This window comes from Leptolyngbya sp. 7M (assembly GCF_018128485.1).
On the sequence record NZ_CP070897.1, the window covers coordinates 3,448,888 to 3,897,993 of the forward strand.

Annotated in this window: 503 protein-coding genes, 1 rRNA gene, 23 pseudogenes, 1 riboswitch and 1 other annotated feature (2 of these 529 cut by a window edge); of the genes and pseudogenes, 271 read left to right on the top strand and 256 right to left on the bottom strand. The window is 49.3% G+C overall.

Annotation, left to right across the window (positions count from 1 at the left end):
• From JVX88_RS43110 to JVX88_RS17215, 3 genes are all read right to left on the bottom strand, one after another.
• Positions 1–115, bottom strand: the beginning of a protein-coding gene (locus tag JVX88_RS43110; RefSeq protein ID WP_317134653.1) for a sucrase ferredoxin. Its footprint begins 479 nt before the window's first position; only the first 115 of its 594 coding nucleotides appear in the window; the start codon lies at positions 113–115; its stop codon lies beyond the left edge, outside the window.
• Entirely contained in the window at positions 112–879 is a 768-nt protein-coding gene (locus JVX88_RS17210) for an iron-siderophore ABC transporter substrate-binding protein (RefSeq protein ID WP_225931610.1), read from the bottom strand. The genes JVX88_RS43110 and JVX88_RS17210 overlap by 4 nt, the downstream gene beginning before the upstream one ends.
• Before the next feature lie 258 nt (positions 880–1,137).
• Positions 1,138–2,616: a TonB-dependent siderophore receptor gene (locus tag JVX88_RS17215; protein ID WP_211628499.1), complete on the bottom strand. Its 1,479-nt coding sequence runs from the start codon at positions 2,614–2,616 to the stop codon at positions 1,138–1,140.
• On the opposite strand from JVX88_RS17215, the gene JVX88_RS17220 reads away from it, so the two are divergent.
• Both JVX88_RS17220 and JVX88_RS17225 read left to right on the top strand, forming a co-directional pair.
• The gene (locus JVX88_RS17220) at positions 2,550–3,827 is read left to right on the top strand and encodes a DUF2254 domain-containing protein (protein ID WP_263975599.1); all 1,278 of its coding nucleotides are present in this window, start codon (positions 2,550–2,552) and stop codon (positions 3,825–3,827) included. The two genes, JVX88_RS17215 and JVX88_RS17220, sit on opposite strands and share 67 nt — an antisense overlap.
• Positions 3,828–3,863: 36 nt before the next feature.
• Positions 3,864–4,304, top strand: a complete 441-nt coding sequence (locus tag JVX88_RS17225) for an HPP family protein (protein WP_211628501.1) — start codon at positions 3,864–3,866, stop codon at positions 4,302–4,304.
• Positions 4,305–4,465: 161 nt separating this feature from the next.
• On the opposite strand, the gene JVX88_RS17230 is transcribed toward JVX88_RS17225, so the two are convergent.
• The 8 genes from JVX88_RS17230 to JVX88_RS17265 form a co-directional block, all read right to left on the bottom strand.
• Complete coding sequence (locus tag JVX88_RS17230; protein WP_211628754.1) at positions 4,466–5,638, bottom strand: peroxidase family protein; 1,173 nt, start codon at positions 5,636–5,638, stop codon at positions 4,466–4,468.
• Entirely contained in the window at positions 5,527–6,075 is a 549-nt protein-coding gene (locus JVX88_RS17235; RefSeq protein ID WP_211628502.1) for a metallophosphoesterase, read from the bottom strand. Before JVX88_RS17235 ends, JVX88_RS17230 begins: the two co-directional genes overlap by 112 nt.
• A gap of 30 nt (positions 6,076–6,105) precedes the next feature.
• Complete coding sequence (locus JVX88_RS17240) at positions 6,106–6,609, bottom strand: NYN domain-containing protein (protein WP_035997059.1); 504 nt, start codon at positions 6,607–6,609, stop codon at positions 6,106–6,108.
• 795 nt (positions 6,610–7,404) lie between these two features.
• Positions 7,405–8,307: a sulfurtransferase gene (locus JVX88_RS17245; RefSeq protein ID WP_211628505.1), complete on the bottom strand. Its 903-nt coding sequence runs from the start codon at positions 8,305–8,307 to the stop codon at positions 7,405–7,407.
• Between the two features lie 122 nt (positions 8,308–8,429).
• Complete coding sequence (locus JVX88_RS17250; RefSeq protein WP_211628507.1) at positions 8,430–8,843, bottom strand: hypothetical protein; 414 nt, start codon at positions 8,841–8,843, stop codon at positions 8,430–8,432.
• A gap of 414 nt (positions 8,844–9,257) precedes the next feature.
• Positions 9,258–9,491 carry a hypothetical protein gene (locus JVX88_RS17255; RefSeq protein ID WP_035999693.1) on the bottom strand — a complete coding sequence of 78 codons (234 nt, stop codon included), beginning with the start codon at positions 9,489–9,491 and terminating at the stop codon, positions 9,258–9,260.
• Between the two features lie 216 nt (positions 9,492–9,707).
• Positions 9,708–10,325 carry a lysozyme gene (locus tag JVX88_RS17260; RefSeq protein WP_211628509.1) on the bottom strand — a complete coding sequence of 206 codons (618 nt, stop codon included), beginning with the start codon at positions 10,323–10,325 and terminating at the stop codon, positions 9,708–9,710.
• 114 nt (positions 10,326–10,439) lie between these two features.
• Entirely contained in the window at positions 10,440–11,228 is a 789-nt protein-coding gene (locus JVX88_RS17265) for a lysozyme (protein ID WP_211628510.1), read from the bottom strand.
• Between the two features lie 334 nt (positions 11,229–11,562).
• Between JVX88_RS17265 and glyA the strand changes: the two genes are divergently transcribed.
• From glyA to JVX88_RS44175, 4 genes are read left to right on the top strand one after another with little or no spacing between them, the layout of a single operon-like run.
• The gene (gene glyA, locus JVX88_RS17270) at positions 11,563–12,858 is read left to right on the top strand and encodes a serine hydroxymethyltransferase (RefSeq protein WP_211628511.1); all 1,296 of its coding nucleotides are present in this window, start codon (positions 11,563–11,565) and stop codon (positions 12,856–12,858) included.
• The gene (locus tag JVX88_RS17275) at positions 12,848–13,273 is read left to right on the top strand and encodes a peroxiredoxin (protein ID WP_211628513.1); all 426 of its coding nucleotides are present in this window, start codon (positions 12,848–12,850) and stop codon (positions 13,271–13,273) included. The genes glyA and JVX88_RS17275 overlap by 11 nt, the downstream gene beginning before the upstream one ends.
• A 48-nt stretch (positions 13,274–13,321) precedes the next feature.
• Positions 13,322–13,870 (top strand): SDR family oxidoreductase, encoded by a 549-nt coding sequence (locus JVX88_RS17280; RefSeq protein WP_211628517.1) that lies wholly within the window; start codon positions 13,322–13,324, stop codon positions 13,868–13,870.
• Positions 13,855–14,100, top strand: coding sequence for a hypothetical protein (locus tag JVX88_RS44175; RefSeq protein ID WP_410503789.1), 246 nt, complete (start codon positions 13,855–13,857; stop codon positions 14,098–14,100). Before JVX88_RS17280 ends, JVX88_RS44175 begins: the two co-directional genes overlap by 16 nt.
• A 7-nt stretch (positions 14,101–14,107) precedes the next feature.
• Here the strand turns inward: JVX88_RS44175 and JVX88_RS17285 are convergent, their stop codons facing one another.
• The gene (locus JVX88_RS17285) at positions 14,108–14,338 is read right to left on the bottom strand and encodes a hypothetical protein (RefSeq protein WP_211628519.1); all 231 of its coding nucleotides are present in this window, start codon (positions 14,336–14,338) and stop codon (positions 14,108–14,110) included.
• Positions 14,339–14,517: 179 nt separating this feature from the next.
• Here JVX88_RS17285 and JVX88_RS17290 point away from each other — a divergent pair, with 179 nt between their 5' ends.
• The 3 genes from JVX88_RS17290 (at position 14,518) to JVX88_RS17300 (ending at position 18,265) form a co-directional block, all read left to right on the top strand.
• On the top strand, positions 14,518–16,167 hold the full coding sequence (locus JVX88_RS17290) for a hypothetical protein (protein ID WP_211628521.1): 1,650 nt from the start codon (positions 14,518–14,520) through the stop codon (positions 16,165–16,167).
• A gap of 157 nt (positions 16,168–16,324) precedes the next feature.
• Entirely contained in the window at positions 16,325–17,311 is a 987-nt protein-coding gene (locus JVX88_RS17295; protein ID WP_211628523.1) for a sulfotransferase family 2 domain-containing protein, read from the top strand.
• Between the two features lie 384 nt (positions 17,312–17,695).
• Positions 17,696–18,265: a helix-turn-helix domain-containing protein gene (locus tag JVX88_RS17300; protein ID WP_225931441.1), complete on the top strand. Its 570-nt coding sequence runs from the start codon at positions 17,696–17,698 to the stop codon at positions 18,263–18,265.
• Between the two features lie 30 nt (positions 18,266–18,295).
• Here the strand turns inward: JVX88_RS17300 and JVX88_RS17305 are convergent, their stop codons facing one another.
• Positions 18,296–18,925 carry a TetR/AcrR family transcriptional regulator gene (locus tag JVX88_RS17305; RefSeq protein ID WP_211628531.1) on the bottom strand — a complete coding sequence of 210 codons (630 nt, stop codon included), beginning with the start codon at positions 18,923–18,925 and terminating at the stop codon, positions 18,296–18,298.
• A gap of 472 nt (positions 18,926–19,397) precedes the next feature.
• Here JVX88_RS17305 and JVX88_RS17310 point away from each other — a divergent pair, with 472 nt between their 5' ends.
• Positions 19,398–20,258 carry a hypothetical protein gene (locus JVX88_RS17310; RefSeq protein WP_211628533.1) on the top strand — a complete coding sequence of 287 codons (861 nt, stop codon included), beginning with the start codon at positions 19,398–19,400 and terminating at the stop codon, positions 20,256–20,258.
• Here the strand turns inward: JVX88_RS17310 and JVX88_RS17315 are convergent.
• From JVX88_RS17315 to JVX88_RS17325, 3 genes are all read right to left on the bottom strand, one after another.
• Complete coding sequence (locus JVX88_RS17315) at positions 20,215–21,807, bottom strand: AMIN domain-containing protein (RefSeq protein ID WP_211628534.1); 1,593 nt, start codon at positions 21,805–21,807, stop codon at positions 20,215–20,217. The two genes, JVX88_RS17310 and JVX88_RS17315, sit on opposite strands and share 44 nt — an antisense overlap.
• Before the next feature lie 279 nt (positions 21,808–22,086).
• Entirely contained in the window at positions 22,087–22,875 is a 789-nt protein-coding gene (locus JVX88_RS17320) for a hypothetical protein (protein WP_211628536.1), read from the bottom strand.
• Positions 22,872–23,120, bottom strand: a complete 249-nt coding sequence (locus tag JVX88_RS17325; protein ID WP_211628537.1) for a hypothetical protein — start codon at positions 23,118–23,120, stop codon at positions 22,872–22,874. Before JVX88_RS17325 ends, JVX88_RS17320 begins: the two co-directional genes overlap by 4 nt.
• A gap of 52 nt (positions 23,121–23,172) precedes the next feature.
• Here JVX88_RS17325 and JVX88_RS17330 point away from each other — a divergent pair, with 52 nt between their 5' ends.
• The 8 genes from JVX88_RS17330 to JVX88_RS17365 all read left to right on the top strand — a co-directional run bounded on the left by JVX88_RS17330 (position 23,173) and on the right by JVX88_RS17365 (position 29,275).
• On the top strand, positions 23,173–23,718 hold the full coding sequence (locus tag JVX88_RS17330) for a methyltransferase C-terminal domain-containing protein (protein WP_211628539.1): 546 nt from the start codon (positions 23,173–23,175) through the stop codon (positions 23,716–23,718).
• 92 nt (positions 23,719–23,810) lie between these two features.
• Positions 23,811–25,031 (top strand): class I SAM-dependent methyltransferase, encoded by a 1,221-nt coding sequence (locus tag JVX88_RS17335; RefSeq protein WP_211628540.1) that lies wholly within the window; start codon positions 23,811–23,813, stop codon positions 25,029–25,031.
• A 99-nt stretch (positions 25,032–25,130) separates the two neighbouring features.
• The gene (locus JVX88_RS17340; RefSeq protein WP_211628542.1) at positions 25,131–26,081 is read left to right on the top strand and encodes a class I SAM-dependent methyltransferase; all 951 of its coding nucleotides are present in this window, start codon (positions 25,131–25,133) and stop codon (positions 26,079–26,081) included.
• Positions 26,082–26,169: 88 nt separating this feature from the next.
• Entirely contained in the window at positions 26,170–26,853 is a 684-nt protein-coding gene (aat, locus tag JVX88_RS17345; protein WP_211628544.1) for a leucyl/phenylalanyl-tRNA--protein transferase, read from the top strand.
• A gap of 99 nt (positions 26,854–26,952) precedes the next feature.
• Positions 26,953–28,002 (top strand): saccharopine dehydrogenase family protein, encoded by a 1,050-nt coding sequence (locus tag JVX88_RS17350; protein WP_211628545.1) that lies wholly within the window; start codon positions 26,953–26,955, stop codon positions 28,000–28,002.
• On the top strand, positions 27,977–28,567 hold the full coding sequence (locus JVX88_RS17355) for a histidine phosphatase family protein (RefSeq protein ID WP_211628547.1): 591 nt from the start codon (positions 27,977–27,979) through the stop codon (positions 28,565–28,567). The genes JVX88_RS17350 and JVX88_RS17355 overlap by 26 nt, the downstream gene beginning before the upstream one ends.
• A gap of 34 nt (positions 28,568–28,601) precedes the next feature.
• Entirely contained in the window at positions 28,602–28,994 is a 393-nt protein-coding gene (locus tag JVX88_RS17360; RefSeq protein ID WP_211628549.1) for a hypothetical protein, read from the top strand.
• On the top strand, positions 28,988–29,275 hold the full coding sequence (locus tag JVX88_RS17365) for an EamA family transporter (RefSeq protein ID WP_211628551.1): 288 nt from the start codon (positions 28,988–28,990) through the stop codon (positions 29,273–29,275). The genes JVX88_RS17360 and JVX88_RS17365 overlap by 7 nt, the downstream gene beginning before the upstream one ends.
• Before the next feature lie 4 nt (positions 29,276–29,279).
• Here the strand turns inward: JVX88_RS17365 and JVX88_RS17370 are convergent, their stop codons facing one another.
• From JVX88_RS17370 to JVX88_RS17380, 3 genes are all read right to left on the bottom strand, one after another.
• Entirely contained in the window at positions 29,280–30,224 is a 945-nt protein-coding gene (locus JVX88_RS17370) for a cation diffusion facilitator family transporter (protein ID WP_211628553.1), read from the bottom strand.
• Between the two features lie 324 nt (positions 30,225–30,548).
• Positions 30,549–31,025, bottom strand: coding sequence for a Dps family protein (locus tag JVX88_RS17375; protein ID WP_211628555.1), 477 nt, complete (start codon positions 31,023–31,025; stop codon positions 30,549–30,551).
• A gap of 87 nt (positions 31,026–31,112) precedes the next feature.
• Positions 31,113–31,724: a superoxide dismutase gene (locus tag JVX88_RS17380; RefSeq protein ID WP_211628556.1), complete on the bottom strand. Its 612-nt coding sequence runs from the start codon at positions 31,722–31,724 to the stop codon at positions 31,113–31,115.
• Between the two features lie 238 nt (positions 31,725–31,962).
• Between JVX88_RS17380 and JVX88_RS17385 the strand changes: the two genes are divergently transcribed.
• The gene (locus JVX88_RS17385) at positions 31,963–33,342 is read left to right on the top strand and encodes an SLC13 family permease (RefSeq protein WP_263975601.1); all 1,380 of its coding nucleotides are present in this window, start codon (positions 31,963–31,965) and stop codon (positions 33,340–33,342) included.
• 15 nt (positions 33,343–33,357) lie between these two features.
• Here JVX88_RS17385 and JVX88_RS17390 read toward each other — a convergent pair whose 3' ends face one another.
• Positions 33,358–34,461, bottom strand: a complete 1,104-nt coding sequence (locus JVX88_RS17390; protein ID WP_211628560.1) for a lysylphosphatidylglycerol synthase transmembrane domain-containing protein — start codon at positions 34,459–34,461, stop codon at positions 33,358–33,360.
• Between the two features lie 82 nt (positions 34,462–34,543).
• Between JVX88_RS17390 and JVX88_RS17395 the strand changes: the two genes are divergently transcribed.
• Positions 34,544–34,816, top strand: coding sequence for an acyl-CoA dehydrogenase family protein (locus JVX88_RS17395; protein ID WP_211628566.1), 273 nt, complete (start codon positions 34,544–34,546; stop codon positions 34,814–34,816).
• Between the two features lie 18 nt (positions 34,817–34,834).
• Here the strand turns inward: JVX88_RS17395 and JVX88_RS17400 are convergent, their stop codons facing one another.
• Positions 34,835–35,071 carry a hypothetical protein gene (locus JVX88_RS17400; RefSeq protein ID WP_211628568.1) on the bottom strand — a complete coding sequence of 79 codons (237 nt, stop codon included), beginning with the start codon at positions 35,069–35,071 and terminating at the stop codon, positions 34,835–34,837.
• A gap of 84 nt (positions 35,072–35,155) precedes the next feature.
• Complete coding sequence (locus JVX88_RS17405) at positions 35,156–35,575, bottom strand: helix-turn-helix domain-containing protein (RefSeq protein ID WP_211628569.1); 420 nt, start codon at positions 35,573–35,575, stop codon at positions 35,156–35,158.
• A gap of 396 nt (positions 35,576–35,971) precedes the next feature.
• On the opposite strand from JVX88_RS17405, the gene JVX88_RS17410 reads away from it, so the two are divergent.
• Positions 35,972–36,628, top strand: a complete 657-nt coding sequence (locus JVX88_RS17410; RefSeq protein WP_211628571.1) for a potassium channel family protein — start codon at positions 35,972–35,974, stop codon at positions 36,626–36,628.
• A 1,014-nt stretch (positions 36,629–37,642) separates the two neighbouring features.
• Here the strand turns inward: JVX88_RS17410 and JVX88_RS17420 are convergent.
• From JVX88_RS17420 to gloA, 3 genes are all read right to left on the bottom strand, one after another.
• Positions 37,643–38,590 (bottom strand): HEAT repeat domain-containing protein, encoded by a 948-nt coding sequence (locus JVX88_RS17420; protein WP_211628574.1) that lies wholly within the window; start codon positions 38,588–38,590, stop codon positions 37,643–37,645.
• Positions 38,591–38,777: 187 nt separating this feature from the next.
• Complete coding sequence (locus JVX88_RS17425) at positions 38,778–39,863, bottom strand: DMT family transporter (RefSeq protein WP_211628576.1); 1,086 nt, start codon at positions 39,861–39,863, stop codon at positions 38,778–38,780.
• 166 nt (positions 39,864–40,029) lie between these two features.
• Positions 40,030–40,461: a lactoylglutathione lyase gene (gene gloA / locus JVX88_RS17430; protein ID WP_211628578.1), complete on the bottom strand. Its 432-nt coding sequence runs from the start codon at positions 40,459–40,461 to the stop codon at positions 40,030–40,032.
• Positions 40,462–40,646: 185 nt separating this feature from the next.
• Here gloA and JVX88_RS17435 point away from each other — a divergent pair, with 185 nt between their 5' ends.
• Positions 40,647–41,039: a DUF3060 domain-containing protein gene (locus tag JVX88_RS17435; protein ID WP_211628580.1), complete on the top strand. Its 393-nt coding sequence runs from the start codon at positions 40,647–40,649 to the stop codon at positions 41,037–41,039.
• A 49-nt stretch (positions 41,040–41,088) separates the two neighbouring features.
• Here JVX88_RS17435 and JVX88_RS17440 read toward each other — a convergent pair whose 3' ends face one another.
• The 5 genes from JVX88_RS17440 to JVX88_RS17460 all read right to left on the bottom strand — a co-directional run bounded on the left by JVX88_RS17440 (position 41,089) and on the right by JVX88_RS17460 (position 46,426).
• Positions 41,089–42,336: an alpha/beta hydrolase family protein gene (locus tag JVX88_RS17440; protein WP_211628581.1), complete on the bottom strand. Its 1,248-nt coding sequence runs from the start codon at positions 42,334–42,336 to the stop codon at positions 41,089–41,091.
• A gap of 50 nt (positions 42,337–42,386) precedes the next feature.
• Positions 42,387–42,842 (bottom strand): OsmC family protein, encoded by a 456-nt coding sequence (locus tag JVX88_RS17445; RefSeq protein WP_211628583.1) that lies wholly within the window; start codon positions 42,840–42,842, stop codon positions 42,387–42,389.
• A gap of 2 nt (positions 42,843–42,844) precedes the next feature.
• A complete protein-coding gene (locus JVX88_RS17450) occupies positions 42,845–43,540 on the bottom strand; it encodes an amino acid--tRNA ligase-related protein (protein WP_263975602.1) in 696 nt (231 codons plus the stop codon).
• Positions 43,541–43,584: 44 nt separating this feature from the next.
• Complete coding sequence (locus tag JVX88_RS17455; protein WP_211628585.1) at positions 43,585–45,813, bottom strand: ATP-binding protein; 2,229 nt, start codon at positions 45,811–45,813, stop codon at positions 43,585–43,587.
• 133 nt (positions 45,814–45,946) lie between these two features.
• Positions 45,947–46,426 (bottom strand): inositol monophosphatase family protein, encoded by a 480-nt coding sequence (locus tag JVX88_RS17460; RefSeq protein ID WP_211628587.1) that lies wholly within the window; start codon positions 46,424–46,426, stop codon positions 45,947–45,949.
• Between the two features lie 25 nt (positions 46,427–46,451).
• Here JVX88_RS17460 and JVX88_RS17465 point away from each other — a divergent pair, with 25 nt between their 5' ends.
• Positions 46,452–47,000: a transporter associated domain-containing protein gene (locus tag JVX88_RS17465; RefSeq protein WP_225931443.1), complete on the top strand. Its 549-nt coding sequence runs from the start codon at positions 46,452–46,454 to the stop codon at positions 46,998–47,000.
• Between the two features lie 41 nt (positions 47,001–47,041).
• Here the strand turns inward: JVX88_RS17465 and purD are convergent, their stop codons facing one another.
• On the bottom strand, positions 47,042–48,352 hold the full coding sequence (gene purD / locus JVX88_RS17470; protein ID WP_211619445.1) for a phosphoribosylamine--glycine ligase: 1,311 nt from the start codon (positions 48,350–48,352) through the stop codon (positions 47,042–47,044).
• 229 nt (positions 48,353–48,581) lie between these two features.
• Here purD and JVX88_RS17475 point away from each other — a divergent pair, with 229 nt between their 5' ends.
• On the top strand, positions 48,582–48,980 hold the full coding sequence (locus JVX88_RS17475; protein WP_211619446.1) for a zinc-ribbon domain containing protein: 399 nt from the start codon (positions 48,582–48,584) through the stop codon (positions 48,978–48,980).
• Here the strand turns inward: JVX88_RS17475 and JVX88_RS38565 are convergent.
• Positions 48,965–49,438: a hypothetical protein gene (locus JVX88_RS38565; RefSeq protein ID WP_263975697.1), complete on the bottom strand. Its 474-nt coding sequence runs from the start codon at positions 49,436–49,438 to the stop codon at positions 48,965–48,967. The two genes, JVX88_RS17475 and JVX88_RS38565, sit on opposite strands and share 16 nt — an antisense overlap.
• On the opposite strand from JVX88_RS38565, the gene JVX88_RS17480 reads away from it, so the two are divergent.
• The 4 genes from JVX88_RS17480 to JVX88_RS17495 all read left to right on the top strand — a co-directional run bounded on the left by JVX88_RS17480 (position 49,361) and on the right by JVX88_RS17495 (position 52,219).
• Positions 49,361–49,609: a 2,3-bisphosphoglycerate-dependent phosphoglycerate mutase gene (locus tag JVX88_RS17480; RefSeq protein ID WP_317134660.1), complete on the top strand. Its 249-nt coding sequence runs from the start codon at positions 49,361–49,363 to the stop codon at positions 49,607–49,609. The two genes, JVX88_RS38565 and JVX88_RS17480, sit on opposite strands and share 78 nt — an antisense overlap.
• 119 nt (positions 49,610–49,728) lie before the next feature.
• Positions 49,729–50,436 (top strand): DUF4197 domain-containing protein, encoded by a 708-nt coding sequence (locus JVX88_RS17485; protein ID WP_211619447.1) that lies wholly within the window; start codon positions 49,729–49,731, stop codon positions 50,434–50,436.
• Positions 50,437–50,486: 50 nt separating this feature from the next.
• The gene (locus JVX88_RS17490; protein ID WP_211619448.1) at positions 50,487–51,419 is read left to right on the top strand and encodes a YeiH family protein; all 933 of its coding nucleotides are present in this window, start codon (positions 50,487–50,489) and stop codon (positions 51,417–51,419) included.
• Between the two features lie 50 nt (positions 51,420–51,469).
• Positions 51,470–52,219, top strand: coding sequence for a hypothetical protein (locus tag JVX88_RS17495; RefSeq protein ID WP_211619449.1), 750 nt, complete (start codon positions 51,470–51,472; stop codon positions 52,217–52,219).
• On the opposite strand, the gene JVX88_RS17500 is transcribed toward JVX88_RS17495, so the two are convergent.
• The 3 genes from JVX88_RS17500 to lipA form a co-directional block, all read right to left on the bottom strand.
• On the bottom strand, positions 52,148–52,735 hold the full coding sequence (locus tag JVX88_RS17500) for a hypothetical protein (protein ID WP_211619450.1): 588 nt from the start codon (positions 52,733–52,735) through the stop codon (positions 52,148–52,150). The two genes, JVX88_RS17495 and JVX88_RS17500, sit on opposite strands and share 72 nt — an antisense overlap.
• Before the next feature lie 55 nt (positions 52,736–52,790).
• The gene (locus JVX88_RS17505; RefSeq protein WP_211619451.1) at positions 52,791–52,955 is read right to left on the bottom strand and encodes a hypothetical protein; all 165 of its coding nucleotides are present in this window, start codon (positions 52,953–52,955) and stop codon (positions 52,791–52,793) included.
• Positions 52,956–53,204: 249 nt separating this feature from the next.
• The gene (lipA, locus tag JVX88_RS17510) at positions 53,205–54,335 is read right to left on the bottom strand and encodes a lipoyl synthase (protein ID WP_263975163.1); all 1,131 of its coding nucleotides are present in this window, start codon (positions 54,333–54,335) and stop codon (positions 53,205–53,207) included.
• A 273-nt stretch (positions 54,336–54,608) separates the two neighbouring features.
• Here lipA and JVX88_RS17515 point away from each other — a divergent pair, with 273 nt between their 5' ends.
• The 5 genes from JVX88_RS17515 (at position 54,609) to JVX88_RS17535 (ending at position 57,841) form a co-directional block, all read left to right on the top strand.
• Positions 54,609–55,145: a polysaccharide biosynthesis/export family protein gene (locus JVX88_RS17515; RefSeq protein ID WP_211619452.1), complete on the top strand. Its 537-nt coding sequence runs from the start codon at positions 54,609–54,611 to the stop codon at positions 55,143–55,145.
• A 361-nt stretch (positions 55,146–55,506) separates the two neighbouring features.
• Complete coding sequence (locus tag JVX88_RS17520) at positions 55,507–56,208, top strand: OmpA family protein (RefSeq protein ID WP_211619453.1); 702 nt, start codon at positions 55,507–55,509, stop codon at positions 56,206–56,208.
• 58 nt (positions 56,209–56,266) lie between these two features.
• Positions 56,267–56,605 carry a hypothetical protein gene (locus JVX88_RS17525; RefSeq protein ID WP_211619454.1) on the top strand — a complete coding sequence of 113 codons (339 nt, stop codon included), beginning with the start codon at positions 56,267–56,269 and terminating at the stop codon, positions 56,603–56,605.
• Between the two features lie 132 nt (positions 56,606–56,737).
• Positions 56,738–57,370, top strand: a complete 633-nt coding sequence (locus tag JVX88_RS17530) for an FMN-dependent NADH-azoreductase (RefSeq protein WP_211619455.1) — start codon at positions 56,738–56,740, stop codon at positions 57,368–57,370.
• A gap of 6 nt (positions 57,371–57,376) precedes the next feature.
• Complete coding sequence (locus JVX88_RS17535; protein WP_211619456.1) at positions 57,377–57,841, top strand: DUF1772 domain-containing protein; 465 nt, start codon at positions 57,377–57,379, stop codon at positions 57,839–57,841.
• Here JVX88_RS17535 and JVX88_RS43115 read toward each other — a convergent pair.
• Both JVX88_RS43115 and JVX88_RS17545 read right to left on the bottom strand, forming a co-directional pair.
• On the bottom strand, positions 57,833–58,066 hold the full coding sequence (locus JVX88_RS43115; protein ID WP_211619457.1) for a hypothetical protein: 234 nt from the start codon (positions 58,064–58,066) through the stop codon (positions 57,833–57,835). The two genes, JVX88_RS17535 and JVX88_RS43115, sit on opposite strands and share 9 nt — an antisense overlap.
• A complete protein-coding gene (locus tag JVX88_RS17545; protein WP_211619458.1) occupies positions 58,053–58,985 on the bottom strand; it encodes a DNA-methyltransferase in 933 nt (310 codons plus the stop codon). Before JVX88_RS17545 ends, JVX88_RS43115 begins: the two co-directional genes overlap by 14 nt.
• A gap of 163 nt (positions 58,986–59,148) precedes the next feature.
• Between JVX88_RS17545 and JVX88_RS17550 the strand changes: the two genes are divergently transcribed.
• From JVX88_RS17550 to JVX88_RS17575, 6 genes are all read left to right on the top strand, one after another.
• Positions 59,149–59,595 (top strand): ATP synthase F0 subunit B, encoded by a 447-nt coding sequence (locus JVX88_RS17550; RefSeq protein WP_211619459.1) that lies wholly within the window; start codon positions 59,149–59,151, stop codon positions 59,593–59,595.
• A gap of 1 nt (position 59,596) precedes the next feature.
• Complete coding sequence (locus JVX88_RS17555) at positions 59,597–60,172, top strand: ATP synthase F0 subunit B (RefSeq protein WP_211619460.1); 576 nt, start codon at positions 59,597–59,599, stop codon at positions 60,170–60,172.
• Position 60,173: 1 nt separating this feature from the next.
• Positions 60,174–60,716 carry an ATP synthase F1 subunit delta gene (gene atpH / locus JVX88_RS17560; RefSeq protein WP_211619461.1) on the top strand — a complete coding sequence of 181 codons (543 nt, stop codon included), beginning with the start codon at positions 60,174–60,176 and terminating at the stop codon, positions 60,714–60,716.
• Positions 60,716–62,089 carry an aminopeptidase P family protein gene (locus JVX88_RS17565; RefSeq protein ID WP_211619462.1) on the top strand — a complete coding sequence of 458 codons (1,374 nt, stop codon included), beginning with the start codon at positions 60,716–60,718 and terminating at the stop codon, positions 62,087–62,089. Before atpH ends, JVX88_RS17565 begins: the two co-directional genes overlap by 1 nt.
• 33 nt (positions 62,090–62,122) lie before the next feature.
• Positions 62,123–63,070, top strand: a complete 948-nt coding sequence (locus tag JVX88_RS17570) for a diacylglycerol/lipid kinase family protein (RefSeq protein WP_211619463.1) — start codon at positions 62,123–62,125, stop codon at positions 63,068–63,070.
• A gap of 113 nt (positions 63,071–63,183) precedes the next feature.
• Positions 63,184–63,720, top strand: coding sequence for an ABC transporter permease (locus JVX88_RS17575; protein ID WP_211619464.1), 537 nt, complete (start codon positions 63,184–63,186; stop codon positions 63,718–63,720).
• A 61-nt stretch (positions 63,721–63,781) separates the two neighbouring features.
• On the opposite strand, the gene JVX88_RS17580 is transcribed toward JVX88_RS17575, so the two are convergent.
• Together JVX88_RS17580 and JVX88_RS17585 are read right to left on the bottom strand one after the other, a co-directional pair.
• A complete protein-coding gene (locus JVX88_RS17580) occupies positions 63,782–64,405 on the bottom strand; it encodes a chromophore lyase CpcT/CpeT (protein ID WP_211619465.1) in 624 nt (207 codons plus the stop codon).
• Between the two features lie 55 nt (positions 64,406–64,460).
• On the bottom strand, positions 64,461–65,177 hold the full coding sequence (locus JVX88_RS17585) for a phycobiliprotein lyase (RefSeq protein ID WP_263975164.1): 717 nt from the start codon (positions 65,175–65,177) through the stop codon (positions 64,461–64,463).
• Positions 65,178–65,306: 129 nt separating this feature from the next.
• Between JVX88_RS17585 and JVX88_RS17590 the strand changes: the two genes are divergently transcribed.
• A complete protein-coding gene (locus JVX88_RS17590) occupies positions 65,307–65,588 on the top strand; it encodes a hypothetical protein (RefSeq protein WP_263975165.1) in 282 nt (93 codons plus the stop codon).
• Between the two features lie 12 nt (positions 65,589–65,600).
• Here the strand turns inward: JVX88_RS17590 and JVX88_RS17595 are convergent, their stop codons facing one another.
• Positions 65,601–66,389, bottom strand: coding sequence for a pentapeptide repeat-containing protein (locus JVX88_RS17595; protein WP_211619466.1), 789 nt, complete (start codon positions 66,387–66,389; stop codon positions 65,601–65,603).
• A gap of 306 nt (positions 66,390–66,695) precedes the next feature.
• Positions 66,696–67,349, bottom strand: a complete 654-nt coding sequence (locus JVX88_RS17600; protein ID WP_211619467.1) for a sigma-70 family RNA polymerase sigma factor — start codon at positions 67,347–67,349, stop codon at positions 66,696–66,698.
• A 365-nt stretch (positions 67,350–67,714) separates the two neighbouring features.
• Between JVX88_RS17600 and JVX88_RS17605 the strand changes: the two genes are divergently transcribed.
• On the top strand, positions 67,715–68,455 hold the full coding sequence (locus tag JVX88_RS17605) for a hypothetical protein (RefSeq protein ID WP_211619468.1): 741 nt from the start codon (positions 67,715–67,717) through the stop codon (positions 68,453–68,455).
• A 175-nt stretch (positions 68,456–68,630) separates the two neighbouring features.
• Here the strand turns inward: JVX88_RS17605 and JVX88_RS17610 are convergent, their stop codons facing one another.
• The 6 genes from JVX88_RS17610 to JVX88_RS17635 all read right to left on the bottom strand — a co-directional run bounded on the left by JVX88_RS17610 (position 68,631) and on the right by JVX88_RS17635 (position 72,211).
• Entirely contained in the window at positions 68,631–69,053 is a 423-nt protein-coding gene (locus JVX88_RS17610) for a hypothetical protein (RefSeq protein WP_211619469.1), read from the bottom strand.
• A gap of 369 nt (positions 69,054–69,422) precedes the next feature.
• Positions 69,423–69,650 (bottom strand): hypothetical protein, encoded by a 228-nt coding sequence (locus JVX88_RS17615; protein ID WP_211619470.1) that lies wholly within the window; start codon positions 69,648–69,650, stop codon positions 69,423–69,425.
• A complete protein-coding gene (locus tag JVX88_RS17620) occupies positions 69,647–69,973 on the bottom strand; it encodes a type II toxin-antitoxin system HicB family antitoxin (protein ID WP_211619471.1) in 327 nt (108 codons plus the stop codon). Before JVX88_RS17620 ends, JVX88_RS17615 begins: the two co-directional genes overlap by 4 nt.
• Positions 69,974–69,988: 15 nt before the next feature.
• The gene (locus JVX88_RS17625) at positions 69,989–70,234 is read right to left on the bottom strand and encodes a hypothetical protein (RefSeq protein ID WP_211619472.1); all 246 of its coding nucleotides are present in this window, start codon (positions 70,232–70,234) and stop codon (positions 69,989–69,991) included.
• A 43-nt stretch (positions 70,235–70,277) separates the two neighbouring features.
• Positions 70,278–70,811 carry a hypothetical protein gene (locus JVX88_RS17630; protein ID WP_211619473.1) on the bottom strand — a complete coding sequence of 178 codons (534 nt, stop codon included), beginning with the start codon at positions 70,809–70,811 and terminating at the stop codon, positions 70,278–70,280.
• 62 nt (positions 70,812–70,873) lie between these two features.
• Positions 70,874–72,211, bottom strand: a complete 1,338-nt coding sequence (locus JVX88_RS17635; RefSeq protein ID WP_211619474.1) for a TonB-dependent receptor plug domain-containing protein — start codon at positions 72,209–72,211, stop codon at positions 70,874–70,876.
• A 293-nt stretch (positions 72,212–72,504) separates the two neighbouring features.
• On the opposite strand from JVX88_RS17635, the gene JVX88_RS17640 reads away from it, so the two are divergent.
• Both JVX88_RS17640 and JVX88_RS17645 read left to right on the top strand, forming a co-directional pair.
• The gene (locus JVX88_RS17640) at positions 72,505–72,732 is read left to right on the top strand and encodes a hypothetical protein (protein WP_211619475.1); all 228 of its coding nucleotides are present in this window, start codon (positions 72,505–72,507) and stop codon (positions 72,730–72,732) included.
• 432 nt (positions 72,733–73,164) lie between these two features.
• Positions 73,165–73,464: a ferredoxin gene (locus JVX88_RS17645; RefSeq protein WP_211619476.1), complete on the top strand. Its 300-nt coding sequence runs from the start codon at positions 73,165–73,167 to the stop codon at positions 73,462–73,464.
• Between the two features lie 265 nt (positions 73,465–73,729).
• Here JVX88_RS17645 and JVX88_RS17650 read toward each other — a convergent pair whose 3' ends face one another.
• The 3 genes from JVX88_RS17650 to JVX88_RS17660 all read right to left on the bottom strand — a co-directional run bounded on the left by JVX88_RS17650 (position 73,730) and on the right by JVX88_RS17660 (position 77,033).
• Positions 73,730–75,010 (bottom strand): SpoIID/LytB domain-containing protein, encoded by a 1,281-nt coding sequence (locus JVX88_RS17650; RefSeq protein ID WP_211619477.1) that lies wholly within the window; start codon positions 75,008–75,010, stop codon positions 73,730–73,732.
• Between the two features lie 82 nt (positions 75,011–75,092).
• Positions 75,093–75,350 (bottom strand): hypothetical protein, encoded by a 258-nt coding sequence (locus JVX88_RS17655; RefSeq protein ID WP_317134384.1) that lies wholly within the window; start codon positions 75,348–75,350, stop codon positions 75,093–75,095.
• Positions 75,351–75,446: 96 nt separating this feature from the next.
• A complete protein-coding gene (locus JVX88_RS17660) occupies positions 75,447–77,033 on the bottom strand; it encodes a Na+/H+ antiporter (RefSeq protein WP_211619478.1) in 1,587 nt (528 codons plus the stop codon).
• A gap of 139 nt (positions 77,034–77,172) precedes the next feature.
• Here JVX88_RS17660 and JVX88_RS17665 point away from each other — a divergent pair, with 139 nt between their 5' ends.
• Positions 77,173–77,748, top strand: coding sequence for a Uma2 family endonuclease (locus JVX88_RS17665; RefSeq protein WP_211619479.1), 576 nt, complete (start codon positions 77,173–77,175; stop codon positions 77,746–77,748).
• A gap of 224 nt (positions 77,749–77,972) precedes the next feature.
• On the opposite strand, the gene JVX88_RS17670 is transcribed toward JVX88_RS17665, so the two are convergent.
• Positions 77,973–79,178, bottom strand: coding sequence for a transglutaminase (locus JVX88_RS17670; protein ID WP_211619480.1), 1,206 nt, complete (start codon positions 79,176–79,178; stop codon positions 77,973–77,975).
• Positions 79,179–79,485: 307 nt separating this feature from the next.
• On the opposite strand from JVX88_RS17670, the gene JVX88_RS17675 reads away from it, so the two are divergent.
• The 5 genes and pseudogenes from JVX88_RS17675 to JVX88_RS17695 all read left to right on the top strand — a co-directional run bounded on the left by JVX88_RS17675 (position 79,486) and on the right by JVX88_RS17695 (position 84,327).
• A complete protein-coding gene (locus tag JVX88_RS17675; protein WP_211619481.1) occupies positions 79,486–80,742 on the top strand; it encodes an MFS transporter in 1,257 nt (418 codons plus the stop codon).
• 39 nt (positions 80,743–80,781) lie between these two features.
• On the top strand, positions 80,782–80,994 hold the full coding sequence (locus tag JVX88_RS17680) for a hypothetical protein (RefSeq protein ID WP_317134385.1): 213 nt from the start codon (positions 80,782–80,784) through the stop codon (positions 80,992–80,994).
• Between the two features lie 654 nt (positions 80,995–81,648).
• Complete coding sequence (locus tag JVX88_RS17685) at positions 81,649–82,425, top strand: hypothetical protein (protein ID WP_211619482.1); 777 nt, start codon at positions 81,649–81,651, stop codon at positions 82,423–82,425.
• A gap of 244 nt (positions 82,426–82,669) precedes the next feature.
• A pseudogene (locus tag JVX88_RS17690) lies at positions 82,670–83,677 on the top strand (IS256 family transposase); the annotation flags it as partial.
• A 74-nt stretch (positions 83,678–83,751) separates the two neighbouring features.
• Positions 83,752–84,327, top strand: a complete 576-nt coding sequence (locus JVX88_RS17695; RefSeq protein WP_211619484.1) for a hypothetical protein — start codon at positions 83,752–83,754, stop codon at positions 84,325–84,327.
• A 111-nt stretch (positions 84,328–84,438) separates the two neighbouring features.
• Here the strand turns inward: JVX88_RS17695 and JVX88_RS17700 are convergent, their stop codons facing one another.
• Positions 84,439–86,019, bottom strand: a complete 1,581-nt coding sequence (locus tag JVX88_RS17700) for an FkbM family methyltransferase (RefSeq protein ID WP_211619485.1) — start codon at positions 86,017–86,019, stop codon at positions 84,439–84,441.
• Between the two features lie 226 nt (positions 86,020–86,245).
• On the bottom strand, positions 86,246–86,515 hold the full coding sequence (locus tag JVX88_RS44180; RefSeq protein ID WP_211619486.1) for an META domain-containing protein: 270 nt from the start codon (positions 86,513–86,515) through the stop codon (positions 86,246–86,248).
• Here JVX88_RS44180 and JVX88_RS17710 point away from each other — a divergent pair.
• Positions 86,416–86,736 carry a hypothetical protein gene (locus tag JVX88_RS17710; protein ID WP_211629092.1) on the top strand — a complete coding sequence of 107 codons (321 nt, stop codon included), beginning with the start codon at positions 86,416–86,418 and terminating at the stop codon, positions 86,734–86,736. The genes JVX88_RS44180 and JVX88_RS17710 overlap by 100 nt on opposite strands.
• A 4-nt stretch (positions 86,737–86,740) precedes the next feature.
• On the opposite strand, the gene JVX88_RS17715 is transcribed toward JVX88_RS17710, so the two are convergent.
• Positions 86,741–87,169, bottom strand: coding sequence for a hypothetical protein (locus tag JVX88_RS17715; RefSeq protein WP_211619487.1), 429 nt, complete (start codon positions 87,167–87,169; stop codon positions 86,741–86,743).
• 127 nt (positions 87,170–87,296) lie between these two features.
• Here JVX88_RS17715 and JVX88_RS17720 point away from each other — a divergent pair, with 127 nt between their 5' ends.
• The gene (locus tag JVX88_RS17720; protein ID WP_211619488.1) at positions 87,297–87,800 is read left to right on the top strand and encodes a PepSY domain-containing protein; all 504 of its coding nucleotides are present in this window, start codon (positions 87,297–87,299) and stop codon (positions 87,798–87,800) included.
• Between the two features lie 93 nt (positions 87,801–87,893).
• Here JVX88_RS17720 and JVX88_RS17725 read toward each other — a convergent pair whose 3' ends face one another.
• Both JVX88_RS17725 and JVX88_RS17730 read right to left on the bottom strand, forming a co-directional pair.
• Positions 87,894–88,445, bottom strand: a complete 552-nt coding sequence (locus JVX88_RS17725) for a BON domain-containing protein (RefSeq protein ID WP_211619489.1) — start codon at positions 88,443–88,445, stop codon at positions 87,894–87,896.
• A gap of 117 nt (positions 88,446–88,562) precedes the next feature.
• A complete protein-coding gene (locus JVX88_RS17730; RefSeq protein WP_211619490.1) occupies positions 88,563–89,021 on the bottom strand; it encodes a tRNA (cytidine(34)-2'-O)-methyltransferase in 459 nt (152 codons plus the stop codon).
• A gap of 147 nt (positions 89,022–89,168) precedes the next feature.
• On the opposite strand from JVX88_RS17730, the gene JVX88_RS17735 reads away from it, so the two are divergent.
• The 3 genes from JVX88_RS17735 to JVX88_RS17745 are packed head-to-tail and all read left to right on the top strand — an operon-like array spanning position 89,169 to position 90,975.
• Positions 89,169–89,390, top strand: a complete 222-nt coding sequence (locus JVX88_RS17735; RefSeq protein WP_211619491.1) for a hypothetical protein — start codon at positions 89,169–89,171, stop codon at positions 89,388–89,390.
• A complete protein-coding gene (locus JVX88_RS17740; RefSeq protein WP_211619492.1) occupies positions 89,387–90,013 on the top strand; it encodes an SIS domain-containing protein in 627 nt (208 codons plus the stop codon). Before JVX88_RS17735 ends, JVX88_RS17740 begins: the two co-directional genes overlap by 4 nt.
• Entirely contained in the window at positions 90,010–90,975 is a 966-nt protein-coding gene (locus JVX88_RS17745) for an NADPH:quinone reductase (protein WP_211619493.1), read from the top strand. The genes JVX88_RS17740 and JVX88_RS17745 overlap by 4 nt, the downstream gene beginning before the upstream one ends.
• Before the next feature lie 12 nt (positions 90,976–90,987).
• Here the strand turns inward: JVX88_RS17745 and JVX88_RS17750 are convergent, their stop codons facing one another.
• On the bottom strand, positions 90,988–91,788 hold the full coding sequence (locus tag JVX88_RS17750; protein WP_211619494.1) for a hypothetical protein: 801 nt from the start codon (positions 91,786–91,788) through the stop codon (positions 90,988–90,990).
• 208 nt (positions 91,789–91,996) lie between these two features.
• On the opposite strand from JVX88_RS17750, the gene JVX88_RS17755 reads away from it, so the two are divergent.
• The 4 genes from JVX88_RS17755 to JVX88_RS40760 all read left to right on the top strand — a co-directional run bounded on the left by JVX88_RS17755 (position 91,997) and on the right by JVX88_RS40760 (position 95,051).
• Positions 91,997–92,239 carry a hypothetical protein gene (locus tag JVX88_RS17755; RefSeq protein WP_211619495.1) on the top strand — a complete coding sequence of 81 codons (243 nt, stop codon included), beginning with the start codon at positions 91,997–91,999 and terminating at the stop codon, positions 92,237–92,239.
• The gene (locus JVX88_RS17760) at positions 92,199–92,450 is read left to right on the top strand and encodes a hypothetical protein (protein WP_211619496.1); all 252 of its coding nucleotides are present in this window, start codon (positions 92,199–92,201) and stop codon (positions 92,448–92,450) included. The genes JVX88_RS17755 and JVX88_RS17760 overlap by 41 nt, the downstream gene beginning before the upstream one ends.
• Before the next feature lie 478 nt (positions 92,451–92,928).
• On the top strand, positions 92,929–93,057 hold the full coding sequence (locus tag JVX88_RS40755; RefSeq protein WP_263975166.1) for a hypothetical protein: 129 nt from the start codon (positions 92,929–92,931) through the stop codon (positions 93,055–93,057).
• Positions 93,058–93,272: 215 nt separating this feature from the next.
• Positions 93,273–95,051, top strand: coding sequence for a DUF4157 domain-containing protein (locus JVX88_RS40760; RefSeq protein ID WP_211619497.1), 1,779 nt, complete (start codon positions 93,273–93,275; stop codon positions 95,049–95,051).
• A gap of 40 nt (positions 95,052–95,091) precedes the next feature.
• Here the strand turns inward: JVX88_RS40760 and JVX88_RS38580 are convergent.
• Positions 95,092–96,378 (bottom strand): annotated as a pseudogene (locus tag JVX88_RS38580) (class I tRNA ligase family protein); the annotation flags it as partial.
• Positions 96,379–96,476: 98 nt separating this feature from the next.
• A complete protein-coding gene (locus JVX88_RS17770; RefSeq protein WP_211619498.1) occupies positions 96,477–96,788 on the bottom strand; it encodes an ATP-dependent Clp protease adaptor ClpS in 312 nt (103 codons plus the stop codon).
• 217 nt (positions 96,789–97,005) lie between these two features.
• Between JVX88_RS17770 and JVX88_RS17775 the strand changes: the two genes are divergently transcribed.
• The 7 genes from JVX88_RS17775 (at position 97,006) to JVX88_RS17805 (ending at position 100,774) form a co-directional block, all read left to right on the top strand.
• Entirely contained in the window at positions 97,006–97,233 is a 228-nt protein-coding gene (locus JVX88_RS17775; RefSeq protein ID WP_211619499.1) for a hypothetical protein, read from the top strand.
• 5 nt (positions 97,234–97,238) lie between these two features.
• Positions 97,239–97,844 carry a tetratricopeptide repeat protein gene (locus JVX88_RS17780; RefSeq protein WP_211619500.1) on the top strand — a complete coding sequence of 202 codons (606 nt, stop codon included), beginning with the start codon at positions 97,239–97,241 and terminating at the stop codon, positions 97,842–97,844.
• Positions 97,845–97,975: 131 nt separating this feature from the next.
• Positions 97,976–98,836, top strand: a complete 861-nt coding sequence (cas7i, locus tag JVX88_RS17785) for a type I-B CRISPR-associated protein Cas7/Cst2/DevR (protein WP_211619501.1) — start codon at positions 97,976–97,978, stop codon at positions 98,834–98,836.
• Between the two features lie 16 nt (positions 98,837–98,852).
• A complete protein-coding gene (locus tag JVX88_RS17790; RefSeq protein ID WP_211619502.1) occupies positions 98,853–99,089 on the top strand; it encodes a hypothetical protein in 237 nt (78 codons plus the stop codon).
• On the top strand, positions 99,086–99,346 hold the full coding sequence (locus JVX88_RS17795; RefSeq protein ID WP_211619503.1) for a type II toxin-antitoxin system RelE family toxin: 261 nt from the start codon (positions 99,086–99,088) through the stop codon (positions 99,344–99,346). The genes JVX88_RS17790 and JVX88_RS17795 overlap by 4 nt, the downstream gene beginning before the upstream one ends.
• Positions 99,347–99,363: 17 nt before the next feature.
• Entirely contained in the window at positions 99,364–100,041 is a 678-nt protein-coding gene (cas5, locus tag JVX88_RS17800) for a CRISPR-associated protein Cas5 (protein ID WP_211619504.1), read from the top strand.
• A 118-nt stretch (positions 100,042–100,159) separates the two neighbouring features.
• The gene (locus JVX88_RS17805) at positions 100,160–100,774 is read left to right on the top strand and encodes a Uma2 family endonuclease (protein WP_211619505.1); all 615 of its coding nucleotides are present in this window, start codon (positions 100,160–100,162) and stop codon (positions 100,772–100,774) included.
• Here JVX88_RS17805 and JVX88_RS17810 read toward each other — a convergent pair.
• A complete protein-coding gene (locus tag JVX88_RS17810) occupies positions 100,754–101,866 on the bottom strand; it encodes a transposase (RefSeq protein ID WP_225931107.1) in 1,113 nt (370 codons plus the stop codon). The two genes, JVX88_RS17805 and JVX88_RS17810, sit on opposite strands and share 21 nt — an antisense overlap.
• A 216-nt stretch (positions 101,867–102,082) precedes the next feature.
• Here JVX88_RS17810 and JVX88_RS17815 point away from each other — a divergent pair.
• The 7 genes and pseudogenes from JVX88_RS17815 to JVX88_RS17840 all read left to right on the top strand — a co-directional run.
• Positions 102,083–102,283: pseudogene (locus JVX88_RS17815) on the top strand (PIN domain-containing protein); the annotation flags it as partial.
• Between the two features lie 167 nt (positions 102,284–102,450).
• Positions 102,451–103,764: a TonB-dependent receptor plug domain-containing protein gene (locus JVX88_RS17820; RefSeq protein WP_211619507.1), complete on the top strand. Its 1,314-nt coding sequence runs from the start codon at positions 102,451–102,453 to the stop codon at positions 103,762–103,764.
• Positions 103,765–103,943: 179 nt separating this feature from the next.
• Positions 103,944–105,293: a 30S ribosomal protein S12 methylthiotransferase RimO gene (rimO, locus tag JVX88_RS17825; protein ID WP_211619508.1), complete on the top strand. Its 1,350-nt coding sequence runs from the start codon at positions 103,944–103,946 to the stop codon at positions 105,291–105,293.
• A gap of 113 nt (positions 105,294–105,406) precedes the next feature.
• Positions 105,407–105,703, top strand: a complete 297-nt coding sequence (locus tag JVX88_RS17830; protein WP_211619509.1) for a hypothetical protein — start codon at positions 105,407–105,409, stop codon at positions 105,701–105,703.
• On the top strand, positions 105,700–106,401 hold the full coding sequence (locus JVX88_RS38585) for a hypothetical protein (RefSeq protein WP_225931108.1): 702 nt from the start codon (positions 105,700–105,702) through the stop codon (positions 106,399–106,401). Before JVX88_RS17830 ends, JVX88_RS38585 begins: the two co-directional genes overlap by 4 nt.
• Positions 106,391–107,281, top strand: a complete 891-nt coding sequence (locus tag JVX88_RS17835; protein WP_225931109.1) for an NAD-binding protein — start codon at positions 106,391–106,393, stop codon at positions 107,279–107,281. Before JVX88_RS38585 ends, JVX88_RS17835 begins: the two co-directional genes overlap by 11 nt.
• A gap of 285 nt (positions 107,282–107,566) precedes the next feature.
• Positions 107,567–108,010 carry a GNAT family N-acetyltransferase gene (locus tag JVX88_RS17840; protein WP_211619511.1) on the top strand — a complete coding sequence of 148 codons (444 nt, stop codon included), beginning with the start codon at positions 107,567–107,569 and terminating at the stop codon, positions 108,008–108,010.
• Between the two features lie 165 nt (positions 108,011–108,175).
• On the opposite strand, the gene JVX88_RS17845 is transcribed toward JVX88_RS17840, so the two are convergent.
• The 3 genes from JVX88_RS17845 to JVX88_RS17855 all read right to left on the bottom strand — a co-directional run bounded on the left by JVX88_RS17845 (position 108,176) and on the right by JVX88_RS17855 (position 109,891).
• Positions 108,176–108,763 (bottom strand): Uma2 family endonuclease, encoded by a 588-nt coding sequence (locus JVX88_RS17845; protein WP_211619512.1) that lies wholly within the window; start codon positions 108,761–108,763, stop codon positions 108,176–108,178.
• A gap of 49 nt (positions 108,764–108,812) precedes the next feature.
• A complete protein-coding gene (locus JVX88_RS17850) occupies positions 108,813–109,130 on the bottom strand; it encodes a response regulator (RefSeq protein WP_211619513.1) in 318 nt (105 codons plus the stop codon).
• Positions 109,131–109,249: 119 nt separating this feature from the next.
• Complete coding sequence (locus JVX88_RS17855; protein WP_225931110.1) at positions 109,250–109,891, bottom strand: pentapeptide repeat-containing protein; 642 nt, start codon at positions 109,889–109,891, stop codon at positions 109,250–109,252.
• A gap of 732 nt (positions 109,892–110,623) precedes the next feature.
• Between JVX88_RS17855 and JVX88_RS17860 the strand changes: the two genes are divergently transcribed.
• Positions 110,624–111,673 carry a response regulator gene (locus tag JVX88_RS17860; protein ID WP_211619514.1) on the top strand — a complete coding sequence of 350 codons (1,050 nt, stop codon included), beginning with the start codon at positions 110,624–110,626 and terminating at the stop codon, positions 111,671–111,673.
• A 236-nt stretch (positions 111,674–111,909) separates the two neighbouring features.
• Here the strand turns inward: JVX88_RS17860 and JVX88_RS17865 are convergent, their stop codons facing one another.
• The 6 genes from JVX88_RS17865 to JVX88_RS17890 form a co-directional block, all read right to left on the bottom strand.
• On the bottom strand, positions 111,910–112,650 hold the full coding sequence (locus JVX88_RS17865; RefSeq protein ID WP_211619515.1) for a CBS domain-containing protein: 741 nt from the start codon (positions 112,648–112,650) through the stop codon (positions 111,910–111,912).
• Between the two features lie 499 nt (positions 112,651–113,149).
• On the bottom strand, positions 113,150–114,241 hold the full coding sequence (locus tag JVX88_RS17870; protein ID WP_211619516.1) for a glycosyltransferase family 9 protein: 1,092 nt from the start codon (positions 114,239–114,241) through the stop codon (positions 113,150–113,152).
• A 13-nt stretch (positions 114,242–114,254) separates the two neighbouring features.
• On the bottom strand, positions 114,255–114,431 hold the full coding sequence (locus JVX88_RS17875; RefSeq protein ID WP_211619517.1) for a Trm112 family protein: 177 nt from the start codon (positions 114,429–114,431) through the stop codon (positions 114,255–114,257).
• A gap of 87 nt (positions 114,432–114,518) precedes the next feature.
• Positions 114,519–115,106 (bottom strand): SDR family NAD(P)-dependent oxidoreductase, encoded by a 588-nt coding sequence (locus JVX88_RS17880; protein ID WP_211619518.1) that lies wholly within the window; start codon positions 115,104–115,106, stop codon positions 114,519–114,521.
• A 138-nt stretch (positions 115,107–115,244) separates the two neighbouring features.
• Positions 115,245–115,988, bottom strand: a complete 744-nt coding sequence (locus JVX88_RS17885; protein WP_211619519.1) for a DUF2993 domain-containing protein — start codon at positions 115,986–115,988, stop codon at positions 115,245–115,247.
• Positions 115,989–116,106: 118 nt separating this feature from the next.
• Positions 116,107–116,523, bottom strand: a complete 417-nt coding sequence (locus tag JVX88_RS17890; RefSeq protein WP_211619520.1) for a fasciclin domain-containing protein — start codon at positions 116,521–116,523, stop codon at positions 116,107–116,109.
• A 349-nt stretch (positions 116,524–116,872) separates the two neighbouring features.
• Here JVX88_RS17890 and JVX88_RS17895 point away from each other — a divergent pair, with 349 nt between their 5' ends.
• The 6 genes from JVX88_RS17895 (at position 116,873) to JVX88_RS44185 (ending at position 123,255) form a co-directional block, all read left to right on the top strand.
• Positions 116,873–117,562, top strand: a complete 690-nt coding sequence (locus tag JVX88_RS17895) for an HPr family phosphocarrier protein (RefSeq protein ID WP_211619521.1) — start codon at positions 116,873–116,875, stop codon at positions 117,560–117,562.
• Positions 117,563–117,691: 129 nt separating this feature from the next.
• The gene (locus JVX88_RS17900) at positions 117,692–119,533 is read left to right on the top strand and encodes a tetratricopeptide repeat protein (protein WP_211619522.1); all 1,842 of its coding nucleotides are present in this window, start codon (positions 117,692–117,694) and stop codon (positions 119,531–119,533) included.
• A 300-nt stretch (positions 119,534–119,833) separates the two neighbouring features.
• Entirely contained in the window at positions 119,834–120,298 is a 465-nt protein-coding gene (locus JVX88_RS17905; RefSeq protein ID WP_211619523.1) for a hypothetical protein, read from the top strand.
• A gap of 85 nt (positions 120,299–120,383) precedes the next feature.
• Positions 120,384–121,649 (top strand): WD40 repeat domain-containing protein, encoded by a 1,266-nt coding sequence (locus JVX88_RS17910; RefSeq protein ID WP_211619524.1) that lies wholly within the window; start codon positions 120,384–120,386, stop codon positions 121,647–121,649.
• Positions 121,650–121,868: 219 nt separating this feature from the next.
• Positions 121,869–122,537, top strand: a complete 669-nt coding sequence (ycaC, locus tag JVX88_RS17915) for an isochorismate family cysteine hydrolase YcaC (RefSeq protein WP_211619525.1) — start codon at positions 121,869–121,871, stop codon at positions 122,535–122,537.
• Between the two features lie 295 nt (positions 122,538–122,832).
• Entirely contained in the window at positions 122,833–123,255 is a 423-nt protein-coding gene (locus JVX88_RS44185; protein ID WP_410503790.1) for a hypothetical protein, read from the top strand.
• Between the two features lie 123 nt (positions 123,256–123,378).
• Here JVX88_RS44185 and JVX88_RS44190 read toward each other — a convergent pair.
• Positions 123,379–123,900, bottom strand: a pseudogene (locus tag JVX88_RS44190) (M50 family metallopeptidase); the annotation flags it as partial.
• A 548-nt stretch (positions 123,901–124,448) separates the two neighbouring features.
• Between JVX88_RS44190 and JVX88_RS17925 the strand changes: the two are divergent.
• Both JVX88_RS17925 and JVX88_RS17930 read left to right on the top strand, forming a co-directional pair.
• Positions 124,449–124,703: a hypothetical protein gene (locus tag JVX88_RS17925; protein ID WP_211619527.1), complete on the top strand. Its 255-nt coding sequence runs from the start codon at positions 124,449–124,451 to the stop codon at positions 124,701–124,703.
• Positions 124,704–124,918: 215 nt separating this feature from the next.
• Positions 124,919–125,470, top strand: coding sequence for a DUF937 domain-containing protein (locus tag JVX88_RS17930; protein ID WP_211619528.1), 552 nt, complete (start codon positions 124,919–124,921; stop codon positions 125,468–125,470).
• Between the two features lie 221 nt (positions 125,471–125,691).
• On the opposite strand, the gene JVX88_RS17935 is transcribed toward JVX88_RS17930, so the two are convergent.
• The gene (locus JVX88_RS17935; protein ID WP_211619529.1) at positions 125,692–125,970 is read right to left on the bottom strand and encodes a DUF4912 domain-containing protein; all 279 of its coding nucleotides are present in this window, start codon (positions 125,968–125,970) and stop codon (positions 125,692–125,694) included.
• Between JVX88_RS17935 and JVX88_RS17940 the strand changes: the two genes are divergently transcribed.
• The 6 genes from JVX88_RS17940 (at position 125,970) to JVX88_RS17965 (ending at position 130,083) form a co-directional block, all read left to right on the top strand.
• Positions 125,970–126,362 (top strand): hypothetical protein, encoded by a 393-nt coding sequence (locus JVX88_RS17940; RefSeq protein WP_211619530.1) that lies wholly within the window; start codon positions 125,970–125,972, stop codon positions 126,360–126,362. The two genes, JVX88_RS17935 and JVX88_RS17940, sit on opposite strands and share 1 nt — an antisense overlap.
• Before the next feature lie 3 nt (positions 126,363–126,365).
• A complete protein-coding gene (locus tag JVX88_RS17945) occupies positions 126,366–127,481 on the top strand; it encodes a DegT/DnrJ/EryC1/StrS family aminotransferase (RefSeq protein WP_211619531.1) in 1,116 nt (371 codons plus the stop codon).
• Positions 127,478–127,687, top strand: a complete 210-nt coding sequence (locus JVX88_RS17950; RefSeq protein WP_211619532.1) for a hypothetical protein — start codon at positions 127,478–127,480, stop codon at positions 127,685–127,687. The genes JVX88_RS17945 and JVX88_RS17950 overlap by 4 nt, the downstream gene beginning before the upstream one ends.
• 200 nt (positions 127,688–127,887) lie before the next feature.
• Complete coding sequence (locus tag JVX88_RS17955; protein ID WP_211619533.1) at positions 127,888–128,664, top strand: class I SAM-dependent DNA methyltransferase; 777 nt, start codon at positions 127,888–127,890, stop codon at positions 128,662–128,664.
• Positions 128,665–128,774: 110 nt separating this feature from the next.
• Positions 128,775–129,674: an EamA family transporter RarD gene (gene rarD, locus JVX88_RS17960; protein WP_263975167.1), complete on the top strand. Its 900-nt coding sequence runs from the start codon at positions 128,775–128,777 to the stop codon at positions 129,672–129,674.
• A gap of 136 nt (positions 129,675–129,810) precedes the next feature.
• The gene (locus tag JVX88_RS17965) at positions 129,811–130,083 is read left to right on the top strand and encodes a GlsB/YeaQ/YmgE family stress response membrane protein (RefSeq protein WP_211619534.1); all 273 of its coding nucleotides are present in this window, start codon (positions 129,811–129,813) and stop codon (positions 130,081–130,083) included.
• Between the two features lie 44 nt (positions 130,084–130,127).
• On the opposite strand, the gene JVX88_RS17970 is transcribed toward JVX88_RS17965, so the two are convergent.
• The 8 genes from JVX88_RS17970 to JVX88_RS18005 all read right to left on the bottom strand — a co-directional run bounded on the left by JVX88_RS17970 (position 130,128) and on the right by JVX88_RS18005 (position 135,333).
• Complete coding sequence (locus tag JVX88_RS17970; RefSeq protein ID WP_263975168.1) at positions 130,128–131,513, bottom strand: TldD/PmbA family protein; 1,386 nt, start codon at positions 131,511–131,513, stop codon at positions 130,128–130,130.
• 280 nt (positions 131,514–131,793) lie between these two features.
• Positions 131,794–132,114: a hypothetical protein gene (locus JVX88_RS17975; protein WP_211619536.1), complete on the bottom strand. Its 321-nt coding sequence runs from the start codon at positions 132,112–132,114 to the stop codon at positions 131,794–131,796.
• Positions 132,115–132,265: 151 nt separating this feature from the next.
• On the bottom strand, positions 132,266–132,571 hold the full coding sequence (locus tag JVX88_RS17980; protein ID WP_211619537.1) for a hypothetical protein: 306 nt from the start codon (positions 132,569–132,571) through the stop codon (positions 132,266–132,268).
• Positions 132,572–133,128: 557 nt separating this feature from the next.
• Entirely contained in the window at positions 133,129–133,461 is a 333-nt protein-coding gene (locus JVX88_RS17985) for a hypothetical protein (protein ID WP_211619539.1), read from the bottom strand.
• 157 nt (positions 133,462–133,618) lie between these two features.
• Positions 133,619–134,005, bottom strand: coding sequence for a HetP family heterocyst commitment protein (locus JVX88_RS17990; RefSeq protein ID WP_211619540.1), 387 nt, complete (start codon positions 134,003–134,005; stop codon positions 133,619–133,621).
• A 94-nt stretch (positions 134,006–134,099) separates the two neighbouring features.
• Positions 134,100–134,273, bottom strand: coding sequence for a hypothetical protein (locus JVX88_RS17995; RefSeq protein WP_211619542.1), 174 nt, complete (start codon positions 134,271–134,273; stop codon positions 134,100–134,102).
• Positions 134,274–134,299: 26 nt separating this feature from the next.
• A complete protein-coding gene (locus tag JVX88_RS18000; protein WP_211619544.1) occupies positions 134,300–134,824 on the bottom strand; it encodes a LysE family transporter in 525 nt (174 codons plus the stop codon).
• Positions 134,825–134,865: 41 nt separating this feature from the next.
• On the bottom strand, positions 134,866–135,333 hold the full coding sequence (locus tag JVX88_RS18005) for a DUF3291 domain-containing protein (protein ID WP_211619546.1): 468 nt from the start codon (positions 135,331–135,333) through the stop codon (positions 134,866–134,868).
• An 89-nt stretch (positions 135,334–135,422) separates the two neighbouring features.
• On the opposite strand from JVX88_RS18005, the gene JVX88_RS18010 reads away from it, so the two are divergent.
• Positions 135,423–136,844 carry a PLP-dependent aminotransferase family protein gene (locus tag JVX88_RS18010; RefSeq protein ID WP_211619548.1) on the top strand — a complete coding sequence of 474 codons (1,422 nt, stop codon included), beginning with the start codon at positions 135,423–135,425 and terminating at the stop codon, positions 136,842–136,844.
• Positions 136,845–136,991: 147 nt separating this feature from the next.
• Here JVX88_RS18010 and JVX88_RS18015 read toward each other — a convergent pair whose 3' ends face one another.
• From JVX88_RS18015 to JVX88_RS18025, 3 genes are all read right to left on the bottom strand, one after another.
• Positions 136,992–137,144 (bottom strand): hypothetical protein, encoded by a 153-nt coding sequence (locus tag JVX88_RS18015; protein WP_211619550.1) that lies wholly within the window; start codon positions 137,142–137,144, stop codon positions 136,992–136,994.
• Between the two features lie 275 nt (positions 137,145–137,419).
• Entirely contained in the window at positions 137,420–138,322 is a 903-nt protein-coding gene (locus JVX88_RS18020) for a hypothetical protein (RefSeq protein ID WP_211619551.1), read from the bottom strand.
• A gap of 136 nt (positions 138,323–138,458) precedes the next feature.
• Positions 138,459–139,745 (bottom strand): tetratricopeptide repeat protein, encoded by a 1,287-nt coding sequence (locus tag JVX88_RS18025; RefSeq protein ID WP_211619553.1) that lies wholly within the window; start codon positions 139,743–139,745, stop codon positions 138,459–138,461.
• A gap of 173 nt (positions 139,746–139,918) precedes the next feature.
• Here JVX88_RS18025 and JVX88_RS18030 point away from each other — a divergent pair, with 173 nt between their 5' ends.
• Positions 139,919–140,755, top strand: a complete 837-nt coding sequence (locus JVX88_RS18030) for a sigma-54 interaction domain-containing protein (protein WP_225931616.1) — start codon at positions 139,919–139,921, stop codon at positions 140,753–140,755.
• Here the strand turns inward: JVX88_RS18030 and JVX88_RS18035 are convergent.
• Positions 140,736–141,269 (bottom strand): hypothetical protein, encoded by a 534-nt coding sequence (locus JVX88_RS18035; protein ID WP_211619557.1) that lies wholly within the window; start codon positions 141,267–141,269, stop codon positions 140,736–140,738. The genes JVX88_RS18030 and JVX88_RS18035 overlap by 20 nt on opposite strands.
• A gap of 80 nt (positions 141,270–141,349) precedes the next feature.
• Between JVX88_RS18035 and JVX88_RS18040 the strand changes: the two genes are divergently transcribed.
• From JVX88_RS18040 to JVX88_RS18075, 8 genes are all read left to right on the top strand, one after another.
• On the top strand, positions 141,350–142,666 hold the full coding sequence (locus tag JVX88_RS18040; protein WP_211619559.1) for a spinster family MFS transporter: 1,317 nt from the start codon (positions 141,350–141,352) through the stop codon (positions 142,664–142,666).
• 137 nt (positions 142,667–142,803) lie between these two features.
• Positions 142,804–143,493, top strand: a complete 690-nt coding sequence (locus tag JVX88_RS18045) for a D-glycero-alpha-D-manno-heptose-1,7-bisphosphate 7-phosphatase (RefSeq protein WP_211619560.1) — start codon at positions 142,804–142,806, stop codon at positions 143,491–143,493.
• The gene (gene rfaE2, locus JVX88_RS18050) at positions 143,490–144,983 is read left to right on the top strand and encodes a D-glycero-beta-D-manno-heptose 1-phosphate adenylyltransferase (protein ID WP_211619561.1); all 1,494 of its coding nucleotides are present in this window, start codon (positions 143,490–143,492) and stop codon (positions 144,981–144,983) included. The genes JVX88_RS18045 and rfaE2 overlap by 4 nt, the downstream gene beginning before the upstream one ends.
• Positions 144,984–145,520: 537 nt before the next feature.
• Positions 145,521–145,967, top strand: a complete 447-nt coding sequence (locus tag JVX88_RS18055; protein ID WP_211619562.1) for a prolipoprotein diacylglyceryl transferase — start codon at positions 145,521–145,523, stop codon at positions 145,965–145,967.
• A gap of 10 nt (positions 145,968–145,977) precedes the next feature.
• Positions 145,978–146,991, top strand: coding sequence for an RluA family pseudouridine synthase (locus JVX88_RS18060; RefSeq protein WP_211619564.1), 1,014 nt, complete (start codon positions 145,978–145,980; stop codon positions 146,989–146,991).
• A 129-nt stretch (positions 146,992–147,120) separates the two neighbouring features.
• Positions 147,121–148,353, top strand: coding sequence for a beta-N-acetylhexosaminidase (locus tag JVX88_RS18065; RefSeq protein ID WP_211619565.1), 1,233 nt, complete (start codon positions 147,121–147,123; stop codon positions 148,351–148,353).
• Entirely contained in the window at positions 148,346–149,032 is a 687-nt protein-coding gene (locus JVX88_RS18070; protein WP_211629093.1) for an FGGY-family carbohydrate kinase, read from the top strand. Before JVX88_RS18065 ends, JVX88_RS18070 begins: the two co-directional genes overlap by 8 nt.
• Positions 149,033–149,242: 210 nt before the next feature.
• The gene (locus JVX88_RS18075) at positions 149,243–149,476 is read left to right on the top strand and encodes a hypothetical protein (RefSeq protein ID WP_263975169.1); all 234 of its coding nucleotides are present in this window, start codon (positions 149,243–149,245) and stop codon (positions 149,474–149,476) included.
• 39 nt (positions 149,477–149,515) lie between these two features.
• On the opposite strand, the gene JVX88_RS18080 is transcribed toward JVX88_RS18075, so the two are convergent.
• From JVX88_RS18080 to JVX88_RS18100, 5 genes are all read right to left on the bottom strand, one after another.
• The gene (locus tag JVX88_RS18080) at positions 149,516–149,950 is read right to left on the bottom strand and encodes a hypothetical protein (RefSeq protein WP_211619566.1); all 435 of its coding nucleotides are present in this window, start codon (positions 149,948–149,950) and stop codon (positions 149,516–149,518) included.
• Positions 149,951–150,469: 519 nt separating this feature from the next.
• Entirely contained in the window at positions 150,470–151,069 is a 600-nt protein-coding gene (locus JVX88_RS18085; protein WP_211619568.1) for an SDR family NAD(P)-dependent oxidoreductase, read from the bottom strand.
• On the bottom strand, positions 151,023–151,895 hold the full coding sequence (locus JVX88_RS18090) for an SDR family NAD(P)-dependent oxidoreductase (protein WP_211619570.1): 873 nt from the start codon (positions 151,893–151,895) through the stop codon (positions 151,023–151,025). Before JVX88_RS18090 ends, JVX88_RS18085 begins: the two co-directional genes overlap by 47 nt.
• A 127-nt stretch (positions 151,896–152,022) precedes the next feature.
• Positions 152,023–152,646 carry a hypothetical protein gene (locus JVX88_RS18095; RefSeq protein WP_211619572.1) on the bottom strand — a complete coding sequence of 208 codons (624 nt, stop codon included), beginning with the start codon at positions 152,644–152,646 and terminating at the stop codon, positions 152,023–152,025.
• Between the two features lie 164 nt (positions 152,647–152,810).
• Entirely contained in the window at positions 152,811–153,827 is a 1,017-nt protein-coding gene (locus JVX88_RS18100; RefSeq protein ID WP_211619573.1) for a phosphopantetheine-binding protein, read from the bottom strand.
• 149 nt (positions 153,828–153,976) lie between these two features.
• On the opposite strand from JVX88_RS18100, the gene JVX88_RS18105 reads away from it, so the two are divergent.
• From JVX88_RS18105 to JVX88_RS18115, 3 genes are all read left to right on the top strand, one after another.
• Positions 153,977–154,321 (top strand): histidine triad nucleotide-binding protein, encoded by a 345-nt coding sequence (locus JVX88_RS18105; RefSeq protein ID WP_211619574.1) that lies wholly within the window; start codon positions 153,977–153,979, stop codon positions 154,319–154,321.
• A gap of 155 nt (positions 154,322–154,476) precedes the next feature.
• The gene (gene psbA / locus JVX88_RS18110) at positions 154,477–155,559 is read left to right on the top strand and encodes a photosystem II q(b) protein (protein WP_211619576.1); all 1,083 of its coding nucleotides are present in this window, start codon (positions 154,477–154,479) and stop codon (positions 155,557–155,559) included.
• Positions 155,560–155,726: 167 nt separating this feature from the next.
• Complete coding sequence (locus tag JVX88_RS18115) at positions 155,727–158,642, top strand: transglutaminaseTgpA domain-containing protein (protein ID WP_211619577.1); 2,916 nt, start codon at positions 155,727–155,729, stop codon at positions 158,640–158,642.
• Here JVX88_RS18115 and JVX88_RS18120 read toward each other — a convergent pair.
• The gene (locus tag JVX88_RS18120; protein WP_211619579.1) at positions 158,578–159,399 is read right to left on the bottom strand and encodes a DUF6816 family protein; all 822 of its coding nucleotides are present in this window, start codon (positions 159,397–159,399) and stop codon (positions 158,578–158,580) included. The two genes, JVX88_RS18115 and JVX88_RS18120, sit on opposite strands and share 65 nt — an antisense overlap.
• Here JVX88_RS18120 and JVX88_RS18125 point away from each other — a divergent pair.
• From JVX88_RS18125 to ftsA, 3 genes are read left to right on the top strand one after another with little or no spacing between them, the layout of a single operon-like run.
• Positions 159,362–159,874 carry a glutamate ligase domain-containing protein gene (locus JVX88_RS18125; protein WP_211619581.1) on the top strand — a complete coding sequence of 171 codons (513 nt, stop codon included), beginning with the start codon at positions 159,362–159,364 and terminating at the stop codon, positions 159,872–159,874. The two genes, JVX88_RS18120 and JVX88_RS18125, sit on opposite strands and share 38 nt — an antisense overlap.
• Positions 159,875–159,898: 24 nt before the next feature.
• Positions 159,899–160,759, top strand: coding sequence for a cell division protein FtsQ/DivIB (locus JVX88_RS18130; RefSeq protein WP_211619583.1), 861 nt, complete (start codon positions 159,899–159,901; stop codon positions 160,757–160,759).
• 10 nt (positions 160,760–160,769) lie between these two features.
• Positions 160,770–161,999, top strand: coding sequence for a cell division protein FtsA (gene ftsA / locus JVX88_RS18135; protein WP_211619584.1), 1,230 nt, complete (start codon positions 160,770–160,772; stop codon positions 161,997–161,999).
• Positions 162,000–162,053: 54 nt separating this feature from the next.
• Here ftsA and JVX88_RS18140 read toward each other — a convergent pair whose 3' ends face one another.
• Positions 162,054–162,827 (bottom strand): nucleotide sugar dehydrogenase, encoded by a 774-nt coding sequence (locus JVX88_RS18140; protein ID WP_211619585.1) that lies wholly within the window; start codon positions 162,825–162,827, stop codon positions 162,054–162,056.
• A 301-nt stretch (positions 162,828–163,128) separates the two neighbouring features.
• On the opposite strand from JVX88_RS18140, the gene JVX88_RS18145 reads away from it, so the two are divergent.
• Positions 163,129–165,000, top strand: coding sequence for a PAS domain S-box protein (locus tag JVX88_RS18145; protein ID WP_211619587.1), 1,872 nt, complete (start codon positions 163,129–163,131; stop codon positions 164,998–165,000).
• Positions 165,001–165,518: 518 nt separating this feature from the next.
• On the opposite strand, the gene JVX88_RS18150 is transcribed toward JVX88_RS18145, so the two are convergent.
• A complete protein-coding gene (locus JVX88_RS18150; protein ID WP_211619589.1) occupies positions 165,519–167,663 on the bottom strand; it encodes a hypothetical protein in 2,145 nt (714 codons plus the stop codon).
• 39 nt (positions 167,664–167,702) lie between these two features.
• Here JVX88_RS18150 and JVX88_RS18155 point away from each other — a divergent pair, with 39 nt between their 5' ends.
• Together JVX88_RS18155 and JVX88_RS18160 are read left to right on the top strand one after the other, a co-directional pair.
• The gene (locus JVX88_RS18155; protein WP_211619590.1) at positions 167,703–168,383 is read left to right on the top strand and encodes a hypothetical protein; all 681 of its coding nucleotides are present in this window, start codon (positions 167,703–167,705) and stop codon (positions 168,381–168,383) included.
• A gap of 187 nt (positions 168,384–168,570) precedes the next feature.
• The gene (locus tag JVX88_RS18160; RefSeq protein WP_211619592.1) at positions 168,571–170,292 is read left to right on the top strand and encodes a hypothetical protein; all 1,722 of its coding nucleotides are present in this window, start codon (positions 168,571–168,573) and stop codon (positions 170,290–170,292) included.
• An 11-nt stretch (positions 170,293–170,303) separates the two neighbouring features.
• Here the strand turns inward: JVX88_RS18160 and JVX88_RS18165 are convergent, their stop codons facing one another.
• Positions 170,304–171,353, bottom strand: a complete 1,050-nt coding sequence (locus JVX88_RS18165) for an HD domain-containing protein (protein WP_317134386.1) — start codon at positions 171,351–171,353, stop codon at positions 170,304–170,306.
• 412 nt (positions 171,354–171,765) lie between these two features.
• Between JVX88_RS18165 and patD the strand changes: the two genes are divergently transcribed.
• The 3 genes and pseudogenes from patD to JVX88_RS44195 all read left to right on the top strand — a co-directional run.
• The gene (gene patD / locus JVX88_RS18170; protein ID WP_211619594.1) at positions 171,766–172,194 is read left to right on the top strand and encodes a heterocyst frequency control protein PatD; all 429 of its coding nucleotides are present in this window, start codon (positions 171,766–171,768) and stop codon (positions 172,192–172,194) included.
• A 96-nt stretch (positions 172,195–172,290) separates the two neighbouring features.
• On the top strand, positions 172,291–172,410 hold the full coding sequence (psbX, locus tag JVX88_RS18175; protein WP_072009694.1) for a photosystem II reaction center X protein: 120 nt from the start codon (positions 172,291–172,293) through the stop codon (positions 172,408–172,410).
• A 333-nt stretch (positions 172,411–172,743) separates the two neighbouring features.
• Positions 172,744–172,986 (top strand): annotated as a pseudogene (locus JVX88_RS44195) (Ycf66 family protein); the annotation flags it as partial.
• Positions 172,987–173,066: 80 nt separating this feature from the next.
• Here JVX88_RS44195 and JVX88_RS18180 read toward each other — a convergent pair.
• Positions 173,067–175,478 (bottom strand): PD40 domain-containing protein, encoded by a 2,412-nt coding sequence (locus tag JVX88_RS18180; RefSeq protein ID WP_211619595.1) that lies wholly within the window; start codon positions 175,476–175,478, stop codon positions 173,067–173,069.
• 215 nt (positions 175,479–175,693) lie between these two features.
• On the opposite strand from JVX88_RS18180, the gene JVX88_RS18185 reads away from it, so the two are divergent.
• Complete coding sequence (locus tag JVX88_RS18185) at positions 175,694–175,996, top strand: hypothetical protein (protein WP_211619597.1); 303 nt, start codon at positions 175,694–175,696, stop codon at positions 175,994–175,996.
• Positions 175,997–176,016: 20 nt separating this feature from the next.
• Here the strand turns inward: JVX88_RS18185 and JVX88_RS18190 are convergent, their stop codons facing one another.
• On the bottom strand, positions 176,017–176,757 hold the full coding sequence (locus tag JVX88_RS18190; protein ID WP_211619598.1) for a 2,3-bisphosphoglycerate-dependent phosphoglycerate mutase: 741 nt from the start codon (positions 176,755–176,757) through the stop codon (positions 176,017–176,019).
• Between the two features lie 152 nt (positions 176,758–176,909).
• Positions 176,910–178,334, bottom strand: a complete 1,425-nt coding sequence (gene pyk / locus JVX88_RS18195) for a pyruvate kinase (RefSeq protein WP_211619600.1) — start codon at positions 178,332–178,334, stop codon at positions 176,910–176,912.
• Positions 178,335–178,777: 443 nt separating this feature from the next.
• Between pyk and JVX88_RS18200 the strand changes: the two genes are divergently transcribed.
• On the top strand, positions 178,778–179,059 hold the full coding sequence (locus tag JVX88_RS18200; protein ID WP_211619601.1) for a hypothetical protein: 282 nt from the start codon (positions 178,778–178,780) through the stop codon (positions 179,057–179,059).
• A gap of 189 nt (positions 179,060–179,248) precedes the next feature.
• Here the strand turns inward: JVX88_RS18200 and JVX88_RS18205 are convergent, their stop codons facing one another.
• Entirely contained in the window at positions 179,249–181,492 is a 2,244-nt protein-coding gene (locus JVX88_RS18205; protein ID WP_211619603.1) for an NHLP bacteriocin export ABC transporter permease/ATPase subunit, read from the bottom strand.
• A 12-nt stretch (positions 181,493–181,504) separates the two neighbouring features.
• On the opposite strand from JVX88_RS18205, the gene JVX88_RS43120 reads away from it, so the two are divergent.
• Positions 181,505–181,879: an ABC transporter permease gene (locus tag JVX88_RS43120; protein WP_263975170.1), complete on the top strand. Its 375-nt coding sequence runs from the start codon at positions 181,505–181,507 to the stop codon at positions 181,877–181,879.
• A gap of 29 nt (positions 181,880–181,908) precedes the next feature.
• Positions 181,909–182,166, top strand: a complete 258-nt coding sequence (locus JVX88_RS43125) for an ABC transporter permease (protein WP_263975171.1) — start codon at positions 181,909–181,911, stop codon at positions 182,164–182,166.
• Positions 182,167–182,476: 310 nt separating this feature from the next.
• On the opposite strand, the gene JVX88_RS18215 is transcribed toward JVX88_RS43125, so the two are convergent.
• Both JVX88_RS18215 and JVX88_RS18220 read right to left on the bottom strand, forming a co-directional pair.
• Positions 182,477–182,881: a hypothetical protein gene (locus JVX88_RS18215; protein WP_211619605.1), complete on the bottom strand. Its 405-nt coding sequence runs from the start codon at positions 182,879–182,881 to the stop codon at positions 182,477–182,479.
• Positions 182,882–182,904: 23 nt separating this feature from the next.
• Positions 182,905–183,699: a phytochelatin synthase family protein gene (locus tag JVX88_RS18220; RefSeq protein WP_211619606.1), complete on the bottom strand. Its 795-nt coding sequence runs from the start codon at positions 183,697–183,699 to the stop codon at positions 182,905–182,907.
• A gap of 463 nt (positions 183,700–184,162) precedes the next feature.
• Here JVX88_RS18220 and JVX88_RS43130 point away from each other — a divergent pair, with 463 nt between their 5' ends.
• The 5 genes from JVX88_RS43130 to JVX88_RS18245 all read left to right on the top strand — a co-directional run bounded on the left by JVX88_RS43130 (position 184,163) and on the right by JVX88_RS18245 (position 188,763).
• Positions 184,163–185,248 carry a ParA family protein gene (locus JVX88_RS43130; protein ID WP_211619607.1) on the top strand — a complete coding sequence of 362 codons (1,086 nt, stop codon included), beginning with the start codon at positions 184,163–184,165 and terminating at the stop codon, positions 185,246–185,248.
• A gap of 177 nt (positions 185,249–185,425) precedes the next feature.
• Entirely contained in the window at positions 185,426–185,665 is a 240-nt protein-coding gene (gene rpsU / locus JVX88_RS18230; RefSeq protein ID WP_211619608.1) for a 30S ribosomal protein S21, read from the top strand.
• 94 nt (positions 185,666–185,759) lie between these two features.
• Positions 185,760–186,506: a 5'/3'-nucleotidase SurE gene (gene surE / locus JVX88_RS18235; protein WP_211619609.1), complete on the top strand. Its 747-nt coding sequence runs from the start codon at positions 185,760–185,762 to the stop codon at positions 186,504–186,506.
• Between the two features lies 1 nt (position 186,507).
• Complete coding sequence (locus tag JVX88_RS18240) at positions 186,508–187,524, top strand: protein-L-isoaspartate(D-aspartate) O-methyltransferase (RefSeq protein ID WP_211619610.1); 1,017 nt, start codon at positions 186,508–186,510, stop codon at positions 187,522–187,524.
• Positions 187,525–187,665: 141 nt separating this feature from the next.
• On the top strand, positions 187,666–188,763 hold the full coding sequence (locus JVX88_RS18245) for a hypothetical protein (protein ID WP_211619611.1): 1,098 nt from the start codon (positions 187,666–187,668) through the stop codon (positions 188,761–188,763).
• Positions 188,764–188,901: 138 nt separating this feature from the next.
• Here the strand turns inward: JVX88_RS18245 and JVX88_RS18250 are convergent, their stop codons facing one another.
• From JVX88_RS18250 to JVX88_RS18275, 6 genes are read right to left on the bottom strand one after another with little or no spacing between them, the layout of a single operon-like run.
• Positions 188,902–189,771, bottom strand: a complete 870-nt coding sequence (locus tag JVX88_RS18250; protein ID WP_211619612.1) for a WD40 repeat domain-containing protein — start codon at positions 189,769–189,771, stop codon at positions 188,902–188,904.
• On the bottom strand, positions 189,731–190,027 hold the full coding sequence (locus tag JVX88_RS18255; protein WP_211619613.1) for a Mur ligase domain-containing protein: 297 nt from the start codon (positions 190,025–190,027) through the stop codon (positions 189,731–189,733). Before JVX88_RS18255 ends, JVX88_RS18250 begins: the two co-directional genes overlap by 41 nt.
• A 5-nt stretch (positions 190,028–190,032) precedes the next feature.
• Positions 190,033–191,193 carry a pyridoxal phosphate-dependent aminotransferase gene (locus JVX88_RS18260; RefSeq protein ID WP_211619614.1) on the bottom strand — a complete coding sequence of 387 codons (1,161 nt, stop codon included), beginning with the start codon at positions 191,191–191,193 and terminating at the stop codon, positions 190,033–190,035.
• A gap of 6 nt (positions 191,194–191,199) precedes the next feature.
• The gene (locus tag JVX88_RS18265) at positions 191,200–191,364 is read right to left on the bottom strand and encodes a hypothetical protein (RefSeq protein ID WP_211619615.1); all 165 of its coding nucleotides are present in this window, start codon (positions 191,362–191,364) and stop codon (positions 191,200–191,202) included.
• Positions 191,365–191,407: 43 nt separating this feature from the next.
• Complete coding sequence (locus JVX88_RS18270; RefSeq protein WP_211619616.1) at positions 191,408–191,824, bottom strand: hypothetical protein; 417 nt, start codon at positions 191,822–191,824, stop codon at positions 191,408–191,410.
• A gap of 34 nt (positions 191,825–191,858) precedes the next feature.
• Complete coding sequence (locus JVX88_RS18275; protein WP_211619617.1) at positions 191,859–192,425, bottom strand: hypothetical protein; 567 nt, start codon at positions 192,423–192,425, stop codon at positions 191,859–191,861.
• A 92-nt stretch (positions 192,426–192,517) separates the two neighbouring features.
• Here JVX88_RS18275 and JVX88_RS18280 point away from each other — a divergent pair, with 92 nt between their 5' ends.
• The gene (locus JVX88_RS18280) at positions 192,518–193,105 is read left to right on the top strand and encodes an ATP-binding cassette domain-containing protein (protein WP_211619618.1); all 588 of its coding nucleotides are present in this window, start codon (positions 192,518–192,520) and stop codon (positions 193,103–193,105) included.
• Between the two features lie 109 nt (positions 193,106–193,214).
• Here the strand turns inward: JVX88_RS18280 and JVX88_RS18285 are convergent, their stop codons facing one another.
• Both JVX88_RS18285 and JVX88_RS18290 read right to left on the bottom strand, forming a co-directional pair.
• The gene (locus JVX88_RS18285) at positions 193,215–194,339 is read right to left on the bottom strand and encodes a vWA domain-containing protein (protein WP_211619619.1); all 1,125 of its coding nucleotides are present in this window, start codon (positions 194,337–194,339) and stop codon (positions 193,215–193,217) included.
• 38 nt (positions 194,340–194,377) lie between these two features.
• A complete protein-coding gene (locus JVX88_RS18290) occupies positions 194,378–195,109 on the bottom strand; it encodes an outer membrane beta-barrel protein (protein ID WP_211619620.1) in 732 nt (243 codons plus the stop codon).
• Positions 195,110–195,192: 83 nt separating this feature from the next.
• Here JVX88_RS18290 and JVX88_RS18295 point away from each other — a divergent pair.
• A pseudogene (locus tag JVX88_RS18295) lies at positions 195,193–195,495 on the top strand (cation:proton antiporter); the annotation flags it as partial.
• A gap of 29 nt (positions 195,496–195,524) precedes the next feature.
• Here the strand turns inward: JVX88_RS18295 and JVX88_RS18300 are convergent.
• Positions 195,525–195,722, bottom strand: a complete 198-nt coding sequence (locus JVX88_RS18300) for a hypothetical protein (RefSeq protein ID WP_211619621.1) — start codon at positions 195,720–195,722, stop codon at positions 195,525–195,527.
• 60 nt (positions 195,723–195,782) lie between these two features.
• Positions 195,783–196,013, bottom strand: coding sequence for a hypothetical protein (locus JVX88_RS18305; RefSeq protein WP_211619622.1), 231 nt, complete (start codon positions 196,011–196,013; stop codon positions 195,783–195,785).
• Between the two features lie 1,006 nt (positions 196,014–197,019).
• Here JVX88_RS18305 and JVX88_RS18310 point away from each other — a divergent pair.
• Positions 197,020–197,304 carry a hypothetical protein gene (locus tag JVX88_RS18310; protein ID WP_211619623.1) on the top strand — a complete coding sequence of 95 codons (285 nt, stop codon included), beginning with the start codon at positions 197,020–197,022 and terminating at the stop codon, positions 197,302–197,304.
• 594 nt (positions 197,305–197,898) lie between these two features.
• Here JVX88_RS18310 and JVX88_RS18315 read toward each other — a convergent pair.
• Positions 197,899–198,258, bottom strand: a complete 360-nt coding sequence (locus JVX88_RS18315; protein ID WP_211619624.1) for an AMP-binding protein — start codon at positions 198,256–198,258, stop codon at positions 197,899–197,901.
• 29 nt (positions 198,259–198,287) lie between these two features.
• On the opposite strand from JVX88_RS18315, the gene JVX88_RS18320 reads away from it, so the two are divergent.
• Positions 198,288–199,766 (top strand): aldehyde dehydrogenase family protein, encoded by a 1,479-nt coding sequence (locus tag JVX88_RS18320; protein WP_211619625.1) that lies wholly within the window; start codon positions 198,288–198,290, stop codon positions 199,764–199,766.
• A 28-nt stretch (positions 199,767–199,794) separates the two neighbouring features.
• On the top strand, positions 199,795–201,072 hold the full coding sequence (locus JVX88_RS18325; RefSeq protein WP_211619626.1) for an aminotransferase class III-fold pyridoxal phosphate-dependent enzyme: 1,278 nt from the start codon (positions 199,795–199,797) through the stop codon (positions 201,070–201,072).
• A 112-nt stretch (positions 201,073–201,184) separates the two neighbouring features.
• On the opposite strand, the gene JVX88_RS18330 is transcribed toward JVX88_RS18325, so the two are convergent.
• Entirely contained in the window at positions 201,185–202,246 is a 1,062-nt protein-coding gene (locus tag JVX88_RS18330; protein ID WP_211619627.1) for a deoxyhypusine synthase family protein, read from the bottom strand.
• Between the two features lie 95 nt (positions 202,247–202,341).
• Positions 202,342–203,397, bottom strand: a complete 1,056-nt coding sequence (gene speA / locus JVX88_RS18335) for a biosynthetic arginine decarboxylase (protein ID WP_211619628.1) — start codon at positions 203,395–203,397, stop codon at positions 202,342–202,344.
• On the opposite strand from speA, the gene JVX88_RS18340 reads away from it, so the two are divergent.
• Positions 203,364–206,189: a beta-ketoacyl synthase N-terminal-like domain-containing protein gene (locus JVX88_RS18340; RefSeq protein ID WP_225931113.1), complete on the top strand. Its 2,826-nt coding sequence runs from the start codon at positions 203,364–203,366 to the stop codon at positions 206,187–206,189. The genes speA and JVX88_RS18340 overlap by 34 nt on opposite strands.
• On the opposite strand, the gene JVX88_RS18345 is transcribed toward JVX88_RS18340, so the two are convergent.
• Complete coding sequence (locus JVX88_RS18345) at positions 206,079–206,954, bottom strand: extracellular solute-binding protein (protein ID WP_211619630.1); 876 nt, start codon at positions 206,952–206,954, stop codon at positions 206,079–206,081. The genes JVX88_RS18340 and JVX88_RS18345 overlap by 111 nt on opposite strands.
• A 686-nt stretch (positions 206,955–207,640) precedes the next feature.
• On the opposite strand from JVX88_RS18345, the gene JVX88_RS18350 reads away from it, so the two are divergent.
• Together JVX88_RS18350 and JVX88_RS18355 are read left to right on the top strand one after the other, a co-directional pair.
• Positions 207,641–208,321 carry a GntR family transcriptional regulator gene (locus JVX88_RS18350; RefSeq protein ID WP_211619631.1) on the top strand — a complete coding sequence of 227 codons (681 nt, stop codon included), beginning with the start codon at positions 207,641–207,643 and terminating at the stop codon, positions 208,319–208,321.
• An 84-nt stretch (positions 208,322–208,405) separates the two neighbouring features.
• Positions 208,406–208,894, top strand: a complete 489-nt coding sequence (locus tag JVX88_RS18355) for a transposase (protein WP_211619632.1) — start codon at positions 208,406–208,408, stop codon at positions 208,892–208,894.
• On the opposite strand, the gene mltG is transcribed toward JVX88_RS18355, so the two are convergent.
• Positions 208,833–210,011 carry an endolytic transglycosylase MltG gene (gene mltG, locus JVX88_RS18360; RefSeq protein WP_211619633.1) on the bottom strand — a complete coding sequence of 393 codons (1,179 nt, stop codon included), beginning with the start codon at positions 210,009–210,011 and terminating at the stop codon, positions 208,833–208,835. The two genes, JVX88_RS18355 and mltG, sit on opposite strands and share 62 nt — an antisense overlap.
• A gap of 50 nt (positions 210,012–210,061) precedes the next feature.
• On the opposite strand from mltG, the gene thpR reads away from it, so the two are divergent.
• The gene (gene thpR, locus JVX88_RS18365) at positions 210,062–210,625 is read left to right on the top strand and encodes an RNA 2',3'-cyclic phosphodiesterase (protein WP_211619634.1); all 564 of its coding nucleotides are present in this window, start codon (positions 210,062–210,064) and stop codon (positions 210,623–210,625) included.
• A 9-nt stretch (positions 210,626–210,634) separates the two neighbouring features.
• On the opposite strand, the gene JVX88_RS18370 is transcribed toward thpR, so the two are convergent.
• Both JVX88_RS18370 and JVX88_RS18375 read right to left on the bottom strand, forming a co-directional pair.
• A complete protein-coding gene (locus JVX88_RS18370) occupies positions 210,635–211,165 on the bottom strand; it encodes a glutathione peroxidase (RefSeq protein WP_211628763.1) in 531 nt (176 codons plus the stop codon).
• A gap of 116 nt (positions 211,166–211,281) precedes the next feature.
• Positions 211,282–211,695: a hypothetical protein gene (locus JVX88_RS18375; RefSeq protein ID WP_211619635.1), complete on the bottom strand. Its 414-nt coding sequence runs from the start codon at positions 211,693–211,695 to the stop codon at positions 211,282–211,284.
• 23 nt (positions 211,696–211,718) lie between these two features.
• Here JVX88_RS18375 and JVX88_RS18380 point away from each other — a divergent pair, with 23 nt between their 5' ends.
• From JVX88_RS18380 to JVX88_RS18415, 8 genes are all read left to right on the top strand, one after another.
• Complete coding sequence (locus JVX88_RS18380; protein ID WP_211619636.1) at positions 211,719–212,414, top strand: phage baseplate assembly protein V; 696 nt, start codon at positions 211,719–211,721, stop codon at positions 212,412–212,414.
• Positions 212,414–212,731 (top strand): hypothetical protein, encoded by a 318-nt coding sequence (locus tag JVX88_RS18385; protein WP_211619637.1) that lies wholly within the window; start codon positions 212,414–212,416, stop codon positions 212,729–212,731. Before JVX88_RS18380 ends, JVX88_RS18385 begins: the two co-directional genes overlap by 1 nt.
• Before the next feature lie 31 nt (positions 212,732–212,762).
• Positions 212,763–213,164 (top strand): GPW/gp25 family protein, encoded by a 402-nt coding sequence (locus JVX88_RS18390; protein WP_211619638.1) that lies wholly within the window; start codon positions 212,763–212,765, stop codon positions 213,162–213,164.
• Positions 213,164–214,363, top strand: coding sequence for a hypothetical protein (locus JVX88_RS18395; protein ID WP_211619639.1), 1,200 nt, complete (start codon positions 213,164–213,166; stop codon positions 214,361–214,363). Before JVX88_RS18390 ends, JVX88_RS18395 begins: the two co-directional genes overlap by 1 nt.
• Positions 214,364–214,464: 101 nt before the next feature.
• Positions 214,465–214,713, top strand: coding sequence for a hypothetical protein (locus JVX88_RS18400; RefSeq protein WP_211619640.1), 249 nt, complete (start codon positions 214,465–214,467; stop codon positions 214,711–214,713).
• A 1,003-nt stretch (positions 214,714–215,716) separates the two neighbouring features.
• On the top strand, positions 215,717–216,520 hold the full coding sequence (locus JVX88_RS18405; RefSeq protein ID WP_211619641.1) for an SDR family NAD(P)-dependent oxidoreductase: 804 nt from the start codon (positions 215,717–215,719) through the stop codon (positions 216,518–216,520).
• Positions 216,521–216,946: 426 nt separating this feature from the next.
• Positions 216,947–217,303: a hypothetical protein gene (locus JVX88_RS18410; protein WP_211619642.1), complete on the top strand. Its 357-nt coding sequence runs from the start codon at positions 216,947–216,949 to the stop codon at positions 217,301–217,303.
• Between the two features lie 330 nt (positions 217,304–217,633).
• Positions 217,634–218,140 (top strand): hypothetical protein, encoded by a 507-nt coding sequence (locus tag JVX88_RS18415; RefSeq protein ID WP_211619643.1) that lies wholly within the window; start codon positions 217,634–217,636, stop codon positions 218,138–218,140.
• Between the two features lie 258 nt (positions 218,141–218,398).
• Here the strand turns inward: JVX88_RS18415 and JVX88_RS18420 are convergent, their stop codons facing one another.
• Positions 218,399–219,835, bottom strand: coding sequence for a GMC oxidoreductase (locus JVX88_RS18420; protein ID WP_211619644.1), 1,437 nt, complete (start codon positions 219,833–219,835; stop codon positions 218,399–218,401).
• Between the two features lie 102 nt (positions 219,836–219,937).
• On the opposite strand from JVX88_RS18420, the pseudogene JVX88_RS44200 reads away from it, so the two are divergent.
• The 5 genes and pseudogenes from JVX88_RS44200 to JVX88_RS18440 all read left to right on the top strand — a co-directional run.
• Positions 219,938–220,606, top strand: a pseudogene (locus JVX88_RS44200) (tetratricopeptide repeat protein); the annotation flags it as partial.
• An 81-nt stretch (positions 220,607–220,687) separates the two neighbouring features.
• Positions 220,688–221,110: pseudogene (locus tag JVX88_RS44205) on the top strand (tetratricopeptide repeat protein); the annotation flags it as partial.
• Between the two features lie 173 nt (positions 221,111–221,283).
• A complete protein-coding gene (locus JVX88_RS18430) occupies positions 221,284–221,571 on the top strand; it encodes a nucleotidyltransferase family protein (protein ID WP_211619646.1) in 288 nt (95 codons plus the stop codon).
• Positions 221,568–221,918, top strand: a complete 351-nt coding sequence (locus JVX88_RS18435) for a DUF86 domain-containing protein (protein WP_211619647.1) — start codon at positions 221,568–221,570, stop codon at positions 221,916–221,918. Before JVX88_RS18430 ends, JVX88_RS18435 begins: the two co-directional genes overlap by 4 nt.
• Positions 221,905–222,489, top strand: coding sequence for a cytosine permease (locus tag JVX88_RS18440; RefSeq protein WP_211619648.1), 585 nt, complete (start codon positions 221,905–221,907; stop codon positions 222,487–222,489). The genes JVX88_RS18435 and JVX88_RS18440 overlap by 14 nt, the downstream gene beginning before the upstream one ends.
• Here JVX88_RS18440 and JVX88_RS44210 read toward each other — a convergent pair.
• The 7 genes from JVX88_RS44210 to JVX88_RS18475 all read right to left on the bottom strand — a co-directional run bounded on the left by JVX88_RS44210 (position 222,428) and on the right by JVX88_RS18475 (position 225,474).
• Positions 222,428–222,676, bottom strand: a complete 249-nt coding sequence (locus JVX88_RS44210; protein ID WP_211619649.1) for a photosystem II biosynthesis protein — start codon at positions 222,674–222,676, stop codon at positions 222,428–222,430. The two genes, JVX88_RS18440 and JVX88_RS44210, sit on opposite strands and share 62 nt — an antisense overlap.
• Before the next feature lie 15 nt (positions 222,677–222,691).
• A complete protein-coding gene (rpsO, locus tag JVX88_RS18450) occupies positions 222,692–222,961 on the bottom strand; it encodes a 30S ribosomal protein S15 (protein WP_211619650.1) in 270 nt (89 codons plus the stop codon).
• Between the two features lie 466 nt (positions 222,962–223,427).
• Positions 223,428–223,688 (bottom strand): type II toxin-antitoxin system RelE family toxin, encoded by a 261-nt coding sequence (locus JVX88_RS18455; RefSeq protein ID WP_211619651.1) that lies wholly within the window; start codon positions 223,686–223,688, stop codon positions 223,428–223,430.
• Positions 223,685–223,921: a hypothetical protein gene (locus tag JVX88_RS18460; protein ID WP_211619652.1), complete on the bottom strand. Its 237-nt coding sequence runs from the start codon at positions 223,919–223,921 to the stop codon at positions 223,685–223,687. The genes JVX88_RS18455 and JVX88_RS18460 overlap by 4 nt, the downstream gene beginning before the upstream one ends.
• Before the next feature lie 145 nt (positions 223,922–224,066).
• Entirely contained in the window at positions 224,067–224,633 is a 567-nt protein-coding gene (locus tag JVX88_RS18465; protein WP_211619653.1) for a Uma2 family endonuclease, read from the bottom strand.
• A 79-nt stretch (positions 224,634–224,712) separates the two neighbouring features.
• Complete coding sequence (locus tag JVX88_RS18470; RefSeq protein WP_211619654.1) at positions 224,713–224,910, bottom strand: hypothetical protein; 198 nt, start codon at positions 224,908–224,910, stop codon at positions 224,713–224,715.
• Between the two features lie 267 nt (positions 224,911–225,177).
• Positions 225,178–225,474 (bottom strand): RNA recognition motif domain-containing protein, encoded by a 297-nt coding sequence (locus JVX88_RS18475; protein WP_211619655.1) that lies wholly within the window; start codon positions 225,472–225,474, stop codon positions 225,178–225,180.
• Positions 225,475–225,664: 190 nt separating this feature from the next.
• Between JVX88_RS18475 and JVX88_RS18480 the strand changes: the two genes are divergently transcribed.
• The 3 genes from JVX88_RS18480 to JVX88_RS18490 all read left to right on the top strand — a co-directional run bounded on the left by JVX88_RS18480 (position 225,665) and on the right by JVX88_RS18490 (position 227,186).
• Positions 225,665–225,928, top strand: a complete 264-nt coding sequence (locus JVX88_RS18480; protein ID WP_225931618.1) for a pentapeptide repeat-containing protein — start codon at positions 225,665–225,667, stop codon at positions 225,926–225,928.
• Between the two features lie 174 nt (positions 225,929–226,102).
• Positions 226,103–226,570 (top strand): translation initiation factor IF-3, encoded by a 468-nt coding sequence (infC, locus tag JVX88_RS18485; RefSeq protein WP_225931619.1) that lies wholly within the window; start codon positions 226,103–226,105, stop codon positions 226,568–226,570.
• A gap of 415 nt (positions 226,571–226,985) precedes the next feature.
• Positions 226,986–227,186 (top strand): hypothetical protein, encoded by a 201-nt coding sequence (locus tag JVX88_RS18490; protein WP_036010166.1) that lies wholly within the window; start codon positions 226,986–226,988, stop codon positions 227,184–227,186.
• Between the two features lie 35 nt (positions 227,187–227,221).
• On the opposite strand, the gene JVX88_RS18495 is transcribed toward JVX88_RS18490, so the two are convergent.
• From JVX88_RS18495 to JVX88_RS18510, 4 genes are all read right to left on the bottom strand, one after another.
• A complete protein-coding gene (locus JVX88_RS18495; RefSeq protein ID WP_211619657.1) occupies positions 227,222–227,674 on the bottom strand; it encodes a hypothetical protein in 453 nt (150 codons plus the stop codon).
• Positions 227,675–227,834: 160 nt separating this feature from the next.
• The gene (locus JVX88_RS18500; RefSeq protein ID WP_211619658.1) at positions 227,835–228,317 is read right to left on the bottom strand and encodes a hypothetical protein; all 483 of its coding nucleotides are present in this window, start codon (positions 228,315–228,317) and stop codon (positions 227,835–227,837) included.
• A gap of 557 nt (positions 228,318–228,874) precedes the next feature.
• Positions 228,875–229,144, bottom strand: a complete 270-nt coding sequence (locus JVX88_RS18505) for a GlsB/YeaQ/YmgE family stress response membrane protein (RefSeq protein ID WP_211619659.1) — start codon at positions 229,142–229,144, stop codon at positions 228,875–228,877.
• A 312-nt stretch (positions 229,145–229,456) separates the two neighbouring features.
• Entirely contained in the window at positions 229,457–230,413 is a 957-nt protein-coding gene (locus JVX88_RS18510; RefSeq protein ID WP_211619660.1) for a hypothetical protein, read from the bottom strand.
• Positions 230,380–232,942: a sequence feature (mutual gap in cmsearch alignment for this rRNA model is longer than 100), on the top strand. (Overlaps the previous gene by 34 nt.)
• On the opposite strand from JVX88_RS18510, the gene JVX88_RS18515 reads away from it, so the two are divergent.
• Both JVX88_RS18515 and rrf read left to right on the top strand, forming a co-directional pair.
• A complete protein-coding gene (locus JVX88_RS18515) occupies positions 230,579–230,746 on the top strand; it encodes a hypothetical protein (protein ID WP_211619661.1) in 168 nt (55 codons plus the stop codon). (Overlaps the previous feature by 168 nt.)
• Positions 232,943–233,061: 119 nt before the next feature.
• Positions 233,062–233,168: ribosomal RNA gene (gene rrf, locus JVX88_RS18520) — 5S ribosomal RNA — on the top strand.
• Between the two features lie 11 nt (positions 233,169–233,179).
• Here the strand turns inward: rrf and JVX88_RS18525 are convergent.
• Together JVX88_RS18525 and JVX88_RS18530 are read right to left on the bottom strand one after the other, a co-directional pair.
• Entirely contained in the window at positions 233,180–234,019 is an 840-nt protein-coding gene (locus JVX88_RS18525; RefSeq protein WP_211619662.1) for a substrate-binding domain-containing protein, read from the bottom strand.
• A 166-nt stretch (positions 234,020–234,185) separates the two neighbouring features.
• Positions 234,186–234,581: a hypothetical protein gene (locus JVX88_RS18530; protein WP_211619663.1), complete on the bottom strand. Its 396-nt coding sequence runs from the start codon at positions 234,579–234,581 to the stop codon at positions 234,186–234,188.
• A 385-nt stretch (positions 234,582–234,966) separates the two neighbouring features.
• Between JVX88_RS18530 and JVX88_RS18535 the strand changes: the two genes are divergently transcribed.
• Complete coding sequence (locus JVX88_RS18535; RefSeq protein ID WP_211619664.1) at positions 234,967–235,110, top strand: hypothetical protein; 144 nt, start codon at positions 234,967–234,969, stop codon at positions 235,108–235,110.
• A gap of 113 nt (positions 235,111–235,223) precedes the next feature.
• Here the strand turns inward: JVX88_RS18535 and JVX88_RS18540 are convergent, their stop codons facing one another.
• Complete coding sequence (locus tag JVX88_RS18540; RefSeq protein ID WP_211619665.1) at positions 235,224–235,919, bottom strand: calcium-binding protein; 696 nt, start codon at positions 235,917–235,919, stop codon at positions 235,224–235,226.
• Here JVX88_RS18540 and JVX88_RS18545 point away from each other — a divergent pair.
• Both JVX88_RS18545 and JVX88_RS18550 read left to right on the top strand, forming a co-directional pair.
• The gene (locus JVX88_RS18545; protein ID WP_211619666.1) at positions 235,900–236,283 is read left to right on the top strand and encodes a YdcF family protein; all 384 of its coding nucleotides are present in this window, start codon (positions 235,900–235,902) and stop codon (positions 236,281–236,283) included. The two genes, JVX88_RS18540 and JVX88_RS18545, sit on opposite strands and share 20 nt — an antisense overlap.
• Before the next feature lie 245 nt (positions 236,284–236,528).
• On the top strand, positions 236,529–237,158 hold the full coding sequence (locus JVX88_RS18550) for a hypothetical protein (protein ID WP_211619667.1): 630 nt from the start codon (positions 236,529–236,531) through the stop codon (positions 237,156–237,158).
• Positions 237,159–237,165: 7 nt separating this feature from the next.
• On the opposite strand, the gene JVX88_RS18555 is transcribed toward JVX88_RS18550, so the two are convergent.
• Positions 237,166–238,002 (bottom strand): hypothetical protein, encoded by an 837-nt coding sequence (locus tag JVX88_RS18555; RefSeq protein ID WP_211619668.1) that lies wholly within the window; start codon positions 238,000–238,002, stop codon positions 237,166–237,168.
• A gap of 390 nt (positions 238,003–238,392) precedes the next feature.
• On the opposite strand from JVX88_RS18555, the gene JVX88_RS18560 reads away from it, so the two are divergent.
• The 3 genes from JVX88_RS18560 (at position 238,393) to JVX88_RS18570 (ending at position 240,216) form a co-directional block, all read left to right on the top strand.
• Positions 238,393–238,641, top strand: coding sequence for a hypothetical protein (locus JVX88_RS18560; RefSeq protein ID WP_211619669.1), 249 nt, complete (start codon positions 238,393–238,395; stop codon positions 238,639–238,641).
• A 7-nt stretch (positions 238,642–238,648) separates the two neighbouring features.
• Positions 238,649–239,077: a hypothetical protein gene (locus JVX88_RS18565; RefSeq protein ID WP_211619670.1), complete on the top strand. Its 429-nt coding sequence runs from the start codon at positions 238,649–238,651 to the stop codon at positions 239,075–239,077.
• A 92-nt stretch (positions 239,078–239,169) separates the two neighbouring features.
• Positions 239,170–240,216: an NAD-dependent epimerase/dehydratase family protein gene (locus JVX88_RS18570; RefSeq protein WP_211619671.1), complete on the top strand. Its 1,047-nt coding sequence runs from the start codon at positions 239,170–239,172 to the stop codon at positions 240,214–240,216.
• Between the two features lie 12 nt (positions 240,217–240,228).
• On the opposite strand, the gene JVX88_RS43135 is transcribed toward JVX88_RS18570, so the two are convergent.
• Positions 240,229–240,387 (bottom strand): hypothetical protein, encoded by a 159-nt coding sequence (locus JVX88_RS43135; protein WP_263975172.1) that lies wholly within the window; start codon positions 240,385–240,387, stop codon positions 240,229–240,231.
• 465 nt (positions 240,388–240,852) lie between these two features.
• Here JVX88_RS43135 and JVX88_RS44215 point away from each other — a divergent pair.
• Positions 240,853–241,254, top strand: a pseudogene (locus JVX88_RS44215) (glycosyltransferase family 4 protein); the annotation flags it as partial.
• Here the strand turns inward: JVX88_RS44215 and JVX88_RS42020 are convergent.
• Positions 241,207–245,382: a DUF4347 domain-containing protein gene (locus tag JVX88_RS42020; RefSeq protein ID WP_211619672.1), complete on the bottom strand. Its 4,176-nt coding sequence runs from the start codon at positions 245,380–245,382 to the stop codon at positions 241,207–241,209. The pseudogene JVX88_RS44215 and the gene JVX88_RS42020 overlap by 48 nt on opposite strands.
• A gap of 275 nt (positions 245,383–245,657) precedes the next feature.
• On the opposite strand from JVX88_RS42020, the gene JVX88_RS18585 reads away from it, so the two are divergent.
• Positions 245,658–246,275 carry a CP12 domain-containing protein gene (locus tag JVX88_RS18585; protein WP_211619673.1) on the top strand — a complete coding sequence of 206 codons (618 nt, stop codon included), beginning with the start codon at positions 245,658–245,660 and terminating at the stop codon, positions 246,273–246,275.
• Between the two features lie 301 nt (positions 246,276–246,576).
• Here JVX88_RS18585 and JVX88_RS18590 read toward each other — a convergent pair whose 3' ends face one another.
• The 5 genes from JVX88_RS18590 to JVX88_RS18610 all read right to left on the bottom strand — a co-directional run bounded on the left by JVX88_RS18590 (position 246,577) and on the right by JVX88_RS18610 (position 249,646).
• Positions 246,577–246,843 carry an FAD-dependent monooxygenase gene (locus tag JVX88_RS18590; protein WP_317134387.1) on the bottom strand — a complete coding sequence of 89 codons (267 nt, stop codon included), beginning with the start codon at positions 246,841–246,843 and terminating at the stop codon, positions 246,577–246,579.
• Positions 246,844–247,109: 266 nt separating this feature from the next.
• The gene (locus tag JVX88_RS18595) at positions 247,110–248,069 is read right to left on the bottom strand and encodes a UDP-glucuronic acid decarboxylase family protein (RefSeq protein ID WP_211619674.1); all 960 of its coding nucleotides are present in this window, start codon (positions 248,067–248,069) and stop codon (positions 247,110–247,112) included.
• A 137-nt stretch (positions 248,070–248,206) separates the two neighbouring features.
• Positions 248,207–248,494, bottom strand: coding sequence for a hypothetical protein (locus JVX88_RS18600; RefSeq protein ID WP_211619675.1), 288 nt, complete (start codon positions 248,492–248,494; stop codon positions 248,207–248,209).
• 151 nt (positions 248,495–248,645) lie between these two features.
• Positions 248,646–249,239 (bottom strand): VOC family protein, encoded by a 594-nt coding sequence (locus JVX88_RS18605; protein ID WP_211619676.1) that lies wholly within the window; start codon positions 249,237–249,239, stop codon positions 248,646–248,648.
• Positions 249,240–249,244: 5 nt separating this feature from the next.
• On the bottom strand, positions 249,245–249,646 hold the full coding sequence (locus JVX88_RS18610; protein WP_211619677.1) for a hypothetical protein: 402 nt from the start codon (positions 249,644–249,646) through the stop codon (positions 249,245–249,247).
• Positions 249,647–250,389: 743 nt separating this feature from the next.
• On the opposite strand from JVX88_RS18610, the gene JVX88_RS18615 reads away from it, so the two are divergent.
• The gene (locus JVX88_RS18615; protein ID WP_211619678.1) at positions 250,390–250,620 is read left to right on the top strand and encodes an NfeD family protein; all 231 of its coding nucleotides are present in this window, start codon (positions 250,390–250,392) and stop codon (positions 250,618–250,620) included.
• Positions 250,621–251,047: 427 nt separating this feature from the next.
• Here JVX88_RS18615 and JVX88_RS18620 read toward each other — a convergent pair whose 3' ends face one another.
• A complete protein-coding gene (locus JVX88_RS18620) occupies positions 251,048–251,833 on the bottom strand; it encodes an RNA polymerase sigma factor SigF (protein WP_072009689.1) in 786 nt (261 codons plus the stop codon).
• Positions 251,834–253,115: 1,282 nt separating this feature from the next.
• Between JVX88_RS18620 and JVX88_RS18625 the strand changes: the two genes are divergently transcribed.
• Complete coding sequence (locus tag JVX88_RS18625) at positions 253,116–253,661, top strand: universal stress protein (RefSeq protein ID WP_211619679.1); 546 nt, start codon at positions 253,116–253,118, stop codon at positions 253,659–253,661.
• 37 nt (positions 253,662–253,698) lie between these two features.
• Here JVX88_RS18625 and JVX88_RS18630 read toward each other — a convergent pair whose 3' ends face one another.
• From JVX88_RS18630 to JVX88_RS18655, 6 genes are all read right to left on the bottom strand, one after another.
• Entirely contained in the window at positions 253,699–254,418 is a 720-nt protein-coding gene (locus JVX88_RS18630) for a lecithin retinol acyltransferase family protein (protein ID WP_211619680.1), read from the bottom strand.
• Between the two features lie 258 nt (positions 254,419–254,676).
• Positions 254,677–254,904, bottom strand: a complete 228-nt coding sequence (locus JVX88_RS18635; protein WP_211619681.1) for a type II toxin-antitoxin system HicB family antitoxin — start codon at positions 254,902–254,904, stop codon at positions 254,677–254,679.
• 463 nt (positions 254,905–255,367) lie between these two features.
• Complete coding sequence (locus JVX88_RS18640) at positions 255,368–255,661, bottom strand: PIN domain-containing protein (RefSeq protein WP_225931115.1); 294 nt, start codon at positions 255,659–255,661, stop codon at positions 255,368–255,370.
• Complete coding sequence (locus JVX88_RS18645; protein ID WP_211619682.1) at positions 255,658–255,933, bottom strand: hypothetical protein; 276 nt, start codon at positions 255,931–255,933, stop codon at positions 255,658–255,660. The genes JVX88_RS18640 and JVX88_RS18645 overlap by 4 nt, the downstream gene beginning before the upstream one ends.
• 109 nt (positions 255,934–256,042) lie before the next feature.
• Positions 256,043–256,771 carry a hypothetical protein gene (locus tag JVX88_RS18650; protein WP_211619683.1) on the bottom strand — a complete coding sequence of 243 codons (729 nt, stop codon included), beginning with the start codon at positions 256,769–256,771 and terminating at the stop codon, positions 256,043–256,045.
• 120 nt (positions 256,772–256,891) lie between these two features.
• On the bottom strand, positions 256,892–257,260 hold the full coding sequence (locus tag JVX88_RS18655; RefSeq protein ID WP_211619684.1) for a hypothetical protein: 369 nt from the start codon (positions 257,258–257,260) through the stop codon (positions 256,892–256,894).
• A 261-nt stretch (positions 257,261–257,521) separates the two neighbouring features.
• Between JVX88_RS18655 and JVX88_RS18660 the strand changes: the two genes are divergently transcribed.
• Together JVX88_RS18660 and JVX88_RS18665 are read left to right on the top strand one after the other, a co-directional pair.
• Positions 257,522–259,966 carry an SDR family oxidoreductase gene (locus JVX88_RS18660; RefSeq protein WP_211619685.1) on the top strand — a complete coding sequence of 815 codons (2,445 nt, stop codon included), beginning with the start codon at positions 257,522–257,524 and terminating at the stop codon, positions 259,964–259,966.
• A gap of 29 nt (positions 259,967–259,995) precedes the next feature.
• Positions 259,996–262,563 (top strand): hypothetical protein, encoded by a 2,568-nt coding sequence (locus JVX88_RS18665; protein WP_211619686.1) that lies wholly within the window; start codon positions 259,996–259,998, stop codon positions 262,561–262,563.
• Positions 262,564–262,713: 150 nt separating this feature from the next.
• Here the strand turns inward: JVX88_RS18665 and JVX88_RS18670 are convergent, their stop codons facing one another.
• Together JVX88_RS18670 and JVX88_RS18675 are read right to left on the bottom strand one after the other, a co-directional pair.
• A complete protein-coding gene (locus tag JVX88_RS18670; protein ID WP_211619687.1) occupies positions 262,714–264,516 on the bottom strand; it encodes an ATP-binding cassette domain-containing protein in 1,803 nt (600 codons plus the stop codon).
• A 21-nt stretch (positions 264,517–264,537) separates the two neighbouring features.
• Positions 264,538–265,260 carry a sucrase ferredoxin gene (locus JVX88_RS18675; protein ID WP_211619688.1) on the bottom strand — a complete coding sequence of 241 codons (723 nt, stop codon included), beginning with the start codon at positions 265,258–265,260 and terminating at the stop codon, positions 264,538–264,540.
• Between the two features lie 165 nt (positions 265,261–265,425).
• Between JVX88_RS18675 and JVX88_RS18680 the strand changes: the two are divergent.
• Positions 265,426–265,728, top strand: a pseudogene (locus JVX88_RS18680) (polar amino acid ABC transporter ATP-binding protein); the annotation flags it as partial.
• 249 nt (positions 265,729–265,977) lie between these two features.
• On the opposite strand, the gene rfbG reads toward JVX88_RS18680, so the two are convergent.
• The 3 genes from rfbG to JVX88_RS18695 all read right to left on the bottom strand — a co-directional run bounded on the left by rfbG (position 265,978) and on the right by JVX88_RS18695 (position 270,526).
• Positions 265,978–267,147, bottom strand: a complete 1,170-nt coding sequence (gene rfbG, locus JVX88_RS18685) for a CDP-glucose 4,6-dehydratase (RefSeq protein WP_263975173.1) — start codon at positions 267,145–267,147, stop codon at positions 265,978–265,980.
• Between the two features lie 719 nt (positions 267,148–267,866).
• A complete protein-coding gene (locus tag JVX88_RS18690) occupies positions 267,867–268,460 on the bottom strand; it encodes a hypothetical protein (RefSeq protein ID WP_211619689.1) in 594 nt (197 codons plus the stop codon).
• A gap of 53 nt (positions 268,461–268,513) precedes the next feature.
• Positions 268,514–270,526 carry a S8 family serine peptidase gene (locus JVX88_RS18695; RefSeq protein ID WP_211619690.1) on the bottom strand — a complete coding sequence of 671 codons (2,013 nt, stop codon included), beginning with the start codon at positions 270,524–270,526 and terminating at the stop codon, positions 268,514–268,516.
• A gap of 44 nt (positions 270,527–270,570) precedes the next feature.
• Between JVX88_RS18695 and JVX88_RS18700 the strand changes: the two genes are divergently transcribed.
• From JVX88_RS18700 to msrA, 6 genes are all read left to right on the top strand, one after another.
• Positions 270,571–270,963, top strand: a complete 393-nt coding sequence (locus tag JVX88_RS18700) for a DUF2268 domain-containing putative Zn-dependent protease (protein ID WP_225931116.1) — start codon at positions 270,571–270,573, stop codon at positions 270,961–270,963.
• Positions 270,964–271,017: 54 nt separating this feature from the next.
• Positions 271,018–271,293: a hypothetical protein gene (locus JVX88_RS18705; protein ID WP_211619692.1), complete on the top strand. Its 276-nt coding sequence runs from the start codon at positions 271,018–271,020 to the stop codon at positions 271,291–271,293.
• Positions 271,290–271,658 (top strand): clan AA aspartic protease, encoded by a 369-nt coding sequence (locus JVX88_RS18710; RefSeq protein WP_211619693.1) that lies wholly within the window; start codon positions 271,290–271,292, stop codon positions 271,656–271,658. Before JVX88_RS18705 ends, JVX88_RS18710 begins: the two co-directional genes overlap by 4 nt.
• A 365-nt stretch (positions 271,659–272,023) precedes the next feature.
• A complete protein-coding gene (locus JVX88_RS18715) occupies positions 272,024–273,109 on the top strand; it encodes an aromatic ring-hydroxylating oxygenase subunit alpha (RefSeq protein ID WP_211619694.1) in 1,086 nt (361 codons plus the stop codon).
• A gap of 113 nt (positions 273,110–273,222) precedes the next feature.
• Positions 273,223–273,309, top strand: a complete 87-nt coding sequence (locus tag JVX88_RS18720; RefSeq protein ID WP_317134661.1) for a peptide-methionine (R)-S-oxide reductase — start codon at positions 273,223–273,225, stop codon at positions 273,307–273,309.
• Between the two features lie 114 nt (positions 273,310–273,423).
• Entirely contained in the window at positions 273,424–274,137 is a 714-nt protein-coding gene (msrA, locus tag JVX88_RS18725; protein WP_211619695.1) for a peptide-methionine (S)-S-oxide reductase MsrA, read from the top strand.
• A 154-nt stretch (positions 274,138–274,291) separates the two neighbouring features.
• On the opposite strand, the gene JVX88_RS18730 is transcribed toward msrA, so the two are convergent.
• Entirely contained in the window at positions 274,292–274,768 is a 477-nt protein-coding gene (locus JVX88_RS18730; protein ID WP_211619696.1) for a CRR6 family NdhI maturation factor, read from the bottom strand.
• A gap of 308 nt (positions 274,769–275,076) precedes the next feature.
• Between JVX88_RS18730 and JVX88_RS18735 the strand changes: the two genes are divergently transcribed.
• Both JVX88_RS18735 and JVX88_RS18740 read left to right on the top strand, forming a co-directional pair.
• Positions 275,077–276,042 carry a TVP38/TMEM64 family protein gene (locus JVX88_RS18735; RefSeq protein ID WP_211619697.1) on the top strand — a complete coding sequence of 322 codons (966 nt, stop codon included), beginning with the start codon at positions 275,077–275,079 and terminating at the stop codon, positions 276,040–276,042.
• 79 nt (positions 276,043–276,121) lie between these two features.
• On the top strand, positions 276,122–276,874 hold the full coding sequence (locus JVX88_RS18740; protein ID WP_211619698.1) for a phycobilisome rod-core linker polypeptide: 753 nt from the start codon (positions 276,122–276,124) through the stop codon (positions 276,872–276,874).
• 73 nt (positions 276,875–276,947) lie between these two features.
• Here JVX88_RS18740 and JVX88_RS18745 read toward each other — a convergent pair whose 3' ends face one another.
• Complete coding sequence (locus tag JVX88_RS18745; RefSeq protein ID WP_211619699.1) at positions 276,948–277,391, bottom strand: helix-turn-helix domain-containing protein; 444 nt, start codon at positions 277,389–277,391, stop codon at positions 276,948–276,950.
• 567 nt (positions 277,392–277,958) lie between these two features.
• Here JVX88_RS18745 and JVX88_RS18750 point away from each other — a divergent pair.
• The 5 genes from JVX88_RS18750 (at position 277,959) to JVX88_RS18770 (ending at position 282,134) form a co-directional block, all read left to right on the top strand.
• Complete coding sequence (locus JVX88_RS18750) at positions 277,959–278,516, top strand: hypothetical protein (RefSeq protein ID WP_211619700.1); 558 nt, start codon at positions 277,959–277,961, stop codon at positions 278,514–278,516.
• A gap of 98 nt (positions 278,517–278,614) precedes the next feature.
• Positions 278,615–279,550, top strand: coding sequence for a hypothetical protein (locus JVX88_RS18755; RefSeq protein ID WP_211619701.1), 936 nt, complete (start codon positions 278,615–278,617; stop codon positions 279,548–279,550).
• 31 nt (positions 279,551–279,581) lie between these two features.
• Positions 279,582–280,319: a class I SAM-dependent methyltransferase gene (locus JVX88_RS18760; RefSeq protein ID WP_211619702.1), complete on the top strand. Its 738-nt coding sequence runs from the start codon at positions 279,582–279,584 to the stop codon at positions 280,317–280,319.
• Between the two features lie 50 nt (positions 280,320–280,369).
• The gene (locus JVX88_RS18765; protein WP_211619703.1) at positions 280,370–281,221 is read left to right on the top strand and encodes a glycosyltransferase; all 852 of its coding nucleotides are present in this window, start codon (positions 280,370–280,372) and stop codon (positions 281,219–281,221) included.
• Complete coding sequence (locus tag JVX88_RS18770) at positions 281,214–282,134, top strand: class I SAM-dependent methyltransferase (RefSeq protein ID WP_263975605.1); 921 nt, start codon at positions 281,214–281,216, stop codon at positions 282,132–282,134. Before JVX88_RS18765 ends, JVX88_RS18770 begins: the two co-directional genes overlap by 8 nt.
• A 184-nt stretch (positions 282,135–282,318) precedes the next feature.
• Here JVX88_RS18770 and JVX88_RS18775 read toward each other — a convergent pair whose 3' ends face one another.
• On the bottom strand, positions 282,319–283,608 hold the full coding sequence (locus JVX88_RS18775; RefSeq protein ID WP_211619705.1) for a calcium-binding protein: 1,290 nt from the start codon (positions 283,606–283,608) through the stop codon (positions 282,319–282,321).
• A gap of 16 nt (positions 283,609–283,624) precedes the next feature.
• Between JVX88_RS18775 and JVX88_RS18780 the strand changes: the two genes are divergently transcribed.
• The 3 genes from JVX88_RS18780 to JVX88_RS18790 all read left to right on the top strand — a co-directional run bounded on the left by JVX88_RS18780 (position 283,625) and on the right by JVX88_RS18790 (position 286,854).
• Positions 283,625–284,134, top strand: coding sequence for a bluetail domain-containing putative surface protein (locus JVX88_RS18780; protein WP_211619706.1), 510 nt, complete (start codon positions 283,625–283,627; stop codon positions 284,132–284,134).
• Between the two features lie 890 nt (positions 284,135–285,024).
• A complete protein-coding gene (locus tag JVX88_RS18785) occupies positions 285,025–286,458 on the top strand; it encodes a DUF4347 domain-containing protein (RefSeq protein WP_211619707.1) in 1,434 nt (477 codons plus the stop codon).
• 138 nt (positions 286,459–286,596) lie between these two features.
• Entirely contained in the window at positions 286,597–286,854 is a 258-nt protein-coding gene (locus JVX88_RS18790) for a VOC family protein (protein WP_211619708.1), read from the top strand.
• A gap of 253 nt (positions 286,855–287,107) precedes the next feature.
• On the opposite strand, the gene hemB is transcribed toward JVX88_RS18790, so the two are convergent.
• On the bottom strand, positions 287,108–288,073 hold the full coding sequence (hemB, locus tag JVX88_RS18795; protein WP_225931622.1) for a porphobilinogen synthase: 966 nt from the start codon (positions 288,071–288,073) through the stop codon (positions 287,108–287,110).
• A gap of 162 nt (positions 288,074–288,235) precedes the next feature.
• On the opposite strand from hemB, the gene JVX88_RS18800 reads away from it, so the two are divergent.
• Positions 288,236–288,631, top strand: a complete 396-nt coding sequence (locus JVX88_RS18800) for a Fur family transcriptional regulator (protein ID WP_211628766.1) — start codon at positions 288,236–288,238, stop codon at positions 288,629–288,631.
• Here the strand turns inward: JVX88_RS18800 and rsmD are convergent.
• The 7 genes and pseudogenes from rsmD to sufB all read right to left on the bottom strand — a co-directional run.
• On the bottom strand, positions 288,577–289,767 hold the full coding sequence (gene rsmD, locus JVX88_RS18805) for a 16S rRNA (guanine(966)-N(2))-methyltransferase RsmD (RefSeq protein WP_211619710.1): 1,191 nt from the start codon (positions 289,765–289,767) through the stop codon (positions 288,577–288,579). The two genes, JVX88_RS18800 and rsmD, sit on opposite strands and share 55 nt — an antisense overlap.
• On the bottom strand, positions 289,764–291,164 hold the full coding sequence (locus tag JVX88_RS18810; protein WP_211619711.1) for a nucleotide sugar dehydrogenase: 1,401 nt from the start codon (positions 291,162–291,164) through the stop codon (positions 289,764–289,766). The genes rsmD and JVX88_RS18810 overlap by 4 nt, the downstream gene beginning before the upstream one ends.
• Positions 291,165–291,166: 2 nt before the next feature.
• A complete protein-coding gene (locus JVX88_RS18815; RefSeq protein ID WP_211619712.1) occupies positions 291,167–291,505 on the bottom strand; it encodes a hypothetical protein in 339 nt (112 codons plus the stop codon).
• 96 nt (positions 291,506–291,601) lie between these two features.
• Positions 291,602–291,718: pseudogene (locus JVX88_RS44220) on the bottom strand (hypothetical protein); the annotation flags it as partial.
• A pseudogene (sufC, locus tag JVX88_RS18820) lies at positions 291,706–292,467 on the bottom strand (Fe-S cluster assembly ATPase SufC); the annotation flags it as partial. The pseudogenes sufC and JVX88_RS44220, both read right to left, overlap by 13 nt.
• 78 nt (positions 292,468–292,545) lie before the next feature.
• Positions 292,546–293,166 carry a restriction endonuclease subunit R gene (locus tag JVX88_RS18825; protein WP_211619714.1) on the bottom strand — a complete coding sequence of 207 codons (621 nt, stop codon included), beginning with the start codon at positions 293,164–293,166 and terminating at the stop codon, positions 292,546–292,548.
• A pseudogene (sufB, locus tag JVX88_RS18830) lies at positions 293,166–294,338 on the bottom strand (Fe-S cluster assembly protein SufB); the annotation flags it as partial. The gene JVX88_RS18825 and the pseudogene sufB, both read right to left, overlap by 1 nt.
• Between sufB and speD the strand changes: the two are divergent.
• The 4 genes from speD to JVX88_RS18850 are packed head-to-tail and all read left to right on the top strand — an operon-like array spanning position 294,302 to position 296,924.
• Positions 294,302–294,577, top strand: coding sequence for an S-adenosylmethionine decarboxylase (gene speD, locus JVX88_RS18835; protein WP_211619715.1), 276 nt, complete (start codon positions 294,302–294,304; stop codon positions 294,575–294,577). The pseudogene sufB and the gene speD overlap by 37 nt on opposite strands.
• The gene (locus tag JVX88_RS18840) at positions 294,574–296,514 is read left to right on the top strand and encodes a DUF4178 domain-containing protein (RefSeq protein WP_211619716.1); all 1,941 of its coding nucleotides are present in this window, start codon (positions 294,574–294,576) and stop codon (positions 296,512–296,514) included. Before speD ends, JVX88_RS18840 begins: the two co-directional genes overlap by 4 nt.
• A 17-nt stretch (positions 296,515–296,531) precedes the next feature.
• Positions 296,532–296,681, top strand: coding sequence for a hypothetical protein (locus JVX88_RS18845; RefSeq protein ID WP_211619717.1), 150 nt, complete (start codon positions 296,532–296,534; stop codon positions 296,679–296,681).
• Positions 296,682–296,924 (top strand): DUF350 domain-containing protein, encoded by a 243-nt coding sequence (locus tag JVX88_RS18850; RefSeq protein WP_211619718.1) that lies wholly within the window; start codon positions 296,682–296,684, stop codon positions 296,922–296,924.
• Between the two features lie 10 nt (positions 296,925–296,934).
• Here JVX88_RS18850 and JVX88_RS18855 read toward each other — a convergent pair whose 3' ends face one another.
• The 3 genes from JVX88_RS18855 to JVX88_RS18865 all read right to left on the bottom strand — a co-directional run bounded on the left by JVX88_RS18855 (position 296,935) and on the right by JVX88_RS18865 (position 298,876).
• Positions 296,935–298,065 carry a hypothetical protein gene (locus JVX88_RS18855; RefSeq protein WP_211619719.1) on the bottom strand — a complete coding sequence of 377 codons (1,131 nt, stop codon included), beginning with the start codon at positions 298,063–298,065 and terminating at the stop codon, positions 296,935–296,937.
• A 59-nt stretch (positions 298,066–298,124) separates the two neighbouring features.
• The gene (locus JVX88_RS18860; protein WP_211619720.1) at positions 298,125–298,475 is read right to left on the bottom strand and encodes a cupin domain-containing protein; all 351 of its coding nucleotides are present in this window, start codon (positions 298,473–298,475) and stop codon (positions 298,125–298,127) included.
• 134 nt (positions 298,476–298,609) lie between these two features.
• A complete protein-coding gene (locus JVX88_RS18865) occupies positions 298,610–298,876 on the bottom strand; it encodes a hypothetical protein (protein WP_211619721.1) in 267 nt (88 codons plus the stop codon).
• A gap of 96 nt (positions 298,877–298,972) precedes the next feature.
• On the opposite strand from JVX88_RS18865, the gene JVX88_RS18870 reads away from it, so the two are divergent.
• Positions 298,973–299,188, top strand: a complete 216-nt coding sequence (locus tag JVX88_RS18870) for a hypothetical protein (RefSeq protein WP_211619722.1) — start codon at positions 298,973–298,975, stop codon at positions 299,186–299,188.
• A 390-nt stretch (positions 299,189–299,578) separates the two neighbouring features.
• Here JVX88_RS18870 and JVX88_RS18875 read toward each other — a convergent pair whose 3' ends face one another.
• Together JVX88_RS18875 and JVX88_RS18880 are read right to left on the bottom strand one after the other, a co-directional pair.
• Entirely contained in the window at positions 299,579–300,727 is a 1,149-nt protein-coding gene (locus tag JVX88_RS18875; protein ID WP_211619723.1) for an ABC-ATPase domain-containing protein, read from the bottom strand.
• Positions 300,728–300,818: 91 nt separating this feature from the next.
• Positions 300,819–301,730, bottom strand: coding sequence for a hypothetical protein (locus JVX88_RS18880; protein WP_211619724.1), 912 nt, complete (start codon positions 301,728–301,730; stop codon positions 300,819–300,821).
• 489 nt (positions 301,731–302,219) lie between these two features.
• Between JVX88_RS18880 and JVX88_RS18885 the strand changes: the two genes are divergently transcribed.
• Complete coding sequence (locus JVX88_RS18885; protein WP_225931117.1) at positions 302,220–302,834, top strand: M56 family metallopeptidase; 615 nt, start codon at positions 302,220–302,222, stop codon at positions 302,832–302,834.
• Positions 302,835–302,982: 148 nt separating this feature from the next.
• On the opposite strand, the gene JVX88_RS18890 is transcribed toward JVX88_RS18885, so the two are convergent.
• The 4 genes from JVX88_RS18890 to gvpJ form a co-directional block, all read right to left on the bottom strand.
• Positions 302,983–303,429, bottom strand: a complete 447-nt coding sequence (locus JVX88_RS18890) for a DUF4278 domain-containing protein (protein WP_211619725.1) — start codon at positions 303,427–303,429, stop codon at positions 302,983–302,985.
• Between the two features lie 35 nt (positions 303,430–303,464).
• A riboswitch (Glutamine riboswitch) is annotated at positions 303,465–303,562 on the bottom strand.
• 64 nt (positions 303,563–303,626) lie between these two features.
• Positions 303,627–303,884, bottom strand: a complete 258-nt coding sequence (locus tag JVX88_RS18895) for a gas vesicle protein GvpG (RefSeq protein ID WP_211619726.1) — start codon at positions 303,882–303,884, stop codon at positions 303,627–303,629.
• Positions 303,885–303,897: 13 nt separating this feature from the next.
• Entirely contained in the window at positions 303,898–304,626 is a 729-nt protein-coding gene (locus JVX88_RS18900) for a GvpL/GvpF family gas vesicle protein (protein ID WP_211619727.1), read from the bottom strand.
• A 59-nt stretch (positions 304,627–304,685) separates the two neighbouring features.
• Positions 304,686–304,859 (bottom strand): gas vesicle protein GvpJ, encoded by a 174-nt coding sequence (gvpJ, locus tag JVX88_RS18905; RefSeq protein WP_211629094.1) that lies wholly within the window; start codon positions 304,857–304,859, stop codon positions 304,686–304,688.
• Here gvpJ and JVX88_RS18910 point away from each other — a divergent pair.
• On the top strand, positions 304,844–304,972 hold the full coding sequence (locus JVX88_RS18910; protein ID WP_317134389.1) for a fumarylacetoacetate hydrolase family protein: 129 nt from the start codon (positions 304,844–304,846) through the stop codon (positions 304,970–304,972). The genes gvpJ and JVX88_RS18910 overlap by 16 nt on opposite strands.
• A 59-nt stretch (positions 304,973–305,031) precedes the next feature.
• Here the strand turns inward: JVX88_RS18910 and JVX88_RS18915 are convergent, their stop codons facing one another.
• From JVX88_RS18915 to JVX88_RS18930, 4 genes and pseudogenes are all read right to left on the bottom strand, one after another.
• Positions 305,032–305,508 (bottom strand): Tic20 family protein, encoded by a 477-nt coding sequence (locus tag JVX88_RS18915; RefSeq protein ID WP_211619728.1) that lies wholly within the window; start codon positions 305,506–305,508, stop codon positions 305,032–305,034.
• 264 nt (positions 305,509–305,772) lie between these two features.
• Positions 305,773–305,970: a hypothetical protein gene (locus JVX88_RS18920; protein ID WP_036000068.1), complete on the bottom strand. Its 198-nt coding sequence runs from the start codon at positions 305,968–305,970 to the stop codon at positions 305,773–305,775.
• A gap of 192 nt (positions 305,971–306,162) precedes the next feature.
• Positions 306,163–306,501: a four helix bundle protein gene (locus JVX88_RS18925; protein WP_211619729.1), complete on the bottom strand. Its 339-nt coding sequence runs from the start codon at positions 306,499–306,501 to the stop codon at positions 306,163–306,165.
• A 70-nt stretch (positions 306,502–306,571) separates the two neighbouring features.
• A pseudogene (locus tag JVX88_RS18930) lies at positions 306,572–307,444 on the bottom strand (branched-chain amino acid transaminase); the annotation flags it as partial.
• A gap of 85 nt (positions 307,445–307,529) precedes the next feature.
• Between JVX88_RS18930 and JVX88_RS18935 the strand changes: the two are divergent.
• The gene (locus tag JVX88_RS18935) at positions 307,530–307,856 is read left to right on the top strand and encodes a peptidylprolyl isomerase (RefSeq protein ID WP_211619730.1); all 327 of its coding nucleotides are present in this window, start codon (positions 307,530–307,532) and stop codon (positions 307,854–307,856) included.
• 120 nt (positions 307,857–307,976) lie between these two features.
• Here JVX88_RS18935 and JVX88_RS18940 read toward each other — a convergent pair whose 3' ends face one another.
• Together JVX88_RS18940 and JVX88_RS18945 are read right to left on the bottom strand one after the other, a co-directional pair.
• The gene (locus tag JVX88_RS18940) at positions 307,977–308,642 is read right to left on the bottom strand and encodes a sugar transferase (protein ID WP_211619731.1); all 666 of its coding nucleotides are present in this window, start codon (positions 308,640–308,642) and stop codon (positions 307,977–307,979) included.
• 373 nt (positions 308,643–309,015) lie between these two features.
• Complete coding sequence (locus tag JVX88_RS18945; RefSeq protein WP_211619732.1) at positions 309,016–310,125, bottom strand: hypothetical protein; 1,110 nt, start codon at positions 310,123–310,125, stop codon at positions 309,016–309,018.
• Between the two features lie 173 nt (positions 310,126–310,298).
• Between JVX88_RS18945 and mazG the strand changes: the two genes are divergently transcribed.
• On the top strand, positions 310,299–311,105 hold the full coding sequence (gene mazG, locus JVX88_RS18950; protein WP_211619733.1) for a nucleoside triphosphate pyrophosphohydrolase: 807 nt from the start codon (positions 310,299–310,301) through the stop codon (positions 311,103–311,105).
• 2 nt (positions 311,106–311,107) lie between these two features.
• Here mazG and JVX88_RS18955 read toward each other — a convergent pair whose 3' ends face one another.
• From JVX88_RS18955 to serS, 3 genes and pseudogenes are all read right to left on the bottom strand, one after another.
• A complete protein-coding gene (locus tag JVX88_RS18955; protein WP_211619734.1) occupies positions 311,108–311,428 on the bottom strand; it encodes a type II toxin-antitoxin system PemK/MazF family toxin in 321 nt (106 codons plus the stop codon).
• Positions 311,429–311,444: 16 nt separating this feature from the next.
• Entirely contained in the window at positions 311,445–311,690 is a 246-nt protein-coding gene (locus JVX88_RS18960) for an AbrB/MazE/SpoVT family DNA-binding domain-containing protein (RefSeq protein WP_211619735.1), read from the bottom strand.
• Positions 311,691–311,816: 126 nt separating this feature from the next.
• Positions 311,817–312,677 (bottom strand): annotated as a pseudogene (gene serS / locus JVX88_RS18965) (serine--tRNA ligase); the annotation flags it as partial.
• Between the two features lie 637 nt (positions 312,678–313,314).
• On the opposite strand from serS, the gene JVX88_RS18970 reads away from it, so the two are divergent.
• From JVX88_RS18970 to JVX88_RS19020, 11 genes are all read left to right on the top strand, one after another.
• The gene (locus JVX88_RS18970; protein ID WP_211619736.1) at positions 313,315–314,073 is read left to right on the top strand and encodes a MinD/ParA family protein; all 759 of its coding nucleotides are present in this window, start codon (positions 313,315–313,317) and stop codon (positions 314,071–314,073) included.
• Positions 314,074–314,078: 5 nt separating this feature from the next.
• Entirely contained in the window at positions 314,079–315,110 is a 1,032-nt protein-coding gene (glsA, locus tag JVX88_RS18975; RefSeq protein ID WP_211619737.1) for a glutaminase A, read from the top strand.
• The gene (locus JVX88_RS18980) at positions 315,100–315,312 is read left to right on the top strand and encodes a hypothetical protein (protein WP_211619738.1); all 213 of its coding nucleotides are present in this window, start codon (positions 315,100–315,102) and stop codon (positions 315,310–315,312) included. Before glsA ends, JVX88_RS18980 begins: the two co-directional genes overlap by 11 nt.
• A 1-nt stretch (position 315,313) precedes the next feature.
• The gene (locus JVX88_RS18985) at positions 315,314–316,930 is read left to right on the top strand and encodes a TonB-dependent siderophore receptor (RefSeq protein WP_211619739.1); all 1,617 of its coding nucleotides are present in this window, start codon (positions 315,314–315,316) and stop codon (positions 316,928–316,930) included.
• Between the two features lie 87 nt (positions 316,931–317,017).
• Positions 317,018–318,046, top strand: a complete 1,029-nt coding sequence (locus tag JVX88_RS18990) for an iron-siderophore ABC transporter substrate-binding protein (RefSeq protein WP_211619740.1) — start codon at positions 317,018–317,020, stop codon at positions 318,044–318,046.
• 2 nt (positions 318,047–318,048) lie between these two features.
• Positions 318,049–318,327 carry a hypothetical protein gene (locus JVX88_RS18995; RefSeq protein WP_211619741.1) on the top strand — a complete coding sequence of 93 codons (279 nt, stop codon included), beginning with the start codon at positions 318,049–318,051 and terminating at the stop codon, positions 318,325–318,327.
• Positions 318,328–318,380: 53 nt separating this feature from the next.
• Positions 318,381–318,722, top strand: coding sequence for a hypothetical protein (locus JVX88_RS19000; protein WP_211619742.1), 342 nt, complete (start codon positions 318,381–318,383; stop codon positions 318,720–318,722).
• A gap of 55 nt (positions 318,723–318,777) precedes the next feature.
• Positions 318,778–318,987: an MbtH family protein gene (locus JVX88_RS19005; protein WP_211619743.1), complete on the top strand. Its 210-nt coding sequence runs from the start codon at positions 318,778–318,780 to the stop codon at positions 318,985–318,987.
• A 10-nt stretch (positions 318,988–318,997) separates the two neighbouring features.
• Positions 318,998–319,468 (top strand): hypothetical protein, encoded by a 471-nt coding sequence (locus JVX88_RS19010; RefSeq protein ID WP_211619744.1) that lies wholly within the window; start codon positions 318,998–319,000, stop codon positions 319,466–319,468.
• 25 nt (positions 319,469–319,493) lie between these two features.
• Positions 319,494–320,123, top strand: a complete 630-nt coding sequence (locus tag JVX88_RS19015) for a siderophore biosynthesis protein (RefSeq protein ID WP_225931118.1) — start codon at positions 319,494–319,496, stop codon at positions 320,121–320,123.
• Between the two features lie 24 nt (positions 320,124–320,147).
• A complete protein-coding gene (locus JVX88_RS19020) occupies positions 320,148–320,633 on the top strand; it encodes an MFS transporter (protein WP_211619745.1) in 486 nt (161 codons plus the stop codon).
• Positions 320,634–320,837: 204 nt separating this feature from the next.
• On the opposite strand, the gene JVX88_RS19025 is transcribed toward JVX88_RS19020, so the two are convergent.
• Both JVX88_RS19025 and JVX88_RS19030 read right to left on the bottom strand, forming a co-directional pair.
• Entirely contained in the window at positions 320,838–321,452 is a 615-nt protein-coding gene (locus JVX88_RS19025) for a hypothetical protein (RefSeq protein ID WP_211619746.1), read from the bottom strand.
• 404 nt (positions 321,453–321,856) lie between these two features.
• Positions 321,857–322,102: a hypothetical protein gene (locus JVX88_RS19030; RefSeq protein ID WP_211619747.1), complete on the bottom strand. Its 246-nt coding sequence runs from the start codon at positions 322,100–322,102 to the stop codon at positions 321,857–321,859.
• A gap of 68 nt (positions 322,103–322,170) precedes the next feature.
• Here JVX88_RS19030 and JVX88_RS19035 point away from each other — a divergent pair, with 68 nt between their 5' ends.
• From JVX88_RS19035 to atpG, 6 genes are all read left to right on the top strand, one after another.
• Positions 322,171–322,944 carry a sulfotransferase domain-containing protein gene (locus tag JVX88_RS19035; protein ID WP_211619748.1) on the top strand — a complete coding sequence of 258 codons (774 nt, stop codon included), beginning with the start codon at positions 322,171–322,173 and terminating at the stop codon, positions 322,942–322,944.
• Positions 322,945–323,150: 206 nt separating this feature from the next.
• On the top strand, positions 323,151–323,315 hold the full coding sequence (locus JVX88_RS19045; RefSeq protein WP_211619749.1) for a hypothetical protein: 165 nt from the start codon (positions 323,151–323,153) through the stop codon (positions 323,313–323,315).
• Positions 323,316–323,473: 158 nt separating this feature from the next.
• Positions 323,474–323,812: a CU044_2847 family protein gene (locus JVX88_RS19050; protein WP_211619750.1), complete on the top strand. Its 339-nt coding sequence runs from the start codon at positions 323,474–323,476 to the stop codon at positions 323,810–323,812.
• Positions 323,813–323,825: 13 nt separating this feature from the next.
• Positions 323,826–325,688: a trypsin-like peptidase domain-containing protein gene (locus JVX88_RS19055; RefSeq protein ID WP_211619751.1), complete on the top strand. Its 1,863-nt coding sequence runs from the start codon at positions 323,826–323,828 to the stop codon at positions 325,686–325,688.
• A gap of 36 nt (positions 325,689–325,724) precedes the next feature.
• Entirely contained in the window at positions 325,725–327,107 is a 1,383-nt protein-coding gene (gene atpA / locus JVX88_RS19060) for a F0F1 ATP synthase subunit alpha (protein ID WP_263975174.1), read from the top strand.
• Positions 327,108–327,197: 90 nt separating this feature from the next.
• Positions 327,198–328,073, top strand: coding sequence for an ATP synthase F1 subunit gamma (gene atpG, locus JVX88_RS19065; protein WP_211619752.1), 876 nt, complete (start codon positions 327,198–327,200; stop codon positions 328,071–328,073).
• Positions 328,074–328,127: 54 nt separating this feature from the next.
• On the opposite strand, the gene JVX88_RS19070 is transcribed toward atpG, so the two are convergent.
• Genes JVX88_RS19070 through JVX88_RS19080 form a run of 3 tightly spaced genes read right to left on the bottom strand, consistent with a single transcriptional unit; the run spans position 328,128 to position 333,075 of the window.
• Complete coding sequence (locus JVX88_RS19070) at positions 328,128–330,914, bottom strand: type I polyketide synthase (RefSeq protein WP_211619753.1); 2,787 nt, start codon at positions 330,912–330,914, stop codon at positions 328,128–328,130.
• Positions 330,911–331,930, bottom strand: a complete 1,020-nt coding sequence (locus JVX88_RS19075) for a hypothetical protein (RefSeq protein WP_211619754.1) — start codon at positions 331,928–331,930, stop codon at positions 330,911–330,913. Before JVX88_RS19075 ends, JVX88_RS19070 begins: the two co-directional genes overlap by 4 nt.
• Entirely contained in the window at positions 331,927–333,075 is a 1,149-nt protein-coding gene (locus tag JVX88_RS19080; RefSeq protein WP_211619755.1) for a DegT/DnrJ/EryC1/StrS family aminotransferase, read from the bottom strand. The genes JVX88_RS19075 and JVX88_RS19080 overlap by 4 nt, the downstream gene beginning before the upstream one ends.
• A gap of 112 nt (positions 333,076–333,187) precedes the next feature.
• On the opposite strand from JVX88_RS19080, the gene JVX88_RS19085 reads away from it, so the two are divergent.
• Positions 333,188–333,535 carry an endonuclease III domain-containing protein gene (locus JVX88_RS19085; RefSeq protein WP_211619756.1) on the top strand — a complete coding sequence of 116 codons (348 nt, stop codon included), beginning with the start codon at positions 333,188–333,190 and terminating at the stop codon, positions 333,533–333,535.
• Here the strand turns inward: JVX88_RS19085 and JVX88_RS19090 are convergent.
• Genes JVX88_RS19090 through JVX88_RS19105 form a run of 4 tightly spaced genes read right to left on the bottom strand, consistent with a single transcriptional unit; the run spans position 333,493 to position 336,093 of the window.
• The gene (locus JVX88_RS19090) at positions 333,493–334,083 is read right to left on the bottom strand and encodes a polyprenyl synthetase family protein (RefSeq protein WP_211619757.1); all 591 of its coding nucleotides are present in this window, start codon (positions 334,081–334,083) and stop codon (positions 333,493–333,495) included. The genes JVX88_RS19085 and JVX88_RS19090 overlap by 43 nt on opposite strands.
• 4 nt (positions 334,084–334,087) lie before the next feature.
• The gene (locus tag JVX88_RS19095) at positions 334,088–334,585 is read right to left on the bottom strand and encodes a YajQ family cyclic di-GMP-binding protein (RefSeq protein ID WP_211619758.1); all 498 of its coding nucleotides are present in this window, start codon (positions 334,583–334,585) and stop codon (positions 334,088–334,090) included.
• Positions 334,586–334,627: 42 nt separating this feature from the next.
• The gene (locus JVX88_RS19100) at positions 334,628–335,476 is read right to left on the bottom strand and encodes a TatD family hydrolase (RefSeq protein ID WP_211619759.1); all 849 of its coding nucleotides are present in this window, start codon (positions 335,474–335,476) and stop codon (positions 334,628–334,630) included.
• Positions 335,476–336,093, bottom strand: a complete 618-nt coding sequence (locus JVX88_RS19105; RefSeq protein ID WP_211619760.1) for a hypothetical protein — start codon at positions 336,091–336,093, stop codon at positions 335,476–335,478. The genes JVX88_RS19100 and JVX88_RS19105 overlap by 1 nt, the downstream gene beginning before the upstream one ends.
• Before the next feature lie 128 nt (positions 336,094–336,221).
• Between JVX88_RS19105 and JVX88_RS19110 the strand changes: the two genes are divergently transcribed.
• From JVX88_RS19110 to JVX88_RS19135, 6 genes are all read left to right on the top strand, one after another.
• Positions 336,222–336,578 (top strand): response regulator, encoded by a 357-nt coding sequence (locus JVX88_RS19110; RefSeq protein ID WP_211619761.1) that lies wholly within the window; start codon positions 336,222–336,224, stop codon positions 336,576–336,578.
• 39 nt (positions 336,579–336,617) lie between these two features.
• A complete protein-coding gene (locus JVX88_RS19115) occupies positions 336,618–337,064 on the top strand; it encodes a chemotaxis protein CheW (RefSeq protein ID WP_211619762.1) in 447 nt (148 codons plus the stop codon).
• A gap of 370 nt (positions 337,065–337,434) precedes the next feature.
• On the top strand, positions 337,435–338,760 hold the full coding sequence (locus JVX88_RS19120) for a sensor histidine kinase (RefSeq protein WP_211619763.1): 1,326 nt from the start codon (positions 337,435–337,437) through the stop codon (positions 338,758–338,760).
• Positions 338,761–339,119: 359 nt separating this feature from the next.
• Complete coding sequence (locus JVX88_RS19125; RefSeq protein WP_036010947.1) at positions 339,120–339,536, top strand: DUF4112 domain-containing protein; 417 nt, start codon at positions 339,120–339,122, stop codon at positions 339,534–339,536.
• Between the two features lie 126 nt (positions 339,537–339,662).
• Positions 339,663–340,277 (top strand): HdeD family acid-resistance protein, encoded by a 615-nt coding sequence (locus JVX88_RS19130; RefSeq protein ID WP_211619764.1) that lies wholly within the window; start codon positions 339,663–339,665, stop codon positions 340,275–340,277.
• Positions 340,278–340,557: 280 nt separating this feature from the next.
• Positions 340,558–341,325: an alpha-amylase family glycosyl hydrolase gene (locus tag JVX88_RS19135; RefSeq protein ID WP_211619765.1), complete on the top strand. Its 768-nt coding sequence runs from the start codon at positions 340,558–340,560 to the stop codon at positions 341,323–341,325.
• Here the strand turns inward: JVX88_RS19135 and JVX88_RS19140 are convergent.
• From JVX88_RS19140 to JVX88_RS19165, 6 genes are all read right to left on the bottom strand, one after another.
• Positions 341,276–341,653 (bottom strand): class I SAM-dependent methyltransferase, encoded by a 378-nt coding sequence (locus JVX88_RS19140; protein WP_317134390.1) that lies wholly within the window; start codon positions 341,651–341,653, stop codon positions 341,276–341,278. The two genes, JVX88_RS19135 and JVX88_RS19140, sit on opposite strands and share 50 nt — an antisense overlap.
• 147 nt (positions 341,654–341,800) lie before the next feature.
• A complete protein-coding gene (locus JVX88_RS19145) occupies positions 341,801–342,256 on the bottom strand; it encodes a hypothetical protein (RefSeq protein ID WP_211619766.1) in 456 nt (151 codons plus the stop codon).
• Between the two features lie 50 nt (positions 342,257–342,306).
• Positions 342,307–342,600, bottom strand: coding sequence for a hypothetical protein (locus JVX88_RS19150; protein ID WP_211619767.1), 294 nt, complete (start codon positions 342,598–342,600; stop codon positions 342,307–342,309).
• An 85-nt stretch (positions 342,601–342,685) separates the two neighbouring features.
• Positions 342,686–343,189 (bottom strand): hypothetical protein, encoded by a 504-nt coding sequence (locus tag JVX88_RS19155; protein WP_211619768.1) that lies wholly within the window; start codon positions 343,187–343,189, stop codon positions 342,686–342,688.
• 621 nt (positions 343,190–343,810) lie between these two features.
• Entirely contained in the window at positions 343,811–344,272 is a 462-nt protein-coding gene (locus tag JVX88_RS19160; protein WP_211619769.1) for a hypothetical protein, read from the bottom strand.
• Positions 344,273–344,627: 355 nt separating this feature from the next.
• A complete protein-coding gene (locus JVX88_RS19165; protein WP_211619770.1) occupies positions 344,628–345,575 on the bottom strand; it encodes a pentapeptide repeat-containing protein in 948 nt (315 codons plus the stop codon).
• A gap of 257 nt (positions 345,576–345,832) precedes the next feature.
• Between JVX88_RS19165 and JVX88_RS19170 the strand changes: the two genes are divergently transcribed.
• The 4 genes from JVX88_RS19170 (at position 345,833) to JVX88_RS19185 (ending at position 349,071) form a co-directional block, all read left to right on the top strand.
• Entirely contained in the window at positions 345,833–346,285 is a 453-nt protein-coding gene (locus tag JVX88_RS19170; RefSeq protein ID WP_211619771.1) for a Fur family transcriptional regulator, read from the top strand.
• Positions 346,286–346,420: 135 nt separating this feature from the next.
• Entirely contained in the window at positions 346,421–347,386 is a 966-nt protein-coding gene (locus tag JVX88_RS19175; RefSeq protein ID WP_225931623.1) for a glycosyltransferase, read from the top strand.
• Between the two features lie 9 nt (positions 347,387–347,395).
• Positions 347,396–348,580: a glycosyltransferase family 4 protein gene (locus tag JVX88_RS19180; RefSeq protein WP_211619773.1), complete on the top strand. Its 1,185-nt coding sequence runs from the start codon at positions 347,396–347,398 to the stop codon at positions 348,578–348,580.
• A 110-nt stretch (positions 348,581–348,690) separates the two neighbouring features.
• Positions 348,691–349,071, top strand: a complete 381-nt coding sequence (locus JVX88_RS19185; protein WP_211619774.1) for a sulfotransferase family protein — start codon at positions 348,691–348,693, stop codon at positions 349,069–349,071.
• Positions 349,072–349,318: 247 nt separating this feature from the next.
• Here JVX88_RS19185 and JVX88_RS19190 read toward each other — a convergent pair whose 3' ends face one another.
• On the bottom strand, positions 349,319–350,188 hold the full coding sequence (locus tag JVX88_RS19190) for a helix-turn-helix domain-containing protein (protein ID WP_211619775.1): 870 nt from the start codon (positions 350,186–350,188) through the stop codon (positions 349,319–349,321).
• Between the two features lie 535 nt (positions 350,189–350,723).
• Here JVX88_RS19190 and JVX88_RS19195 point away from each other — a divergent pair.
• The 6 genes from JVX88_RS19195 (at position 350,724) to JVX88_RS38650 (ending at position 354,946) form a co-directional block, all read left to right on the top strand.
• On the top strand, positions 350,724–351,212 hold the full coding sequence (locus JVX88_RS19195; protein ID WP_211619776.1) for a DUF1772 domain-containing protein: 489 nt from the start codon (positions 350,724–350,726) through the stop codon (positions 351,210–351,212).
• Between the two features lie 235 nt (positions 351,213–351,447).
• Complete coding sequence (locus JVX88_RS43145; protein ID WP_211619777.1) at positions 351,448–351,732, top strand: hypothetical protein; 285 nt, start codon at positions 351,448–351,450, stop codon at positions 351,730–351,732.
• A 292-nt stretch (positions 351,733–352,024) separates the two neighbouring features.
• Entirely contained in the window at positions 352,025–352,654 is a 630-nt protein-coding gene (locus tag JVX88_RS19205; RefSeq protein ID WP_211619778.1) for a hypothetical protein, read from the top strand.
• Between the two features lie 78 nt (positions 352,655–352,732).
• Positions 352,733–353,047, top strand: coding sequence for a hypothetical protein (locus JVX88_RS19210; protein WP_211619779.1), 315 nt, complete (start codon positions 352,733–352,735; stop codon positions 353,045–353,047).
• Positions 353,016–353,453, top strand: a complete 438-nt coding sequence (locus JVX88_RS19215) for a hypothetical protein (protein ID WP_211619780.1) — start codon at positions 353,016–353,018, stop codon at positions 353,451–353,453. The genes JVX88_RS19210 and JVX88_RS19215 overlap by 32 nt, the downstream gene beginning before the upstream one ends.
• A gap of 656 nt (positions 353,454–354,109) precedes the next feature.
• The gene (locus JVX88_RS38650) at positions 354,110–354,946 is read left to right on the top strand and encodes a hypothetical protein (RefSeq protein ID WP_225931119.1); all 837 of its coding nucleotides are present in this window, start codon (positions 354,110–354,112) and stop codon (positions 354,944–354,946) included.
• A 233-nt stretch (positions 354,947–355,179) separates the two neighbouring features.
• Here the strand turns inward: JVX88_RS38650 and JVX88_RS19225 are convergent, their stop codons facing one another.
• Complete coding sequence (locus JVX88_RS19225; RefSeq protein WP_211619781.1) at positions 355,180–356,766, bottom strand: glycogen/starch/alpha-glucan phosphorylase; 1,587 nt, start codon at positions 356,764–356,766, stop codon at positions 355,180–355,182.
• Between the two features lie 626 nt (positions 356,767–357,392).
• On the opposite strand from JVX88_RS19225, the gene JVX88_RS19230 reads away from it, so the two are divergent.
• Complete coding sequence (locus tag JVX88_RS19230) at positions 357,393–358,529, top strand: AI-2E family transporter (RefSeq protein WP_211619782.1); 1,137 nt, start codon at positions 357,393–357,395, stop codon at positions 358,527–358,529.
• A 9-nt stretch (positions 358,530–358,538) separates the two neighbouring features.
• Here the strand turns inward: JVX88_RS19230 and JVX88_RS19235 are convergent, their stop codons facing one another.
• A complete protein-coding gene (locus JVX88_RS19235) occupies positions 358,539–359,291 on the bottom strand; it encodes a hypothetical protein (RefSeq protein ID WP_211619783.1) in 753 nt (250 codons plus the stop codon).
• 2 nt (positions 359,292–359,293) lie between these two features.
• Here JVX88_RS19235 and JVX88_RS19240 point away from each other — a divergent pair, with 2 nt between their 5' ends.
• The gene (locus tag JVX88_RS19240) at positions 359,294–359,464 is read left to right on the top strand and encodes a helix-turn-helix domain-containing protein (protein ID WP_211619784.1); all 171 of its coding nucleotides are present in this window, start codon (positions 359,294–359,296) and stop codon (positions 359,462–359,464) included.
• A gap of 133 nt (positions 359,465–359,597) precedes the next feature.
• Entirely contained in the window at positions 359,598–361,859 is a 2,262-nt protein-coding gene (locus JVX88_RS19245) for a TonB-dependent siderophore receptor (RefSeq protein ID WP_211619785.1), read from the top strand.
• Here JVX88_RS19245 and JVX88_RS19250 read toward each other — a convergent pair.
• Positions 361,856–362,023, bottom strand: a complete 168-nt coding sequence (locus JVX88_RS19250; RefSeq protein ID WP_211619786.1) for a PHP domain-containing protein — start codon at positions 362,021–362,023, stop codon at positions 361,856–361,858. The genes JVX88_RS19245 and JVX88_RS19250 overlap by 4 nt on opposite strands.
• A 78-nt stretch (positions 362,024–362,101) precedes the next feature.
• Between JVX88_RS19250 and JVX88_RS19255 the strand changes: the two genes are divergently transcribed.
• Positions 362,102–362,581 (top strand): NUDIX domain-containing protein, encoded by a 480-nt coding sequence (locus JVX88_RS19255; RefSeq protein WP_211619787.1) that lies wholly within the window; start codon positions 362,102–362,104, stop codon positions 362,579–362,581.
• A gap of 17 nt (positions 362,582–362,598) precedes the next feature.
• Here the strand turns inward: JVX88_RS19255 and JVX88_RS19260 are convergent, their stop codons facing one another.
• The 4 genes from JVX88_RS19260 to JVX88_RS19275 all read right to left on the bottom strand — a co-directional run bounded on the left by JVX88_RS19260 (position 362,599) and on the right by JVX88_RS19275 (position 367,801).
• Complete coding sequence (locus tag JVX88_RS19260) at positions 362,599–363,639, bottom strand: glycosyltransferase family 2 protein (RefSeq protein ID WP_211619788.1); 1,041 nt, start codon at positions 363,637–363,639, stop codon at positions 362,599–362,601.
• Between the two features lie 61 nt (positions 363,640–363,700).
• Entirely contained in the window at positions 363,701–364,231 is a 531-nt protein-coding gene (locus tag JVX88_RS19265) for a hypothetical protein (protein ID WP_211619789.1), read from the bottom strand.
• A 203-nt stretch (positions 364,232–364,434) separates the two neighbouring features.
• Positions 364,435–367,068, bottom strand: a complete 2,634-nt coding sequence (locus JVX88_RS19270) for a trypsin-like peptidase domain-containing protein (RefSeq protein ID WP_211619790.1) — start codon at positions 367,066–367,068, stop codon at positions 364,435–364,437.
• Positions 367,031–367,801 carry an SDR family NAD(P)-dependent oxidoreductase gene (locus tag JVX88_RS19275; protein WP_211619791.1) on the bottom strand — a complete coding sequence of 257 codons (771 nt, stop codon included), beginning with the start codon at positions 367,799–367,801 and terminating at the stop codon, positions 367,031–367,033. The genes JVX88_RS19270 and JVX88_RS19275 overlap by 38 nt, the downstream gene beginning before the upstream one ends.
• 532 nt (positions 367,802–368,333) lie before the next feature.
• Here JVX88_RS19275 and JVX88_RS19280 point away from each other — a divergent pair.
• Both JVX88_RS19280 and JVX88_RS40805 read left to right on the top strand, forming a co-directional pair.
• The gene (locus JVX88_RS19280) at positions 368,334–368,891 is read left to right on the top strand and encodes a dihydrofolate reductase family protein (RefSeq protein ID WP_211619792.1); all 558 of its coding nucleotides are present in this window, start codon (positions 368,334–368,336) and stop codon (positions 368,889–368,891) included.
• Entirely contained in the window at positions 368,888–369,610 is a 723-nt protein-coding gene (locus JVX88_RS40805; protein ID WP_211619793.1) for a GNAT family N-acetyltransferase, read from the top strand. Before JVX88_RS19280 ends, JVX88_RS40805 begins: the two co-directional genes overlap by 4 nt.
• On the opposite strand, the gene JVX88_RS19290 is transcribed toward JVX88_RS40805, so the two are convergent.
• From JVX88_RS19290 to JVX88_RS44225, 7 genes and pseudogenes are all read right to left on the bottom strand, one after another.
• A complete protein-coding gene (locus tag JVX88_RS19290; protein WP_211619794.1) occupies positions 369,568–369,954 on the bottom strand; it encodes a Uma2 family endonuclease in 387 nt (128 codons plus the stop codon). The two genes, JVX88_RS40805 and JVX88_RS19290, sit on opposite strands and share 43 nt — an antisense overlap.
• Before the next feature lie 283 nt (positions 369,955–370,237).
• Complete coding sequence (locus JVX88_RS19295) at positions 370,238–370,798, bottom strand: SAM-dependent methyltransferase (RefSeq protein WP_263975175.1); 561 nt, start codon at positions 370,796–370,798, stop codon at positions 370,238–370,240.
• Between the two features lie 99 nt (positions 370,799–370,897).
• Complete coding sequence (locus JVX88_RS19300) at positions 370,898–371,440, bottom strand: APC family permease (RefSeq protein ID WP_211619795.1); 543 nt, start codon at positions 371,438–371,440, stop codon at positions 370,898–370,900.
• Between the two features lie 488 nt (positions 371,441–371,928).
• Entirely contained in the window at positions 371,929–372,261 is a 333-nt protein-coding gene (locus JVX88_RS43150; protein ID WP_263975176.1) for a PQQ-dependent sugar dehydrogenase, read from the bottom strand.
• A 124-nt stretch (positions 372,262–372,385) separates the two neighbouring features.
• Positions 372,386–372,715, bottom strand: a pseudogene (locus JVX88_RS19310) (Uma2 family endonuclease); the annotation flags it as partial.
• Between the two features lie 104 nt (positions 372,716–372,819).
• Entirely contained in the window at positions 372,820–374,505 is a 1,686-nt protein-coding gene (locus tag JVX88_RS19315; protein WP_410503791.1) for a TonB-dependent receptor, read from the bottom strand.
• Positions 374,506–374,643: pseudogene (locus JVX88_RS44225) on the bottom strand (hypothetical protein); the annotation flags it as partial.
• Positions 374,644–374,705: 62 nt separating this feature from the next.
• On the opposite strand from JVX88_RS44225, the pseudogene JVX88_RS19320 reads away from it, so the two are divergent.
• From JVX88_RS19320 to JVX88_RS19345, 6 genes and pseudogenes are all read left to right on the top strand, one after another.
• Positions 374,706–374,927 (top strand): annotated as a pseudogene (locus JVX88_RS19320) (photosystem II q(b) protein); the annotation flags it as partial.
• A gap of 107 nt (positions 374,928–375,034) precedes the next feature.
• The gene (gene apcD, locus JVX88_RS19325; RefSeq protein WP_211619797.1) at positions 375,035–375,511 is read left to right on the top strand and encodes an allophycocyanin subunit alpha-B; all 477 of its coding nucleotides are present in this window, start codon (positions 375,035–375,037) and stop codon (positions 375,509–375,511) included.
• A 94-nt stretch (positions 375,512–375,605) separates the two neighbouring features.
• Positions 375,606–376,091: an allophycocyanin gene (locus tag JVX88_RS19330; protein ID WP_036011375.1), complete on the top strand. Its 486-nt coding sequence runs from the start codon at positions 375,606–375,608 to the stop codon at positions 376,089–376,091.
• A gap of 28 nt (positions 376,092–376,119) precedes the next feature.
• Positions 376,120–376,599, top strand: a complete 480-nt coding sequence (gene apcD, locus JVX88_RS19335) for an allophycocyanin subunit alpha-B (RefSeq protein WP_211619798.1) — start codon at positions 376,120–376,122, stop codon at positions 376,597–376,599.
• Positions 376,600–376,678: 79 nt separating this feature from the next.
• Positions 376,679–377,056 carry a hypothetical protein gene (locus JVX88_RS19340; protein WP_211619799.1) on the top strand — a complete coding sequence of 126 codons (378 nt, stop codon included), beginning with the start codon at positions 376,679–376,681 and terminating at the stop codon, positions 377,054–377,056.
• A 655-nt stretch (positions 377,057–377,711) separates the two neighbouring features.
• The gene (locus tag JVX88_RS19345; RefSeq protein ID WP_211619800.1) at positions 377,712–379,850 is read left to right on the top strand and encodes a hypothetical protein; all 2,139 of its coding nucleotides are present in this window, start codon (positions 377,712–377,714) and stop codon (positions 379,848–379,850) included.
• Here JVX88_RS19345 and kaiB read toward each other — a convergent pair.
• Both kaiB and JVX88_RS19355 read right to left on the bottom strand, forming a co-directional pair.
• On the bottom strand, positions 379,823–380,128 hold the full coding sequence (gene kaiB, locus JVX88_RS19350; protein WP_211619801.1) for a circadian clock protein KaiB: 306 nt from the start codon (positions 380,126–380,128) through the stop codon (positions 379,823–379,825). The genes JVX88_RS19345 and kaiB overlap by 28 nt on opposite strands.
• Positions 380,129–380,299: 171 nt before the next feature.
• Entirely contained in the window at positions 380,300–381,199 is a 900-nt protein-coding gene (locus tag JVX88_RS19355) for a circadian clock protein KaiA (protein ID WP_211619802.1), read from the bottom strand.
• A gap of 163 nt (positions 381,200–381,362) precedes the next feature.
• Between JVX88_RS19355 and JVX88_RS19360 the strand changes: the two genes are divergently transcribed.
• Together JVX88_RS19360 and JVX88_RS19365 are read left to right on the top strand one after the other, a co-directional pair.
• A complete protein-coding gene (locus JVX88_RS19360) occupies positions 381,363–381,716 on the top strand; it encodes a hypothetical protein (RefSeq protein WP_211619803.1) in 354 nt (117 codons plus the stop codon).
• Positions 381,713–382,471 carry a CBS domain-containing protein gene (locus JVX88_RS19365; RefSeq protein WP_211619804.1) on the top strand — a complete coding sequence of 253 codons (759 nt, stop codon included), beginning with the start codon at positions 381,713–381,715 and terminating at the stop codon, positions 382,469–382,471. The genes JVX88_RS19360 and JVX88_RS19365 overlap by 4 nt, the downstream gene beginning before the upstream one ends.
• Here the strand turns inward: JVX88_RS19365 and JVX88_RS19370 are convergent.
• Positions 382,380–383,612, bottom strand: coding sequence for a S41 family peptidase (locus JVX88_RS19370; protein WP_211619805.1), 1,233 nt, complete (start codon positions 383,610–383,612; stop codon positions 382,380–382,382). The two genes, JVX88_RS19365 and JVX88_RS19370, sit on opposite strands and share 92 nt — an antisense overlap.
• 145 nt (positions 383,613–383,757) lie before the next feature.
• On the opposite strand from JVX88_RS19370, the gene JVX88_RS19375 reads away from it, so the two are divergent.
• Complete coding sequence (locus JVX88_RS19375; protein WP_211619806.1) at positions 383,758–384,504, top strand: dolichyl-phosphate beta-glucosyltransferase; 747 nt, start codon at positions 383,758–383,760, stop codon at positions 384,502–384,504.
• 75 nt (positions 384,505–384,579) lie between these two features.
• Entirely contained in the window at positions 384,580–385,008 is a 429-nt protein-coding gene (locus tag JVX88_RS19380) for a pyridoxine 5'-phosphate synthase (protein WP_211619807.1), read from the top strand.
• Between the two features lie 4 nt (positions 385,009–385,012).
• Here the strand turns inward: JVX88_RS19380 and JVX88_RS44230 are convergent.
• The 8 genes and pseudogenes from JVX88_RS44230 to groES all read right to left on the bottom strand — a co-directional run.
• A pseudogene (locus JVX88_RS44230) lies at positions 385,013–385,219 on the bottom strand (YCF48-related protein); the annotation flags it as partial.
• A gap of 88 nt (positions 385,220–385,307) precedes the next feature.
• Positions 385,308–385,643, bottom strand: coding sequence for a rubredoxin (locus JVX88_RS19390; RefSeq protein ID WP_035998570.1), 336 nt, complete (start codon positions 385,641–385,643; stop codon positions 385,308–385,310).
• A gap of 198 nt (positions 385,644–385,841) precedes the next feature.
• On the bottom strand, positions 385,842–386,330 hold the full coding sequence (lspA, locus tag JVX88_RS19395) for a signal peptidase II (protein WP_035998567.1): 489 nt from the start codon (positions 386,328–386,330) through the stop codon (positions 385,842–385,844).
• A 92-nt stretch (positions 386,331–386,422) separates the two neighbouring features.
• Entirely contained in the window at positions 386,423–387,037 is a 615-nt protein-coding gene (locus tag JVX88_RS19400) for a biotin transporter BioY (RefSeq protein ID WP_263975177.1), read from the bottom strand.
• An 84-nt stretch (positions 387,038–387,121) separates the two neighbouring features.
• Positions 387,122–387,208: a hypothetical protein gene (locus tag JVX88_RS44235; RefSeq protein ID WP_410503792.1), complete on the bottom strand. Its 87-nt coding sequence runs from the start codon at positions 387,206–387,208 to the stop codon at positions 387,122–387,124.
• A gap of 50 nt (positions 387,209–387,258) precedes the next feature.
• Positions 387,259–389,358, bottom strand: coding sequence for a malto-oligosyltrehalose synthase (gene treY, locus JVX88_RS19405; RefSeq protein ID WP_317134391.1), 2,100 nt, complete (start codon positions 389,356–389,358; stop codon positions 387,259–387,261).
• A 359-nt stretch (positions 389,359–389,717) separates the two neighbouring features.
• The gene (groEL, locus tag JVX88_RS19410; RefSeq protein ID WP_263975607.1) at positions 389,718–391,064 is read right to left on the bottom strand and encodes a chaperonin GroEL; all 1,347 of its coding nucleotides are present in this window, start codon (positions 391,062–391,064) and stop codon (positions 389,718–389,720) included.
• A 78-nt stretch (positions 391,065–391,142) separates the two neighbouring features.
• Positions 391,143–391,460 (bottom strand): co-chaperone GroES, encoded by a 318-nt coding sequence (gene groES / locus JVX88_RS19415; RefSeq protein WP_410503793.1) that lies wholly within the window; start codon positions 391,458–391,460, stop codon positions 391,143–391,145.
• Between the two features lie 235 nt (positions 391,461–391,695).
• Between groES and JVX88_RS19420 the strand changes: the two genes are divergently transcribed.
• A complete protein-coding gene (locus JVX88_RS19420; RefSeq protein ID WP_211619810.1) occupies positions 391,696–392,580 on the top strand; it encodes an MOSC domain-containing protein in 885 nt (294 codons plus the stop codon).
• A 243-nt stretch (positions 392,581–392,823) separates the two neighbouring features.
• On the opposite strand, the gene JVX88_RS19425 is transcribed toward JVX88_RS19420, so the two are convergent.
• Positions 392,824–393,633, bottom strand: coding sequence for a WecB/TagA/CpsF family glycosyltransferase (locus JVX88_RS19425; RefSeq protein ID WP_211619811.1), 810 nt, complete (start codon positions 393,631–393,633; stop codon positions 392,824–392,826).
• A 924-nt stretch (positions 393,634–394,557) separates the two neighbouring features.
• Between JVX88_RS19425 and JVX88_RS19430 the strand changes: the two genes are divergently transcribed.
• The 6 genes and pseudogenes from JVX88_RS19430 to JVX88_RS19455 all read left to right on the top strand — a co-directional run bounded on the left by JVX88_RS19430 (position 394,558) and on the right by JVX88_RS19455 (position 401,196).
• Entirely contained in the window at positions 394,558–395,007 is a 450-nt protein-coding gene (locus tag JVX88_RS19430; protein ID WP_036001992.1) for an ATP-binding protein, read from the top strand.
• Positions 395,008–395,192: 185 nt separating this feature from the next.
• Positions 395,193–396,494 carry an aminoglycoside phosphotransferase family protein gene (locus tag JVX88_RS19435; RefSeq protein WP_211619812.1) on the top strand — a complete coding sequence of 434 codons (1,302 nt, stop codon included), beginning with the start codon at positions 395,193–395,195 and terminating at the stop codon, positions 396,492–396,494.
• Positions 396,495–396,551: 57 nt separating this feature from the next.
• The gene (locus tag JVX88_RS19440) at positions 396,552–397,610 is read left to right on the top strand and encodes a CDP-glycerol glycerophosphotransferase family protein (protein ID WP_211619813.1); all 1,059 of its coding nucleotides are present in this window, start codon (positions 396,552–396,554) and stop codon (positions 397,608–397,610) included.
• Between the two features lie 94 nt (positions 397,611–397,704).
• Positions 397,705–399,390 (top strand): annotated as a pseudogene (locus tag JVX88_RS19445) (TonB-dependent siderophore receptor); the annotation flags it as partial.
• Positions 399,391–399,548: 158 nt separating this feature from the next.
• The gene (locus JVX88_RS19450; RefSeq protein ID WP_211619815.1) at positions 399,549–400,277 is read left to right on the top strand and encodes an iron-siderophore ABC transporter substrate-binding protein; all 729 of its coding nucleotides are present in this window, start codon (positions 399,549–399,551) and stop codon (positions 400,275–400,277) included.
• A 226-nt stretch (positions 400,278–400,503) separates the two neighbouring features.
• Positions 400,504–401,196, top strand: a complete 693-nt coding sequence (locus JVX88_RS19455) for a response regulator (RefSeq protein WP_211619816.1) — start codon at positions 400,504–400,506, stop codon at positions 401,194–401,196.
• 84 nt (positions 401,197–401,280) lie between these two features.
• Here JVX88_RS19455 and JVX88_RS19460 read toward each other — a convergent pair whose 3' ends face one another.
• Positions 401,281–402,180 carry a helix-turn-helix domain-containing protein gene (locus tag JVX88_RS19460; protein ID WP_263975178.1) on the bottom strand — a complete coding sequence of 300 codons (900 nt, stop codon included), beginning with the start codon at positions 402,178–402,180 and terminating at the stop codon, positions 401,281–401,283.
• 197 nt (positions 402,181–402,377) lie between these two features.
• On the opposite strand from JVX88_RS19460, the gene JVX88_RS19465 reads away from it, so the two are divergent.
• The gene (locus tag JVX88_RS19465; RefSeq protein ID WP_211619817.1) at positions 402,378–402,833 is read left to right on the top strand and encodes an FMN-dependent NADH-azoreductase; all 456 of its coding nucleotides are present in this window, start codon (positions 402,378–402,380) and stop codon (positions 402,831–402,833) included.
• A 151-nt stretch (positions 402,834–402,984) separates the two neighbouring features.
• Here the strand turns inward: JVX88_RS19465 and JVX88_RS19470 are convergent, their stop codons facing one another.
• Positions 402,985–403,392, bottom strand: coding sequence for a hypothetical protein (locus JVX88_RS19470; protein ID WP_211619818.1), 408 nt, complete (start codon positions 403,390–403,392; stop codon positions 402,985–402,987).
• A 506-nt stretch (positions 403,393–403,898) separates the two neighbouring features.
• On the opposite strand from JVX88_RS19470, the gene JVX88_RS19475 reads away from it, so the two are divergent.
• Positions 403,899–404,111 carry a hypothetical protein gene (locus tag JVX88_RS19475; RefSeq protein ID WP_211619819.1) on the top strand — a complete coding sequence of 71 codons (213 nt, stop codon included), beginning with the start codon at positions 403,899–403,901 and terminating at the stop codon, positions 404,109–404,111.
• Between the two features lie 138 nt (positions 404,112–404,249).
• Here the strand turns inward: JVX88_RS19475 and JVX88_RS19480 are convergent, their stop codons facing one another.
• Positions 404,250–404,738 (bottom strand): hypothetical protein, encoded by a 489-nt coding sequence (locus tag JVX88_RS19480; protein ID WP_211619820.1) that lies wholly within the window; start codon positions 404,736–404,738, stop codon positions 404,250–404,252.
• A 107-nt stretch (positions 404,739–404,845) separates the two neighbouring features.
• Positions 404,846–405,106 carry a hypothetical protein gene (locus JVX88_RS19485; protein WP_211619821.1) on the bottom strand — a complete coding sequence of 87 codons (261 nt, stop codon included), beginning with the start codon at positions 405,104–405,106 and terminating at the stop codon, positions 404,846–404,848.
• A 76-nt stretch (positions 405,107–405,182) separates the two neighbouring features.
• Here JVX88_RS19485 and JVX88_RS19490 point away from each other — a divergent pair, with 76 nt between their 5' ends.
• Entirely contained in the window at positions 405,183–405,347 is a 165-nt protein-coding gene (locus tag JVX88_RS19490; RefSeq protein ID WP_317134662.1) for a LysR family transcriptional regulator, read from the top strand.
• On the opposite strand, the gene JVX88_RS19495 is transcribed toward JVX88_RS19490, so the two are convergent.
• Entirely contained in the window at positions 405,292–406,548 is a 1,257-nt protein-coding gene (locus JVX88_RS19495) for a peptidase U32 family protein (RefSeq protein ID WP_211619822.1), read from the bottom strand. The genes JVX88_RS19490 and JVX88_RS19495 overlap by 56 nt on opposite strands.
• Positions 406,549–406,733: 185 nt before the next feature.
• Between JVX88_RS19495 and JVX88_RS19500 the strand changes: the two genes are divergently transcribed.
• A complete protein-coding gene (locus JVX88_RS19500) occupies positions 406,734–406,973 on the top strand; it encodes a hypothetical protein (RefSeq protein WP_211619823.1) in 240 nt (79 codons plus the stop codon).
• Positions 406,974–407,093: 120 nt separating this feature from the next.
• Positions 407,094–407,600, top strand: a complete 507-nt coding sequence (locus JVX88_RS19505; protein ID WP_211619824.1) for an orange carotenoid protein N-terminal domain-containing protein — start codon at positions 407,094–407,096, stop codon at positions 407,598–407,600.
• Between the two features lie 202 nt (positions 407,601–407,802).
• On the opposite strand, the gene JVX88_RS19510 is transcribed toward JVX88_RS19505, so the two are convergent.
• Entirely contained in the window at positions 407,803–408,042 is a 240-nt protein-coding gene (locus JVX88_RS19510; protein ID WP_211619825.1) for a hypothetical protein, read from the bottom strand.
• Positions 408,043–408,242: 200 nt separating this feature from the next.
• Between JVX88_RS19510 and JVX88_RS19515 the strand changes: the two genes are divergently transcribed.
• Positions 408,243–408,599, top strand: coding sequence for a hypothetical protein (locus JVX88_RS19515; RefSeq protein WP_211619826.1), 357 nt, complete (start codon positions 408,243–408,245; stop codon positions 408,597–408,599).
• A gap of 24 nt (positions 408,600–408,623) precedes the next feature.
• On the opposite strand, the gene JVX88_RS19520 is transcribed toward JVX88_RS19515, so the two are convergent.
• The 4 genes from JVX88_RS19520 to JVX88_RS19535 form a co-directional block, all read right to left on the bottom strand.
• The gene (locus tag JVX88_RS19520; RefSeq protein WP_211619827.1) at positions 408,624–409,274 is read right to left on the bottom strand and encodes a Uma2 family endonuclease; all 651 of its coding nucleotides are present in this window, start codon (positions 409,272–409,274) and stop codon (positions 408,624–408,626) included.
• 134 nt (positions 409,275–409,408) lie between these two features.
• The gene (locus JVX88_RS19525) at positions 409,409–410,203 is read right to left on the bottom strand and encodes a fatty acid desaturase (protein ID WP_211619828.1); all 795 of its coding nucleotides are present in this window, start codon (positions 410,201–410,203) and stop codon (positions 409,409–409,411) included.
• Positions 410,204–410,400: 197 nt separating this feature from the next.
• The gene (locus JVX88_RS19530) at positions 410,401–411,021 is read right to left on the bottom strand and encodes an N-6 DNA methylase (RefSeq protein ID WP_211619829.1); all 621 of its coding nucleotides are present in this window, start codon (positions 411,019–411,021) and stop codon (positions 410,401–410,403) included.
• Between the two features lie 51 nt (positions 411,022–411,072).
• Positions 411,073–411,756, bottom strand: a complete 684-nt coding sequence (locus tag JVX88_RS19535) for an SOS response-associated peptidase (protein WP_211619830.1) — start codon at positions 411,754–411,756, stop codon at positions 411,073–411,075.
• Between the two features lie 668 nt (positions 411,757–412,424).
• Between JVX88_RS19535 and JVX88_RS19540 the strand changes: the two genes are divergently transcribed.
• Both JVX88_RS19540 and JVX88_RS19545 read left to right on the top strand, forming a co-directional pair.
• Positions 412,425–412,619, top strand: a complete 195-nt coding sequence (locus JVX88_RS19540) for a hypothetical protein (RefSeq protein WP_211619831.1) — start codon at positions 412,425–412,427, stop codon at positions 412,617–412,619.
• A 140-nt stretch (positions 412,620–412,759) separates the two neighbouring features.
• Entirely contained in the window at positions 412,760–412,969 is a 210-nt protein-coding gene (locus JVX88_RS19545; protein ID WP_263975179.1) for a hypothetical protein, read from the top strand.
• On the opposite strand, the gene JVX88_RS19550 is transcribed toward JVX88_RS19545, so the two are convergent.
• The 5 genes and pseudogenes from JVX88_RS19550 to JVX88_RS19570 form a co-directional block, all read right to left on the bottom strand.
• A complete protein-coding gene (locus tag JVX88_RS19550; RefSeq protein ID WP_211619832.1) occupies positions 412,920–413,876 on the bottom strand; it encodes a glycosyltransferase family 4 protein in 957 nt (318 codons plus the stop codon). The two genes, JVX88_RS19545 and JVX88_RS19550, sit on opposite strands and share 50 nt — an antisense overlap.
• A gap of 591 nt (positions 413,877–414,467) precedes the next feature.
• Positions 414,468–414,767 carry a hypothetical protein gene (locus JVX88_RS38665; RefSeq protein WP_225931121.1) on the bottom strand — a complete coding sequence of 100 codons (300 nt, stop codon included), beginning with the start codon at positions 414,765–414,767 and terminating at the stop codon, positions 414,468–414,470.
• A gap of 360 nt (positions 414,768–415,127) precedes the next feature.
• Positions 415,128–415,469 (bottom strand): annotated as a pseudogene (locus tag JVX88_RS19560) (HisA/HisF-related TIM barrel protein); the annotation flags it as partial.
• On the bottom strand, positions 415,444–415,692 hold the full coding sequence (locus tag JVX88_RS19565) for a twin-arginine translocation signal domain-containing protein (protein ID WP_211619833.1): 249 nt from the start codon (positions 415,690–415,692) through the stop codon (positions 415,444–415,446). The gene JVX88_RS19565 and the pseudogene JVX88_RS19560, both read right to left, overlap by 26 nt.
• 383 nt (positions 415,693–416,075) lie before the next feature.
• Positions 416,076–416,552, bottom strand: coding sequence for a TerB family tellurite resistance protein (locus tag JVX88_RS19570; protein ID WP_211619834.1), 477 nt, complete (start codon positions 416,550–416,552; stop codon positions 416,076–416,078).
• A gap of 797 nt (positions 416,553–417,349) precedes the next feature.
• On the opposite strand from JVX88_RS19570, the gene JVX88_RS19575 reads away from it, so the two are divergent.
• Complete coding sequence (locus JVX88_RS19575) at positions 417,350–417,559, top strand: hypothetical protein (protein ID WP_035999105.1); 210 nt, start codon at positions 417,350–417,352, stop codon at positions 417,557–417,559.
• A gap of 31 nt (positions 417,560–417,590) precedes the next feature.
• Here JVX88_RS19575 and JVX88_RS19580 read toward each other — a convergent pair whose 3' ends face one another.
• Positions 417,591–418,013, bottom strand: coding sequence for a GNAT family N-acetyltransferase (locus JVX88_RS19580; protein ID WP_211619835.1), 423 nt, complete (start codon positions 418,011–418,013; stop codon positions 417,591–417,593).
• Positions 418,014–418,878: 865 nt separating this feature from the next.
• Between JVX88_RS19580 and JVX88_RS19585 the strand changes: the two genes are divergently transcribed.
• Positions 418,879–420,585, top strand: a complete 1,707-nt coding sequence (locus tag JVX88_RS19585) for an ATP-binding protein (protein WP_211619836.1) — start codon at positions 418,879–418,881, stop codon at positions 420,583–420,585.
• Complete coding sequence (gene mutS, locus JVX88_RS19590) at positions 420,566–422,608, top strand: DNA mismatch repair protein MutS (protein WP_211619837.1); 2,043 nt, start codon at positions 420,566–420,568, stop codon at positions 422,606–422,608. The genes JVX88_RS19585 and mutS overlap by 20 nt, the downstream gene beginning before the upstream one ends.
• Positions 422,609–422,802: 194 nt before the next feature.
• Here mutS and JVX88_RS19595 read toward each other — a convergent pair whose 3' ends face one another.
• The 3 genes from JVX88_RS19595 to JVX88_RS19605 are packed head-to-tail and all read right to left on the bottom strand — an operon-like array spanning position 422,803 to position 423,981.
• Complete coding sequence (locus tag JVX88_RS19595) at positions 422,803–423,066, bottom strand: hypothetical protein (RefSeq protein WP_211619838.1); 264 nt, start codon at positions 423,064–423,066, stop codon at positions 422,803–422,805.
• Complete coding sequence (locus JVX88_RS19600; RefSeq protein ID WP_211619839.1) at positions 423,059–423,601, bottom strand: helix-turn-helix domain-containing protein; 543 nt, start codon at positions 423,599–423,601, stop codon at positions 423,059–423,061. The genes JVX88_RS19595 and JVX88_RS19600 overlap by 8 nt, the downstream gene beginning before the upstream one ends.
• Positions 423,595–423,981: a hypothetical protein gene (locus JVX88_RS19605; RefSeq protein WP_211619840.1), complete on the bottom strand. Its 387-nt coding sequence runs from the start codon at positions 423,979–423,981 to the stop codon at positions 423,595–423,597. The genes JVX88_RS19600 and JVX88_RS19605 overlap by 7 nt, the downstream gene beginning before the upstream one ends.
• Positions 423,982–424,143: 162 nt before the next feature.
• Here JVX88_RS19605 and JVX88_RS19610 point away from each other — a divergent pair, with 162 nt between their 5' ends.
• Positions 424,144–424,380 (top strand): hypothetical protein, encoded by a 237-nt coding sequence (locus tag JVX88_RS19610; protein WP_211619841.1) that lies wholly within the window; start codon positions 424,144–424,146, stop codon positions 424,378–424,380.
• Here JVX88_RS19610 and JVX88_RS19615 read toward each other — a convergent pair.
• From JVX88_RS19615 to JVX88_RS19625, 3 genes are all read right to left on the bottom strand, one after another.
• Entirely contained in the window at positions 424,377–424,613 is a 237-nt protein-coding gene (locus tag JVX88_RS19615) for a hypothetical protein (protein WP_211619842.1), read from the bottom strand. The genes JVX88_RS19610 and JVX88_RS19615 overlap by 4 nt on opposite strands.
• Before the next feature lie 156 nt (positions 424,614–424,769).
• Positions 424,770–425,183, bottom strand: a complete 414-nt coding sequence (locus JVX88_RS19620) for a RidA family protein (protein ID WP_211619843.1) — start codon at positions 425,181–425,183, stop codon at positions 424,770–424,772.
• A 77-nt stretch (positions 425,184–425,260) separates the two neighbouring features.
• On the bottom strand, positions 425,261–425,566 hold the full coding sequence (locus tag JVX88_RS19625; RefSeq protein ID WP_211619844.1) for a hypothetical protein: 306 nt from the start codon (positions 425,564–425,566) through the stop codon (positions 425,261–425,263).
• Positions 425,567–425,577: 11 nt separating this feature from the next.
• On the opposite strand from JVX88_RS19625, the gene JVX88_RS19630 reads away from it, so the two are divergent.
• Positions 425,578–428,115: a polyketide synthase dehydratase domain-containing protein gene (locus JVX88_RS19630; RefSeq protein WP_211619845.1), complete on the top strand. Its 2,538-nt coding sequence runs from the start codon at positions 425,578–425,580 to the stop codon at positions 428,113–428,115.
• A 514-nt stretch (positions 428,116–428,629) separates the two neighbouring features.
• On the opposite strand, the gene JVX88_RS19635 is transcribed toward JVX88_RS19630, so the two are convergent.
• Entirely contained in the window at positions 428,630–429,004 is a 375-nt protein-coding gene (locus tag JVX88_RS19635) for a DUF2513 domain-containing protein (RefSeq protein WP_211619846.1), read from the bottom strand.
• Between the two features lie 273 nt (positions 429,005–429,277).
• Here JVX88_RS19635 and JVX88_RS19640 point away from each other — a divergent pair, with 273 nt between their 5' ends.
• The 7 genes from JVX88_RS19640 (at position 429,278) to JVX88_RS19670 (ending at position 433,116) form a co-directional block, all read left to right on the top strand.
• A complete protein-coding gene (locus JVX88_RS19640) occupies positions 429,278–429,589 on the top strand; it encodes a hypothetical protein (protein WP_211619847.1) in 312 nt (103 codons plus the stop codon).
• Between the two features lie 96 nt (positions 429,590–429,685).
• On the top strand, positions 429,686–429,967 hold the full coding sequence (locus tag JVX88_RS19645; protein WP_211619848.1) for a hypothetical protein: 282 nt from the start codon (positions 429,686–429,688) through the stop codon (positions 429,965–429,967).
• Positions 429,968–430,101: 134 nt separating this feature from the next.
• Positions 430,102–430,284, top strand: coding sequence for a hypothetical protein (locus JVX88_RS19650; RefSeq protein WP_211619849.1), 183 nt, complete (start codon positions 430,102–430,104; stop codon positions 430,282–430,284).
• Positions 430,285–430,291: 7 nt separating this feature from the next.
• Positions 430,292–430,615: a hypothetical protein gene (locus JVX88_RS19655; protein WP_211619850.1), complete on the top strand. Its 324-nt coding sequence runs from the start codon at positions 430,292–430,294 to the stop codon at positions 430,613–430,615.
• A 319-nt stretch (positions 430,616–430,934) separates the two neighbouring features.
• The gene (locus tag JVX88_RS19660) at positions 430,935–431,702 is read left to right on the top strand and encodes a hypothetical protein (protein WP_211619851.1); all 768 of its coding nucleotides are present in this window, start codon (positions 430,935–430,937) and stop codon (positions 431,700–431,702) included.
• An 833-nt stretch (positions 431,703–432,535) separates the two neighbouring features.
• Complete coding sequence (locus tag JVX88_RS19665) at positions 432,536–432,865, top strand: DUF433 domain-containing protein (RefSeq protein ID WP_211619852.1); 330 nt, start codon at positions 432,536–432,538, stop codon at positions 432,863–432,865.
• Positions 432,862–433,116 carry a DUF5615 family PIN-like protein gene (locus JVX88_RS19670; protein WP_211619853.1) on the top strand — a complete coding sequence of 85 codons (255 nt, stop codon included), beginning with the start codon at positions 432,862–432,864 and terminating at the stop codon, positions 433,114–433,116. The genes JVX88_RS19665 and JVX88_RS19670 overlap by 4 nt, the downstream gene beginning before the upstream one ends.
• Here JVX88_RS19670 and JVX88_RS19675 read toward each other — a convergent pair.
• Together JVX88_RS19675 and JVX88_RS19680 are read right to left on the bottom strand one after the other, a co-directional pair.
• Positions 433,082–433,441 carry a hypothetical protein gene (locus JVX88_RS19675; RefSeq protein ID WP_211619854.1) on the bottom strand — a complete coding sequence of 120 codons (360 nt, stop codon included), beginning with the start codon at positions 433,439–433,441 and terminating at the stop codon, positions 433,082–433,084. The two genes, JVX88_RS19670 and JVX88_RS19675, sit on opposite strands and share 35 nt — an antisense overlap.
• 165 nt (positions 433,442–433,606) lie before the next feature.
• Positions 433,607–433,840, bottom strand: coding sequence for a DUF3134 domain-containing protein (locus JVX88_RS19680; protein ID WP_211619855.1), 234 nt, complete (start codon positions 433,838–433,840; stop codon positions 433,607–433,609).
• Positions 433,841–434,226: 386 nt separating this feature from the next.
• Here JVX88_RS19680 and JVX88_RS19685 point away from each other — a divergent pair, with 386 nt between their 5' ends.
• The 6 genes from JVX88_RS19685 (at position 434,227) to JVX88_RS19710 (ending at position 437,645) form a co-directional block, all read left to right on the top strand.
• Positions 434,227–434,814 (top strand): PAP/fibrillin family protein, encoded by a 588-nt coding sequence (locus JVX88_RS19685; RefSeq protein WP_211619856.1) that lies wholly within the window; start codon positions 434,227–434,229, stop codon positions 434,812–434,814.
• A gap of 26 nt (positions 434,815–434,840) precedes the next feature.
• Complete coding sequence (locus JVX88_RS19690) at positions 434,841–435,269, top strand: VOC family protein (protein WP_211619857.1); 429 nt, start codon at positions 434,841–434,843, stop codon at positions 435,267–435,269.
• Positions 435,266–435,844: an ion transporter gene (locus tag JVX88_RS19695; RefSeq protein WP_211619858.1), complete on the top strand. Its 579-nt coding sequence runs from the start codon at positions 435,266–435,268 to the stop codon at positions 435,842–435,844. Before JVX88_RS19690 ends, JVX88_RS19695 begins: the two co-directional genes overlap by 4 nt.
• A gap of 98 nt (positions 435,845–435,942) precedes the next feature.
• Entirely contained in the window at positions 435,943–436,167 is a 225-nt protein-coding gene (locus JVX88_RS19700) for a hypothetical protein (protein WP_211619859.1), read from the top strand.
• A 93-nt stretch (positions 436,168–436,260) separates the two neighbouring features.
• Positions 436,261–436,713, top strand: a complete 453-nt coding sequence (locus JVX88_RS19705) for a hypothetical protein (RefSeq protein ID WP_211619860.1) — start codon at positions 436,261–436,263, stop codon at positions 436,711–436,713.
• Positions 436,714–436,793: 80 nt separating this feature from the next.
• A complete protein-coding gene (locus tag JVX88_RS19710; protein WP_211619861.1) occupies positions 436,794–437,645 on the top strand; it encodes a P22 phage major capsid protein family protein in 852 nt (283 codons plus the stop codon).
• A gap of 72 nt (positions 437,646–437,717) precedes the next feature.
• Here JVX88_RS19710 and JVX88_RS19715 read toward each other — a convergent pair whose 3' ends face one another.
• From JVX88_RS19715 to JVX88_RS42035, 6 genes and pseudogenes are all read right to left on the bottom strand, one after another.
• A complete protein-coding gene (locus JVX88_RS19715; RefSeq protein WP_211628778.1) occupies positions 437,718–438,311 on the bottom strand; it encodes an EAL domain-containing protein in 594 nt (197 codons plus the stop codon).
• Positions 438,277–439,116: pseudogene (locus JVX88_RS19720) on the bottom strand (IS256 family transposase); the annotation flags it as partial. The pseudogene JVX88_RS19720 and the gene JVX88_RS19715, both read right to left, overlap by 35 nt.
• A gap of 62 nt (positions 439,117–439,178) precedes the next feature.
• The gene (locus JVX88_RS19725) at positions 439,179–440,153 is read right to left on the bottom strand and encodes an IS3 family transposase (RefSeq protein ID WP_225931633.1); all 975 of its coding nucleotides are present in this window, start codon (positions 440,151–440,153) and stop codon (positions 439,179–439,181) included.
• Positions 440,150–440,452: a helix-turn-helix domain-containing protein gene (locus JVX88_RS19730; RefSeq protein WP_211619863.1), complete on the bottom strand. Its 303-nt coding sequence runs from the start codon at positions 440,450–440,452 to the stop codon at positions 440,150–440,152. Before JVX88_RS19730 ends, JVX88_RS19725 begins: the two co-directional genes overlap by 4 nt.
• A gap of 278 nt (positions 440,453–440,730) precedes the next feature.
• Positions 440,731–441,174 (bottom strand): BON domain-containing protein, encoded by a 444-nt coding sequence (locus JVX88_RS19735; protein WP_211619864.1) that lies wholly within the window; start codon positions 441,172–441,174, stop codon positions 440,731–440,733.
• Positions 441,175–442,116: 942 nt separating this feature from the next.
• Complete coding sequence (locus JVX88_RS42035) at positions 442,117–442,494, bottom strand: photosystem I reaction center subunit IV (protein ID WP_211619865.1); 378 nt, start codon at positions 442,492–442,494, stop codon at positions 442,117–442,119.
• Between the two features lie 358 nt (positions 442,495–442,852).
• Between JVX88_RS42035 and JVX88_RS19745 the strand changes: the two genes are divergently transcribed.
• Positions 442,853–443,209: a hypothetical protein gene (locus JVX88_RS19745; RefSeq protein ID WP_211619866.1), complete on the top strand. Its 357-nt coding sequence runs from the start codon at positions 442,853–442,855 to the stop codon at positions 443,207–443,209.
• Here the strand turns inward: JVX88_RS19745 and JVX88_RS19750 are convergent.
• Positions 443,152–444,123 (bottom strand): SpoIID/LytB domain-containing protein, encoded by a 972-nt coding sequence (locus JVX88_RS19750; RefSeq protein WP_211619867.1) that lies wholly within the window; start codon positions 444,121–444,123, stop codon positions 443,152–443,154. The genes JVX88_RS19745 and JVX88_RS19750 overlap by 58 nt on opposite strands.
• 274 nt (positions 444,124–444,397) lie before the next feature.
• Between JVX88_RS19750 and pds the strand changes: the two genes are divergently transcribed.
• Complete coding sequence (gene pds / locus JVX88_RS19755) at positions 444,398–445,921, top strand: 15-cis-phytoene desaturase (RefSeq protein WP_225931122.1); 1,524 nt, start codon at positions 444,398–444,400, stop codon at positions 445,919–445,921.
• A 289-nt stretch (positions 445,922–446,210) separates the two neighbouring features.
• Here pds and JVX88_RS38670 read toward each other — a convergent pair.
• Positions 446,211–446,894: pseudogene (locus JVX88_RS38670) on the bottom strand (AAA family ATPase); the annotation flags it as partial.
• Positions 446,895–447,320: 426 nt separating this feature from the next.
• On the opposite strand from JVX88_RS38670, the gene JVX88_RS19765 reads away from it, so the two are divergent.
• The gene (locus tag JVX88_RS19765; RefSeq protein WP_211619868.1) at positions 447,321–448,355 is read left to right on the top strand and encodes an ABC1 kinase family protein; all 1,035 of its coding nucleotides are present in this window, start codon (positions 447,321–447,323) and stop codon (positions 448,353–448,355) included.
• Here the strand turns inward: JVX88_RS19765 and JVX88_RS44240 are convergent.
• On the bottom strand, positions 448,237–448,506 hold the full coding sequence (locus tag JVX88_RS44240) for an ArsR/SmtB family transcription factor (protein WP_410503794.1): 270 nt from the start codon (positions 448,504–448,506) through the stop codon (positions 448,237–448,239). The two genes, JVX88_RS19765 and JVX88_RS44240, sit on opposite strands and share 119 nt — an antisense overlap.
• On the opposite strand from JVX88_RS44240, the gene JVX88_RS38675 reads away from it, so the two are divergent.
• Positions 448,471–448,644, top strand: a complete 174-nt coding sequence (locus JVX88_RS38675; protein ID WP_225931864.1) for a hypothetical protein — start codon at positions 448,471–448,473, stop codon at positions 448,642–448,644. The genes JVX88_RS44240 and JVX88_RS38675 overlap by 36 nt on opposite strands.
• 7 nt (positions 448,645–448,651) lie before the next feature.
• Here the strand turns inward: JVX88_RS38675 and JVX88_RS19775 are convergent, their stop codons facing one another.
• Positions 448,652–449,106 carry the 3' portion of a DinB family protein gene (locus JVX88_RS19775; protein WP_211619870.1) on the bottom strand. 226 nt of this gene lie beyond the right edge of the window, so only the last 455 of its 681 coding nucleotides appear in the window; its start codon lies off the right edge, out of view — the gene reads right to left on this strand; its stop codon occupies positions 448,652–448,654.

Below are 449,106 nucleotides of genomic sequence, written 5' to 3' on the forward strand. Positions count from 1 at the left end.
TTTCAACGAAGAGGAACTGACCGTAGGTGCCAGCAGAGCCAATTGGATCTTCGCCGTTGGCTTTGGACACTTCAGAGCAAAATCGGCATTCTTTGATGATGTCAATTTGAGTCATGACTGTAGTTCTGTGTTCTCAAGCAAGTACTTAAACAAATCATCGACGATGGCATTTGCTTCTAGAATGCTGTCCCCGATCCAATAACTTGGCACGTTGTAAACATTCCCCTGCTGAACGGCATGAAGCTGTAACCAGAGGGGATCATTCTTTAAATTCTTTAGGGTTGATTGAATTGTTTGCTCATCAGCAGGGCTATTACTGTAAGACCAAATCAAAATGATATCGGCATCAATATCTTGAATGCGCTCTTTGGGAATTAGTGTATTTTCATAGCGGTCATGTACGGGTGGATAAGCCAATCCAGCATCTCGCAAAATTGTAGAGGCAAATCCATCATTTGTATACAGCGCAAACCCTTCTGGGTAGATTCGCACGACTGAGATATGAATTTGCTGAAGCTTGTCTCCCATTTGAATCCTGAATTGCGCTAATCGAGTATCATAATCTGCTATTAGCTGTTCAGCTTCCTGGCTTTTTCCAAGTGCTTCAGCCTGTTTAATCAAGACACGTTTCCAATCTTCATTAGTTTGATATTCAGCTAATATGGTGGGTGCAATTTGGGTAAGTTGACTATAGATTGCTCTTTGATAGGAACTGCCTAGAATCAAGTCAGGCTTCAGCGTAAGAATCTTTTCAAGATTGGGTTCTCCTGCAGAGAAAACATGTGCGATGCCTGCAACTTTATCCTTGAGGTGTGACGAAATTATTGGATTAATCCAACTCCCAACTGGCACAATACCTAACGCTAGAGCATTACCCACACCATCCAAAGTAACTACTCGTTGCGGTCTTAGTGGAACACAGGTTTCACCCATTGAATGCCGTACCATTCGACAGTTGGGTGGAGTTGCTAATGAGGGTGAAGAGAGAGAATTGCGAGAGGACGGAGGAATACAAGCTGAAATGAAACAGATGGTGACAAGTATGAGAGTGAACAACCAATAATGGGACCATCTCAATGCCTGCATGAGGGAGTTCTTGTACTCTTTCCACTGGAATTGAATCAATATCATAGATCCCTAAAACTCTACTGATACCGTAGCTAGAACTGTAAATGGGATGCCGGGGTTAACCGCTGTTCTAAAGGCGGCTGACTCGATGTAATTGACATCAAACAAATTTTTAGCATTGATTGCCACCTGCCAATTATTTCTTCGATAAAACAGGCTGGCATCTGTACGAACGTAGCTGGGAATTTGAAATGAATTATCCACATCTCCCTGTCGCTCACCGACAAAAAATACCCCTAGCCCAAACCCCAATCCTTGCAAATTACCGGATTGAATCTCATAGGTACTCCATAAACTCGCGGCATTTTCTGGTACGCCAAATAATCGATTTCCTTCGCGGGGGCTATTATCTCTGGTAATTTCAGCATTTGTGTAGGCATAGGAGGCAACTACATTCCAACCGGGAAGGATTTCTCCAATTAGATCCAATTCGATTCCCTGGCTTCGTTGCTCTCCAATCGCAATACTAAAATCTGGATTATCTGGATCAGTTGCAGCCACATTACTTCGGGTTAAATGATAAGCTGCTAGATTGGTAATCAGTCTGCCATCCAGCCATTCACCCCGAACTCCAATTTCATATTGGGTTCCGCGCACTGGCTCAAGAATGGAACCGTCAACAGTTCTGCCTGAGTTGGGTGCAAACGATTGGCTAAAGCTGGCATAAAGGGACAATGGCTCGATCGGCTGATAGACTAGCCCTATACGTGGCGTAAATGCCTCATCCTGCTGCTGAGATTCTCCTTCTCCAAAGCTGCCGCCCAGTTCAGTTCGCTGATCTACAATGTCAAATCGTCCACCCAGTAACAATTTCAAGTTGTCGAGCAGCGTAATTTGGTCTTGAAGATAGACTCCCAGCACATCGATTTGTTCATTGAAGATTCCGGCTTCTGTAGGAAACTCATCTTGCTGAGGACGAGATGCCACTCCATAATCTGGGTCAAAGATGTTGATGCTAGGAGCATCAGTGCTAAACGCTTCAGAATCATACGCCTGCCGTTCCAAATCAATCCCGAATAGCAGCGTGTGCTCGATCGAACCAGTAGAAAATTCACCAACGATGTTTGTTTGTAGGGCATACCCGTTGACGAAATATTCCTGATCTTCCCAGGTTCTAGTCAGAATACCTGTACCTTCATCAAAACTGTTTGGTTCAGCCCTGCGATTTGGTTGGTAGGCATCTGTAAACCGAAATGCATTCCGAATTCTCCAGTTTTCACTCAACCGATGCTCTAGACGATAGCCGATAGAGAACTCCTCGTTTCTAGCAATATCATCTGGTTCCCCTAAAATGCGACTGAATGGAATATCTACAGTACCATCACCGATGGCAAGTAGCCCTCGATCGAAGGGGCGCTCATCGTTGAGATATTCCAACTCAAGGAATAAATCTGTGCGATTGCCAATTCGCCACAGAAGCACTGGAGCGACAAAAATACGCTCAATCCCCTGATCAAAGTCACGAAACCCGTCACCTCGACGGCACAAAGCAGGTCAACTTTGATGAATGGAACTGGCTCTATACTGGAGGCCCAGAGGGAGCACGCGCTCTGCTTTCCGCCATTGCAGGTTCAATGATGACAGTCGCGGCTACGGCCTTTTCAATTACCATCGTGGCGTTACAGCTTGCATCATCCAATTTTGGTCCACGGCTGTTGCGCAACTTCATGCAAGATACCGGTAATCAATTTGTTCTCGGTACGTTTATTTCTACGTTTATTTACTGTTTGCTAGTGCTGCGAACAATTCGAGGAGAAGATTTTGATTTCTTTGTGCCGCAGCTCTCGGTGACAGTGGGAATTGTTTTAGCAATTGTCAGCATCGGTGTATTGATTTACTTCATTCACCATGCCTCTACAATCATTCAAGCCTCCCATGTGATTACAGAAGTTAGTCAGGATTTGACCGCCACAATCGATCGGCTGTTCCCAGAAAAACTGGGCCACAATGCACCGGAGCCTACAGCATGGTTAAAGCAGATCCCGCCAGACTTTGAAACGGCGGCCTGCTCAATTCCAGCGAAACACAGCGGCTATTTGCAGGCCATCGATAACGAAACGTTGATGAAAATCGCCTGTCAACACAATCTGCTTTTACAAATCAAGTTTCGTCCTGGCAAGTTTATGGTGAAAGGCTGTGAACTAGCCCTGGTGTATCCCGGTGAACGGATCAAGCCTCAACTGTTTGATTTAATTAATAATGCATTGATCCTAGGACAGGAACGAACCGAGCAGCAGGATGTAGAATTTCCTATTGATCAATTGGTTGAGATTGCCCTGCGGGCCATTTCTCCTGGAATTAATGATCCGTTTACAGCAGTTCGGTGTATTGATCGACTCACAGATGGGTTATGCCAGTTAGCCCAACGCGATATCCCATCTCCTTATCGATTTGATCGAGAGGGTCAACTGCGGGTAATCGTTGAACCCATTTTATTTGGGCAACTCGTGGATGCTGCCTTCAATCAAATCCGACAGTACAGTCGCTCGGATGCCGCGGTGACGATCCGACTATTAGAAGCCATCTCAACCATTGCCGCATTTACCCATCGTCCTGATGACCAAGCTGCGCTGCACCGTCATACTGAGATGATTTACCAAGGCAGCCGCGAAGGTCTTCCTGAAGCCCAAGACCGCAACGACGTGGAAGAACGCTACCTGCGGGTAATTAAGGCGCTGAAGAGCAGCGAAACTCGATGAACCCTCACCCTCCTTCAGTACCACACCTCCAAGCCGATGACTCATGACCGCTCAAGCCTCAAACCGATCAAGGGAGCCAACCGCTCACTGCGACGCCGTCTAAACCTCAAGGGTGAGTTTATGCTGGCCCTCGCTCCCACCCTGATTATTCTGGTTGTCTTGGCGCTGGTAGAAGTGTTAAGTCGGCAACGGCTGCTGTTTGCTTCGCTAGCATCGAGTGCATTTCTGATTTATCTCGATCCGCAGCATGGTACCAATTCGATTCGCACCCTAATTACATCACAACTAATGGCTGCCACTATTGGATTTTTCACCTATTTGATATTTGGCGGTGGATATGTCGCTGCTGGAACTGCGATGGTCATCACAATTGTGCTGATGATTTTACTCGATGCGGTCCATCCACCCGCCGTGGCCACATCCCTGAGTTTTGCTCTACGGGCTGGGAACGAAAGTAACCTGGTGTTATTTATTTGATTTAACTGATCTAACCGAAGGCAAATGATAATTGCATCTATCTTAGAAGGGAGATTGAGCATTGCACTGTACAGACATTTTGGGCTTAAAAGCCTGCCAGCACAATTGCGCTCCCCGCTCCTTCTACAGTAGCGCAACCAAAGTTGCAGCCTAGATGGCCACTAGATACCCACCGGACGCCAGGGAGCAAAAGCATTTCTGACGCCAAAATGGGCTGGTTTGAGTTGAGGGAAATGCCGCTGCAAAACGGTCAGCATAGTATTCTGGTCAATCCAGTCGAGACCAAACTGGGTGTAGATCTCAGCCCGGTAATCTTTGGTGAAGAAGCGGTCGCTCTTCAATCGCCGAGAGGCCATCAGAATGAACACCCGGAATGCTGTATCGCTAAAGCCGAACCCTTCAGGCAGATCCTCAGCAAACATGCCCACCATCAGGTCTACGCTATCGATGTCGTTGTTGTAGACTTGGCGCATTTCCTTGGCCCAAACCGAGTTACTGGTGATCTCTTCAAACGAATTGACCCGGCCCCGACCAATCAGCTCGCGGAAGCGGTTATAGCGCGGTACACCCCGTTCACGATCGCGCAGAATATCAATCGCCGCCAGATCAAAGACTTCGCCGTCGTCCTTGACCAACTGCTGCAAAAAGCGTGGGTAGTTGTGCAGGGTAATTGCTCCCGGATGGGTGACTCCTTGCGAATAAAGCAAATCGGACAAGGAAATTTTTTCCATCATGGCTCGTGTCCGTTTACCTGACGCCTGGAAGAAATCCTGCTGCATCAGCAACTGGCCATCGTCAACCGAATAGATATCAAATTCATCTGGAATCAGGGGATGTAAGCGATATACTGAAACGAATTCTTCGGTTAAATAATAGGGAGCAGTATGGTGATCAGTGGGTGAACCAATAATGCCACTCAGCATTTCACCGTCACCAATTCGGCCAAACAACTGCTTGACCTGTTGACCAAGAATGCCATACCAATTGGCGTTCATGGCGATTTGCAGGGCAGGATGCGACAAAATACCAGGTGTCCATTCGACGGTATGAATTTTTGCCATCAGGGCCGCGTTGATCAGCCGCGCATGGTGGTAGAGGTCGTCATCGCTCCAGTTGGGATAGCGGCGCTTTAGTTCATCGCAGAGGGTATTGTGCTCTCGAACAAACAGGTTATGCAGGGTTGCTAGGCCAAACCACCAATTTTCGTTGAATCCGGTTTGGTCTAGTCCGGTTGCTTCATCGAACGGACGATCTTGGCTGTTGATGCCTCGAATCCATCCACTCCGAAGCGTTGCTGATAAAACGAGCGATTTTTCCAGGTGGAACCACCCCAGCTAAAGGGACGACTGCCTACCACCGTGAGGCCAAACTGGGGAAAGTCAAGTTTACCAAAGCCAATATGGGTATCTCCTAGCAAATCAAGCTGTTGCTGTACTCGGTCAGTTGGGTCGAGACCGCGCAGTTTTCGTCCCCAAGCGGTGGCTGTAAACCAAGCATCGTGATTGCCCAAGATGACTGCCTTTGGTAAAGAGAGTTGGGCTACAGTCCGTACCACATCAACCGCTTCGTTACCAAAGTCTCCTACCAGGAGGACCAAATCAACACCTAAATGCTGAAGTGCTCTCTCGTCGCCGCTATCCCAGAGGTCGTGCACATCCCCCACCACGGCAATCGTGCAGCTCGCTGGTTCGCTGGTTGGTGTGCTGGTTGGTTCGCTGGTTGGTGAAAATTGGGCTGGTGAAACTTGAGCTTGAGAATGGTCGAAAGTCATTATATTGGCAAGCTTGAACAGGATGAACAGCTAAAAATCAGTTTTTTCGATCTGAGTGCGAATATCGTTGAGATCAATATACCGATCTGTAGCATTACGCAGTTCTCTCGCAATCATGCCTTCGGTGGAAACAACTGTGATATGCGTATTTTTGGAGCGCAGGAGTTCAATCGCTCGTTCAAAGTCGCCATCGCCACTGAATAAAATCACCCGGTCATACTGATCCACCGTGTTGAACATATCGACAACAATCTCGATATCTAAATTCGCCTTTTGCGAAATTCTGCCGGTTTCGTCAGTGTACTCTTTTAGCGTTTTTGTGCGGACGGTATATCCCAAGCTGATCAACGCATCTCTAAATCCTCGCTGGTCCTGCGGATCTTTGATCCCGGTGTACCAAAACGCATTCACTAACGTCACTTCTGGATCGTTGGTAAAGTACTCCAACACCCGCCTTGGATCAAAAAACCAACCATTTTTCTGTTGCGCGTAGAACATATTGTTCCCGTCTACAAAAATCGAAAGACGGTTCATAGTAATAACACCAAAAATTTAGACTTAATATTTTTAGCAGTAACTCAATTAAATGATTTTAGTTTGACTGTGTTTGATGATTTATCCTGAATAGACAACTCATCAAAACGGCCTTCCTGATTGCTTTATCTACCCTCAAAATCACAACCTCGCCATTCTAACTTAGGGAGGCTTAAAGAGAACGAAATTACGATATTACGCCCTTAGGCTGGGATTTTCAGTTTAATTTCTCCAGTGGGAGGAATTAGCTCAGAACTAGCCCAATTTAATCTCAATTCAGCCTCGATTCAGTCATCTTTGGCTGCTTTCTTTCCCTAAAAATTTGGCTCCGAAGCCTACTAAAAATTGATTTAGAGTTAGGATTAAGCAAGTGAGATGCACCGATGGGAAAGAGCCGATGTTGGGTTTAGCCGCTATCGACTTACTGTGCTGGTTGCTGGCTCTGTTGAACAACAGGTTGACAAGAGACTGGACAATAGGCTGAACAATAGCAAATTCAGATATTTCGGCCTGTCAATTTTCATGCTGCAATACATAACAATATAGAAACATTAGAAGCATATTTGGAAAATCTAATTACTTAAGATTATCCAGAACATAGAGCGATCTCTAAATATTATAGAATTATAAACTTCATTGAGTGACCTCTATAAATATCTTGGATAGAGTGGCTGTACGAAGTGGTAAGTCGGTCAACCGAATTAGACAGTCCCGATAGTGGCAGCAACAGTGGCAGCAACAGTGGCAGTAATAGTGGCAGTAACCAAATTTGCAGAACGGGCATTTTACTGCTGTTTACAGATAGGAACACCAATCACTCCAGCTCCCTGGATAAAGCTTGGCATGGGATATTCCTGCTATCTCTAGAGCAAGTAAATTGACACAAGCCGTTACTCCAGAGCCACAGTAGACAATCAGCTCTGCAGGCGTAGAGGTCTCCGCTACAGCCTCAGCTCCCAAATTAGCCCAACGCTGCTGCTGCTGAGACAGAGGCCGGATAAACCCTTGCTCATCGGTGACCTCTGGCCAGGGATAATTGACTGCACCTGGAATGTGTCCCGCCACTGGATCGATGGGTTCGCGTTCACCTCGATAGCGCTCTGCCTCACGAGAATCGATTAGTATCACGTTGGGCAAATCCTTGTAGGTTTTTACGGTTTCGATGTTGACCGTCCAATCGGCCTGAATTTGCGGCACGAAGTGACCGGGTTGGGGCTGGGGCAAATCCGCCGTCACTGGGTAGCCAGCCGCCTGCCAACCGCTAAAGCCGCCATCTAGAACAGCCACCCGATTATGTCCTAAGTAGCGCAGTAGCCACCAGAGCCGAGCTGCGAAGGCCAAGCGCGAATCGTCGTAGGCCACGATTAAGGTGGGTTCTGGCCCGGAACGAACTCCGATCGCACTCAACTTCTCCGCTAGCTGCACTGGATCAGGCAAGGGATGCCGCCCACCATGTTGCTGCACTGGACTCGACAAATCCTGATTCAAATCGAGATAATAGGCACCTGGAATATGGCTCAGTTCGTACTGTTGCCGCCCCAAGTCTGGGTCAGCAAGGGAAAAGCGACAGTCCACAACTACAACCGATGCCGCATTTTGGCCTTGAGCTACTTGCTGATAAAGCCACTCGCGAGTGACGACAGGTGAGCTGTTTGCCTCTCGAGTCTGGTTGGTCTTTGTTTCTTCCGTATCTGCCATCACGGTTTCTGTCCCTGGAAATTCCCTGTAAATATCCTCTACGTCAATAGCTTTGATCTCTCAGTGCCGTACTGAATGCTTTACTGCAAACTAATACCAATTTTTTGTGAAGCGGCTTATTATCAGACCCCTCCCAACCTCCCCTTGGTAAGGGGAGGTGCCGTAGGCGGTGGGGTAAATTCTGCAGGAGCTTCTGTCACTTCAGCCTCGACCGATGCAGTGCGGCTACGCTTTGCCCGAGTTTTGCCTGACGATTTACGTCTGGGAGGATTACCCAGGGAAATATAGCGCTTCACAGTGGTAACGGTGGTGGGAATCCCTTCCTCTGCCAAAATTTTCACGATGTCTTCGTAGTTATACCCTTTAGCCATCGCGCTTTGAATTGGCCCACGCAGTTCATCAATTGCTTCTCGCAAAGACATTTCTGCCTTTGGTTTTTCAGAGAGATCCTGCAACATAGAGCCGAGTTGGTCAATGGCGGTTTTAGAGACATTGGCCGATTTGGGTCGATTGCGGGTTGCTGCCGTTTTTGCCATTTTTAGATACTGAGAGTAAATTACTTGAGATTATTCTATTGCTAATTTGACCAATTGTGTATACTTGACATTCTAAAATTTGTCTCAAGTTTTATAGCCAATGTCAATATATCTTGATTGATACCGGCAAAGTTTGTCATAACTGATGGAAAAACAATGGTTTTGGGTCGTTGACAAAGGATGGTCCAGAAAAGCGAAGATTGGTTGATGAAGTCAGCGAATCAGATCAAAAACTATCTGGCCTCAAAAATCATCTGGTCATCTAGAAATAGGAGATGAGCGACTGGATTGTTAACTGATCGCCAATTTACTGCATCATCCTGATTCTATCCGTTGCATCTGTTACTGATGTACCTGTTGAGCGTGGAGGCCTGACTAGAATGGAATTTTGGTAGTCAGATCTTGATAGTCAGATCATTGTTCTTGAGCTGGGAAAAAGCTTGCCCCTTGCTCTGTGACTAGATAGGTGCCATCAGAGTATTTCAAAATCATCTCGACGTGCTCGTCGGGTTCATTCTCGATAATCTCGTAGTCGGTAGCCTGAACTTCTTGCAGCGCCTCGGCTGCTCGCTCATCTCCCTGTTTCGCCAAGATCGTCAGTGCATTGATCAGAGTTTGGTGAACAGTTCGTTGGATTCTCTCAGACATAGGATGCCTCACAAAATGCTTTACAAAGCGCATGAGTGCATATTTTACAATATAGCCAACGCTACTAATATAACTGAATACACAAAAGCGGGCTAGATGCCCGCCACAGTAACCTCGCAGTAACCTCGCAATCACCTCACAGTAAACCCACTATCGCAAACTGACTATCGGTGCCCTATTCCTGTCCAATCCGGATCTAATTCTCTCAACTCTTCTTTATTGTCCACAATGATTTATCCGATCGTCTCGCAAAAATAGTCCTCGCTCTGCGACTCGTCGGGCTGCCAATTTGGCGAACCGACTAGAGCCAATGTAAACCCAGCGATCAAATTCTTTGGCTGCAGCTCTGTAGCGGCCTGCATTCAGATGCCTCAACAAATCGGACTGCTGGAAGGTAGTTTCACCCAAGTTGTAGGTGAAGGAAACGAGTGCAGAAAACTGATTCGAGGTCAGCGGCACATTAACCAGTCGTTTTACCGCCTGCTCTGCTTCTCTCACGTCTGGTTCCACATCGGAGGGAAACCCTTCGAAGCGTTTGATGATGTCGATGCCGTAGGGATTCGTTCGAGCATTGGCTCCAACCCTAATCGGTAAAGCAATTGAATCGATACGAGGACAACGGTCAAGCATGTTGACTTTCTCTAGCTTAATCTTCTGTCCAATAAACCAGTGACTCAAGCGGTTAATGCCACTAAGAACAACGGCTAGCAAAGAGGCCGACATCTGTTCCATCAGTCCGATTGGGGTGCTGAGGAGTGCTTGTTCTAGGGGATCGCTATTCCAATGTGCTTGGGTTTGAGTCGGTTCGGCCTTGGTCAATTTGCTAGATTCCATTGGAGTTTTTCCTCCTCCTGAGCGTTTTATAGTTCTACAAGTGATTCGCGACTCGGCGTAGATTGAATCAACGAAAAAATGAGGTCATCAACCTGATAAATTAGGCAATTCCCGCTAATCGCTTTGTAGAAACAGTTTCCTCTCAGCAGCTCGCCGCACCACCAAATCCGGCTTACGGTTAGGACCAACATAAACCCAACGATCAAATTCACGAGCCGCAGCTTGATAGCGACCTGTATTGAGATACTTCAGCAAGGTTGAGCGTCTGAGGTTGGCTTCGCCCAAACTATACGTCAGTGAAACAAGTGCCGAAAATTGGTTGGCCGTCAGCGGCACCTTAACCTGGCGCAGAACTGCCTGCTCAATTTCTCGAATCGTTTGTTCTGAGTAGGATGGCAGCGGTTCAAATTGGCGTAGTAGCCCCAGTCCTTGCTGGTTAATGCGGGGTTTGGTTAGCCAGGTCGATCCAATGGCTCGGTGGGTGCTGTTTGCCCTTCCTGGTTCGGCTGGGTGATCGGGAGTTCCGTCTAACCAGTGGTTGACCCAATCATTGATGCGCTCAAGCAACGGCACAGGAGAATGTGGCGGCAGGGAGCTGGCTGGCTTTGTAACAGCAGGGGTAGAACCAGGAGATTGGGTAAAATCTTGGTGAAGAGGACGTAGAGTCACCAGAGGCGGCGAGAGCTGCACGCTATAATCGCTGGAGTTTTGACCGTATGACTCATCAGCGGTATGACCGTATAGCTCAGATTGGCTTTGCTGCGGTGCAACTGCTGTGACAGTATGAGTTGTAACAGTATGCGCATCTGGACAAGCGGCAAAGAACTGGTGCTTTGGCAATGCCTGCGGCTGGTTCTTCTCGGTACGAGCAGTTGGAACAATCCTTAAAATGTTAGACAACATAGGCGGTGATGCAAAGAAAAGACAATTTAGGTAAATTCCGTTGGGGTAAATTCCGTTGAGATTCAGAATACGGAACTCAGAGCTAATTCGGATAGGGGCAGTACGGGGCAGTTTAGGGCAGTTCAACCGCGTTTAGTAAAATCATCCAAATTGCCGGATCGCTTTTCAACCAAACTGCTGACCAACTAGTTCTAAATTTTTTGTCCACTCCTTGCTACAAATTGGCAACGCACCTTAGCCAATCGTGCGAGTCGAGGTATTAATCCTGATCCTAAACCTCGGTTGGTTGGGGCAAACGAATAGCTGTGCGGATTTGAACTGTATTAAGAAAGTTATGCCTAAATCCAACTTTGATTGCTTGACTGAAACTGATCTCGTGATTGCTGAGTTGATTCAGTGCGAACTGCAACGACAACAGAATCATCTAGAACTCATTGCCAGTGAAAATTTCACATCTCCAGCGGTACTGGCAGCCCAGGGATCGGTATTGACTAACAAATATGCTGAAGGACTTCCTGGTAAACGCTATTACGGTGGATGTGAGTTTATTGATGAGATTGAGCAGTTAGCCATCGATCGGGCAAAACAACTCTTTAATGCGGCATACGCAAACGTTCAGCCCCATTCGGGTTCACAAGCGAATTTTGCCGTTTTCTCAGCTTTGTTAAAACCAGGAGATACCATTCTCAGTCTTGATCTATCTCATGGTGGACATCTCACTCACGGTTCACCCGTCAATCTTTCAGGAAAACTGTTTCGCACTATTCATTATGGTGTTCATCCGGAAACGGAAATGCTGGATTATGAGCAGATTCGTGAGCTGGCTCATCAATATTCTCCGCAACTGATTATTTGTGGGTACACGGCTTATCCTCGCCAGATTGACTTTCAGCAATTTCGGGCGATCGCTGATGAAGTCAATGCTTACTTGCTGGCTGATATGTCGCACATTGCTGGATTGGTTGCGACGGGCTATCACCCCAGTCCAATTCCCGATTGCGATGTGGTGACGACGACCACCCATAAAACCCTGCGCGGTCCCAGAGGAGGGATGATTCTCAGTCGTGACCCGGAGTTAGGTAAACAGTTCGATCGAGCCGTGTTTCCGGGTACTCAAGGCGGTCCGTTAGAGCATGTCATTGCCGGAAAGGCAGTTGCCTTGGGCGAAGCCCTCCAACCCGCTTTCAAGTCCTACATTCAGCAGGTCGTTGCAAATGCTCAAGTTCTAGCCGCTCAACTCCAACTCCAGGGCATCAAAATTGTGAGTGGCGGCACTGACAATCATCTGCTACTGATTGATCTGCACCCACTCAAACTGACAGGGAAACAAGCCGATCAACTGCTAGGTGATATTAATATTACTGTCAACAAAAACACGGTTCCCTTTGATTCCCAACCCCCGTGGATTACCAGTGGAATTCGGCTAGGATCGCCTGCTCTCACAACTCGTGGCATGGGCAGCGTCGAGTTTGCAGAAATTGGGAAGATTATCAGTGCTCGCCTTTTGGAACCAAATGATGCGGCGATCGTGAAACACTGCCGTCAGCGCGTTGCCCAACTCTGTGAAGCTTTTCCACTCTACCCTCATCTCAATCAAAAACCGTTGGCGTTGATCTCAAGTGCTTGCTAATCTTGTGATTTACTGCTATCCAATGATGGGGCAGCCAGACATACTACTCCCTAATGGATGGAATCAAATTCCTGGAGCGAGAGGGTGTACTCCACAGTCGTGCGCTTTTCGAGATCATTATCAAGAAATAACTGACTTAGGGGCACGAGTCTTTGGCATAAGCACACAAAGCTCAGAGTCTCAAAAAGAAGCGGTAAAGCGGCTCCATTTACCATTTGAATTGTTGAGCGATCAGGACTTAAGTTTTGCTAGAGCACTCGATTTGCCCATATTTGAGATTGAGGAAAATCAATTTATCAAAAGACTAACGCTTATTACAAATGCTGGAAAGATTATCAAGGTTTTCTATCCAGTCTTTCCACCCGACAGAAATGCGGATGAGGTTATTGATTGGTTGCAAAATAACGGATCATAACCCTATGTGGTGGAGATATGATACGGTTGCAGTTTTATAAGCAGATTGATGATTCTACAAAATCAAACAGCAGTCATCACTGGAGCGAGTAGTGGCATTGGTGCTGCTACAGCCAGGGAACTGAGCGCAGCAGGTATGAATCTCGTTCTGTCAGCTCGACGACTTGAGCATCTACAGCAGTTGGCTTCGGATTTAAAGAATGTAGAGATTCTTGCTGGCGACATAACGGAGTCCACGTTGCCACAAAAGCTAATTGATACAGCAGTCGTGCAGTTTGGATCGTGTGATGTGGTATTCAATAACGCTGGTTTGCTCACAGTTGGAACTATTGATGAAATATCAATTGATCGCGTTTGTGACATGGTGCGAGTGAATGTTGAGGCGGCTTTTCGGATGTCCTATACAGCTCTAAAGCACTTTCAAACGGTCGGACGAGGGCATTTAATTAATACTTCTAGTGTGTTAGGCACAAAGGTTCGAGTGACTGCTGGTGCCTATGCAGGAACGAAATTCGCCATAGAAGCCCTGTCTGAGACACTGGGAATTTTTCGGACTACGGTTATAGACCTTTACGAGAGGCAATTAGCAATTACTTAGCAGACTCCCGCAGCACCAACTGTAATCCTGACCAAATTCTGATTACAAATGGCGCACAGCAAGCACTCTATCTCGTCACTCGGTTGCTAATTAATTCAGGAGAAACGATCGCTCTAGAAGAACCAGGTTATCGAGTAGCCAAATCCGAGCGGCGGCATCAGTTCCTTGTACAAGAGTGTTTACAAGTTAGCTCAGATACTGAAAAAATAACAGTGAAGGATATAACTTGAACAATTTCTAATTTTGAACCGGAACATGATCTGGACATTCCAGCCGCAAATCACGATCGCCAAAGGGCGCATCCACAAACGCACAATGATGCGGACGGTCGCTGCCTGGATAAGCATTGGGACGAAAGAAGCGGCAGGTGACACACATCTGGGAAATGGGGATTTCACCTTGCTCCTGCAACTTGCGGATCATTTTGGTCAATCCCCGCAAGAATACCTCTTGTTCTTCGGGTGACAATTCATCGATCGCCGATAGCAAGAAATCCAGAGAAAATTGCTCAACATCGGTTCTTTAGCGGTCATCTCGGCTTCAGCCTCTGTCAAGCGTTGCCCCAACAGCCCAATATTGTCACTTGGTTGCGAGAGCCGATAGAACGAGAAATCTCCCAATATAATTATCTTCGTCAAAAGCGGAGTATGCTGCTGGATCAAGTCACCCAATCCCGTTCGGTTGAGTACATTGATGCCGCTTCTCAACTCGGAATCGCAGACCTGCTGCAATCGGAGCTGCATCTGGGGTATTACGATAACCTACAGGTTCGATATCTATCTGGGGTCGCGCCAGGGCAGTATGGCCAGACAACGAACGCCGAGGACGCTGATCACCTGAGCTTATGGACAAGAGCGGCCAAGCAAAACTGCGACGATGAAATGCTAGCAGCAGCAAAGCGCAATTTGCTTGATTTACTTCATTTTGGCCTATGTGAATCAATGCAGGCTTCCATCGAGCTGCTATGCCATCGGGCAAATTGGGCACCTCGTCAATTCAACCTCCATCTCAACCGCGGCCAAACTGGAGCTAAAGCGTTGGCAGATGCTCTTTCAGCGGAGGAAATTGCTATCATTCGCGACGTTAATAAATACGATCTTGCGCTCTATGAGTTTGCTAAAGCTGAGTTCAAATTGCGCTATCAAGAACTGTGGGAGGAAAGCCTGAGGGCTAAAAAGCATCATTTTGACCTATCCCCTGATGCTGAAAAACGCCCTACCCACATAGATCCGTTTGAGCCAGAACCTCAAACCAGCCCAGTTGTCTCTGATTTTCTTGAGGAGCATTTTCAACATCAGCATTCTGGAGACAAGAAATTAGAGCGATTAAATATCAAATTTTCAGATCCTATATTTCTCTCTGGTTGGTATCCACGAGAATACAACAACTCCCTGAAAACATGGCTACGATGGGCAGGACCTGACACAACATCCTACTTATACCTACCTCTAAAGCCCGGTTCGAGCTATCGAATTAGTTTTTGGGTTTTATTTTGCATGTCTGCTGATATTCAAGAATCTATCTCTCTAGAGGTCGAAGGAACACCAATTCCATTGCAATCCCTTTACGTAACTGATGCAAACGAAAATGTTCAAACACTATTAACAGGAGTAATCCCATCTGAATTGATTAGCGAAGACTTCGCCTACACCAAAATCATCTTTAAAACTAATCGAGTTGTTCCTCTTGAAGTTGCTGAATCAGATCCTCCTGTCCGATATGTTAGTTTCGCAACCAACGGACTAACAATTGAGCCAGTAACCGATCCTAATTTAGTTGAAGCTTTGCTGCAGACCAATGCGCAGCTTCAGAAATTCCAAGATCGCTCTCATCACTTTGAGGCTCAAGTTCAGCAGATTCAAACAGCCCTTCACGACTCCCAAGCACAGGTGCAGCAATTTCAGGCTGAGTTACAACAATTAAAAGAGCACGCTGCTGCGATTCAGATTGAACAATCATTAGTTGAAGAGCAACCACAGCCTCATGTAGTTGAGGAGCAAGTGCAGCTCCATGTTCAAGCAATACTGCAAGAGGCTCAACTTCAGACTCAGCAACTCCAGAGCGAATTACATCAATCCTGTCAGGAATTAGAACAAACTAAAAAAATGCTGAAAAAGACGCAAAGCAAACTGGAGCGAGTAGATAATAAGCGCAAGCAATTCCGTCAACAGCTAGAACAAACTCGATCACAGCTTCAGCAGACACAAGCGGAAGTTGAGGCCATGGAAACTAGTAAGTTTTGGAAGATGAGAAAAACCTGGTTTAAGATTAAAGATTCAATTGGGTTAGGTCATTGACTAATCTTAGGTGTTCTGAGGATAGAAAATGTATAGGGTAATGCCTGTGGAGATGTACCTCCTAATAGTTCAAATTTACTGATTAAAAGCCTACTGAGATAAGCGCACAATTCAATTCGATCAAAATGCAAAAGTAGAGTTGAGTTAGCAAAGACTCATGTCATTATCCACCAAGCCTTTCTATTTTCTACATATTCCTAAAACAGCGGGCACAAGCTTGCGGGAGTGGTTCTTAGACTTTTTTCCGGCTTCTAGTTTTCTCAAGTGTTATGACGTTAAAGCCTTAACTCAACTGACCCCGGCAGAAGTTTCGCAATATCGCTTCTTTGCAGGTCATTTTGGATTGGAGCTATATAATTTTTTACCTGAAAAACCTGACACAATTACTTGGCTTCGAGATCCTATTGCTCGTGAAATTTCGCAATACAATTATTTGCGACGCGAGCAGGAGATGCTCCGAGAATTATTCCTCAGCTATTCCGATTTTGGCGCAATCAAATACCTAGATTTAGTTTGTGAATCTTCACTTATCGATCTATGCAAAGAAGGGATAATTGAATCATTTCGTCTGGATAATATTCAGGTTCGCTATTTAGCTGGTGATGCACCCCCGATAAGAGATAGACCCAGCAACGAATGTAATAATGAAATGTTAGAGATTGCCAAAAGAAATTTACTTGAGCTACTTCATTTTGGCTTATGTGAATGGATGCAATCCTCCATTGAATTGCTGTGTTATCGAGCAAAATGGTTACCCCGAAAGTTCAATGTTTATTTGAACAAAAGCGATAGAAATAGTAATGATATAGCAGCTACTTTATCTAGTGAGGAACTTGCAATTATTCGTGAGGTCAATAAATATGATTATGAGCTATATGAATTTGCTAAGACAGAATTTAGATCCCGTTATCAGGAGATGTGGCAGAGCTGTCTAAAGACGAAAACTTCCTATTTTGATCCCATTTCTGACACGGCAAATTATCCCTTACTTTTAGAACCAGACAAACAACGAAACCTCTCCGAAAAAGCACTTTTGAACCACTTTTTAGAGAATAATTTTCAACAGAATTCTGCAGTTGAACGGCTAGAGCAAATTTTCATTAGATTTTCAGATTCAACGTTTTCTTCTGGTAGCAGCAAATGAGACACATCTGACACCCTTTGTCAGTGTCCGCTAACTCCCTTCTGTCAGATTAAGTTTCATCTATTACAGCTTGTGTCATTGGCTCTCGTTGTTGATGAAGTATTTAATCGCTTGTGAGGGGGCATCTTGCCCGTCCTAAATTGGGTGTCCAGGATGTTTATCCTGCAAGAAGGTTGGTCGATCTGGCGAACTCGTGGAATGGCAGATTACTACTATAGTGACATGTTGTTTAGTTCGATTGTTCTAAAAAACTGACGGAAACCCAGCAATAGGTGAATTATGTCTGTTAGAAGTGGAGCAATTCATCAAGAACAGTACACCACAATTTCGGTTGATGCTGAACTAAAATTTTTCATCAGTCGCTTGTTTGAAGCGCTCAGTTCGATGAATTTTTCGCTTACTATCCTGAAGCTCTTAGCTCAATATGATCAGAACTGGACTGAAGAGCGGCAACTTTACTATGCGAATTTGTTACAGAGAAACTACCAACGCTTTACTCAGCTTTCATCAGCGCAACTTGGGTTAAATTGTGTACTTAGTTCTGATTCAATTGTAGAGGCAGTTCCCCCGAACGGAGACACAATATTTTGCTTTCCCATGGTTCCAGCTCTTCAGGCTGTTTTTAAGTTTATTGACGAAAACTACCACCGAGCAATTTCGTTAGTTGATGTTGCTCAAGCTGTCGGCTACTCACCTGCTTATTTGACCAAAATTGTTGGTGCTAAAACAGGGTTCACTGTGAATGCTTGGATTGTGAAACGGCGCTTATTCGAAGCGCAAAAATTATTGAAACAAACCGATCGAACAATTGAAGAAATTGCTTGGGAGGTTGGCTACTCTAACGTTAATCATTTCTTTCGACAGTTCCGGCGGTTGCACGGTGTTACGCCTTCCCAGTGGAGAAATGGAGCCGAGTCCTTTGCTAAAGGAGGCTCGATTGCTGGAGAGAAATAGTATAAGTGAATAAAGCGGTTCAATGATAATTTAAGCGGAAAGCAGCTTGCTTGTTTCAGACGAATGTTCAACCAAATTCGATCGCTCTAACAACCGATCAATCCACATCTTCATGTATCTGCGTGAGAAGGAGCCTGCTTCCCTCTCTTTTGGCAGAATCATTGCGAGTTGAGCAGTTCCAAAATGAACGAGCATTGCTTCACGTGCCAAGTCCTCTGCACCAGCATCCTCCTGAATCAACCCCGATGCTTGTGCATCTTTCATCACTTGCTCAAATGCCTTAACGAGTTGTTCGAAATGCTCAATGGCTCGGCTCTTCAAAGTTTGAGGAATCCAATTTTGTCCAGTAGCAATGTTTAGGCACATGCAAAACCCTTGATATTCATCTTCACTCAGTTTCATCCATAATTCGTCATCTAACGCTTGAAGAATGGCACGGCAATCCCCTTGACAGCGTTGACGTAGCTGCTCAAACTTGTCCTCAACATTAAGCATATATTGGTTGATAGCTTCTATGGCTAAATTCTCTTTAGTTTTGAAGTGATAGTGAATGTTCGCCCGACTAACATTAAGCTGCTCAGAGATCGTACCAAAATTTAAAGCTTCATATCCGCCTGTGCGAAGTATTTGTGCTGCCAACTCCAAAATTTTGTCTTTCATCTTTACCGAGTCTAATCAATCCAATCAAATGTTTATTCTTTGGCGAAGTTTTAGATAACTGCATCAATCAAACGAACGCCGCCGTATTGAAATCATACTTTGGATAAATAAAGATGAATATATCATCTTTTGTCCCGCAAGTCAATCGCAATGACTACTTTATAGTATTCTTTCATTTTAAATAAATAGGAATGCTTTTTTGTTTCACTTCTTAAATAGTGAGTGCAGGCTGAAGGCACTGGAGTTAATTGCAAATAATTACTCCTACTTCCTTAGGAGCAGAAGTAAAAATATGTTATTTGCTGAAATAAATAATGCATTGGCGATAAAGTAGTTCAAATCTAAACTTAGGATGGGAATTTCAATTTCGTTGTTCTTGTGTTCATTAAGCATCTTTTGGTTATTGCACAATTTTAAGGTCGTGACCAAGTCAGCATTTTCAACTTTCTCGCGCACTAGGAGGCAAATAACCGTGTTTTACTTTGTGTTGAATAAAGGTAAGTTTCGTCGAGTGATTCTTCAAAACTTGTTGGACTTTATTCAAGATTTGTACGTTTTGAAGACTTTGGAAACTGTTAAGGACGACAAAGAGTTTGTCAAACGCAAACCTTTTACTTTGCCGAAGTATTACACAGTTGAGGAATGTTGTCACGAGATTAGACGTGCCTTTGAACAAAACGTCACTCTGTTTCCAGATCTCAGCCAATTAAAACCTGACATCGATGCCTGTTTACACTTAGTTGCGAGCTTTAATGCAGTAACAACTTATCTCAATGCGTGTTACGCCCTCTTTGCTGTTCAATCTAATTGGCTGAATTCACTAGAAGATCGAGATGCATCCAATTTTGAGGCGGTAGCAGACGAAGAATATCTCAAAATCAAAATTAAGAATTCAATCATTGCATGGAATGATCAGCAGTGTGCTCTTGTAAGTGAAGGCACTGGAAATCACATTGGTAACACAATTCTACTACGTTCAGTTGCAGCGTTACTTGAAACGTTGCGGCACAATCAACAAAAGCCTTCTTATACTGAGTTTTTAGCAATTCGTGTTGCTTACCAGCTATTAGAAGAAGGAAAGCGATTGGTCTATCCGTACTGTCCCTGGGGTAATTCTGGCTTTCGTAGTGTACAAACATATATGTCGATCACCGATCCTGGCGAGGGGCATCTCTTCGGCACGACAAAAACCTTGGAACGTATGAAGGGAGTTGTAGTTCACATTGAGCATTTAGAGCGCGGCAATTATCAAGACCGCAACCAAATGGAACCTTATCGTATCCCTTCAATTAAGACAATAGCAAAAGTAAGGGTTCGCCTTCAAACGGATTAGGAATGATCGGTGGAGCAGCTGTGTTTCCGTTCACTGTTTGCGCACTCGGTGGGTTATAGCGGCCCACGTTGATCACAGCAGCGCCTCGATCAATCACCCCAAAGAAGTCGCCATCACCGTAGGAAAAGCTGGTGTTGAAATCTTCGGTGGCCAACAGATTGACATCGACAATCTTGACGTTAACGGCTACCTGTCGCTGTCGCAGGTCCAATTGAGCCAGCATTGCCTCAGCAATCTGAATTTTGCGCGGTTCACCAATTAAAGTGACCGAATTTAAGCGTTGATCGGCTGAAACCGATGTGCCAGTTAGCGGCAAGGGTCCGGTCCCTGACGGGGTTGTGAAAGTCTGGATGCGAGAATCTTCAATCCGTACTACTGTCCGAGTGACGCCTCCTTCCGTAATCGACTCTCTGATCTCTCGCTCTGGAATGACTTGGCGGGTTTCAGCTCCTAACGTGGCTAGATAGGTCGATGCAGAAAAGGCCGATACCTGGTTCAAGCGGAGGGTTCGAGTAATCACATCACGGGCCGTATCGGGTAAACGTGGGCCAACAAATACTGTGCGTCCAACCCGGTTGGCTTCTAGGTTGGCAACCCGTAGCACGTAATTGAACACATTCTGAACTGGCTCGTTCTCAATATCCAACGAAATGCGGACTTCTTGGGGGGCTTCAGTTCCGGTGGGTGCGGCTTGGGCTGCTGGATCTCCTCCCTGTGCGGCCTCATCTGCGGTTGGAATAGCGTTAATGTAGGCCACGTTCAAGCCTGCCGCCCGTGCTAGGAGAGACAATACATCTCTAGCCGGAGCATCCCGCAACACCAAACGAGGCACAACCTCAGTCGAGCCAAGATTAACCTCAGATGGGCTGGCATCCACGTTGGACACCGAGATATCGCCCAAGGGTGGAGCAATGGCTCTGGGCAGGAGGGGCGGAGTGTACTCAGGTAGGCCCTCTACCGCCGGAACGCCATCAATCGTGATTTGCGGATTGGGTACCAGCACATCTCTAGAGCGGTTAGCCTGCGCGACCTGTGGGGCTGGAGCGGCTGAGGATGAACTGGCTGAGGATGAACCAGCCTGGGGTGCGGCAGAGGTTGGAGCAGAGGCTGGAGCCGATTGAGCACGGGCTGCCGAGTTGGCTGCTGTCGTCTGACTGACGTTGAGCACAATTCCATTTTGTCCCTGGCTGACCTGCCCCACCGGAGTCGTATTGCCGCCATCCACCGTTACCCGCACGCTATTTTCATCGAGTTGGGCTACGGTAATGGAACGAATACCTGGAGCGGGATTGGCTTGCTCAAAGCTGTCGCCCTCAGGAAGCTGCAACTCAGTGTTGACCAGATCGGCAATTAAAGCGTTACCTCGATTCACGGTAAACACCTGCGGACGCTCACCATCACTGGTTTCTAGAACGACCTCAAACCCAGCCTCGGCTGGTTTAACCTGTATGTTGGTGATTTGGGTGGCCGCCGCCTGGGCCGCCTGGGCGGATAACAACACCATCGCCGCACTGCTAAGAAAACTACCGAATCCAAGACGCCGTTTCACGGTTCACTCCTCCTTCATGATCTGACAGGCACCATTGACTCAAGCTTGAGCTGATCTTTGGAGTTTGAATAGCATTATATATAGCGTTTATATATCTGAATCTTAATCTACTTCGCCATATATAGCGCACTTTTTACCCTAATTTATGCTCAACGGAGAAAATAGCGACGAAATTAAAAAAACGTAATTTTGCCTATCTGTTGGGCAAGACAAAAATACTCCTTCTGGTTTAGAAGGAGATTGCAGTTACCCACGACCGAGTCATTTTCAGTGCCGATGCTATTGGGCAGGTGGTGTAGTTGTCTCAGCTGGAGTTTCAGCCGAAGCGGCAGTCGGCGCAGGGGTATCTACGGGTACCAGAGCCGCCAGTTTAAAGGTCGTAGTAATGCGCGTGTCGGGTTGGCCGGTGGGGGTTAAGCGGCCCCGATCGTCCAGGACAATCCGTTGGCTGGTGGCGTCTAGACTCGAATTCAGATCACTCACAACGAGTAAGGGCTGAAGTCGCTCAATGTTGCGAATAATCGACTGAGTTTGGGGAAACGTACCTCTAATTTCCACATCGTAGACCCGTCGCTCTAGCTGGTTATTGACCTGTCCACCCAAACTGCCATCGGTAATCAAACCCGATTCCTCTGCATTTAGGTCAAACCGAGCTAGGGTAGCCCGCCGCGCCGGATCGGTGATGCCCGCGTTGACCGACTGGACCCGTTCATTGATGTCCAGCAATAACGTGTTGAGGCTATCTTCAGACGCAAACAAACTGCGCACATCGGCCTGGAGCTGCTGCGCCTCTTGTAGCCTGGTTCTAGCTGCCGCAATTTGCTTTTGGGTTTCCTCCTGGTTGAGGAGCTGCTGTTCTTTGGCAGCGATATCAGCCTTTAGCTCTCGGTTGCGCTGCAGAGTGCCCTGAACTAAGTTCGCCCACAGCAAGTAGGCAACCACTGCCCCCAATAAGGTGAGTAAAATGGCACCAACCGTGGGAGTAATACTCACGCCAAACACTTTAGGATAGGTGGGGGTTTCGTCCCGCCCTTCTCCAACAGTCATGAAGTCTCCACCATAGGTCATTTCTGTAATACTCCTCTGTCGCGAAGGGCTTGGATGCGGGAGGCGAGGCCAACAGATAGGGTGCGCTCTAGGTCTTGTAGCAACTCGGAGGCAGGCAAATTGGTGAGGTTACTTTCAATCCGGTACTGCACCACCTGAGGCAGCCGGACTTCCAGATCTTGGCCGCCTGTTTCGGTGGCAAACTCAACTTCGGTGGGGTTATCGATCAACTGGGAGCTGACTAGCCTGACATCCTCACTTTGCAAAAAGGGCGAGCGCTGCAACGTCAGGACAAAATCGCACCTTTGCTATTTTTCGGTGACGGCCCTCGATCGCCTATTCCGGCGGCACTCACTCTATTTAAATCGAGTCGAACGAACGGCGATTCACGGTGGTTCGCTGCGTTTGTTTGTGGAGCCCCATGAGGCTATTGATCCATCGGTAGAGGCACTGCTGAAGGCTGAGCAGGAGCAGGGCGTTGATCGACTGGATTACTATCGCGATTTTGCCGAGCAGGTTTATGGGGTAAAGCGACAACTGCGGGCATTGCTGGAGGACCTAAAGCAGCAGGGAAACCGAATTACTGCCTATGGTGCAGCAGCGAAGGCCACAACAATGCTGGCCTATACAGGCATTGCCCCATACCTCGATTATGTAGTTGATCTGAATCCCTTCAAGCATGGTCGCTATATGGGCGGCAATCATTTACCGATCTTTCCTCCAACCCAGCTGCTGGAGGATAAACCCGACTATGTTTTGATTTTGGCCTGGAACTTTGCTGAAGAAATCATCAAGCAACAGTCAGCCTATCAGCAACAGGGCGGACGGTTCATTATTCCCATCCCTCAGCCGAGGATCGTGTAGCGCATCGTGCTGCGATAGGATTGGTCGCCCGCAGACCCGTCTCCCCGACTCAAACAGTCTGAACTAGAACTATTCACTCAGGAAGTAACGGCATGAAAGAAACACTTGATCCAAAAACTGTTCCAATGCCATCGGCAGATCATCACGCTTGCCCAAGCTGCGGTTCTCGTAAGCTGTCGGTGTTTTACCAAGTTGCCAATGTGCCAGTGCACAGTTGCCTGATGATGCCGACGGTTGAAGCTGCGCTCTCCTTTCCCACTGGGGATGTGGTTTTGGCCGCCTGTCAAGATTGTGGCTTTATTACCAACACCGCTTTTGATCCCAAGTGGTCAGCCTATGCGCCCAACTACGAAGATCAGCAGAGTTTTTCTCCTACCTTTAATCAGTTTGCCCTCGAGCTAGCTGGGCACTTGGTGAATAAATACGACCTGCACAATAAAGATATTCTAGAAATTGGCTGCAGCAAGGGTGATTTCCTGCTGCTACTCTGTCAGTTGGGGCATAACCGTGGTGTTGGGATTGATCCTTCCGCCGTGCCTGGACGAGTTGAAAGTGAGGCAGCCGATCGCGTCACCTTCATCTCCGACTATTATTCCGAGGCTCATAGCCAATATGTAGGTGATTTCATCTGCTGCCGGCATACGTTAGAGCATATTCAACCCACTGCTGAGTTTCTGCGTACTGTGCGGCGGTCGATTGGCGATCGGCTTGATATCGGTGTTTGTTTTGAGTTGCCGGATACCACGCGGGTCTTGCGCGAGCAGGCGTTTGAAGATATTTATTACGAGCACTGTTCCTACTTCACGCTGGGTTCGTTGGCGCGTTTGTTCCGCGCTTGCGGCTTTGAAATTACCGATCTGCACCGGGCTTACAGCGATCAATATCTGCTGATTGAAGCGAAACCAACGGATGTCCTATCGGATCGCACCCATCCAGGGGAGGAAACGGTTACCGAAACGCTTCAAGATGTCGCTACGTTTGTTAGCAAAATCGAAGCGAAAATTCGCTATTGGCAACAGCATTTGGAACAGATGCAGCAACAGGGGAAGCGGGTAGTTGTGTGGGGATCTGGCTCGAAGTGTGTGGCATTTTTGACGACGCTGCACACGATTGACAAAATCCAGCATGTGGTAGATATCAATCCCCATCGATGGGGTAAGTTCATCCCAGGCGTGGGCAAGCAGATCCAGGCACCAGAATTTTTAAAGGACTATAAACCGGATCAGGTTATTGTGATGAATGAAATCTACTGTCCAGAGATTCAGCAAATGTTGGATCAGATGGGTGTGGTAACCGAAGTAACTCCCATTTAAGCAGCCTGTGCATGTACGGTCCTGAAATTCCAATATTTTGTTCGACTTACCCAGTTTTTGTCCCAGTTTTTGTCCCAGTTCCTGACTCAGTTTCTGATCATGATTGCGCCTCTCGGAATTTATTTAGACAATCCTACTGCTGCCAGCTTCTTTGAGATGTTGGAGATGCCCATCTTCTGCAATGTGCTGTGGCCCGATCGCCAAGCCGCCCAAACCTGTGCCAAAGGCGATATCAAGCTAGCGTTTGATCGACAATCTGGCTTGATCTACAACACAGCGTTTGATCCAGACCGGCTCGACTATAACCCAAACTACGAAAACTCGCTCGATTACTCCCCTCGGTTTCAAGCCTATGCCCAATCGCTGGCAGAGCGGCTGATCGATCGCTATCAATTGCACTACAAAACGGTGATCGAAATCGGCTGCGGTAAGGGTGATTTTCTGTTTTTGCTCTGTCGGTTAGGTGCAAATCGGGGGATCGGGTTTGATCCAAGCTATATACCGCAGCGATTGCCAGCTGCCCTGCAAGGACAAGTAGAAGTCATCCGGGATTTTTACTCGGAACAATACGCAGATTACCAGGGTGATCTGATCGTCTGCCGGCATACTCTAGAGCATTTTCAGGATCCAGCGGCTTTTTTACAGATGCTGCGTCGCTCAATCGGCACTCGGCTGGACACATGTCTGTTTTTCGAGGTTCCCAATGCCATCGATATTTTTCGTCGTCTGGCGATCTGGGATATTCTTTACGAACATTGCTGCTACTTTTCTCCTATTGCTCTCCGGAACTATTTCTCTGGTTGTGGATTTAAGGTCCATCGTGTGACAGAAGACTATCAGGGACAATTCCTCTGCCTCGAAGCAACACCCGCTGCCCAGCCTTGTCCGCCGGATTCCGACTCAGTTGAGATGCAGCAACTTGAACAAGATGTGCTCACCTTTGCTGACAAGTTTCACCACAAGCTCAATACCTGGAGAATCAAGTTAACGCAAATTGCCAGTCAGAGTCAGCGAGCGGTTGTGTGGGGAATTGGAACAAAGGTGGTTTGACGGCAATGCCGCAGATGGGCACAAATAGGCACAGATATATCTGAAAAGATCCGTGTCTGTTTGTGTTAATCTGTGGCTGTGTTCTCATATGGCGTTTCCCGATCCGCTGAAGTACCATTTTCCACACTGGCTGGAACACGAAGATTCGATCTATTATGCCAGCGACATCGTCTCGATCGGCGATCCCTTGACGAGCGATAACCTTATCGAGGCATACAGAAAAGGTATTTTTCCATGGCATATGGATCATATGCCACTGCCTTGGTTTTGCCCAGATCCGAGGGCGATACTGGAATTCAAAGACCTCAATATACCGGCGAGCCTGAAACGCGCACGAAACAAAAGGTCTTTTAGCTTTTCCATCAATAAGGCTTTCCGCCGCGTTATCAAAGAATGCTCACAAGCAAAACGCGAAGGGCAAAAGGGAACCTGGATAACGCCGGAATTTATCGAAGCATATTCAGATCTTCACGCGCTCGGCCACGCACACAGTGTCGAGGCCTGGGACGAGACCGGCAACCTGGTCGGCGGTATCTATGGAGTTGACGCAGGCGGCGTCTTCTGCGGCGAATCAATGTTCTATAAACGTCCCAATGCCTCAAAACTCGCCCTTCTTTTCCTGATCGACCACCTCGCCGGCCGCGGCTCGACCTGGATGGACATACAGGTAATGACCCCGCATATGAAAATGCTCGGGGCAATTGAGGTGCCTAGGCGGGAGTTTTTGAAGCGCCTTGCAATGACCCAACATAGTAAGGGTATATTTTCGTAATAACTAAAAGCTGATAACGCAAAACTAATAGATCTTCGTTATCAGATATCAGTTGTCAGTTGTTTCGGAGCAGGCAGTTCGGAGAGTTTGAAGAAAGAGATGCTCATCTACGGCGCGAATGGTTATACCGGTGAGTTGATCACGCGGTATGCGGTTGAGCGCGGGATGCGGCCGATCATTGCGGGGCGAAATGAGACGGCGATACGTGCATTGGCGGAAAAGCACGGGTTGGGGCATCGCGTTTTTTCGCTTGATGAGACAGCGAAGCTCGATGCGGCTTTGAACGAGGTGGCAATGGTGCTGCATTGTGCAGGGCCTTTTTCTATGACATCGCGGCAAATGGGTGAGGCCTGTCTCAGGACGAAGACGCACTACACCGACATCACCGGCGAGATCGCGGTTTTCGAGGCCTGTGCCGCCGCTGATGGGAAGGCAAAGGATGCAGGAATAATGATAATGCCGGGTGTCGGTTTTGACGTGGTGCCCAGCGATTGTCTCGCACGGCATCTAAAGGATCGCTTGCCGACAGCAACGGATCTTACGCTGGCATTCTACGGCATCGGCCGAATGTCTCATGGCACTCAGGCCACGATGACAATGAACATCGGAAATGGCGGTGCGGTGCGTCGTGAAGGGAAGATAATGCCCGTGCCGGCCGCGTGGCGTACCCGCGAGATCGATTTCGGCGAGGGTGTGGTAAAGACCGGCGTGACAATTCCTTGGGGCGATGTTTCGACCGCGTTCTACTCGACCGGCATTCCAAATATCGAGGTATATACTGTTGCTCCTAGGTCCGCCGTTAAGATGATGAAGCTCAGCCGTTATCTAGGCCCTTTACTTTCGACCCGGCCGATTCAGAGATATCTGCAAAGTAAGATCCCGCCGGGAGGGCCAACCGACGAAGAGAGGGCAAAGGGGAAAACGCTCCTTTGGGGTGAAGTGAGCGACGAAGCCGGCGGTCGTGTTGAAGCACGGATGGAGTGCCCCGAAGGCTACACCACGACCGCTCTTGCAGCATTGAACATCGCCGAAAAGATCCTTGCCGGAAACTTTCTCCCGGGTTTCCAGACTCCTGCAAGGGCTTATGGTGCAGATCTGATACTTGAGCTCGACGGAACGGTCCGTGAAAATATTACCGCGAACGGATGACAACATCCCGCAACAGGTTTACATTTTTCTTGTGAATATTTCTCAACGTCAACTTTTCCGATCGTATCGGCTGATGGTCGCCATACTCGCATTGATCTTTGCTATTCTGGTCTTGGCGGGTGGATCCTATGCACAGGACAAGCTGATAATTCTTGTCCGGCATGCGGAAAAGGCCGACGAGACCAGCGAAGACCCCGAACTTTCAGAAACCGGTCGCCGGCGCGTCGACCGGCTTACAAAGATCGCCGGACGCTACCGCCCCGGAGCGTTTCATTCGACGGATCTTAAACGTACGCGTGATACGATCCGCCCGCTTGCAGAAAAACGTGGCAAGGAGATAGAGATATACGATCCACGTCAGCCCAAGGAGCTCTTTGATAAGATACTAAAAAGCAGTATCAAGCGGCACATCGTCTCAGGCCATTCGAATACCATCCCAGGCCTTGCCAACGTGATCCTAAGTAAAGAACTTTTTCGTAATCTGCAGGATTCTGAATATTCAGTTATCTGGAAGATACGTATAAGGAATGGACGTGTCGTCAGCGCCGAATTGCTTGATTATTGATGAGTGTGTCTCGGTTCAGGCTACAATAGGTTCTATGAGAAAAAGAATGTTTGCTCGGCTGACCGGAAGCCTTACGTGCCTTGTTATCTTTTCCGTTGCCTCGTCGGCTCAAACGAAAAGCGAAACGCCGCTCGACGTGTTTTGGAGGCATCTGAGTTCGCTATGCGGAAAGGCATTTGAGGGCGCGATCATCGAGGACACTTCAAACAGCCCAGACTTTGCTGGGAAACGGCTCGTCATGCATGTAAGAAGCTGTGAAGAGAACCGGATCCGCATCCCTTTCTTCGTCGGGGAAGACCGCTCGCGGACGTGGGTCTTAACACGAAAGGGCGACAGGTTAGAGCTGAAGCACGATCATAGAAAAATGGACGGAAAACCCGATACGGTAACAATGTACGGCGGAACCTCTACCAACCCCGAATGGTAAATCCCAGCTATGAGATCAGTGCGGTTGGCATTTCCCTGCCCTTCTGGCTACTGGCAATCGGCTCCGGCATCATGCAGTATGCGTTGGCATTTTTGCTTTATCTGATTGCGTTGCAAAACCTTCCCGTCAGCCATGCGGCGTTCTATATCGCTCTGATTCCCGTGTTTGGAGTAACCAGCGCTATTGTGATCATGGGTGAACAGCCTAGCCTTGCCCAATCCATCGGGGGATGCTTAGTTATTGTCTCCTCCTACTGCGCCCATCGGCTTAAAATGGCTTAGGCCATCACCCTTTCCCACTCGAATCTGGATCGATCACCCGATCTAATTGCTCATCCTGCCAAGACGCCGGATCTTCCAGTGGTTCTAGGTGAGTCATCACATAAATCCCGGGCAGCGCTTTCAGTAAGGCCAGCTCAATTGATTCACAGAGATTATGACCTTGCTGCACCGTCCATTGCCCCGGCACCAGCACATGAAACGAAACAAAGCCCCGCGATCCGGCCACGCGCGTCCGCAACGCATGAAACTGAATGCCTTGCCGTTTGTATTCATCCAAAATCAACAGAATGGTTTCCTGCATATCGGTCGGTAGGGCTGCATCCAGCAAGCTTGACCCCGTTTCCCGCAGCAGCTTGATGCCCGTCCAGACAATGTTGGCTGCTACTCCCAGCGCAATCAGTGGATCCAACACCAACCAGCCGGTCAATTTGACCACCACAATTCCCAGAATTACCCCAATCGAGGTCCACACATCGGTCAGTAAATGGTAAGCATCGGCCCGCAGTGTAATCGATCGTAACCGACGCGAGGCTTGCAGCAAAATCCACGCCACGGTTGCATTAATACCCGAAGAAACGATGCTTAGAACTAGACCCAGTCCCACCGACTCTATAGGTTGGGGATGGAACAACCGTCCACCTGCCGCAACTGCAATCCCACCTGCTGCAACTAGAATCAAAACGCCTTCTAGCGCGCTGGAGAAATATTCGGCTTTAGAATGACCAAAGGCATGCACTGCATCGGGAGGCTGACTGGCTAACGTCAACGCCCACAGTGCGACTCCAGCCGCTACTACATTGGCAATCGACTCCACGGCATCCGACAGCAGCCCCACCGAACCCGTAACCAGATACGCAAGCGTTTTGAGCGTAATGATCACGAGCGAGGCCACAATCGAAAGCCAAGCATAGAAGCGGGCTGGACGCCCTGAGGAGTGGGTTGAATCCATGAAGGCCAAACTGTCTGAATACCAGGTAGTGTATCTTATAGCCGGTATAGATGAAATTTTGGTTTAGATGGCAATGATGCAGGACTCGCCACTAGCGGTAATGATTACATTGACGGCAGCCATGGATTTGACAAAAAACCCCTGCTGCCAATTCGGCGCGCTAGGGGAAAGACTTCTATTCAACTAAGTACCTTGGCATAATTAAAAACCAGATTCAAAACCCTGCAGCGCCCGCTGCGCAGGGTTTTGGGTTTTATGTTTAATTATGCTCACCTACTTAGGGAATTAGTTGGAGAAGAAACCTGCTTCAGAGCAGCGATTTGGCTAGGACACTAACCCGTCGCCTTTCTTGAGGATTTCCTTCAGAAACCAGCGATGCTTTTGATGCACCTGCACTAAGCGAGTATAGAGGTCTGCCGTACCAATATCACCAGCCTCGGTGGCAATTTCTGCATCCTGATGCATCTCTTGGATGATCCGATCGTGGGTGGCAATTGCTTCCTCCACCATCTCCCGTACCACCAGTTTACCCGTCGAGGGCTGCACGGTTGCGGTTGGTAGATAATCAGCGGGATCGGCCACGGGGGCACCATCTAGCATCAAGCTGCGTTCTGCCAACTCGTCGATCATGGCAAACACTTCTGCGCCTTGTTCCTCAAACAGCAAATGCAGATCACGGAACAGGGGTCCATAGGTGAGCCAGTGATACTTTTTGTAGTTTAGGTAGGCGACTAACGCATTAGCTTGCTCGCGATTGAGGGTTTCAACCACAGTTTGTTGAGTTTGTAGCGTTGCAGTCATAGCTGATGTATCTCCTTGACTCCATGTTTAACTTATACAGTCGTTCTGCCGATTTCGCCATTGCTTAGAATACATTTGGCAGTAGTCCTAACGCATTGCAGCAAATCGACGTTCAATTTCTTCCCAGTTCAGCACATTCCACCAAGCATCCAGGTACTCTGGGCGGCGGTTCTGGTATTTCAGATAGTAGGCGTGTTCCCAGACATCATTGCCAAAAATGGGCTTAGCACCAGTGGTGAGTGGGCTGTCCTGATTGGGTGTGGTAGTAATTTGCAGCGTTTGTTCGGGGCTGATCACTAGCCAAACCCAGCCGCTGCCAAAGTGCTTGGTACCCGCTTCATTAAACCGCTGCTTGAAGGTATCGAAGTCACCAAAGGTGGAGCTAATCGCGTCTCCCAAGGCACCAGTCGGTTCTCCGCCACCATTCGGACGCATAATTTGCCAGAACATCGTGTGGTTGACATGACCACCGCCATTGTTGCGAACTGCTGTCCGAATTGCTTCAGGCACCGCGTTCAAATCAGTAACCAACTCCTCGACCGATTTGGCCTGCAAGTCAGAATAATTGGCTAAGGCATTGTTGAGATTGTTGACATAAGCGGCGTGGTGCTTGTCGTGATGCAACTGCATGGTTTGCGCATCAATGTAGGGTTCCAGTGCCGCATAGTCGTAGGGTAATGGCGCCAGATTGTGAGCCATCAGAAACTCTCCTTATTGAACTTGAACTGCAAAATTTATTGGGGGTCTAGAGCTGCCAATCTCATGTCGTCCAGTGTTATCCAGCAGTCCTCTAGAGCCGTTGATCGTCTAATCCACTCAATGCAATTTACTCAATGCAATCCACTAAATTGGGCGTTCCTTTCACTCCATATCTAAATTCCTTCCGGTAGTCATCGGCCTTGCGGCCAAGGCAAAGGTGCCGCCTTCAAAGCTACTGATGCCGATGGCTTTCGGGACGATCTTGGGAGGCAGCTGCACATTGATCGGGACGTCAACGAATCTTGCTGTTAGCGGAGCTATCCAACGATACGGCTATGAAGCGATTTCTATGTTCGAGCTTACGCCGATCGGCGTGATAATGGTGCTGCTTGGTGTCCTTTATATGCTTTTTATCGGCCTGCGTTTATTGCCATCCGCGGGCGCGAGCGAATCGCTGACTGACGATTACAGCATCCGTGAATACATATCCGAGCTTGTTGTTCTTCCTGATTCACCGCTCGTAGGTAAGACGCTCGGCAGTTCGAACATCAGCACCGACCTCGAACTGAATGTGATCGGCATCATTCGCGGAGATGAACGCAAGATCAATCCAGATCCTCGCGAAAGGATACAGCGGCGTGATCTTTTACTAGTCGAAGGAAAAATAACTGACCTGCTTCGGGTCAAAGAACTTGTCGGTTTAGAGATCAAGCCGGACTTTATGCTGAACGACGGCGTACTTGAAAGCGACGACGCACAGCTTTATGAAGTTTTGGTTATGAGCGACTCAGCGCTTTTAGGCCAGACATTGAAAACACTTCGGTTCAGGCAAAGATTTGACCTGACGGTGCTTGCCATTAATCGACATCGCGAGATGATCATTGAAAAACTGAGTGATGTAACCTTAAAGTTCGGTGATGTGCTTCTTGTGCAGGGTTCGAAAGAGAACCTGGAAGCGATGGTGGGCGAAGGCGATATTCTTCTGCTTGAGGACGTATCGGCAAGCAGTATGCGGCTTGCGAAACGGAAATGGGCGATCTCCGCGTTTCTTTTCTTTCTCCTGTTATCGGTTTCCAAGGTAACTATCGGGATTGACGTGCCTGTGATGATATGCGTGCTTGCAGGCGTGTTTGTAATGTTGGCAACGAAGACGGTCCGATATTCGGAAATGTATTCTCTTATAGATTTCCGGCTGCTTGTATTGATCGCTTGTATGATGAGCTTCGGCGTGGCGATGGAAAATACTGGCACGGACAAATTTCTTGCCGGATTGATCGAAAGCTACTTTGGCATTTATGGACCAACTGCGGTGCTCGCCGGATTTTTCGTTCTGACTGTCATTTTAACGCAGCCGATGTCTAATCAGGCTGCTGCTCTTGTAGTCTTGCCAATAGCAATTAAGACGGCGATAGCAATGGGGGTAAATCCGCGCACATTTGCAATAGTTGTAACGTTAGCTGCTTCATTTTCATTTATCACGCCACTGGAGCCGGCCTGTGTTCTTGTTTATACACCCGGCCGTTATAGGTTTATGGACTTTGTTAAGGTAGGTTCGGTTTTGACGCTGCTTGTTTTCACTGTTTCAATGCTGCTCGTGCCGGTATTCTGGCCATTTTAAAAGGTATTGGTGAGGTTATCGATCTTGTCCGATATTGGTATGTGTTCCAAGTGAGGATCTGCCGTGAAAAATGCGACGGATCCCCAGTCCGCGATTCACTATCAGTAGCCAGCCGAGTGCCGACCAAAAAAGGATCCTGCCTTTCCTTATGATCGCGAGCGTAACTGCGATAGCAGCCCCTATGCCAACAGCTTCTCCTACGAACTGAGCTCCTGCCTCATCGACACCTATCAAAAAAGGAACAAGTTTGAAGACTATTGTTATCAGACGGCTTACTGATTCAAGCAGAAATGCATTGACCATATGGCTGGCGGGTTCAGCAATGCGTGTGAGAATGAACCAAACCTCAACGATCCCCAGAAAATGGAATGCAATCTCCATCAGAACTATCGGGATGAAGCGATCCGGATGTCGTCTATAGAAGCCGTATATCAGGTTCTCGAAAAGTCGTACTTGTACGCGGCCCGTATCAAGGATCGAGGTCAAAAGGCCCCGTCTGTAGAGCCATTCACAAAATTCGCTTGCGAAATGCCACTGCCGAATTATAAGCAATGCAAGAAAAACCAACGTTCCGATCATGAGCCCGATAAGTATGTCGATCAAAAGAACTGTATTTGGATCTGGTGCAAACCATCTGGCAAATACGAAAGCCCCCGAGATAAGGAAAACGGTCGTCGTAAAACTGTAGAAAAGGTTTTCGGTCGCCACTGACGATAGACCAACAACCAACGGGACTTTCCTTCGAACCGCCACTGCCTTCGCTGTGCCGCTTACGACAATGCCAAGCGGTATGGTGCTGCTCATAGCCTCACCGATCATTACCGCCGGAATCGTATCACGCATCTTTAAACGGTATGGTTCATATACCGACAATTTCCAAGTAGCAGCTCGTAAACACACTCTCACGGCATAGATAGACAAAATGACAAGGAAGCCTAAAATGCCGAATCTTCCTATGTTGCCTGCAATTTCTGCAATACCAACCGAATAAACAAGATAGGCAAACAGACCGATTCCGCAAATCGTCAAAAAAATGCCGATGAACTTTAAATTTCGGGCCTTTCTTGAGGGTTTGGGTGCGAATTCTGCCGCTTGTGTGATTGGGGTTCCCGGATTCACGTCTCGTTGCCTATTCTTTTTTGGCTGATTAGAATGGTATTTTAATCAAATACGAATAACAAAACCTTATAGGAAGCCAAATATGAGCACTGCCGCAGGAACAGCCCTTTCAACAGCAGGATTGACAGTTCTTACCGAAGAAGAGGAACTTTTCAGGGCCTCGGTCCGTGAGTTTGCCGAAGGAGAAGTTCGCCCTCGTGTTGAGGCGATGGAACATTCATCTAAACTTGACCCGGACCTGATCAAACAATGTTTTGAGTTGGGCCTGATGGCGATCGAATCACCTGAAGAATACGGCGGGGCCGGTTCGACGATATTCAATGCAATTGTCGCGATCGAGGAGCTTGCTAGGTAAATTACTAGAGATAAATAATCAGGTATAGTCAAGCGTTAACCCTCCTTGCTCTACCTTGGCACGCAGTAATGTTCTCACAAGCTCCAATTCTGCAACCGTAACTTTGCCATCGGCTCTCATGGCTGCCGAGATTTGATCGCGCTCCGCTCGGGTAATCACTCCGTCTGCAGTGGCTCGTTCTATGATAGTTTTCAATCTTTCAAGTTCTTGCTGCTCTGCGGCGCTTAATTCTTGATTAGGGCGTGAGATTTCCATGATGAGTGCTTTCGATTTGTTCTACATGAACATCAATGTAGAGATTGGGTAGAGGGTGGTGTAATCATACATTGCGCCCCTCGTTCAAGGGCTATCAAAATTCTGCAAATCTGGAGCTGACTCAATCAACTTTCGCAAGGTTTCAGAAGGCGATTCTCCAAACATAGATTTGTAATCTTTGGCAAACTGCCCCATGTGCCAGAATCCCCATTGAATCGCAATGTTGGTAACGGTCGTTTGAGCTGCCGTTGATGACTTGAGCTGACGATGCACCGCATTGAGACGGTGGGTTTTCAGATAAGCGATTGGGGACATCCCAAAGTAGTCCTGAAAATAATAGCGAAGCGTGCGCTCACTGATGTGCAGCTCCAGGCATAGGTCATGAACGCTCAAGGGGCGATCGAGATTCTCCATAATCATCGCCTCGGCTCGCTTCATGAGTTGGCTGCGGTCACTTGTCGAAGCCGCCGGACTAATTGGGCTAAAAGCGAGAAGATTTGGCATACGAGAATCGTGTAATCTTTTGCATAGCATACTGTTGAGCTAGTACTCTGCTAGATTAGCTTCGAGTTAGCCCGTAGCCTAACGAGATGCAACCGTTAAAAACCCCTAAACGTTTACCTTTGGTTTTTGATCCTCACTATCTCAGTTACTCTGTGCTGATATTATCTTCATTACTTGCTGCTTTTTGATAGCCTATGTCATATTTTATTAATTCTTAAGTATTCCTACAGCACCGATTCTAAGTTCTGTCAAGCAGATTTTCTTCAATGTATACCCATTATTGAGAGCCGTTATTAAGAGGTTCTTTGAAAGGGCTTTTTTGAAAGGACTCGACCCTGTACCGCTGGTAACGTCCCTCACTGAGTCCTTCATTATCAGGCTTAACCCATTGATGCTATGCGATTTCATGAGCTGATTCGAGCCGCAGAAAATAAGTATAATCGCCTCCTGACCCTCTTGATTCTGATCTATCTTTTGTCTCCATTTGTGGAAGAGCAGTCCATCGGAATCCTGATTTTTCTTTTCGTATTTCTGGTGGGCTTGATTACCGTTGTCTACCAAATTCAGCACAGTCAATGGGCACTCAAGGTTCACATCGGTTTAGTGTTCCTGGCGCTGCTGCTGAGAATTCTTAGTGATTCGCTTGCCCACTTGCCAAATGACCGTCGCGTTTTAGCAACCGCTAGCATGGTTATCTTCTTGGCGTTTCTCGTGTTGTCTGTTTATTTGATTCTGCGAGAATTAGCGATTGTTGAGCAGGTAACAGCTGACATTATCAAAGGAGGCATCTGCATTTATCTTTTACTGGGGTTTTTGTGGGCTGCCCTATATGAGATTGTTTACAGTTTCGACGCCAGTTCCTTCACTGCTGCATCGACCCCTCTCACCAGAGCGGATTTGGCCCACTTCAGCTTTACCACCCTCACTACCGTGGGTTACGGAGATATCTCTCCTGCCAGCAGGGTTGCCAGAGTCTTAGCCAATTTGGAAGGAATGGTAGGTGTGATCTATCCAGCGGTGTTTATTGCTCGATTAGTGAGTCTCTATAAATAAACTGCACATAAAATAAACTGCACATAGACCGATCCAGCTCATTCCCTAGCGCGATTCTCTAAAGTCTGGCTACAGTTCAGACCCCACCCATCCTCCCCTTAGTTCTAGCGTCAGCGGCGCGTAGCGCGGGAGGTGGAGGCGGAGGGGGCGTGATCTATAGTTCTTACTTAGTTCTTACTTGAGGAATTGGTTTTGCGGCATTGGTAGGGCATTGCGCCGCAAACAAAACGGCTTCCAAAGAGGTCGAGCCATTTGTATCGATCTTGCCGTTTTTTGATAGCGTTAGAATCTGCAAGGCTTTACAATCCACCCCCTGATTTAACGAGTTTGAGCAAATTAAATTTTTATGTTACTACTATTGGTACGATTGCCAAGATGTCAAAATGTGAATGGGTATCAAATGTAAACTAGGTATCAAATGTAAATGAGTATGTTAAGGATCATTTTAACTAATGCTGCTTTTAGGGGATTGGTGTAAAAGCTGAGCTGATAGCTGGATAGATAGGCTTTTTCACGGATCCGAATTAGTGACTTTCAAGCGGTTTAATTGGCGATCTGATAGGTTCAGGCTCTGATCCATCTAGAGTTTTCTATAGTTACTTGGTCATCTTTTTGTGAAGTAGTTGGTAAAGTGAACTGCTACGGTCTTTGCCAGGATTGCGAAGCAATGATTACAAAATTAATTGAATGTTTTTCTAAGTCTCTCTTGAGTACGGTGTTGCTGTCCGCGTCACTCATAGGAGGATGCAGCCAATCGAACTCGTCTGAGCAGTCCAGCGCACCCACGGCTATTCCTGTGCAATGGCAGAGAATTGAGCCAGGACGAGTGCAAGAGGCGTCTGAATTCGTCGGTACGCTGCAGGCCGCTGAGATTGTTGAAGTTCGGCCAGAAGTTCAGGGACAAATTCAGGACATTTTAGTGCAGCCCGGCGATCGGGTTGGGCGAGGCACTCCAATTACAACACTGAGACCCGACCAAACCACGCCCCAATTGCAAGGCGCTACAGCGACCCTTCAAAGTGCCAGAGCATCCCAGGAAACGGCGGTTCGGCAGCGAAAAGTGGCCTTGGCACAGGTGGCGACGGCGGAATCAGTCAAACTGCGCTGTTGAGAATCTGCATCTACCAGCAAATCTACCAAAGGCTGAATCGCCCGCGAATCGCCCCGCTGGCCCAATTCCCAGATGGCTTTACGTCGCTTGGCGACATCGCTATGGTGCAAATCGGCGATCAGGGCTTGCACAATATCCACCTTCGCGAGGCGGGTTGTTGGTGTGACGCTGATCGAATCTGCAGCGTGAATGTCAGATTGAATATCAGATTGAGTATTTGAGATTGATATATCTGCCGGTGGAGGAGCCGAAACTGCAATGTCTGAAATTTGGCTCTCGCTTGGCGAATTGTCCGGCTGAACGGCCTTTGGAAGAATGTTAGTCTGGTCAGTAGCCGGATTAGCCGGATTAGAAGAGCTTGGATCGAGTATTTGAACGGCTCCTGGTGCAAGGGAATTAGTCTTTGAGTCAGCCTGTCGAGCTGGATCAGACGAGCGGCGTTGCCAGGAACGGCGTCCTACTGCCACTCCTCCACCCGTCAGTAGCAGGGCAAGCATCACCCACCCCAACTGAATGGTTCCAGAGGAATTAGCTGCATTGGCCGTAGGCGTTGGGGTAGAAGCTGGCTCTGGTGGAACTGAATTGGCCGCCGAATTAGCAACTGGATTAGCAACTGGCTTGGTGCGACTAGCTGAACCTGGCCTGGCTGCAGCCGAGCTGGCTTTGTTCGCTGGAGGATTGGCCTGAGCGTTGACCTTAGCCTTAGCCGGAATGGAGCTAGACTGAACCGAACCCGTTGAAGCCGGACTCGGTTGGGCTGGACTTGCCTGAACGCTAGCTGTTTCTCTGAGTCCCCAAAGCTCCAGACTCAGACAGGCCGCCACTAGCAATAACTTGAAACGATGAACCATAGCATCGAAAAGCTGTTTACAGACCAACGGTAAACAGAAAATAAGTCAACTCAAGCCATGTTTCCCTGTCCACAGGACTTTGGGGTATGACTTTTCTATATTAAGCCCCTGCAACCGCTAGGACGATCACAGGGGCAATCAGTAAGCTAGAGATAACAGGTAAAGCAACACCCATTTAGCAGAATTTTTAGAGCGACGAAGCTTCCGATTCGGCTTCTGCAGATCGCACAGTTGGTAAATCGGTTGATAGATCGGCTAGGTCAGCCCCATCCGGTTTTGGCAATGCTTCACCCGTACCCGAAAGCCACTGCCGCCAAGCTTGAATCCGTTGCTCTAGCTGGTCCCGCTGGTTAATTAGGTAAATGCTGATCAAGGTCAGAACCACACCAAACCACTGCAATGGATCCAGCACCTCGGCCAAAAACAAATTGCCAAACAGCAAGGCAAACACGGGTGTCAAAAAGGTGAGTGAACTAAAGCTCGTCAGGTTGCCGCTCGATGCAAAATAGAAGAACAAGCCGTAGGCAATGGCACTACCAAAAATAGTGGAATAGGCCAGAGCAACCCAATCTGAGCCTTGTAGATACTGCCACTGATCCGCTTCCCAAACCGCAGAGCCAAGAAACAGGGGAATGCCCCCTAGAATCATGTGCCAGCCCGTTGCAGTGACCGGATCGGCATAGCGGCTAACATACCGTACCATCACGGTTCCCACGGCCATCGAGAGGGCAGCTAGCAGCATCAACCACTGACCGTTTTGGAACACAGCCTCCACAATCGACGGTTGCTCCAGCGCCACATTGCCCTGCCAGAAGCCCAACAACCAGTCCTGCGGAATGCCCAACAAACTGATGCCTACCACGCCAAAACATAGCCCTAACCAACCCCACAGCCCCACCTGCTCACCAAACAGCAAACGGGCCATTAGCGCTACCGCCAGCGGCTGAGAGTCAATCATTACCGAACCGAGTCCGGCTCCGGTCCGCATCAAGCCCTCGGCCAAAAAGCCCTGAAATAGGGTACCGTCCACCAAAGCAAATAGGCTGATCCAGAACCAAGCCAACCAGCCCCTCGGCTGGGGTCTTCCCATCCAGAGTGAAGCCAGTAGGATTAATCCACCTGCGGGCAGCAGCCGCACGCCTGCCATAAACAGGGGCGTTGTGTGGGGCAGTGTCCCCTTCATCGCGACCATTGCTGTGCCCCACAGGAAGAAGGGCGCAATCAGCAGCAGCGGAGCGAAGGGCAATCTTGACTCAGTTAGCTTGATGTGCATGGGCTAGTCGGGTTCAGTCCTAGGTATTTACCTGATTGTAGTCAATTATGTATTTCTGTTAAGGAAATTAACGTTAAATTTCCTACAATTCGCCCCCTACAATTCAGCCTTAGACTGAGTTCTCCTTGCTTACGGCTGTTTCAAACCGCTTAAATTCTATCTGGCGCTAAACGGTTTGGGCTGTAGCCGTCTGACGTTCAGCAGCCGATCCCTGCGTGCCTAACTGAATCAGCTCGACTTTGTAGCCATCTGGATCTTCCACGAATGCAATCACCGTGGAGCCATGTTTCATCGGCCCTGGTTCGCGAGTGACTTTGCCTCCCAATGCTCTGATGCGGTCGCAGGTTTGGTAGATGTCATCCACACCAATTGCGATATGGCCGTAGGCACTGCCCAAGTCATAGTGATCGATTCCCCAGTTGTAGGTCAGCTCTAGCACCGTATGATCCGCCTCATCGCCATAGCCGACAAAGGCTAACGTGAACTCACCGCCTGGATAGTCTTTTTGGCGGAGCAGCTTCATGCCCAACACATCGCAGTAGAACTTCAGCGATTCTTCTAGATTGCCGACGCGCAGCATGGTGTGCAGTAAACGCATAGGGTTCTCCTTGTAAGTGATTGAGCGTGTAATCGCGCTTGATTGCTCCGGCTCGATTTCTCTAAATCGAGAGCCAGTTGTTCTACTAAGTAGGTGAGCATAATTAAACATAAAACCCAAAACCCTGCGCAGCGGGCGCTGTAGGGTTTTGAATCTGGTTTTTAATTAACGGTGTGGAGAAGTATGTGAGCACGCCGACACCGTTGCCAAGACCCCAGCCGACTGAGGAACCTATCGACCCCGCAGATATTGTGACCATCGATACCTCAAAGAACGGGCCAAACATCTCCGTTGACTCACCAAAAGATCCGGCTCGTGTCAACTGTTCGGCCCATAATCGCATAACTATAAACGCATTTGATCGGAAGATAGATATCTTGGGCGGATGCAGTCAGGTTATGGTCAATGGAGATGGGAATGTGGTCAACATCGCGGCGACATCCGAAATTGTTTTGAATGGCCACAAGAACACCATCACTTATTCTAAGTTTCTTAACGGAAAACGCCCCATTATCACAAACAACGGACGGGATAACACGGTCGAAAGATCAGTTAAGGCTGAGGACGCTGTAAATTAAGCTAATAAGCAGTTAGAAACTGATCCGCAATGTGGCTCACAAAAAATATTTACCTTACCGCATTAAAACCACCATCAAAGAAAACTCGGGCCTTGGATAGAGAAGGCGCGACCGCATTCAGATGGTTTAGTTCAGGATCTCGGAAAATGTACTTCTGAAGTCGGGATTCCGGCACTCCTCGGCGGCGCATCGCGTTATAGGCATTTTCTGTGTTTTTCTCCGTTACTACTGTGTCTCCTTCAAGCGCGATTAAGAGCATCGGTGGACGCGGGGACCAATCGAAGACGTCATTCTCTTTCAGCATTCGAACAAATTGATTCTTTGCATCATTCCGCCGCATTGCTGATAGGAATGCAGGCTGCATTACGTTGTCTAGCCGATTATTAGCACGCATTAAAGCTGTTGTAACACCAATATTTCTGATCAGGCCGTCATCGCTTGGACCCAGGTTGTAATTGAGTGCAAGTGCATTGGCAAGGGTCGGTTTGAAGAAATCGCGCCACCGCATTCCTTTTTCCTTGACCAAATAATTGACGCCATATGAGGTAAGGTATATCCGCAGTATGAAGCCGACCTGCTCGCCGGTTTCTTCTAGTATCGAGACCCGGGTGGCTCCTGAGAGATCATAAGGTCCTGCCGCCGGAGCTGATGCGGTTACTTCGTACTCCTTACCAGTCATCGCTTGAAGAGCCTGAGTCAGAGCCATTGCGACACCGCCGCCTTCGCTATAACCGGTTATAAAAAGCTGTGGCCCGGCGTTATATTGACGCTGACGCATCAGTTCGCGTGCGGCCGGGATGATATCGACGCCAGATCGTGCATTGACTTTACTTAAAGGATATGGATGAGCGGCTTTATGATCGCCCATGCCGATGTAGTCCGGGAGTACGACTGCATAGCCACCAGAAGCAAATCCGGTTATAGCCTCAATAGTTTCAGGAGCTTCCCCCGTGCCTGTGAACCTTGACGGCGAACGATCCCGATCCACGGTCGTGCCGTGGCAATAAACAACTAGCCCCTTCGGAGCACCACCCACTGGCAACACAACGAGACCGGTGAGGTTTGCTCTTTTACTTTTCGCGTCGAGCGAAGCGTACGTGATCTTGAAAAGTTCTATGGCCGTATTGGTTGGGGATGGCGAATGTTTCCCATAGGCTTTGGCCATTCGCTCGTTCACCTCGGCCGCCGTCATCGTTCCGTTGATGGAAGACGAGATCAACTGCTGGCCAAAAGCCGCCAATGTTGATAAGACGATAAAGAACGAACCGCAGATGGTGCGTCTCAAAATAGACCTCATGTCTTTTCCTCCTTGTTGGGATATATGGCAATAAAATAAATCTCCGTCGCTTACTTTATGACGATCTCAGACATGATCGTATTTGCTATGTAGCATTCCTGATGGGCACGATGATGCAGGTCAGCGATCTCGTCCGCGGTCGGCAATTTGTCGCCGGCCCATTCGATCTGAGGATCAAGTATGATCCTTGACATCCATTGCCTGCCGTTTTCATTTGCCGACATCTCGCCGACAGCGTTATCCGTGTATGAATCGACCCGAAAGCCTGCTCTCGCGGCCAAATAAAGAAATGTCAGCATATGACACGCCGAAGCCGAAGCCACCAGAGCCTCTTCAGGATCGACCGCCTCCTCAACCGAGTATCGGTTAACGACCTGCGGCGAACTCGAAGCCGGTACGGTCACACCGCCATCGAACGACCATTCGTGACCGCGTGAATAGCGGTTGTTTGTGAATGTCTCTGGCGAGTCGGATGTCCACGCGATCTTTGCGGTGTAAATAGACATAATTAAGGCCTCAATCTATATAACATTCTCGGAAATGGAATTGTTTCGCGGACATGTTCGATGCCGCACATCCAGGCGACGGTGCGTTCGATGCCCATGCCGAAACCGGCGTGCGGGACCGAGCCGTAACGACGCAGGTCGAGATACCACTCGAATATCTCCTGCGGCAAGCCGTGATGTTTTAACTGCGAGATCAGATAATCGAGATTCGCCGCGCGTTCGCCGCCGCCGATTATTTCGCCATATCCTTCGGGTGCGAGCAGGTCGATGCCAAGGGCGCACTCAGGGCGATCCTTATCGACCTCGAAATAAAAACCTTTGATCGCGGTAGGGAAATGATGCACGAAAACCGGCAGACCGAACTGTTTCGAAAGATAGGTCTCGTCGGGCGAACCAAAATCGCCGCCCCACTCGAATCTGTTCTCGAGCTCACCTTTCTCGTGGCCTTCTTGCAGCATTTCGACGCACTTGTCGTAATGCAAACGGGGGAAAGGCCCTTTGATCGCCTCCAGAACTGTCGTGTCGCGTTCCAGCGTGGCGAGTTCCTGCCTACGGTCGTTCAGCACGCGATCGACGATGAACAATATCAGCCCTTCGCCGAGATCCATCATGTCCTCGTATCCGGCGTAGGCGACCTCGGGCTCGACCATCCAGAACTCGGTCAAATGCCGCCGCGTCTTTGATTTCTCTGCAGGTATCCGTCACTTTCATCGGAACTGGTCAGAGAGTTTGCAGCTAGACGCTAGTTGAGGTTAGGGAGCTGCCGAATCGGAATCGCGATCACAAATTCGGTCCCTTCGCCGGGGGCAGAGGTACAGCTCAAGGAGCCGTGGTGTTGTTCAGTCACAATTTGGTAGCTGATCGATAACCCCAAGCCGGTGCCCTTACCTACGGGTTTAGTGGTAAAAAAGGGATCGAAGAGTTTCGCCCGAGTCGCTTCGGCCATCCCCATACCGTTATCGGCAATACAGATCCACACCTGATCTTGAACAGTAGAGGTTGTGATTGTGAGCGTAGCTGGCCGAGAAACTGAGCTGGTGGATTGCAAATAGGGTTCAAGCGCATCGACGGCGTTGGCAAGAATATTCATGAATACTTGATTGAGGGGACCTGGATAACACTCAACTAACGGCAGTTGACCGTATTGTTTAATCACCTCGATACCGGGCCGATCCAATCTCGGTTTCAACCGATGCTGTAAGATTAGCAGCGTGCTGTCAATGCCTTCATGGATGTCAGCATGCTTCTTTTCTGCTTCATCTAGCCGAGAAAAATTGCGCAGGCTCAAAACAATCTCCCGAATCCGCCGTGTGCCTTCTTGCATTGAATCTAGTAACTTTGGCAGGTCTCCTGTCAAAAAGTCTAAATCTACGTCTTCCGAATGCTGCACAATTTCTGCATCAGGTGAGGGATAGTGTTTCTGATAAAGCTGTACGGCTGCCAACAAATCCCGAATATAGTCGCGAGCATGGTTGAGGTTACCATGAATAAAATTCACCGGATTATTAATCTCATGGGCAATGCCAGCAATCATTTGTCCTAAACTGGACATTTTTTCAGTTTGCACCAATTGGGCTTTCGTGCGTCTCAGGTCTTGCAGGGCACTGAACAATTCTTCGGTTCTGGCATGTACACGAGTTTCCAACTCTTCATTGGCCTGTTCCAAATCGCGATTCGCTTGCTCTAGTGCTCCAAACGAGGCCCGCAGTTGCTGAGCCATTTGATTGAAGGATTTTGCCAGTTCGCCAATTTCTCCAACTCGGTTCGACTCGTTCACCGACTGATCAAGCTGTCCGGCAGCAATTGCTTTAGATACCTGGTTTAATTGCAGCAGCGGTTTGGCAATCCACCGGGAGGTGTATAGTCCCAGTAAGGTTGCCAGCACCAAGGCTCCAAGACACAGCAAGATCGTCGTGCGCGTGTAGGCATTGATTTGGCCCATGAAGTCTGACTCAGGCATCACCACAACAATCAGCCAGTCGATGCCCCACACATCTTGCCACGGCGTTACCTGCACAAACTGTCGTTCACCGTTGCTCTGAAAATCGACCTGGTCTGCTTTTTGAATTTGGTCTAGTCCAGCAAAATGTTGCTGCAAATAGGCGACTGTTGAACGAATCAGTTGATCTTGGCTCTCGCTGGCATTTAAGCGTTTGGGTTTGCCATTCACCATCGCAAAGGGTTCATCCCTGGTTGAACTGGCAATTAGCAGGCCATTGCGCTCGATGATGAAGGTTCCACCCGTTGAGCTAACATTCAGTCGTTGCAAAAATTGGCTAATTTCCCACAGGCGTTGCTCGGTCCAACTAATTCCCACGAGGTTGCGCTTGGCATCATAAACCGGATAGCTGGCAGCCAGGGAAAGATAGTAAGGCTCAACTTCCCATTGAAACAGTGTCCAGGTTGGCTTACTCGCTTTTACAGTCGCTTGATACCAGCGTTCTCGCTTGAAGTCATAATTCTGCACTACCGTCTGAGACCGCAGACGATTGCCTACCTGATCGGTGGTGTAACTGTAGACATCTTTAGTCCCGTACTTTTGAGGAGACATTAGATCGATTGTGATAGGACTATTTGGATAGAAGCGACCGGCTGCTACAAAATCATCGTCAGCCACAAAATTGATGTAGCCAGCATCATAAATTTGCATCTGCCGCCAAAACAAATGCCCTAACCCATCTAAGTCTTTAGGATTGAGCAATCCCAATTCCATTGCAGTACCATTCATTTGGCTAAGATGCCGAGCCGATACCAGATAGCTCTCTAGATGTTGATTGATCCGGTTACTATATTCGTTCCTCAGCCTGCTAGCTACTTGGTTGACGGATTGTTGCCCGTTACGAAGCGATAAGTATCCAGTCAGCGCCACCGCTCCAGCAATTTGCAAAACAAATGGTATCAAAAGAATGGCTCGCAGGGATACCGGCCTGCGGTGTTTAAATTTACCGTTCCATGTTTTCCGATTGAACACCACTTACCTCAACTTCAGCTTGCGAGTCCGGCTCGCACCGTTAGCTCTAACTTGGGAACTGCCACTGACCTACACTAAAATTCCCGTGCCAACGTGAGAACTCTCAATCCTACAGAGAACGAGTTCCGATAGGTTATATCGATTGGCTGGCTGCTTGCACTGCTGCTAATAGATCCTGGTGGACAGATGGGGATGCGGCAATGATCAGTCCGGAGCGGCGATACTCTTGACAGGTGTAGAGAGGTGGCAGAGCTTCGCCCTCTAGTGTTGTTACAAGTCCCCCTGCTTCTTTAGCCATAAAGGCTAGCGCCGCACTGTCGATCCACTGTCCGGCCTTAAGCACTGCTCCTGCGACTTCACCGCTTAACATGCCATTAATCAATGGGACCTGCACCTGGTTGGAATAGGAGCTAGCAATGTCGATCACCCTGTAGCGGTCTTTTAGGAAGGGAGCCAAATGGCCCATTACCCAGCCCAGGAAAATGGTCGGATCGGGTTGGGAGATCTGCAACGGCTGGCAGGCGTCTAGTGGATCGTCTAAGTGCCCCTGCCAACAGCCTTGGCCTCGCAGCGCATAGCAGTAGATGTATTGGGCAGGAGTAATAGCAAGCACCGCTTCGATTTATGTCCGGGACCTTTTGCAGGCTTGGGCAGCCGGCCGCGAGGATGAGACGATCGATGGAATGCTCCGCGACGCGTATCTTGTGCCGGAAACTAAATCTGCAGCAGAACTCTTAAAGAAGATGCAGATCGATCACGTCCAAATAGCTATCGTGATAGACGAATACGGGGGCGTCGCGGGAATCGTGACAGTTGAGGATATCGTTGAAGAGATAGTAGGCGAGATCGAGGACGAAGACATAGAGGAAGAAGAGATCATCGAGATAATCGAAGGTGCTGATGGATATTATGACGTTATCGGCTCCACAGATATAGACAAGATCGAACGGCTTTTCGGGCTGGAACTAGAGGACGAAGACTACACCACGGTCGCCGGAATGATCACAAGCGATCTTGGATACGTCCCCAAGGTCGGTGAAAAACTCAGTCTGCGAGGCATCGATGCTGAGGTACTAAAGGCTGATGAAAAACGGCTGCAAGTTATCCGCTTGCGGCGCTCGGAGTCCACAGATGGATCGGATGAAACATTGTCCGAGGGTTCAGACGATAAAGTAGCCGGCAAATAGTGATGAACGATCCTACGGAATAACATTAAAATACACTCCGCTCACGTTTTTCCAATATCGCGACGAAACTGCATTCCCGGCCAGGATATTTTACCAACAGCAGCGTACGCCCAAGCAAGTGCGGTCTCCAGATCATCTGCCACGGCCGTTACCCCCAAAACACGGCCACCGGCGGTAACGTACCGCGGTTCGGCAGACGCACCGATCAATTCATTCTCCGATACTTGAGCCGCAGCCAGAGCCGTGCCTGCATGAAAGATGTTTATATCCATCATTGCGGCGGCATCTAGGCCGCTTATGATGTCTCCGGTCCGTGGCTTTCCCGGATAACCTTCTGAGGCAAGCACGATGCATGCCGAGCTTCCCTTTCTCCAACGAATGAAAAGCTTATCAAGCCTCCCTTCGAGCATTGCCTCACAAATATCGACCAGATCTGTTTCTAGGCGGACAAGGATCGCCTGTGTTTCGGGGTCGCCAAAGCGGACGTTGTATTCAAGCACCTTAGGACCATCGTCCGTCATCATAAGCCCGAGGAAAAGGATCCCACGGAACGGAAAGCCTTCCTTCTTGCATCCATCTAAAGTTGGGCGGATTATGGTCTCAACTATGCGGTCGCGGTCCGCATCGGTTAAAAGGGAGTCATCGGTTATCGTCCCCATCCCACCGGTATTAGGGCCAGTATCGCCTTCGCCGATGCGCTTATGGTCGCGAGTGGGCGGCATAAGTGCAAAGTGCTCGCCATCGCAAAACATTATCAGAGAAATCTCTTTGCCGACCAGACATTCCTCTACAACGATCGAAGATGCAGCTGCTTCCCCAACAAGTTCTCCCATTCCTTCGATAGCCGAGAGCGCCTTGGCTCGATCCGCTGCAACGACAACGCCTTTCCCTGCTGCTAATCCGTCGGCTTTTACCACCGTTGGGGTTAGCTCATCGCCAAAGAAGCCTGATGAAAGAACGTCGATCGCTTCCGAACCCGAACTAGCTACGTAATATCGTGCCGTTGGAATGGAATGCCGGGCCATGAGATCTTTCGCGAAAGCTTTACTTGATTCAAGCCGGGCCGCCGCCCTCGACGCTCCTATGATCTGAAGGCCGCGAGCGCAGAACTCATCTACGATACCAAGTGCGAGCGAAGCCTCAGGCCCGACGAACGTCAGATCGATATTATTCAGCGATGCAAAGTCGGCCAATGCAACTACATCATCGGGTCTAATGTCAACAGTTTCGGCAATGCCGGCGATGCCGCCGTTTCCGTTAGCACAGTAAAGATGGGTTACGCGCGTACTCTTGGCAAACCTTTCACAAATGGCGTGTTCACGCCCACCCGAACCGACAACTAATACTTTCATATAGCCGATCTATGCATGGCCTAGGACATCGTTATCGGAACCTAAACTTGACACCTGAAGTCGATAGTTATATCGTCAGACTGTTTTTCGTTCGTTCACCAGAACGGAAGATGGTCCGGCCGTTTAGTAAGAATCTACTACAAACTTCCACTTACAGTTAAGCGGCAACGGGGTCGAATCTACGGCAATGACTCCCAAACCGGACAGCGATAAACTAAGGAGGGTAGGAATGCGATCAGTTGAAATTGAAGTGAACGGCCAAACCTCCCTAGCGGCAGAAGCTGAATTTCAAGACATTACTATATTGTGCATAGACTGCGACAGTAACTTTATCTGGTCAGCAGGCGAACAGGTATTCTTCCGCGATAAAGGCCTTCAAAATCCGCCAAAAAGATGCAAGGATTGCAAGCAGGCCAAAAATGCCCGTCTTGCCGCAATCTTGGCAGCACAGGAAACTGGTATCAGGCAGCGAATAGAGGTACATGTGAAATGTGCGAAGTGTCAAGAGCAAACAACTGTGCCTTTCTATCCGTCTCAAGGTCGTCCAGTTTTTTGCCGGTCTTGCTTCATCGAGATGAATCCCTCCATTCTGGGAACTGCCGGCAATAACGATCAGCCGCCCACGTGAACATTCGGTCTTAGTTCCGGATCCGGCTCTGCCTGCCGTAATATTTCTCTGGTTACCGGTGCCGTGTCTCCTTCTCCGAACAAAATGTATCTAGCCAGGTACATTATTGGGTTTCCTTCACTCCAGCCAAAATAAACGTGCGGTATCTTCCCTGTTCTGTCGCGAAGATGTAAAAGCAACGCAGCGATCGCGTTCGGCACCGCCGGAGCCTCGGTTCGAAGTATCTTGTAGCCGTCTATATCAACCCCCCGAATTCGAAGCTTTCCGCGAAATTCTGATGCATCCCCGAGGTCTATCTCATAGAACAATACCGGATCGGAGGACGGAATGTGATTGTCGATGACACAGTCGCTCGTGTAGTTCCTTACTGGAAAAACGAGATCGGGCCGAAAGTTAAAGCAGGAAAGCGGCTTATTGTCGCCGCTCACGGAAACAGCCTTCGGGCGTTGGTCAAGCATCTGGACGGTATCTCCGATGATGAGATCGTTAAGTTGAACATACCGACAGGTGTGCCGCTCGTTTACGAACTTGATTCTGACCTTAAGCGGATCGACAGCTATTATCTCGGCGACCAAGATGCGATCAGAGCTGCCCAAGAAGCTGTCGCTAATCAAGGAAAGGCTAAATAGTCCACCTTGAACGATTTCGGGTGTGACGCCACGAAATCGGTTGTAAACTAATTTCCTTATATTTTAATCGAAATGATCGGTATGGAACGGTCCTGCCGATCTTTTATTTTATAGTGAAAATGATGAGGAAACTTCGGTTCATTACGTTCATCGCGATATTTTCGATACTGGCATCGGGCTCCGGAATCGCACAGACCCGTAGGCAAACCTCTCTTTCAAACGTGGATATCAGCCGGGGGCTTAGAGAGGCACTGAGCGTTGGTATCAAGAATGCTGTTGCCGAACTTGGGCGCGAGAATGGCTTTCTCGATAATGCAGACGTCCGTATCCCTTTGCCGAACGGCCTCAAGCGGACCGAAAGTACACTGCGCTTTCTTGGCCAGGGAAAGCGTGTCGATGAATTTGTCGCGGCTATGAACCACGCGGCTGAGAAGGCAGTTCCGGTCGCGGTTGATATTTTCCTAGATTCCGCAAAGCAGATGACATTCAACGATGCTCGAAATATCCTGTTTAGCGGACAGGACGATGCCGCGACACAATTCTTCAGAAGAACGAGCGAAGATCGTTTGAGACAGAAGTTCCGTCCGATCGTAGAGGAATTTACAGTGCAGGTAGGCGTCACGCAGAAATATAAGGAAATGATCGGAAGATATTCATTCGTCGGCCGAATGATCGGCGAGGATGCCAGCGATATTGACGGTTACGTCACCGAGAAGGCAATGGATGGGCTGTTCTTCCTTATCGCCGAGGAAGAGAAGAAGATCCGGCGTGACCCGATCGGGCGAACGACAGCGATACTCCGGACCGTTTTCGGTGTTCTTCGCTAGGCTTAGCGTTATTATTTTTAGTAGATACGTTTTATACTTTTGAGCTTTGTATGTCAGTTGCAAAGCTCATTTTCTTTTTGGCTGTCCTGTTCTTGCTATCGCCTTACGGATCTCCTGCGCTTGCTTTGGCGATCGGTCTTGTGATCGCCCTTACGCTCGGAGATCCGTTTCCTCATCTTTCCGGTAAACCTGCTAAATATTTGCTGCAGGCCTCGGTCGCTTTGCTAGGATTCGGGATGAATCTGGGTGCAGTCTATGCCTCAGGAAAAGATGGGATCCTTTTCATTGTAACGGTTGTTTTTGGTGCTTTGCTGATAGGAACACTTCTCGGGATCTTGCTGAACATACCGTCACGTGTTCGAACTCTGATCTCCTGTGGGACCGCGATCTGTGGTGGAAGTGCAATAGCTGCGGTCGGCCCCGCCATTAAGGCGGAAAATGATGAGATGTCGGTGTCCCTTGGGACTATTTTTATTCTTAACGCAGTCGCATTATTTCTTTTCCCCATTATCGGGAACGGCCTTGAAATGTCTCAGGCGCAGTTTGGAATTTGGTCTGCAATAGCGATTCAAGATACGAGTTCTGTAGTGGGTGCGGCAACGGTGTTTGGCAGCGAGGCCTTGGCAACCGCAACTACCGTTAAACTCGCACGTGCTCTTTGGATAATCCCTCTGGCTCTGGCTCTTGCGTTTATCTATAGAAAGGGAAATGGAAAGGCAAAGATCGCAATACCTTGGTTCATTTTCTTTTTTGTGGGTGCCGCCGCTGTTCGGACATTTGCTCCTGCATGGATACTCCCCAGTGTTTTTGACTCATTGGTAAATATTGCAAAAGCAGGACTTACGATCACGTTGTTTCTCATCGGGCTTAGTCTTTCACGAGAAATGCTAAGAAATGTCGGCTGGCGACCGTTCGCATTGGGGACGATCCTTTGGATCATCATCGCATCCGCATCGCTCGCAGCGGTTCTTCGTTTTGTTTAAGGTGAGCGGTATAATACTCGTTTTGGCAGAGAGAGTAGTTTTACACCGTAATGAGCATCAAGCAGATAAACGTCCGCGGGGCACGCCAGCATAATCTAAAGAATATCAATGTAGATATACCGCGGGACAAGTTTACTGTGATAACGGGATTGTCCGGCTCGGGTAAATCCTCGCTCGCATTTGACACTATCTATGCAGAGGGCCAAAGGCGTTACGTAGAATCACTCTCCGCTTATGCTCGTCAGTTCCTAGATCAATTGGAAAAACCTGATGTTGATTCTATAGAAGGCCTAAGCCCGGCGATCTCCATCGAGCAAAAGACCGTTTCTCGTTCGCCACGTTCAACAGTGGGAACGGTAACGGAGATCTATGATTATCTTCGCCTGCTCTTTTCCTCTATCGGCCAGCCACATTGCCATGGATGCGGAACGCCAATAACACGCCAATCCGTTGAACAGATCATTGCCCGGATCATGGAACTGGATGAAGGCGAGAGGGTAATGATACTTGCTCCCGTGGTCCGCGGAAGAAAGGGTGAGTTCAAAAAGGATCTGGAAAAATTCCACCGGGATGGTTTCGTCCGAGCGCGCGTTGATGGCGAGATACGTCAGCTGGATGAAGCTATCGAACTCGATAAACGAAAGAATCACACGATCGAGGTTGTCGTTGATCGTTTGCTGATCAAAGAAGGCGTGAATGAGCGGCTCACCGCATCGGTAAGCACAGCACTAAAGCTTACCGGAGGAGCAGTGCTCGTATCTGTGATCGACGGCAATGAAATGCTCTTTTCGAGCACGTAGCCAAGCACGACCGACGCGACCGCGATCAGGCCGAGCAGACCGCGCCGAGCGTCTTCGCTGAGGTTCCACCAGTTGTCGAGCAGTCCCCACGCCTGGAGCAGCCGGAACAGCCTCAGCGGCGCCAGGATCTGGAAGACGATGACCACCGGAATCAGCCACCACCATCGGAAGACAAATGCGCTGGCCCATCCACAGGCGATCAACCCGGCCACCACCAAGGCCGCGAGGCCCCCGATTGGACTTGGTGGCGGGCTCTCGAACACCAGCAGCATGAGCACGCCGAGCGTGCCGAAGGTGAAGAAGATCCCTGCCATGAGCAGGCTGGCCCGGGGTGTCGGCGTCGGGCGGAGACGCGCCGCGTCGGGTGACAGGCGGAGCAACCACAGACCGAGCCCCGCCATCGCGAGCACTCCGCCCATGTGCCACGGCCTGGCCCACTGCGGTCCCAGGTACATCAGCACGCCGACGCCGATCGCCCCAAGCACGATCAGCAGCACTCCAGCCCGGCGAACCCAAGGCCGAGCCGAGACCGATGCCGATTCGAGCATGCCTCTGCCTCCCCGATCAGCGCTCAACGATCATGCCGAGGCCACACCGGATCATGCGCTCCGCGTCCAGGCCCATCGTGTCGGACTCCCTCACTGCCTTCTTCCTCGGGATCGGCCAAGTCTGTCCTGGTGATACGAACGTGGCGCACCCTGATCGTGTCGATGATCCGAGCGAACACGATCGGCACGCCGAGTTTCGAGGCGCAGCGTTTCGGAAAGGGCGTGCGGAGCGGAGCGTCGAGGTCCACTCCCTCGCTCTCGACGTCGGAGAGGGCGCCCTGGTCGGTCCGAACCTTCGGGGCATCGCCCGCCTGTTTCCCGCGTGCTCGAGGTCGTTCTCGCGGATCGGTGCGACGAGGGCGTCGGCGTACGCTGCCATGCGAGAGAGCATACCAAGTCGGCCGGCACGCACCCAACGTTGAGCCGGACCATCGGTGTCAGCCGCGCCCGAGCAGCTCTGCCATGCGGCGACGCATCTGCGTCTCTCGCTCGTCGAGGACGTCGGTCAACTCGTCGGCCTGGTGGTCCGCGTGGTAGCTCGAGCGCACCAGCGCCCCGCTCTCGACCACCTTGAATCCATGACGCAGGCCCTGCTCCTGGAACCCGCGGAACTGCTCCGGCGTCACCCAGCGGTCGATCGGCAGGTGGTTCCGCGTGGGCTGGAGATACTGACCGATGGTGAGGATGTCGCACGCGTCGGCGCGGCCGGGCTGGTCCGACTCCACGCGCGTGCCCTGCTGCACTTCCTGCATCAGCGCGATGACCTCCTCGTCGGTCTCCCCGATGCCCACCATGATCCCGGTCTTGGCGACCAGGCCCTGCTCCTTCACCCGACGGAGCAGCTCGATCGAGCGGTCGAACTTGGCGCTGGGCCTCACTGCCGGATACATCCGCCGAACCGTCTCGAGGTTGTGGTTGATGATGTGCGGCCTGGCATCGATCACCATCTGCAGCGCGGCCCAGTTGCCCTCGAAGTCGGGGATGAGGACCTCGATCGACAGCCCCGGGCAGAGCTCGCGCGTGCGGAGGATCGTCTCGGCCCAGATGCCCGCCCCGCCATCGGGCAGCTCGTCGCGGTTGACGCTCGTGATGACGATGTGCTTGAGGTGCGCGCCCTCCTGCATCAGCCGAAGGCTCTCGGCGACGCGGCGCGGCTCGTCCTTGTCCACGGCGGCGGGCCGGCCGGTCTTGACGTTGCAGAACCCGCATGCCCGGGTGCAGGTGTCGCCCAGGATCATGATGGTCGCCACGCCGCGCGACCAGCACTCTCCCATGTTCGGGCATCCGGCCTCCTCGCAGACCGTGTGCAGGCGATGCTCGCTGAGGATGCTCTTGAGACGGGTATAACCCGGGCCGCCGGGAACCTTCGCCCGAAGCCACGAAGGTTTTTTCTTGGTGGCCAACTGCTGGTTCGAGTCGTTGTTGAGCACCATCCCGGAGAGGCTCACCACGGGGCGATCCACCCGACGAAGCGGGTCGCCGCCCAGTGGACGCGGATGACGCGCCAGGGTCCGGGCGATGGGATCGGTGCCAGCGGGCGGGAGTTCGGTCGGGACCTGCTCGGCCATGGAAGCCAACTCTAGCCCCTGCCGATGCCCTTCCCGGTGCGGTCGGCGTCCGATGCCGCACTCGGCCATGCTCCGGCAGGGCTCCAGGAAGTCCGTTCCGCCCGACCGCACCCACCGATCTCTCCCCTTCCGCACGGGCGACAGTCAAGGGTGGGGATTCCGCCACCCGATTTGACAGGGAGTACGCGAGTGTTAGGTTTATCACCCGCAGGGGCCAACGATCCCCTGCCATGAGCTGGCACGACCCGACCCGATCGAGAAGGAGCCGACCCCTTGGATCGCCACACGAGCCGTACGACGTATCGGACCTCCAAGCTCGGCCTGGGTACCGTCGCGAAGGTCGTGGCCCTTGCCGGCGTGGCGGTGGGCATGGCCGGGTGCGAGACCGACAGCTTCATGCTCGATCCCAGCGTGGTCGGCCGGTGGGAGCACACGCCCGCCCGCGTCCCCATCCTCACGCGCATCGCCAGCATCGAGGGGCCGGGAGACGACTTCGTTGAGTATTCCGACATCAGGCCCGACGACCTCCTTCCCGAGATCACGGAGTACCGGATCGGCCCCGGCGACCGCCTGACGGTCATCGTCTTCGACATCCCGGATGAGGGACGCTCCGTTCCCTTTCCGGTAGTTGTCGATACACGTGGCGCGATCAACCTGCCGCAGCTTGGGGAGCTCAACCTCAACGGCTTGAGCGTCCGCCAGGCCGAGCAGGTGGTCATGAATGCGATGCGCGAGCTGGTGGCCAATCCGCTCGCGTCGATTCGATCCAGCGCAAGCATTTTATCAAATGGAAATTCGGGTTGTGATTGAAGGTCATGGCTGACAAAAAACCTGAGATTATTCACTTTAAACTGCTTAAGTAGATGAGCATAATTAAACATAAAACCCAAAACCCTGCGCAGCGGGCGGTGCAGGGTCTTGAATCTGGTTTTTAATTATGCTGAGGTACTTATACAGTAGAAAAGTATCCAAAGAGCACAGTTTGCCAAAACCATCCCATTCCACAGCCTTTATAGGCTCGAAAAATTTATACTCATACGACTTCCTCTAAAACTGGAATGCATCAGCTTGGTTATGCTAGGCTTTTGCAAAGTGTATTGTTAGTCAATTAATGCAAGATACAGAGAAAATTTCATTGAACAATTAGCATATGCTTTCGTTAGTTCAGGCGATGAAAATTTATTCTCTTGTTACGGGTTTCCTAATTATGTTCATGCTGATCGCCTGTGGTGGTCAACGAAATACGGCTTCACCGACTGAAGATAATTCAGCAACCAATTCAGCGAACCATGTCAATACTCCTCAACCCAGTATTCCAAAAGCAAATACTCCAAAGGCCAATTTTCCAAAGGCCAATTTTCCAAAGGCCAATTTTCCAAAGGCTAAGTTTCCCCAAGCTAAGTTTCCAAGCATTATTTTCCCAGAAGCTAGTTTTCCGCAAGTCCAGTTTCCTGAAGTAACGTTTCCTAATGTAAAAATCCAGCAGGATGAAAACACTACGATATATACACTTCCAGCAGATATTTTGTTTGACTTTGACAAAGCCGAGTTGCGGCCCGATGCTGAAGCAGCCCTACAACAAATCTCGAGTTCGATCATCCAACGGTTTGCCGATGCCTCAATTCAAATCAACGGACATACTGATTCTATTGGTAGCGATGCCTATAACCTAGACCTTTCTAAACGCAGAGCAGAATCGGTGCGACAATGGCTAACCACCAACAAAAATATGAATCCTGACCAAATGATAGTGGAAGGGTTAGGAGAAAACCAACCTGTAGCCCCCAACACGAACCCGGATGGGTCAGATAATCCTCAAGGACGACAAAAGAACCGCCGAGTTGAGATTATTGTTCGTACCAGCAGTTCTTGATTGTTTACCTCTGTATTCAGGACATGTATTCAGGATGTGTGTTCAGGAAGGCTCAACCATGTCAAAAAAACTACCTCGCAAAGAAAGGCGATTTAGGGCGATTCGTCAGCTTGAAGATGTAGAAATTAGGGTGCAGGAACCATGTGCGGTTTCTTGGGGAACGATGGTAGGCAACCGCTCGGTTAGAAAGTGCCCGATTTGTCAGCTTAATGTTTATGACTTCGCTGGGATGGCTCCGGATGAAATCTTAGCTCTAATCAATCAGCACGAAGGCAAACTCTGCGCTCAGTTCTATGCACGAGCAGATGGTACGATGACTGTAAAACCTTGCAACGAGACCAGAGAGGAGCATCGCGTTATCCGAGGTAGAGTAAGCGTTTTTGATACTGCGGAATAGCGTAGCTATGTTCTAAAAACTCAACCCTTAACCTGAAAACTGACAGCAAGATTTTGATAGTGCAACAAGAATTAGATAGCTGAGCCTAGTTGAATTCCCTATGCTGAAAGGGTGATTCACTAGGAGGATGGCATGGCTCATTTACTGCATATTGATTCGAGTCCGCGAGATGAACGATCGCAATCACGCCGATTCACCAGAGAATTTGTTGAGTCCTGGAAACAGTCCCATCCAGCAGATACCATCACCTATCGAGATGTTGGCCGCAACCCAGTTCCTCATATCACTGAATCTTGGATTGCGGCAGCTTATACCCCTCCAGCCCAACGTACTCTCGATCTTCAAGATGCTATTCACATCAGCGATCAGCTAGTAGACGAATTGTTGGCTGCCGATATCTATGTGATCGGTGTTCCCATGTATAACTACAGCATTCCCAGTATGCTGAAAGCCTATATCGATCAAATTGTCCGCATTGGGCGCACCTTTGAATTTGACCCAGAGAATGCTGAAAATCCCTACAAACCGCTAGTGTTGGGTAAGAAAATGTTTATCATCACAGCACGCGGAGCATCCGGATATGCAATAGGTGAGCGATACGGAGCGTTGAATTATCAAGATCCCTATCTGAGAACAGTTTTTGGCTTCATTGGCATCACCGATATTACCTTTGTGCCCATCGAAAACGATGAATCGGGCGGTACAGGTTTGGCAGAATCGATTGCTAATGCTCGCACCCAAATTGCTCAACTCGTAGGCAGGTAAGTGTCTATGTTTACCTTAAAGCTATTCACAGCACTAGGTTGTGGACTAGTGGCCGGAGTCTTCTTTGCCTTCTCCACGTTTATCATGAGTGCGCTAGCTCGACTTCAGCCAAGAGACGGCATTGTCGCCATGCAGTCGATCAATATCACGGCGATTAATCCATTGTTCATGGTGGCGCTGTTTGGTACGGGGGCGGCTTGCCTTGGGTGGGTAATCGCCTCGCTGTTCAACTGGCAACAACCTAATGCAGTCTACTTGCTAGCTGGTAGTCTGCTCTATCTCGTTGGTACAATTGTGGTGACGATCGCCTTCAATGTGCCGCTGAATAACGCGCTAGCCACCGTTAAACCCGACAGCCCTGAAGCAGCAAACCTGTGGACCAAGTACTTGACCAACTGGACGCTTTGGAACCATGTTCGCACAATAACCGCAGTGGCAGCCGCTACATTGCTGACGATTGCCTTAGAGTAAACCCAGTGCTTTGAAACAGCGACGAGTAATGTCTAGCCGTTTGGCAGCATCATCAGCACTTGGCATCGTAATGTTCGTGGCAAAGAAATACGTATTGTTGTTTTGCTCCAAATAGCCCACAAACCAGCCGAATCGCCTGGGATCCGAGTCGCGGGTATCGAGAGCCCCCACAAAATCAAAAAAGAACTTATGTGAAGTTTGTTCACTGTCACTAAATTCTTGCATTTCGCTCCCAGAAAACGCCATCCGAAAATCCCTGAATAGTTTTGTCATCTTCGGCGATCTTAAGACGCTTTGCCGCAAGAAGACAATATTCTTCGTCAGATTCGATCGCAACGCATCTCCGGCCGAGCTTTTTCGCCACGACCGCAGAAGTTCCGCTTCCTGCAAAAGGGTCAAGTATAAGATCGTTCTCATTAGTACTTGCAACAATGATCTTTGCAAGAAGTTTTTCCGGCTTTTGCGTCGGATGGTCGGTATTCTCAGGCATCGACCAAAACGGCACGGTAATGTCCGTCCAGATATTCGACGGATGCGTGTCACGGAATTTTCCGTCAGGCGTCTCGTCCCAATCTTTCGGTTTTCCATTCTCCCGGTAAGGTGCGATCACACGCCGACGTTGTTTCACCGCATCTAGGTTGAATATGTATTCGTCCGAGACCGAGAAGAACCAGATATCTTCGGCGGCGTTCTTCCAGTTAGTCTTTGCTCCCCTACCCTTTTCGCGTTCCCAGGTGATGCGATTTCGAAGTTTGAAATACCGAGAACCGACGCGTTGTATCGCAGCCGAGCTTCGCCAATCGCCGCAGATATAAACGCTGGCCGTAGGCTTGAGCAAAGGAACGCAAAGTGAGATCCACGAATCCAGCCATTGCTCATATTCCTCGGCCGAACGTTCGCTAAATGCCTCCTTACCGAAACGCTTTGTCAAGTTGTAAGGAGGATCTGCGAAGAGCAGGTCAAATTGGCGTTCCGGCAGGTTATTCAAAACCGTAAACGCATCACCGCGGATAAAGGCCGCTTCTGACGAATTGCGCAATGCGCTTGAGGCTATGTGGCTGGCGAGTTCTTCACGCTCCTCAGCCGATACCACCAGGGTCCGGTTGCGTCCGGCCCGCCTCTTTGGCGGAAAAGCTTGTGACATTTCACTCATTCCAGAGAAACATATCATATGAGACACTGCCGGTCGCGCCTTTGCGTTGTCGGAAAGGTGTCCTTGACCCTTAAAATGGCGCGTGATAGTCTTTTATGTTTTGGACATCGGGTGCGTTTTGCCCTGTAATTTTAATAGTTTCATTTAATAAAATATGTCGTTTCTGGCGTTTGCCGGGATACAGCTTTTTCCGGACGGAACTTTGTTCATACACATTGCCCTGATCCTCTTTATGATCTGGGCGCTCAATCGCACATTCTTCAAGCCCATCAATGCTGTTCTTGAGAAGCGCTCCAAGCAAAAGGCCGGACGCGGAGGCGAAGCTGACGAAATTCTTCGCGATGTTGCCGAGAAGCAAAAGCGCTACGAAGAACAGATGCTTGCCGCCCGAACGGAAAGCTACGAGATCATTGAAACAGAACGCAGGGCTGCGGTTGACCTTCGCCAGACGACAATAGCGAATGCCCGATCTGAAGCCGCGTCCTTCGTCGAAGCTGAAAAAGCAGCTCTCCGCGATGCGGTTGCGGAGGCCAAGGTCGAGATCGCTCTTGAAGCTGAGAAAATGGCAGACCAGATCAGCTCAACCATTCTGAAAGGTTAAGATGTTAGCATTCATAAACAGCCTTTTTTATCTAATCTTTGCGGCCAGTCCCGGCGGTTCAAAGGGCGGTTTCTCCCAGTTTTGGGAAACGTATATGAACTATCCGGGTTTTGAGGTCTGGAAGTTCGTAAACCTATTCATCTTCGTTGCAGCGCTGACCTATATCCTCAAGAAGCCGCTTTCAAGCACTTTTAAGGCAAAACGTGAAGAGATCCGTGCCGAGCTGATAAAGGCCGAAGAAGCCAAGAAAGCTGCTCTTGCAAAACTAACGGAGATCGAGGCAAAACTCGCCGGTGCAGATGCCGAAAAAGCCGCGATCCTGCGCGAAGCTCGTGCCGAGATCGAACAGGAAAAGGCTCGCCTGGTCGCCCAGGCAGAGGAAGAAGCCAGAAAGCTTAAGGCTCAGGCAGAGGGTGAGGCCGTGCGCATCGGGCAGGTCGCCAAGCTGCAGCTTCGACGTTTTGCTGTTGAAGAAAGCATTCGCCGAGCGGATGAGAAATTGCGTTCCAAGGTTAACGGAGAAGTAGATTCGATGCTGATCGGCTCCGGGATCAAGGCGATCGGAGGAATGAACTAAGATGAGCACAGAAACGATCGCACGCAGATATGCCTCAGCTTTGGCGGATGTTGTGGTCAAGACCGGCGAATCGGACACTGTTAGAAATGAGATCGGCACGCTGAAGGAACTTTTCACATCGAATCAAGACCTGCAAAATGCTTTCTCAAATCCTGCGATAGCCCATTCCCGAAAAGAGGGATTGTTGGAAGGTTTGATCGACAAGGCGAAGCCGACCAAGACGACATCTAACTTTCTAAGGGTCTTGCTCCAAAATGGGCGACTTACGGACCTTCCGGCCATCAATGAGAAGTTTGGCTCGGTCCTGGAAGAACGCAGCGGACTGCTGCAGGCGTATGTTACATCGGCTCACGAGCTTAGCGAGGAGCAAAAGAAGGAGCTAAAGGCGAATCTTGACCGCCTGACCGGACGCACCGTTAATTTGAATTTTAAGATCGATCCTGAATTGATCGGCGGCGTTGTTACTCGCATCGGATCAACGGTTTATGACAGCTCAGTAAGAACAAAGCTGGAGAATTTGAAAGAAGAACTAATGCAAAAATAGTGTTTGCGGCGTATAAGGCAAAGTCGGTTCCCGCCTCTGCCAATGAAGCGCTGAAAAACGATAAAGATATGGAAGCAATCAAAGCGAACGAGATCAACGAACTCATTCGGGCCCAGATCGAGAACAACTTTGTCTATCTAACCGGCCTAAAGCAGAAATCTGCCACATTTGTGATGACCAAGGATGGAAATACGGTTACTGAGTATCTTTTTCTGCCCGTGAGGAATCCGGTTACAGAGACATGGGATGGAAAGATGTATTCCGTTGAGGAAGCAAAGCAGATCTCGGGTTTAAGAACGATCATTCCGCTTCCTGAAAGAACACAATTCCGCGCTGCAATGAAGGAAGGCAAGGAATTCATCAGCAGCAATGATGAGAATGTTCGCATCATTGCTCCAAAGAAAGTTTATATGCTTCTCCCAAACGGTCCGCAGGACACGAACGGCGCCAGAGAATTCTCTCTAGAAACCGAACTCAAAGATGTGTATTTTAGTGTGCCGGTCGTAAACGCCCGGCCGATATTTGCCCAACTGCGTTTGATCAAATCCCCTTATGAACTGAAGATACTGCAGCACTCTGTGGATATCTCGACCGAGGCTCATATGCGGTCACAGGCAATGGCTCACACTGCGAAGTGGGAATACGAGGTTCAGGCGGAGGTTGAATATACTTTTCGCCGACGTGGCGCCGACTATTGGGGTTATCCGTCTATAGTCGGCTGCGGACCGAACGCTACAACACTCCATTATCAGATACCGGCGGACCGGGTGCGTTCCGGAGATCTTTTACTGATGGACGTTGGTGCCGAGTACCAACATTACACAGCAGATATAACCCGGACATTCCCCGTGAACGGCAAGTTCTCAAAAGAACAAGCGGAGATCTATCAGATCGTCTATGATGCGCAGGAAGCGGTTGCAAAGATGACGAAACCGGGGGTTCGATTTTCCGCACTTCAACAGGAAGCGGCACGTGTTATCGAGGATGGATTATTCAAATTAGGATTGATCACTGCAAAAGACGGTGCGCAGTACCGCACATGGTATATGCATGGCCTTGGACACTGGGTCGGTATGAATGTTCACGATGTAGGAGATTACGGAACACCGCTTGCTCCCGGAATGGTCTTTACAAACGAACCCGGCATCTATATTCGCCCCGACACGCTTGAATGGATAGCCTCAAATCCGGAAAACAAGGAATTCATTGAGAAAGTCCGGCCCGTGTTTGAAAAGTACAAAGGCATCGGTGTTCGGATCGAGGATATGATGCTTGTTACTTCAGATGGCGTCGAATGGATGTCAAAGGCATTGCCGCGGTCGATCCCTGAGATCGAAAATTTCATCTCGCGGGCCAGAGGATCTGGTCGTTAATGTCATCATTCAGGCAATAAGTTTCTTTCTTGAATGCTTCCGATCGTAATTGTAAATCCCAAGTCGGCAGGTGGCTCGACCCGCGATAAATGGGCAGGTGTCGCCGCTGATCTGCGTGCTCATTTTGGTCCTTTCAAAGCTGCATTCACGAAATGCCCGGGTGATGGAATAGGCCTTGCCAAGCGATACGCCCGCGACGGGGCGAAAATGATAATTGCCTGCGGGGGCGATGGAACCATTAATGAGGTAGTTAATGGGATAATGCTTTCCGGTGCGGATTGTGAACTTGGCATATTCCCCTCCGGGACCGGTGGTGACTTTCGCCGGACGATCGGTATGCCGACTACACCGCGCGATGTCGCTCGATCGCTCCGCGATGGGGAAACACGCCGGATCGACCTTGGTTCAGTCAAATTCAAAAACGAGCTAGGAGATGATGCCCAAAGATATTTCATCAACGAATCATCTATTGGACTTGCAGCGGCGATCATCGGACGGGTAAAAGGTTCAACTTCCCTTTCTTGGCTGCCGTTGGATACGGTTCGCGGACGGGCTAGTTTCGCGTTGTCAACACTTCAGGAAGTAGTCGGGCTGGGGCCATTCGCACTTCGTGTACAAATAGACGGCAGTCCCAAATCGGGCTTGCGCTCGGTCAATCTGTGTATCGCGAATGCACGTTTTTTTGGTGGGGGAATGATGATAGCGCCGGATGCAAAGCTTGCCGATGGGCTGCTTGACGTCGTCAATGTCGGCGATATAAATACAGCGAAGATCATTCTCAACGCCTATTCACTCTATACAGGAACGCATTTGGAATTGCCAGAGGTGAAGAGCAAACTTGTCCGAACGATCAGCGTCGGCGCAGAAGATCCGAACGAAGAAATACCTATTTCCGTGGATGGCGAGCTTCCGGGGTTCCTTCCCGCCGAGTACTCCGTTGTACCTGCGGCGATCCGGCTCCGCGTGCCGAGCGTTACCTAGGATAAACGGGGTGCAAAACTCCCTTTTCGTAATACCAATAATCGTCTATCATATATCTGGCTGCGTCCTGCGAGCCTATCCGTTCAAGTCCGCCTAACTTATTGTAAAGTTAAGTGTTTTCACGAATCATCTCCATCGCAAAAAACACGTTTCGCGAAGCCGTTCGCGACCGAGTGCTGTATAACCTGGTTATCTTCGTGCTGCTGCTCGTCGGTTGCGCCATATTGCTCGGCGACCTTACAGACGGACACGAGGTCAGAACGATCATTAACATAGGTCTCAATGCCATGCTTTTCTTTGGCGTCTTCATCGCTATCTTTGTCGGTGTTGGGCTAGTTTCCAAAGAAATAGAAAAGCGAACTGTATTCTCGATATTTGCAAAAACTGTGGGTAGGGGAGAATTCATCATAGGCAAGTATCTCGGCCTTTGCTTAACGCTGCTTGTAAATGTTGTGATAATGGGTATCGGCGTCTCATTGGCACTTCTTTATGTCGGCGGAGGTAATTTTGCGGCAACCATCTGGGGCAGTATAGCTCTGATCTTTCTTGAGCTAACGATCATCACCGCGGTCGCCATCGTTTTCTCATCGTTCTCCTCACCAGCACTTTCCGCCTTACTGACCTTTTGCGTGTTCGTTATAGGTGTTTGAGATATTCCTATGGTTATACTGACTGATTTCCTTAGATGTTTTTTAAGAGTATTCATCGTAGTCATAGGGTGGGCACTTCCTCGGCAAAGGACGCTTGTTTATCAAAGATCAAGGGACCATGCTCGGATCCCCAAACCGGCTGATGGGTGGTGACATCAAAGCCCCGGTCTAAACTCGTCCAGGTGGTGGCGGTGACTTCTACCTCGCTGACCAGATAGGTCGAGCAGCCCTGCTTGGTAGTCAGGCAACGATTGCCCGGTTCCACCGCGCCGCGAAATGAGTGGCCTTGCCGTTGAAACACCATCGCACAATGCTGACGTCGGGTGATCTGATCGGGGCGAATCGTGTGGAGGATACTAAGTTCGCGGGCGGCCCCAGCATAGCGCAGGGCATCGGTGATCGCATAATTTTCGATATAAATCTGGTCGCCTTGATCCAGGAGTCGATGGACGCCTTGGCGATAGGGCCGCCACCAATCATAGTCATACACCTGTTCCGAATAGAGGCCAATGGTGCCAAAGAACTCGATGGGCAAAGGCCGAAAAAACACATGAATATGAGCAAATTGCTGGGGTTGGGCTTGGGCCTGGTGAAAATTGCTAAAATGGCCGGCCATCCACTGCGCCAAGGTGAGCAAATCAGAGGAAGGGGTGAAGGGGGATGAGGTGGCTGAAGAGAAGGACATGAGCGTGACTGAGATTGGACAAAGAAGGGAGCCGCAAGCGTCGAGGAGTTGGTGTCTAGGTGGAGGATGGCTGCCGAATTTCGGAGGCAAAGGAGGCCGTGACCACGCCTGTGCCAGCGCTGGTTTTGATCAGGGAGACGCGGCAGCGGAGATGGGGATTCACGAACCAGATTTTTTCTTCAGCGGCGGCGCGGTCATAGGGGGTGGTGAGGACAAAGGTGCCATCCTCACTCAGATAGTACTGGCCGATAGCGGCGATGGTTTCGGCGTAACCCTGGTTGCGCAAGAGTTTGCCGTGATTAGGGTGAGAGGGGTCGGGAATCGGCACCAAGACACAACGGCCCTGCACCTCGCTCTCATCCCAATCCGATTGCCCCTGCCAACTCATGCGAAAGGGCGACACCGCGGTGGCCGGATTGATCCCATACTGGTGACATAAGGTGATCACCGCCGGATCCTCGCAGGTCAGGGCGACAATTTCAATGTCGGACATAATTGCTTCAAAATGGCCAAAAGCCAGATGATGGGCACTGCGCTGCGACCGCCATCGACCCACTGAATTTGCGACAAACGCTGTAATATCCATCCCCTCATTCACACCTGAATTCACAACTGGCTGCCCCTTGGTGCCGCCCGACCCCAATCGCGACCTCCCCCTATCAGCCTGGTCCACCGGATGAACCAACCGGTGCGACCCCGACTGCAGGCTTCGACGCCTGACTGCCTTCAAGCCCCAGTCTCCAAATTGTAAAGCCTGCTGGCCCCCCGGCACCAGCCCACCTCAATTCAGATGGCGGCCCAAAGTCTCCCCTGCGGGAGGGGGCAGACGGAATCGGCCTCTTTATAGTGAGGATAACGGGTGTTCTTGGATGCGGCCTTCTCTAAACAAAACGTAATCATTATGACAGACGGTGAGGATGAGATCCGCAGAATGGAGGAAAGTCAAGGTTGGTCAGTTAGAGACCAGGAGGAGCGAATGGCGGAGATACCGAGCGGTGGGCAGATGCTGTGGAAGCGGGAGGGCGAGGAGCGGGTGTTGCACTTACGCCACAACGACTCGGAGCCGTGGCGGCCCTACGAAGAATTTCCGCAGTATGCGTTGCCGGATCCCGACGGGTTTTCCAAAGGGATTGCGACGTTTCTGGCGCTGTTGAAAAAGGATTGGATCGCGGTGCCATCCTAGTTGCCGCAGTGGCTACTCGCTCAAACTGGCGCGGGTGGTTTTGAGCGTCAGTGGGTGAATCGCATCGAGTTGGGCGGGCGGATGACTCAGCAGGCGCTGGCGCATCGCGGCGCTAAGACCTTGCACGAGCGTAAAATCGGCCCCGGCAATGCTCTCGAACTGCTCGAATTCGACCTCGCTGAAATCGGCAGCCCGCAGATCCACGCCCGCGAGGTTAGCGCCATTCAGACGCGCCTGCCGCAAATAGGCCCCCGTCAGCGTCGCTCCGCGCAAATCGGCCTGTACGAGTCGCGCGCCCTGGAGGTTGGCTCCGGTCAGGTCTGCGCCACCCAGGTAAGCGCCCAACAACTGGGCATTTTGCAAATCGGCCTCGCGCAGGTTGGCCGTATTGAGCGGCGCGCCATTGAGCTGAGCACCCGGGCCAATCGCTCCGGCAGAGCGGTAAGCAAAGCCGTCAGGGAACTGGGTATGCCGGTCATAGTAGGCTCCCTGCAGGCGGGCCTCACTTAAGTTGGCGCCGCGCAGATCGCTACCCCTGAGGTCAACGCGATACAGACAGGCGCCGTGCAGATTGGCGTCCTGCAGCCGTGCCCCCCGTAAGTCCGCCCCGCGCAGATCGGCGCCGCGCAGATCGGCTCGACTGAGGTTGGTGTGACGCAGATCGGCCCGAATCAGAATCGCCTGCGATAGGTGAGCCGCCTCTAGGGCAAGCCCGCTAAGATTGATGTGGTATAAATCGGCGTGGTCTAGCTCCACCTTAGCCTGGACGGCCTGTAGCACCGTGTCTGGAGAGGTTGGCATTGGGCAGGGTTTCCTGGACAATCACAGCATCCAGCCTCAGAGGTATTGTACCGCCTTGCGTTCCCCCGATTGATCCGCATGACGCCAGAACGGTATGCTCGGACAAGCGAGATGCAGCCTAGCGCGACGTGAGGGAGAGGGGAATGGTAGTGGCTCCGATGACGATGATGGACTTTTTTCGCAACAAACACTTCACTCTGCCGGAACTATATTTGACCCGTCTTAGTTCTTTTAGACCTCTCGTTTGGCACCGATACGTCCTTAACCAAAGTTAAAACCGGGGCGAGTCAACCATCCTTTCCGTCTTCAAAGATCCTTCAATCGCTTTCTTAATTCTTCCCGTCCACGGGAGATCCGCGATTTTACGGTTCCGATATTCACCTCGAGCATTGAAGCGATCTCTTCATAACCCAGACCGTGAATATCGCAAAGCACTACAACTTCTCTAAATATTGTTGGCAATTCTGCCAACTCTGCTAAAACGGCATCCTCTCTTTCCCGCCGAATGAATGTCTCTTCAGGGCCCGGGCTGTCGGACCCGATCTTTTCTGATAGCGGGACAGTGCCGTCAAATTCAGCATTGTCTAAAGATACGGAACGGTCTCTATGCCGACGTTTCCACCACCGAAACTGATTTCTGGCGTGGTTCATTGCTATGCGAAACATCCAGGTCTTTAGGCCAGAGTCTCCGCGAAACCCCTTGATCGCCTTGACCGCGCTCAGGAAAGTCTCCTGCGTCAGATCGGCTGCATCATCCGGGTCTCGGACAAGCCGCCGCAGTAGCGCGTAGATCTCATTCGAGTACCGATTGACCAAGATGTCGAACGCATCCGGATCTCCGTTCTTCAATCTTTCAACGAAACTATTTTCCGCTTCATCCAGGACAGACGCATTACTTGCCGCCGCCGCGGCCTCAACTAACCTCTCATCATCGAAGGCAATTGATTTTGTGCTCTGCATCGTGCCTCTTTTATCCTAACACGAAGCGAAAACGCCATTTAACGCATCGGCCGACCGCACCGACCACTTAATTAGACACCACTTCGTGTGCTTTGTTCCCAGTCAAATGCAAAATATTTGTCCTTATTTATCCGACGGGTTTTAGTCAACCGCTGGTTGCCCGAAGGCCGAATTTACGCTAAATTCAATATTTTGCATCAACCCGTGTCCTCCGATTATATAACGATTTCGAGCTCGGGAATTGCATTTTTACTATAAAAATGGCACGAAAAAAGCGCAGTACAATGCCCGTCGCAGTTCCGCAGACGTAGTCGGAGCCTAAGCCGCGGTATCAAGACCCATTTCAAGAAAAGGTTGGAACCCAGTTGGAAAAGGCGGGGAAGATCTTCGAGGGGCAGGGCCGAAATATACTTTACGGTATTGGGGCCCTTGCCGTTCTTGGCATTCTGATATGGCTGATCCTGCTTTGGAACAACAGTTCGAACCAAAAGGCACAAGCCGCATTGGGCCGGGCAATGGAAATTCAGCAGGCGCAGATCATGGAATCACCGCCGGCGGGTTCTACGGAGAAAACGTTCAAGACGGAAGCTGATCGGGCCCAGGCAGCGATCGCCGAGTTTGAGAAGGTTGCCGCGGAATATGGTGGCAGTGTTGGTGAAAAGGCCAAATATTTCATAGCGATCAATCGTTTGACACTCGATCGAGCGGCCGGTACCGCAGAGCTTGAAGCTCTTTCCGGCTCCGGCGGAGAAGTGGGCAGCCTGTCAAAATTCGCTTTGGCTCAGGTGCTTGCCGATGACGGCAAACTAGACCAGGCGGCTGCACTTTATGCCGAATTATCTGCTTCATCTGACCCCATAATCTCAAAAGAGACAATAAACTGGGAACTTGCGCAGCTTTATGAGAAACAGGGCAAAAAGGCAGAGGCTATTGATGTTCTGTTTGAGCTCGTCAAGACCGCGAGCGAGGCAAAAGACCTTGACGGTAAATCCGTGCCGCTGACAGCTACGGCTCAAAAAGCCAAGGACAAACTTACGCAACTTGATCCCGAGCGTACTAAGCAGCTTCCGGAGATAAAGCCGGATCTGGGCTCGTTGCCTTTTTAGGCCGAAATAAATCAATTCGATGGGCGGAAGGCAAGAATTTTATTGCTTTTCCGCCTTTTGTTATTCTAGGTTAACGAAAATGGTCAGCAAGTCGGATCTTATAAGAGGAAGCGGGAAGCTCGGCAATAAAGTAGCGATCCGTGTTTCACCACACGCATATCTCGGCGTCTCATTTTTATTGTTGTTCATTTCCGGATTTCTTTTTTACATTGAGCAGGAAGTGTACGCTATTGCTGCTGCAGTTCTTGCCCTGATAGTCTCGCCGGTTCTTGCGTTCTTTGACAGGATCGTTTTCGATGGCCTCAGGCTTTATCGGAGCGGGCCGGTAATGAAGGTAATAAGTTGGCTTTTTAACTACTCCGAGCGGCTTCGGATAAACCACATCGAACAGGTCGATACTCAGGCCATAAGAGCGTTTAGACGCAGCGGTCGTGTTATCTATGCTTTTCGTACGACTGTTAGGGGCCGCGGTATCACTATGACATTTGCGTCCGGAGGCAGCAAATACCTCGAAATGGTCCAGGCATTGTTCCCAAGGCTTCCGGATGATGTGCTCGATGTCCGATCTTTGGAACTCAGGGATTTTTACATCGATCATCGTGAGGCAAGCCGCAACGCGCAGCGCTCCAGCATACCCTCACCTGAGGTATTAGAAAGCATGCGTAACCAATTTCGTTCGGGACGCGGCTTGTTAAGACCCACAGATACGCACGAAACGTTCCTTTCCGAAGATAAAGCCGAAGGGCTTCGGATACTCGGAAATCAATTGCGCTATAGCGGTTCGCTGCTCCAGGCAGCAGAGGCATTTCGGCGTGCTCTTCAATTGAACCCTACTGACGCTTGGCTGCTTTTTGACTTTGCACGTTGCCTTTACTCTTTTGGCCGTTCTGAACGCGACGAGCGCATCACGCGGCGTGGGGTCGCATTGATGCGGCTTGCCGAGAAACGCGCCGGTGAGGACGCCGAATTACTTTCCCTGTATCTCAAGCCCAAGAGCCAAGGCAGCCCGCGCACCCAATTCCACGACGCCCCGATTAAGCACAGGCAAGGCTCCCGGCAATCCCAGACAAACCGGACACGTATTCGAGTTCGGCTCGCTGCCAAACTCGACCCGGCAACCGCAAAAGATCTTTGTTTCCGTAGCAAGTTGAGTATGGATCTCCATACCTATAACCGCTTCCCAACCTTCTTTCATGATCTGTTCAGTGAAGATTCCAGCTGCTGTTCGACAAATGAATTCAAGCTTTGCCCGCTTGCCTTTGCCTTTGCGTAAAGGCGACTATGAAGTTGTGGGGAAAGCCGAAGCACGAAGTTCCCCGAGAACGGCCGATCCGGATCTTCCTTACGTTTTCTGCAGAGCTCCAGATATTCTTCGACGGTTGCCTTCATCTCACGCTTAAGTTCGGCGACCGATCTACCTTGGAAAGTGAGCACATCGCGGGTATTCACAACCTCGCCGAAAAAGAGTTGGGAGTCTTCATCATACCTAACGATCGCCTCGTAATTCTTATATCTCATCGTTACTTTCCGCTTTCACTCACTGGTTGTAAGAAAAATACGCCGCAATGCTCTGGCCGATCCAGCGCAAAGGTATTCTTCCCCTACTGGCCTATGCAATATCCCGCGGACATCTTTTAGCGCGATCCTTACACGATCGTTCTTTGAGCTGACGGCTGCTCCGGCCGCTTTCAAAAGGCCGATCGCGTCGGGCCACGTCATATTAAGCCCCGACGGGTCCTCAAGCAATCGCTCAAACTGCGCCAGCTTTTTCTTATTCATTCAATGAATAGTATTATTTTTTGATACCAACGGAAGATCACGGCTACCTTGGCCCCTGGAGTCTTGACAGACGGGGACGGTAAGGTGATGGCCAGACCGTACTCGGCCTGCCGCCCGGCTCCCAAATGACCATTCCCCCAGCACTACGCCAATATATGGGCTGTCGGTCGCCGGCCCAATGCTGTCGCCTATAGCGTCCACGGTAACCATTCCCGTACATGTAGCTGACTGAATATCCGCCATCACGCAATATTAAAGATTGAACGGGCCCTTGCTCGGTTCGCATATTCGCCATCGCGGCAATCTCGGCCTCGCGCATCTCGCGCTCGACCCTTTCACGACGAAGCCTCTCGCCGATCTCGATGGCCCTTGCGATGTCTGCTTGACGACGCTGTTCCAGCTCCTCCGGCGATGGCATTCCTAACCGCACGTGATTTTCCCGATACTCGCGTTCGGCCTGAAGACGCCGCTCCCTAAATCTCTCCAGATCGGCATTCGTTACGGTTTTACTCTGAGCCGGAACGGAGTTCACTCCGGCTACAATACATATAAAGCCGAAACCCAGAAGAAGTTTCATAACCCCACCTCGAGTTTCGGCTATTCTAACACAGTCAGTTACTTCAGCGAATCAATTCGCTCCTAGAAACTGAAATTTAGCCCGGCACGTGCATGTCTTCTCGGAGTTCGAAACCCGTTCTCGAAATATGCGTTATCGAAAAGGTTCTCGACGGTTCCGAATAGTCGCAGCCCGTATCGATCTTTTCCAACACGGAACGTATAGCCTCCGGTCAGGTCAGCACGCCTGTTTCCTTCAAATCGATAAAGATAGGTGATAAACGTGGAATTGCTGAAGATCGGCGCAAGATATGAAGACGAGACCAGGATGTCCATATTCACCCAAAAGCGATCGAATCTCTGCGTGAAATTCATAGTGAATTGATGGTCCGGGATTCCTAGCGTTCTGATAATTCCAGTACCCGCAACCTGTGGTCTTCGCTGATCGCTGTTCGTAAAGGTGTACGAGGCAAATATATCGGTCGAACCTGATGGCTTCGCATCAACGCTAAATTCACCTCCGCGTGCAATACCGCCCTTTGTATTCAGATAGCCTGAAAAGCGGTTGTTAGGATCGGGCTGCGGGACACTTCCAAAGCCGATCACATCTCGGAGATGCGTATAAAAATACGTTGCGACGAAACGAGCCTTGTCATTGAACGCATATTGTTCTACTCCGGCATCAAACGCGATCGTTTTTTCCGGCTTCAATTCAGGATCGCCAAGCGCAACGAATCCGGGCGCCGGCCAAGTGGAGAAAAATGAGCCAAAGCGCTCGTAAAGCGACGGCACGCGATAGCCATTCCCCACGTGTGCCCTCAGCTTTGTCCCGCTTTGGTTGAAGAAATATGAGACTGCACCATCGAAGGTGTACGCAGGTCGGGGATCTGCTGCTGACGTGTTTGAAAACAACGCATTCGCAAGGCTGAATTCGGGCATTTTCAGGTCAAACCATTGTGCGCGTGCACCGCCGGCGAGCTGAAGTTTACCTCCATAAAGGCTGATCACGTCCTGTGCAAAGATCGTATTGCTGGATTGAAACGCGCGTGTCCAATTGTTCGTCGTCCCGCTTGGGGTGCTGTTCTCATTTACATATTTTTCGTGCTCAAATTCGTATCCGATCTTTATCGTGTGGGACTTCGGGGTGATCGCGGTGGTAAAATTAGCCGTCTGGATTGAGCCGTCGTTATGCGAGGTCGATGCAGATTGAAAACCTGAGCCAAGCGGACCGTTATCGTTTCGGCGACGTGTCTGCAGATTCGAATAATATCCCTGTATAGAAACCATCGAATTGAATGCGTGCGAAGCCGTGAAAACGCTGCTCAAGAACCGTGATCTTTGAAAAGCGTCGGGGTCGTTCGCGTCAGCAACGAAATTTATGCCTTCGCGTGCATCAATGATCGTCGCGTTCGTTGGCGGCATCGTTCCAAGAGTGTCGGGGTTAGAGTTCAATCGAACCTTTGCATCAGAAAAAAAGAACCGTGCCCCGATGCTTTCTATCAGATGATTTTGTCACCCAGTTTATCTAGTTTATCAACGTCTAAGTAGACCGACTGAGAGTCTGTACAGAATTTTGTGCAATCCGATTGTCTGGCTTCGTCATCTCCCACCCGCGCGTCAATAACAGGTTAGTAGGGGGCGGGCTAGTGGGGGAAGTCTGCTCATGCAGACTAGACAGGGATTCTAGTTCCACTACCCTGCGGGAACGCAAGCATATGAGTGGACTTGCTGGATTAGCCCATACTTCAGCACGGGTAGGCGATGCCGCCAGCAAACACAAAAAATTTACAGACCCTGGAGCTGAATTCAGTATCTGCAAAATCGTGTACAAATCTACTCAAAAACCTGCCTTATGCAATCCTTACGCAATCAAATCAGAAGCCATTCAAAAGCGGCAATTTTGGCGAACCGATAAGTATGCTCTATTAAATTCTATTGAATGATTATGATAACTAAAACAATAATTACTGCTAATTCATTGCAGCTTTTAGCCCTAGTGAAAGCTATATATTACTCAGCTGAACAAACGCCTTTCCTATGGGATCAAAGGTCAAATTACCAACAGCAAAAAGCTTCAGCTTAATTATGTTAGCGGTGGCAGTTGATTAAGCAAAACTTTAGCTCTGTGCCACTATTTAAGCTAACCTTATGGGATCCTAAAATAATTCTAAAGTATAAGTAATTCAGGCTAAACATAGCCGGTTTCATTACGAATCCCATTCATCAAGTCAGCTGAATTTTGGTTACAGATATAAGGTTTTCCCGTAGTATCAGAATTAGAGTTTGTCCAGAATGAGCTTTGATTCTTTAATAATCATTGCTAGCTGGGTAATAGGTAAACTTTGACTGCCGTTTCGAACACTGAGAGGATATACATGGCTACGTACAAAGTTACATTGATTAACGACGCTGAAGGGTTGAATCCCACGATCGAAGTACCCGACGATGAGTACATCCTGGATGCTGCTGAAGAGCAAGGGTTGGATCTGCCCTATTCCTGCCGTGCCGGTGCTTGCTCTACTTGTGCTGGTAAAATTACCGCCGGTACAGTTGACCAGTCAGATCAATCCTTCCTGGATGACGATCAAATTGAAGCAGGTTATGTCTTGACTTGTGTGGCCTATCCAACTTCTGATTGCACCATCATCACCCACCAAGAAGAAGAGCTGTACTAACTACTTTCCGAAAACTTGTCAGAGCTTTTGAATTCCAAAACCCCGAAAGGGTTTTCAGATAGGCTCTAAGCAAACGGTACTTACAATCAAGAGGGCGATTCGTCGCCTTCTGATTAATCCAACTACCTTACTAGTATTATCTCAACTGGTGCTATTCAGGGCTAACAGCACTAGCAAAGTTTTCTCGGCAGAAGTGCGATTTGTGCTTCTGCCTTGTTGTATTGATCTTGAGCTGTCGCTTTCTGGATATCCAGAGGAGCGTACTCTATTTCTGGCTGCTGACAACTTCCGGTTCGCGCCAAAAGGCGATACTGGGGTTTAAGGGCTGAAGCTGAGTACCTGGATAGTAGAAGCGCAGAATGCGTTCACTGGACCAGCCTAGTTCACCCAGTCGATAGGCGCCCGTTTGGCTCATGCCAACTCCATGACCTAAACCTCCACCAACAAAGGCATAGCCTTTCAATACCTTGGCTACAGGACTAGCTGGGGGACTAGCAGCAGGCACCGAAGCCGCAGGGATGGGCTGCCCATTTGGAGATGGTTGGGGATTGGCAGAAGCCTGTGGGCTGAGCTGGGGTCGGGTTTCGTAGATAGGATCTAGATAGAACAGTGTGCTGTTGGGCGCGTAGAGTGCTCGCAGAATCTCATCCTTTTCTAACTCGATCAAGCCGCGATCGGTTGAGACTTCCATGCGCTGAACTCGCCCAGCCGGAGAGCGTTCTACTACCTGCAGTTCTTTGATTTGCGTGAAGTTTGCTAAGGGATGCTGTTTGCTTTGTAAGTAGGAGCGCAGATCTTGAGCAATCTCAGTTAGCGGACTTTCGACCCGCCAGCGGAACATATCCCAGCCCGCTTCATTAAAACCTTGCTTCAGGTTAATGAATGAGCGGAAGTTAGCTTCATCGGCTAAGCTACGCTGAGACAGATCCCACAGGCTTTGTACCGAATCCACTACCGCTTGTAAATAAGGGCGATCCGGCCCATTCCAAACATTGCTAAAGGGAGCCGTAACACCACCCGTTGTGGAGGAATAGAGTGCGTCCACTAGCTCGTTATTGTAGGTCAATACCATCCCTCGCGTGGCCGCAATTGCTCGGTCGGATTCAGGGGCAGCCCCCATCAAACCCCAATACACCTGACACTGAGTATCGGCACAGAGCTGGTAATTATCGATCGCAAAGCGACGCAGATTTCGTAAAGCATAGGTCCGCGCCAAAACTGCCTGAGCTTCAATTGCGGTTGGCGGAGCACCCAGGCCAATTTCGTGGGGCACTACACCGCGCAAATAGGTCTCGATCGGCACCTGATTGACTAGCGTGTAAGTACCGTAAGCATTGGGCTGGAGCTTCAAGGTTCCGGCATAGAGGCGAGTGCCGTGGTCATTACGATTAAACGTCACCTCAAACTGCTGTGTTGAGGCAGCAAACTCCATCTCATCCTGCTGATAGCGCGTGCCGTTGACAGCAATGGTGGCCTTTGGCTCTTGCTGCTGCACCTGAGTGTCAATAAAGGCCGTTTTGGAGCCGTTAGCCCGCAGATTCTGCATCAGTAACCGACGCAATAGGGGGGTTTTGTAGGTTTCACGCTTGGCCCACACCTGCCACTGACGCGGCTGCGCTACTTCAACCTCAACGCCTTGAGATTTCCACTGGGTAGCACTGTCCTCGGCAGGAAATGTCGCTGAGATGGCGCACGCCTTGCTGGTAAATCCATTGATGTAACTGTTTGCCGCGATAGGCGGGCTGGCCTTGCTGTTGGACCCAGGTGGTTAAATCAGCCAGGGATTGGCCCAAAAGTGGCTTAGCTAAAGCGCTTTCATCAGATTGCTCCAGAGGAGAGACCGGTAGGGAAGGCTGAACTGGCTCGGTAGAGAAGGAAAGAGACATGACCAATGGCAACTTGGATTCGCTTCTCTATCTTACCGGTGGGAGCTGGATGGCGGTGCAACACTCAGGTATGGCTCGAGGCTCTATGCTTTAGACTCATGCTTGCAAAGCGTCGTTACCTTCTGCGGCCTGTTGCAAGAAGGGAGCCAGTTCCCGATTCAGTCGTCCGGTTTGGACTAGCTCGGCGTAAGTATTGGCTTCCACGCTCAACAGCTCTTCCCGCAGTTGGTCGGTGATGTAGTCGCGCAGGTTGGGATAGGTGGTCTGGAGCTTGTCAATTTCGGTCTCTAAGCGACTAATCTCGCCTTTGAGCAGAGCTTCCTGATAGCGATAGAAATCTGGTTCGATGCCGGGACGGTCGTCAATTGTCTGAAGATACTCTAAAACTCGCTGCAGCGCTGCCAGTCGGGCTACCGATTCGGAGTACTGCTGTCGTAAGGGCTGGTCCCCTAGGAGATTCAGTTTTTGCAGTAACGGTTTGATTGTGAGTCCCTGCACTAATAGCGTAAATAACACTACGCCGAACACAGTGGAGATAATCATATCCCGCTCTGGCAGTTGGGTTGGCACACTCAACGCTAAGGCAATCGACACCGAACCCCGCAGTCCGCCCCACCATAGCACCGTCTGTTCGCCCAGCGATAAATCCGTTTCGGTGATCACATTGCTTAATTTACCCAGACCATAGACACTAATGGCTCGCGTCACGATCATGCCGCCAATGGCAATGGCGATAATTCCTAGATTGTCAACCAGATTGGTGTAGCGTACCTGATCGCCAATCAACAGAAAAATAATTGAATTGACAAAAAAGGCGAGAAATTCCCAAAACTCAGTAACAATAATCCGGGTGCGGGGATTCATCCCAATCCGGGAGCCGAAGTTGCCTAAAATCAACCCCGTAATCACTGCGCTAATCACACCTGAGCCGCCAAACTCTTCAGCTAATAGGTAGCTACCATAGGCCGATACCAACGTCAGCGATTGCTCTACCAGCGGCAAATCAAACCGTTGCGTCAGAAACGAAATGCCAAATCCCAGCAACCCTCCCACTGCAAGGCCGACCCCAACTACCTGAATGAACTGAATCAGCGTGGTTTGTAGCGTCGGTTCAATCGTTCCCAAGGAGGATGCCACCAGAAACTCGAAGGCAACTACGGCCATCCCATCATTGAACAAGCTTTCGCCTTCCATCATCGTCGATAGGCGGCTACCGACCCCTAATTCGCGAAACAAGGCAATCACCGAAACCGGGTCGGTGGCGGAGAGGCTGGCTCCCAGCAGCAGGGCCGTCGTTAGCGTCAGTCCAGCCAGTTGGTTCAGTCCTAGCGCCACGCCTATGACCGAAATCACCACCCCAAATACAGCATAAAGGCTGATCGGCACGAGATTTCGCTTTAGTTCGGACCATTTTAGATTCCAGGCAGCCTCAAACAATAGCGGCGGCAAGAAGATCGACAGAATCAATTCGGGAGACAAGTCCGCCAGCCGCACATCGATAAAGGCTAGACCCAATCCCACGATCACAAGCAACAGGGTATAGGGAATTTGGCGCAACCAGCTAAACACCTGTGGTAATGTTGCTACGCCTAACGAGATCGACAAAACTAACAAAAACTGTTTCAGATTAGCCTCAATCACTTCCTCGCCCTGAACGACGCTTAGCACCGACACAATTTCCATAACCGTTAAAATGACTAGTGAGATGAATAGAATCCTCGCTAATCATAGTCGGCTGTTCCGCGTCAGTCTACCTGGACTCTCTTGGTCCTAGCCTAGTAGTGTGCTGCCTTCTCTGATCACTTACATTTTGTAATTGACTATGGTCGCTGTCACTGTAAAGCTATTTCCACCCTTTGAACTGACAGATGAAGCCTTCTATCAACTCTGCCGGAACAACCCCGATGGTAAGTTTGAGCGGACATCAAACGAAGAATTAGTCGTCATGTCACCGGTCGGCGGAGAAGGAGGTAAGCGCGAAGCTGACCTAATTATTGATTTGGGCCTATGGAATCGTCAAAACAGTTTGGGAGTTGTCTTCAGTTCTTCTTCTAGCTTCAAACTGCCCAATGGTGCTGATCGTTCTCCGGACGCTGCCTGGGTCAAGCAAGCAAGATGGGATGCTTTGACTTCAGAACAGAAGCGTCGCTTTCCCCCCATTGCTCCAGACTTCGTGATTGAACTGCGTTCTGAATCAGATGAGTTGGAAGTGCTCCGTGCCAAAATGCAAGAGTACATTGATAATGGCGTATTGCTGGGTTGGCTGATCAACCCTCAAGATCGACAGGTAGAAATTTATCGCCCAGGGCAACCCGTCGAAGTGCTTAATGCCCCAGTTAGTTTATCTGGCGAGGATCTCTTGCCTGGATTTGTATTAGATCTCAGCCGGATTTTTTGAGCAAAAATTTGACGAATCGGTGGCATAGGAACAGTGGGATCGGTCCAGCGATCGAGCCATCGTAGGGTTGGATATTTAATAGCCAGTGCTGAGTGCAAAATTGCCCTGGACGGTGAAGCGCAGTTTCGGTTGGAAAGAAGAAGCATGTCTCAAGATTCACAGCGTCCGCGTATTGTTGTGATTGGAGCAGGATGGGCTGGTTTGGGAGCCACCTATCATCTAGCTCAGCAAGGGTGCAGGTTAGTCTCCGTTCCAATTGCCTCCTGCGCCGCCCGTCGGATCGCCGGAGTATCCATAGCCAGATCGTCGTCATCGACTAGATAGCGCTGCTGAAATTCAGATGAAAGGGGCGGTAGGTTTTCCACATCCCGTGGCGTCAACTGGTACTTAATCCCCCGCACCTCCAAGAGCGCTTTCCAGCCAAACACCTGGCCTTCACACGCCTCCAGCCGATTAAACCGAAACACAGCTACCCGCTGCCCCTGCTGTTCTTCTTCGGTAAAGGGGATGCCAACGGGTTCTACCCGCAACACCGTTTGCCGATCGGTAGTAGCAGGCAGAGCAATCCGCCATTCTAGATCGGTCAGCGGCACCTCTTCCAGGGGCGAAATTTCTTCCACGTAGGACATTTCCACCAGATAGCCATTAGAGAGGGCATAGCGCTTGGCAGCATCGTAGTGAACATGCAGCGGATGAATAAAAGTGCGGTCGCGTGTGGTTAGCTCTTTTGGGTTTTCCTCGTCGTTTGGGTTGTCGCGAATGTAGTATTCTTCCTCGGCATAGGCGACATAAAGAATATCTTCACCGCCTTGGGGATTGGGATGAAAGGTGAGGTCGGAGGGGTTGGCATAGGGCGTCAGCACGCTGAAGTGCAGCTCACCCGTGGCCCGGTCCATGCAGTAAACCGAGCGTTCGATATCATCGCAAATCCATAGCTCTTCGTTGCGAATCGTCAACCGCTCAATCCCGACACCGGGCGCTGAGAAACGGGTAATTTCCCGGCCGCTGTTGCGGTCAAACACCAAAATGTAGCCCAATTTTTGACAAGACACATAAACCGCCGACTGCCAGACTGCCACTCCATTCACTGGGTAGGGCAAGGAAACAAAATGATGAGGCGTAAAGTCACCTAGGTTGCACCAATACACGTCGTTGTCGCGGGCAAACCAGACCTGCTGCTGCCATACGGCTAAGCCCGAACCATCCAAAAACTCTTCGACCTGAAGGGAATTCAAAATGGTTGTATCATCGTTGCGGCAGTTGACCCGCATCAAATAGCCGCGGACTGTATCGAGCGCTAGCAGATGTTCTCCATCAGAAGCCAGCCCTGAGAGGATATAAACCGCAAAGGGGCGAACCGTGCGGCGACGGTAGTCTACACCCGTATCAGGAGATGCTGGTTGGACAGAAGGGGCGGATTCTAGCAGCATAATCAATCACGTTGGGATTCGTCCCCCAATCATAAACAAAACTGTCTAGGACTTACATGTACCAGGGGAACAGTTTTCTAACAGGTTATCAACACCATACTGGTTGGGGGCATGATGGATAGTCCAATTGTCTATTTGTCTATGGATGAAAAGATGGCTGACAAAGACGGGAATGGTTGCTCAAATCGCCTCCTCTCAACCTATAGTCCTGCAACCTATAGTCCTGCGGATACTCAGGAAGCGGAGTTATGGATTTTTAGTTTTGAATTTTAAAGTTCCCTGAAAATACTTTTGTGATTTTTCTGCCATGAATCTAACCCAAAAATTCAGTGCCTGGTTGCCCCAGATTGATCAACGGCTATGGATCCTCATCTTCGGGCGGTTGCTGTCGCAGGTCGGTACTGGGTTTGTTATGTTTTATGCGGCTGTTTTCTTCGTGAATCAGGTGGGACTTTCGCCGTCTGCGGTTGGATTTGGCATTGGCAGCGAATCCATTTCCGGTGTAGTGGGGCGGGTCGTAGGCGGTACCTTGGCCGATTCGCCTCGCTGGGGTCGCCGCAAGATTCTGCTAATCTCGGCAGCCATTTCGGCACTAGCGGATGTGGTTCTAACATTCAGCCACGACTTTCCCACCTTTCTACTTGGTAATTTACTTATGGGGCTGGGGGTAGGGTTATATTGGCCGGCTACCGAAGCGGTCGTTGCCGATCTAACCAATCTGCAAAATCGCAGTGAAGCCTTTGCCCTGAACCGACTGGCAGACAGTTTGGGCCTTGGTTTGGGTGTGGTGTTTGGCGGTTGGCTGATTGCAGCGACCGGGGCTTACCGAGCCATGTTTGTAATCGACGGCATCTCGTTCACGATCTTCCTGGCCGTTATCTACAAAGCCATTCCAGAAACCCTGAACCCGCATCAGGTGACGCTTCCAGCGCTCAAGGGGTGGGCTATAGCATTGCGGGATCGACCGCTATTAATTTTCATTCCAGCTAACATTCTGTTCACGACCTATCTAGCCCTAATCAACACCGCTCTGCCGCTTTACCTAACTCAATTCGTTTCGGCCACTCCAGCCCAAACCTTCAACCCCGCCATGCTAAGCCTCCTGTTTGCTTGGTACATCGGGCTATGTGTGCTTTGCCAACTACCAGTCATCCGATCCCTCCAGCGGTTCAGCTATCCCCATGCTCTGATGCTCTCGGCTTTGAGTTGGGCACTGGGCTTTGCCCTGATTTGGAACACGGGCCGAGTGACCAATGGGCATCCGCTCTGGGCTGGGCTGGCATTAGCCGTGATGGCAATTGCGACCGTGGCTTACACGCCATCTGCTTCTTCGCTGATCATTCATCTGGCACCTGAATCGCTACGAGGAGTGTATCTGTCGATCAATTCGCTCTGTTGGGCAGCAGGTTATTTTGTTGGTCCAACGATCGGAGGATGGGCAATGGGTGAGCCACGAGCCGTAGCCGATGGCTTTTGGATTGCCGCCCTGTCTAGCGTTGCTGGTGTCCTGTTAATTTTGCAAATTCTGACTCAGCAGGTGCAGAGGCCAGAGACTAGTGCTTGAAGGCCAACTCACTCTACCGACTCATTCTGCCAACTGGCGATGCCGCGAAACACAGGTGGAATTTCTCCTTGCTCCGTTGGAAACTCCAATGTCAATATCGCCAGTATGCAGGTGGGCCGTAAGATTGTACGCGGCGATGCGGTGATGGTGCTGAGTATCGACGATCCCCTACCAGACGGCATCCTGACGGAAATTACTAAGGTTCCCGGCATCCGCGATGCCTACACGGTGACGCTCGCCGAGAGCACCTGAAGCCAACCGGCTATGCTTCTTAACATAGGGCAATGCGGCGGAGCAGTCTGTAGCGATCTTTTGGCTGACTGGTTGCAAACTGGCAGCTTGCCTTTGACCTAGACAGTACTTCTAGCAGCAAGGCAATTGGTGTCGAGCGAATTTGGGATTTTGCTGGGATTTTGCTGGGATTTTGCTGCTAATGGAGTGCTACTAATGGAGTTTGGATTGGCTTGAGTCAGGCAACTTTTCTTCCCCTAGTGTCCAGACTTGCCAATAGCTCGTTTTTTGATCAAGTTTGATTTTCCGTGCCCGCTCCCTTGTTCGTTACACCTAATGCACTCCTGTTCCTCGGAAACCTGTCAGGCAGCCAACTTTGCGGCTTCTCAGGTGTCCTCTTATAATCTGGAGAAGCACCTTAAAGTAGAACTTTATAGATGGGACGAAAGGATTCGAATAGACCTGACGCAAGGAGGACTTCCAACTCACCTCCTCCCGCAAAAGCTATTATAGGTCCCAGTAGGGGTTGTATAACCTTCTTACTTGCAGTATCGGTTGCTCTCTTGACAACCCTTTTTATAGGTGGTAGCGTTTACGTCTTTTTATTTGCAGTGTTAGTTGCTTTCTTAATAATACGTTTTCTAACTTAAGCTACTCTGAGCTAAACTCAGGTTAATGAACATCAGTAACAAGGTTTTTAGTTCAATTAGAAAGACTTTGCTTCGTGCTAAAGATAAAGTAGCCCATTCTTCTAAAATTATCTGCGATTTTCTGAAGAAACGTAAGAAACTCTACAGACGGCACGAGCATACCATTCAATTTATTCTAATAGCTCTTATTGCTTTACTAGTAGTTGCAAATGTTCAGAAAGAGCAGAAAATTTCTATTCGGTGGTTGGCAGAGCGAAAGGATGCCCTAGCAGCGCTGAATAGTATTGTAACAATTGTGTTATTGCTGATCGGTTCTACCTTCTCTTATTATCGATTCTTCTATGGGCAAACACTCGCTATTCGGCTAGAGCTGTTACTCGATGTTTCTGTCCACGGTCCACCTGAAGAGTCTCCATTCCAACTACATGTAATCTGCTTAACGGTAAAGAACATTGGCAGCTTTAGTTTATGGAATCCAATGGTCAAACTAACGGTTGTGCCTCATGTAGGCGGAATGAGTTCAGATGTAGGTAGAACGAGTTCACCAAAAGATGAAATCACAATGTCACCCTGGTTCCAAAATGGTAGCAATTCAGTTTCAGCAGATCCCACAATTTCAGATCCCATGATTTTGATCGCAAGCGGTGAAACAGCTCCGTTTTTTGCTCAACGAGAAATCCCAAAAGAGGTATGGGCAGTGACCTATATTGTCAGACTTGAAGCAGGTAACGGCACAGTTTGGTCTACCTCAAAAACAGTGAGTAACAAAACAACTAATGAGAGTGATAAACAAAAAAGATAAACTATCGTATCTGTGTTGAATCGTCGAGTTTATCAGCCCAGAATTCGAGTCTGTAAATTTTTTTCTGCTGATTAGCCTCATGTTTTGCTCGTAGTCGAGGTGGAGTGAGATAGAGTGAATAGCGTCAGAGGCAGCTTTATCGAATGAGTAGGAGAAGTGCAAAGGAGTCTGTAAAATATTTTGTGTCAGAGGTTAAATTCTAAAGGGAAGTCGATTACTGTACTTTTATCCCCAGGAGACAACCATGACCATTCGACCCGAACTGCTCGATGAATTGCTCAAAGACTACGCCAAACCCGAAGATCTAGTCGGTGAAGGCGGACTGCTCAAGCAATTGACCAAAGCCCTGGTAGAGCGCTGCTTGGAAACAGAAATGAGCGTCCATCTCGACCAACCCCAGTACCAAAGCGAGGGCAAAGCTAAGCGCAATCGTCGCAACGGACATTCTAAGAAAACGATCAAGGGTGAGTTTGGCGAAGCGACTTTGGAGATTCCCCGTGACCGCAACGGAGAATTTGAGCCAGTCATGGTCAAAAAGGGACAAACCCGTTTTGATGGCTTTGACGGCAAGATTCTCTCACTCTACGGTCGGGGCATGACCACAGGTGACATCCAGGAGCAACTCAAGGATATGTATGGGGTGGAAGTCTCAGCCACCCTAATTAGCCAAGTCACTGATGCGGTCTTAGATGAGGTTAAAGCCTGGCAGTGCCGTCCGTTGAGTGCGGTGTATCCTCTGGTGTGGATGGATGCGATTGTCGTCAAAGTCAGAGAAAACGGACGGGTGATTAACAAAGCGATTCACTTGGTACTGGCGGTCAACCTCAACATAGGGCGAATGCATTCGCCCAGTGGTGAAAAGGAATTGCTGGGGATGTGGATGACTCAGAACGAGGGAGCCAAGTTTTGGATGAGTGTGCTCACAGAGCTGAAGAATCGCGGTGTGCAAGACATCTTCATTGCCTGCGTGGATGGCTTGACGGGCTTTCCAGAAGCGATTGCTGCCACCTATCCCGATACTCTCGTGCAGTTGTGTATGGTTCACATGGTCAGAAACAGTGTCTCCTACGTGTCCTACAAACACCGCAAGGAAGTCTGTGCTGACCTCAAAGCCATTTACACGGCTGCCACTGAAGAAGAGGCAGAGTTCAACCTGGAGTTGTTTGCTGAGAAATGGGATGAACGCTACCCCACCATCAGCAAAAGCTGGAAGATTCACTGGGCAAACGTGATTCCCATGTTCAATTTTCCTATATTGCAGTGGATGGCTTTGAAGTTGAAGTGCCAACATTGCGACGCCAAGATCTGGATATTCCTGCTGATGCTGTGGTTTATTTTAGCTCCCAGTTCATTGTCAAACGCCATCCCGAAACCATTCGCTTGCAAATGCAGATCCTGAGCCAGGTTCCGAACAGCTATTTTCTAATTAAAGGCTTGGGTAATCTGCAAAATACACAAGCTATCTTTGAGCAAATGGCTGAGGAAGCAGGGGTTGCGGCCAATCGACTGCGGTTTTTGCCCCATGTGCCCATCGAAGAAATCCACCGTGCTAATTTGGGCATTGCTGATGTGGTGCTAGATACCTTTCCCTATAACGGGGCCACCACCACGCTCGAAACCCTCTGGATGGGCATTCCGATTGTCACCAAAGTGGGTCAGCAGTTTGCAGCTCGCAACAGCTACGGCATGATGATGAACGCGGGTATCACTGAAGGAATCGCCTGGACAGATGCGGAGTATGTTGAATGGGGAATTCGCTTGGGTACGGATGCAGCCCTGCGGCAGAACATCGCCTGGAAGTTGCGGCAATCTCGCCAAACAGCACCCCTCTGGAACGCCAAACAGTTTACGCGTGACCTGGAAGTCGCCTATGAGCAGATGTGGCAGCGCTATTTGCAATAATCCGATAGTAAGGGCGAAGCATTTGCGAAATGAATCCAAGGCATAGCTACAGAGCTTCTGACGCAAATGCTTCGCCCTTACGATAGGATGGTTGTTCCATCCGACATGATATTAGCCGGATTGATTGGGTAGTGCAATGATATTGAGATTGCCTTGTAATTGCTCTAGAGATTCAACTGGTATCAAATTCTTTAAATAGGGTTGATAGCGAAATAGACGATAACCTTTGATCTGAAGATAAGCGGCAACCTCGGTGTTGCTGCCCTTGTCTCCAGCGATATTTTCGTAAATAATACCGGGAGCGAATTCGGCTAAGAGGCGATCACTGCCGGCTAACACCTGCATCTCATGGCCTTCCGCATCAATTTTTAGCCAATCCAAGCGATTAATTCCTTCGGAGTCGATCAGGCTATCGAGAGGAAAGCAGGTGATGGCTTCAAATGCTTCGCCCAGGGTAGGATCAATTTCGCTAATAACTTCATTCAGTTCGCTGGCCGCTTGCAGAGACAAATAGGAGGTACCGTGATGATCGCTGGCGGCTCCGGCACAAACAGTCACCCAATCCAGTTGGTTTAGCCGCTGCGTTTCCTGCAAACAGCGAATGCAGCCAGAAAACGGCTCTACAGCCAACACGCGCCCATTGGAACCCACTTTCTGGGCAGCACTGAATGTGTATACGCCAACATTTGCCCCGACATCGATCACAACCATCCCTGGCTGGAGCTGCTCGCGCAAAAACTCCATTTCTGCCTCAAACCAGTCTGCTTCGGCCAACAAAACGCTGGTGACAATACTGCGCAAATTTGGCTCTACGGCCATTAACAGCGTGCGCTCAAACGGCAGGTAAGTGAAGGCACTGTTTGCATCGAGACTGGTCCAGCGCCAGTCGAGCGACTGAGGTTGTGCCTCGGCTAATTCCCGTGCATGTTGCAGCCAAAAGTCGGCCACTTCGGGTTGCAGGGGGCGGTAGGCCAAATAGAGCGCCTGAACCGCAGGAGCAAATTCAGGGGCAATGGTGCGAGCTTGGTGTAGGTAGAGCAGTCCTTCCCACTGCTGCTGCATCAGGTGGGCTAATCCCAGCGTCAGGTTGAATCGGGCTGAGTTGGGCATAAGTTGGGCCGCGAGCTGCAAAAACCGCTTACCGCTCACCCCATAGAACACGAGCTGACAATGGCAAAGCACGGCTGCAAAAAGCCGCATGGCCTGATCGGTACCTGTTGCCGCGGCGAAGATGGACTCAATTGTTGTTGGGTCGGCCAGCAGATGATAATCGCTTTGTGGCCAGTAGATCAGCCCCAGCGGAAATACCTCACCCGTGTAGGCAAATTGCAGCAGATCGATCAGGGCCGGAAAGGCGGTTTGAAATGCGGCTTCTGATTCACCAATCAAACTGCGCACTAGAGCCAAATGCGCTACACACAGCGGATGACCAGGTTCCATCTCAACGCCCTGCATCAACGCGACCAGCGCCATTTCCAACCCCATCGCCCTCAGGTCCCCTTCAGCCTGCTCAGCTTCAATCAGGGCAATCACAGCTAGATTGTTGCAGTCGAGTGGAGTTTGTGGATCATCCCAAACGGTTTGTTCCCAGCAGGTGGGGAATGAGGCTAGAACCTCTGGCGGTAGGTTGGGGTAAAATCCACTCAGGTACTGCCAGTACAGAGCGGTGGGAGGGGAGGGGGCGCTTGTCATAGGAACTACGGCTATCAGTGCCAGCTATTAATCATGCCCTATTAACGTGCCCAAGGAGACAGGTTTATCAACTAGAACCAAGCCCATCTCTCCCAAGCAATATCACGCTCTGGTAGTCCTGCATAACGCCGAACTGAGTACCATCTGCAATGAGCCGCTCGATTGAGAGGTCAAAGGCGAGAGGCAAATCTGGATGTTAGGGTTGAACCGCCCAAAGGCGAGCACTTCAAAGGCTAGGGGATCGAGCTGGTGCGCTTGGCGCTGGTTGCGCCTCGATCGGCTCGAATTCGTAAATACCACCATCTGCCATCAGCGACAGAAACAGATGATTCTCTTGGAGTGTGTAAGACCGCACTGCTGGCAAATCCTGCACAATGCGATTGTAGAGAGAATCCGGTGGACAGAGGACGCGAGTCGTCGCAATTGGGCCAAACTGAAGCTGATTCGGCCCCGACGATGTCCAAGTGCCGCGTCCCCGGTTGCAGTCGATCCGCACTTTTTATAACCGAATGCTCGTTCGTTCATAACAAGCCGGTCGATATACACGTAAATCTGCCGGAAGTTATGTTTCTGGTCAGGAAAGCAGAGCCGAGACGGGTGATGCTGACGCATCTTTATTCAGAATGGGACGAAATAGATGCGACTAAGGAAATTGCAGCATTTCAGCCGCCATGTGAGGTGCTGCTTGCTTTTGATGGAATGGTTGTAGATCTGTGAACGATCAATTGCCGGCGTAGTTCCGCTTATTGATTGCCATTAGGTCCTCGGGCATCCATTTTTCTAGGACTTTTTGCTCTGCCTCGCTGATGCGGGCTCCACGATCGCGCCAATCCTTGGAGGGATCGTCTTCGCGGCCAGATTGTTTCGGATAGTTTTCCACTTGTTCTAGGCTAATGATGATGCCGTGAATCACATCGTCCCAATCTTCGTTCTGGATGCCGCGAAGCGTTACCGGCAAGCCTGCCGTCCAGTCCTCTTCGGGGACGATATTATCGTATTCTGGTATGGTTAGAAACGCGGTTTCGGGAAACGGTTTTCCGATAAATTCGTTCTTTAGCTGTGATGCAAGATCTTTGTAAGAACCGGAGGGGTTCTTTTCACGAAGCTCAAGCGCACGCTTGAATATCTCTGTAACTGTTGGACTGCTCATACTTAATTGGTCTAGAACAACAGATTAGCACAGATGGCCGCGGATTCTAATCAAAAAAGGTCTTCCCATGCAGGGGAACCGTGGATTAGTTCCGTGCTAGTCTGTTTCAGATCCTTGTTGGACCACTATGCATAATTTGATATATAGAACACACCTTTTTCTTGGTCTTATCGTGTCGATCCCATTGCTTGCCTGGGCGGCCAGCGGTTTTCTCTACGCTCTGCCAAACACCGTCGAGGGCGGTGTCATCGAAAATATTGCTCCTGAACGCGTGAAGATCACACCTGCTGAAGCGATGGCACGTGCAAATGAGCTGGCCGGACGGCAGCTTCCCACCACTGCGCTCACGCTGCTAATGAAAGACGGCAGCCCAAAATATCAGGCCATCGGCGGACTCGGCGCGGAGTCGATCTTCATCGATGCAGAGACCGGCGTTGCCGAACATTCAAAACCACCAACACTGCGGACGCGATTTTTCCGTGAGGCCCATTTCTATTTCTTCGCCGGAAAATGGCAGGTACCGCTGTTGCTGCTGTTTTCGGCTCTTGCGGTTCTGTCCGCTGCAACGGGCATTTACCTGAATTTTATTTATTGGGGTAACAAGCTGTTTTCTAAACGTTCCGACGGATAATTCCGCAAAATAGATCTGCCGGCCCCGATGGAACCGGCAGACTATCTCGATCTGCTATAGTGTCGCAGTGTTTACTTTTAGCAAAGACCAGAATTAACGGGCAACATCGTTCTCGATCTTCAGGTTATTGGTAACGCTGAAGCTGTTCGGAATGCCGCGGGCTATTATATACATCGTGTCATAGTCTCCGCGATTTCTTACATAGCCCTCGAGCGTAATATTGCCGCGATCAACGATCAGTCTTACTGATGGGTTGACTGTCCAGAGATATCCGGAAAGCCCGCTCGTATTGTGAAGCCGAGTGTATAGATTACGCCGGATCTGATCATCGAAGCGCGAGGGCGGAAGGATCTCAATGTTGTTGATCACCTTATTTACACCCGGGATCCGCTCGACTGCTGCTTTCGCATCAGAACGGTTAACTCCATTGAAAACCTTTCCGGTAAGCGTAACCGTGTCGCCGTCCACCTTGAATCCGATGTGATCGAACACTTCATAATACGGCAGCCGAAGAATCCTCTTGTGAACCTCCTGGCCAATCGCCGTTGTCTTATCGTCAATGGAAAGGCCTTGAGCGTTTACATTTAGAAATGATAGTGCTACAAGTGCCACCGAGAATATCAAGAATGAACTAAATCTTTTCATGACCCAAGTCTCTCCCTCCTTCTCAAAAATTCGTCCGATCTTGGACTCTGTCTTAGGACGAAAACAGCCCCCAAAAGGATGCCTGAAAAATGACTTTCGGGAACAGGTTAGATACCCCTAATTGCTGGCTGATAGCTGTCGCAAAGCTTCATAAAGAACAATACCGACTGAAGTCGCAAGATTCAGGCTGCGAACATTTCCGCTTGGCATCGGTATTGTCAGGCAGTTTTCCGGAAATGAGTCCAAAATGTCAGATGGAAGCCCGCGGGTTTCCGGGCCGAAAACTAAACAATCACTTTCTGTGAACTGCCATTCGGTATATTGCCTTTTTGTGCGGGTGGTCAAAAAAACAAACCGAGACCTCTTAAGCGACGAATACAATTCGTAGATATCCGTGTGTCGATAGAGCTCTACGTGTTCCCAATAATCCAGTCCGGCACGGCGGAGCGTCCGGTCGTCCATTCGGAATCCGGTAACGCCGACGATATGAAGTGGCGTTGATGTTGCTGCACAAAGGCGTGCGATATTTCCTGTGTTTGGTGGGATCTCGGGTTCGTAAAGTGCAACGTGAGGCATATTATTGCTGAAAAGGGGTTTCTCGGTATTTCAATTCAATTGCATCTATTTTTACTTTGAAATCATCGATTAGATCGTAAACGCTTGCCGTTCGATGCCGAAAACGGGTGATTATGCTAAAATCCGCTTTTGTTTGTTCAATTTCAGATGATTATATCTAATACGCCGTTCGTTACGGGATCCCGAATCTCCGCGGCCCTTACCATTTTTCTATTTTCTGCGATACCGGCTTTGGCCCAAACACCTACGCCAAATCGTGAAGAACCTAAGCAGGAACAGGTCAGCCAGGCGAGGATCGCCTCTGGTGACCTGACCGGCGAACAGGTCGCATCGGCGTTGCTTCGACAAAGGCATTCACCGCTCAGATGATCGCGCTCTATTTGTTCTCGCTCTATTTGGGCGAACTCCGCGGAACGATCGATGAGGAGCAGGCAAAAGGTTTGGCCCAAGACTTGGCCGAATTACCGCTCAAGATCGAGCAACTTTTGAACGATGCCGATACGATCGAGGAACTTTCAAAAGATCTCTTCCGCGTTCAGGACTTCCTTTACTTAGGCCGCGGCATCAACTTTCCCGTCGCTCTTGAGGGCGCGTTGAAATTGAAAGAAATAAGCTATATTCACGCCGAGGGATATCCGGCGGGGGAAATGAAGCATGGGCCTAATGCCCTGATCGACGAGAAACTTCCGGTCGTTGTCGTCAACACGCGTGAGACCGGAAACCATGGCAGCGAACTTCGTTACGAGAAGACCCATTCAAATATCGTCGAAGTAAAGGCTCGAGACGGCATCGTTATCGCGGTCCTGACCGAAGGCGATGCCATGAGTTCAAAGGTAGCAGACCACGTAATTGAGATACCCGAGACCTCCGACCTTCTCGGCCCGGTCTTGTCTGTAGTGCCGCTGCAGCTTTTGGCATATCATATCGCGGTTCGCCGTGGCTGCGATGTTGATCAGCCGCGCAATCTGGCTAAATCAGTTACGGTCGAATGATGAAGGCAATAATTGTCAGAGAATACGGCCCGCCCGAAGTAATGGCTGTGGAAGAAACGAATCTGCCGGAGCCTGTCGGAACGCAGGTGCTTGTTAAGATCCACGCCGCCGGGGTGAACCCTGTCGATACTTATCTACGTTCCGGAATTCACGCACATGCGCCGAAGCTGCCTTACACACCCGGAAAGGACGGAGCCGGTACAATAATTTCGGTCGGTCCTAACGTAACAAGATTCGCCATCGGCGACCGTGTCTATACCGCGGGCTCCATTTCCGGAACTTATGCCGAGAACTCTATCTGCGATGAAACGCAGCTTGACAGATTGCCCGACAACATCTCATTCGCCGAGGGAGCCGGGATCTGGACGCCTTATGCAACAAGCTATCGGGCTCTTTTTCAAAAGGCGGAATGCAAAGCGGGTGAGACCGTGCTGATTCACGGGGCATCGGGAGGTGTAGGGCTGGCCGCTGTGCAATGGGCCAGCTCGGCGGGACTTCGCGTGATCGGCACAGCCAGTTCCGAAGAAGGCCGCGATCTGATACTGCGAAATGGTGCCGACGCGGCATTTGACCACACAGACATAGATCATTTCACCGATATCTGGGAAGCGACCGGTGGCAGTGGCGTCGATGTGATAATTGAGATGCTTGCAAACGTTAACCTCGAACGAGATTTCGAATGCCTATCCCCGTTCGGCCGTATCGTTGTCGTGGGCAGCCGCGGCAGCATAGAGTTCACGCCTCGGCTTACAATGACCAAGGAGGCGACAATTCTGGGAATGTCTTTGTTCAATGCCCCGCCGGATGCGATGGACGAGATCCACAAGGCGATAGGGTACGGCCTAAAAAATGAGACCGTGCGTCCTATCGTAGCGAAGGAGTATTCTCTTGAAGAAGCGGCTCAGTCGCACCGAGACATTATCGAAACAAAAGCTACAGGGAAATTAGTGATCGTCCCGTAAACAGCCAAATTACTATATTCCGGGAAAGATCTCGATCTTCACATTGAATGCACCGGAATTGTCATTAAGGTTCCCTTCGTTTATCCCAAGGAACAATGCACCATCGCGAGCGGCAACAAACTCACGCTCATCGCCGATAAAAAGAAAATCATTATTGTCGTCGCCGATAACGGCAAGCAATGCCCCGGTCGGCACGGCCTTTAACAACTTATTCGGGTCTTCAACATCCCAAAGTCCAGCCGGAGTTGACTTGATGCCCTTACCTAACGAGACCTCGCCGGTTCCTGAGATCCGGATCCGCTGGCCCTTTTTGACGACCCAGCCCGAATTAGTCCAACCGTTTGCGGTATTGTCGGCTAGAACTTTTATGCTCAATTCGATCGGCTTGATCGCGGTGTTCGCCGCCGGCGGAGTGGTGCTATCCGAGGTCGTCTGTGTGTTTGAATTTGCGGGGGCTGTTTCAGTCGGTCTGGTCGGAGACGGTCTTGTATTGGAAGTAGAATTCGTAACAACGGTCTCATAACGCGGGGGGATTGAGGCCGAACCCGGGCCGGGCCTGTTGGTTGTAGAAGATGCTCTCTCGAATGAATCGAACGTTATCGAATCTACGTCCGCCGCATCAAAGGTCAGCGTACGCTTTCGCTCTCCCTCGCCGATCTCGATCGTGAACTTCCCTCCGCTAAAATCGGTTATCCGGCCTTTTATGATGCTTCCGTCTTTCAGACGAACAGTGTCAGCAAAAACACTGACGACGGACGACAACATCAATACGACCGAAAGAAAAAATGCCGCCGATCTGGAACTTGAACTCATCTTTCCTCCACGTTTTGCCGGAACCAAAACCGGCACGATCTACAGATGCTTATTGTCAGGACGCTCGTTGCACGGATGATGCAGGCCACTCTTGTTTAGATTATACATTCTGCCGCAAGCCCTCGAGAAAAAAAGCTGCAAGTTCTTCGCTGCACCATCGTTCATTCATTGACGGCACGGATCTCTGATCCGATAGCCATTTTGCGAAATGGGGGAAACATTGATGTATAAGGGAATATTGGCTTTTGCTGCGATCTTCGCGACCGCCTTTTCGGCTATTGGGGGAAATGGATCTGATACCCGTTGGGAAACGTTCGAGCTTTACGGCGAAAAGTTAGAGAACAGCCGCGCGTTCGTTGAATTGAACGAAACCGAAGGACGCATTACGGGAAACACGAGGAGTGTTATTTATGGCAGATGCGTTTCTGTCGGATTTTGCGTTCGAGCCTAATTATCCTGAGTCTCCACCGAACTATGTATCTGGGGAACGGGAACGTCTAAAGCTGATTCTGATTGGTTCGGCTGAAGGCATTCGCGAAATGATTCACAAAATGCATCAACGCGATTTAGCGGAAGCAGGTTCCTGGAGTCGGCTGTTGCCGGTTCCCAATTCAGACGAAGTGATGAGCGTGTTAATGCTATACCGTAGGCGCGGTGAATAGAAGCTAGAACAAGTAGGGGAATGGTGCGATCATTCCTCTATCGCTGGCACTAACTGACTGCCATAGCAGGCCACTTCGTTACGCAGTAACAGAGATAACTATTTGTAACAAAAATAACAATTTACCACTGATCTGCTCAAATCTGATCTAAGATTATGGATGCAAAATATGGATTGATGGCGATTGTGAGCTTCATTCTCCGTTCACCTCACAAAGGAGGGAAGTATGGCCATATCTTCCATTAAAGTTCGTAAAACGATTGCTTGATAGTTTCTTGAACAGTTAGTCGATAAATATCTCAAAAAATATCTCAAAGTTCTGCGAGATAGTCTCTCCAATGTAGAGAGTACATGGGGAACCATCGCAGTTTCTTCTACAACTGGACAGGCGCGAATATAGAGATTGAATCGAGATTGTCAGGACCACAGAAGCTCTGATGCTTTCAATTTGGGCGTTCTAATGCCTTTTGGAGGTGTTTATGAAACGGTTGATTTTGATTACTCTTGCGATGATTACTGTATCCATGCTGATACCCAGCCTGACTCCATCGGCTGATGCGCTTAACAAGCGGTTTAGGGAGGCTCACGAACGGGTGATGAATCGCTAAGCAGAAGGCGTTGCTGAATCATGAAGTAGTTGAGTTTTGGTTCTAGCCTTGATTTTGCACGAAACTTCAGCTCTTCAGGCTCCGATTCAGCAATGTCTTCCTAGTTTGTAAAAGCAGCCTCAAACCAAAGAAAAAGCGAGACTTGCGGTGAAGTTTGCTGTAGGCTAGTAGAATCATCGGGCGCGAATTAGTGTGCGCATTGTGGAGGACATCGGATGAGACGACAGCAACTGACTCCCAAGCAACGATCCAGCGTCGCTCGCCAGCCCCAACGCGCTATTGCTCCCGTTAAATCGGCTACGCATCTCCAGTTTCAAGCTGAGCTGGGCCACCAGCCTGTCAACCAATCGCTGCAACCCCAGCAATCGTCTGACTTGCCAAACTTGCCAAAGCCGCTGTTTCGCGGACTGGCTCAGGCGTTGGGGGCGGAGCTATCCTCGTCGGGCAGTCTGGTTCAGGCCAAGCTGACCGTCGGCCAAGCAGATGATCGGTATGAGCAGGAGGCGGACCAGGTTGCCAAGCAAGTCATGCGCCAAGTTCATGCACCTGTTGGCTCATCTGCTGAGGGAGGCCAATCACCGCAGGCCCAGGCAAAAAATCACTCGGTACAGCGCCAGTCAGATATCAGTGGTACCACCGTTGCTCCCAATGTAGAAGCCTCGATTCAGCAAGCGCGAGGCAGGGGGCGCTCGTTGCCGCGCTCGTTGCAGGACAAGTTTGAGGCGGCGATGGGAGCTGATTTTAGCCAGGTGAGAGTGCATACAGATAGCGGCTCGCATCAACTGAATACGAGGTTGCAGGCACGGGCGTTTACTACCGGGCAGGATGTCTTCTTTCGGCAGGGCGCTTACGATCCGGGCAGCCATCAGGGACAGGAATTGATTGCCCATGAGTTAACTCATGTGATGCAGCAAAACACTCAGATAACGCAGCGCCAAGGCGCAGAAACACCCTTCGCTTCAACAAATGGGGCACAGAAAAATTCGATTCAACGGGTAATTGGCGATGTAGCAGCATCAATTCAGTTTGATCCGGTCTTGTACATTCAGAAACTGATGAAAGATGATAAAAAGCCGATAAAAGATAGGTATGAGCAAGCATTGGATACTGCTAATGAACATTATGCAAATACTGGGAATGTAAAGTTTGCTCGTCTTGCGGCGGAGTGTGCAGTTCAGCTAAAACAATATAGTTTGGCTGCAAAATTCTACAAGGCGGCGTACAAACAGGACCGGCAACCGGATGATGCGCTAAAAGCAGCTAGAAATTATAAAGAAGCAAAAGACCTGCGTAAAGCCGATATCTGGTATCGAGTCGTTCGTCGGGGACATTGGGAAAACCGAGGCGAGGGGAAATATGGTGCCCTTCCTACTCGTGAGGGAATCAAACGTGCTGATCACGCGATCCCGGCAACTCCGGCGATGGTTGAGGAGGCCAATAGACATCTAGGGCGTTTGGGATATGGCGAAACGTTCAAGTATCAAGAGTTTTTGAAACTAGAAGACAGAATGTTCATAGACAATAGGGGCCAGGTTCGATCGGTCTATGAAGGCGATCAGAAATACAAAAAGGAAGAAAAACCAGCACCCGGTGGAAAGACCATCGCAGCCGGACTAGTTGATGTCTGGGAAGACGATATTATTCAAGGACGGCTTACTAATGCAGGATTGCAACAGAAATTACGGGATTTAGATATAGACAGAAACCAAATGGGGAGCTACATTGTTCGTTACAATAGAAGTAATCCTGAACGAGCAGCTCTAGAACTCAAACCTGGAAATGGTGGAATCACCCAGGGTACTCCACCGGCCCTTTTTTCAACTAATAATATGCACAGTGTGGCATCAGGTGCTAAATATGCCATCTTTGCCATGAGCCGCAGCGGTAGAATTTATGCAACCAACCATCGCATATCGCGGGTGCATCACACCAGTCCACTGGCAGGAGGCGATGTAGTCCGGACGGGCTTCCACCTACCTCATCCATTGAGATGAACCATTGCGGGGTCGCACGAAATATGACCGGATTCTTACAACGCCAGCAATGCGGATAACGGTGCTGATAAGCTTCCGAATGAAGCAGCATCCCATTGCTGCGAAGAAATTCTACGATCTTCGGGTTTGCATCAAAGATCTTCATCCCACCGAAGTGTTCGACCTCACCGATAAATCGGCCGGCACTATCGACGGGATTATAGATCTCAAGGCCGTATTGTTTCCCAACGTGAAAATCGTCCGCCCCGTGGCCGGGAGCCGTGTGAACGATGCCCGTGCCTGCCTTTGATGAAGTTCTGCTTTCAAAGCGAACATCTAGTTCTGTCTCAGCATCAGCCTCGCCCAGCGTAACGTGTTCACCATTCACAATTAGCGAGATCCGATCAAGCCAAGGGTGCCTTGCCTCAAGTCGGTTGAGTTTCGAACCTTTGAACTTGGCAAGCTCTTTCGCTGACTTAAATCCGCAAGTTTCGCTAAATCCCCGTGAGAGCTCAGTTGCGACGATGTAAACCTCGTCTTCGATACTGATCGCCGAATACTCTAGATCCGGGTGTACAGCCAGCCCCATGTTCGCCGGAAGTGTCCAAGGTGTGGTTGTCCAGATGACAAGAGATAGGTTCCTCTCCGCAAGCGCAGGATCGATCCGGGCGGGGTCAGAGACCAGCGGAAACTTTACGTAGATCGAGGGCGATGTATGTTCTTTGTATTCAACCTCGGCTTCAGCGAGTGCGGTTTGGTCATGAATACACCAATAAACCGGCCGCAGGCCTTTATATACATACCCACGTTCCAGGAACTTACCGAAGAGCCTTGCCGTTGCCGATTCATATTCCGGCGACATCGTTAGATACGGGTCATCCCACTCGCCAAGAATTCCCAGCCGCTGAAAATCACGGGATTGATTATTCATTGCCGTTGAAGCATGTTCGCGGCAAATCCGACGAAACGATGCCACAGGAATATCGGCTTTATTTTTACCTTTTTCTGCTAACTTTTTTTCAACGTGCGTTTCGATCGGCAATCCGTGGCAGTCATAGCCGGGCACGTAGGGCGCATCGTAGCCCATCATCGAACGCGTTTTGACAACGAAATCTTTAAGTATCTTATTCAAAGCCGTACCTATGTGGATATCCGCATTCGCATACGGCGGCCCATCGTGCAGGATGAACTTCTTGCGTCCCTTTCGTGCTTCGGCGATCTTTTCATAAAGGCCCGATTCCTTCCATTTCTTCAGGCGTAATGGCTCGCTCTGCCCAAGATTTGCTTTCTGCGAAAAATTCGTTTTTGGCAGGTTAACGGTTTTCTTAAGGTCCAATGAATCAGTCATAGATATCCTGCAGTTTGTTTCAGAACCGCGTGATCTGGTTAAACCTTAATTGTAACAGTGACCAGGAAAAATCTGAATCAGCAATTGGAGCAGAAGGCTTACTCTTCCTCAATAGACACAAGGAAGGGAAACTCTCGTGCCTTGGCGAGATTCATCGCCTTTTGCTGCTTCATATAGGCGATGTCATACGGGTAAATGCCTGCGACGCCAATGCCTTCCCGATGTACCTTCAGCATGATCGCAACAGCCTCTGACTCCGGCTTCTGAAACACGTACTCAAGCACGAAGACGACGAAATCCATAGTTGTAAAGTCATCATTGTGAAGCAGCACACGGAAAAGCTTCGGCTTTTCCAAGCGAGTTTTGGTCTCAGGAAGTATGTCGGTAGCGTTTTCTGGGAACTCGGGCATATCTGCACATTTTTGAGGTTATCACAGACTTGCATCGCTAAGCACATACGATCGGTTTTCGTGAATACAAGAGCCATTGAAAAATAGATGGACTTTAGACGCCCTTATTTGGTATGTTTGGATGCGCTGTTTACTTAGTATTCACTTTCGGTCTAATTGCACTTTCTCCGGCTAGGTGTTGTAGGACACCTGCGGATCCAAGACCGGACTCTTCAATATGAAGGCAAGTGTCATCAATAACATTCCCCGGTCGGCCAACCGCGGAAACAATGCAAGTCCCACAGGATCTAAGTCCTTGGATGCCCGCTCCGATAAAACTGAGCTTGATCTTGTGTTCGCGGGAGCAGGACAGAAACTTCGCGAAGGTCGTTCAAGTGAGGCAGAGGAGATCCTTCGAGACGCTATTGCCAAGCATCCCAAGAAAAGGATGATCTTGCGAATCTGAAGCGGTTGCTTTCATTCACACTTGAAACCGTTGGCCGTTACAAGGAATCACTTGATGAAATAAAGGAGTATGAAAACGAAGCAAATCTCCTTCCCCTCTCCGTCGAGACCCAGATCCGTCTGGTAACGCAGCTTGCTATCGCATACAACAACACCGGCGAACATCCAAAAGCGGTTACACTGCTTAAAGAAACCCAACTCAAGGCAAAAGAAAACAGCTTCACCCATCTTCTGGGAAGCATTGAGGTGGGGCTGGCGCGCGTTTACCGCAAGTTGAATGAGTGCCCGATATGCCGCGATCATGCTGAAAGTGCTCTCGCGGACCACCGTGCAACGGGTGATTGGCTTGGAATGGCAGAAGCCTACCGTGAAATTGCCCTTAGCTACCATCAGGAAGGCGATAGCGAAAAGTCTCTTGAGTATTTCGATCTCGGAATAAAGATAATTGGAGACCGCTCTGCGCCCTTTATGCTCGGAAAGCTCTACACAGATATGTCCGGGGCATATTGGTTCCTGCGAAAGCCGGCGGAAGGCATCGAATGTCTCGAACGGTCTATAACATTTTTTGACAAGACCGAACACCTTTTGAACACGGTCATTGCCTACAACTAGCAATCGCCACTTACAAAGGCAAATCCAAAGAAGAAGAGATCGTAATCGAGCAAGGACTGATCGAAGAATCAACCGAAGAAATCGCCAACGTTCTGTAATGTATCCCACTGATTTATAAAAGGAGAAATGATATGTCTACGCATTTGTTTGCCACCATTATCACCGCCACTGCTGTTGCTGCCAATAACCGGGGCGAAGGAGATGGCAGTACCTTGGCAACGCTTCAAAAAATCACTCGTGGCAACGATCAGTATACGACTGTGAGTGCAGAAGCGATTCGCTGGGGACTGCGGGAGTACTTTCAGAATCACAATGAGTCTGCTACTAATCGCACCTTTGACCCAGACACGGATAAGTACAGCTTCAAAAGCGAGCAGTTTAGCGCTGAGAAATACATTGATGATGATTTGTTCGGCTACATGGATGCCAAGAAAGGGCAAGACAATAAAGATGCCACAACCAAGCGGCGTGGTGCATTAGAGATCAGCCGTGCTATCAGTCTTGACCCCTACTGGGGCGATATTGCCTTTGGTTCTAAGGGGGGCGAGAAAGGTAAAACCTCAATCCACAGCACCGAAGTCCACTGCACCGCCTATCAGTACACGATTGCCCTCACGCCTGATAGTTTGAAAAATCTCAACCGAGCGGCATTGGCATTGGATGCAATCGGAGCCGTGCGGCATGTTGGTGGCAATCATGCCCGTTTTTTGTACGATTTCCGTCCTGAATCGATTGTAATTCGTATCACTGACGATCCCAGTCCTTGGATTATGGACTGCTTCAAACGCATGGGTGAATCTGTCGGTTGCCCCAAACTACTTCGTTTGGTCGAAGTGGGTGACGTAAAGGCTAGCGAACTGATCGTAGCAGGGGAAGTTGCCGATACTCCCTACGGAGAAAAGTTAGCAGCTTTGGAGGTAAAGGTTTATCGTGGAGTCAAAGAAGCAATCGCGGCAGCCAAGCAAAAGCTAACGATTCTTCAAACTGCCTAGCTTAGGAGTCTGCCCTATGAGTTCCCTATCTGTTTCTAGCGAAGTCTTGGATGGTATCGCCGCTCTAGCCCAGCAGTTTAACTTATCCACTGAAGAGCTTCTGACTCAAATTATTCAGGGCAAGTTGGTCATTATTGACGCTGACGAGCTAGAAGACTTGCTGGATGTGAAAGATGCAATCTTGGCAGAAGCCGATCCCGAAAACCAAGAACGGGTCACCTGGGAAGACGTTAAGCAGGAGTTGAACCTGTGAGCCGTTATCATATTGAGTTTTTGAAAACGGCCAAAAAGGAACTGTTTAAACTCCCGCAGGATGTTCAACGACGCATTGCGGCCAAACTTGACGCCCTTTCAGTTGATCCTTGCCCTCCGGACAGCAAAAAACTAAAAAACGGGAATGGGCGACTGCGGATACGAGTAGGAGACTATCGTATCATTTACCGTCTTGAGGAAGACCGGCTGGTCATCCTAGTCATCAAAATTGGTCATCGTCGTGATGTTTACAAGTAATCAAGACAAATCAAACTATGCAACTCTATCTCGATTGCCCTTGCACCAGCTTTCCACGCAGCTTTGCACGGGATTACAAAGAAACCTATCGCTATCCACCACCATCCACAGTTTACGGATTGCTGCTGTCGTTGGTGGGTGAGATAGACATGATGGCGCATGTTGGAGTGAAACTCGCCATCGGCATGATTGGGAATGATCCGCCCATCTCTCGCATTGTTCGCAAACAGCGACATCACAAATTCAGCCGAGACCACATGGGCACCTATCCGACTAGCAAATTCTCCAAGCCCAATCACCACGAACTGCTAACCGATTTACAGGCAGTGGTCCAGATCGACTCTAGTGAAGAATCAACCGCCTTAAAGCTAATGGATCGAGTGGCGATCGCCCTCTCTACGCCAGAACAAATTACCCGTTTTGGTGGTCTAAGCTTGGGTGAATCTTGGGCAATGGTCAACGGTATCCGAACCTATCGAAAAACGGATGGGACTATTCGTTGGCTAGTGAAAGATTCGCGTGGATTGCTCAGTTTACCAGTTTGGATCAATCGCCAAACGACACAGGGAACATTTCAGCGCTTCTCGATTGCTGAACCTGGTGATGCATTCACAGATGCGTGTTGGGTATCCATTCAACCACCCGCAGCACCTGCAAAAGCTACCAAAACCAAACGCAGCAGGAAATCAAGTTAACCACAGCCTCACCATTCATTCAACCTCTGATCGCCATTAGGCGTTGTTCCTCTCTTTGCAGCCTATCTTGCTACACTATAGGCAAATCTTCCGGCATGCCAAGTGTAGAGTTGATGCCATGACTGACTCTCAAATCTTGCCCGCTACCGATACCTGGGTGAAAGCGACCTGGGAAGACTATTTGCAGCAGATCGAGCAGCCGGGCTACGAGAAGGCAAAGGGTTACTATCTAGACGGATGGATGCGGATTGAGATGTTACCCGTTGGCAGTGATCACGCCGGCGACCATACTCTGGTTATCTTTACAGTTGGTCTATTTACGACGTTAAAAGGCATTGCTGCTAGAGGTTTAGACAACTGTACCTATCGCAAAACAGGTAAGCAGGAATGTCAGCCAGATGTTTCCTATTATCTAGGAAAAAATGCCCGTGTCATTCCTAGTAGTACAACAGTAATCGACCTCGATCAATATCCGCCTCCAGATTTGGTGATTGAAGTTGCCAAAAGTAGCATTGTTGATGACCGTACTGCCAAGCGCGAACTTTATGAAAGCCTGGGTGTAGCTGAGTACTGGGTTTTGGATGTTGAGAGGGTTCAGATTTTAGCCTACGAAATGATTAGACGCGGAGTTACATCGGGTAATCGTCGGCAAGTCGATGCCCATTGGAATCGCGGCATGAGTTATCTGACATCTTTCACCAGTACAAGTGCATCACGTTTTCATGCTCACTAATTGCAGATCGAGTCCCCGTGATTGCAACAGAGATCGGGAGCGCTCTATCTGAGACAGCAGTAGGCAGATGGCGACATCAGGCAAGAGCAGTTGCAGAGCGGAAGTAGCGGACTGTTTCCAATCAGGCAACAGAGCGGAGCCAGTAGACAGATAAGTCCAATGCGCCAGGATAAAGCTAACCAGACACAGAACGAACCAGCGGTAGACTCCTAACAGCGTCTGTTGGCCAAAGCAATGCAAGCCGAAGCGATGTTTGATGGTCTTGAAGAACCCCTCAATGCTCCAGCGACGGCGACCCCACCAAGTACTTGTGCTGCCTTTAAGCGGGCGGGTTGAGAGGACGAAGCGTTTTTCCAACTTGCCATCGCGTTTGAGGTAGAGCCAGGAAATCGTCACTGGAAACGACAAGCCTTCGAGAACCACTTGTTGTCCTTTGGTTGCCAAATCCTGCACCTTGCGCCCATCGGCCAGCTTGCGGTCACACCTGACTCCGACAATCACCGGGTAACGACGCTTTCGCATCGCGTTGAGGAACGGCACACTGCCAAAGGCAGTATCGGCTAGCACCACGACTCGAAACGCTCGCACCAGAACTTTGGGCAGCGTGTCAATGAGCCGCACGGCCAGTTGAGCGGCACTGGGGGAACCCTTACCACGCCAGACGCGAAACCCCCACGGCACTCGAAACTGCCCCACCACCAAGTACAGCACCACCAGATGCAGTCCTCGTTTGCCTTGCAGAACGCTGATGAGCGGGGCAAACTGCTTGAACTTGCCACACTTTTCTAGCGTTGTCAGGTCTACGATGAGTTGCAACCAGGGTCGTCGTCCCCGACCGCTATAGCTCAGCAGTTGTTCAACAAGTTGTTGACGAATGGTGCGGATGAATTGGCGAGTCGGCCACCGGTAGTGGTTGAGAAACCGGCTCAAGGCTCCAGCAGACTTCATCGAACTGTGTTGCGGTAGCGGGTGTCCTTGTGCCTCCAGGAACAAAGCCAACAGCGCTTGCAGGCTGTCCCTTTGGTCAGTGGTCGGCATCAGATTGAGCAGGGTGTAAACTAGCGCTTGGGCGTGTACGAGAATCGGTTTCACGGTTCTTGGAAAACTTTGATAACTTCACGCCCTTTTTTCGCATCAATTGTCCCTCAAGGCAAATAGCGCATCTGTACTAGTGAAAGATGTGAGTTAAGTTTGAAGCAGCAATCTACTGAGCAGCGAATTGATTCTGCCGGAGGCATTGGTTCTTCCTCTTCGCAGAGCTAATGCGACTTTGACGAGTGCCTACGAACAGCTTTTGTAGCTTCCAACTTTCAGTTGATTCGCATCAATCAGCCGATTTTGCGGTCAGCAGCTCAGCTACGCGCCACAACTAATCTGAAAACTCCAGACGCCATTCACGCTGCAACTGCTCTAGCCGCTCGTTCAACGCTGTTTTTGACCAGCGATAGCCAGTTTCGGGCCGTGGCTGGTTTGCCCGTTGTTGTACTGAGTGAGGTGCTGACCTCCTAATCGGCAGTGGCGACTCGCATGCAGATCTGCAAAGGCCGTTTTTGGATCAGAGAAAGCCGTTTACCGCATAGACACCGTCACAGCGATTCTCTAGACTGCTCTCTATTGCTATTAAGAATGATTTCTAACAGAGTAGCTTGATTGGTGTGAGAGTGATTGAGATGGGTATGTTGCAGTGTTCGGGTCCGGTGCAGTTGGCGTTGGTAGCGGCTCTGTCAGGCAGTTTGGTCGAGGTGTTGGCATTGCCTGGATGGGCGCAGGAGCAGCAAGCGAATGATCTGTTTTCCGGTTTGAGTACTGAGTTAAACCGGCAGGCAAACCAGCAAGGGGCTGATTGGTCGCTGGAATCTGAATGGGCTGGTTCCGGTATTGGAATTCCGCAATTGAGTGAGTTTGAGCAACCTGCTACAAAGATCACAGATTGGATTGCTCAAATCGAAGCCTCACTGGTGCAAATAACCAATGTGCGAGTCGAGGCGACTGAAGCCGGACTTCAAGTAATCCTGGAAACAGATAGTGGTTCCCTAGAGGTGCCGGAAACTCGCGCCGTGGGGAATGCGCTGATTGCCGATATTGCCAATGCTACCCTTGCAGAAGAATTTTCTCAGGCAAATCCAATCGAAGGAATTGCGCTGGTGAATGTAACGCAATTGCCGGGAGAACGGGTGCGGGTTGCGATTACCGGAACCAATGCACCACCTATCGCTGAGATAACAACAGCGGCTGAAGGACTGGCGTTTGTGGTCACGGTTGGGACGGCTGCGGTTAGTGAAGCAGAAGCACTTGAGTTAGTGGTGACGGGGGAGCAAGATGAAGGCTATAACCCGTCGAGTGCAACTACAGCCACGCGAACCGATACGCCACTACGCGATATTCCTCAATCCATCACGGTAGTACCGCGACAGGTGTTGGACGATCGCAATGTGAGAACGGTAACACAAGCAGTGGAAACTGTTGCTGGCGTAGTTGATAACTTCTCACTCTATAATTCACCTTCTGGCAATAGACTTATTCGCGGGTTTAATCAGCAAACACTACGAAACGGTCTGCGTGATGACGCTGGTGTTGTTACTTCCCCCTTTGAAACAATCGAGCAAGTAGAAGTTCTTAGGGGACCTGCCTCAGTTTTGTTTGGAGCTTTAGAGCCAGGTGGAATCATTAATGTAATTACTCGGCAACCCCTAGATGAACCCTATTACAGGCTAGGAAAATGTTTGCCACAAACGGCTTGCACCTTCGAAATCCGACGAATTCGTCCCGATCTCCTCGCCCGGAGCTTTACCTTTAACGTCGTCGTAAGTTACGCGCCAGGTAAGCTTATGTTTTCCACTAGTGTTCGAGACGACCGCAACGGCGTAGATATCCTCATTCGTTTCAAATGTTGTAACGGCAGGATCTGCCTTATCGTTCTTGCCGAACTTGAGTTCGCTGATGTTCGCCGTTGTGAAGCTGGCCTCACATCCAAGTCCGACGAGAAGTAAAAATGAGAGTACGACTGCTGTGCTGAATAGATTTTTCACTGATCGCCTCCGATGCTAATCTTGAAAGTTTGTTCAATAAAGCCGGTTAAGTGTAGAGCAGAAGATTAGATTATGCAAAGTGGAAGAGGGCACATTGTGCTAATCTATAATTTTGTTTCAGATGACAAATTTTTCGGAATATGAGTAAGGTCGGATTTGTTAGTCTCGGTTGTCCCAAAAACCTCGTTGATAGCGAGGTGATGATGGGTACGTTGAAAGAGGCCGGTTGGGAAATAATCAATAACGCCGAAGAGGCAGAGACGATTGTCGTGAATACCTGCGGATTCATTGAATCCGCCAAACAGGAATCGATAGACGCCATACTTGAAGCGACCGCCCTAAAATCCGAAGGTAATGCGAAACGTGTTGTAGTCGCCGGCTGTCTTGTTGAACGTTATCGGGATGAGCTGGTGAAAGAACTGCCCGAGGTTGATGCGTTCATAGGAACTTCTCAGGTCAACGAGATACTAAAGGCTGCGGATGCAAACTTTGATGCGAAACAACTAACCATCAAGCCGATCGGCAATAAGACCGCTACATATCTTTATGACCTGGATACACCTCGGATTCGTGCAACCGATTCGCACACTGCATTCATAAAGATCGCTGAAGGCTGCGACCGCCCATGTACCTTTTGCTCAATTCCGGGAATGCGGGGTTCTTTCCGTTCTCGGCGGTTTGGTTCGATCATAGAAGAGGCTCGAAATTTGGCAAAAGATGGTGTCAAAGAGATCGTATTGGTCGCACAGGATTCGTCGCGCTATGGCGAAGACCTCGGCGAGGTAGATGCGCTTGCCGCTCTGATACGAGCTCTCGGTGAGATCGATGAACTCGAATGGGTGCGTGTTATGTATGCGTATCCGACCCATATCTCTGACGCCTTTCTTGCCGCGATCGCAGAAACGCCGAAGGCAGTGAAATATTTGGATATGCCGCTTCAGCACGCCTCACGTAGTGTTCTGAAGTTGATGAAACGTGGCGGGACGCGAAAGTCACTGGAAAGGCTTATCGGTCGTGTTCGTGAACGTGTGCCTGGGATCACCATCCGCACTACGTTCATAACGGGCTTCCCCGGCGAGACCGACGAGGATTTTGAAGAGCTTTTGACGTTTGTCCGGAACTGCCGGTTCGATAATGTCGGTGTCTTTACCTATTCTGATGAAGAGGGAACACCCGCCTTTGATCTCCCAAACAAGGTCGATCCGAAAGTCGCTAAAAAGCGGCGCGACCGTTTGATGAAGGAACAGGCTAAGATAAGCCGTCAATTGAATCGGTCGAAGATCGGGAGAGTATTTCCCGTGATGTTCGAAGGGCTTTCGCAAGAATCTGACCTTCTTTTCCAGGGAAGATCTGAAGGACAGGCACAGGAGATCGACGGCTACATTCTAATAAACGATGTTCCCGAAGGCCTTGATCCGCAGATCGGTGAGATATATAACGTGCGCATCACCGAAGCTTATGAATATGATCTGATCGGAGAGATCATTTGATCTCAAGAAAGGTTCATTACCTACCCGATGCTGAATTTGGCTGCAATTTATTCTGAGACTTTTCCGTCCGAACTAATGTAAACCAAGGCGAATGCGATCAATGCCGAAAGCGCTTGTGTAAAGACTATAGAAGCCTTTGCGGTAATGCCACCGAAGATGCCGGCGATAACTACAGCAATTTATTCGTAACGTTCCGCAGCGGTGATATATTAACGCACGGTTTCCCGAAAGCGATACACAAAAGTTCCGATTTCGTTATCGAGCGATTAGGTTTTTACGAAACTTTATGTACGATTGGTAAGTATTACAAGCGTATTTCGCCCAGCAATTACCCTGATCTGCATCTGCATTTCCTGCTGGAGCTTTCACCCAAAAATCCAAGAGGAGTCAATTCGCAAAGAATAGAATGAAGATCTCAAAACATTTTCGATTTATCGCCGTAACGGTTCTTGTCGCTCTGTTGCTGGTCTCAGTCGCTCCGGCACAGCAGCGCGATGTCTACGACCGTATCCGCGAAGAAGGAACAAAGAATTCTCAGGTGATGAAGCACCTGCAGGTATTGACAGATGTTTACGGGCCTCGGCTTACCGGTTCGCCACAGCTCAAAGCCGCAGGCGAATGGGCAGCGCGCCAGATGACCGAATGGGGATTAAAGAACGCAGCACTCGAGCCCTGGGATTGGGGCCATGTGGGCTGGACCAGTGAACGTGCATACGGTTTCATTACATCTCCTGTTCAGGATTCGCTGGTTTTTGAGGTGCTTGCGTGGACACCGAGCACTAACGGCGTGGTAAAAGGCAAAGCCTTTAATATGGTGATCCCTGATCGCCCGACCCAAGAAGAACTGACCGCCTATTTTGATAGTGTGCGTCAGAACGTGCGGGGAAGCATAGTTTTTTACGGAAATCCGGGCGTTGTGCCGGTAAATCTGAACCCGCCGCCAAAACGGACACCTGACGAATTAGCCAAGCAGCGAGTAAATCCGGATGCGCCGGCTCCGCAGTTCCAGGGGCCTGGTTCTGGGACAACCGCTGCTGATTGTGGGGCTAATTATCGGTGTCTCGCTTTTCAAATCTGGGCTGTTGATTGGGCTAGGCATGCTGTTTAGACTGGGGCTGAGCCAAAGTATTTTGTTTGCCTTTGCTCTGGTTCAGGGGGATGAATTCGCCTTTGTCTTGTTTTCCTTTGCGGCTCAGAGCAATGTGCTATCGGAAAATCTGGCCGGAATTTTGATTGCGGTGGTGGCCCTCTCGATGCTGCTGTCGCCGCTGTTCATGATTGCCTACGACCGACTGATCGAACCGCGCTTTGCGACTGCGTCCGACGAGCGGGAGGCCGATGAGATTGACGACAACGAAAATCCAGTCATCATTGCTGGGTTTGGTCGATTTGGACAGATTGTCGGCCGGTTGCTGCTGGCGAATGGCTGTTCGATTACGGTGCTGGAACACAATCCCGCCCAGATTGAACTGCTGCGCCGGTTTGGTTGGAAGGTGTTTTACGGCGATGCCTCGCGGATCGATTTGCTCTATGCCGCCGGTGCTGACCAAGCCAAGCTGCTGGTGATCGCGATTGACGATAGCGAGAAAATCCTGGAGATGGTGGATTTGGCCCGGAAGCACTTTCCTGACCTGAAACTTCTGGCGCGGGCGATTGACCGACGCCATGCCTATGAGCTGATTCGACGTGAGGTAGATGTAATTCAGCGAGAAACGTTTAGCTCAGCCTTGGATATGGGAGTTGAAGCCCTCAAGCTGCTGGGGGTTCGCTCCTACCGGGCGCATCGGGCCGCTCAGACCTTTCGGCATCACGATGAGGAAGCCCTGCAAGACATGGCGGCGATGGCGGAAGATGATTCAGCGTTGATGGCTCGATCGCGACAGTTGACTGAAGATCTAGAGCAAATTCTGCAATCCGATGAACAAGAAATGGTCCATGAGCTGGATCGAGCCTGGGATCTGTTGGCGCAGCAACAAGAGAGTCAATAAATTTTGCTCTGTCGCCGCGGGACGAGCTGCCTGTAGCAGCACAGCTCCGAGCATTTGGCGCACCGGCGCATACCAGGGAGAAGGCTCATCATAGTTGAGGCGATCTTCTAGCTCCACTCCTGTTTCGAGGTGGGCAATCGCCAGCTGATCCTAGATCTTTAGCGTGAGTGCGATTAGCTCCATCGCATCCAGTTGCTGTCAGGTAGAATATTTTCCAGCATTACCACAGATGGAGTCAGCGACAAAAATGCCGTTTATCAACTACGTGATGGAGAAGTTTCTGTGATGAACATCTTGCTGGCTCAAGCTGAACACATTGACCATCTGGCTGTCCTGTTTGATCAGTATCGGGTTTTCTACAATCAGGCTTCTGATCTTGCTGCTGCTAAGCAATTCCTGGGTGAACGGTTCAAGCAGCGAGATTCTGCCATTTTTGTGGCTATGGATAATCAGAGCATGGTCGGATTTACTCAACTGTATCCTAGCTTTTCCTCGGTATCGATGCAGCGGGTTTGGATTTTGAATGACCTGTTTGTGGTAGAGAATTACCGTAAACAGGGAGTTGCTAACTTACTCATGGATGTGGCAGAACAGTATGCCCGGTCCAGTGGCGCAGTCCGAATTGTCTTAGCAACCCAAATCACGAATATCGCGGCTCAAAGACTGTATGAGTCTCGCAACTACGTTAAAGACGAAGCCTTCTATCACTACATGTTACGGTTAATTTAATTGATAAGTTTGATTATACTGATGTTGTCGAATATTCAATTACAGCATTCACAAATTGATTGTGAACAGGGGATGTGGGGGCAACGCCCCCACGCAGGGATGGAACCCCTGCACCCCGTTCAGATCCGATCAAGGATTGCTGTAGATAGTCAATTAAACGTTCAATTAGACAGTAGCGATTTCCTGACGAAACCTACGAATTGCTTCGGCAGCATCAGTTTCCGCCATTAAGACGCAGCGTTCTAATAGCTCAATGTCTAACTCCTCCAGCCCAGGGAGCTGACTGCGATCGATACGATGATAGCCATCAGCAACGAGATGATAAAGCGTGAAAGTGCCATCCTGCCAGAACCACACTTCGGGAACGCCAAGTGCCTGATAGCGAGTCAGTTTACTGATTCCACCACGGGTGAAAACAACCTCAATCGATAAATCCGGAATCGGTTTTGACCGACCCAAACAGTAGGACTCATCAGCTTGAACAAACGCTAATCCCTCTCGTTCCTGGTCTTTCTGCCGAGTAGGCACAAACGGAATTCCCTTTTCGGTTAGAAAGGTCGTCACCAGATAGCCAATAATGTGAGCAAAAATCTCATGCAATTCTCCTGGCATGAGGATTTCAATCACTCCGTCGTAGAACGCTAATCTGGCACCCGGAGAGTCCTGCAATCCCTGCTGAACCAGCTTGAAGCCTTCCCATGTGCCAGGAAGGACAATCAACTGATCCTGGGTCCTGTCCAACAATTGAACCATCGCGATCGCATCTCCTATGACCCACCTGTGCCTAAGTTTAGTCGGATTCTTACTGGGATTTAAGCAGCATTGTAATCGACCTCACCAGCCTATCTGGTTCTACAGGTTTAGCGATGTGTTGCTGAAAGCCCGCGGCCAATGCCTGCTGCTGGTTGAATTCTCCGGCATAGGCGGTCAGGGCAATGGCGGGGATCTGTCCACCTTCGGGCAGTAATTCTCGAATCTTGTGAAGTAGGGTGTAACCATCCATCTCAGGCATGCCAATGTCAGACAGCAAAACATGGGGCTGGAATTGCTCCACCTGCTGGAGAGCCTCCGTAGCTGAAGTGCTGGCTCTAACGGTTGCTCCAGCTTGCTCCATAGTCATTTCAGGCTGAACCAGGCAGATTCAACCGCAATCGCTGTCAGCCTGTTTTTTAATGGCAGCAAGCTAACTGAGTTGAGTCTTGATTGCGTCTTGCTTGAGTTCTGGTTGAACCGCTAACACTATTCAGAAGCGATCATTGTGCGCAAATTATTAGAGAAAAGAGCGCCTTTGGCCGATAAATAGTCCCTGTCTTGTTCAGTCAAACCAAGGTTATCGCAAAATAGCGTTTGCTCGACTTTCGCAGTCCGCCAGTCTGTTTCAGTCAAGATGGCTTCACCCAGATCGGCCCCGATCAAATTAGCAGCAGCCAAGCTAGCTAGGCTGAGATCGGCCAAGCTCAGATCAGCGCCGCGTAGGTCGGCGTCTCGCAGGTCAGCCCCATTCAAATTAGCTAACCGCAAATCAGCACCCCGCAAATCGGCCCCAATCAGATTGGCAAGACTGAGGTTCGCGCCGCGTAAATCAGCTCCACTCAGGTTAACTTGGCTGAGGTTTGCGCCAATCAAATAACTGCTAACCAAATCAGCCCCGTTCAGATTCGCTCGCTTCAAGTCAGCGTTGCGCAAATCGGCCTCCCGTAGATCCGCTCCCCTCAGGTCCGCTTCACTTAAATTAGCGCCCATCAACTCGGCACTCGTGTTGGGATTGGTAGCTCGCCACTGGTTCCAAGCAGTAATGCTATATCTGAGGCGGGCAACTTGTTCAGCGGTAGTCTGAATCGCAAGCTGCTTTGCGAGTTCCCAGGTGATTGGTTGATTCACTGTCCAATTCTGCGTTACGTCTATATAAAAGAGCGGAAGGGACCGATAAACGGATGAAAACCTAGTATCGATATGATTGCTCATTGTTTCCCAGAATAACACCCCTCTTTCAAGCCGTATAGTCTAGAATCTGGGGCAATTACTGTGAAATTTCTATGAAGTTGCTTAAAGTTTGAGCACATCTGATAGTCTTGAGTAAAGATACAGAAGCTCAGTAAGATTACAGAATTAATCTCTTTTTGGTATATTATTTGACTAAATAGTTCGCTGGATTGCGTCAAGTTGTTGATGGAAGTCAGTTGAACCTCTAGCCGACTCTGGCTACCTCTGAGCTTTTGTTTGTGTGGATTCCCTTATTCAATGAGTTTAATAGCTATTTATCCGATTGTCTCAGGAAGTTTTGAGATTTCAAAGCTCTGATGGGTGTTGGGTAGGCTCTAGGTCTCGGTCTTCCAAGGCTCGACAGCTAGATCGGGCATGTAAGAGGAGCTGCATGAAAAGCACTTAGCGGTTGACTGTTGATGGCAAGTTGATGGCAAATGGAATTCAGTCTCACCTGAGTTTCAGTCCTTACGGTTGATGCAAAGTTGATGGGCAAAGGGTAAGTACCCAAGCTTGAGCGCTGGTCAAGGCTTCGAGTTGGGGACCGGACACTCTGCCTGAATACGACAAGGCTAGAAAGTCGTTTAAAGGTTTAAAGAATTTCACAAAGCTTGAACAGGTGTGCTCTTGATGGGACACTACAGATTTTCTAAAGACTATTCCTTACCTCAACTGTTTGCTCAGTTGGTTGAACAGCAAGCGGATGGGTGCTTGCATCTTTCGGGTGGCGTTGTCTCTTGGTTTGTCTACTTAAAGCAGGGCAAGCTGCTCTATGCCAGCAATTCCATCGATCCGTTTGGGCGATTTGACCGATATTTACGCAGGCTCAGCGTACAAATTCCGTCGCTGGTGAGTGCGATTCGGATTCAGGTGCGCTTGTTATTTGAAGCGCCAAAATTATTGTCTAATGAAGATTCCAGCCTCTGCCGGGATTATCAAGCCATCAATTGGCTGGTCGAGCAGCGCCATCTCAATTTAGCCCAAGCTGCCATTTTGATCGAAGAGTTGGCGAAGGAAGTGATGGAATCGCTGCTCTCGGTTCCGGAAGGAGACTACGAGCTGTTGACGATTGAGCATCTTCCTGTCTTTTGTCAGTTGGATCTGCCGTCGTTGCTGGAATTTTGTCAGAGCCGGTTACGACAACGACAAGCGGCTGGACTAACGGTCCCATCAAGTCGCCCCACCTCATTCAACCCTACCAGTCCCTACTCCCTGTCCACTCTAGCCCAACAGTCGGCTACCGCCATTCGCCCCGTTCACCAGCCGGTTGCTGAGAAGGAGACAACGGGCCTTCACACCCTGCCTCGCAGCAAGTCGTCTTACACCATTGCCTGCATTGATGATAGTCCCGCCGTTTTGAAGTCGATCAACTCGTTTCTAGACGACGAAAATTTTTCGGTAATTATGATCAACGATCCGGTGAAGGCATTGATGCAGATTATCCGCAGCAAACCCGATCTGATTTTGCTGGATGTGACGATGCCCAATCTGGATGGGTATGAACTCTGTTCCTTACTGCGCAAACACCCCAGCTTTCGCCAGACGCCGGTAATTATGGTAACGAGCAATACAGGATTTCTAGATCGGGCTAAAGCCAAGCTAGTGGGAGCCTCAGGATATTTGACGAAGCCATTCACCCAGCCAGATTTGGTGAAGATGGTATTCAAACACCTGACCTGAAAATAGGCGCTAGCAGGTTGGACCTTTCAAACTGAGTGGTTTAGCTAAACATGTTTGCTTAGTTATCCATCTGAACCTTTCACGTACATTTCGTGTATTTGCGCTATTTCTCCAACTCAATATTCAAAATTCTATTTCACAGAGAGCACTGCGTATGAGCACTGTTTTAGTCGTGGAGGATACTCCCTCTGAACGCCAGCTACTCAGCCATTACCTTCAACAGGGTGGCTATCGCGTTATTGATGTGGACAATGCCAAAGACGCGTGCCGAAATGCAGATTTTGCAGCGCTACGGTCATCGACTGAATGCTTACGCTTTCGCCGAGCGCAAGTACTAGCGTGATAAAGAAGGCGAGTACGATGGCCTCGGCAAGCGTTGCTTCGTAGAAACCTGTAAGGATCGCGCAGATGGTTCCACTTGCCATTGTTGCGATGAGCCACGGAAAACGATACCGGAAAATACCGAACGGCGACTTTCCTTTTATCTGTGAAATGCCGAAACCGATCATTTGAAAGACGTCGTCAACGTGATGTCGTTCGGCAATGTTCAATGTTTCTTTTGTAAAGAGGCCCGCATCTACTACGCCGATCATTCTTCCGGCGTCATCTACTACGGGGAACGCAAGAAATTTGTGCTCCAGGAACATCTCGCAGGCTTCAAGCACGGATGCGGAAGCCGGAATAGAAACGAGGTTGGTACTCATTATGTCGCTGAGCCTGACCGACGGCTTCGACATAAGCAGTGCTCTTGTTGATAAGATCCCTTTCAAATGTCTTTCGGCATCGATTACATAGAAATAGACTATCCGTTCGCCGAGCCCTTTCATCCGGATAAGGCGAAGAGCCCCTTCAACTGTGAGTGATTCATCAAGGCCTGGAAAGTCGGTCCGGGCATAATGGTGGACGGGCTCCTGTAAGTGATCGGCATCATTCGGATTGATGGTGCCGTGTATATCTTCGATATTTCTTGTTCGCATTTGTACATTTCCCCTGAATGTCCGGGGACTTTTCTACGTATCTGCCGCCCGCTAGTTTTTCCTGGGGCAGCCGGTGATTATTTATTGTTCTCAGATCAGGAAGCTCGGGGGCGGGGATCTGTCAGAACCAGATGCGAGAAGAAACTTGGGTCCTCGGGGGACGATCAGATACGCGGCGGCCGTAAGTGCATCAATAAGGACGCAAGGAGAAATTGAATGAGTTTTACCAGGGCATCCTGCGCTGTTATCGATGCCATCACTGCAGATCTTTGCCAATTTCTGGCCATGCAGTCCATCTTGTGGAAAGATCGAGTGTCCATAGAGACCGGCCCCGTTCGTGCTTAGAATGCTCGGGGACCCTGTATCGATGTTTCCTTCAGCAAACGGGAAAATATGCACTCCCTCGCCGCGTGAGATACACAACGAAAGCAACAGAACAATGAGCAATAAGGTCCGCGTTAGCATCAAGATGGTATTTCCGGATATTATAGCAAGTTTTTCAACGATGAGCAGTGCCTGGCAGCAGCCGCTCCATAGCCTTAATAACGTATTCGGGCGGAACTGAGAGAATGCATCGCGGCTCACCGTATTCCTTGCACACATAGCCGGGACACGGCTGGCAAGCGAATTCACTGAAGACGAGCTCGTTTGGTGCATCGGTCCAGGGCCGCCAATGGTCGCGGTTCGAAGAGCCGAAGATAACCACAGAAGGAGTTTTGACCGCGGCGGCGATGTGGGCGATGCCGCTATCATTTCCGATAAAGATCCGCGCACGCGCAGCAAGAGCAGTTGTCTCCGGCAGCGTAAGATCATTGAATGTGGTAATTGGAACCTTCGACGCAGAGACGAGTTCTTCAAGAATGCCCGCTTCGTCTGTCGAAGCCACGGCAATGGTGGCTATGCCTAACGAGCCAAGATATTCTGCCGCTCGACCAAAATTTGCCGCGGGCCATCGCTTTGTGGGGAAGGCTGCCGCCGGATGCATCAACGCAAAGGAAGCTGCCGAACCGCTAATCCCAATACGTTCTAACCGATCTACGACCGACTCCACCGCATTTGCGTTGATCGGAAGCCGGCTTTTTGGACGATCTTCGACCGGAATGCCTGCATATCCAAGCAGTGCAAGCTGTTGCTCGGCGGAATGCGTCGGCGAGCGTTTCCAAAAGTCGGCTGAGGATGACAGCGAATGAGTGTAAAGCTTGGCGTACCGGTAATTTGCATATCCAATGCGGTGCCGAGCTCCGGTCGCGCGCGTCAGAAATGTCGATGTCGTGCCACCGTGCAGATTGAAGGCGACGTCGTATCTGGTTTTTCTGAGCTGTCGGGCAATCTGAAATCGTTCCGGGCCCGATCGCCCTACCGAGACCACATTATCGAGATGTTCAGATCCATCGAGCAGCGGTGCGACCCAGTCTTCGAGAAGAATGTCTATGCGTGCAGTAGGAAGAAAGCGTCTTAGGGCGATCAGGGAAGGCGTTGCGAGTACCGTATCGCCGATCGAGCGGAGACGCACGACAAGAACGCGCTCAATGGATTGCCAATCGATCTGCATATCGGACGCGGACATTCGCCATTTTCCAACGTCCGCCATTCATTGTCCAATCTTATTCGGCCACGGTGGCTTCGTCGATAAGCATTACGGGAATGTCATCACGTATCGGATAGACCAGGCGGCATTCTGGATTCTGACAGGTTAGGTTTGTCTGCTCGTCATTGATCTTGACCTCAGACTTGCAATTCGGACAGCGTAGGATCTCAAGTAATTCAGGGCTTAGCGGCATTTTTTATTTGCTTGATGGTTCAAAGAAGGCCAAAGTTTTGGTCGGACCAAATTCCCGGCCTTCTCTTAGGAAACTATATACTGCAGATCAATCAGCGTCGGCGGTCTTTGTGCCGCATTCCGGACAGAACTTGCTTCCTGCGCTAAGTTCGGCACCGCATTCAGCATTAGAGCATTTCTGCTTTTCCTGTGACGTTCCGCATTCGCTGCAGAATTTTGCCCCTTCGCGGAGTTTCGCTCCGCACTTCACGCAGGGTACCTGCGTGATCTCCATTTTCTCGCCGCAGTCGGAACAGAATTTCGATCCGGCCGCATTGCCTAAGTCCTGTACTGTCTTTTGCACAGCCTGTTGACAGAAAGATTCATCACCAATGTCACCCGCAATCGCTATACACTTGCGACCTTCTTGTTCTACTAACCGCTGAGTTTGTTTCGCATCTTCGTGTTCGTTCAAGTAGACAATTGCGACATCAGCACCTTCTTTAGCATAGGCAATGGCCACAGCTCGACCAATTCCACTATCGCCGCCGGTGATCAGCGCAACTTTGTTCCGTAGCTTATCGCTACCCTTGTACTGCTCATCCTGTGATTTGGGTTGAGGCGACATTTCAGCTTCAATTCCAGGCCGTTGCTCCTGGTGCTGTTTAGGCTGTAATTGCTGCGTTGATTGAGACATAGAATCCTCCTCTTTCCTAATGTGACTCTGGAGTTTATTTTGTGATTTAAGATCGGCTGACAGAGTATGGGAAGAGCAGGGTTAGCAAATTGGTAGTTGATTTGCGCCAAATCTCGGCAACACCTGCTCTACAAATCATTAAAATTGCTCAAATAGAGCCTGCTCAACGGTGGCATTACCACGCAGCAGGACTTTACCGGTTTGGAGATCAAAATCCTTGAGCTGCATGGCAAAGCCGTCCATGTCAAAATTGCGCAAATCGAGTAGCTCGACGATCTTTTCTAACAGTGCTGTTACTACCTCAACCGAAAGTTCAGGCACTTCTGCTGAAATAATTTCTAGCCCAATCCGCTGTCCCCCGTCAGCTAAAAATGGTTTCACTACCGCCGACAGTTGCTTAGCTTGATCAAAACTTGGCGAATTCAGAGCTGTGTCAATCACCATCTTGCCATCCTCAGGCAATTGCAGCTTTGTATCTTCAAGGGTGATCGCTAAAGATTCTCCCTCGACAGTCACTTCTAGAGACTGCATTTTTTGCCGCAAAAAATCAGAGTTGAGGGCACGATTTAGATCGGCTTCAGTCAAAAGCACTTGGACTTGGGCATTTGTTGACTCCGTTAGCTCAATTTGACCTACCATCGCCTTGAGGGGGTTAACGGCCACCGAGTCCGTACTGACCCCCAGGGACTCAACTCGCAGGTCCTGCTTCATTGTTAGACCCTCACCGCTGATGGCCACCGAATCTAGCTTACCCTGCACTAGTTTGAGAGGATCGGTTTGGATGTCTACGTCAATTTGGTCTGCTTGATCGAGCTGGCTGGTAATGGCAACCTCAGCAACTTTATCGAGTGCTTGCTCTCCTAAATTCTGCTCACCGCTCATTCAGTTCTATCCTTCAGTATCTAAATAGATGGTCACTTCTTAAACCAGTGTGGCGAACCTCTCTATGGTCGCCATCGCTCCAAAAGGATAGAAGTGGTTATGCATTGATCAAGGTAGCTCATTCCGGAGACAGAATAGTGGGCATTAAAACACCATCAATCACATGAATTACACCGTTATCGGCCAAAATATCGGTTTGGACAACTGAAATATCATTGACTTTGATGCCATTCTGCTGCTCTACAATCACCACCGATCCTTCCACGGTTGGGGCTTCATGAATCTCGGCTAGATCATCAGAACGGACATCGCCGTAAAGGACATGGTAGAACAAGACCTGCTTTAGCTTAGAAGGATCTTGTTTTAGATCGTCCAGGATGCTGTCTGGAAGTTGGGCGAATGCCTCGTCCGAGGGAGCGAGTACCGTAAATGGACCTGGGCTTTTGAGGGTGTCAGCTAGTTCAGCGGTTTCAATTGCATTGAGCAAGGTTTTGAACGAACCAGCTTGGGCAGCAGTTGCTAAAAGATCAGCCATAGTAGATTCTGACAAAGTTGAAGAGGTGCTTTTTCAAGAATTACGGTGTTTCGGGCTGTGACACATCCCTCATAAGATAGGCTCTTTGTTAAGATTACTGGGAGATTAGATGATTAAGAAATCAGGCAAAAGAGCTTAGGAACTCTTCCTTTCGAGGGATTCAGGTTTTACTGTATTCTGATGAGCCTGACAATTAAAATATAGAAGTTAAGTTTAAGTACACTATTTAATCAATAAGACAGTTTAACATTTTTTAATTATTTTTAATCATTTATCGAATCATTAACGAACACGATGATGCGGAGCTGAAAACATTAAGCTGAAATCTATAGGCTCCGCTTCTACTATTATGTTGACGTTATCTAAAGAAAATATAAAGTTGCAGGCATCAGCACAGAACAAGGAAGATGCAATTCAACAGGTAGGGAAACTGCTGGTGCAATCGGGCTATATGCAGGCCGACTATGTTGCTAGCATGCTCAGACGGGAACAGGTCGCTAATACCTATCTCGGTAACGGCATCGCAATCCCCCACGGTTTGCCAGACGATCGGACTTTGATTCACCAAACTGGAATTGCGGTGTTGCAGCTTCCTGCTGGCGTGGAGTGGAATGCGGGTGAGGCGGTTCGTCTAGTAGTTGGCATCGCCGCTAAATCCGATGAGCACCTAGAAATATTGGCCAACTTGACCCATGTGCTGGGAGACGAAGCCGCGATTCAGCAGATGGCTACCACCACCGAACCGTTTGAGATTATTCGGCGGTTGACGCAGCCATCGGCTTCTAGCTCAGGGCCAGCATCAGAGCCAGATTTGGCTCATGCGGTTGAGGTCGAGCTGCCTCCTGGTGCAGGACTGCACGCCCGGCCGGCTACAGTACTGGTGAATCTAGCCAAAGAATTCCAGTCCGAGATTCGAGTTCGCTACGGCCAGCAAACCGCCAATGCCAAAAGTTTGATTTCCTTGCTGAAGCTGGGAGTCGAGGGTGGGCAAACGATGCAATTGATGGCTGACGGTGCGGATGCCACAGAACTTCATTAGCCTGGAAAAGGCTGTAACTCCTAAAAAAATCAAAATTAAAGATAGATTGAAGTTTGCACCATTAACCCATCAACTGATTGCAGGTTTAGCTATCTTGGGCATTGCACAACCACCTTGGAGTAGCAGGGTATGATCGCTGTGATCGGTAAATTGGTGCACAAAGTTCAACGTTGGTTCCGTCAGTTTTCCAGAAATTCCTCTAGGCCACAGCTTCCCGCTAGTACTGCTTCATCCGATTCTGTTGCTGCAAACTCTTCGGTTTCAGAAACGCTGACTTTAGAATTACTTGAACCAGAGGTGCTAGAAATTGCAGCAGCGCCTGACCTTCTGCCGTCGCCGCCTGCTCTACCCGAATCCTCAGCTTCAGCAACGGACGATCTGGCGAACCAGATAACGTCAATCGAGCCAGGGCTGAATGAAGCATCTGCTGATGAAGCCTCTAGAGCATCGACGCTGGAGTCCACCTATACGCAGCTATCCAACGCGCTGGAGATGGCCTGCACTGAACTTGATTCTCTAGTTGCTATCTACACTGAGCTATCCAAAGCTGTAGCTGCCAAAAAACCAGCGCTGCCGGAAGGGACTCCTGATGTTTCTGGCCAAATACCAGCCCAAATACCAGACCAAGTACCTGAACTGGTGTCTGAACCAGTGCCTGAATCTATCTCTAAACCAGTACCTGAACAATTGGTTGCCGAGAAATCCCGATTGCTGCCAGTTGGGAATGTAAATACAGATGTGAATCAAGATAGGGCTGCAGAACCGTTTGCTTTGGCGTTACTAAAGTCTCTTGCAGAAAATCTTGCACCTGAAACTCCTTCTATGCCACACACTCAAGCTAGCCGGCCTATTGCTGAACTCGAACAAGCGGTTGAACAAAATCCAGATTCCTTTTCAGCCCACAGCAACTTAGGGCAGGCACTCCTAGAACAGGGAAAGGTTGAACCCGCCATCGCAGCTCTTCAACGATCGCTAGACCTCAATCCCGACTTTGCCCTGACCCATGAGCGGTTGGGTTTTGCCCGCCTGCAGCAGAAACAGTTCGATGCGGCCATCGCCGCGTTTCAGCGAGCGCTAGAACTAGCTCCGACTGCGGTAGTCAGTCAGGATGGAATGGGGCAAGTGCTGTTGGAAACAGGCCAGCTCGATGCTGCACTCAACTATTTCCGTCGTGCCCTTGAGTTAGATCGCACTTACCTTCCTGCGCTTTACAATTACGGCCTTGCTGCGCTGCGTAAAGGGGATCTAGATATTGCGATTGAAATCTTTAATTACTTCACGAAACGCTCTCCCGAGGATGCTAAAGCTTATGAAAGCTTAGGACGGGCCTACTTACGTCAGCAGCGATTGGCCGAGGCTATTGCTGCCTTTCAACGGGCTGTCGAGCTGAACCCAGAAAAATTCTGGGCCTACCAAGGGTTGGGAGAGGCTTGTTTGCAGAATCAACAGTTAGATGCAGCACGGCAAGCGCTCCAACAGGCCACTGCGCTCAAACCTGACCTAGCTCCAGCCTACAATGCTCTAGGGCAGGTGAACTTACAGCAAAAGCAGTTGGATCAGGCGCGGCAAGCATTCCAACAGGCGATTCAGCTCGATCCCAATTTTGTGCAAGCCTATAGCGGTCTGGGGCATGCTAGCTTACAGCAGGGACGGTTTGACGAAGCACAGCAGGCATTCCAACAGGCGATTCAGCTCGATCCCAATTTTGTTCAGGCTCATAACGGTCTGGGCCATACCTATTTGCAGCAAGGCCAGCTTGATCAAGCCCTAACTACCTTTCAGCGCATTGTCGAACTGGATGAAAAATGGCCTGCTGGCTACAACGGTTTAGGACGGGCCTATCTGCGCCAAGGGCAACTTGATGCAGCGATTGCTGCCCTGAATCGAGCGCTAGAATTAGATCCCAACCACGCTCCGTCTCGGACTTTGCTGGAGCAGGCCAAGGCTAGGGCCAATGCGGTAACTGGATGATCAGCCTCAGCCTCCCCCGTTTCTGCTGCTAATCGATTACTATTTTTGAAAGCAGCGATCTGATGCCAGAGGAGCAACACAGTGATCATTTCCCATTCCAATTACCTATCCTGGTTTTGTGCTGCTCTGTCCAGATTCAAGCATAAACTTAGCTCCCTGTTCTCTCTGTGTCTCTGTAGTTGCATAATCTGTAGTTGCATAATTTTATACCTCTGGTTAGCCCTGCCTCTGGCAAGTTGGGCTGCCCCAGCCGCCAACGCTAACCCATTCTTTCGCCTGGAGGATTTACCGGCGGAGTTTGTGGTAGCCTCTGATGCAGAAGCCGAGAGCTGTCAGATGGCGGGTGAAAAGTCGGCGTTTGTGCTGAAGCAGCAATCCCAACTGGTTGAGCTGATCTGTGTGTCGTCGTTTTCCCTAGCGGCGGTGAGTCCAGATCCGGATCAGGTAGATAAGGTGCGACAGGTTTATGATGCAATTTTGCAGAATCCTGAGGCGCTGGTCGAACAGGCGCAGTCGATGGGGGTAGAAGGAGTCAAGACACTGTCCCAGCTTCAAGACATCGGTGATGTGGCCAGCGGGTTCAGCAAAACCGAACCAGAAATTGGTCAAACAGATGTGGTGCTGTTTCGCCGGGGAGATCTAATCAACTCCGCACTAGTGCGATACCAGGTAGGACAAGAACCGCTGATTCCGCTGAAGACGGTAGCCCACAAACTGGACCGCCACATAGCTGAATTGATGACCTCTAGGGCTAATCCAAATTAGTAACTGCATTCGCTCTTTTTAGCTCACGAGTTAACCAAAACGTTTTGGTTAGGTTGAAAGGCAACCCGACGGCAAATTAATCAAAATGATCGAAAGCGATAGCGGGTTTACCAATCTTGCCTTTAGCCCCAATGGTCAAACCTTTGCTTCGGTGGATGCGAATGGAGCGGTGAAGCTATGGCGATCTGATGGGTCACTCCTGACTACCTTTCAAGGACACAATGGCGAGATTCGAGGCGTGGCGTTTAGTCCAGATGGTGAAACGATTCTTTCAGCCAGTTTAGACAAAACAGTGCGGTTCTGGAAGCCTGGAGGAATGCCATTTCTCACCCTCCTTCGCCACCCCGCAGAAGTGAGTGGATTAGCGGTTAGCCCCGACGGAGACCGGATTGTGACAGGCACCAGTAGCGGCAAACTTTACCTGTGGGATCAAAAGGGAGGATTGCTGCAATCGATCGATGCCCACGACTCTAAAATTCAGGACATTGCCTTTAGTTTTGATAGCAAAGCGTTTGCCACAGCCAGTTGGGATGGCACCGTTAAGCGTTGGGATCGCAATGGCACGTTACTCAACGTATTGCGCGGCACAGCGGCTAACTTGATTCCCAAACGAACGGTTGCCTTTAGTCCCAATGGGGCTTACCTCGCGGCGGGGGATTTCAATGGCGGCAAATTCACGATCTGGAATCAAGCTGGAACCCTGGTGAGAACGGTGTCGGCCTGCTCTTCGATCGTGGGCGGAGTCACATTCAGCCCCGATAGTCGAACGATCGTCACCGGATGTAACGTCAACCAGATGAAACTGTGGAGCCTGGACGGTCAACTGCGGCAAGTCTTCAACGGTCATCAAGGTATGGTGCGGGCGGTTGCGTTAAGTCCAGATGGAACGCAGCTTGTTTCTGGCTCTGTGGATAGTACTGCCAAGTTGTGGCGATCGGATGGTACATTGTTAACCACGTTTGCAGAACACAAAGCACCGCTTTTAAGTGTGGCTTACACCAGCCATGCTCGCTACGGAGATGGTTCGAGTGGCGTTGATTCGGGAAGTACCTTGATTGCATCTGCGTCCGGCGATCGCACCATCAAACTGTGGCAACCCGACGGTACAACTGTCGCAACCTTAAACGGACATTCCGGAGCCGTCAATAAAGTCGCGTTCAGTGCAGATGGTCAGCAGGTGATTTCCGCCAGCGCCGACAGTACCGCGATCATCTGGGATCTCAATACCATCGTCAATTCTGGAAATATGTTGAAGCTTGGCTGTGAGTGGATTGCGGGGTATCTACACAATAATGCTAATTTACCAGAGAGCGATCGGACTATCTGTGATGCAGCCAGCGATGTACCCTAAAAACTTTCTAATTTCTGCTTAACTTCTCAAGTTAGGGTTAACTTCAGCCTCCAATTCGTTAGGTTATGTCAGTATTGGGGTATTGATCTGAGTTTCACTCCAAGCCAGGCATTTCCTGGAAGAGAACGAATTATCGACTCGCAGGGCTTAGCGACAACAACTGCGATTCACAGTTCAGCACTGACATTTGAACTGTAACGTTAACGAGGAATAAAATTCATGGCTAGATTCACCTATAACCGTCTCGACAAAAACAATGCGGCTGTTTTGCTGGTCGATCATCAAACAGGACTTCTCTCCCTGGTCAAGGATTTTGGTGCAACCGACTTCAAAAACAATGTGCTTGCGCTCGCCAGTACAGCCAAATTTTTCAATTTACCGACCATTCTGACCACCAGCTTTGAGCAAGGGCCAAACGGGCCAATGCTGCCAGAAATCAAGCAACTGTTTCCCGATGCTCCTTACATTGCGCGTCCTGGACAAATCAACGCTTGGGATAATCAGGATTTTGTCAAAGTCGTTGAGGCAACGGGCAAAAAGCAGCTAATTATCGCTGGCATTGTTACAGATGTTTGTGTTTCATTCTGTGCTCTGTCTGCTGTCGAAGCAGGCTATGACGTTTTTGTAGTAACGGATGCATCTGGCACCTTCAACGAAGTCTGTCGCGATGCTGCATGGAGTCGGATGTCGAGTGCAGGAGTTCAACTAGTGAACTGGTTCAGCGTCGCGTGTGAACTGCATCGCGATTGGCGCAATGATGTTGAAGGATTGGGCAGCCTCCTGGCAGGTTACATTCCTGACTACAAGAATTTGATGACCAGCTATTCAGCAATCCAGAATGGCGCAGCGGCAACTCCTGAAAAAGCGCCTGCACCCAGTCGGGGCTGAGGGGATAGGGTGTGTTCTCTATGCATCCTAATTCCCTTGCTGCAATCGACCATCAGCCCTAATCCTTATCTTCTACTTAACTTCTCACATCAGGCGTTTAACTTCAGACTTTGATTCATGAGGTTATACCAGTATCTGGTTAATCGATCGATGTCCCATGAATCCAGTTTAATCTCCCGATCCAGAGCAGGTTTTGATTTCTGGTTGTACCGACGTGTAGCTAGCAGTGTTCTCTATGGGCGACTCAACTACATTGCTTTGTCCCAACTTAGTTAAGTTGACGTTGTTCTCGCTGATGTTGTCTCTAGGGGTAACGCTACGGTTAGAACAAATTTTCTTGCTATGGCAAAGACCGGGACTCCTCAATCGTTCTGTCTTGGCAACGATCGTTGTCGTACCCATGTTAGTGTCACTGGTGGTCTTTTCTTTTCGGCTACCACAAGAGGTCGAGGTTGGGTTAATTTTGATCGCGATCGCCCCTGGTACATCGTTAACGCTTTATTTGCCCAGACATAACCGGGCACAGTCCTACGCCATTGCATTGCAAGCAACAGTTTCTCTGCTGGCAGTGATTACCGTTCCAATGACGATCGCCATTCTGCAAGAATTTTTCCCACCGGAGGACCGCGTCTGCCGCTGTCAAACCACTCAATTGTTCTTGGACCGAAGCAGCCTGAGCATAGCGGCCAGCATTCTGCAGCAAGAACCAGCCAATTAACAGCGTCCAGATGCTACCAACATTGCTGATGCCCAGCAAATTCAACAATCCCAGCGAAATTCCAACCCAACCTAAAAACTGCCCAGCTCGGCTAGCAAAGGCAATACCTTTGTATGGCTTGCCAGTAATCTTCCAAACTAGCGCCTTCAACACGTTGCCACCATCCAACGGCAGACCAGGCAATAGGTTAAATAGAGCCAAGACCAAGTTGATTAGCGCTAGCGAACCCACCACAGCAGCTAGAGGGGCAGACAAACTAACAGAGGTATTGATCACAGTCAGCAGACCAAACAGCACCAAGCTGACTAACGGCCCCGCAATCGCTACCCAAAAGGCTTCAACCGGAGTTTTCGATTCTTCACCCAGGCTGGCTAAGCCACCAAAAATGAACAGCGTGATGGAGTTAACCGGGATTCCTTGACGCAGCGCTACTAGACTATGCCCCAGCTCATGGGCCAGGACGGAGGCGAACAGCAGCAAAGCGGTCACCAATCCCAAAAGCCAGGCACCTCCACCCAGGTAAGGAAATGCAGCACCAAGCTGCTGGCCATAGTTCCACGTGATCAGGGCTAGAATCAGGAACCAGGAAAAATTGACATAAAAAGGAATACCGAATAGGGAACCGATGCGAAGGTTGCCATTCATGGAATTCACCTCCAGACCTGACCTTGATCAGGCAAATTTGATGTTCAGTTTATTAATTCGCTATGTTCCCATCGTAACGGAATGTAATGACAAGTTAATCGTTGTTTGGGCAGAGATTCCCGCTAGCAGCAGTGCGGTCTTCCCACCTATAGGTGGAGATAGAGGGCCATATCAACCCCTATAGGCAGCAGGTTGCCTTTTTGAGTACGGCTGTCCCTACCCAAACCGGACGGCTTGCCCCAGACAAAGCAGAAACCACTTTGCTACTCTCTTAAAAGAGTTTTTGACAGGTGGTTGAAAATTTTGTAACCGGACAGCGGCCCTGAGAATTCGCCAGGTAAGGTGAATTTCAATCCGGTCCACTCCAGCCCTTCATCTAGGAAAATCCCAGCTAAGCGTTGTATTGATCCAGTATTCATCCACCCAGGAAGATTACCGGTGCATCACCGATCAAATCTTCAGCGGCTGATGGCGCGTTCCATCGGTTTTGGCAGGTTTTCGCTTGATTGACTTCTCTTGTTCACCATTTCTCTTTAGAGGTTATTCCCATGCTTCAATCCCCATTTCAACCCACTCATTTGTTGGTATCGCGGGCGCGTCAAACCCCTGTGCAGCTGATTCCGTCTGAACATGGCTGCAAAATTATCACTGAACTGGAATGGCAGCGCGGTCGGGAACCTGCGTTTGAGATTCGCCCCAAGCAAGGGTTCTTTTGCCAAGGCATTCCGGTGGTTGGGTATAGCTTGCAGCCACTGGCTGTCGAGGCACCGGCCCAACCAAAAGCCGAATCCATTTCTGCTTAGCATCCTGCTCAAGACTAACCGATCTAGCTGGTTCAGACCTGGGCAGCCGTTCGATCTGACTTTCGTAAAGGTTTGAGAAAAGGTTAAAACTAGGCCAGTATGCGGCAATTAACGATACTAAATACTAATCAGTCAGCCGGATCAATCCGATATCGGCTAGTACTGCTGCAAAATGTTCTTAGTTTGTCCTTTGCTATTTACGAGGTCTAGTCAAGATGGGACTGTTTTTTGATGTATTGAGTGCGATTAATAATCCGAATCAAAACGCTAGTGTAGATCAACTGAGTTCAATCACCGGTACAGTCCAGCAGCTAGCTGCTAGCAACAATATTGAACCATCGGCCATGCAAACGGTGATGTCTAGCTTGGGAGGGGCACTGCGACCAGCGCTCCAGCAACAGGCAAGCAGTGGAGGCTTGGGTAGTTTGATGGGGCAGCTTGCCTCTGGCCAACTCACAGGCGGTACTAGCAGCTTTGGTGGCCTGTCTTCACTGTTGACACCACAACTTCAGCAGCAAATTGCAGACGCTGTTTCGCGCAGAACCGGCATCGGAGCTGGTACGATTCAGTCCATGCTGCCCGCGCTGATTCCGGTGGTGATGCAGTTACTGAATATGGGTGCCCCCAAGTCAGGAACAGGAATGAGTATGGGCGGGCTAGCCAGCAACCCATTGCTCACCACCTTCCTGGATAGCGATCGCGATCAGGACGTGGATCTAGGAGATGTGTTTAGATTTGCGACTCGATTTTTGAATCCTCCACGCTAGCCAGCAGTTTTGGCCGATTCTATTAGGATTGGCCGGGTCTGACTTTGTCAAATTTTGTCTGATTGCGCTTCATGTTGCCTGATCTTCAATGGTCCTCCTACATACATAAACAGAAATTGGGTAGAGCGATAGAATCCTGGCTACACAGCCTCCATCGTCTCTACCCAAACAGCTTAAATGAGCAACTTAATTCATCAGTCCAGTAGCCAATAACGTTGGCCCTAGCGGGGCGGAATATGGACCGGAGCCGAACGCGCAATGCGCAGCCAGCGCCCGTTATTCGCCAAATAGCCAATTTCGGCTACATACTCGCCTATATCAGGCACTGTGACATGGCGATCCCGGTCGGTTTCTTCGCAGTTGAACTGTTGGATACTGTGGGGCGCTTGCCGCTCCAGCTCGATGCCCGTGACATCGCAGATCCGCAAAATAAAGCTTTCTCCACCGTGCTGCTTGGCAATTTCCTTATGATGCTCCAGCACATCCCAGTAGGTTAGCATTGATTATTTCTCACCAGTTTGATCAACCAGGAATTCATTTCTTTACGCCCAATGAATTGTCTCAGCAACTTGCTTATATTCACCATCCGATTGGCAAAATAATTCAACCCCATGTACATAATCCTGTTCCTCGGCAGGTGGTGTATACCCAGGAAGTGCTATTTATCAGGAAGGGAAAACTGCGAGTCGATTTTTACAACAATCAGCAACAATATCTTGACAGCCGTGTTTTGGAAACCGGAGATGTAGTTTTGCTGATTACAGGAGGTCACGGATTCGAGGTTTTAGAAGAAACTGAAATGATTGAAGTCAAGCAAGGTCCTTACGTCGGTGAGGAAGACAAGACCCGATTTCAAGGCATCACAGCAAAGCAAGCCAAGATAGTCAAGTAAGTTATGCACCCAATTCCAGTCAACGAGCCCCTGCTCAATGGTAATGAAAAGCAATATTTGCTGGAATGCATTGAAACTGGCTGGATCTCCTCAGAAGGCCCATTTGTTAAGCAACTTGAAGAGCAATTTGCAGCACGAGTAGGGCGGCAGTATGGCATTGCAGTAAGTAATGGCTCAGCCGCCCTTGATGCAGCTATTGTAGCCCTTGGTATTGGTGCTGGTGATGAGGTTATTTTACCAACATTCACCATTATTTCCTGTGCCGCAGCAATCGTCAGGGCAGGTGCTATTCCAGTAGTCGTCGATTCTGATCCAAGCACCTGGAACATGGATGTGCGTCAAATTGAAGCCAAAGTTACTCCACGTACCAAGGCTATTATGGCAGTTCACATCTATGGCTTACCTACGGATATGGACTCCGTTCTTGCCATTGCGGATAAATATGGTTTAGCGGTGATTGAAGATGCGGCAGAGATGCATGGTCAGACCTATAAGGGTCGCCCTTGTGGCAGTTTCGGGCAAATTAGCACATTCAGCTTTTATCCCAATAAGCACATTACTACAGGTGAAGGAGGGATGATTGTCACAGATGATGCTCATTTGGCAGAACGATGGCGATCACTGCGCAACCTCTGCTTTCAAACCCACAAACGATTTGTCCATGAAGAGTTGGGTTGGAACCTACGCATGAGTAATGTGCAGGCAGCGTTAGGAGTTGCTCAATTAGAGCGACTGGATCAGTTCATTACCCAAAAACGCTGGATGGGGCAACGCTATACCAATTTACTGTCAAACATAGCTGGACTCCAGCTACCTCTCTCTCAGACAGACTATGCCGATAATATTTATTGGGTCTATGGCTTGGTTCTAGATGACCAGATCCCGTTTGAAGCAGAAGCAGTAATGTATCGTCTAGGGCAGCAAAAAATTGGCACCCGACCATTTTTCTGGTGTATGCATGAGCAACCTGTATTTAAGAAGATGGGATTATTTGAGGGAGAATCTTGCCCTGTTGCCGAAAGGTTAGCACGTCGAGGCTTCTACATTCCTAGTGGATTAGCTTTAACTGCAGAACAGATTGAACGAGTGGTAGAAGTTGTGCAAGAGGTCGTAAAATGAAAGGCTTAATCAAAAAAATTCCATTAGTAAAGAAAATCCATCGTCAACCGCAAGAACAGAAATATAGGGAAAAGTTTGCCTCAGACGCCTACGGCTGTTTTTGGGGTGTGTTTGAAACAATTGAGCAAGCTAAACAAGCAGCACCTAAGACAAAAAGTATTGGGTATGACAATGCAGAGTTACACAATAATATCAACACATGTTGAAAACTGATAACTGGGAAGGTGCTAATCGAGCATTACCATGTATTTAATAAAGTAGATTTCATCAAAGATATGGAAGAGATTGATTATGAATTAGTTGATATTTGGGAGGATAGGATCGACTCCTGTAAAATTCCTTTCTACCCGGAGCAATCTGTTCCTTTCCACTCAGATTTGTATTTTAGATTGAGGGCATAGTTATTATGAACGTATTTCATGAGTATGCCCGCTATTATGATCTGCTCTACCGGGACAAGGACTATTCTGGAGAAACACAATTTATTCATCAGCTAATTCAGGCCCATGCCCCTCATGCTAAAAGCCTACTAGATCTAGGATGCGGAACTGGTGCTCATGCTACTCTCCTAGCAAAAGCAGGATATCAAGTTCGTGGGGTTGATTTAAGCCAGGAAATGCTCCAGAAAGCGAATGAGCGACGGTTGCAGCTTGCTTCTGTTTTGTCTTCTAAATTATGTTTTTCTCAGGGTGATATTCGTCAAATCCGGCTGAATCAGACATTTGATGTGGTTCTATCGCTTTTTCATGTGATTAGCTATCAAACTACCAATGCTGATTTGCTGGCAGCATTTCAAACCGTGAAAGAGCATCTGAAGCCAGGTGGTGTGTTCATTTTCGATGTATGGTATGGCCCTGCTGTGCTGAGCGATCGCCCTACTGTGAGGGTAAAACGACTGGAAGATGAGGAAACTCTCGTTACCCGGATCGCTGAGCCTGTAATGCATCCAAATGAAAATTTAGTAGATGTGAAGTATCAGATTTTTATCAAACAAAAATATGGAAACACTGTGCAGGAATTGTACGAAACCCATCGCATGCGCTATCTGTTTCAACCAGAGATCGAACTATTGCTGCGCTGCGCAGCTTTAGAACTGATAGACTGTGGTGAATGGATGAGTAAGCAAACACCGGGATTTAATAGCTGGGGGGTTTACTTCATTGCTCGAGGGGGCGGAAGATGAAGGTTGGTATATTGCTCGGAAGTAGCTTACCTGAGAGTGGTGGTGGTCATCTAAGTACAGGACAAAAAATGAAGGGTGTGGAAAAACTCATTTGTGAGTAAGGTTGACCTGTGGCGCGTTCTCTTCAGTCCGATCCAACTTCATTCATGCCCGTCGGTGCCCTCTACGCAATTCTGGCTTACGGCTCTTGGGGGTTGCTGCCGATCTACTGGAAATTTTTTGCCCAAGTGCCTGCGGTGGAAGTGCTGAGCCATCGCATGATCTGGTCGGCGGTGCTGCTGATCGCGGTACTGTGGTTACAAAATCGACGGGCGGAATTTTGGCGGGTCTGGCAGCCCCAATATCTGAGAGCACTGCTACTGACGGCAGGCTTACTCGCCTTTAACTGGGGCTTATACATCTACGGCGTTAACACCGATCGGGTAGTAGAGACTAGCCTCGGCTATTTCATCAATCCCCTCGTCAACGTCCTGCTCGGATTTGTGGTTTTGAAAGAGCGGCTGTACCGAGGGCAACAGATCGCTGTCTTACTGGCTGGACTGGGAGTTGCCTATTTTGTTTGGCAGTTTGGGGCAGTGCCCTGGATTGCTCTGGGCTTGGCTTTTTCCTTCGCCTTTTATGGGCTGTTACGCAAGGTGGTGGCGGTTGCGCCCATGGCGGGTTTGGCCGTGGAAACCTTACTGATTACACCCGTCGCGCTAGCCATTGTTGGCTATGGAGCGAGTACCGGCACCGGCCACTGGAATACGAGCTGGACATTGAATTGGCTTTTTATTGGCTGTGGTATTGTCACCTCGTTTCCGCTGCTCTGGTTTAACAATGCTGCTAAGCGCCTCCGGCTCTCAACCTTAGGATTTTTTCAGTATTTGGCTCCCAGTCTGCAGCTGATCTTGGGCGTTTTTCTCTATCACGAACCCTTCACCCAGACGCACGCGATCACCTTTGGCTTAATCTGGACCGCGCTCGCGGTCTACAGCCTGACTGCATGGCACATCCAGCGCGTCAGCTAGCAGAGTCACTTTACTCCTTTTGGTTCACCTAGGTACCCCTCTAGATAGAAGCAGTTTCCTAGCTCTAGTTCGTAATCTGAACGTAACGATTGATCGTATCAATCAATACTTTTCAATATACTCTGGAGGTGTAGCGATGGGAATTATCGCATGGGTTATTTTAGGACTTTTGGCTGGCGCAATTGCTCAGGCAATCTACCCTGGTTACGTAGGTGGTGGCATTCTCGGTACTATTCTGCTTGGCATTATCGGAGCCTTTGTGGGTGGCAGTTTATACACGTTGCTTTCAACTGGAACCTTGCAGCTTGCATCTGTAGGCTTTACAATTCCCGGACTGTTTATCGCCACGATCGGTGCAATCATCACCATCTACCTCTGGGGGCTGCTGGTCAGAAGCCGAACTTTGTAAGCATAAGTCCGAGGTAAGCATAAGTTCGAGTAAAAAGCTAGCTTCTAGCGACCGCCTACAACCACATTCTTGATCCGCACGTGGGGGCCACCCACACTTACCGGTAAGGGAGACTGGCCCCCTTTGCCACAGCCGCCATTACGGTAGATTGAGTCATTACCAATTGCTTCGATGTCCTTGAGCGTTTGGAAGACATTACCACTGAGGGTGACGTCGCTGACTGGTTCAGCCAACTGCCCATCGCGAATCATGTAGCCTTCCGCCGCCGCAAAGGTAAACATCTCGCCGTTGGTTTGACCGCCCAGCATCCGCACGGCATAGACGCCTTCTTCGATATCGCTCAGCATTTGCTCGAAGGTTTGGTCGCCGCTTTCAATTCCGGTATTTGTCATCCGAACAATTGGCGGATAGGCGGCATTCAGTGCTCTGGCGTTGCCAGTAGGCTGTTCCTGCATCTTGCCGGCGGTTTCCAAACTATGCAAACGCTGGGTCAAAATTCCGTCTTTGATTAAGTACTTGCGCTGAGCCGGAACCCCTTCATCATCGTACTTCAGCGAACCGGGCAGTCCGGGCATTGTGGCATCATCCACCACATTCAGTTGGGAAATTGCCATCGGTTTGCCTAGCACCAGTAGCTCCTGCATCTTGGGATTTTCGTAGACAAAATCCGCTTCCGACAAATGCCCAAACGCCTCGTGAATGAACACTCCAGCCAGATAGGGATCGAGAAGCACGGTGTACTGACCTCCCTTGACCGGCTTGGCCTCCAACTGCCGCACGGCTCGCTCCGCTGCACTCTTGACTTGGGCTTCAATTCCTTCTAGTACGCTGTAATCGGAACGGGAATGAACCGATTCAAACCCCTGCCGCACCACGTTGCCTTCACCACGAGCCACTACGCCAAACCGTCCTGATACATCTAGCCGTTCCTGGGCAATGCAACTACCCAACGAGTTGACGAAATAAGTGATGCCAAACCGATCGCTGTAGCTAGTCATGGTGGTTTGAATGCGCGGGTCCATCTGCAGCAGCAGATGATTATAGCCCTCGACCAACTGCCGTTTCAGATCCAATCCAATGCCGCGTGGGTCCCTGGCAATTTCGGCTGCGACATAGTCTTGAATCGGCTCGACTGAGGCGAGATGGGTCGTTTCTTTACCGATTAGCTTGGCCTGGGCAATTGCTTCTTCGATGCGGTGGTTCAGATCGGCCAACCCGTTGAATGTCACAAAGCTCCAGCCGCCTTTATGACAGGCCCGAATGCCACCGGCCAAAGAAAAGCTGCGATCCACCGCATCCAACTGGCGGCCCCGATAGGCAATCACCGTAGATTCACTCTGCTCTAAGCGAATTTCTAGATAGTCAACCCGATTGCGGTAGGGTGCGATGGCATCCGAAAGCCGATCTTGCAGTGAAACAGACGTGACCACGAGTGAATCCTCTCAGTTGCAAGGGTGTCTCTATATTCTAGACACGGTTTTCGATATACATTTCTAGATTCCTAACAAGACAGTTTAAAAACAGTTTTAAAAACAGTAAATAAATAAAAAAAGAGTTGTTGGGCAATAAGCTTAAAAATCCTTGAAGCCTTTGCTTAGCAAGTATTCCAGCGATTTTTCTCGTTATTTCCCAACAAGTCTAATGAATATAACGACCATCTCAATTTGTCGCATTCTTAACAAAATCAATTTTTGAAATGCTGCTTGACAGTTATATTTGAACATAGTTAACAAATCCCGAATACGAGATAGCAGTTGCCTCGTTCGTAGATGAATGCCCTCCGGTTTGGGCATGAGCAAATCCACTGGCTTTGGCATAGCTATTAGTAGAAAAGGAGGTATTAATAACATTGGTTTGCGCTGTAGACCAAGTTGCTGTTTTTTCCCCAAGGGCAATAGTTTCAACACCTGCTGAAGCAAAGTTAAAACCAGTATTAGCCACAGCATTTACTTGAGAATAAAAACCTCCTAAAACTGGCTTAGAGTTATCTTGAACCTCCCAAAAATCCAGATCTTGAATTTCATATGTCACTGCGTTGAACCTCAATATCTATTTTTCCTGTTACCAGTTCTTCTGTTCCTATTCTTTACTTAGTTAACAAGAGCTACTGATTACCTTAAGCCATCAGTAGCCCTATTAACGTTTCCTAGACTAGGAACAGCACTTGCAGCTCCAATCAGCGTTACCAGCGGAAGTAGTAACCATTGGTAGCAGATATGGAAGTAGCGTTAGACGAAGAACCCTTACCTTGAACGACAACGGTAGAAGAGATAGCCTGAGTGGAAGTATCTTTACCCATCGCATCCGCGGTAGCTTCAGCTCCAGCAAAGTTACCGATTACAAGCGTTTTGCCTACAAAGTTCTTCTTAATGTCTAAAACTTCGGTAATTTTAGCAGTCACAAGTGTTTTACTGCTAGGACCAAAATAGTAACCACCCTCAATGTTGTCATCAGCTGATTGCAGGTAGTTCAGATCGGTGATAATCATTGTTCTTTCTCCTTAGAGTTTTGGATTCCTTAGATAATCAACTCTAGTTGAGTTGTTAATTAATAGAGTAAGGGAATTGAATTTTTGAGGTTGCCATTTTGGCAGGTTTACTAGAATACTTTGATATTTTGAATTCAAAATTCCTAAATCGGTTCCACATTAATATATTTTAGGCTTAGAAGCTGTTTGGAAAGCCCCCTACATTACTCATTCTGAGGAACTTTCCCGAACCGTTGCTGTTCAAAATCTCTTCAGACACTCCTGCCACAGGACATAAGTGATTCTATCAACAACAATTAGCCTCAATAGATCGCAAATTGTGATTGATCCTCCCTAGCCCCCCTTATGAAAGCTACCGTGTACACACAAGTCGAAGATCCCCCCTAACCCCCCTTCCTTCAATAAAGGGGAAGAGGTTAAGCCTGTGCGCAGCACCTACCAATCAGGGATTGAGGTCCCTCTTCATCTACGCCGAAGGCCCATCCCCGCTGGGGTTTAGGGGAATTATAGCCCTGCGGGCATCTCAGAAAAGGGGGATCACCTCTTACAATGCAGATTTATGGTAAATCAATAGCAAGCACAAAGCCTCGTGCAACTGCCATATCCCTGCCGGGTATATAGTGAGTCCGCGTTCTTTTAATGACTTTGTCCCCCTCACCATAAACACTGACTTCTGCCATCGGATCGTCACCAACTGCAATCGCTCTACCGCGTCCGAATCCGATAGAACCACCATTCCCTAACTGTATGGCTCTAGTATTTGTATTAGCGTCAGTGAGAGTTAAAATTCCGCTAGCGCTTGCATAAGCATTCACAGCTACCAACGCTCCACCGCAGACAGAGTTGGGGGCGGCAATGCTTTCTAAGTAATTCAGATCATTGATTTGCATAGCTTCATAACCAATTAGTTTCTATAAACTGGACCCCGAGGTTGATTGAGATCATCCATCAATGACCAGCCAATTAGCATCTTTGTAGATGGGCAATCAGTTTGACGCAAAGTAGTTTCGCAGAGTGATTTCGCAAAGTAATTTCGCAACTTCATTCTCACAAATGAGCGGTAAGTCTCAAAGCTTTATAGATTTCTACGTCACTCCAAATATAGCTTCCTCCTTTAATTAACGCCTGTTTTTGCTTGACGGTTTCCAGATAACCTAAATCTTCAATCTGGCAATTACTATTCGATAATCTTGATTCTTCAGAGTGCTGCGTGTAGGCTTTTGGCGCATGCTGTTGCCGTTTACAATTTTGACTGTTTTCCTTCATCAAACGGTTATAGGTGCGATAGGGAATGTAGTGCAGCGGATTGTATCCTGCGAACCGTAGGATCAGAACACAAGCCCACGAGTATTTTCCTTCCAGAATGGCCTCTACCACTTGGGTGAATTGATCCACAGTCATGGCTTTATGCAACTTAGAGTGATTTTCCAACATCACAAATACCTCTAGCAAATCTAATATCTCAATGTGAGATTGAAACTGCTCAGCAAAAACTAGGACACGAAAATGGAATTACCCCACCTGATCGCTACAGGTTAATTCCAGCTTCGCGTAGTTTTTTGATTGGGTCGAGGAAGATATCCAGCAGCCGTCGCTGACGAGTCACGACTTCCGCCTGAGCCGTTTGGCCTGGTTTCAGTTGAACGGTGCGACCCTCATGAACCACTGCTTTACGGTCAAGGGCGATTTTTAGCCGATACACAGCATTTCCGCGCTCATCCGTTTGAGTTATGGTTGGATCTGGTGTATGAGAAAAAGGAGAAAAAAGGCGTATCCTGCTGAATAAGCAATTCCAGCCACCGTAGCACCATAGAGAATTTGCACCCATAAGGGTGTGTTGGGCTGAATGATCTGCGTAAACAGCGCCAGATAAAACAGCGTTGCTTTCGGGTTCAGTAAACAGGTGAATAACCCCATCCGAAAGGCCGAGCGATTATTCATTGCTGCTTTTGGCTGTGATGTTGATGCTTGCTGCGGTTTAGCTCGAAGTGATTTAACACCGACATAGACTAGATAAATTGCGCCAATCCATTTCAATAGTGTGAATGCCAGAATTGATTGAGAAATAATCACGCCAATGCCAACCAGACAATAGCTCATGTGAATCAAATCGGCAATCGCTAAACCCAGCGCCGTATACACACCTGCTTGTCTAGAGTGAACTAGACTATTGCGTAAGGTGATAAAAAAATTCGGTCCAGGACTCATGATCACGAGACTCGCAATCACAAAAACAGTGATCCATTCAGCCATAGTTGAGAATATCAGATAAGGAATCACAGATTCGATGCAGACTAGGTTTTAGAATTTACCAGCTCCGTAGCGGGAAAAGGCTGGCGAAACGAAAAGGCATAGGGCGTTGCACCCTGCTGACGCAGATATTCTAATCGGTCTTTGGCCTCCAAAACTGTGGGGATATGGCCCGCCGGAATCCACCAGAGCGCTACGGTAGGTTGGGGCGCTGGCTCAAACCATTTGCGGCGGTCACGCATTGCAGTTCCATGTTGGCTGCGATACACATAGTCAGACAGTGCTGCTAACGACTCCCAAACCGAGAGGTTAAAGAGAATCCGCTCACCATCATAAGCCCGAATCTCGGTCGCATTTCCAGCTTCGGTTTGCAGTCGCCAAATAAATCCTGGACTGGCATCGGCAGCCGCCTTTACCGTTTCGAGTTGGGCCACAAAATTAGCCATGAGCGGATCACTCAAGGGAGCACGCATAGTGGCAATATTAACCTGAGCGAGGTGATATGGAATCATATGTTTCTCAGTTCGTTGCTGCTAGCAGCATAGCCAAATCGCCTAGCTCGCAGTAGGACCAATTTGCTCTAATTTGAGCAGTACCATTTTTGAAGATAGGTTCTATGCTCTGGTTGCCGATCGACCGCAATGCTTCAACGCCGCTGATTCGCCAAATTTATCTAGAATTGCGGCAGCAAATTTTGCAGGGAATGCTAACCGCCGGACAACAGCTTCCGGCCACGCGGGCTTTGGCGGCTCAATTAGGGGTTTCGCGAAATGTAGTGCTGGAGGCTTACGATCAGTTGGTGGCGGAGGGCTATCTGGAGAGCCGAGCCGGATCAGGCACCTATGTGGCAGCGGGAGCCGCTTGGCCGGTGTTGTCGTCCCAACCAATATCGGAACCAGTCTCTGAACCAGATCCAGCTAATTGGATTGACTTTCGTTCTGGAATTCCTGACCTTGATCGGGTTCCTTCCAAGCTGTGGGGGCAAATCACCAAACAGGTCGGGGCAGCAGCAGCGACTGAAGTGTTTGGATATGGTTCACCTGAAGGGCGGCTCGAATTGCGTTCAACCTTAGCGGCCTATTTGCAACGAACTCGCGGCGTGATTTGCCAACCGGATCAAATTATTATCACTTCCGGAGCAGCGCAAGCCTTTGGACTCGTGGCTAAACTGCTGGCGGCTCCAGGCGACACAGTAGTACTGGAAGATCCGACGCCTCCAGAAATTCGCCATATTTTTGCAGCCCAAGGGCTTACGGTACAAGCCGTTCCGGTAGATGAGCGGGGTTTACAAACGGAAAAGCTCTCTGCCATACCAGGTCCTTGCTTTGTTTTGGTAACGCCTTCCCATCAATTTCCCCTAGGCAGCGTGTTGACAATTCAGCGCCGCATCGAACTGCTCGAATTCGCTAGAACGACTGGCTGCATAGTAGTTGAAGACGACTACGACAGCGAATTTCGCTACGAAGGAACGCCTGTAAGTTCGCTACAGGGACTCGATCCAGAACGAGTAATCTATATTGGCACCTTCAGCAAAATTCTCGCGCCTGCTCTGCGGTTAGGATATTTGGTTTTGCCGCTGGCCTACGTAGCTGCTTGCCGCAAGCTGAAGCGGTTGAGCGATTTACACACCTCTAGCCTGGAGCAGATCACCTTGGCCCAGTTCATCCAAGCTGGACATTTAGAAAGGCACATCGCCCGGATGCGCAAGCTCTACCGTCAGCGCCGTAATGTTTTGAGACAGAGCCTTTTAGAAAATTTTTCCGATTGCGTCAAGATTTTAGGAGACTCCACAGGTTTGCATCTCGTCGCAGATTTTAAGAATATTGAGTTTACAGCAGAAGCAATACAGAGGATCAAACAGAAGCATGTTAAGGTTTATCCAGTTTTAAACTATGCAATTGATCCAAATCAGCATTCTCAGAAAGTTGTTCTAGGCTATGGCAATTTATCAACTGACGCGATTCAAATTGGTATCACTCGCCTCAATCAAGCAATCTACAGCACAGCCAGTACAATAGAGTAAACTTGAGCGTAAACTTACGCTGATGCATAGCCTATTCAATGCACATTCTCATTTTCCCTAGCAAGATTGATCTACCAGCCGGTAGCGATCCGTCAACTTAGACAGCAGCTTCCTAATTAGAAAACCGTAAGCAAGCGATACAAGCCATCACGAGGCAAAGATTTGCGCCTGATCCTGAAACGCTTTGAACTCCAGCGCATTGCCACTTGGATCTTGAATAAACAGCGTCGCCTGTTCCCCAACTTCGCTCGCAAAGCGAATCTGCGGTTCAATCAAGAAATCGACTTGCCGTGATTTCAACTGCTCTGCCGGTATGGCCAGGTCGCGGGTAAACGCCGGGTAAATGGCATATTAACCGATCGACGACCCAAGATTTTTACATTTGAAAACAATTAACGCGATCGAAGGAGGGAGTAACCCGAAGAAGAGTGGTAACATCTAACAGAGAGAATTTCTGACCGCGAGAGGATCTAGCAGATAAGTCCACCGAAGAGAGAATATCTAAAAAGAATAGAAACTAAGAGGAGGCTGCCGTTTGCTTGTGGGCAGCCTCGGTTTTTGGATGGTGAGTAGTTCTATTTGATCCAAGAACTGATCTTCTTTTGAACGATCTTTTCAACAGAGATGCTTGGGTCTTCGGCGCGAGCCTGCCGGACATAAGCAGCATCGATCTTGAATATGCGGATCTTGACAACATCTTCCGGTCTTAGATCTGTAAGCCCTTCGTTCCTTAGTTCCTGAAGGAATTCCGGAGTTACCTTGAAGATGCTGTATTTGACGAGATTTTCGAAATTGTCCGCCCCAAGTCCCATGTCCTTGATCTCGCGCACATAATCTGCGTTTATCTTGAAGATACGAGCTTTTACTAAATCTTCGAATTTTAACTCCGGAAATCCCGTAGCCGCCATTTCCGCGGCAAATCGTCCGTCGATCTTAAAGATGGCTGCCTTAAAAAGATCGCCCACCTCCAGATCAGGGAAGTTAGATGATCTAAGATCATCAGCGATTGCCACCGTAACGTCCAGTAGTGCCGCTGCCAATAAACGTTCGGAAACCGACTGATCGCGATCACCAGAGCGTTTTGTGAAATCGAATCCGCGGCTTTGCATTTCGCTTATGAATCCGGGGCGCGTAGTAAAGCGGAATGTGCCCTTTCCGCGGCCGTTTTCAAAAGAGCCCTCGCATTCTATCGTGCCGGCATCGCGAATTATAGAGAACCGTACCGGCCCGTTTTGTGTCATTTCCCGGGAAAGCCCGTGCAGGACGCTGTAATCAAACGAGGCTCCGCTTTCGTTCCGGCGGTTAGGATCCCGATCTACAGAGAAACTTATTTGAAGCTTTTGCGGGGATCTTTCCTTGGATGAGGCCGTCCAAGTTCCGGTTAAAGGTTCCTGCGCGACAATGACGATATTGCCAATGACGATAATGATAAATACGAAGAATGCGGCGCGTGCCGCCGAATAAATGATCTTATGCATAGCTTGCCTCCGAATATTTTTCGAACGATACGTTCTTCGATAGTGGAACACCGCCACAAAACCATTTATGACATCTGGTAATAAAAAGCCCGCCGGTCCTAAGGACAAGCGGGCAACGGAAAGAAAAAATGAAAGATCAGTTTCTGCGACGTGTCGGGGTCGTACGCTGCGGTGTGATGTTTTGTTCTTTTTTCAAAACATCTATAAGCCCGACGGCATCATTCTTAAATTTATGATTATCAGGTGCGGCTGATGCATATTGCTGTAAGAAATTAGCACCTTCCTGAAGCATTTCCTTATTATCCTCAAGATAACCTTGGTTGACGAGACTGATACCAAGACCGGCCATCGCATCAAGATTTGACGGATCAGCCTCAAGTACCTTTTTGTATTCCGCAACCGCGCTCTCAGAATCACCTGCGACACGAAAAACGTCAGCAAGGATCAGCATTGAGGCCTGTTTCTTTGCTTTATCAGTTTCGGCGGCGATCACCTCTGCCATCATATTGCGAGCAAGATCTCCCTTGGACGGATCGATCTGTTCGGTCGCGACCATCAGGCGAAATGCTTCGCGAACGCCGGACAAAGCTTTTGCTTTATTGCCATCATAGGCTGCTTTGTCAGTTATGTCCGCAGCAGGTGCATTCTTCAGAATGTTCCACGATTTTGCAAATGCTTCCGCCGAGTTGCCGAGATCTTCTTTGACCTTGCTCATCGCCGCACGGCGCTCAGTGGGATCAGTAACCCTGACGTTCGTATTATATGTTTGTACTGCACGGGCGTTGAGCGCGGTGCCCTTGTTGTTCAGCAAAACTGGTGCGCTTCCCACGAAGTCTGGCTGAGCCTGATAGCCTTCTTCATACTTGGCAACAGCTACGTCCCAATTCTTTGCCTCGTATGCAGCGTTTCCGGCTTTCAAAGCGGCCTCGACCGCTTTGGTGGTCTCTTCGATCTTTCTGTTTCGTTCGAGTACGGCATCGCGTTGCTTTTCAAACTCTTCCTGCTTTTTACGGTCAGCTTCGGACATCTGGCTGCGAGCAGTGGCAAGGGCGGTTTTTAACTCATCTTCAGTTACAGATTTACCATCGCCGGGGGTGAGCGTAACCAAAAGCCCAACCATCCCTGGTTTGAGTTTCTCAAGATAAGTCGGAGCAGCACCCGGAGCACTTACTGATATCAAATAGATCTGTCCTTCCTGGACCATTGAGAACGCAAACTTGCCATCTGCACCGGTAGTAACGGATTGTCCCTGACCTTTAACGTCTTCTCGATAAAGATCGATCTTCGCCCCGGCGACGGGAACTCTCGATCCGTCCTTCTCCATCTCAACAAGGCCAGAGATCGGCTGGGCCATCTGACCGAAAGCCGCTGCGGCAAAAACCATCACAGCCGACAAGACACCAAAAAATGATCTTACAAACATAGAATCCTCCGATATACGCTCTTAAGAAAGCGTCGATTCGATGCTCTCAAAAGCAGATAAGTTGTTTAAATTACCTGATTCTACATCAGAAACCGCCCCGTTGCCACATTCATCTGACTGATTTGTCGGGTTATCTGCAGCAAGCGAGACTAGGGACGGAAAACTGTGATAACTTGGTCTTTGAGGCCGCAAGCAGGATCAACAGTTCAAGATCTTCGAAGCCATTCTTGGCAGTAAATTGTGGGGCAATGTCCGAATCTCTTCTTGAAAGCGAGTTGTTCGGCCACGAGAGAGGGGCTTTCACAGGAGCGATCCAAGCCCGCAAGGGCCTGTTTAGATCTGCCGACGGCGGCACGGTATTCCTTGATGAAGTAGGCGATATGCCCGTTTCGTTACAGGTAAAGCTGCTCCGCGCTATTCAGGAACACGAGGTAACACCCGTTGGAGCTTCCTACCCGATCAGATTTGATGCAAGGATAGTTGCTGCTACAAATCGGGATCTTGAGGCCGATGTGCGGAACGGACTCTTTAGAGAAGATCTGTTTTATCGATTGAATGTTATCGAAATAAATGTACCGCCGCTTCGCGAACGGCGGAGTGATATACCCGCCTTAGCAAGGCACTTTGCAATGAGGACGGCAAGAATGCAAGATCAACCATTAAAGGAGATCTCACAAGAGGCAATGGCTCTTTTGATGGATCATGATTGGCCGGGAAATGTTCGCGAACTCGAAAATTGCATTGAAAGAGCTTTCTTGCTTGCCGAAGATACAATCGAAGCCGAAGATCTTCCGGCGAAGATTCTCGATCGCAACGCTATCAACAGGTCCGTCTCCCAGAAATCTGAAGACGGCATATTACCGCTCGATGAAATAGAACGAAGACACATCCACGAGGTTCTATCTCAAATGGAGAACGACAAAGTAAAAGCCTCCAAGGCACTTGGCATAGACCTTTCGACACTTTATAGAAAACTGAAACGATTCGAACTCACTGACCGAGAAGATTAGTTGATAGCTCAAGGACGAAATAGTCCGTTCCGTCTATGTCTATCAAAGTGCCGGAATTGAATGGCGTTTGGAAAAACTGTTCTGCTGACATCCGCAAGCCGCGTAAACGCTGGTTCTCACTCATCTCACTCTTTGAGATAAGCTCGGACGGAAACCATTCGTCCACTCTCACTTCAACAGATTCGGGTTGCGACTGTTTTTTTGCCTCTGCAATAAGCTTCTCGGCATCGTTTGGGAGGAATAACAGAACGGCTTTAAGCCGTCTTGCCGAACCAGCCTCAGAGCCAGAGCCTGTCACGGGTTCCTCTATCCATACTGCCTCCTCGGGTTCGAATGGCAGGCGGATCACCATCCCAAGCTCTTCAGCATTGTCATTTGCCCGCACCTGGCGGGAAACGTTGCCAGCATTGGCAATGGTATTTGTAGTATTGTTACCCTGAGAAGTTCCACCGCAGGCAAACATCGGAGGGATCAACAAAAGGATGGCGAGGAAATATCTTAGATCAGATCGCACGCAGTAATTCTATTAGTCGAAAGATTCATTTGCAAAGCATTGGGTAACGGACAACTGGCCTCCAGAGAGAAAATTAAGAAATGCAAAAGTTATCTAGCTCCGTAATCGCCAACCCTTGGTTCATACTGTTGCTGCTTTTCCTGATCAACACAGCGAACTTCTACGATCGGCTTATAATTTCGGCGATCGGTGAACCCATAAGGAAAGAGTTCGATCTTTCCGATACATCGCTTGGGCTTCTCAGCACGGCTTTTGTCTTGTTATATGCGTTGGTAGGTGTGCCTTTAGGGCGTCTTGCCGATAAGTATTCACGCAAACGACTTCTTTCGATAGGCGTGTTCGTTTGGAGCTTTCTAACACTTATTTCAGGGTTTGCACGTAGTTTTGGCCAGCTATTCTTCTTTCGTTTGGGTGTCGGTGTTGGCGAGGCGACCTGTGCTCCGGCGGCGACCTCATTGATCAGCGACATTTTCCCCGCCGAAAAAAGAGCCAGGGCGATGAGCATATTTATGCTGGGATTGCCGATCGGGATCGCTCTGAGCTTTTTGGTTAGCGGAGCCATCACTGCTGCGTACGGTTGGCGATACGCTTTCTTTGTTGCCGGCGTCCCAGGCATAATTCTCTCATTTCTGATCTTGTTGATCCGCGAACCGGAAAGGCCCCCGCTTGCGAGGGATGAGCGGACACGCCTCGCATTTTGGCAATCGATTTTAAACGTACTTCGTCCAGTCACGATGCGATGGCTTGTCATTTCGGGCGTGCTTCATAATTTTTGCCTTTACGCCCTCTCGGCATTCATGACGCCGTACCTGATGCGTTTCCATGGGCTCGAGATAAAGGAAGCAACTTTGCTAGCGATGTTGGTGAACGGGGTCTTCACGCTTCCGGGGCTTTTACTGGGCGGCATTGCCGGTGACGCAGCAAGAAAATGGCGGAAAAATGGCGGTTTGCTGGTCGTCGCTGCGGCATCGTTGCTCTCGGCTCCGCTTTTCATAGCGGCCGTGCTGTCGGAAAAAGGCAATACAGTCGTTTTCCTTTGGACAATGGGGCTGGCGTTCGCACTTATGTATTTCTATTATTCGATCACGTACGCTGCGATCGCCGATATCACACCGCCTGAGAATCGCGCGACGGCAATGGCCGTTTATTTTTTCGCAATGTATTTTCTTGGCGGAGCCCTGGGGCCTTATGTAGTGGGAATCCTGAGCGACCACTTCACACGGCGGACAGCAATACTCCAGGGTATTGTGGAAGATTCATCTGTAGCCCTTGAGCCATTCCGCGGATATGGGCTGCAGGATGCGATGCTGGTTGTTCCCGTCCTTTGCGTGATACTGTCGGGAATTATGTTAATGGCAGCGCGAGCTATGAGACCGGCTGATCAAAAAGGGTCTTAGGTTTTATATCCCTCAACGATTCACTGGTTTCATTTTGAAAAGAATTAGCATTAAACTAGGCCCGCTGAAACCGTGATTCCTGAAATTATGGTGATTCCAATGCGCGAAACCTCCTGGCCCTAACGGAACAGCAAGCCATGAATACCCTTTCTTCGTTACAGGTTTCTCCCGCCAAGCCAGGGATTTCTGCTGCGGTGCGGGCTGTATTTCTCGATAAGGATGGTACCTTACTCGAAAACGTTCCTTATAATGTTGATCCCAACCAAATGCGGTTCACTGAAGGGGCGCTCACGGCTCTGCAACTGCTGCATCAAGCTAACTATGTGTTAATCGTAATCACCAATCAATCTGGCGTTGCTCGTGGCTATTTCCCAGAAACGGCTTTGATTGAAGTAGAGCAGCATTTGTATCGCCAGTTGGCACAGGTTGGTATACTGCTGCGAGGGTTTTATTACTGTCCTCACCATCCGGATGGCGTTATTCCTCCCTACAATGTTGTCTGTACTTGCCGCAAGCCCCAGCCGGGTTTGCTGCACCAAGCAGCAGCGGAACAGGGGATTGATCTGACGCAGTCCTGGTTTATTGGTGATATTTTGCACGATGTGGAAGCCGGACGAGCCGCTGGCTGTCGCACCATTTTGCTCGATAACGGCAACGAAACCGAATGGCAACTTTCCCAAAACCGTTTGCCGCACCATGTCGTCACCGATTTACGAGAAGCGGCAGCTATTATTCTAGCGTTGGATGCTGCCCCTTCTCTCGCCAATTCTGTTTATCCTGCTGTTGCTCATTCCACTTGCCTATTCCCTCTTGGAGGCCAGCCATGAGTGCTGATTTGTTTCAACTCGATTTGTTTCAACTCATTGATGCCTGGAAGTCGCTCAGGCTGCTGGTGATCGGCGATGCGATTCTGGATGGCTATCTGAGCGGCGATGCCAATCGGCTATGTCGAGAAGCCCCAGCCCCTGTAGTGGCAGTCAACCAACGCCAGGATGTTCCTGGAGGCGCGGCCAATACAGCGGCCAATCTAGCTAGCTTGGGCGCACGCACGCAACTACTTTCGGTGATGGGGGCCGACCCGGAAGGGGAACGGTTACGGCAGGCGTTGGAGCATCGAGGGGTTTCAACGGCGCTATTGGTTAGCAGTGTGGAGCGGCAGACCTTGGCAAAGCAGCGGGTGATGGCGGACTCGCAAATTCTGGTGCGGTTAGACCAAGGCAGCACCGGCCCAATTTCGCCCGCTCTGGAACAAGCGTTGATCGATCGGTTGATGCAGCAGTTTTGCAATTGTGATGCCATTGTGATCTCGGATTATGATTACGGTATTGTGACTCCGCGTTTGATTCAAACCTTGGCCGACCTCCAGGCCGAGCAGCCGCGAATCCTGGTGATCGATTCGAGACGATTGGAGCAGTTTCGCTCGGTGAGAGCAACGGCGGTGAAACCAAACTACGAGGAAGCGCTACGGCTCCTGGGATTGTCGCGGCAGTCAACCACACGAGTAGAGCAGATTACAGCTCACGCCGATCGCCTGCTGGATTTAACCGGAGCCGCGATGGTTGCCGTTACCCTAGACCGGGAAGGAGCCGTTGTATTTGAACCAGGACAACTGCCGATTCGCACCGATGCCCGTCCCGTGCCGTCCAATCAAACCTCTGGAGCGGGCGATACTTACATCAGCGCCCTGACATTGGCTTTAGCAGCAGGAGCAACCCCAACCACGGCTGCTCTCTTAGCAGCTACCGCCACAGCGATTGTTGTGCGTCAGTCGGGGACAACGGTGTGCCGAGTCGAGGAGTTGCAGCAGTCGTTGCTTAGTGATCCTAATAGCCAACCCAGCGGTAAGCTGATTTTGGATCAGTCGGATTTAGCCAGTTTGGTGCAGCAGTATCGGGCAGCCGAGCGTCAAATCGTGTTTACGAACGGTTGTTTTGATATTTTGCATCCAGGCCACGTGGCATATTTGACCCAGGCCAAAGCCTTGGGCGATGTGCTGATTGTAGGTGTCAATACAGATGAAAGCGTGCAGCAGTTAAAAGGCAACGACCGCCCGATCAACCCGCTAAGCGATCGCCTGACGGTACTGGCGGCTCTGAACTGTGTTGACTATGTAGTGCCATTTGCCGAACTGACGCCCAAAAACCTGATCCGGATTGTTTGTCCACATATCTATGTCAAAGGCGGCGACTACACGCGAGAAACCCTACCAGAGGCCGACTTGGTCGAATCGCTGGGGGGTGTGGTGCGGATTCTGCCCTATGTGGACAATCGGTCTACCACTCGTTTGATTGCTCAAATTCAAGCCCTGCGCTGTTGAATGGTGAATTATGAATTCCTGGGATACCGCTGAGCATATTCTTTGCATTCGTTTGGATACAATCGGTGATGTGATCATGACCGCGCCCGCTCTGACGGCTCTCAAGGCAGCCCAGCCTCGGCGACGCTTGACGCTAATGACCTCAGAGGCAGGAGCGATGGCTGTACCGTTAATCCCCGCAGTGGATGAGGTGATCGTCTATGATGCTCCCTGGTTAAAATCAACCGGACCGCGAATCAACAGCCACCCCGAATATGCCATGATTGAACAACTGCAGCAGGCTAAGTTTGATGCCGCCGTGATTTTTACTGTTTATAGTCAAAATCCCTTACCGGCAGCGTTTCTATGTTATCTGGCTGATATTTCGTTGCGGTTAGCTCATTGCCGCGAGAATCCGTACCAACTGCTCAGTGATTGGATTAGAGATCCGGAGCCGGAACAGTTGCGTCACGAAGTTCGCCGCCAGTTAGATTTAGTTGCCCAGATTGGTGCTCAAACGCCGGCTGATCCCAGCTTTGGCGGACATTTGCGCCGGCGGTGGCACTCGGCCAGGCATTTGGACGGCAAGGCTGTTTCGCGGCAGGCTGCTGTTGGGGCAAACCGACGGACTGGTTCTGGGGCGTGCATTTTACCGAGAAGGGCCACGAATATACCGGCGTTCCGATCTATGGGCCGGATGCGTCAGAGTTATTCCTTCACCCGACACAGCTTATCGAATCATTCACAATGCTTGCGGTGTTCGGCCTGCTGGTATGGCTTCACAAACGCAAGAGATTCGACGGCCAGATACTGATCGCCTACGGCATCATCTATTCGATCTTCCGGTTCACCATCGAATTCATTCGCGACGACCCGCGCGGCGATCTCTTCGGACTTACATCTGCCACCGGGCTTTCAACCTCACAGCTCGTCAGTCTTTTGGTCGCAGTCGCGTGTATCATTTTTATGATAATTAGGCTTCGCTCGGTTCCGGTCAAACGTTAAAATCAACTGAGTGACTGATGCGGAGAATAACTTGTTCATTTGTCATCCGCTGGCGAGTGATGCTGGGAAACGGCTTGACGTTTTTCTGGCAGAGCAATTAAATGACAGGTCCCGCTCCAGGATCAAACGTCTTATTGAAGAAGGTGACGTAACCGTAAATGGGCGCCAGGTTAAACCCTCCTATAAAGTTAGCTATAACGAAACTGTCGAGATCGACCTAAGTAACGACAGTCCCGTGTCGAGCTTTGAACCGGAAGACATCCCGCTCGAGATCTTATTTGAAGATGAGTATTTAGCCATTATAAATAAACCCGCTGGGATGGTCGTCCATCCCGGTGCCGGCAACCAGACCGGAACGCTCGCCAATGCCATCGCGTGGCACTTCAGATTGCAGAAGCCCGGGCGCGAGCAGGGGCTTAACGCACAAGATCCGAGTATAGCCCTTGATGACGCACGGGCCTCAGAGACGAGTGACCGCGTCGGCATCGTTCACCGCCTCGACAAAGACACATCCGGCCTGATCGTCGTTGCCAAGGACGAACAGACTCACGAAGCACTTGCCGAACAGTTTCGCAGCCGGACGGTCGAGAAATGTTATGTTGCTCTTGTTCACGGATCGCCGGACCAGAACAGCGGAACGATCGATCGCCCGATCGCCCGCGACCGCTGGCATCGAACGAAAATGACCGTCGCCGCGAACGGTCGCTACGCGATCAGCCATTGGAAGGTCCGTCAACGCTTTGAAAAATTCACCCTCCTTGAGGTCGATATCAAGACCGGCCGGACACATCAGATACGCGTTCATCTCGCATCGATAAACCACCCGGTCGTCGGCGACGCCACCTACAACGAAGGCCGCGACAACACCATCGCCAACCAGGAAATAAAAAAAGCCGTCGAACGGCTTAACCGCTTTTTTCTCCACGCCGAAAAGCTCACTTTTACACACCCCCAAACCGGCGAATATATGAGTTTTACTTCCGAAATCCCCGAAGAACTGACACAATTGCTGAAGATGCTTTGACTGGAACGCAGGAGCCCTCGCCTGCAAGATCGCGATAGCGATCTAATCGTCTTGCCGCCAATCACCAGCGTTCTATCGAACGCTTGCACGCGGAGGTGCGTGCATTCCAGTCAAAGAAGTGAATACATTATGAAAAATTTCTTTGCCGCAATTCTGCTTGTTTTACTTTCTACGACGGTTCAGTTTGCTCAGTCGGAGGAGATCAACATCATTCCAAGGCCCAATTATGTGCAAACTCGCAGCGGAGCTTTTGTTCTGGACAATGGGACCAAGATCGTTGTTGAGCATCGTCAGGATCGTCATTTAGCGGAACTGGTTAGGAATCGACTGAGATCGGAATTCGGAATTGAGTCAAAGATCACGGCCAAGATAGACGGTAGCCCCACAATCTTTATTTCACGCACGGATGATAACTTCATAATAAGTGATGGATACATCATCACGAATGACGGAAACCTGCTTAACTTGGAGGCGACAAGTCCAGCCGGACGATTCTATGCCGTGCAATCCCTGTTTCAGATGATTCGGAAGGACGGTGAAAAAGTAACTGTCCCGAACGCGATAGTTAACGATCGCGCTCGCTTTCAATACCGCGGGATGCATCTCGATGTTTCGCGGCATTTTCAGCCGGTGGAATTTGTTAAAAAGTTCATCGACCAGATGGCTCAATACAAGTTCAATTACTTTCATTGGCATTTGACGGACGATCAGGGCTGGCGGATCGAGATCAAGAAGTATCCAAAACTTACTACCGTCGGACAGTATCGGAGTGAATCGCACGAAGGCTCGTATTCACCGATCTTCAAAGGCGACGGACGGCCCATCGAGGGCTTTTATACGCAGGAGCAGATCAAAGATATTGTCGCCTATGCGAAGGAACGCTACATCACGGTCATCCCGGAGATCGAGCTTCCGGGGCACGCGTCGGCGGCTCTCGCGGCATATCCGGAGTTGGGTGAGAAATGCGCCCCGCCCGGCCACAAATTCGAAGTTAAAAAGACGTGGGGCATCTTCAAGGAGGTCTTTTGCCCGACCGACGAGACATTCAAATTCCTCGAAGACGTTCTCGACGAGACGATCAAGCTCTTCCCGGATTCACCCTACATCCACATCGGCGGCGACGAGGTGCTGAAAGATTATTGGAAAGAATCGGCATTCGTACAGGAACTAAAGAAACGCGAGAACCTGAAAGATGAGAACGAGGTGCAAGCCTATTTCATCCGCAGGATCGAGAGATTCGTCAATTCAAAAGGCAAAAAGATCATCGGCTGGGACGAGATACTCGAAGGCGGCATTTCGTGCGGTAGTAGATCGTCCCGTGACCGATCCACAGGGGCGATTGTTTTGCTACGCCTTGACTGAACAGCATTGGGTAGTCGGTGGTGCAGTGAATAACGGTGGGATTATTCTGCGCTGGCTGCGCGATCAGTTTGGCGATGCCGAAATCATGGTGGCCCATCGGTTGGGGGAAGATCCCTACGAGCTGCTGGCGGACTTGGCTGCGACAGTTCCCCCCGGTGCCGATGGTCTGATTTTCCATCCTTATTTGCTAGGGGAACGGGCGCCCCTCTGGGATGCCAATGCGCGTGGCTCCTTCTTTGGCTTAACGATCAACCACGGCAAGGCACACTTGGCTCGAGCTGTCCTGGAGGGGATTCTGTTTAACCTGCTGGTGGTGTTGCGAGCCGTAGAAGACTTTACCGGAAAAACCAAGCAAATTCAGGCAACGGGCGGATTTGCGCGCTCATTGCTCTGGCGGCAAATGATGGCTGATGTGTTTAATCAGCCAATTACCATTCCCAAACAACACGAGAGTTCTTGCCTCGGTGCCGCAATTTTGGGCCTTTATGCCCTCAAGCAAATCGATAACCTCGACGCCAGTCCAATGATGATCGGCGCAACCCATCAACATCAGCCTAATCTAGCCGATGCTGCTATCTATCAGAAAATCATGCCGCTCTATGCCATGCTGCTGGACCAGTTCCGCTCTCACTATCAGACCATTGCCAATCTACAAGCAGAGCTACACCGGATGCAGTGATCTAGCCTGTTTCATCGCCAGCGGCAATTCATCAGATAGGTTGTAAGTACCTTGGCATAATTGAAAACCAGATTCAAAACCCCGCGGCGCAGGGTTTTGAATCTGGTTTTTAATTATGCTCACCTACTTAGTAGGGCATGGCATGGCAATGAAACTAGCAGTCAATACCCTCTTTGGGATCAGGTAGCAGCCCTGGCAGAACGCTTAGAAATGTTATCAAAATATGGCATCTCGCCAGAAGCAACGATGACATATTTAGGAGATTCATCCGTTCTGAGTTTGGCAGCAAAGGGAGCAGAGAGTTTGATCGTGTCTCAAAATCATGCGCCGCTGTTTCCGATCAAGTTGGTCGAGAAAGATTTTCACTATGTCACTCAAACTGCTCAAAATTTGCAGGCAATGATCCCCCGCTGCAACGGTGTTAGCTGGATTGCGCACAAATGACCTTCGCCACTGGCATTACTCACCCCCTCTTAGACGCTACTATGTAGACAGTAAGCGCATCTGAACCAGTACAGTATTGTCTTCACGCAATTTAAATTGGAAGAGGCGAGACTCTGCCGTTCCATTAGTTGGCGGACGCCCGCCAGAACTTTGCCAGTATGTCAAATTACATTCATACCCATTTTCTTTTGTTGGATACGGACAACCTAGACGATTTACAAATGCCTCAAGGTCGTCTGATGACATTAAAAAGCGCACATGGGCTTCATATTCAACATTGATTGGAACGGAGCCGAGTAGCCCTTCAAACCGAACCTCTGGCTCGACACCTTTTGGAAGGGGTACTCCTATCATTTGTTTGGTTACTTCACGCGGCGACTGCCCAATGGATACACCCAATGCCCAACCAACTAACAGTAAACTGGTAACAACAAAGATTCCGCAGCCTGTAGCTAAGAAGTAAAGACGGCTCATAGGTCTTCTCTGCAACGACTAAGTATATTTTCCCCTACTGCTGGTTGTGAAGTAAGTACCTTTTTAGGACTATACGTACACCGTTTGTAATGGATTTCTAGCAAATATGACGTTGGATGATACTATCGAGTTTCCTGCCCTGATGAAGTATTGGCAGGACCGACAATAGCCTTGCAAGATAAATGCAAGAGCTTTAGGTGGAGCAATCTAACAGCGCTTCCAATTGGTTCAGCCTTATTTACATACCATCGATCGCCACCGCAATCAGCCCGTGCAACCAAGACCTCACTTCCAATTCTATCAGTAAAGTCAATTACATCGGCTGACTTTTTGATACTGCTGCTATCAACAAAAACGCTCTCTCCTGTTGAAGCAATCCCGATAAATTACCAAGTTGATTACACTGGTGTATCAGCAGCTTGAGGCGCGAGTGGCATCCGTTCCGCCACCGACTGGCAGCCCCATCCCCAGCATTTTACGTTCCAAAGTTCCTCGTTATGGTTGGATCAGTGTTTGCTGTTAAGCATGGCTGGGCAACAGGGTTGCCATCTTCTTTTCGAGGGCTTTGGGATCTTCAAGCAACTGGGCTGCCATTTCTTTAGCTTGCTCACCTGGATAGACATCTTCAAGTTCATCCATCACTGCTTGCAAGGCTTCTTGAGCAACCACCTCCGGGGAAACTTTAGGGGGCGGAAAATGTTTACTGCTATCAGTATCGACTGTTCCAGGCATCACACCAATCACCAACGTGCCTTGGGCTGTCAACTCAGCCCGAATCCCCTGAGTCATTAATATTGCCGCAGCCTTGGAAGCACTGTAGGAAGCATTCATGGGAAAGTTAACTTTTCCGAGAATACTGAGCATATTGACGATCGCTCCGCCTCCATTGCGTTTCAACACTGGAGCAAAAGCACGACACATTGCGAGTGTGCCAAAGTAGTTCACTTCCATCTCGGCTCTAGCGCTGGAAAGGTCAGTTGCAGAAATAAAACCTTTGAGCAGACCAATTCCAGCGTTATTAATCAGAAGCGTGACGTCTGGACAGGTTTCCGCTGCTATCGTGACCGACTGTTCATCGGTAATATCTAGCGAAATCGGAATGATCTGCTGAGAGTGCATCGTTCTGATTCTTCTCTGCCAGTTCCTTGACCAGCATCTGGGCACCCACGTCCAACGGAATCACTGAAATGTTGCGCAGTGCAAAGGCTCGCTTTAGTTCCGGTGTCACCATGCCGCTGTCCCACGGTCCCCAGTTAATCGAAACCACATGACAATGGGGGTGATGTTGTTTGATCAGGTGGGCCGATTTGTTGAGAATCTCGTTAGCCAGCGCATAGTCAGCCTGCCCGGCGTTGCCGTAGAATCCAGCCACCGAGGAAAACAGGACCAAATGCTGAAGCTGACTGAGCGGAATACAGCTGAGCAGATTTTCTAACCCCTGCACTTTGGCCGCATAAACGGTTTCAAAGTCGCGTTCCGTTTTCTTTTCAATTAGTTTGTCTGCTAAGTTACCAGCACCATGAATGATGCCGGTAATAGCGCCCAAACGCTGGCTGATATCGCTAATTGCCTGCTGAAGTTCGATCTTGTTCGTGATATCAACACTGATATATTCAACCTGACTGCCAGCTTGTTGTACGGCTGCCAATGTTGCCTGAATTTCTCGCTGGCAGATGATCTGGTTGAATACCTTCTGCACACCCATCGGGGTAGGTTTTTCTCCCTGAGCAATCAACGCCTGCATCACCCGCTTCTTCAATTCCGCTTCATCTTCACATCCCTGTGCCCATTCAGGTTCCTGTCCATTAATAGCGGAGCGACCCAACAGAATAAATTTGCACTGACTGCTCTGCGCCAATTTCATCACGCATTGCGCTGTCACTCCCCGTGCACCACCGCTGACGAGGAAGACCGATTCTGGGCAAATTCGGGCAGTTGTGGCCATTAATGCTCCTCTCACTAGGACTGATTTACAAGAACGTGATGAATTGATTAGGAATGGATTGGGAACTGGCTGGGAATCAACTGGGTCAATAAACTCAACTGAGGTGTAGTCAACCTAGATGGTCAAGCTAGATAGTCAAGGTCACTCGCCCTTGGGCACCGTAGGCGACTTCAGTCAAGCTGCGATCAGGGTCATGCAGTTCGGCCAAAATGCACTGGACCATTTGATCTGCATCTAAGCTGGGGCTGAGGTCGATGGCGCGACAGGCCACCGCAGGCCATTCCATTGCTAGGGTTTTGGTGAGTCCAAACAAACCAGCCCCAATGCAGCCAAAGTTGGTTTGGTGAGTCAATCCAAAGGCCCCGTCTAGATGAGTCACTGTGTAGAAACAGCTCTGGGCAGACTTGGCCACCTGGTTCAGAGATTGCTTCAGATGCTTAGCCAGGAAGAACACCTGCTTGAGAATAGCTCGGTCTGCTTCTAGGAAGGCTGGACCTTGCGACTGGAGCGCAAACAGCGGATGCAGATGGATAAACGCCCCAATCGTGCCCTTCTGTTCCGCAATCTCGGCTAAGCGTTGCTGCATGTGCTCTTCATTCAGATTGTCCAACATGACTCGACGCACTCCTGCTGGTAATGGAACTTGCTGGGGCAAAATCAACGGCGGGAAACTCAGAACCGTTACGTTCCAGCCCCGTGCCACTAGCGCTTCTACAAGCTTCAACGTGGTGAGAGAGCCATTGTCAGTCACTAAGCAGGTGTAGGACTCAGGCAGTGTGAACTCTAGAACATCGGGAACAGGTAGAGGTTGCAGTTTGACTCGTCTTCGTTCAATGCCATCAATGGCTTCGATGGTGTCCTCGACCTGTTCCTCAAGCGGAGTAACGCTGGGTACAATCGGTGATTCAAGCGGCGCTACGCTGTTTTTTTTTCCAGCACCGGAGTAGCCAGCAGTTTTTGGATGACCTCAACCACTTGGCCCAGCGTGCGGATTTCCACCACTTCTTCTGGATTGGGCTTGGGCATCTCTGGCAACGACTCCTGCAGCGAGGTGAGAATCTCCACCCGCTTGATTGAGTCAATGCCTAAGTCCGCTTCCATGTCCATATCCAACTCCAACATCTCGGTCGGATAGCCAGTTTTGTCACTCACAATCTGCACCAGCATCTCGCTCAGCTTCGGATCCAGATCCGATGAGCTGGCGGGAACCACAACAGAGGCAGTATCAGCTGCTTCAATGATTTCAGCCGTTGTCATCTCGGTGTGGGAGGTTGTGACCTCAGTTGTGATCTCGGCGTGAATTGTCACTTGGGCAGGGGCAACCGGTTCAACTGGCGCTGAAGTCGGCGCAGGCAGAACGGCAGTATGTCCGTTACGAGTCGAGGGTGCGGTCATCACCGCTGCAGAGCCGCTAGATATCACGGGTTCAGCCTTGAGAACCGGCTGCTGAAACGCAGACTGCTGTAAGGCAACCTGCTGAGGAATGGGCTGCTGAGGTGCCGCCTGCTGAGGTGTTGGCACAGCCGGATCGAGTGGAGCCACTGCCGGGGTCGCTGAGGACGACTCCGCTGTGACTTGATCTCCAGCTAGCAAACCATACTGCTGCTGCAGTAGCGTGAAAAATTGCTTGCCGCATTCAGCATGGTGCATGAGAGACTGTTCATGAATCCGCAGCGTCTCGGCTTGATGGTCGTGCAGTTTGAGAATACTGCGCTCCAGGTTGCCAGCTAGAGTAGCTTGAGTCTCTAGCGGCTGACTGGCAAACGTCTGATTCTGCTGCATCAACTGAAACACGAGCTTGGCATACTCCAGTTGATTATTCAGATACTGGCTATGAACTTTGAGGGCTTCAGCTTGGTGCTGATTAAACTGAGCAAGATTCTGCTCTAAACTCTCTAGGGCGCGTTGATAGTTCATGGAAGAATCCGGCATAGGCTGTGTGATAGGTCATCCCACGTACTTGCATCGCTTGGAGACCAGGAGAGCAAATTGACTAAAGTTCTAGTCTTCCTCACTTTTAGAATGGCAGCAAATTACCGTTTTTTTGGTTTAATTTTGTGAACTGCTATGAGCGAACTGCTATGAGCAATGACACGATTTTCGGCAAGATAATCCGCCGCGAGATTCCAGCCGACATTATCTATGAAGACAACCTCTGTCTGGCCTTTCGAGACATTAATCCGCAGGCTCCGGTGCATGTACTAGTGATTCCCAAACAGCCGATTGCTAAACTCTCGGATGCTGAGTCTCAAGACCATGCCTTAATGGGGCATTTGTTACTGACTGTAAAGCGGGTAGCCGAGCAACTTGGGCTAGAGAACGGCTATCGGGTGGTGATCAACACCGGCGAGGATGGCGGCCAAACCGTGTACCATCTGCATTTGCACCTATTGGGCGGCAGAAGGATGACCTGGCCTCCAGGTTGAATGATTGCAAATTGTTAAGGAAATCTTGAGAGTAGTAAAAAGATTCTGACGGTACTTTACAAATCTCAACATATTCCTTAATATTAAAGACATGAGTTGAGGCAACTCGCTCACATACATAGATTTCAGTTGTTTATTAAGCACTCATCGGAATTATGACAACAACACTACAGCGGCGCGAAAGCGCTAACCTGTGGGAGCAGTTCTGCAACTGGGTCACCTCCACCGACAACCGCCTCTACATCGGCTGGTTCGGCGTGCTGATGGTCCCCACCCTCCTGACTGCTACCATCTGCTACATCATCGCCTTCATCGCGGCCCCTCCAGTGGACATCGATGGCATCCGCGAACCCGTGGCTGGCTCCTTGATGTATGGCAACAACATCATCTCCGGTGCCGTGGTGCCCTCCTCCAATGCCATTGGGCTGCACTTCTACCCGATCTGGGAAGCCGCTTCTCTGGATGAGTGGCTCTACAACGGCGGTCCCTACCAGCTGATTGTGTTCCACTTCCTGATTGGCGTGTTCTGCTACATGGGTCGGGAGTGGGAGTTGAGCTACCGCTTGGGCATGCGGCCTTGGATCTGCGTGGCCTACTCGGCTCCGGTGGCAGCGGCGACTGCCGTGTTCCTGATCTACCCGATTGGACAGGGCAGCTTCAGTGATGGCATGCCTCTGGGCATCAGCGGCACCTTCAACTTCATGTTCGTGTTCCAGGCGGAGCACAACATTCTAATGCACCCGTTCCACATGCTGGGTGTGGCCGGTGTGTTCGGTGGCGCGCTCTTCTCGGCGATGCACGGGAGCTTGGTGACGTCTTCGCTGGTGCGTGAGACGACCGAGACCGAGTCGCAGAACTATGGCTACAAGTTTGGGCAGGAAGAAGAGACCTACAACATCGTGGCGGCGCACGGCTACTTTGGGCGGTTGATCTTCCAATATGCCAGCTTCAACAACTCGCGGTCGCTGCACTTCCTCTTGGGAGCATGGCCAGTAGTGGGCATCTGGTTCACGGCGTTGGGCATCAGCACGATGGCGTTCAACCTGAACGGGTTCAACTTCAACCAGTCGGTGTTGGATAGTCAAGGGCGTGTAGTGAACACGTGGGCGGATGTGCTGAACCGTGCGAACCTGGGGATGGAAGTGATGCATGAGCGGAATGCGCACAACTTCCCGTTGGACTTGGCGGCGGGTGAAGCGACTCCAGTAGCCCTGACGGCTCCTGCTATCAATGGCTAATCCTGTCTCAGCTTTAGTCTAAGTAAATCCCCCCGATTGGGGGGATTTTTGCGTTTTAAACAGCCTAGAAAATAACTTAGCGACAGGAGTCCTGTGCGGGCATCTGCACTTTAGGGCAAGCAGATTAATCTTTTACAATACAAGCGTCCCTGACGAGGAACAGATCCATGCCTGAGCCTCACAACGCTGAACCAAATTCCCAACCGCATCCCGATTTGAAACAGCAGATTACGAGCCTACTCAAAGACGCCTCTAGTGGTTTACGCAAAGCGCTGCCGCTGGAACTAATGGCGAAGACTATCACTGGGTGGCTCAGCATTGATGAAGCTCAGATGGCTAATATTCTGGCTACGGTCCGAGCTGAACTGCCCACCACTGAAGCGCTGCTGATCGGTAAACCGCAGGCTGGTAAAAGCTCGATTGTGCGGGGGCTAACCGGCGTTTCGGCAGAGATTGTCGGTCAGGGCTTTCGTCCCCACACCCAGCACATGCAGCGCTATGCCTATCCGTCTGAAGATTTGCCGCTGCTCGTGTTCACCGATACGGTGGGTTTGGGGGATGTCACTCAGGAAACAGAGGTAATCACCCAAGAGTTAATTGGCAACCTGAAGCAGTCTAGCCAGCGGGCTAGAGTGTTGATTCTAACGGTGAAGGTTAATGACTTTGCGGTAGATACGTTGCGTCACATTGCTCAACAACTGCGGCGGCAATATCCCCAGATTCCCTGTTTACTGGCCGTCACCTGTTTGCATGAGGTTTACCCCAGCAGCACGGTTGATCACCCTGCTTATCCACCCGATTTGCCCGACGTCGAGCGTGCCTTTGCGGCGCAGCAACAAGCCTTTGCCGGACTCTATGACCGAGCAGTGTTAATTGACTTTACGTTAGAAGAGGACGACTACCACCCGGTTTTTTATGGCCTAGAAGCATTGCGGGACAATCTCGCCGAGTTGCTGCCAGAAGCCGAAGCCCGCGCGATTCACCAGCTCTTGGATGAAGGTGTGGGTAAGCAGTTGGGCAACTTGTATCGAGATGTGGGACGGCGCTATATAACGGCTGTCAAATTTTGTATTGCCATCGCCATGCTGATTGCGCTAGGCGTCTTTTTTGTGCGCCTATGGGGAGAGCGCAACGATACGCGACTAGCTCTAGCAACGCTGCTGATTCATCTTCAGGTGTTTCATAGCTTCGATCTGCCACGCCGGAAAGATTTGGGCTACTCGGTGGTGATTGGCCTAATTTTGCTGGGTGTGGCGGCCACTCTTAGCCAAACCCTAACTTTTGCTCCCCTACTGCTGCTGTTTTTGGCGATTGCCATTCCCGTGCTGGTGCTCGACTACCGTTCGCGGTTGGGGTTGCCAACTCAAGGTGTTCACCTAGGTTTAGGGTTGACGTCGAAGCGCTTCGGGCAATTTTTGGCCATTGTGCTGAGCTTGGGGCTGATCATTTTCCTAATGATGCCGCGTTTACCAGGCTATCAGTTGCGTTCCTTTCCAGTGAGTGCGCCGATTCCGTTGCCACAGCAGTACAACAGTAGCACCATTATCAATCCAGGCTATGTCCAGGAAGGAAATAATGGCACAGGTAGCGGTGGGAGTTCCCCAGGACTGAATTCAGCGACGGGGCCAGGTGAACTCAACAAAGACTTCTATTACGGCTTCAACAGCAAAATCAATCAAAATCTGCGGGGCACGATGACGCCGCGAGTAGTGATGCGGGTTCGCTCTCAGGCACCAGGCTTTTGGCGCGTGTTGGCGTTTGATCGCTACACCGGCCAGGGATGGGAAATCTCACGCAACGCTGAAGAACAGGTTGAAAAACTAGAGCGGCCCGAGTGGTCATTTCGGTTTAGTCTGCCGTGGTCGGTGACGTTAAACCGCACAAAAGAAGTGATTCAAACCTACACGGTTGTTTCAGATTTGCCGAATTTGATTCCCGTCTTGTACGAACCGAAGGAACTTTACTTCCCGACTAACGTAGTGGCAATGGACAAGGAAGGCGGATTGCGGTCGCCCGTTTCCCTGTCGGAAGGCTTGACCTATACCGTTGTTTCGGAAGTCCCCTATCGGGACCGGACACGGCTTAACCAAGCTCCTGTCCGTCCACCCGCCTCAATCGGCACCTATTATTTGCAGCTGCCATCGAGGGTGGCAGAACCGTTGCGGCAGCAAACCGAAGCTATTTTGGCCCGCGCTCCTAAACCCCTAACTACGCCCTACGAAAAAGCACTTTATTTGGCTCAGTACTTGAAGCAAAACTACAAAATTCAGCCGGATTTGCCCTTTTTTGAACCAAATGAAGATTTAGCACTGGCCTTTCTCACCCAATACAACGGCGGCTACCCGGATCATTTCGCGACGACGCTAACGGTAATGCTGCGCTCGATTGGCATCCCAGCTCGGCTAGTGATGGGATTTGGCGCTGGTCGATTCAATCCCTTCACCGGATTCTACGTAGTCCGTAATATGGATGCCCATGCCATGACAGAAGTATATTTTCATAAATACGGCTGGTTCGCTTTCGATCCAATTCCCGGCCACGAACTTTTGCCGGCTTCGATCGAAGAATCCAGCAGCTTTGGTGTTCTGCAGCAATTTTGGAACTGGGTGGCTGGCTGGTTACCTTCGCCACTGACTGGTTGGCTAAATCAACTGTTCGAGCAAATAGCGGCTGGACTGAGCTGGGGGTTAATGGCGCTAACGGCTTTGTTTTCCCAAGGTTGGGTAGGTATGCTCTTCGGCATTGGCCTGATTACTGGTCTGGCGTTTTTGGGCTGGCTGGGATGGAGCGCTTGGCAGGCATGGCGCTATCGTCGCTGGTTGACCAACCTGCCGCCGATGGAGGCCATCTACCAACAGATGCTGCAATATCTGGCACAGCAAGGACTTCAGAAACAGGCCGCCCAAACTCCTCTAGAATATGCGGCTGACTGTCGGACCCGTTACCCCAACGAACAGGCAAAGGCGATTAACGAGATCTCCCAAGCCTATGTGCACTGGCGCTATGGAGGCCAACGGCCTAACTTGACTGAGTTGAAGGAACTGTTGGGGCGGTTGCAGCCGCGTAGGAGCGGGACACCATAGCAGGCTGGCGAAATTCCATCCGATAGCGATACAGAGCCACCGGACGGGGCGAGGAAAAGGGATTGTCGCTGACAAGGGTTTTGAAATAGTCGGGATCCTGCGGCGACAGGTAGATAGCCGTAATCTGATCGGCAACAATGAGCGGTTGGTCAGTCTGATCAGGATTGGGTTGATAGCTGTAAGCCGTGGTGTTTTCGACTTCGTTGAAATAAAGTTGGGGCGCACCGCGAAATTCCTGCTGGAAGAACTCAGTTGTGATAAATTCATGCGGCGTAGGTGTTTCAGTGGCCCGCTCGGTGACAGTAGAAACTAACTGCCGGTCGCCCTTGAGGAGCGTAATCTGGCGGTTTGGATTAGCGGGATCAACTTTGACGGCCTGCACTGCCCGCTCACCCAAATAGGCTTTCGCTAGCTGCATCCCGTTGTATGCCCGATCGGATACCCAATGCTTCGATTGAAGCTTCGATTGAGCGGAGACGCGCATCAATCCAGACGGCTGAGTTTCAACAAATCGCACCTGAAAGTGAATCGGCTGGTTGAGGAACTGGCGGTTACTCTCAAATCCGGGTGTCACGATCTCTGGCGCGAGCGGTGCGGTCATGTCTACCAGTGTGGTCGTGACCAGCCATTCGCCAGCAAACCAGTCTGGGTAAATCAGATCGCCTTGGGCGGGTTGGGTCGGAGGCTTACCTTGCCAGTCGGGATACTGTTCAATTCGTGTGGCCAGCGGTGATCGGATCGGTGCCGAGGCATTCAAGACATTTGTAAATGCAAATCGTCGATTCCAATTCAAAGGCGACGCGAATGGCATTACGGTCGTCGATGATTACGGACATCATCCGACGGAGATTTTGGCAACGCTCGCTGCTGCGAAGAATTCGGCAGGCGGGCGAAGAACAGTCGTAGTGTTTCAGCCGCACAGATTTTCACGAACGCAGGAGCTGATGGAGGAGTTCGCTTTGGCTTTTAACAACGCCGATGTCCTTTATGTCCTGGATATTTATGCGGCCAGTGAAAAGCCCATCGAGGGTATTACTGCCGAGGCATTGACCGAGAATATAAAGAAATACGGGCACAAGAATGTGAACTATATCGGAGATATTGAAACTGCCGCCGAAAAGGTGATTCCTGAACTCCGAGAAGGCGATCTTGTCATCACACTCGGAGCTGGGAATGTCACACGCGTATCGGATGAGATACTCGACCTTCTTCGGAATGGGGAGCTCAATTGACGGCAAACGATCGGATCTAATGCGATGTCGAAGGTAAAGGTAAAAAAGAAAGAACCGTTAAAAGCAAAGCAACGGGCAGTAAGTAAACGAAAAGCGGCATCACGGCGACGTCCGCGCGCGGGACGTTCCGTTTCACCGCCTGAAAAGACTGCTCGTGAGCTACTGCCTTATTTTCTCAGTTTTTGTCTGCTCATATGTCTCGGTGCACTTGCGGCGATCGGGTACCGCGCTGTTGCGGCATCCGATTTTTTTCGGGTCCGGAGTATTGAGGTGAAAGGAAACGATCGAGCATCTGCTGATGAGATCCGAAACATTGTAAGGAGCGAGGTCGAGCAAACCGGTTCCTGGAATGCTGATCTCGACCAAATAAAGATGCGTATCGAGAAGCTGACATGGATACGATCTGCTTCAGTAGCGCGGATAATGCCGAACGGTATCAGCGTAAGAGTTGCCGAGAAAACGCCGGCGGCGATCGTCACTCTGCGGAATGGCCCGGTATTTGTGGATGAGAACGGCGTGGTTATAACGGCCGCTGTGAATGCGGAGTCCCTGTTTCCTTTTTCGATAAACGGCTGGGATGAGACGGCGTCACCGCAAGCGGATATGGCAAATCGTAAGCGGTTGAGAATGTACAGAACGATGCTGGATGAATGGCGGAACGCCGGTTTTGCTTCCCGAGTGGTCTCGGTAGATCTTTCGGATATGCGTGACCCAGTAGCGGTATCTGAGGACTCTGGCAAGCGAGTAGTGATCTCTGTCGGCCGTGAGAGATTCGGCGAGAATCTTAAGAATGGTCTGGCTGCGATCGCTGGAAAGGGTGAAACGTTTGAAGGCGTTATCCTTGTCGGGACGAATCTTAGACTTGTTCCCCGAAACGTCAAATAGGAAGGCGATTATGAAAGGCGAGATCCACGCAGTTGGGTTGGACATTGGAACGAGTAGGGTCCGGTGCGTTATAGGTGAAGCGACTTCAGGAAATGCAATGAAGATCGTCGGCGTTGGCGACTCGGAATCAAAGGGGCTTCGTCGCGGTATCGTTACTAGCGCCGAGGCGGTAGCTGAATCGGTGCGGAAGGCTTTGAATGATGCCGAACGTTCGAGCGGGCTTGAGGCAGGCTCTGCGGTAGTGAACCTTTCCGGCGAACACTTTCGAGGGGATAACAAAAGCGGAGTGGTTGCTGTCGCTGGTGCGGGCCGCGAGATCTCAGACGAAGACGTCGATAGGGCGATCGAATCTGCCAGCGCTATCCAATTACCATCGGGATGGGAGATATTTGATCGGCTTCCCCAAGAATTCATTATTGACGGACAAGATGGAATAACCGAGCCGGTCGGGATGAGTGGTACTCGGTTAGAAGCCTTGGTTCACGTCGTAAGCGGGCCAAGTGCCGGACGTCAGAATCTGGAAAAAGCAGTGCGTCGAGCAGGTCTTGAGGTTGAGCGGATGATTCTCGAACCTTTGGCAGCCGCAGAGGCTACTCTTACCGATGATGACAAAGAATACGGTTGTGCTGTTGTAAATATTGGTTCCGAGATCACGAGCATGATGATCTTTGGCCGCGGAGCGGTTCAGCACACTTCTGTGTTTCCGTTCGGCGGGCTTCATTTCACGAAAGACATTGCGGTCGGGCTGCGGGTCTCGATCCAAGAGGCGAACAAGATCAAACATTTACACGGCTGTGTTGCAGGCTTTTTGTTGGATGATGAGGAGCGTAAAGAGACCATAGAGATCCAGCCGGTCGGCAGAAGCGAACTCCGAGGTCTTTCGCGGGAGATCCTTTGCGACATTATGCAACCGCGTGCCATTGAGCTTTTGCAGCACGTAGCACAAGAAGCGGCGGCGACAGGAGCGCAAATACCCGGCGGCGTTGTTTTGACCGGTGGGGGATCGATGGCTCGCGGGATGGTCGAGATCGCCGAACAAGTATTTGATGCACCTACACGAGCAGGTTTTCTGGAGCCTTCATATTTCGGAGGTCTTGCTGCGGAGGTTAGGACACCTGTTTGGGCGGTGGCCTGCGGCCTGGCCCTTTCATCGATGCGGATGCAGCAAAAAAGCGGTGCGGGTTCCGGCCGGTCGGGGGTTGTTGGATGGTTTGAAAATATTCGTGAAAAATTTCGGTGATTTTGTTCGCGGCGGCTGGATTTTTACCACAAATAGTAGTATGCTAATCGCCCGTCAGCACAATATATTGTTGTAGCCGAAATTTCCACTTACAGCTCGTTTAGGTTTTTCATTGGCGAAAGGCGATGTCAGTTTTATTTGAAGGAACACAAATGAATAGCAATACTTGATCATTTCTGCCGAAGCTAGGTCGGTAATTACCACGGGAACAGGCGGCAGCGATGGGTCGGCAGCAAACTGGCGATTGACGATTGGCTCATAGAGTTGCTGCATCAAGGCGATGGCCCGATCACTGTGGCTACCCAACACAATCCGATCCGGGTTGAAGGTATCGTAAACGGCAGAGCCTTCACGCAAGAATTCGGGGTTACTGACCACATCAAATCCAGCAATCAGTTCCTGACGTTCTGCAACTCCATCCATGACGATGCGGCGGACCCAATCACCAGACCCAACGGGTACGGTAGACTTGTTCACAATTACCTTGTAACCACCGTTCAAATGCTCACCAATGCCACGAGCTACTGCTTCTACATAGCGCGTATCGCTTTCACCGCTGGGTAGAGCTGGTGTACCCACGGCAATAAACAAAATCTCTCCATGGGCAACCCCATCTGCCAGATTAGACGTAAACGATAGCTTCCCAGACTGCATAGAAGATCTCATCAACTCCGACAATCCCGGCTCGTAAATCGGAGACTGTCCAGACTGCATTAACGCTACTTTTGTTTCATCCTTGTCTACGCAAACTACATCATGCCCGACGTGAGCTAAGCATACACCAGTCACTAAACCCACATATCCCGTTCCAATCACGCATACTTGCATAAGACCTACCTTTTCACCGCTAGTTTTATGCCTACAGCTTGCCAAAGGGGTGTGAATTGTCAATGAAGGATTGATGAGACCTCCCTCATGAACGTTCAATGAAGTATGGATGAGAAATTTCTTAGAAGTAGTGCCCTATACAGGAAGTTAAAATTTCGCTCTAGCGGTAGATTCCTTTCTCTGTCTGATGGTAGAAAATCAGTACGGAGGTGTTGTACGGCAATCGTTTTGCCGATTTTCTGCCTGTGGCGTGAAATAACCCTCCGCTGCTGACCCGCGCTGCTGACCTTCGCTGTTGACCATGCCTAAGCTCAATTCGCTCACCCTAGATTGCGTCGTTGCCACCGGAAGTGTCGTCACGGCTCTCCTGCTAATGATTGGCCTCAACCCTTGGTTAGGGATGACCGAAACCCCATTTCTATTATTTTTCGGCGCTGTACCGATTGCAGCTCTGTATCGAGGTCGGCGAGGCGGCATTATAGCAACGGTGCTGTCAGCTCTGCTAGCTAACTATTTCTTTATAGCTCCCACCGATGCCTTCTCGCTCGATACGGTGGGTAGTAGCAGAACAATTATTTTTCTGCTAGAAGGTGTTCTGATTAGCACCCTGATTGGTTTATTGCGTCGTGCCCAACAGCAAACTAAAGCGAGCCTACGGCAGCTAAAAGCGAGCGAATCTAAATTTCGTCGTCTGGTAGATTCCAACGTAATCGGCGTAGTCTCAGCAGATATTTATGGCGCTATCACCGATGCTAACGATGCGTTTCTCAATAGCGTTGGCTACACTCGCGCCGATCTAGTAGCCGGACGAATTCGTTGGGATGAGATGACACCAGCAGATTTGAAATATTTAGATAGGTCTGCCTATGAAGAATTGCTGACCAAAGGAAAAAATACACCCTATGAAAAAGCATTCACTGGCAAGCAAGGGCAGCGTGTGCCGGTGGTCGTGGGAACAGCGCTGCTAGAAGATAACCCAGAACAAATTATCAGTTTCATTCTCGATGTCAGCGAACGCAAACGAGCCGAGCAGCAGTTGGCCATTCAATACACCATCGCACGAGCCTTGGCTGAGGCAACTACCATTAGTGATGCAATGCCTCTGGTCTTGCAGTCGCTTTGTGAAAGCCTGGGTTGGCAGATGGGCTGCTTTTGGCGAGTTGACCCGCAGACCCAAACTTTACGCTATCTGCATGGCTGGTATTCCCCTGAGCTGGATGGCGCGGCCTTGATCCAGGCCAACCAAACCATGACCTTTACCACAGGCGTGGGCTTACCGGGCCGGATCTGGGAAAGGGGTCAAGCCACATGGATTCCCGATTTGGTTGAAGATGCTGCTTTTCCGAGAAAGGCGATTGCTCTGGAGGTGGGGCTGCGCAGCGTATTTGGGTTTCCGGTTTCGCTGAATCAAGATATTTTAGGCGTCATTGAATGCTTTAGCGATCGATATCAAGAACCCGATCAGAACTTGTTGCAGATGGTGACAGCTATTGGCAGCCAGATTGGGCAGTTTATAGAGCGGAAACAGACTGAAGAAGAACTTCAAGCCAGCCAAGCCCTGTTTCAAAGCTTTATGAGTTACTGTCCCATCAATGCTTACATCAAAGATGAATCGGGATGTTATGTGTATGTCAATCCCAGCGTGGAGCGCGCTTTTAACCGCCCTCTGGCCGAGTGGCTGGGTAAAACCGATTTTGATTTCTTTGCCGCTGATGTCGCTCAAACATTTCGAGCCAATGATCGGGCCGTCTTGCAATCCGGGCAGATGATTCAAGTGGTTGAGCTAAATCCGCTCGATGATGATCAGCCCCATTACCTTTCGGTCAAATTTCCGCTCAAAGATGCAACCGGACGCTCCCTATTGGGCGGGATGTCAATCGATATCAGCGACCGCAAACGCTTTGAAGTCGAACGCGAACGATTGCTCCAGCAGCTAGAAACCAGCCTCGGACAGCTAGAAGCCGTGATTAACAGCATGACTGAGGGGTTGGTGATCGCCGATCCGCAGGGCAACATCTTGATGTTTAACCCAGCAGCGCTAGCTCTGCATGGATACGACAGCCTAGAGCAGGTGCAGCACCATCTCCGCGAGTTTCCCAACACCATGGAACAGGTATGCAGTTGCATAAAGCGTTCAGGCTTTAAGAACTCTAACATTGGTTTACCAAAATAAGTCATCCATCCTATTCTAAGCGGATAAGATTTGTAGTTTTTGTCTGTGTAGTATCTAATCTTTGGGGCTGGATAAAGTTGGCGATTCAGATGCCGACCATAAACAGCTCCGTGATGAGCCTGAAAAGCTGGGATTGCCTCCGTGAACAAGTTTTTCAAAGATTCAAAACAGATTTGTTTAGTTCGTATATGTTCGCTTGTGAACTTTAATCCAAATACATGTGGTGTAGGACTCTCATCAAAATAAATTGTTGAAAATAACTCAATACCATTGTTCCCAAAGAGAGGAATATTGCTTAGAGATTCATTAGAAAATTCTTTAGGAAGCTGAGAAATGCAAAAATCATCAGGAGTAGAAAGCTCAATACTTACATCAGATTGGATATAAAGTTTTGCAGGAAAGAGAATTTGCTTTAGTGTAGGACAAGATAAAATCTGATAGATAACTTCTACTGTGTGCGGATAGAAAGACATGAAGTGGATAACGTAGTTCATCATTGCTCTTAATTCAATAAATTATTAGTAGTGTTTGACTGTAATTCTAATGCCAGTATCATCGAATAGATCTTGCAACGCTCGAGCGATATCTTCATCTGCTACACGCCACTCAATTCCTGTAGCTCCAGTTCCACGTAATGCCTTGACCTGACCTATGGCATCCTGAATAATCTTAGGAAGTCTAACATTTTGTATAAAGGGATCTGTTCTAGTTACATCATTGATTCCACCCTTGTTCCAGTTTTTAGCATCTATCAAAGTTGTTCCATCGAACCAATCGAACTCTTTGCCATTCACATAAACAGCAAGCTCCTCTTCGTCTGCATTTTTGCCAGTTACCCTGATTTCATAATCTATATCTGCTTGATTGGAACTGTTGTTGCGGCTTCTACCATATATTGCCCCTTCAATTCCTGGAACGGGATCACCGGGTAGAGGCGCACTTCCAGATCCTCCACCTGTTATAGCCATCAACGTGGCGATTCGCTCGATGGCTCCTTGAGCACCCGCCTCAACTGTCCCTGCGCCTTGCACAACCAGCGCTGCACCTGCTGCAACTGAAACTGCGACGGCTGGTGCTCCTGCAATACATCCCACTCCAGTGAGGCAAAGGGTTGATCCAGCTCCGGTTCCTCCAGCCCCAATGCCTATTCCTCCTATGATTTCGAGGATGCCAGCGACTATCGCCGCTCCGTCTCCTAATAAACGACCTGCTTGAAACGCAACTGTATCGGGTAAAACTTCTTCAGCTCCTACCTCTGCCTTTTCAAACCACTGCTGGACTTCTGGATCCAACGATAAGAGTGTTGTAAGGGGTTCACTTTGATTAACAGAAAACTGATAGATAGCGCCAAGCACAAATTGACCGAGCGTTACATTAAAATCCAGTAACGGTTCAACAACGTTCTCAGTAATGTAATTTTGCAGTAACGCGAGTGGAAATTGAGAGTTGGACGCTGCTGAGTATAGAACTTTATCCCCTGGATGAAGGGTATAATTGACCCCCTCAGGATAATACGTGAGTTGCCCTTCATGGAGAACTAATGCATAGGGATATGTATCTCCTTCAATGGTGCGATGGTCAAACTGATGTCCGACATTGTACAGTTCATCTATGCTGAGATTCTCATCCGTAGTGGTCAGAGCCAGGTATGGACCCGATGTTGAATTAGAATCACCTATATCAGCTTCATAGGCGAGGGAAACATCATAAATAATGTATTGCTCAAGTAGATTACTTGAGTCATCACCTGTAGTCAGTGCTTGAATCAAACTATCAACATCTGGTCCCGTAAGCGGAACACTTTGAGAGACATTCAGTGTACTAGAGTTTTGAGCAATGACGTTTCCTTGCTCGGTTAAAGTCTCTATTTTGGTTTGGAACTGATTGGCTGCAACGCTCAAGGCTTCAGGAGTTTCTGCGTTCCGTATAGCAGACAAGAAGCTGTTTGATTCTGGTAATTCATTGGCAGATACCAATTGAAAGTGCAGCCGTACCAACTCCAAAAACGGTTCGATGAAGCGGCCATCTCCGATGCTGTCTGCTAATGCGGGAACCTGTCCTAACGTTTCTAAGGCTCTTGCAGAGTAGTCAATCAACTCGGTTATTGCTGCTGTTCCGGCGTTCTTAACCTCTCCAATAAAGTTCAAGAATTTTTGCCCAGCATCAACAATATCGATTAAATCAACAACATCCCCAGCAGTGTTCTGAATCTGCCATAAACGGTCTAAAAAGAAATTGGATGCTAGGTTGGATGTAGAAGACAAAGATGAACTTAAAGATGCATACACGGATGCCAACTTGTGGATTGCCTCAGTAAATTCAACTCCTACATCATCGATGAAATACTGAAGATGACCAACTAATACTGTTACGTCACGGTAGAACTGTAATGTACTTGAAGTTGCCGAACTACTAAGATAACTGGCTAGTTCGTGAGTTCCTTTTTGAGCATCTTCAGCCGTTTTAGCATCCCAGATCGTTTTGAAGAAGAAGTTGGAAGACTGATTGGCGTCGCTGAATTTGTCAGGTTTAAGCGCAGTATAGGCAGCTCCCCATTCTGCGAAGCGACTCATCCATTTAGAATCATTACTGTGCAACTGTGAATCGGCTGGAAGTTGTTTGGCAATCTTGAATAACTGCTTCTCAAACTCTAGTAGTTTCACTCGTTGCTCTTTTGTGTCTAATGTCTTAAACAACTCACTGTGCCCGAAGGAGGTGTCTATACCTGTGCCCCCAATCCGACCGATGCGGCGGCCCTAACGGAGCAAGCAGCCTTACTGCCGGAATTGATTCGTCCAACCATTCTGACAATGGTCCGGCAAGATCTATTGGCTCACTTTACCCAGGCTGACCTCCGGTTTGATCGATTGATTGGGCGCAATGTGCTATCAACGGAGCCGGATAAAGTTGGACTGCTCCAGCAATGGCTGCACCTACTGCGGCCCGAGGGAGCAATTGTCTTAGCAGAAACCCTTCCTCGTCACACCCAGCGGCTCTATGCCCTGATCGAGGCTAATTCGCTTTCCGGCAAGCTTTATCAACGTTTGGTTGAGGCAGAAGAAGCAATTTATACCGACTCTTCAGATGTGATGGTGAATTGGAACGTGGAAGATCTAGTGAGTCAGTTAGGAAAACAAGCTGACATCGACCATCGCCAAATCAGAACTGAGATTGAACAAACTATAACTGACATCCAGATTACCTCCACAATGATTGAACGCTGGTTTAGCCCAGGCAAAGACCGACCTAGCTACCGTGACCGCCTCGCTCAGGTTTTGTCTACCGCAGAACTCAAAACCATACGTCAAGCCTTTACCCGATCACTGACCAATCAGTCCGTGCAATGGCATAGCGCAATTGGCTTTATACGAATCGACGGCTGAGAGCTAGGGCGAGCATAAATGCCTGTCAAATTTGCCGGATGAGCTGTACTTCTGAAGGAATTAAACAGAAACATGTGATTGCATTCCTACAATTGGTGAATAAATCGCCATAAGCCACCCAATAAGTGTTAGGAAGAAGTTACACCCTCACATTGGCCTGAACGGGAAAACCTCAAAGGTAGGATCTATGTCAAACGCAGATAATAAGCTAAGGGGTGCGAAGAATCTGGGCGTTTTAAGTTCGCCCATCAGTCGAACAAATAAAGTTGGGCTAACCGATCAAGATGATTTGTACCGCGTCAGCCTAAAGCAGCGCAGCCGTTTGGATCTGACCCTGACCAAACCGGGGAAAGGTCGGTGTGCAGTTGAGCTTTATGCGCTGAAGCGTCCCCTTGCCCAGGTTCTGCGTCAAATCGGCAAGCTCGATTTTAGAAAGATTGGGCGGAAAGAGCGCAATGCTAACTTAAAGCTGATTCCAGCCGCTAAACAAGGCCGCAGCCAAAAGCCAGGGATTTATTTTGTCCGAGTGCTGCACCAAGCCGGCAACAGCCGTTATCGCCTCCAGGTAGCTGCCCCACCAGTTGATACAGCGAATCCTACTGCCAGTCTCAGCGCTACGAATCTCTCGGTTGGTGGCAATAGTAGCTATGACTTTACGGTCACCTACAGCGATGATGTAGCTGTTAACGTCAATAGCCTTACTAATAACAACATTCTAGTCACTAGCACAAATGGATTTAATCAACTTGCTAGTCGAGTTTCTATTAGTAATACCGGAAACGGCACGCCCCGGAGTGTCACCTACCGAATTACAGCACCGGGAGGCAGTTGGGATAGTGCGGATAACGGCAGCTACAGCATCACGCTACAAGCCAATCAGGTGAGCGATACGAGTGGTAAATTCGTCGCCCCAGGCGTGTTAGGTAATTTTCAGGTGAATATTTCTCAAACACCTGTGTCCGATCAGGAAGCGCCCACGGCTAATCTGCTCAGCGTTGATTCCAACACTCGCGATCTGACAGTTGTTTACAGAGATAATCTGACTATCAATGCGGCCAGCATCGACGATAGTGATCTTCAAGTCATCAGCCCCAATGGTGCCCAGCTAGTCACCCGAGTGATTGCCAATGACAGCAGCAATAGTACAACCCGGACTGTCATTTACCGGATCACGCCACCGGGTGGCAGTTGGGACAATGCCGACAACGGCAGCTACAGCATTGCTCTACAGGCAAATCAAATCAACGATACCAGTAGTAATTTTGCCGCAGCTAAACAGCTAGGCACCTTCGAGGTCAACATTCCGCCCCGCATAGGAAATCAATACTCGATTACCGGCACCGACGAAACCAATATTTCGGCTCAATTTAAACTCTTCTCTACCGCACCCGATGGGAATCCCATCTCCGATCAGGCAGGCAGTAACCTCACAGGTCTGTTTACCGGCGCAATTGGGAATTTTGCATCTGGCTCAGGACGCTTAGAGAGCATCAATAGCTCTAATCTAGTTGTGCCTTTTCAATCTGATAACAAAGTATCGTATGAGTCACTGAATCTGCGAGCAGAGTTACTGAACTATGATCCGTTCGCTCAAACTGGAACCCTGGAGTACAGATTCTTCCAAGAACCGGTGAATGAATTTCAACCGGGGATCGATAAAACTATTTTCGGGCTAAGGTTTACTATCACGGCTAATTTCGTGCAGAATTTTGACCTGAACCTGGCTGTTAACTCACTGGAGTATATTGTGCAAAATAACCTGCTGGGAGATGGCTCTAACAGTAACAAGCTCTCAGGCATCGGCTTTTCAGACGATCCGATTTGGCAAGGTAAGGATATTGCAGGCGGCAGTGTTTTAACTCCTGTTCCGATAACTGCGTCCACCAATCTGGTTGCCAAAGGGCAGTAGGGTTAACGAGGCTAACGTTCAGTGCAGAACAGTCTGAATGCTATGAAACTTTCTGACTTCAAATTCTGGCTAATCTTTTGGCTAATCAACGGCGGCGGTCTATTCTGGTTGCTGAGTGGTAGCATAGCGATAGCCCAAATCCGCCCCGACAATACCTTGCCGGAAAATTCTGCGGTGTAACATTCGTCGTTCGTTTCCACAATGATGCGGATGGCGGCAATATCATAGATTTCTTCAAAGCTTTTCTGCTGCCGCTGCATTTTTTCATAGATGCCATACAGATGCTTCGGGCGTCCGCTAATGTCATAGCAGTGAATCCCTAGCTGATCGAGCCGTTCCTGCAGCGTGGTGGCAACCCGCTCTAGGCGTGTCTCTCGATCGATACGCTTATCGGCTACTAGCTGCCGAATTGCCCGATAGGCTTCTGGTTCTAGATACTTAAAGGCCAGATCTTCCAGTTCCCACTTAAACCGTCCGATTCCCAATCGGTTCGCCAACGGCGCAAAGATTTCCCGCGTTTCCAAGGCAATACGGCGACGCTTCTCATCCGGTAGGTATTCCAGCGTGCGCATGTTGTGCAGCCGATCGGCCAGCTTGACGACAATCACGCGGATATCCTGCGCCATTGCCAAAAACATGCGACGAAAGTTCTCAGCTAGCCGTTCTGTTTTACTGGAGAAGTTAAACTTAGAGAGTTTGGTGACGCCTTCCACCAGTCGTCGCACTTCGATCCCAAAGCGTTGCTCAATTTCCTCAGCGGTAACGTCAGTATCTTCGATCACATCGTGCAGAAAGCCAGCCGCAATCATGGCGGCACTGCCTCCGAGATCGCGCAGTAGCCCCGCTACGGCTACCGGATGGGCAATGTAGGGTTCGCCAGAGGCTCGGTATTGCCCTTCGTGGAGACTGTAGGCAAAGTTAAACGCCTCGCAGATTAAATCGGCATCAGCCAAAGGAGCGTCTGAGTTGCTACCACTTGACGAGCGATACTCTAGCAAACAAGCTTGCAGCCATTCAGGAAGTGCAATATCAGTTGGAAAAGTCAGAGTTGCTACGTTCATGCTGTCAAGCCCGAAGTGGGTAAAGGAGCCAAACTATTGAGTGGATGTTTGCTGATTCTAAGGGATTTGAGCGAGTTCCGAGTAGAAAGCGATTCTAAAACCTGCCTCGACATTGACTTCAACATGGCTGAAGATCAAATGCTGGGATCCGCTGGGATCAGGAATTGAAAACCGGCTTTGTCTGCTGCAAGTGTTTAGAAATGAAGACTTCTACGGCTTATTGCTCAGATGAATAACAAATCGGTTCTGCCTGAGCTTGGACCACGTTCAACAAATTGACTGTATAAAAAATTTAATAATCTAACAAAAAGCTAACCGGTTGCAGAGCGGGGCTTACTAACGATGTATACAGAGTACTTAACAATACTTTAACCCAAATTGATCAATTCGTTTCTACTGATTTTGGTTATTCATGGCATCAGCGTTTGATTCGTCCTATCGGCAGTTCCAGCAGCGTCTCCAGCAGCTACAAGTCCAACTCGTTGACGCCTCTCCGCACGAATTACGAGTAGCAATTGCTGAAATTCAGCAGATATTCCAATTGCAAATTGTGCTGTTGGCAGAAACGCTTGAGGCATCCCTCAGTACGCAGCTTCAATCCATTCATACGGAAATCAACAAGCAGTTAAGGTTACTCGAAACCGATGGGGTATTTTTGCAAGCTGCGCGGCAACCCACCACAGCCCAACAGCGAAAGCAGCAGATCAACCATCGCCTGGACCTATTGTTGCAGTACTGTGCGGCTAGTTTGACACTCCAACCCCAGTCAGATGGGGATCCAGATGCATCAGCAAGTACACCAGAATCGTCAACCAAAGCCCCACCGACCGAGAGCAATTGAATCCTGTCCCTGCTTTCCAAAAGCGTCATTGAGTCGATAATATGATCTAGTGCAGAAGCCTCAGTTATTTAGCATTACTAGCAAGGGTAGGACACCATGACTCCATCTTTAGTAAATTTCTTCTACAGCCTGCTGGCAGGTGTGGTGATCGTTGTGATCCCCGTGGTCGTAGGACTTGTCTTCATCAGCCAAAAAGATAAAATTCAGCGTTCCTAGCTACATTCATGGGATGAATTGAGGCGATGAGGGCAATAGCTTTGCTGCCCCTTGTTGCTTATCCCAGGTTTAGTAGGAGTGACATCCTTGGCTGTCTTGCCATGACTTTTTTGTCGGCAGGACAGCTTTATGCCATTTGAGTGTGAACTCTAATTCGCGGTTGGTTTGGGCAATTAGCCTGCTCGGTGCTGAGGTTAGCCCTAAGCGCTATTTCTCTATCGAGCGTCAGAATTGTTAGATTAACTGCCTTTCACCCACTGGATTTGTGGAATTTTCAGTGGAGAATCTGTTCTTGGACTCGCTAACATAGGGACATACCAACGGAGAATAGCAATGTTAAATTGGAGCCTCGGACTTGGTGGCATATTGGGCATTGCCCTTGCTTTAGCAGGAGTAGGCCTGTACTTTCTGCGCACAGTTCGTCCGAATTTGGCTAGAGACCATGACATTTTTTTCGCGGCAGTGGCCTTGCTCTGCGGTGGCATTTTACTCTTCCAAAGCTGGCGACTTGATCCGATTCTGCAATTTGCCCAATTCCTATCAATTGGTTCTGCGGTGTGGTTTGCCTACGAAGCTATTCGTTTGAGAGGAATCACGACCGAACAGGCCAAACGGGCCACGCCAGTTGTAGATGACGAACGTCCGGTGAGTCGCGTCTATCGGGCCGAGTTAGATGAATTGACGCCGTTAGAAGAACAGCGCAATGTAACTCGTCGGATTCGAGGCAGTCGTGATAGCCGCTCAGGTGCGGATGAATACGGAGAAGATATGCGTTGTCGTCCATCTGGTCGAGATGATCGGTTTGGCCCCAGCGATCGCTCTCCTGTACCGTTGTTGTTTACAACCAATGGATACTTTTTCCCTGCCGCCGTTCCTTCCAATCCGCGCGGAACCTGAAAGATGATCTGGTGGCGGCTGACGAACTTCAGCCCGCAGGCAGCACCGTTTATCGTCATCGTTACACCACTTAGTTCGATCGGCAACTGAAAGCTGCGGTCGAGCGAACCAACGGCGGTTCGGGCAACGACCGGTTGATTCAATCCCGGATTGAAATTAAGGATCGCAAGCATTCCCGGAGACACTCCCAATACAGCCGATGGAGTCCGCGGCGTCGGGGAGGGAGTCGGCGATGGTGAAGGCGACGGGGTCGGTGTTGGACTCGGCGTCGGCGTTGGACTCGGCGTCGGTGTTGGCGACGGCGTAGGTACCGCGGTCAACGATACAGGCATTCTTGTGGCGCCGGTAGCCAAGTTGAATGTAGCGACAGTGTCTGTAAGCTTGATCGGCTCATATAGATAAAATGCTTCAGACCTCTGATCTGGATTGCCGGTTCCCAATTCTGTCAATGCAAGATTAAATGCGATCCGGCGTGAACTATTACTCGGGTACGGTTGCGTTGAGGCAAGGAAAAATGATGAAAGCGGGAATTTCGTGAGACGCGTGAATGCAGCAGTTCCGGAGGCCGCAGTCATATCGAAGCTATAGATCTGAGTCGGGCGACCCTGGACGTTGTTCAAACCATCGCTGGCCGTTGTAGGCATGGTCCCGTCAGGCTTTATGTTCATGCGCGTTTCCATGACCATGGTAGCCGGGGTTCCGTTAACGTCGTAGTCAGTGAAGCCAGGGTAACGTGAGATATCACCACCGAGTGCCTCTGAGTCCGCCCCGCTTCTGGGAAGAACACGTCTGAAATTGTTCGAGTTATAATCGTACAGATACGTGGCAAATGTTGTCTGATTAGTGCCGCTGTGTTCGTTAGCAAGATCGGCATAGGAATCAAACGCGATGTATCGTCCATCGCGGCTCATTCTACGGCCAACTTCAAGAATATTTACGATGTCACCCGGATTCGTCGGTGTCGTAACAGTTATCTGACGGCGCACTCCGGCCGGTGCTCCATTAACGAGATCAGTAACGAATATCTCCTCGTTACGACTGGTGGATGGATTATTTCCTCCTGTCATTCCGATTATCGGGTTATCGCCGGTGCTGGCAAGGACCAGCCGGTTGCCATCTCCGGAGATCGTGGGATTCTTATTGTATATAGGGTCAAAGATAGGCCCTCGAGGAGTTTGGGTTACCTGACAAACCGTGCCGCCAGTTATTTGAGTACAAGGTGAACCGCTTCCTTCGGAATAAAATGCCCCACTCAATGTTCCGCCGCCTGTTCGCGTAAAAGTAAAGACCTCATCATTATCCGCTTCGGGAAAAGGATTCAATCCCGCAACAAGATCGCGGGTCGAAACAAAGGCGATAGTTGATCCATCGTCATCGATCGAAGGGTCATGATTGTCCTCTGCAACGAAGGCTCCTGTCAGGATCGTCGCTGCCAATGGAAGCCGGCTCGTCGGTGTGTTTGTTACCGGTGTAAATGTGCCAGCTGAAAGATCGACAAAGGGGATCTCTTCGCCTGTTGTTAGATCTGCCGGAGCGTATGCCGGGATCTCGTAAATCCACATCTCCATATTGGCGTCGCAGGCCAATGGATTATTGAAAGGGGTTGGCGACGGCGTCGGCGTTCCCGTTGGCGTCGGGGTTGGCGACGGTGTCGGGGTCGCGGTCGGGGACGGTGTCGGCGTCGGTGTTGGAAGCGTACAGGGCGGCGGGGCTTGAGTATTAAGTGTCTCGCCGTCGAAATTTCCCGGATTCGATGAATTTGGGGTAGCTGGAGTCGAACTTGTCGCATTCGAACTGAATGCTATCCAACGTCCATCGTTGCTGATCACGGGTTGTCGGTTCGTTATCTCGACACGAATATTGCTCTGGATCGGATCAACAAACGGATTTATCCTCACGCTCTTTGTATCTGTGATCTGAAAGATCTGACGCTGAGCATAGTCAAAGAGAAATATCTCAACGTTACCATCTTTGTTACGAGGGTTGACGGTGGCTAGGTTGCCGCGAGATTCAAACACAACAAGACGGCCATCGCCGCTGACTCCTCCAACAAAACTCTCTTCAAATGAGTTGGTAAATTGCCCTATAACAGAATCTACCTGCGCGATCACAAATGGCGATGCTACGAAAAGTGCAGCAAGCACAAACCCCAAAACACCACGAAGCTTCACAAACGCCTCCAAAAAATAGCCCTTTACGTAAAGTATGACGACCTAATATCCCGTCAATGCACAAAACACCGTATTTTAAAGGTTAAGCGGTGCTTCTGCAAGGAAGTGGGCAGACATCTATGGAAATCAGAAACAATCAACGACGTTTGATGCGTATTTCAGACGTATTGGTTGTAACGCTACGTGTGGCTTAAACTTAAACTTTGTTTTCCTTAATGAAGCAATATTCGGAAAAAAGTTTCTTGGTAGTTGCTGGCGAACATTCCGGCGATCTTCATGGTGCAAAGCTCGTAAAGGAGCTAAAGATTGTTTATCCGGGATCGGAGTTCTTCGGCTGTGCCGGACAATTGATGCGCGAAGCCGATGTCGAGGCCATAGTGGCCGCGGATGAACTGTCGGTGATAGGATTGCCGGAGATCGCGGCAAAGCTGCCAATGTTCTGGAAAGCATTTCGAGCGTTAGTCAGGTCTGCTGATGAACGAAGACCAGATGCCGTGATTCTTGTGGACTTTCCCTAATCCAGAAGGATTAGACGAAACTACACGGCTGGTGCAGTTCCCGGCACGACAACTGGCGCGTCATCCGCCAAAATTTCTTTGCTGACCACGTTGCCCTCCTGATCGATTTCGTAAATGATCGGGATGCCGGTGGCCAGTTCCAACAGGGGAATTTCCGTTTCGCTGAGCTGGTCCAGATCCATGATGATCGACCGCAGTGAGTTGCCGTGGGCGGCGACCAGAACGTGATCGCCCTGCCTCAGGTGGGTCAAAATGCGCTGTTTGAAGAAGGGAATTGTCCGGGCTACGGTATCGGCCAAGCTTTCGCCACCGGGAGGGCGCACGGCATAGGAGCGTCGCCATAGTTTTACCTGTTCTGCTCCATACTTGGCGGCAGTTTCGGCCTTGTTTAAGCCCTGTAAATTGCCGTAAAACCGTTCGTCTAGCGCTTGGGCAGTAAAAACCGGGATTTCCTCCTCTGGATTGCCTGCATGTCGGTCCCAGCCATGCCAATCGGGATCATCCGCCTCGTGGTGAATCACTGGACTTTTGCCCTGTTTGCAGACCGCATCTGATTCGACGAGGCAAATCAATCCGGTTTGAATGGCGCGAATCAGCAGACTCGTAAAGCAGACATCGATCGGATAGCTTTTCAGCTTTTGGGCGGCCCGCTGAGCCTCTTCCATGCCCTGATGGCTGAGGGGGACATCGACCCAGCCTGTGAACTTGTTAGCCGCGTTCCAGGTGCTCTGCCCATGCCGAATTAGGATCAATTTAGCCATGATTTAACTTAGCCATGATTTAACTTAGCCATGATTTAACCTTGATGGATCAAGCGTCATGAATCAGCGTAGCGAATATCCATTTCGCTTCTCACCTTGTAGCATGCTTCCATGATTTCCCATTCGTCCTGTGTGCTTATTTTTTGACAGATCTAGGCAGAAATTGTGTGAATTTTCAAGAAGTTGGTGCCGCCCGCTTGCCGCATTGGAATGCCACCCATTACCAGAATCCGGTCGCCGGGTGAAGCCAAATGCCGTTGACGCAGACAGGTTTCCACCTGATGCAGTGCTTCCTCAAAGGTTTCCTTTTCTTGCTCGATCAGCAGTGGCTTGACGCCCCAGACCAAATTGAGGCGATGGTAGACATTCTCATTCGAGGTGACGGCAATAACAGGCGCTTTGGGACGTTCGGATGCGGCCAGTAGAGCTGATGCGCCACTGCTGGTGAGGGCGACAATCGCCTTCAGATGCAACACCTCATCAATCGCGTTCAGGGCTTCGCTGAGGGCATTGGGAATTTCGCTCTTAATCGCTGGATTGTTTTCAAACTTGAGGTCTTTCTCGACATCATGGGCAATGCGGGACATCATCGCCACGGCCTCGATCGGATAGGCTCCTACGGCAGATTCGCCAGACAGCATTACCGCATCGGTTCCGTCCAAAATCGCGTTAGCGACATCGCTGACTTCGGCACGGGTGGGGCGCGGATTTTGAATCATGCTTTCCAGCATCTGGGTAGCGGTGATCACGGGAATGCCGAGCTGGTTGCAGCGGTGAATAATTTGCTTTTGCAGGTTAGGAACTCGCTCTGGTGGAATTTCGACGCCCAGATCCCCCCGTGCCACCATGATGGCGTTACATTCGCCCAGAATTGGTTCCAGATTTTGGATAGCCTGGGGTTTTTCGATCTTCGCCAGTACCGGCAGGTCAGTATGGCCGCGCTCTGCCAGAAATCGTTTCAATGCTTGGACATCTTCGGCCTGGCGCACAAAGCTGAGCGACACCCAATCGATCCCCTGCGATAAACCGAACTCCAGATCCTGCTGGTCTTTTTCGGTCATGGAAGGCAGCTTTAGATTCAGGCTGGGTAAATTGACGCCTTTGTGGCTCTTCAGCAATCCACCTTTGATCACTAGACACTGCACGCCATTATCTACGATCGATTTCACTTGCAGTTCTAGCAAGCCGTCATCCAGCAAAATTTGGGTGCCCGGTTCGGCTTCTTCTGCCAAGAAAGGGTAGTCAATGCCAACGGTATCGGGTCGCTGCGTAAATTCGGCAATTGGGACCAGAGTGAGCAGTTCGCCTGCGGTGAGTTTAATAGCGCCATCCGGCAGGTCTCCCACCCGGATTTTGGGTCCCTGCAAGTCTTGCAGAATCGTGATCGGCGCATCCAGCTCTTCCGACACCGAACGCAACAGCGCGATGGTTTGGGCATGATCGGTGTAACTACCGTGGGAAAAATTTAACCGGGCTACACTCATTCCGGCCTGCACCATTTGCTTGAGTATCTCTGGTGAGCGGCTGGCGGGACCGATCGTAGCAACAATTTTTGTGCGATGGGGTGGTGCTAGCATGGCTGAATACGGCTCCCTGTCCTGGTTTTTCTGGATTTCCTTAAAATAGGTCTTTCGATTTGAAAAAGAATGCTATCCAGCTTACAAATGCTATCTTTTCCGAAATTTTTAAGAATCCCACCAAAAGACAGATACAACGTCGGTAATGTGGATCACAAATGCGTCTAATTTTTTGTACATAAAATATTCATCGTGTAACCTATATCACTAGAGATTTGGGAAATCAATCTGTTGACGCAACTGCGAGTGATTCAGGTCACTTAATATTCATCACATCATCACAAGAATTTTTCCGGTTGTCATCCTGAATCGCAGAAAAGCTGAAGTGAAGCATGTCTGTAGACCTGTTTACTGAAGCAACCGCAGGACCGTTTGTCTGATCATGCTCATTCTGCTTATCAAAATCCCGGATATAATAATTCTAACTAATTGGAGATCAACCCATGCAATATCTCACCTCACCCACTCACACCACAGTTTCCTACGACCAATACGGCAGCGGTCCACCCTTGGTCCTCGTACATGGTTCCTTGAGTGACCACAACACCAACTGGGAGTTCGTAAAACCCCTGACTGAAAGCCCTCGTGATCTCTATGTCACCGATGCGCTTGCTGCTGTCCTGCCCGATGTTCGTATCGAAGCGCTACCTGGTCAGGCACACGAAGGTATGACCACAGCACCGAGGATGTATGCTGAGGCAGTATCTCGCTTTTTGCTTGAGTAGAATATGTCGTTTTAGCAGATTTCATTCCATTCATATTCAAGGTCATTAACTGAAATAGATCTATATCATAGTCTCTGGCATCGCTAGGGGCTATTTTATTGTGAGCAGCGTCTGCATGAGGACCAAGTTTCCTAAGCAGAATTTATTTTGTTTGTTGGATTTCCTGATGTATTACACCATTTGTATGTATTACACCATTTGTCGCTCAATTAGTTTGGCGAATAGCCCTTCTTGTCTCGATAAGGTTTCAAAATTGCCTTGTTGGACAACTCGTCCAGCTTGCAGGACATAGATCCGATCGGCATTGCGAATGGTACTGAGGCGGTGGGCCACTACAATGCGCGTTACCTGGAGTCGATCTAAACTTTCACTGACAATGCTTTGGGTATAGTTATCAAGAGCGCTCGTTGCTTCATCGAATAATAGAAGTTTCGGTTTTAGGGCTAACGCCCGTGCAATCAACAGTCGTTGTTTTTGACCACCGGATAGGTTGGTGCCTCCTTCACTGACCACAGTATGCATGCCCATCGGCATTGCTTCGATGTCTGTGGCCAGGCCAGCACTGCGAGCTGCCCCCCAGGCTTCATCCATGCTAATCAGGGAACTACCAGCAATATTCTCAAAAATAGAAGCCGATAATACCTGACTCTGCTGCAGAACGACCCCCAACTGTCGTCGAACTGCCTGTAGATCAAGTCCGCCTAAGTCCTGACCGTCATAATAAACTGCACCTGACTGAGGCTGCTCAAATCCTAACAGCAACCGCAATACCGTTGATTTGCCGCTACCAGAAGGCCCAACCAGGGCAATAAATTCGCCAGGATTCGCCTCCAGGGTAACATCGTCCAGAGTAATCGGACCATCCTGACCATACCGAAAGGTGACATGATCCATCGCAATTTTGCCGCTTAATCGACCTGGATCGGTTTTGCTGGCATCTACCTCAGGTTGAGCCTGGAGAATCGGTTTGGCGCGTTCCCAAAGGGCCACAATTTCCAAAACGCTAACCACCGAATTGCTGAGGGACGTTGCTCCGGCAATAAAGCTACCAAAGGCAGCATGGAATGCTAAAAATACCCCAGTCGATAAATTAGATGAATCCTGTTGGAGCGTCACTGTGAACCAGAACAGCAGCATCGAACTGAAAATAGGCAGCAAACTATTGGAAACCATCAAGGCATTTTCAATCCGCTCTGTGCTCAAGGATAAGCGCTGTTGCTGGCTATATTGCTGACTCCAATGGGCGAAAGCCCGTGCTTCGGCGGCTGCAACCCGCAGCTTAGAGACACCTGAAATTAACTGCACCGTTGAGCCTCGAATTTTACCTCGCAGTTCTTCCAGTGGTCGCACAATCCGTAACGTCACCACACCAGAGGTAATAGTCAGGGTGATGGAAATCAAGGCAACCCCAATGGCAATCAGGGCAAGCTGGACATTGTAGTAGAGTAATAGTCCTAAATTTAGCAATGAAAACAGACTGTTAAAGAGCGTGGTGGTGGTGGTACCGCTGATCAGACGGCGGATTTGACTGACGGCTGAAACCCGCGCTTCTAGGTCGCCCGTGGAATAGTTGCGAAAGAAGGGGAGGCTGAGATTGAGCAGTCGATCCCAGATCGCCGCCTGGGTGGCAGCTTCCGATAGACTTTCTAGCCGCAATTGGGAAATGCCTTGCACAAAGCGAAACACCCCTACCCCACAGGCCGCTGCAAACAAGCCAACGCCAACTTGCAACAACAGCGATCGATCAGCATCTGGAATAGCACTATCGATAATAATGGCCGTGGCTTGCGGCGTCAGCATACCGAGTAGGGTAGCCAGGATACCCGTCGCCATAAAAATGGCCAGATCCGGAAGCAGCCCCTTGGAGCTAAATCGGAGCAGATCGATAGCATTTAATCCGGTTTGAGGCAACGAGCGGTAAAAGGTATAAGCTTCTGGAGCTAGGGTAGCGTGTAGGGTGGCATTAAAGGGTGCGCGGGTAAGTTGGAGTGGGTCCAGTAACTCGTAGCGTCCTGCCGCAATTGGTAACAGAGCGATTGGTCGGTTGCTATCCTGAGTGTAGGCAATCAGTGCGCCGCAATCTTGTTTCCACCAGCCCTCTGTTAAAATCACTCGTCGCAGCCGCACCCGTGAAGCTCGCGCAATTGCCTCTAGCGGATTTTTCAGGCGGGTGAGATCATCCGAACGAGCAGGGGGACGAATCTCAATCCCTAGAGCACGCCCAACGGCTCCAGCAGCTACTAATAAATCGCTCTCTGCAGATTCAAGCGGCACTTGACGGGGTTGCAGAATCGAAGCCAAGTCAGTCATGGCGGCTTCTGTAACCTGGCGATCGAGCGCTTCTCGGGCTTGAAACCGCTGCTGATCGGCCTGGAATAGCCGCTGATCTATCAAAGCGATACAGCGCAACCAATCGCGTTGAAACTGAGCCACTGCTGCTAAAATTTGCTGATCTTTGGCCAAGTCTTCACCCGCGTGCGGGCCATCCCTACAGGAAATCTTCGTTATCTAGATTTTTTGGCTCCTGGAATTCTCGCCCAGAGCGCGCTGTTTGTCGCCATTTTCAGCGCTATGACCATTATTTGGGAACGGGATCTGGGGATTGTCCACAAGTTTCTAGCTAGCCCAACTCCTCGCGTTTCGCTGGTATTGGGTAAAGCACTATCGGCGGGTGTCCGTAGCCTTGTGCAGGTCGGAATCGTTTATCTAATCACCTGGATTTTGGGGGTGAATCTAAACTTCAATCCCCTAGCCTTGTTGGGAGTGCTGATCGTGGTGTTGCTCGGAGCCGCCTGTTTTCCCTGTTTTCGCTCACGGTAGCCTGTTTGGTAAAAACGCGAGAGCGGTTTATGGGAATCGGCCAACTGATGACGATGCCGCTGTTCTTTGCCAGCAATGCCATCTACCCTGTCGCTCTCATGCCCACTTGTTTGCAGTTGGCCTCTCGCTTGAATCCACTCACCTATCAAGTTGATGCCTTGCGGAGTCTAATGCTGATCGACGGCACAACAACCTACGGCTTGGGACTCGACATAGTCATCCTGCTCATAACGGCAACCGGGCTGACGCTACTGTGCGCTCGGCTTTATCCCCGTATCGTAATGTGAAGGCAATACGAGATATTTAACTAGACAAAAGATATTGCTTGTCGGTTTTGATGGTTAGAAGTCAGGAGTCATACTAACTCTTTGTGAAGCTGCTTGTGATTTGACCCCTCTCAGCTTCCCTCTGTTCTAGCGTCAGCGGCGCGTAGCACGGGAGGTGCCGTAGGCAGTGGAGTGAATTCTGTGCAGCTTTATATGTAATTGGTATCAGAGTCAGAAGTCGTTGCGAACAAAGGATTATTCACTAGTCACTGATCACTTGTCACCGACTAATGACGACCTCCATTGCCTTTTGCATCTAGCGATTAGCAGGTTACTCTCGGTTAATGGCTTCGGCCAAAGCAACTCTAGTGCGAGCTACTAACAGCCGGACTCGTTCAAGCTGAGACTCATAGGCGGCCTGCTGGTGGGGAGATACATCAGCCGCGCTGACGCTCAGGAGCTGCTCATAGGAACGAAAGATTTGAAACGCATAGCTGGCAATGGCTACTTGCTGTTGAGATAGGGACTCAACGCGTCGCACAAAATCAGCACAGGTCGCAGAGGCAGACAAGCCAAACACATCAGAGTAGAGCGGGGGAAGTCGATCTGCCCGATGCCGCAAGGCCGAGAGCATTTTTGCCGCTTCCCCTGAAATTTCACCATCAAAATCGGCAAGTACATTCAGGACAGCTAACAGCAACGAGGGAGTAGATTTACGATGAAAAAAAGGTGCCATGATTTGCTCTGATTATCTATCGATTATCTATCTAAAAGGCGAGTGGAAGCTGATTCCGGCAATTGCACCGTCACAAATCCCCGCGTTTTCCCGGCTGTAGTATCCATCGTATTCATAGCCTGCCACAGGGTAGCGGCCTCAACCCAAACCGGCGGATATTTGTACCGCGCTACATCCAGGATCAAAAAGCGGTCGGTTTCTTCGTGATAGGCCGCCAGAGGAGAGATATGACCGCCTCGCTCCTGACCCATTTCGGCCCGCAGATAGTTAATCAAAATAAAATTTTTGGGCTGCTTTAAGGTGGCTGCTGCTAACTGGCGAAACTCATCCAGCGTGGTATCTGCCGCATGATAAACCGTGGCCTCAACCGAATAGCTGGCGAGCAGTTGGCCCAATTGGTCGAGCGTGATGCCCTGTCGAGACACCACATCCGGACTCAAGACCTGACGGGTAGCCGGATTATCGAAAAAGTTTTCTTGAGTAAACACATGATAGGGAGCATATTCGGGCGCGGCTGGAGCAGGAATAGCCAGACCATTGAGCACCATTACCATGCTGGCAACGCCGCAATAAGCTTGATTGATCTGAGTAACAAATTGGGTACTGAGAGTCCAAAAATCGTCTCTTGATTGGCTCTCCAACAGCAACTCTTCCCCCTGGGCCGAATCAAAAGCAATCAAATGAGCAGGCAACGGCAACGTCTGGGCGGTCACTACTCCACCCACCAGCCCCAGAGCCAGAATGACTCCCTGTGACACATGCAAGATCAAATTCCTCTGGGCAAACTTGACCCACTGGCGGGCAGGATGGATTTCCATAGTTAGCTCCCCTAAATGATTTTGGGTTTTAGGAACTACTCAAAACTCAACGCCTAAAACTAGCCGGACAAATCATAACCTGACCTAGGCTAGATTTCTACTTGTTCAACTCAACTTTAATTTTGCTCATGATTCTGGTCAGACAAGTTCAAGCCAATTTAGACCCAGTTTCGAGCTGAATATCGATATTCAGTGCTTATTCAGTGCTTCGAAGCTTGGGATTTTCTAGAATTTTGTGATTTGTTCTGACTATTTCTGGGTAGAATATGAGCCATTCAGCTCAGGGCAGATGTTCGCCATAGCTATCCAGTCAACAGGTACCCGCTCTTAATTACCACTCTTAATTAGAGATTGGACAGCACTCACCCGGATACCGCAGCCGAATATCGCATAAAGCTTGAACTCCGACCCTCCAATCCGGTTTCTAGTCTGTTTTCCCATAGTCACAGAGAGGATTGATTGCATGAGCCACATTTTTTCAGTTTTTAATCAGGCCGGAGGCGTGGCCAAAACGACTCTCGCCATGAATCTTGGCTATGAATTAGCCCAATTGAACCGCTATAAGAACGATAATCCACGAGCACGATGGAGTCGTTCCGGGAATGGTACGCCACCTTGGGCGAATCGAAATTATGAACGGCCTGAAAAGAATTCCATTCGACAAGAGTTAAAACGACAGGATCGCGAATATCGAAAATATGAACGCAATGTTCGCAAGAACGGCAAATGGCTAATCGCTGCTTTGCCATATAAGACTTTTTCGTCCTATTACGATTACGATCCCAAAGACAAAAGACGAGCACATCGCGATCGACGACACGGACTTGCTGAGCGGCGAAGAGAGTATTACCGCTATCCCGCGCCCATTGTCTATTACACACCACAAGTTGAGAATTGGTTTTCGTTAGCTGCCTACAGCGAACCTAATTACTACGGTCAATATAGTTACGGCGATGTCGGCCGCGACCGTTCCTATTACTCCGAGCCTTATTATGGTGACCGGCACTACGATTACGATAATGACGACTATTATTGGGGCGAGGATGAATACTACGGTCGAGAAGATTGGAGAAATTCGCTTTTCAGAATGATCCTCGGGGCAGTCTTTGGACGCAGCGATGTCGGATATTTTGACCGTCCGGCTTATGCCGGCCGCTATGACCAATACTACCCACAGCCGGTTTACTATTATGCGGAGCCGATGGGAAGTTACGACCCGTTTTACATAAACGCATATTCTGATCCATTTGCTAAGCATACGTTCGAACGCGCTGCCGCGACGGGCTATTGCCGTGGATATATGGACGCTATGAATGCTCGCAGGTTTGGTATCAATGACTATTATCATCCGTACGCCTATAGTGGCGGCTGGTTCGATAATTATTCAGCTAGCTTTACGGAACGTCAGCGACTGCTGAGTCAGGGATATGAGTTAGGCTATCGCGATGCCATGGCTAACCGAGATCATTACGGCATTGCCGAAGGCGGAGGAACGCTCGATCTTGTGAGCGTCTTGCTCGAAAATGTTCTTTTGAGTGGAGCAATTTAAGTTATAAATACCTGAAGCTTTTAGCCCGTCGAAAGTTTCGGCGGGCTGTTTATCTGTAGCACGCGGCTTGCGCTCGGGAAAGGAAAAAGTTCTAATATTAGTTTGCTCGTATGAGCGGGTCGCCGGCATTAAGGCGTCGGCGAGCTATCCTTTGCCGAAAAGGAGGTGAGAGAATAAATGGCATATATTACCGTTAACGCTAATGAATCAATTGAAAGCGCACTGCGCCGATTCAAGCGAAAGGTCATCAGCGAAGAGATCATTAAAGATCTCAAAAAACACGCTCACTTCATACCGCCGGGACAAAAGGCGAAGCTGAAATCGGCAAACGCCCGCAAACGCAATCGAAGACGCTTCCGCCAGCAGCGGCCAATGAACAATAGTGCACGCCCAGTGGGCGGCGGCTCGGCAAGCTAAGATGGCTGCGAATCTTATGGGGTGAAAAAGTTCCGGCAAAGCCCGACTTTTTCACCTTTTCACGTTTTGAATATTCGATCCGGAAACTGAGACATTGAGTAACAAAAAGATTCTTATCACAAATGACGACGGGATACATTCCGAGGGTATCGCAGCACTTGAAGCAGCGATGCGTGAGATCGGAGAGGTTTACGTCGTTGCTCCGGAATCTGAGATGAGCGGAGCTTCACACAGCCTCACGCTCGCGCGTCCGCTAAGGATCCGGCAGATCGACGAACGTCATTGGACGATCGATGGAACCCCGACGGATTGCGTTACTCTTGCGCTGAATCAGATACTTGCCCCTGATATTCGCCCCGATATTTGTGTTTCGGGGATCAATCATGGGGCGAATATGGGTGACGATGCGACATATTCGGGAACTGTTGCCGGAGCGATGGAGGCGACAATACTGGGAGTGCCCGGGTTGGCATTCAGTCTTGTTGCATACCGGAGTCACGATTTTACTGAATCTGCGCGCATCGCACGTGAAGTTACGTCGAAGGCACTTGCCGAGGGCATCCCGCCGGGAACTTTACTGAATGTGAATGTACCAAAAGGTGTTCCTAAAGGTATTCGGGTCACGAAGCAAGGATTCAAGTCTGCACGTCCCGTAATCAGTGAACATATCGATCCTCGCGGCAAGCTTTATTACTGGATCGGCGAAGAGCGGAACGGTTTTCTTGCCGAGGGTGGAACTGACTTTGAGGCGGTAGAGGAGGGTTATGTCTCTGTTACCCCAATGCGAACTGATCTAACAAACTACTTGGTACTGGAAGACCTGAAAACTTGGGAAGACTAGATTGATAAACGGCACCGTCCAAACAAATGATATAACCGACCATTTTGCCATTCCACGCGCGCGAATGGTTGAACATCTTCGCAAGCATTATGGTATCGCCGATGAGCGCGTTTTGAATGCGATGAACCGCGTAGCCAGGCATTTGTTCGTGCCGGAAGCGATCCGCTCGCAGGCGTACAAAGATAATGCATTACCGATCGCAGCCAAGCAGACCATATCGCAACCATACATCGTTGCCCGGATGACGGAACTCCTTGAATTGAAAGGCCGAGAGCGGGTGCTGGAGATCGGTTCGGGCTCGGGGTATCAAACAGCTGTTTTGGCCCTTCTTGCGCGTAAGGTTTTCGCAGTGGAACGCCTTTCTTCGCTTGCGGCTGAAGCAAAGCAGCGGCTGATGGGTATGGGATATCGAAATATTTCATACCGCACCGCCGATGGCACTGAAGGATGGCAGGTCTATGCCCCATTCGATGCTATCTTAGTTGCCTTAACTTTGCTTATCACCCTAAACCCAGAAGAGCCCGAGAAGGCCACTGCGGCAAAGCTATCATCCCAAGAGAAAGATGAATTACTTGCAATTGATCAGAACAATTACAAAAACATTCCAGTAAAAATAGTTTTGCCGACCTATGTTCCCGATGGTTTTAAGGTTGAAGAGGTCGCTGTTAACGATGACAAACGCTTTGGGCCAAGCTATAGTATTATCTACTTCGATGAGAATAATAACTGCTTTGAGGTTTCAGGCGCTTCAGGTGGTTTTGGAGCAGGTGCAGAGGATTTTGAAATTTTAACGGTGAATTCTAAAGCATTGGGCAATGTAGAGCTGGGATATACTCAGTTTGATCAGGTAAAAAATCAACCAAGGATAGGATTTAATCAATTTACCGTACCGGGTGTCATTCCTTCTGATCAACAATACTCCTTCTGGTCTCCCGGCACTGTTAACAGCCAATGTAATGCGATTGAATTGCAGGAAGCTGCCAAAATTGTAGAATCACTTGATTATCTGAATCCTTGATAGTTCCCATAAGTTACCTGATCTACCCACCGAAGTAAGAAAAGCTCAATAGCGCGTGATTGAGCGAGTTCCTGAAAATCTTCCTGATACTTCTGTACACACTGCTTTCAGCAGCAGTAATCTTGTAAAGAGCTATTTTTCATGAAACATCTGGATAATTTTCATAACAAGTTTCATCACAAGCCAAATCTTTCTGCAAACTGGCTACTGAGGGCTGTGCTGTCTACTTGCACCATATTCGTGCTGGCTAGCTGTGGTCAGAACCAGTCTAATCCTGTTAGCCCTCCCGAAGCACGAGGTGAAGAAATAAACTTAGATGATCAAGAGGCTTCGTTCGATTCCGATCTGTCATTTTCAGATTTTTGTGGGGATGTGTCACCTACTAACCGCAGTAACTATCCCCTGAAGGTATACCCGCTGTATATCAAGTCTGAAAGCCAGGAGTGGTCATGGTCGAGAGAAGCTGTGCCAGCCTTAGTAGAAGTCCGAACCAAATTTTGCCCACGTGCTCACATGGGCTATATCCGAATTGGTGAGGAAGATACTGGAAACTATTCTACATCTGCGGCAATTCTAGGCTATTTCACGAATGAATCTAAAGCCAAACAAGCTTCAGACCAATTAAACGAGCAACTTGCTAGCCAAAAAGTAGCCAGCCTTGACATCGCTCATATCGGGCTGCCTATCGTGCTAGAAGACTTACCTTCATCTACCGAAGCTGTGGCCCAAAAAGCCAAACTCAGTTCAGAACAGACCAAAACGTTACTGGCTGTGGATCGGTACAGGGATATGGGCTTAACCTTTGATGTGATTGTGCCGACTTACATTCCTGACGACTATGCCCTTAAATCAGTTGATGCGGTTGCTAGACCAGCAAGTGGAAACTTGGCGTTTGAACCTAGATACCAACTTACTTATCAGTCTCCAGATGACTCATGTTTTGTGGTTTCAGGGGCGACAGGTCGAGGAGGTGCTGGAGCAGAAGATGTTCAGTATGCAGAAGCAGATTCACCAATTTTGGGTCGTGTAACTCTGATGTATATTGACTTTGTTCAGGAGACTAAGAAATCCTTTCTCAGCTTTAAGAATTTTCAAATTCCGACCAAATGGGGTGGAAGTCAACTCTATTCTTTATGGGATGGTAATTGCAGAAGAACGCTCTCTCTCAAGGAAGCGGTCAAAGTTGTGGAGTCAATGGAATACCTGAATCATCCATTGAATCGTGTACCCAATAATTAATATCTATATTGCATCTATATTGCATCTGTATTGCAAAGGATATTTCAAAGGTATTATCTCACAGCTTAATTAAATTTTTGATTAAATCAATTTACGCCGACGTTGAGTTCTCCCTGAAGATTATCTGAGATGTTCATCCTAGAATGAGCAAATGTCTTTGTCACCTGAAAAATTATTACTTTGCAAGAAATCTTGCAACCAACTGCAACCTTGCTCAATCGTTTCAGGTAGTGATTTGATTGCCCAGAGGCGGACTTCACCCGCATCTCCCCCTGCCAAAATCTGCCTTCCATCGACAGTCGGAGCGATGCCCCAAATCGCGCCTGCATGGGTAAATTCGTTGAACTGCCGTCCGGAAAAATCCCATACTCGCACTGTTCCGTCCATCCCGCCAGTGCTGAGCAGCGCCGCATTGGGAATGAACCGCAGGGTATTGACACCGCTTTGATAGCTATAAAACTCAAGCTTTTGCTGACCTGTTTTAGTCCAGAGACGCACCATGCCGCCTTTATCAGCCGTTGCAATCAGCTTACCGTCAGAACTAAAGTCCAAGCTGCTGATTTTATTCGAGTGACCTTGCCATTCTTGGAGCAAGTCTCCAGAGGTATCCCAGAGTCTAATCCAACCGTCCCAACCAGCTGTTGCAATCGTCGATGAGTCAGGGCTAAACATGACCGCACTCACCACATCTTGATGCCCTTGCAGTAGGGCTACTTCATCTCCGGCAGTTGTCCACAGCCGCGCCTGCCCATCCTGCCCAGCAGTAGCTAAAAACTGTCCATCCGGGCTGAAACTGAGACTATTAACAAACCCTCCATGCCCCTTCAACTGCGCTACCCGGTTCCCGGATAGGTCCCAAAGGCTGACACTATTATCTACTCCGCCTGTAGCAATCTGTTGACCATCAGCGCTAAAGGAGATGCTAAAAATATGCCCTCTGGAATTGGCAGTCCATGACTTGACTAGCTTATTCTTCGCGGACCGTCTCAGCCTGTGAACGATACACAAGCTTGCGGTTAAGAACTTCTTCCAGCTCGGGATTGCCGCGCATTATAGTGTTTCCCACGACCGTTATATCCCTTGGCATATCGGTATTTTCAGCCTTATATCCGCTTATTATCTCGATGCCAAGTGTTTCCAACTGCGTAGACATAGGCGGATACACATTCTGGTCAGAACCAGTAACCTTATGCCCACGAGCCTGGAGCATACCTGCAAGCGAGGCCATTGCTGTTCCGCAAATTCCGATCAGGTGATAGTGCATAGCGATCACGAAAGTGTAGCGCGAAGTTTCTCCATCGCCCCGTCAAGAATATGATCTTCACGGGCAATACAGATGCGGACGTGAGCGTCCCAAAGATCGCTATCGGCAAATGCAGAACCTGGCGTCATCCCGACTCCGGCATCCCGCATAAGCATCTCATTGAATGAAATGGCATCGTTGTATTCTTTCGGTATGCGGGCCCAAATATAGAACGCCGAGCCGGACCGATAGATCTCGAATCCAAGATCGCCAAGTCCTTCTGAAAACGTCCGACGTTTAGCGTCAAATTTGTCACGGAGTTTTGTATAGTAGTCATCATCCGCCATAAGAACGCGGCTTAATGCAGCCTGTAGCGGCGTTGCCGGACAAACATAGATGACGTTAGCCGCATTGTTGATCGGAGCGATAAGATCTCCCTTTCCAAATGCGTAACCTAGCCTCCAGCCGGATATATTCCAGGATTTTGAGAACGAGTTAACGGTGATCGTTCGATCGCGCATATCGGGAAGCGATGCAATAGGTGTGTGCGGGTGCTCGCCCACGACGTAATGCTCATAAACCTCATCCGAGATAACAAGCAGGTCTAGTTCTTTGGCAACATCAGCGATCGCTTCAAGCTCTGTTTGAGACAGAACTTTACCGGTCGGATTAGCGGGCGAACATACAATAATAGCCTTTAAGGGAAACTCTGTGCGATCTGCCAACTCCTTGCAGCGAGCATAAAGCGCATCTTTTTCAAAGGTAAGATCAGCATTTAATTCGAACGTCTCATTCTTGGCACCAAACTCTTCCAAAATGCGGCGGTGATAAGGGTAGTAGGGTTCAAACACGAGTGCCGAGCGACCTCGCAAATATGCCTGTGCGATCCCGATCAAGGCACCCGTGCCTCCATTGGTGATCATTAGCTCGAATGGCGTCGCAGCCGGATCGACCTCAATACCGTTATATTTCTTGATTTTTTCTGCTACAGCCTTACGCAAGTTTGAGTCGCCTTCGCTGCCGCCGTAATGATTCTGACTGGCCGCGATAATAGCAGCAGCTTCCTCAGCAAGCCGAGGATCGATAGGTAATTCAGACTGTCCTTGCACCAAGTTACCGCTCGGCGGCACAAGCCGCGTTATCGCACGAATATCCGGCTTTACTTTCTTGACTTTTGCTTCGGTCATAGAAACCTAAGATAACAGTTTTCTTGAGTAGAAAAAACTGCCTGATGCCATCACTGCCCCACTTACACAATATGTTTCACAATTCCGATCCAGCTCAAGCAGCACTTCGCCCACCGCCAAAAACGGCTCAAGATCACCGCGCGTTCCCATTGAGATAAGAAGGGCTTTCATTGCAGTTTCCGACCCGGTGTCATTTACTTGCTGCGCGGAAATATCAACTGAAATACTCTACAAAATATTTGTGCTTGAACAGGATCAAGAGGATGACTGTGTACGCAACGGCCTCAGCAACCAATGCAAAGTATTTCGTTGAACTGCTCATATATCCAAATGTTTCAACGATACAGAGCACCAAAAGCATTGCATACGCCGCCAACATGAACTCGGGCGTTCTGCTCCAAGCCGTAAAATATCCGATCAGAAAACCCAAACCCGTCACAAATGCCAAGCCCCAATGGATCGGAAGCAGCCAATTTGGGAAATCAAGGTTGGTATAACGCGTCCAAGGAACCGTAGGCGAGAGAAACTCAATGATCCCACCCAACGACCAGATCAGCAGGAATAAATGAATTAGAACTAAAAAGTGACCAAAATATTGCATTCCGTGATCCGGTTGAAATTTTACATCCAAAAGAACTTTCGCTCTTTAAGTGTTTTGGTGATGGTTATTTATCGCCTGTCGTAGATGTATTCCACGCGACCTGACTTCGTAATCTCATCAGCGTGCGTTCGAGGCCAATGATCTCGAATACAGAGAGCATCGACGGGCCGACGGCGACGCCAGTCAGGAGCGTGCGTGCGCCGTTCATTATGACGCCGAGCTTGGTGCCTTTTTCTTCGGTAAAGGCTTTGACGATGGTTTCGATGTTGGCTTCGGAAAAAGTCTGCGTATCCGCTTCAGCAGATGCGGACGAGGGCGTCCGCGTTCCGAATTCAGCTTCGAAACGATCGGCGAGTTCCGGCAGCCAATCGCGGAGCTCAGGAAACTTGTTCAAGTTCTTTTCAATCGCCGCCGGGTCGAAATCATAATCTTCGCTGAAGTATGCGCGGCCCTGTGTGGAGAAATCTTTCAGGGTGAAGAAGCGGGCACGGATGAGATCGACGGTTCGCTCGTACCACGCACGGTCATCTTCCTCGTATTCCTCGCGCCATAGTTTATTGGCTTTCAGTTCTGCCTTGACGAGCGGCAGCAGCTCGGCGAGCGGCATCGTGCGGATGTATTCGGCGTTCATCCAAATGGCCTTGTCGTCGGTCCATTTTCGAGGATCGTCGGGGCTGCGGAAGATGTGAAACGTGCCAGGGCACGGGAACCGTCATTGTCGAGATGCAGTTCCTCGCCGACGTTGAACTCGTCTGTGAGGACTGCCGTGGTCGCCGTTTCAAGGATGATGTTTTGGCGGTAAGATACAAAGGCCGGAACATCGCAGAAGCTCTTGACCTTACGGTTCGAGAAGCGATCCCATATTTCAAAGAATCAAAAAAATTGGTGGCCAGACTTCGCGTTCTTGAGTCAGTAGGTCTTGGATATTTGCGGCTCGGCCAATCAGCAACTACGCTTTCCGGCGGCGAAGCTCAGCGTATCAAACTCGCTTCATATCTTGCACAGTCAAGCAATTCAAAGACACTTTTCATCTTCGATGAGCCAACAACCGGGCTCCATTTTGAAGATATTAATAAACTTCTCGCTGCATTCCGTTCGCTTCTTGACGGCGGAGCAAGTCTTGTTATCATCGAACACAACCTGGACGTCATAAAAACTGCCGATTGGGTTATCGACCTCGGTCCGGAAGGCGGGGTTGGCGGCGGCCAGATCGTGGCGGTTGGCCCTCCCGAAAAGATCGCAAAACAAAAGAACTCTCATACAGGAACCTTCTTACTCCCTGCTCTTGGAAAATATAAGAATAAGAAATAGAAAAACGAACTCTTTATTTTCTGACGTGATCTTTTGATAAGTTTTAGGGATGAGAATGCGAAAAAGGCGACTTTGCATTTTACCGTTTCGGCGATAACCCGCTAGCTCATCATAAAACAATCACCAGCCGCCGATCTCCCTCGATCCGAATATCAGGATCGCGATATATTACTTTGATGTGTCTTACTTCCGGCTCCGCGGGATGATCCGTCGGATCAGGCGGCACGTAGTAAACCAACAGTCTGCGGTTTATATTTTTCGTGATCGCCGAAGCCTTTTCGATAAGTTCATCAATTGTTTCGGGTAGAAAGATCGAGCCGCCGGAAAATTCTGCAAGGGCTGAAAGCTGGGTGTGGCTGTCTGCCAGCGAGCGCAACCGCGTCTTGCGGTCTCTCAGAAATGGCCTGTCTATTATTATCGAGAGCAATCTCGGCTGATAGATCTGATTTACAAAATCAATGGCATCAGCCTTTTTCATCGGCAGGCCCTCGATCATTGCTTCCATCACCTCGTCGGGCATTCGTCTCGGCTTGTGTTCGCCTTTTCGAAAAACACTTGCCTGCGGTCTAAGCGATGAAAATTCTATCTGAGTATAACTAAGAATATGAACCGTGATCCCGCTTGCCCAGACTTCGGCAATTGCAGCGGTTCGTTCCTCGGGCGAAGTGTTCGAATCCAGCCCGTCTGTTATCAAAACAAGATGTCTGTTTTCGGTTGGGGCATTTTTCAATGTTTCGATCGCCAATTTCAATGCTTCGGTAAATGAAGCTCGTTGCCCAAATTTTGTTCGGCTTGCGATGGCGGTTTCGTGTTCTCCGCGATCTGTGCCCCATTCGGAAAGCATCTCTGCTTGCGTGTGAAAATTCATTACCGCAACAGACGATCCGGCCTCGAGGCCATGCAGAATATTTAAACCAGCACGGCGCGTTGTCACGATGTTCTTTTTTTGACGTATCTCGCCGCCGGTGTCGAGTGCGATCAGAACCGACGCTGGAATGTTTCTGATCGAGCTTGGCCGCAGTAAACGGTCATTCTCCCTTACAACAATGTCCTCAAGCTTTACCGACGAAACCGCATTCCCGGCCCGATCAAACGCCTGTATCTTTACCACGACCTCCTCGGTCACAACCTTTTGATCCGGTATTGCCGTTGGATCCTGTCCACTTACGGAAACTGCCGCCACGCAAAACGTCAAAATGGCTAGAAATAGCTTAAACGGATAGCGAATGCCCATAGTATTTCCGGCTTGGATGCACTGAACATGAAAAAAGTTCAAAACCTGAACCCGAATCCAAGGTTCATTTGCAGATTGTGCCGCGTAAAACTTGGATTAATCGCTTTCGGCTCCTGGTCACTATAACGGATTATCGTGTCACCGACATCGAAGCGAATGATCGTTCGTTTTGAGGGGTAATACTCGAATACGCCGCCGATATCGATGTTGAAAAATGTTGCCGGGTTCTCTGTTTGGAATATAAGCACATCAAGCGGCTGTCCGCCTTTCGGATTCGTCGCAACAAACCGACCCACAATCTTCGGGAAAGCTGAGAATCTAATTGCGCCGGGACGTACCTTCCCAAAAACTCCCCATCTTTCTCGCCGAACTCCGTATTTAACCCCTGCAAGAAACTGAGCTTTTTTTCCACCAGGAAGAGAAAGATCAAAAGGTTCACCAGACGTTGATCGATCATCCAAAGTCGGCAAACCTGGAATAAAATTGAACTCACCCTCAACGGCAAGGGATCGAGAGAAATTGTAAGTAAGTCTGACGCCTATACCGCTTTCATATTGTCTGATTTTTGTGACGCGCTCTGAAAACCCGAACTCTTGGAAGGTAACATTCGCAGGATTCAAATCGTCCTGAAACAAGATAGTGTAATGTCCTCCAATTTCAAAACTCTTTAGGTTTGGTTCTTCGGATGCATCACGGTTTTGAGCCTCGGCAGGAACACAGATTATGCTCCATATCAAAAGAGAAAAGATTGAAGTTCGTAAGATCGACATAGTTATTTACATCCTCGGCAATACTCTCGAATGAACAAACACGCGAACGATCATTGGACCATTCGCGTGTCATTTTGCTGGACCTAGTATTGCTCACACTGATTGGGGTTGCCATTGTTGGTAAGGTTATCACCGGTTGGGCTGTGTTTGGTCAACCGCAGATCAACCGGCTTGCGATTGGAGTAGGCATGATCCCCCGAGGTGAAGTGGGCTTAGTGTTTGCTGGCATCGGTTCAGCTAGCGGCGTTCTTACCAAACCGTTAGAAGCAGCCATTATCATCATGGTGATTCTGACAACCTTCCTTGCCCCTCCCTGCCTACGATTTGCCTTCGATCGGGGTCTAGAGTCAGAGGCCGCTACCGATGCCGAGCAGGTTGTCAGCTAATTTAACAGTTCAAACCTCTACAGTTCAGATCACCAGTCACAACTAACATCTTCAGCGGGAGTAGAAACGTTTACCAGTCTTTCTGCTCCCCTTTTTCTATGCTTGTATTTTTGGGTTTCTACAGCTTCGGAAACATTGACTGCATGGCCTGTTTGCCCTAATTGGCAAGCAGTTTTAAGTAATTCAACCAAAACAATAATATAGAGCGAGCGTCCCGCTTTCGGCAAGGCAAGCTAGCTCCACTATAGGATCTAAAAATAATTTGGTTATTTATTTAATCGATCGCCTTAATCGATCGCCAGAGGTGCTTGCTTAGGGGCAGAAAACGAAGAGGTGTCAGCATTAGAAGGTTCGCATCGAATCCAGGTAGCAGTCAACAATCCGCCTACCACTAGACCGAGCACAAATAACCAGCAGTGAGAAGAGCCGAACGAGCAGAGCCGCCGCCGATCGCCGCCATAGACATGCACAGCCCAGCCTTCATTCACATCAATTTGGCTTCCAGTCAGTTTCCGCATGATAGTCTCCTAACAGTTTGAGATATTGTTCACGATACAGTTAGATTTAGTTCTGCAATACGCTTATAAATACTACGTGTGTGCCTGCACCTACTCATCTATAGGTTCGCTACGGCATTTCACAATGCACTCTATCTTCTGCCAGTAGAAACTAGCAAACAAACCTCAGTAGCGACAGCTGCAGGAGAAACACCAAAAGTATTTACTTAGAAAGCAGAACTCAATTCTTGATCGGGATCAGTCCTGTTTGCACTTTATTAACAAACTCAGCTAAAAGCAATATTTGATTTCTTCAAATTTGTTTGAGCGATTATAGATTTTCTTTATACAATTTCTTTGTATTGATTTATATCTTACATAATCATCAATTTCCTCCTAGTTTATTCTGCTTCATTCAGCACCGCGTTGTTTTAGCATTAGTCTGCTTTTGAAGCTTTAATTAAGCCAAATCTAATAAGTCGGTCAACCTGATTAAACAGTAGATGTAGTGCGGGCGGTTTACCCACGCCAGCGAGATGCTGACACTACGGATCTTCACATTAATGATGTTGATCTACCTACTGCTGAGAAAATTTTAGAACTAGAACCGGACTACGGTTGAATAGAAATTCATTTTATTTCTTTTTTTGTAGATCTCTGTTATGAACTCAAGGGTTCAGTGTAAGTAAGTAGATAGAATTAGGATATTAAATTGAAATTGAATGGGATTTAACTTTGAATCTTAAATTTATAGTTAATTAACTGTTCAAGTAATTTATTGCAGTAGATTGCTAGCTTCTGTCATGGGAGCATCTCGCTAGTCACAGGCAACACGAGGGTTAAGCGCAATTGGGCGGAGTAGTAGGTACCTTACCGCTGGCAGACACCCCACACGAAAAATTACAGGAACTGGAGACAGGCCGTGCTGCGGTTTAGCAATGCGCAACACAGCCAATCAGGGCAACCGTCAGGTACAATCTACAAACAGCAGGCATATGTTCGTTTACCTCTGCCGTGATTCTGTCCTATGGTTGAATCATCCGACTCTAATTTGTTGAATCGTCCAGAAGCGGTCATCTTTGTCCTGCTGGCTGCCTTATTCGTCCTCTGGGATACCTACTTGGGTTTACTAGATGACGTAGAAGCCACGGCCCTCTCTAGTCGTCAGTTGGCTCAGCGGCTGGGGACCAATCCTAAAACTATTCGGCGACGCAAAAGCCAGCCCGGCTTCAGCGAATGGACACAGCAGCTCGATCCAGATGGAATCGCCTGGGTCTATTGCAGCGGTGGAGTCTATGCACCTCGAACTTAGGCGCTTTTCGAGGGTTTAACAGCGTTCCACAATGTCCTAATCCTGGCTATTGCCTCTCTCCCTGCACCCCTTGCAGTTTTACTCAAGCTGGAGGGTCACACCCCCCAAGTCCTTCCTTGGGTAGTGGTGCTGTGGCTTGATTGCCACCATAGTATAGAAGCACTCTATCTCTTTTTCTGACCCAACATGCCCAGATCTCCCGATCGTCCCGGCAATTTGGAAAGTGCTCGTAGGAATCGGCCACTCACCTATGCCATCAATCGGTTGGTGGTTGTGATTGCCTATGCGGTAATTGTCGGCTTGCTGTTGAGCGCTGTGGCTCAAGCCTTTGCTGTGGGTCTAGAAGTGGGACTGAGAAGCTTGGCGGCAGCGGCATTGCCCCCGATCATTCTCGCCTACAGCAGCTTTTTCTCCCGTTCCGTCAAACCACCCAGTCGAGTGCTAGAAGTCAATTTGTTCGGCATGGCTCTGCTCTGGATTCTGGTTTTGCTAATCCTGGTCGATTTTGTCTCTGGTCAATTCAGTCATACCCTTCCCCTGGGTGAATTTCTAATCTCCCTCACGCTGGGTGGCCTGTTCTACTTCGGCAAACGGCTATCGTCCAAATCGTTGCTCTCCTGCTCCTATGGCATTCTGGCTCTCAGAATTTCCAACGACCCATTCGACCTCCTCGGTTTTGAGATGGGAATTCACCGGCCCGGCCAACGCACCTAATTGCCAACACGCGAAATACGCAACTATGTATTCGGGCGAATTCGGCATCAGCAGGCTGACGACGTCACCTTTGCCGATGCCGTATGAACGCAGGAATGCGGCGGTGCGATCGACCGTTTGTTTGAATTCGGAATATGTCCATTGGCGGTCGTCCGCCTCTGAGATCAGAAAGACCTTGTCAGGATCGGCGGCGACGCGCTTATGCAGAAGCTGCGGGATGTTCTCGTTGCCTTCAGACATTCGATTGATTAAGATTAGCACGTAAAAATATGACAATCTATCGAAGCTTCATTGGCGGAAAATGGATCGATGCATCATCCGGAAAGACGCTGCCCAACGTAAACCCAGCTGATACAAATGACATCATCGGCGAGGCGCAGATTTGCACGCGGGAGGACACTCGGCGGGCGATCGAGGCGGCGTACGCGGCATTCAAAGAATGGCGAAACACGCCCGCACCTGTTCGCGGCCGAGTTCTGACGCTGGCGGCACGCCTAATGGAGCAGCACAAGGAAGAGCTCGCCCAGATGCTCACCCGCGAGGAAGGCAAGATAATCGCCGAAGCCCGCGGTGAAGTGCAGCGCGCGACGAATGTAGTTGAATTCTGCGCGGGCGAGACAAGGCGAATGAATGGCGAATACATTCCTTCGGAGCTCCGCGACAACTATGCTTACACCATTAAAGAACCGCACGGCGTCGTCGGGTTGATCACGCCGTGGAATTTCCCTATTGCAATTCCCGCGTGGAAGATTGCTCCTGCTCTGGCGGCAGGCAACACCGTCGTTTTCAAGCCCGCGTCGAATACGCCGGCGTGCGCGGTTCGTCTGGTGGAGCTTTTTGTTGAAGCGGGAGTACCTGATGGTGTGCTAAATCTTATTATCGGCTCTGGCGGCGAGGTCGGCGACGAGATCGTGAATCACCCTGCGGTGCGTGCCGTGTCGTTCACGGGATCGAGCGAGATCGGCTTCAAGATGTATCAAGAGGTGGCCAAACGCGGCATTCCGTTTCAGGCAGAGATGGGCGGGAAAAATCCCGTGGTCATAATGCCGGACTGCGATCTGGACCTCGCGGTCGAACACACGGCTGCTGGAGCTTTCGGTTCGACGGGGCAGCGGTGCACGGCAACGTCGCGTGCGATCGTCGTAGGCAGCATCGCCGAACCTTTTATCGAGAAGATCGTCGAGCGTGCAAAGGCATATCGTCTCGGTCCCGGCGTTGACGAAGCGAGCGAGATCGGCCCGTCTGTTGACGAGGCTCAGTTCAACACTGTTCTCAAATATATCGACATCGGCCGCGAGGACGGCGCGACGCTGCTTTGCGGCGGGAAAAAGGCCGAGGGTGACGGGCTGGAGAACGGCTATTTTGTTGAACCGACCGTTTTCGACAATGTAACGCCCGATATGCGCATCGCCCGCGAAGAGATATTCGGCCCTGTGCTCGGCATAATGCGTGTTGACAGTTTTGAGGAAGCGATGGCGGTCGCCAACGACTGCGAATATGGACTTTCGTCGTCCATTTTCTCGAACGATTACAACACCATCACTCAGTTCATCAACGAGATCGAATCGGGAATGACGCACGTTAATTCACCTACGACCGGCGGCGAGGCCCACATTCCGTTCGGCGGTATCAAAGCCACCGGCATCGGCCCGCGCGAACAAGGCTCTACCGCTCTCGACTTTTACACCGAGTTGAAGGTCGTTTACGTCGATCACACCGGCCGCAAGCGCGAAGGTAATTTGTATTGATATGGAATCACAAGCAGAAAGATCCTCGGTGAATAGAGCTGTCGAGAAACACAAAGAGTTCCTTTTCCCTGCGGTTGCGACCTATTATCAGGAGCCGATCGCTCTCGTCCGCGGCGAGGGTGAATATGTTTGGGACGATCAGGGCAACAAATATCTCGATTGCTTCGGCGGTGTGCTGACGGTAAGCGTCGGGCACGCGAATCCGCGTGTGAACGAAGCGGTGTTGGAGCAGAACAGGACGTTGCAGCATACATCTGCTCTTTACGCGAATCAGAATCAATCCGACCTTGCGGAAAAGCTTGCCGAGATAGCGCCCGGACGGCTAAAAAAGTCATTCTTTTCGAACAGCGGCACCGAAGCCGACGACACGGCTATCACAGCAGCAAAAACGGCAACAGGCCGCCACGAGATCGTTGTGCTCAGGCACAGCTATTCGGGGCGTTCGGCGACGGCGCTTTCGGCGGTAGGGCATTCGAACTGGCGCCCGCTGCCCGCTCAGGTCGCGGGCATCGTCCATGCACCGGCACCGTATTGTTATCGCTGCCCGTTCAAGTTGGAATATCCGAGTTGCGATGTTGCCTGTGCGAAGGACGTAGAAGAACTTATCCAAACGACGACTACCGGCGAGATCGCGGCATTCATGGCAGAGCCGATCCTCGGCGTAGGCGGCTTTATCGTGCCGCCGCCAGAATATTTCGGCATCGTTTACGAGATCGCACGTAAACACGGCGGCCTCTGCATCGCCGACGAAGTTCAGACCGGTTGGGGACGGACCGGCGATAAATGGTTCGGGATCGAGCATTGGGGCGTCGAGCCGGACATCATCACCTCAGCCAAAGGAATGGCGAACGGTATCCCTATCGGCTGGACCATCGCGACGCCTGAAGTAGCCGATAAATTTCCGGGTCTTACTCCGCTTCACGATCTTTTAGATAGGGCATATCTGGCTGGATGTGTCGTAGTTGCAGCAGCGAACAATTTGCCGCACCCGAGTTTTCCATCAGTATTCTCATCGTCGCTTATTTCTGTCATCAAGAGCGATGAAAGTGATCCTCTGAAGTTCGGTTTTCGCTTTGGAGAGGTGATCGAACTGACGGCGCCGGGAGTAAATGTAAAAACAGCCTGGCCCGGCGGCGGCCATAGGAATCTTACGGGTAATAGTTTCGCGTGTCCTCATATCGCCGGTGTGATAGCTCTCTTGCTGGAAGCTCATCCTGAACTGACTCCATTTCAAGTAAAATCCGCACTCTATTCGATCGCTAAAGAAAATCAGGAACGTGCGGGCGAGCCAATTCAGGCAGAGTAACAAACAATGAATATTTGGAAAAAATGAACGGCCAAGAACCAAGTTCAATGGCCGTTTCAATTTTAGAGTTGCTGTATATGTACGTCGTCGCTAAAACAAAAAGATATCTAGATCACGGGACGTCTATGGTCATATCCTTGCCTGAAAACGCGAAGTTCGGGCGTTTCCTGCCTTTCATGAATTTCGCCGCGGTTTGGGAAAGTGCCGTGATTATCATTGGCAAAGCGATGGAAGGATCTGCCGGGACGAAGGCAGTAGTTGCTCCCTTACCGAGTTTGCCAAAGATACTTGTGTGCCCGCCGCTGTAAGACGGTGTTCGAGTGTCAAGCGGAACCGGATCAGTCGTGATAGAGATCGCATATTTATGACCCCTTGGGTTCGTTCGGGTTATGTAGGAGGCGATCTCGGTCATATTTACCATACTCTGGCTGTTGATGCTTCCGAGCGTTATCATTCCCGATATGCGCGTCTTTTGCGCGATCGCCATCATATCCAAGGCGTCCTGAGTGCTGTCAAACATGAACTGCGGTTTCTTTTCAAAACGTGCTCGGGCAAGACCGACGGCCAGTTCGCTTCCGAGGATGTCCGGACAAAAGATAGGGATCCGAGCCTTGAAAGCAGATGTCATTATGCCGTCTTCGTGTGCGATCTCCGCGAGCTCCCGGCCCATCAAATGGAGGAATTCCCTTACCGAATATCCGCGTGACTCTTCCAACTGATTTATTACGCTTCCGATCCACTCATCAGCTTCGTGATATTCTTCACGATTCGCAAGTACGTCGCCGATACGCATTATCTCGGCTGTATCCAGTTCCTCATCCGACATACTCGGATGAGCCTGATAGTGGTTGCGGCCCAGCGTTTCGTGAATGTCGTGAAAAAGGACAGAGCCTGACATTATCAGAACGTCAACGAAGCGGTTTTTTATTACGTATGCGAGCAGACGCCGCATACCTGACGTTATCAGATTTCCCGAGCCACATACATAGATCGTAGTGTTATCGTCCAGCATATCAAGCCAGATCCGATGGGCCTCAGCCAGCTGTTTGGCACCGAAGCCGGCACCCTCCATTTTCTCAAGAAGACCCGCAACGGAGCGGTCTCGGTCGATGGGGACCGAACGGGTCGGCACGGTTAGGAATTTTGAAGACTTAGTTTTCTTTTGAGCTACCATAATTTAAGATATGCGATCGATCGAAGCAGCCGTTACCTGTCCAATAATTGCGTAGTTCCAACGGGTACGGCCAAAGAACCATTCGGTTTATCACACTACTCAGCATCCTTGCCATTATGGGAGAGATACGTGTAGCTTTCTGCTTGGTTCTCGTAAAATTCGATCAATTGATTGCCTTCCTTTGTAGAAAGTTCTCCTTGCTTTATGCGCTGCATAACTGATCGCCGAAACTGATCATGCAGATGGTCTGCATCAAAGCGAACCGTCGCAAGCGAGTCGGCGAGCGTAGCGCCATAAATGACCTTTTTAATAATGTGGCCATCTTCGCCGATGAATATATGAGCCTCATGCGGTACTCCAAAAAGATTATGGTTATTGCCCATTACCTCTTGGTAAGCCCCAACCAGCATCATTGCAAGATAATACGGCTCGTTATCGACGAGCTTGTGCAATTCAAGAACCGGCTTGACGTCGTGCAGATCGACGAACGTATCGACAATTCCATCAGAATCACACGTTATATCACATAGCGTAGCATATTCTGTCGGCTTTTTGTTGAGTTTATGTATTGGAATAATTGGAAATAGCTGTTCTAGAGCCCAATTATCCGGCATTGAGCGGAAAACTGAGAAATTCGCGAGATATTTCGCGCACATAAGACGTCGAAGTTCGTCAAATTCCTCTGATACGTATTTCTTCTGCTGTGCAAATTGGTCTGCTTTTTCACAGATGTCCCAAAACAAGACCTCGCCTTTGCCCTTGTCTTCCAGCGTGATCAATCCGAGATTGAACATCGTGAAAAGTTCCTCGCGATGTTCAAGCGCATCGTGGTAATACTCGCGATAATTCTTGCTGTTAATGGTCTCGCGAAGGTCGTGAAGCTCCTTAACGACCTGCGGGTCATCCTCATCCACCTCCATCGGGGTGAGATCTTCGACGACTGTTTCGATCTCATCCTGAATATTTGTGACTAGTATGGCGTGATAAGCGGAAAGATAGCGGCCGGATTCTTGGATTATTGTAGGATGCGGTACATTCTCATCATCACACACTGTTTTGATCACGTAGATAACGTCATTCGCAAATTCCCGAGCGTTGTAATTAGCGGATGATTCAAATGAGGTGCGAGAGCCATCATAATCAACGGCCATTCCGCCGCCGACATAAGCCAATTGCGAACACTCAGGTTTATATTCTAGATGATTATCTCCAACCGGTTCCAATCGGCGTCCCAGGAGAGCTATACATTGGCGGGGATGGGTTGGCGCGGGAGTATCTCAACCAACCGGAACTGACTCAAGAGCGATTTATTCCTAATCCCTATGATGCTGATCCGACAGCACGGCTCTACAAGACAGGAGATTTAGTGCGCTATTTGCCTGATGGCAATATTGAGTTTATTGGGCGACGCGATTTTCAGGTCAAACTGCGGGGCTTCCGCATTGAGCTAGGTGAGATTGAAGCCACGCTGAGACAACATGAGCAGGTGGCCGATGTGATTGTGATTTTGCAGGAAGATCGACCAGGCGATAAGTGTCTAGTTGCCTACGTTACAGCCAAGGGCGAGCAAGCACCTGGGGTGAAACAGCTAAAAGACTATCTCAGAGAACGAGTAGCCGAATTTATGGTGCCTGCTGTTGTGATGGTGCTGGATCAGCTGCCCCTCAGCCCAACCGGAAAAATCGATCGTCGGGCCTTACCCAAGCCAGCGATTCGGTCTGCCCCAGTTGATGGAATTGCCCCGACAACCCCCAGCGAACAGATATTGGCCGAAATTTGGGCTGGCGTACTGGGAATCGATCGGCTCAGTGTCGAGGAGAATTTCTTTGAATTGGGCGGCACCTCGCTGCTAGGTTTACAGATGATTGCCCGTGTGCAGAAGCGCTTTAATTCCCAGATCCGGGCTGTCAAACTTTATCAATATCCAACCATTCGAGCCATGGCCCGCTATCTAGATCAGGAGCAGCAGACGGGCCTACTGACCTTTGGTCAGAACAATCAGATTGGCGACTCCCCAGCCCTTCACTCGACCGCAGCCCGCCCAACAGCCACGGGTGACATTGCCATTATTGGCATGGTGGGTCGATTTCCTGGTGCAGATAGCGTCGAGGAACTGTGGCAGAATCTCTGTGCTGGAGCTGAATCCATCACTCGCTTTAGCGATGCCGAATTGGACCCAATTGATGATCAGGAACTGCGAAGCGATCCCCACTATGTGCCAGCCAAGGGCATTCTAAAAGGGGCAGAAGAGTTTGATGCGGCCTTTTTTGGCATCAGCCCCAAAGAAGCTGAAGTCATGGATCCCCAAGCGCGGATATTTTTAGAGCTGGCCCACGCCGCGTTAGAAAATGCTGGCTACACCTCAGCCTATACTGGCTTAATTGGGCTATATGCCGGCTCAGGACAAAACACCTATTTTGAGCGCCATATCTGCGGGCGTAAAGACATCATCGAGCCACTGGGTGCGTTCCAGACCATGCTGGCCAATGAGAAGGATTTTGTCACAACCCGCACATCCTACAAATTGAATCTGACCGGACCCAGCATTAGTATTAGCACGGCCTGTTCCACCTCGTTGGTCGCGGTGATTCATGCCGTACAGGAACTGCGGAGTCGTCAATGCGATCTGGCTTTGGCTGGGGGAATCTCCATCAGTACGCCTCAGAATACGGGTTACCTGTATCAGGACGGTGGCATGCTCTCTCCGGATGGACATTGCCGCCCCTTTGATGCTAGAGCGCAGGGCACCCTGTTTAATAACGGAGCTGGGATTGTTGTGTTGAAACGGGTTGAGGATGCGCTGCGGGATGGTGATCGCATCTATGCCACGATCAAAGGAGTGGGAATCAATAACGACGGTTCTGATAAGGCCAGTTTCACTGCTCCCAGCGTGCATGGACAAATGGGAGCGATTGTTAGAGCTTATGCAGATGCCAATATCCACCCAGACACCATCTCCTACATTGAAGCGCATGGAACTGCTACACCTCTAGGCGATCCGATTGAAGTTGAGGCACTGACTCAAGCTTTTCGGACTCAGACTACAGCGACTCAATTTTGTGCCATCGGGTCTGTAAAAGGTAACGTAGGGCATCTGGTAGCTGCCGCTGGCGTGACTGGCTTAATCAAAACTGCATTGGCACTTTATCACCGCAAACTTCCAGCAAGCATTAATTTCGAGTCTCCGAATCCCGAAATTGATTTCGCCAACAGCCCCTTCTATGTCAACAGGCAGCTAACCGATTGGCCGGCTAGAGAAACCCCTCGACGCGCTGGCGTCAGTTCCTTCGGAGTAGGAGGAACCAATGCCCATGTGCTCTTAGAAGAAGCGCCGCTAGCCGAGGAATCAGCCCCACCCTGCCGCCCCTATCAACTGCTGCTGCTTGCTGCTAAAACTGAAACGGCTCTTGAACGGGCAACTGCTAATCTGCGCCTCTATCTTCAGCAAAACCCTGCTGTTAATCTGGTCGATGTCGCCTACACCCTGCAAGTGGGACGAAACGGGTTTAACTACCGCCGTTTTGTACTGTGTCGAACTCGGCAAGAAGCGATTGCCGATCTGGAGACCCTACCAGCCCATCGCAGCGCCACTCGCTACACAGACCGGCGTGGTCCGGAGGTGGTGTTTATGTTTCCCGGCCAGGGAGCGCAGTATGTCCGCATGGGGCAGACCCTTTATCAAAATGAACCGGTTTTCCGGACTGCGATTGATCGCTGTGCCCATATCCTTCAGCCCTTACTCAACCGCGATTTGCGGCAGGTGCTATACGCGGCAGAATCGCCAGAAACTGCAGCTGAACTGTTGCAGCAAACGGTTTATACCCAGCCTGCCCTATTTGCCGTGGAGTATGCCTTGGCTCAACTTTGGCAAAGCTGGGGAGTTCAGCCCATTGCCATCTGGTACCGCCCACTCAATCGAAACTCCCTTTGCCTTCAGGGCTAGAGCGTCGTTATGCCAGATTGGCGCAATATCTACCTCGCCCTGCTGGAACAGAGTTGAGAGCGCACCCGGATTAGCCGCCACGCCGCCAAGTTTGGGCAGCATTTGCTTCAGGGCTGCAAACGCAGGTTCGATATCAGATTCACTACCACCTTGCAGTTTGCCCAGCTCTACCATAAATGAAGTACCCAAAATGCTATTCATGCTGACCAGACCAATTTGCCCGTCTAGGTTCGGATCTAGCAGTGCCTGCCAGGAAGATGGCGGTGTTTTGATTCGTTCTGGGTTATAGCCAATGACCACGCCCTGCATGTAGAAAGTCGGTGCCAGTCCCTTAGCGTTGATAAACAATGGGTCAATGTTGCTAAGGTTAGTAATCTTGTCCGCCGGCAAAGGCTGGAGTAGTCCTTCTTTGAGGGCAATATCGGTTTGCCCGTCATCTAGAATCACCACATCAAATGGTGGATTATCGGGTGCCGCCTTGAGGCGCGCCACCTGCTCAAACGCTAGCAACGGCACAATACTCAATTGGCCCTTGCCCGATTGGTTAAACAAAGACGCATACTCTCGAAACAGGGCTTCAGTTGTGCCAGGAAACGATCCCGTCACAATCTGCCCACCTGCTCCTGCAGTTGGTGATTCTGCTTGAGTGGTGCCGCCAGGACCAGCTGCCGTATTGCAGGCTTTGAGTGCCCAGCTCGTACCTAAAAACAGACCTGTTCCAAGAACGGTACGGCGAGACATGCGCTGCACAAATCGATTCGACATCAGATATCCCTCAATGAACGTTTCATGTAAGATAAGCGCGAATGATCAGATAGAACCGAGCCGTAGAATTGAACAAGACATAACTAGAACATCAACTCAAATCGGCGTTTGAGATACTTATACGAAAACCTCGGCAATCTGGGGAAAGAGATTGAGGCTGCCATCAGACTGCCGGGTAAACAGCGAAATAGTCACATCGCAAATTAAAACACTAGACATAGAGCAAAAAGCTTTCCCTGATTAAGTCCGTCACAGGTGAACAACGAGAGCACTCAACGTGTAATTTGATCGGGTTGCAATTTGATCGGGTTGAGTAGAATCTGAGCTGCGAAAACTTGGATATGCAAATCTGAGCATTGTGCAACTTAAATGGTGCTTGGCGACTGTTAGCGCGGCTACACAGACAGGATCTGCGCAGGTTCAAAACCAGTGAATGGGCTAGAGTCTGCGCCGGCGGACATCGTTTGCGTAGTGGCGGTTTCAACCGCTAGATGATTAAAGTTGCACATTGCGTGAGCATTGCTCAGCAATCCTGGTGATCGATTCCTGTTCGATCTTTTGCCACTATACCGGCAGCGTTTAGCAGAAAACGTTATACAGGCTACAAAATATAGCATATATCATATATGATCCATGATTTTTCAGAAATGGCATAATAGTGACTGTGAATTTAGGAGCAACCAGCCTTGGCCAAACTGCAACTCGGTGCGTTAAACAAGTTCCCCCGCACCACGCACGCCACGGTCACTGAACATCTGCGGCAGGCCATTCTGTTGGGGCACTTGCCGGGTGGAACTCGTTTGGTTCAGGCCGAATTGGCAGAAGCCTTGAACGTTAGCGTTACTCCCATCCGAGAAGCTCTGCGAGAACTGAGTACCCAGGGGTTGATCGAACTCGATGCCTTCAAGGGGGCAGTGGTCCGGATGCCCACCTTATCTGAACTGGAAGAAGTGTACGAAATGCGGGCCGCGCTGATTCCCCTCAGTGTCAAACGAGGCATTGCTCAAATTACGCCGCAGCAGATTCAGGAAGCCGAAGCCCTGCTGGATCAAATGGAAGCGACCTCCGATCACGAACAGTGGGTTGATCTGAATCGCCAGTTTCACAATTTGTTGGACGATGCTACTCAAACCACCCAACTCCGACAAATGCTGCATCGGCTCTCGGATTTAGCTGCGATTTACATCAATCTTTCCTTCAGCGAGCAGCCGCTTCGTAAAGCAGAATCTGAACAAGAGCATCGCGCTATCCTACGTGCCTATCAACGCAAAGACACAAAAGCCGCCACCAAGTTAATTTTGAATCACTTGAATGGTACGTTAGATGCTGCTCGGAACGCAGTGACGAATCAACTTGCGTCGGCTTGATTATGCTCAACTTGTCTGTTTAGGTAGGCCAAGGTAGACAAGAGCCATTTTGGGGAACGATGAGAAAGATAAGTTGTTACATCTATGCCTTCTCACTACGATCCCAACAAGCATCACCGTCGTTCGATTCGACTAAAAGGCTGTGACTACACCACAGCAGGGGCATATTTCATCACCCTTTGCACCCATCAGCGCGAGTGCTTATTTGCAACGATTGAGGATGGGCAGGTGCAGTTGAGTTTGTTTGGGCAGGTTGTCCAATCCTGTTGGTTGAGATTGCCACAACATTTTCGGTCGGTGGAACTGGATGCCTTTGTGGTGATGCCGAATCATGTGCATGGGATCATTTGGTTGGGTGGGATGGATTGTAGGGGCGAAGCATTTGTATCAAGATTCACAACAATGTCAAAGGGGATCAATACAAATGCTTCGCCCCTACCAAGGGATGGAACACAACCGGGGTCAATTGGTGCAATCGTGCAAAATTTCAAATCGGTTTCAACCCGTCGCATCAATCAACTGCGCAAAACGGCGGGCACACCTGTCTGGCACTATTTTCCTGCTCCCGCTTGATGCGTCTCTGTTCTTCGAGCCAGCGTTGATATTCGGCCTTGCCCTTTTCGAATTCAGCGGCGGAGGCATAGAAGTGGTGCGAACCGTCGTTTTTCTGTACGTTGAGCACGTAAAAGATATAGTTCGTTTCGGCTGGATTCAGAGCGGCCTCGATCGCGCTGATAGAAACACTTGAGATCGGTCCGGGCGGGATGCCGCGATATTTCCGCGTGTTGTAGGGTGAATCTGCCTCGATGTCGCTCTTATGGATCGTGCCATCCCATCGGTTCTGCATTTTCGCTACATAGACGACCGTTTGATCGATGCCAAGCGGAATATCACGCTTGATCCTGTTGTATATTACTGAGGCAACTATCGGCCGCTCGCTTTCCACCGGCGATTCCGTCTCGATCAGCGACGCGATCGTAACTATTTCGTGCGGAGTCCGGCCAAGAGCTTGGGCACGTTCGTTCCATTCGGTTTTCCACATTTTCTTGAACTGATCGACCATCATTTTGATCGCCTGTTCAGGGCGGGCATCGGCCGGCAGCTCGTAAGTGCTCGGATAAAGATACCCCTCAAGGTTGCGTGCCTGCGGTGCAATTTCGCGGATCATTTCCGTCTCTGCCATCATCAGCAATATCTCCTGTTCGGTGGTAGGAGGATCCGTCGGCAGCTGTTCTGCCAAGCGTTTTGCGATGTCGAACCGCGTAAACCCCTCAGGTATGGTGATCCGTTTTGTTTGGACGGTGCCTTTTTCCAGTTCTTTCAAAACCTCGAGCGGTGATATCGGCGACCGAAACCGATACTCGCCTGCCTGAAGTTTTGTCGGATCACCGACCAATCTAAGATACAATTTCAGAGCTAACGGCGATCTTATCACGCCCTCTCCCGAAAGTTTGTCAACTATACCAGAGGGTGAGGTGCCGCGTTCAATAGAAATGAATTCTTCAGATCTGGAGTGTTCGGCCGGCGTACTAAGCGATCTGACCATGGAATAACCGATGGCGATCGCTGCGACCAAAAGTATCGCTAAGCCGACAAACAAGAATTTCACCAACTTTATCATCAAGTAAAGTTTATCAAAGCCGCGTTTCCATTTGCACCATATAGGAGCCTTGTCAGTTGAAGGCTGCATGGAATTTGTGCCTTTTGAGAAGAGCGATCATCTAGTTTAGTCTCTTCGCAATGAAACGCATTTTTGCCGCGATCGATATTTCGGAAGAGTCGAGAATTAAGGCCGCAGAACATATCGTGGCACTAAGGGATGTTTCCCAAAAGGAAAGGATACGTTGGGTCAACCCTGAGCTATTGCACATCACGCTGATGTTTGTTGGTGAGATAGACGAAAGATCTTTCTTCCGCTTTGTATGGACCGTAGAAAATACGGCAAAGAATTTCGTGCCGTTTGAGATAGCTCTTTCTAATGCCGGAATATTTTTAAGGTCAGGTATTGCCAATGTACTTTGGCTTGGTGTGGATGATGATTCGGGGTCGCTAACGGCGATCGCCAAGCAGATGTCAATGGATTTCAGCTCAAACCTAGTTGATGCGAACCGGCGATTTCGACCACATCTGACCATTGCGCGGTCCAAATATCTATCAAATAAAAGTAAGACAGTCTCGGAACATCTAAAACGCGGTTTTGGACCAATTAATGAGCGAGTTTCAGAAATTGTGATCTACGAAAGCACTCTATTACCGCAAGGACCGATCTATAAAGTGCTTTCGAAAACTAAGCTTGGCACCTAAGTATATTGATCAGTTGTCAGCAAGCGCTGCTTCGACCTTCTCGATCACTTCTGGGGCGTCGGGAAGTGTTCGCGGGCTGAAACGCGCAATGATCTTGCCGTTTCTATCAGCTAGAAACTTCTCAAAATTCCACGATATATCACCGTCAAAACCCGGATTTGTGTCTTTGTGGGTAAGGAATTGATAAAAAGGGTGTTGATCCGAGCCTTTCACGGATATCTTCGCGAACATCGGAAAACTTACTTTGTAATTCAAGGTGCAGAATTCCTTTATCTCGGCCTCCGTGCCGGGCTCCTGTCCAAGAAAGTTATTTGCCGGAAAGCCAAGTATCACAAACCCGCGATCCTTGTATTTTTCGTATATACGCTGCAAGCCCTCATACTGCGGCGTTAGACCGCAACGGCTGGCCACGTTCACTATCATTGCCACTTGGCCTTTATACTTTTCTAGTTTGACGTCTTCGCCGTCAATATTCTTCATTGTGAATTCATACATAGACCGCTCTGACCGTGCTTCTGAGGGGGACGGGTTTAGGATCATTCCATACCTGTATGCCGCCGCAAAAACACCGAAACCCGCAGCTGCGAGTACTCCGACACCAATGATGACTGACCAACTCATATCGTTTTACTTCGTTTCTCTTCTAAAATCGGATGCTACTTATTTAATTCCCGAGGACCGCGGGGCGGCTGAGGTAGCTGTTCCGCTTTCTCACCAGTTTCCGCGAAGATTTCCTTTAACGATCCAACGCTTGCCATCAGCGAAGATGTTTCGACCGGCATAAATATCACCTTTGAGTTTTGGGTTCGTGTCATATCTCGGAGAGATTCGATATAACGCTGCGTGATGAGATATTGTGCCGTTTGGTCTGCACTCCCGATCATTTGGGCTATCTGCTGTATTGCCTGTGCTTCGGCATTAGCTGCCATCAATCTGGCCTGAGCTGCGCCATCCGCCTGCAATATGGCCGAGTGATCGACATTAAGGGAGTCGGTAAACTCTTTAGCGGTTCGTACTACGTGACAGCCACCACGCATCGCTACCATGCCGAAACGGGATACGAAACTCATTTCACCGCACAGAGGAATGCTCTATGAATTGGTTTGATTTGATTCGCGATTCAGAATCCCACGAGGCGTTGGTTGGCCGCATCTATGGTGTAGCCATCGGCCTCGTGACGAATAACAAAGATCCAGATAAGTTGGGTCGCGTCAAAGTAAGATTTCCTTGGCTGAGCGACAAGGATGAGAGCCACTGGACGCGCATCGCCATACCAATGGCTGGCAAAGATCGGGGTCTGTATTTTCTGCCAGAGGTAGGTGATGAAGTATTAGTCGCATTCAATCAAGGCAATCTTCACGATCCTTACATCTTAGGTGCGCTATGGAATAAAACCGACCGCCCTCCTGCCACCAACGAAGATGGAGAAAATAATATTCACATGATTAAATCGCGTAGTGGACATACCATCACTCTAGATGACACTTCAGATCAAGAGAAAATAACTATTTGCGACAAAACAAAAAAGAACCAAATCGTGATTGACTCGGCAAAGAATACAATCACAATTCAAGTCGAGCAGGAATTGACCATTGAAGCTAAAGGAAACATTACCCTCAGAACTAGCGGTGGTGATGTGGCCATTACCTGTCAAAACTTCTCAGTGCAGGCTCAGCAAAAATGTCAGATCAAAGCAGCCGCCAACCTGGATCTGGAAGCCAATACCGGACTGGGCGTCAAGTGTCTGGCTGGTGTGAACGTCAATAACGGAGCGCTGGAGGTGATCTAATGCCGGGATATGTTCTACATCTAGGAGCAACAGTAATGTGCATACATAGCGGACAGGGGCAGCCCACCGCTCCCAATCCCCGCGTTAAAGTCATGGGGCAGCCGGTGGTGACGCAACCCATTCCCTACACAATCGCTGGCTGTAGCAATCCCCCTACAAATCTGGGACCCTGTGTCACTGCCAATTGGCTGACCGGATCGGTTCGCGTCAAAGTGATGGGACAGCCGGTGGTATTGCAAAGTAGTCAGGCGATTTGTTTACCGACGGGTACACCGTTGAATATTCTGATCACTCAATCCAGGGTGAAAGCGCAATGAACCAGCCCGCTTGCAAAATCGGAGAAGCACTATGGCGAAGCCTTTCTTAGGCGTTGGGTTGAAGTTTCCCCTGGAATGGAATAAAGCAGGGAATTTTCAGCAAGCCTACTATGAAGAGACTGTGCATCAGTCGATTTGGGTGATTCTCAGCACTGCCAAAGGCGAGCGCGTCATGCGGCCAGAGTTCGGCTGTGGCATTTATGATTTAGTGTTTGAACCCTATGCAGATTCAACCCTGGGCAAAATCTCTCTAGCCGTGCAAGAGGCATTACTGCAATTTGAACCCCGAATTGATGTGCTGGAGGTGCAGATTGATCCAGACTCAGATCCAGCGACCGGGCTGCTGCTAATCCGAATTGAGTATCAGGTGCGAGCCACCAATAATGTCTTTAACCTAGTCTATCCCTTTTATCTAGAACGGAGTGCGTTCTGATGGTCAAACCTGCTGCCAAGATTGATTCACGAAATGCTCAAGAGATTGTGCAGCAGATTCAGTTTCTGATGGCTGAATATATTCCCGATCACGTTCCTGGTCAAATTGCTAGCGAAGCTGTTGATCCGATCGCTAATCAGGTTTTCAATCCGGTTGCAATCACTCAAGCAGATATTCTACCTTCGTCAAGCATCAATGCCGCACTGGTGCAGATTTTTGCCCGGTTTGCCGAACTGATCATTCAGCGCCTGAATCAGGTGCCCGATCGCGCGCTGCTGGCCTTTTGGGATTTGCTGGGAGCATCCCGTCTACCGCCCCAATCGGCCCGTGTTCCCATCACCTTTTCATTAGCAACCGGAACCACCGTGGGGGCAATCGTCCCGGCGGGAACTCAGGTGGCAGCACCGCCTACAGCCGGCCAAGCAGAACCCGTCATCTTTGAGACCGAGCGTGAGTTAATCCTGGCTCCGGCTCAGTTGCGCTCGCTGCTGGTGTTTAACCTAGAGCAGGGATATTACCAGCATGTGTCGGGAAATCAAGAAGAATTGCGGCCCAACGTGCTGCTGTTTCAGGGCAATCAACCGATCGAACGCAGTTTCTATATCGGGCATCGTCACCTGTTGAGCTTTGCTGCGATCAAAACCGTAACACTGACCCTGATCCTAGAGCGCGGCTTCGGAGAGCGTCCCCAGATAGAGTGGCAAATTTGGGATGGCGCGAATGGCATCAGCCTGTCTGCGGTCAAAGATGAAACCCGGAACTTGACTGAACCCGGCAGCCACAGGCTGCAATTTACCAATCTAGCGGCTGTTCCCCTCACGACCGTCGATGCTGTTGAAAATCGCTGGTTGCGCTGTCGCTTGCTAACTCCAATTACCACCGCACAACAGGCGCGAGCGGATCGAGTGCGTGATAGCCAACTGCCAGTGATTCAGGACATAACAATGCAGGTGGAGCTAGCAGAAACCAATCTCTCGCTCGATGCTGCTTTTGCGAATCAAATTCCCCTCGATCTGAGTCAGGATTTTCTGCCGTTTGGAGAGAGACCGCAGTTTGGCGATACGTTTTATCTGGCTAGCCAGACGGCATTTTCCCAGCTCGGAGCCAGGATTACACTAGAAATTGATATCAGCAATCCCCATACCTCCTATTCGGAGAAAGACTCAACGGCATCCTATCACTGGCATGACGTGTTTTAAAGGCCAGAGTTGCTAGTAAAACTGAAAGATTCACTAGAACGTTGGCTGAATAGTTCGCTATGCTAGCATGACTGACCATTGACCGCATTGGCTTCAAGCGTATGCAGCCTAAAACAAACAAGCAGTTTGGCTGGTTTGGCCTGTTGATGATAGCCGTTATCAGTGGATTGATCGTCAGAGTTGTGGGCGATCCCCTGGTTGAAATGTTCAGCCCCAAAATCGCAGATTTGACCGAAGAGGCCGGGGAATGGCTGGAAGATTGGTTCGAGGAAAGGGAATGGCGTAAGAAACTGCAAGACTGGCTGGATTCAGATTCTCAGCCTGACCGAAATCGCTCATTCTGGCATTGAAGTCATGCACTACCCCCAAGAGAGACAGGCAGATCATGAGCCCCCACATCTGCCTGTCTCGTTACCTGGGTAGGATTCCGGTAAAGAATCCTTCTCTTCAGGCTATCCTGATTATCCAAATGGATGGCTAATTTGCGATGAAGTAACCGCGAGAATTTCGTGAATATCCAGGTTGACAAGCAAGGTTGTATCAGTTTCACCGAGTAGCCCGCGCAGGCAAGTTTTGTCTGGATAGACGCAGCCTTAGCAGGCCAGCATCAGAAGTTTTCTCAATCAATCAGCCTAGTCAGTGAGTGAACGGAGCAATAGAGCATGAATCGTATTGCCCCGCTCCCTTTCAACAACGACTTTAATAAAGTCAAACCGCGCCTTACCGAAAATCGATTAGCACTGAGCTAAGCACAATAGGACACAGAATCAAATGAACCAAATGTAAACTTATGTAAAGTATCGGCTTTTTTGTTAAGAAATATTGCAGGATTTTGATCCCCTTGCTAGCGTTGGAGAGTCCTGGTGATTCCAAATAGGTACGCCAAATAGGTACGACTGTTGTAGGAATATAGGAGGTCAACTTATGGATCCCATCCAAAACTGGCTTCAAGTCCAAAACCTTACCTATCAAGTGCAGTTTGTTCTGTGGAAACCAGTACTGTTTAGCTGCTAGAAGCAATGGTTTAGCTTTTTGCAGCTCATGAATCTAGCTCATATTTATTGGGGGTTAAGAAGATCAACGCTAGATTCACACCAGATTCACAAGTGCACACTAGTATTGTTTTCAGTGTTATTGCTTTGTTTTACTCTACTGCAACCGTGACTACAGCTGTAGCGTAGAGACAGCAATACAAGATATAGCAGCACATTCCCGTAAGGATATCGCCCTAATACTGAGTAGCGGTATCGAGTTCATATCGTCGAAATGTCACTGAAGTATCACTGAAGTTGTTCTCAGTTGTTCTGCAATCTTGTTGAGTGCAGAATCGACACCATTCTGGAGGTTCTTGAGATGAATATTCAAGGAAAAACGGTGCTCGTGACCGGAGCTTCTCGTGGCATTGGACGTGCAATTGCGCTGGAACTGGCCAAACATGGAGTTAAACGGTTGCTGCTGCTGGCCCGAGATCATCAACGCCTTATCGCTGTCGCCAAGGAGGTTGAAGCATTGGGTGCAGAAGCGATTATTTTGCCGTTAGATTTGTCCCAACCGGTTGAAGTGAATATTGCAATTGCCCAAACCTGGCGGGATTATGGCCCGATTCATTTGCTGGTCAACTGTGCTGGGATTGCTCATCAAACTCCCTTCTTGCAATCAAGATTGGCTCATGTGCAGGAGGAAATTGGAGTTAATTTGGTAGGAATGTATACCCTAACCCATTTGATCGCCCGCCGGATGGTAGCCCAACGACAGGGCACCATCGTGAATGTTTCTAGCCTCATGGGTAAGGTAGCCGCTCCGACTATGGCGACCTACTCGGCAACGAAGTTTGCTATTGTGGGCTTCACGCAAGCATTGCGCAGTGAACTAGCAGGTCACAATATTCGTGTCGTTGCCTTGTTGCCGTCTCTTACCGATACCGATATGACCCGCAATTTGATCTGGTTTCGTTGGGTGATTCCTACAACACCGCAGCGAGTGGCGCAAGCCCTGATCGCTGGCCTACAAAAGGACTCCCCCGAAATTCTGGTGGGATGGCAGAGCCATTTAGCAGTATGGGCTAACCGAATCGCGCCGCGACTGCTGGAAAAGGTGTTGCGGCTGGCCGCCCCTCTACCCGAAACACGCCTGAGATTCTATCCCAAATTCAGGTAAATTGCCCAATCGCAGCATTACAGGTGGCAGGAGGCTTCCCTACCCTTTCACTACCCTTTTACTCGGTGAATGCTTTTAGCTGCTGGATGTGCGGGGAGTTCTTCAGCTCCCCCTTTCGCCTAACTGTCATCAAGAGGTATGCTTCAACCTAGGTATCAAATTAAACAATTGACCCATTGCAGCAACAGAAATTGACGTCAGGCTAAACGCAAGCAGGGTTCAACCTTTTCGGCCTAGAGTTCGGCCTAGGGGCTGACATATTACTTTTGCGGAATTTCTATTCATTGAACTTAATGATGGGTTTATAGGTTTAAAGATAAGATCAAATTAATTCAAAGGAATCAAATGGTAACTTCTTTTTATGTAGTTTGATAAACCTTTGAAGACAGTTTTTCGTACAGATCTTTACATGGGGGAGTAACGATCATGATTACGACAGACAGATGTGATGTTGAAGTAGCGTTTGAAACGCGCAACCATAAAGGCCACTTTATCCAAGAAAGGATTGCTGAGCTTCAGCCATTGCGAGGCCAGTGTTTTAGCAACTTTTATTTGTATCTAGCCCTAAAAGCACTTGAAGCGAGTCAATCTCGCTCTAGCAGCCTTAAAGCGATTCGCTACTTGTTACAGGCTGTGAAGTATGATCCTTCCCTGCCCCGCCGCCGTCAGTTTTTAACCTTATTAACTTTGGTAAAAGCATTTTTAGGGGTTTTATTTTCACCACAAATTGCTCGACAACAGCTATCGCTCATCAAAAAGCAGCGCCAAGTCATAGCGCAGTAATTATTGCAAAACAAAATTGTAGAATAACGATTGGCTCTATATAGCAATCTGATTTGAGCTATAGAAATTGGAATAAGAAGGCGACTAAAGAACCTGACTAGGCCATGATGCTCTATAGGCTTTGCGTAATTAAGTACCTCGGCATAATTAAAAACCAGATTCAAAACCCTGTGCCGCCCGCGCAGCGGGCGGCACAGGGTTTTGGGTTTTATGTTTAATTATGCTCACCTACTTAGTTGATCAATTCAAGGAATAAATTGATAATGTAAAGTCAATTCCATCATCCTCGTTTTGTAACAGAGGAGACACCATTCTTTCAAGGATTTGAATATGCCAAAAACCAAACAGCGGCCCTCTGCCGTCACCATTGTTTCTAAAGATGCGCTCGAACAGGCTGGTATAAGGTTACAAGAGTTGCCGGATAAACCCAAGGAATCTTGGTCTCTACGGGAGGCGGTCGCCATTTTGCAAGAGGATATTACAGACGCGCTCAACCGGGGATACACCTATGACGAAATCGTCAAACTCCTGGCCGGTAAAAACATTTCCATTACCGCTTCTTCGCTCAAACGCTATCTGGCGACCGCAAGGCGCGAAGGGAACGCCAAAACTAGAAAGCCCAGAAAACCTCGCAATCAGGCCCTAGCCGTTACACAACCAATGGCTACGACCCCATCTGCTGCCACGTTTGGGGAGCGATCGGCTCAACGGCAGGTCAGGAAAACCACAACCACTCGATCAGCAGCTAAAGCAACTCCTGTTAGTAAGAGCCGTGCTGCTGTTGGCAAGAAGGCTTCTTCCTCCACTACGGGTAAGCGAGGGCGTAATCCTGCATAAGTAGTACGCTCAGTCTCACAACGGCCATACTGCATGGGCGTAAATCCGAATTCATCGGTTGGGCACCGTCAGTTGATCACGGCTTTTGCTTAAGTGTCCTACTGGACTTGTTTCTAAATAGTCTGATTTGTATCGTTAGCAGTCATAGCTGCGCTCTCATCTACCTCCGCTACAGTTCTGACATTGGTTTGCCAAGGCTTTACGAACGATATTGAGTGTCAAAACCGCACTAAAGGAGCACACCCTGCTTAAGACCTGTTAAGACATCGATCCGGCAACTGATGTAGTTTTGATCGCCTGCTTGAGATGATCGGCTAGGCGCAGTGAGAGGGCGACAATGGTCAAGGTTGGATTGGCAGAACCTCCGGTCGGAAAGACAGAGCTACCGGCCATATACAAATTGGCCAGCTGATGCACACGACAGTTTTGATCTACAACTCCCTGCTTGGGGTCTGCATGCATTTGAGTCGTGCCCATATGATGCGCCACACCTGAGGGAGAACATAAGGCTGGTGCTTGAGCTGCATCATAGGCCAGTTTGCCAATTCCAGCGTTCGCCAGTTCCTCTGCTAGCAGTTTTTGATTATGAGCCGCACTGCTGCGATCCATGCTTCCCCATTGCCAGTGTAGCGCTGCTTTTCGATAGCCAAACCGATCCCGTTCCGCACTCAGAAACACCCGATTGCTGGGGTCGGGAGCCTGCTCAGTTTGAAAAAAGAATTGAAACATGCGAAAACGCTGCCGATTGTCAGGCATTTCTGACCAGCCACCCCGACCAAACCCGTGCAGCAAGGACTGATGTTGGGTTGCCGCAAGATAACCGGCTCGAGCGACATAATCCAAACCACCCAGAATGTGCCACAGATGTTGAGGCAGCTGATCGGGCAATTTTCCTCGCACGCCTGCTTCAGCCACGGTTTTGAAGGCAGCGATCGCCTTAAACTGTCTCCAACTCGGTCTAGGAAAGGCAAGAACAGCCAAGTTGAGTAAGTGCTTCTGCTGCATCAAGGTTGGACTTGGAGCCAGTTTGCCCAGAATGGGAGTGTTATCAACCCACCGCAGATCGTAAAGCGCCGTTTTGTTGAACAAGTTCGGATCATGGGGAATTAACATCCCTGCATCGACGAGGGGGTGATCCATAAAATACCGCCCTACTACATCGTATTGATTGCCAAGACCAGCAGGCTGTTGACGATTGGAAGCTAGCAACAGACGGGCATTTTCGATGCCACCCTGCGCCAATACAAAGAATTTGGCTGCAATCCAAAACTGTTTTCCGGCAAAGGTAGAAACTTTAACCCGCGCCACTGCCTGCGTAGATTCATGCGCTTCAATTTCCACTACGGTCGAATCAACACAAACTTTAATGTTGTTCGCTTGGGCAAGTGCGTCTCGGTAATCTTGGTAAAAAACCTGGCGTGGCCCAAACTGGAACACAGCCGTTTCGAATCGATCGGGGTTGAGGGGAAGCGGTTGACTGTCTGGCCGTTGCCAAGCTTCAGCATCGTAGGCATAGGGACCGGCTTGACAGACCGCCTGCGCCCGCTCATAGAACGGATCGAGATGGGACTTGGGGAAGGGCCAGCCGCTGTAGGGCAGATCGCGGTACTGCCGTTCGAGAATCGCAGCGGCAGCGGTGATACCGATTATCTTTCTGATGGGTTGGCTGATTCGCTGATCTATCGCCTTTCGCAATTGCCGAACCTGAAGGTAAGCCCGACGAGTTCGGTGATGCGTTACAAAGGCAAGGGCGGTGACACGTTGCAGATCGCAAAGGAGCTTAATGTCGATGCGGTAATGACAGGAAGGCTTGTTCAGGTCGGCGACAGCTTAAATATCAGCGTGCAACTGACTGACGCCCGAACCGACAAACTCATTTGGGCCGAGCAGTACGATCGGAAGTTGTCGGATCTACTGGCGACTCAGCGTGAGATAGCGACAACTATCACGCAGAAACTTCAACTCAAGTTAGCGGGCGACGAAACCGGCATTGCAAAAAAATACACGAACAGCAACGAGGCATACCAGCTTTATTTGAAGGGCCGCTATCATTTTGCGCGGCGAACAAAAGAAGACATCAACAAAGCAATTGAAAACTACGAGCAGGCTATCAAGATCGATCCTAATTTCGCGCTCGCTTACGCACGGATAGCCGAGGCGTATAACCAGATGTCCAACTATCCGTATGCTTCACCGAAGGAAGCTTTTCCAAAGGCGAAGGCGGCGGCTGAGCGAGCGATAGCAATTGACCCGACCTTATCGGAAGGCCACACGGCCATGGGGAACACCCTGACCTCATTCGACTGGAACTGGGCAGAAGCCGAGAAAAGCTTCAAGCGCGCGCTCGAACTTGATCCGAATAGCGCGGCCGCTCATTATCGGTACGCGTCCGAATATCTTATCTCCATCGGCAGGACCAAAGAAGCGGTTGCCAGCGTTGAACGTGCCCTGGAGATCGAGCCGCTTGACCCGAACATGGTCGCGAACCTTTCGCGGATATATCTTTATGACGGGCAACGCGAACGGGCGCTGGAACAGTCCCGACGTGCGTATGAGGCCGATCCAACTTTTGTCATTGCGCGGTTGCTTTATGGTATGACGCTCAATGCCACGGGTCTTTACGCCGAGGCAATATCGTTGAGCGAAAAGGAGCTTCAAAGCAGCCCGAACAACCAGCATATGCTTCTCGTTGCGGGTTTCGCATACGGGCGTTCCGGACGACGAGCGGAAGCCGAAGCGATCATCGAAAGGTTCAGGGAGATCTCCAAAACGCAGTACGTCATCCCGAGTTTCATTGCGGCGGTTTACGGAGGGATGGGCGAAAAAGAGAAGGCTTTTGCCGAGCTGGAGAGATCGATCGAGGCAAGAGATTCGTGGTTCAAATGGGGCAAGGTCGAACCGCTATTCGACCCGATCCGCGACGACCCGCGATTCGCTGGATTGCTGAAACGTATGAATCTGCCGGAATAGGGACAAAGATGAAACAATCGAATATCTGAACAAAGCGTATGAAGAGCGTTCAGAACAGCTAATTCCCATCAAGGTCAACAAAACCTGGGACTTCGTGCGAGACGACCTGCGATTTAAGGAATTGATCAAAAAGGTCAGGATCCCGAATAGAGGTATGTTAAATTATCGGTAATATGAAGATCGAGCAGATCACAAGCAAAAGAAATGAGATAGCAATGATCGCCAAACGACATGGAGCGACGAATATTCGTGTGTTCGGTTCAGTTGCACGCGGCAATGCTGACGATGAGAGCGACGTCGACTTTTTGGTTGATCTGGAAAAAGGACGAAGTTTACTCGATCTCGGCGGGTTGCTTATCGACCTGCAAGCATTACTTGGCCGACCAGTTGATGTAGTTACCGAAAAAGGCCTAAAACCTCGTATTCGCGAGAGAGTTCTCAGCGAGGCACGCGCGATATGAGAGATGACCGGGAACGGCTGCTCGACATTCTCGAAGCCATCGAGAGGATCGAAAAGTACACGGCCCGCGGTCGTTCTGCCTTCGAAGAAGACGAGCTGATCCAAACCTGGGTCCTGCACCACCTTCAGATCATCGGCGAGGCCGTTCGCGCGCTGTCACCCGTAACTACGTCAAGATCAGAAAATATCGAATGGTCAAAGATCATCGGAATGAGAAACATTCTCGTTCACAGCTACTTCAATATCGACACCGAAATAGTCTGGGCGGTCATCGAAAATGATCTCGATCGACTGAAGTCCGCAATAAACCAATATATCGAACAGTTGAACGACGATGAGAAGCACTGACTTTGTCGAGTTGAGCGAAGATGTCTCCGCATCGCCGTTGTGGAATGCGGACCTTGCGCCGACCAGCGTCGAGCAGCGGACATGGACGACGTGGAACATCGCCGCTTTGTGGATCGGAATGAGCGTCGTCATCACGACGTATATGCTCGGCGGTGGTTTTATTGCGCAAGGGATGACATGGTGGCAGGCGATGTTGACCATTCTGCTCGGCAACTGCATAGTGCTGATCCCGATGGTTTTGAACGCTCACGCCGGCACCAAATACGGTATCTCGTTTCCGGTTCTGCTGCGGGCTTCGTTCGGAACCAAAGGAGCGAACATCCCAGCCATCTTGCGGGCGATAGTCGCGTGTGGATGGTTCGGAATACAGACGTGGATCGGCGGGACGGCGATAGATGCTTTGCTGACGGCAGTTTGGAGCGGCTGGGCGTCGATCGACGCAGTGATCGCCGGAAATCCGCTGCACACGTGGATCTCGTTCTTTCTGTTTTGGGGAATTCAGGTTGTCATCATTCTGAAGGCACCATGCGGCGACTCACCACCTCAGGAATACCCTCGCTTCGTGCCTTAGATTTGGATTTTTGACTGCTTTTAAGGTTGCTTTTGCCAGATGCAGATGCCGCTTTTGTCTCAAGCTTGCTAGATTTCTTCTCGCTCTTCTTCTCGGACTGAGTGCTTTTAGGTTCAAACGGCATCGCTTTGCGCTTCGAGGCATCGCTCGAACCTTTTGAGGCATCTGGCTTTGGCTTCGCAGACATGGGTTTATCTCCGCTTTATCCCCGGATTCCTAGGCGGCTAATCAGTGCCCGATAGCGTTCTTGGTCTTGCTTGAGGATGTAAGCCAGTAGCCGTTTGCGCTGACCAATCATCTTTAGCAAACCCCGCCGAGAGGCATGGTCCTTCTTGTTTTCTCTGAGGTGAGCGCTGAGCCGGTTGATGCGCTCAGTCAAAATTGCCACCTGAACATCTGCCGATCCGGTGTCTGTCTCGTGAACTTGGTACTCCGAGATAATTTCTTGTTTACGCTCTTGCAGCAGTGCCATGAAACTAATTGATTCCTACTTATATAAGCCCAGTCGCCTATGATATCACATCTCAAGCGGTTGGGGCGCTGTTCGAGTCCGAAGAAGATTGTCAATTAGCTCTTCATCTTGCTTGCATCATTAGATGGAGAGATGGAAACGCTTTTGAGCAGGTGTTTTTATTAGTGCATTAGTGCTCTGACTCGTAGGGTCTTCATGCCACCTATTTCAGTCCGTCAATCGTTCCACTTCCGAGGTGCAAAGTTCGAGTTCCAAGCAGCAAGGTTCGAGTTCTGAGGCGCAAACTTTGGGTTTAGAAGGGCAAGCTTTGAATTTCGAGATGCAAGGTCCGAGTTCGGAGGGGGATTCTTGAAGAAGTTATGCTAACGGCTTTGTTTTGAAGGGCAGGAATTGAGTTCGGAGGGGGATCGAGGAGAAGAGGAGAATGAATTACTAGACTCAGTACGAAATTGAAGAAGACAAGCTGCTATTCTTCATAGACATCTAGACGATGCCCCACCTTAATTACCCTTATCATTAGCAATGCATCCTCAACACCGTAAACGATACTGTAGTCACCTGAGCGCACTCGATATTGGTTTTCCCATCCCTTGAGTTTCTTGCAACCGGATGGTCTAGGATCTTCTGACAGTCCCTCAATGAGGGCAATTAAATCTTTTTGGATTGCCAACGTGAGTTTTTTAAATTGCCGCTGTGCAGCAGGCTTAATCACAACCTGATGGCTCATTCCAGCCCTAGCTCTTGCTTCAGGTTATTTAGAGATGTTTCTCCTGGCTCCTGTAAAGCAGCATCCGCATCGAAACTGTCTATCTCGTCTTCTAGGGCCTCAAGGGGCAATTCTAAATCCACGTTGTATTTGAATTGCAAATATTGCAGAAAGTGATATAGCTCATCTAAAGCAGACCGAGGCAGCGAGGGCATCTCCAATACAACGGGTTCGGTTAACGGTAGAGTCGTCATAATTTATTTGAAAAACGGCTGGGAAACAAGATACTTCATATCTTAGCGACCTTCCTGAAGCGAGGAGGAAGCACTCTCTACCCCAGTCCAGATAGTTTTCAGAGCTAGCGAATTCTAGTTTGGCTTGAATCACCATTGCATCTGATCAGAAATCCCATTCTTCAAATAGTTCAGCAACTGCCATTGAAAAGCCTGGAACGATCGCTTCACCGTCTAACCTGTCTGGCGGACGCAGGAACTGATCCGGTTCGGGCGAATGATAAACCAACACATATTTCTCATCTGGATGAATTACCCAAACGAGGCGCGTGTCGTTCTCAAAATATTCCACAATTTTGGCGTGGATTTCCTCGATCGTATTGCTGGGGGAAAGGATTTCAACGGCCAGATCGGGCGAGCCTTGAAACAAACCACGTGGAGGACGCTTTAAGCCCTTGAGCCGTTCCTTAGCCACAAAAGATACATCGGGTGAGCGCTTGTTGCCATTCTTTAATGTGAACGCAGTGCTGGAATCACAAACAGCTCCCAGTTTATTTTGCTGAACAACGGCTGTTAGGGCTGCAACTAAAATACAGGCTACATAGCCATGCTCCATCCCCGAATTGCCCATATCGACTAGTTCTCCATTCACCACTTCATAACGGTGCCCGTCTTTGGACAACGCCATAAATTCCTCATCTGTCCAGACTTTGTTTTCGGTGGAGATTACCATAATCCTGTCCTGCTGGGAGTGTCTTCTCGTCCTTGCTTCTAGTGTGACATCTGATCAAGTTTGGCTTGGGGAAGCAAGCTTAATCCTCGTCCTCTAGAAGCTTTCCAAGATTGTGAGTATCCATTAAGTCCTTGTATCGGTCGGGCAGACTTTCTCGAAGTGTGTCCTCAACGATGCTGCTTACCGTTTGATCACTAAGACCAGATAGCGTCTTCAGTAGCCTGTCTAGATTAGGCGTGATATACAGGCGCAATTCGGTTTTCTTTTTCCTAGCCATCGAAGGTTCTTAGTGCCCACTCAGCCTCAGCGACCCAACGATCGTAGCGAGGTTTAAGAATCTCTCTTTAATTTTGGAAATTCTAGGTTGTACGAATTGCCGAATTGCTTTATATTCAAATCATGTCAAAAACACCCAGAACCCTGATCAAATCTGGGTTACATTCTCATGAGGTTTTTCCTATGATTACCCTTTCCGATGATGAAGTCGTTTTGATTCGGTCGCTGCTAAGCGCTGACGTTTTGTCTTTTGATTTGACTTTTGAGTTTAGTAGCGCCTCGTAAAACCGCTCTTGTTTCCCCAACCAGAAGAGTCTCTTTCTGCGCGGGGTCTAGCCTTATTCACCTTCAGATCACGCCCCATCCATTCACTACCATCAAGTGCAGCAATCGCAGCGGTCTCTTCTGCCTCATTTTCCATTTCGACGAAGGCAAATCCACGCATACGCCCCGTTTCCCGTTCTGTTGGTAACTGAACGCGCGTAACAGTGCCGTATTCGGTAAAAGCCTGGGTCAAGTCTGCTTCAGTAGCTTTATAGGACAAATTACCCACGTAAATTGACATAGCGGTTTCTCCAAAATCGTCAGGAGGATGTAGAGAATTAGATTCGGAGAAACGCTTGTGGGACGAATTACACACCCGAAAATAAGCCTTATAGAGAGCTTAACACAAAATTGACATAGCGGGACGGAATAAGCAGAAAAGAGTAAGAGAATTACGCTAGAGTTGTAGTATGAACATAACTGAACTTCAAATGCTATTGGCAGTAGGAGAACAAGATTTCCAGACTATTGATCTTAGCTCCGCTAATCTTAGCTGTATTGATTTGAGGGGAAAAAATCTCTCAAAAGCCAATTTACGCCATGCTAATTTGCGCTGGGCCGACTTGCGCCAAACCAATTTACACGGAGCCGATTTAAGAGGGGCTGACTTGAGCTGGGCTAGGCTAGAAGGTGCTGATTTGAGTTCGGCCAAGTTAAAAGGGGCTAAGATGCCCGATGGAACGGTTCATGGCTAAACAGGTTCATGGCTAAACAACGCTGAACCAATCAACAGAATCAGTGATCAGCTAATCGAATCATTAAAAAAGCATTTCTTTACAACATTTCAGCCAGCCTTCCGTTACCCTGAGTAAGTAAGCTAATCCAATCTTGCAAGTTTTAGGAGAATTATCATCGCTACAAAACAACTGATTAATCGGCAAATTAAATCCGCTCAGGTGCTTCTAATCGATCACGAGAATAACAATCGTGGTTTGGTAGATACTGGTGAAGCTCTCAGCCTTGCTGAAACTGCCAAGCTTGATCTAGTCATCGTTTCTGAAGGCAAAGAAATTCCGGTGGCTAAGATTTTAGACTATGGCAAGCACCAGTACCAACAGAAAAAACGGCGGCATTCTAGCGCTAGAACTACTGTTAAAGAGATTAGGTTGCGTCCTAACGTTGGTGAATCGGATTACAGCCTGCGGATTAGCAGAACTATTGAGTGGCTAGAGAAAGGGCATTCAGTCAAATTTCAGGTACGTTTACGCGGACGTGAACATCAAAATCGCGATCGTGCGGTAGATCTAATCGATCGAATCGTTACTGATCTATCCCAGGCGGGTAAAGTTCAAACCCTAGATAAACGCTCGTTAATTGTGCAGATAATTCCCTGCTAAACTCTCTTACTGAAGTTATTGGCAAGCGCGTGGCAGCTTAAACTGCGATTACTGGGGTGCTACGTGCTCTGCTTCGGCATTGCGTTATTGTTGGCTATTCGTTGGAGCACACAAAGCGCTAATGATGATTACTAGTGACTAAGCGCCAAGAACTTTACTTCACGAGAGAGGAAAAGGCTGTAGCGCCAATGTAAAGATTAAATTTAATCGTTCAATATTAATCTCTAGCCTGAGTTTCTGCTATACGCTATAGCTAGTTGGTTAGAAAAGCTAGTATTTATTCACCGAGCTATCTAGAGCTATCTAGGCAGTGTTTTAAAACCTTTTGATCCCCCCAGCCCCCTATACCCCTGTAGGGATGGGCCTTCGGCCTAGAACAAAGGCGAAAGCAGAAAATTGTTAACAAAAAGAGGTTATGATGATTAATTCAGATGTTTACACTCTCGAAGTCCTTCCAGGCACTCGTAATCATAAAGGGTATTTTGTTCAAGACACGGCCTACAAGCTAATTGCAATTGACCAAGCTGGCTGGGCATTGATCTGCATGGATGAAATGAGTTGTCACTATGTAGACCCTGACAACCTGCGCGAGATGGTTGCTCCTGTCGATGATTAGAGTTGTCTAGTCTCAGTAGAGATTGCGAAGAGCAACTACATGCCTTTCTCGCTTGGCAGAATGAAGAGATCGACGTATTCCCCAATTCCCAAACCGATGATGGCAACCGTGATCAGCACGCTCCATAGGTAGCACTTCCGCATCGTCAAAGCTTGGATCTCCTGCCAAGCTAACAAAGTAGTTAGCATTGGGATGACCATTAGAGGAACCAACATTGGAAATATAGCGATTAGGGCAGTAAGTATACTAATGGTGAAGGCAATCAGCAAGACCTGGGGTAAATAACCAAAGAGTCCTTCAAACCATGGAGTACTGCTCCAGGCAAACGCCACAGCCGCAACAGCAATCAAAATTCCTATAAATAGAAAAATGTAATAAACCGACAACTGCCATCCGACTAGGGCATAGGACAACCAAAGCAAACCGAGAGACAGCAGTGGCATTGTAGGGAAGGTTTGGGTTTTGATCTTAAAGTTATTACTATACATCAGTGCCTCAGAAGCTGAAAATTATCGTGAAATTATCGTGAGAATGTCAGCTGACGTGATTCAGTCTATGATTCAATCCTGGTGAGAATTATCAGATTGGCTGCTCCAGAACGGCAGTTGATTCACCTGCTCTAGCGTCAGCTCTACATAGGCCATTTGGCTAGAATTGCACCGCTCGCTCCAAGGCTTGAGCCAATTGCTTCAAAGCTTCTGGATTAAAGCGGTTTCCTTGATTGGGGTCAACGTAAGTTAACCAAACGCTCAACCGCTCGGTAGATGCAGCCTGCAAAATTGCCTCGGTCGCGCGGGTCAGGGCATTCGATGCCTGCTGCTGTTTCTGGTAGCGCTCCCACTCACCTTGAATTGTCTGCATGGCCCGGAGGCTGCGGCTAGCTCTAGCTTGCTTCAATTCATCGTCAGCCTGCTTGACCTGAGCTTGGGTGGCTTCTAATCGTTCGGTCAGGCAGCGCTCAAAAATTTCCCCCGTGCCAACTTCCACCTCCTGCACTAACTGCTGATAAATCTGCTCCTTTGATCGCAGTTGCCCCTTCAGGGTAATTGTCACAATCTGGTCAATCAGGGCGATATATCGATCGCGCAGAGAAGAATTGGGAGTGGAAGAACTTTCCGGTTCTGGGGCCATCGCCTGCTGTCCTCTAGCAAGTGAGCATCTTGATCAATCCTAGCGATCAATGGCTCAGTTTGGGTTTAGCTTGGGTTTAGCTTGGGCTTGGCTTAGTCTGGGCGCTTAGTTAGGCTCAGTTGGAGACAAAACCGGACTGGTGTCCTTATCATACTTCCAGGCATTCAGCCGGTCAACTGAGTCGGTAATTAGCGTAGGTAATAAGCAGAGTCCCTGGAATAGACTGACCGCTGGCATAGCTTGAGGGAAATCTCAGCCGTTTAACTAGATCACTAAATTTGACAAATTTGACACCGAATTTGATAGAACTGACCAGCAACCGCAACTCCCCTAGCTCAGCGGCTCAGCCTAGAATTGAGAAGTTAGGGCACTTAGCATTTAGCTAACATTCAACTGTCAGCAACCTAATCCATCTTCAACTCATTTCAGAGCAAAACTTGCAACTAGAGGAGTTCGTTGTGGTCCTACATGCTGGTTGATCCTGTGAACGAAGGACACCTCAGCAAGATGCACCAGTGGAAAGATGAAGCGAGATGCACCCTAAGCTTTAGGTTAAACTAAACAGCGCGACGAGTCATCAAACCCCATAGGAAAATGGCGATGATCGCACCAACCACTGCGATGATTAAACCGGGGATGCTCAAGCCAGTTGCCGCCAATTGCAATGTTCCTGTAGTGAGCAGCGTGTAGAGGCTACCACCAACAAAGGCGCCGATCACACCCAGCACGATAGTCGCCAAGATACCGCCGCCTTGATGTCCCGGATAGATCGCCTTGGCAATTGCTCCAGCCAATAGACCCAACAGTAACCACGCAATGATATTCATGATTTTACTCCGTTTTAATTTTCTCAGCTTTACTTACACATCTACGTTACCAATTTTGATGACAAAACCCTTCTATCTCAAGAAGTAACTAGACTCTTGAGCATGCTTCTGGGTATTACCTGGGTATTACAGATAACGTCATTCACACGAACGCTAACTGTGAGCCACCGCTCGCAGCGATCCTCATCAGCTCCTTAATTAGTTTTTCAACTAATCCTCTTAACTGTGATACAACCCTGGTATTTGCAAGGGCATGATTCTCAGGGCGGGTTCTCGTAGCGCGATTCGTATCTATCTATACAGACGACTAGTCTAGCGCTGAAATCCAGCGCCCGTTTTAGACTTAATCTTTTTCTTAGATTTATCTTTGCTGACTTCGATAACTGCTGCTTGGAATAAGTTATGTAAATGAATTGGCACGCTGGCAATCTCAGGTAATTCGGGTTGTAACGGCTTACCAAAGTCCTGTAAAACTTTGTCTAAATCCTGCAACAAATTGAAGTCTGGGCGCTCAAGTACCCGACGCAAAACCACCTCAAGCTGGGCCGGATATTGTTCGGCTAACTGATGCCAAACAAAAGCGGGAATTGCCGGATCTTCTAAAAACTTCCGCGCTAATGAGTCTGCGGTTGAATCGGCAGTTGAGGGAATAGCCGTATCGTCGTCGGTTGAAGAGCTGTTTGGATTACTAGTCAAGGCCGCTAAGCTAGCTTTGAACTGAGCGTAGTGGGGTGAGAACACTTGACCCCAGCGGGGATCGGTGAGAACTGTAACTTGTTCTGCTTTTTTCAAAGCAGGCGGCAATTCAACTTTGGGTGCCATCATTTTAGTTGACTGCTTGGCATCAAGCATTTGGTTGACCACCTTGGCATCGGCCCCCATTGCCGTAGCGGCTTCTTCCAACTCTTCCTGAGAAATGCCTGCTTCTTCAGCTAACTCCTGCACCGATTTAGAGTGATCAATGCCGGAGCGCTCAAGCTGTTTTTCAGTCATCACTTCTTGAAATTCGGCCAGTTTTTTGCTGAGCTGATAGCCCGACATTGTAATTTCGCCACTGCCAAAGAAATCAGTAAAATCTTGATGGTATCGCTCTACCGACTTCCACGCTTCTTCTAATAGATCTGGAGCATCGCTATAGAGGTGCTCTTTATAGTTTTGCTTAAAGTTACCAATCGCCACCGCTAGCTTGGGTTTGCCCAATTTTCCTAAAGCAATCCACTTGCTAGATACCATCCAGTCCGAATCGGACAGGGGCACAATTTGGGTCAATAAAATATCCCCTTCTTTTAGTTTGGCGGCGGCTTGTAGCTCTGCCTCAGTCAGCCTGACTGTGTAGGTTTTGGCAGTTGTCCAGTTCATTAACTCTAACCCATCTGGAAGCACCTCGGTGACTGGCCCTAGAGTAGATTCGGGCTCGGGAAACCCGGATTGAAGATGGGGGGTCCACCCTCCAAGGCTAAATACTCCTGGACGACCGATAGTGAACCAGTAAGGCGACTGAATGATGACAAGCACCGCGATGAGCGGGGTGAAAGAGTACCTGAAACCGTGTGCCTACAAGCGGTCGGAGGTCTTCGGACTGACGGCGTGCTTTTTGCATAATGAGCCGGCGAGTTAGTCTGCACGGCGAGCCTAAGCCTTATCGGGGCGGAGGCGGAGCGAAAGCGAGTCTGAAACGGGCGTTAAGTCGTGCGGGCTAGACGCGAAACCTTGTGATCTACCGTTGGCCAGGCTGAAGGGCGGGTAACACCGCCTGGAGGGCCGAACGGGTGACCGTTGAAAAGGTCTCCGATGAGCTGACGGGAGGGGTCAAAGTCCAATCAAACTGGGAGATAGCTCGTTCTCTCCGAAATAACTTTAGGGTTAGCCTCAGGTGTCAGCATGTGGGGGTAGAGCGACTGGATGATGGTCGGGGCCTACCCGGCTACCGCTGTCAACCAAACTCCGAATACCACATGTATTGGCCTGGGAGATAGACCCCGAGTGACAATATCCGGGGTCAAAAGGAGAACAATCCAGACCACCAGCTAAGGTCCCTAATGCTCGCTAAGTTCGAAAGGAAGTCAGTCTGCGGTGACAGCCAGGATGTTGGCTTAGAAGCAGCCATCATTTAAAGAGTGCGTAATAGCTCACTGGTCGAGGAGACTGGCGCCGATAATGATCGGGAATAAGCGGGCAGCCGAAGCTGTGGGCTCGAAAGAGCGGTAGGAGAGCGTTCCTGGTGCGGCGAAGCGGTTCCGTAAGGGGTCGTGGAGCGCCAGGAAGTGAATATGCCGGCTTGAGTAACGATTAGGCAGGTGAGAATCCTGCTCGCCGAATACCCAAGGTTTCCTGGGGAAGGTAAATCCGCCCAGGGTGAGCCGGGGCCTAAGACGAGGCCGAAAGGCGTAGTCGATGGACATCAGGTTAATATTCCTGAGCCAGCACCAAGGACGCATCCCGGAGTTCCGCGGCCTAACCAGATTGGCAGGCCCTTGTGGCCGACGCGGGGCGAAGGGGTGACCAGAAATACAGGTGCGTAGCCCGTACCAAAACTGACACAGGTGGGTGTGGTGAATAACCTCAGGCGCTCGAGAGAACGGTCGTGAAGGAACTAGGCAAGTTAACCCCGTACGTTCGCAAGAAGGGGGCCCTCGCCGCGAGGCAGGGCGCAGAGAAAAGGGACTGGGAACTGTTTATCAAAAACACAGCACTGTGCCAACACGCAAGTGGATGTATACAGTGTGACGCTTGCCCAATGCTGGAATGTCATGGAAGGGGGTCATCGCAAGAGAAGCTCTCGACCTAAGCACCAGTCAATGGCGGCCGTAACTATGACGGTCCTAAGGTAGCGAAGTTCCTTGTCGGGTAAGTTCCGACGCGCATGAATAGCGTAATCACTGGTCTCCTGTCTCCACGACCGACTCGGTGAAATAGTAGTGGCGGTGAAGATGCCGCCTCCCCGCAGCAAGACGGAAAGACCCCGTGGACCTTCACTGCAGGCTCGTATTGGCCATGAGCATACGCTGCGTAGCATAGGTGGGAGACTTTGAAGCCCTTGTTCCGGCTTGGGCTGAGTCACAATGTGAAATACCACCCTTTGTACGTTTGTGGCCTAACCTCGATTCCCGTCATCCGGGCGAGGGACAGTTCGTGTCGGGCAGTTTGACTGGGGCGGTCTCCTCCAAAAGAGTAACGGAGGAGTGCAAAGGTCGGCTCAGCACGGATGGAAACCGTGTCGAGAGTGCAAGAGCACAAGCCGGCTTTACTGCGAGACAGACATGTCGAGCAGTCACGAAAGTGGGCTCTAGTGATCCTGCGATCCCGAGTGGAAGGGTCGTAGCTCAACGGATAAAAGGTACCCCGGGGATAACAGGCTGATCGCGCCCGAGCGTCCATAGCGGCGGCGCGGTTTGGCACCTCGATGTCGGCTCATCGCATCCTGGGGCTGAAGGCGGTCCCAAGGGTCTGGCTGTTCGCCAGTTAAAGCGGTACGCGAGCTGGGTTCAGACCGGCGTGAGCCAGGTCGGTCCCTATCTGCTGTGGGCGTTCCAGATTTGAGCGGAGTCAACATTAGTACGAGAGGACTGTGTTGGACCAACCCCTGGTGATCCAGTTGCACCGCTCGGTGCACCGCTGGGTAGCTACGTTGGGCAGGGATAAACGCTGAAAGCATCTAAGCGTGAAGCCCCCCGCAAGATGAGATCTGGTTCCGCAAGGGTGAGACCCCTGGTAGACCACCAGGTTGATAGGCCGTAGATGCACGGGCTGAAAGGCCCTCAGTCGAACGGTACTAACGGTCGAACGTGATCGCACCAACCAGCCGCCGCGGCCGGACTTCCGGCCCGCGTGGTCACTCGTTGCCGGGCTATCGGCGCGACAGACGTTGTTCTTCTCCGGTTCATCACGCCGGTCGGCGACAGCCGATCGGCGAGTTTGTCGGTGAGCATAGGCCTTGGGAAACACCTGTTCCCATCCCGAACACAGCAGTTAAGCCAAGGCCGCCGATGATACTGCTCCGCGGGAAAGTAGGTGATCGCCGACTTTTGAGCCCCATCAGGTAAACCTGGTGGGGCTCTTTCTTTTTTCCGTGCTTGATCGGATATCCTTATAGACATAGCCACGCGGCTGCGAGAAGGGATAGCGCGGGTCATCGGGCAGCGTTTGGTGCATCGGGATGATCTTGACATTGCTCTGGTTCAGCACCTGATCGGCAATCGCATAGCTGATTCCATCCCGGCCTAGTTCTTGAATTACAGCAGCCGTTTCATCGGTAGCAACCTGAGTGGTGTTGGGACCAGTTTCAAACGGAGCTGATTGGAACACAGCATAGTTACTCAGCGATTTCCGGGTATCGCTAAAATCCGGTCGATCCACAAAGCGAATCGGTCCGGGCTGCCCGCCCAATTGCGACCAATCGGTAATTTCACCTCGGAAGATCCTAGCGAATTGGTCGAAGGTAATGTCGCCTTGGAACGGATTCTCTGGACCGACGATAATGGCGATTTTGCCGCGATTGATCGGCACTTCTACCAACCCTTGCGCCTTTTCAGCATCGGTCAACGGACGGCCCACGGCGGCCACAGTAATGTCACCATTTTGTAGGGCTTGCAGCGCTTGGTCTGTACCGTTGGCTGCCAGCTCAACCGTAGAGCCAGAGTATTTCTGCTGAAACCGATCCTTGAGCGCTTCGTTCACTACGGTCATGCTGGTCGAGCCATCGACCTTGACAGTTGCGCCTTCTGGCAGGGACTCAGGTAGGGGAAACGAGGTCGGCGAAGGAGATTGCGCCAAAACAGACGGTATGGCGAAGGTCTCGGCCAGCAGCTTGGGAGTCGCTGTGAGAGCCAACGCCGCAACGAAAAGCTTGAAAAAAAGAATATTTCTGGAATGCATGGTTGACACCCAAAATAATAGTCATCAGTGAAGCGCGATTCAGGAACAGACCAACGCCATTACGCTCATCTGAATGGGTATTCTGAATGCTTATCTGTACGCTGGAGGTACTGTTATACCTCAGCCTTGATTATCAATATCGCGAAACCATTCAGGGCATCAGAGGCTAAATTCGAACGACCGAGAGATGCACTTCTCCGTCGTTGTCTTCTAGATAGGTGTCGAAGAAAAAGGCACATAATGTAGCAGGTTCCAAGACTTCTAGCGTCAAGGTATCGTCATAACCGTTTAGAGTTGACCAGGTTGCTCCGACTGGAATACCTGTTTTTTTGTTGATTACCTTGCCGCCATAGATCCAAAGCAGCACCATTGGCTCGCCTTGATGACCAGAATTTGATTGGTAATTGAATGCACCAGCGCGAATCTTGACCACATTGGTTCCCGGCTCCAGTCGGGTTGAAACGGCGGTCTCCTGCTGAATTCGTTGCAGTAATCCGGCATCGAGGAAGAAACAGTTGCGCTTGCTGTCAACTTTCAGATCTGTAACTGCACACCCTTCCATTTTTAACAACCTCTTGATTATTCAACATTTGCAGAGTCAGAATATCAGATTCGGATTAGCAGCCCGTAGTGCATAGAGCACTTTATGGTACGGAAATACACTGCTAGCGATATCGATATTAAGATTGAGGTGCCGACTCAGACTAAACCAAGCATATACATTTCATTAAACTGTAATTAAACTACAGTAACCAAATACCCAGTTTTGTCAAGAATCCTTGCAGACAACTGCCTCAACAGATGCTTAATCACCGGGATGCTGTCCAGATCCTCGGTATGGATTCACATAGATAAGCAGAAATCCCACGCCCGGTGGGAACATGGGAGCGGCTACTTCAAGCACTCGGAGCTGGAATAATACAGCAATCCTGAATTTTTGATTAAGTATGCTCAGAGCATTCGTTCTATCCAAATGTTTGGTTAGTGCGGCTAGAGAGCGGCTAGAGATAGGCCAGATGGTGGTAGATGCAGATGGTACAGTTGCTCTATTGATAGTGCTCTATGATGCCTTGGCTCAGAATTGCGGTTGAATCCCCAGAATTGAATCTACTAAGTACCTCGGCATAATTAAAAACCAGATTCAAAACCCTGCGCAGCGGGCGCTGCAGGGTTTTGGGTTTTATGTTTAATTATGCTCACCTACTTAGGGTTGAATCACGATATCGCTAACCGCAAAATCAGGCGTACCTTGCAGGGTGACAAAGAGACCGCCGCCGCCATTGTTGCCGAATCCTCTAGCGCTACCATTCGCGTTGAAGAACAGTTTACCTGTTTCTTCGCTGAAGACAATGCGTTTGTTGCTAATCGCAGCATCTCTATCGTTAGCTACCAGGGCAATATCGTTTCTGGACAGTGGTCCGAAGGTCGTCTCATCTAGTACGATGCGGTCTACACCAGATGTAAAGTCTCTGATTGTGTCTTGACCAATTGCCCCCAGATTGAACGGTGAATTCAGATCGAAGAAGAAGCCATCTGCCCCTTCACCGCCGGTCATCACATCTCTACCTCGGTCGCCTTGCAGGTTGTCATTGCCCAGCCCGCCGCGCAAGATGTCGTTACCGTTTCCACCGAGGATGCGGTCATTGCCGGCTAAACCTTCCAGCACGTTCGCCACACCGTTGCCAAGAATTTCGTTATTCAATTCGTTGCCTGTACCGTTGGCAGCAGTGCCTTCCAGGGTCAGGTTTTCGACATTGCGACCCAGCGTGAAGTCAACGGTAGAGCGTACCAGATCGACGCCACCCAGCGAAGGAATCCCAGCCGCACTGCCCGTTCCTTCATCGACAATATCACCTGCATCTGTGACCAAATAAACATCGTTGCCAGTTCCGCCAATCATCTCTTCTGGCAGTAATCCAGAGTATGCAGAGTGGGTGTTTACTGAGGCAGGCATTGACCCCAATCGGATTCATCTAGACTATCAGGCGGTTGATACCGTCACCAACTTCACCACCCTGGCCGACTATTTCAAAACTCGCAATATTCGTAGCGTTTACCTAATCACCTCGGACTATCACATGCGTCGTGCTCAGGTGATTGGCGAGATTGTGCTCGGCAGTCGCGGCATTGATTTTCGCCCCGTTGCTGTACCCTCGGCCCGCTCACCCGAACCCCTCACTAAGGTGGTGCGCGATGCGGCGCGTGCGACGCTCTGGGTGGTAACTGGTGAAACCGGCTCAAGTTTGGCAGCAAAATTTAGATAAGGACTCAAAAAATAATACAAAAGTACTATTTAGACTGTCCATTTCGGGTTTGATCGGTCAACATGGAAAAGGGAGTGTTTAATATCAGTTCTTAGTTTTGAGTTTTAAGTTTTGAGTTACGGACCCTGCACAATGTAGCCTGTTGAGCTTGGTGCTCTGTAGCTCAATCAAAGGGAAATGATATAACGGCACTCTTCTGAGTTTTGCTTTATTCAAAGCTTTTTAGGATCAACCCGAGCAGGGTTATGTCAGAACTTGAGTACGCTCGGTCAAACCCGACAGTGGATGCCAGTCCAGACAGCGAAGAATTAGAAGAACTATTAGATGCCTCTAGTTTACACACGGTCTTGACCATGCTAGAGGTGATTGATTCGCTAGAAGAACTGGCCTTATTAGAAACTTTAACGCCTGCCCAAAAGCGGCAAGTCTGGGACGCCACGCCAGAACCTATCCGCATGCGCCTGAAGCAATTGCGAGCTGGTGCTACCCAGCCAAATGAAGCACCTTTGCAGCGCCCTAATAGTGAACCAATTGAAGCAAGTGCCAGCCTCAACCTGATCGATTCGTCGGAATTGGAAGAGGACTGGTTTGACGCAAGCGATGAAACATCTGATCTGGATGCGCTGGCAGAAATTGACCTCACTGCCCATGAACCGCTGAATTTATCGGCTCAACCAACGGTGGCGGTAGGGCATTGGATCGTGTTACAAGCTCAGCCAAACCTATCGCGAGCCGAGCTGATGGCGATTTGGGAAGTGGTTGAGGTACGCGGCAACTATGCCCGCATCCGGACCGAGAGTCTGGGCGCACGAACCTACCCCACCGCTTGGATGGCGATTTATCCCCAATCCATTGAGCCTGAACCGGAGTTCTAGTGCTTTGCTATAGCGCTACTTCGGTGAGATTCGGCAATTGAGGAGTCTGTGGGGCTTGATTAGGGTCAGGATTGGGAGCGATTTCGTTTGGATAAGGGCTGCTCGGACCAGGTATATCGGAATAGTGCAGATAGGGGTCAGGGTACGGATACAGGTAGGGATCCGCATAGGGATCGACTGGGTAGGGTCCTGGATAAACTGACGGATAGGAGGGCGGTCCTGGAGGAGGCTGAACTACCCTAGGCGGCTGCATCACGCGAGCCAATAGTTCTGGTGCAAAGTAGGCCGTGGCAAAGCGAATGTATACATCCCGATTGTGGGCATAGTCTCCGGCGATAGCACGGCGGTAGGTGCGGTCAAACTGTTCTCGCACGCCCCAATAGTCTGCTCCAGCCGTGACCCAAGCCTGAATATTGCGGGCTACTTGCAACTGCTCTGCCGCGCTGAGGCGATGATGCTCAACCGGCTGTAGAGCTTGAGATAGATCGAACAAATAGTCGTTCTCTTGCTGGGTCCAGGGTGCGATGGGTGCTGGGTTTTGAGATGAGTTGACCGCAGGTGAGAGAGGATTGGATACGGCAGTAGAAGTGTTGGAAGCGTTAGAAGCTGAAGCTGGAGCAGCAGTAGGTGCTGGGGAAACTTGACTAACTGCCTGTTTTACCTGAGGCGATTGGACGACCTGTCCAGCGGTCGGAGCTGTAGCAACGGTTGACCCTGATGGAGTGGTCGGAGCTGATTCGCTGACCTCAGTCAGGCTGTTCCAAGCCAAATGGCCAACAACGGTGACAGCCGTAAGAGCAGAACTCAACAACCCAATTGACAACAGTGCAGCAGAAGCTTTCATTGGTCGAGGGTACGAATACAGCGTGGTATTGGATACTTACAGATTTTGCACACCCACATCAGGAAAAATCAAATTGCCTCTATCCCATTCAGTCGATTAACCTCAGTCAATTAACCTCAGTCAATTAACCTCATGATTGTTCCGTCCCCTCAGTACAAGCGTCCCTCTCCCGGCAGATCAGGTAAAACGCTGGCACTACGAAATCTTGCTCACAAAAATTTGCTGTAATGAGTGAATAATCATATACAGCCTTTTTCAGGCTAGTGAAGTACGAAAAACGGGGTGCAAGGGCAGTACCCCTGCTTGGGGGCGAACCTCACACCCCCCATATACCTCACATGAGTGAAAAACGCTGTAGCCAGTGAATAGCGAACTAACGGTCAGCGGCTTGTGGAACTAAAGCAAGAGGCGGATATTCGCCAGTATATTGAAACCTGGCTCAAGCAGCAGGGCATCTCGTTTGAGCGGGAAGTCGTCTGTGGTAACGGAGTGCGGGCCGATCTGGTCACGCCGGATATGGTGATTGAGATTAAAAAATACCTAAATCGAGGCGCAATGTACCAGGCCCATGGGCAAGGGGTCGCCTATCAAAAGCTGCTGACGGCTACGCCAACGGGGTTGGAAAATCGAGCGGATTGATGCCGACATGACGCTCCACGACGCGGCCATGCTGAAATTTAGTCAGTGGTGGAAACGCACTGTGCGCGGCGGTTGGGCAATGGCGGCTGGAGCTGCACTACATGGCGCTTCACCAGAACGCTATCGGGTGAAAGAAACCTGGAGTCGCTGGATCTGGGGCTTGATTGTGCCCGTGCTAACGTTTGGTTTGATCTGGCCCACCTCCGGCCTCAGCCTGCTGCTGCTGTTGGGCTATCCCGCTCAAATGGCAAAAGTGTACCGCTACCGACGGAAATTCAACGATCCGCCTACTCACGCTTGGCTCTACGCTTGCTTTTGTGTGCTGGGAAAATTTCCCGAAATGCTTGGACAGGCAAAATACTGGCTGACCCGCTGGCGTGGCCAACAGGCCACCCTGATCGAGTACAAGGCTCCAACTGCGCTGCGTAGCCCCTAGCCGCAGCACTTTGCGACGAACATTCCTCCACATCCCATCTACTCATCCACCCATCCACGCTTTCCTGCTTATTTCTCTCCAATCCCTTTTGTATGAACATCCTTGTCACAGGTGCATCGGGCTTTCTAGGTTGCTATACGGTCGCGGAACTGCTGCGACGTGGCCATCAGGTGCGCGCCTTGATACGACCAACCGCTGATGTCGGTGCCTTCGCTTGGCACAATTCTCCCCAAGTTGAGATAATTCGACTCGATCTAACCCAGCCAGGAGATTGGGAAGCTGCTCTTAAAGGCGTTAATGCTGTTGTGCATTTGGCCGCAGCCAAATCAGGAGACTGGCAGACTCAGTTCAGTGGCACAGTCACAGCAACGGAACATTTGCTTCAGGCCATGACGAAAGCAGGCGTACAGCGCCTGATCGGGATTAGTAGTTTTTCCGTCTACGACTATCTGCACTTGCCCGCTGGCTCCACTCTAGACGAACAATCCCCTCTAGAATCCAACCCCAGCTTGCGAGATGCTTATGCTCAAACCAAACTGATGCAGGAAAGATTGATGCGCGAGTTTGGCCAACAGCAAGGGCAGGTCACAATTCTGCGTCCCGGTATAATCTATGGGCGCGATGCCTTATGGAATGCTTGTTTGGGGGCAAAGAGCGGCAATCTCTGGCTGCGAATTGGAACCGATGCCATCTTGCCACTGACCTATGTAGAAAATTGCGCGGCAGCCATTGTCAATGCCGTAGAGCAGGAGCAGTCAGTCGGAGCCACGATCAATATTGTGGATGATCAATTGCCCACACAAAGCGTCTACGCTAACAAGCTGCTGGCCCGCATGTCCGCTCCGCCCCGCACGATTGTGATTCACTGGACCGTGATGCGGCTGCTGTCTCGTTTGGTCTGGCAGACCAACAAAATCCTGTTTGCTGGACGCTTGAAACTACCAGGATTGCTGATTCCGGCACGCTTGCATGCCCGCTTCAAACCCTTGCAGTACAGCAATCTCTACGCCAAACAAATGCTGAACTGGACACCTTCCTACTCTCTCGATGCGGCTTTAGCACGAAGCTGGGGAGACGCCGATCTATTAGCAGTCACAGCTATTCAACCATCGAGTCAATCGCCTTCTGTCCCTTCTTAGGGGCCATGCTTTCTAACCAGTCTTGATCAGGAAAATTGTATGCGGATTGCCTATCTGACGGGTGAATATCCCAGAGCCACCGACACCTTTATCCAACGGGAAGTTGCCGCCTTGCGAGAGCAGGGCATTGAAGTATTCACCTTCTCGATTCGCCGCACTGGAGCGGAACACATTGTTGGCCCAGAGCAGCAGGCCGAAGCCGATCGGACTTTCTATATCCTGCCGCCCAACCCGCTGAAGCTGCTGCTAGCCCATCTAGCGCTGGTTTTCCGTTCACCAAAACGCTATTTCCAAGCTGTCAAGCTAGCCTGGCAAACCCACCAGCCTGGACTGCGCGGCACGCTCTACCAGATCTTTTACTTTCTCGAGGCTGGTATCGTCGCTCACCAGATCAATCAGCAACAGATCCAGCATTTACATAATCATTTCCCAGACTCAAGCGGTACTGTGGCGATGTTGGCAGCCGAATTAGGCGGCTTTAGCTTCAGCTTCACAATGCATGGCCCTTACATCTTTTTCGAGCCGTTGCGGTGGCGACTTGATGAAAAACTGAAGCGAGCGCTGTTTGTTTGCTGCATCAGCTATTTTTGTCGCAGTCAGGGCATGATTTTTGCGCCCATGGAGCAGTGGCGACGCATGCATATTGTCCACTGTGGGGTAGACCCAGCCCTATTCGACCCGGTTTGCCATCAGCAAGTTGGTCAACGACTGCTCTATACTGGACGGCTTGCTGCCGTCAAAGGCTTACCGATTCTGCTAGAAAGTCTGGCCATCCTCAAAGCGACCTATCCGGATGTGCTGCTGACGGTAGTTGGCGATGGTCCCGATCGCGTTCAGCTTGAACAAATGACAGCCCAGCTTGGTTTAACCCGAAACGTCAACTTTGTCGGCTATCAATCACAGGCAGAAGTGCGTCAGTACATACAGGCTACTGATGTGTTTGTGCTGCCCAGCTTTGCGGAGGGAGTGCCAGTCTCGCTGATGGAAGCCTTAGCCGCTGGTGTGCCAGTTGTGACAACTCAAATCGCTGGCGTGAGTGAGCTGGTAGAAAATGGCGTCAGTGGCTATCTGGCCGTCGAGCATGGTCTGGAAGAGTTTGGCACCCTCGCGCTTGAACTCGATGCGCGGATCCTTCTGGCTGAAGGCGCGATAGTTGATGACGTCGCGGAGCTGGTCCATGCCGTAGAGGTGGTCCTTCCAGGACTGGTCGAGGGTCTGGAGGAGGACCTGCTGCTCGAACTGGATGAGTTCGGAGCGGAGGGCGGTTTCGACGCGGGCGCGGATGGCGTGCTCTCGTTCCTCGCCGTGGAGGTATCGCATCCAGTCGGGGAGGTTGAGGCCGTAGCGCTCCTGGAGGTGCTGCTCGAGCTGGGCGTCGGTGGCGCACTTTTGCGCCTGTGCGACGGCGTCCTCGAGCTTTCCGGTCTCGATGAAGGCCTTCTGGGCCGCTTCGAGTTCCTGGCGGATCTTCGCTGGCGGAGTGGACATGATCTTCTGCTCGGTCCAGCCGAGGTTGAATCGGCGATTGGCCCACTCGGCGAGCATGCGTGCGGCGGCCTGCGGGCTCTGACGCATCAGGAGCGTGGTGAGCTCCATCTGGAAGGTGACGGGGTACTCGACCTCGCGCCGGTTATAGGTCTCTCGGGCCTTGGCCATGATGGTCTCGAGCGGGGGCTCGGCCTTGGTCTCGATGGCCTTGACGAGGGCGTCGGGATCAACCTCGATGCCGAACTTGCTGCGGCACCAGGAGACGAGCTGGTGGACGCCGTAGTTTGGGGCGAGGAACTGCTGGATTCCGGAGAGGTCGGTCTCGTCGATGCGTGCCTCCGCGGCGTCGACGAGGACGGAGCGGATGGCGGACCTGCCGCTGGAGGCGACGCGGTCCTCGACCTCCTTCTGGCTGAGTTCGATGCCGAAGCGCTGTCGGGCCCAACTGACCAGGCCCGGGGCGTCGAAGTCGACCTTGATGTCGGAGCCCTCGTCGGGGATGTACTCGCCGAGGGTCATGTCGATCATGCCGCGGGCTTCGGCCTTGGCGTCCTCGCGGATGGACTTCTCGATCTCGAAGTCCTCCTGGCCTCGGAGGCGGACGGCCTCGATGGGCGTGTCGAGCTTCTGCCTGGCGAACTCGGCGATGCAGTTGAGGTGGTAGTCCTTGTCGAGGTACTCGCCGACGGCATCGCGGACGGCCTCCTCGATGTACTCGAGGACGAGTCCCTTGAGGTCCCGTCCTTCGAGGACGCGCTGGCGCAGGCCGTAGAAGTACTGTCGCTGGTGCTCCATGACCTCGTCGTACTCGAGGATGTTCTTTCGGATCTGGAAGTTCCGCTCCTCGACCTTTCGCTGGGCGCGTTCGACGCTCTTGGAGAGCCATGGGTGCTCGATGGAGTCGCCCTCCTTCATGCCGAGTCTGGCAAGGAGCTTCATCTGGGTCTCCCCGCCGAACATCTTCATGAGGTCGTCTTCCATGCTGACGAAGAAGCGGGAGGATCCCCTGTCGCCCTGGCGTCCCGATCGTCCGCGGAGCTGGTTGTCGATGCGTCGGGCCTCGTGGCGTTCGGTGCCGATGACGTGGAGGCCGCCGAGTTCCTCGATGGTGGCGAACCATCGGATGCGGTGGAGGAGGAATCGTCCTGATCGGTCGAGTTCCTGCCTGAGCTGCTCGGGGGACATCGAGTCGGCCTTGGGCCCGAGGAAGGTGTAGAGGCCGGCCCAGTGCTTGAGGAGGTCGAGCTCGAGCTGCTCGAAGGGCATGGCCTCGACGTCGCGTTTCTGCGTGCCGAGCTCCTTGGGGGCGATCTTTCGGAAGATGTGCTCGCGGAGCTGCTCGTCGGTCATGTCGACGGTGACGGTGCGCGGGGCGATGCCCCGCCGGAGCCAGTGGTCGAGGAGCTGCTCTCGGGTGACCTTGCCGAGCTTGATGTCGGTGCCGCGGCCTGCCATGTTGGTGGCGATCATGACCTGGCCGAGCTGACCGGCGTTCTCGACGATGTGGGCCTCTCGCTCGTGCTGCTTGGCGTTGAGGACCTCGTGCTTGATGCCGTGCTTGGCGGCGAGCATCTTTGAGAGGGTCTCGCTCTTCTCGACGCTGGTGGTGCCGACGAGCACGGGCCTGCCGACGTCGTGGAAGGTCTTGATCTCATCGACGATCTTGTCCCACTTGTCCTTGGCGCGGAGGAACATGAGGTCGTCGAAGTCCTTGCGTGCGACGGGTCGGTTGGTGGGAATGGCGACGACGTCGAGTTTGTAGATGTCGTGGAACTCCTGGGCCTCGGTGTCGGCGGTGCCGGTCATGCCGGCGAGGCGCTTGTACATCTTGAAGAAGTTCTGGATGGTGACGGTGGCGACGGTCTGGGTCTCCTGCTTGATGGGGACCTTCTCCTTGGACTCGATGGCCTGGTGCAGGCCGTCGGACCACTGTCGGCCGATCATGGGGCGTCCGGTGAAGACGTCGACGATGACGATGGAGGGCTGGACCTGTCCCGTCATCTGATCGGGGACGTTCATGATGACGTAGTCGCGGTCCTTCTGGTAGACGGCATGGGCGCGCAGGGCCTGCTGGAGGAGGTGGGGCAGGTCCATGTTCTCGCCCACGTAGAGGGAGCCCAGTCCGGCGGCTCGCTGGGCCTCGGCGACGCCCTCGTGGGTGAGGGTGGCCTGCTTTCGATCGAGCTCGAGCTCGTAGTACTGGGTGTGGCGTGAGCGCTCGGCCTCGAGCTTCGGGAGCTCGGCCCGTGCGGCCTTCGCTACGGTTACCGTGTTCGTAGCCCAACTGTAAATCGGTTCAGACGAGGAGCGCTCTCCGATCGTTGTCACCTTAAACGCTGAAGCCAGAGCATCATTGCCATCCAAGTCCGAGAAGTGCAGGATGGCGCGCCCCCCTGCATTGACATAGTCGATCAGTCCTGTGAAATTGGGAGCATCGGTTTCAACTGTAACAATGATCAGAGTACTATTGGGATCTGCTGCGGTAACGGCGGCCTCAAACCCTGCAATATTTGCGCTGGAATAAATTTGAGGCGTGAGTCCCAAATTTGTGGCAGCAGTTTGGAAAAGGGTTTCCGTCTCTCCTTGTAAGGCGTGATAGATGAGAACGGTGCTCACCCCACTGCTAAGAAGCTGAATTTCTTGGGTTGCTAAAGCCAAGCCTTCTGAATCCGCCAAGGCTGCGTCAACCGAGAAGCCGTTCACCAGAGTACGCTTTGAATTGCCAAGCACAATCGCTGCTGCGTTGGCCGTTTTAGCTGCTGTATAGCCTGCTAAGGCAATGCCATCCCCTTTGGGTTCGAGCCGATCGCCTGCATCAGAGCCAGCATCACGGAACCCTGAAACCCCTGAAATACTCGAAACCGTGAGTGGAGAGGTTTGCTGCCAGCCAGCCTCAAGCACTTGGGCAATGCTATAGGTTCCAGCAACTAAGCTGGTAAACATGTAGATGCCATTCGCATCGGTGACGGTTGAGGTTTCACCCGTGTCTAGCTGACCATTGTCATTGGCATCTAGGTAGACAGTCACACCTTCTAATTCAGGCTCCAGAGCATCTTGAACCCCGTCCCCATCCCAATCACTCCATACCTTGCCTGTGATGGTTGCTAGGGTGGCAGGATAGTTCTCCAAGATCTGCGGCTGCAGGGCCAGAGTTTTGTCAACTGCACCAATCGATTCCTCCAACTCCCAGTTCCCTCCCAGGGCCGCGCTTCCGGTTAAGGTTTTAGATGCGGCGATTCCAGCTCCTGTGAATTGATGCAGCCGTTCTAGAAATTCGGCTCCAGTTGCACCAGCCGCGACGTGGCAGCCATAGAGCAGCAGCGCTGGGGACTGGACGGTTGAGAAGGGCTGGGAGAACCAGGATTGCAGATCCCAGGCATAGCGTTCGATGGTGTCCAAGCTCAGTTGGCTGTTGCCAAGAAGCAAACAACCCGGTTCAGCGTGGCAGATAATATGCAGGCTGATGACATCGGGGTGAGCTTGCAGCGCTTCTGTGATTTGCAGGACACCATCGCGAGTTGGATCGAGCACAATTGCGGCTGCTTCTGGTACAACGCCTGCGGCTAGCTGATCAGCAGCGGTTACATGAGGGTCAATGATCACCAAAATCGGCTTTTGAGCAGTAGAGCGTGACCGGAAAGGCAGAGCGTGACGCTGGGTGGACAGGGTGGTGTTCATAGATCACAGAAGATCAGCTAATCCAATAGATGAAATTGAGTTGACAGTGCTGCCCCAGGCGCAAAATGGGCCGGCTTCAACCAGTGGGAGCTTCATGTCCGGTTTTATACGGTCCTCTACAGCTCCGTTCACCGTAATACTGCCGAGAAAATTAGCTGGACCGCCGCCTAACTGGGGAGAATCGCGGACGATTTGACCGGTTGATTTAGACGCTCTTGAGACCCGATTTGGGTGACAATGTAGAGCGATGTTACAAATTATTGCGGGGGTAAGTGATGCTAAAAGCGGCGGATGTGATGTCTGAAGCGATCACGATCCGAGGATCTGCTACCGTAGCAGATGCCGTAAAGCTAATGCGAGAAAAAGGGGTGCATGCCTTAATCGTGAATCGTCGTCATGATCAGGACGCCTATGGCATTCTGACGGAGACGGATGTGGTCTACAAAGTTACGGCCTACGGCAAAGATACAAAGCGTATCCGCGTTTGTGACATTATGACCAAGCCCTGTATCGTAGTAAATCCTGATTTGGGTGTGGAGTATGTGGCGAGGTTGTTTGCCAATACGGGTATCCATCAAGCTCCGGTCATTCAGAGTGAATTGTTGGGTATCATCACTATCCGCGACATTTTGACCAAGGGCGATTTTGTTGAACAGCCGAAGGAAATTCTATTAGAGCAGCGGATCGAAGCGGCAATTGAGCAGGCCCGCGCCATTTGTGCTGAGAAAGGAGCAACCTCACCGGAATGTGCTGTAGCGTGGGATGAGGTGGAAGAGCTGCAAGCCGAGGCAGCCCATCAAAAGGCGGGTCAAGCTTTCGTTGGCAAAACGGCCTTTGAACTCTATTGTGAAGAAAACCCCGATGCTCTAGAAGCCAGAATCTACGATAACTAGGGTTTAGCGACTAGTGGCAATTTGAGTAGAGATGATCTGTTGAACTAAGCTGCTGAACTAAGCTGACTCATTAGTTGAATGGAACATCTCTACTGTTCCACAGCTAGATTAAAGTTAGATTTAACCCGGTTAAATTTGTAGTGAAAAAGCACGAATGAATCTCTGCTAAGCAAAACGAAACCGTTGAGCTAATTTGCTCAAAACTGCAAATCTTGCGAAGGGGGCAGGGGTTTTAGCCGCCGCAGTTGTTGCTTGAGTAATGGACTTTAACCGCTGCATGGCCCAAATTTGAACTTGGGCGTTAGAACAGTTGGTCAGATGGTGACAGAGGCTGACTGCTCGTTCGACCTGTCCCCGCCAAATCGGTAGTGAACTCAATCCGTCCGGCTTCAATCACACCCTTCATCAGTTCAGATAGCCCAGGCTCAAAAATTGGAGATTGCCCGGACTGCATTAGCTTCACTTTCTCTTCGTTATTGTCAACGCAGATGACATGATGCCCAGTATGAGCTAAGCAAACACCAGTCACCAAGCCAACATATCCAGTACCGATGACACAAACACGCATAGGGATAAGTCCTTAACTACATTAAAGTGAATGGAACGATATCAGGTGCGATGGAATCGAAACATCATAGACACACAAAAAGGAAAAATCAGTCAAAAGCTTAACTGCTCCGGCTCCTGATATCAAACAATGGAATCTAGATGGAACTTGATTGTGCACACCCGTCTGTGCTTGATTGAGCTGCTTTACTGTTCTGCTGATTCGCGCTACCCAACACTCTCAGCACAGCTTACCTGTCGGCTTTGCGCCAAATGTGCAGATGCTGTTTAGATGATCTGCTCAGCTATGCTGGGAACCGTATCGGTCAACCGTGCCCGAAAATCTTCGATTGTGAGCTGAAGTCCTTCTTGCAACGGTACAGTTGGCTGCCAATTTAACCAAGTCCGCGCTCTAGTAATGTCTGGCTTGCGGCGACGCGGATCATCTTGGGGTAAAGGGCGATAATCAATTTCGATGCTGGGATTCACCATTTGCTGGACGGCTTTTGCAAGTTGCAAAATGGTGTATTCATCGGGATTGCCCAAATTGACTGGACCGATGTACTCTCCATTCATTAACCGCATCAAGCCTTCTACTAAGTCAGAGACAAAGCAGAAGCTGCGTGTCTGAGAACCATCACCATAAACCGTCAGTGATTGACCTCGTAATGCCTGCACCACGAAGTTGCTCACTACTCGACCATCATTCTCTAACATGCGCGGGCCGTAGGTGTTGAAGATGCGAGCGACTCGAATCTCCACATCATTTTGGCGATGGTAGTCAAAGGCAAGCGTCTCTGCGACTCGTTTTCCTTCGTCGTAGCAACTGCGAATCCCAATCGGATTGACACTGCCGCGATAGTCCTCGGTTTGAGGATGAACTTCTGGATCACCATAGATTTCAGAAGTGGAAGCCAGCAGAAATCTAGCTTTGACCCGCTTTGCCAAACCCAACATATTCAGCGTTCCCATCACATTGGTCTTGATGGTTTTGACCGGGTTGTATTGATAATGCACCGGAGAGGCAGGACAGGCCAGATGATAGATTTGGTCAACCTCAAGCCGAATTGGCTCAGTAATATCATGGCGGATAAGTTCAAAGTAAGGATGCTTGATCCACTTCAGAATATTCCGCTTATGACCGGTATAAAAGTTATCCAAGCAGATAACTTCATGTCCTTGCTCCATCAATCGATCAATCAGGTGAGAACCGATAAAGCCCGCACCACCTGTAACTAGAATCCGCATAGTTTGACGCTTTGTATTGACAGGTAATTGCTCACAGCAGAGCCAGACCACCCTAGAGTTCCCTAGTCATTTTTGATTCTCTACATGCAAGCTAAGTTGCATAAAATCACAGTGCCTCAAGCAGGCCAGCTTAGGACTCATAGAGTTACAGCTCCAAAACTAAAAGCTATTTTTGCAAACAGTTTATAGCTTGAAGCCACTTTTCGGTAGTTGTGCTGCATGAACTTGCTACAGAAAATATCAGCGTTCTGATTGCTCGCCAGTGATTCTGAAGCAAATTTCATTAAATCTTCAATTGTGGGCTGAATCACAACAGAAAAGCCTGACATCCGAACCAGTTCAGTTTTCTGACACCCGCTAGTTTGGCTTGATTTGAGTGGATTGTTTGATTTGATTGAATTATCCAGAGCAAAGAACTTAAGCACAAAAACAAGTGCAAAAGTCAGTGTAAAACGAGTGCAAAAACTGGAATAGAGGCTAGCGCAAAAACTAGTACAAAAAAAGGCACTCTAGAAGAATGCCTAGGAACAATTTGCAAGATTTTGACACCGCCCTGAGGCTAAATTTGAGGCTCGATCAGTTGGAGACCTCAGCCATTTCAATAATCCGGCCATCCAGGTCTTTCACCAGGAAATTGAGGGGTTTGTCGCGGCGGATTTTGTGTTTTACCCCGTAGGACTGTACCCGCATCAGCAACTGCTCCAGACAATCGTGATCAAAGCAGACATGGCGCTGGCGATTCTTCAGCCCCAGGCTAGCGCCCGAAATTACATGCAGTTGCGTATTTTTCTTCAACTGATACCAAAGTCCAGACGAGGATTGGTAGCCCTGGGTCATGGGGCGGCCTAAGGTAGCTGTAGAGGCATAGAGAGGATCGATGCTGGCGGTGCCCAGGGTTTGCTCATAGTTGTAGTAGTAGTGCAACGGCACATCGGCAACAGGTAGACCCAGCAGCCCTTCATAAAACTGTCGTGCCAGTTCTAGGTCCGACACCATGATGGTGTGAACTTTGGGGGCGCTAGTGAGAAACATCCACATGGCTCCGGCATAGGCAACCAGCAGCAGCACCATAATGCCTTGAGTCGAAAGCAGGCTATCTAACGGCAAGGAAGGCAAAAACGACCCCAGAATGGGCAAAGATGATGGTAAAACGTGACCTGGAATAACCATGAATACTAAACAGTGACTAATAGCAACAGATGATGGCCGAAGTTGTGCGAAATTATAGACTCCTTAACAACCCAGGCTTCTAGCTGATCCAATTCCCGACTACGGCCATAGAAAGCATCAACCTCGGCAAGGCTTTCAAACACCACCTCCGGTGTATCTGCCCATTTTGCGGTCTGTTTCGTGGATTTGGGTGCAGATACTGACCTTGATAGATCTTTTGGATCTTTGGCTAGTTCAACCTGCAATTGAGACGGGTACTGCTGCTGATATTGGGACATCAATATTTGTAGAAGCCTGGCTAGCTTGCCCGGTCCCCTGCCGAGAATATTAAACTTGCGGTAGACCTCACCCAATCGTTTTCGAGCAGCGGCGGCGTCAATTTCCAACGCCACAGCAATGTCAGCCATAGAGTTGCCCTCTAGGGCAAGGTGTAGGACTTGAAACTCCGTATCTGAAACACCACGGTGACTAACGAGCGTTCTTAAGGCGTCTTGGGGGATCACTGTAACTAGCTCGCATTGCTAAAGGTTCAGTTCAAGGCTGATACTCATTTCTAGCACAAATCACTTATGTGATTCACTTTCTCTAGGATAGTGCGTATTGTGAGATTTCTGGATGAATCTTCCGTGAAGTCTGACCTGCCAGTAAACGATTCAATCAGATTGTTTCCAAGACTGCAAACCGTTTTTGCCTCCTGGTTCGACCATTGGCTGAAAACAAAGTGCTATAGTAAAATTGCCTCTTTCTCACAATTTGGTTGATATTCTCACAAAAGTGAGATATGGTTATGACGTAACCCATTCCATCCAAGTTTCCATTCAGATAAAGGCGGTTATCAGACAGAACCTACGCCAATGCACTAAGCCAGGACAGAATGAACGGGAATGTGGTGTGAGACTGTGTGAGATCAATAACGTGAGATCAATAGTTTTTCCTGGCGACTTTTTATTAATTTTGCTGCGGCAGCGACGGTGGGAGTGCTGCCTTTTGATTGAGGTAAGCAGTAAGAGATAGGCAGTAAGGCGTTGCCAAAAACAATTTTCTCACTTGAGTGAGAGTGTGGATTGAAATGCTTCACATAGTCAAATGCCTCCCTCAAGGGAGGCAAATTCGACATCCAATCAGTTTTTCATTCGAGGTAGGTGCGATTATGAGTAGTCTATCTATTCCTTCTAATTCCCAACTGCTGCCTGAGCCTGCCTTGGGAATTACAGATCGACCGCTTGCCTATGGTCAGAATGGGCGAGTCAAGTACAAAGGAACCTACTGGTCTGCCCAACTGTATCAACCGGAGCCAACGACGGTAGTCTCTGTTGGTGAACCTGTGAGCATCATCGGAATACGCGGAATTACCTTACTCGTGACGCCAACCGCATCCTGAGGGCGCTGATCATGATGGGAAGACCACCCGAGTATAGTCCGTTGCTAAAGTTTGCAGGAAATGTACTCAAATATTATTTGCTGAGCTGGCTTTGCTTTGCAGTCGTTTGTATTGTATTAGCTGGCCTTGGGGCATTCGAGGTAATTGCCTTTCTGGTTGCGACAGTAGCACAGTTCCTGCTACGCCTAGTGGTTTTCATCTTTTGCCTAGTCGTAGTTGGAGTTGTGGCTGAAGCTTGGAAACACTGGTGAGGTAGGGGCAAACTGACTTGAATGCTTGAATAATCCTCAATCCTTGAGGCAATACGGATTTAGGGATTGGGCTGTCACCTGCTATCCGTCATTGCGATTTGCTTCGAGGCTGACCAACGTTCAACGACGGGTGACAGTTTAAGTTAGGTTTTTCTAAAGCTAAGACTGGACGATGCTTAGGGATCGGTCTGGAGCGTCTGCGGTTGCAAAAATACCATCATTTGCTCTAAACCCCGCTGAATCCGGCGAGTTACGGTCATAGGGCTGACGCCGATTCGCTCCGCTACTTCCTTGCGAGACAGTTCATTGAAGAAGACAAATTCGATCGCAGCTCTGGTCTTATCTTCTAATTGGCTCAGGGCACGCTGAAGCTGTTGCCGGTCTTCTTCTAGCCGCTGGAGCGCCTGATAGCGAGCATCGGGCAGGGTTTCACCCAACGTAATCGAAGAATCGACCTGCTGGCAAACGGTAGCATCTAGGCTGAGGGGTAAACGATTCTTAACGGCTAGCTTGATTTCGCGCCACTCATAAGCAGAAATTCCCAGTGCTTCAGCAATTTCTGTGTCGTTTGGCTGATAGCCCAGTTTCTTAGCTAAAGCTACCCGAACTTTCTGACCTTCTTTTTGTAGATCTTGCCAGCGTCTGGGCACCTTAATAGAACTACCCCGGTCGCGGAGAAAATGCAGCATTTCACCCCGAATGTAAGGCACCGCAAACGAGCTAAAGGCGCAACCTTGACTAGGATTAAACCGTTCGATTGCCCGGATCAAACCGAGATAGCCAATTTGCTCCAGGTCTTCGTAAGGTTCGGCACACTGATGACTGACTCGATGAGCAATCTTACGAACCAAGCCAGCATTCATGCGCACCAGTTTGTTACGGAGTGCTACAGAAGGATTTTGCTGATAGGCCATCAACAATTCCATGCAGTTAGAACGAAGAGAAGATTGAGTAGCCGTCATTTGAATGAACCACCTTGTATCGGATTTAGGCTCATTGTCGGCAGAGAAGAGATAGCAAACCATCGTTATTCCACGGGAATGAACGGAAGCCACCTCGGTAGGATCAGCAGAAATACTGACCACTTACTGAGCCTTGGCCACGGTTCTAATTCTCGCAATGATTGCAAAATGGCGAATGGAAGGACTAATGAGAGGATTCAGAAGCAATGAAGCTCAGTGTATCGAAACTTGATCGGTTAAGAAAGAGTCAAGGGGCACTCTTTGGGCACTTCCAGAAAGTTAAGTTCTCCTAGCTGGCAAGCTCTTGGCCCAAGTTTTAGCACAGCTTAGCTAGCACAGCATTGGCAGAGACAATCTTAAATTTAGTTAGCATCTAGTTAAATTCAGCTAGCATCAGGCAATTGGCCTAACTGGTACAGCCATAATCAATACCAACACAATCATATATACAACTCTATAACCTCTGTAGCGCAACTGCTTTTAGATCGCGTTCAGATCTACATTTTTGCGATTGCCACCTCTAGTTAGCTCACTACTCTGTAGCGGCTTTTCTAGGGCAAAACATCCCCCAACAGTATGAACTGCAGCGACACTGCCTAAATAAATTAGCCATACCTCCTGTAATCTCCTACCAAATCTAGCTTGTCTTCATGCTTTGCAAGCAAACTTTAGCTACCACAATTTTAAGCAATCTTCCTAAACTTGCTGACTCTGATTCGGGAAAAAGTAGCAAGTGGTGAACTCAGCTTAGATTACTCTTGGTGAATTTATCAGGAAAGCTAGAGTGTATAAAATCTGAAAAAGCAAGTAACGCACTATGTAACTAAAATGGTGTTTGGCGACTGTTAGCGCAGCGTCCCGCAGGGTAGGCGCAGCTACACAGACTAAACCTGCGCCGGCTCAACGCCAGTGAGTCGCTGGATCCCGCGCTGGCAGATATTGCTGGGTCGCGGTTTCAATTGCCAAATGATCAAGTCGCACATTGCGTTATTTTCTGAACTTCCATAACTGCGAGCATAACTGCGAGCGACCAAAGAGCCTGTTCTCATTGGCTGAGTTGAGTAAGTCAATCTAATTTTTGTGATCGATTGTTATGACGAACGGTCTGAGCCGATACAATGAAATAGGAAGGGTAAAGCTGCATGGGTACTCAACCAACTTCGAATTGATTCCCCAAAATTGCCGCAAGATCACCACAGAACCAAATTGCCGCATCAAATCAGATGGAGAGTGCTTGGAATTCCATGCATCCAAATTGGATACCGCTCTGAAGGAGGGTTGTATGTTTCATCGAATTTTGGTCGCACTGGATCAGTCGGATGTCAGCCAGCAGGCCTTTGCAACCGCAATGGCAATGGCCAAGACGCTAAACTCTCAACTGATGCTGGTGCATGTTCTATCCCCAGCAGAATCCAGCTTTCCGAGTCCGGTGTTTGCGATTCATGGCACCTATCCCATGTTTCGGGCTGAAGATGTCGAGCTGCATCTGAAACAATGGCAGGCCGTTCAGGATCAAATTCTAGAGTTTCTGCAGGCGCAAACTGCAATTGCCACATCTGCTGGTATTCCTACCGAATTTACCCAAGCCCTTGGTGACCCTGGCAGTACCATCTGCTCACTCGCCCGCAATTGGAATGCCAATTTGATTATTATGGGCCGTCGTGGCTATAAGGGATTGAATGAGCTATTTATGGGCAGCGTCAGCAATTACGTGCTTCATCACGCCTCCTGTTCTGTGTTGACCGTTCAGGGCACGGTTGATCTAGAGGTCGATCTGGGGGCAGCCTCCCCTACAGCCGCTTCCACTAGCAATGCCGTTATGACATAGCCGTGAATGAGCAGCATCTGCTCGCCTCCCAGGCATGTTAGCCGAATGGATAGGGTGTATTGATGGCGATCTGCTGCTGGAGTTTCTGCGAATTACGGACCAGTGTTTCCTGCATCGCATCTAACTGCTGTAACTGGGATTGAACGTCATTCCATTGGCGCTTGAATTTGACCTTTCGTTCCAAGGCGGCTCGTGCCAGATCCTCTCGGTCTCGCTGTAAGGCAGCTTGCGCCACCCGTTGCCAGGTATTCATCTCCGCTTGCAATCTGTTGGCCTGGGTTTGCAGCCGACTCCGTGCAGAAGTACTACTGCTCATCGCAGCAGCCAACAATTCAGCCGCCTTGACTGGATCACCGTCCTGCACGGCTCCATCTAGCATCGAGCGGGCGTCAAACGGGTTGACTGTTCCCAGTCCCACGCCATAATCCAGCAACTGCTGACTTTCACTGCGGCCCACCTTACACCAGGTCGCAAAATGCTCGCAGTTGTTGGTTAACAGATTGTACTGCTGCTCACCCAACCGACTCTCAGCTCGCTCCACTACTACATCCGGCACATAGGAAGCGACATAGGGCTTGACAAACACCGGATTGCCTCGCGCAAAGACCTCAAAACTTGTGCGGGCGATGGTTGGCACCTCTCCACCCTTGTAGTAGTGAATCACCGTTCCGTCTCCGCAATCGATGCCATGATGTTCATAGTCCCCTTCTCGATTGATTAAGGGGCGCATTACATAAATTTGATCGCCGCGTGCCATAGAAACCGAAGCCTATAAACAACTTTAGCTGCTTTGATTGTACTGACCCTTCAGTAGTTTTAAGGTTTGAGTTTCAAGGTTTGAGTTGAACGCTATTCAGTTGAACCAGTCACTTCAAACAATAGCATTACGAATGCTCAAGAACTGCCAACTCTTAAAACCTGGACCAAATCCTTCTAAGTAGGTGAGTATAATTAAACATAAAACCCAAAACCCTCGAGAATCTTACACACTTCTTGGGCTGATAGAACTCGTAATCTACCCAACGATAACCTCCAAACTCGTCACAAATACCTCACTGTGCAATCGACTTCTAATTTCAGACGGATCAGCAGCTTCAAAGAATAGCTCTAGTGCTTCAACCAGATTATTTCTGGCTTCCTCAACCGTATTGCCTTGACTCGCAATGTCTAATTGTGGGCATAAAGAGACATATCCGTCGCCTTCACGCTCGATAATGGCTGTAAATTGTTGGATTCGACTCATAAAGTTTACCTGCAAACATAACTCAGCATATCTTGAGTTGCCTGACTTGATGGAGAATACCATCTGTCATATTTATTGACATACCATCGATCGCTGCTGCAATCAGCCCGTGCAACCAAGACCTCACCTCCAATTCTATAAGTAAAGTCAATTACATCGGCTAACTTTTTGATACTGCTGCTATCAACAAAAACGCTCTCTCCTGTTGAAGCAGTACCGATAAATTGCCAGGTTGATTGCACTGGTCTATCAACCAATTTGTGATCAAAGATACACCTACTGTGCCGAATAGCCCAATGAGAGCCAGAATAATTTGAGTTCGAGAATCTTGATTCTTATTCTTGTTGCTGTTGTCGTCTGGCATTGACTTAGCTCTAAATGCTTACCGATGCCTTCAGATATCTGTCATAACTGATACCTGAGAGGTCTCCTAAGAAATTAGATTTTCAATAAGCACAAATGCTTATCTAGCAAATCTAATTTCTTTATACTGTTCCAAGATCTGATGCACTCGCACCAAATCCTCGGTTGTCACCGACTCAACTTGAACTGAATCAGGTGTCATGCTAGATACAAAACGACGCATCGCTTGATGCCCTAATCTTGATGCAATCAGATAGCAGACTTCAGGCAAAACAACTACAGGCAGCACCAATGGCTCATTTACGCTTTGAGCGATAGCCAATACTCGCTGATGATTACGATCACCCTGGTCAGTTAACGCAAACAAAAAACTGGTGTCGAGTATTGCTGTCACGCTGGATCGCTTGGCTTAAGATTCCAACCATAAACCGGATCAATTTCGTTACGTAAAATCTCCTCATCTCGTTCTGAGATATCAGGTTGTCCAGAGTTACCTAAACCTGCAACAGTGATTAAAAAGTTGGGAGCGTTATGACTAGAATCTCTCCGTAGAATTGACTTGTAACGAAGATAGTCAAGGAAACTAGCAAGTTCAAACAATACTTCATCGGGAAGATTTCCGACTGCCTCAATCAGCTTTTGTCGCTCTACAGTAGCTCTGTCCATCGCTAATAGTAGGGAATGGGGATTGATCCCATTCTACTCTACTCATCAAAGACTATCGCCCCCCAACTCGTATTTTGAACTTTGATCACTCTAATATAATCACTTCCATTTATTGCAGTGCAATTAAGATTGGAATCGTCCCCTGCCCGTTAGAAAGAGCGCGTAAGGCTTTTCCAATCACTGCACCAAAAGCAGAGGATGGATCAGTTGCTTTCATGGCATGTCCCAATGTAGCAGATGTTGTCAGAAGGTCACCCACTTCAATTGGTGCATAGCTTGCATCCACCTTGCAGTACACTTTGCCAACAAGTGCAAGCGGTTTCCGCTCGATAGTCTCTTCGCGTCTGTCCAAAATGATCGCGGGCTTATAAGTACCAGCACCAGAAACCACCCCTGCAACTCGCTTATCGTAAGGTTTGTTGCTTGGCTGCAACGTCTCGTTATCGCACAGCACCATGACCGTACCCGGTTCAACCATCTGGTGTTCTAACACACAAAAATCTTCGGCAAAATCGGCATTTGGGAGTGTGACATCTCCTTCGACAACAAGGTTGCGTGAGACATACACATTACCAACGAAAAAGCCTGCGTGTCCCTTCTCTCCCTTTTTCTCACCAAAGACTGCCGCAGTACCGCTATCAGGATTGTTATTGTAAGCAGCAAAAGCGGCTGTTTCGGTTGATTTTGTCTCAGCGTGCATACCTTCGTAGGTCTCGCTCACGCCCCAAACACCAACACCACTATTGCTCTTGCCAAGTACTCCAAATCCATTGGATTGGTGTTCACCTGAAACGGCTGCAACTAAGTTGTCTGCCGATGTACCTACTAAGTTTGCCATTCGATTTCTCCTTTGGTATTTTTTCGTTAGCTAGTTTATGGAGTTGAGAGTATTAAACTTCTTCTAAGCACGTTTCCTCGGACTATATTCAGCCCAGCAGGGCATATACGACCATGTTGGTCAGAATCTGAAGAGTGCCTCAAGTTGATCGTATTGCTCACCGTTAAAATCAGTATCCAACGCCTCCCACGTAGCAGAGGCGGTGAGCTGTAGAAACTCTGCTGGGGAGCGAGTCTTCGTCTCCCGCAGAATCGTCAGAATCGCGTTCTCGTCCTCGTCCAGGGTAGGACCGTCCAGCATTTTGTTTATTAGCTTAACCTTATATAGAGCAGGAAGTATCGCAAGAAGACCCTGTGTGGACATGGTATTGACAGCCGCCCTTGCCGCGTTGTCATCAGCGTTGCCCAACAATTGGTCTGCATTGATATTCTCAATGACTGTGACGATCGCCTGTACAGCACCGACGAGATCTTGGAATGTACCCGCCACCCCGGTAAGAGTGGTGGTGATTGACTGGATTGCCTGTTTGGTGCGCCAGGAGAGGTTTACATTGGTGGAGATGGAGTAGCACGAGGTTACCTCAATCGCCCTGATTTAAATAACGAACGGTTTATTGCTGACCCGTTTAGTTCTGAGCCGGGGGCACGTCTCTACAAAACTGGGGATCTAGCTCGCTATCGCCCTGATGGCAACATTGAGTTTATTGGTCGGATTGATCATCAAGTCAAGATTCGTGGTTTTCGAGTCGAGTTGGGAGATATTGAAGCTGCTCTCAGCCAAAATCCCCTTGTAAGAGAGGCTACGGTGATTGCCAGAGAAGATGGATCAGGAAGCAAGCGGTTGATTGCCTACGTAGTTCCTCAGGAGAATGATATCGAGGCAACACAACCTTTGTCTGAACTGAGCAACCAACAGGTTCAACAGTGGCAAACTCTGTGGAATACCATTTACAGCCGATCATCTACGACTCAGGATTGGACCTGCAATACAATTGGTTGGAACAATAGCTATACAGGGTTACCCCTATCTGAAGCGGAAATGCATGAATGGATTAGCAACACGGTTGCTCGAATCCTAGATTTAAAGCCCAACAAAGTATTGGAAATTGGCTGTGGGCTGGGGCTGTTATTATTTCAAATTGCACCTCACTGTTCTTACTACAAAGGCACAGATATTTCCACAACAGCAATTCAGTATCTTGAGCGGCAAATTGCGATGAGTCAGGATCGCTTATCTCATGTAAGTCTGTGTCAAAGAGCTGCGGATGTCGTTTCAGATTCAGAGATAGGAGAATTTGATACCGTTATTCTCAATTCTGTAGTTCAGTATTTTCCAAATATTCAGTACTTGGTGCGTGTTTTAGAAGCAGCAACAAGCATTGTTCAGCCAAAAGGCCGCATTTTTATTGGTGATGTCCGAAGCTTACCCTTGCTAGAAGCGTTTCATGCCTCGGTTCAGCTTTGTCAAGCCTCTCCTACTTTGAGCACAACCGAATTAGAGCAGCGCATCCGCAAACAAATTTCTCAAGATAAAGAATTGGTGATTGATCCGGCGTTCTTCGTGGATCTTAAACAGCATTTACCGCAAATTAATCATGTTCAAATTCAGTTGAAGCGAGGACATTACGCCAATGAGATGACCAAGTTCCGTTATGATGTGGTTCTTCACATTGATTCCGAAATTCGGCCTGCAATTGAATCTCAAAACCTGGATTGGCAGAAGGATCAGTTAACATTGGAGTCTATCAAAGATTTTCTTCAAAATAACTACTTCAATTTACTCAAAATCACTCGTGTTCCTAATCAACGAATTATCTCTGATCTGCGAATAGTAGAGGCATTAGCAGACGTTAAACGGCCTAAAACAGTGGCAGAATTGATCTCACTACTGCAAACTGTAGACCAAACTTGGGGAGTGGATCCTGAAGACTTCTGGAGCTTAAGTCAGTCCCTACCTTACGATGTCCAGATTGGCTGGTTTGATTCAAACAACAGCACCTACGATGTCGTTTTACAACATCGCAACGCCATTGAGGCTCAAAGGTCCTTGCCCGATCTTCTGCCTGCACCCGTGAAGCCAAAACCCTGGAATGCATACGCGAACAATCCTCTACAGGGTAATCAACATAATTTCGTGGCTCAATTGCGAGCCTTTCTAAAGGCTAAACTGCCAGACTATATGGTTCCTTCCGCATTCGTAGTCATGGAGAATTTGCCCCTGACCCCCAACGGAAAAATTGATCGCCGCTCTCTGCCAGAACCGAAGAAGGAACGGCCCGCTTTAGCTGAACCCTATGTTTCGCCTGCGACTGTGCTGGAAAGACAACTGGCCGAAATCTGGTCTCAAATCCTGGGTATTGACCAGATTGGAATTTATGACAATTTCTTTGAACTGGGAGGACATTCTCTATTAGCGGCTCAGTTGATCGCTCGGATCGAACAAATAATTCAAATTGAGCTACCTCTGTTCTACCTCCTGCGAGAACCTACAATCATGGGTTTGGTTAAAGGCATTCGCCTAATCCAAAATCTGGATGCGAGTACGGCAGCACAGGAAGAAACAAGGATTGATTTAGATGCCGATGTAATTTTGGATGCGGCCATTCAGCCCAAGACTCGATTGGTGCCGTTCAATCGAGAGCCAAAGCGGATTTTCTTAACCGGCGCAACTGGCTTTCTGGGAGCATTTCTGCTGCACGAACTTCTGCAACAAACACAGGCAGACATCTACTGCTTGGTGCGGGCCTCTCATCTCGAAGAAGGACGGCAAAGACTGCAGAACAATTTGGCTCGCTATATGTTGAGCAGTGGTGAGCTAAACCCTAGAGTAATTCCGGTCTTGGGCGACTTGTCGCAGCCTTGCCTGGGATTAGCACAAGAGATGTTCCAAGCGTTATCGAATCAGCTAGATCGAATTTATCATGCTGGTGCATTCGTCAATCTGATTTATCCTTACACCGCACTACGGGCTGCTAACGTCTTAGGAACCCAAGAGGTATTGCGACTGGCCAGCCAGAGCCAAGCGATTCCTGTCCATTTCATCTCAACGCTCGATGTATTTCAATCCCCCGCTTACTTTGAGATGGATAGGATCAGAGAAGATCAGCCTCTAGCACACGGACAAGATCTTAATGTCGGTTACGCCCAAACTAAATGGGTTGCTGAGCATCTCGTTAGGGCGGCGCAAAGATACTAGAGCTAATAGCCACTACTGCACCTATCCGTTTGACTGATGGACAATTTCAAGAAACAGCAATAGAGTTTCTTAAGATTGAGAAGAGGGAATTAATCGAGAGTATAAGTGTTTTGGAAAAGGCAGGAGTTTTATTGCGCCGTGGTAATAAACTAAGAATTACTCCTGATGTACTTGCTGACCATATCCTGCATAAAGCTTGTTTGACTGATCAAGGTGATTCTACAGGATATGCACAAGAGATATTTGAAGCGTTCAGAGAGATTTATCCAACACAAGTGCTTCGCAATTTAGCTGAATTAGATTGGCGAGTTCGTTCTAGCAACGATCAAGAAACGAATTTACTTGATACTATTCTGCTAAATCTCAAAGAAGAATTTAAACAATCTTCTAATTTGGATAGATGTAAGCTACTAGATTTAATTAAAGAAATTGCATATTACCAGCCAGAATACGCCTTAGAGATTGTGCAATTTTCAATGCGTCATCCTGCTATAACACCAGAGGATGAAAGCATTTCTGAGCGCTATCGTTTTACCCATTCTAACGTGCTGTCTAAACTACCAGCAATTCTCAGTCGAATTAGCTACACGCTTGAGTATGTGCCCATATGCTGTGATCTCCTTTGGCAGCTTGGAAGGAATGATTCAAGTAGACCATACAACAATCCTCCTGAATCAATAAGGATGCTGATTGAGTTAGCTAAATATAGCACAGATAAGTCAATCAAATTTAATTGGCAAGTTCTTGAGACAGTTGAGCAATGGCTTCAAGAACCTAATGCTCATGACCATATCTATTCTCCTCTAGATATCCTCGATTCATTCCTAGAGAAGGACATTAAACACAATGATTATGATGGCAGAAGTCGTAAAATCAGCACGTTTTTAGTAGATCATAAAATTACTCAAACACTCCGCAGTAAAGCTCTTAAACTTATCGCAGGTTTATTAATCTCAAACAATATCAAGGTTTCTTTGAGAGCATTAGAGAGTCTAGGGAAAGCACTTGAAGAACTACGCGATCGAACTAGTCAACCTCTTGAGGAAGCAAATCAATGGTGGGAACCTGAACAGTTAGAAATTTTAGAAATGATTCATTCATTAGTCACACGTGATGTAGAGCCACTAATCCAGTTGGAAGCCATTAAAAAACTGGATTGGTACGCCCGGTGGAGCAGCTTAAGCACGGTTCAACAGAAAGCACAAAATATCATTGCCTCGATTCCCTGTACTGATAAGTTAAAGTTAACTGGAGCATTAATGAGTAACTATGGGTGGAATCCACAAGTAGATGAATTTCGTCTTGATTGGAGAGAACGCGAACAAGTTATCAATCAGATTAACAAAGATATTTTGGAAAGTTTCTTAAAGAAATATCCATTTCCTCAACAGGGCATTCAAATCCTTAATGAGCGCTTACAAGTAATCACAACAAATAAAGATAATATATCAACTGGCTTTTTAAGCTCACTTGCTGCATTGAATCCAAGCTATTCCATAGAACTGTGTGAGCAAGTTCTAGAAATTGGGGACTGTCCACTTGCGGTACATATTGCTCCAATACTTTACCAAGCAAGAACGTTTGACATTGAACGAGCCATCACAGTATTTCAATGTGCCATTGATAGTGGCATATCTTCCTTCTGTCGATCATTTGCAGAGAGGTACTGGGCATGGGAAAATGACATCGCTCCAGATACTTTTCATAATCTTATTCAAACGCTCCTAACCCATCCTGCTCTCGAAGTTAGAAAATCTGCTATCGAATCTTTAGCTATGTTGATACAAATTCGACCGCAGCTAGCTATCTCTTTAGCACTAAATGTAGAGATTGATGAGAACACAGAGCTTGCGGAGGAGTTATTTAAAGCTCTCAGTAGGAATTCATTGAAGCTTTTAAAGGAAGAGGAGTTGAGAGTACTGCTATGTAAACTGGAGAGAGTTCTTAACTTAAGCAAACATCACATTAGTGAATTCCTCGTTTATGCAGCCAAAAAGATACCGTCCCGTGTACTTCAATTGATATTGAATCGAATCGATGTGAGCATGAAAAAAGATGATATCAACTACGATCCACTTCCCTCAACTTATTATGAGAATTGCCTTCACTATCTATCAGATACTGAAGGGTATGAGGATATGCTAAGGAAGATTCGTGATCTTTGGTTTGACTATCAAGCTCAAATGGAAATGATCTTTCCAGGGATTTGCAAGGATTCAATTCCGAATCAAATATTATTATATTCATTCAAGCTGGAACCACTATATAAAGAACTCTATAAAGAAGCCTCATTTGCTTTTATCGAGGAGCCGAAACTAGATATTAGTCCTATAAGTCTGAGAGTGCTGAATGAATGGATCAATTCTGAAGATGCAGAGAAAATTAGAGCCGCTAGTAGATTGATAAGAGAATTTCATGCTGGGTTCATTTTTGGTCATTTGGAGTTTGTCTCAAACTTGCTGGAACAAGCTTACAAGGCTGGAGATGAATGTTACGAAGCAGTGAGTAGCAATTTATTCGGTATTGCCGCTTCTGGAGTAAAAATGGGCATACCAGGACAACCATTTCCTGAAGATGTTAGATTGCGCGATCTGTAATAGATGAAACTTAATCTGACAGAAGGGAGTTAGCGGACACTGACAAAGGCCGCCCGCGCAGGGTTTTGGGTTTTATGTTTAATTATGCTCACCTACTTAGTAGAGAGGCAATCGCCCATCCCTTCATCATTCAACGCCTCGTAAACCCGATCATTGATGTTCTATAGAAACAATAGTGCCGTTCTCCAGCACAATCACCTGATCGGCAGCTTGCAAGAGGGCAGGTCTGTGGGAGACAACCAGACATGTTGGGGTCCAACCCTGTGAACCACGAGATTGACGTAGCTCCAGCAGATGGGACCAGAGACGACGTTCAGTTTCCACATCCAACGCACTAGAGAGGTCGTCAAATACCAGTAATTCAGGCTGATGTAGGAACATACGAGCCGCCGCTACCCGCTGGATTTGCCCTCCCGAAAGCCGCACTCCCCGCGTTCCCACCTCGGTGTTTAATCCCTCTGGCATGGCTACAATATCCTGGACTAAAATTGACCGGCTAATCGCTTGGACTAGTTCTTGATTAGAACGGTCCAATCCTAATTGCAGGTTTTCTTGCAGCGTGGTGCTGAATAAAGTCGGCACTTGTGGAGTGTAGGCACTGCGAGGTGGAATGAAGAAACTAGCAGGCTGTTGAATCAAGCGCTCATTCCAATAGATTTCACCGGCCTGATGGGGCAATAAACCTAATAGAGTTCGTAGTAGAGTAGTTTTGCCAGAACCGATGCGTCCTGTAATGACCGTGAGATTACCGCGCTGAACCTGAAAGCTAATATCAGAGATACCGCAATTTGTATCAGGATATCGATAGGTTAAACCAACAGTAGATAATGTGTTTAGGCTATCCTCAGCGTGACGGATGGTTGATTCAATAGCGGGCAAGGGAGAGGCTTGATTTCTCAGATTTGGAATATACAGCGGTGCATGAACAACCAGAGATGATGGTGCGCTTTCAGCAGGCAATGGTTCGGCATCTTGCAGCAAGTCTGTCATCCGGTCGAATGAGACTTCAGTTTGCTTTGAGAGGCTCAAAAAACCACCCAAAAACCAGAAAAAATCGGTTACAAAAGCAAGGTAGTAGACAAATAAAGCAAAATCTCCAACACTGAGCGCTTGGGCAGGACGCATGGTTTGGGAGGCTAGCAGCAGGATCAGTCCCGTCCCCAGGTTGACCATATTTTGCAAAATAGACTCCAGAATAGCAAGGAAAACCTGATCGCGGATAATTGCCTGCTGCCGCTGTTGACTGACCTGCCGAAATCGCTCCAGCACAGGAGATTCTGCACCTGCCACCTGAATTGCCTGCACCGCCGCAAAGATTTCGCCTATTAGCCCTGTCACCTGCTGGGTGGCCTGACGACTGGCACGACGATAACGCTTAATCCGAGTTTCGGCCTGCTGAACAATGGCGGCAATCGCAACCAAAGGGAAAAATACAAAAATCGTCAAATAGATATTAACACTGAGAAGAATAATCAAGGATACAGCAGCAAACACCCCTGCTCCTAAAATTTCGTTTGTGCCGACCACATTATCTTCAATCTGAGCGACATCTTCGCGAAAATAACTCAGCACTTCCCCAGAAGATAGTTTTTTTTCGCCGGCAACTAACGGCAAAGCACCTGGACGGCGCAAAATACCAGCTAAGAGATTTCGTTGGAGCAGCCCACTGATGGTAAACCGATGTTGAGTTTTGGTAATTCGCCCCATGAAGATGGCAACAATCCGAGCGGCTCCGGTAGCCAGCAACAGCACAATCAGGGTTGCAGATGAGAAATTAGCAGATGACGAATCAGTGAGGCGATTAAAAAACTCTCGAATGATCAGTCCAGGTACAGCAGGCAGCCCCATAATAAACATCCACAGCAAGCTGTCAAGCAAATACAGCCGAGGGGCATACAACAGCAGTTGATAGAGGAGATGCCAGATAGAGATTTGATTCACAGGGCCATTCATAAATTCATTTTTATATGTCCTTTAGTCAATGCTGATCAGCTGCATTTTCTCTGTTGCAGCAGTTTGCATTGGAAACAGATCTCTTACCACATATGGAGTTACTTCAGCTGCGTTCTCACTGTTGCATGAACTCTTTAGGTACACGGTCTGCTCAACGTCAGCGACGATCTCGGCTCGATAGGTTTGCTGTTCACCGGTAGCGGTTTGATAGGATAATTCAACTCGGTTAAAGGTTTCATCTTCGTTATGTTCTAACACTTGCGCAATAACCTTGCAGTTGAACCAATCCCAGCCGTGCTTCAGCAGCAGTTCCTTTTCAATCACCTGAGCTGCCCAGGGCAATAGCCCCCAGCCTCGATAAACGGCACTTAAAGCTTGAATATTGTCAGTCTGGGTCAAAATTGCTTTTAGAGACGACTGATCGAGATAGCCATAATATCGAGCGGTTGGAAAGTCGATTGCCGTCGGGGCCATGCGATGTCCGCCGATATGGCTAGCTTGCCAGACGCGAACCTGCTCCAGAGAGTATTCATCCACGATTTGCAGCGCCTGATGATAAATCAGGTTACCAAACCGAGCGCAACACCGATCGCGGCTGCCATGGGTGCAAATCAAGATATCCCTGGTTGTCTGTTCAATTGGAGATTCGGTCAGCGGTGCCCCCATCAAGTATTGTTGCACTAGGGGCGCTACGGCTTGAGTATCCGCCAGGTGAAATTCTTGCTTGCTGTAGGCGTTAGCCAATCCACAACATAGATGCGGGCAGCTATACTCAAGGCTCGTGAGGCCGACAAGCGGGCAATGCCAATCAGCGACCCCAGAATCATACCTAGAAATACGGTGACTGCCGTGAGTTGTAGCGTAACCAGGAATCTTTGGGCATGGCGATGCCGTAATACTCAACAGTGAGTCGCGATTGCCCGTTCGCTGTGTATGCGTCCCACAATTATGCTGTTTGATGAGCCAACTAGCGCCCTTGACCCAGAACTGGTGGGCGAGGTTTTGGCGGTGATGCAGCAGCTCGCCGAAGAAGGCATGACGATGGTTGTTGTTACCCATGAAATGCAGTTTGCCCGTGAGGTCGCCAATCGGGTTTTGTTTCTGAATCAGGGACAGGTCGAAGAAGAAGGGCCAGCGCGAGAAGTCCTGACCCATCCCCAGAGTGAGCGGCTGCGCGTCTTTTTGAGCCGGATGAGTTTCGCGAAAGTTTAGGGTGAAAAGATTTCGTCGTTTGGCTGCTCCCTTCCCCATAGTGGGAGACTTGAACAGCGATTAGTTTGGGAAAGCCCCCGAATGGAGGATGTAGGGGGGACTTTCAAACAGGTTCTAAACTCCAGTTAAGACGTTTCTAAGTAGGTGAGCATAATTAAACATAAAACCCAAAACCCTGTGCCGGCAGCTGCGCGGGCGGCACAGGGTTTTGAATCTGGTTTTTAATTATGCCGAGGTGGCAACGCTAGCTTACTCGTATAGTAAGACCGGATCTGAGATCGCGATCGAACTGTTGGAATTAGAACGGGCAAAATTTAGTGTGCTCCCCTGTGAGGCAGCGGATAAACCGTAGACCATAAAGCGGTTTATTTGTGATTCAGTAAATTGGCGCATGTCTACCCCGGCCTGAAATGCCTTGGTCCATTCCACAATCCATGAGAGGGTAGCATCTAAATCTAGCTTGGGATGCCAGTCTAGTTTAGCCTTAGCCTTTGAGCAATCCAGCTTCAGGTAAGTGTTTTCGTGAACATGGGTAGAAGCGCTATCTTTTTCCCAATACAGTCCTTCACCCCAAAGTGAGTAAAGCCGATCAGCAATCCAACCCACGGTTTCGACATTAGCTTGATCCGGTCCAAAATTCCAACTGTCAGCAAATGCAATGCCATCGTTGTACAAGCGTTCGGCCAACATTAAGTAACCATTCAATGGCTCCAGAACATGTTGCCAAGGACGGGTAGCATAGGGGTTGCGAATATGTGCTGGTTCTCTCCGTAGAATCGATTTGAGAATGTCTGGAACAAGCCGATCTTCAGCCCAATCTCCGCCTCCAATAACGTTGCCAGCACGGGTCGTAGCAATGGCCACGCCATGATTCAAATAATCAGAAGGATTGAAGAAAGAATTCCGGTACGTTGCAACCACTAATTCAGCACAAGCCTTACTGCTACTGTAAGGATCATATCCACCCAATCGATCGTCTTCCCGATATCCCCATACCCATTCACGGTTTTCATAGCATTTGTCGGAGGTAATATCTACAACTGCCCGCACACTGTCTGTGTAGCGAATTGCCTCCATGACATTCGCAGTTCCGATTACGTTGGTCGAGAGTGTCTCTAGGGGAAAGGCATAAGAGCGACGGACTAGAGGCTGAGCTGCCATGTGAATCACAATTTCAGGCTGAAAGTCACTCATGATTTGCTTCAGAAATTCTAAGTTTCTGATATCGCCTGTGACAGACTGCATGCCTTGATTGACTTGCGCTAGGTCAAATAGGTTGGGCTGGGTAGGGGGCTGCAAAGAGAACCCAAGCACCTCAGAACCCAGGAGTTGCAACCATAGTGAAAGCCAGCTGCCCTTAAATCCTGTGTGTCCAGTTACAAAGACTCGTTTGCCATGCCAAAAGTTGGGAGTAATCATTCATTGCTCCTTGTCAATACATCAGGTTACTTAGTACCTATCCGGAGTCCTCCGACAGAGTTTTGGAATTCCAAAACTCTGACCAGCTTACTGACCTGTCGTCAGGGAAATCGGATAGGCGCTTAAAAGATCAAAAGTTCGAAACGGACTCAAATCCGCACATCGAAAGAATATCTGGGCGCTCTGAACAAATGCTTTGCTAAGTAAAGAACATCTAACAGATTAGTCGATGGTATTATTTGAGATCGCTTTGCCAATAGAGAAAATCGGCTCCAGTGGGGGACTTGAAGCGGCTTCCGGTTTAGGTGAATGAACTATCTATTGTCAAAACAGGATGGCTCTCAACATTTGCGGAATTATGAGTAATAGCTATTTCCAGTAGAGGTACATCGGCAACACTCTAGATCTACGGAATTGGATTGTTATTTACTTGGCTCTCAAATATTTGGCTCTCGTTTTTCAAGATTCCCGACTATGTCCCTAGAATTAATACTGAGCAGTAGAATTAATACCGAGCAGTATTGCTGGTGCTAAAGACAAGGTGAATCGCATACCCAACCATCAAGTTGCCGTAGGCTAAAACTAGCCTAGATTGGTGAATGAGCATTACGATGTTTCAAGTTTGTCATACTTTTTTAATGTGTTGCCAGTGGGTTTGCACCTAAAGGCCAGAATTCGCTCAGACTTTACAAAGGTGACACTCTGCCTTTATTTCAACTTCAATTTTTCAGATTGATGCAGTCGCTTGCAAATTGGCGGATTAGAAGGTCTGCCTGAGCCAATGCGGTTTGCATAAGCTCTTCCGGCCTTGCATACTTTACTTCCCAACTGCACTGCTGGACCGGGAACGGAAAATCCGTCTGGAACAGCAATTCCGTGCACTTGAGCCTCGGGACCAAGCCGCCGACCGCGTAAATCCCGAAGAAGCGTTCTGCGTTCTCGCCGTCGGACATTATCAGGTTGATCGGCGTTTCTGAATACCTTGCCTTCAGAGCAAACGCCCGAAGCGAGCGGTCCGAACGAGCCTCGACCAAGGTCGTGTGGCCGATCAATGCAACGCCCTCAAGTTCTCCGTCCTCGCGGAAGTAACCATAGAACTTTCCCCGGTTCAATGGATTGACGATCCCATTGTCCTGGATGAAGCTGCTCATTACGACGGTGTGAACCGGACGCCTGCCAAGGAATTGCATTACGCTGTCCGTATCCTCGTTGCCAAGTTCTCCAAGTTGTGAAAGATCATTAGCCCCAATGGCTGCTGTTTCTACCGCGTTATCACGATATTTATGCCTTGCGTCAATATATACGTCGAACATAACAGCGATCCTCCTATTATTGATGGTTAAGCTTTCTGTTGATTAATGATGAGCTACTGCATTCGCGATGTTCGGTCTCCTATTAGGACACCGTCGCCGATGAGTACCCCATCACCGATGAGCACACCATCACCAATTAGGACGCCGTCGCCGATCAAGACGCCATCGCCTATGAGAACACCGTCACCGATCAACACACCTGAAGGCATAAGTACGGTGCCGCTTCCGTTCGCCCCGCCGTTGCTGATCATCACGTTCGAATGAAGCGTCAGCCCTCCGGAATGGAACGATGTTGTATTCAGGCTGAGTACGCCGGCTAGATTTGAGATCCCGCTGCCGGAGTGATATTCCGGCCGATACGTAACCTGAAAGTTTGATATCAACGACGAACCCGTTATGAATGCATGGTTCGCCGTTATCATCTGCGACCACGCAAAATTGGTTCCTTCTATATTGGAAGAAGTTGTAGGCATTGACCATCCGCTGACCACCACAGAAGCTCCGCGGCTGACGCCGGTCGCATAGTTGAGGTCTGTACGGAATGAACGAACTAGCCGAAGAGCACCTTCCAGATTCATCTGGCCGGCACCCTGTTCGAGCATATCTGCACCGGGTATCGGCTGAGCGGTATATTGCAAGATAGTTCTTATCATTCCCGGCGTCAGGTTCGGGTTCGCCTGAAGCAGCAATGCCGCTGCACCTGCAACGAGCGGCGATGACATCGAAGTGCCGCTCTGGTACATCAATGCGTCCGCGTTTGTCTCGCCCGCAGCTAGCGCAACATCAAGTTCGGGCGCCGCGGCAGAGCGCACATTCTGTGGGGCACGATACGAAATAAGCTGATTTCCGGGGGCAACCAGGTCAGGTTTCATCACGTTGTCAAAAACACGAACACCAAGCGAGTTCGTATAGAAACTGCGTGTCGGGCCACGTGAGCTGTATGTCGTGATCCGGTCATCGCTTCGATCACCAGTACCGAACGTGTTGGTCGCACCAACCGTTATCACCCAAGGGCTGTTGCCGGGCGAATGGATCGTGCCATAGAGCTTCCCGCCCTGCGGAGCTCGTCCAAGATTGCCGGCAGCCGCAACAACGACGATGCCATTGTTCACAAGCTCTTTTACTTTTAGCCCGATCGGGTCATTCGTATATGTATCTACGGCGACCGTCCCAAGACTGAGGTTGACGACACGGATATTGTGCTGTGTCCTGTTCTGGAGTATCCAGTTTAACCCGTTCAGCAGCCACGACGTCTGACCGAGCCCGGAATTGTTTAGCACCTTTACGCTGATGATGTTCGCGTCCGGCGCGATCCCGCGGTAGGCCCCGTTGTTCTTCGCCGAGTTACCGACAGCAAGTCCGGCAACGTGTGTGCCGTGGCCGTAAACGTCGCCCAGTCCATCGCCCGTTAAGTCAACATTTGCCTTGACGCGCGATTGGCCAGATGAATTTAACCATCCGACGTGGTCCGCATAAATTCCGGAATCAACGATGGCGATGCCGACGCCCGTTCCCTTAAGGTTCATCGTCTGCCCGGCGATCTGCTGGATGCGGCCAAGCGAAGCACCTGTTGTTTCCTCGATATGTCCCGAGCGTGAAAGCGGACGATCTGGTGAAACATAATTGACCATGCCGCTGGTGGAAAGGGAGTGCAGTGACGAGATCGGAAGATCCAATACAAGCACATTCGAATCGCCGATCCGGTCGCGAACGATGATCCCCTCTCGGTCAAGCAGCGAGCGAAGAGCCGGAGAATCTGCATCCTTTGCCTGCATTATGGCATCGATCCGTGTATTTCCTGCCGGGTCTCGGGAGAGCATTTCGCGAAGATCGGGGGATACGTTGTCGCCTCGAAATCCTTCCGCTTCATCGCGCTGCTCGTCCGCGAGACCCGAGTTTGCGACGCTGACACCGCCGATATTGATCGGCTCAAAAAGCGTCGCGAGATCTTTGTGGGAGGAAATTTTTTCGTCGTAAGCTGTAGAAGAACTGCCGCCGACGAGCTTAAACTTACCTGCGGTGATATCGCCGATCAGAACTGAACGCAGCGACGCGATCGAAAGCACCTCCGCGATCTCGTTGACGAATACTATGCTCTTGCGGCCACAGTTTGGAGAACGAATTTTTCACGACCTTAGGACATGAGTTGCACCACTGTATGAGATGGCGTACTGTGGGTTATGGCAACACTCTGCTTGAAGCGCTAGTTTCTGAAGGGCTAGCTTGCCACTTTGAAACAGAGTTACGCCCCGGTGTCATTCCCTTCTATGCTGCTGCATTAGAGAAAGCAGAAATCCCCGATTTCTTCGCCAAAGCAATTCCAAGTCTTTCGGACACCAACTATAATCATGCTGCCTGGTTTCTAGGTCAAAGCGATGACATACCGCTTCATACAGGTTATACCCTGGGTTTTGAATTGGTGAGCAAATATCTGCGTCAGCAAGACAAATCAGCATCGCGACTTTACGATGAATCTGCCGAGTACTTTCGATGTTTGGCTTGATATCCATTACTCAGGATAAAATGGAGGGGGAACGTCAAAACCGAGGGTAACGCCATGACAATTCGCCAACGACGTTATAGCAAAGAAGAAATAGCTCGGCGTGGGCAAGAACTCTATGAATCAGGCATTCGGCAGCAAGTCGAAGCTGGAAACGAGGGCAAAATTGTGGCGATCGATATCGAAACCGGAGAGTTTGAGGTCGATAAAAATGTTGTGCCCGCAACTAACCGACTGTTTGGGCGACACCCCGGTGCTCAACCCTGGGTGATTCGGATTGGACACCGCGCCGTCGATCATTTTGGAGCGCGAAGTCTGAAGAAAAATTCATGATGCAAGGAGTTGTAAATTTACGGTGTGAAGCAACGCTGTCTGTTGTTGTAGGTAACTCGAATCAGCAACTACAAGCAATCGAAACAGTGATTGATACAGGATTCACTGGGTTTCTGTCTTTACCCTCTGCAATCATTGCCACTCTGAATTTACCTTGGAGCGCGTCTGATATTGTTACATTGGGAGACGGAAGCGAAACTCTGTTTGATTTGTACACTGCGATTGTGATTTGGGATGGGCAGTACCGCGACATTTATATCGCAGAATCAGAAACAGAACCTCTGCTCGGAATGGTAATGCTCTATGGTTATCGGTTGCAGGTTGATGCTGTTGAGGGCGGCATCGTCAAAATCGAAGCCTTATGATACCCACTGAAAGCGAGCGGTGGGGCATGGTCTAACAACACAGTGGAGCGGACGCTACAAAGTTTTTGGCTTCGTTTCAGGGTTGTCTGCCGCCGCTCACTTTAGCCGTTAGCCCGTCTCTTCACCAGCTTTAGCTACTAGTTTCACTCTTTTTAGTTTTACCTTTTGCAACATAATGTTTCTTTTTAAGTGCAAGCGTTTCATCTCCAAAACAGTTTCCTGTAGCGTCGTCCTTCACGAACATGGCATGGATTGCATGGCAACTAGGCAATTAGTTCGTCTAGCTTAGAGCAGATGCATTTTTTCGAGTTGAGGGTGTATATTGGCTACTGTGTACTCGCCATTGGCGGTTTGGAAGACTGAGCATGCAGCAAATCACACCTCCCCCTGCAACAGAAATAGCTTTAGGGGATGTTCGTTCCCTGGAAATCAATCCCCACTGCTGGTATGTGGTTGCTCGCAGTGCAGAGGTTAACACTCAACCCTACGGCATTACGCTGTGGCAGCAGCCTATCGTGCTGTTCCGGGATCGCAATGGTCAAGTGCAGGCTGTAGAGGACCGCTGCCCGCATCGGCAGGTAAAACTGAGTCATGGCAAGGTGATTGGCGACCGATTGGAGTGCGCCTATCATGGCTGGTGTTTTGATGGTACAGGTCGCTGTGTGGCGGTCCCCTATTTGACTCAGCAGCAAAAGTTGCCCAACTGTCAGTTGCGGTCCTATCCTGTCAAAGAACAGGATGGGTTTATTTGGTTGTTCCCTGGCGACGCGGCACAAGCGCAACGGGTGCCGCTCTTAGGCGTACCAGAATGGGACCATTTGAATTACATTGCCACCGTCTCGGTGATTGAATCTGAAGCGCACTACTCGTTTTTAATCGAAAATTTAATGGACATGTACCACGGCCATCTGCATGAAGAACATCAGGCATGGGCCAATCCAGTCCTGCAAGATTTGTCTGAAACTGATAATCGAGTAGATGCCTATTATCAGGCGCAAAGCTATTACCGGATTGATCACATTTGGTCGATTGCTCAGCTCTTTTTCCCGGCCCTGCGGCAACTCCATCCCGAACCGCTGCATGTTAGCTATGCCTATCCCCACTGGATGGCAACGCTCGGGCAGGACTTCAAGATTTATTGTCTGGTATGTCCCGTCCATGCCACCGCGACACGCGCCTACCTGGTGCATTTCACTTCGCTGAATGCCTTCGATAACCTGCACCGGATGCCAATTGCCTTTCGGCGATTCCTTAAAAATCGCCTGTTTGGCTCGGCTCAACGCATGTTAGATGGCTTGGTAAAACAGGATGTGCAGATGATCGAAGAAGAGCAGCAGGCGTATTTGAACAACCCCCATCAGCGTAACTACGAACTGAATCGAGCGATTCCTGCTGTACAGCGTTTGATACGTCACCAAGTAGCCAAAGCTTACGAAATCACAACGGAATAGAGAACAGTGCAAAATCAGCTAGCAAGATAAATTAGGAATTGAGGCGATGCTAGTAAATGCCATACGGCTCGGAGTAGGAAGTTTGATTGGAACACTAATTGTGTTGTGGGCATTTGGGACATGTATTTGATGATGGTCCCGCACCCACTGGAAAACGCTACTGTATAAACGGCGTTGCTCTTAAATTTGTTGCTCAATAATTTGTTGTCTAATAATTTGTTGCTCAAGCGTCAACGCTGTTGTTATTAAGCTCTCTAAAAATCTGGAATTCATTGACTATCACGATTGATAAACTGCTGGAGAACTTCAAACCTATGTCATTGCATATTGCTGTTTCCAATTCCTTTGTGCGTCGCTTTTCGGTTCTGCCGCTGACTGCTGCGGCTCTAATCTATGGTGCAAGCCATTTGGGTGTTGCGGCTGATGTAGCAACTACAGCAACGTTTCCTAACCCTGTTACAGATATAGCAACTGCTGCAACGACGGAAGAACAGACGGCAGTTTTTGCAGGCGGGTGCTTCTGGGGGATGGAAGGCGTTTTTGAGCATCTTAAAGGTGTGTCTGAGGTCATCACCGGCTATGCTGGCGGCAGTGCGGCGTCTGCACGTTATCAGGAGGTGAGTGCTGGTACAACTGCCCATGCAGAAGCGGTGAAAATCACCTATGACCCATCGCAAATCACCTATGGTCAGCTTCTCAAGGTTTACTTTGCGGTGGCGCATGATCCAACCCAATTGAATCGACAGGGACCAGACACAGGACCCCAGTATCGCTCCGCCATCTTCTTTGCGAACGATGAGCAGAAGCAAGTTGCCCAAGCCTATATCGACCAACTCAATCAGGCTGGTGTTTTCAATCGCCCGATTGTAACTCAGCTCAGTCCCTTAGACTTAGACCGATTTTATGCGGCTGAAGACTACCATCAGGATTTCATTAAGCGTAATCCCCGCAATCCCTATGTGATCCTGCATGACTTGCCTCAAATCGTTCGGCTTCAGGAACAGTTTCCTGAACTGTATCAGGAATAAGGAATTGTTGAGATAACGCAGTGGGCGAGATTGTTTCAGAGACCTGAAAGCTGAGTCAATTCATTCTCATTGCTGGATTATTTGCTGGATTATAGGGTATCGCTGATCTTGCCATCGCCCAGCTCAAATGCATTACCCTTACGATCTATGCTGCTTAAATGTTCAGCAGATCGAAAAAGCCGTAATCCAGTGCATAGCTCAGCATTTGCGCCATAAATGTGAGTTTGGTGCGGCTGGAAATGCCCTGTTCCTGCATCCAGTTCGCCAATACAAAGATTTTTTGCATTAAGAAGATTTCCAATGCTTCTGGATTGAATTCAATACCACCGGAACCGAACTGATGGGGCACCAGCATGGCGGTGTAACGGCCCAACTCCTGCGCTTCCCAATCCAGCAAAAAGGGCAGCCAGGGATAGTTGGCATCTAGGCGCACAAACCAGAGCCGCACTTCCGGAATTTCAGATAGCTCACGCGGGTCCTCCGGCTCTTGAGGAAAGTCGATCACAAAGCGAATTTCTTGCTCGTGGTTGGCAACGGAGCCATCTTTGATCCAGGGTTCAATCACCGCTTGGGCCGGAGCAAGATCAAGCGTATTGATTGCGTCTGCATTGAGCGTAATTGTCGTGGTCATTGGCTGGAGTAAGTGCACGCCTTTTTTATTCTCTGACAATTGGGTTCTTTTCAGCATTGGGCTAGGTGATGCTAGAGGTCGAGATTCTCCTGGACAGCATCGCCATGCTAAAAATTGACGATTAGTGCGAGCATCTTGCTCACGTTCTCTCATCCAAGCATTCTGCCCACAGCTCGATTTGTATTTGAGAAACAAAACAATTCTCAGCAAACCCTCAGGCACAGCTCACGCAGGCATCATTCCGTTGCATAGAAATGCCTCTACAGTGAATGCAGGGACGACTCAATCAACCCCTGAGGAAAGAAGCCATGCCGCAGCCCATCCAACCAACACGACTTCGCTATTCTAGCCTTCTGAGATTCCTGAAAATTATCGGAATTGCCAGCTTATCCTTTCTTGTCAGCGCTGTGCCGGCCTTTGCCACCACCCTACAAGAGAGCAGCGGTTGGAACCTCCAGGAAGTGATTCAGCGAGCACTGGAACAGATCCAGCAGTTGGGAATTGCTGGCGTTGTAGCCTTTATTGCTCTCTACGTCCTTGCTACCGTAGCCTTCATTCCAGGATCATTGCTGACTCTAGGAGCTGGATTTGTATATGGCGTGGTCCAGGGATCGCTCTATGTTCTGATTGGGGCTAGTTTAGGTGCGGTGCTGGCGTTTTTGGTCGGTCGGTATTTAGCCCGTGATTGGGTGGCGAAAAAGATTGAAAATAATCCTAAATTCAAAGCGATTGACGAAGCGGTCGGACGGGAAGGCTTCAAAATTGTGCTGTTAACTCGACTTTCACCGGTGTTTCCGTTTAACCTGCTCAACTATGCCTACGGCATTACCGGCGTGAAGCTGCAGGACTATGCCCTAGCCTGCATCGGCATGTTGCCCGGTACGGTGCTGTACGTCTACATTGGCTCGCTGGCCGGTAGCCTCACCATGTTGGGAACCGAAACACAAGCAGCAAACCCCCTATTGCAATGGTTGGTGCGCGGGATTGGGTTTGTAGCGACCGTTGCCGTAACCCTCTATGTGACTCGAATTGCCCGCAAAGCGCTAGACAGCGTTTCTGAGCAAGCCACGACTGACAGCGTTCCGCATGATGCTCATCTGGCTGGGGGAGGCAGTGCCTTCTCGTGCAGCTGGGCTTGCTCATGCTCCTATCCCACTGGGTCTCCACACCCTGACTCGCGGCGACCTCGACAGAACTCCCCCAGCGCCTCTCACCCTACAAACCGCTCCCATCCCCGTTGCTTCATGAAGTTCCGTAACACTTTATCAGACTAAAGCGAATAAAGCACCCCAGCCGCCGTATGATCTAGGGTGATTTTCGTACCGTTCGTTTGCGTAGGGAGCTTGTTTTAGCGTGGCTATTCCTCTTTTGTCCTATTCCCCCTCATCTCAAAATGTTCGCGTCACCGGCTATGATGTCCCCGGTGATGACCAACCGCGGATCTTCTCGAGCGATAACCTCCTCTCTCCCTCCGATATGGATACGCTCATCGAGGCCGCCTATCGCCAACTCTTTTTCCATGCCTTTGCAGCCGACCGTGAACCCTTCCTCGAATCCCAACTCCGCTCTGGTCAGATTACCGTGCGCGATTTCGTCCGCGGCTTACTCCTCTCCAACACCTATAAGCGCAGTTTCTATGACCTCAATAGTAACTATCGCTTTGTCGAGCAAACCGTGCAGCGTGTCCTCGGGCGCGATGTCTTCAATGAGCGCGAAAAGATTGCCTGGTCGATTGTCGTGGCTACCCAGGGTCTCAAGGGCTTTGTTGACCAACTCCTCAACTCCCAAGAGTACCTCGATGCCTTTGGCGACTCGATTGTCCCCTATCAGCGCCGCCGCTCTCTGCCGGGTCGCACTCAAGGCGATCTCCCCTTCAATATCAAGTCTCCGAGATATGATGAGTACTACCGCCGCAAGCTCGGCTTCCCCCAAATGATCTGGCAAAATGCCACTCGTTCTTATAAACCTCAAGACCAACAAGCGAAACCGGGCGACCCTGCTAACTTCCTCTCGATGGCTCGCTCGATTGACCCCAAAGCCAATCCTCCTCAGCGCCTCTCCGCCCTCAATGTCGACTTCCTTAACCGGGTCCCCTATAGAAAATAGATCGAGGTAGCGCCTATGGGCGCTACGATGGGCCTAATAAACAGGGCGATAAATTGATTTTTCCGAAACCCTCCTACAAACTGCGGAGGGTTCTTATTTTTTCAACCTGACGTTCATCTTGATGGGCAAACCCCAACTCTCTCAATGCTCGCTCGATCCTGGCTTTCGAGGGGCGCTGCTTCGGTGGAACTAGATCCATTTCACGAGCGGTCTCAAACAGTTCTCGAATTAAGCTATCCAGGTAATCATCTGCGTCTTCTGGGCGCTTAGCTATTCTGCCTTCATAGGCAAGCGTGTAAAGCTCTAGATGATGCATTCCCATAACCTTGGAGAGTTTTCTGAGCGTTTCTGGCGTGGGGCAAGTGCCCTTAAAACAAGCTCCTCGTAGGCGCGGCTGGGGAATATCTGCCATTTCTGCCAAGCGATTCATGCTGATATGGTGCTCTTCCAGATATTGCAAAATCAGCAACCCTAAGGGAGAGCAATCCTTCGCTTGTATTTGTAACCTCGCTGGCATTTCTCTAGTCCACATCAACTATATGCTTCACAATCATAAACGATAGGGCATGGCTTAGCCTAAATTATTACTTTATGCCTGGATCAGTTTAGAATTCTTAGCTCAATAGTGAGTTAAATTTAACACTCAATAAACAGTACTTGCTGTTGACAGTAGCGAGAGATGCAGAAATGCGGTCGACAAACTGCTCCTATCCCCGTGAATTGCCAAACTGGGGATGATGAAATCATGCAGATTAACTGTATCAAACGCTGTTTCTGATACTTTCATTACAGAGAGGCAATCCGCAACAGTTAGCGAGCAACTCGCTGAAAAATAAAGCTACTAGTTTCGGGCAGTTTGCCACACAAAATCTTACTGGATAGATCGACACAGACATTTATTACTTACACTTGACAGAATCGTCCTTATGATTAACATTTCAGTAGCTTTGCTTGCTGATCAAGATGTTTGAACAGGGGTTGATTGTAGTCTTAACGGCTAGCTGCTATCCTCTTCCCCCTTAGCCCAGGGGAATTGGATTGGAAGATTCCCCTATTAGGCCCTGTGTTAGGAAGAAGGTTAGGAATGCCACGCAAGAAACGCTTGACCCAGAATCATCCCGCTCCCAGCCAGGATGGCCACCCCAATCTATCACCTCGGAGTAAAGCAAAAGGGCTGCCTGTAGAAGTGGCTCCTACTAGTCTGGAACTCGACCTCACTGAGTCTTGGCAAGCTACTCCCAGCAGTGACCGTCCTAAAACCAACCCTGACCTATTTACCGATAGCGAAACGACCCGCGTGGCGTCAGCGCTGCCTATTTGGGAAGCGAGCAATGTTCTGGCCCAAAATGTCAATCTACCCTGGATTGTCGATCCACAAGGGCGACTCTGCTACGCCAAGGATATCGGTGACGGCAAAGGGGCCGTTCACTTTTGGGTAACCGAGAACATTGAAGACGAATACCCTGCCGCCCTTGCAGGAGCTGCCGCCTTAGCGGTGGTGGAATCGTTTGATATCCGCGCAGCATGCATGCATTTGATCTACGCGGCCCACGCTACTCAGTTGGAAAAGCCCTGGGAGCAAGAGTTAGTGATCGATGATCGCCAGCTCGAAGCCTATCTGGGTTTAAAGAAGCGGGAGTAACCTATGGGTTTCTGATTGGGTTGATTCAACGCCCTCCAGTCGGAGTCTGTCTGAATTTTTTGCAAAGCCTTGCTCCGATTTTGTTGGGGTTTCATCTGATGGCAAACTGGCGCAGCTATCCTGCCTATCGTCGCAACATCACCCATGTTTTTGTTTGGGGTGTTTTAATCATGGGCAGTTACGGCATCCTTCAGTTCTTAGTGTTACCAGAATGGGATAGATTCTGGTTGATCAGCACCGAATTAACCTCGCATGGTAACCCTGAACCCTTGGCGGTACGAGTCTGGAGTACCATGAACTCAGTCGAACCCTTTGGGACATTCATGGCGGCAGGGTTGCTGGTTGTCCTCAGCGCCAGCGGTGCCTTACAAATTCCAGCCATCATTGTTGGCTTTCTGGCGTTTCTGCTCACCGCAATGCGGGCAGCTTGGCTGGCTTGGTTGATTGGTTTGCTCGCTCAGGCCAAATCGTTGAAATCTAGTTTGCAAATCCGCCTGCTTGCGACCTTTTTGGTGATTGCTCTGCTGTTGGCTCCTTTAACTACAATGGAACCTTTCTCAGAAATGATTTCTGAACGAATCAGCACATTTTCTAATTTGAACAAAGATGGCAGCGTGGAGGCTAGGCGGAATACCTATCGCGAAATTGCTGGACAAGCGGTGACTGAAGTTGTGGGAGGAGGGTTAGGAGCAGCCAGCGAAAGGGTCGATCGCACAGACGCAGATAGCGCTATCGATAGCGCTATTCTAACCATGTTGCTCAATTTGGGATGGATTGGCACCAGCTTTTATCTCAGCGGTCTACTATTGTTAGTTTTTGCTGTTTTCCAAGGTTCGGAGGGGAATTTTGATCCGTTTATAGCGGCAGCTCATGCTGCGGTACTGAGTGCCATGATTCGCTTACCTGTGAATGACCCAATTAGCGGAGTGAGCGGGGTAATCCTCTGGTCTTTTTTAGGTGTGAGTATAGCAGCGCGTATGTATTATCAACAGCTACATCAAATGACTAGAACAAAACTCAATAACAACCTATAGGAACAAAAGCAGCAATTTTGGAGCCATCAGCATGGAACTACAAGCACGACAACAGGTTGAAATCAACTTTTGGAAGTATTCTCCAATTGAGCGGCCTGAGGCTGATTCATTACAGGTAATGCTTGACAAAGCAATTGATGCATCTATCTTCTCAGATTGTTTAAAGCCCTATGCCGCCGTTTTCAATTCAGCTGAAACGATTTTAGAACTGGGAGCAGGGCAAGGATGGGCATCCTGTTTCATAAAGCGACTCTGTCCAACTGCGTTTGTTACCACTACCGACATCAGCGACTGGGCATTACAATCAATCCATAAATGGGAATACATTTATCGTGTCAAGATCGATGAAACGATCGCCTGTAAAAGCTACGAAATTCCCAAACCCGATCAATCTATTGATCTGATCTTTTGCTTTGCAGCGGCCCATCACTTTGTTGCCCATCGCCGTACATTGCAAGAAATTTCTAGAGTACTGAAACCAAATGGCCACTGCTACTACTTCTATGAACCTTCCTGTCTAGCATTCCTATACAGCTTGGCCCATTGGCGAGTCAACCACAAGCGGCCAGAGGTTCCAGAGGATGTGCTAATTTACCCCAAAATCGAGGCAATCGCCCGTGAATCAGGATTAGTCTGTACACCAAACTTCTATCCCCACACGTTCAGACGTGGGGGTAGGGAAACTTTATACTACATGATTTTGAGTAAGCTGCCCTACTTGCAACGCTTACTTCCTTGCAGCATCAATTATCAGTTTGTTAAGCCTTGAGAAATTTATGAAGCAGCATCCAGTTTCTAGACAGAATATGCAATAGCACCATGAACATTCTGTTTTTGGATCAGAGCGGCCAACCGGGCGGAGCAGAACTCTGTCTCCTGGATATCGCAACCCCCTATCGGGAATGTTGTTTAGTTGGGCTGCTGGCAGATGGTAGCTTTAGGGAGCGACTAGAGCAGCAGCAAATCCCAGTTCGAGTGCTGACCACACAAGCGATTCGAGTCCGTAAAGAGAGCGATTGGCTGGAAGGAATCCGCAGTGGCATACAGTTACTACCGCTGATCGGACAGATTGCTCAGCTCAGCCGCCAGTTTGATCTGATCTATGCCAACACGCAGAAAGCATTCGTACTCGGCGCATTGGCTAGTTTAATTAGCCGTAAACCGTTAGTTTATCATCTCCACGATATTCTCTCACCTGATCACTTTAGTGCAGTTAATCGACAAATTCTGGTGACGTTAGCCAATCAAGTTGCTGCCCTGATTATTGCCAACTCATCCGCAACCCAAGCAGCTTTCATCAAGGCAGGTGGACGCCCTGAGCGGGTTCATGTGGTCTACAACGGATTTGACCCCCAGCCCTATCAGCAGGCCAAGCAGCAGCGTTTGGCGCTTCGGGCCGCTCTGGGGCTAGAGGGGCGGTGGGTAATTGGACACTTTAGTCGTCTCTCTCCCTGGAAAGGGCAACATGTCCTGCTGGAAGCGCTATCCCATTGCCCTGAACAGGCGATGGCCCTGTTTGTAGGCGATGCCTTGTTTGGCGAACAGGCGTATGTCGAGCAGTTGCATCAACAGGTCCAGCAGTTGGGGCTAGAACAGCAATTACGAAGATCAGCAGAGCTTTTCCCCCACTTTCAATCAATTCGCGCTGGATTTAGCGAATCATCTGGTTAAGCGATACGACCTACATCACAAGCAGATTGTCGAGATTGGCTGTAGTAAGGGTGATTTTTTGCTGCTGCTGTGCGAATTGGGCAACAATTACGGCATCGGTATCGATCCCAGTGCAGTTCCAGGGCGGGTTCAGAGTGCAGCGGCTGACCGGGTGCGCTTCTTCCCCGAATACTATTCCGAACGCCACAGCGAGTATGTGGGTGATTTGATTTGCTGCCGCCATACTTTAGAACATATATATGATGTCTCTGACTTGTTGAAAACGGTTCGTCGTTCGATTGGTAATCGCCTGGACACAGCTATATTTTTTGAAATCCCCGATACGATTCGCATTCTCAAAGAGCTGGCCTTTGAAGATATATATTACGAACATTGCTCCTACTTCACGCCAGGTTCCCTAGCGCGGCTGTTCCGGTCCTGTGGCTTTGAAGTGACAGATTTATACCGTGCCTATGCCGATCAATATTTGCTGATTGAGGCGCGTCCGGTGGCAGCACCTTCTAATCTGATTCACCCGCAGGAAGAAACGTTGGAGCAACTGACTCAAGAGTTGCAGCATTTTCTCTATCGCATTCAAACCTATTTATCGAGCTGGAAACAGCACCTAAATCAACTCAAGCAACAAGGCAAGCGCGTAGTAATTTGGGGATCGGGGTCCAAGTGCGTTTCCTTCTTGACGACCTTGGGCGCGACCGATCAGATTGAATACATTGTTGATATCAATCCCTATCGCCATGGGCGCTTCATTCCTGGGTTAGGGAAGGAAATCATGTCCCCTCAATTCCTGCAAGCCTATCAGCCAGATCAGGTAATTGTGATGAACCCAATCTACTGTAACGAGATTCAGCAGATGCTCAACCAGATGAATGTTGCCACTGACGTTGTTCCTCTTAGTATTAACCAAAAATTCTAGAGCGGTATCTGGATTATTCAAACCAATCAAACAACAGCTACGACTTAGGCTAGGTTCAAAAAATTTAGACTAATTTGCTTTCAGATAGGCTTCAAATAGACTGTACCTTCAGTTGGGACGAGAAAGGGGCAGGCATTGCCCACCCCCAGTGCTGCGACCCGAAGATCCTCTAAAGCGATAGAGTTTAGACTTGGCTGAACGAATCCTGGGTTAGATCATTCGCCTGTACGTTCCTTACAACTGCCAGCACCGTATCACCGACACCGACTACTGTATGACGACCGGATTGGCTAAGCGTAAGCCGATCAAAGGTCAAACCACGAGCCAGCCCGATGGTATCGACACCAACTTGGAAGTCGCGGATAATATCTCTGCCTCTGCTCACCGCCAAGACGAAAACATCACGTCCAGGACCACCCACAAGGATATCGCTGCCGCCGCCACCAACCAGAATGTCATCACCAGCACCACCAAACAATCGGTCATTGCCAGCATTTCCAAACAGTTGGTCATCGCCGCCAAAGCCGCTGATTACATCATTACCCTTCAATCCAGTAATAATGTCATCACCATCAGTACCCCTGAGCACATCCCGCCCACGGCTTCCAGTTCGGACAGTAGGTGGAGCTTTTGTGGCTTGAATGTTACCTCCGAGTGGAGTGGAGTTATCTGCTAGATCTGCTGCTGGATCCGCAATCGGTGAAGTCCCACCTGAATTTGTTTGGTCGTCGCCCTGGTTGGGGCCACCGGAAAGAGGTGGCTGATCAGGAGGCTGTTGACCATCATCTGGTGAACCGCCGGTTGCATCATCAGGCGGATTAGGATTATCCGTGTCACCATCGGTTGCATCATCAGGCGGATTAGGATTATCCGTGTCACCATCGGTTGCATCATCAGGCGGATTATCGGGTGAGTTACCGGAGCCAGAATCGCTGTCAACAGGTGTTGAGTCAGGATCTGAGCCATCTGGATCGGTATCAGAAGTAGGTTCGTCGTCAGTACCGGGTGGGTCAGTATCTGGATCGCTGCCTACGTCATCACCACCATCTGATGAATTATCACCAGAATCGCTTCCAGAAGTATCTACTGCAACGGGCTGTGTATTAGGATTACCCGTTCCGGTATTGTCCTCTGGTGGAGGATTACTGCCGCTAGAAGTACCCGTATCATCTGGAAGATTGTCGGTTGGCGATTCATTAGATGGTTCGTTCGATGGTCCACCGGGTTGATAGTAGTTACCAGGCTGATAGTACCGACTTGGATCAATCAGCTCAGGGGGAACACCAAGCCCCACCAAGACTTGCTGCGCCAAGAGCAGTAGCGCTACCTGAGGATTCGCAACATTAGTAACCGTGCCGCTCGGTAAACCGAGTTGGGTTTCTAATAAGCCGAGGCTAGCTTCTGCGGTATTGAGGGACAGGCTTCCTGGCGGTAACCCAAGTTGATTCGCCAGTAGCTCTAGAGCCGTCTGCAATGGATCAGGGCTATTGATGATGGCCGAGAGCAGTGCTGGATTGAGTCCACTAGAAGGAGTGCCACCATCGGGAGATGGCTGCGGATTACCAGATCCATTTGTGCCAGTTGTGGAACCAGGAGCACCGTTTGAGTCAGAAACTGGCTGTGAACCATTGCTGCCCGGATCTGTAGAGGAATTTAGATTTTCTCAGGGTGATAAATTCCAGTTGGATTTTGACGACAATTTGAATAGTTCAGACCGCCCGCGCAGCCTGTTTAACGCCGGACGAGTCAAAGGTCGCACTCTAGAGCAAGCGGCTAAAAACGCCTATCGCGACAAGGATCAAGCGACAGAAAATGCCCAAAAGCTTTTGGCGAACCAAGCAGTTTTCTTTAACTGGCGGGGCGGCACCTACCTGTCGGTCAACGATAGAAGCCAGGAATTTGCGGCAAACCAAGATTTACTGATTAACGTCACGGGGATTCAATTTAAACCAGGCGATACCCGTAATGGCACTTTGAATGTCGCGAATTACTTTGCCTAAACGAGTTTGCTTCTTTAAGCAAACTATCGTAAAGCTGAGATGTCCGGTGTAGCACTTACTACTTTAGGTTGAGTGTGCTGGTTCAGCGCTAATGGTATGAAAGATATACAGCGCTTGAGACAAGCGTAGTCCTAACATCAGGGATGCTGCTGGGGTGTATTGAAAGCTGCCCTTGTTTACGGCAGCACTGCTCGCCTATGCGGTTTGTAGTAATGCCTATTGACGCAGCTTGGTAAAGCTTTAAACTTGCGGCTTTTGTAGTTCAGATGAGATCTGATCACGCAGAGACCAAACTGGCCTAACTGAACTCCATCCAAATAAGGCGAAGTCTTGGGCTAGCGCCTATCTGTTGAAGTTGACAGATGAAGTTGACAGATGAAGTTGACAGACAAGTCGGCTGCAATCTGCCTACGAATTTGCCTACACATCTGTCTGCCATTGCGATCGACAAGTTGCAACTCGAGTCAGCCTTGGGCTAGCTCATAGCTTGAGCTGCAAAAGTGTGCTGCCCAAAAGGCTGTAAATGTTGGTTTCATACCAAATTCTTACAAAAACGGGCTACTTTACAGCTGTATGAGCAACAGTGCAACAGACTTGATCACAAGCGACCCATTTCAGTGTAAATCTTGAAATAAGGTGAATTTTCTATGAACTCCGGGTAAAATCTGAATTATTTTTTAGTAGAAATCCCTGAGAAATTCGTAGTTTATAGTATCTTCCCGGAATCTTGGTGCTTAATTTAACTTAAGTTTGCATTTAGTTCAGGGGATTTACTGCTATAACTTGATGAGTAGAACCTGTTTTCACCAAGTTATGCATCTCCTGAAGCTACATGCTTTAAAAGGATTCCGAGTTTGTAAGTAAAAAAAATCACTCAGAGGCATCTGGCCATGACTTCCTGTCGTCATCTTTCCGCCTTAGTCGTAGTCGATTCAACGGTTGTAGATTACGAAAGTTTAGTTAACAGCACAAAACCGGGCACTGCCGTTCTCGTTCTTGACGCTGAGCGAGATGGAATTGAGCAAATCTCTCAAGCTTTGGCTAAAGCTGATTCGCTAGAAAGCCTGCATATTCTTTCCCACGGTAGTGCTGGGGTACTGCAATTAGGCTCAACTAGCTTGAATTGGCAAACGTTAAGGCGCTATGGTGCTCAACTACAAGCTTGGGCAAAACCACTAGCTGGTGCAGAAATATTACTTTATGGCTGTAAGGTAGCGGCTGGATCGATCGGGCAATGGTTTGTGCGCCAGTTAAAGTCCTTGACCGGTGCGGAAATTGCAGCTTCGACGAATCTCACCGGTAGCTCCGCTCTAGGAGGAGACTGGAACTTAGAGTTTACAACGGGCGAGATCCACACACCGCTAGCTTTTTCTGCTTCAGCAATGGCTAGCTATCCACATGTGTTGCCAGTACTGGTCTCAGATACATTCAGAAACGGAGATGTTACTGATAAAGTCTGGGTGTTTGGTACTGATGCTCCAGCTCCAGGCCGACCACCTTCAGAGCTACCGTTTTTGACAGCTCGGAATACGACCATAGCTCCGACTGGCGGCTTACCAGGCAACCCCAGCCGTCAGCTAGATCCAGAAGGAGAAGGCGCACTGCGGTTAACCAGCGCCCTACCTGATCAAGCGACCTTTGTTCTTTACAACAATCCCGTTCCATCGGTCCAAGGTTTGACGATTACCTTTGAGCTGTATGCCTACGGTGGAACGACTAACCCGGAACGAGCTGATGGCGTCAGCTTCTTTCTGCTGGATGGCACAGCTTCGCCTACTGATGCTGGGGCGTTTGGTGGTTCACTTGGCTATGCCCAAAAAGAAGATATTGCGCCAGGGCTGGTGGGCGGCTATCTAGGCATTGGCTTTGATGAATTTGGTAACTTCTCAAGCGCTACTGATGCCCCTGGTCAACCTCCTGTGCGGAATGGCGGTCAACAAGGGCGAGTGCCCGACTCGATCGGGATTCGGGGTAGCCAAGCCTCAAACTATCTTTTCCTAGGTGGAACCGAGTCTCTACCTTTCGGTATTGACGCCCCAACCGCAACCACGCGAGAAGAAGCTACGCGCACGATCAAGATTGATCTGACCCCCGCTGGTCGTCTATCCGTTCAAATTGATGGTAACAACGATGGTGATTTTCTCGATCCGTTTGAGAGTGATCCGCGGCTCAGCAATATCGATGTAGCTCAACTCACCGGAACTCCCAAACCCGAAACGATTAAGTTTGGTTTTGCCTCCGGTACAGGCGATTTCAATAATATTCACGAAATCCGTAACCTGGTCCTTGGCACCCCGTTCAGATCCGATCAAGGATTGCTGTAGAAACCGAAAACAGAACGAATGATATGCTGCTTCGTGATTACGATTTTTAACTACGTCATGATTACGAAACCCAAAAAGTAAAGCTCTGAGCTTTTCCCAAGAAAGACACTGTCATTGCGAAATTGAGAGGTTCATATCATGAAATCCGATCCCATTGTTTGGTGTGAAATTTATGTACAGGACATGGATCGGGCAAAGAGTTTTTACGAGTCTGTGTTTCAGATGCAGCTGGAGAAGCTCGAAAGTCCTGGAATGGATATGTGGGCATTTCCGATGGCTATGGATAAGGTTGGCGCTTCTGGCGCATTGGTTCAGATGGAAGGAGTTAAGTTCGGTGGGAGTGGCACGATACCCTATTTTCACTGTGATGAGATTGCTATAGAACTAAGTAGGTGAGCATAATTAAACATAAAACCCAAAACCCTGCGCGGGCAGCGCAGGGTTTTGAATCTGGTTTTTAATTATGCCGAGGTACTTATCAGGAATATGCTTCAATTTACAAGCAAACTCAGGTATATTAACTTGCAGATTGCAACTTAAAAGCCATGCTCCAAGATACACCCATCGCCAGAACTGGATCAAACTTTGCCGTAGCGGACATCGGGCTGCTCAAATCTCGACGGGCGAGACACCTTCCCCATTCCTATCACTACAACATCAACGCCACATCTTTGGCAAAGTAGGTCAGAATTAAATCAGCTCCGGCTCGTTTCATACTTGTCAACGTTTCCAAAATTACCTTTTTCTCATCAATCCACCCCTGCGATGCAGCCGCTTTGATCATGGCGTACTCTCCACTGACGTTATAGGCAGCCACCGGCAGATGCGTATGCTGTTTCACCCGGCAAATGATATCCAGGTAAGCCAGCGCCGGTTTGACCATGACAATATCTGCCCCCTCGGCAATATCCAGATCCACTTCCTTGATCGCTTCTCTAGCGTTCGCGGCATCCATCTGATAGGTTTTCTTGTCGCCAAATTTAGGAGCTGAATCGAGGGCATCGCGGAATGGGCCGTAATAGGCAGAAGCATATTTGGCCGAATAGGCAAGAATTCCCACATTGATCCAACCTTCAGCATCCAAAGCCCGACGAATTGCTCCGACCCGACCATCCATCATGTCTGAAGGCGCAACAAAATCGGCTCCGGCTGCGGCCTGCGCTAACGCCTGTTTGACCAGTACTGCTACTGTCTCGTCGTTGAGAATTTTGCCATCCTGGACAATCCCGTCGTGTCCTTCGCTGCTGTAGGGGTCGAGGGCGACATCAGTGATCACTAAAATACTGGGAACCGCTTGTTTGATAGCTCGCACTGTTCGGGGAATCAGGCCATCCGGATTGTAGCTCTCGGTGCCAGCGTTATCTTTTTGCTCATAGGGAATCAGGGGAAACAGGGCAATGGCACCAATTCCCAACTGATAGGCAGCTTGTACTTCCTCCAACAGTAAATCCAGCGTGTAGCGATAGCACCCTGGCATGGATGGCACTTCCTCACGATGTCCTTCGCCTTCCATCACAAACAGGGGATAGATCAGATCCTCGACCCGCAGCGTGTTTTCCCGCACCATCCGACGCAGTGTTTCGGTTCGACGCAACCGCCGGGGCCGCTGCACCATTGAAGGCACTGAGGATTCGTGAAGGGCAGATTCAGCCTGGGAAGATTGTGATTCAAGAATAGAAGATTCAGTCGGCGACATAGAATATAATGAGAATGATTATCATTCGCCTATAATACCGCACTTGCCGTGAAAAAGGATTTTCTTACTCAAAACAGTACGATGCCCTTGATACCAGTGCGCTTGACTCGAAATCAGCAGGCCGTGCTAGATATTTTGAATCAGCAGGCCCATCCTATTTCGGCTCAGGAGTTGTACAGTTTACTGCGAGAACGACAGGGGATCGGGCTAGCAACAGTGTATCGAGCACTGGAAATCTTAAGACTACGAGGACTAGCCCAGAGCCGAGTCGGCGCCAGTGGAGAATCACTCTACAGCCCGGTAGATCATGACCAACACTACTTAACCTGCCTGCACTGTGGTCAGTCGTTCCCTCTCGATCATTGCCCCATTCAGGAATTAGCAGCGCAGTTGCAGTCCTCAATGCCATTCAAAATTTACTATCACACTCTGGAATTCTTTGGTTTGTGTGAACCTTGTAATGAATTAATTGAATAAAACGATAAAGCTGTATTGCCGTAGATTTTTTGTCGCTGCAAGTTCAGATTTCCTACCATCTCAGGCATAGAACGAGCCGGGCTGTGCTCAGCCGCTAGCTCGCCACCGTCGGCTAAAAGCTGATAGCGGGCAATGGCCTCTAGCACCGGCTCATACAAATTGCTGGCATAGGGCGGGTCGAAATAGATGCGGTCGAACTGGTGTCCCGCTAAAGCAGGTAGCTTCTGGACCAGATTGCCGCGAATTAGCTGCACTGTTTGATCGGGTTTGGCGATTTGCTGCCAGTTTTGTTGAATCACCCGACAAGCTTTCGCCGATTGCTCGATTCCCACTACCAGAGCTGCTCCACGGCTCAACGCTTCGGCAGCCATTGCCCCAGTGCCGGTACAGAGATCCAGCCAGCGACAGCCTGGAATTGTGCCTTGCCAGATGTTGTCCATTTTCATTACTTTCGCCGGGACAGTGTTCGGCTGACAATAAACTTTTGAACCCGGATCGATAAGCAATCGCCAACCATTTCGCTTCAACCTTGGTGTGTATTCGGCGTCACCAAAATTGGGATAGCGGTCGGATCGCATTAGTCCGCATTCTTCGATGGCCTCACGAGGAACGAGAACACAATTACCAACAATAAGATCGACCTCCCAAGGCCGATCGGGCACCGTTTCGATCGATTGCTTATACCAATGACGCCAACATCCCCACCAGACATTCCACATTGGGGCCACTTGAAATACGGTATCTCTTCGATCCCAAAGCAAAAGGAGCGATCCAACGACCGAGCGCGGAAATCTTTGCGCTGTGTTCACAAGCGAGACCAGAAACTCCCTATCGAAAACCTGATCATCATTCATCATCACAACGTGATCAGGATCATGTTCGAGTGCCGTCCGTACTCCAACATTCGTTCCCTCTGTGAACCAAAGATCGCCGTCGCCTTTAATTGTGATTACCTCAGGAAATTCGGCAGCGATCGCTTCGGACGTTCCATCTGTCGATCCGTCATCTACAACGTAGATCTTTACGTCAAGTCCGGTCTTATTGATCTCGCTCAAACTTGCAAGACACTGCAGTGTTAGTTCGCGACGATTGTGAACCGGAAATACTATCGCGACCTTAACATCACGATCATTCATTTCGCTCCGGTAACAAGCTCTTCGGGCCCACCACCCGTCCAAAGCTCGCGAAGACGCTTAGAGTTCGATCCGTCGTCCTGTCCAAGCCCAAAGCCGACATATCGTATATTCTCAGACTTTTCCAGTTCGTTCTTCAATATCCTCCAAAAATCGACTACGGTTACCTTCGAAAACCCATTCTTGAAGTTGTTAGCTTTGAGTTCAGCAAACGCCGGATCGGGTGTTGCGATCAAAATTATCTCAGACTGACGGATACATTCTTCGACTGAATCAACAACGACGAAATCCCCTCTCAGTTCCTCCTGCGGCATTTCCGATGCCATCGGGTCGTACGCAACCACACGAGCACCCGCACGAGAGATGGCCTGAGCAATAAACAGAGCCTGAGATTCTTCAAGGACATGCGAAAACGGCTTGTAAGAAAGGCCCAACACTCCAACGGTAATATTCTCGCGAATCATCGGCCGAAGCCGTTCAACCACCTTTTTTGCCACGCTGCGGTTCAGTGAGTCGGTGGTTGAGGAGAGATGCTCATCTACGCCCAATTCGCGAGCGAGAAAGCCGAGCGCAAAGTTATCTCGGGGAAAGCATGGCCCACCGTACCCAAGTCCGCCGGTCAGATATTTCCGGCCGATACGTGAATCCATACCCAAAGCATTTGAAACAATATCGATATTCCCGCCCGGGATCTTTTCGCACATCTCCGCCAAAAAATTCGCGAAAGTTATCTTTGTCGTAACAAAGGCATTCACTGAGATCTTTGTAAGTTCTGCGTTCTCCAGACTCATTCTTGCGGAGGGGGCCCCGTTCTCGACCACACGCGAATAAAGTTCTTCCAATTGAGAACCGCACCGGTCGTCAAATTCACCTATTAGAGTAAAATCCGGATTCAGGAAATTTCGGATAATACTTCCAAGGGCGATGAACTCCGGACTATAGCATAACCCAAAATCTTTACCCGCCTTCTTCCCTGATTCTTTTTCGAGGATCGGAAGCAAAGCCTCACGCACACCGCCAGGCAACACGGTACTTGTCAAAACAACATTATGATAAGAATTCTTCTTTCCCAGAGCTTTACCGATCTCCTTGAACGCCCAGGCTGCGTATTGAAGTGAGAACGCTCCACGTTCGTCGCTTGGCGTTGGGACTATGACAAACGAAATATCAGATCCAAGCACTGCCTCTTCATGACTGGCAGTAGCCCGGATACGGTGCCTATTTGCCGAGATCAACTCATCAAGCCCGGTCTCCTGAACCGGCGCTCTGCCCTCATTCACCAGCTCGATCGAGCGTTGGTTAACATCCACACCGATCACATCAAAACCGCGGCTTGCAAATGCCGCCGCCATACTCGCACCTAATTTACCTAGTCCGATAACCGAAATTTTGTCTATCATTTTTATTTTGCGTTGGCTGTTACACAAAGGTGCCAGCCGAATGTTTTCTCAAGCTGCCTAAATACCGACTGCGGCAATACTCTCCAATACCATTCCTTTTCGTATTCGTACTTTACATATTTTGGTATTTGGTAAGGAAAGATATGGTCAACAAAAACTTCCTCGATATTGAACCGATCTCCGATCAGATCTCGTACACTGTTTTTCGAATAAGAGTACGTGACAGGACAGCCCGTCTGAGCCTCAGAATGCTTTGCGATGATCTCATCAAGTCTCCAAAATCTCCCTTTTTCCTGAAGAAGCATCCAGAGTACTTTCCAAGAGTAACGGTAATAGACCATTAGTTTAAGAGTTGTTTCCGGACCGCAGAAATTGTCGGCGATCTGTTTTACGATCTCAGCAGGACGCGGCGAATGATGTATGACCCCGAACGAATAAACAAGATCGAATTTCTGTGGCGCAATGGTGTCTGAAAGTCTTTCCGCATTAGCTTCGAAAAAGGATATTCGATCCGAGAGACCAAAAACCTCAGCACGCCCGCTTCTAGCACCCAGTCGTAGCCGCGCTCTTCTAGCTCCAGAGCCAACTCCTTGCCGCCAGTGCGGATGATCCGTCCGTTGGCCATCACATGCACATAATCCGGCACGATATATTCCAGTAGCCGCTGGTAGTGGGTGATGATCAACATGGCGTTATCTGGCGTCGAGAGCTGGTTGACGCCGTTCGCCACAATTCGCAGCGCGTCGATATCGAGACCCGAGTCGGTTTCATCCAGAATGGCGAGTTTTGGCTCCAGCACGGCCATTTGCAGAATCTCATTGCGCTTTTTCTCACCACCCGAAAAGCCTTCGTTGACACTGCGGTTGAGGAAACTGGCGTCCATTTTGACAATTTCCAGCTTTTGCTCCACTAAATCATCAAAGTCGAAGGCATCGAGTTCTTCGAGTCCGGCATGTTTGCGCTTCGAGTTGTAGGCCACCCGCAGAAAGTCAAGATTGCTGACACCGGGAATTTCTAACGGATACTGAAAGGCGAGAAACACGCCCGACCGCGCCCGCTCTTCTGGCTCTAGCTCTAGCAGGTTCTGGCCCAGATAGCTAACTTCACCACCCGTGACCTCATAGTCGGGATGACCGGCCAATACTTTCGAGAAGGTGCTTTTGCCGGAGCCGTTCGGTCCCATAATCGCGTGAATTTCACCCGCCTTGATCTCCAGGTTCATGCCTTTCAGAATCGGCGTGTCGTCCACATTGGCGGTCAGATCCTTGACCGATAAAATTGTCTCGCTGGTTTCAGTAATCACGTGCTTAACCTCTCAAACTACCTCTCAAACTGCGTTCCCTATTTCTGATACAAATTTTGTCTACAGCATAATCAATTTCTACAACTGTCCAATTCGCTTCAGAATTCTGAATGCATCATACAAACCATTCGTTTGATTCCTGGTTGCAAACTGATCTGAAGTGGCATACTGCCAGGTTTCGCTTCGAATCAATTTAACAAACATAAAATTGCTGCCATTGGTTAAAAGGCCGTAGCTAGGGCGCTCTGGTTGAGAGCTGGCAATCATATAGGACAGTAGCTGAGCTATCCCTACTTCTAATGAAAAGGACAATCGCTTGGATTCAATGATTAGTAACCAAAAGTTGTCTTTCAAAATAACAATATCGAGTGTGCCTCGAATCACAATACCTTCATCTTCCTCTGAGATTTCGATAGAGCGTTCAGTTTTAACTTGAAAAGGCGGCAAATAAAAGTCTGCTAAGAACAGCAAGGGTGCAACAATCACCATTTGAACTGGTCTCTCAAGCACAGGGAGAGCGTCTCGAAGATTTAAATAACCCGCTTTCACCTTATCGAGGTACTGGATTTCAAACTCGCTTAGTTCGGGTAGGTTTTGTTGCCATTCCGGAAAAAACGATTGACTTCGGACTTCTACCAATCCAAAGTTATCAATCAAGTCGCGTAAGGTGACTGCCTGTGCTTGAAGAAGTTGAACCATTATCCGACTGAACCTTCTAACTTGAGCGCCAGCAGCTTGTCGGCTTCAACGGCAAACTCCATCGGCAGTTGGTTGAATACATCCCGACAAAAGCCGCTGATCATCATGGCGATTGCATCTTCCATGGAAATGCCGCGCTGAGAAAAGTAAAAGAGCTGGTCTTCGCCAATCTTGGATGTAGAAGCTTCATGTTCCACCTTGGCGCTGTTATTTTGCACCTGAATGTAGGGGAATGTATTCGCGCCAGCATTATCGCCAATTAGCATCGAATCGCACTGGGAATAGTTGCGTGCGCCTTCTGCCTTTGGCCCAATCTTGACCAAGCCGCGATAGCTGTTTTCGGAATGGCCTGCCGAGATGCCTTTAGATACAATCGTGCTGCGGGTATTCTTGCCGATGTGGACCATCTTGGTGCCGGTGTCGGCCTGCTGCCGGTTGTTGGTCAGCGCTACCGAGTAGAATTCACCCACCGAGTTGTCGCCCACCAGCACACAGCTCGGATATTTCCAGGTAATCGCCGAACCGGTTTCCACCTGCGTCCAGGAGATTTTTGAGTTGACGCCCTGACACAACCCGCGCTTGGTGACAAAGTTGTAGATACCGCCCTTACCTTCCGCATCACCCGCGTACCAGTTCTGCACGGTGGAATATTTAATCTCGGCATTATCCAGTGCCACGAGTTCAACTACAGCCGCATGCAGCTGATTCGTGTCGTACATCGGAGCCGTGCAGCCTTCTAGATAGCTGACATAGCTGCCTTCTTCGGCCACAATCAGCGTCCGCTCGAACTGTCCCGACTCGCCGTTGTTAATCCGGAAGTAGGTAGATAGCTCCATTGGGCACTTAACGCCCTTGGGGATATAGACAAACGAACCGTCACTGAATACGGCTGAGTTGAGGGCCGCGAAGTAGTTGTCGACCACGGGCACCACGCTGCCCAGATACTTCTGCACTAGCTCCGGATGCTCTTGCAGTGCCTCAGAAATCGAGCAGAAGATCACACCATGCTCGGCCAGCTTCTCCTTGAAAGTGGTGGCAATCGAAACGCTGTCAAAAATTGCATCTACCGCCACGTTCGACAACCGCTTTTGCTCCGAGAGGGAAATCCCCAGTTTCTCGAAGGTTTCCAGCAGGGTTGGATCGACTTCGTCGAGGCTTTTCTTCTTCTCACAAGTTTCCTGGCGAAGGTGGTGTAACCGGAATTGCCGCGCTCACCGAGTCGCACCTTGCCTGTCATACGTACCCGGAACACAATATAGCTACCTTCAATCTTTATTGCTGCAGGACCCGTCCCGAATGGGATTGGGAAGGAAAACTTTCATTGATGCTCGATGCCCGATCCGTCATGGTTACACGTATCGAACGTGGAAACGCCGACAGAAGATCTACGACCGCCGGAGGTAATGCATGAGCGTTCTCCAGGCGAACTGCCCGTCGTGTGCAGCACCGATCGAGTTTCAAAAAGGTTCTACAATAGTTATCGTTTGCCCGTATTGCCGTTCGGCAGTGGCAAGAACGGATCGCGGCGTTGAGGATCTCGGGAAGGTCGCAGAGTTGTTCGATTCAAGCTCCCCGCTAAAGCTTGGGCTGAAAGGAACATTCAATGGCCAGCGTTTTGAATTGACCGGCCGTGCCCAATTAAAACACGAACTAGGCGGTTACTGGGACGAATGGTACGCGACCTTTGCGAACGGATGGGTCGGCTGGCTTGCCGAAGCACAAGGCCGGTTCTATATGACGTTCTTTCACCCGCTTCCGGCCGGTGTCGTTCTGCCAACATTCGATGAGCTTCAGATAGGTTCGACCGTCAGCCAGATCCCGAGCAAAGCCCCGTTGATGGTAACGGAAAAAGGCATTGCAACAGCCGCTGCCGCCGAGGGCGAGATACCGTATAAATTGGTTCCCGGTGAGCAAAATCAATACGCTGACCTAAGCGGGATAAATAATGCCTTTGGGACGATAGATTACAGCATTTCGCCGCCTTGGGTGTTCGTTGGTCAGCAGGTAACGCTTGCTGATATAGGCCTTGCCGACGCGCGACCTGTTCAGCGTCAGCCTCGTCGAGCCTCAGCTGCGGCAATGGGCTGCCCTAATTGCGGCGGTCCGCTTGCCTTGATCGCACCTGACAAGGCGGAGCGTGTTACCTGTCCGAACTGCAATTCTCTGCTTGATGTTGATCAGGGCAGCTTGAAGTATCTCAAGACGCTTTCGCCATCGCCCTCACCGCACGCGTTCGTTCTGCCGATCGGAGCCGAAGGAACCTTTAAGGACGGCGTAAAATTCAAGATAATCGGTGCCGCGGTCCGCAGCGTCACCGTTGAGGGCATAAAGTATTACTGGCATGAGTATCTTCTTTACGAGCCCATCATCGGCTTTCGTTGGCTGGTTCATTCAGATAATCACTGGAACTTTGTTGAACCCGTTAATCCGGCGGAGGTCGTGCAATCCGGCACGATAGGTTATGGCACGTCAGTGCTATTCAACGGCCGAACATACCGCATCTTTCAGGATGCCCAGGCCTCGGTAGAGTATGTTCAGGGCGAATTCTACTGGCGTGTAGAACAAGGCGAAACTGTCCGTGCGGTGGATTACGTTGCTCCGCCACTGATGCTTTCCCAGGAGATGTCGCCGGGGGAGATAAACTGGTCAGCTGGTGTCTACCTGACCAACGCCGACATTGAGAAGGCTTTTGCTGTTTCTGATCTGCCCAAGCCTTGGTCGGTCGCTCCAAACCAACCCTTCACAGGCTCGTTCTATTACACGTGGGGGGCTCTTCCGCTTTTCTTGTTGCTTGTTATCGCGATCTTTATGATCCCGATCGCCGGAATATCGCGCACCGTTCTTTCGCAGGACATAAACCTGCCGCCACTCGTGAATGCAACAACGCCGCAGGCGCAGTTTAGCCAGCAATTCGAACTAAAGGCGAATCGCAATGTGCGGATAACGGCAAGCGCGCCCGTCAGTAATTCTTGGGTCGATCTTGATGTTGACCTAATAAATGACCAAAGCCAAGAGGTGGAGTCAGTAAACATCCCGATCGAATTCTATTCCGGAACCGATAGTGACGGCGCCTGGACTGAAGGCGGGCAGACGCAGGATGCGACGACGTCCTCATTGCCTGCCGGCAAGTACACACTCCGTGTCGAGGGCACTTGGCAGAACTGGCAGCAGTCGATGCCCGTGAAAGTAAAGGTAGAACAGGGCGTTATGCGCGGGATCAATTTCATTTGTGCTCTTATAGTACTGTTGTTGATACCGGTCATCGGCCTTATCAGAAAAGCGATGTTTGAAAGCAGACGCTGGAGCGAAAGCATGTTCGGTTCCAGCGGCGATGATGATGAAGAATAAAAAGGAAAGACGATATTATGTTCAAGATCCTAACTATGCTGTTCGGAATGGGCGTGGTTTTGCTTTATACCTCGGCCGCCTGGTTCGGGTGGGAGTTGGCTAATGCCGGAAGCAAGTCGCGTCTGGGTGTACCGTTCATCTATTCTGGATTTCGCGGAGGAAAATAAATGCTCATCCCTGTTCTTCCGGCAATGGTCGTAAAGCTCGACCAATTGGCCGAAATACTTTTGACCACGCTGATCTTCGTTGTTCTCGGTCTGGTTTTCTTTACGATCGCGTATTTCGTTCTTAGCCGCATCTTTGACATTCACCACGAGATCGAAGAAGACCAAAACACGGCGCTCGGTATAATAATCGGTGCGATAATGATCGGTATTTCGATAATTATTGCCGCCGCAATACACGGCTAGTGCCGACGGGTCAGAAGGCGGCGCGGTGATACGGTGATATGCTTCCGTTCAGTAACGTTTGCATCGCCGCAGCATTCAGCAGATCTTCGTCTCCCGGTTCCGCTTCTGAGTGGAGATGCAGTTCGTTCGCTTCGGGATTAAACCTGCCCCATTGCTGCACACCCACCGCGACAAATAATTGATCAATACGCCCATAGTAAGCACCAGCAATCGTTTCTTGCCAGTCCGTAGAAGCCTTTCCGGTTCCCGCTAGTTCATGATAACGCTCAACCGCCGCTTGTTGCGCTTCGGTGTAGTAAGGCTCCACCACCGACCAAGCCTGCTCATGGATATCCTCAGGTTTAAGGACGCCAATATTTTCAACCGGCAAGATCAGGTTTACCAAGTGCGGATAGGTATTAGCTTGCTGATAAAGCGGCAGAAGATACTCAACCCCAGCCAAAACCAGGGGAGCCTGCTCGTTATGCAAGTATTTTTGCAGCCCTCGGTCCAACACATAGAAGAATTGCAGAATGTCCGACTGAGGTTCATCCTGATCGGGGCTACCCTGCCCATGAAAGCTGCCTGCCTGTGGAAATGGATTGCTAGTGCCGCCCTTCGATGTACTGATGCGGAATTGTCCTTCCTTTGCCGTTTCATCGTAGAGTAGAGCCGCCTCTACGCTCGTGGGTATATCCTCTAGTTCAATTTCCTGCATGCTGTAGCGACTGCCTTCAAACAATCGCACCTGCTTTTGACTTAAAGCCAAGAGGAAGAATTTGCCATCGCCGGTCAACAGGGGCAGGAGAGGTTTGAGGTGAAAACGATCGCCAACCACCACCAACTCGTCAAACGCCAGCGGCAGGCGATAGTAGCGCAGAAACCCATCTGCCAGAAAAATCGCTAAACCCTGACTCTGATGCTGCCAAAACTCATCTCTATCCAACTCCAGGACAGGCTGCAATCGCTCTAACACCTCATTAGGGCGTAACTGTTTCTGGTCTTCTAGTAAAGCCTCAGCCTGTTTAATCAAGTTCTTAAACCGAATCGGATTTTGTTGAACTTCAGCCCCGGCTTGCACGGTTGGCATGTAAAGAGAAACACAGCACCTGTGAGATTGCTCAACCAATGCTTTGAATTCGTCAAGTGGCAATAAACTCATAGCAAAACCTGTTCTAACCTAACTTTCTGACTCCTGAATCCTGCCCCTGATACCAGCGCTCAGCTGGCTGACGCTTCATCTCGCCCATGCACTTCTGCTGGAGGGCTAGTCGCTTCAACGGCGGTGAATGGCTCTAGGATTTTGTAGGTATGGCTAGCCCCTTTGGGTACCACCCAGGAACTACCCGGTTCCAGCAGTACCATTTGACCAGAAATGTGGAGTTCAGCGCGGCCTTGAATCACATAGCCAACAGTTTCGTAGTCCCGCTGAGTTTCTGGCTTGGGTTCGCTGGGTTGTTCGTCTCGCCAAAGCCGCATCGAAACATGAATACCGGAAGCTAAATAAATTTGCCCCATTTCACCTTTGGGTGAGGCATGGGAATCAATTTTGATTACACTAGTGTCTGCCATTGTTCTCTCCTGTGTATTCGCTTATATTACATTCACTTCTATTGTATTCACTTCTATGATCATGCTTTCATCTATTCTTTTGCCTATTCCATAATCTACTATTCTATGATCTATCTGCTTAATCTAGCTTAGAGCTAAGCTTCTTCGGTTGCAGTATCGTCAGCTTGATTAATCCGTTCGACTCCCTCACCCGTGCGCCTCCTGGCCTGAAGTGCCGCCTGATCCACAGCACCTGATTCAGGCTGAAATTCCTGCTGCTCCAGAGTGTTGGGATCTTTTGCTTGCTGATTCACTTGCTGATTTAGCTGATTTAGCTGATTTAGATTTAGCTGATTTAGCTGATTTAAATGTTCGGAGCTTTCAGTTTGCTTAGAATGGGCTGTATTGGTGGAGTCTGTCATAATTGTTTCTGTTAATGTATAAATTCACTAAACGCTTTACTTGATTTGGTTCGATTCGACCATGCTCCTGTTTTTTATTCGCTGCTTATTCGTCCCATGGCAATCAACCAGCGAACTATCACAGGAGCAAGGCTTGCTATTTATTTTAAAAAGCAAATGCCTTCTGCCCCTCTACCGCTAGGAGTAAGAGATTTTACCCACTCGGAGCGGAAACTGGAAGCAACCGAAAGCGACCAAAAGACTGTTGCCGATGTTTGTAATACACATTACGCAAATGCACTGTCGCAGTTGCTCAATCGGACAATCAATTAGACAGTCAATTAGACAATTAAGCTGCCTAACTCCAGGGTTATTTAAGCAACGTCGTCTAAATAACATAGATACTTAACCCAAGTCATTTCCCAAGGAGTACTAGGGGTAGAATCAATGAATCCGCATTTCCCCCTTTTGATTGACCCCTTGAAGCGAAATAAAGATTTACATAGACAAGTACATGGCGATCCTGCGGTATTGCAATTGCATAAAACCTAATGCTGAAAGCAAAAGCTAAAAGTACGGGATCAATGCTAAAGCATAGGCCGCTTTCAGTTCTTCACTTTGTACTTATCTAATGACTAACATTTCTAATGACTAAAATTCAGTTAAAGCCAATCTCTCAGCAGGTTGTGGCCCTAATTGGCGCTTCTAGCGGCATTGGTCGAGTCACAGCTCTAGAATTGGCGTAATTGGCTCCTTATCCTTAGCAATCAATGCCTGCATGCGGCGGTCGCGGATCATAAAGTTAGTCGCAGACGTATCTTCGTCGATCAGCAGTACCTTTGCTCCGATTTCTAGGGCTTCCATGATGTTGGCAGCTTGGGAGGTGCTGCCGCTAGCATTTTGGCTAGAGAAATGGATAGTAGAACGACCTTGAGGCAAGTGATTAATGAAGGGAGAGATATCAACGCCAACAATACTGCGACCATCTTCAGCCCGAATTTTGACAGCAGTGGCCTCCGTTACAATCTGTTCGCGACCATCATCAGGAATGTGATTGTAAACACCAAGGCTAATCGCCTCTAGTAAAGTAGATTTGCCATGATAGCCGCCGCCGACAATTAGCGTTACGCCAGCTGGAATACCCATGCCGCTGATCTTGCCCTGATTAGGGCGCTCGAATTCCACCCGCAGCGAAGCTGGTGACATGAATGGCACCACGGATTCCCGCAAAGGCGACTCATCCACCCCACTGGAGCGCGGCAAAATTGCTCCATCGGGAATAAAGGCTACCAAGCCCTGACCTGCCAACTGTTGCCGCAGCCAATCAGCATCTTCTACGGTTTCTACATGCTGCTGAATTGCCTTAGGATCGAGAGCTTTGTAGAGTAGCGCTTGATTCACAATCGCTGGCAAATCTTCGCAGAGGAGTTCGGCTGCCTGTCGGCCCAGGATAGTGCGCCCTCGCGCCGGTAAGCCTACCGTAAACCGCACTTCAAGCTGCTGATCGTCAATCCAGACGGCGGTGCGCTCCAGAACTTGCTGCGTCGGACGAGCAATGGCAATCAGGCCGCTATTGCCGCTGCCGCGTTTGGCTGCCATCTGAGCCGCCACCTGACCAAACTGACGATTAAGATAATCCCGCAAAGCAATTTCCCGACTGCGCGTTTGATAGAGCGCCTGCGGAAACCCGGCGGTTGCTTGGGGAATCTGGATGCGCAGGCGACTGGGAGCTGCGAATGGATCACCCTGCACATGGTCCACCATTAGCCAGAAATCGCGGAAACGGTAGCGTCCCTCGATCGCTTTGTAAGCTTTGTAGCTTCGTTGATCGAGACGCAGCAGATCTTGATAGAGCGCTTGAGCCGTTGTCATTGCTTTGCCTACATCACTCTTAATGAACTTTAGAGGATGAAGACCAAAATGGCTACTGGCAGTGCTCTAGGGATCGTAAACCGATCGCATCCTACTTGGCTGTTTTCACGGGTCTTGTCTCAGGTTCTGTTTCAGATTTTGTTTTAGGGTCTTGGCTCTCAGGCTCTGCTACTGTCGCTTCGGTTAATGGTTCCTCAGCCACAGCTGCATCATCCAGCTCCTCGGCAGTTACTCCAGCTTCGACATCCTCCATATCATCTAGAGCTGCTTCAACCCCATCTGCTTCAGCCGGATTCACCGGGACTTCATCTGTCTCAGCCACAGCCGCATCAGCATCAGCTTCAGCTTCAACCGAACGCTCGGCTAAATCGTCGTCTACATCGTCGCTGCCTTCAGCCACAGCCATTTCTTCCGCCACCTCGTCTACTAAATCGTTTAAATCGTCTTCTAGACTACCGCTGCCACTATCGACCAGCTCTGTTTCTGCCAGTGATTCTTCTGCCAAATCGTCGTCCAGTTGGTCGGGAATTTCTTCGATTGCATCATCAGCTTCATTATCAACTTCATCAACTTCGTCACTTTCAACCTGATTATCTTCGCTTTCGTCTTCAGCTTCACTGACTTGCAGGTCTGAAACATCTCCCCCATCGCCTCCCTCTCCCTCAACCAGCGGAGGAGACATAATAGGCCGAGAATCGACGAGGGAAGCGTCAACTGAGGGAAGCTGCTGCTTCAGCATTAGCTGCCGAATTATGCCCCCATCCAAATTCTGCTTGCCCATTTGCTGAGATAGTTCTACAATCCTGCGGCCCAATTCTTCCCCAACCTGAACTGCCGCCGTCAAACTAGCGAAAGGCTGTTGGGCGAGGCGTTTCACTGCATGGTCCAGCTCTTTACTGCCGCTGCGAGTCGAAGGATTCATCCCGCTAGCAGCAATTATTTTTTTTGCGTTCTTGCTAATTGACTGTTCAATCAGCTTGCGATTGATCGAAGTGGAACTCATGGAAACACCTCTTGCTGCGGTTCTTTCCTAGCCTACAGCACCCACTTTCGATTCCTCTGCTGTCTCAAACACATTGTTTGTCAGGTTTTGATGAACTAAAGCATTGCTACCCTACTCTCTTTTCTGCCATATCCGCAGCCGTAGAGCTGTACTTTCTTACTTCAGTATTTCCCTCAAAGGGGCCTTGCCTGATCAGTGGCAGCAGCGATCAGACGATTCGGTTTTGGAATGTTCAGACTGGAGACTGTTGGAAAACGATCAGAACTACTCGTCCCTACGAAGGGATGAATATTACTGGAATAACTGGATTAACCGAGGCGCAAAAAGCCACGCTCAAGGCATTAGGTGCAGTAGAAACCGCCGCTGATTATGCCTGCAAGGGATAGCCAGGCTGCCAAGCTATTACCCAATTACGCTAGTCATGCGCTCTTCGCCTAGACTAGACACAGGACATCACAGTTCGTCAACTGCCCATTAATCGTTCATCACGTGGCGTTCGGCTGTTTGGTCTGGCGCGCTGGGCAGGCGTGGCACTCGTCTCGGCAACTCCGGCACTATCCGGCGATTGAGATTGAGCAAACCCCGGCCTATCTGCTTGATTCCGCCGTTCCCTTTGCAGCCCAGATTGGCGTTTGGCAACCAAGGCTTGTGGTCAGCCAAGGCTTATTTACTCAACTCACCGCAGACCAAATTCAAGCCGTGATCGCCCACGAGCAGGCCCATACCCACTACCGCGATACGTTTTGGTTTTTCTGGCTGGGCTGGCTGCGTCACTTAACTGCTTGGCTCCCTAACACAGAAGCCCTTTGGCAAGAGTTACTGCTGCTAAGGGAAGTCCGGGCCGATCGCTGGGCTGCTCAGCAGGTTGATCCACTGCTCGTCGCTGAAGCCCTCCTGCAAATGGCCCAAGCACCGTTGATTGGGCTGGAACCTGCCTTGGAGCATTCCTGTGCTGCCATTAGCGCTGGCACTTCCCTCACCCGTTTAGAAGAACGGATCGAGGCGCTCTTATCTGAAGAAACCTTGCCGGAATCCGCTTCGCTACCGTGGCTTTGGCTCCTGCTGTCTCTGATTCCGCTGTTTACTATGGTCCTGCATCGGTAGATCGTCCAACCGAGGGCTGAGAGTTCTCACAAGAAAACACCCCCTTTGTCACTTAGGACCGGGGGTGCCTCCAACCAGCTAACTTGAGACAAACTTCAATTAAACTCTGAAGCAATCAGTTGCCGAGCTATCTAGCGTGGGCTTGTTACTAGCTCATAGCAGCATGGCTGCGGTCATAGGATGCTTCAAAGCTGGGATGGGCTTCACCGCGAATGTGGTTCCAGAAGCGGGTTGCTTCGGTAGCGGGCAGGCCAACCTTGGCATCCAGACGGCTCAACATCGACTGCTGACGCCGCTTGACGTTCTTATGATGATTCAGCATTAACCAGCGAGCCTGTTCTTTCACAGAGGGCACAGCCGGAGTTACCGGAGCTGCTTCAGTCGAAGCATCTGCATTAGTTGTGGAATCAGTGGAGTTGGTGGTGTAAGCAGCACCGCGATACAGCAAATCTAGCGTGGGCTGTTGTACTGGCTCTTTCTTAATCGTCCGGAAGCGAATATCAACGCCCCGGTATTTGCCCACTTGAGTTGGATCGCCGTACTCAACTTGAGGAGGATTGTAGTCGTAAGTTACTCCGCGATATGTCAGTTTCATGGTCTTCGCCTCTTTCTTGAATGCAGTGAATTTGAGGCGCGTTCCTTCGGGATGACTCCCTACTTCCGTCTTCTAGCTGCTGTTCTTAATCGAGTTAGCTCAATCAGTAAAACGTGCCTAGAAGATGAACGATTTACTTTTCTTTTCTGTATCTATTGTTACCGTTTTTTGGATTCCTGTCAAGTCTGGCGAGTATTTTAGTCATCAAACCCTGACATAACTGTCTCCTGCTCCTCTAGCGCCTGAATTGCCAGCAGCAGTTCTTCCTCTTGCCGTTCAAACTCGGCTTCTGGGATCTCGCCCATATCAAACGCCAACTGGAGGGCCAGAAGCTGTTTGCCCAAGTTTTCTTTGACATTCAGCTCCGCGCCAGCCTGATCCAACACTTTTTCAGCGATCCAAGTCAGGCCAGTTACAGGTGCCGTCAACGGTGCCATCAGCAAATCGAGAAACATGGTTATTCCTTTCCTAATTCAACTGCGCGAAATTAAAGGGAGCCGTGAAATTGTTGTAGCGGATGCGGAGACGGCCCTCAAATTGCTGATCCAGCGCTTCCACCTGCTGACCAAATTGGGCTTCAGCCTCCCACTCAATTAAGTAGGCGGCGTTGTAAATCATGGATTCGGTTAAGGCTTCGTTTTCAACTACTTCAACGGCCAAAGAGTTCAATGCTGATTGGAAGGTGGCAATGACCTGCTGCTTCCGCTCCTGCATCGCTTGTTCAATCGCCTGTCCAATTTGCACCATCTGATCCATACCCAGAGGTTTTCCAACGAGCTGATCGCGTTTTGTTCGCAATTCAGCATCCGAGGCCATTAAAGCAGCTAGCTCTTGTTCCGCATCCCAAAACACCTTGACGCCTACCTCGCGGCGGCCTTCGAGCTTGGCAAACAGGTGCTTTAATTTCTCACCTTGCGGCAGAATCAACTGCTGTTCCACCGTGGTCCAATCGGCAATCGTCATGCCAAACTGTAGCGGCAGCAGCGCCCGATAGCCTTGTGCCATTGCCTGCTCCAGCACTCGCTCATGTCCTAACAAATTGCGCCGACTCGCCAAGTAGCGGTCCTGTTGAGCCTGGGAGTAGAGAAAGGTGAATCCGTGGATTTCGTGGGTCTGCACAGGCTGGTGATCCAAGCCTTCGGCAGCCAATTGCACAGCCGATGTAGGGAGAATACCGTAGAGGTAGAGCCTGGACATAACTGAGTAGGGGGATAAGGGGTGGATGGGTGGGGAGTGAGTTGGCTAACTTACTGGAGTCAGAGCAGGGGTTGGGAGGTGAGCACAAGCTGTAATTTGGCGTGGATTAGATTGAGCTGAGCTAGCCCCAAATCCACATCGCCCTGGAGTACAACGCCGGTATGCAGTAAGCGGTCGAGCAGTTCCAGTAAGGAAGGACTAGTGGAGGTTTCACGTGGTGCTGACCGGTACACCCGAAGGCGTGGGTGCTCTGAAAATTGGCGATCGGGTGCGAGTTGAGATTGAGGGCATTGGCTCACTAGAAAACCCGGTAGCTGCCAGACCTACGCTTAGCCCAACCGTCTGATACTCGCCATTGGCTGGTAGGGGGTAAGACGGGGCCACCCTACCACATGGACCTGACCTCTAGCGGACCTGCATGTAAACTGCATCAGAAATGGTGGGAATTTCAGCGTAGCGCCCCAGAGCAGACTGCACCACGGCGTAAACCACAGCAGCGACCGTTCCCAGGAAGATGACATTAAATAGCGTCTCTAGAATCAGACCGCCCTGCAGCGCTGGTTGCAAAATGAAGCCCATCACCAAACTGCACAAGCTCAGCACAATCCCTAGCAAGATCGCCTGTAGGGTATTAAAACGAACGAAATGACTGATGTTGTCATTCCGTACGACCAGCATAAACAGCAGGATAAAAATAATAAAAGCGGCGAAGGGAAAATTGTAGAGCGCCATCAGCGGCTGAAACGGAATCAATATGGGCAACAGAGCTGGAAACTGTTGGAAAAAAGGAGCGGCAAACCTCAGCCCATCCAGTAGGGGCAGGAGATATACAAGGCAGGCAAACAGTCGGTCTTGAGGGGTAGTAGAACCACGCCAGGTCATTTTGTGCTCTCCAGAATGAAGTGTCTGTCTTCCAGGGTTTCAATAAGCCTAGGATAACGTAATCCTTAAACGCTGATCGGCCTGGAATGGTTGATGCACAGCTAAATTAATTTCTACAGGAATTCAATGTTCTATCCATAAAACCCTGTCGCAACCCTAGCAACTGTCGATGCTGCTTTTGATGCTGCTTTGCATTCCTGCTGCTTGGCTGATTGGTTCTGAGATGACTGGTTCTGGGATAAGCTTGTATAGCTCTGGTTTAGGCTACTCAATTTGAGCAATCCGAAATCCCATTTGGCACTCATACTGAACTGGCTGGTCGTCAGCCATTCTCCGCAGGGCGCGGCCACAGCGCAACTTCCCTTCTTGCCATCGGGGTTGACCGCTTTGATCCGCCATTAGGCAACTGTGACACACCTGCTCTGGGGCAAGCAATTGGTTTTCCATCAAGACCACTAACATAGGACACCTCTGGCGCTTTAGCCAATCCTACTAATCCCATTCTATGTCAGGGTTTTTAGACATCCCTCTGTGTTAGGCATAGCTTAATATAGCCTTGCTAAAGATGAAGTATCGGCGGTGGCAATTTGGTATGAAGTTGGAAACCGCTGCTTGAGCAAGCCTGACTCAACCTAATTTGCTCAACAAACCCATTTACTCAACAACCGAGTTGAGTAGCTCCATCAGCTCGGTCAACTGGTTCAGCTCGTTAGAGACATCCACATCGACTAAGTGGGATTCCTGAAGCAGCTTTAACCAGTAGCGCGTCTCACGGGCTTCCTTAGCTGCCATCATCATGGCTTGAGTGAAATCTTGATTGTGATGCTTTCGATCGTGATTGGCGGCTTCCTCCACATTGACGCCAATGCCGGTACCACTGCGGAGCAATTGACTCGATAAGATGAACTCCTGCCTTGCTTGCAGTTTTTTGTAGAGCCGAACCATACTGAGGGCAAACTCAAAGCTTTTTGTCTGGATTAGGGTTTCATCCATGCTTCCTCAGCAAAAATGCAGGGGGTGTCAGCGAGGCCAAATCCTACTTAACACCCAAACAAAGGAGATTCTACTGCACCAGCGAAATCGCGCATACCCAATCTTTGTAATCGGGGTCACGGTTTTCGGTAATGGCTGCCAGCTTATCCTTCAACTTGTGCGTAATCGGACGCTCTGGTGCTAGATTGTAGTTTTCGATCTTCCGCACAGGGGTAATTTTGGCTGCCGTACCGCTAAGGAAGACTTCATCGGCAATAAACAGCTCCGACTTGTCTACCGGACGCTCCACTACCGGAATCCCCAGATCGCGCGCCAAGGTGAGAATACTGTCTCGTGTGATGCCTTCCAGAATGTCCTGTTCTGGACCAGGAGTAATCAACTGCCCGCGCCGCACCACAAAAATGTTCATCCCTGATGCTTCACAGACTTTACCTTGAGCATTCAGCAAAATCGCTTCATCAAAGCCCGACTCGACCGCCTCGGTTTTCGCCAACGACGAGGTGATATAAGCTCCGCTAATTTTGCCGCGCAGGGGCAGGCTGCGGTCCTCTTGCCGGTGCCAGGAGCTAATCCGACAGCTCACGCCTTCTGGTGAAAGGTAATCGCCCAGCTCTAGCCCGTAGACAAAGAAATCCTTTTCGATGTTGTGCAGTCGAGGCGCAATTCCCAGATCTGAAGTGTAGACGAACGGTCTGATATAGAAAGACGAGGTAGGCTGATTCTTCTTAACAAAGTCAACAATTACCTGATAAATTTTGTCGGCAGGTAAATCGAAGTGGAGAAACTTAGCGCTATCGCTGAGACGGCGACAGTGGCGATCCAGCCGAAACAGCAAAATTTGGTTCGGATTTTGGGGATCGGGGATGCCACGCAACCCCCCAAACGCACCTGTCCCGTAGTGTAGGGCATGGGTAGCAATCGAGATCTTGGCCTGATCAAACGGAACAAACTGATTTTCCTACTTCTTTCAGCGCAAATACCAGCTCGACCAAGTCGTTTGTTCGCTGATTTATTTGCACGACCGCAACATGGCCCAAGAGCTGTATTTTCGGATTGTGGAAGGCGAACAATCCTTTGCCGAAGTGGCTCATCTCTATTCTCAAGGCACAGCCGCCGCAGTGGGTGGCAGAACTGGGCCAATCGAGCTAGGTAAGCTGCATCCTCAATTGGCGCGGATGTTTTACGGAGCGCGTCCAGGCCAGGTGTGGGCACCTCAGCGCATCGATGAATGGATTGTGATTGCTCAGCTCGAAGCAGTATTACCTGTACAGTTTAATGAATCAATCCAACAAATGCTGCTGAACGAATTATTGGAACAGTGGTTGCAAGAGCAGATCAAACAGCGGTTTTTATAGGAGTCAGTTGTTAAGTTGTTAAGTACCTCGGCATAATTAAAAACCAGATTCAAAACCCTGCGCCGCCCGCGCAGGGTTTTGGGTTTTAGGTTTAATTATGCTCACCTACTTAATAGGTTGTTAGTAGGCTCCGTGTCGCAGCAGAACGATCCAGATGGTTTTAAGAATTAGCAGCAAATCATATCTAACGGACCAATGCTGTAAATAGCGCAGATCAAGGTCTACAACTTGTTCAAAATCTCGAATCGTTGACCGCCCTTTCACCTGCCACTCGCCCGTAATGCCGGGTTTAATAGTTAACCGCTGCCAATGCCGCAGATCATATTGATCGACTTCGTTAACAGTCGGTGGACGAGTTCCGACCAAACTCATTTCACCTTTGAGCACATTCCAAAACTGAGGCAGCTCATCTAAACTGGTGCGCCGCAAGAATTTGCCGACTCGAGTGACGCGAGGATCCGCCTCGTTTTTGAAAATCAGTCCCTTAGCCTGGTTCTGTACAGCATGTTGTAAGTATTCTGCATCTGGGATCATTGATCGAAACTTCCAAATCCGAAACCGCTTTCCTAGCAATCCACAGCGAGTTTGCTGATAAAAAATCGGACCAGGGCTGTCCAGTCGAATCGCAACTGCAATCGGAACAAAAAGTAAGGCTGTGATGCCTAATCCAATCACAGCTCCAACAATATCAATTGAGCGCTTTAGCTTACTGCTAACTGAAGCGTGAGTTTCCGGTAAATCACTTTTGAACGAGTGGTTGATGCCGGTGTTGGAAAGAGTACTCATAGCAGTATCCATAATGGCTATTCTGTGTCAATATCTATGTCAATAAGCAGGATGATAGATTTATGAATATAAATTTGCTCCCATCACTCAAACCCATGCTTCAGGTTTAATCCTGGCCTGTTTGATTTCACGTATAAGTAAATGCTGACCCTAGGTTAATTATTCGGATTTTTTTTTAAGCTTAACCTGGGTTATATAATTTCCCAGGGATAGCTACATATAAGCTATCGTGAATGTGTATATTAGCTGCCACAATTATGGTTTTTAATACAGTATTAGAGGTCACAAATTGGTCGATTTTCTTCCAGAAGTTCTATCCAGTGGTCTTGAAGAAGATTGTGGATCAGAACTTGCTCTAAAGCAGATTAATCGCTTAAATCAAAGTGAAGGAAGAATTTGATGGATGGTGACTTAGAAAGCCAGGTAGCTCGTCAGTCGAGGTTGTGTTGTCAAAGTCGAAAACGGAAAATAGCTCAGATAGCTGAAGCTGTAGACTCTCTAGGCTGTCAGACTCACTCTTCCCCTGTAGGTCTGCCAGCAGTTGAACAGTATAAAGACAGAGCTGAAGCGATTGCATTTGCTCACGATTGAAGCGAAAATTCCCAAACTTACTCGCATAGTCATTGACTGCTCTTTCCAAGCACTCCAGCCATAGGTCTTGGCTAGCCCAATTGGGGCACAAAAGTTGCTCTCTCAAATCAGCCAAGCTATTTGCCAACTTTTGATACTGATAGGTCGTTGCCAATAGAATGGCTTGGTCAAGCAGAGGTTGAATCAAAATTGAGATTTGGGAGTTTTGCCAATTTGGAACTGCAAACCAAAGAATCAATTTTGCTAAAACAACCTCAAATAAAAGCTTTTGAGCTAGAATGCTCATGTAGGTTATGGAAGTTGCAAGGCGACAGAGTAGGTCGGGAGTCCGAGCGATCTTATATAGTAAATTGTGAGTTTCAGCAATCTGACGATAGACCAACCATTTGCCAGACTTCTGCTGTAACTCGTCCAGCAATGTTTTGATGTAGGGCTGATGGGAGACTAAGGACTGCACTTCCAGCTTAATATAGCTAAGCAACAGGTTGCGATCTTGCAGTCTAGAGCTGACTAGAGCAATCACTTCCCGCCAATAGGGTTCAGCTAAATAGCCTGAGAGATCGGCCAAGTCATGCTTCAAGTTAAAACTCGAAACAATTTGCCTAGAAGCTAAATACTCCTGAAATGCGATATGGGAAAAGGAAAATACTCCACGAGCTTGTTCCAGGAAGATACCTTGGTGTAGAAAAGACGATCTCAGTTGGTTGACGATTTCTTCCCGTACGATCTGCCTTTGCTCGATTTCCTTATGAAGTTCACAAATGCCCGTTTCAATAAAGTGCTCTAGCCTGATTGACTGACAAAACGAGATGAGGCTGAAGCGAAAGCTGGGAGGGAAGTGGTCGGTAACTTTGAACGTAACTTCTTCCTGATTTTCGTCTTGTCCGATCATTGTCATTTTAGTTTATTCAATTCTATCATTTAGCAAATCGGTCGATAAAGTGTGTGTTAATAAAGGCATGCGGAATCTCCTGCCGGGACTTTATCTAAATTTTGAACCCACGGGCTGCGTTGCGTTGTTCGATGCTCCTAGACTTCCGTGGATTACTGCATTTTAATGATGATATGTCAAAAAGATTCGATGAACTTGTTTCGGTGATGGAGCGCCTTCGGGCACCGGGCGGATGTCCTTGGGATGCGGAACAGACCTACTCTTCGCTTTCCCAGTACTTACTGGAAGAGGCCTATGAAGCATTTGACGCGATCCAGAATGCAGAAGCGACCGGAAACATCGAACACCTGAAAGAGGAGCTTGGCGATCTTTTGCTTCAGGTAGTCTTTCACTCGACCATCGGAAAGGAGCGTGGTGAATTCACCATAGAGGATGTTGCCGAGACCGTTTCTAAGAAGCTCGTCCTGCGGCATCCACACGTATTCGGTGATGCAAAACTCGAAAAAGCCAAGGATGTTCTCGATAATTGGGACACGCTGAAGGCCAACGAACGAAAAGCATCGGGTAAAGTGGAAAAGACAAAAGATTCTCTGTTAGACGATGTTCCGGTTCACTTCCCCGGGTTGCTAGAAGCTCTTAAACTCACAAAAAAAGCCGCGAACGTGGGATTTGACTGGCCGGAGCCGTCTCCGATCCTCGAAAAAGCTGAAGAAGAGATCAATGAACTTCGTCGCGCGGTCAAAACCAATGATAAGGAAAATATCGAGGAAGAAATAGGCGACCTATTGTTTGTTATCGTTAACCTTGCACGACATTTCGACGTTGAGCCCGAGACCGCCCTAAAGCGAACTAACCGAAAATTTCGTCAACGATTCAAATTCATCGAGGATGAACTCAAGCGCAACGGAGATGACATCACTTCATCCTCGCTTTCTGAGATGGATATGCTCTGGGAAAAGGCGAAATCAAAAGGAGGCTAGCCTTACGGGGCGAACATCTCAGCTAACAATCCCAATACAGAATCGGCCGTTTTTTCATCTATCTTGCCAATCTTTTTTGCAAGGCGAGTATGATCAATGGTTCTGATCTGGTCTAGAATCACCCATCGCTTCGCATTTAGAAACTCGGTTTCGACGCGGGTTGGATAAGGTGTTCTTGTCGAGGCTATCGGCGCGATCATCACATGATCAAGATTGGCATTCATCTCATCAGGCGAAACGACGACGGCCGGACGCGTATTCTTCGGATCATCGGAGATCTCGTCGTCCAGATTTATCAAATAAACTTCGAACCGTTTGACCATTAGCTGAGTTCGGGGTTTACCACTGCCATTCTTTCTTGTCGAATTCAGATGAAACCGCTTGAAAACTTACATCGTCATCGGTATCGGCGACTTTTTTGAATGCCGCATCCCAATCACATCTTGGTTTTCTGATGTTCTTGATCAGAATACCTTCCGCGGTTACCTGAAGCTCGACCTCGCCGGAAATACCCGTGTCTTCCAGCATCATCTTCGGAATTCGTATGCCCTGCGAATTGCCTATCTGTATGATCTGAGCTTTCATAATTACATCGTAATTACGGCGGTGAGTTTCGTCAAATCTTCAGTATGGGCCGAGCAGATCTTGAGTAAGGTATATTCTTGGTTTTTGCAACATAGTTTTGAACGTATTTGCGTTTAGGCTAATGTGCTAGTTGATCAAAGTAATACCGTTCATATACGGCCTCAATACTTCCGGTATGGTTACTGAACCATCTGCCTGCTGATAGTTTTCGAGGATCGCGATCCAGGTTCGGCCGACGGCAAGTCCGCTTCCGTTCAGCGTGTGGGCAAACTCCGGTTTAGCTCCGCCTGCGCGGCGAAAACGCAAGTTCATTCTTCGAGCCTGAAAATCTCCGCAATTGGAACAGCTTGAGATCTCGCGATAAGTGTTCTGCGATGGCAGCCAAACCTCGATATCGTAGGTCTTTTTTGCGCCGAAACCCATATCGCCGGTTGAAAGAACGACCGTTCGATAAGGCAGACCAAGAAGCTGCAAGATCTTTTCCGCATTCGCCGTAAGGGACTGATGTTCGTTTTCCGATTCTTCGGGAAGACAGATCTTGACCAGCTCCACTTTTTCAAACTGATGTTGGCGGATAAGGCCGCGCGTATCGCGGCCATAGCTTCCGGCCTCGCTGCGGAAGCACGGCGTATATGCTGTGTAATATTTCGGGAGATCTTTTGCATCTAGTATCTCGTCCGCGTGATAGTTCGTTACCGGAACCTCTGCTGTCGGAATCAATGCAAACCCCCGTTCGTCTTTTATGTGAAACAGGTCATCCTCGAACTTTGGCAATTGATTCGTCCCGAATAGCGTGGTCCGGTTCACCAAAAAAGGCGGGATGGTCTCCGAGTAGCCGTGCTCGCGGGTGTGAATATCGAGCATAAAATTGACCAATGCACGCGACAATCTTGCTCCGGCGCCGTTCATTATCGAAAATCTGGCTCCGGCTACCTTCGTCGCGCGCTCGAGATCCAAGATCCCCAAATCCTCACCGATATCAACGTGATCTTTGACCTGTGGTCATCGGTACCTCCGGGATACCCCGCCCTTCAGGGACTACCGTGTCCACACAAGTCGAAGATCTCCCCTAACCCTCCTTAAACAAAGGGGGACCATATGCGTAGCCATCCTTTTTCTGTACAACATTGCAATAGTTGAACTTAGTCTGTCCGCCAGATCCCGTTGAAACCATTAAACCGGTTTTCTTCAAAGCATTGAACAATGCCCACCGAGTAGAATTAACTGCAGTTGCATCTTTTAGACATGGTTTTGTCTCTTCTGTTTGCGCGTTATGTTTGCTTCGACAATGTTCAGACTTGGTACTTTCCAAATTGCACTGTACTGTATCCTCAGTCCTGTTTAACAATTTGGTTCTAGAGCCTGGATCTAGCACGCAATCCAGGGTAGGAACTTAACCTCTTAGTCTGAACGTAGGGAATAAACCCTTAGTCTGGGAAGCTGGCTCTAGCTTTGGGCTAAAGCCCCTGCCTTTAGCCATGGGGATGGCTTACGACGAAGCAAAGAGCTGCTCAAGCAGTTTTGCTCGATCATCCGTTGTGAATACTACACTTCCCTTTAGATTTTCCCTTTAAAAAAGAGATGCTAATCTTATGGAAGTCATTGACAGCCATTTTAAGTAAACATGCCTAGAGTTATTTCCGTTCACTCGTATCGAGGTGGTACGGGTAAGTCTAACTTTACTGCGAACCTGGCAACCACCGTGGCTGCCCTGGGAAATCGTGTGGGTGTTGTTGATACAGATGTCCCTTCTCCAGGAATCCATAACCTGTTTTGTCTGGAACCAGAGCAAATGGACAAAACCCTGAATAACTATTTGTGGGGTGAAAGCTCAATCGAAGATGCCGCCTATGATCTGAGTGCCAATGTGGGGATCGAGGGTGCAGGCAAGCTATTTCTGGTTCCGTCCAGTGTTAAGGCGGATGATATTGCCAGGATCCTGAAGGATGGCTATGATGTCAAACTGATGAATGATGGGTTTCGCAATCTGGTAAAAGCACTTCAGCTTGATTATTTGTTTATTGATACCCATCCTGGCCTCTCGAAAGAAACATTTTTATCGATCGCGATCTCTCATGTGCTAGTTCTAATTCTCCGCCCTGACAAGCAAGATTATCAGGGCACGGCGGTGACGATGGATGTGGCGCGGCAACTGAAAGTGCGGAAGATGCTATTGGCCATCAACAAAGCCCACAGCAAACTCAACCTGGAAGCCCTAAAGCAAAAAGTAGAGGAAACATACGGCGAAATGGTTGCCGGAATATTTCCATTGTCGGAAGATATCGTGCAGCTCGCCAGTGAAGGAGTATTTTGTGTGAAATATCCAGAGCATCCGGTGAGTCAGGAATTTCGCAAAGTGGCACAGCAAATTATCGAGGGGTAAGTGGCATGTCGAATTTTGGAGAATTGCAATCCCTAGCCAATTCTATTACTGCGGTTACGTCGCCCTTTCGTAATTATCTGAACGATTTATATGAGAAGTATCGATCGCTGAATGAAGGTGCCGTGGCCGATTACATTCCAGAACTGGCACTGGCAAAGCCGGAGTGGTTTGGCGTTTGTGTGGTCACCACGGAGGGACAGGTATTTGAGGTTGGAGATTGCGACCAGTTGTTCACGATTCAGTCCATTTCTAAAGCGTTTGTGTTTGGCTTAGCGCTGGAAGACCACGGGCGTGACTATGTGAATAGCAAAGTCAGCGTAGAGCCAACGGGCGAAGCATTCAACTCGATTGTGCTAGATGAAGTGACTAACCGCCCCTATAATCCAATGGTGAATGCTGGGGCGATTGCCACGGCAGATTTAATTAAGGGCAAAAACGGCACGGAACGCTTAAAACGAATGCTGGAAATGTTCAAACGCTATACCGGACGGGATCATGATATCAATGTGCCGGTTTTTTTATCTGAAAAGGCAACCGGCTATCGCAACCGAGCCATGGCCTACCTGATGCTGAACTTTGGCATGGTTAGCGAGAAGATTGATGAAACGCTGGATCTCTACTTTCAGCAATGTTCAATTATGGTGAATGCTCGCGATCTGGCTATGCTTTCGGCAACGTTGGCAAACGGTGGCGTGAACCCAGTTACAAAACAACGAGCGATTGATGAACGCTATGTGCAAGATGTGATTAGCGTCATGCTGACCTGCGGCATGTATGATGCCTCCGGCGAGTGGTGTTATCGAGTGGGACTGCCGGCTAAGAGTGGAGTTGGCGGCGGCATTACGGCAATTGCACCCGGAAAAGTAGGCATTGGTACTTTCTCACCCCCCTTAGATGTAAAAGGCAACAGTGTGCGGGGCATCAAGGTCTGTGAGGATCTCTCCCAGGATTTTGGTTTACATTTGTTTAATGTGGCTAAGCCAGAGCGCAATTTGCAGGAGTGGATCGCCGGAGGAGATGGTATTAATGACTGGTAAGGCCACTCCCCCCATTCCGGGTAAATTTCCCCTGCGCGTTACCCTAGTAGTACCCTTTGTTCTGCAAATTCTGGCAGTTGTCGGATTGGTGGGATACCTCTCGTTTCGCAACGGGCAACGGGCAGTTAATGACCTGGCAACGCAACTGCGGAGCGAGGTGACAGCTCGAATTGAAGCCGAACTGAAAACGTGGCATTATTAATTTGATTACCGAACAACCGCAAGAAGAGCCAGCCTATGAAGTGGGGCTACAGATCGGCAGCTATGCCTTTGTGCGGCCAACTCTCGACTTTACTGGCCCCTTAACCGACGATCGCCGCTTGCTTTATCGGCTCAACCTTGCCTATGAATATTCCGATGGGTTTCGAGATTTTGAACAAGATGTGGATCGCTTATTTATCGCGCCGGTCCTGACCTGGAGACTGAGCGATGCCACTAACATCACGTTTGATTTTACCCACCTACGCGACGACCGACCAATGGATCGCGGGCTAGTGGCGATTGGCGATCAGGTGGCGGATATTCCAATCAGCCGGATTTTGGGCGAACCCAATGACATCCGCAGCGTGCGCGCAACCAGTGCAGGCTATCGACTGGAACATCAAATTAACGAAAACTGGACACTCCGTAATCGATTTAATTATTTCTCAGACCACAGTTCCGACTTCCATGCTGAACCAGATGTCTTGAATGAGGAAACTGGAATTTTGGAGCGCAGCTACCGCAATAGTGAAACGACGACTGAAACCTATAATTTGCAGGCAGATATTTTGGGACGGTTCACCACAGGTTCAATTGGTCACAACCTATTGTTTGGCGTGGACTATGGCGTATTCAACGATAGTACAGATTTCCTTAGATTTGCCGAGGGACGAACTCCCAGTATCAATATTTTTGATCCAGTCTATGATGTGATCGATCGCCCAACTCGTAATGATCTAACGCTACCAGCCAATATCTCCAGAAACCGAACCGAACTGATTGGCATTTTGCTCCAAGACCAGATCACCATTTTGGATAATTTGAAGCTGCTGATCAATGGACGATTCGATATCGTGTCGCAGGACAGTCGTTCTTTTATAGACAATACAACGTCAAACCAAGATCTCACGGCCTTCAGCCCCACGATTGGCATTGTCTATCAACCCATTGAACCGATTTCGCTCTATGCCAACTATGCCCGCTCGTTTCAACCTAATTTTGGTATTCGTGAAGATGGCTCATTTTTAGAACCCGAACGCGGTACCCAGTACGAAATTGGCGTCCGAGCAGAATTTGGTAGGAACCTGATTGCGTCACTGGCTGCCTATCACCTGACCAAAACGAATGTGGCTACTACTGATCCCGACAATCCAGACTTTAGCATTGCCATTGGCGAGCAGCGCAGTCAAGGAATTGAATTTGACATAGGCGGTGAAATACTCCCAGGCTGGAATCTGATTGCTTCCTATGGTTTAATTGATGCCGAAGTAACCGAAAGCAATGATATTCCTGAAGGGAGCCAAATCGATGGAGTGCCTCGCAGTACAGCCAACCTGTGGACCACCTACGAAATTCAGTCGGGAAATTTAGCAGGTTTAGGCGTTGGGCTGGGTTTATTCTTTGTTGATGAGCGCCTGCAAGATGGAGGCAGTTACACCTTACCAGCCTATTTACGCACCGATGCCTCGCTGTTTTATCGCCGCGATAACTGGCGGGTTGCTATTAATGTTCAAAATCTGTTTGACCAGCGATATTTTGAATCGGTCAACTTTGGTAGAGTAGCAATTATGCCAGGAGCACCCTTGACGGTTGTAGCTTCACTCACGGTTGAGTTTTGAGCCTTTACTATCCTCTAACTTCCCTTTATTAAGAGGAGAGGACTTATTGCGTTCTAGTTGTCCCAGGTGAATTGAATCAGTACCCCCATGACAGTGCTCCTCACAAATTTAGCCAAGAAACTCACTTTGGGATTTACTAAAGCGACAATAAAGCAGCTTTATCGCTTGCGATTAACTGGTCTGGGACTATTCATACTTCTGTTCACTGCTGCTTGCCATCCCCATCACCTGACTATAGAAGCGACGGCTTCAAGCCCCTGTCGGATAGTGCAACACTCAATGGGCGAGAGCTGTGTTCCCTTCCATCCTCAGCGGGTGATTGTGCTAAGTGGTTTAGATGGCGTGTTGGCACTGGGCGTGAAGCCTGTTGGAATTGCTGGCAACTTAGATCCACTGTTTGTGCCCTACCTCAGCCAAGACCAAACCGAGCCACCGCAAATCATTGGCTTAGTTGGCGATCGACCCAGTCTAGAAGCAATTTTGCAGCTACAGCCGGATGTGATCTTGGGAACCTCCTGGGACATGGATGCGAACACCTACAAACTGCTATCGCAAATCGCGCCGACTATTGGGGTGAAGCTGGAAACTGATGCACAATGGAAAGGGGCGTTGATTAAATTTGCGGAAGCATTAGGAAAAACAGTAGAAGCAGATAGGGTATTGTCAAATTACAACGCTCGTTTAGCTGAGTTCAAAGCAAAAATGGGGGATCGTCTGCACCAACTGCAAGCCTCGCTGGTTCGCATCTATCCCGATAGTATTGCTTTTTACCTAAGCAGTTCATTTCCAGGTTCAATTCTCAAGGATGCTGGAATCCAGCGGCCACCGGCTCAAGCAATTGAACCACGCGGGCAAAACCAACAGCGGATCGACAAGGAACTGATTAGTCTCCTAGATGCTGATATCATGTTTATCTGGACCTATGGCTACACACCAGAGATCGCAAAAGCGGCTGAGAGCGCATTAGACAAGCTCAAATCTCCACAGCCCACAGCGATGCCGATCTCGCCTTCATCCAACAGGCATTTCGAGACAGCGCCAGCGAACTGCAACAAGCCGGATTTTTCGCATGATTTAAATAATGGTATGAATATAAACAAACATACTGGAGGTTAAAAATGGCAACAATGGGCAAATACTGTAAGGCATACTTAGTCAAGCAATTGCGTCAATTTGAGCAATGGAGCGAAGATACTTCTGCCATCCAAGCTTCAGATAACACAGCTAAAAACAGTTTTGATGACGATGATGTGCTATATCTACAAGAAAACTACGTGGTCACAAACGGTATCTTCCAGGACGAACAAATTGTCTTTGATCAGATAACACCTGAATGGAAACAATTCTGCCAAACCGTCCTACAGTTTGAAGTGCCCACATTTGAATCATCCAAGTGAAACCTCTTCAACTGCTTTTGGACAAATTTCGTAACGAAAACTAGGAGATCACAATGAACGAACTCGTGCAGCGTCTTTCTCAAGGAAACCATCCCGTTGAAGCGAGTCTGCGTCCTGAACGCACAGTTGCCGCCTTCAAAGCCTGTATCGATCGCGGCTATGTCCATATCAAATTTACTGATACCAGGGGAGGCACCGATTTAGGAATGCAGTTAGACCACAATGCCTCTGATTTAACCACCGCCAATTTTGACCAGCAAACCGGCCAAGCCCATCTCGTCGGCCACCTAACGCTAAATTACGTCCCAGTCAAATGCATCGCCGACATCGATCTCAGCACCCTCAGCGGCACCGGTCATCTAGAACCGATCGCAGCCACCACCCCCCACGAATAAAATTTCCCTTACAGTAAACCACCCATTCACCCCCTTTCCCCTAGAGGAGATCACCATGAATCCCGACCAAGAAGACACCACCATCTATCACGTTGTAATCAACGAAGAAGAACAATATTCCATCTGGCCCGACTATCGGGAAATTCCGGCAGGTTGGCGAGCAGTCGGCAAAACTGGGCCGAAACAAGACTGTTTAGACTACATCAAGGAAGTCTGGACCGATATGCGTCCGCTCAGCCTCCGGCGCTATATGGAGCAGCGTTAATCAAGCCATCATGTCTTCAGCGCCTGTCCCCCGGCTAGAATTGCTCATTCCCTGGGAACTCCCCACCGAGCAGCCGTTAAGTGCAGCCGATCAAGCCAGAATCGGGCGGGCGCTACACTCGCTGCTAGAGGCTTTACGGGAACCCGATGCGGTTGCTTTGTCGCGGATTACCCAGGCGTTGGAGCAACTCGGTTCCATCGACTCGGCTCCCTCTGAGCTGAGTTCGACCAAAACAGCACTGCAACAGCCGCAGATCGCAGATTTTGATCATTACTTTGAAGCCGTTCATGTGCAAACCTCCGATCCGGTGGGTTGTCTGGTGCGGAGCCTGCTGCTTACCTATCAGCGAGCACTCCAGCTCTGGCTCAGCGGTGATTTTGACCCCCAGCAAATTGCCTACCAGAAACAGGGGTTTGTTAGTTACGGCTATTTGCTACTGAGAGTGTTTCAATTACCCGATCCAGAAACAGGAAACTATTAACGACAAATCAATCAGTGAGAATAAAATGAAGAATATAAAAATGACGCAATCTGAAACAGCATCTATCACATTATCAGACTCGAATTCAGCCATCAGCGCCTTCCAAATTTGGAAAGGATTCCACTGGTCATTTATTATTCAGATTCAGGGGTTGATTATCTGTCTCCAGCGGTTTGAACGCAGCCTTGTCTCTGGCAATCTGGCGATGGCCCAAACTGAACTGACAACCGCCACCGATCTCATGCTCGCCTCTGGAGCCGCCATGCAGCTTGCCGGTAGCTTTAGTCCCCGCGATTATGCCCAGCAGGTTCGCCCATCGATGATGCCGCCTCAAGTGCAGTCGGATAACTTCAGTGGGTTGATGTCCTGGGAACATGCGGCTCTGATGCAGCTTTGGAAACGCCTCACTCCAGCATTCCGCACCTTGCCAGCCGAGCTACAGCCCCAGCATCAGCGATTTGTTGAAGCCTATCTGATGCTAGCCACCTCCCATCGCGCCGTCTGCGAAAAATTTGGCGGTGACAGCACCGGCAGTTTACGATTTGAAGCAGGCAACGCCATCGATACACTCGATAAGTTTGCCCAGTTGCGGCTGCAAACCCTCGATCCAAATCGACGTGGCAGCCATCACTGTCCCTTTTCCCCGCCTGCATAAATAGCCTGTATAATTCCTGCTTCCATGCTCAAACCCCTGCGCCAACGATTACCCCGCAATGTTTGGATTTTAGGTTTTGTCAGCCTCTTCGCCGACATTAACTCCAAAATGGTGCAGTCAGTGCTACCGCTGTTTTTGGTGTCGGTGCTGGGAGCAAACCTGCTCACCGTGGGGCTGATTGAAGGAATCGCCGAATCCACGGCTGCGGTGGTCAAAATTGGCTCTGGAGCCTTGAGCGACTACTGGCAACGCCGCAAAGAGCTAGCAATTGTTGGCTATGGGCTTTCCACCTTAGTGACAGTTGTGTTTGCCGTGGCTTCCAGTCCAGCCTGGGTGCTGCTGGCGCGATTTGCCGATCGCTTCGGGAAGGGGATTCGAGTTGCGCCCCGCAATCTAGAGCAGCTTCCTCCCGCTCAAACATCGCTGGCCAACGCCCTGAGAGCACTAGTGAATGAATTCCAGCTAGAGCAATTGATTGCGTTAACAGGGGATGTAACCAAAGCTCTTTAGAGGGCCGATTATTTGCTCTATTACTTCGACGGGGTTAGAGAATGCAGAGGAGCATACCGGCAGGGATGTCCAAGCCTTCGTTGCCACCAACCCCCCAATCCTGGGAGCTTTGAAGCGTTACGAGTTGGTTCCCCCAAAATTGGAAGGCTAGGGGGGCATGCTTTCACATGCCGGCGTAATAGAAGCGGGTCGCACCGATGCTAATCAACCAAATTTGAGGTTAGATTCAGAACAATCCAATGCAGAAGGCTCCGATTGAGCACGTCGATGAACGCAGTTGGTCCAGATTTCGTCCGGAAAGACGATGCGATTGAGTAGCCCCTTCGATTCTTCACTACTGGCTTTGAGGTCAATGCCTTGAGTCAAGTAGGCTTTGTAGACGAGCTGACTGCAATAGAAACCGTCTTCGGTGTCTGGATCGGGAAAGACAACGTTATAGGGCTTTTCTAGCATGGCCTGCTCTAGACAATAGGCCACTACTGCTTTGCGGATTTGGTTTTGTTCAACGATGGATAGGCCGCGATTGGCCAATGGATAGGCCACGCCGTAGAAACTGTCAACAAAGTGCCGTTGTTCTGCAAAGGAACAAGCATCCCACTGTTCACCAGGCATTTCATAGACAATCACGCCGCCCGGTCCCGCTTCCACACATCGGCCTTCTGGCCCCAGATAAATCGCACAATGATCTACTTTACCGGGTAGAAGTCGCCCAACCTGCCGCCAAAATTCACCATATAAGCTGCCAGGAACGCCATCAACGGTGCAGATAATATCGCCGGTTGTAAGGGGAACGCCATTGAATTGGTGAGTGTAAATCATAGGTGTAAATCATTGGTGATGCCGAGTGATGTCGTAATCCGCTCTCAGTCATTAGATCAGTCATTAGAGTCGTAGTCAGTCATTTTATCAGGTTGGCTCTACCCGCAGGCAGAAGCGCATTCTGTTCGGAGAGTTTACTGTGAAGCTAAATTTTGCCAGGGCTGTATTAAGATTGCTGCAACTCAAGTTTTTGAGTGCTCACTGAACCATTCATTACAATGCTCAACGAGCACTCGCTAGTATTCACTAAGGGTGCCAAATGGATATCTCTCAGATTAAAGAACATTTGATGGTTCACGCGAAAGGACTGGGCAGTACGAATGATGCAGGCGTGCATATTGGTACAGTTGATCGACTCTGTGATCATCTACTAGTTTGAACTGGGTGGTCGCTATTCAAGCTATTCAATCAATGCAGTAGGAAACTGGTTCACCGTTCACAGTAACAATTCGGTCAAGCCGGATCTCGGTGCCGTCCTTAAGCTTTAGAAAATCGGCTTGATTGGCAGCATAGACATCCACAATCCAATCTTCTACTTCAATGACCTCATTTGCTTGATTGCGGTAAACAATCTGGCATGTTTGCCGTAAGGTAGCGAGCGCTTCTAGCCGATCGTGAAAATCGCAGCTAATCGGGATATAGGCATCCATTGCAAATCCTCCCTGCGAGACTGGATTAGGATTGTCTCCATCCGCTATTGATCAGAGTAGCGAATTTTTTGAGGTTTGAGCTGGGAGCGTTTATGTGGGTATTTTGCTGCGGCATGTATCGTTCGGCGTCAACCTTACAATTTCAGATCACAACCCATCTCGTTCAGCAGTTTGACTTAGGGCAGGTAGTCGGCTGGATTGACGCGAATCGGTTTGCTGAAGTGCGTCAGCAGTATAAACAGGAAGCTGGGCTGAAGGTAATCAAGGTGCATAAATGCACCGAGGCCATCAAAACCGAATTTCTCAAAAATAATGCTATCGGCATCTATGCCCATCGAGACGTGCGCGATGTCTATGCCTCGATGATGAAGCAACGGCAGAAGTCGTTTGAGTTTTTATGGAACGAAGGCTTTTTAGAAACATGCCTGGAAAACCACCAAAAATGGACGAGTTTGCCGAACGTACTAGCTTCCCAGTACAAGGAAATTCTTGCCGATCCAGCGCAAGAGGTAAGGCGAATTGCCGAGCATTTACATATCAAAACAGACTCCGAAACTTGCAGTGATATTGCCAATAACTATACGCTCGAAGTCCAGCGGGAGAGAATCAACAGGTTTAAGCAAAAGGTATTACAGCTCCAGCCTAGCCCTGATGATCATCGGGACATGGTTGACTATCATGATGAAGCCACACTACTGCACATGAATCACATCGATGCAGTTAAGATAGGACGCTGGAAAAATGACTTATCTAATCAGGAAGCTGGAATGATTGAACGAATGGTCAAAGAATGGTGCGACAAGCATAACCAAGATTCGGCCATTTTTCTAGCTGTTCCATAACCCCGAAAAAATGTACTCGTTGGTATTACAGAAGTCGAAGATCCTATGCAGGTATCACCTTCTATCCAAATCGTCCACTCACATATTCGCGAGTAATTTCTTGCTGAGGACACTCAAAGATCGTTTCAGTTTTATCAAACTCGACCAGATAGCCGCTGCCTGCTGTTCGGCTGACATTAAACCTGCTGCCACTGCAACCCGGCGATGTGCTGGAAACCTATGCCAACATTGACGATCTAACCCGCGACGTTGGCTTTGAGCCGACTACTCCGATTGAGGTGGGCATTCCCCGCTTTGTAGACTGGTACCGCAGCTATTATCAAATCCCTGTGATGTCAGCATCCCGGCTAGCTGCCTCGGTAATGGTCTAACAATAAAAGCGAACGCTTACCATTTCATGAACACTGGCAAGATCCCAACTCCAAGATGTCCATTGATGATGGCCGGTTTAATCCTGGCACTACATTGCAAAAGTCAATCGTGGCATTTTAAAGTTAGCTATCCAGCAATTCATGATCTGGGCTGAACTATGACTAAACAGGCAATCGCTGAATTCACCTTAAAAGATGGCACTAAAGTTTACGTTGAGGTTCCGGAACCTTCTTCTGGTAGCTCCGTTAAAGCAGCTGCTTTGGGCGAGGAAGTTTACCAAGTTGTAGATGGAGCCAAAGGAACATTTGAAAGGGCACTCGATAAAGTCCAGCCTGTGGCAAATGCTGTAATTGATCGGTTGGTATCTGGATTAACGACTCCTGCTGATGAAGTAGAAGTCAAGTTTGGTTTTAAATTGACTGCTGATGCAGGGGTGTTGATCTGTGCGGTAGGCAGTGAAGCCAGCTTTGAAGTTACTTTGAAGTGGGGCAGGTAAGCGATCGCAGCAAATGTTCACAGAAAATCAAGAATCAGTATACAAAGCAGGGCTGGTTCGGTTTCACCCAAGCCATCAAGAAAGCCATAAAGTGATTGGAGCGGGGTTCTATGTTGGGACTGGCTATGTATTAACTTGTGCCCATGTTGTTACTCAAAGCCTGAACCTGGGAAAAGAGCCAGCGGGGATTCCGGCGGATGCGGTAGCGGGCAAGCCGATTCAGCTTGATTTTCCCTTCGTGGCGAAAGAGCAATTTCAAGACGCGAAAGTTCTGCCAGATCTATGGCAATTGCACGGTCAAGACCTAGCGGTTCTCAAGGTTGTGGAGGCTATTCCGAACGGCGTTAATCCTTTGTCATTGCCGGAGTCTAGTTCCTATCGGGACAATCGCTATCACGTTTATGGATTTCCCAAGGGACATCCCGATGGTATATGGGCTAGAGGGGAATTCCTGGGGGAAGTGGCTAGCGGCTGGGTTCAGATGGAAGATACCAAACCCGAAGGCTTAGCCATTGTCCCAGGATTTAGCGGTGCCCCAGTTTGGGATGAGGGATTGGGCGGGATCGCAGGGATGACCGTTGCCCATGATAAAGATCGGGAGGAAGCCAAAGTTGGCTTTATGATCCCATATCAGAAGCTCAAGCCTGCTCTGGAGGCGATCGCGCTATTTGAGCTACTGTTGCCGAAAGCAGCCGTGCCGGATCCCTCCTGGAAAAATGCCTATCGGCTGTTGCGGCCTGATATTTCCACAGAATCCTACCCGAAGACGCTTCAGGAAGCAATCCTGCAAGTTCAAACGATGTCTGCTCAGGGGAGTGATTATCGAGCGATCGTGCTATTTATTGGCTACTTGGCGTTGCCTGAATTAGGGCTATTGATCCAACCCCGACTTCTTCAGTGGTTGCAAGAACAAGGGGTAGATAAGGTCGAGGACCTGTTAAAAGCAGTTAGACAAAAAGCAGCAATTCATCAAGCACAGCAGCCCCAAACCCTGGCTCCTCATCTGCTGTTTTGGGTACAGGCGGAGTTAAACAGCGATCGCTATTTTGTGCAGGCTTATCTGGTCAAAAATCGAGACCAATACGACCCACTCAAAGCATTACCCCTCCAATCTCCGGCTTCATTTCTTGAAAAGTCTGAGGATGAAAAGGTGAATCGCCCGGAAATCGAGCAGATCTTACGCCAATGTTTAGATGAAAGTGTTGAACAATTGGCGGAGATGAATGATTTAGCCCAACTGCGAGTAGAAGTTTTTTTGCCTCTTTCCTGTTTGGATTGGCAAGTTGATGGCTGGTTTGCAGACGAGCAAACGATGTTTAATCCTAAACCAGAATCCATTGGTTCGCGTTATAGCCTGGTTGTTCGCATTGCGGAGCGATTGAATCCCAAAAATTGCACTGCTCAAATCAAGGCATTATGGAGTGGAAAGTGGAGTACCTTAACGCAAATTCAGGCTCATCCTGCTCATCATGGGTTGGTTTCAGGTGATAATGTTACGCCCGTACAACTATGTGATGAACTACGTCGAGCAGAAATCATCGGCTTTTATCTCACGCAAGCTCCCAAATCCTTTACACAAGACAATCCAGGTCTTTTCCCAGTGTTGATTGGGACGGGTGCGCCTGTTGCAATTTGGCTTCGCCAGGACATTCCCGATGGTTGTAGGGAGTCATTTGAGCAATTTCTAACTCGTGGCTTGGCAGACTTGTCAACCAGTATTAGGAACTTACGCAACAGGGCAGAGGCAACGTGCAACAACGGAGAAATTCACCTTAAACAGCACCTCAGTGTAATCTGGGAAGATCCGAAGCTAGTGCCGCCCGGAGCCATTCAATCTGGAGCCGGTCAATCCTCAAGGTTGAGAATGCCTGCCTGACGGTAAAATTCAAACGGTAAAATTCAAACGGATGCTTTGCTCGAATTCCCCTACGGCGTACGCGGCCTTGCACTTAACCTTGAAGAGGACAAGGTCGGCTGCGTGCTTTTCGGCGATTTCCAGAAGATCAAAGAGGGCGACGAGGCGAAACGCACCCGACGCATCATGAGCGTGCCTGTAGGCGATGCGATGATCGGTCGCGTGGTTGACGCTCTAGGAAATCCGATCGACGGCAAAGGCGAGATCATTACAGATACTTATAATCCCGTTGAGCGTATCGCTCCGGGGATTATCGACCGCCAACCCGTTAAAGAACCTCTTCAGACGGGTCTCAAGGCCATCGACGCAATGGTGCCGATCGGCCGCGGACAGCGTGAGCTTATCATTGGCGACCGTCAAACCGGTAAGACCGCCGTCGCGATCGACACCATCATCAACCAGAAAGGTAAGGATGTGATCTGCGTTTACGTGGCTATTGGCCAAAAGGCTTCGACTGTGGCTCAGGTGGTAAAGAAGCTTGAAGACTACGGCGCGATGGATTACACAATAGTTGTTTCCGCGACCGCTTCCGATCCGGCCGCTATGCAATTCCTTGCTCCGTATTCGGGCTGCGCGATCGGTGAGTATTTCCGTGACAATGGGCGCCACGCCCTCACTATCTACGACGATCTTTCAAAGCAGGCAGCTGCATACCGCGAAATTTCGCTCCTGCTCCGCCGTCCGCCGGGCCGCGAAGCATACCCCGGAGACGTTTTCTACCTCCACTCACGCTTGCTTGAACGCGCGGCAAAGATGTCCGATGCACGCGGCGGCGGCTCGCTGACCAGCTTGCCGATCATCGAAACGCAAGCCGGCGATATCTCGGCCTACATTCCGACGAACGTGATCTCGATCACAGATGGACAGATCTTCCTTGAATCCGATCTGTTCAACTCGGGCGTGCGTCCCGCTATCAACGTAGGAAACTCGGTTTCGCGTGTGGGCGGTTCGGCACAGATCAAGGCGATGAAGGCCGTCGCCGGAACGCTGCGTATCGATCTTGCACAGTTCCGTGAACTAGCGGCATTCGCACAATTCGGGTCGGACCTTGATAAAGCGACTCAGGCCCAGCTCGAACGCGGTAAACGGCTGACGGAGATATTGAAGCAGCCGCAATACCAGCCGATGGAGGTGGAGGACCAGGTCGTTATCATCTGGACCGTGACGAACGGTTTTGGTGACGATATCGCTGTCGAAGATCTAAGGCGTTTCGAAACTGAGCTGCTCGATTTCATCAGGAACGCACATCCTGGCATCAGAAACACGCTCCGCGAAAAGAAAACGATAGATGATGCTCTCAAGGCCGAGCTTAAGGAAGCCGTAGAAGATTTCAAGGCGACCCGCTGGAATAAAGAAGAGGCCGGAGCTGCAGCTGCCTAGCAATTAAGATCTCCACGTTTCACACTCCCGATCCTTTTCACCTTGATTTACGGATCTGGACTGGGAAGACGGGATTCTGGATCTAAAGATATGCCAAGTCTTTTAGACATGCGCCGACGTATCAAGTCGGTAAAGAACACACAGCAGATCACTAAGGCGATGAAGATGGTCGCCGCGGCCAAGCTCAAGCGCGCACAAGATCGCGTAACCGCCGCACGCCCCTACGCACAGAAGATGACCGCTGTTCTCGGCGGTTTAAGTGCAAAGGTCGCCGAAGAATTTTCACATCCGCTCCTTACGCCCAGAGGCGACGACAAATATCTTGTCGTTGTCGTAACGGCGGATAAGGGCCTTGCGGGCGCCTTCAATGCTAACGTCATAAAAGCTGCTCAGGCTTTCGTTCGTGAGAACGAAGAAAAAGAGATCGGAATGGTCACCGTCGGACGAAAGGGACGCGATTTTTTTAAGCGACGTTCTGCTAATATTTCTGATGAGTACATCGGACTTACCGGCACCGGGACCGTACGCTATTCTGACGCGGCGGATATAGCCGACAACCTTATCAAGAAATTCACTGAGGACGAGTCGATTGATAAGGTCTTTCTGATCTTTACTGAATTTCGAACGGTTCTCTCGCAGAAACCGGTTGTAGAGCAGCTATTGCCGATCCCCTCGATCGAATCAGCAGACGAGGAAGAAACTTCCGTCGAGGCAGAATATATCTACGAACAGCCGCCAGCCGAGATCTTCGGCAAACTGCTTCCAAAGCAGGTCGTAACGCAGGTTTATCGGGCGATGCTTGAATCTGTCGCCTCCGAGCAAGGCTCGCGTATGACCGCAATGGATTCGGCATCTAAGAACGCCGGCGAACTGATCGACACTCTGACCCTGAACATGAACCGCATCCGCCAGGCAGCCATTACAAAAGAGATCATCGAAGTGGTATCAGGGGCCGCGGCTCTTTAATTTCACAGCTCGTAAACAAGGCCGCAGACTGAGGATTTGAAATCCATCGCGATTTCATATATCCTCAGCCTGCTTTTCCTTATTTGAAGACCAAACAAAGAACGGAGGAAATATGAGTATCCTGTTTGCCATCGGTGGGATCCTTATCCTGGTTGGTTGGATCTGGAACATCATTACCAGCTTCAAGATGGGCGGCACACTTTGGGGCGTCCTTAACATTTTTCTCCAACCTATTATGGGCATCGTCTCGCGTTGATGATGCACAGAACCATTACGAGCAACCGATTTTTCTGACTGCAAGTCAGTCCTATTTCCGTTTATCGCTCCATTAACGTGATTGGTATGACTAGAGGCATATCCATTTTTGGTTCCACTCTGAGGAATCCAATCATATCCATTGGATTTGCCCATAGGCGTTGTGACAGCTGATGTCGCCAGGGTAATGGGTGAGGTGTTCGCAACTACGTGCCGTGATTCAGAGCTTGCAGCTACTGTCACTTTCTCTTGAGCAGGAGCAGCAACTTGGATCGTTTGCAGAGGTTGCGGATGTAGAGGTTGCGGTACCGGATGGAAACCATTGCCACCATTTCCGTTGCCATGACCATTGCCATTTTTGCCATGACCATTGCCATTTTCGCTAACAGCAAGCTGAATGCGGAATCCATCGTTCAGAGCTTTCTCAAATACCGACTTGGTCTTATCGCTGACGTAATTGCAGCCATTTAAGCGCACATAGAAGCCCTTGGGATTTCTTGATTCTGGCAAAAGTTTCGGTACCTGATAGGGATCTACATCCTTCAGAGCCAAACCGGCAACTCGTAATCTTGCAATTGCCTCCTGAAACTGGTAGCTGCTATCTTTCTGACGACTGCCGTTGAGAGCAATCGCAACGTAGGGCCGATCGCCCAAAATCTCCTTCACCAGATTCGTCAAGATACTGCGTGGACCAACCTCCACAAAGAACCGCCCACCTGCGTTGTAGATATTTTCGATTTCTTGCTTAAAGGAAACCGGACAGCACATGTGATTTTGCAGATTGCGCTTCACTGCGGCTGGTTCACTGGGATAGGGCGCAGCGGTCACGTTGGTGTAGGCAGTGATGACAGGTGCTTTGAAGGTTACTGCCTCAATTGCCTTTGCAAAGGGCTGTTGGGCATGAGCCACGAGCGAAGTGTGGAACGCACCAGATACCGGCAGCGGCACCGTTGAGAATCCCTTAGACTCTAAAATCTGCTGCACTTTAGCGATCTCAGGCTTGCTGCCCGCCAGTACGACCTGTTGATTCGAGTTCCAGTTAGCAATCGTGACTTGAGGATGAGCTTGCAATAGAACTTCTACCTGTTGAGCATCCCCCGTTACCGCCAGCATCGCCCCCGCATCAAAACCGGGCTGATCTGGAGCTGCCATTGCTTTGGCCCGTGCCTTGACTAGGAAGAAGTAATCCTCGTCGCTAATCGCTTCGGCAGCCCACAGTGCCGTCAATTCACCAAAACTGTGGCCAGCCACAACATCAGGCTGGAAACCCGCTCGGCGCAGAATTTTGTACAGTCCTACACTCACGGCAGCAATGGCCGGTTGGGCATATTCGGTGCGGCGTAACATCTGCTCTTGCGCTTCCTGCTGCTCTGGCTCAAAGGCAGGCTGGGGAAACACAATATTGGAAATGCGGTGCATCCGGTCTTTGGCGAGTAGGTTATCCAGATAGCCATAGGTTTGGCGCAGTTCCGGAAAGTCAATTGTCAGCTCGCGACCCATCTTGAGATACTGGGATCCCTGTCCTGGGAAGAGAGCGACTACCTTGCCAGGCAGTTCGGCACCCTGTTGATAAAAGATGCCGAGCGGATGCTCCCAAGCTGAGCCGAGCGGCTTAATCAGTAACCCAATGGCGGTTTGCAACTTGGTGCAGGCATCCTGAAGCGAAGCTGCTGCAAAGCCTAAACGGGCAGCGGCCACCGGAATCTCCAAGGACTGGCATTCAGCTACTAATTCGGCATAGCTGCGTTCACCGTTGTTGGACTTCAATTGGTGCAGTACTGCTTCACAGCGTTCAACTAACTGGGTCGGCGTTGGCGCATGCAGCAACACAACTCGAGCGGCCTGATGCATGCGATAGGCTCGCTGATGTTCCTCCTGGTATTCTTCCAGAACAACATGGTAATTTGTGCCACCAAATCCAAACGAACTGACACCAGCCCGTCGCGGGGGTGCACCTGCCGCCTTGATCCAGGGACGCGCTTCGGTATTGAGGTAAAAGGCCGACTTCTCCAAGTCCAACCTGGGATTGGGTTTACTGATGTTAATCGTGGGTGGCAAAACCTTGTGGTGTAACGCTAGCGCCGTTTTAATCAGGCTAGCGGCACCAGCTGCTGCTTTCGTATGACCAATTTGCGACTTAACACTCCCTAGAGCCACAGACTGCGGCTCGGCCTGATTTTCATTGAAGAAGGTACGTAGGGCTTCCACCTCAGCCGGATCGCCCGCCATGGTTCCGGTGCCGTGGGCCTCAATTAACTGCACAGTCTCTGGAGCCACTCCCGTTCCGGCATAGGCACGGCGCAGGGCTGTGAGCTGACCCGATGGACGCGGCGCGTAAATGCTCTTAAACCGGCCATCACTGGAGGTACCAATGCCGCGAATCACGGCATAGATTTGGTCACCATCTCGCTCGGCATCCTTGAGTCGTTTCAGGACCATCATGCCGATGCCTTCACCCAACATCATCCCGTCCGCTTCAGCATCAAAGGGGCGAGTCATTTGTTGCTTAGATAGAGCAGGCGTTTTACTGAAGCAAAGATAGGCAAAGACTGAATTATCGGTGTCTACTCCACCGGTCAGCATCATGCTGGCTCGATCGCAATGGTTTGGGTCAAATTGTAATATTCCGGTTTATCGTATGAACGAAAATTTATGCGAAGACTTCGTTTACCTTCCTTTATGATGGATGTATCCGACTGAACATCGACACGGCCCTCGGTGCGCACGACCTTCCAACCGAAAAGCGTATCATCGGGATTGCCGAGCGGCCCCTCAAAACCGCCGTTAGTTATAGCCTCAAATGCTGCTTCCGGGTCGATGCCCGTTTGCCGAGCGAATTCCAGTGATTGCCGATAAAGCCCTTTGTGGTAGAGGCCCTGAGCAATTATCTTTGCCGTCATCTGATGTTCGGCCTTCTTATCATCGGGGAGAAGGTTCCACATTCTGAGCGAATCCTCTGAGGCCGAACGTACGGCATAGAATAACGCGAGATTAGCCCGAACATCCGGCGAATCAGATGCGAACTCTTCGACCCGTCGCGGATCCTTGTCGAAATAATCCCAGGCGAGCGAAAATACCTGCTCACGATATACGGAATTCTTCTCCGCAGAGCGCTTTAGTTGAGCGAATGCTTCATCAACGCGGTCCTGGCGTATCAGGAAATTTCCGAACTGCCAGCGTGGGAATGCGTATTCCGGTGCAAGTTCGATGGCTTTTTGGAACGCGGTGTCGGCGCGTTGGGATTGATCAGCCTGTTCAAGAGCCCGCCCGAGTTCGATCCACCAGCGATAGTCCATCGGGGCATTTCGGACGGCCTTTTCCATCAACTCAACGGCCGCCGTAATTGCATCGGCCGAGAATTCTTCACGCATCTTGCTCCCGGCAAGCCAGAACGGCATTGGGTCAGATGGGGCCAAAGAGGCCGAGGCTTCCGCAATGCGCCCCGCGGCAGGATCATTCACCGGCGTTAGCTCTACAAGCATATGTCCGATCTGCCATCGGACCGCAAACCAGCAAAAAAGCAGAACGCAAACAAATATGACCGCGGCCAAAATGCGTCCGCGCGAACCTTTGCCGTCTATTACTTTAATGTGGTGGTTCATCCTTTAGGTGAGGCAGATTCCAAGACGGTCTGTTCAAAATATTCGCTGATCGATGTAACTACATACTCGATCTCTTCGTGACACAGTTCCGGATAAATAGGCAAAGCCAGCGTCTCCGCTGCGGCAATTTCAGATTCCGGCAGATCGCCCGGTGCATACCCCAGATACAAGAAACACTCCTGCAAATGAAGCGGAACCGGATAATAAATATCCGTACCGACGCCCCTTTCCGTTAAAAATGCCCTGACACTATCGCGAACTTCCGGTATGCGAACAACGAACTGATTATAGATGTGGCGACATCCTGTACGCTCCGATGGAAGTACGATCTGCTCTGAAAGCGCGGTCTTCGCGAAAAGCTCTCGGTATAAATCGGCATTTGCTTTCCGTTTATCTGACCACGAATCTAGATGAGGAAGTTTAACGCGAAGGACCGCGCCCTGAAATCCGTCAAGCCGCGAATTAAGCCCTACCCATTTATGGTAATAGCGCTCCCTCGAACCATGGACACGAAGAGCACGCAATTTATCGGCAATGTCGTCATCATTCGTCGTCATAAATCCGCCGTCGCCCATCCCGCCAAGATTTTTTGAAGGATAGAAACTAAAGCAGCCAACAGCCGACATAGCTCCGGCCCGACGACCATTCTCCTCGGCTCCGATAGCCTGTGCGGCATCCTCGATAACAGGGATGCCGTACTTTTCGGTAATAGCGTTAAGTGCGGCCATATCGGCACACTGGCCGTAAAGGTGAACCGGCTGTATAGCTTTTGTGCGGTCGGTTATCTTCGCCTCGATCTGATCTACATCGATGTTGTATGTCTCAGGATCAATATCTACAAAGACTGGCGTTGCTCCAAGCCGGGTTATAGCACTAACCGTAGCGAAAAAACTATATGGTGTTGTGATGACCTCATCCCCGGACCCAATGTCAAACACCATCATTGCAAGCAAGAGAGCATCGCTTCCGGAGGCACACCCGATCGCATGCTTTACGCCGCAATAATCTGCGAGTTCTCTTTCAAGTTCCGCGACCTCGCCGCCGAGGATGAACGAATTCGTATCGAGAACGCGACCAAGCGCGGCCTCGATCTCCGGCCTAAGACTTTCGTTCTGTTGTTTCAGGTCTAAAAGAGGTATGTTCATTAAAAACTCTAGCTATATCGGGAGATCAAGAAGATCTTTTTCCTTGTGCCTAGATTCTAACTAATGCTTGAGCGATTTGCATTTTCCGTCTGCCCATTTTAGCCTAGCCACAATGTTGCCGGATAAAAAGAAACACGCTGCCGAGATCATAAAGCGGCTGAGAAAACTATACCCTGACGCCCATTGCGCTCTACAACATACAAACGCATTTCAGCTCTTGATAGCGACCATTCTCTCCGCCCAATGTACGGATGAACGCGTGAACATGGTCACATCTGAACTTTTCCGCAAGTATCCGACGCCCCAACATTTCGTTAATTTAACCCAAGAAGAACTTGAAAAAGAGATCCATTCGACAGGCTTTTTCCGCAACAAAGCAAAGAATATCAAAGCGGCGTGCGAACGACTGATCGAGGTCTATGGCGGAGAAGTTCCGCACAAAAAAGCGGTTTTTCTTTGAAGAATATCAAAATACTCTTCGCGGGTGATCTCGGAATTACCCGTTGTCGAAAGTTGGATTATCTCGCCCTCGGTCATTTTCCGGGTCAATCGCGTCAAAATATCCAAGATCGAAAGAGAACGTTCACGGAGAGAAGATTCGAAAGCGGACATATAAAGCCAATCCCCCATCAATACTGCCGCATGGTTTCCAAATCGGGAATTGACCGAAGCCCTGTTCCGCCTGAACTCTGCATTATCTATTATGTCATCATGAACCAGAGTAGCAGTATGGAGCATCTCCATTACGGTAGCCATTCGGATAACGTTCTCATCAGACGCTCTCCCCCCGACGGCATAATTCGTCAAGATCAGAAGAGCCGGCCGCACACGCTTTCCGCCAGATGCCCGCAAATAATCGCCAAGGTAATCAATTACCCGAATATTAGATGCGGCTTGACGCTCAAACTCGTCTTCAACGAGAGCAAGTTCGCGTTTGATCATCCCGAAGATCCGCCGAGCGGTCGCTTCCGGAAGTAGTTCTTTTGTTGTAGCAGCAAATTTTGACATCGATTCAATTAGTGCGGTAATTATCGAACTGCATATCGATCCCGAAATCTTTTCCTTTCAATGCCGCGATCACTTCCTGAAGAGTGTCGCGGTCTTTGCCGGAGACGCGGACGGTCTCGCCCTGAATGGAGGCCTGCACTTTCAGCTTACTGTCCTTGATGAACTTGACGACTTCTTTGGCTTTATCAATCGGGATTCCCTGTTGAATCTTGACTGTCTGGCGTACAGTCCCGCCGGCAGCCGGCTCCACCTTCTGATAATCAAGAGCTTTTAATGATATGCCACGCTTAACCAACTTGCCTTGCAAGATGTCGTTCATATTTCGCAGCTTGGTCTCGTCCTCAGCGGATAGAAGCAGGTCCTTCCCCTGTAGCTCCACCGTTGCCTTACTGCCCTTGAAATCAAATCGCTGAGATACTTCTTTGGTCGTTTGGTTTATAGCGTTGGTAACCTCGGCGTAGTCGGTCTTTGAAACGATATCGAATGAATTTTCCTTTGCCATAGAAACATTTTGCCACAGACCGCACAGAGAGTGTATTTCAGCTTACGATCGAGCTCCTTCAGTCTCGGCGGTTTGATCTGTGGCGGGCTGAACGCGAAATAGATCGTAGAAATTTCGCGTGGTCTGCTCGGCGAGACGCTCAAATGATACGCCGTAAAACTCTGCTAGGAACTGAGCGGTATGAACGACCATCGCGGGCTCATTTCGTGTCCCACGGTGCGGCACCGGTGTTAAATACGGGCAGTCGGTCTCTACCAAGAGCCGCTCCAGCGGAACGACCCGAGCAGCTTCGCGGAGATCATCCGCTTTCTTAAAGGTTACATTCCCGGCAAACGAGATATAAAACCCGACCTCCATCAGTTTCTCCGCCATTTCCGGAGTGCCTGCAAAACAGTGCATTATTCCCACACCGTTCCTACTGTTCAGTTCTGAGCTTTCAGTTATTCCGGAAAAGGCCTCCGTAAGGATCTGGACCGTATCGTCATTGGCATCTCGACTATGGATAATGACGGAAAGGCCGAGGGTTTTCGCGACATCTATCTGACGCCGAAAAACTTCCCGCTGCACATCGCGTGGGCTATGGTCATAGTAATAATCGAGCCCGATCTCGCCCCATGCGATGACCTTTTTATTCTCAGCGAGATCGATCAGATGCTCTTCGGCAAGGTCATCGTAAAGCTTTGCGTCATGAGGGTGAACGCCGACACTTGCCCAAACATTTTCGTATTTTTCAGCAACAGCTACTGCGCGCCGAAAGTCGTCCGAATGCGGATCTCCGGTCCCGACATTCAGCATCGCTGCCACGCCAGCATCACGGGCACGCCTGACGACGTCGTCTCGATCGTTATCGAACTGAGGCCCGTCAATGTGACAATGGGAATCGATCAGCATTACTTCGCAATTGCAAATGAGCGTAGAAACCGGTCGGCCTCACTATTAAAATTATTCACGATCTTCGGATGGAACTGCTTTAAAATGTGCCAGTTTGTAACGTCTGTGCTGATCACATACAGTTTCTTTCCGGTGATGTGAAAGGCAAGGTGAGTAAAGAACATCGTTGACTCGTAACCGAGGAGATCAAATGTTTGACCGTTTATTTCTGAAACGGTTTCAACCGTGATCTTCCCCGGATTCTCACCTAATTCTTTTGGTGGATTTCTTGTCAAACTTGAAACGTTCTTTCTCAGGTTACCGAGAATTTCAGATGATCTGGATTCGATCGTGTCCTGAAATTCAAGCACTATGACCCGTGTCATCGACCCACTTCTTACGACAGTATAATGGCGTTCCTGAATCGAACCGGAATTATGGACAACCTCCGTTGGTCGACCTGGAAATGTTGCCTTGAATGATCCTGAAGGATCTGAGAACTCGACGAGATCCGCGTCTGACGGAGCCGAATATATTAGCGGTGGCGGCGGTGGTTGCGGGCTCCGCTCCTGAGCAACAGTTAATGCGGCCAGTAGCAAGCCGGCAAAGCCGATAAGCATAGCGCGTGGGATGGTCATTTTAATCTGGCGGAACTGCGAATGTTATTAGAAGAATTTGTCCCCATCTATCAACCTGTCGCTGCAAGAGTGGCTCAATAAATTACCGATGCAATCTAACCTAAAGCTGGTTCGATCGAGGAGAGAAGATGAAATTTTTGGTTATTGATGATAATGCAGTGGATCGCTTGTTTTTATCGTCCTTGTTGAAAGAAATGGGACATCAGGTTGAGGCATTTGACAGTACAGCAGGAATCCTAGAGAAGATCGCAGACGGACAGTATTCATCGGTGTTTCTGGATATTGTCATGCCGGACAAAGACGGTTACAAGTTCTTACGAGAATTGCGCCTAAACCAACTGACCACCGATCAGCACGTTATTTTTTGTTCCACGAAAGCAACGAAGGTCGAGGTAAATTACGGGTTGAACAGGGCTGGTGCCAATGATTATTTAGTGAAACCTGTGACCCGCGATCGCCTAGAACAGATCATACGCAAAATTTGAATACGAGCAACCGATGTTTCCGGGTTTGGTACTCTAAGTATGGAAATTATTGAAGACTTCCCCTTGCCTGCATCGTCAGGTTTGAACAACCGTTATTTTCTGACCTATGTGGGTGAGCAACGGCTGGCTGTTCCAACCAAATGGGTCGCTGAGATTATTTTAGTTGAGCGTTCCCAGATTCTGTCTCTGCCCTTCTATGATTCCTTGCTGCTAGGCCTGATCTATCACCAAGGGGTAATTGTGCCATTGATCACAGCTCACCTGCTGTTATCCAGACAATTAAATTCAGATATTCCACTTCGTGTTCTAAAAGAAAAATTGTCAGTTATCCGGCTGAGTCAATCCGCTGAGCATCTATCTGGTGTTGGCATCGTGGTTGATCGAGTAGTTGCTCAAATCGATGATCATTCCATTGCAGCAGTCCCTAGTCAAACAAGTATATTTCAACTCACTGATGTGCCCACTCAGGTTTGGCAACCGCTCTAGAATCTAAAATCTCAACTTTTAATCAATGATTTTTAGTTGATTCAGTTTACTTCCACCAAATATACACTTTTTATTGCGAGACTGGTTAGAAGTGGATCAGAGTTGTATTCAAGTAGGACTCTCCTATATTAGGTCTAAGGCATTCAACTTTCTTAAACAGCAAATGAAGTACGGGTTGAATGCCTGCGGCTAGCCCCTGGCACTACAAGGTATTACGGAGATCTTCTAAGTTTTTAGGTTAACCGAATTATTAAACTTTACACGATTGGGCTTACACGATTGGGCTTTACACTATTAGGTTTTTAGATTTTACAGCTTGAATGGTTTAAGTCCTGTCACTAGACGATTGCTTGAATGAGGACACCCCCCCATGTCACGACTCAGTACTTCCCTGCCCGACCATTTGCCTATCCATACAATCGATCCAAATTTAGACTTTGGCACCAAGTCATTCAAGTCGGCTAAATCCAAGGGGTTGAGCTTGCGTCTCAAAGCAACTTTACTGGCAACTGCCATCGGTACGCTACCCCTGTTGGGCATCGGTGTTGTGGGATATCTTGTGTTCAGTCGATTAGACCGAGCAAAAACAGAAGAATCCGAGCAACGGCTTGCCACTGAAATTAAGATTCAGCTAACCCAGTTGATGGCGGAGCGAGCCAGTGACGTGCAGATTGTTGCCGAACTAGATATTTTGATCGATTCGGATCTACGCCAGACTACAACCCAAACCCAGAAAACCCAAGCACTTGATCGTTTCGTAAAAATCTATCCGATCTATGACAGCGTGGCTGCCTTTGATCTGAATGGAGACGTGATTGCTCAATCTCAAGGAGAGCCGCTCGGGAACCATCGCAATCGCTCCTATATTCAGGCTGCTTTACGGGCACAAGGGCCGATTTTGAGTCAGCCGATGACTTCAATCAGCTCAGGCGTCTTGAGTGTATATGCGGCGGCTCCGATCAAGGATAAAGCAACCGGAAAAATCATCGGCACAGTGCGGATGCGAGTCCCGGTGGAAAATTTAACCAAGCTTTCTGTGTTGCTAGACGGCAAAAGCGGCACTGACTATTACCTGCTCGACCGCGACGGAAATGTCTTTTACAGTTCTCTGAAACAGGCTACCAAACCTGAAAGTAGTCAAGCGCCAGCAGCCGATCCAGCAACGACCGCAGCCGATCTGAAAGCAATTGAAACTATTTTTCCTGCTATTGCTCAACTAAGAGCGAATCAACAGGCAGACAGCCTCGTCGCGGAAAACCAGGTAACGCAGGCTCGCCAACTGGTTAGTTATGTGCCACCTCAACGATCGGCAAGCTTAGCTGAGTTGAATTGGAACCTACCAGAGTTGAATTGGAGCGTTGTAGTGGCGACAGATACCGCAGTGGCGTTTCAGGCTCAACGGAATCAACTGCTGATTCTCCTCTTAGGAGCAGGCGGTAGCGCCATGCTGGCCTCCGCTGTGGCGATTTATTTGGTAAATCGAGTGATTCGTCCAATTTTGAATGCGGCTGAGGCGGTTGAGAAGATTGGTCAGGGTGAGTTGAATACCAGGGTGCAGGTGCAGGGAGACGATGAAGTGGCAATACTGGGTACCAACATTAACCGGATGGCGGATCAAATCCAGGAATTCGACTTAGACCTCTTAGACCTCAAGTTAGGCAGCTTTGTAGAGCGGCTGGACTGGCTTTGCCGATGATTTCGACTGAGGTTCTGGCTGAGATTCTGACTAGAGCGATGCAAAAAATTGGCATGCGGCTTGGGGGTTGTAGAGGCAGAGAATTGTGCAGCAGCTTGCTGCCCTAACTCGTCTCGCCGCAGTAGCGGTAGTAAAGTTATAGATTGAGAAGATGGCAGGGTAGGGGCAGAAACAGTCCGCATAGGCAGCAATTTGCGTGATAAAGGCTGTCAGATCAAGGTCAAGTTAAGGTCAATTCAATCAGGTCAACTCCACCAGATCAATTCAAAATGGTACCTGCAAATGGCTACGGTGGCTTAAGCAAGATCTACCTTGGGATACAAGTTGGTAGGCTGGTTAGCCACTGTATGATCACAAGTATGGATATTGCTCAACGTATTGCTACTTTAAATCGAATTCGCTGGTTCAGCCGTCTGATGGATAGTGCGTTTCGTCTTCCTGTGATTGGCGTGCGATTTGGACTTGATCCAATCATTGGTTTAGTTCCAGGAGCTGGTGACTTGGTTGCAACGGGGTTTTCGTTGTACATTCTCTATTTGGCAACCCGATTTCACCTGCCTGGTGCGGTAATTCGCCGCATGCTGTTCAACATTGGTTTAGAAGCTGTGGTTGGAACTATTCCTCTGTTTGGCGATTTATTTGATGCCTTTTATAAATCCAATATTCGCAACTTAGCGCTTCTAGAACAGTATTTACAGGTTGCCGAACCTGATCTAGAAAATGCTGACCCGCTTGATTTAGCAAGTACTCAGAAGGATGTGGCGCTTCAGATATAGTTTCATCGTTTTAGGTATAGCTTGCTGCTGCTATTGCAAAGCCTAGAGTCTACCCAAAGGAACTGTTGTGGCTCTGAAAAATTTCCTAACCTGATCGGTAATGTTGCTTTGAGCCAGACGACTAATATGACGACAAATACAAATCCTGATGCCACTAATGCGAACGCCACAAATCCAACCGCTTCTCGACCCGATGGACTTGCTCCCAGAGTGGGTGGTTCTCCTTGGATTGGAGTACTGCTGATCGTGTTGGGAATTGCGGCTATTGCTCTGCCAGTTGCTTCCACAATTTTTGTAGAAACTTGGGCGGCTCTGATTTTGGCGTCGGCGGGTGCTGCCAAGATCGTTTATGCGTTTCAGACGCGCCAATCGGGTGGTTTTATCTGGCAGCTTCTATTGGGCATTCTCTATGTTGCTACTGGTATTATGCTGTTTGTCTATCCATATACTGGTATTTTGACCCTGACGTTATTATTAGGCAGCTTCCTGCTTACTGAAGGTGTGTTTGAATTGATTCTTGCCTTTCGGCTGCGGTCACAGAAAAACTGGTTGTGGGTTCTGGGAGATGGGGTAATCACCCTGCTGCTGGGTGGAATGATTTGGTTCCAGTGGCCGTTTGATGCGCCTTGGCTCTTGGGTACTCTGGTCGGTGCTAGCGTGCTTTTTACTGGAATTTCTCGCCTGATGCTATCCCTACACAGGCCGGATGCAGGTCAACCTACTCAGGCTGCTTCGGTTTAGGCAACCATTTATTCAGTGGGCTATTTGGATCGGTATATGAATCAGTACTGCTGCGGTAATAAATGAGCTAACGATGTAGCGTATACGCGAAGATCCGTCAGCCTGTTTCTACTCCTATGAATTGGGTATCAGTTGGGTTGTTTAATGGCCCTGCTGGTGCCTAATGTTTTTTTGATAATGCATCTGTCTGGTCTCTATCCTGCGAGAGATAGGCAAAATCGACTAATCTCGGTAATGTGCTGTTAGCCTAAACCTAAACTTGGATGTATCGTAAATTACAATGCGGATTCCTCAAGCGACCTATCGGATTCAGTTCACCGCTGATTTTGGCTTTGATGTTGCTAATCAAATTGTTGATTACCTGATTGATTTAGGGATTTCGGATCTTTACGCTTCTCCAATTTTCAAAGCTAGGGCGGGCAGCACCCATGGCTATGATGTCGTAGACCCCACTCAAATCAATCCAGAACTGGGTACCGAAGCGGCATTTGAGCAGCTCGTGCAATCCCTTCAGCAGCGGCAGATGGGTTGGCTTCAGGATATTGTACCAAACCACATGGCCTATGACAGCGCTAACCGATGGTTAATGGATGTGTTAGAAAATGGCCCCGCATCCAACTATGTCAATTACTTCGATATCGCCTGGAATTCACGGTTTGATGGAAATCATCAACCGATTCTGGTGCCGTTGTTGGGTAATTTTTACGGCGAATGTTTGGAAAACGGTGAAATTCAACTGCGCTACGATCAAGCTGGATTGACTGTTAATTACTACAGCCTCTGCATTCCTCTGCGGCTCGAATCCTACGCTACTTTCTTGACTCACAACCTAGGTAAACTGGCCAAGCAGTTGGGCCGCAAACATCCGGTGTTTGTGCGATTGCTGGGCATTCTTTACTCGCTCAAAAGTGTGCCAGACCTAAGCGGCCAACAGCGGCTCGACCAAACCGAATTTGTCAAAGGTTTGCTGTGGGACCTGTATTTGGAGAATCAGGATGTCAAAGTAAGTCAAATGCTCCGGGTAACTGATCGGCATCAAACAAGCTGAGCTGACGAAACTCTACCCGATCGGCCCCAGACCGACGACAGCGCTCCTGCGCCACAGCCAGAGTGCCGGCACTGAGGTCAATCCCCACCACCTGCGCCTGCGGATTCAGGTGCACCAGGTACTCGGTTCCTACACCCGAACCACAGCCCGCATCGAGAATGCGAATATCCTGCTGAGCTGGTTTGCGTCCCGTACAGAAAGCATAAGCCGTGAGCCAATTCCAGCGCCAGTTATAGCCCGGAGGCGGCTGATCGAGCAGAGGGTCGGGCGGAAAGGGATAGGTATCGTAGAGTTTGGCAACAGCGGCGCTAATCGCTTGATCAGACATGGGACGACTGGGAGTGTTGAGTGTTGCAGCTCGCTTTTGCGAAGCAGTGTGTTGAGTTCACTTGTTGAGTTTACTTTCAGCACTATCTCACAAATTGGGCAGCAATGAATGATTATCACCCATCCCTCCTTTCCATCTTCCCTCCCTTCACCAGCATCGAATCCGAGCAATACCGAGAAACGTAAATGGCATTGCATCATTCCTACCGTAGACCGGGTAGAGCCAGGTTTGGCTTGAGCCTTCTGCACTCCTGACCTTTTGCAGGGAAACTAGCATAATTGCTCCCGGTGGAATTGGCTGCGGAAAACAAATGGTGGCGTAATCAAACGTAATGGCGCTGGTGACATCCATTCGCTGTGGGATTGAATCAAACAACGAGTAGGTGATGGCAATTTCACCATTGATGCAGATGCCGTCTGGAATTTCGATCAATAGCTGGGTCAGGGGATGACCCAGGACATAAAGCTCGAAGTAGTGAGTAGACTGACATGCGCCCATAGAATTTGGATAAGCACCGCTTTGCCCAATGTAAGAACGTTGACTGAACCACTGCTTAACCAGCCAAATCACGATATAGGAGGCGGCTAAGTATATTACCAGCACTCGCATAAAGAGGCGTAGAAGAAATACTTGCGTTAGCCTACAAGACTCTTTTATAGAAATGGCTGAAATCGCCGCTCCAGCCAAATTAAGGCGTCTTGGTCTGAAGTAAAGTAGTGGAACTTTTTGGTAGCTGGATCGTAAATTTCTAGGTAGGGTTCACCGTAGCGATCTGTCCTCCAATTAACCTCAGGTTCAGGAGTTCTGAGCAGAGTGGCGGCCAGTTGATCGAGCGCATTATTCAGGCCAGTTCGTTGATACACAAACTGCCACAGGGTCAGTAGCAGCGGATGCGGCGTATAATCTTTGGTGGCATTTAGAGACGATGCTGATGCACGAAACTGCATTGATTTTTCTCCGTTCTTCAATTCGCGATATATTGGATGATTTATTGGATGATTGATTTGAGGGTCGATTTGATAATCCCATCGATCACGAAGCAGCCATCGTTGCTGCAAATTGCTTCAATGATTCGGGCTGCATAAACGCAGTATATTTAGGTGCGATTGTGGGCGGTAACAGTTCTATCAGCACTTGGTTCTCCAGCCAGAACTCGATGACCTCAAAGAAGTTTTGCCGATCGCAGTGAGCGACATGCCATCCCTCACGGGCTGCAATTTCTCGAATTTGGGTTTCACTCACGGGCACCGAAATCGCCGCATGGGTTGCGGTATAGGTTGGAGTATAGGGATTATGAACAAACTGGCTACCGGCATCGGCATCGACAACTACCTGTGTACTATCATCCGGCAGATTGGGCATCAGCTCTGTCCCTTTAGGCAAGACCACAATCAAGGTGCCGTGAGGATCATAGGTGAGAGCAACATAGCTGCCTTCATGTTCTGGAAACGGCATCACGTCTCCCTGGAATAGTTCTGCTAACACTTGAGCAACATGTAATGGATGATTAGCTGCAATCGAGATGTGGTGAATCATGATTAATGCCTTTTTATGTGAGATTAATGTGACGAGATAGGGTATAGAAGGAGTCAGGAGTCAGGAGTCAGGAGTCAAGATAGGGATGACTGCAAACTGATTTGCGTAGAAACCAGGACTATTTAGCTGACTATTTAGCTGGCATGATGAATGACAGCCGGAGTATTCAATCTGGCAGCTTAGGATTGCCGTGAATTTCAAATGGTGACGGTATAGTAACGTTCACTCGGCTAGCACTTTTCAAGAATATGCAACAGATTGGTGATTGTCAGTTGGAAAAGGTCGGAAAAGGTCGGATCAAACCTGAGGACAGGATTTAAAACAATTTTGTTCAAGCTTTAAATCCAAAGCCAATCCACCTCCGTAATTCCCCACAAGAGGACAACCTCCCCAGATTGACAGGTTTCGACGAACTCAAATTTTCTATCAGACTCGCGTTTGGCGGAGTCTCAATTCCTGGTGCTTTAAGGAGATACAGAAATGGCAATTCAGCCGATTTTGCTGATTACAGGGCAAACGATGCAAACAGCCCTCAGGCGCATCTTTACTATCGGAAAGGCGGCATCGACCCCCAAAAACATTGGTTTAACGGCAGCAGCTTTTGGCTTAGCGCTGACGGCTTTAGGTATAACAACGGTAATGGCACCACCAACGATCCAAGCTTCTGACCATGACGACCGTCGCTTGACGAGCTGCCAGTTTAGCCAACAGGTCTGGATTTTGCGCCGGGTAGATAAAACTAATCAACGTGCCACCTGGGGCCAGCATCTCAGCTTCGTGATTTCCGGTTGGCCGGATGCTTGGAGGCCGCACTTTCAGCACAATATCGGCTGACCAAACCGTTGCTGCATCGACAATTTGGCACCCTGCCTCACAGTAGGCAGCATCTGCAAAGTGAGCTGCTTCGCCAGCTCCTGATTCAACCAGAACTTCAAACCCCAGCTTCTGCAAAGTTTTCGCCGTTTCAGGTGTAGCTGCAACCCGATCTTCCTGCTCAACAATTTCCCTAGGAATGCCGACCGATTTTTTAGTTTTTTGGGCTTGGGCGGGGAACGGTTCTAATCTAGGTACAACGTCTACCATAAACTCTCCTCGATGCGGCGATTTGGACTAGAGGAAACGAGTGTTCAAGCGCTTTTCCGGCGAAGCAAAAAAGATGTTCCAAAAGCATCACGCCAGCGCAATCGTTGGAACGCCTCTGTTCTTGATTCTGTTTTTGAAATGATTGCAGTTTGATCTATGGGATCATTCTACTCTGCTCTTGTTACTTTGAATACAAAAGTAAACACTGACAGAATTCGATCCTTTACAAATCAAAATATTAAAAAACACTACAAAGAACCGAACGATGACCAAAAATCAACAGCAAGCTTGTAAACGTTTTTAAAGATGTTGAATGCAACCTCGTTTAGAAACAACTCTATCCCCATCAACCTAATCAATTAGAGCGGACGGTACCTTGAGGTAGAATCGCCCAATTCAAATTTGTCTCTTTTAAGCTGCCTAGATTCAGCTTGGCATTGCTCAGATCGGCACCTCGTAGAATGGCGAAACTTAAATCAACCTCGGTCAACACGGTCTGGTGCAGTATGGCAGCGCTCAAGTTGGCTTCCCGCAAACTAGCCCAACTCAGATCGGCTTCGGTCAAATTGGCCCTGGTTAATTCGGCCCAATCCAATCTAGCGCCCCGCATCTCTGCCAGCATCAGCTTGGTATCGATCAAGTTGGCGCAAGATAAATTTGCACCCGTCAAATTCACGCCGTTTAGATGGGCTTGACTGAGGTTGGCACCACCCAGATTGATGGCGCTCAGATTGGCTCGGCTCAAGTCAGCTTCCTGTAGTACGGCATTACTGAAATCGGCTCGCTCCAGATTAGCGCCGCATAAAATCGTTCGGTGCAGCTTTGATCCAATCCCATGCACTCGGCTTAGATCGGCAGTTGATAAATCAGCCTCACTCAGATTGGCAGCATTCAGGTTGGCTCCAATCAGGTTGGCAGCGGTCAACGCGGCTCGGATCAAATTGGCCTCATGCAGGTTGGCTCGACTGAGATTGGTCTGATCCAAAATTGCCTGTCTCAAAGTGGCTCGCCACAGGTTCGCTCCGCTTAAATCTGCCTTGGTCAGATCCACTTCGGATAGATCGGTGCCGGATAGCTTTGCTCCACTCAGACAGGCTTCCCGCAAATTGGATTGCCGCAAGACGACCCCATTTAAGTTCACATCGATCAAATTGGCCCCGCTTAGATCTACCCCAATCAAAACGGCTTTTCTCAACGTAGCTCCCCTGAGATCGGCGTCATGGAGATTGACCTCACTCAGGTCTACAGCCCCGAAGTCCCGCTCTCCTGTGGCATATCGCCGTAGGAGTTCTTTTGCGTCCATAGAATTTCTATGTTCTATAATCGTTGTTTTTATAAATCGTTAATTTCAATCATAGGTTGTTTTTCAAAGCCCTATCTCTTCTCTTTCCTTTGATTTCTCTTTTTAGTTATATTTATTCATGTTTATGCTTCGGCTTTACGCATGGTCGGTATGAGTAAAAATAGACAGCCCGGAAGATATAAACTCGTAATGAGTACTGCTTGACTCTGGTTTTGTGTAGTATGGAAATACTGCCATAACGTGGAGAAGCTAGGTTTATGGCTCCCAGGTTGAAGTCCTACGAAGAGTGTCTAATTTATTGTCGTCAGCAAGGAATGCGCTTAAGTAATCAACGTCAGCTCGTTCTCAAGCTTTTGTGGGATACGGATGAGCACTTGCCCGCTAGCGAAATCTACGATCGGCTGCGTCAGTGGGGTGAGGCTATCGGTCATACTTCGGTGTACCAAAACTTAGATGTGTTAGCGAAAGCTGGAGTGATTGAGCGTGTTGAACGAGCAGAAGGATGTCTCTATAGCCATCACACCTCCTCCCATTCCCATGTTCGTTGCCTAGACGATAACCGCCTGCTAGATGTCGAAGTGAAGCTGCCGCCAGAGCTGGTGAAAGCAGTCGAGCAACAGGTAGGACTTGAAGTAATTGATTATCACATTGAATTTCTCGCCTGTAAGCCGTCGGAAAACGCCGATGTTGTTGATCAGGAGGTGATCTGATTCAGGGTCAACTGCTGGATAATTCTGGCAACCCGCTGCAGATTGTTCTCTCGATTAGATAGCAGCATGAAACAGAGAAAACCTGCGGGGAATTCCATCGACTTAATCGTCCGCTGACGCTATGCCTCTCTTAGCCTGCGAGTCGTTTTTGCAGCATTGCCATTGGATGTGATTCATAGCCATGGGTTATGGATGTTGCCTAACATCTATGCCCGTAGAGCAGCTTTAGGAAATCACTTACCTCTAATAATTTCAACACATGGCATGCTTGAGTCATGGTCCCTCAAAAATAGTCAATTCAAAAAAAAGCTAGCATTGCTTTTATATGAGCGCAAGAATTTGCAGAGTGCTACCGTTTTGCATGCGGCCTCTTTAGAAGAGGCAAAATCAATCCGTCGGCTAGGGTTAAAGCAACCCATTGCCTTGATCCCCAATGCCGCTGATTTACCTAACAAAGATCAGTTTGTAGGGAAAGAAGTATTAATCCAGGTATTCCCTGAACTGGCTGAAAAGCGATGGCTACTGTTCATGTCTAGACTACACCCTAAAAAGGGCTTGGAAACCCTACTGAAGGTCTGGCATGAACTAGCTGGTAAATTTCCTGATTGGCATTTGATTCTTGCTGGGCCGAACTCAATCGATAATTATCAAGCTGAGCTAGAGTCGATAGTAAAACACTTGGAGTTAGCCGAACGAGTTACTTTTACTGGTATGCTGACCGGACGACCTAAAGCCAGCGCAATGACTAACTCCGAGCTATTTGTTCTACCAACTCACTCTGAAAATTTTGGCATTGCTGTAGCAGAATCTTTATCTTATGGTGTACCAGCAATCACTACAAAAGCAGCTCCTTGGCAAGATTTAGAACAATATCGCTGTGGATGGTGGATTGAGGATGACCAGCAGACTCTATTAAATGCATTAGTTGAGGGAATGGAATTATCAGCAGAAATAAGACTAGAAATGGGAGAGCGGGCTCGTGCTTTAGTTGAAACTCGGTATTCTTGGCAATCAACAACTCAACAAATGGTAGAAGTTTATCACTGGTTAGTTGGCAAAGGTCAACCACCACAATGCATCCAATTCTGCGACGATAAGTAGAGGAGGCTTATGATCATTTCAATTGCTACTGGCCCTTGGTTACCCGTTCCAGCTATTCAAGGAGGGGCCGTTAATCGGCGTTGGCAAGGAGTCGCAGAAGAATTTGCAGTTAGAGGACACCAGGTGAGAATTCTTTGTCGCGCTCATCCTGATCAGCCGCAAACCGAAGTAATCAAAGGAGTACAATATATTCGCCGTGGTGGTTTTGCACAGAGTACAAACATTGCGTTTGATTTAGTCAAAGATTTTATTTATGCAGTTTCTACTGTTCCAACTTTGCCACCGGCAGATGTTTTAGTAACCAACGATTTTTGGTTACCTGTGTTTGTGCCCCTTCATCCCACAAGCGGTAAAGTCGTTGTAAATGCAGCGCGTGCCCCTAAAGGGCAATATTTTCTCTATTCTGGGGTTGACCGGATTGTTGGTGTATCGAAAGCTGTACAAAACGCCATTATTCAGCAAAATCCTCGGATGGCCTCGCGAGTTACATCAATTCCTAATCCGATTAATACAGAAATTTTTACTCCTTCTCGGCTGCCTAAACCAGAGAGAGAAGAGAAGGTTATTTTATACGCAGGTAGGATTCACCCGGAGAAAGGATTACATCTGCTTATTGACGCATTTACAGTGCTTGCCCAGAAATTTCCTACTATCAAACTACGAATCATCGGTCCCTATCAAGAACACCAAGGGGGAGGAGGCCAGAGCTATCTCCAGCAACTCAAATTGAAAGCTCAAAATCTAAACGTAGAATTTTTGGAACCAACCTTTGATCCTCATCAACTAGCAAACTTTTATCGAGATGCGGATCTGTTTTGCTATCCTTCCTTAGCAGAAAGGGGAGAGGCTTTCGGTGTAGCTCCGCTTGAAGCAATGGCAACAGGACTAGTACCAATCGTATCAAACTTAGATTGTTTTAGAGATTTTATTATCGAAGGAGTATCAGGGTATTTCTTTGACCATCGAAGTAATCAAGCCATTTCTAATCTAGCCAAGAGCTTAGAAACAGTACTCAAAAATTGGCAACAAACCTGCAACCTAGCTAAGAATGCGAGTTGCCTTGCTCAGGAATTTAGCTACAGTAGGACTGCCGAGTCTTATCTTGAAGAGTTTGAAAAATTGCTTATTAGTGAAACCTCAGTCAGCATGAAAATCTCTAAAGAAGCCCCAAAAAGAAGCCTAAAGAGAAATTGATAATGCATTTCTCAAGATAATAGCAACTAGTCTGTTATGATTACGTTCATAATCCTACACATCTAAAATAATTTTTGCGTCTACTATAAATTTTTTCTGAGGTATAGCTTATGCCAAAACCAAACTTTTTTATTATTGGATTGCCCCGATGCGGTACCACATCACTTTCATACTATCTCAGATCGCATCCTGATGTCTTTTTTCCTGAACCTTTATTCAAAGAGCCGCACTTTTTTAGTCCAGATGTTTATCCTCAGCAAATTAAGACAGAAGCAGAATACCTTAAAATTTTTGAAAGAGCAAATAATGCTAAGCGAATTGGTGAAGCTTCGGTATTCTATATATTCTCGGATTTTGCTAGAGAAAACATTCAGAGATTTAATCCTGAAGCGAAGATAATTATTATAATCCGACAGCCAGTCGAATTTATGATTTCCTTGCATCAGAAAAGAAATTCTACAAACTGTGAGAGGAGCGATCGCGGTCGATAAGTCGTGTGATTGATCATAGCGGTTAAAGAACCATTTTCACGGGCGATGCAGCGATCGGCGGTACAGGCAATTTAATATTTCAGTTCACGTATATTGTTCAGCGCAATCGATTTAGTGAACTGCTCTTTTTACTTACTTCCCATATTTTAATGTAGCGGACTGTGGAAAGAGTTTGGTGTTGAGTTCAAGATGTTTGTCACTGTTGAACAAAGTCGTTGTTCTTCTTACTGTACAAATGTATGGTTGCCTAACTTGCTCTATAGGCTTTGGGTGTCATGCCTGTGACTTGCCGAAACTGTTTGCTCAGATGACTGTGACTGTTGAATCCACACATCAGGGCAATATCCATGATGGATCGATCGTCCTCTTTCAACAACTGCTTTGCCCGTTCAATGCGTTGCTGGAGCAGATATTGGTAAGGGGATGCGCCGATCGCCTGCTTAAACAAATGACTGAAATGAAACTGGCTCATATTCAACAACGCCGCTAAATCTGCCAATTTGATGTCGTGATCCAGATGGTCGTTCATGTAGTCTAGGACTTGTGAAAGTTGACGCTGGGGTAATCCACCTTCATACACTGTCACTTGAGGCATGGCTGTCGCGTATTGTCTGAGTAAATGAACCGCCAGAACATTTGCCAGTGATTCAATGTAGAGCCGACTTGAGGCTTCCTGCTTGAGTTCAGTCAGCAGCAGTGTCCCAATCGCTTCAAGCTGAGGATCACGAGTCTGAAATATGGGCAGGAGTTCCAGGCGATCGGGATTCCTATTAATGGTTTCTTTCGCAACAGTCTGGATGAAACGAGACGTAATCCGAATCAGCAAGAAGCGATCGTCACCATCCCAACGAGAAAAAAACGGTACCTGGGCAGGCATGATGGAAATGTCTCCTTTGCCGTACAGCCCCGCGTAGGTCTTGCCTCCCTGAACTTGCAGCGAGTGAACTGGACGAGGTGCAAGAGATAGATAAATTGCATGTTCATCGCCCTGATCAAACCTCGCTTCACCCGCAGGTGGCTGGAATTGCTCAACCAGGATGTTTTCCCAACCCTGTTCTCGACTTGACAGAACGGGCAAGTGAGTACATTCAAGCTGGCGATTAGCAGAAGCTTTCATGATGCGAACCCAATGCGTCTAGTTTCAATTGTATCCATATTGAGGGATTCCCATGACACTCTTGAAACTGACCGCAAGATTGTGATAGTTGCACAAGAATTAGATAGTTGAGCATCGATCGTTTCTCTAAGCTGGAAGGGTAACAATTCAGAAGACAAATCAGAAGGAGATGTAGAAAAATTGCGTGCCAACAGAAGTCTAAGGTCGTGGTGGTGTAACTATTCCAGTTAGGATTATGGATTAACCGAGTCTTATGAAACTAAGTACCGAACGAATGATACTGCGATGGGTTCACATTCTTTTGAGTTTCCCAATTGTTGGCTACCTCTATGAACCCGTAGCGGACAGATCGGATGAGGCATTTGCAACTAAGTTTGTATACATTCCAATTGTTGTCCTATCTGGACTGTGGATGTGGAAAGGACAGGTGATCCACCAGTGGTTCAGGCGTTGAAACGGGCAGTCTAAGGTTAATAGCCTGCTTCTATGCAACATAGACTAGTCCGTCAAACTGACATTAATCCATAGGAGGCTTATGGCAACTGCTAACAATTTGCACTTTCCCTTAATGCTTGTCGCTGCACTCGGCTGCGGATTGATGGCAGGAGTGTTCTTCGCTTTCTCCACGTTCGTCATGCCGGCTCTCGCCCGTCTCCAGCCACCTCAAGGCATTGCCGCGATGCAATCAATGAACATTACGGCGATTAATCCGTTATTCATGATCGCGTTGTTTGGAACGGCTTTCGCTTGCCTTTTTCTGGCAGTCTCCGTTCTGTTTAAGTGGCACCAACCGAGTGCCTTCTATTTGCTAGCGGGTAGCCTACTCTACCTTATTGGCGCGATCGCAGTGACGATCGCATTCAATGTGCCGCTGAATGATGCTTTGGCAATCGTGAAGCCCGACAGTCCAGAAGGGGCAACACTCTGGGCAAGATACCTGACCGATTGGACATTCTGGAACCATGTGCGGACGATCGCATCATTGGCAGCGGCAGCATTATTCACGGTCCTGCTGTTAAAGTAGCTCCAGTACCCTTCTCCTGAAGGTGAAACCACTCCCATTCGCATCCTTTCTGCTCGCAGGAGAAAGAAGGTTGCCACAATTTCAATGATTAAATCCTCGATCGCCCGTCCTGCTTCAGTTCTCTTCGTGACTCGCTTTGCCATTGACGTTGATTCTTACAAAGATTCTTACAAAAGTTGATACTCTACAATGACAATCAATAGTCAAAATGACAATTAGTTGTCATAATTCAATTATGACTGGTTCCGGTGATGCCGTCACAGAGCATTTTATTGTAGGAGGATGCATCATGGTTTTGAGAACCTGGCGCTTCATTACGCTCATTCTGGCTGCATTAACGATGGGAACTGCCTATGCTCATGCCCTAGAGCTACCTGCCAAAATGAAATCTGAAGGGAAACTTGTAAAACAGCAGTATCGACAATCTACAACATCAGAATTTTCACATTCAAAGTTTTTGGGTTTAAGTTGTTGGTTTGCCACACCTGCCAGCAATCAGGATACATATATACTGTTTTAACCTAAGAATTATTTCATGGTGATCAGATATCAGAATGAAACCATGTTTGTTGCATTCAGCAGTCAGTAAATTGCTTGACAAACGCATGGAGCAGACTCATTTGAGTTGAGGTTAGAGTAGTGCAGACAGAAACAAATGTGTAGTTGCTGACATATGGAGTGGAGATCTTTGCCCGTATTAGATAGATAGCTGACAGTCTTACAACAATCCACATCATACCCTGCACTTCATCGATGAGACGCCAGAAACGATTCACAAAAAAGCGGCGCTGAAGCATCGCATTCCCCTGTTGATGGAAGTGGCGGCCTTGGTGGACCACTACCAGATGTATGACGCGATGGAAGCGGTGCTGCATGGCATCTATGACCAAGCCGAGGAGACGATTGTCACCCGGCAACAGGCGAGTGAGCGGGGCATGACACTAGCGGCCCAAATCATTGAGGACAGCGATGCGGTGCGCACCGAGGTGTATCAGGTGATGTTGCTGGCAGTTGTCCAGCAAGTCTGGCACAAGCAGGACTACCCAGTGCCCAGTGAGGATAAAATGCAAGCCCTGGTGAATGCCTTGCTGGAGTTGGGCCGCACCTATGCCGCGCTCAATCCAACCGAAGCAGCCGATACCGCCACTACCGCCACGCCTGATTTTCTTGATTCGCTCTGGCGGGCACAGTTGCCGAGTGACCCCAGTACGCCAAAACCCTACCCAGAGATTCGAGCAGAGCTGCAACGCGGTATCACGGCTCTTGATTCACTGCTAGAAGGCGTAGAAGATCCAGTAGCAGCATTGCGCTTTATCAATAACTTGGTGCAGGCGGTCACCAATGTGGAATCCCTCGCTGAGGCAGCGGTGCTTGATGCCCAGTTCCTGAGAGATCTCATGGCCTTTGGCTTTGAGGTTGCCAAGCTCAATCCCAACAACTGAGCACCTGCAACTAAAAATGGACTGGCAGCGTTTCTCGCTACACTGTGGGAGACTGCATTAGTAAAAGCAGATGATTTGGTGATCAAGCAAGCAACTGGAAAACTCAGTGAGATCTTTGAAAAGGCAGAGACCAAGAATGAACAGGTGAAAGTACTCGAGTTTCAAAAGAATTTGCTAAAGGCTGTCAAGCTAGTACCAGATTTTCAAAGCTCCCTGAAAGACCAGCTATTTATTAGCGACATAGTCACTTGCCGCGATGCACGCCTCCAAATCCTACGTGCGCAAGAGAATATTGGCGGCTTAGAAGGACGTGTTACAGTTTTAACCCCAGAAGGAATTGGGACGGTTGAAGGAGATAGACATGGGCTTAGATGCTGTCGTTTACACTCATAAAAACAACTTACAAATCGATACCAACTCAAATATGCTTCAAGTTGATGAAGAAACTGGCGAAGTTTTTATTGCCGATGACAATCTTGCGTCTAATTATCCGAACAGTAGTTTTGTAGCTGTTCAATGTAGACTGGGCAATTCCAGCAATATCGGTTATCTCAATGAAGAAATTGCAAACCTATTGCCGAATGAAACGTCTCTACTGCTAGAGAAAGTGGTCTACAGCGGGTCTCACAGTGGAGACAAAATAGACTTAGAAGAATTGGATCAACTAGAAACTGAAATTAATCGACTCAAACAACAATTGCCCGGACAGAGAACGGTCCTTTTAGAGCAATTCATTCAGAATATGACTGAATTGATCCAAGCGGCTCGGAGAGAAGGGAATCCAATTGTGTTTGTGTAAACATACGAACGAGCAACAAGCTCCTCTCATTAGAGTGCACCAACAGGTGTAGGATTTACAAGCGTTGGTCGTCGAAGGAATCCTATAATTCAATCAGTCAACCATTCAAGAGCGAAATCTTTTACCTGGTCAGCCACCTAAACTAATTCATGAAGCAGCCAACAAAGTTTTGGATGATAATACAGACGATGAAGCCTATGTTTGGCTAGATAAGATGGTTGACAACGTCGAAAGGACAGATGACAGAATAGAGGAATACTAGCTTACTTTCTAAGCAGTTTATCTTGACCATGAGTAATTTAGAAAAGAGATGCAGTCTGATAGAAAAGTGCATCGAAGAATTTGAAGCAGAAAAACTACCCATTCACTCCCTAATCAATAGCCTTCAGAGCATACTCGATACATAGACAGTGAGAAAGCATGGGTCGATGCCTTGCGTAGCGAGTGGTGGACCCTTGAACAAGTTTATGCAGTTGCACGGGATCGGGGAGAAACAAGCTTGAGTTTTGAAAGTAGAAATTTAATTCATGAGGCCATTGATAATATGAAACTACTTTTGAAACAGGCAAATTTATCGGAAGGATGAAGTAACTGTAGTATGAGCAGGATAGTTTTGCTTTGATCCGGCTAGATGAAGATATCACTATCGCCCCTGTTTGGCTCGAGGACTGGGTGAACTCAAATCACAGCCCGCAAGGACCGCATTGCCGCCTCACCTCGGTGGCTTCCACGAAGATCTGGTTGTCCACAGTCAGCGAAACTGCCTTTACATTGCTCCCGATGCCATGGATAGGCTCCAGCAGCAAACGGCAGTGTCTAGGTTGCTCCAGCCGGGGCTATACACCATCAGACTTAAGAGCGGTACGTTTGATTATCAAATTGAGTCAGGGCATCCCGGTGAGCCAATTGTGTTGCTCTGGGCCTATGGTGGCAGAGTAGTCAATCAGAAAACTGGGATTGAGGTGGGTGCCACTTGGTCTACCCTGAATGGCTACAATGACATGCTGCTGCTGCGGGTGATTGAACCAGCCACCCTCTGCGGGTTCTTCTTTGACACCTATCTGGAAGACAACGAGGGAGAAGTAGTCGTTTCAGTAGAAGGACCGGGCTACAGCGATAACCTGACGGTCCACAGCAGATATAACTGCCACTTTATTGATCCAGACACTATGCGCAGCTTGGAGCAGGAAATTTCTGTTTCCCGAACCTTGCAGCGCGGCACCTATATTCTTCGGATCAAGAGCGGCGCGTTCGGCTATCGGTCTGAACCTAGCCTTCAGGGCGAGCCAATTGTATTGCTCTGGATCTATGGCGGTAAGGTGGTCAACCAGCAGACGGGGATTGAGGTTGCGGCAACTTGGATTTCTCTGAATGGCTACAGCGATATGCTGCGGTTAGAAGTTCGAGAAGCGGCCACGGTTTGTGCCTTCTTCTTCGACACCTACCTGGAGGACAATCAAGGCGAAGTGACCCTATCGGTGACTCGTATCTAAAGTCAGGTCAACCTGACAATTGGCCAAATAGCAAAATGTGATCGGCAGCGGGTTAACGACCTGTTGCTTTTTTGTTTCTCTTTGCTTTCTGATTTTGTTTTCTAATTTTGTTTCCCAATCTTGTTTCTCACGGTGTAAGTACCTCGGCATAATTAAAAACCAGATTCAAAACCCTATGCCGCCCGTGCAGCGGGCGGCATAGGGTTTTGGGTTTTATGTTTAATTATGCTCACCTACTTAGATAAAAACTGCCCCATCTGAGCGATGGTCAAAATCGACATCCAGGTCCAATTTTTTTGATCCTGATAAGCCTGGCTGATGCGCTCCTGACAGTTCATATACGACTGGTAATCCGCTAGCACCAGATTAGGGTCATTGTTGATCAGCCACTCGATCAAGGGTTTGAAAACACTGCTGTCGCCGTAGGAGAAATAGCCGGATGCGATCAAATCCAAAGCTTGCTTCAGGTCTGGATCGGTGTCATAGAGCTGCCAGGGATCATATCTGGCGTTGAGGCGTTCGGCTTCGGTGGCCGTCATGCCGAAGAGAAACAGGTTTTTGGCTCCGATGGCTTGCCGCAACTCTAGGTTGGCACTGTTGGGTGTTCCGATGGTGATAGCGCCATTCAGGGCAAATTGCAGCGGTATCAGACTTGGCACATCTTGATCAGCTAGCGGAATCTGCTCGGCTAAATCCGTTGCTGCATAAACATGACGGATGGTTTTATAGCGATTGTCCGCTAAAACAATCACCTGCAGTCGCCCCTGGACATCTGGATCACCATTAATGGCATCTGACACAGCCCGGAGCAGTTGGGCAATGGCGGCGGCAACCGGATGATTCGGCACGGCTTCACCAACAAATAGGCAAGTCCGCGGCACGGACCGATGCGCGAAGCGCTGAATCGTATCGGTGCTGGCATTGGTTTTGAGGCGGGCATAGAGGGTAATGATATGCAGCAGATTCAGCAACTGGCGCTTGTTGGCCTCGATTGGCATGGCTTGCACATCGAACAGGGAATTAAGATTAACCGCAATGCCCGTCTGTTGTTGGATGTAATCCATCAAATCTTGTTTGGCTGCCCGTTTCGCCTCCCACCAGTTACCACAAAATTTAGCATTATCAACTAGGGATTCAAGCTGCTGCAACTGTTCAGGGTGAATCATCCAGTCATCCCCCAACCATTGCGTAATCAGGTTCGCTAAGCGAGGATTAGTTTGAGCTAAAAAGCGGCGCGGTGTAATTTTGGCCGATGTGTCACTAAATCGTTCGGCATACATGTCGTTAAAGTCTGCTAGAAGCGCGCGTTGAAGCAACTGGGTGTGGAGCGGGTATACACCAGCAATCGTGTCACTACCAACACAGGCGAGGTGCAGCATACGGAGATTGCCACTACTTTGATCGATCAGCGACATGCGACCAATACGCTCCTCATCTGCAGGAAAACGGCTCCGCACCTGATCCAAAAAACGCCGGTTAATTTCATGGATGATTTCCAGATGTCTGGGCAAGAGCTGGTTGAACAACTCAATTGGCCACTGCTCACCGCGTGCAGTTGCAGTCAAGTGATACAGGCGGCAGCTACAGAGCTTTTCAGTGATTGACCAAGCCTGCTCCCAGTCAAGCTGATGTTCATCGACAAGCTGGTGCATCAGCTCTGCCAAAGTTAAGGCCGTGGTCGGATCATTTAACTGCACCCGAAAGTGGTCGGGCAGCGACTCCAGCGGACGTTCAGCCTCGAGATGGAGTCGGATCATATCTTGAACAGCCCCAGAGGCGAGTAAGAACCATTGGCGATGCAATTCAGCGTATAATGCCACGGGAACCTCTTTTGTTTTAGATATGGGAACAGTTACAAGTAAGTGCCCATCTGATTTCTCATCCGATTTTTCTGGCTGCAAGCCAGTAAACTCATGAGAGTTTTTGAACTTTAAACCCCCTACGGAGGGTTCAGACGGGCTGTAAGTACAGGCACAAGTAGGGTCAGGAGTTACTCTCGATCGGCTAAGAATCAGCTCAAACCTCAACTCAGCTCTGATTTAATTGAGAGCATTCTCCTTTTGCAGGGTTACAACAGATAGCTCATCCTGAAGTGACGACAGGACAAGCACTAGAGACAGGGCACCATCCGTAAGAAGGATGGCAGAATGAATAAAAGGGATTAAATTTATTTAATGTAACAATAGATAATAAAAATTGCCAGTGTTGCAAAAGACAAAGCTCAGCTATTGACCTCAACAATTGGTATCTCACTGTTAGCTGAACGGCTAACTGAGGCGGCTAACTGAACGGCTAACTGAGCAGTAAATAAGCGAGGCTGAAATTAGCCTCTAACTTTTTCCATTGTAGTAAAGTGGAGTTTTTTGTGCTTTGTCATTAGTCATTTCTGAACCTCCAGTGACGAATGACCCTTGACGAATGACCAGATGACCAAAGCAGACTACCTATGACTGAGACAACTGAACCAAAGTCTTCTAGCTGGCTGAGTCGCCTACCGCGTTGGCTGGTAGTAGCCCTAGCGATTCCCCTGATCGGGCTAGATGGTTGGGTGATTTTGCAAGGGTTGAACTACTTCGATTCAATTATTTCAGCCCTGATCCTGGCGACAGTTTTAGCTTTTTTGTTGGATTTTCCGGTCCGGTTTTTGCAGCAGCGCGGTATTCAGCGTCCCTCTGCAGTTTTAATTATCTTTTTGCTGGCATTGACTTTAATTGCTGCCTTGGCGATTACGCTGGTACCGCTGATGCTGACCCAGCTCGAAGAGTTAATCAAGCATCTACCCGACTGGCTCGATGCCGGTAGCCGCCAACTTCAAGCGTTTCAACGCTGGGCTGTGGTGCGGCGGCTACCAGTCAACCTGAGTGGTGTGATCCAGCGGTTAGAGGCATCCGCTCCCGAAGGGATCGAATCATTTTCGCTGCAGCTTCCCAATGTAGTAATTGGTGCAGCTGGTGGCTTAATAGAAACCGTTTTGGTGGTGGCGCTGACGCTCTATTTATTGCTGCATGGTAGTGCTTTTTGGCAAAGCATCTTTAGATGGTTTCCTCAGCCTTGGGGCAATCAGATCCAGCAATCGCTGCGGCAAAATTTTCAGAGTTACTTTGTGGGACAAGCGACGGTCGCGCTGATCCAAGGCACTACTCTCTCGCTGGCGTTTTTCTTGATTCATCTGCCGCTGTTTCTTCTGTTTGGCATCACGATTGGGCTGCTGAGTCTGGTTCCCTTTTTCGATATTGTCGGGGTTTTGTCAGTTAGTCTGTTGACGGCCTTGAATAATGTCTGGCTGGGGCTGGGGGTATTTTTCCTCTGTCTCGTGATTGATCAAATCATCGATAACGCTGTTAGTCCCCGGATTATGGGCAAGCTAGTCGGACTCAACCCGGTTTGGATTATTCTGTCGCTGTTGCTAGGTGCGCAAATTCTAGGCGTGATCGGCGTGATTTTGGCGATTCCTCTAGCTAGCACAATGCAAGACATTATCGAGCACGTTTACCCAACGGTCACCGGACCAGCAGCACCATCTGAACTTGAAGAAAAAGATGCTCCGCAAGCAGTGAATCTGGGAATTAGCTCTGGGAGTTAACTCTAGGAGTTAGTATTCACCCTCTTCTGCCACAGGTTCTTCGGAAACCGCATCGTCTGGGTTCGGCGCTGCAACGACCGGAGCTGGCTGATTGCGCCAATTAGCAATTGCTTCTTGGGCAGGGGCATAGGTGGGTGTATTGGGCGGAACCAGCTCCCCGATCTGAATCGCTAGATCCAATTCCCCATTGGCGGCTCTGGTGTTGGCTAGGTCTAGAATCATTTGGCTCCAGAGCGTAATCGCCTGCTGGGCCTGTTCGTGGACTTTCGCCTGATCCGATGGCACTAAGCGAGCTGCCGAAATCGCCATACTGTAGTTATTCGCCGCATCGATCACGGATGCTTCGTTAGAGCGGGCAGCTCGGCCTTGTGCCATGTCTAAGATCACCCGGCTCCAGCGGTCAATCGCCTGCTGTGCTTCCTGATATAGGGGTTGGTCGGGCTTGATCAAACGCGCCATTTTGATCGCTTCAACGAGATCAGAGACTTGATTTTCCTGGACAGGGTTGCGAGTGCGAATCAGCATAGTTTTGCCCTTGTTCAGCAGTTCTCGGTTGGTCTGCTCCAGTAGCTGATGATGTTCGGGTGTGCGCTGATCTGCCGCAAGTTGAGCGAGCTGACGATTGGCATCCTCATATTGTTTGGCCTCGAATGCTGCCTGAGCCGATTGCAGCAGCAGCACTGGATCCACTGCAACGATTGGCGCATTAGTAGGGATGGGGTTGGCGGCAGGCGAATTGGCAGCAGGGCTAGGGGGCTGCATCGGTGGGGCTGCAGCTGGCAGAGCAACTTCTGCGGCAAGGGCATTGTACGGTTGCGGAGACGGCTGCCATTGTTGGCTATTCTAACCCAGCGCATTTTGCGGTGGCGTTTAAGCGCAAGTTTGGCATCACGCCTAAGGAATGTCTGTGTGGCAAAACGATCGTTTCGCGGTGATTGATCGTTTCAGGGTAGACAGGCTGTAATCACTCTACTAGACTGACTTTCAGCTTATAAAGAATTATTCTCAAAAGAGGGTGATTTGTTGCTGACAGTGTGTGGAGTGGGTATGAGCGATCGAGGGTTGACTGTGGGTTCTTGGAAGAAGTTGTCGCTTCAGGTGCGGCTTTGGCTATTGACGGGTGTATCGGGGTGTATTGCTCATGGGCTGCTTATTTTGCCCGCTGGGGCGCAGGTGACCTCACCCCAACCCTCTCCTTACCAAGGAGAGGGAGTAGAAACAGGGGAGGGAGCAGACTCTGGCTTCCCTTACCAAGGGGGGATTGTAGAGCGAAGCGCTTCTCGCAGAGTGGGGGGTAATGCAGAGCTTCAGCCTGTAACCGCTATTCCGCATCTCGGCGAATTGGAGCAACCTGCTACTACGATCGAAGATTGGGTTGCCCAAATTGAGGCCTCGCTGGTGCAAATTACCGATGTGCGAGTTGAAGCAACGGAAGCTGGATTGCAGGTGATTTTAGAAACGGCAGAGGGTTCTCTGGAAGCACCGGAAACCCGATCGGTTGGTAATGCCCTGATTGCAGATATTCCCAATGCCGCTATTGCCGAAGACTTTTCCCAAGCAGAGCCGATCGAGGGGATTGCGCTGGTGAGCGTGACGAGTTTACCAGATAACCGAGTGCGGGTTGCCATTACTGGAACGGAGGCACCGCCTGTGGCTGAAGTGACAGCAGAAGCTCAAGGGTTAACGCTGGCCGTAACACTAGGAGATGCGGATACCGTTGCAGAAGACGATGCGATTCAGGTGGTGGTGACAGGAGAGCAGGATGAGGGATATAACCCGTCGAGCGCAACGACTGCCACGCGAACCGATACGCCGCTGCGAGACATTCCCCAATCGATTCAGGTTGTACCGCGACAGGTAATTGAAGATCGACAGCCAACAAACCTGGTAGACGCACTCAGGAGTGTCCCTGGTATCTCTACGCAGGGTCAGCCATCTACATCGATTTACGAAGAACCCGTGATTCGAGGATTTACGGCTACCGAATTCGATATTTTGAGAAATGGATTAAGCACTCCCTACGGCGGAGTCTCTAGTTTTGACTCGGCAACTGTTGAACGGGTTGAGGTTTTGCGAGGCCCAGCTTCAGTTCTATTCGGTCAAGGGTCGCTGGGTGGTGTAATTAACGTCATTACAGAGCAACCTTTGAGTGAGTCTCAATATTCTGTAGAAGCATCGGCTGGTAGCTATAATTTCTATCGCGGTGCGATCGACCTGACAGGCCCACTCACTGAGGATGGCAGGTTGCTATATCGTTTGAACCTTTTAGCAAGAACCACAGAAAGTTTCCTTGACTTCTTCGATCGGCAACAGTTTACGGTTGCTCCCACGATTTCTTGGCAGATTACAGACAACACGAACCTCAGCTTGTTTGCTGAGTATATCAATATCGACGGCGCTTTTGGGCAATTTGGCTTGCCAGCGAGAGGAACTGTTTTGCCCAACCCAAATGGCGACATTCCCTTGAGTCGCAACTTAGGTGAACCTTTTGCCAATGAGACTACGGAGTTGTTCCGGGTAGGATATGACCTGGAACATGAATTTAATCAGAATTGGCAGTTACGCAGTGTTTTTGAAGCGGCTTGGCTTTGGCAAAATAGAGAAATTGTGACTCCATCTGGTCTAGAGCCAGACGATCGAACTTTACTACGAAGATATCTTGAAGGTTCAATCGATGCTAGAACGTTGACCTTTGATAACTATGTAGTCGGGAGTTTTGAAACAGGTAGTATTCAGCATCAGCTACTTGTTGGAGTTAATTACACTCGCACAGACCAGGATGCCTCTGAAACTGCGGGTTCGCGTGTTGCCGCAGCACCCATCGACATTTTTGATCCAGTCTATAATCAGCCCTTTGGAGAACCGCTCGACACCCCTTTTGAGGGAGAAGCAAGGTCTAATGCTTACGGCTTTTATTTGCAAGATCAAATTTCCTTGGCGAATAATCTTAGGCTGGTATTGGGAGGGCGATTTGACGTTGCTAATCAGCGCATTGTCAACACGTATCCGACTGATAGTTACGATCTCCAACAAGTCTTTAGCCCCAGAGTTGGATTAGTCTATCAACCGATTCCGGCAATTTCACTCTATGCCGCTTATGGACGCTCCTTTAGACCGCTAACTAATGTATTTGAAGGTGCGACTGTTTCAGATCCAGAACGCGGCACATTATATGAAGTTGGTGTCAAAGCCGATGTGAGCGATCGCCTTTCAGCAACCCTGGCACTTTATGATCAAACTCGCACCAATATTCTGACGACAGACCCGAACGATTTAACGCGATTGATTCAAGTGGGCGCACAAAACAGTGAGGTGTACCCCATTGTCTAGACAGTTTTAGTCAAAGCAGCAGCAGTTGCTTCTTCCCAGCCTGACATCGTGTCATGATCGGTAATCGCTAAAATTTCAACCCCGGCAGCGGCAGCAGCCTCTACGAGTTGCAGTGGGGTGAGCGTGCCATCTGAGTGGGTGGTGTGGCAGTGCAGTTCTAGCATAAGGTTTGAGTTGCAAATAGCTCAGGAGCGACCGTCTCTCCTCAGAATAGCTAACTTCGTTCTATCAAGCAGCAGCCTATGGGGTATTCGTTTCAATATCCACCAATTGACGATAGCTGGTATCATCGCTTGCCTGGAATTCCAGAGGAAGTTTCGGCAGGTGGTGTGGTGGTGCGGCGGCAATCTGAGCAGGTTTATGTAGCCCTGATTCAGGAACGAGGTGCTGCTACTTTTGTATTGCCAAAGGGACGATTAGAGCCGGGTGAATCAATTCAGCAGGCAGCCCATCGCGAGATTGCCGAAGAAGCGGGCTTAACTAATTTAAAGTTGCTGGCCGATTTAGGCATGCGAGAGCGGCTCAGTTTTTCTAAACGGCGCTGGAAGAAAGTATATTATTTCTTGTTTTCGACCTCTCAAGTTCAGCCGAACGCTCAACGGATTGAGTCGGGCAATCGGTTGGCATGGTTTCCGCTCAATCAGTTGCCTGCGTTATATTGGCCGGAACAAAAGGCGCTGATTGATTTTAATCGGGAGCGGATTTGGCAGACGGTCAGCTGAGTACAGTTGATGAATGATTACTCATTGTCAGCAGGTAGCCCTAGTAGGCGCTTCAACTTAAACCAAGCAGTGCGGATTTGCCAGAACTTGCTAGTCTCCATTGCCGTAATTCGGGCTTGCAGAGCCTCTGCTTTGCTCTGTAATGCGTCTAGTTCGGCTTGCATTTGGACAACGGGAAATGAAGTGTTTGCTGTGGCTTGGGTTAGTTTGGCTTCTAAAGTTTGGATTTGCTTTTCTAGATTTTTGACATGGGCTTCTACGGCTTCGATGTGATGCAGGCGTTTGAGCGAAAGCTGATGGGTTCGCTCTAGTAAATCGTACTTTTCAATAAAAGATTGCTGGAGTTTTTGCATGCGTTTGCTGAGCCAAGGTTCTTGCTGATAGAGCGGTATGGAATTTTGAATCGCGAATACTTCAGCAAACAAAGCCGGAATGTTGCCTGACAGACCGCCATGAGCGTAGGAAACCAGTGTACGTGGGTAGTAGCATAGCTTTAAGCTGGAGTCTTGCAGCAGCCTAGCAAACCATTCGTAATCAGCGGCAATGTTGTAAGTTTCGTCGAACAATCCCAACTTGCGGAATAGCTCCGCTTGAAAGAAACAGGCAGGTTGAATCATGCACTCGCCTAAGCTGACCATTTCCTCTAGCATTTGTTCTGGCGGAGCTGGTTTGTGAATGTTGGAGTCTCCTGTGGTGTAACGAGCTTCGTGATCGCCATAGACAAAGTGGCAATCGGAATTGGTGGAAACAAAGTGAACTAAATCTTGAATTACATTATTATCAAATAGATAATCATCTGAGTTAACAAAATAAATCCAATCTCCTGATGCTAAACGAATTCCTTTGTTCATTGCTTGATAGACACCGTCATCTGTTTCACTGACAAAGTGTGCAATCTGATGAAGATAGCGGTTGATAATTTTCTTGGTGTTATCAGTCGAGTCTCCATCTATCACAATATATTCAATATTTGAATAGGTCTGGTGAACCACGCTTTGAATGGCTCGTTCCAGTGTGTGTTCAGAGTTCTTGCAGACGGTAATAATCGAAACTTTCACAGTTTTCCAGAGGCGATAGGACAAGCGCTGCTAGAGTAAATCTGGATCAACTGCACCTGATTTACTCATCATGACCGGCACCAAAAGCTCGTTTGAACTTGAACCAAGTTTTTCTAAGCTGCCAGAACTTGCTGGTTTCCATTGCGGAAATGCGGGCTTGGGCTTTCTGAAGTTGAAATTGCGTTTGCTGAAGTTGGAGTTGGGTTTGCTGGAATTGAAGATGTGTTTGCTTTAACTTTTGCTCGACCTGTTTGCGTTTGCTTTCAGCTTTTTCTGTCTGCTCTCGAACTTCACTTAACTCATTCTGAGCGTGTGCTAATGCATTGCAGGCTTGTATTAATTCGGTTTGCATCTGCTGGGCTTGATTTTGTTTCTCCCTCAAATCTATTTGCATCTGCTGGATGTAATTTCTCTCTTGGTCCATAGTCTGATGAAGCTTTTGCCTTTCGGCTTGAGCTTGTTGTAAAGCTTCATTGACCTCGTTGATTTTATAGTTAAGATCCCAAACTTGTTGTTGCATCTCTTGAAAATTTTCTTTGAGCTGAGTGATAGCCTCTAATATTCCTGTTGCTGTCGCCCGTTCAATGTACAAACCATCAATTGCAAAACTAACATGGCGAGGATTGCCACTTTTATCTGAGTTGATTTGGATAACTCGATTAACTCTGAAAGTTAGCTTCGTATAAACAGTATCATCTCTAATTAATTCAGGTGGAATTAAGCCAGTGATGAACGTTTTGACTTTACCTTCGCTGTTTTTTATAGAAATAGAATCTAATTGAATTGAAACTCCCCCTATTTCCTATTGATAGCTGCCTCAGGCTCTCCTAAGGATGCAAAAGCGTAACCTTTTTGAGCGTAAATGTCAGCACTATCTGGCCGGAGCCTGAGCGCGCGCTCAAAAGCCTCTATGCAGCCTTGACGGTCTCCTAGAAAAGCATAGACAAGACCTTGAACGGAATAGACACTGGCGTCGTAAGGTTGCAAGCTCTCAGCTTTTCTTAAATCAGCAATAATTTGAGCTTTGGAATAGATTGCTTGTGAAGATTCTACCGAAACCTGACCGCTTCGGTCACCAACACCAAGTCCACCTTGGTTTTTATCGCCACTAGTGGCACTGTTAGGCTGGACTTCGGTTGAAGTACTAACCGGGCTTCTAGCACTGTTTTTCTGTAAGGCACTTAGATAAGCTCGATAGCTATAGGCAAAGGCAAGGTCCGGCTGAAGTTCGATTGCTTTGTTAACTTCGACAATGGCACCCGAGTAATCCAGAATATATTCGCGAGTCTGAGCACTTTTGATGTAGGCCACAGAAGAATCAGGGTTCTTACGAATTGCTTCAGCACTCACTTTGAGCGCTTCTAGATGACGACCCGAATCATTCAATATCGTGGCTTTCCATTGATAAATAATAAAGTCATTAGGGGTTAAGTCAATTGCTTGCTGAATGGCTTGCAGTGCCTCTTCAAAGGCTCCAGAGTAATAATGGGCATCGCTAATCTGACGCCACGCCTGACTGCGCTGTCGATCAGCCAAGTCGGTATCAGCAGTACTAGTGCCATATTCAAGCGCCTTCTGAAAGGATGCAATGGCATTCCTATATTGCTTCAGTCCCATCTCGGCCATGCCGTGAGCATACCACGCTTCAAAGAAGTCTGGTTTTAGCGCAATCGCTTGTTCATAGGCATCTAGCGATTTTTCATAGCGGCGCAATCGCCAGAGTTTATTTCCGTAGCTCAACCACTCAATTTCATTGGCATCACTTCCGGGAGGCTCCAAATTGATTGTGGAGGCAACAATTTTATCTTGTGCTTGAGCAGATAAGGATTGAGGCAGAGCCTCTTCAACATTTAGATTGAGCGCAATAGTATCCTGGCGAATTTTGGTTAAGAAGGTACGGATGGGAATTCCTAGGCTATAACCTAAATCGTATCGAGATGCTTGATCAGCTCTTTCTACAGTAGGGCTTTGGCTACCTTGATCGGCTTCTGCAGCAGCATGAATTCCAATCACTCGTCCTTCTGTATCTAAAACAGGTCCACCACTGATGCCGCGCTCAGTAAAATTCGTATAAAGCAATTCGTAGCCGCGCGTTAAAGACCGTTCGTCTCTGGCGCGATTGGTATCATTCCCCCAACCTAGCAGGAAGCCAGCATGAAGCTGACGGTTTGTGGTTGCACTGCTTTGCCGTTCAGGCCATCCGGAGACAAAAGTGACTTGGTCTTCAAGGGCACGAGGATTGTCCGCCAACGTTGCCACTTGATAGTTCTGAGGACTGGTGAACTGTAAAATCGCCAAATCAATTCCATCCCATCGTTTAATCAAGCTAGAATCGACCGAATGCACCTGGTCGTCGGGAGTAACAACGGTCAATCCAGCATTGCTGGCTACATGATCGGCAGTGAGCACATAATAGGTGTTGCCTTCCCTAGCCACGATCACGCCCGAACCGCTATTAGTAGGCCATTTAATCAAGACCGAGATTTCTTTAGCCCTTTGATCAACCGTACGCACTATCTCAGGCCAAGATTGAGAGGATGAGCCATCAGCTTTAGTTGGCTGGGCTAAATTAGCTGAAACATACTGGGGAGCAAGCTGAGCCAGCATTTCAACCGGAACGGCCCAACTAGAATTTCTCATGCGACTGCGTAGTTCGTCATTCGGACGACTATTATCAGCATAAACATAAGGATTTCCCCAAAGCGGATGAGCGTAGATGCCGTTGATACCAATTACTTCACCTTGACGATTTAGAACGGGTCCACCACTCATGCCCTTTTCAATTTCACTGGTGTACCCAATTCGATAACCTCCCTTTAATGGTTGTTCTTCTAGCTCAAAAGAAATTTGCCCCCCCGTTCTAAAAACAAATCCAGCTGATTGTCCAGACTCCGCTTCGGATGGAAAGCCCGCAGCAAATATGGCATCGCCAACAGTAATGGTTGATAGATTTGCCAGAGAAGCCACGGTGTAATTTGCATCAGAGCTGAATTGCAACAAGGCTAAATCGTTTTCACCAAAGTTGACTCCGGTAACTAACTCGGCTGTATGGGCTTGACCATCAGCAGTTTGAACCTGGTAGGGTGCTCCAGGTTCCAGAACATGCTGATTGGTTAGAACCGTATAAACTCGCCCTTCTTTGCGAATTATCACTCCCGAACCGCTGCTGTACCTGTCTTTGGTAGAAACCATAACAGTAATTGATTGAGCCAATTGCTCTAGTTGCTCTTGAGAAAGTTGGGGAGAAACAACCTCCTGAGCCGAAGCTTCTGCTATAGACGTACTGATATAAAGTCCTTGAATTGGCAGCCATAGCAAGGCACTCATCGAAGCACCTAAAGCAATTGATCGACGGTTCATGAACATACGTTTGGTTTCTGAAATATAAAAACTATTCGCGGTATCGAGCCTTGCCGGCAATTCGGTCATACATCCATGCAGGCATAAATTTTCCGGCACGAACTATGGTCGCAAGCTGCCATGGGAACGCAGCAAAGCGCTTTTTCTTCTCAATGGCCCGAATAAAGTGGGGGATCGCATCTTCTAATTCCATTAGGAAGGGCATCTTATTGGCTCTACCTGACGTTAAAGGTGTTTTGATGAATCCAGGCTGGATTATCGTAACATCTATCCCCTTGTGCCTTACATCAAGCCTAACGCTTTCAAAGAATGCCGTCATCCCTGCTTTGCTCGCAGAATAGGCCGCAGACTTGGGTAAACCCCGAAAGCCAGCAAGACTTGATATTGCAACCAAATGACCTTCACCTTGTTCTAGCATTCCTGGTAGAACTGCATGCACTGCGTTCACCGCACCTAGAAGATTAGTGTCAATAACTTTCTTTACAGATCTCGGTGTGTAATTTCGTGTCGCTTCATCATTACCGCCGATTCCGGCATTCGCGATCAGGATGTCTATGCGGCCAAACTCGCTCCGAAGATCATCGGCAGCCTCAAAAACAGCCTGTTCATCGATCACATCCAGCGGGAAGACCCGTGCCGTTCCACCGGCTGCTCGGCACCGATCAGCCAGATCATCTAATATTTCTCTCCGGCGAGCGGCGAGCCCAATGATCGCACCACGAGTGGCTAATGCTATCGCAAGCCCCTCGCCAATGCCGCTAGAAGCACCTGTGATAAAAACCGTTCTTCCTTTCCAATTCATAATGCGTGTAATCGTAATCTCCCCCCTAGACCGGCACAAGGTAAAAATCGCTCACCACCCACCTCAACAAACCTTACCCGCAAACGGTCCTAGCGTCTTCAACGCCGTTGCGATATCCCCTTCTTCTATCAGCAAACTGTCCTAGGAATAAGCCGATGAAATGAATACGCATTCCCGCGTTAGCGAGTATTCGCGAAACTTCCGCGCTAAGTCCTACGACAGACAGCTCGCGCAAAATATCAAACGTCATCATTCGGTATCCACTGTCGACCTTTGGTCCAAAAGGTCCGGTCGCGTATTCACGAGCCAGACCTCATCCAGGATCAACGTCACCTCATGCGAGTCCATAAAGATCATAAACGGAGCTGACATTTACAGAATTAAAGCGTTATCGCCAAGAAATGAAAACAACTACTCCCGAACATTCCCACCAAGGCGAATGTCTCAGGAGCGTCATCTGCCTTCCCCAATCTCAACAGTTCTTTTGCATTTTCATTTTCGCCTTTTTAGACTCTACAAAAAGTTTTGAAGTATGCGAAATGTCATCCTTTCAGCAGCCATCTCATTTGATGGATTCATCGAGGGCCCGAACGGCGAGATCGACTGGATAATCTTCGGCGAAAACGAAGGGGCCGCAGACCTAATGGATTTTGTTGATGAGATCGACACCGTTCTTTATGGCCGCGTCAGTTATGAGATGTGGGGCAATCCGCTCATCACAGATGAAAGCTCCAAGTTTGAAAAGAGCTTCAATGGCACGATATCGAAGATGGACCGCTACGTCTTTTCTCGAACGAAAACTGAGTTCGACGGCAACGTACAAGTCGTCAGCGACAACATTGCCGAACTTGTTTCCGATCTCAAGAGCCGTCCCGGAAAGAACATATGGCTATACGGAGGGGCAAGCTTGGTAACCACATTTATGAACCTTGATCTTGTCGATGAATTCTGGCTTGGAGTCATGCCGGTCATTCTCGGCAAAGGCAAGCCCCTCTTCACGGATGTCGAACAGCGTCATCGATTGCGGTTGAAAGAATCAAAGACGAGCCCAAGCGGCGTGGTCTCGGTCAGGTACGAAACCGTAAGATGAGCGTTATCAAAATAAGAGAAGCGACGCTCGATGACCTTCCCACTCTTCTGGAATTCGAGCAAGGAGTGATCGAGGCCGAGCGCCCTATGGACGCCGGACTCAAAGAAGGGCAGATCAGCTACTATGACATCGAGCGGCTGATAAACTCGCCGGATATCCGTCTCGCAGTCGCTGAGATCGATAGAAAGCTCGTTGGCTGCGGATATGCCAGGATCGACGCAGCTAAACCGTACTTAAAATACGACCGCCAGTCTTATCTCGGCTTCATGTACGTTTTGCCCGACTTCCGAGGCAATGGCATCAATCAACTGATCCTGGACGATCTCTACAAATGGACCCTCTCACGCGGCGTCATCGAAGTCCGTCTCGAGGTCTATCCCACGAACCCCGCCGCGGTCCGAGCCTACGAAAAGGCCGGATTCACGCCTTACATTCTTCAGATGCATGCAGACATCGGAGTCCGAACAGCCGAAGCCAATGAACTAGATAGATTGGCAAAGATCTGGTATGACGGCTGGCAGGATGCTCACGCCGAGCTCCTGCCACAGGAGCTAAAAGACGACCGCACGCTCGACAGTTTCCGTGAAAGATTGCCGAACTTACTCACGGACACCCGCGTGATCGGTCCGCCCGGAAGGCCATACGGATTTTGCACGCTAAAAGGTGATGAACTCTATCAGCTTTTTAGATCGACAATTTTACCCGCTACTTGCGGCTGATTTTGAATGTAGTAGGCATTATCTGGCTCCGGACTACGATCCAGGTCTTCCCGCTCTAGAGTAGTTGACCGCATGGATTTGATCTTCAGCCCTAGTTCAGTGACTAAAATGCGAATGAACAATCCAATTAACTCAGCCGCAAACTCATGGATCTCCAATGGCATCGTAATCTCTAGCACTCCCCGATCATAGGTCAAATGCGCATTGCGGCTCTCTTTTACCGCCTGCTGAATCGCCTTATAGTCCTGCCAACTTAGGTTGTGAAATACGACCCGCTTCTCTCCCACCGGCAGCGGAACAGGCTGAGATACGAGAGGCCCAATGGGCTGAATAGGGTTGAGCATGGGTTGCTTTGGAACCGATCGACTGTTAACTAAGCTCTAGATTTATTCTATCCAGCATTGTGACTTTGCTAATATCTTAGCGGTTGCACAATTGATTCAACGGGCAGATCGGAAGCAATTGAGATTTGGGCATCACCAATCTGATTTTCGATCCAATTCAAACTCAATTCAGTTTGGCTAGTGCTAATCGGCGATGCGATTGGATTGTTGACCTGTTGAATATAACAGGCGATGTAACGGGTTGGGAACTAGTACCAGTTAGAGTAAATCAGCTGGTGGATTTTCAGGAACTACCCAGTAATAAACAGTTCTGCCATTCACCTCTACGACCTGATCTGGTTCCCTGTTGCAAAAACTCTACCCGATCGGTTACACCGGCCCGCTGAGCATTCTGATTGGCTTCTTGAATGCGTTGCGGATCGATCTCGACGCTAATTCCCCTGGCTCCTCGTTCTTGAGCGGCTGCAATCACGATCCGTCCATCTCCACTGCCCAAGTCATACACCACATCATCCGACTGGACATTGGCTAAGTTCAGCATTTCATCAACAACTGGCATCGGTGTCGGCACGTAGACCACATCCGGTCTGCGGCTGGGGGGTTGAATTGTAGCGTCGGGTGAGGTCTGGGTCTGCTCGGTTGTACTAGCTTGGGGGCTGACGGTCTGAGGCTGTTCCAAGCTGCGCTGCTGAGTGCAGGCAATGCCTGTGAAGCTAAGAGCGCCAATTCCTGCCAGAAGAATTCGCTGAATCGAACGAGACGATACTTGCTTGGTCGATGAAAATGTGACATTGGTGTTTCTCCTTTTGCTTTTTGAATGAATCTGAATGCGATTTTTGCGCAATTTGATGTACTGAGGTAAATACTGATTGTAATGTCTCTACATAATCTGAACCTAATCAGCAGTGACTTATGAGTTAAGTAACGATTCAGTCAATCCAGTTTATGCTGATTGCCGAATCAAAGGTATACCGAGTAGAACTACAACGACACCTACAATGGCTCCAATGCCAGTATAAACAAGGCTAGAGTAGAGTAGATATCCACAGATAATGCAGAATAATAGGGGAATAAGTGGGTAAAGCGGCACTCGGAAAGGCCGTGGATGGAATGGCTCGCGAAATCGCAGCACAATTAGGGCAAGGGTGCTGAATAAAAAGAAAAACCAGAAGATCGGGGCTGTATAATCCACCATTGTTTCAAACCCCTGACGGGTGTAAGTTCCTAACCCCACTAAGGCGAGGGCAATCCCTGCTTGTACTAAATAAGCAGCTGTTGGCGAACTAGGTTTGGGTCGCCAGGTTCCCAAGAAACGAAATAGTGAGACATCTTGTCCTAAGGCAAAGCTGCTTCGAGCACCAGTTATAATCGTGGCGTTGATAGAACCAACTGTGGCTACCACGACCAGTAAGCTAATAAACGTGGCTCCTGCTTCTCCCCCAACCTGTCGGAGCAGATCGGCTGCAACTGCGGACGAGCCGGCCATTCCTCCAACCCCTAGCCCGCGCAAATTATTGATTTGATTTTATTTATTTAATTTTGTTTGAGTTGCTACTCTACTTTTATGATCTAAAACAAATGTGATCAAAGTGTGACTATTTTTATTGCTTGCGTTAGTCATGAGGATCGCTTTTAATCTTTTGTTTATCAACTCTTTTGATTAGATTGATTTAAATAACTATAGTGTTTGTTACAACAATATCTCTGTCCTATCTGTCGTGGCGACGGCTATAGATAAGCAAACCTTTAATATCAAAGGTAGAGCAGGCATTTGGCTTGCTGGTGGCAGGTCCGCGCTATGAGTTTACTGAACTATTAATCTGGCTATTGATTGACTGCTGATAAATTCTCCTGCACTTGAAAGGTCAACTGAATTTGACAATAGTCAGCCTACTCAAATCGGCAAGGCGACTAGACCGATTTAAGCAGAGCAATGGTTGATGAATGCTCTACTGTTATTCCTTAAAACACACTTTAGCGAGTAATTCGCAAAATTTTATCTAGTTCTGCTGGGCAACTGCCGCGACCATCGCAATTGCTGGTTGTCACGTACAGCTCGCCGTCGGGTCCCATAATTGCTTCCCGCAGTCGTCCGTGCTGCCCCTGCAAATACACCTCATGCTGTTGCACCTGGCTCGACTGGGGATCGATCACGACCCGCTGCAACTGTTCGGCCCGCAATGCCGCATGGTAAGCATAATCTAGGCTATCCTTGCTGCTTGAAGATGCTTGGACTGGGAAACAAGCCAGGGAAACACAAAGGCCGAATTGAGCGGAAATGCAATTTATCAATAATGCAATTCGCAATATTTTTGCGAATTATTCTCAATTAGCCTTAGCGCGATTATACCCAATCAATGGCAATTGTGTCTTGCGTGAAACGGATTTTTTCTGATTTCAAACGGATCGGTGCTTGTGCTTTGGCTCCCAGCTATCCGATCTGACTTTTGACCCACACTCTCACGGCACGCCGCAATGCCAATCTACCCTGACTGCGATGGGTCTCAATCAGGCGAGGCAACTCACGAATTGCCAATGCAGGAAACACTTGGCTTCGTTCAACCTCAACGTAGTGCGTTTGCTGCAGCCGATATATTCTCAGCGCTCCGCTGTCGTAGCACCAGATTTCGGGCACGCCCAGCCGAGCATAAATCGGGAAGCGCTCCAGCGATTTGCGGGTAATGTCGATTTCGAGCGCTAGATCGGGAGGTGGATCACGGTCTAGGTCAATGTTGAGCTTGCCGCGAATGCGAGCTTCATTCTGAACGTAAAAACAATTGTACCAATGCTATAGAGGATTTGTCTGTGATAGCAACCTGGGGCTTCTGGGAAACCGTCGTCAACAGCTACTGAAGAATTTGTTTATTAAAATCGTGCTCGCACCTGAACACCAAAGGTTCTAGGCGCACCATAGATGACTGCTGTTCCAGTTGCTAGATTGAAGGCTTGAGTGATGTACTCATTGTTCAACAAATTATTTACAAAGAAATAGATACCATAATCGTTAAATTCATAACCCAGACGGGCATTCATTAATGTAAATGTATCTTGCTCAATCGTGTTGAGTTCGTCAAAAAAAGTGTTGCCAAATCCTATTACTTCTATTCGTCCCAAGATGCCAATATCACTTCGGTATTGAGCCGCTAGGTTGTAGGTCAAACTTGGCGTAAAGGGGGTGTGGTTGCCCTTGAGGGGAATGCCCGTGAAGGCATCGGTGCCACTGCGAAACTCAGCATTCACTAGACCCAATCCGGCAATCAACTCTAGTCCTGTCACCGGACGCCCAATCAGCTCTAGCTCACCGCCAATAATCCGAATATCCGCGTTGCCAATTACCACATTACCAGCCTGAATACTGGGAAACTGAAAGTTAGACACATCGTTGTAAAATCCTGCTAGATTCACAATCAAGCGGTTGTCCCACCAGGAGGATTTTAATCCCAGCTCATAGTTCCATGAAGTTTCGGCATCAAACACAGCAGTGTCGGCACTAATGGGGTCAAAACTGGCTCCGGGCGGACGATAGCCCCGCGTAATGCTGGCATAGGCCATTAGGTTGGGGGTAACGCGATAGTCAATAGCAAACCGAGGCAACCATTCTGAACCGTTCGCTTCTATATCATCGAGTTGTAACAGCGGTATCACCTGCGTTCCATCACGGGAGATAAAGATGCGCTCAAAGTCAGTCGTGGTTTGCGTATTTTCGTAGCGCAATCCGGCGGTGAGGGTGAGATCCTCGGTTACACCATAGCTAACTTGTCCAAAGGCAGCCAGGGTGCGGCTGCGAGTGTCACCATTACCACGATTTTCTCCGGGCGGTAGGGGCGAATCAGCAGGAGTATCCAGTCCGGTGATAAAGGCGCGATTGTTGTCGAAGGTTGACGTTTCAAAATAGCCACCCAAAATCCACTGAAGTCGTTCCCTCTGCTCTGGTGACTGCACCCGCAGTTCCTGGGTGAACACTCGCGATGAAAAATCGGGCGTATTGATTTCCAAATCGGCGGCAGTGGCATCTTGATCAAAGGCCGCTTCCTGACTAGAAAAGCGATGGGCAGTGATGGAGGTAACTCGAATGTTGGGGGTGCTATAGGCAACTCGCAGTGATTGGGCATTCGTTACCAGATCATTGAAGCCATCAAAGTCGAGTTCGGTTTCAAACGGGTCTTCAGACCCTGGTAACACAAAGGGTTCTGCCCCTTCCCGGTAATCGGCAACGGAGGCATTCAGCAAAATCTCCCACTCGTCGGAAGGTGTCCAGAGAATCTGAGCGCGTCCGGTTCCTCCCGATCCCCCATCGACATTGGTATCCAGGAGCGTGTTGCGGACAAAGCCATCCTGTCTGTTGTAGCTGCCAGACAGCCGATAGAATAGCTGATCTTCGACAATGGGACCACTGATGTTAGCTTGAGCATCAAACCGATTATAGTTGCCGTAGCTGAGCGCTGCACCACCCTCAAACTCATTCGTGGGGCGACGAGTAATCACATTGATCACTCCGCCTAATGAGCTGCGTCCATACAGCGTATTTTGCGGACCGCGTAACACTTCCACTCGCTCTAAATCGATCAAATCTTGATCAATAAATCCAGCAAAATCGTAAGGCACATCATCGACAAAGAAGCCTACTGCATCTCGGCTAAAGGCGTTGAAATTGGTAACACCGCGCAAGCTGTAGAAAGGGGCTGTGCGGTTCGCACCACTGGGGAAAAAGGTGAAATTGGGTGTGTTATTGGCGACGCCCTCTAGAGATGATTAGCACTATGGCGTTTAATCTGAACGGCTTCAACTTCAACCATTCCGTACTGGATTCTCAAGGGCGAGTCGTGAATACCTGGGCTGATGTGCTCAACCGAGCCAATTTAGGGTTTGAAGTGATGCATGAGCGCAATGCCCACAACTTCCCTTTAGATCTAGCTGGCGGAGAAGCGGTTCCTGTCGCCATGAATATGGCTGCACCAGTGCTCCCGAGCTGAACTAAACGGCAGCGCTTCCCCATCACTTGCCTGAGGATGGTGGTGGGGATTTTCTCTACCATTCGCCAACCTGCTTTAACAAAAGAATTTGCTGCAAGGAGAAACCCATGAGTGTTGTAACCGAACTGATTTTGAATGCAGACAGTGAATCGCGCTATCCTGCTCCCAAAGAAATGCGTATCTTCCAGGATTTCTTGCGCTCTGGGGAGCAACGCATCCGGATTGCGGCCACGTTAGCTGAAAACGAACAGCGAATTGTCCAAAATGCTAGCGCTAAATTCTGGGAACGCTGTCCAGTCACGCCGAGCAACAGCGGTAATCCTCGTAAAACCGCATCTTGTCAGCGCGATCAGGGGTGGTATGTTCGGCTGGTGGCCTACTCGGTGCTGGCGGGCAGTGAGAAACCCCTAGCTGAGATCGGCACGGTTGGTATCAAAGAAATGTACAACTCGCTGGAAATTCCGCTGAAGAATTTGGTAGAAGCGATGCGGTGCGTGAAAGATGAGGCGATTTCACTCATGAGTGAAGAAGATGCGGTTGAAGTTGCGCCGTATTTTGACTATATCATTCGAGCCTTGTCGTAACAGTAGGTGACATTTGAGTTTCTCAAAGTCTCCCAGAGTGGGGGATTTAGGAGGCGAAACAACTTGAACTTAGAACAGAAGGAGATACATAACTATGCAAGATGCCATTACAGCGCTGATCAACTCTTCGGATGTGCAGGGCCGCTATTTAGACAATAATGGGTTGGACAAGCTGCGGTCCTATTTCCAGAGCGGTGAAATGCGGGCGCGGGCTGCCATTACCATCAGTGCTAATGCCTCTTCGCTTGTGACCCAGGCGGTCGCTAAATCGCTGATGTATACAGACATCACAGCTCCGGGCGGCAATATGTATACTTGTCGTCGCTATGCTGCCTGCATTCGCGATCTTGACTATTTTCTCCGCTACGCAACCTATGCCATGCTAGCTGGCGATCCGTCTATTTTGGATGAGCGGATTCTGAACGGACTGCGGGAAACCTACAACTCGCTGGGTGTACCGATTGGAGCCACAATCCGGTCTGTGCAGGCGATGAAGGAAGCGACTACCGATTTGGTAGGAGCCGAAGCTGGCAAGGAAATGGGTGTCTATTTTGACTACATTTGCGCTGGATTGAGCTAACCCCTTTGCAGTTTAACGATTTGGATTGATGAGCATTATTACCAACGTGATTGCCACTGCCGACCGGGAGGCGCGTTACTTAAACGTAGAAGAATTGAATGCCGTGCAAAACTTCTACGCAGCAGGGCGCGACCGATTGCGACTGGCTGCTACGTTAGCCGCAAATGAACAGCGGATTGTCGAGCAGGCCACACAGCGATTTTGGCAGCGCTGCCCGGTAACGCCCAGCAATAGCGGCAACCCTACCTTTCAGTCCTCCTGCATGCGCGACCAGTCCTGGTATGTGCGGCTAGTTACCTATGCGATTGTGCTAGGCGACATTGAGCCAATTGAGACCAGCGGTGTGCGCGGTGCGAAGGAGATGTATGCCTCGCTGGGGGTGCCTTTGCCCAATCTAGTGGAGTGTATGCGGTGCCTGAAAGAAGCGGCTCTAGAGCTGTTGGCTTTAGACGATGCTGTTGAAGTTGCACCCTACTTTGATTACCTGATTCAAGGTCTCAAGCCTTAACAGCGCTTTGGGGACGGAGTGATGTCACCGGCCAAGACCTGTAGCCTCCGCGCCCCATTTCTTCCCCCAAGGAGGAAGTATGACTAAAACGATTATGAACCTGACCTTGCCAGCCATTCTGGAAGAAATTGATCATGTGTTAGAAGAAGAGCCATACCGAGACTATCAACCCCTGTTGAGATCGATGGAGATGCGGCAGGAATTAATTGCCTATACTCTCAGCCGTGTTCATAGTCGGTATCGGGTGATTGAAGGCCATGAACGGTTAACGGCTGCTGTTCGTTCTCTTTCCCTGACTTCTGAAGAACGATTGAATATCGAAAAAGTGGTGCGTCAGGGGGTTTACGATCTGCTAAAAGCTGTTCATCTTCAGAATTCTGCATCTAATTCATCATCAAGTTCCCAGATCATTTCCCAAACTGAGCTGGCTGACTGTCTTACCTCGGTTGGCAAATAATCATCAATACCGATCAGCGGAACAGCAATTGACGCAGCACTGCATCGGGTAAATGGCTTGCAGCGGGAAAATGCCTTTACTACCTGCTCGCTGTTGAATTCGGTTAAATCACTGAACGGTTAGCGAATAACTTGATCCACCTATACTAAAAATAGAATTGCAATGAGTGTTTATGCCAGTAGCGGCAGCCCAGTGGCTCGTCCGCAGCAATATATCCTTATGTATCTCAATATCATGCTTTAATGCGATATTTTGATGCACTATATGTCTACTGTGATCAACATAGCTTAGATCATCATTCTCCACTTAATTTAGCGAGAGTGGTGGAAGCATATAGTTGCAAGGATGACTTTAGCTATAACAGCAATTTGAAGTCAATCAAAACCTAGATTGTGAGTGGATTACCTATTTTTTTCATATTCGGTTGGTGTCCTAGCAATCCTATATCAGTCGTGAAAATGGAAGTCAGAAACCAGAATGCAGCTTAACGACCAACCGTCAACGGGTTGCAAAAGCCGCTCCTGACTCCTGTATTCTGGCTCCTTCATGATTTTCACCACTCCTTTAGGACTGCTATATCAAGGGGCATGTAATTTTACTTCTAGGTTAATCACCCCACAATCTTGTAAACCTATCGTAATTTACAGGAGTAATTATGAGTATTGCTGATACTCTCAATCCGTTTATCCTTACAGATGAAAGTGGGCAAGCATCTCAAACAATTATTTATTCGGCTCTGGACGAAATAGTCTTAACTGGAGTGAGTGGACTACAGCAGGAGGCTTGTTATATTCCGCCAGAAAAAGACTTAATCGTGTATGGTATTCGAGTTACACTTGCAACGAATCTAACTAATCCTAAAAGGAATATTAGTATTTTCTGCGATGAGCTAGTATTGCTAGAAAGTGGTATTACAATTGATGTTTCTGCAACTCGTAGTCTGCAGTATGACAAGCCTTTACAACCTGAGAAGCCACTTCAGAGTAATATTGTGAGTACTGATCCTGGCAGTTCAGGGAGAGTTTCATCCGGAGATGAAATCGCTGCAGCATTGAAGCAAGGACAATTCCAAGGATTTTTCAGTAGCGATCCAGGGCAAGATTGGGCTGCAAAAGGTGCCACTGGAGGCAGCATCACAATCGCTTGCCAAAATTTAGTGGTGCCATCAGGTGGACAGTTCAAGCTTTATGCAAACGGTGCACCAGGAAATGCCGGCGTGAATGGCCAAAGCAGAAATTGGGTCAATGGTGCATATGGGGGTAATGCCGGTTGTGGAGGAGCAGGTGGAGACGGTGGCAGTGTTTACCTTGCCTGTTCCAAAGCTCATGACGACAAAGGCAATCTAATTAACCTGTGGGATTGCACAGACATTCAATCGAATGGTGGCGATCCTGGATCAGTGGGTAATCCCGGAGATGCATTTGAAACAGCACACGGAGTCCATCACTATGGGTCAGCGGCCCCACCTGCTGATCAGGGGGCAGCAGGCTCTGAAATTTGCTACACCGTTCCAAATTTTACGTATAACGTCAAGCAGGAACCGGTTGTAATTCCTGACTTCTCCTACGCCGCAGTCAACTGTGATCTACGATACTGGGAGCTACTCTATCACCGCCTGAAACTCAGCTATATTCAAAATCAACCTTCCACGTTTGATGAAGATAACTACCCACCAGGATGGACTGATATAGGTCGCTTGCTTAATTGGATATATCCCTTGATGTTTGTCTACGGCTATCAGGGTAAGTTGCAAACGGATGCTGATATTTCCACTGATCCAGAATTATCAATGAAGAAGTCGGTCGCAACTGCTGTCACAGCAATGTATCGATGGTATGCGGCTGGAGAAACGATGTGGGGCTTTGAGGTTAACCATGTATCTAACTTGCCTTACAAGACGCAGGTAGACCTATTAAGCGCTGGTTACGATACCCAAAAAGATGTGAGAGACATGTACATCTCTCTCAAGAACGAGTACGAAAAAGCCGTTCAAGACCAAAAACAGCTGCAGAAGATGCGAGATGCCGCAGATCAAGCAGTGCAGATGCATAAAGTAGCCTATGAAGCCCTGAGAGATATGCTGTGTGGACCACCAGGCAACAAATCAGGACAATCCTGGCAAGAACAACTCCTTAAGAGTATGGCAGACTGCCAGGAGGCTTGTAAGAAGTTACAAACCGCGATGGCAGACTTCCAAACTGCCGGAAATAGCCTGTGGAATTTTAAGTTACCTGATGATATTTCTAAAATCCTGAGTAGTTTACAGTCTATGGCTTTTGTGATTTCAGATCCTCCTGCGATGGCAGTAATGGGTGGTATGGCCGCTGGTGGCTTGGCCCTGGATGCTGCTACCACTATCAAAACCAATGATGGAGCTGATGTATCCAAAGGAATGCTAAAGAAGATTGATCAGTTTTCTGGAACTCTAAGTCAGCTTGCGGACATGTCAGTCACAATTGGCAGTGATGCGGATCGACAGCAAAGTGAACTTGTGCTAACCGAGTTAGATCAGATTGATCAATTTGTTTCGCAATTTACTGATGCACTAGGAGATAGTGCTAAGAATGCATTGGATGACATTCAAGCATATCGAAATAAAATTAATGATAAGAATGAGTTGTGGATTAGATATAGCAGCCAAGTAGATGCTATGATCAAGGAGTTTCTAGATTATCAGGATGCGATTGCCAAACAGCATGTGCTGGATCAACAGCCTGACGAACTGTCGAAAAATATGATTGATACAGTGTTTCAGTACACCAGCATCTACCTGACCTCTTGTAGTTCGTCGTAAAGCAGATCTAAACCAATTAATACCCGCTCCCGATCCGACAAATCGCCAATAATTTTGCGCACAGGCGGCGGCAGGATCTTTGCTAATGTGGGAGTTGCTAGGATTTTATCTTCCTCAGCCAACTGAGGGTTTTTCAGCACATCGATCACTTTGAGGGCATACACCCCTTGAAACTCTTTCTCTAAAATGTTGTTCAGCGTTTTGAGCGCCCTCACCGAATTGGGCGTATTTCCTGCCACATAAAGCTTCAGAATATAGGTCTTTTTTAATGGACTCATGGGATTAGGGCTAGGCTCACAGGTTAGAACTAATGGGCTAGGAGCAGGGTTAAAATCACAGGTGCTTATAGGGTTGATAATAAAGCAGGTAGCACAGTACGGCTTAGATCACCGGTAGTAGCAGCACAGATTCAGTTTGCCATCCTACCCTTAGATCAACTTAGCAGCAATCTAAGATTCGCGCGGAATTGATCGACGGTACATCTCGCACAAATGGGCCAATGTATCAATCAGGGTGAGGCGATAGTCAAGCAATACCTCGTCATTGCGGCCTTCTAGTTTAAGATGTTTGGAAAATTCATCCATTAACTCCATGTGAATTTCCACAATCTGGGAAATCGGCACATCTGCAAAGAAAGCAACGTTGACAAAGTGGTCAATCTTATCATTCAGACGAGGCTCATCTGAAAAATAAGCCAAAATGATGTCCCGGTAGTCTGCCTTAAGTTGCCGCAACAGGTCTTCCTTCTGAGGTGAAGCCATGTGACGTAAAAAATTGCGCGGATTTCGTTTGTAATAGACACCTAAATAATCAAGTCGCTCCTTCAATTTTTCAGCTAATCGAAGCTGTTGTGCCATGAGTTCCCGACTGTTGGAAGATTCTGCAATAGTAGCAGGTACCTGGTTTCCGGGTTTGAGTTGAATGAATTTGCTAATGGCCTGGTCAATGGCCAGTCCGATCTGGTTGAACTGCTGAGCTGACAGGCAGATCAGGGCCGCATGGTAGGAAAATTCCTCTAGATGGTTTGATTGCCCATCGGCTAAATCACCCTGCTCGGAATTGGTTGGCTTCGGATCCGACGCCGGAGATTCTAAAATTACCGTTGGGAAAAACCAAGCCTGCTGTTGCAGCTGATCAAGAAACGCTTGCAGCTCAGGCTCTGCCTCCAGCACCAGACAATCCACATGGCCAGTCTGCTGAATATGAGCCAGCAAATCATCGCTTGAGCGGAATATCGTGCTGTGATAGCGGCCTACTTCGGGCAGCAACAGCTCTTCTAGGTAGGGCAGGAGGAGCTGAGCAAACGGTTCAGACGTGCAGAAGACACAAATTGAGAGGGAAGAACGCAAAGCTTTGAAGAATTGGGGTTACAGCACAGCAACACTTTACAACTTAACGAAATCTGATCAATGGCTAAATTTGATTAAAACCATTGACTAACAGGGCTCAACGTAGGTAGGAGAGTCAATATGCAAAGTCAATACCAATAAAAATACTTAACATTTATTGTAGTTGAAAAACGCCTGCTCACTCGACTATACCGTCATAATTGAGGTGGGTTCAGATTCTCGATATTCATTGCTGCTAGAAACTCGCTTGTTCACCGACTACCCAATAGAAATAGCTGGAAATTTGCTGATTGGGTGGCTGGCAGCCACCTCTGGCTCTGAATTTGTTAGTCCGGAAGCAGTTCGGGAATTTAGCTGTCGATTCAATTGCTTCACGTCTTACCCCACGCCCTATCCTTTGCTCTCTAGTCTGCCGTTCAGCTCTGTAGCTCAGCGCATGCCCCATCCTGATCAGCTTTGCTTCAGCTTTGCTCCTGTAACCGCTTCCTTTATTGCGTTCTGGCTCGGTGACGGATGAATATCTCTCCTCTCAGAGAATTCATTGTATCAGCTCCGGTCTGCGGTGAGACTGACTCCCTGGCCGCAATTTGGCAATTATTTCAGCAGGCGGGAACCGATCAGATAGTGGTCGTTGATGAACAGCAGGTGCCCTTAGGCTTGCTGAGGTTGAATCGATTTATCACCGTATTTGCTATCGGCAACGCGCTGCCGTCGATCCAGAGCCAGCTTCAGAATAGCCTGATCATGTATCAGCATTTGATTGATGCGGTGATTGTGCTCCGAACCGATGCCAATTCCATCCAAGTGCAGACTCATCTAGTCGATATTGTTCAACGCTCTATTGTTTTGGTTGATGACAACGGGCGCTATGTGGGCGTGCTAGATCGCTTACAGCTGCTGCATCAGCTTGCTACAGAAGCCCCAACTGAAGCACTGGCTCCAGAGATGGCAGCCTCAAACGCACCAGTCGAGACCCATCCCATCCCATCCCTTCAGCCTTTGATCAGTGAGGCCATCTGCCCAGACCCGTTGATCGATCTCCTCGAACGTCTGCCTCTGCCCTTAATGCTACAGACCTCAGCCGGACGGGTGATTACTCAAAACCTGGCTTGGCGTCAACGAGTCGGCAGTATTCAGCATCCGCAGAGAATTCGACGTGCTGCCGCCCGCATTCTAGAAGCTACTTTAGCACATCGGGTTCGATTCCGCGGCCGCCGTAAAGAGTTCTGCCATCCACGGTCGTTACAGGTACGCCTACCGGTTTCGGCTTAGGAGCATCAGATGCCCCATTCGAAGCACTCCCATTGTGGCTGGTGTAATATTCGTAGATCGACCCACTTGAATAATCTCGCTGCAACGAGCGACCAAGCGGCGTGTAGTAGCGTGCTGTCGTAAGCGTCAGGCCTGTTTGATAGGGCAGACCAAATACTCTTTGTACAAGCCCTTTCCCGAAACTCTCCGTTCCGACAACCAAGCCACGCCCATAATCCTGCATCGCTCCGGCTACTATCTCAGATGCAGAGGCTGAACGTCCGTCGATCAAAACCACCAGCGGATAGTTCCCATGCTGATTCCCGCGCGTGCTTAACTGAACTGTACGAGCATACCGAGATCGACCTTTGACTGAAACTACCGTCTGCCCGCTGGGGATGAACCTTCCAACAACCTCAACCGCTTGAGGAAGAAGCCCTCCTGGATTTCCGCGAACGTCAAGGATGAGGCTCTTCATTCCCTGTTTTGAAAGATCTGCAAGAGCGCTATCAAGCTCTTCGGCGGTAGTCTCCTGAAATCCGCCTACAAGTCCGATATACCCGACACCATTCGGGAGCATAAAGTGATTACGAATAGACGGCAAAGGAACGCCTCCCCGCACTATCTCAAAATCCAAAGGCTCTGAAGCTCCGACACGCTCGACCCTGACCTTTACAGTAGTACCTCTCTCACCGCGAACATTTCGGGAAACCTCTGCACTCGTCCATTCTAGAGAGCTTTTCCCATCAACTTGCAGAAACTTGTCCCCGTATCTCAGGCCGGCCTTATCTGCCGGGGTTCCCGGAAGGATAGATTGGATATAAACTCCGTCGCGATGCTGAAGTATCGACACACCTATTCCGTAAAACTGTGATGCCTGCTCCTCAGTCAGTTTTCGAAATTCTTCTCGCGTAAAGAATTGCGAGTGGGGATCAAGCGACCAGAGCATGCTCTGTATCGAGGTGTCCGTTATCTGCTCATGGTCGATCGCGGTCGGATAATTCTTGTCGATCACGTCAAGAGCCTCTCGGTAATCCGCTACAACTCGGGCGGGTGTCATTGTGTTGTCTGCCGACGTTGACGGCAATTTACCGAAAGTTCCACCGATCACGGCACCTAGTGCCACTACTATCAAAGCGATCAGGCCAAAACGCAAGTTCATCAAAAATACCTCAAAAAAGCATCATCGAAGCGAAATTATAACACAATTTAGTTGGCTGAATCGTGTAACGGGTTGCAGCCAATACTTAGTCTGGCAACTCCAATTTACTTTTCAAACACAACCAAATACCATAATCGTTTTGTCAATGGAACCGGAACTTTCGATCGTAATTCCAGCATTTAATGAGCAGGATCGCCTGGGAGCGACCATCCGTCAGATACTTGAATACGTATCTGCCAACAATATCCGGTCAGAGCTTATTATCGTCGATGATGGTTCTACTGACGACACATCAGCCGCCGCTGAAGAAGTTGCAGGTGAATTTCCCGCTCAGACGGTCTCGGTCATCAGATATCAACGCAATCGTGGCAAGGGTTACGCAGTCAGGACAGGCCTTGGGGCTGCTCAAGCAGATATCGCATTGTTCAGCGACGCAGACCTCTCGACACCGATCGGAGAACTGAATAAATTGATCGACCCGGTCAGATCGGGAGAATACGACCTTACATTTGGCTCGAGAGCTTTGGACCGCTCGCTCATAGGTACACATCAGCCGTGGCGGCGTGAACAGGGCGGAAAGGTATTCAATTTTGTGGTTCGTCTGATGACCGGCATGCCATTCTGGGATACACAATGCGGTTTCAAGGCGTTCTCGATGCCAAAATTTCGGCCGCTGCTTGATGTAATGAAGATCGATCGGTTCGGTTTTGATGTCGAATTTCTTTATGTTGCGCGACTCCACGGCCTGCGGCTTATGGAGATCCCCGTTCGCTGGAACAACGACGATCGCAGCAAGGTAAACGTGCTTCGCGACAGCATTCGAATGTTTGACGAGGTCCGACAGATACGCCGAAACGCCCGAAACGGCAAATACAATGTCGATATTGAGTAGAATCTAGCGAAGCAGATCCGCCATTGCTCAAGTGCGATCCGTGACATTCCTTTTGTTCCTAACTAAACTGCCTTTATGACCGCCAAACTCAACGTAAACATCGACCATGTTGCGACCATACGCGAAGCACGAAAGACCATCGAACCGTCGATCGTAACCGCCGCTGTCATTTGCGAACAGGCAGGTGCCGACGGAATTACCGTCCACCTTCGTGGCGACCGGCGACACATTCAGGACCGCGATATCGAGCTTCTGCGCGATGTTGTAACAACATATCTGAACGTCGAGATGGCCGCAACTGACGAAATGATCGCCATCGCGACGCGCACCCGGCCCGACGCCGTCTCTTTGGTTCCAGAAAAACCCGGCGAAGTAACGACCGAAGGCGGGCTGGACGTGATAAAGAATTTTGAGACGGTGAAAAATGCGGCCGAAAGTCTATGTAGATCTGTTCATCGCCTAAATCAAGCGCTCGCAGATCCCAGGTCTTTCCTGCATCCTTAGTTTCCAACAGGGTGGCGTTTTTGCCCACTAGCCAACCGTGATTTGAGTCAATGAACGAAACATCGGAAAGGGTTTCTTCGGTGGGTAGGGAAACTGGCTGCCAGGGATTGTAGCTGGTTGAAGGTAGAAACCCTCGGGCACAGCCACTGCACAGCAGCACAGCGACAACAAGCACAATAACGGTTTGAAAGGACTTTAGAAGTGAGCGCATCGGACTTAACTACAGATACCAACTAACAAAACTGCGATCTAAACACCAAACGAGCTTAACCTGACTTGCAGAAGCGCTTTTCAGCCACTTACCTCAGTCCGTAAAGGCTAATGAAGAACAAGAAGGCCAAAGCCAAACCGCCAAAAATAAGAATATTCTTTTGTCCCGGCGTGAGAGTATTGACGCCAAATCCATAGCCCAGATTCTCCTTAAAGCCTGAGGGATTGCCAACCGGACCCACATTGCTGAATGCTGTTTTTCTGGCTCCACACACAGGACAGCGCCAGATTTCAGGCAATTCCTCAAACGGAACCCCAGCGGGAATGTCGTTGCTGTCATCCCCTCTAGCAGGTTCATAGACGTAACCACAAGCCTTGCATTCGTACCGATCGAGAGTTTTGAGATCAACGGCTTCCGTAGTCATTGGTGGTACTCATTCACACAACAAAACTTGGGGGAGAAAACTTGAGATAGAAATATTAAAAATTCTGTTAAAGATTATGACATAGAATGTCGCCAATGATGAGAACCGATTCGGTCCGACTTGGGCAGCTCGATTTCAAGCCAAACCCGTTGCAATTGACTGAGCAGATGCATTGCGCGAAATAGCAAATTACGGCTGTTAAACTGAAGGCCGCTTGCCATTGCCGTTTGTAGTGGGGGGCCGCACGAGAGCCGCCATCAGTAAACAAAGAATGCCGATATTAATCGCCACATCTGCCAGATTAAAAACCGGAAACCGAATCAGGCGAAAATCTAAGAAATCGACCACTTCCCCAAATAGAAACCGATCGATCCCATTCCCCAATGCACCGGCTAAGATGCAGCCATAGCCAATTTGCTCCCACCGGTTCATTCGCGGCCCCAAAACCGCTAGGGCAATTAATCCTAAACTAACCACAAGCGACAGCCAGCGCAGCCATTCTCCTCGCTCGCTAAACAGGCTGAAGGCTGCTCCCTTGTTAGTCACAAAGGTGAGATGGAAAACTCCTTCCCATAGGGGCCAAGTCTCGTTGAGTTCAAACGTGCGGACCACCCAAAACTTTGTGACCTGATCGGCTATCAGTCCTACCAAGGCCGCAACCCAAAAAAGGCGATTTTTCAAACTCATAGTCACAAATTTACCACTGGGCTAGCCGCTGGACTTCTTGATTCTTCGACTATTGGACGGCAATTTGTTGCACAAATTTAGCCGATCCTCCCTCAGTAAAGCATCAAACGCCGCAGAAAGGCTGCTAAAACCGTGACCGCGCAGACCAGGGCTAGCTGACCCGGCAGGGGCGTAACCGAATAGGTCATCAGTGTTTCTGGCACAGAGAGGGCCTCAAATCCTTGCCACTTGGCAGCATGAGCCAGCAGAATGTATCCGATTCCGGTGGCATGAATGGCTGCTAAACCCATCAAACAGCTCAATGCCAGATTCTCCAATCGCCGGGGCAGCCGAAAGGCCAACCAACCGCAAATCCAGGCTCCAGGCACAAATCCAAGCAAATACCCGAAGCTAGGACGATGGACATAATCGAACCCGCCACCTTGAGTAAACACATTAAACCAGGTCAAGCCCAGAATCAGATAGGCAATTTGGGAAATAGCCGCCGCACTGCTGCCTCCGAGACAACCCACGAGTAACACAGCCGCGATCTGACAGGTCACTCCTAGTGAGTGGGCCTGAACTCCGTGCTGGGTCCAACTCCAGGGAAAACTCACTATAAATGCTTCTAGTAATGTGCCACCGATGGTCAGAATTAGACCAATTAGTGCCCACATTAATTGGGTAGGAGCAGCCACTGTCGCTTTGAGGGATTGAAGAAAAAACAAGGGTTAAGCGGAGATAGGAAATGACGTTAGGCGCTAAACCCCAAGATTATACTCCTTTACTTTGAGATAAACCTTAAAGGGCCTCTAAACGTGGCTAATATAGTCCAAAAGCTCAGGTGTTGCTTTGAACCACTCTCCAGCTAGTCTGATGGCTTTGAACTTCTGATGCAAAGATTGTTCGAGGCTGTAAGCTTCCCTAGCATTTTTGACCAGGATCGATCTCAGGAAGCAACTGCTAATTCGGCTGGTTGACGGCGCGGAATCTCGTAAGTAAAGAAGTCATGTGCCATCATCGTCCTGGGAAAAATCGCTTTTGCTTCGGCTAGCAAGTCATCGAGGACAATGGCATTTCCAGGGGCATAGCGGGGGCTGAAGTGGGTCATGATCAGCTGCTTCACCTGAGCCGCAAGCGCCACCTGAGCCGCCATCGTGGATGTAGAGTGCAGGCGCTGATAGGCCACCTCGGGCAATTCCGATAAAACATTTAAGCGGGTACGCACATCTTCGCCACGTTTGGTGTCGTGGGTAGCGGTGGCGTTCATAGCATGGGGCCACTGGGTGCAGCGGTTTTGGTTGAACGTATGGAAATCCTCTGCCGAAACGCCAAATTCACCTGGATTAGAACCCACCTCGTTGAGTGATAGCAGACGGTTGTAGACGTACATCACTGTATCTTCTACGCCTTTAGCCATTAGGGGGCCGGTAAACTGCTGCAAGCGCATAATGAAATGCAGCCACTGATCCTTATCCTCTTCAGTGAGGCGATCATCAAACTCCAGTGACAGAAACTTCTCGATGAAACATAGCTCATTGATGAAGTTGGGAATGTTTTCTTTGGCTTCTTCGATCACCTGTCGGATTAGTTCCTGATCAGCTTTGCGGGCACCTTCCTGGCTGATGTAAGTGCGGTACACTGGAAATAGCGTCAGGATTTCTACCAGCGCTCGCTTCAAGCCATACATGGTAAAGTCGCTAGCGTAGCGGTAACGGTCAGAAATTTGTTTTAGTAAGTGGGCTAGGTTGTCAATATCACCTGCCATATGTTTGCCAATAATCAGCCGTTTGTTCTCATCGATTAGAGCTTCGCAGGGGGTAGAGTTGCCGATGAACTGATAGTAAACAGCGCTGAAGTCAAGCTGATTGGCTTGCTGACAGAATAGGCCATTCACTTTGCTCATAAAGTCATAGCCAGTCGTGCCTTGAATCGACCAGTTAAGGGGCAGCTCTTCGTGCGGCTCAAGAATTTTTTCTACGATCAGGTAAACATCCGGTGAATGTTCCCGAATACGGCTAATGTATTGTACTGGATTATACAAGCCGTCAATGTGATCAACCCGCAGGCCCGTAAATTTACCTTGGCTCACCTGTTCTAGGATGAAGCGATGGGTCGCATCAAATACTTTTTCATCTTCTACTCGCAGTGAGATCAGTTCATTGACGGTAAAAAAGCGGCGATAGTTGAGTTCTTCGTTTCCCACTTTCCAGTAGGAGAGGCGAAAAAACTGTTCGGAGAGCAGACTATCCAACAGGTTAAAGCTCTCTGAGTTGCCTGGTTCACCGTTGAATACCTGAATGTTTTCTTCAATAAACTGTTTAACTTCAGGGCTGTCATTCCACAGTTCCCACAGCATTCGCTTGATAAATAAAATTTGATCATAGCGCTCTCTGCCTTCTTCTCCAGAAGGGATATACTTCAGCATATATAAAGCGCCGAGCAGCTTAACAAAATTGGGATGATTTCTGCCTAACTTCTCCCGCAAACGCGCTAGGTCATACATCAAAACATGGCTGTAGGACTCGATGCGGAGCGGAAAGCACAGATTGTAATAGTTGATCGATAGTCCACTCTGAGTATATTTGAGCTGCAACTCCCCGCTTTCTAAGCAATCTCCGTAGAACTTACCCAGGAATGGGGCTAGTACTCGTCCTTTGATGCCACCGTAGTAATGATTCCAATCGATGTCAAAAAAATCACGATAATGGGAATCTGGGCCGTTTTCCAGAACATCCACTAGCATGTAATTCTGACTATCGAATGCCATGTGGTTAGGGACAATATCCTGGAGCCAGCCAATGCGATGGTGCTTCAAATCTATTGACAGTGCCTCAAATCCTGCTGCTCCTCCCAACTCTGGATTAATTTCACTCGGATTGACCGAATCATAGCCGTGGGTACTGCCTGTTCTGGCCGTGAAAATGGGGGACGCATACAGGTCTGAAATTCCCAGTTCGGCTAGATAGGGCACGATGGCTTGAGCAGCTTGAAAATTGAATCCAGCGTGAAATTGGATTCGGTAGGTAGCTAGGGGAATTTGCATCATGGGTTTTGGGCTGCAACAGCTAGGGTTCAACAATTGGGGGATAAGTGACTTAACTTTTCAGGGATTAATTTCTTTGGGTTTACAAAGCTTACACTGAGCGGTAGCGCAAGCTATTTGATCGCCACTAGTGTGCGATGCTATTGACCGCTGTTGATATTGATCAATTGATATTGATCAATATTGATGTCCACTATTGATAAAAGTGAAATCTCTCAGCGACAACAGATTAGGAGTTAGCGTATAAGGAAGCATAGCGGGAAATCAACCCGTTGTCGTGGGGGAGGCTTCAGTGGCAAAGGTGAGTTTAATTACCATCTCCAAAGCAGCCTCTCCAAAGCAGCCTCCCAGCTTACCAGGTGCTATACACTACCATAGATGGCAACGCTTTCTGAACCGAGGATGAGCTGCTGTTCGGCAATCGTTTGATCGCGTTCAGTGGAAATCAGATCAGGCAAATCAGCCCCTATACCACCCCATTGTGGATCAGCAGAACTCAGCAGTTTTTTCCAGGTTCCAGGCGGTAGGGCCATCTTAATCGAACTAGGTTGGGTATTAAAGTTCAGCAGGCATAAAACCTGACTGTCGTGATGCCAGCGCCGCAGCTTCAGCACTTTCTCATCGGCCAGCACGGATACTTCTAAGCTTTGCCGATCGGCATGATTCAGGGCTGGTACTTCCCGCCGCAGCCGCTCGGCAGAGCCGGCACCTTCTACAATGGTTGTATTCTCTTTGTCGATCGTGATCTTCTTCGCACGGCCAAGATCTTCGAGCGTAACGCCTTCAAGCTTGATACCGAGATCTTCGGAGATTACCTTACCGCCGGTAAGGATAGCGATATCCTCAAGCATTGCCTTGCGGCGATCGCCAAAGCCCGGAGCTTTTACCGCGGCAACATTCAGCGTACCGCGAAGTTTATTGACAACGAGCGTCGCAAGGGCTTCACCCTCAACGTCTTCAGCGATGATGAGCAATGGTTTGCCCATCTTTGCAACTTGTTCAAGGATCGGCAGAAGATCTCGCATGTTAGAGATCTTCTTCTCATGAATAAGGATCACCGGCTCGTCAAGAACCGCTTCCATACGATCGGGATCGGTAACGAAATACGGCGAAAGATAGCCGCGGTCGAACTGCATACCCTCGACAACTTCAAGGGCTGTATCCATCGTCTTCGACTCTTCAACGGTGATAACGCCGTCCTTCCCGACCTTATCCATCGCTTCGGCAATGATGGTTCCGATCGTCTTATCGCCATTTGCTGAGACGGTGCCGACCTGCGCGATAGCGTCTCCGGAAACCGGCTTCGAAAGATTTGCGATCTCCCCGACAACCTTCTCAACGGCTTTTTCAATGCCTCGTTTGAGGGCCATCGGATTTGCACCCGCAGCGACCGTGCGGACGCCTTCTTTGAAGATCGCTTGTGCGAGCACAGTAGCGGTCGTCGTACCGTCACCAGCTACATCAGAGGTCTTCGAAGCAACCTCACGCACCATCTGTGCTCCCATGTTCTCAAGCGTGTCCTTGAGTTCGATCTCTTTTGCAACGGTTACGCCGTCTTTGGTGATGGTCGGTGAACCGAATTTCTTGTCGATAACAACATTGCGGCCTTTTGGTCCGAGGGTAACTTTTACCGCATCCGCAAGTTGATTTACCCCGCGCAGAATAGCCGCGCGTGAATCTTCTCCGTGAACTACTTGTTTTGCCATAATAATCTGTCTCCCAAAAGTAAGAGTGACGCCTTTAGGCGTTTTGTTTTGTCAAGAGTGGAACGGCTGAGGCCGTCGCTCCTACGCGGCTGCTCCCGCACGGCTGATAATGCCGAGGATCTCGTCCTCGCGCATAATGAGATATTCTTCACCATCGAGCTTGATCTCAGAACCGCTATATTTACCAAAAAGAACGCGGTCACCTGCTTTGACATCAAGCGTTTGACGCGTGCCGTCATCTTTATACTTGCCTTCGCCTACAGCGATAACCTCGCCTTCTTGTGGTTTTTCCTTTGCGGTGTCCGGGATGAAAAGTCCGCCAGCCGTCTGATTAGCGGTCTCTTCGATCCGGCGTATGATCACACGGTCGTGTAGTGGTTTTATGGTAGTTGCCATAATGGTTACTCCTTTGTAAATGGTCTTATTAGTAATAAGATATCGAATTGAGACGAAAGTCTTTAATAAGATTAGCACTCTCGCTCAATGAGTGCTAATTTACTAAACGCGGTTAAACTTGTCAATAGTGAACAGTGGGGTGTAGAAAACTTGATAATGATATTGTCATATTTTGCAAAACCCTCCGAAATTTCTGCCGTGGCTAATTTCGTCGACGAACGATGAATTCACGTATAGTGTGAAAGTTTCTGAGATAAATATTTATCCGATCAAATCTCTGGCTGGAATTCCTCTCGAAAGTGCGATAGTGGAAAGGCGTGGTCTGCGTTTTGACCGCAGATGGATGCTGACCGACAAGGAGGGGCTGTTTTTTACGCAGCGGGAGGTACCGGCAATGGCTACTATTGCTGTCGGTTTAACTGAAGGCGGTTTGGTCGTGTCAGCCAACGGATTTGAGGATATTCAAATACCGTTCGAGCCTGATCTTGGAGAACGGCTCCAGGTCCGGGTGTGGAGAAGCGAAGTTTTGGCAGAAGTATATCGCGGGGCGGTCAGTGAGTGGTTCTCGGATGTGCTTAGAAGAAATTGCAAGCTGGTGCGTATGCCTGAATACGCGGAACGGCATGTCAGTGAAAGGTTTGACCGGGGCGATGACATCGTGAGCTTTGCAGACGGCTATCCGCTTTTGCTTATCGGAGAAGGATCGTTGGCGGAGCTGAATGAGCGTTTACAGGGTCGTTATCATTCGGAAGAGTATGGAGAGAAGCTTCCGCTGCCTATGAACCGGTTTCGTCCAAATATTGTGGTTCAGGGAAGTGATCCGTTTGAAGAGGACGGCTGGGCACGGATAAAGGTCCGTGAGGCAATATTCCGTGTTGTAAAGCCATGTGCAAGGTGTGTTGTTACGACTGTTGATCAGAAACGCGGCGAATTTGATGGAAAAGAGCCATTGAAAACGCTTGCTGGGTTTCGGATGGCGAAAGATGTATTTCCCGATAAGTTTGAGGAGCTTGGCCAGACGGCGAATGCCGTGCTTTTCGGCGAAAATTTGATCCCGGACAACCCAGGAGCGTCCGTTCGTATCGGTGACGAGATCGAGATACTTGAGTCTCGCCGTTTATGACCTGAAAGGTCAACTTAGCCATGAAACTTGCTTATCAAACAGCGGCACTTCTGACAAGCCTGCTGTCAGCTCTGCCTTCTAGTTTCTAGAAAAGAACCATCGGTGCAGAGATATAGCAACTCAACATCGTATCAGTATTCAAGGTTCCCGTATTTTCCAGGTTAACTACCAAATTACCCTGAACGATAAACCATTCAGGGTAATAAGGATCCTTATGGAACTTCTATGTCTCTACAGCAGTTTCTAAATCAGCAAACTATCACATTTGACCGGGCTACTCGGCTTTTGCTCTTGTGGCTTGGCATCAGCAAAGGGTTCAACGTAGAGATCAAGAAGTTGCAGCAGGGCATACCAAAAAAAGGACGGTCCTTCAATCAAATAGCGCTTCCAAAGGCGACGCGGTTCTGAAAGCAGCCGATGTAGCCATTCCAGCCCCATCTCGCTGATCCATCGAGGCGCACGACTAACGTTGCCAGCCTCAAAATCAATGGTTGCGCCGATGGCCATAAAGATTTTGATGTTTTTGAATTGGTCACGATACTTGTAGATAAATTTTTCTTGCTTTGGAGAACCGACCCCAATCGCAAGTACGGTTGCTTCAGACTGGTTGACCAAGTCAATCAGCTTCTGACATTCAGCTTCATTATTCTCAAAACCATAGGATGGGGAATGGGCACCGACAATGATTTCTCGCCCAACTTTGGCATTGATGCGTCGTTGGGCTTCAGCCGCTACCCCTTCAGCCGCTCCCAGCAGGAAAATTTTGATATCTCTGTTGCTGCGGTGGTACCAGTAGAAGGCTGGAAACAAATCAGAGCCAGAAATTTTTTCGCAAATTGGTGAGCCAAGCAGTCGCGAAATGTAATAAAGAATTTTGCTATCGCAAGTGCGAAAATCTGCCGTGCTGTATGCTTCAAAGAACTCCCGATCTTTTTGCAGCCTGACCAAATGATCAACGTTAGGGGTAAACACAACTCCTTGATTCAGTTTCAGCAGCAGCTCTGCCATTGTCAGGTTGTCAATTGTCGTATTCAGTAGTTTGACGCTGCTCATCTAAAACACTCCTCTCAACCCGTTTCTATCAGTTTCGTTAACCGCTACTGAATTCAATCAGTGACCTTACAGAGGCTGCCTTCTGCTCGAATCAAGCCCATCAGGAGCAGTATGTCTGCATTTTTGTTACATAAAGCTCTACAACAATCACCGCAGAATTACTGAAACCGACGTTTGAAACTAAGCATTAAATACCAAACATTACCAAGTTACTAAAACTTAAGTTAGATGCCGCTGAACTGCTTGTGCTGTGTCCTCTAGAGTTACATTTCTGCTGCAAAAATGCCAGCTTCCAGCGGCAAGTTTACTGAAACCTCACAACTCAATGCTGTCAACAGCTAGCTGCCTGATGAATTCAATCCGTATCTTCTCGAGTTAGGGCGTCAATTCACGAAGAAGCAACCCTCGCTTCTTCACAGAAAATTCACACTTCTTTCTATTTCTAGCTAACTTTTAACTCTATGCTCGCCTCTAGCCTAGGAAGGCAGCAATTGGCCCAGGAAACTATTGGCCCAGGAAACTAGCAATAAACTGGAGAGATAAATTTGTAACACAAACGGAACAAACTGTACTGTAGCTGTTACCTGTTGCTGTAATGATAGGGATTCATCTTGATAGGTTTATCCACTTGATAGGTTTATCCACAAACTAGCCGCAGTGTCAATAGTAGGTTAGTAGTACAGATGTCGGTCCTACGGGGGCCGAATCATAGCCGAAGACGCCGTTGGCAATATGTTACTATGGGGGTATCCCAGTGGGTAGAGCCTCAAAACTCGCCTTACTTCAGGATTTGCACTGTTACAAATCGAAATGAGGCGTAATGGCAAATTCATTTAGGTTTACGGGGAATTTCCCTGATTGGCAGGGGCAGTCTAATCCTTGCACTGAGCAATTAATCCACTTGAAGGCTTTGAGGTTGTCTGAGTGATTGCTATTTCACTACGCCCAACTAGTCGTAAGTGGGGCACAGTTAGTTTCGCCTCTACCCTGCACTTATGTCCGGTTCTAGATCTGTTGGTTGCTGATGTGCCGCCCAAATGGCAGCCCGATGTGCGCTTAGGTTTACAAGAGGCGCTTGTGAATGCGGCCAAGCATGGTAATAATCTGGATCCTAGTAAAACCATTCTTGTCGAATTCTTTGTCCTAGAGGATCAGCACTGGTGGGTAATTTCGGATCAGGGAAATGGATTTGTTCCCAGTTGCTCCACCAACCTCGACGACAGCAAGACGGATATTAACGATATTGATGAATGCGGGCGAGGGTTATACATCCTTCACCAAATTTTTGACCAAGTCCATTGGAATGGTGCGGGAACCGAACTCCGCCTCTGTAAACAGGTTAGGAGCCGCACAAGGCAGCCCTTAGTTCGTTGAATTGTTGAATCACTGATCACGCTTACGTGAGCATCAATCTGCCTGAGTTGGCGCTTTAGCACTCCTCTGACTGTACCAGGCTTGTAGCGCTAATTGGTGCACTTCACGCCAAGGCAAGTTATGCTGCTGAGCGAGCTGATCACGCTGTCCAGCAAATTAATCACCCTACAGCCATTGAACCGATTTTGATCGATACCTGGAATCACTGGTTAGGAGAGATGCCCCAAAGCCTCAAAGTGAAGCCAATTTTGACATACTACCGTCCGTTTAATTGCGCCCGCGTGGTCGCAGAGGTAACGGTATTGACTAGCAACGCTGCGGAGCCGCTGATATTGCATATGTTTTTTCACAGCTTCGCGGATCCGGACAAGGTTCGTCACCAAGTTAACAAGGGTTACGAACTAGCAGTCCCTCCCAACGCTGTCTTGCCCGTTTTTGCAATCGATGCTTGGCAAACCGTGGTTTGGACATTGCCCCATGCCCCATGCCTACCCGAACTGACCGAACTCCTGCGGCCTGACTACTTCTGCCCGCTGCTGATTGCTCCGGATGATCTGCCAACCAATCTAAACGACTATCCGGCCCCGCAAATTTTCCGCTATGTGCCGTTCAAACGCGCCATCCTGACTTGGGACGCTCCCAATGGCAAGCATCGCTACTTCGTCAAACTCTGCCAGGAACTGGAGTTCACTCAAGTCGTTGCTAACTTTCAGCAGATCTATGCGCAATCAGCTCAGCTCAGCTTCAAAGTGCCAGAACCCATTGCGGCTGATCCTGTATCTCGGACCTTTTCGATGCGGGCACTTCCCGGACAGCAGTTTACGACGGTGATGTGCCAAGCTCGACCCCAACTAGAACCCTTCAAGCGAGTCGGACAAGTCTTAGCAGAACTCCACCAAGCTGATTTGCATCCCACTAGCGTTTGGACACCTGCAAAGGAATTCAGACTCTTCAACATCGCCATGGCGGACGTGAAGCTGGCACTGCCCCATTTAGCCCCATCGATCGATTGGATTAGCAATCAACTGACTGAGTTAGCAAATCACATTGATTTTTCCAGCTCCTATCCTATTCACGCCAATCTGTTCGGTGATCAGATTCTCTACAGTGGCGATCAAATTGGCATCGTTGATTGGGATACCTTATCCTTGGGTGATCCTCATTACGATATCGGACGATTGATTGCCCACTTTCTATACTTAGCCGGACACGAGCAGCTTGCAACTAAAACCGTTAAAACCTGCATTGAAGCGCTACTGGAAGGCTATGAATCAGCAATCACCTGGAAGCTTGATCGCACCTGTTTGGCTTGGCATGTGACGATGCAAATCCTGCTACGCGGTAAGATTTCCTCGCTGCGGAAATTACCTCCCCATTGGCAAGAGGATTTGGAGTTTGTCGTGGCTGAAGCAGAATGGCTGCTGGCAGGCTGTAGTCAATACATTGTGCTACCGCCGCTTTCCCAATGTTTTATCGCTGCATCGTAATTTTTTGACCTGACAATGCTCTTTCCTAACTGTCTCTAAGAAGGATACCTTGTTACTATGACCACCAAACGGATTGCTTTCTATCTTCGCTCTTGCGGTAACTTGCATTACTTCGCTGCGATTAAACCCTACCTAAACTACTTTGTCCAGGCAAATCATCACCAGGTTTTTCTCGTTGTTACTCAAATCAACGAAGATTGTTTGCAAAATCCAGAGTATGCAGGATTCACCCACCTATTTACCACCCATTGTGACCTAGATAGCTACGATCTCGTCGTCACACCTTCCTTCCTGCGGCCAGAGGAGCGCAGCGACCGGACTCCGGCGGTTCAGATCTTTCACGGCATGTCCGATAAACCGTTCCCCTACGAACGCGACTTCAGCAACTATCTTCTCTGTCTCTGTGTAGGGCAACGCCAAGTCGATCGCCTCTTGCAAACACCTTGTAATCAAACAATGCAATGGACACTGATTGGCTATCCCAAGTTTGATCACCCTCCGACGGCTGCGCCATTGTTTGAGAATAATCGCAAAACGATCATCTACTGTCCTACTTGGCGGAAGGAAAACATTAGCTCTATCGAGATCTTTCTCGACCACACCGATGTCATCGCCCAGCTCACCCAAGATTACAATCTGATTGTCAAACCCCATCCCAATCTCTTCAACCCCGATCGCCAGTTTTATGATCCCAGTATTGTTGATCGCTTGCAGCAGCTTCAGCAGTTGCCCAATCTGAAACTGATTCGCTCTGGCAACGTGATGCCCTGGTACGCCCAGTCGGATCTATTCATTGGCGATATTTCTGCGGCAGGCTACGAATGGCTCTATTACAACCGCCCGATGTTATTTCTGAATCCCCAGCCCGGTGTGCTGCAACCGAGCACGGATGTTGCGTCCATGACATACCTCTGGCAATGCGGCCCAGTCTGCCATGATATGCGGCAGCTCAAGTCTTTGGTGGAGGCTAACCTAGCCGTCGATTCTTATCAAACCATGCGTGAATCCCTGTTGCACTATAGCGTCTTCAATCCTAGAGATAATCAAGCGACCCAGCGCGGCATTGCGGCAATTGAACGCCTTTTGTCTCGGCAACCCTCAATGGTTCATATATAAGTACCTCGGCATAATTAAAAACCAGATTCAAAACCATGCAGCGCCTGCTGCGCAGGGTTTTGGGTTTTATGTTTAATTATGCCGGGATGTAGCCAATGTAGAACGGGTGGAATTCTTGCGTGGACCAGCCTCGGTGCTCTATGGAGGTGGGTTTTCCTTTAGTGGTGCAGTAAATACCGTAACGAAACGTCCGCTGCCCGAACCGCGCTATCAAGTTGAGGGCATCGTTGGCAGCTATGATTTCTACCGCTCCACGCTGGATTTCACCGGACCGCTCAACGACGATGCAACGGTGTTGTATCGGTTAAATGTTGCCTACGAAAACGCCGATAGTTTCCGCGATTTCAACCGCAGTGAAAGCATCTTTGTAGCTCCAGTGATTAGCTGGGATTCTAATACCGGCACGCGGTTGACCGTTGGGCTTGAATATCAAGACTACAAATATGCTTACGATCGCGGCTTACCGCCAATTGAGGCATCCTTTGACGTACCGATTAGCCGCACCATTATTGAGCCGGATTTTAATGACGCTGAATTTGATTCAGTGCGCTTATTCTATGACTTTGAGCATGAATTTAGCGATCAGTGGCGCATCCGCAATGGATTGAACGTCTCGAGTGTGCAAGGTGGGATTGAAGAGGTTTCGCTAGGCAACTTTGATACGATTCTGGAGCCGGATGGCCGCACGTTAACCCGCAGTTCCAACCGCACGGACGAATCCCAATTCAACATTGCCATGCAGACTGAACTGATCGGGGAATTTCAAACCGGATCGATCGAGCATAATTTGCTGTTTGGGGTTGAACTGGCGCGTTACCGTTTTGCCTATAATTTCTTCAGCGCCCCAATTGGTCCAATCGACTTTTTTGACCCAGACTATGGTGCAGGGCCGGGAGAATTTGAGCCGAACTTTAACGAGGAATACGGCTCAGATAACGTTGGCATCTATCTGCAAGACCTGATCTACCTCACGCCCGATCTGATTTTGTTAGCAGGCGGACGATTCGATTGGAGTGACACCATCTACCGCGATCGCAACACTAACACGATTAATAACGAACAATCCGAAACCAACTTTGCGCCACGCTTAGGTCTTGTTTATCAACCGACAGATACCACCTCGCTGTACTTCAACTGGTCCAACTCCTTCAATCCCGAAGTCTTCAGCCGCAGCCGCACCGGAGAAGCCTTTGAACCCCAGCGAGGCGAGCAGTTTGAAGTCGGCATTAAGCAGGACATCACTGACGATCTCTCTGCCACCTTAGCGCTCTATCATTTGTCGCGGCAGAATGTATTGACCACCGATCCGGAAGATGCAAATTTTAGTGTGCAAACCGGCGAGCAAGTTAGCCGCGGCGTTGAATTTGATGTTACGGGTGAAATTCTGCCGGGTTGGAACATCATTGCCAGCTATGCCTATACCGATGCCTTTGTGAGCGAAGACAACAGCATTCCTGAAGGCGATCGCTTGGTGGGAGTGCCGCGAAATAGCGCCAGTTTGTGGACGACCTATGAGATCCAATCCGGCAGTTTGGAAGGGCTGGGCTTTGGCTTAGGACTCGTCTATGTGGACGAACGAGAAGCCCTCTTGCCCAATACAGGGTTGACGTTGCCCTCCTACTTCCGCACCGATGCCAGCCTTTTCTACCGCCGGGATCGCTACCGATTCGCCATCAATATCAAAAATTTATTTGACACCGAATACTACAATAGCCAGGGCTACTTCATTGTTCCCGGTGCACCTCTGACGATCCTAGGTTCAGTTGCGGTGGAATTTTAGGGAGAAATACAATGATTCGTTGGATAATATCTTTTAGTTACTTTGCTAAATGCTATTTAGCATCCTTAAAATATGTATTCGTGTTTCTCCTAATTGTAGTATTGAGCGTAGCTTGTGCTGGTCCACCTTCCTCAGGGGTTCATAACTCTGATTGCCGCATGATTCAACATGCGCTTGGCCAAACCTGTGTTCCGAATCAGCCGCAGCGAGTCATTGCATTGAGTGTACCTACATTAGGCAATGCGCTGGCGCTAGGGGTTAAACCCATCGCTTCCCTGGTTTACTTTGATGATCCGCCTCCCTATCTGGCAAAACATCTAGAATCGATTCAGATACTTGGCAAAGAAGAACAGCCCAATATTGAAAAAGTATTGGCATTGAAGCCCGATCTGATTATTGGCATCAAATATGCAACGGAAGCGATTTATCCTCAACTTTCTCGGATCGCACCCACGGTAGTAGATGATTGGGAGGGATATCCCTCGTGGCGAGACCATTTTGATTTTGTGGCTAAAGTGCTGGGGAGAACCGAAGCAGCAAAACAGGTCTGGGCAAATTACTATCAACGCATTGAGGCTTTGAAGTCAGCCCTGGGAGATCGACTGCAAGACCTGGAAGTTTCATTTGTGCATATCTGCTGTGGCACGATCGATATTGACTCAAAAAATTCATTCAATGGCAGCATTCTTGCCGATGTTGGAGTAAAGCGACCTCCCTCCCAAGCGGCTCCCATCGCTGGCGGAATCACTTCCCTTTCAGAGGAAAGGTTAATGGATATTAATGGAGACATTCTATTTGTGGCAACCGAGGGGGAAGCATCGCTCCGAAAATTGACAGAACTGAAACATCTGAGCGATGCCAGACACAACCCCAAAATAACAAGATAAGCACCAATCTTGCTCTCTGGCTCAGCAAACTTGGCAAATTGCTTGCTGCTCTTCTCATCAAATCCGATGAGATTCAAGTCTGGCAGCGAACTCGAAGAAACGGTGAAGTCTGGTGGTATGCTTACAATCCAAAAACTCAACACTCTGGCGTCTTTGCCTCTGAATCGGACCTGCGAGTATGGATTGAGCGGCAATATCATGTTTAATATGATCAGGATAGAACGTAATGTACAAAGACTGTTCTATATCAGCCCCAAGTGCTACTTCTGTAATCCGTCTGCTTTTGGTCGATGATCAGGCATTGATTAGGCATGGGCTGAAAACCATGTTGGAGTTAGAAGCAGATTTACAGGTTGTTGGCGTCGCAAGTAACGGAACCACTGCAATTGAGCAAGTTTCGGCTCTACAACCCGATCTAGTATTGATGGATGTGCGTATGCCGGAGATGGATGGTCGAGCAGCGACGCGCGCTATCTGTCAGCAGTTTCCAGCAGTCAAAGTTCTGGTGCTCAGCACCTTTGATGACGATCAATATATTGTTGACGCAATGCGAGCAGGAGCAAAAGGATACCTGCTGAAAGATATGCCGGTTGATGAATTGGCGCAAGCTATTCGGCTAGCCCATCGTGGCTATACTCAGATAGCACCAGGATTGATGGAAAAGTTGATAGCGAACTCATCGGGAGCGCAAATGGTTCCATCACAACAGATTCTCGCTGCTCTGGCCACTCTCACACCGCGTGAACGAGAGGTGCTGTATTTAATCGGAGACGGTTCAACCAATCGGGAAATTGCTGAAAAGCTCTACATTTCTGAAAGTACCGTGAAAACCCACGTCATGCATCTGTTTAGTCGTCTGAACCTGCGCAATCGGGCACAGCTTGCCATCTATGCCAACTCAGTCGGTCGAATTCTCTAAAGTCACAGTCATCTGTCTAAATCTACAATTTGAAGTCGATGAAAGCGGCATGAATTGGATACTCTCCACGGATGTAGTTGATCATTACACAATTCTGTAGTCGTTAGGCGTCATTCCAGTCAATTTCCGAAACTGCTGGCTTAGATGGCTATGACTACTAAAGCCGCATAGGAGAGCAATCTCCAGGATGGATTGATCGCTATGCTTTAGCAACTGCTTGGCCCGTTCGATGCGCTGCTGAAGCAAATACTGGTGAGGAGTAAAACCAATAGACTGTTTGAATCGATGACTGAGATGCGACTGACTAATTCCCAGCAGCGTTGCTAAATCTGCCAGCTTGATCTCCTGGTTGAGATGATCGTCAATATACTCCAGGATCTGCGAGAGTTGACGTTGCGGCAACCCAATCTCATACAGAGTTAAGTCAGGCTTAGATACAGCATATTGCCGGAGTAGATGCACGGCCAGCACATTCGCCAGGGATTCAATGTAAAGTTTGCCTCCCACATTTTCCTGTTTGAGTTCAGATAGTAGCATTGTCCCAATTGCCTCAAGTTGGGGATCGCGAACCTGGAACTCCAGACGTAGCTCTAACTGATCTGGATCTGTCGCAATGGTTTCTCTGGCAATGTTTTGAATAAACTGTGACGCAATCCGAATCTGCAAACAATGGTCGTCACTCTCCCAACGGGCAAAGTGTGGCATTTTGGCAGGGGTGAGCGAAACGTCTCCTCTGGATTGCAGCCCTACATAAGTTCTGCCGCCCTTGATTTGCAGCAGGCGAACTGGACGGGGAGCCATCGACAGACAAATGGCATGCTCATCGTTGAAATGGTGGTGCTCTTCTCCGGGAGGATGCTGAAACTGCTCAACCACAATATTTTCCCAGCCCTGTGATCGACTTGACAGGATTGGCAGGTGAAGCAATTTAACTGGATCGGTAGCAATCCGTTGCAGGTAACTCGAAGAGAACGGTTTCATCATACAAACCCAATTCATCTAGTTCTAATTCTATTTACTTTCGGAGAGTTTTTAGTGGATAGCCTGAAAACTGATTGCAAGATTTCGATAGTTGTGCAGGATTTTGATAGTTGAGTCATAAAGGGTTTGCCTAGACTAAAACGGTAACTCATGCACGCTAAACATTTCACACACTTCAACTCAACAGGAGATTGATAACAATGGTACATTTACTGCACATTGATGTAAGTCCGCGTGGGGAGCGATCGCACTCTCGTCGCATGACCAGAGAGTTTGTTGAGCAATGGAAACGGATCCATCCCAACGATACGATTACTTATCGGGATATTGGTCGCAATCCTATTCCTCATGTCGATGAATCCTGGATTGCTGCTGCATTTTCACCACCGGAACAATACACGTCTGAACTGCGCGAAGCAATTCGCTTGAGTGATGAACTCGTCGATGAATTCTTGGCGGCTGATGTCTACGTGATTGGTGTACCAATGTACAACTTCAGTGTTCCCAGCGTGTTTAAAGCTTATATTGACCAAATTGTGCGAGTCGGACGCACCGTTGCCTTTGAACCTAATGATACTGCCAACGTGTTTAAGCCGTTAGTGCTTGTCTGCTCTAGCTGGAGCGCAATTAACTCTAGCGCTTTTCCTTCTAAATAGATCCGCTTCGTTAGTCCCTGATACGGGCAATTCAGAATTTGCATTAATGCCCGCTGCATCGCCGGAGTGGTTGTGTGCGGTTGAAAAAAGTGATGGTTGTTTTCCTCAAAGATCGGGTCTAACTCTGGCTCCAGTAAGTCCTTTCGATCGGCTACAAATGACTGGAAAACCGAGGGATCAACGTGAATATCCACCTCCAAGACTCGTCCTGACCACTGTATCCATTGATTTTTTGACTGTCGAATCTGCGGATCAGATAGTTTTGTCCAGGACTCACCTCATACCCGTTCGCATGTTTAAAGTTGGAGGACAGTTGGAAAACCATTTCGAAACCTCCAATCTCATAGCAATCAAAGTTTTCAACCCGCAAATCGTCGTGAAAGGTGTAATCATGCAGCGTTAGAGAAATTCCATCCCGAAGCTTAATGTCCCGCCAATGACCACAGCCCAGCGAGCGCGGATACTCGGCCCTCCACTCAAACGCTCCTAGAAGCCGCGCATTCTCATCCGCCTCTTGTCTAAGCTGCTCGAACTCTGCGCCTGAAATGGTGATAGTCATGTGAGTCTATCTCGATTCTTTACTAATGCTAGCGATCGATTTAATAAGAATAATCTCATTAATGGAGCATATCAAGGGATTTGATTGATGTAAAGCTAAGGGGTGAGCCAGCCGAACCGAGTTTTGAGTTTGTAGGCTGTGTCTGTGAAGTTGTTTGAGTTGAGCGGGTAGTTCTATTGGAGGCAACATTCACACACTGTTAACAATTACAGCCACCTGCTTGTATTTCTCAACGCTTTGGTTTATGCTTTGCGATACTAGTTTTTCTCGGTCCCGAAGAGGGTTAGTGGGCCGCTCAAGGCAGGCTAATCGGGGCGCTGATCCAAAAGTGTTAGCGCACTTAAGGACCAGCTCACCTGACTCTCTGAGGTCACCAGAGAGCAAGGCTGTGTTGATTGTACTGTGCAACGGTACTGTCTAGGCAGCCTCGTTTGATGCGTCCTGTAGTCAGGCATGGTGCCTTGAGCGATTTCTTTACCGAAATCAAACAAACGAGGCTAAACCGAATGAATACCGAATGTAACGAATCACGGACCGTGATCGATCACACTTACGGAGACGATAGAGCACAGATCTGGATTATTGGTACTCGCGACCAGGTGATTCATCAGATGAACGAGTTCTATGTCCGCAATCTGGTGCCGGACCGAGCCAGGTTCACGCCGATCATTCCGGCTCCCTTTGCCAAAGGCAAGTACATGACGGTGCTGGAGCGCTAAACGCTAAGCTAGGGTTACCCCATATATAGATATAGATATAGCGGTATACCACTCTGCACCTGAATGAGATGCATGCTAGTGGATACCGCTACCTATGCTAAGAAAAACGCTCGTCCAGAGCTGAGTTCACTTCTATGGCTATTCATAGTAGCGACGTTCGAGCCACTGATACACATCTTCTTCCGAATAGAAGGTGTGGTGACGATCGCTCATCGGGTCATAGACCTGCCAGAGGGGTTGGCCAGAACGGTCAATTTGCTGCTCGACTCGTGGATCGGTATTGGGCGTAACCAGTGAGTGCCAGAGGTGGCTGAAGAAGGTCGCCCATTTAGGTGACTTGGTTGCGCTCTGTTCGGATTGATCGGGTTGGTTCGTGTCAAGCTGATTGGCATCGACAAAATAGTATCCTGTCATCGGTTGCCAATAGTCAGAATGGTCAGAAGGAGCTTGACTGGTGCCGTTACTTTCGGCATTCACAAAGTAATAGTCAATCATAGGATGGGAGTATTCGCGATCTACCTGGTCCGAGGTGGGTTGCTGGTGCCGATCGCTAACTTGAGTTTGGTTTGGGTGATTTGGTGTTTGGAATAGAAACGCCACAATGGGCTGGAGATGAGTTTTCAGCATCGACTGATCCTCCTCACTAAAGAATTCTGCGCTATTTTCTGCGCTTGGTTTATCGGTTTTGCTGCGAAATGCTGATGCTGTACTGGGCTAATCGCCTGAGTACCGTCCTACCGCACTTTCCCATCGCAGCAGTAGAGCAACTGCATCAAAGCCTCAAGGCTGGCGCATCTCGTCGTCACAGATGCAACTCCTCTTGATTCCACTGTAGTGGTTTGGCGCTTCCGCAACAAAAAGTAATATTCATCAAATGCATGAATAAAATTCATGGCTAAAGTGGGAATAAAGACCGTTGATTGCAAAACAATTGAGCATACTTGTTTAAAGTCCTGCCAGACTTTAAGACAGGTCTTTTTAAAGTCTGTCGCCAAAATCTTCCGCCGCGCAGCTCTTGTTACGGGTTGCGATTGAACCTTCACAATGCATTCAGCACAGCTAGAGGAACCCATGAATTTAGAAGCGATCAAACTATCTCAGTTACGAATTCTGGTTGCGGTCGCAAACTGTGGCAACTTCAGCGAGGCAGCATTGCAGCTCGGCATTTCTCAATCGGCAGTCAGTCATGCAGTCGCCAGTTTGGAAGAGGATCAACATCCCGACGGCCAAAGCTGAGCTGGGTTTCTCTGCCTCGTTGTTCTACTGCATAAATGCGTCCGCCCTGTTCGTTGGCTTGTGGATTACCGTGATCGAACACGACGCCATCGCCCGGTTTTGCAGGAGCTTGGAGCTGTACACTAACATAATCCTTGCCAACCTGTTTTACTTCACCCAAATATACGCCGCGCTTTTTCCCAAACCGAGCATGTACTAGCGCTTGATTATTGATACCATCAAACCAGCCGGTATATAAACCACGAGAAAATGCCATTTCTAATCGATAGTGTTCCTCCGGTGTAGCCTGATAGTAATTCGATTCACGACTGGCCTGATCGGATTGAAATGACTCCATTACCCGATCAATAGCCTGACGGTAAACTTGAGTGACATTTGCAACATATTCAGGTGTTTTCAGTCGGCCTTCAATTTTGAGGCAGCTCACACCTGCTCGAACCAATTCTGGTAGCACTTCTAACCCCGCTAAATCCTGGGGACTCAGTAAGTATTGCCGATCACCCAAAGGAACTGGCTGCCCGTCTGCTATCAACTGATAAGTCATGCGGCACGCTTGGGCACATTCACCCCGATTAGCTGAGCGTCCGCCTAGGGCTTCGCTGGTCAAACATTGTCCAGAGTAGGCAACACAAAGCGCTCCGTGCACGAAGACTTCTAACGGCAGCGATATTTCGGCATTGACTAACTGCTGCTGAATTTTATTGATTTCTTTAAGGGAGCACTCTCGCGCTAGTACTACGAGCTGACAGCCTAATGCTTGGGCAAACTCAACACCTGCGGTGCTGGTAATGGTCATCTGGGTAGAGGCATGAATAGGAAAATCAGGCGACAGATGGCGAATCAGCCGACAAATTCCCACATCCTGCACGATGATGGCATCCACACCGTTAGCGATGATCGTGCGTAAATAGTGCTCTGCCTCAACTAACTCCTGCGGAAATACCAACGTATTCAACGTCACGTAGCCTTTGACGCCACGCCGATGTAGAAACGCCATCAGTTCTGGCAAATCTGCCTCGGTGAAGTTATGGGCACGCATGCGGGCATTGAAGCGGTCCAACCCAAAGTAGATCGCATCAGCTCCATTCTCGACCGCCGCTTTGGCACAATCCCAGTGCCCGGCAGGAGCCAACAGCTCTGGAGTCAACCGGCCTGCATTGGGTGGGGTAGCGGTGGATCGAGCAGAGTGGGTGGGGTTCATGGGTGCTGGCAGCGTTGGAATGCGGAGTCCATTAGCTATGATATCGAGTCTGGGAGGGAAGTGCGTGGTTGAGCCAAGTCGCTAGCTGGAAAACACGCCTTAAGGTAGTTCTCTTAAAAACAGAAAATTCTTAAGCTGATAGCAAGCTAATGTGAATTGATTTGTAAATTAAGCGAGTACAACATATGAATGATGCTAATCACGACCAGGTGACAAATCCTCAATCATCTAGTTCAGAGGCCCAAGATTTAGAGATTAAGGACAATCAACTGATCGATCCACGAGAGTTAGTATACCGGGGTGGATACAGTGGCAATCCGCGAGAAATTGTTGAGAATCCTGCTGTTGCACCCGAAATGGTGGAGCAAGCACCGGAAGATCTGCGGGATGATTTGATGCCGAAGGAAAAAAGTGAAGATGAGTAAGCTAGAGTTCTTCACCGTTTAACTTCTCTCTGGAGTCAGGTCGCAGTCTCTCTCTTTAGTAGGTCACAGTCAAGATGCATCCCTTGTTACAGTGACGGTCAGTGAATTTGGAGGATAACAATGACCTACACCGCATCAAATTCTCATACTGAGCTGGTACAAGCATTTCAGAATCTGGATGTAGATCAGCAGCTAGCTTTGTTCTACTTCGTCTACAGGGAAATGGGTGGATCTGTTACGCCTGCGGCTCCAGCAGCTAGCACCGTTTCCCCCGAGATTGCCGAGGGTTTGTTCAATCAGGTGAAAGAGTTGTCCCAGGAGGAGCAGTTGCAGCTTCAGCGGGATTTGATTACTCACAAAAATACCCAACTTACCCGCGAATATGGTGCTCTCAGCGATACAACAAAGCTTCTATTCTGGTACCTGCTGGCCCAGGGCATGGACAACGGCACTATCATTCCGATGCCGGCTGATTACCAACTGAGCGGTGAGGCTAATAATCTATTTACTCAGATTAAGGGGCTTGAGTTTAATCAGCAAATTACTTTGTTCCGCGACATTGTTTCGCCGATGGGCATTGCTCCTACAGCTACGGGAATTGAACAGGATCAGGCCACAAGACTATAGGTTCAAACCTCCAGGTTTTAGGATGACTGTGACGTAGGAGTGCTTTCAGCAATGAATTAGGAAGGCTACGTCATTAAACATCATCAATCTGATAGGAGTCTCACTTAATTTCTGGTGGTAGGTTATCTACCTGCTATGGATGGGTTTCTATGTCGTCCCGGAATTCTTCCGCATTAGCAAGTCAGATGCTTGCCACCAGAACTTAGCGGCTTAAACCCTTCAGCTGTAGATTGTGCGCAGATTGCGTCAGGTTCACTTTATATACTGCCATGGTTTCGGAGCCATTGCTTTCTCGAATTGCGCCGTGTCCGCTGGGGGTGCCTCCAGCCAGTTCAGTTGAGTTCCAGCCGCGTTTGCCATCGGTACCCACAGCCAGCTTAAGCTGACCAATCCGACCAGCAAAATCACCAGCTTCATCGAAAATTGGACTACATACCTGCACAATTTCATTAGCAGCAACCGCAAAACGTCTTGTCTATCTTTTTTAGTTTGCACAATAACTTTTTGCACTATAGAATTTACTTCGCGGGCCGTCAATCTGAGCTGTGGGGCAAACTCTAACCTGGGTCAGACGTAGTTTTGGTGCGGTCGCTTTACCTTGAAAGCAATCACACTAACAGCCCACACCGCTACGAAACCGCTATGAAAAAGCTATCTGCCCTAGTCACTATCGGCCTGCGTTATTTGCTGATAATTAGCGTCATGCTGCTGCTGGTTTTTCTGCCGCTGAATCGTTTCGCTGCCTACGCAGACAATCACAATCCTCTAGATCAGCGCCACCCTTCCAAGGAGCACTCGATTAAAGACAGTACTTCGTCCGATCTATCCGATATTCCCAACCTAGACCAGATGGATTACGAAGTGTTCGAGGAGCATATTGGCGATATTCCCAATGACCGGAAGCCGCTCTTCAATACCGACAATCCCAAACTGCAAATCAAAGACAAAACCCCCGGTAGCGACAAAACTATCACCACCGAGGATTTGCAGAAATCATAGCTTGAATCATAGCTTAAACATAACCTATGAGACTTTTGTAGTTTCTCTTACCCACTGCCGAAAGGCTTTCATAGTGGCATTCCGACCTGCTGTTCTGCTCTGTTCTAAATATCGAAGAATTGCTTCCTTTAACGGCATTGCTGGAAAGGTTGGGCTGTCTTCAACTTCTATATACTTCCCCTGTTGCAGTACATTGATCTGTAACTTTCCTTGGTCGAATCGCCACAGCTCGGGTACTCCGAGCGCTTGATAGATGTTTGGATGAGTGCGAGAAGTAATATCAATTTCCAGAGCCAAATCAGGCGGTGGATCAACCGTCAAATCCAGCCGTTTTTTGCCGCGAATCACTGATTCATTTTGAATGTAGAAGCACTGATCTGGCTCAATCCCTTTGAGCATGGCCTGGTTCTTATAGGTGGTTGAACCCAAACTCCTGAATTCAACATCCAACTCTTCTAATAAAGCTTTGATCAAATCTCCAATAATTTCCTTATCATCTTCGTGCTCAGGTAAGGGAGTCATGATCTCCAAAATTCCGTCCTCGTAGGCAATTCGAGCCGCTCGATGCTCTCCCAACTCCTGCAAAATCAGCTCAAACTCTTGCCAACTTACGTCATGTAATAACATCCGCTGCCCTGGCGGAATGCTCAATCGGCTCAGTTCCAGCAACACCATGCAATCCTCCCATCAAGCGGCTTGCCCTAGACTTCACTCCCCCTAATCCTGCGTATCTTTACACTACCACTCTAGATGCTGTCCCATAGAAACTACAGCGTCTTTCCGTACCCGATCTACTCCCCTCTCATCAACTACGCTACTTCCGTCTCGACCCTCACCTCTTCTATCCTGGACTCTGTCAACTGCAATCGGTACACATACTGATACTCAATCCGCTGATGCTCCAGCCAAGCTAAGGTAGGTGGAAAGTTGAGAATGACGCGATGAGCTTTATTCAATCCTTCCTGAAGTTCTTGCCGGGTTTGGGGTCGATCTAGCCAATGGACATTAGGCCGCAGATGGTGTTCTTGATGGTAGCCTTCATTGCAAAACAGCGAATTGTATAGCTTGCCGTAGTAGCTGGTAGAATTCGCATATTTATCCTCTGGCATGCCACCAAAATGTTCGTAATAATTCTCTAAATGTTCTAAAACCCAGCCCAAATAGAAGCACGGTAGGTACAGAAACAGAAAATACTGCCAGGACAATACCAGATATACCACTAAGCCAAGAACACAGGTGATTAACTCAAAACTCAGCTGTTTTGCCCCCCCACGCTTGACGATTTCCTGAAACGATTCCAACAGGTCCGTGCGAAACAATCCCAAGAAGCAATAGGAAACCATATCCTCGTGCTGGCCATTCTTACCATAGGCGAACGTAGAAGTAGGGTCCTTGGTTAAGCCATTTTGATCCGGGCGATCGTTTCCGTAGCGATGATGTTTCAGATGTTCCAGATGGTAGTGACTCTGGGGCAGACCAATGTTCAGCGAATTCAGGGCTGCATAGATTCGGTTGAGGAAATTTGATTGAAACCAGGGAGTGTGAACAAAATTATGGCTGGCTACCAAGCCGTTATACCAAAACAAAAACACACACAGGGGCATAAATACCAAATTTTGTGCTAACGTTCGACTCTCCCAGGTTGCAGCCAACCAAAAACTCAAGCCAAGCTGGAAAAGCGTAATCGAGCACGGTATACTATCTCGCCAAGAATATCTCCAGATCATTGAGTCTAGCCCTAATACTAAATGTAGCGGTTTGGTGGAAAAATTTACGAAATTAGGCGCTAGTTATAGCGAAATTACTGATACGCCTCGATCAAAAACGCACCACCGCCGCAGGCTGGATCTAGGATTTGAGGCAACGGTAGACCAGTTTGATCAATCGTGCTTTGCACCATGTACTGCACAATTGGTTTGGGTGTATAGTAAATGCCGCCGGATTTACGCAAAGGAAACTGTTCTTTCTGACCGTAGAGCGGTTGCGGCTCAGATGCCACCCAGACGGTCTCGTATACCTGCCCCAAAATCCCTACCGACAGTTTTGCATCACTAGAATCGTATAGATTATAAAGCATCTCCTGCAGCAGTGAATCAGAGAGAACAAGGGGCAATGGTAGGGCAAATATGCTTGGGTTGTCCCCCCAACGCAGACAGCAAGATTGCCAAAGCTGGATTAATTGTAGATAAGAATTGGATTGATTTTGTAATGCCTTGAGTGTGCCAGGTCGAATGATCCGTCGAGCCTCACAAAGATAAAGGCAGAGGATAGCGACAATAATGTTAAATCCAGTCTGATTGATAACAGCAGGAGAATACTCAAAATGGCGACGGGTCAAATCATTGGCGATCAATTTTTGCCATTCAGTAGCCAACTGCAAAACCGATTTTTCTAACTCCAGGCCAGAACGATCAACAACCACGCTCGCAATCCGTTCAGTAATATGGGTCAGTCTTATCGATCATCGTTTTCCTCAATCAACCGAGGCTTGTTCCAGCGGCGCAATACAGTCTGGACTGTCATTCTGGGGACTATTGACTCTGGTGCTGACCGGATAGGCGTGCATCTCTGCATCAGGATAGGGACGTAACAAGGAATGCAGGCGCTCGCTGGCCTGAATCGTTGGATCAAGCCACAGATCATAATCTTGGGGATGCAAAATCACAGGCATGCGGTCATGCACTGAACGCATTAATTCATTCGCCGCAGTGGTCAGAATCGTGCAGGATTGAATCTCGTCACCTTCCGGGCTGTGCCAATGTTCCCACAAACCGGCAAAGCCAAAAATCCGATGATCCTGAAGTTGAAAATAGAAGGGTTGCTTCTTTGAGTCGAGTTTCTGCCACTCATAGAAACCATCTGCCACAATCAAACAGCGCCGTCGCTTAAAGGCGGTCCGAAACGAAGGCTTTTCAGTCACGGTTTCCGCCCGGGCATTGATCATGCGAGCACCGATGGTTGGATCTTTGGACCAGGATGGAATCAACCCCCAGTACAGGTAATCAAATTCCTGCCCGCCTGCCTTACTGGCCCGGATCACAGGTACTGGCTGGGTCGGAGCAATGTTATAACCCGGCACAAATCTGGGCACCTCATCAAGATCAAAGGCTTCCGCAATAGCCTCGGCAGATTGAGTCAGGGTAAATCGTCCACACATAAGGCGTCCTCGTCCCGTGCCTCTTCATATTAGCGATCGGTTGAGGAAGTAACCTCTGTAGCAGGCCAGAATTTAACTGTTTTTCTCGATCGATGATTGCTGTTTGCTTCAATGCATATCTACTGAAGCAATTGAGCCTATGGGTTTATGGAGGAGTTTATTAGAGGAGCGGTTAAAACCACTGCTATACAAACTGCTACAGCCTTTTTCAGGCTAGTGAAGTACGAAAAACGGGGTGTAGGGGCAGTGCCCCTGCGTGGGGGCGAAGCCCCCACACCCCCTGTACCTCACATGAGTGAAAAACGCTGTATACAAGTCAAGTCGGCGACTCGGCTGAGCTTCGTCGAACGCCCTGCGCCGACTATTCTTGTGAATGAGTAACCCGCGTAGGTGGGTTTAGTCTGTGTAGGCGCATTATTTATGCCTTCTGTGCCAATTTTGTAATGCTCTAGGAAGAGATATGTCTTCTAGGAATTCTAGAGAGAGCTTTCTATTAGCGATTTCATTGCTGATTACAGCAGGAATTCTCGGTATTTTATGGTTTTGGCTTTCTCCCCGTCTGACTTCACAGGTTGCACAACTAGAAGGAGAACAGTCTTCTGCGTCATCATCTCTGAATGTAGCCCTAGCAAGGCGCTTTAGCCTGGGAGAGCGGCAGTTAATCAACGATGTTGACACAAGCCAAACGAGAGGGAATCGCCGCCTTTGCCGCTGCAGAGTATCAAATGGCCGTGCAATGGTTTGAGGAATTCCCGTACAGTCTCCGTAACGAACAGCTTCAGCCCTTGGAAATTTCCCTGACCGAATGGGATAACGAAACACTATTGGCAGTTCCTCTGGCAGTTCCTCAAGGCGCAGCTTAAGGGTAAAACTTGTAAGACTTGACTGTGCTATTCATTCTTGAAATGAGACACGAAAGTCCCATCGCAGGACTAGAATAGATCGCTTGTAGCCGATTGCGTTTACCCCTTATAGTCTATCGTTGCCGAACTAGAACAGAGCTATGCCGTTTGAAACCAGTCTACCTCAGGGATTGATGACCGTTGAAGCCGTCGAAAAAGCCCTAAACCGTTCCCGTGCCTCAGTCTACCGCTATGCCAACACCAATCCAGAAATCCTCAATCCACCTTATGATCCCCGTCGGCTCAATCCAGAACTGCGGGTCAACAAAGATGATCCCCAGTACCAACCCACAGTGTCAGGGCGTAGATGAACAGAACCGTCAAGCGATGGGATAGACCTGCTTTCAGCAATCGATGATGCAGATGCCGCTTGTCGGCAATGAAAGGAGATTTGCCGTGGCGTAAGCGGTCCAAAATCACAGCAGACATGTCGAGCAACGGCACCGCCAAAATTAGCATCGGCAGCAGCACCGCTACGGTTGTGACGCTCTTGACTAAACCAACTACGCCGACTCCTGCTAGGGTGAAGCCCATAAAATAAGCGCCACCATCGCCCATGAAAATTTGCGCTGGATTGAAGTTATAACGCAAAAAGCCAAATGCTGCCCCGGCCAGAGCGGCGACAATCAACGCTGCCGCCGGTTGATTCATAAACAGACAGACAATCAGCATCACAACGGCTGCGATCCCTGAAACCCCAGCTGCTAGACCATCTAAACCATCAATCCAATTGATCGCATTGGTCATGCCCACCAGCCAGATCACCGTCACCGGCAAACTAATCCAAACCGGCAACGAAACCAGACCAATCAGCGGAATACTGAGGAACTCGATTTGTACTCCGGCTTGCCAAGCCAAACTGGCCGCAATCACCTGCAACAGCAAGCGCAGGAACGGCGATAGGTTCAACAGGTCATCTGCAAGCCCAATCAAGAAGAAGGCTAATCCCCCCAAGGTGAGGCCCCAAATCTCATACTCCTTATCGGGAGGCAAGGTGCCAAAACCGCCAGCCCACCAGACGCAAAGCAGAGCGATCAGCGTGCCCAAAAAAATTGAAACGCCACCCAAACGCACCATCGGACGCTGATGCACCTTACGCCCACCTGGTGGGTCAAAATAACCGCTCTTCAGCCCAATCTTCTTGACAATCGGCGTCGTCAGCAACACTACCGCAGCGGAAATAAGGAATGCAGCTAGATGGTAAAACTGAGAGGGCATCACCAAAAAATGGGTATAGAACAAAAAGACTAAAACTTTCTACAGCTAAGTTTTACTTGCCGAGAGTAGTTTTAGCACAGGATCTAGATCTGAGGATGACAAATTTTTGATTACCAGATTTGATTTCAATAATCAACTCGACAAAATTCGCCTTCTTAATACACAAAATCTGACTGTGAACACAGTCAAGCAACCGACAATGCAATAGAGCTAACCGTAGGCCAACCATAGAAAGATGGGCAATTAGGAAGGGCCTACAGAGTTCACTACGGAATGGTTTTAATATACAGCTAATCGCTACCGAATCTTTGACTCAGCAGCCAGCCATTGAAGATAATCAAAATCAATGAATGCGGCCACCCTGCTTACAGACAGCGAGTCTGCTAATCGAATGCACTGGAATCCACAACGCAGAATCACCAGCAGCGTCGTAACCCGCAATTAGCAGAAAAGCAAGAATGCAGAAAAGCAAGAATGCTGGCTCAATCAAATAGCGAAACCGGGCAGACTTGCAACCCGGTCAACCAACCACCTAATTCGACTTATAAATTCTGACTTCAGGCGCGCTGAGTTGCGCTGACCTGGCTAAATCTAATTGGAGCGATAGTCAATAGGATTCAAAGCAGGACCGGCGCTGAGCCAATCTTCACCATAGGTAGACCACACAATTGGTGCGGACCATTCGGTCATTCCATAGGAGCGATGGGCCATCTCCGACATGTAGCCCACATAATGGCTCATCAGAAAGTAAACTGCCATCATCCCAGCCGCTGCTGTGGATACCAGAAAGCCGGCCAGCATCAACGAAAATTCGCGACGCTGAATTGCTTCCTGCATCAGATGCAAGGCCCAAGCTACCAACCCAATAACGACGATCAAGATAAAAAACATTCTTAAATCGTTTTACGAATTGTAATATTTACACATATTAACAAACTCTCAGAAAGCTGTCTCTAGGTTTTCCTACCCAGCCCCCTACCTAACCAATTGAAAATAGCAATCGCTTTGGTAAGCTTGTGCAACACTTTTTTCGAGCTACTTGCTTGCTTAGAACAGATGGCTCTACTCCTAGCGTCACAAGTTTTTAGCAAGACTGCTGCTAGTGTATAGCGCATCTTTAAAGCTTTGACAAGCGTGTTTAGTCCTTAATGTAGGCAGCATGGCACAGATACAAGGCATTACAGGATTTAAAAGCAATCCGTGCGGCTAAACCTGCTTGAAATCCTGACAACTTCGGTTCCCCAAGGTCGCTTATATCAAGCGAACTGGCACCTGACGCTCTGCCAAATACTGTTTAATTTCGGCGACGGTAAGCTGGCCGTAATGCAATAGGGAGGCGAGCAGAGCTGCTTCGGCTTTTCCATCGCTCAGGGCTTCATAGATATGCTGGCAGTTACCTGCCCCACCCGATGCAATCACCGGAATTTGCACCTGTTCGGCAATGGTGCGGGTCAGTTCCAGATCATAACCAGCTTGGGTACCATCAGCGTCCATGCTGGTGACTAACAGCTCTCCTGCTCCCCGCTGTTCCACTTCTTTGGCCCAGCTAATGGCATCGATGCCGGTATTATCGCGTCCACCCCGGACATGGATTACCGGCAAATAGAGTCGCCGGAACCGACAGGGTGCCATCGCTCACCGAAACCAGCTCAAAATCGCCCAACTTGAAACGGTAAAAGCCAGGATTACGCAACTGCGGAGAAGGCTGCATCACCTGAGCCGCCTGACTAGAGTGACTGGCAATCGGCAAGACCATGGCAACGGTCGCCAGTGATGCAGTCTGCAGAAAAGCCCGACGAGAAAAACGAATGTCCATAGTTGAGTCAACTGATAGATGAATGAATGGGTGTATCGAGAACGGTAAGCTGTGGTTCGAAATAAATGAAGGAAATCAGAAAACGAAGAGATATTGATCAGCTCAAACATCAAAACAGGAGACACAAGCTTAAAACTGCAAAATCGCGAAAGCAAAATTTTTCTACCAATGCAATTGATATTCGCATGATCTGGCTGCATCGGTGCACTTCTTATGGCTTCTTTGTGTATCTTGTGGAATCTTAAAATAGCATTGAGGCTCTAGTGCTCAAGAAACGCAGTTTAAGACACTAACCCTTGATTTGCTCGACTTACAGAACAAAAAAGAGCGGTCGAACGATCGCTCCTGCACAAGTCCAGATCCTTAGGTCACTGTTCATACCGTCAACGCATAAACTCTTCTAGCTTGCGCGTCAGGTTATCAATCAAACTGCCGGACTCATGGCTTGCTTCAACTTCAGCCTGAATTCGCTCCACTGTTTCTGCTGGCAAATCTAGTAGCTCTACTAGTTTTCGATAGGCAGCTTCTTCTTCTTCGTTGATATTCTCTTCTTCCGGCGAACGGGCACTAGAGCAGATCACTTCATAGCCGAGCCACAGCACCAGCTCTTTTTCTTCGGTCGATTGCAGTTTGGGTGTCAGCTCCTCAAGCGGGATATTTTGCATCATGTAGTCTTGTAATTCTTGGCGTAGCATTTGCTGCTGAGGCGCATCAGCTGCAAAAATGCTGCTGAATCGGTCTAGCATCACATCAACTTCTTCAGTGGCTAAACCGCCATCGGCCCAAGCCATCGCTGTGACAACTCGCAGCAAATTCATTTGGCGTGGTGTGATCGAAGGAGGCGGTGGAGTTTGTATCATGGCAGAATCTCCGACAACGACAGTAGAGATAGAACGAAAGCAATCAAACGAACTCAAAGGCCGCAGACGAGCCTAACTGAATTCGGCTCCCTTCTAGCCACAAGCTACCACGAGAACATCAAGTCTCCTTGGACCTTAAGCTTCTTGTTCGGAATGGGTTACGGTTCATGAGGATTTGTTGAGAGTTTTTAGCACAAGTTTACTCTCTTGACTGAACTAATCAAGATGGGTTAAGAAAGATTGCAATCAGGGTGAAGTGAACCTGCCGCTGACCGCTCACCCCCGCCGGCAGCAGCACAAGTTCCAGCTTAAGTAAACCCGACAAAGACTAAATTAGCCTAAGGTGATCTACTACAAATGGCGGTTTCTGTAGTTTCATTTTTCAGAAGTATTAAATCGAACCAGGAAAAGGCTATAGTCCAGATCTACTGGATCTCCCCTTTTTGTTTGAGGAAGTACAGAAGTCAACCGTTCTTTTGTGGTAGAAATTTATATATGGGTGAGGAGTGCGTAATAACGGCTACACGGTTTGGGCTACATTTGGTGTGTTCCAGTCTAATCCCCCAGACATTGCCCCAGACACTGCCCCAGTGGGAAGTGCCCCAAAAAGTACCACAGCAGCTAATCCGGTAGGTACTTCAGAAAGTACCGCAGCAACTACCACCGAATAGATCCCTAAATGTGAGGCTGTAGCTCCTCTGCTGAGTTAGTTCAAGGCATGGTTTAAAGGCAACTGTTCTATAATGCCTTTCTCATCAGGGTGTTCTCCATGAGTTGACTAGCGCCCCAGGAAGAGAATGAAGCACATCAAAATTACATTTGACAGCAAAATTCCCCAAAGTTTTTGGGAGTCTGAAAAAGTTCAAAGAATGGCTCCAACGCCGCTATTCGACTACGGCTGTTTGATTCGCCTGCCCGATCGTCGTGCCCCTGTTGTAATGAAAGCGCTATCCAAATGGATGGCAGAACAAGGCTACCAGAAGTATTCGATCGAGCAGGTGAAATGAGTCAGGTTGTCAATTTGTGCTGTTTTTGCTCTTAAGAAATTGTCTGGCCAGAAATTGTCTTGCTATAAGACAGAGATGCATATCGCGTTTGGAAACCTACAGACTCATAGAGCGTTTGCGCTGAGTTCGGATTTTGGGTATCCACACCCAGCTTGGCAGTATCCATTCCGGCTGCTTTCAGCCGCTGTAAACCTGCCAGCAGGATGGCTCTTGCCAACCCCATGCGCCGAAAGCCACGCCGTGTTCCCAAGCTATTAATCCAGCCTTCACGCCGGTCTTTTTGTTGGTTTTCTTCGGCATCAATATGGCCGTGGCAAAAGGCTGCAAAGGTTCCGTCTGGAGCAACGGCAATTAGATCTAGCTCTGGACAGTAAACTGGCGTTGATAGCCAGTAGCTGTGCTCGACTACTGTTTGAGGATGGAAATTCCAGTGATTGGGGTGGAACCCCTGCACCCCGTTCAAACTCAAGAAAGGATGGCTGTATTTTGACTGGTAACGGCAAGATTGGCCTCATCCGAATTGATAGTTGATTGTAAGGGGGAGCAAGGGGAGCCTATCATAGTCGAATTCAGCAACGTCTCAAGTAGCTTCACTGCTTCTCCTAGCGAGAACCACCTGGAGATCTTTTGATTATGATCGGATGCTGGTCAGTATTATTAGCCAATATTTGCTGAGCAGTCAGCACTAAATCAGTTACAGACTGCAAAGATTGGGGCTGAATCAGCAATCCCTTTCGTAGCTGACAGCTCGACAAAGACAAAATTGTGGGCAACAGTAGCACTACAAGTAATACCCCATTAAACAGACGCATGGGAATTCTCCTTGGTGTGACGATTTACAGCAACTCAAACGGCAGCTAAAACGGCAGCTAAAACGGCAGCTAAAACGGCAGCTAAAACAGGATTTCTGCTTTGTTTCAGCTCAAGCGGCTATGGTTGTGGTAAGCAAAATTAATGAATTAGGAGAAACCTACTGGAGTTTTGATAAATTATCAAACTCTAGAGTGAAAGCAGTTCGAGAATGACAATGGTAACTAAATACCGCAAGCGATAAGAACAGTAGATTGAATGCGCTGCGAGGAATTGATTTACATTCATACAGTACTGAACAGAAAGCTCATATTGTCTTAGAATTTTCAAGACAATTGAGTAATTTAATTCAAAACGATCAGTTTTCTAATTCAAGAAATTGATAAAATTCATTTTTTTGAATTTTCAAATGTTTGTACGTTACGATTTCTGTTTTGAATTTCTCAGATCTTTTCTAACTAGAGAAACTCAAGCTATGCTGCTAATAGCAGAGCTGACTTTAGCAAGCTATGAATTCCACAGAAATATCAGAATTGATTCAAGTTGCCGATGCCCAGATCCATGCCAAGCAAGGTAGATCTCTGACGCTCCAGCAAAAAGAAATTCTGCGGCAGGCTCTAGGGGGAAAACGGCTGAAGCACATTACGATTGAAGGATATTCTGATTTGACCGTGCAGCAGCTCTATTGCCCAGAACTTTGGAAACTGCTTTCAGAGGCGACTCATCAAAAAGTCAGCATTAGAACCGTTGCTCTAGTGCTGAGGAACTTGAAAGAACAATCCGCTGGGTTAGAGCCTAGTGCGGCTGAGCTTACAACCCATTCGTTACCTACTGACGTTTTCCCAGCTCATTCTTCCACTCCTTCCACTCCTGATTCCGCCCATCAGTCCGCAGAGGTTCCTCCAGCTCGTTCTTCTACCAAGCCCTCCAATCCAGCCTCCTCTCGAGTTCGCCACAACTTGCCCACCCCTACCTATAGTCGATTTGTGGGGCGAGAATCCGAAATTGCTAAACTGCTAGAGCTACTCTCGCCTCGACACGGTGCTCATTTGATCAGCATTGATGGCATTGGCGGCGTTGGTAAAACTAGCCTAGTTGTCGAAGTCGCCTATCGCTGTTTGCAAGCCAGCCAAAATCTCGACGAAACTTTCCAAGGCTTTCCCAGCTTTGATGTCATCATTTTCACCTCGGCCAAACAGCACCTGCTCACATGCTTCAGTCTGCTGCCCCGCATCAGCAAACCCCATCGCACGCTGCAGGACATCTTTCGGCAAATTGCTCGCACACTAGGTAATATCGAAATCACTGGCATTAATCTGGAAGATCAGATTGAGCGGTTGCAAGATGCCCTATCGACCGTCAGGACGCTATTGATCGTTGATAACTTAGAAACTGTTGAGGATCAACAGGATGTTTTATCCTTCCTGTATCACGATCTGCCACCCACTGTGAAAGCGGTCATTACAACCCGCAGGCAAGGCGTCTTTGTACCACTGCGGCTATCGGCTCTATCCGCATCAGAAGCATTGCAGCTAATTCAGCATGAGGCAGACGAAAAAGGCGTACATCTAACTCAAGACGAATGCGAGATCTTGTACCAGCGCACGGGCGGAATTCCGGTTGCAATTTACTATGCCATCGGTCAAATGGTGAGCTGCTATTCGGTGCAATATGTCCTGGAACAACTCTCTCAGGCTAGCAATGACGTAACTCGTTTTTGTTTTGAGCATTCCGTTGCGCTTGTGCGACAGCAGCCAGCTCATTTTATTTTGATGGCTTTGACTTTTTTTGCTTCACCAATTCAGCGACAAACCCTGCTAGAGGTAGCACTGCCGCAGGAAAATTCAACAGCGGCTTCTAGTCATGCAGAAGAACCATTTGCCCAACTCCAAGAGCTATCGCTTGTGTTGCAGTCTCAGGACGGCTATAGTCTGTTGCCCCTGACCCGTGAGTATGTAATGGCCGAATTGCCAGCTTATCCAGAATTTGAGCAGGCCGCACGCGAGCGCTGGGTCAACTGGTGCCTCAAGCTGGTACAACGCTATGGTGGGCAGAGCCGCTTTGACTGGCAGACGCAAAATGATGTTTTAGAAGCAGAATGGTCAAACATTCAAACCGTGCTGGATTGGTGCCTGCATCAAGAGCGGTACGAGCGCTTGTTTGCCCAGCCAGTTCTGCTACACGCTGCGGCCTCAGATGCCTTTTACCCTCAGTGAAGCCCGCCAAAAGCTGCTAGAGCGGTTCCGGGTGCGCTCGTTGGAAGGGATGGGCTGCGAGCATTTGCCCTTAGCGGTGCGGGCGGCAGGTGGATTGCTCGACTATCTAGAAGACACCTGGAAAGGCGCAAAAACCGCAACCGACTCTGGGACTGATGCGGCAATTTTGCTGCAACCCCTCTGTACCTACACAATAACGGAATATCTGGTGATCGATCATCAGACGCGCCGCAATCTGGAAATTACCCAAACGGTGCGGGACAGCACCTTTCACGGTTCGCTGCTCTGGGCGCTGGATCGAACGGTAACGGCGATGGGCGGACGGGCACTGAGGCGCTGGTTGTTGCAGCCGCTGTTGCAGATTAGCGCGATTCAGGCGCGGCAAGACACCATCCAAGAGCTAGTCGAAAATGGCAACCTCCGCCAAGCCTTGCAGCAGTTGCTGAAGCAAATCTACGACATGGAGCGGCTGACCGGACGAGCGGGGTCTGGTACGGCGAATGCTCGCGATTTAGTGGCGCTGGCCGATTCGCTGCAAAAGCTACCGGAACTGGCTGCTCTGGTGTCGGCAGCTCAATCGCCCTATCTGGTGCCGCTACAAACCGTGCCGCCCGAACTGGATCACCTGGGTCAGCGGCTAAAAGCCCATTTGGTTGATAATCCACCCATTCACCTGACCGAAGGCAACCTGATTCGCACCGGCGTTAACCCCCAACTCGATGCCCTGCGGCAGCAAATCGCGGAGGATGAACAGTGGATTGCCAATCTAGAAGTGACCGAGCGCCAGCGCACCGGCATCGCCAACCTGAAGGTGGGCTACAACAAAACCTTTGGCTACTACATCAGCATTTCCCGCACCAAGTCCAAGGACAATCCGCCGGAAGGCTACATCCGCAAACAAACCCTGACCAACGAGGAACGCTACATCACCAGCGAACTTAAGGATAAGGAAACGGCTCTGCTCAACGCTCAGGCGGAATTAGGCAAGCGGGAATACGAGATTTTCGTCAATCTGCGCATCGAGGTAAGCCAACATGCGGACGCTATCCGCACCGTTGCTCAGGCCGTTGCTGCGGTTGATGTACTTTGCTCACTGGCGGAAGTGGCCGTCTACCAGGGCTATTGCTGCCCCCAAATGGTGCCTAGCCGCGAAATCAACATCACTGACGGTCGTCATCCGGTTGTGGAGCAATCCTTGCCTGCTGGTTTTTTTGTACCCAATTCGACGGTCTTGGGAAGTGGTAGGGAAGACGGGGAAGATGAGGGAGATAAAGAAGCTCAAAGTCCTCCTGATTTGATTATTCTGACTGGGCCGAATGCGAGTGGAAAGAGCTGCTACTTGCGGCAGGTGGGGTTGATTCAGTTGATGGCGCAGGTGGGCAGTTTTGTGCCGGCGACAGCAGCCACGTTGGGGATTTGCGATCGCATCTTTACTCGTGTGGGCGCAGTGGATGATCTGGCGACTGGGCAATCAACGTTTATGGTTGAGATGAATGAAACCGCGAATATTCTCAATCATGCCACTGAAACATCTCTGGTGTTATTAGATGAAATTGGTCGAGGTACGGCCACGTTTGATGGCTTGTCGATTGCTTGGGCAGTGGCAGAACATTTAGCAACTGAGATTTGCGCCCGCACGATTTTTGCCACCCACTACCATGAGCTAAATGAGTTGGCTTCAATTTTGCCGAACATTGCTAACTATCAGGTGGTGGTGAAGGAATTACCAGATCAAATTATTTTTCTGCATCAGGTGCGGCCCGGTGGAGCCGATCGCTCCTACGGCATTGAAGCAGGACGCTTAGCGGGTTTGCCAGCTTCAGTGATTCAGCGAGCAAAACAGGTGATGAGCCAAATCGAACAACACTCGCACATTGCAGTTGGGTTACGGCAAAGCACATCTGAACCAGCAAAGACGCAGCCAAAATCTTCAAGATCCCAACCAAAATCGCAGGAGAGAACCAGTAAATACAAAGCCGAATCCGATGCGGTTGATCAGCTCGATATGTTTAACGAGCTTTAGGAGCTGCTTACAATGGTGCAAGCCACGTACACGATGTGGTTTTGATGCTTAATTTTACCCAAATAGCATCGACTAGAAATCTAGCGCATTGCACTTGGGTATGGATAAGACCAAGCAATGGTTGCAACCCACTAGAGCAACCAGCACGAAGGACGCTAACTCACAATGCCAATACCCAGCTCGCCAAGCACAAGCTACACATCAATGCCCAGATAGGTTTTGCTGAGGTAACGGGTTAGCCGTTTTAGGGGATTTGTCACTTCAGACACTTCGTTGACCGTTTCCGTATCAGATGAAGAAAGACCGATCAGGTTGGCAAATTCCGCATCCGACATTTCGCCCGCCTGGTGTTTGGCAAATGCCTCTACAACGGTGACTAATTCCTCTGCTGAAAACGAGTAGCCGTTTTGGGCTGCAAATTGTGCCACAACCGGTGCCCGCAACATTGACTTACTCACAAATGAGTTTTTCCACACCCTTCATTTTTTGTCCTGTACTTAGCTGTTGGGCTTGCTCCAAGCGACGATCGCGCACATAACCAAACGGAGTGGTTCCCAATACCTGCCGAAATCCTTCATTCAGCTTGCGGCGATTCAATCCCACCTGCCGCGCTAAATCCAGCACCGAGGGCGGATTGTCTAGGTTTTGTCCCAGCAGCATTCGAGCGTGGTGAATTCGATCGATCTCATCCGAGCGCAGCGATCGAGTATCTGATGAGTGAGGTGACTTTTCAGCCATCAACAATTGGGAAAACTGCAACGCCATTAATTCTAGAACTTTGCCCTCAAGGTACATGCGCTTCGTCAGCCCCTCGTAAGGGCAATTCAAAGTCTGCTGCAAGACAGATTGCATCGTAGTTGTAGTCGTTCCCGTGCGGAAATACGTTAACTGATTGGCATCGCCAACAAGCGGCTCTAACCATTCAGGCAATGATTCAGGTTGACCCGTAACCAGCGTTCCCAGTAGCTGTGGCTCAAACTCGATTGTCAGCAACAAGTGGCGCTGCTGAGCTGAATGCCTGAGGTTCCGCCCGGACAAATCCCGCTACCATACAGAAAATGAGTTCCAGAACTCAGGTAAGTCTGATCATTCCGTATGTGATGGTTACATTTCCATTGTCCTGCCACCAGGAATCCCAATTCTATGGGGTGTTCCCGGTCAAACGATGTAGTACGGATATCCCTTGATACTACATGATCAAAAATAAATAGACCCAGTCCAGGACGTAATTGTATATCCCGACGGTACCCTTCTCCAAGCGACTTGGGGTATTCCCGAATTGTTTCAAATCCACTGGAATCACAAGCTATCCTGCTGCGCTCGGCTTCCTCAAACAGATCATGGCAATCGGTCCGGCAAAGGGTAATGGTCATGCTTTGTTCAATATAAGTAAAGAGTCGGGCATCAAACCATCAATTCTTGCAGATAGGAAATATTCTCATTTAAGATAATACAGGAAAAGCCTGAAAGATGCAGCAATAAGTGGCTCCAGAAAATTGGTTTGGCAAAATTCTTGGTGGTTTAAGGTGGTTCTAATGCAGGTAATTTACCCCGACCTCGCTACTGCAATTCGCGACGTTTGTCAGGCTTGGTGTCAGCAGCATGGCTATACCGATCCTTTCTGTCGCAATGGGCAATGGTGGGCTTTTCCACCGAATGGCGTCATGCCAATCCGGATTCGAGATGTTCTGACAGCCGATGATTGTCAGGCCCAGTGGGTGCAGATTGGGCGTGTCTCGCTGGCGCTGCTACCAGATGGCTCCTTCGCTTAACTCCACACCGTTGAATCGAATAAACGAACCGCCTGCCGACAAATCTGCTTGAACTGCATCTGGGCTTTCGGCAACGGCACTGCAATCCCCCAGAATTCCTCGACTTGACTGGTGGCAAACCGCCATTGCTGCCCCATACAGTCATGACCGGACAGTTCCAGTTTGCTCCCCAAGCCCCAATGAAGGTAGACCCTTTTCAACAGATAGCAACTAGCCTCGTAAGCTGCTGACATGACTAGATAAATTACTAGACAAAAGATATAAATTCAGTACAGCCATCCTTTCTTGAGTTTGAACGGGGTGCAGGGGTGGAACCCCTGCACCCCTTGTTCACAACCTATTTATGAACGCTGTAGATCGAAAATGAACTCGCTTTGATTACCACGCAATTAAACAGGAACTGCTCCTGACTGAGTTACATCTGGTCCTCGATAGGCCGTTACCTCAATTTCAATCCGCATCCGAGGATCGGCAAGTCCAGCGACGATCATCGTGGCGGTAGGTCGCACCTCCCCCAGATACTGGCGCAACACTCCCCAGCAGGGTTCAAAATCATCTCGGTTGGGCAAGATATAGCGAACTCGAACGACATCATCTAACGTGCAATCTGCCTCAGCCAAAGCTGCAATGATGTTTTGAAAACACTGGTCAGCCTGCTCGACCACATCAGCGGCAATCGTCATCGTGCCATAGTCAAACCCTGTAGTACCCGCGACAAAAACCCAGTCGCCGACTACTACTGCTCTGGAGTAGCCAATTTTAGCTTCAAACGAGGATCCAGAAGAAATCAAACGGCGCTTCATGACAGCTCCTATTTCCTATCGGGTTGACTCGCTCAGACTTACACTAAAAATTACGCTAAATATGACAGTTCCAACAATTAGCCCATCAGCAACTCCTCTAATTGATTCAGTAAGGCTTCAAGCTGCTGCGCTTTAGCCGTATCCTGCCAGAGCGTCTTGTTTTTCTTGACTTGTTGGGTCACCTGAGTCAAACGTTGCTGTAGGTTGGGTGGTTTGGCGGTAGCTTCAGGAGTAGGGCTAAGAGCCTTAATTTGGGTTTTGAGTTCAGATAAACTAAGGGAATCGTATACGGCCTTTTCAAGCAGCTGTTGTCGCTGCGATTCATCCTTGACCCCGGCCAGCAGAATGCCTTTGGTGTAGTGAACTTTGCCCTGGCGAATCACTCGCAGAGCCGATGCTGGCCGCGTTTGCAGAGGTGGCGGCTCAGGTTAGCTATCGGGTGCCGCAGTTGCTGCTGGTCTCTAATCTCACGGGTGATGCGGTCGGTGCAGAGATTGCGACTCCGGACTATTGGTGTCGGCAGGTGCGGCAGGCAGTTCGCTTTGCTGATGGTTTGGCAACCTTGCAGCAACACGGATATGAGGTGTTTCTCGAAATTGGTGCTAAACCGTCGCTGTGCAGTATGGGTCGTACCTGTTTGCCCCAGCCAGAGAACCTGTGGCTGCCCAGTTTGCGATCTGGTCAATCGGATTGGCAAGTGCTGTTGCAGAGTTTAAGTCAGCTTTATGTGCGAGGGGTAAAGGTCGATTGGGATGAGTTTGATCGGCCCTATGGGCGGCAGCGGGTTGCGGCTCCAACCTATCCGTTTCAGCGGCAGCGCTATTGGTGGGAGCCTGATGTGTGCGTTGAACAAACTGCGTTGGTATCAGCATCTGGCGGCGAAACTCTGCATCCCCTGCTCGGTCGGGCAATCACCCTAGCCAACCAACCAGAAATCTATTTTCAGGTTGAGCTTGATCTACAGAAACTAATGTATCTTCAAGATCACAAAATTCTGAACAGAATCGTGTTTCCTGCTGCGGCCTATGTAGAAATACTGCTGGCCGCTGTCATAAACCTAAAGCAGAACGAATTTGTGATTCAGAATCTGACGATTGAAAAGCCTTTATTTTTACAGGCTGATCAGATTAAAATTCTACAGCTTAAGCTGACGTCAATCGATTCAGGATATAAAGCTGAAATTTTTAGCTGCGACAGAACCGCGAATATTGAATCGAATTTTATTCGCTATGCCACTGCAATTCTGTCAGCCTCAGGGAATCTTGCGATGCCGAAGTGGCGCGATTTGAACGCTCTGCAAGCGTCGATGCAGCCTGCTGTACCTAGTTCTGATTATTATCAACAGTTGAGGAGAGAAGGATTAAACTATGGCCCGTGCTTTCAGGCAGTGCAGCGGCTTTGGCGCGGTAAAGCACAGTCCCTGGGTCAAATTCAGTTACCATCAGGTTGCTCTCTAAAAGACGGCTACCAGCTTCATCCGGTTTTGCTCGATGCCTGTTTTCAGCTTGTGGGAGCGGCAGTGGGTACAGCCATGCCAACCCCATTTCTGCCGGTTAGCCTTGGAGATTTGCAGCAGGTTGCTCCTGTGACTGAGCAGATTTGGACGCTGGTGGAACTGGTTGAGAATGGTGATGCACAGCAGATTAAGGCCAATCTCTTCCTCATGGATGCAGGAGGCAATCTGATCGCGACAATCAGGGAATTTTGTCTGCAGGCTGTCAGTTCTCGCTCGCTGCAACGTCTGTTTGGAGCAACTGAATCGATTGAAGATCACTTCTACGAAATTAGCTGGCAGCCAAAACCATTGCGTCTGTCAAGTGCTGAACAATATTCAGTAGAGCATTCGGCAGAACGTCAAGTAGAACGTCAACGTCCTCAATATTGGTTAGTTGTTACTAATCACAAAGTTACAGAAAAGGGGGCAGAAAAGGACTTGGCAGCCGAGCTGGTCCTAGCCCTACGACAGCAAGGGCATCACTGCAACTGGATCTCTGCTGAAGACGCCGATCCAACTGGTCTGACAAAACTGGACCATCCGCCAGATCAAGTGATCTACCTTTGTCAGCCTCAGCTTTTATCTAGCCAGGAGTTGATGTCGATTCAGGAAAAAATCTGCGGTCGGGCGCTGGCTTTGATCCAAGCTCTGACCCAGCAGCGATGGACTCCCAAACTGTGGTTCGTCACCCAAGGGGCACAGGCTATTGAAGTGGGAGCGCAGGCATCCTTACCTCAAGTGCAGGAAGCGGCATTATGGGGATTGGGACGTGTGGTTCGACTTGAGCATCCAGAGTGGCAATGCACCTGTGTGGATCTCGATCCGATGCAGCCGGATATCACATCTTTGCTACAGGAATTGCTGAATCCAGCAGCTGACGAGAGCGAAGATCAGATAGCCATTCGCCAAAATCATCGCTATGTGGCGCGGTTGGTGCGTTGTTCGGATTCGTTGGACTCCTCAGCCCCATCTGATCAGTTTTCTACCAATAAACTGCCCCTACCCGATTCAGAAGCATTTCAGCTCAAAATTAGTGACTATGGCATGCTGGATCAGCTCCGTCTGGTTTCGGTCGAACGGCAAGCGCCAGCGGCGGCAGAAGTAGAAGTTCAAGTGCGAGCGGCGGGGCTGAACTTTCGCGATGTGCTGAATGCGCTGGGGATGCTGAAGCCTTACTTGGAGCAGATGGGTGTTGTGGATGCTGCGCAGATCCCATTTGGCTGGGAGTGTGCTGGTGTTGTGACGGCGGTAGGGAAAGATGTTCGCCATTTGCAGGTGGGCGATGCGGTGATTGCCGTGGCGGCAGTGGGTAGCTTGGGACAATTTGTGACCGTGCCTGCTGGGTTTGTGAGCGCCAAGCCGGAAGCCCTTAGCTTCAGCGACGCTGCCACCATTCCCACGCCGTTTCTGACGGCCTATTCTCATGACCAAAGATAGCACTTTAGAAGTTGCCATTTTAATTCTGATTAGTGGCTCTTTCTTTCTTGCTGTGATCGATGCCAGTAATCGACCCCTTTTTGCTGATCTAGCAAAAGTCTGTGTTGGGGCCTATGTTGGACGGTCATTGCCCAAGTCAAAAAGCTAGCGACACTGGCAGTTAGGGCTGATCACCAACAGTTTATACAGTAGGGGGCTTTGTCCTCCTCCCACATCGGCTGCGCTGTTTCAAACAGTACGGTTTGGTCGAGATAGGGGAGCCATCAATACAAAAGGTACTTAAACTTATGGCAAAACAACGCCGTACCAGTGCCAAAGTCGCTCAGCAGGCGTCGAAGATCCTTCGGGATCGTAGATATAGCAAAGCTAGCAAGTCTGTTGCCGCTTCTGCGCTGTCCCAACGGGCACCGAAGAAGAAGTAACATCCTCTGACGTGGGGCTGCCCCTTACCTGGAGGTTAGCCCCTCTATCTTCAGTTTGCTTCTGGCATAATCCCTGACCCGAATGATGACCTTCACACCAAACCAAAATAGTTCTGCGCCGCTTTGGTAAGAAGACCGTTCAGAACAGTCATAGACACCGAAGTTCCTTTCTCTTGAGCCTGAGCCATTACCTTCTTCCAGATGGTGTCATTTCTGGCGTTATCCAAAAACTCATGTCCTTGCCATGTCAATCTGTCGATCACGTATATTTTCTGACCAGTTTCAGGATTAGCAAACGAGGCTCCAGCATGGAGAAAACCGTGTTCAATCAAAATTTCAATATGCTCGGTTATTGTTGCTGGATCGTATTTGTCGCACACAAGCTCGCTGCTGTCGATTCTACTTCCTGCTAGATTGGCTTCTACTGAAAATAGAATGCTTCGGATGAGATTGAAATCTCTTTGCATAGGATTGTCTAAATATAGTACAAATCAACTATCCGTCATAGGTTAGCTAACCAGCGTTTAGAATTCAACAACTTCACCCTGCTTTGCAAGCAGCATGGAACCAATTAGAGTCGAGTGTACAACTGTTACTTTTTTGATGAACTACAAGTAGATGGCTATCGGCTTCTCTGTGGCGCTGGGGTGCTGCGGCGCTCTGGCGCTTTTTTTGTGGCATTGGGAAGCACACTAGAATCGAGGCAGTTTGATGCAATGATGCAATAGGGAACTTACGTTATGAGCAGTACGGCTGACAACGAACTCCAGCGCTCGATTCAGCAGAGCTTACAGGATCTTGCCGACCAGATGGGCCATCCGATTGAGCAGAGCACGGCCCAACAGCTTTACTACGAAGCCACTGACCTGCTGGATCACCTCAGCTATGAGCCATTGACTTTAGCCCGTGTGGCTGGAACGCTGCTAGTCTACCGGGTGCAAAAGATCGAAGTGGAGGAAGTGGACTGGTTTAAACAGCAGGTGCGGCAATGCCCGGATGAAGAAGAAGTCGAGGAGTTAATCGAATCGCTGCACCGCACCGATGGGCTGTGAGGAGAGAAGCTGCACCTTGTTTGGGTTTGACAAAATAGTACTAATATACTAAACAAGAGACCAATGCTGCTCAACTGAACGGCTGCTGACTCGTCTGTGAACAGTTCGGCGCGTGAAATTGCTGCTAATGTGTCGGTGAGTGAGGCTGTTCAGCTACAGCAGGCGGATGGAGCAATTGTGACAGCCTTGATCTGCCCGATGGTGCAGCGGCATCTGGATGATTTCAACTTAGTTTGGAAACCCATGCTCGAAGCCCTAGACGGAGAGGATGCCTTTTGGGACTGGGCATGGAAGAAACGCCTAGCGCTGACGGATGAACGCTATGAGGTGGCACAACGATTCTCTACATCCCCTGGTACAGCGCCAACAAAATTCTAGACAAGTACGCACCTGGTTGGACGTGGGAGATCCGCAGCATTGATCTAAGCAATGAGCGATTATTTCTGGTTGGACGGCTAACGATTCCAACAGCGGAGGGCAACGTTTATCGTGAAGCGACTGGCACTGAACTGTTGAAAGACTCGAAGGTGATCAAAGACCGCGACGGCAATTTGGTTTTTGACGAGTACGACCGCCCGATGACCGATGAGGTGGAGCTGGCTTACGGCGATCCATCCAGTAACGCAGAGAGTATGGCGTTTCGTCGAGCGGCTGCCCGGTTTGGACTTGGCTTGTACCTCTACAGCAAAAACTAAGGACGATATGGCAATTTTAGAACTACAATCAACTCGATTGAGTTGGGTTAACCTTGTGGAGACTGCCACCGCAAAAGATGTACTAGAAGCTATTCAAGAGCGAGCGCAGGAGCGTTGGGGCGAAAAGTGGATCGCTGAATTAGTCAAAGCCTATGTCAAAATCGCCATTGCTAACGGAGATGAAGGCGCGACGGTGGTGAAACGGCGCTCTCAGATCGAGCGTGCTCTAAAGTCGGGGAGTTGTACGCTTGATACGGCGATTTGGCTGGCGGCTGCGGTGGGATGTCGATTCCAGATGGTCTGCATGAAAGTAGAAGTGAGAGAATTTTAGCGGGTGCCGATAGATTATGTGTTGAGTGTTCTAGGTTATCTACGGCGGCTCATCTCAATCGTTAGCCCTCCTGGTTATCTGTGAGGCATCAGCTTTAAGCCTATCTGTGGGTGCTCTACTAACTAATAAGCATGAATAATCTACGTCGAACAGATTAGAGAAGTGTGAACAGGAAAGATCCCTCTGTTCTATGCTAAGTTTACTAGAAGTATCAGATTAAGTCTTGTCTATTACACGTTAGCCTGCTGGGTTACTCGTGGGGTGGTAGCTTGAACGCTATCTGTTTTGTTGCAGACATAAAGTTGATGTGAGGTATGTTGTGGTGCAAAAGTCGGCACAGTTTAATTCTCTAACCTCAATACTTGCTTCTGGTCTTCTACTTGGCAGTTGTTTGGCTTCTAAAGCTGATGGACAAGTGACAGACTCAGAGCTTAGAATCATGCCTGCCACAATCCACTTTGTCGTCCAGAGTACTACCTATCCAACTATTGAAGCCGAGGTATGGCTTAATCCCTTAGCCGAAATGCCCATAAACACACCTGTTTATATCCGTAACGGAACTGACACTCAGTATTTAGCTGTTTTGAGTAGGGACACCCTCAATCCTCCGCCTCAAACTATTGAAGTTACTACTCGACAGCGCACATTAGTGACGCAGTGGAGCCGGAACGAATTGAGAGCGTATGCCTATGAAGCTCAAAGAAATGGATCTACGCTGATTATTGATCCAGATCCCGTAAATCAAGGCTTGTTTCCAATTTCAAGAGTAACTCGAACTTGTGGAGGCGCGTTCTGTAATGTGACGGTAGATCCGACAGTAGTACATAGTACTTCACGAACACCTAGGCTTGTACCAGATTCAAGTGGGGTAATGCGCCAGGAATATGAGGAAAACCATAGAATTCAAGTCTTCGTTGGTTCTGAAGTGTTCACTTTAGTGGGTTGGGAAGGTGTTTTCCCAATTGATACTGCTCTAGCTACAGCCCTACAGCAGGCATCCGCAACCATTAAAGTTGTCACTCCTAATGGGTGGGAGGCGAGTGTCAATCAAGGTGCTGTAGAGAGCTTACGTACATTGTACCGATAGGCATTTGAAAATTTTCTTTTAAACATTGTCAAAGCGTATAGTGTAGTACCGTTCAGCTTCAAGCAATTCCAATATTGATCAAACTTCGGACAAAAACGTCATGTCTAAGACCAGATATTTTGCATCAATTGTTCTCTCATCTGTATTCTTACTGTTCTGCCCAGAAGTTGCTCGATCGTTGGATTTGCAGGACATTCTAGAAGCAATCAATCAGGGTATGCAGGAAAGTAACGAACAGCAAGCTATTGAGCAGTGCAGTCGACCCTCTCATCGCTCTGATGTCTGGTGCAATTTATTTTGGCAAATGCGAGGTGGTCGCCCAACTGGATCTTCAAGCCCTAATTCTGCCTCAGATACTTCGATTGCTACGTTAATTCAACTCTATCAGTCTGCATCTCAGCAACGACAAGCAGCAGAAGCTAGATTCCGTACCTGCACTTCTACTAGCAGCAGCCCTTTAAGTTGCTCATCAACAGTGGCAGAGAGCCATGCATCAAGCGAGAATACATACCGAGATATGGTTGGACAGGCACTAATTGATGCTACAGAGAGAACTTATAACGATCCTAGCCTGTGTCCTCAAACTATTAGCTCCTACCGCCAAGCAGTAACCGCAGGTTTACCTTTTGCAGCTAATATGTCAAATATCGTGACATTCTGCCGTAGTCACGGAATGACTTTTTAGGCTCTCTTAAGCCCGTACTGTAAAAACGACACTATAGCCTTTCAACAACTCAACCACCAACATAACAGGGCACCCTGATTTGGACAAATACTCTTCTCGGTTCTATCGAAACCATTTATGATGGAGGCAGTTAAGTCAGCACCCATATATGCTAGTCCTAACGCCTAAGTCTTATATAGTGTACCGAAACGAGGGGTATTGGGTAGAAGGAACCCGGATCTCCCTTGACTCAATTATTTATGCCTTCCGAAGAGGGTTATCGCCTGAAAGCATTGTTCAGTCTTTCCCATTACTGAATCTTGAACAGGTTTATGGTGCGATTACCTTTTATCTTGCTAATCGGGCTGAGGTTGATGCTTATTTAGAAGATGAAGAGAAGGCATTCGATGCAATGCCCCAACCTCTTCAATCAACTGATCCTGTTTTGTATAACAAACTTATGGCAGCTAAAGCAGCAAAGCATCGGACAGAATCATGACTGTTCGCTACCAAGCTGATGCTGATCTAAACCAGATGATTGTCACGGGGGTTTTACGGCGTGAACCTGCGATTGACTTTCAAACCGCTTTTGCTGCTGGGCTAGAGGGTGTCAAGGATTCGGAGGTATTGGCACTGGCAGCACAACAAGGTCGTATTCTGATCAGTCATGATCGCAAAACGATGCCTCTGCAGTTTGCAATGTTTATAATCAGCCTCAGTACAGGACAAAAGCTTGCAAGGGGGTACTAGGAAAGGGTTTCATGAGAATTACCGCTTGCGGGCCGTCTTGGCGAATCACCTGACCTGCTTTTAGATCGCGCAGCAGGGGGACAACCCACAGTCCTAGCATGCCGGCCACCAAGGCAGTTACGACCAAAGGCAGGGTTAACCCGAAACCAGCAGCCAGCGAACGGCCAGCAATCCAGTCCAGAATCAAAGCGGCTGTTGTAAGTCCTGCACCCAGTGTCAAAAACAGACGATATCCAGACAGCCCGATGGATTTGATAGATTTTTGGGAAAGGATCGGTGTCTTTCTGTCCGGTGTTATCTTGGCATCCACAATTTCAGATTTCACTCCACACCACACACTACAAAGCCTACCAGCCTAATTTCAGGAAATCAAAGTTTTTCTTTGCAAATCCAAACTAGTGCTGGAATCATGCCACAGAATTCTCAAAATGGATCACCGAATGATTACCTGAATTTTCTGGAATTCCAAATTCTTAATTGCAACCGCAGCTTATTCATCCAAGTCGAGGGAATCGTCATCATCATCGAGATCAAAGGCGGCATCGTCACCGGACATCAGCTCGCTAATTTCTTCTTCATCTTCGGAGAAATCAAAATCGGAAACATCACGAGACAGCAGGCGTCCGGTTCCCTCTAGCCAATCTAAGATAGAAGCATCTTGCTGTAAAGGAATTGGTGCAGCAGGTTGGTTGCGGGGAATCTCGTGTAGAGCAGGATTATGCATAGTTAACAGCGTGGTTAGTTTGGATCAGCTAATGGTAGCAAACATGGAGATCGAGCGGCCGGCCACGCGAATTCGCTGAATTGCCAGCGGACCAACCAAAAACCCTCGATACTACTAGCTTAAATCCTACTTGATGTCAACACCAAGCTTTTGGTGAAACAATTTGAAATATTTGGCTGAATCGGACTGACGTAGTCGCAATGATTTTGATTTAACTTGACGATCACCGACGACCGATTTGGTCTAGATCTGGTTTTAGGTCTCAAAGTTTAGATTTGAAAGATATCTGGCTCTGTCAACGATGCGGCTGGCGGACCTAGCCACTCGCCTCTACGGGCAGTTTGAACCGATCTCTGGTCACTCAGTTTTCATCTGAAGAGGGCATTATGCTTGGTAAATCCACATTACTGGAAGCGATTGCGGGTAAAAATCGGGGCCTGTTGGCAACCGAGTCGGAGCAACTGGCTATCCTCTCTGCAATTGCCCAATTAGAAGACCGCAACCCTACTCCCCAGCCGCTAGAAGCGGTTGATAAGCTGAACGGCAACTGGCGATTGATCTACACCACCAGCCGGGGGCTGCTGCGGATTGATCAGTTTCCATTCCTCAAACTGGGCCAGGTCTATCAATGCATTCGAGCCAGAACTGCCACACTTTACAATATTGCCGAGGTCTATGGTTTACCCTATTTGGAAGGGTTAGTCAGCGTGGCCGCGAGGTTTGAACCCGTATCAGAAAAGCGAGTTAATGTTAGCTTTGAGCGCTCGATCATTGGCTTGCAGCGGCTGGTTGACTATCGTTCACCCGACCACTTTATTCAGCGTATTGAAGCAGGCCAAAAGTTTCCGGCGATTGATTTCAACATCACGGCTCGCGAGCAGCGCGGCTGGCTAGAAATTACCTATCTAGATGATGATCTGCGAATTGGCAAAGGCAACGAGGGCAACGTATTTGTTTTAACGAAGGCAGTTTAATCAGGCAAATGAGCAGGGCTAGGACGATGCAAACCCTCTTTCATCTGGCGTTTCCCGTCACCGACATTGCGACAGCTAAAGAGTACTATGGCAACGGGCTAGGTTGTGCTGTAGGGCGAGAAAATGCCAAATCGGTGATTCTGAATCTATATGGTCATCAGCTAGTAGCCCATCTCACCGATCAGCCGTTGACTCCGCAACCGGGGATCTATCCACGCCATTTTGGTTTAGTTTTTCTGGTCGAAGCGGATTGGGAAGCGTTACTAGAACGGGCAGAGCGAAAGGAGTTGAAGTTCTACCAATCGCCGAAGTATCGGTTCACGGGGTCGCCGTTAGAGCATCGCACTTTCTTTTTAGAAGATCCGTTTCACAATTTGATGGAATTCAAGTATTACGCTCATCCATCGGCCATTTTTGGCGAAGTGGAATTTGTCCAAATCGGGGATCGGGAATGACGCAATCAGCCTATCAGAATTGGCAGCAAAAAGTCAGGTTCTACTTTGAAGATATTGAAACGCCGGTTGGCAAAGCGATCAACCTGATGATTACAGGTATGGTGCTGCTATCGTCTGCCATTTTTGTAGCCGAAACCTATCCGATTTCGGCTTCCGCCAAGGCGGTTTTGGCGATTTTGAATAATCTGATTTTGGTGGTTTTCACCATCGAATATATTCTGCGGTTTTGGAGCGCCGAGGACAAACTGCGCTTTGTTTTCAATCCCTATTCGCTGATTGATCTGGTGGCGATTCTACCGTTTCTGTTTACAGCGTTGGATATTCGCTTTATTCGGATTTTTCGTTGGTTTCGGATTCTGCGCTTGATTCGATTTTTTGAAGGACGAACGACGATCGCCAGCGCCTTTTTCCTGTCCGCCACTGTGAATGCTGAATGTTTCATCTGTGAAAGTTTTTCTTGCAAACAATACATTTGTTTGATATATTCAAACGGCTGGGCGATATTGGACGCCAAATGCTCTTTATTACCATCGCCGCTTACATACCGCCCGGCCATGAGCAGAATACGAAAATAAAGTTTAATGAGCGATAGCGGAATGGGGGAACCGTCAGGTTTGCTTGATATTCAAATACTGCTCGATGTGCGAGGGATGAAAGAAAGAGGGTAAAACATATGTTGGATAAGAAGATAAGGCCCAAAATACGGCTCGGTGAGATAGAGAGGCTAATTCGCAAACACAGGATCATAGTTCCGCCGCTTGCAAGAAACACGCTGATAAAGATGTGTGAAGAGGGGATATTCGAAACAGCCGGGAACGCCCCAACAAGGCACGGCTGGCTTGTCTATGAAGACAGCTTTTGGAAATGGGCTCACAGTTTCGATAACGAGAACGAATGACGCGCTTGCAAAAAGTGCATCGTGTGCAGATCGCGCGGGCCGCGCTGTTTGGTCTTAACTTTCGTTTCTGCACATGGTTATTCTGGCCGCTGTATGAACGAAGAAATACAGAAAATCGAGGGCGATGCGACGGCAGGATCAGCAGATGCAGAGTCCGAAACAGGTGCCGAGCTGGAAAAGCTCCGGCGTGAGAATTTGGTGTTGAAACAGGTGATACGGATGCGTGCGGCGGACGAGCGGATAACACGTGAGCTGGTGGATGCAGGGGCCCGATCACCGAAACTTTTATTTGAAACTTTCAAGGACCGCATAGAATTTGATGAGAACGATGAACCATTGAATGTGCCCCACCTTGTCCGTGATCTCAAGAAGATGTATCCGGAACAGTTCGATAACAACCCTCCGCTCCGACAGATCGATGCAGCCGCAGGTGTCAGGGCAAAGCAAACACTAATAACGCACAAAAGTCTTTCTATGATGAGTCCGCAGGAGATAGCCAAGCTAGATTGGGCTGAGGTGCGGAGCATTTTGGCGGCAGGCGAATAGTAGCAGAACGAAGCAGAACAAGACTCCGGCCTTTCCTCCGGAATAAGTAAAAACCTAAAACATAAAACAGAGAACGAATTATGGCATTGACATTCATACCTACGGTTTGGGCGGCGCGGCTGCTCACGGCATTGGATAAGACACTCGTTTACGGCCAATCGTTGGTCGCAAACAGAGACTACGAGGGCGAGATACGTGAGGCCGGTAACACGGTCCGGATAGCTTCGGTAGGCGACATCACCGTCGGCGATTACATACAGAACACTGATATCGGTGATCCGGAAATTCTCACGGATTCTGAGCTTTCGCTTATCATCGACCAGCAAAAGTATTTCCACTTTTTTGTGGACGGCATCGACCGCGCGCAGCAGAACGTTAATGTTTTGGATGAAGCGATGCGGCGTGCTGCCTGGTCGCTACGCGATGCCGCGGACAGCTATATCGCGGGGTTGATGTCGGCGGCGGTAACTTCCGGCAACACTATCGGGACTACCATATCGCCGGTGGTACCCACGCCGGATGATGCTTATGAGTATCTGGTCGATCTAGGCGTAAAGCTTGACGAGGCAAACGTTCCGCTCGAGGGGCGTTTTGTCGTTGTTCCTGCGTGGTTTCACGGAATGCTGCTGAAAGATGAGCGGTTCATCAAAGCAGGTTCTGAGCGTTCGGACGCGAGATTGCGGAACGGCGAGGTTGGTGAGGCGGCCGGGTTTTCGATACTGAAATCGAACAACGTCCCGAATGTTTCGGGCGAAAAATACAAGCTGATCGCAGGACACTCAATTGCTACGGCTTATGTCGAGCAAGTGCTCGATCTGCAAACCTACAAGCCGGAAAAACGATTCGGCGACGCGGTCAAGGGGTTGCATGTTTACGGTGCGAAGATCGTGCGGCCCGGGGCCCTGGCGATGATCATCGCGGACAAAGAATAAAAAGCAAAAAAACTCAAAGGCCGGAGGAGCATCATCTCCTTCGGCCTTTTATGTAGATAGCGATCTTTGAGACTAATTGAGGGTTTTCAAGAATTCTTCCATCGCGTCTTTCGCTAACGGACGCGCAAAATGGAAGCCTTGTCCTGCACCGCAGCCAAGCCCTTTGAGTTCGGTTATCTGTTCGGCGTGCTCGATACCTTCGGCGATGGTCTTCAGTTTCAGTGATTCGCCCATCATAATTATCGCCTTTGCCACGGCATTTCCTTCAGAACCTTGGCCGAGTTTATCAATGAATGATTTATCGATTTTCAGGATATCGATCGGAAATCGCTGCAGATAGCTAAGACTGGAATAACCCGTCCCGAAATCGTCGATGGCAAGGCGGATCCCAAGATCCTTTAGCTCAGCCAGCTTTGCGATAGTCGTTTCGGCGTCCTGCATCATAAAGCTTTCGGTAATCTCCAAGATCAACGAGGCCGGGGGCAAACCAGAGACATTTAGCGCATTCCTAACGATCTCAACCAGATCGACGCGCTGGCCGTGCAGGCGGACGGCAAGCTGGATGGCGTCCCAGTGCGTGGTGTAACAACGAGCGGACCTGTGGGTCCTCGCCAGCGTCAGGTTGCTGGGGTCAGCTGGCCGCGGCGGGCAGGCTGACGGTGGGATTCTCTCCGACGTGGGCCAGGGTTTCCAGCGTCATGTAGCGGCGCTGGATGGACCACTCGTCGGTTTGCTCGATGAGCAGCGCGCCGACCAGTCGGTAGATCGATTTCTCGGTGGGAAAGATGCCGACCACATCGGCCCTGCGCTTGATCTCGCCATTGAGCCGCTCGAGGGGGTTGGTCGAGTGCAGTTTGGTCCGATGCTCCTTCGGGAAGTCCATGAAGGCCAGGACGTCGTGTTCGGCCGCGTCAAGCAGCGTGGCGATCTTGGGGAAGCGCTCGCGCAGCTGGTCGGCCACCTTCCGCCATTGGGCGTGGGCGGCCTCCGGAGTTTCCTGGGCGAAGATGGTGCCTACCATCGCCGACACCATCCGGCGCTGGCCCTTGAGCACGGGGGCCAGCACGTTGCGCATGAAATGCACCCGGCAGCGCTGCCAGGTCGCCCGCAGGACCTTGCTGGCGGCCGCCTTCAGGCCCTCGTGGGCGTCGGAGATGACCAGCTTCACGCCGCGCAGGCCACGCCGCATCAGGCTGCGCAGGAAGCTGGTCCAGAACGGTTCGGCCTCGGAGGCGCCGACTTCAAGCCCCAGCACCTCGCGGCGGCCGTCGCTGTTGACGCCGACGGCCACTATCACGGCAACGGAGACGATCCGGCCGGCCTCCCGCACCTTCATGTAGGTCGCGTCGATCCAAAGGTACGGCCAGTCCCCCTCGATCGGCCGCTCCCGGAATGTCGTCACCCGCTCGTCGATCTCCTCGCACAAGCGCGAGACCTGGCTCTTGGAGATTCCGTCCATGCCCATGGCCTTGTGTATTGCCTCCCAGTTCCCTTGGACCCGCTCGTCCCGGAATTGTGTGAGTCCGCTCCGGGTCAGGCGGCTTGCCGCAACTGTGCATCCTGGTGCATCGAATCGTCCAGCTTCTCCTTGGCTGCCTTCGCCCAGCCCTGCCAGCGCGGCAACGTGATCGCCCGGCCCTTCACGTAGACATCTTCGGGCGTCAGCACGTCGCCACCCTCGGCTGGCTCCAGCGCCCAGTGCGGGCGGATCGTGTTGTAGCGGTCCCGGAAGGCGGCCAACTTCTCCCTGGCGTCCTGCGGATGATCGTAGAGCTGCCAGTACACCTCCTCGCGCTTGAGCGTCTGGTGGAAGCGCTCAAGGAGGCCGAGCTGCTGCGGCGTGCGGTAGCGGGTCCGGACGTGGCGGAACCGGTCCTTGATCGCCTTCTGGAAGTGCCGGGCCAGGAAGCAGCTGCCATTGTCGGTGACCAGGAACGGGATCTGCTCCAGCCTGCCATGCAGGCGCTCAGCCTCCTGCACGGCCAGGTCGATGGCGGCGCTGACCTCAGGGGCCGAGTAGCTCGGCGTCAGGTGGCAGGCCAGCAGGTAGCGGCTGTAGTAGTCGATCACGGTGACCGCGTACCACCAGCCATGCCCCGGGATGTGGATGTAGGTGACGTCGCTCTGCCACAGGGCGTTCGGACGTGTCGGCAGCAGCTCGAACAGCTTGGCGCTCTGGTGCAGTTCGGCGGCCGTTGCGCGCCGCTTCTGCATCAGGTCTTCGGCCTTGAACACAGCGTGCACGAACTTCTTGCTGACCATGTGCCCGGCCCGCCGCAGCACGATCGCCAGCCGCTTGTAGCCCCACCAGGGGTACTTCCTGGCGAACTCGACCACGGTGGCCTTCAGCGCCTCGTTCAGCGGCCGCGGTGCCGGCCCTGGCCGCTTCGGCTCGGTGGCCGGGCTGTGGTACCAGCTCGACGACGCCACGCCAATCGCGCCCAGCAGTGGCTTCAGCCGCGCCGTCCCCTTCTCTGCTTCGATCATGGCCCGCAGCTCCGCAGTCAGAGCGACGGGCCCGAGAGCTTTTTTAGGATGCGGTTCGCTATCGTCAGCTCGCCGATCACCTGCTCCCGCGACTCGATCTCGCGCTGAAGCTTGGCCACCTCCTTGGCGGCGACCGCATCGCTACCCTTACCGGCAAGCTGCGCCTTGCCGCCCGAGATGAACTCGTCCCGCCAGCGATAGACCGTCTGCTCGCTGACCCCAGCCCGCCGGGCAATCTGCGCCGCCGGCTCCTCCTTCCTCAACAGCGCCAGGACCAGCTCTACGCGCTTGTCCGCAGGTACCTCGCTCTTGCGTCCCATGCCTTGCTCCTCGATGGTTGGCTAACATTCCATCGGGTCCAGGGACCTGGGGGCAAGACAGTGGGGCGCCAATAATCGCGGGAGACAGGCGCGTTACGACGTTCTACGCACAGGCGGATCGAGTGCACATGAGAGTCGAGTTGTTCGATCCGAACGGTGTTCTCAAGAATGTGGACTACTGCAACGCGTGTGGCCCAAATGACTAGAGCGAGAAACAGAGGCCGCGATCTGACGCTGATAAATACTCATACCGCGCCGATTGGGAAAACAACCGCTTGCTAGGAAGCAGTAGCACCAACTAGTGTGGGAGTTGACGCCGTGGGTTTGAGTTGCCCAATTGTCACCTGATCAACATCGACATCCTTGACACCTGCAACCTGCTTTACTACTTCAACCACCTGCTGCAGTTGAGCCGCATTGGTCACCTTACCTAGTAGCGTGATCCGATTACCATGCTGAATTATGCAAAGAGTTTTGATGTTTTGTACCTGCGGATGCTGATCAAGCGCTTGAGCCACCCGTTTGGCTAATCCCTGAGGATCATATTCTCCCTTCAACCCCACATACTCTAACGGATATGCCGGTTGGGATTCTTTGGGTTGTGGTAGCCAATCGGCTGGGTTGCTGACTGAATTTAGACTAAGGGCATAGCTGCTAACTGCGGCTTCGGGCTGAAAGCTGCTTTGATGCATTAAAGAAAAAACGCGCTGTAACCAACTCATGAAAGATTACCTCCTAATGCTCTCTCGATGAACGGTAGACAACTGATTGTTAATCTTCGAGATTGTTAATTTGAGTGTTACTTTGAGGCAGATGCTAAATTCTCACTAATCCAAACATCGCCTCAGCCATACCGTGAGTCTTTTGTCTAGACGTTAATTTGCTGTAAAAGTTTCAACAAACTTGCTAGGGAACTGATCCAAGAGCGATCCAAGAGCGAACAGATAAGCCTGGCGAACCAAAGACAATGAAGTAATTACTCATGTCGGTAGTCAAATCAGTGATTGAACTATGGCGGTTGATTATGGCGGAAGTATCGATTATGGCTCCAATCATAATTTGAACGATGAGATTTGAACTATGAGTCGAAGGGGATAAATTGCAATTCAAACAATTCGAACAATTCAAACTATGATGAGTTGATAAGAACTGTAGCATAGGAACTTTATAACATATCTATTAATCCCTTTTAATACCCTATCTTGCACCGAGAGTTGGTGATTATCGTTACTAAATTGTTACTAACCAGTAGATTTTGATTCAACTTTTGATTCAACAGTTAACAAGACAATTCAACAAGCTCAAAAAAGCCTGGTTGCTTGTATTTGGTCTATTGCCAGGTAACGGTTTCAGCTAACTGCGTCTAATCGAACTATCCAATCTGACTGCTTTATTGTGGCGGCTTTACTGAGAGCTAGCCTCCCACTAAAGCGAGAAATACCATATAGAAAACCGAAATAAAAAAAGAGGGAACGCCAAACAGCATCCCCCCGTATTGATCCCCTAAAGCTAAAGACTAATCTTTATAGATTCTGTTCAGCATTGTAACGATAAACCCACATGTTCACGACTCCAACTCAAGGTAGATCTTCGCAGATTTAGTTGGTCAAGTCTGTTCCTGTGGTCATTGTAGACAAGCAGAACAGAGGGCGGAAATTTGAGGTTTAGCGAGCCTCGGTGCCCTGGTTTGGATCACCCTCAACGCGAGGATTATCGGTTCCGGGTGCATCGGGTGCAGCGCCAGGTGATGTCTCTTGTGCAGCCCCTTGACCTGTGCGACGCAGAGCTGGCTCGAGCGGAGTTTGCTTGCCACCAGAGGCCGTTGGGGTGGTTTTTCCAGCTTTGCCAGAGGGCGGCGCGACTTCCTCTAGTTCATTCAGGGCAAAATTGTTGGTATTAATGCCCGAATAGCTGACCTTATTGAAGCGGACCACAACAGGGTACTTGATGCCACTCTGGTCTACAGAAGCAACAACCCCCGTATCTTGATACCAGTAGGAATCTTTCCGCAGAACTTTTACCGTAGAGCCGCGTTGAATCATAAATGCCTTCCTCTGTTTCTGGAAATGGTTTAGTGGAAATAATCTTATATTCTAGAACTACTTTGGTCTGGCACAGTATAAATCCTTCTTTAGGCGTATTTATATCTACAGACGTATTCTGAAAAACTTATCATAGCGAGATTCATTGTTGCATTGAGCGCTACAACATTGCTTAGTAGATTGAATCAAGCGTTACAGATCTCTCACCTGAGCTAGAGGAACCAAAGGTCAGGGACCCGTTAATCTGAGGATGCATTCACAGCGCATTCTTTAACCGCTAGCGTTTTTGCGAAGAAATATCTTGACGGGCCACAATTTTGGCGAGATTGACGTTAAATAGATTTGATGGAGTATCTATATGAGCAATTCAGTTTTTGATCGAATTAGCAATTTGAAGCGTGTTCGATTGGGTCGCGTTGCTGTCGTTATTGCTGCTAGCTTCATCTTAATGTTAGGTACAGCATGTAATCCCAGTTCACCCAGTGTTTCTGGTACAGGTTCTTACCAGCAAGGCAGACAGCCTCAGACTGAGCTTTATCGCACGATTCAACCCAATGAAGGTGGCATGAACACCTACAGCGATACAGACCCGAGATACAACACTAAAGGACTGAAATCCGAAATAAAGGCGCGAGTCGATCAGGCTGATCGCAATATTCAGAAAGTCAACAGCCCAGAAGAATTTGCTGAAGATTCGACAATCCCACCCCGGTAGCTGACAAACTGTCCTGACGTTGCATCTACCGCTTGGTTGGTTTCGGGCGCTTCCCGGTTGATGCCGCTATAGACCTGATAGTATTCGGTAGCACCCAGGTGGAACAACGAACTCATGGGCTTGAAGTAATAGGTCAGCGCATAGGAGCGAGCCGCCACTGCCTGAGCTTTCAGTGCTTCCGGATGCCAACTAGGTGACACTTCACTCGCCACAACGCTGTGCAAGTAGTTGCGCATGTTGACCAAATTCACCGCCCAAAGTTTGCCCGCATCATTCACCAACAGCAGTCGCCCGCGATAAGTCCGATCGCCTAAATAGAGCAAGCCATTCTGACTCGGTTCCACCAGCACGACCGCAGGGAGTTGCGATCCATTTAGGGCAATCCCATTTCCACTTGGTTGAGCAGTGTACCGAGTCTCAGCAGAGAGAGTTAATAGAGGTTGACGGTCCTGGTCCATCAATGTGGCTGAGGTGGAATTGCCAAGAGACAAGGCCGGCACCCCTTCTGCAATCGCCACCCGCATTTCAATCAAAGTATCCACTGCCGTCGCCGGACTGACAAAAGATTGCTTGTACCGCTCATTGATTGCCTTTTGCTCTGCGGTCAAGGAGGATTTGGGCTGAGGAGAAGCCGGTTGCGTTGATTGTTCTAACCCTGGGGCGGTAGCCGATGGCGGAGCTTGGGTTTTGGTGGCTCGCTTACCGGGTGTGGAAGTTGGCTGGACTGGGGCTGCTAAAGACGAGACTGGAGAAGGTGTTGACGCAGGTGAACCAGACAGGCTGGGGGCTGAAGACGAGGATTGGCGCTGCAGATTTAGAAAGAGCAGCACTCCGGCTAATTGCAGCACAGCTAGTAGAAGCAGCAACAGCCAAGGATAACGTTTGAAAAACTGAACAAATTGCGGTTTCGCCATAGAATTCACCCGGCACAACACGGCTGATTGCCTTGACCCACTCATTGCTTTGATCCAGCGTTCCAGCTATAGGACCGCCATAGGACCGTAGCTTAGGAGTCAATGCGTATAGCTCTCAAATCTTGTATCTTACATCCGGATCCACTTTTACCTTTTTATCTTTCCTTTAGATTCTCACGGGAATCGGGTCGAAATGTAACAGTTTGCAACATATAATATGAGAGTCAATACGACACAAATCACTGACACCCATCACTGAAGGTAAAAGCAATACATGCGAGTTGCAATCGCCGGAGCAGGACTAGCGGGTCTAGCTTGTGCCAAATATCTTACAGATGCCGGACATACCCCCATTGTTTTAGAGAGTCGTGATGTCTTGGGCGGTTTGGTGGCAGCTTGGAAAGACGCAGACGGAGACTGGTACGAAACGGGATTACATGCTTTTTTTGGAGCTTATCCCAACATGCTGCAACTGCTGAAAGAGCTAGGCATCGAAGACCGCTTGCAGTGGAAGCAACACACCCTGATTTTTAATCAACCCGACAAACCCGGCGTTCTATCCCGGTTTGATGTGCCCGATATTCCCTCTCCCTTGAATGTGATCGTGTCAATTCTGCGCAACAACGACATGCTGACCTGGGAGCAGAAGATTCGCTTTGCGGTTGGGTTGCTACCTGCCATTGTGCGGGGACAAAAGTATGTTGAGGACATGGATCAGTACAGCTTGCTGGAGTGGCTGAGACGGCAGGGCATCGATGAGCGGGTCAACAGCGATATTTTCATTGCTGCTTCTAAAGCGTTGACGTTTATCAACCCCGAAGATGTTTCGGCCACGGTACCGTTAACGGCTCTAAATCGGTTTTTGCAGGAGCGATACGGGTCCAAAATCGCGTTTTTAGATGGGTCTCCTACCGAGCGCCTCTGCCAGCCGATTGTAGACTACATCGAAGCGCGTGGCGGCCAAGTGCACCTGAAGAAACCCTTAAAGCAGATTTTGCTGAATGAAGACGGCAGCGTGCGCGGTTTCTCGATTCGCGGCCTAGATGGCGCCCCGGATGAAGTAATTACCGCCGACGCTTATGTTTCGGCCATGTCAGTGGATGTGGTTAAGGCGTTGTTGCCTTCAGAATGGCGGTCGATTGAGTTTTTCCAGAAGCTAGACCATCTAGAAGGCGTGCCGGTAATCAATCTGCATCTCTGGTTTGACCGTAAGCTGACCGATGTCGATCAACTCCTGTTCTCGCGCTCTGATCTGCTCAGTGTCTATGCCGATATGAGCATCACCTGCAAAGAGTACGCCGATCCTGACCGCTCGATGCTGGAACTCGTGTTGGCTCCTGCAAAAGACTGGATCGACAAATCGGACGAAGAAATTATTGCCGCCACAATGAAGGAACTCGAGAAACTGTTCCCGCAGCACTTTGGCACAGAAAACCCAGCCAAGCTGCGCAAATATAAGGTGGTGAAAACTCCCCGGTCGGTTTACACTGCCGCTCCCGGTAGCCAAGCCTATCGACCGGATCAGGTGACGCCCATCTCGAATTTCTTCCTAGCGGGGAGTTATACGATGCTTGGACTTTGTCCATTGCTAGTGGCTTCAGTTCTTTTACCAGCAAAGCTTCTAGCTGGTCAGCGGCTGTTCGACGCAGTTCGGTTAGACGGGCACAGGCGGCTTCTAGGGCAGCTTGACGCTCTTGATGGTTTTTCTCCAGCACTTCCAACGATTGGCCGCCACCGCTCAGTTCTTCCAAGTCCCGCTGGACTTGCTGACTGTAAGCAATCGCATCAGCCAGGGTAGGGCCGTATTTGCGGCAGATCTGCTTGAGCTGGACGATCCGCTCCTCGACGGTTTGCAACCGCTCTGGATCAGTTTCCAAATTTTCGCCATAGGCGTTGATTTGCCGTCCGGCTTCTTCCACCTGCGCTAGAGCTTCGCTGACCATATCCAGAATCGGCTGCAACTGGGAGTCGTAGCGCAACATGTCCGTCAGCAAATTCTCAGCTTCGCCCAACAAATCGGCACAGGCTGAGTCGCCGCTGTCGTTTTGGTAGAGCGCCTGATAGACCTGGTAGCTCTGTTGCTGTAGCTCCACGCTATGGCTGAGCCGCTGGCGTTCCTGTTCGAGCTGGTCGAGTTCGTCGGGTTCGGTTAACTGGGCCGCAGTCAGTTCTTTGGCCTGATACTCGAATAAGTCGAGCTGCTGGAGGCGCTGTTGCTCAAACTGGCGTCGTTTTTCTAGGGCTTGCAGGGCTTGTTGCATCGCTTGATAGGCGGCAGCCACCTGTTCCCGCTGTTGAATCAAGGTCACACCACCAAAACCATCCAGCCATTCTCGCTGCAAATTGGGTTGACCGAGCTGAAGCGTTTGGCCTTGAGCCGTGATTTCCAGCAACCGGTCGCGCAAAAATTCCATCTGCTGTTTGTTCACCAGCACGCCATTGACGCGGGAACGACTGCGCACATTGCCTCGGCCCGCCACCACTTCCCGACTGCACACCAGCGTCATGTCATCCACTAGCTCGATTTGCTGCTCGGATAACCAGGCAATCAGGGATGGATCGAGGTCAAAGGTCGCTTCAATTAGGGCCCGTTCGGCTCCGGTGCGAATAGCGCGGCTAGAGACCTTACCACCCAAGGCTGCATCGAGTGCATCTAAAATAATCGATTTTCCGGCTCCTGTTTCTCCCGTTAATACATTGAGTCCGGCACCAAATTCTAAATCGAGTTGGTCAACCAGGGCAAAGTTTTCAATCTGAAGGGAAATCAGCATGAATCAATCACGACGGAGTAGTAGAGCCAAGACACTCATCTATCAGTTTAGTAGTTGACTTTGCTTTTCAATCACTCCTAAGGTGAAAGCGTCAACCAGATCTAGCCCTGCCGCTCCTCTGCCCTTCAGCCTAGCCCGGTCTGGTCAAGACAAGACCTGACTGCACTGTTACAATACGTTTACAATGCTTTACACATAATTAAGTCGGTTCTGCGGCAGATTGAGGTCTGATTGAGGTCCGATCGGCAAGCTATCAGGAATCCGTACTACGGCAGACTGGTTATCGCGCTGGCGTAGCGACCAGAACACAACCTGGTTATGAGTAGAGTGAGAAAGGGGAGCGCAACCCCACTGTTTACTTAGATTATTCATAGATTATTCAGAATCACTTTTTGGAATCTGCTTGATCGATATACCGGAGACTCCATGCAAACCCTATCTTCGTCTGATCCACGCACCGAGCCAGTTCCAGGAATTGTAGTTGAAAGTGAACTTCATCCTGCTCCAGAAGAACACCTCAAATCGGTGCAGGTGAATGTGCTGGATCCGGAGGCGGTGGCACAACGATACGATCCGGTGGCGATTGCCCAGCATTATCGGGGGCGGTTCCTGCAAGTTTGGGGCCGCATCCTGAGCGTGTTTTGGATTTTTTCTACGTTTATGGTGGCTCTCTGGTGGGACCGGCGCACCAACTCAGTGGAACGTAGACAGCCGAAGCGAGCTGCCCAACTGCGCGAAATTTTGACGACACTGGGACCGGCCTATATCAAAGTGGGGCAGGCGCTTTCGACTCGGCCTGACTTGGTGCCACCTGCTTATCTCGAAGAACTAGCCCAGCTACAGGACCAGTTGCCGCCCTTCCCAAATGAGATTGCCTTTCGCTTTATCGAAGAGGAGCTAGGAGACTCGCCGGACCAGATCTATGCCGAACTGTCAGATCATCCGCTGGCAGCGGCTTCCTTGGGACAGGTGTATAAAGGCAAACTCAAGAGCGGCGAAACGGTAGCGGTGAAAGTGCAGCGTCCTGGCCTTGCTCAGCAGATTACGCTGGACCTCTACATTCTGCGGCAGCTCGCCGTGTGGGCCAACAAGAACTTCAAGCGCATCCGCAGCGACTTGGTCGGCATCATGGATGAGTTTGGTGCCCGCATTTTTGAAGAAATGGACTATACCCAAGAGGGGCGCAATGCCGAGCGGTTTGCCCAACTCTACGGTCATTTACCGGATGTGTATGTACCGCGCATCTACTGGCAATATACCCAGCGGCGCGTCCTGACGATGGAGTGGATTACCGGCACTAAGCGTACCTCGGTTTCTGACGGCGTGCTCACTTCTGCTGGTTTCATTTCTCTCGCTCCTTGTTCTCTTGTTGTTTTAACTCGGCAAACAGCGTATCGAGCTGCTCGTATCGGTTCTCCCAGATCCTGCGGTATTGCTCGAGCCATTCGTCGATCTCTCTAATTCTGTCAACCTCAAGGCTGTAATAAATTTCGCGGCCTTTTTGTTCTTGTGTAACGACCCCACACTCGGCCAGTATACGCAGATGCTTAGAAACAGCCTGGCGTGAAGTATCGAAATGCTCCGCAATAGCATTCGGCGTCATCGCCTGCAACGCGATAAGCGCGATGATCGCCCGTCTTGTCGGGTCAGCAATGGCCTGAAAAACATCTCGTTTCATAACATCAAACAGGAGTATGCAACCATTCAGTTGCATATGTCAAATGCAATCGAACGGTTTCGTATGATCTGATTTATTACTATGCTGGAAGGGGTTCCCAATCATTCTTGAGCATCAGTTGCTCGATCCGGTAGGCGTGGAGCATCTCATGGACAAACAGGTGGCGGAACATTATGAACACCGAATAATGATCGAACGCCTCGTGGACGGCGGTCTTTTGCCACTCTTCGGGGGTGAGTTTCTTTAACCTCTCAACGAGCGAAGCACGCTCGCGGACGTATCGCTCAAGGCTTTCGTCAAGGTCAACTTCGAGCATCGCTCCTGCTTCGTCCTCGGCCGAATTTTCGATCGTCTTTATGAATGGCTCAGGCTCCGACAATATCAGATCAAGCCGCGCCCGAAACGCAACATCCGACTGCGACAAATGAACCGCATTCTCATAAGCCGACCATTTCGTCGGACTTGGACGTCGTTTCAGTATCTGCAGTGGCACCTCGCGGATCAGAGGAATGATCACGCCCGGAGCCGTTTCTA

Excerpts from the sequence above, each read along its gene's own strand:
- JVX88_RS19160 (WP_211619769.1), bottom strand. The coding sequence starts at position 344,272 with ATGGTAGACGTTGTACCTAGATTAGAACCGTTCCCCGCCCAAGCCCAA.
- JVX88_RS17600 (WP_211619467.1), bottom strand. The coding sequence starts at position 67,349 with ATGCAGAGCACAAAATCAATTGCCTTCGATGATGAGAGGTTAGTTGAG.
- JVX88_RS18265 (WP_211619615.1), bottom strand. The coding sequence starts at position 191,364 with ATGAAAGCCCTTCTTATCTCAATGGGAACGCGCGGTGATCTTGAGCCG.
- atpG (WP_211619752.1), top strand. The coding sequence starts at position 327,198 with ATGCCAAGTCTTTTAGACATGCGCCGACGTATCAAGTCGGTAAAGAAC.
- JVX88_RS18745 (WP_211619699.1), bottom strand. The coding sequence starts at position 277,391 with ATGCCAGCGAGGTTACAAATACAAGCGAAGGATTGCTCTCCCTTAGGG.
- JVX88_RS19270 (WP_211619790.1), bottom strand. The coding sequence starts at position 367,068 with ATGACCGAATTGCCGGCAAGGCTCGATACCGCGAATAGTTTTTATATT.
- JVX88_RS19330 (WP_036011375.1), top strand. The coding sequence starts at position 375,606 with ATGCAAGATGCCATTACAGCGCTGATCAACTCTTCGGATGTGCAGGGC.
- JVX88_RS19135 (WP_211619765.1), top strand. The coding sequence starts at position 340,558 with ATGCGGATTCCTCAAGCGACCTATCGGATTCAGTTCACCGCTGATTTT.
- JVX88_RS18750 (WP_211619700.1), top strand. The coding sequence starts at position 277,959 with ATGCCACGCAAGAAACGCTTGACCCAGAATCATCCCGCTCCCAGCCAG.
- JVX88_RS17850 (WP_211619513.1), bottom strand. The coding sequence starts at position 109,130 with ATGACTATGGAGCAAGCTGGAGCAACCGTTAGAGCCAGCACTTCAGCT.
- JVX88_RS17985 (WP_211619539.1), bottom strand. The coding sequence starts at position 133,461 with ATGCAAATCAATGATCTGAATTACTTAGAAAGCATTGCCGCCCCCAAC.
- JVX88_RS19150 (WP_211619767.1), bottom strand. The coding sequence starts at position 342,600 with ATGCAGTTTCGTGCATCAGCATCGTCTCTAAATGCCACCAAAGATTAT.
- JVX88_RS18620 (WP_072009689.1), bottom strand. The coding sequence starts at position 251,833 with ATGACGGCTACTCAATCTTCTCTTCGTTCTAACTGCATGGAATTGTTG.
- JVX88_RS19620 (WP_211619843.1), bottom strand. The coding sequence starts at position 425,183 with ATGAAGCGCCGTTTGATTTCTTCTGGATCCTCGTTTGAAGCTAAAATT.
- JVX88_RS18405 (WP_211619641.1), top strand. The coding sequence starts at position 215,717 with ATGAATATTCAAGGAAAAACGGTGCTCGTGACCGGAGCTTCTCGTGGC.
- JVX88_RS19490 (WP_317134662.1), top strand. The coding sequence starts at position 405,183 with ATGAATTTAGAAGCGATCAAACTATCTCAGTTACGAATTCTGGTTGCG.
- JVX88_RS19690 (WP_211619857.1), top strand. The coding sequence starts at position 434,841 with ATGCAAACCCTCTTTCATCTGGCGTTTCCCGTCACCGACATTGCGACA.
- JVX88_RS17760 (WP_211619496.1), top strand. The coding sequence starts at position 92,199 with ATGGCAGATGCGTTTCTGTCGGATTTTGCGTTCGAGCCTAATTATCCT.
- JVX88_RS19185 (WP_211619774.1), top strand. The coding sequence starts at position 348,691 with ATGCCAAAACCAAACTTTTTTATTATTGGATTGCCCCGATGCGGTACC.
- JVX88_RS18185 (WP_211619597.1), top strand. The coding sequence starts at position 175,694 with ATGAAGCAATATTCGGAAAAAAGTTTCTTGGTAGTTGCTGGCGAACAT.
- JVX88_RS17370 (WP_211628553.1), bottom strand. The coding sequence starts at position 30,224 with ATGGATTCAACCCACTCCTCAGGGCGTCCAGCCCGCTTCTATGCTTGG.
- JVX88_RS17650 (WP_211619477.1), bottom strand. The coding sequence starts at position 75,010 with ATGCAGAATCTGCGGGCTAACGGCTCCAAAACGGCCTTTATTGACACT.
- JVX88_RS17865 (WP_211619515.1), bottom strand. The coding sequence starts at position 112,650 with ATGCGAACAAGAAATATCGAAGATATACACGGCACCATCAATCCGAAT.
- JVX88_RS18260 (WP_211619614.1), bottom strand. The coding sequence starts at position 191,193 with ATGACCGAAGCAAAAGTCAAGAAAGTAAAGCCGGATATTCGTGCGATA.
- JVX88_RS19275 (WP_211619791.1), bottom strand. The coding sequence starts at position 367,801 with ATGAATTGGAAAGGAAGAACGGTTTTTATCACAGGTGCTTCTAGCGGC.
- JVX88_RS19730 (WP_211619863.1), bottom strand. The coding sequence starts at position 440,452 with ATGGGACGCAAGAGCGAGGTACCTGCGGACAAGCGCGTAGAGCTGGTC.
- JVX88_RS19095 (WP_211619758.1), bottom strand. The coding sequence starts at position 334,585 with ATGGCAAAGGAAAATTCATTCGATATCGTTTCAAAGACCGACTACGCC.
- JVX88_RS19520 (WP_211619827.1), bottom strand. The coding sequence starts at position 409,274 with ATGGTGTTGCTGGAACTGAGCCGATTGAGCATTCCGCCAGGGCAGCGG.
- JVX88_RS19635 (WP_211619846.1), bottom strand. The coding sequence starts at position 429,004 with ATGCAAAGAGATTTCAATCTCATCCGAAGCATTCTATTTTCAGTAGAA.
- JVX88_RS18715 (WP_211619694.1), top strand. The coding sequence starts at position 272,024 with ATGCAGCAAATCACACCTCCCCCTGCAACAGAAATAGCTTTAGGGGAT.
- JVX88_RS17530 (WP_211619455.1), top strand. The coding sequence starts at position 56,738 with ATGGCTCATTTACTGCATATTGATTCGAGTCCGCGAGATGAACGATCG.
- JVX88_RS17440 (WP_211628581.1), bottom strand. The coding sequence starts at position 42,336 with ATGAGGTCTATTTTGAGACGCACCATCTGCGGTTCGTTCTTTATCGTC.
- JVX88_RS17745 (WP_211619493.1), top strand. The coding sequence starts at position 90,010 with ATGATGAAGGCAATAATTGTCAGAGAATACGGCCCGCCCGAAGTAATG.
- JVX88_RS17490 (WP_211619448.1), top strand. The coding sequence starts at position 50,487 with ATGTCAGTTGCAAAGCTCATTTTCTTTTTGGCTGTCCTGTTCTTGCTA.
- JVX88_RS19070 (WP_211619753.1), bottom strand. The coding sequence starts at position 330,914 with ATGATGCTGACCGGTGGAGTAGACACCGATAATTCAGTCTTTGCCTAT.
- JVX88_RS18800 (WP_211628766.1), top strand. The coding sequence starts at position 288,236 with ATGCCCTTGATACCAGTGCGCTTGACTCGAAATCAGCAGGCCGTGCTA.
- JVX88_RS17235 (WP_211628502.1), bottom strand. The coding sequence starts at position 6,075 with ATGACTTTCGACCATTCTCAAGCTCAAGTTTCACCAGCCCAATTTTCA.
- JVX88_RS19230 (WP_211619782.1), top strand. The coding sequence starts at position 357,393 with ATGACTGAGACAACTGAACCAAAGTCTTCTAGCTGGCTGAGTCGCCTA.
- JVX88_RS17300 (WP_225931441.1), top strand. The coding sequence starts at position 17,696 with ATGAATTTTTCGCTTACTATCCTGAAGCTCTTAGCTCAATATGATCAG.
- JVX88_RS18495 (WP_211619657.1), bottom strand. The coding sequence starts at position 227,674 with ATGTATAGTAATAACTTTAAGATCAAAACCCAAACCTTCCCTACAATG.
- JVX88_RS17380 (WP_211628556.1), bottom strand. The coding sequence starts at position 31,724 with ATGGCTCACAATCTGGCGCCATTACCCTACGACTATGCGGCACTGGAA.
- JVX88_RS18765 (WP_211619703.1), top strand. The coding sequence starts at position 280,370 with ATGAACATTCTGTTTTTGGATCAGAGCGGCCAACCGGGCGGAGCAGAA.
- JVX88_RS17290 (WP_211628521.1), top strand. The coding sequence starts at position 14,518 with ATGCTGCTGGATCAAGTCACCCAATCCCGTTCGGTTGAGTACATTGAT.
- glsA (WP_211619737.1), top strand. The coding sequence starts at position 314,079 with ATGTCGAATTTTGGAGAATTGCAATCCCTAGCCAATTCTATTACTGCG.
- JVX88_RS18315 (WP_211619624.1), bottom strand. The coding sequence starts at position 198,258 with ATGTCTGAAGGCAACGAGAACATCCCGCAGCTTCTGCATAAGCGCGTC.
- gloA (WP_211628578.1), bottom strand. The coding sequence starts at position 40,461 with ATGCGTTTACTGCACACCATGCTGCGCGTCGGCAATCTAGAAGAATCG.
- JVX88_RS19465 (WP_211619817.1), top strand. The coding sequence starts at position 402,378 with ATGGTACATTTACTGCACATTGATGTAAGTCCGCGTGGGGAGCGATCG.
- JVX88_RS17770 (WP_211619498.1), bottom strand. The coding sequence starts at position 96,788 with ATGCCCGAGTTCCCAGAAAACGCTACCGACATACTTCCTGAGACCAAA.
- JVX88_RS19005 (WP_211619743.1), top strand. The coding sequence starts at position 318,778 with ATGAATCCCGACCAAGAAGACACCACCATCTATCACGTTGTAATCAAC.
- JVX88_RS18415 (WP_211619643.1), top strand. The coding sequence starts at position 217,634 with ATGCCAAAAACCAAACAGCGGCCCTCTGCCGTCACCATTGTTTCTAAA.
- JVX88_RS18005 (WP_211619546.1), bottom strand. The coding sequence starts at position 135,333 with ATGATTCCATATCACCTCGCTCAGGTTAATATTGCCACTATGCGTGCT.
- JVX88_RS17950 (WP_211619532.1), top strand. The coding sequence starts at position 127,478 with ATGAAAGGCTTAATCAAAAAAATTCCATTAGTAAAGAAAATCCATCGT.
- JVX88_RS18625 (WP_211619679.1), top strand. The coding sequence starts at position 253,116 with ATGTTTCATCGAATTTTGGTCGCACTGGATCAGTCGGATGTCAGCCAG.
- JVX88_RS19475 (WP_211619819.1), top strand. The coding sequence starts at position 403,899 with ATGAATACCGAATGTAACGAATCACGGACCGTGATCGATCACACTTAC.
- JVX88_RS18065 (WP_211619565.1), top strand. The coding sequence starts at position 147,121 with ATGAAAAATTTCTTTGCCGCAATTCTGCTTGTTTTACTTTCTACGACG.
- lspA (WP_035998567.1), bottom strand. The coding sequence starts at position 386,330 with ATGAGTTTGAAAAATCGCCTTTTTTGGGTTGCGGCCTTGGTAGGACTG.
- JVX88_RS17395 (WP_211628566.1), top strand. The coding sequence starts at position 34,544 with ATGAGCACTGCCGCAGGAACAGCCCTTTCAACAGCAGGATTGACAGTT.
- JVX88_RS18840 (WP_211619716.1), top strand. The coding sequence starts at position 294,574 with ATGAGCGTTCTCCAGGCGAACTGCCCGTCGTGTGCAGCACCGATCGAG.
- JVX88_RS18940 (WP_211619731.1), bottom strand. The coding sequence starts at position 308,642 with ATGAGTACTCTTTCCAACACCGGCATCAACCACTCGTTCAAAAGTGAT.
- pds (WP_225931122.1), top strand. The coding sequence starts at position 444,398 with ATGCGAGTTGCAATCGCCGGAGCAGGACTAGCGGGTCTAGCTTGTGCC.
- JVX88_RS18490 (WP_036010166.1), top strand. The coding sequence starts at position 226,986 with ATGATGATTAATTCAGATGTTTACACTCTCGAAGTCCTTCCAGGCACT.
- JVX88_RS19615 (WP_211619842.1), bottom strand. The coding sequence starts at position 424,613 with ATGTCAGCAGCTTACGAGGCTAGTTGCTATCTGTTGAAAAGGGTCTAC.
- JVX88_RS17925 (WP_211619527.1), top strand. The coding sequence starts at position 124,449 with ATGCTTCAATCCCCATTTCAACCCACTCATTTGTTGGTATCGCGGGCG.
- patD (WP_211619594.1), top strand. The coding sequence starts at position 171,766 with ATGGCATCAGCGTTTGATTCGTCCTATCGGCAGTTCCAGCAGCGTCTC.
- JVX88_RS18025 (WP_211619553.1), bottom strand. The coding sequence starts at position 139,745 with ATGTTTGTAAGATCATTTTTTGGTGTCTTGTCGGCTGTGATGGTTTTT.
- JVX88_RS17895 (WP_211619521.1), top strand. The coding sequence starts at position 116,873 with ATGTTGACGTTATCTAAAGAAAATATAAAGTTGCAGGCATCAGCACAG.
- JVX88_RS18960 (WP_211619735.1), bottom strand. The coding sequence starts at position 311,690 with ATGAAAGCTCAGATCATACAGATAGGCAATTCGCAGGGCATACGAATT.
- thpR (WP_211619634.1), top strand. The coding sequence starts at position 210,062 with ATGAAACGCATTTTTGCCGCGATCGATATTTCGGAAGAGTCGAGAATT.
- JVX88_RS18915 (WP_211619728.1), bottom strand. The coding sequence starts at position 305,508 with ATGACCTGGCGTGGTTCTACTACCCCTCAAGACCGACTGTTTGCCTGC.
- JVX88_RS19105 (WP_211619760.1), bottom strand. The coding sequence starts at position 336,093 with ATGACCATCCCACGCGCTATGCTTATCGGCTTTGCCGGCTTGCTACTG.
- JVX88_RS19085 (WP_211619756.1), top strand. The coding sequence starts at position 333,188 with ATGTTGCCGGATAAAAAGAAACACGCTGCCGAGATCATAAAGCGGCTG.
- JVX88_RS40755 (WP_263975166.1), top strand. The coding sequence starts at position 92,929 with ATGAAACGGTTGATTTTGATTACTCTTGCGATGATTACTGTATCCATG.
- JVX88_RS18630 (WP_211619680.1), bottom strand. The coding sequence starts at position 254,418 with ATGGCACGCGGCGATCAAATTTATGTAATGCGCCCCTTAATCAATCGA.
- JVX88_RS17425 (WP_211628576.1), bottom strand. The coding sequence starts at position 39,863 with ATGCACATCAAGCTAACTGAGTCAAGATTGCCCTTCGCTCCGCTGCTG.
- JVX88_RS18845 (WP_211619717.1), top strand. The coding sequence starts at position 296,532 with ATGTTCAAGATCCTAACTATGCTGTTCGGAATGGGCGTGGTTTTGCTT.
- JVX88_RS18515 (WP_211619661.1), top strand. The coding sequence starts at position 230,579 with ATGGGGGGTCCACCCTCCAAGGCTAAATACTCCTGGACGACCGATAGT.
- JVX88_RS18540 (WP_211619665.1), bottom strand. The coding sequence starts at position 235,919 with ATGATTGGCGGAACTGGCAACGATGTTTATTTGGTCACAGATGCAGGT.
- JVX88_RS19765 (WP_211619868.1), top strand. The coding sequence starts at position 447,321 with ATGCAAACCCTATCTTCGTCTGATCCACGCACCGAGCCAGTTCCAGGA.
- JVX88_RS18980 (WP_211619738.1), top strand. The coding sequence starts at position 315,100 with ATGACTGGTAAGGCCACTCCCCCCATTCCGGGTAAATTTCCCCTGCGC.
- JVX88_RS17400 (WP_211628568.1), bottom strand. The coding sequence starts at position 35,071 with ATGGAAATCTCACGCCCTAATCAAGAATTAAGCGCCGCAGAGCAGCAA.
- msrA (WP_211619695.1), top strand. The coding sequence starts at position 273,424 with ATGTCATTGCATATTGCTGTTTCCAATTCCTTTGTGCGTCGCTTTTCG.
- rsmD (WP_211619710.1), bottom strand. The coding sequence starts at position 289,767 with ATGAATGATCGTGATGTTAAGGTCGCGATAGTATTTCCGGTTCACAAT.
- JVX88_RS18855 (WP_211619719.1), bottom strand. The coding sequence starts at position 298,065 with ATGAGTTTATTGCCACTTGACGAATTCAAAGCATTGGTTGAGCAATCT.
- JVX88_RS19290 (WP_211619794.1), bottom strand. The coding sequence starts at position 369,954 with ATGCTCAACCCTATTCAGCCCATTGGGCCTCTCGTATCTCAGCCTGTT.
- JVX88_RS17375 (WP_211628555.1), bottom strand. The coding sequence starts at position 31,025 with ATGACTGCAACGCTACAAACTCAACAAACTGTGGTTGAAACCCTCAAT.
- JVX88_RS17945 (WP_211619531.1), top strand. The coding sequence starts at position 126,366 with ATGCACCCAATTCCAGTCAACGAGCCCCTGCTCAATGGTAATGAAAAG.
- JVX88_RS18200 (WP_211619601.1), top strand. The coding sequence starts at position 178,778 with ATGCAATATCTCACCTCACCCACTCACACCACAGTTTCCTACGACCAA.
- JVX88_RS18215 (WP_211619605.1), bottom strand. The coding sequence starts at position 182,881 with ATGGCACCTTTTTTTCATCGTAAATCTACTCCCTCGTTGCTGTTAGCT.
- JVX88_RS18400 (WP_211619640.1), top strand. The coding sequence starts at position 214,465 with ATGCAGCCTAAAACAAACAAGCAGTTTGGCTGGTTTGGCCTGTTGATG.
- JVX88_RS17265 (WP_211628510.1), bottom strand. The coding sequence starts at position 11,228 with ATGTTGTCTAACATTTTAAGGATTGTTCCAACTGCTCGTACCGAGAAG.
- JVX88_RS18590 (WP_317134387.1), bottom strand. The coding sequence starts at position 246,843 with ATGCGTGTTTGTGTCATCGGTACTGGATATGTTGGCTTGGTGACTGGT.
- JVX88_RS18460 (WP_211619652.1), bottom strand. The coding sequence starts at position 223,921 with ATGACGACTCTACCGTTAACCGAACCCGTTGTATTGGAGATGCCCTCG.
- JVX88_RS19540 (WP_211619831.1), top strand. The coding sequence starts at position 412,425 with ATGTTGACACAAGCCAAACGAGAGGGAATCGCCGCCTTTGCCGCTGCA.
- JVX88_RS18865 (WP_211619721.1), bottom strand. The coding sequence starts at position 298,876 with ATGACAGACTCCACCAATACAGCCCATTCTAAGCAAACTGAAAGCTCC.
- JVX88_RS17335 (WP_211628540.1), top strand. The coding sequence starts at position 23,811 with ATGAAAGAAACACTTGATCCAAAAACTGTTCCAATGCCATCGGCAGAT.
- JVX88_RS17755 (WP_211619495.1), top strand. The coding sequence starts at position 91,997 with ATGGGGGAAACATTGATGTATAAGGGAATATTGGCTTTTGCTGCGATC.
- JVX88_RS18610 (WP_211619677.1), bottom strand. The coding sequence starts at position 249,646 with ATGGCTGACATTGCTGTGGCGTTGGAAATTGACGCCGCCGCTGCTCGA.
- JVX88_RS19055 (WP_211619751.1), top strand. The coding sequence starts at position 323,826 with ATGTTCACAGAAAATCAAGAATCAGTATACAAAGCAGGGCTGGTTCGG.
- JVX88_RS19115 (WP_211619762.1), top strand. The coding sequence starts at position 336,618 with ATGGAAATTATTGAAGACTTCCCCTTGCCTGCATCGTCAGGTTTGAAC.
- JVX88_RS18810 (WP_211619711.1), bottom strand. The coding sequence starts at position 291,164 with ATGATAGACAAAATTTCGGTTATCGGACTAGGTAAATTAGGTGCGAGT.
- JVX88_RS18790 (WP_211619708.1), top strand. The coding sequence starts at position 286,597 with ATGAAATCCGATCCCATTGTTTGGTGTGAAATTTATGTACAGGACATG.
- JVX88_RS18345 (WP_211619630.1), bottom strand. The coding sequence starts at position 206,954 with ATGTCGAATCGATTTGTGCAGCGCATGTCTCGCCGTACCGTTCTTGGA.
- JVX88_RS18535 (WP_211619664.1), top strand. The coding sequence starts at position 234,967 with ATGCTCAGAGCATTCGTTCTATCCAAATGTTTGGTTAGTGCGGCTAGA.
- JVX88_RS19020 (WP_211619745.1), top strand. The coding sequence starts at position 320,148 with ATGCTCAAACCCCTGCGCCAACGATTACCCCGCAATGTTTGGATTTTA.
- JVX88_RS19030 (WP_211619747.1), bottom strand. The coding sequence starts at position 322,102 with ATGGATGCCTATATCCCGATTAGCTGCGATTTTCACGATCGGCTAGAA.
- JVX88_RS17980 (WP_211619537.1), bottom strand. The coding sequence starts at position 132,571 with ATGATTATCACCGATCTGAACTACCTGCAATCAGCTGATGACAACATT.
- JVX88_RS18880 (WP_211619724.1), bottom strand. The coding sequence starts at position 301,730 with ATGAGTTCCACTTCGATCAATCGCAAGCTGATTGAACAGTCAATTAGC.
- apcD (WP_211619797.1), top strand. The coding sequence starts at position 375,035 with ATGAGTGTTGTAACCGAACTGATTTTGAATGCAGACAGTGAATCGCGC.
- treY (WP_317134391.1), bottom strand. The coding sequence starts at position 389,358 with ATGATGCAAATTCCCCTAGCTACCTACCGAATCCAATTTCACGCTGGA.
- JVX88_RS18145 (WP_211619587.1), top strand. The coding sequence starts at position 163,129 with ATGCCTAAGCTCAATTCGCTCACCCTAGATTGCGTCGTTGCCACCGGA.
- JVX88_RS19390 (WP_035998570.1), bottom strand. The coding sequence starts at position 385,643 with ATGACTACGGAAGCCGTTGATCTCAAAACTCTCGATCGGTACGAATGC.
- JVX88_RS19745 (WP_211619866.1), top strand. The coding sequence starts at position 442,853 with ATGAGCAATTCAGTTTTTGATCGAATTAGCAATTTGAAGCGTGTTCGA.
- JVX88_RS19565 (WP_211619833.1), bottom strand. The coding sequence starts at position 415,692 with ATGGACATTCGTTTTTCTCGTCGGGCTTTTCTGCAGACTGCATCACTG.
- JVX88_RS18220 (WP_211619606.1), bottom strand. The coding sequence starts at position 183,699 with ATGGAAATCCATCCTGCCCGCCAGTGGGTCAAGTTTGCCCAGAGGAAT.
- JVX88_RS18645 (WP_211619682.1), bottom strand. The coding sequence starts at position 255,933 with ATGGACAGAGCTACTGTAGAGCGACAAAAGCTGATTGAGGCAGTCGGA.
- JVX88_RS19735 (WP_211619864.1), bottom strand. The coding sequence starts at position 441,174 with ATGAGTTGGTTACAGCGCGTTTTTTCTTTAATGCATCAAAGCAGCTTT.
- JVX88_RS18780 (WP_211619706.1), top strand. The coding sequence starts at position 283,625 with ATGATGGCCGAGAGCAGTGCTGGATTGAGTCCACTAGAAGGAGTGCCA.
- JVX88_RS18105 (WP_211619574.1), top strand. The coding sequence starts at position 153,977 with ATGAGCAATGACACGATTTTCGGCAAGATAATCCGCCGCGAGATTCCA.
- JVX88_RS17580 (WP_211619465.1), bottom strand. The coding sequence starts at position 64,405 with ATGTCCTTCTCTTCAGCCACCTCATCCCCCTTCACCCCTTCCTCTGAT.
- JVX88_RS18390 (WP_211619638.1), top strand. The coding sequence starts at position 212,763 with ATGGCGAAGCCTTTCTTAGGCGTTGGGTTGAAGTTTCCCCTGGAATGG.
- JVX88_RS18465 (WP_211619653.1), bottom strand. The coding sequence starts at position 224,633 with ATGGTAATCTCCACCGAAAACAAAGTCTGGACAGATGAGGAATTTATG.
- JVX88_RS18785 (WP_211619707.1), top strand. The coding sequence starts at position 285,025 with ATGACTTCCTGTCGTCATCTTTCCGCCTTAGTCGTAGTCGATTCAACG.
- JVX88_RS43130 (WP_211619607.1), top strand. The coding sequence starts at position 184,163 with ATGAGCCACATTTTTTCAGTTTTTAATCAGGCCGGAGGCGTGGCCAAA.
- JVX88_RS18995 (WP_211619741.1), top strand. The coding sequence starts at position 318,049 with ATGGCAACAATGGGCAAATACTGTAAGGCATACTTAGTCAAGCAATTG.
- JVX88_RS19460 (WP_263975178.1), bottom strand. The coding sequence starts at position 402,180 with ATGATGAAACCGTTCTCTTCGAGTTACCTGCAACGGATTGCTACCGAT.
- JVX88_RS17885 (WP_211619519.1), bottom strand. The coding sequence starts at position 115,988 with ATGAGCGGTGAGCAGAATTTAGGAGAGCAAGCACTCGATAAAGTTGCT.
- JVX88_RS17445 (WP_211628583.1), bottom strand. The coding sequence starts at position 42,842 with ATGTCTATTTACACCGCAAAGATCGCGTGGACATCCGACTCGCCAGAG.
- JVX88_RS17520 (WP_211619453.1), top strand. The coding sequence starts at position 55,507 with ATGAAAATTTATTCTCTTGTTACGGGTTTCCTAATTATGTTCATGCTG.
- JVX88_RS18525 (WP_211619662.1), bottom strand. The coding sequence starts at position 234,019 with ATGCATTCCAGAAATATTCTTTTTTTCAAGCTTTTCGTTGCGGCGTTG.
- JVX88_RS18410 (WP_211619642.1), top strand. The coding sequence starts at position 216,947 with ATGATTACGACAGACAGATGTGATGTTGAAGTAGCGTTTGAAACGCGC.
- JVX88_RS19665 (WP_211619852.1), top strand. The coding sequence starts at position 432,536 with ATGCTAGTCCTAACGCCTAAGTCTTATATAGTGTACCGAAACGAGGGG.
- cas5 (WP_211619504.1), top strand. The coding sequence starts at position 99,364 with ATGCAACTCTATCTCGATTGCCCTTGCACCAGCTTTCCACGCAGCTTT.
- JVX88_RS18275 (WP_211619617.1), bottom strand. The coding sequence starts at position 192,425 with ATGAACGCCGAATACATCCGCACGATGCCGCTCGCCGAGCTGCTGCCG.
- JVX88_RS19015 (WP_225931118.1), top strand. The coding sequence starts at position 319,494 with ATGAAGAATATAAAAATGACGCAATCTGAAACAGCATCTATCACATTA.
- JVX88_RS17610 (WP_211619469.1), bottom strand. The coding sequence starts at position 69,053 with ATGATCGATGTAAAAATCCCTGAGTTCCAAAGATCGGACATCGAGCAC.
- JVX88_RS19535 (WP_211619830.1), bottom strand. The coding sequence starts at position 411,756 with ATGTGTGGACGATTTACCCTGACTCAATCTGCCGAGGCTATTGCGGAA.
- JVX88_RS17535 (WP_211619456.1), top strand. The coding sequence starts at position 57,377 with ATGTTTACCTTAAAGCTATTCACAGCACTAGGTTGTGGACTAGTGGCC.
- JVX88_RS19470 (WP_211619818.1), bottom strand. The coding sequence starts at position 403,392 with ATGACTATCACCATTTCAGGCGCAGAGTTCGAGCAGCTTAGACAAGAG.
- JVX88_RS18100 (WP_211619573.1), bottom strand. The coding sequence starts at position 153,827 with ATGCCGGATTCTTCCATGAACTATCAACGCGCCCTAGAGAGTTTAGAG.
- JVX88_RS18480 (WP_225931618.1), top strand. The coding sequence starts at position 225,665 with ATGCTATTGGCAGTAGGAGAACAAGATTTCCAGACTATTGATCTTAGC.
- JVX88_RS17990 (WP_211619540.1), bottom strand. The coding sequence starts at position 134,005 with ATGTTGGAAAATCACTCTAAGTTGCATAAAGCCATGACTGTGGATCAA.
- JVX88_RS19080 (WP_211619755.1), bottom strand. The coding sequence starts at position 333,075 with ATGAACATACCTCTTTTAGACCTGAAACAACAGAACGAAAGTCTTAGG.
- JVX88_RS17680 (WP_317134385.1), top strand. The coding sequence starts at position 80,782 with ATGCCGCGAAACACAGGTGGAATTTCTCCTTGCTCCGTTGGAAACTCC.
- JVX88_RS19575 (WP_035999105.1), top strand. The coding sequence starts at position 417,350 with ATGAAGCACATCAAAATTACATTTGACAGCAAAATTCCCCAAAGTTTT.
- JVX88_RS17410 (WP_211628571.1), top strand. The coding sequence starts at position 35,972 with ATGCGATTTCATGAGCTGATTCGAGCCGCAGAAAATAAGTATAATCGC.
- JVX88_RS17640 (WP_211619475.1), top strand. The coding sequence starts at position 72,505 with ATGAGTGGACTTGCTGGATTAGCCCATACTTCAGCACGGGTAGGCGAT.
- JVX88_RS17675 (WP_211619481.1), top strand. The coding sequence starts at position 79,486 with ATGAATCTAACCCAAAAATTCAGTGCCTGGTTGCCCCAGATTGATCAA.
- JVX88_RS17900 (WP_211619522.1), top strand. The coding sequence starts at position 117,692 with ATGATCGCTGTGATCGGTAAATTGGTGCACAAAGTTCAACGTTGGTTC.
- JVX88_RS18895 (WP_211619726.1), bottom strand. The coding sequence starts at position 303,884 with ATGTTTCTCGATTTGCTGATGGCACCGTTGACGGCACCTGTAACTGGC.
- atpH (WP_211619461.1), top strand. The coding sequence starts at position 60,174 with ATGAGCACAGAAACGATCGCACGCAGATATGCCTCAGCTTTGGCGGAT.
- JVX88_RS17720 (WP_211619488.1), top strand. The coding sequence starts at position 87,297 with ATGCATAATTTGATATATAGAACACACCTTTTTCTTGGTCTTATCGTG.
- JVX88_RS17725 (WP_211619489.1), bottom strand. The coding sequence starts at position 88,445 with ATGAAAAGATTTAGTTCATTCTTGATATTCTCGGTGGCACTTGTAGCA.
- JVX88_RS17840 (WP_211619511.1), top strand. The coding sequence starts at position 107,567 with ATGAACATCTTGCTGGCTCAAGCTGAACACATTGACCATCTGGCTGTC.
- JVX88_RS19375 (WP_211619806.1), top strand. The coding sequence starts at position 383,758 with ATGGAACCGGAACTTTCGATCGTAATTCCAGCATTTAATGAGCAGGAT.
- JVX88_RS44185 (WP_410503790.1), top strand. The coding sequence starts at position 122,833 with ATGTTGTCTCTAGGGGTAACGCTACGGTTAGAACAAATTTTCTTGCTA.
- JVX88_RS19680 (WP_211619855.1), bottom strand. The coding sequence starts at position 433,840 with ATGCATAATCCTGCTCTACACGAGATTCCCCGCAACCAACCTGCTGCA.
- JVX88_RS17775 (WP_211619499.1), top strand. The coding sequence starts at position 97,006 with ATGAAGGCAAGTGTCATCAATAACATTCCCCGGTCGGCCAACCGCGGA.
- JVX88_RS19130 (WP_211619764.1), top strand. The coding sequence starts at position 339,663 with ATGACGACAAATACAAATCCTGATGCCACTAATGCGAACGCCACAAAT.
- JVX88_RS18945 (WP_211619732.1), bottom strand. The coding sequence starts at position 310,125 with ATGATCGGACAAGACGAAAATCAGGAAGAAGTTACGTTCAAAGTTACC.
- JVX88_RS18045 (WP_211619560.1), top strand. The coding sequence starts at position 142,804 with ATGAATACCCTTTCTTCGTTACAGGTTTCTCCCGCCAAGCCAGGGATT.
- JVX88_RS17670 (WP_211619480.1), bottom strand. The coding sequence starts at position 79,178 with ATGCTGCTAGAATCCGCCCCTTCTGTCCAACCAGCATCTCCTGATACG.
- JVX88_RS18160 (WP_211619592.1), top strand. The coding sequence starts at position 168,571 with ATGTCAAACGCAGATAATAAGCTAAGGGGTGCGAAGAATCTGGGCGTT.
- JVX88_RS19705 (WP_211619860.1), top strand. The coding sequence starts at position 436,261 with ATGAACGAAGAAATACAGAAAATCGAGGGCGATGCGACGGCAGGATCA.
- JVX88_RS18430 (WP_211619646.1), top strand. The coding sequence starts at position 221,284 with ATGAAGATCGAGCAGATCACAAGCAAAAGAAATGAGATAGCAATGATC.
- JVX88_RS42020 (WP_211619672.1), bottom strand. The coding sequence starts at position 245,382 with ATGAACACCACCCTGTCCACCCAGCGTCACGCTCTGCCTTTCCGGTCA.
- JVX88_RS19170 (WP_211619771.1), top strand. The coding sequence starts at position 345,833 with ATGGCTCCCAGGTTGAAGTCCTACGAAGAGTGTCTAATTTATTGTCGT.
- JVX88_RS18290 (WP_211619620.1), bottom strand. The coding sequence starts at position 195,109 with ATGTCGATCTTACGAACTTCAATCTTTTCTCTTTTGATATGGAGCATA.
- JVX88_RS19125 (WP_036010947.1), top strand. The coding sequence starts at position 339,120 with ATGGATATTGCTCAACGTATTGCTACTTTAAATCGAATTCGCTGGTTC.
- JVX88_RS18705 (WP_211619692.1), top strand. The coding sequence starts at position 271,018 with ATGACAATTCGCCAACGACGTTATAGCAAAGAAGAAATAGCTCGGCGT.
- JVX88_RS19000 (WP_211619742.1), top strand. The coding sequence starts at position 318,381 with ATGAACGAACTCGTGCAGCGTCTTTCTCAAGGAAACCATCCCGTTGAA.
- JVX88_RS19425 (WP_211619811.1), bottom strand. The coding sequence starts at position 393,633 with ATGAGCAGCGTCAAACTACTGAATACGACAATTGACAACCTGACAATG.
- JVX88_RS18850 (WP_211619718.1), top strand. The coding sequence starts at position 296,682 with ATGCTCATCCCTGTTCTTCCGGCAATGGTCGTAAAGCTCGACCAATTG.
- JVX88_RS17665 (WP_211619479.1), top strand. The coding sequence starts at position 77,173 with ATGGTCGCTGTCACTGTAAAGCTATTTCCACCCTTTGAACTGACAGAT.
- JVX88_RS17625 (WP_211619472.1), bottom strand. The coding sequence starts at position 70,234 with ATGAATAAGAAAAAGCTGGCGCAGTTTGAGCGATTGCTTGAGGACCCG.
- JVX88_RS19710 (WP_211619861.1), top strand. The coding sequence starts at position 436,794 with ATGGCATTGACATTCATACCTACGGTTTGGGCGGCGCGGCTGCTCACG.
- JVX88_RS17360 (WP_211628549.1), top strand. The coding sequence starts at position 28,602 with ATGAGAAAAAGAATGTTTGCTCGGCTGACCGGAAGCCTTACGTGCCTT.
- JVX88_RS18920 (WP_036000068.1), bottom strand. The coding sequence starts at position 305,970 with ATGTTAGTGGTCTTGATGGAAAACCAATTGCTTGCCCCAGAGCAGGTG.
- JVX88_RS17835 (WP_225931109.1), top strand. The coding sequence starts at position 106,391 with ATGCTGTTTAGACTGGGGCTGAGCCAAAGTATTTTGTTTGCCTTTGCT.
- JVX88_RS19545 (WP_263975179.1), top strand. The coding sequence starts at position 412,760 with ATGCCGTTTGAAACCAGTCTACCTCAGGGATTGATGACCGTTGAAGCC.
- JVX88_RS19205 (WP_211619778.1), top strand. The coding sequence starts at position 352,025 with ATGGAAGTGGCGGCCTTGGTGGACCACTACCAGATGTATGACGCGATG.
- JVX88_RS43115 (WP_211619457.1), bottom strand. The coding sequence starts at position 58,066 with ATGCAAGAATTTAGTGACAGTGAACAAACTTCACATAAGTTCTTTTTT.
- JVX88_RS19345 (WP_211619800.1), top strand. The coding sequence starts at position 377,712 with ATGAGTATTGCTGATACTCTCAATCCGTTTATCCTTACAGATGAAAGT.
- JVX88_RS19195 (WP_211619776.1), top strand. The coding sequence starts at position 350,724 with ATGGCAACTGCTAACAATTTGCACTTTCCCTTAATGCTTGTCGCTGCA.
- JVX88_RS18860 (WP_211619720.1), bottom strand. The coding sequence starts at position 298,475 with ATGGCAGACACTAGTGTAATCAAAATTGATTCCCATGCCTCACCCAAA.
- JVX88_RS18735 (WP_211619697.1), top strand. The coding sequence starts at position 275,077 with ATGCCGCAGCCCATCCAACCAACACGACTTCGCTATTCTAGCCTTCTG.
- JVX88_RS18245 (WP_211619611.1), top strand. The coding sequence starts at position 187,666 with ATGAAACATCTGGATAATTTTCATAACAAGTTTCATCACAAGCCAAAT.
- JVX88_RS19140 (WP_317134390.1), bottom strand. The coding sequence starts at position 341,653 with ATGTCTGATCAAGCGATTAGCGCCGCTGTTGCCAAACTCTACGATACC.
- apcD (WP_211619798.1), top strand. The coding sequence starts at position 376,120 with ATGAGCATTATTACCAACGTGATTGCCACTGCCGACCGGGAGGCGCGT.
- JVX88_RS19370 (WP_211619805.1), bottom strand. The coding sequence starts at position 383,612 with ATGAACTTGCGTTTTGGCCTGATCGCTTTGATAGTAGTGGCACTAGGT.
- JVX88_RS17240 (WP_035997059.1), bottom strand. The coding sequence starts at position 6,609 with ATGAACCGTCTTTCGATTTTTGTAGACGGGAACAATATGTTCTACGCG.
- JVX88_RS19685 (WP_211619856.1), top strand. The coding sequence starts at position 434,227 with ATGCTTGGTAAATCCACATTACTGGAAGCGATTGCGGGTAAAAATCGG.
- JVX88_RS18130 (WP_211619583.1), top strand. The coding sequence starts at position 159,899 with ATGTCGAAGGTAAAGGTAAAAAAGAAAGAACCGTTAAAAGCAAAGCAA.
- JVX88_RS18935 (WP_211619730.1), top strand. The coding sequence starts at position 307,530 with ATGGCCCAAGAGCTGTATTTTCGGATTGTGGAAGGCGAACAATCCTTT.
- JVX88_RS18385 (WP_211619637.1), top strand. The coding sequence starts at position 212,414 with ATGCCGGGATATGTTCTACATCTAGGAGCAACAGTAATGTGCATACAT.
- JVX88_RS18000 (WP_211619544.1), bottom strand. The coding sequence starts at position 134,824 with ATGGCTGAATGGATCACTGTTTTTGTGATTGCGAGTCTCGTGATCATG.
- JVX88_RS17890 (WP_211619520.1), bottom strand. The coding sequence starts at position 116,523 with ATGGCTGATCTTTTAGCAACTGCTGCCCAAGCTGGTTCGTTCAAAACC.
- JVX88_RS17550 (WP_211619459.1), top strand. The coding sequence starts at position 59,149 with ATGTCGTTTCTGGCGTTTGCCGGGATACAGCTTTTTCCGGACGGAACT.
- JVX88_RS19500 (WP_211619823.1), top strand. The coding sequence starts at position 406,734 with ATGAATGATGCTAATCACGACCAGGTGACAAATCCTCAATCATCTAGT.
- rpsU (WP_211619608.1), top strand. The coding sequence starts at position 185,426 with ATGGCATATATTACCGTTAACGCTAATGAATCAATTGAAAGCGCACTG.
- JVX88_RS18440 (WP_211619648.1), top strand. The coding sequence starts at position 221,905 with ATGAGAAGCACTGACTTTGTCGAGTTGAGCGAAGATGTCTCCGCATCG.
- JVX88_RS18755 (WP_211619701.1), top strand. The coding sequence starts at position 278,615 with ATGGCAAACTGGCGCAGCTATCCTGCCTATCGTCGCAACATCACCCAT.
- JVX88_RS17630 (WP_211619473.1), bottom strand. The coding sequence starts at position 70,811 with ATGAAACTTCTTCTGGGTTTCGGCTTTATATGTATTGTAGCCGGAGTG.
- JVX88_RS19075 (WP_211619754.1), bottom strand. The coding sequence starts at position 331,930 with ATGAACCACCACATTAAAGTAATAGACGGCAAAGGTTCGCGCGGACGC.
- JVX88_RS19505 (WP_211619824.1), top strand. The coding sequence starts at position 407,094 with ATGACCTACACCGCATCAAATTCTCATACTGAGCTGGTACAAGCATTT.
- JVX88_RS17485 (WP_211619447.1), top strand. The coding sequence starts at position 49,729 with ATGATGAGGAAACTTCGGTTCATTACGTTCATCGCGATATTTTCGATA.
- JVX88_RS19215 (WP_211619780.1), top strand. The coding sequence starts at position 353,016 with ATGGGCTTAGATGCTGTCGTTTACACTCATAAAAACAACTTACAAATC.
- JVX88_RS18080 (WP_211619566.1), bottom strand. The coding sequence starts at position 149,950 with ATGAGCCGTCTTTACTTCTTAGCTACAGGCTGCGGAATCTTTGTTGTT.
- JVX88_RS19610 (WP_211619841.1), top strand. The coding sequence starts at position 424,144 with ATGCAGGTAATTTACCCCGACCTCGCTACTGCAATTCGCGACGTTTGT.
- JVX88_RS17930 (WP_211619528.1), top strand. The coding sequence starts at position 124,919 with ATGGGACTGTTTTTTGATGTATTGAGTGCGATTAATAATCCGAATCAA.
- purD (WP_211619445.1), bottom strand. The coding sequence starts at position 48,352 with ATGAAAGTATTAGTTGTCGGTTCGGGTGGGCGTGAACACGCCATTTGT.
- JVX88_RS18020 (WP_211619551.1), bottom strand. The coding sequence starts at position 138,322 with ATGCATAAGATCATTTATTCGGCGGCACGCGCCGCATTCTTCGTATTT.
- JVX88_RS19255 (WP_211619787.1), top strand. The coding sequence starts at position 362,102 with ATGGGGTATTCGTTTCAATATCCACCAATTGACGATAGCTGGTATCAT.
- JVX88_RS18550 (WP_211619667.1), top strand. The coding sequence starts at position 236,529 with ATGTCAGAACTTGAGTACGCTCGGTCAAACCCGACAGTGGATGCCAGT.
- JVX88_RS18285 (WP_211619619.1), bottom strand. The coding sequence starts at position 194,339 with ATGGGCATTCGCTATCCGTTTAAGCTATTTCTAGCCATTTTGACGTTT.
- JVX88_RS18730 (WP_211619696.1), bottom strand. The coding sequence starts at position 274,768 with ATGACCACGACAATTACGCTCAATGCAGACGCAATCAATACGCTTGAT.
- JVX88_RS17225 (WP_211628501.1), top strand. The coding sequence starts at position 3,864 with ATGACTCATGACCGCTCAAGCCTCAAACCGATCAAGGGAGCCAACCGC.
- psbX (WP_072009694.1), top strand. The coding sequence starts at position 172,291 with ATGACTCCATCTTTAGTAAATTTCTTCTACAGCCTGCTGGCAGGTGTG.
- rfaE2 (WP_211619561.1), top strand. The coding sequence starts at position 143,490 with ATGAGTGCTGATTTGTTTCAACTCGATTTGTTTCAACTCATTGATGCC.
- JVX88_RS17735 (WP_211619491.1), top strand. The coding sequence starts at position 89,169 with ATGATTATATCTAATACGCCGTTCGTTACGGGATCCCGAATCTCCGCG.
- JVX88_RS18500 (WP_211619658.1), bottom strand. The coding sequence starts at position 228,317 with ATGGCCCCAGAACCGGAAAGTTCTTCCACTCCCAATTCTTCTCTGCGC.
- JVX88_RS19110 (WP_211619761.1), top strand. The coding sequence starts at position 336,222 with ATGAAATTTTTGGTTATTGATGATAATGCAGTGGATCGCTTGTTTTTA.
- mutS (WP_211619837.1), top strand. The coding sequence starts at position 420,566 with ATGCCTTTTACCCTCAGTGAAGCCCGCCAAAAGCTGCTAGAGCGGTTC.
- JVX88_RS18310 (WP_211619623.1), top strand. The coding sequence starts at position 197,020 with ATGGTTGAATCATCCGACTCTAATTTGTTGAATCGTCCAGAAGCGGTC.
- JVX88_RS18955 (WP_211619734.1), bottom strand. The coding sequence starts at position 311,428 with ATGGTCAAACGGTTCGAAGTTTATTTGATAAATCTGGACGACGAGATC.
- JVX88_RS19695 (WP_211619858.1), top strand. The coding sequence starts at position 435,266 with ATGACGCAATCAGCCTATCAGAATTGGCAGCAAAAAGTCAGGTTCTAC.
- JVX88_RS19025 (WP_211619746.1), bottom strand. The coding sequence starts at position 321,452 with ATGATTTACACTCACCAATTCAATGGCGTTCCCCTTACAACCGGCGAT.
- JVX88_RS17700 (WP_211619485.1), bottom strand. The coding sequence starts at position 86,019 with ATGACAAGCGCCCCCTCCCCTCCCACCGCTCTGTACTGGCAGTACCTG.
- JVX88_RS18690 (WP_211619689.1), bottom strand. The coding sequence starts at position 268,460 with ATGTTCGACGTATATATTGACGCAAGGCATAAATATCGTGATAACGCG.
- JVX88_RS19365 (WP_211619804.1), top strand. The coding sequence starts at position 381,713 with ATGAATATCTCTCCTCTCAGAGAATTCATTGTATCAGCTCCGGTCTGC.
- JVX88_RS18075 (WP_263975169.1), top strand. The coding sequence starts at position 149,243 with ATGTTATCAAAATATGGCATCTCGCCAGAAGCAACGATGACATATTTA.
- speA (WP_211619628.1), bottom strand. The coding sequence starts at position 203,397 with ATGGCCGTTGATTATGATGGCTCTCGCACCTCATTTGAATCATCCGCT.
- JVX88_RS19165 (WP_211619770.1), bottom strand. The coding sequence starts at position 345,575 with ATGGACGCAAAAGAACTCCTACGGCGATATGCCACAGGAGAGCGGGAC.
- JVX88_RS19380 (WP_211619807.1), top strand. The coding sequence starts at position 384,580 with ATGACCGCCAAACTCAACGTAAACATCGACCATGTTGCGACCATACGC.
- JVX88_RS18890 (WP_211619725.1), bottom strand. The coding sequence starts at position 303,429 with ATGAAACTGACATATCGCGGAGTAACTTACGACTACAATCCTCCTCAA.
- JVX88_RS17660 (WP_211619478.1), bottom strand. The coding sequence starts at position 77,033 with ATGGAAATTGTGTCGGTGCTAAGCGTCGTTCAGGGCGAGGAAGTGATT.
- mltG (WP_211619633.1), bottom strand. The coding sequence starts at position 210,011 with ATGCAGCCTTCAACTGACAAGGCTCCTATATGGTGCAAATGGAAACGC.
- JVX88_RS17405 (WP_211628569.1), bottom strand. The coding sequence starts at position 35,575 with ATGCCAAATCTTCTCGCTTTTAGCCCAATTAGTCCGGCGGCTTCGACA.
- JVX88_RS17875 (WP_211619517.1), bottom strand. The coding sequence starts at position 114,431 with ATGCCGCTAAGCCCTGAATTACTTGAGATCCTACGCTGTCCGAATTGC.
- JVX88_RS44210 (WP_211619649.1), bottom strand. The coding sequence starts at position 222,676 with ATGTCTGCGAAGCCAAAGCCAGATGCCTCAAAAGGTTCGAGCGATGCC.
- JVX88_RS17730 (WP_211619490.1), bottom strand. The coding sequence starts at position 89,021 with ATGCCTCACGTTGCACTTTACGAACCCGAGATCCCACCAAACACAGGA.
- JVX88_RS40805 (WP_211619793.1), top strand. The coding sequence starts at position 368,888 with ATGAGCGTTATCAAAATAAGAGAAGCGACGCTCGATGACCTTCCCACT.
- aat (WP_211628544.1), top strand. The coding sequence starts at position 26,170 with ATGGCGTTTCCCGATCCGCTGAAGTACCATTTTCCACACTGGCTGGAA.
- JVX88_RS38565 (WP_263975697.1), bottom strand. The coding sequence starts at position 49,438 with ATGCTTGACCAACGCCCGAAGGCTGTTTCCGTGAGCGGCGACAATAAG.
- JVX88_RS18570 (WP_211619671.1), top strand. The coding sequence starts at position 239,170 with ATGAACATCCTTGTCACAGGTGCATCGGGCTTTCTAGGTTGCTATACG.
- JVX88_RS17320 (WP_211628536.1), bottom strand. The coding sequence starts at position 22,875 with ATGACCTATGGTGGAGACTTCATGACTGTTGGAGAAGGGCGGGACGAA.
- JVX88_RS17935 (WP_211619529.1), bottom strand. The coding sequence starts at position 125,970 with ATGCTAACCTACTGGGATGTGCTGGAGCATCATAAGGAAATTGCCAAG.
- JVX88_RS17635 (WP_211619474.1), bottom strand. The coding sequence starts at position 72,211 with ATGCCGCCAACGAACGCGACGATCATTGATGCACGCGAAGGCATAAAT.
- JVX88_RS17250 (WP_211628507.1), bottom strand. The coding sequence starts at position 8,843 with ATGGCAAAAACGGCAGCAACCCGCAATCGACCCAAATCGGCCAATGTC.
- JVX88_RS19440 (WP_211619813.1), top strand. The coding sequence starts at position 396,552 with ATGACCACCAAACGGATTGCTTTCTATCTTCGCTCTTGCGGTAACTTG.
- JVX88_RS17965 (WP_211619534.1), top strand. The coding sequence starts at position 129,811 with ATGGGAATTATCGCATGGGTTATTTTAGGACTTTTGGCTGGCGCAATT.
- JVX88_RS17545 (WP_211619458.1), bottom strand. The coding sequence starts at position 58,985 with ATGTCACAAGCTTTTCCGCCAAAGAGGCGGGCCGGACGCAACCGGACC.
- JVX88_RS18040 (WP_211619559.1), top strand. The coding sequence starts at position 141,350 with ATGCAAAAGTTATCTAGCTCCGTAATCGCCAACCCTTGGTTCATACTG.
- JVX88_RS17245 (WP_211628505.1), bottom strand. The coding sequence starts at position 8,307 with ATGGCAGATACGGAAGAAACAAAGACCAACCAGACTCGAGAGGCAAAC.
- JVX88_RS17860 (WP_211619514.1), top strand. The coding sequence starts at position 110,624 with ATGGGACACTACAGATTTTCTAAAGACTATTCCTTACCTCAACTGTTT.
- ycaC (WP_211619525.1), top strand. The coding sequence starts at position 121,869 with ATGGCTAGATTCACCTATAACCGTCTCGACAAAAACAATGCGGCTGTT.
- JVX88_RS19155 (WP_211619768.1), bottom strand. The coding sequence starts at position 343,189 with ATGATTCACCACATCTCGATTGCAGCTAATCATCCATTACATGTTGCT.
- JVX88_RS18375 (WP_211619635.1), bottom strand. The coding sequence starts at position 211,695 with ATGAGTTTCGTATCCCGTTTCGGCATGGTAGCGATGCGTGGTGGCTGT.
- JVX88_RS18900 (WP_211619727.1), bottom strand. The coding sequence starts at position 304,626 with ATGTCCAGGCTCTACCTCTACGGTATTCTCCCTACATCGGCTGTGCAA.
- JVX88_RS19515 (WP_211619826.1), top strand. The coding sequence starts at position 408,243 with ATGAAAAAGCTATCTGCCCTAGTCACTATCGGCCTGCGTTATTTGCTG.
- JVX88_RS19585 (WP_211619836.1), top strand. The coding sequence starts at position 418,879 with ATGAATTCCACAGAAATATCAGAATTGATTCAAGTTGCCGATGCCCAG.
- JVX88_RS18475 (WP_211619655.1), bottom strand. The coding sequence starts at position 225,474 with ATGTCAATTTACGTGGGTAATTTGTCCTATAAAGCTACTGAAGCAGAC.
- JVX88_RS18970 (WP_211619736.1), top strand. The coding sequence starts at position 313,315 with ATGCCTAGAGTTATTTCCGTTCACTCGTATCGAGGTGGTACGGGTAAG.
- pyk (WP_211619600.1), bottom strand. The coding sequence starts at position 178,334 with ATGCTAGCACCACCCCATCGCACAAAAATTGTTGCTACGATCGGTCCC.
- JVX88_RS17280 (WP_211628517.1), top strand. The coding sequence starts at position 13,322 with ATGATTCTACAAAATCAAACAGCAGTCATCACTGGAGCGAGTAGTGGC.
- JVX88_RS17555 (WP_211619460.1), top strand. The coding sequence starts at position 59,597 with ATGTTAGCATTCATAAACAGCCTTTTTTATCTAATCTTTGCGGCCAGT.
- JVX88_RS17655 (WP_317134384.1), bottom strand. The coding sequence starts at position 75,350 with ATGTCTCTTTCCTTCTCTACCGAGCCAGTTCAGCCTTCCCTACCGGTC.
- JVX88_RS19010 (WP_211619744.1), top strand. The coding sequence starts at position 318,998 with ATGTCTTCAGCGCCTGTCCCCCGGCTAGAATTGCTCATTCCCTGGGAA.
- cas7i (WP_211619501.1), top strand. The coding sequence starts at position 97,976 with ATGTCTACGCATTTGTTTGCCACCATTATCACCGCCACTGCTGTTGCT.
- JVX88_RS19090 (WP_211619757.1), bottom strand. The coding sequence starts at position 334,083 with ATGTCAAAATTTGCTGCTACAACAAAAGAACTACTTCCGGAAGCGACC.
- JVX88_RS38675 (WP_225931864.1), top strand. The coding sequence starts at position 448,471 with ATGCTCCGCAATAGCATTCGGCGTCATCGCCTGCAACGCGATAAGCGC.
- JVX88_RS18090 (WP_211619570.1), bottom strand. The coding sequence starts at position 151,895 with ATGGCCACAACTGCCCGAATTTGCCCAGAATCGGTCTTCCTCGTCAGC.
- JVX88_RS18115 (WP_211619577.1), top strand. The coding sequence starts at position 155,727 with ATGCCTGAGCCTCACAACGCTGAACCAAATTCCCAACCGCATCCCGAT.
- JVX88_RS18320 (WP_211619625.1), top strand. The coding sequence starts at position 198,288 with ATGACAATCTATCGAAGCTTCATTGGCGGAAAATGGATCGATGCATCA.
- JVX88_RS18635 (WP_211619681.1), bottom strand. The coding sequence starts at position 254,904 with ATGAGTCGAATCCAACAATTTACAGCCATTATCGAGCGTGAAGGCGAC.
- rfbG (WP_263975173.1), bottom strand. The coding sequence starts at position 267,147 with ATGATTACTCCCAACTTTTGGCATGGCAAACGAGTCTTTGTAACTGGA.
- JVX88_RS18710 (WP_211619693.1), top strand. The coding sequence starts at position 271,290 with ATGATGCAAGGAGTTGTAAATTTACGGTGTGAAGCAACGCTGTCTGTT.
- JVX88_RS19300 (WP_211619795.1), bottom strand. The coding sequence starts at position 371,440 with ATGGCCGGCTCGTCCGCAGTTGCAGCCGATCTGCTCCGACAGGTTGGG.
- JVX88_RS17295 (WP_211628523.1), top strand. The coding sequence starts at position 16,325 with ATGTCATTATCCACCAAGCCTTTCTATTTTCTACATATTCCTAAAACA.
- JVX88_RS19340 (WP_211619799.1), top strand. The coding sequence starts at position 376,679 with ATGACTAAAACGATTATGAACCTGACCTTGCCAGCCATTCTGGAAGAA.
- JVX88_RS18870 (WP_211619722.1), top strand. The coding sequence starts at position 298,973 with ATGGCAATCAACCAGCGAACTATCACAGGAGCAAGGCTTGCTATTTAT.
- JVX88_RS17570 (WP_211619463.1), top strand. The coding sequence starts at position 62,123 with ATGCTTCCGATCGTAATTGTAAATCCCAAGTCGGCAGGTGGCTCGACC.
- JVX88_RS18925 (WP_211619729.1), bottom strand. The coding sequence starts at position 306,501 with ATGGATGAAACCCTAATCCAGACAAAAAGCTTTGAGTTTGCCCTCAGT.
- JVX88_RS18990 (WP_211619740.1), top strand. The coding sequence starts at position 317,018 with ATGACAGTGCTCCTCACAAATTTAGCCAAGAAACTCACTTTGGGATTT.
- JVX88_RS17475 (WP_211619446.1), top strand. The coding sequence starts at position 48,582 with ATGCGATCAGTTGAAATTGAAGTGAACGGCCAAACCTCCCTAGCGGCA.
- rimO (WP_211619508.1), top strand. The coding sequence starts at position 103,944 with ATGAGTAAGGTCGGATTTGTTAGTCTCGGTTGTCCCAAAAACCTCGTT.
- JVX88_RS18650 (WP_211619683.1), bottom strand. The coding sequence starts at position 256,771 with ATGGCAAACTTAGTAGGTACATCGGCAGACAACTTAGTTGCAGCCGTT.
- JVX88_RS17255 (WP_035999693.1), bottom strand. The coding sequence starts at position 9,491 with ATGTCTGAGAGAATCCAACGAACTGTTCACCAAACTCTGATCAATGCA.
- JVX88_RS17740 (WP_211619492.1), top strand. The coding sequence starts at position 89,387 with ATGATCGCGCTCTATTTGTTCTCGCTCTATTTGGGCGAACTCCGCGGA.
- JVX88_RS19605 (WP_211619840.1), bottom strand. The coding sequence starts at position 423,981 with ATGACCATTACCCTTTGCCGGACCGATTGCCATGATCTGTTTGAGGAA.
- JVX88_RS18815 (WP_211619712.1), bottom strand. The coding sequence starts at position 291,505 with ATGGTCTATTACCGTTACTCTTGGAAAGTACTCTGGATGCTTCTTCAG.
- JVX88_RS18875 (WP_211619723.1), bottom strand. The coding sequence starts at position 300,727 with ATGACAACGGCTCAAGCGCTCTATCAAGATCTGCTGCGTCTCGATCAA.
- rpsO (WP_211619650.1), bottom strand. The coding sequence starts at position 222,961 with ATGGCACTGCTGCAAGAGCGTAAACAAGAAATTATCTCGGAGTACCAA.
- JVX88_RS17790 (WP_211619502.1), top strand. The coding sequence starts at position 98,853 with ATGAGTTCCCTATCTGTTTCTAGCGAAGTCTTGGATGGTATCGCCGCT.
- JVX88_RS18555 (WP_211619668.1), bottom strand. The coding sequence starts at position 238,002 with ATGAAAGCTTCTGCTGCACTGTTGTCAATTGGGTTGTTGAGTTCTGCT.
- glyA (WP_211628511.1), top strand. The coding sequence starts at position 11,563 with ATGCCTAAATCCAACTTTGATTGCTTGACTGAAACTGATCTCGTGATT.
- JVX88_RS17365 (WP_211628551.1), top strand. The coding sequence starts at position 28,988 with ATGGTAAATCCCAGCTATGAGATCAGTGCGGTTGGCATTTCCCTGCCC.
- JVX88_RS43125 (WP_263975171.1), top strand. The coding sequence starts at position 181,909 with ATGGGAATCGGCCAACTGATGACGATGCCGCTGTTCTTTGCCAGCAAT.
- JVX88_RS18595 (WP_211619674.1), bottom strand. The coding sequence starts at position 248,069 with ATGCGGATTCTAGTTACAGGTGGTGCGGGCTTTATCGGTTCTCACCTG.
- JVX88_RS19180 (WP_211619773.1), top strand. The coding sequence starts at position 347,396 with ATGATCATTTCAATTGCTACTGGCCCTTGGTTACCCGTTCCAGCTATT.
- JVX88_RS17645 (WP_211619476.1), top strand. The coding sequence starts at position 73,165 with ATGGCTACGTACAAAGTTACATTGATTAACGACGCTGAAGGGTTGAAT.
- JVX88_RS18190 (WP_211619598.1), bottom strand. The coding sequence starts at position 176,757 with ATGGCTAAATTGATCCTAATTCGGCATGGGCAGAGCACCTGGAACGCG.
- JVX88_RS18470 (WP_211619654.1), bottom strand. The coding sequence starts at position 224,910 with ATGGCTAGGAAAAAGAAAACCGAATTGCGCCTGTATATCACGCCTAAT.
- JVX88_RS18085 (WP_211619568.1), bottom strand. The coding sequence starts at position 151,069 with ATGCACTCTCAGCAGATCATTCCGATTTCGCTAGATATTACCGATGAA.
- JVX88_RS17595 (WP_211619466.1), bottom strand. The coding sequence starts at position 66,389 with ATGCCAACCTCTCCAGACACGGTGCTACAGGCCGTCCAGGCTAAGGTG.
- JVX88_RS19455 (WP_211619816.1), top strand. The coding sequence starts at position 400,504 with ATGTACAAAGACTGTTCTATATCAGCCCCAAGTGCTACTTCTGTAATC.
- JVX88_RS17620 (WP_211619471.1), bottom strand. The coding sequence starts at position 69,973 with ATGAGATATAAGAATTACGAGGCGATCGTTAGGTATGATGAAGACTCC.
- JVX88_RS18825 (WP_211619714.1), bottom strand. The coding sequence starts at position 293,166 with ATGGTTCAACTTCTTCAAGCACAGGCAGTCACCTTACGCGACTTGATT.
- JVX88_RS17845 (WP_211619512.1), bottom strand. The coding sequence starts at position 108,763 with ATGGTTCAATTGTTGGACAGGACCCAGGATCAGTTGATTGTCCTTCCT.
- JVX88_RS17305 (WP_211628531.1), bottom strand. The coding sequence starts at position 18,925 with ATGAAAGACAAAATTTTGGAGTTGGCAGCACAAATACTTCGCACAGGC.
- JVX88_RS18605 (WP_211619676.1), bottom strand. The coding sequence starts at position 249,239 with ATGGTTATTCCAGGTCACGTTTTACCATCATCTTTGCCCATTCTGGGG.
- JVX88_RS17340 (WP_211628542.1), top strand. The coding sequence starts at position 25,131 with ATGATTGCGCCTCTCGGAATTTATTTAGACAATCCTACTGCTGCCAGC.
- JVX88_RS19640 (WP_211619847.1), top strand. The coding sequence starts at position 429,278 with ATGAGCAGTACGGCTGACAACGAACTCCAGCGCTCGATTCAGCAGAGC.
- kaiB (WP_211619801.1), bottom strand. The coding sequence starts at position 380,128 with ATGAGTCCATTAAAAAAGACCTATATTCTGAAGCTTTATGTGGCAGGA.
- JVX88_RS18280 (WP_211619618.1), top strand. The coding sequence starts at position 192,518 with ATGCAGTTCCTCGCCGACGTTGAACTCGTCTGTGAGGACTGCCGTGGT.
- JVX88_RS17820 (WP_211619507.1), top strand. The coding sequence starts at position 102,451 with ATGTTGCAGTGTTCGGGTCCGGTGCAGTTGGCGTTGGTAGCGGCTCTG.
- JVX88_RS18330 (WP_211619627.1), bottom strand. The coding sequence starts at position 202,246 with ATGGTAGCTCAAAAGAAAACTAAGTCTTCAAAATTCCTAACCGTGCCG.
- JVX88_RS40760 (WP_211619497.1), top strand. The coding sequence starts at position 93,273 with ATGAGACGACAGCAACTGACTCCCAAGCAACGATCCAGCGTCGCTCGC.
- JVX88_RS19670 (WP_211619853.1), top strand. The coding sequence starts at position 432,862 with ATGACTGTTCGCTACCAAGCTGATGCTGATCTAAACCAGATGATTGTC.
- JVX88_RS19450 (WP_211619815.1), top strand. The coding sequence starts at position 399,549 with ATGATTCAACATGCGCTTGGCCAAACCTGTGTTCCGAATCAGCCGCAG.
- JVX88_RS19525 (WP_211619828.1), bottom strand. The coding sequence starts at position 410,203 with ATGCCCCTGTGTGTGTTTTTGTTTTGGTATAACGGCTTGGTAGCCAGC.
- JVX88_RS17715 (WP_211619487.1), bottom strand. The coding sequence starts at position 87,169 with ATGAGCAGTCCAACAGTTACAGAGATATTCAAGCGTGCGCTTGAGCTT.
- JVX88_RS19550 (WP_211619832.1), bottom strand. The coding sequence starts at position 413,876 with ATGCCCTCTCAGTTTTACCATCTAGCTGCATTCCTTATTTCCGCTGCG.
- JVX88_RS19250 (WP_211619786.1), bottom strand. The coding sequence starts at position 362,023 with ATGCTAGAACTGCACTGCCACACCACCCACTCAGATGGCACGCTCACC.
- JVX88_RS17750 (WP_211619494.1), bottom strand. The coding sequence starts at position 91,788 with ATGAGTTCAAGTTCCAGATCGGCGGCATTTTTTCTTTCGGTCGTATTG.
- JVX88_RS18395 (WP_211619639.1), top strand. The coding sequence starts at position 213,164 with ATGGTCAAACCTGCTGCCAAGATTGATTCACGAAATGCTCAAGAGATT.
- JVX88_RS19190 (WP_211619775.1), bottom strand. The coding sequence starts at position 350,188 with ATGAAAGCTTCTGCTAATCGCCAGCTTGAATGTACTCACTTGCCCGTT.
- ftsA (WP_211619584.1), top strand. The coding sequence starts at position 160,770 with ATGAAAGGCGAGATCCACGCAGTTGGGTTGGACATTGGAACGAGTAGG.
- JVX88_RS17385 (WP_263975601.1), top strand. The coding sequence starts at position 31,963 with ATGCCGATGGCTTTCGGGACGATCTTGGGAGGCAGCTGCACATTGATC.
- JVX88_RS19750 (WP_211619867.1), bottom strand. The coding sequence starts at position 444,123 with ATGGCGAAACCGCAATTTGTTCAGTTTTTCAAACGTTATCCTTGGCTG.
- JVX88_RS18140 (WP_211619585.1), bottom strand. The coding sequence starts at position 162,827 with ATGCAAGTATGCGTGATTGGAACGGGATATGTGGGTTTAGTGACTGGT.
- JVX88_RS38665 (WP_225931121.1), bottom strand. The coding sequence starts at position 414,767 with ATGTTTTTTATCTTGATCGTCGTTATTGGGTTGGTAGCTTGGGCCTTG.
- JVX88_RS19100 (WP_211619759.1), bottom strand. The coding sequence starts at position 335,476 with ATGCTGATCGATTCCCATTGTCACATTGACGGGCCTCAGTTCGATAAC.
- JVX88_RS19700 (WP_211619859.1), top strand. The coding sequence starts at position 435,943 with ATGTTGGATAAGAAGATAAGGCCCAAAATACGGCTCGGTGAGATAGAG.
- JVX88_RS17420 (WP_211628574.1), bottom strand. The coding sequence starts at position 38,590 with ATGGTTCATCGTTTCAAGTTATTGCTAGTGGCGGCCTGTCTGAGTCTG.
- JVX88_RS19655 (WP_211619850.1), top strand. The coding sequence starts at position 430,292 with ATGGCAATTTTAGAACTACAATCAACTCGATTGAGTTGGGTTAACCTT.
- lipA (WP_263975163.1), bottom strand. The coding sequence starts at position 54,335 with ATGGCCGAGCAGGTCCCGACCGAACTCCCGCCCGCTGGCACCGATCCC.
- JVX88_RS18370 (WP_211628763.1), bottom strand. The coding sequence starts at position 211,165 with ATGATCCTAAACCCGTCCCCCTCAGAAGCACGGTCAGAGCGGTCTATG.
- JVX88_RS19050 (WP_211619750.1), top strand. The coding sequence starts at position 323,474 with ATGACTAAACAGGCAATCGCTGAATTCACCTTAAAAGATGGCACTAAA.
- JVX88_RS18355 (WP_211619632.1), top strand. The coding sequence starts at position 208,406 with ATGCCTTCTCACTACGATCCCAACAAGCATCACCGTCGTTCGATTCGA.
- JVX88_RS19570 (WP_211619834.1), bottom strand. The coding sequence starts at position 416,552 with ATGATACAAACTCCACCGCCTCCTTCGATCACACCACGCCAAATGAAT.
- JVX88_RS42035 (WP_211619865.1), bottom strand. The coding sequence starts at position 442,494 with ATGATTCAACGCGGCTCTACGGTAAAAGTTCTGCGGAAAGATTCCTAC.
- JVX88_RS18760 (WP_211619702.1), top strand. The coding sequence starts at position 279,582 with ATGGAACTACAAGCACGACAACAGGTTGAAATCAACTTTTGGAAGTAT.
- JVX88_RS17955 (WP_211619533.1), top strand. The coding sequence starts at position 127,888 with ATGAACGTATTTCATGAGTATGCCCGCTATTATGATCTGCTCTACCGG.
- psbA (WP_211619576.1), top strand. The coding sequence starts at position 154,477 with ATGACAACAACACTACAGCGGCGCGAAAGCGCTAACCTGTGGGAGCAG.
- JVX88_RS17805 (WP_211619505.1), top strand. The coding sequence starts at position 100,160 with ATGACTGACTCTCAAATCTTGCCCGCTACCGATACCTGGGTGAAAGCG.
- JVX88_RS18505 (WP_211619659.1), bottom strand. The coding sequence starts at position 229,144 with ATGAATATCATTGCGTGGTTACTGTTGGGTCTATTGGCTGGAGCAATT.
- JVX88_RS18530 (WP_211619663.1), bottom strand. The coding sequence starts at position 234,581 with ATGGAAGGGTGTGCAGTTACAGATCTGAAAGTTGACAGCAAGCGCAAC.
- JVX88_RS18340 (WP_225931113.1), top strand. The coding sequence starts at position 203,364 with ATGAGGTGCGAGAGCCATCATAATCAACGGCCATTCCGCCGCCGACAT.
- JVX88_RS18565 (WP_211619670.1), top strand. The coding sequence starts at position 238,649 with ATGACGCTCCACGACGCGGCCATGCTGAAATTTAGTCAGTGGTGGAAA.
- JVX88_RS18380 (WP_211619636.1), top strand. The coding sequence starts at position 211,719 with ATGAATTGGTTTGATTTGATTCGCGATTCAGAATCCCACGAGGCGTTG.
- JVX88_RS18435 (WP_211619647.1), top strand. The coding sequence starts at position 221,568 with ATGAGAGATGACCGGGAACGGCTGCTCGACATTCTCGAAGCCATCGAG.
- JVX88_RS38585 (WP_225931108.1), top strand. The coding sequence starts at position 105,700 with ATGAAGATCTCAAAACATTTTCGATTTATCGCCGTAACGGTTCTTGTC.
- JVX88_RS17495 (WP_211619449.1), top strand. The coding sequence starts at position 51,470 with ATGAGCATCAAGCAGATAAACGTCCGCGGGGCACGCCAGCATAATCTA.
- JVX88_RS18455 (WP_211619651.1), bottom strand. The coding sequence starts at position 223,688 with ATGAGCCATCAGGTTGTGATTAAGCCTGCTGCACAGCGGCAATTTAAA.
- JVX88_RS19630 (WP_211619845.1), top strand. The coding sequence starts at position 425,578 with ATGCTGGCCGCGTTTGCAGAGGTGGCGGCTCAGGTTAGCTATCGGGTG.
- mazG (WP_211619733.1), top strand. The coding sequence starts at position 310,299 with ATGTCAAAAAGATTCGATGAACTTGTTTCGGTGATGGAGCGCCTTCGG.
- JVX88_RS17615 (WP_211619470.1), bottom strand. The coding sequence starts at position 69,650 with ATGAAAGAAGGTTGGGAAGCGGTTATAGGTATGGAGATCCATACTCAA.
- JVX88_RS18255 (WP_211619613.1), bottom strand. The coding sequence starts at position 190,027 with ATGCACTATCACCTGATCGGAATTTGCGGAACAGCAATGGCCTCGCTT.
- JVX88_RS18305 (WP_211619622.1), bottom strand. The coding sequence starts at position 196,013 with ATGCGGAAACTGACTGGAAGCCAAATTGATGTGAATGAAGGCTGGGCT.
- JVX88_RS19235 (WP_211619783.1), bottom strand. The coding sequence starts at position 359,291 with ATGCAGCCCCCTAGCCCTGCTGCCAATTCGCCTGCCGCCAACCCCATC.
- JVX88_RS17870 (WP_211619516.1), bottom strand. The coding sequence starts at position 114,241 with ATGGCGGACGTTGGAAAATGGCGAATGTCCGCGTCCGATATGCAGATC.
- JVX88_RS17525 (WP_211619454.1), top strand. The coding sequence starts at position 56,267 with ATGTCAAAAAAACTACCTCGCAAAGAAAGGCGATTTAGGGCGATTCGT.
- JVX88_RS17350 (WP_211628545.1), top strand. The coding sequence starts at position 26,953 with ATGCTCATCTACGGCGCGAATGGTTATACCGGTGAGTTGATCACGCGG.
- JVX88_RS17590 (WP_263975165.1), top strand. The coding sequence starts at position 65,307 with ATGACAGACGGTGAGGATGAGATCCGCAGAATGGAGGAAAGTCAAGGT.
- JVX88_RS19280 (WP_211619792.1), top strand. The coding sequence starts at position 368,334 with ATGCGAAATGTCATCCTTTCAGCAGCCATCTCATTTGATGGATTCATC.
- JVX88_RS17260 (WP_211628509.1), bottom strand. The coding sequence starts at position 10,325 with ATGGAATCTAGCAAATTGACCAAGGCCGAACCGACTCAAACCCAAGCA.
- JVX88_RS19120 (WP_211619763.1), top strand. The coding sequence starts at position 337,435 with ATGTCACGACTCAGTACTTCCCTGCCCGACCATTTGCCTATCCATACA.
- JVX88_RS19495 (WP_211619822.1), bottom strand. The coding sequence starts at position 406,548 with ATGAACCCCACCCACTCTGCTCGATCCACCGCTACCCCACCCAATGCA.
- hemB (WP_225931622.1), bottom strand. The coding sequence starts at position 288,073 with ATGGTGCAGCGGCCCCGGCGGTTGCGTCGAACCGAAACACTGCGTCGG.
- JVX88_RS43145 (WP_211619777.1), top strand. The coding sequence starts at position 351,448 with ATGACTGGTTCCGGTGATGCCGTCACAGAGCATTTTATTGTAGGAGGA.
- JVX88_RS19480 (WP_211619820.1), bottom strand. The coding sequence starts at position 404,738 with ATGCTGAAAACTCATCTCCAGCCCATTGTGGCGTTTCTATTCCAAACA.
- JVX88_RS18615 (WP_211619678.1), top strand. The coding sequence starts at position 250,390 with ATGAGTAGTCTATCTATTCCTTCTAATTCCCAACTGCTGCCTGAGCCT.
- JVX88_RS17880 (WP_211619518.1), bottom strand. The coding sequence starts at position 115,106 with ATGTCTCAATCAACGCAGCAATTACAGCCTAAACAGCACCAGGAGCAA.
- JVX88_RS17910 (WP_211619524.1), top strand. The coding sequence starts at position 120,384 with ATGATCGAAAGCGATAGCGGGTTTACCAATCTTGCCTTTAGCCCCAAT.
- JVX88_RS18585 (WP_211619673.1), top strand. The coding sequence starts at position 245,658 with ATGCTAAAAGCGGCGGATGTGATGTCTGAAGCGATCACGATCCGAGGA.
- JVX88_RS17685 (WP_211619482.1), top strand. The coding sequence starts at position 81,649 with ATGAACATCAGTAACAAGGTTTTTAGTTCAATTAGAAAGACTTTGCTT.
- JVX88_RS18165 (WP_317134386.1), bottom strand. The coding sequence starts at position 171,353 with ATGAACGTAGCAACTCTGACTTTTCCAACTGATATTGCACTTCCTGAA.
- JVX88_RS18670 (WP_211619687.1), bottom strand. The coding sequence starts at position 264,516 with ATGAATGGCCCTGTGAATCAAATCTCTATCTGGCATCTCCTCTATCAA.